The organism is Exiguobacterium sp. JMULE1, assembly GCF_013337175.1.
Classification (GTDB): Bacteria; Bacillota; Bacilli; order Exiguobacteriales; family Exiguobacteriaceae; genus Exiguobacterium_A; species Exiguobacterium_A indicum.
Genome location: NZ_SGWC01000002.1, coordinates 2,173,521 through 2,634,893 on the forward strand (window position 1 = coordinate 2,173,521; position 461,373 = coordinate 2,634,893).

The window sequence follows — 461,373 nt, forward strand, 5'->3', positions numbered from 1 at the left end:
CATTGGTGGTAAGGCGAAAAACGCCCGATAGGTCAACGAGTTCCCATCAATCAATAGCAATTTATTTTCCATCATCTACGCCCCTTTAATCGATTTTCTGTTCCTATTGTATCACTCTACACACATTTGTTCGCTAAAAATGACCAAAAAAAGACGATTGACTCACGGAGAGTCAACCGCCAAGGGCATGACGACATGGGAGCTGATCCAGTCGCCATACAGATGATGAAGAAGGTACTTTCATCATAAGATACATCTATTAAGGAAATGTGAATCCACTGTGAAATTCAGCCATGTTTTGGTAAACGAATCGTAAATGTCGTGCCTTTGTGCTCTTCCGATGCGATTTCGATCTCACCGTGATGGAGGTCGACAATGTGTTTGACGATGGCTAGTCCAAGACCCGTTCCCCCAGAATTACGGCTTCGTGCCTTATCGACACGATAGAAACGTTCGAAGATTCGTTGGGTTTCTTTCGGATGAATACCAATTCCATCATCTTTGATGATGAGTTGGACAGACTCTTCTCCATCCTCGAGCTGAATCCAGACGTTGCCGCCGTTCGGCGTATAATTCAACGCATTCGCAACCAAGTTAACGACGACCTGTTTCAGACGATTCAGATCTGCTCGGATGAAGACTTCCTCTTCCATTTCGATATGAATCGTCATCTCTTTTTCTGTTGCTCGTCGATGCAGGAGTGCTGCTGTCTCCCGAACGAGACTTGTCACGTCAACGATTGCAGTCTCGAGCTGATAGTTATCTTGTTCTAAACGAGACAGCTCAAGCAAATCTTCTACCAATGTCTGCATTCGTTCCGATTCATCGTGGATGATCCGTAAGAACTGCTCTCGGATTTCCGGAACCTCTTGCGCACCATCGAGTAACGTTTCCGCAAATCCTTTAATGGACGTTAGTGGTGTCTTTAATTCATGGCTGACATTCGCGACGAAGTCTTTACGCATTTGTTCCAGTTTTTTGATTTCCGTGATGTCGTTAAAGACGACGGTCGTTCCCTGCACGCGACCGTTCTTATCGAAAATCGGAGCGGCACTGACCATGAACGTCCGGCTATTGATGCCAAATCGAACACTCGACTGCTTTCGATTCGGTTTTTCCGTCAGATAGACATCTTCAATCACCTGACTCATTTTTTCGTTCGGAAGTACACGATAGTACAGCTTCCCACTAGACGGTTCATGAATGTTGAACATTTCCCGATACGTCCGGTTGACGAGCAGGACGTAGCCCTTCTCATCAATCAACATAAGACCGGCGCCCATGTATTCGATCAAAGATTCGAGACGTGCTCGTTGCATTGCTTCACCAGACGATGCGTTTTCGAGATTTCGCGCTAATAGATTGATAGAGCGCCCTAAATCGCGTGATTCATCCGGTGCCGCTAATTCATACACACGCGACTTATAGTTCCCGTGCGACAGTTCATGTAAAACATCTGTTGCTTCTGCGATTGGACGTAGGAATCGTTTCGTCGACCGATAGATCGTCAAGAATATGATCACTAACGAGGCGAGTAGGGACAGAATGATGACCGTCCAAATCCGTGAATAGATGACATTCAAGTCTTGGGCGTAACGAATGAAACTGACGTAGACTTCTCCCCCATCCGCTGTCGGAACAGGTTTTGTAAATTGGACGACACTATCATCAGTTTTCGATTCAAATGTGCCCTCGTCAGGAATGGCTGAAAAATTGAGGGTCGCTACTTTTAATTTCGTCACATCAACAGGTGTTCCAGCAATGATTTCTCCACGGCTGTTGAATAAAATCATATCGAAATTCGATTCAGCATATAGTTCATTTACATACCGAGACATGTCTGGTACTTCTCGATCTCTCAAAATCGTCTCAACTAGCGCTGTTTCATCCATCAATTTTTCTTTTTCATTTTGGACATAGAATTCTTTGAAGGATTGACCTAATAAAAATCCAAGTGCTACAAGGACGAGACTGATGAACGAAATCATTTTAAAGATAAACCGTTTGCGATACTTACTCATTCCGCCTTCGGCTCTTCCATCTTGTAACCTAAACCGCGAATCGTTTTAATGTAAATCGGTTTTTTCGTATTCGGCTCGATTTTCTCTCGGACATGACTAATATGGACATCTACGATACGGGTATCGCCAACAAAATCATAATTCCAGATGGCAGATAACAACTGGTCGCGAGTCAACACACGTCCTTTATTTTTTGCAAGGTAAACAAGTAACTCAAATTCTTTTGGCGTGAGCTCTAACCGCTCTTCGGCTTTAAATGCTTCGTAATTGTCAGGAACGATTTTGACATCTCCGATAATGATTGTTCCATCCGTCACTTCTTCCGACGAAGTCGTTTGATGACTCATGCGACGTAAAATTGCTTTTACGCGCGCAACGACTTCACGTGGACTGAATGGTTTCGTCAAATAATCATCCGCTCCAAGTTCTAATCCGAGAACTTTATCAAATTCGTCATCTTTTGCAGTCAACATCAAAATCGGTGTATTGATTTTTTGCTGGCGGAGACGTTTACATACTTCAAGACCATCAAGCTCCGGTAACATCAAATCTAAGACGATCAATGCCGCATCTTGTTTTTCTGCTAATTTTAAACCAGACATCCCATCATGAGCTGTTTCAACGATGAAGCCGGCTTGTTCTAAGTTGAACTTCAACAACGTTGCAATCGACAACTCATCATCTACCACGATAATTTTATCTTTCAAACCTTGCATCCCCCTCAAGTTTCCTTCTTTTCGAATGAGGAATTCCGTGGAATCCGCTTCGTCTGTCTTCATCTTACCGACTTTTAATGGAAAACCACAAATCTTTCTGCAGTTTCTTTACATAATCTTTAAAGGAGATGCCGAATCCAACTAGATCGTTCGTGTAAAAGCTAATAAAACGGGGAAACAATACATATCGTTAATTGTAGGAGGTAGAATGTATGGAATGGAACCATCCCCTTTTTGCAGCCATCACGGCGTGGTTCATCGCTCAAGCAGCGAAGCTTGTCACGAGTTTGGTTCGGACACGAAAGTTCGACCTGGAAATCATGTTTGCTTCCGGTGGTATGCCTAGTTCACATAGTTCGACTGTCGTCGCCTTAGCCGTTGTCATCGGTTTTCAGGAGGGCTTCTCGTCTTCGATTTTTGCACTGGCTGTCATCTTTGCGACAATCATCATGTATGATGCGACCGGTGTCAGACAAGCAGTCGGTGTTCAGGCAAAACTACTCAATGATTATTTCAAAGGAATTCGCCATGAGACCCCTCTCCTGAATGAGCTCGTCGGTCATACCGAGTTTCAGGTGTTCGTCGGTCTGTTACTCGGACTAGTCGTCGGTCTTCTATGGCCCGTCTTCTTCTTTTAATCCTATGATGTACAACAGCCCATCCAATAATCGGATGGGCTGTTTGAGTATGATATAGCTTATGGTTTCAAGACGACCTTGATGCATCCATCTGTCCGATCATTAAATGTCTGATAGGCAGAAGCAGCATCATCAAGTGCCACTCGGTGTGTCACGATATCCGTCGGATCAAATTCTTGATTGATGATTTTCTGGAACAGTTCCGGCATCAAATGAATGACTGGTGCTTGTCCCATTTTCAGCGTAATATTTCGGGTAAAGAAATCGCCAAGTGGAAACTGATTATATTTTTTAGCGTAGACGCCTGTCAACTGCACAGTACCAAATTTCCGGACAGCGTCTTTTGCAATGTCAATGGCACTCAACGTTCCACCTTGCAGACCAATCTTTTGTTCAATTTTTTCTACAGGGGACATCTTCCCATCAAAACCGACGCAATCAATGACGACGTCTGCTCCACCTTGTGTCAGCTCTTTAATATACGCACCACTTTCTGCGTGATCCGAGAAATTCACTGTCTCGACTTTATTCGTGACTTTAGCATGATTTAATCGATACACTTGATCATCCACCGCAATGACTCGCTTTGCTCCTTGCATCCATGCAAATTTTTGTGTCATTAGTCCAACTGGTCCTGATCCGAGTACGACGACCGTATCTCCTTTTTTCACACCCGCATGCAGGACACTCCAATACGCCGTAGGTAAAACGTCAGATAAGAACAATAATGCCTCATCTTCTAATTCGCATGATTCAGGAATCACGAGTGGCATGAAATTCCCGAACGGAACTTTTAAATATTCCGCCTGACCACCGGGATGTCCACCAAACTCTTCTGTAAAACCGAAGTACCCACCTGTATCGACATGGGGATTTCCGTTCGAGTTATCACATTGACTCTCCATATCATGTTCACAAAAGAAACAGTGACCACAAGCAACATTAAACGGTAACACGACGCGGTCGCCACGCTTGACCTTCGTCACACCTGGTCCAACCTCTTCAACGATGCCCATCGGTTCATGACCAATGACATAATCTTTGTGAGCCGGCATATTTCCTTGATAGATGTGTAAATCTGATCCACAAATGGCAGTCGATGTGATTTTGACGATGATATCATCGTTTTTATCAATCGATGGATCCTGGACTTGTTTGACTTGAACATCTTTTGCTCCTTGGTACGTTACGGCGCGCATGTGGCATCCCCCTTAGTGGAATAAAATGACGTACCTTTGTCCTTACCCTAATACAATCATCTTTTCTACATGTTTATTAAAATTGGAACTTTTCGCCTATGTGTATCGTATGTTGTGAAAAACACACTTTACACAATTAACCTATGAATGAAAGGAGGCACTCACGTGGCACGATGTACCGTTTGTCGTCAATCCTGGTCTGCTCGAACAATCTATCGTTTAATCTGGTCTGCTCACGGACTGCCCTGTCCGCATTGTCAAAACTCACAACACCTCCATATGGAACATCAAGGTCACTTCCTTCGAATCGGATATTTGATTCCGTGGCTGACATTTCTTCTTATACTGATCTGCCCTTGGTATGCCAAGTTATCACACTATGCTTCTCCTCATCGATTATGACGAGATGAAAAAAGACGAACTTGTCGAAAGTGACAAGTTCGTCTTTTTTTGAATCAAGATTTTAATAAGTCGAGTACAGAGCGGACTGTAGAGGCAGAGCGATTCAAAGCCTCTTGCTCCTCAGTCGTCAGTTCGAGTTCATAGACATGCTCGACACCATTTCCGCCAAGAATGACCGGTACACCGAAATACATATCGTCGTATCCATATTCACCTTCGAGATAAGCGATGGCAGGGAGAATACGTCGCTGGTCCTTCAAGATCGCCTCGACCATCTCAGCAATTGCTGCTGCCGGTGCGTAGTAAGCGGAACCGTTTCCGAGTAATTGAACGATTTCACCGCCGCCTTTACGCGTTCGGTCAACGATCGCATCTAACCGTTCCTTGGATATCAGTTTCTCGATTGGAATGCCTCCCGCCTGCGAATAACGCATTAGCGGCACCATGTCATCCCCGTGTCCTCCGAGTACGAATCCCGATACATCCTTTACAGAAACGTTCAGTTCCTCTGCTAAGAATGTCCGGAAGCGTGCCGTGTCGAGGACACCGGATTGACCGATGACACGCTCTTTCGGAAAACCAGATGCCTGATAGACCGTATACGTCATCGCATCGACCGGATTCGTCAAAACGATGATGATTGATTCCGGTGCATGCGCGACGATTTCCTTCGTCACAGCTGTCATGACGGTGGCATTCGTACTTACAAGGTCTTCGCGGCTCATCCCTGGCTTTCGGGCGATACCGGCAGTGATGACGACGATATCCGCACCGTTGATGTCGGCATAGTTCGATGTCCCTTTTACTGAAGCATCAAACCCGAGGATCGGCGCTGCCTCTTGCATATCGAGCGCCTTTCCTTTCGTCGGATTCTCTTGCTCGGGTCGGTCGACGAGGACGACATCACCTAGCTCTCGCTGAGCAAGATAGAGTGCTGTCGTTGCGCCCGTAAAGCCACTTCCTATGACTGCGATCTTCTTCCGTCTGTTCATCGACTCATTCCTCCTGATCGGATTACATGTTTTTGATGAGTTCGTCCGCGAATTCAGAACACTTCACTTCAGTCGCACCATCCATGAGACGTGCGAAGTCGTATGTGACGACTTTCGATTCAATCGATGTTTCCATCGATTTGATGATGAGATCTGCTGCTTCGTTCCAGCCGAGGTGACGGAACATCATTTCGCCTGACAAGATGACAGACGATGGGTTTACTTTATCAAGTCCAGCGTATTTCGGTGCTGTACCGTGAGTGGCTTCAAAGATCGCATGACCTGTCATGTAGTTGATGTTTGCTCCAGGTGCGATTCCGATACCACCGACTTGTGCAGCAAGTGCATCTGAGATGTAGTCACCGTTCAAGTTCATTGTCGCAACGACATCGAACTCTTTTGGACGAGTCAAGATTTGTTGTAAGAAGATATCAGCGATTGAGTCTTTCACGATCAACTTACCAGCAGCTTCTGCGTCTGCTTGTGCTTTATTCGCAGCATCTGTTCCTTCTTCTTCCTTGATGCGATCATATTGGTTCCAAGTGAAGACGTGTTCTGCGTATTCACGCTCAGCAAGCTCATAGCCCCAGTTTTTGAAAGCACCCTCAGTGAACTTCATGATGTTTCCTTTATGAACGAGCGTCAACGAAGCGCGTTTGTTCTCGAGTGCATATTCGATTGCTGCACGAACGAGGCGTTCTGTTCCCTCTTTTGAAATCGGTTTGATTCCAAGACCAGATGTCTCAGGGAAGCGGATTTTATTGACACCCATTTCGTTTTGAAGGAACTCAAGCAGTTTTGCAGCGCCTTCGCTACCTTCTGCGTATTCGATTCCGGCGTAGATGTCTTCAGTATTTTCACGGAAGATGACCATGTCTGTATCTTCTGGGCGTTTAACCGGTGAAGGCACACCTGTGAAGTAGCGGACTGGACGAAGACATGTGTACAAATCAAGCTCTTGACGTAGAGCAACGTTCAACGAACGGATTCCGCCGCCGACTGGTGTCGTCAGTGGTCCTTTGATTGCGATGATGTGCTCACGGATGAGATCAAGTGTCTCTTCTGGTAACCAGTTGCCTGTTTTGTTGAATGCTTTTTCACCAGCGTAGACTTCTTTCCATTCGATTTTCTTCTCACCGTTGTATGCTTTTTCAACTGCTGCATCAAACACACGTACCGCTGCGTTCCAGATGTCAGGTCCTGTTCCGTCACCAATGATGAACGGAATGATTGGAGCGTTTGGAACTTGAAGTGTACCGTTAGTTACTGTGATGTTTTCGCCTTGAAGTGTAGCCATGTCTAAAAATCCCCCTTAAGTAATTGTAATCTACATCAAAAATCAGGAGAGGATTGCTCCTCCCCGTCCTTTTAACGTTCTTCGATGGACACGTATGTCCGGTGCGTTTCACCCGTGTAGTCTGCACGCGGGCGAATCAGACGGTTATCGCTATACTGCTCTAAAATGTGCGCCAACCAACCTGACATCCGACTTACTGCAAAGATTGGAGTGAATAGTTCTGTATCAAGTCCAAGTGCATGGTACGTAGAAGCGGAATAGAAATCAACATTTGGTTTCAATCCTTTTTCCGATTGGACGATTTCGTCGATCTTAACTGACATCTCATACCATTTCGGCTCCCCGATTTGAGCAGTCAGCTGACGACTCATTTCTTGAAGGTGCTTCGCACGTGGGTCGCCGTCCTTGTAGACACGGTGACCGAAGCCCATGATTTTTTGCTTGTTCTCAAGTTTATTATGAACATACTCGTCAACCTTTTCAACCGAATCAATTTCTAACAACATCTTCATGACGGCTTCGTTCGCGCCACCGTGAAGTGGTCCTTTTAATGCGCCCATCGCTGCCGTCACACCTGAGTAGACGTCAGAGAGCGTCGCGACACACACGCGTGCTGTGAACGTCGAAGCGTTCAACTCGTGGTCAGCGTGAAGAACGAGCGCTTGGTTGAAAGCTTTTTCTGCAACTTCCGTTGGCTCTTCACCCGTCAACATGAACAAGAAGTTTCCTGCGTATGAAAGACCCGTTTTAGGTGCAATCGGCTCTTGTCCTTTTTTAATACGGGCGTAAGCTGTGACGAGTGTTGCGATTTGTGCCTGTAATTTGATGGCTTTAGCGTAATTCGCCTCAGTCGACATATCTTCCGATGTCTCATCGTAAAGCGCGAGTTGAGAGAGCGCTGTTCGAATCGTCGCCATCGCATTCGCCGACTTCGGTGCTGCCTTCATTGTTTCAAGAACGGCAGTCGCAACCGTTGCTTCGGAAATGAGTGCTTCCGATAGTTGCTTCAATTCCTCTTCTTTTGGTAGACGGTCGTTCCACAACAAGAAGACGACTTCCTCAAATGAGGCGTGCTCCGCCAAATCATCAATCGTATAACCGCCATACGTCAATTGACCATCGATGATCGAACTGATTTTCGATGAAGTCGCGACGATTCCTTCTAAACCTTTAGTTTGCGTCATGACAATAATCCCCCTTTTTTTCCCCAGAAATTTAAAACGCTTTCATTTCCGTATTGAAAAAAAGACGTCCACTCAAGAGTCGTTCCCCATGCTTGTAGCGCTGTACTCTTGAATAGACCATCTTGTTTCTGTTCTTAGTATAAACAAAAATACCCAAAAAGTGAATGAACTTGCATACTATTATCAAAAAATTAATTCAGTTACTTTGCTGATTCGGTTCATCCTGTGAACGCTTTTGCGATGACATCCCACATTCCAATGACGAGCGCCGCGATTCCAGCACCAATCAATGGTCCAACCGGTACACCTCTAAAGAGTCCGACTGCAAGAATCGTTCCAGCTAGCAAGGCTGTCGTCACGAGTGGATCTTCTTTCATCAGTCCAACACCGTGTGCTGCGACGATTGCAACAAAGATTCCTGATAAAAATGAGATGATGCCGATGTGTCCCCGAATACTTTGGAGCAACTCCTTAAATCCGATATCCCCTGCTGCAATCGGTACGAGGATCGCTGCCGTGATCAATGTGACGCCCCACGTGATCCCTTTTGCCTGTAAGGAAGGAAACAGTCTACCATCCAGCCCGATCGCCTTGATGATCAGCAGGAAGGCTGCAGCGATGATTAATGATTTATTTTGTGCGATGACCCCAATGAAGACGAGGGCAATCAAAAAAAGATAAGCTTCCATACGTCCTCCTCATACAAAAAAAGACGGACATGACCTAAGTCACGTCCGTCATGAATGGATTATGCGTTATATAGTTTACCTGTCAATGGATCGATTGAGATCATTTGACCGTCTTTGAAGACTGTCAATGCATCTTCGACACCAACGATGACTGGTTTACCGAGTGATGGTCCAACGATTCCAGCATGGCTTGTCAATCCGCCATCAACTGTGATCATCGCTGCAGCCATCTCGATTGCAGGCATCATGTCACGATCAGTTGAGTTCGTAACGAGGATCATGCCTGGCTTCGCTTTCGCGTTTGCTTCTTCAGCATTGTTTGCGATGACGACTTCGCCAACGACTCCACGCTCACCGATACCGCGACCGTTTGCGATCTCTTTACCGACGATGTGGATTTTCAACATGTTCGTTGTACCAGCAGTCAAAGCAGGAATACCTGCTGAGATGACGACGAGATCACCATCTGTGACGAAACCAGCGTCTTTTGCTGTGTCCGCAGCAAGTGTCAACATATCATCCGTGTTGTCTGAAAGATGATCAACGACGATTGGGTACACGCCCCATACGATGTTTAACTGACGTGCGACACGTGCGCTTGGTGTAACCGCGACGATGTTTGGCTCCGGACGGTATTTCGAGATACGTGCAGCCGTGTAACCCGATTGTGTCGGTGTCAAGATTGCTTTTGCGTCCAAGTTGATTGCAGTGTGCGTAACCGCTTGAGCGATTGCATCCGTTACTGTGTGCTCACTACGTGTCTGACGATCTTTCAACAAGAGCTTGTAGTCGAGCATTTTTTCTGTACGTTTTGCGATCGAGTGCATCATTTGGACAGATTCGATTGGGTAGTCCCCTGCTGCTGTCTCACCTGAAAGCATGATTGCATCCGTACCATCAAGAATCGCGTTCGCGACGTCTGATGCTTCAGCACGTGTTGGACGTGGGAAACGTTGCATCGAGTCAAGCATTTGTGTTGCTGTAATGACTGGTTTACCGAAGTCGTTACAAAGCTTGATCAAGTCTTTTTGAGTTGGTGTGACTTCTTCCGTTGGAATCTCGATACCGAGGTCACCACGCGCTACCATCAAACCGTCCGAAATCGCAAGGATTTCTTCGATGTTATCGACACCTTCTTGGTTCTCGATTTTCGGGAAGATTTTGATATGGCTCGCGTTGTTTTTCTCAAGCAATTGACGAATCGCAACGACGTCTGACGCACGGCGTACGAAAGATGCCGCGATCAAATCGATATCGCTCTTGATACCGAACTCGATATCCGCAATATCTTTTTCTGTCAAAGCAGGAAGGTTAACCTTCACGTTTGGCAAGTTAACGCCTTTTTTCGTCTTGATGACGCCTTCGTTTTCGATGGAACAACGAAGCTCACGGTTCGGAAGTTTTTCAGTGACACGAAGACCGATGAGACCGTCATCAAGCATGATCATCGAACCAACTTCGACGTCATCATAGAGTCCTTCATACGTGACTGAGAATTTATCTTTCGTTCCGACGATTTCGTTTGCGTCTCCGCTAACGATGATGACTTCTTGACCACGTGCGAGAAGCGCTTTTCCTTCTTCAAACGAATGTGTCCGGATTTCTGGTCCTTTCGTATCAAGAAGAATCGTAACGATTTTGTTTGCTTCTTTCGCTGCACGACGGATATCCGTGATACGTGCACCGTGTTCTTCATAATCGCCGTGTGAGAAGTTCAAACGAGCGACGTTCATACCTGCTTCAATCATTTCTGGAAGACGTTTTTCTGACGCCGGTCCAATCGTACATACAATTTTAGTTCTACGCATATTCCATAAACCTCCTACGGTGTTTGGCCAAGTTCTCTTGTCCATTTCAATCCTATCGACGTTCGTTAAATCGAAAGCTGTTTTGAAAGCTCAAGAATATCAAGATCCAGCTCATGTTTATTTTCGTCGAGTGCCTCATCGATATCGAGATCGATCATCTTACCACCACGTACACCTACGACACGTCCTTGTTTTCCTTGAAGTAGGATTTCGATGGCATGCGCCCCCATCCGACTTGCAAGTACACGGTCCGCTGCCGTTGGTGCTCCACCACGTTGAACGTGACCAAGTACCGTGACGCGTGTATCGAGACCTGTTTCTTTTGCGATCGCGTCTCCCACGTCCTGAGCACGACCTGCTCCTTCAGCGACGATGACGATTGAGTGCTTCTTACCGCGGTCGACACCACTTTGAATACGGGAAAGCACTTCTTTTAAATCTTCAGGACGCTCGGGAACAAGAATCGATTCTGCTCCACCAGCAAGTCCTGCATATAATGCGATATCACCCGCATCGCGTCCCATGACTTCAATGACATACGTTCGCTCATGCGACGATGCCGTATCACGGATTTTATCGATCGCTTCAAGCGCCGTGTTGAGCGCTGTATCAAAACCGATCGTATAGTCCGTTCCAGGGATGTCGTTATCGATCGTACCTGGAAGTCCAATTGTCGGGAAACCAAGTCCCGTCAATTTTTGGGCACCACGATACGACCCGTCTCCGCCTACGACGACGAGTGCATCAATTTCAAATTTCTTTAGATTGACGACCGCTTTTGCTCGTCCTTCTTCTGTACGGAACTCAGGGCAACGTGCTGAACGTAGGAACGTTCCGCCTCGTTGAATGATGTCACCGACTGATCCAAGGTTCAACTGGACGATGTCCCCGTTGATTAATCCTTGGTAGCCATTGTAGACACCGAATACTTCTAAGCCATGAAAAATCGCTTTACGCGTGACAGCACGCACCGCAGCGTTCATACCGGGTGCATCGCCGCCACTCGTTAAGACAGCAATCCGTTTTAAACTCACGTTAATCACCTCTCCATTAATCTGAATCTAAAATAGCACGTTGTTTTCTTGTTTTACAACAGGGCAGATTGCATAAACTTTCACTAGCTTTTTCATCATCGATTCCGGAAATGAGGAATATCAATCATGATAGCGATTACATGGTGCTTATGTGCCAATTTGGTGATATTTTTCAGTCCGCTGATCAATGAGCTCTTCCTTGGTCAGATGAACCAATGATTCGAGCTTCTGTACCAATACAGTTTTTAATTTATCCGCCTGTAATGACACATCGAGATGCGCCCCTCCGACGACTTCTGGAATGATGGCATCCGCGATCCCGAGTCGTAATAAATCAGGCGCTGTGATTTTCATCGATTCTGCCGCTTTCTCCGCAAGACTTGCATCTTTCCATAACAATGCTGCAGCACCTTCAGGAGAGATGACCGAATACGTTGAATTCTCGAGCATCAAGAGTTGATCACACACTCCGATTCCTAAAGCACCACCTGATCCACCTTCACCGATGACGATCGAGATGATTGGAACCGTCATACCAGCCATCTCAAACAAGTTTTTCGCGATGGCCTCACTCTGACCACGTTCTTCTGCTGCACGTCCTGGGTAAGCCCCTTTCGTGTCGATGAACGTAATGATTGGTCGATTGAATTTCTCCGCTTGTTGCATGAGACGTAGTGCTTTTCGGTACCCCTCCGGATGTGGCATCCCGAAATTACGACGAATGTTTTCTTTTGTATCTTTTCCGCGTTGATGACCGATGATCGTCACCGGACGACCATTCAGTGTTCCGATTCCACCGACGATTGCCGCATCATCATATCCATGACGATCGCCGTGCAACTCGATGAAGTCTTCACAAATGGATTCAATGTAATCGAGTGTCGTTGGACGTTCTGGATGACGTGCCAATTGAACGCGATTCCACGCTTTCATATTCCCGTAAATATCGAGTTCTAACCGATGAAGGCGTTCTTCAAGAAGTTGGAGTTCTTCCTTGAAGTCTAGTCCTTGTGTTTCCGCCATATCATGGAGCTCAAGAATTTTTTCGCGTAACGCGATGACTGGTTGGTCAAATGGTTGCATGGTTCGTTCCCTCCGCATGTAGCTTTAAGATTCGCGTATAGTACGTTTTCAGATCATGTCGTGATACGACATCGTCCAGTTGACCTGCTTGTAATAAGAATTCTGCTGTTTGGAAATCTTCCGGTAGTTTTTCACGTATCGTCTGTTCGATGATCCGTCGACCTGCAAACCCGATCAACGCCCCCGGTTCAGCGATGTTAAAGTCACCGAGCATCGCAAAACTTGCTGATACCCCGCCGGTCGTCGGATGCGTCATACAAGAAATATAAAGTAATCCAGCATCTGAATGCTGTTTTAAGAAGAGACTCGATTTCGCCATCTGCATGAGACTAACCATTCCCTCTTGCATCCGTGCTCCACCTGAAGCGGAGAAAATCGTGACAGGTAGACGATGTTTTGTTGCGTAACGAACCGCTTCAGAAATCGCAGCACCGACTGCTGCACCCATCGAGCCCATGCGGAATCGTGCATCCATGACACAAGCGACGAGTGGGTGACCATTCACATTCCCGACGCCACAGACGATCGCTTCCTCAAGACCCGTTCTGACTTGGTCGCCCTTTAATTTTTCCGGGTAATCCTGGAATCCAAGCGGATCCGCTTGAACTGCCGGTAAGTCGAAATACGTCACCGAACCTTCATCGAATAATTGCGTAAAACGTTCTTGCGCGGTCAACGGGTGATGATACCCACATGAACAGACACGTAAGTTCGCCTCCAGTTGTTTCGTATATTGGATTAATTTACATTTCGGACATTTCGTCATTAGGCCAACTGGCACATCGACACGCTGCTCCTTCGAAGTCAGCGTGACGAACTTTTTAGGTTTTCGAAAAAATGCTTGCACGTTCAGTTCCCCCTTGTCATCCTATGGGCGGTTCAAGAGTTGTTCCCGTTCCGCCTGCGTATAGAGTTCCCCTTGACCGAAGCTTTTATGGAAGGCATTGACTTGTCGCCAGATTCGTTCAAACAAATCGTTATCGACCGTCTGAATCAACGTCTCACGAAACGCTGCATCGGATGATACGACTGGTGCAAGCACCGAAAGGTCATCCAGCTGCGTGAGCGCTGCTTGCTCAAGCAAGCGGAGCGTTCCTGCCAAGTCTTCGAACTTCGAATCGCCAGTCACTAAGAATTGAGCGATGATTTGAATATAGGTATGATCGTCACGGTTCAATAGAAAGCTTCCGCCTCCATGTCGTGTCTCGACGATCCCTAAATAAGCGAGCGTCCGTAATGCTTCTCGCACGGACGGTCGACTGATGGATAGTCGTTCTGCCAGTTCCCGTTCTGATGGAATACGGTCTCCTGGAACTAATCCATCTTGTTCGATCATCAATTTAATCGCCGCGATATTGGCTTCAAACGCATTTCGTTTCTTCTCCATATCGATACGGCACCACCTTTCTGACCCTTCAGTCGGTTGCTTCAATCGGTGGCATTGGTCAGACCAATTACCCCTTATTATAACAAATCTTATTACCTAGTACTAGTTTGAGCGGGGGACATTTTTCAGGACGACATGATCCTCGCCAAACCGAATACGTAGCCGAGCTAGTAATTCCTCATCATGCTGCACTGCATAGAGCGGCGGTAACGATTTCGTCTCGCGTGAATCCGCGTAGCGAACGACGACTGGAATATCGCCTGGTACTGCTTCAAGCAACTGTTCGAGTGCGGCCAGCTCATTTTTTGATGTTAACTTGACGAATAGCACATCTTGCCCAAGCGGACGCAGACGTTCCAAAATGAACTGACGCTCCCCTTCGCGATCCTGCACCTTTAGTTCAATCAGCAAGACGTTCCCTAAATAAAGTGATCGACGGAATCGTTCATATTGATTCGGGAAGACGACGACCTCTTCATTCGAATATCCGTCGACTGCCTGAATGACCGCCATCGTTTGACCGCGTTTCGTCTTGAATTCTCGAATCTGATCAATATAACAGACTAAATAATGTGTTTCCGAACCGACGCCAAGGTCATGGAAATAAGCAGATTCAACCGGAGCTTTCATTGCTGTCGTCAACGGCGAATACGTCAACCAGAACCCAAGCGCTTCCCGTTCTAATCGTGCCCAATCGGAATCACTTCGTTTCGAGGACTTCTGTGTCCGGCGTTTCCCGAGAATTGCCAACTCGTCTGGAAGTAATGTATTCGACGACTCAGTGAAATATTCGAGTACTTCTTGTTCAGCGAGTCCGCGATCGCCGTGTGTCGCTCGATCTAGCGCACCACTGTAGAGTAACAATTCGATTTTTGCGCGCTCCTTCTTACCCCATCCGACGTGGGTCAATAGATCAGCAATCGTCGCCGTGTGCTTTGATGCTTCCTTTACACGTTCGAACTCTCGCTCGGAAATACCTTTAATCACATGTATTCCGAGACGAATCCCTTTGCCTTCTAACGAAGAACGGTAATCGGAAATCCAGACGTCCGGCGATAGGACAGGAAGACGTCGTTCGCGCATCAATCGGACGAGACGCTCCGGTTGTTCGACCGAGACGAGTAAGAAAATGTGTGGGAAATGCGCTTTGATATATCCGAGGGCGTAACTAATCTTTGAATAGGCGACCGCATGGCTTCGGTTGAATCCATACCCAGCAAATCGCTCAATTTGTTCATAGAGTGAATGTGCAATCGCATCATCGAATCCATTCGACTTTGCTCCTTCGAGAAAACGAACCCGTTCCTGTTCGAGCGAATCCGTACTTTTTTTAGAAATCGCACGTCGTAATAAATCTGCTTGCGCGAGTGTAAATCCAGCTACTCGACGGGTGATTTCCATGACTTGTTCCTGATAGACGATGATGCCATACGTTGGTGCAAGTACGTCTTCTAATACGGGATGCAACATCTGATAAGGTTGACCAGCTTTTCGTTTCGCGTACAGATCAATGAATTTCATTGGTCCCGGACGATAGAGTGACATCGTTGCTACCAAATCCTCGAACCGATTCGGTTTGACTTCGCGCAACGTCTGTTTCATACCTGTCGACTCGAATTGGAAAATATCATCCGTCTCGGCGCGGGCAAAGACTTGGAATGTCGCGCGGTCTTCTTCTGGAATTTGCGTGAGCGTAAAGGATGGCTGTTCTCGTCGAATCAATTCTTCCATCCGACGCAAACGACTGAGATTTCGTAATCCTAACAAGTCAATTTTCAACAATCCTTGACGTTCCAATGCCTGCATCAAAAACTGCGTCACATAGCGTTCATTTGGTCCCGTTTCAACGGGTGTCGTCTCGACGAGCTGTTCAGATCCAATGACGACGCCAGCCGCATGAACCGAACGTTGTCGCGGGAGACCCTCGACCGCTTGCGCTAGTTGCAACAGTTGCCGGCGCTTTTCGCTTCCAGAGAACCAGCGATATGTCTGTTTGTTTTGTTCGATTCCTTGTAACGTCGTGGATTTTCCAAGCTGTTTGACCGCAGCATCTAATTCATCCTTCGAAAACTCTAGCGTCCGTCCGACGTCTCGCAAAGCGGCTTTGGCACCGAGCGTCGACAATGTACCGATTTGAGCGACGTGATCTTTTCCATAACGCATCACGAGATCCTCTAATACTTCTTCGCGTCGTTCATCTTCGATATCGATATCGATATCCGGCATCGAAATCCGCTCGGGGTTCAAGAAACGTTCGAATAGTAATCCATACTTCAATGGATCCACCGTCGTGATCCCAAGCGCATAGCTGACAAGTGATCCGGCTGCTGAGCCTCGACCGGGTCCAACGAAGATGCCTTTCGCTTTTGCACTACGTACGAGTTCTTCAACGATTAAAAAATAATCGGCAAATCCTGTCTTATGGATGACTGATAGTTCATAAGCGAGACGTTCCCGCGCTTCATTACTTTCATGACCATGTGCCAGTAACCCTTCCTCAGCACGTTTCCGTAATAACGCATTCGAGTCTTCCGCGACACGCGGCAGTGGACGTTGTTGAAACGGTAATTCCAAGCGTTCAGATGTCGTAGCAAACTGCTCCGCCATCGTAATTTCTCGCTCGGTAAAGTCTTCGAGTAACTCTTCCCGGGTCTTTAAATGCATCAGACGATCTGTCTTTTGGTCTTGGAACGTCGTCGCTTCACCAATCGCACGTATCGCTTGATACGCTGACGCTTCATCTCGACGGATGTAACGAACAGGATCGACTGGGACGGTCTCAACACCAAGCGCTGCTGCGACTTCGCGGTAACGCGCACGACTCTCTCGTTCGACCGTTGAGCGACTAGAGGTCACACCCATATATGTACGCGCTCCTTGAACATGTCCCATCCATTGAACGAAGGAACGACGTAGACGCGTCGCATCTTCAGAGGCTTGACGCAGTGGCACGAGCACCGCGATCAGTGATGAAACTTCAGTCTCCCCTTGTTGACTGGCTAGTCGATACAGTTGACGCAGTCCATCAGAAGAAAAAGCAAACCATAAGATACAAAATTCTTCTTCTTCGATTCGCTGCTCCCATCCGACGATCGGTTGCATATTTCGACGCTGACATGCATCGATGAATGCGGGAACTCCTGTCAATGTCGTTTCACAGATGACCGCTCGTCCGATGTGTCGACGGACTAGTTCATCGAGATAGGGCTCGATTCGAACTAAACTCTGCAATGGACTAAACTGCGTTCGAACATTTATATGCATCTTCCATTCTCCTTTCTCTTCTGATGGATGTTTTTAAAAGTTTTCAGAACCTTCATATCTAACTGACTCAAGTACTCGCCATCTGATTTATTATTCGATACAATAAGTATAGAAATATCATGACGGGTACGGAAGGAGCGTTTCTCATGATTTTGAATCGCAGTCAAATCGCACGTGAAAAAGTCGAACAATTAAAGCTCGGTGTTACCGCTTTTACTGAAACGGAAGAAATCGCTGAGAAGATTCGCAAATCTGTCGCTGAACTTCAACTGAATGTCATTGAAGATCACACAGATCGTGGCGTTTGGTTCATTCCGCAAGACGAAACAAAAACGCAATAAGCGTAAAAAGGCTGTTCGCTTCGCTTCCTCAATGAGAGGAGTGAGACCGAGCAGCCTTTTTCCATTTAAAACTGGAAGTTAGCAGCGACCTCGTCCAGACGACGGATGACACGTTCGACTTCACTCAACTGTCCAATCGTTGCACCAGACGCCATCGGATGTCCACCACCATTGAATTCTTTTGCTACTTCATTGATGACGGGACCCTTCGAACGAATCCGGACGCGAACCTCCGTATCCGTCTCAAGGAACAATGCCCAACACTTCATGCCTTTTAAACCGGCAAAACTATTGACGAGCAACGATGCTTGCTCAACCGTCGCACCAAACTGCTTCAACGTATCTTGTGTCAATACGACATAACCGACACCTTGATCCGTCAATTGAATATGTTGCAGGACGTATCCTTGTAAATGAAGCGCCGCAAGTTCTGTTTCGTACATATTGCGATACAACCAGTCCGTATCGATTTCTGCATCAATCAATTGCGCTGCGACTTCAAATGTTCGTTTCGTCGTGCCACGGAATTGGAAACGTCCCGTATCACCAACGATCCCAGCGTAGAATTGAATGGCAGCTGATGTTGGAATCTCGTATCCCCATTCGTTCAATAAATGAACGAGCAGTTCCGATGTCGAACTCATCGTCGTATCGACGAGTTGTACTGGTGCGTATGGATCTTCATCCGGATGATGGTCGATTTTAATGACGTCTTTTCCTGTCATTGCGACCTTCCCGTCAATCCGCGCTTGATTCGCTGTATCCAGAATCACGACTAACGCCTCTTTGTATAATTCATCGTCTACTTGATCGAGCTCTCCCATGAATGACAATGATGTCGCCATTTCCCCGGCCGTTAATACCGTTTTGCTAGGGAATTGATGTTGTAACGTCAATTGCAAACCGAATTGACTACCGAGTGCATCGGGATCTGGACGTTCATGACGATGAATGATGATCGTATCTGCCGCTTCAATCATTTGTTTGATTTGCTCTTTCACTGTGCACAGCTCCTCTAATCTTGATATGATATGAGATGAAGACAAAAAGGAGGTCCTTTTAACATGCAATTCATCCTCATCGCCCTCATCGTTTTCTCGCTTGGTGGGTATTTGTTAGCAAAACGCCGCGCGTTCCATACGAAAAGCACGAACCGAAAATACTTGTTCAATACGCAAGCGAGCATTTGGTTGAGCTTGTTCGTTATCCTATTTGCCGTCAACCAGTTCGTTTCTGGAAACGGATTAACGACACTCGTCGGGAAAATCGTTTGTTCCATTTTAATCATCGTCGGTGTTGCTTCATTCATCGCCGGATTCATCCGTTACAAAAAAATTTATCCGTATGTCGTCCGCGAGATGGAGCAATCCTGAGCGAGATTCAGAGGAACCGAAGTCCATTGACTTCGGTTCTTTTTGGTTCATTTAACGATCGATGAGTTGGGACGTCACGAGTGCCTTTGCAACGATTTGTGTGCCTTGGTACATTTCGACATCGACCTTCCCGAATTTTCGACCGACGTCAAAGACATTCGCCCGGATCGTTACCGTGCTCTCGATTTGAACAGGTTTAATGAAATAGATGCTGACGTTTTCGATGACAAGGTCACCTTTCTTCATGTGACGCAACATTCGCGTCGCTCCTTCGACTAGAAGTGTCGTCAACACCCCACTCGAAGCAGTCCCCATGAAGTTCGTCATTTGTGGTGAGACCTCAAGCGATAAGTACGGTCCCCGTTCGTCCTCTGCCGCCTTGATTTGCCCCGTGATTAGATCGTCGAACGTCTCTCCGACTTGTGGCTGACGATTCGCGAGTTGCAATGCCTTGAGGACGTCTTGCCGACTAATGATCCCGAGCAATCGACCGTACTGGTCGATGACCGGTAGCATCTCGATCCCTTCCCAGACCATCTGATGCGCAGAGTTCGTGACACTCGTTCGAATACCGACCGTGATCGGATGACGGGTCATGACTTTTTCAACAGCCCAGTCATGTGGACGGTCAATGATGTCCTTCGCTGTCACGACACCAACGACCTTCATTTGTTCATCGATGACGGGATAACGATTGTGTTTCGTCTGCTCATTCAACTCATGCCAGCGTGAAATCGGATCCGTCGTCTGTAAATAGAACGTGTCATGCAACGGAATTAAAATATCCGAAACGAGTAAAATCTCCTTTTTGATCAATCGATCATAAATCGCTCGGTTGATCATCGTCGCGACCGTGAACGTATCGTAGGATGTCGAAATGATCGGTAACTCCATCTCATCCGCTAATCGTTTCGCATCTTCTGTCGTATCGAAGCCACCGGTAATCAATACAGCAGCTCCTGCTTCAAGCACGAGTTCATGTGCTTTTTCGCGGTTTCCGATGATGACGAGACTATCGACATCGATATAGCGCATCATCGCTTCGAGCTTCATTGCGCCAATGACGAATTTCGTCAACGTCTTGTGTAATCCATTTCGACCACCGAGCACCTGACCGTCGACGATGTTCACGACTTCCGCGAATGTCAGCTTCTCGATATTTTCTTTTTGTTTCTTTTTAATCCGAATCGTTCCGACTCGCTCAATCGTCGAAACGAACCCTAAATTTTCTGCTTCCTTGATGGCGCGATAAGCCGTCCCCTCGGATACGGTCAAATCCTTCGCGATTTGTCGGACGGAAATCTTTGTTCCGACATCAAGATCTTCGATATGTCGAATGATCTGTTCGTGTTTCGTAGGCATACTGTATCCCTTCTTTTCCTTTTTTCTACTCTCCTGTCATTATACTGTACTACTCTAAAGATGAAAACGTGTACTAGTCTGATTTACGATAAATGTTTTTCGAACCGGACGATGATATACTTATGTAGAAAATGAGTAGAGAGGTGGAATCATATATGAGCGAACGTACGAATCAAATCAGTGAATTCCTGAAAGAACAAGGAATCGACTTAGCCGTCGTCACTTCGAAGGCAAATGTGTTTTACTTCTCAGGAGTCTACGCTGAACCCCACGAACGTGTCATGGCGGTTCTCGTCGATGTAACCGGTAAGCATGTATTATTCTGTCCGGCACTCGAAGCAAGTATCGTTGCAGCGAGTCCTTGGGAAGGAGACGTCGTGACCTATGAGGATCACGAAAACCCATTTGATCGATTAGCAGAATTATTCGCGACATTCGAGCACTCGAATAACCGAATCGGTATCGAAGGAGAACACATGACGTTTAGTCGCTATCAGGAACTAAGCTCACGTCTCGAGAACGCAGCCATTCTTGATATCGGTGAGTCTTTACAAGCGCTTCGTCTGAAGAAAACACCGGAAGAAATCGCTATTCTTCAAGAAGCAGCCACACTTGCGGATGAAGCAATCGAAATCGGTAAACAAGCAATCCGCCCAGGGATCACGGAAATCGAAGTCATTGCAGAAATCGAATATGAAATGAAGAAAAAAGGTGTCCGTGAGATGTCATTTGATACGCTTGTCCTATTTGGTGCAAACAGTGCTGATCCGCACGGTGTACCCGGCGACCGTGTCATCCAAGAAGGCGACTTCGTCTTATTCGACCTCGGCGTCGTTTGGAAAGGCTACTGTTCCGATATTACACGGACCTTCATTTATGGCGAAGCGAACGAAGAACAGAAAAAGATCTATGAAACGGTTCGCCAAGCACTTGAAGCCGCGACAGAAGCGAGTCAGATCGGCACGACACTCGGTGCGTTAGATAAGGCAGCCCGTGACGTTATTACAAACGCTGGCTACGGACAGTACTTCACGCACCGTGTCGGTCACGGACTCGGAATCGAGGTTCATGAATTCCCGTCCCTCGCGTCAAACAACCTACTGACGGCAGAAGCTGGTATCGTCTACACACTCGAACCAGGCATTTATGTTCCAGGTGTCGGTGGCGTCCGCATCGAAGATGATATTCATCTCACTGCGGAAGGTCCAGTTGCGTTAACTCGCACACCCAAACACCTTCAATCCATTCCGTCATCTTAACTCAAGACAAACACCTAATCCATCGCTTGGATTAGGTGTTTCTGATTATAGACAAAATGTCTGACTAAAAAAATGTCTCGTCTTTTCACGCCCTTTCCTCAGGCGAGACACAAGCCAGTTTTCCCGCTTCATTCAAGCAGGAAAACGGGTCTTGTTTGTCTCTGACAGCGCAAAATTGCGCTTTTTCCTGTAGGAGTAGCGTGTGACGCGTCATTCTTTTTATACCGAAGGATCTGAGGAACGTTTTGTTCACTCGACATCGCTTCCTCGGGAAAAACAAGCAAGAGCGACCCTGCAGCGAAGCGAAGCGGCGCGATGCTTGTCCCAGGAAAACGATGCGAGACGAACAAAAAAGCGCAATCCTTCTCGTTAGAGAAAAATTGCACCTTATCTTCAGTCTCAAACATCTAATCCATTGCTTGGATTAGATGTTTTTGCTTATTTACGGGATTGATGGACGACATTGACGCCACCTGTCACATCGAGGATTGCTCCCGTGATCATACTCGATTCTTCTGCCAACAAGAAGGAAATCGCGCGAGCGATATCTTCTCCGACACCCGTTCTTCCGACCGGCGTCGCCTCATCTTGCTCCGCTTCAGAAATCAACTTCGTCTTATTGTCGCCGACGATGTTTCCTGGGTTGACCATGTTGACCGTAATGCCGTGTTCCGCTTCTTCAAGCGCTACACTCTTCGTCAAACTTACCATCCCGCTTTTAGCAGCAGCGAACGCTGCCCGGCATACCCATCCTGGCGCTGTTGCACTTTCCGGGAAACCGTACGTAATGATTCGACCATAGGCTTGTTTACGCATGACAGGCAATACTTGACGCAACAGCCAAAAACTAGCTGTCAGATTTCCGGTGATCACTTCATTCCATTCCTGATCCGTGTAATCTACTAACGCTTTTCGTTCGAATATATAAGGTCCTGCATTAAGTATCAACGCATCAATCCGACCTTGCTCGTTGATTGCTTGTTGGGTTGCGCGTTCCAATTCTTCTTGATTCGTCACATCTGCTTGAATCGTTATGAGATTCGGATGTGTAAATTCGGGTTCGGAACGATGAAACGCTGTCACTCTCCAACCTTCTTCCAGTAACTGGCGCGTCACTCGTTCTCCCAGTCCTTTTGTACCTGCTGTAATTAACGCGTGCCTCATCTTGGCATCGCCCCCTTTCACTGACTCCATCTTACGACGGAACAGAAAGGAAGGACAATTTTTAGAACTCACTGAATGTTTCATCCGCTCCCAGTAAGAGAATGGTATAATTAGGTTGTACTCATCATATCGATTACGAAGGGATGGATTCATCATGGCAATCGTCTATCATAATGTACTCGTAGCAGTAGATGGCTCAAAAGAGGCAGAACGTGCCTTTGAGACGGCAATCGATGTTTCATTGCGGAATGATGCAAAATTGATCATCGCACACGTCATTGATACACGGACATTCGCAACAGTAGAAGCCTATGACCGCACTATCACGGAACGTGCCGAATCTTACGCGAAGGAATTGCTAGACGAATACGTCAAGACTGCTCAAGATCGCGGTGTACAGGAAGTCGAAGTAGCGATTGAATACGGCTCACCGAAAGTAACGATCGCCAAAAAGCTTGCCCCTAATCATGATGCTGATTTAATCATTTGTGGCGCAACTGGTTTAAACGCTGTTGAACGTTTCTTCATCGGTAGTGTCTCTGAAAGCATTACGCGTTACGCAAAATGTGACGTCTTGATCGTCCGTTTATGAATCACTCTTCGTCAAAAAGCCTCTCTTCCTTCATTTCAAAGGAAGAGAGGCTTTTTGACGATCTGCTTAAATAAAAAACCATCGAACCAATGTCCGATGGTTTGCAATCATTTGTATTTTACTGTGACCGAACGACGACCCCAGTTGAATGCTTCTGAACGAGAGTAGTAAAGGATATCCATCTTTTTCCCTTTAATAGCACCGCCAGTATCAGCAGCTGTATACGTCCCTTTTAATTTCCCTTTGTAATACACTTTCACTGTCGAACGAAGTGGAATGACACGTGGATCAACCGCTACGACTTTCTTTTTCGAGCTTTTGATGTTCCAACCGATTGCTGTCAGATTACCACTACCTGGATCATATGGTGTATAAGCTGTTGCACTTACGTTCGTGATTGTTTTCCAACCACCTGTCGATTGCTTTTTCGATCCACTCGATTTTACGAGTTTCGAGTATTTCGCGCTAAGATAAGCCGTTTTACCTTTGTAGCTTACTTTGTACCAGTTCCCTGTTTTTGCTTTGTACGATAAAGTTTGGTTCTTATATAGAAGACCGAGTTTTTTCGACGAAGTAGTTGCTTTTTGACGAATGACTAGGCTATCGACTGTTGACTTGACGCTTTTCTTAGTTGCAGCCTCTGCTTGAAGACCTGCGAACGAACTGAGTGCTAACACGACCGTTAAAACACTTGCGAGCATCCGTTTCATCATGTATTTTCTCCTCCATCATTGTTTCGTGTTTGTTAACTGAGATTAATATACATGACAAAATGAGAGTGTGCCGTTACATATAGACCACAAAAATATGTCTGTACTATTACTTTTATGTTACAAAGGACTCATTTTTTTAAGAAATCGCCCTTTTTCAGGTTTATTTTTACAAAGATGACGATTCATTTTTCGTTATATGACAAACACCGTAACAATAGAACGTAAGTTCGTATATTTTTATTCTTAGATTTCATCAAAAAAAGGACTGAATCGTCGGAATAACGACTCAGTCCTTTTGACACAATTATGCGTTTTGAGCAACCAATCCACCAACACGAACCGTGTCGCGTGCAATCATCAATTCCTCATTCGTTGGAATGATGATGACTTTAACTGGTGAGTGTGGGTAGTTAATGAAGAGTTCTTCTCCACGAGCACCATTGTTGAGTGATGGATCCCAGTAGACGCCCATGAATTCAAGACCACGTAAGACACGCTCACGGATTGAATCTGAGTTTTCTCCGACACCGGCTGTGAAGATGATCGCATCGACACCATTCATCTCAGCAGCGTATTGCCCGATGTAACCGTGGATACGGTTCGCAAAGATACGGAGTGCCATCTCTGAACGATGGTTTCCTTCTTTAGCAGCTGTCTGGACATCACGCAAGTCACTTGAAAGACCTGAAAGACCGTAGATTCCAGACTCTTTGTTCATGACGTTCAAGACGTCTTCTGCTGTTTTCCCTGTTTTCTCCATCAAGAATGGAATCAACGCTGGGTCAAGTGAACCAGAACGTGTTCCCATCGTAATCCCTTCAAGCGGTGTGAAGCCCATCGTAGTATCGATTGATTCGCCACCCGAAACTGCTGCGATCGATGCTCCGCTACCTAGGTGACACGAGATCAAACGGAGGTCTTTTAACGGACGACCGAGTAATTCAGATGCACGTTCCGTAACGTATTTGTGGCTCGTACCGTGGAAACCATATTTACGGATACCGTATTCTGTATAGTAATCATACGGCAAGCTGTAAAGGAAGTTTTCTTCTGGCATCGTTTGGTGGAACGCCGTATCGAAGACTGCCACTTGTGGTACTTCCGGAAGCAATGCTTGGAATGCCCGGATTCCGATCAAGTTTGGTGGAATGTGAAGTGGTCCGAGCTCTGTGTACGACTCGATATCGTGCATGACTTCATCTGTAATCAATACAGAGTCTGCATATTTTTCTTTACCATGAAGCACACGGTGTCCAACACCTTTAATCTCATCGTAAGACGAGATGATTCCGAACTCCATTAATTTTTCGAGTGACAACTCGACTGCTTCTTTATGTGTTGCAAGTGGGAGGACATCTGTATTCTTTTGTCCTTCACCATATTTGATCGTAAAGATTGCATCGTCTTTACCGACGCGTTCAACGAGTCCGACTGCGATCATTGTTTCGTTCGGCATTTCGAGCAATTGGAACTTCAAAGACGAACTACCTGCGTTTACCGCCATAATTTTTGCCATGATTTTTCCCCTTTTCCATTTGAATCCAATGAACATTCACATCTGTTTAGGTTTTCTTCTATTTCTGTTCTACAACTAGAATAGTCAAATTAACGACAGATTTCAATCACTTTGCGTAATTCATTTTAATTCTGTGTTAATCCATTCATCAATCTGTTTCACCATACCACCAAACGCGCGAGCATCTGTGAACGATGGCAACTCAGCAAGCAATGCTTGTTTTGGCATCTTCATACCGGCTAAATGATTACGGACGATCAAATAACTTTTTGCTGCCTGTTCTTGTTTGAACATCGTGAGCGGTAACTGCAAAATACCGATGACATGCGCTTTTGATTCGAAGTACTGTTTCAACTTCCCTTCCGTATCATGTTGAAACAGTCCGTTCGGAATGACGAAGACACCGAATCCGCCTGGTTTGACGTATTGCATCGCTTGTTCAATCAACAAGAAATGACTGTAGCTCATGCCTTCGTCTCGTTTTAAGATGTAAGAAGCGGCAACCTCTTCATCTGGATAATAACCGACAGGAAGATCAGCCATCGCAAGATCAACTGGATCTAACAATAATGGTCGTAACGCATCTTGATGGGTATACGTGACTGGATAGTCGAGTAATTCGGTTACCGCTGCCGATAAACGAATCAATGTCTCATCTACCTCGACCGCCTCAGCAGATGTACCTGTCGAAAGCTGACTTAAGACAGCATGTAACATGCCACCTGTCCCACTCCCCAACTCAAGTAGTCGGATGTCCTCCTTACCTACCAATTTCCCGATTAGATAACCAGCAAACAAAGCGACGCTGTCTGGCGTCGGCAAATGGTTCGGTTGTGCTTGTTTCATCCCTTCTAGAATAGCAAGCGATACTGCCTTCCGAATGACCTCTTTGTCTACATTTTCAGTATGACGATCGTTCAATCGATCAATCACCGTCGTCAACGCTTCTAAATAGGGCATATCCAGATCACGTTCGATTTGTTTTGTTTGACGTGTTAATTCCTTATATAACTTTTCTAACGGCTCCATGTACGTCATCCTCTCCAAAACGAAACGGCCCCCCGTAGAGCGGGAGCCGTTTCTATCATTAGTTCCATTGTAACGCTTCAGCGGCGTTTGTAAACCATTCTTACTTCGCTTCACGTGCTGCAGCGAGTGCTGCTTCGAAATTGACTTCGTCTGTTGATTCTTCAAGATATTCAACGTACGTAATCTCGTTGTTTGAATCAAGAACGAAAACAGAACGTGCAAGCAGGCGTAATTCTTCGATGGCTACGCCATACTGTGTACCGAATGAAAGATCACGGTGATCAGACAACGTCACGACTTGATCGAGACCGCTTGATGCGCACCAGCGACGTTGTGCGAATGGAAGGTCGTTTGAGACCGTCATGACCGTCACACCTTCAATTGTTGCTGCTTCTTCATTGAATTTACGTGTCTGCGCATCACAAACGCCTGTATCGATTGATGGGACGACGCTGATGATCCGGACACCTTGATATGTATCACGTGTTACCGGTGATAAGTCGTTAGCTAACACTTGAAAGTCAGGTGCTGTTTGTCCGACTTGAACCGCCGTACCTTGAAGTGTGATTGGATTTCCTTTAAACGTTGCCATTATGAATTCCCCTTTTCCCCTGAATGGATATACTGTATTTTCTATTTAACTATAGGAATGATCCGCGAAGATGGCAAGCATTCTGCCATAATTGATGGACTTCAGTACCCGTCTTTCCAAAAAACAGGTATAATGAAAGAGTTCATGAAACGCTTTCAAGGGGGAATTGACCATGGCTCGAAATAACGTCTACCTGTACTACCGAAATACACAAAGACACGAGACGCAGGTGCGAAAGTTGATTGATGTCGGTACACGATACGGACTGAACGTTGTCCAAGATCACCGACAAGCAAACATCATCGTCTCGATTGGTGGAGATGGGGCTTTCTTGCAAGCGGCACGCTTCACAGGTTTCCGTGATGATGCGATCTATGTTGGATTCGCTGAAGGACCAAACTCGTTCTACTGTGATTTTGATATCAACGATCTTTCTGCGGTCGAAGCGATCTTTAAAGAGACAGGCAACCGTGTCTCGGATGGTGAAATCGAAGTACGTCGTTATCCACTGCTCGAAGCATCCATCAACGGTGGACCACCGATGCTCTGTCTGAACGAATGTTCCGTGAAGTCGAGCATCATCAAATCACTCGCAATCGAAGTCTATATCGACGACTTCCTGTTTGAGACATTCCGCGGGGATGGGATGGTCATCTCAACACCGACGGGCTCTACGGCTTATAATAAGTCACTCTCTGGTGCAATCGTCGATCCATTGATTCACTGTCTTCAAGTCAGCGAAATTGCTTCCGTCAACAACAACCGGTACCGGACACTCGGTTCTGCTTTCCTACTGAACCGTGGACGGAAACTTTCGTTACGCATCATCGAAGACGGGAACGACTATCCGATCATCGGGATGGATAACGAAGCACTCAGTCTCACACGAACAGATTCAGTCGATATCCAGCTTTCTGAAAAAGAACTGAAAACCGTCAAATTGACGAACAATACATTTTGGCATAAGATTCAACGCTCGTTCTTATGACAATAAAAAAATCTGCCTCCTCGGGGCAGATTTTTTTATTGCGTCTTCCGTTACGTCACCCTTTATACTCCAATCAAAGGAGGTACACAAATGATGTATTCCACTCAGGAAATCGCCAAACTGACCGGCGTCACAAAACGAACACTCTATCATTATGAGACGATCGGTCTCCTCGTGCCAAAGCGCACCAATGCTGGTCACCGAAGTTACAGCAGAGAGGATCTTTTACGTTTACAACAAATCCTGCTCTACCGCTCTCTTGATTTCCCACTGTCAGAAATCCAAAGATTACTCACGCAATCTGATTCCAATCATCATACGACACTGAAAAAGCAGATTGCACTCCTTCAAGAAAAAGCTTCGCGTTATCAAATGCTTGCTCGACTCGCTGAACAGACATTACTCACCTTAAAAGGAGGACTCCCGATGAAAGACGAACAATTATTCCGCGGTTTGCGTCATGAAGAGATCGTTACGCATGAAAAACAACATGCAGATGAAGTCCAGCAACTCTACGGTGACACTGACGCTTATCGAATCAGTGCAAAAAGACAACGACAACGTACTCCAAATGAGAAAGAACAACTGAGCAGCATGCATAAGCAACTCGATCAGCGCTTGACGACCCTTTACCGCGACGGGCATGCGGCGACGGACCCAGACGTTCAACAAGTCGTCAAAGAACAACATGATTTCATCGATACGTACTATTACCCATGCGCATTATCTCTCTTTGCCTCACTCGGTCAGATGTATGTGTCTGACGAACGGTTCCGCGCCTATTACGATGCGTATGCCCCCGGACTATCGACGTTCTATTCGGAAGCTATTTCACACTATACGCAAACATCACACTAACGCGGCTTCCGCCTGATAAACGGTTTTTCCAGCTTGGACCGTCTCGACCAAACGGTTATTCAAGATGGCTTCCCCACGCAAGCGATAGAAGTCTTCTTCAAAGATGACGAAGTCGGCATCATAGCCTGGTAAGAGCAATCCTTTTCGACCATGTGTTTCTGTCGCGAGATGTGGATTCTTCGTAAAGAGCAACAAGGCATCAAACATCGATAACGTCTCGTTCGTTTTATTGACACGCCCTGCCGTTCCTTCGGTTGCTGCATAAAGCGACCGTCGGACATCGGGGTCAGAGATCGGCGCATCTGCTCCGCCGCACAATAATGCGCCGGTCTCAGCTAACGAACGTAAACGGTAACTCCAGTCTAAGCGGTTCAATCCGAGTCGATCGACGATGAAGTCGGCGTCATCCAGTAAAAAGACTGGTTGAACGTCAATCAAGACTGGTAACTTCCGAATTCGCGCAAGCGTTTCTGGTCGGACGACCGTCGCATGAATGATGCGATCGCGTTTCCCTTTTGGTGCCGGATACTTCTCGAGCACCTGTACGAACCGCTCGATCGCTAAATCACCGATGACATGTGCCGCGACTGTGAATCCATAACTACGTGCTCGTTTGACGAGTTGTTCGAGTTGTTCTGGCGTATGCACTTCGATACCACGTGTCGTCGGATCATCGGAATAACCACGACCGAGAAGAGCGGTTCGTCCTCCGAGCGCGCCGTCGACGAACAGTTTCATCGCACCGATTGACATCGTTGACGGTAAAGTAGGTTGTTGTTGCACGAACTCATCGATGACAAGATGATGCACGAGCAGATGTGTATGGAAGCCTGTCTCTTGCGTCACTTCCTTATAGGCTTGCAAGATGTCCGCGACATCCCCGTGATACGACAAGTCTTCTGTGTGTGCCGCAATGATGCCATATTGGTATAAGTTCTTAATCGCTGACCGAAGGGACGCTTTATTTCTCTCTAAGTTTCCAGCTTGTAACGCATATAAAGGTTCAAGCGCCGCATCGTACAAGAATCCGTCTGCTTCTCCATTATCCGATAAACCGACCTTTCCACCTTCGATGACGGTTGACGCTTTATATCCGAGCTGTTGGAACAAGACATCGTTGACAAGTGCTGTATGCCGGTCTGTTCGTTTCAACAAGGCAGGTGCATCAGGGAACAACTGATTGAGCCATGCTTTCGTCGGTGCACGATCAAGCTTCGTTTCGTCATAGCCTTCTGCCACATGGATTCCATTGACTGGTTCCGCCTTGAGAAAAGCTTGCCCTAACGCTTCAAGCGTCGTATAGCGCGAGGCATCGACACGATTGATCGCTTCCCCGTAACCGATCAGATGAATATGCGCATCCGTAAAGGCTGGATATACAGCTTTTCCGTTCAAGTCGTGAATTTGATCAATACGTCTACCGAAACGGCGGCGTAGCTTTCCTTCCTCTCCCATCGCGATGATCCGCGTCTTCTCGACGAACATCGCTGAATGGACATCCTCTTCGTGTGCCATCGTTCGAATCAATCCGTTTACGTATAGTGTTCCCATTCCACTCACTCCTCTTTTTACAAAAATAGGGTGACCATGACGGTCACCCTGAATTGTCGATCCTGATTTAAACGTGCAATGTTTCTTCTGGTGCACACGACCGTTTAATACGTTCGATCGCGGCCGGATCGTATTCATTTAGGACACGTTCCGCTAAGACAATCGTTCGTTCATAGTCTCCCGCTAAGAACTTCGTTTCCGCGATCGTCAGCGACATATGTATCTCGTTGTCGTGGCGACGGTACCGGTTCGCATACTGGACGAGCCGTTCGGCATACGTGACTTCGAACACTAATGTATCTAACCGTTCTTGCACATGTTTAAACGTTTCTTGGACGTCTTGACTTTGTGCGACGATCGATCGAACGTTAAACGGTAACTCCTCTAACCGTGTCTCAAGCGTCTGCAGTGAACGATTTGCATTTCGGAGCGCTTCTTCCACCTCAGCCGGTAAGTTCGGTAATCCGAGTCGTTTCAGACGGAGGCGTGTCTGCGACAGTTGATGACGCCATTCGACGATTCGTTCGCGAACTTCCGTCTCTTCTTTTCGAAGTGCCTGGAGTTCGACCGTAAAGCGTTCGTACTGAATCATCAACTGTTCTTCGAGGCGAATCGCATCGCGCATCTGATCTTCGAGCATACTGAACGGGATGATTTTTCCGGCAATCGACTCATCAAGATCTTTTGCTGCTTCAAACAGTAGCTCTTCGTCACGCTGGATTGTCTCATAGTGAATCCCTAAATCTGCTGAGATTTCATATTTTTCACGTAGGATGCTGAACTCTTGTGCCAATTGATGAATCCGTTCACGCATCCGTAGCGCTTTTTGTTTCAAGAATTGGTTTTCTTTTTTCACTTGATGACGCGCATCGACCTCACGACGGAACGTATCATACATTTGATCCACATCGGCCGATAACTGTTGAATCGCCTCTTCCAAACCGTCGACTTCTAGCATTTCAATTTTTTCAGAAAGGCTCAGACGTTGTTCCTCGAACCGTTTGATCTCGGATTGGAGACCGAGTGGTTCAAGTGGATACCCATCTAATGACATTTCCTTATAGCCCGCTCCGAGCTGATCAATCCGTTGACGCAATTCATGAGCGAGAATCTTCCATTGTTTCGGTACGAGTTCAACGAGTTGACGCGTCGTTGCTACTTCTTGCTCGAGTAACAAACTTGTTTCATACGCCTTCGTCACTTCACCTGAAGCTTCGTACTGACACATCTCATTCCAGTGCGCGTCGATTTGTTCACTTCGTTCTTCGAGACGCGCAAGCGCCGGACCGAATGAGTTCGCTTGAATCAATAATGATTTCCGAACTTGCCCTGAATCGGCTTCCCCTTGAGCTTTCAGTTCGGCTAGAACCGATTGATTCGTTTTGAACGTCGACATCTCGACGAGCATCTCATCGATCAACCCTTCGAGTTCTGCAATCAATTGTTCCGTTACTTCGAGGTCATTCTTGACGGCGATGAACCGATATTTATCGAGCGCTTCCTCCGCCCGGTAAAGGGTCTCATCGATTTGGGCGACGTGGACCGTTAATAACTCTTCCCACGCTTGATGCCAGGAGCTGAACTTCGTCTCCGTCTCACCCGCCATCGGTAGTTGCTTTAAGTCCTGCAACTCCTTTGGAATCGATGCACTGACGATGCCTTGTTTGCGCATATCAAGTTCATCGATTTTCGTGTAGTATTTTTTTCGACTGATCATGCTAAACAGCATGACGAGTAATACGATGACGATGACTCCGATCACCCATGCCCACATTTGTCACGACCTCCACTCTGTCCTACGACTTTAGATTTTCTCTAAATCGCAATAATCTTATCCTTATAATAGTATAGCGCAACCGTTTTGCATAGATTTACAAAGGCTTTTCCTGATTTCTTCCGCTGTTTTGAATCCTTTTTCCAAAAATCAATTGTTTGTCAGCTACGCGAAAACTCGTTAAACTAAGAAAAATACACTTTTCACGGGAGGAATTTTTATTATGTTCGAAACAAAGACATATGAAGGTGACCGGACGAAACAATACGACATGCTATCAAAACAACTCGATGCGCTATTAATGGGAGAAGACAATCAAGTCGCGAACTTATCGAATGCGAGCGCGTTGCTCAACCAGTTCCTCGATCGTATCAACTGGGTCGGCTTCTATTTGACGGATACGGAGCAAAACCAACTCGTCCTCGGACCGTTCCAAGGACTTCCAGCATGCGTTCGTATTCCATTTGGTCGTGGTGTATGCGGAACGTCCGCAGCAGAACAGACGACACAACGAATCGAAGATGTGCATCAGTTCCCAGGTCACATCGCATGTGACGCGGCTTCGAATTCAGAAATCGTCATTCCACTCGTCAAAGACGGACAAACGATCGGTGTCCTCGATATCGACAGCCCAGAATTCAACCGTTTTGACGAAGTCGATCAAGCTGGTCTAGAAGCATTCTGTACGACACTGCTTCGCCATCTGTAATTCTGATTGACAGTCGATTGTCCACACCGTATACTTGTAAAAGTGCAGAAATGATAACGATAGCGGTCAAATCGCTTACGTATCACATTTCATGACTCGGTGAATAACCGGAGGGGCATCGTGTAACTTTGCTATCAAGCGAGGGTGCCACATCATGAAATGGGCGTAATGTGGGTTTGATGGCGTTATTATTTTTATGCAAATAATAACGAACAATAAGGAGGAGTCTTATTATGGCTCGCTATACAGGTCCAGCTTGGAAACTCTCACGTCGTCTCGGTATCTCACTTACTGAAACAGGAAAAGAAATCGCAAAACGCCCTTACGCACCAGGTCAACACGGTAACAGCCGTCGTAAAGTATCTGAGTACGGTCTTCAACTTCAAGCGAAGCAAACACTTCGTCACATGTACGGAGTAAACGAACGCCAATTCAACCGTATCTTCAACGATGCTGGCAAAATGCCTGGTATCCACGGTGAGAACTTCATGTTCTTACTCGAAGCACGTCTTGATAACGTCGTTTACCGTATGGGTATGGCTCGTACACGTCGTGCTGCTCGTCAGCTCGTCAACCACGGTCACATCCAAGTTGATGGACAACGCGTTGATATCCCATCATTCCGCGTGAAACCAGGTCAAACGATCTCAGTTCGCGAAAAATCGAAGAACTTTGTCGTTATCAAAGAAGCACTCGAAGTTGCTCCAGCAACTAAAGACTTCGTTACTTTCGATGCTGAGAAGCTCGAAGGAACGTTCGTCCGTCTTCCTGAGCGTTCTGAATTGAACGATCAAATCCAAGAACAACTCGTCGTCGAGTACTACTCACGTTAATCGATTGTTCCAGCACTCACTTCGGTGGGTGCTTTTTTTATGCCTATGACTAAAATGTATACCTGGTCTTAAAAAAAGAGTGACGTCATTCATCCGTTTGTGTTAACCTTTAAACATAAATAGTTAACACAAACAGAAAAGAGGACTTCATTCATGAAAACAAGAGATTTAACATTCATCGCCCTTGGTGCTGCCATCATCGCAGCCGTCAGTTCTTTGCCACAGATTCAACTTGTCGGCGCTGTTCCAATCACGCTCCAGATGCTCGCGATCATGACGGTCAGCGCGATTCTCGGTGGAAAACGTGGTGGACTCGCTGTCTTGATTTTCTTATTACTCGCAGCAGCTGGTCTACCGGTGCTTGGCGGAAAAGGCGGACTAGCCCCATTCGTCGGACCAACCGTTGGTTATTTGATTGCCTTTCCGATTGCCGGATTCTTCATCGGACTTGTTGCTGAAAAAACGCGTCGCTTCGTTCCCCTCTTCATCGGGATGATCGTCTTCGGACTTGGTTTAGTCTACTTGCTTGGAACATTCGGTTTAATGGCTGTACTCGATCTATCGTTCAAAGATGCCTTTGCGATCAACTATCCTTTTGTCTTATGGGATACGATCAAAGCCGTCATCGCCACAACAATCGCCGTTCGCTTGTTGCCACTCCGTTTATTCCGGACAGCTTAAAAAAACGCTCTCTGCATCTAAGTGCAGGGAGCGTTTCGTATATCATCAAGCATGCTCGACGACGAAGTATTTTTTCTTTCCGCGACGTACGATCGTAAAGCGACCGATTGCATCAGCTTCCGTGATTTCTTTCGTTAAATCTTGCTCGCGTTCTCCGTTCAGGTAGATCGCACCGTTCGTAACGTCTTCACGTGCTTGACGTTTTGACGGACTGATCTTCGCCTCAACGAGAACGTCGACGAGGTTTGTCGCTTCACCGAGTGTAAAGCGTGGCATTCCTTTGAACGCATCTTCGATATCTTCGACTTGCAACGATTTAATGTCTCCACTAAAGAGTGCCGTCGTAATACGTTGCGCTTGTTTCAGCCCTTCTTCACCATGGACGAGAACTGTCATCTCTTCTGCGAGACGACGTTGCGCGACACGCTTCTCTGGTGCTGCCTTGACTTCTTCTGCGAGCGCGTCGAGTTCTTCGTGCGTTAAGAACGTGAAGTATTTCAAGAACTTGATGACGTCAAGATCGTCAACGTTGAACCAGAATTGGTAGAACTCGTACGGTGACGTTTTGTCAGCGTCTAACCAAACCGCACCACCTGCTGTCTTACCGAATTTTTGACCGTCTGCTTTTGTAACAAGCGGTACCGTCAATCCGAATGCTTTTTCTTCATGACCCGCACGACGAATCAATTCCATCCCTGCTGTGATGTTCCCCCACTGGTCACTACCTCCGACTTGAAGGCGGCATCCTTTGTCTTCGTAGAGTTTCAAGAAGTCAAACGATTGAAGTAACATGTATGAGAACTCAGTGAATGAGATCCCGTTTTGAAGGCGTGAGTCAACAGAGTCTTTCGCAAGCATGTAGCTGACCGGGAAGTGTTTTCCGATATCGCGTAAGAAATCGATGATCGTCAAATCTTTCGTCCAGTCCAGGTTATTGGCGATCGTGACCGGGTTTTCTCCTTCAAGTGGTAAGAAACGTGACAACTGGTCCTTAATCCGATTCGCGAACTCTTCGACGATATCCGATGTATTCAACGAACGTTCTGTTGCGCGACCACTCGGGTCTCCGATCATTCCCGTTGCTCCACCAACGAGACCTACGACATGGTGTCCTGCTTGTTGGAATCGTTTTAAGACTAAGATCGGCAACAGGTGTCCGATGTGAAGTGAATCCGCTGTTGGATCAAATCCTGTGTAAAGTGTCGTTGGTGTCTCGAGTAATGTCTTCAATCCTTCTTCATCCGTCATCTGGTTAATTAAACCGCGAAATTCTAAATCCTCTAATAACGTCATTGTGTCTCCTCCTAAAGTTCACTTTTAACAATAAAAAACCGTCCCTTCGTCTAAGACGAAGGGACGGAAGATTCCGTGGTACCACCCTGATTGCCCTTTTAAAAAGGACCACTTGGTTCGTCGATAACGGGACGGACCGCTTGATTTCTCAAGAAACTCCTGGAAGCGTAATTCATAAGTTCACTGTGTCCTAGTTCGCAGCACCACTAGGTCTCTGTCACAGGGAGTGACTTACTACTGTATTCCGATCACTGTTTAACGTATCATATGAAAATAAGATGGTTTCATGATACGTCGAAGGCGAATCCGCTGTCAAGCCAAAATTAAGCAATGGATTTATGGTATAATACGTCTATCTGTGATTTAATATTAATTTACACCTAAGTTTAAGATGCAAAGGAGATCATTTATGCGCGAGAACTGGTCCAAGTTTTGGAATCACCCCCGGACGAAAGCCGTTCGGCACTGGTCGAATATCACATACGATGTTTCATGGAACATCATTTTATTCCTCATCATAGCAGTGTTGCTCATTGGAAGCTTTTCTGTCGGAGCTGCCGGCGGATACTTCGCTTCCCTTGTCAAAGGTACGAAAGCCCCTCCATTGACGGAAATGAAACAACAAGTCAATAGCTATGCAGTAACGAGTCAGATTTATTGGGGAAGCGGCGAGAAATTGACGAACGTCTCTACTGATGAAGAACGTCAGCCTGTCGACATTAAAAATATCTCTCCGTATTTATTAGATGCCGTCTTATCAACTGAAGATACTGATTTTTATCAGCATGATGGTGTTGTCCCAAAAGCAACATTGCGTGCAGTCTTGCAAGAGCTGACAAACTCCGCGTCACGGACTGGCGGAAGTACGTTGACTCAACAATTAATTAAAAACCAAATTTTGACGAATGAAGTCTCGTTCGAACGCAAAGCAAAGGAAATCATCTTAGCGCTACGCCTCGAGAATGCGATGTCAAAAGACGAAATTCTTCAAGCTTATTTGAATGTCGTCTCATTTGGTCGAAATTCACTCGGACGTAACATTGCTGGAATTGAAGCGGCTTCTCAAGGTGTCTTTAATAAATCAGCGAAAAAGCTGACATTACCACAAGCAGCCTTCCTCGCCGGCATTCCGAAAAACCCTTATTATTACACACCGTACCTTCAAGGTGGCGTCGTCAAGAAAGATTTGACACCAAGTATCAATCGGATGAAAACCGTCTTGAAGCGGATGTATGTCGCAAAAAACATCACAAAAGAACAATACGAAAAAGCGATCAAGTACGATATTACGAAAGACTTTGCGAAACAATCGAAACGTTCACGTGACACATATCCGTATGTCTACGACTTAGCAGAGCGTGAAGCAACGAAAATCATGACGAAGTACTTGATGAAACAAGATGGAATTAAAGAAGATGAAGTCAAACCGTCTGAACTAGCAGAAGTTCGAGCAAACTACCAGGATCAAGCACTGGTTGCTCTCCGTCAAGGTGGGTACAAAGTTCACTTGACGCTAGATAAGAAAATTCATGAATCCATGCAACAACCTGCGAAGAACAATGGAAACTTCCCTGGCAGCATGCAGTACAAACAAGTCGTGGATCCAAAAACGAAAAAAACCGTTTCGAAACAAGATCCCGAAGAGACAGCAGCGGTCATGGTTCAAAATGAAACAGGTCGTATCCTTGGATTCGTCGGCGGGCGCTATATGGACGGGAAAGCGGATGACTTCAACCGGGCATTCCAAGCCAAACGTCAAATCGGATCGACAGCAAAACCAATTCTCGTATATTCAAATGGTATCGAGAACGGTTTAATTACTCCGGGATCGACCGTCAATGACGAAGAGTATTACTACCAGACCGTACCACGTCAACCAGGTGATCGCCCAATCAAGAACGAAGGCGGTCGTTATCGTGGGAACGTGACGGTTCGCACCGCACTTGAACTCTCATTAAATGTACCTGCTGTTAAGATTTACGAGAAGATGAACATGTCGAACTCGATTCAAAAACTCGTCGATATGGGCGTAGAAGTACCGGATGCGATTCGTTATGCTCCTTCGGCTGCACTCGGAACGATGGAGATCACACCAGTCGAACTTGCTGGTGCTTACGCAACACTCGCGAACTATGGTGAATTCGTACAACCATACGTCATTTCGAAAATCACGAAAGACGGAAAAAACATTTATAAAGCAAAACCAAAGAAAAAACGAATTTACGAACCACGAACGGCTTACTTGACGCTTGATATGATGCGCGGTGTCTTCACAAAAGGTACGGCAACATTTGCAAAAGACCGATTGAATGTTCCGGGAGACTGGGCAGGTAAAACCGGTACGACCAATGATGTCAAAGACTCTTACCTCGTTGGTTCGACACCTGGTGTGACCCTTGCCGTCTGGACAGGGCATGACCAAAACAACTCACTTATCGGTCCGACGACGTATTATCAACGCACACAGACGCTGTGGTCACAAATGGCGAACGCAGCATATGGTGCTAACAACAGCTATTTCAAATCAGGTGCTCGCTTCACACAACCATCTTCTGTAACAGCAAATGACTTTAAGAACAGTGGTCGTTTCAAAGAAGAGGATAAAAAGAAAAAGCCGAAGAGGCGAAGAAAAAAGCGGAAGCTGAGAAAAAGAAAGAAGAAGCAGCTAAGCGAGCAGAAGAAGAAGCAAATAGAGCGGAAGAACAGAAACAAGAAGATCAACAAAACGAACAACAAGCTGAAGCAGATGCGAAGAAAAAAGCAGAGGAAGACGCAAAACGTGCTGCCGAGGAAAAAGCAAAAGCCGAGGCAGAGGCTAAGAAGAAAGCGGAAGCTGAGGCTAAGAAAAAAGAAGCAGATGTACAGAAACAACAAGAACAACAGAAAAAGCAAGATGAAAAGAAAGGCGATACTTCTGAAAACTAATAAAAAGAAGCTGGAACACAACTAACTGATTTTATAGGAAAAGACCCTCGATACGACTACTCGTTTCGAGGGTCTTTCGTTTATTAAACTGGATTATATTACAACCTCATTTTGAAAGTTTTAATTTAGAGTGACTTAGAGAAGGTTGATGTTTTTACTTTAGTCACTTTTTTTCCTTTATATGCGACCCAAGATTTTATTTTTACAGAGTATTCTAACTTTGCAGGGTTCGTCCACTTAAAATAAGTTTTGTGCATGACTATACTATCTTTTTTAAATTTAGAATACGTCATTTTCCCATATGTCCCCAGTAAAACCATTGCAGTTCCACCTTTTTCTGCAGCCTTTAATGCCGTTCCGACATAAGGAACATTTTGTATACTCTTCACGTAACCAGCAAGATTCCCTCCTCCAGCTACAAAAGTACCGTACAAGATTATTTTATTGTTGTCTTTTTTAATCTTATTTACTTTTTGGATCGCCACACTAAATTGTTTGTATTTAGTTTGAGATTTTGGAGCATACATTTTGTAATACATAGCGTGTAATCCCGAATCTTTTGTAGGTAGAGTTGAACTCCCTGAATCAGCACTTGTAAAGCTTGGTGCGCCTAAAGATACAGTTAGAACGGTGGAAAGAATTAAACCAGATTTTAAAGTCTTGATTTTAACCAAACAAACCATCTCCCTACTCTTTTTATTGGAAAAATAATTCAGTAAAATTATAACATAAGAAAATTCTTTTAACTTTCTATCATCTATTTTTAAAAAATTTGTAATAAAAAATCCCCCTTACTTAAGGGGGATAAAATTTCCATAATAGAATTTTTTGAACTTACTAATCTCTGAATTTTACTGGAACTGTTTTTACACTCAATCTTCCATCGTAGAAAGATCCCCTGTTTCGAGATTTAACTCCCATGCTTTCAAGACACGGCGCATGATTTTACCACTTCGTGTCTTCGGCAATTTATCCCGGAAATCAATTTCTCTCGGTGCCGCGTGAGCAGCCAGCCCCTCTTTGACGAATGCTTGGATTTCTTGTTTTAGTTCATCCGTCGGCTCGTAACCATCACGCAAGGCAATGAACGCCTTGATGATTTCACCGCGGACTGGATCTGGTTTCCCGATGACCCCAGCTTCTGCGACAGCTGGGTGCTCGACGAGACGACTTTCGACTTCGAACGGACCAACCCGTTCTCCAGCCGTCATGATGACGTCATCGACACGTCCTTGGAACCAGAAGTAACCTTCGTCATCCATATAGGCAGAATCTCCTGAAACGTACCATCCTTTGAAGAAGTATGATTCATATTTCTGCGGATTGTTCCAAATTTGACGCATCATCGATGGCCATGGTGTTTTTAAAGCAAGGTTCCCCATTCGGAATGGCGGTAACTCATTTCCTTGATCATCAATTATCGCAGCCTGAGTTCCTGGAATCGGTTTCCCCATCGATCCCGGTTTGATGTCCATCGACTTGTAGTTACAAATCATCATCGCGCCTGTCTCCGTCATCCACCATGTATCATGAATCCGTTGATCGAACGCTTCTTTCCCCCAACGAATGACTTCTGGGTTCAACGGTTCGCCGACAGACAATACATGACGAAGACTTGAGAGATCATGATGATTTGCAACATCCGCTCCCGCTCCCATCAACATCCGGAAAGCCGTTGGTGCGCTATACCAGACCGTTACCTTGTACTTCTCAATGACACTGTACCAGAAATCCGGATTGAAGCGTCCACCGACGACGATATTCGTTGCCCCGTTCAAGAACGGAGCGAAGATACCGTAACTTGTTCCTGTGACCCATCCCGGGTCAGCCGTACACCAGTAGATATCATCTTCTTGGAGATCAAGTACCCAGCGACCTGTCATCAAGTGCTGAATCATCGCATTTTGAACGTGGAGCACACCTTTCGGCTTCCCTGTCGATCCTGAAGTGTAGTGCAGGATCAATCCGTCTTCACGATCTAACCAGACCGGTTCGAATACATCGGATGCTTGCTCGAACGCTTTGCGGAAATCGAGTAATGTGTCCGATTCTTCGATATCTTCGTCGACAAGTACTACTTTTTCAAGTGATTCCAGTTCCCCAACTGGAACACGTGGGAGCAATGCCTTCGTCGTCACGAGTAACTTCGCTTCAGAATCAAGCAAGCGATCACGGACCGCTTGTTCCATGAATGCTTCAAATAACGGACCGACGATTGCGCCTACCTTCAGTGCGCCAAGCAAGGCAAAATACAATTCAGGTGAACGTGGCATGAAGATGAAAATACGGTCACCCGTTTTGACCCCTGCGTCGACTAATACGTTTGCCGCTTTATTCGTCAATCGTTTCATATCTGCATATGTGAATCGTTGTTCCGTCGTTCCATCGAAATAGATCAGCGCATCCTTGTTCGCCCGCTCGCCTTCTGCGTGGCGGTCGATTGCTTCATGAGCCATGTTGACTTTCCCCGTTGTCGCCCATGAAAAGTACTGCTCAGCATCTTTCCAGTCGTACGTGTTCGTTTCATCATACTCTGCTAACCAATGCTTCCCCGGAAGCGCTTTCAAAACTTTCATGTCTCGTTCCTCCCCTTCTATGTTTTCCTCTTTATTATAAGCTAGTTATCCGTCAGTTCAATCTATTTGCCGTCAATTTGTTAAAAAATCCCTCTCTTTGCTCAAGCGCTTTCGTCTATAATGAATAGGAAGGTGGTGACGCTTACATGTTTGAAAAACAATTCAATCATCGGACGCATGAAACATCACTCGGTCCCGTTGACATCGAAGGTCCCGTACCGAGTCAAACACTAGCAACGTATACACTCGATTCAGGGTTGACGGCTTTTCGTCCACCCGCTGAACAACATCAAGCACTCGTTGAGATCGCAGACCTTGAGGAAGGACGGATCATCGTCGCTCGTCAAGGAACGGAAATCATCGGTTATGTGACTTACTTATACCCTGACCCTTACGAAACGTGGAGCGAAGGAAACAATCCGTACATCTTGGAACTCGGAGCGATCGAAGTCTCCTCTCGGTTCCGCGGACAACAGATCGGTAAAAAATTGCTTGAAATCTCTATGCTCGATCCTGCTATGGAACACTATTTGATTTTAACGACTGAATATTATTGGCATTGGGACCTAAAAGGGAGCGGACTATCGGTCTGGGATTACCGAAAGATCATGGAGAAGATGATGAACCATGGTGGTCTTGTCTTCTTCCCGACCGACGATCCGGAAATCGCCTCCCATCCTGCCAACTGCCTGATGGCACGTATCGGAAAACACGTCTCACCTGAAGTCGTCGCTCATTTTGATGCGCTACGCTTGAGAAGACGCTTCATGTATGACTGAGCTCGAGGAGGAATCGTCATGTTAATCGAACAAATCATGAATACGACGTGCATCACGATGCAACCGACGAATTCCATCGCGCATGCGGTCGAACTCATGCAACGTCATCAGATTCGTCATGTTCTTGTCGTCAATGCCCGCCATGAACTCGTCGGTCTTGTCGGATTAAAGGAAATTCAAAGCGCAAGTAGTATCTTTCATCCGGATACAGCAAAACAAGACCTACAGTATCCGGTCTCAAGCATCATGATTGAAAGTCCTGTCACGGCTCATCCGCTCGATTTTCTCGAAGATGCGGCTGTGCTGTTTTATGAATATCGATTGACGTGTCTGCCAATCGTCCGCGGTCGACGCCTTGTCGGTGTCGTCACGGAAACGGATTTGTTGCGGACATTCGTTCAATTGACAGGTGCACTCGAACCAAGTTCTCAAATCGAAATCCGTGTTGAGAACACTGCTGGAACATTAGCAAAGATTGCCGCACTGCTTGCCAAAACGAATATCAATATCTTAAATGTACTCGTATATCCAACAGACGATCCGTATGTCCGGATCGTTGCGTTTCGTGTCCAGACGATGAATCCGATTCGGATCATCGAAAAGTTGCGCAAAGAAGGATTCGATGTACTTGGACCGGATGTGAGCAGATGAAGGATTTTGCCTATCTGTACAGTCCTGAAGAGGCGACTTATCGGTTTTCGGAGACACATCCATTCAATCCGATTCGCCTCGAGTTAACGGTTTCCTTGCTTGAAGCGATGCATCAATTAGATGACATTCCTTGTATCGCGCCACGTCATGCGACTGATGAAGAATTGTCACTCGTTCATGATCAGGATTATATTGCTGCCGTCAAAGCAGCCGGGACCGGAGCATTAACCCCCCTCAAGGCACAGATGTATGGTCTTGGGACAGAAGACACCCCTTTGTTCCAGGGGATGCATTCGGGCGCTTCTCTCCTTGTCGGCGGCACGATCGAAGCATGTGACCTCGTCTTATCTGGTCAATATAAACGGACCTTTCATATCGGTGGCGGATTGCATCACGGATTCCGTGGGCGTGCCTCTGGTTTTTGTGTCTATAACGATACCGCTGTCGCCATGGCAGCCATGATTGAAAAATATCACTGTAAAATTCTTTATGTCGATACGGACGCTCATCATGGCGATGGAGTACAATGGGCCTTTTATAACCGAAAGGACGTCATGACATTGTCTCTCCATGAGACGGGTCGCTACTTATTTCCAGGAACGGGAATGGTGACGGAACGGGGGTCTGAAGAAGGGTATGGATTCAGCTGGAACGTGCCACTGGACGCCTTTACGGAAGATGATTCGTTTTTACTCGCGTATGAGACGGCTCTCTTTGAAGCCTGCGAATTGTTCCAACCAGATCTCATCATTACGCAAAATGGTGCCGATGCACACGCGCTCGATCCATTGACTCATTTATCCTTAACGATGAAAAGTTATGAACAGATACCTCAAATCGCCGTCGCTGCAGCAAATAAATATACGAATGGAAAAATCGTTGCTTTAGGAGGCGGTGGCTATGACTGGTATCGTGTCGTCCCCCGCGCGTGGAGTCAAGTTTTTGCTGCCATGACCGGACAAGCTCCGTTTCGTGGAGAGATTCCTACTTCATGGCAAGAACGTTGGAGTGGACAAGAAACACCCCCACCAACACACTGGCATGATCCAACACCACTCTACCCCGCCATTCCGCGACGACCTGAAATCGAAGAAAAAAATTGGGAGACCGTCAAACGACTAATTTGGCCGTTTGTGAGCGATGAGCGTAAGGATCAATTGACTGCGACTTCCCCCTACTCCGCTGATTAATCGACTTTATATCTTCACATTTATTTCGTTCGGAGTTCACAACTTGTTGCTATACTAAATATGGAATTTTTACTTAGTAAATGAATAATAGTTGGGGGAATCATCATGAAAAAGGCATGGCTTTATTCCGGTCTTATTCTATCGACGGGGATCGTACTCGCAGGGTGTGGCAATGAAAAGCAGGCAATGGATCACGATAACATGCAAGGGTCAGGAAAACCGACGGTCGAGGTCAACGTCAATGTTCCAGCGAAGACAATGGAAGATGAAGCCGTTGTTTTTAAAGCGTCAGCTGTCGAACAAAAGAAACCGGTCAATCTTGAGGACGTGACATTTGAAGTTTGGGAAGCCGGAAAACAAGACGGTGCCCATCAAAAGTTCAAGGCAACCTTGAAAAAGACGGGTTCTTATCAAGCAGAAGCTGAACTCGCTGAAGGTGAATATGAAGGACTATATCATATCAATGATAAAAAAGGACTCCATCATATGGATAAGATCTCATTCGTTGTCATGGATCATTCACATGGACAAGAGGAAGCATCGCACGAGCATGGACATGATCACGAAGCCATCGACGGTCTGTCTGTTCATTACATGGGCGCAACAAAAGCGAAAGCCGGTGCTGAACTCCCCGTCTCCTTTCATGTTTTCCTTGATGGAAAACCTCTAAAAGCGAACGTACAAGTGGAAGTCATTGAAACGGGCATTGAAAAGCATAACTACGTTCCTCTAGAAAAAAAGGGTGATGCCTACAGCGGGAAAGTGACATTGACTTCACCTGGTCAGACGACGGTTCGACTCCATGTCGAAAATGACCAACTCCACCATCACCAAGATGAACTTATTACCGTCGCGAAATAAAAAAACGTCTCTTTTTTCAAGCAGCTTGCTTGAGAGAAGAGACGTTTTTTCGATTAAGGACGTGTCGAATCCCGTTGTTCGATCCGGTGTGGTAACGTGACATCGTTCGTTTCAATTTCTTCTTTGTTCAAGATTTTCGTCAATAGACGCATCGAGACTGCTCCGATATCATACATCGGTTGAACGACAGTCGTCAGTTTCGGACGAATCATCGTCGCAAGACGTGTGTTATCGTGTCCGATGACTTCGAAGTCTTCCGGTACACGGTGTCCAGCATCCTGTAAGGCATGGATGACACCAAGAGCCATCTCATCCGTTCCAGCAAAAATCGCGCGCGGGCAATCTTCTCCAAGTTCAAGCAATTGATTCATCGCCTTCATTCCTGAATCATACGTATAGTTTCCTAGGACGACATTTTGCTCGTTAAACGGAAGACTTGCTTCTTCGAGTGCTCGGCGATAACCCGCAAATTTCTTTTCACCATTGATTTGCTGTTCGAGTGGTCCAGTGATGAATCCAATCCGTTCATGTCCACGGTCGATCAAAGACTTAACAGCATCGTGCGCAGCACTCTCATAATCGATGTTGACGGCAGGAAGATCATAATCTTGATTCAACGTCGCAGCAAGAACGATCGGAACTGGTGATGTTTTGAACTCACGAACGAGATCCTCATGCAGACGTCCGCCCATGAAGATGATTCCATCAACCTGTTTTCCGAGCAATGTATTGAGCAAATGAATCTCTTTTTCCCGGTTTTGGTCGGAGTTACATAAAATGATGTTGTATTTATACATTGTCGCGACGTCTTCAATCCCGCGTGCTAAATCCGCAAAGAAGATGTTCGAGATATCGGGCACGATGACACCGACCGTCGTTGTTTTTTTACTTGCCAGTCCACGGGCAACAGCGTTCGGACGATAACCAAGCTGTTCGATTGCGTCTTGGACCTTCTTTCGTGTAGATGGTTTAACATTCGGGTTTCCGTTGACGACACGCGATACGGTCGCCATCGAAACAGCAGCCTCTCGCGCGACATCGTAAATCGTAATATTACTATTCAAAACAAATTCCTCCTTTAGTATGATCCATCTCAAGTGTTTTCATTTCGTTTTCATTTTTAGGCAACACGAAAGGAAGACAGGAAAAGATAGTTTTCTTTTCCCATTCTTCCTTCATTGTAAAACGTTTTCATTCGCTTTAGGTTACCCTTTTTCGGAAATCATTGAACGTTTAGTGCCGGAAAGGTAGTCGTCAAGTTTTCGATGAACGTATCGAATTCTTGGAAATCGAGTTGTTGGTTCGCATCAGACAACGCAAGTGCTGGGAACGGATGGACTTCGACCATGACAGCGTCTGCTCCAATCGCGTATGCCGCTTTTGCTGTTGGCAAGAGTAAATCCTTACGTCCTGTCGAGTGCGTGACATCGACCATGACAGGGAGATGCGTCTCTTGCTTCAGAATCGGAACTGCTGAGATATCAAGCGTGTTCCGTGTTGCACGTTCATACGTCCGAATACCACGCTCACACAAGATGACTTGATCGTTACCACTCGCCATGATGTACTCAGCCGCGTACATGAATTCCTCGAGCGTTGCAGAAAGACCTCGTTTTAAAAGAACCGGCTTATTCGTCCGACCGACTTCTTTGAGTAAATCGAAGTTTTGCATGTTGCGTGCGCCGACCTGGATGATGTCGACATATGGTAAAGCAGATTCAACGGCGCTTGGTGTCATGATTTCAGTGATGACATGCAAACCGTGCGCGTCCGCTGCTTTTTTCAACATCTTTAGACCTTCGAGTCCTAGACCTTGGAAGTCGTAAGGCGATGTACGTGGTTTGTACGCTCCGCCTCGCATGAACTTCACGCCGTGTTTCGCGAGCTGTTCCGCGACCTCAAATACTTGTTCTTCGCTCTCGACCGCACACGGTCCAGCGATCAATTGTTGTGAACCGTCTCCGATGACGGCATCTCCGATCCGGATGATCGTATTCGTCGGTTTTTGTTTCCGTGATACGAGTAATTTCCGAGTCCGATCTTCTCCTTGTAATTCGAGAGAAGCTTTGAAAATTTCTTTAAATACATGCTGAAGGCGTCCTGTTTCAAAAGGTCCATGGTTATTAGCGGCAATTGATTCGAGCATTTGACGTTCTCGAACAGGGTCGTATCGATCAAGTCCTTGTGCTCGTTTGACTTTTCCGATTTCAACGGCAATTTGACCTCGTCTGTTCATCAATTCCAATAATTCTGCATTCACTAAATCGAGTTCATCACGTAATCTTTTTAATTCTGCATGTTGATCCATGTCCTACCACTCCCTAATCAGCATATAGCTCGTAATAGCAACTAATTATAGCGAACTCTTTCCCTGTTGTACATAAAGAAGCTGCATGATTTCTTAAAATATGAAAATAAATTACGTTTTTTCATATAATTTTTTGATGTTTCCTCTATAAGGAAACATAGAAAAAGAGCCCTCATGATGAGAGCTCCTCATGTATTGATTATTTCTTATGATTCACATCAGACTGTGGATCATTGTCTTCCTCTTGTTCGTCTGCTAACTGTTCACGTAACTCCGAAAGTTCAACGACCGTCTCCGTGTCGATTTCTTCTGCAACAGACGCCCCATCGACTTCGTCGCCGATTTCACGTTCAATGTCCCGTACGAGTTGCTCCGCTTCCGCGAGAGCAGCATCGATGCTTGCCTGATCCTTCTCAAAGCCCGCATATTGTGCCGCTTCTTGAACCGTTGAATTGTTCTTCGCTTTTTCAATGACAGGTGCTGCCTTATCTTTCGCTAGTTGAATCCACTCACCTACGAGTGGCTCCGCTTTTTCGCGGACGACTTGTGTCTGTTCCGTCAAACGTTGACGGGCAGGAGCCGTACGCTCGTCAATCAGATTGCGTACTTCACGACCTGATTTTGGGCTAGAAAGGAGAGCTGCCGCAGCACCAATCAATCCACCAACGATGATTCCGGCAAGGAAGCCTCCTCCTTTAGAAGAATCTTGTGCTTGATATGGATGTTGTTTCGTCATGATTTACGATCTCCCTTCAACTCATCTGGAATGCTTTCAACGTCCGGTACTGACACGACTTCCGGTGTGACCGGCGCCTCTGCCTTTTTCCGGAATCGACGACGTGGCTTTTTCTCGACCGTCGTCGTTGCCGTCGAATGATTTTGAACCGTAGTCTCTGCCGGTTTATTTTTCTTAAATAACTCTACAGCGACCGAACCCCAACGGACTGCTTGCGCAATCTGTTCTTTATTCGTATCCGCCGCACCAGCGACCGTATCGGATACTGTCCGGACAGAATCTGTCACTTTGTTTAAAGACGTACCGAGTTCTTCGATCGAGTTTGCGACAGGTGCAAGCAATTCTGTTTTTTCTTCAATCGTATCGACCAGACGATTCGTCTTATGTAACAACGCTGTCGTCTCCATCATGATACCGTCTAATTGACGTTCAAGTCCTGCTGTCGTGTTGGCTACATTGTTGAGCGTCTTACTCGCAGCACCTAATACACGGGCAAGGAAAATGACGAGCACTACGAATGCGATCGCAGCGACTAATCCGGCGACTCCGCCTAATGTGATTTCCATGGTTCTTGCCTCCAATTTTTTTGCATAGTCTTTTGTTGATAGTTCGACATGTAGCAAGTCGTTCCTGCTACTCCAAATGGTTTATTTCCGTTACAATGATAAATGAAACCTACATAATCCATTTCGAGGGGGAAATTTCATGCGTGACCCACGTCTTACTCAACTGGCAACGAATCTCATTAACTATTCGGTTGCCCTTGAACCTGGTGAAAAAGTATTGATTGAAAACTTCGGCATCGAACGCGAACTGGTCGAGGCACTTGTTGAAGCTGCCTACGCGGCTGGCGGTCATCCGTTCGTCTTACTTAAGGATAATCGTATCCTACGAAAATTATACCGAAATGCTTCAGAAGAGCAACTCCAATTGATGGCAGACATCGAACGCAAGCAAATGCAAGCGATGGACGCATACATCGGACTACGTGCTGGTGATAACATCAATGAATTGTCAGATGTGCCGGCTGAACAGATGAAACTTTACGGTCAAACGATTGGTAAGATGCACACACAAGATCGTGTCAAAGGAACGAAATGGGTCGTTCTTCGTTTCCCAACCGCATCGATGGCGCAACTTGCCAATCAATCAACAGAAGCATTCGAAGACTTCTACTTCGATGTCTGTACGCTTGATTATGAAAAAATGGGTCAAGCGATGGAACCACTCGTTGACTTGATGAACCGGACGGATCGTGTTCGTCTCGTCGGACCAGGAACGGATCTAACGTTTTCGATCAAAGACATCCCAGCCATCAAATGCGCTGGAAATGCCAACATTCCAGACGGTGAAGTCTTTACGGCACCGGTCAAGGATTCGGTCAACGGTGTCATCTCGTACAATACACCGTCTCCATATCAAGGGTTCACGTTTGAAAACGTCAAACTGACGTTCAAAGACGGTAAAATCGTCGAAGCGACGGCGAACGATACGGATCGGATCAACCAAGTCTTCGATACAGATGCTGGTTCTCGTTTCGTCGGCGAATTTGCGATCGGCGTCAATCCTTTCATTCAGCATCCAATGAAGGATATTCTATTCGATGAAAAAATCGATGGCAGCTTCCACTTCACACCAGGTCAAGCTTACGAAGAAGCCTACAACGGTAATGACTCATCCGTTCACTGGGATCTCGTCAACATCCAACGTCCCGATTACGGTGGTGGAGAAATCTGGTTCGACGACGTATTGATCCGTAAAGACGGTCGTTTCGTTCTTCCAGAACTCGAAGTCCTCAATCCTGAAAACCTGAAATAAGAAAAAGCGGATGGCTCGTCCTACATAGGACGGGGTCATCCGTTTTCTATATCTTATTTTTTCAATGTCGCACGGAGCATCCAAATTTGTTTTTCGATTTCCTTCGCTTGACCAAGTAGATCATCTTCAACCGTCACGTCTTGTGCCTCAAGATGTTCAATCGCATCGAGCATCTCTTTTCGGACTTGTTGGAAGTCTTTGATGACGGAATCAATCATCTCATCTGCCGATAACCCTGATTTCGCTTCTTCAAGCGTCGTTTGCTCTAAATACTCTTTCAGTGTCGCAGAAGGTGTTCCGTTATTCATCAGGAGACGTTCTGCAACAACATCATATTGTTCAGACACCCATGTATAAAGTTCTTCAAGCTTCTCGTGAAGCGTTAAGAAGTCTGGTCCTTTAATGTACCAATGATAATTGTGGAGTTTGACGAACAGTACCCCATAGTTTGCTACCTGTTGATTCAAAGCTGATTTTGCATGATTACTAATCATCTGATATTCCCCTTTTCTGATTTCAAATGACGTTCTATTTCATCTTTATCCTTAAATAACAAAGAATAAACATCATTCTCAGGAAAAGTGCTCTATCGAGGACGCTTTAATCCTTTCAACATATACCCACCTTTGAAGTCGACGGAATCGAATGCAACGAGGAATGCTTTCGGTTCGTATTCTTCGACGAGATTACGAAGCACTTTCATACGTGTTCGAGCCGCGAGCACATCTAACCGATAACGGACACCGTCTCGTCCTTGACCTTGATAATGTGTCACACCGAAACCATTATCGCGAATGACTTGAATCAGTTCCGCTGGAAATTCTTGCGTATGCACTTGAATCATATTGTAACCGATGGCGAGTTTTCGCTCGACATATCCACCGACGAGTATTCCTAGACCAAATCCAAGCGCATAAACGACCATACCGAGTGTCGTTAAGTCTTGGAATACGATTCCTAGTGCAAAAATGTAAATCAATGTTTCGACTGTGCCAAATAATCCAGCAATGACAGTCCGCCCTTTGACGAGCATGATCGTCCGTAATGTCAAAACAGGAACGTAAATCAACTGGAGCAATAAGATGAGTAAAATCTGTCCCATGGTGTCTTTCCTTTCCGTTAATAACTTCAACACATACACACTATTTCAAACTTTATTTCAAGATGCAATCCTATTTTAGATTTTCCTCATCGGTTTTTTGAAATTACTATCATAATTCAAAAATACGACAAAAAAAGCGCCACTCCGGTCGAGTGACGCTTTTTGATCTGTTGCTTATTTTACGCTTTGATACTGATGCTGATACGTCTGGATATCGCCCGCTCCCATGAACAGAAGCACAGCATTTTCATGCTGACGTAGAACAGAAACGTTGTCGCGCGTCAGAATAGAAGCTTGCGGGATTTTCTCCTGCAGATCTTCGACGCGAACTTGCCCTTCCTGCTCACGTGCCGATCCAAAGATTTCGCATAGATATGTCGCATCTGCCTCACGTAAAGAAGTCGCGAAATCATCCATGAATGATTTCAAGCGTGTGTACGTATGCGGTTGGAAAATCGCAATGACTTCACGGTCCGGATATTTTTTCCGTGCCGACTCAATCGTCGCGCTGATTTCCTTTGGATGGTGCGCGTAGTCATCTACTAAGATTTGTGTGCCGAATTCCGACTCACTGAAGCGACGTTTTACACCACCAAATGTGGCTAAACGTTCAGCAACGTCGTCTTTGCTCAATCCTTCGTACTGACAGATCGCAATGACAGAGAGTGCATTCAAGACATGATGACGACCGAATCCTGGAATGAGGAACGTGCCGTAGAAATCATCACGTAAATAAACATCAAATGATGTACCATCTGGCGTTGACGTCGCGTTTTCCGCGCGGAAATCATTGTTTTCTCCAAATCCATAATAGAGAACAGGTACATTCGCTTGAATGTTTTGAAGATGCTCATCATCTCCACAAGCAACGATCGCTTGCTTAACCTGCATCGCCATTTCTTGGAATGCCGAAACGACGTCATCGATTCCTGTGAAATAATCCGAATGATCGAAGTCGATATTCGTCATGATAGCGTAGTCCGGCTTGTAATATAAGAAGTGACGTTTGTATTCACATGCCTCGAAGACGAATGCTTTCGCATCCTCTACTCCTGCCCCTGTCCCGTCTCCGATCAAGAAAGCTGTCGGCGTGATACCGCTCAAGACGTGTGAAAGCAAACCTGTCGTCGACGTTTTTCCGTGTGAGCCTGTAATGGCGACCGAACGATATTCATTTGCTAGATGTCCTAAGAAATCGTAATAATGATGGATGGTTAAACCAAGTTCATTTGCCCGTGCGATTTCTGGATGATCATCTCCAAAAGCATTCCCTTGGATGATGACATAATCTTCTTTGATGTTATCCGCATTGAACGGGAAAAATGGAATTCCCTTAGCCCGTAACGCGTCTTCAGTAAAAATGTGCTTTTCGATGTCTGAACCTTGCACCTCATGATTCATCTCATGTAGTACTTGGGCGAGCGCACTCATCCCTGTTCCTTTGATTCCAACAAAATGATACTTTGTCATATAAAAGCCCTCCAATTCACGTTCCGGTCCGTACCATCGGGCTCGGGTACAAAACCTGTACCATTATAGCAAACCGATTTATTTTTTACCATGTAAATTATTTTGTTCTCGACGTGCGCGATACATCGCCATCAAGTCTTTCGTCGTCATAACGACGTTAACAGGCGGTCCGACCGGTTTTTTCACTTCCGACTGAACAGGCTTATCGACCTCAGTAACAGATGGATCTTGATCTACTTCAATAGCAGATGTATCAAAAGTCGGTGCGAAGCTCTCCGCTTGTTGCTCAGCTTCTTTTTCATCAGCAGACTCTTCACTTGATGTCTCTGTCGGAACAACTGATAATTCCACCGTCTCACTGTTGGAAGATGTTTCAGTTTCGTCCGTTTCTTCTACTTCGGTTACGGTCGGCACTTCTTCTCTTACGAGCTCTTCACTTGTGTGAGGTTCCGGTATAAGTAATTCGACGTCCGTCACCGGTACAAGACCAGCATCTGCTTCCGCTTCGTCTAATACGACTTCTGGCGCGATTAGTTCTTGATTCGTCAAAGCAACCTCATCAGTATTTCCCTCTTCGACTGTTTCCGAAACCTGTTCACTCGTTTCCGTTTCTTCCGTAGCTTTTACGGTTTCCGATGCAGATTGCTTCGGACGTTGGAATCCATAAATCGGTGAAGGCACATCCGTTAAAACGAAGCGATCTTCACGCTCCTCTTTTTTCGGACGTTCCACAGGCTTTGTCTCACGTTCCCCTGCAAGCTCTCGACGAATCCGGGCAGCCTGCTCTTTTAGTGACTGTTCATAACGATTACTCATACGTTCACCCCTCCATCTTGTTAAAAAATCGGTCGAATCATCGACCGATTGAGAATGCTTCCCCTACTGCTTTTGTATCATCGAGTACAAGAATCCCTTTTTCTTGTGGTGCATCGACAAGTCCGAGCTCACGCGCTGAGCAGAGCATACCGCTTGATGGTACGCCGCGTAACGCCGAAGGACGGATGATTAACCCAGACGGCATGACCGCTCCAGGTTTAGCAACGACTACTTTTTGACCCGCCGCTACATTCGGTGCTCCACAAACGATTTGTAAAGTTCCGTTATCTACTTCTACCTGACAGACCGATAATTTATCAGCATCCGGATGCTTCTCGCAAGAAGCAACGAACCCAACAACGAATTTCGGAGAATAATCCACTTGTTCGAGTGATAATTCGATATCTCGACTCGCCAGTTCCTTTTGGATGCGTGTTGCCAATTCTTCCGTCAATTCAACCGGTCCTTGTGTCTCGATCGTAAACGTAGTCGAAGCATCAAACAGGTTGTAACCGACGACACGATCACCATGCTTGATAGTTGCTACGTCTCCTTCACGAGTCGCTGTCACTTCCGCACGTGGTGCGTCTTCCAAAATGATCATTAAGACGTCACCGACGCCCTCTTTATTATAAAACACATTCATTGAATCCATGACTCCCTTCCGTCTTTCTCACAATGCCTATTGTATCAGATTCTTCACTCTTTCGGCTGCTTGTTTTTCGCAAGGACGAAGACCGGTTCCAGATTGCCATCTTCATATAAGAATGGTAATGCTGTGACCGGTACCCGACCGTTCGAGAAGAAGTCAAACATCAGTTGCTGTAAGACATCATATCCGGCGTCATTACGAATATCCGCGAAAATCAGCACATCCTGATGCGGAATCCCGACAGCGAATTCTCCTTCGATTTGCGCCGCATAATCTGCTAATAACGTCTTGTTCAAAACACGACTCGCCTCATATCCGTCGCCGAGACTCAAGAAATAAAAGATATTCCCCGCGACTTCATCTTGTTTAAATGGCGCTTCAAGCGATTTCACATTAAAACGCGCTGCTTCTGATAACTGTTCAGCTGTCCATTCAGCAGACGCCAGTAACTCCTCATCAATCAAACGATACGTCGCTCCTAGATCAAGCGCGTACATGATTTTCGTCTCACCTGTATGTGGTGTACTGACGAGCGTCTTTCCTTCTTTTGTCGTATCGGCAAACGATTTAGCGCGAATGACAGGAAAGATTTTTTGCTCTTGTCCAACGAGTGAGATTTGATCCGTTTGTCCGAGTACAGCACGGATATATTCGATCGTCTCTTCGACTGCGATGACACCTCTTCGTTTTGCTTTTGCGACAAGCGGATTCAATCCGACATCAACGCCTGATTTATCGTTCTTTCGCTCAATTCGTAATACAGACTTTTCACGATCGAAATATGTCGTGTACCCTTCTTCTTCAAATGTTTGTGTCATCATTCTTCGGATTTGTTGTAGTTCCATTCGAATTCATCCTTTCTATCATTAAAAAAAGCGAGTCAGCGCTCGCTTTTTTCTTAAACCGTCTCTAAAAATGCTGTCACCTGTTCTGGTGTCTTCCGCTCTTTCCCGACATAACGCCCTGTCTCTTCACCATCGCGGAATGCAACAAAACTCGGAATTCCGAAGATGTCCATTTCCTGGGCAATTTCAATATGATCATCTCGATCGACATAGTAAAACTCGAAGCCGTTAAATGTTTGCTCGATTTCCGGCATGAACGGATCTAAGAAGCGGCAATCCGGACACCAGTTTGCTGAGAATAAAAAGACGGCATTTCCTTGTTTTGCTGTATCGAATTCTTGTTTGGATTGTAATGTTTTCATGATGATTTCCTCCTTTGATTTCCCTAGAAGTCATTGCCCTCATCATAGCATATTCAATTGTGACTGTGCGTTTTCGTGCTTGGTTTGCTATACTGCAACTAGAAAACACCTGGAAAGGACTTCACTATGGCAGATCAACCAATCAAACATCCGTTCGAACGCTTCGTCGGCTTCGTTGGCATGACGAGTTGTTTACGTTACGGCTATTCCTTCATTGATTCCGAACGAAGCTTACCCGAAATCTTTTTGTATTTGGTCGTCGGTTTTGCGATCATCATTTTACTCGAAGCACTCGGAAAACGACTCGCTCGAAAATTGCCCGTCGTACGCATGCGGTATTTGACTCCACTTTACCTCATTTACCTCTATGTTTTCTTTACGAGTTTTTATTCAAGTTCATTCGGATTCTCTTTATGAAAAAAGCTGATTCAAAAAGTCATATGCTTGTTCGTCCACCATCCGGTCAAACAGGCGTATCCTTTAGAATCAGCTTTTTGTATTTAATATTCGATTTTTAAATCGCCATCTTGAATCCGACCGAGACGTCGTAATAGGCGATAAATGAAATAACTGATGATGCCAGGCGCAAGGAAACAGAGGACAGCGACTGCTAGATAATACTCCATTTCGAACCCCATCGTTTTTAATAACATCAACGGACCAACGAATCCGCTCGTGCCCATACCAGAACCTTCCAGATTGCTCTCAAGCATCAACAGAACAGTCGCAAATGGCGCTAGGATTGCGCCGGCTACAGTCGGCGGTAGAAGAATCCAAGGATTTCGAATGATATTCCCAACTTGTAACATCGACGTACCAATCCCTTGGGCAACCACGCCACCGATTCCGTTATCACGGTAACTGATGACGCCAAACCCAATCATCTGTGCCGCACAACCGATCGTCGCTGCCCCTGCAGCAAGTCCATCCAAACCAAGCATGATTCCAAGCGCGGCACTCGAAATCGGCGCCGTCAATGCAAGACCCATGACGGTAGCAACAAAAATTCCCATGAATAATGGTTCGCGTTCCGTTCCCCAACGAATCAACTCACCCAGATCCGTCATCCCTTTCCCAATCCACTTTCCCGCGTAACGTCCGGCAACGAATCCGGCTAGTAACGTAACAAACGGCGTCAATAAAATATCGAGTCGTGTCGTCTTTGAAACGAGTTTTCCGACCTCTGTCGCAAGAAGCGTTGCAATGTAACTCCCTGCTGGTCCTCCTGCTTCATATCCGAACGCACCAACGGCAACTGCTGCGAACAAGATCAGCGGTGGTGCCTCAAGTGCAAACGCTACAGCCACACCGATTGCTGGTCCAGTCAGTGCGATCGCCTGCTCTCCTAACTGAATGAGGAACTTCGCCTCTACACCACGCCCCACCAGTCCTTCACCAATCGTCCGGATGATGAGACCCATGATCAACGAACTAAACAAGCCAAGTGCCATATAACTTAATACGGTGATGAAATATACTTTAGGGCTAAGTGAAATCCCTTTTTGTTTGAACATCTTGTCACGTCCTTTTCTTAACATCGCGTATCATTATATCAAATCTCCTTTCTATCCGACTACATTGTTTTTTCAACTGACAAGACAGTCCGTACTTACATCGTTCTTATTAAACAAAAACAGACAGCGGATTCACATCCACTGTCTGTCATGTCATTCACTTAACTTGCAGCGTCGCGAGCGTCGTCGTATCGAGGTTCGTGACGAGTTTCCGAAGCAATTCCTTCGCCGCATCATAATCATCTGTATGCATGATCGATGCATGCGTATGGATGTAGCGTGCTGGTAAACCAACGACTGTCGTTGGAATCCCATTATTCGAACGATGGATGACACCACCATCGGTTCCACCTGCACCGACATAATATTGGTACGGAATCTTGTTCGATTCTGCCGTATCGAGGACGTAATCCGTCATCTCTTTTGAGAGAATCATGACACTGTCTTTAATTCGAAGCAATGGGCCTTGTCCGAGTTGACCGAATTCCGTTTTGTCTCCTGATGCATCATTGGCAGGAGAAGCGTCGACGACGAACGCGACGTCGGGATCGATGAGTGCTGTCGCTGTTTGCGCTCCGCGCAATCCAACTTCTTCTTGAACCGTTGCACCCGAGAACAAAATGTTCGGATGATCCGCCGCTGTCGTCTCTTCCAGTAATTCAATCGCCATTCCGACACCATAGCGATTATCCCATGCTTTCGCCATGATCTTCTTCGGATTCGCCATCGGTGTGAACGGGAAGAATGGTACGGCAGGAATACCCGGACGTACTCCAAACGATTCTGCCTCTTCTTTTGAGTCTGCACCGATATCGATGAACATGTCTTTGATCGCCATCGGCTTATTGCGTACTTCTTCTGTCAACAAGTGTGGTGGAATCGATGCGATGACACCAGGGATGACACCGTTATCCGTACAGATCGAGAAGCGTTGCGCAAGCAACACTTGGCTCCACCAGCCACCGAGCGGTTGAATCCGTAACATTCCGTTCTTCGTGATTTGCGTCACCATGAATGCCACTTCGTCCATGTGCCCGGCAACCATGACTTTCGGTCCTGTCGCATCGCCTGTTCGTTTTCCGAAAATCGAACCGAGTCCATCCGTAACGATCTCATCCGTGACAGGTGTGATGCGCTCGCGAACGAACTGACGAACGTCGTGCTCAAACCCTGGTGCCCCATTTAATTCCGTCAGTGTTCGAAATAACTCTCTCGTTTTTTCATTCATATGTATCGCCTCCTGCTTCTCATTATACAAAAAATTGCTTCTATCACTTAACCTTTTGTTTCTCTCTGAACGAATTATTTGGTACAGTAGGAATAGAACCTGTAAGGAGGGGAATTTTAATGAAAAAACGCTATTGGATTATCGGATTGGCAGCAGCTGTCGTCGCCGCTTTCGCAGTGAAGAAAGCCGTTGATGACAAACAACTTTCTGCCGAGGAAGCGCTCGAAATCACGAAACGCACATTTTCAGCAAAAGGACGTGTCCAAGGTGCATGGATCTCTGCAACACCAGAGGCTTACGCATATGAGTCACGTGACTACCAAAGCTACAAAGGTGGCATCTCGGTCCTTGAAGGTGATGACGAAAAAACGTATCAATTCACAGTTGATGCCGAAACTGGCGCTTTACTCGAATACGCTTAATCAAAAGACCGTGCTTCGATCGACGAAGTACGGTCTTTTTTCCACGTTCACCTGAAGGAGGTATGATTCATGTCGATTCTTGCTACGCTGTTTGTTATCCTCGTTGCTTTGGAACACTTTTATATTTTAGCACTTGAAATGTTCTTTCTTTCTTCCAAAGCGGCTCGTCGAACGTTCGGTTTAACGGACGAGGCTGTTGCATCACAACAAATTCGGACACTTTTTGCGAATCAAGGCTTATATAACGGATTTTTAGCAGCCGGACTCGTATTTGGTCTGATTCGTCAGGATGTTGCCATTCAATTGTTCTTTTTAGCGTGCGTCATCATCGCTGCGCTTTATGGCGCCGTGACCGCCAATCGCTCCATTCTACTCAAACAAGGCCTACCTGCCATACTTGCTTTCATCTTCGTGTTGCTTGCATGAGAAAAGCCTCTATCCGATTGGATAGAGGCTTTTTTTCTTAATTAACGCGGGTTGTCGTTGCGTTCGTAGATCGGGTTCATGTATTCCGTCGTCGAGTATAGACGTGGAACAACGATGTATAAGATGACCGCTGGTACAGCGATGATCAACAACATCAAGAGCATCGGTAACCAGTAGACGACTTTTTGTTGAAGATTATCCGAGTTACCGTCGATGTATTCTTTTACGCCATCAACTTTTGCAGCATCGGCACTCGTCAACAATTTACCGCTATCGGTATTGAAGAAGTGGATTTCACGTTTGATTGTGATGAAGATGCCGTCACGGACTGTCTCGATGACAGCGATCCCGCCGATGACTTCTTCTCCTTTTTCATTCGTGAACGTCTTCGGATCCTCGATTTCGACCGAACCTTTTTTATAATCGTAATGCGTCGTTGGTAATTCCTCATCTAATGCTTTCGTCATTTCTGAGGTATCAACCGCAGCAAGTACCGATTGACCGATACTTAATGCGAGAAAGAGCGCCGTTACGAAGGCTAAGCTTTTCTGCCACATCCCCAAATTCCCCCTTTACCTATAAGTACAAGTTCTTCAGTCAACAACATTGTACCAATTAATAAGAAAAAAGTGTGAAAGAAATACCAGGAAAATAAGAAAACTTTTTGTCTAAATTAATTTTGGTACGTTGCTTCCATCCGATAAATCGGTTGACCCATTGATGAAAAACGCTCTTCGTACTCTGTTCGGACGTTATCTTCCGGTTCATTCGCATGTAAATCAAGTGACATCCAGTCGAAGCGCATGCCGTATGCTGACATCGTCATCAAACTCGATTCGAACAACTTCCGATTATCTGTCTTGAAGTGGATTTGACCTTTCGCTGGTAAAATATCTTCATATGTCGAGAGGAATGTTTTATACGTCAAGCGGCGTTTCGCATGACGTGTCTTTGGCCATGGATCAGAGAAGTTCAAGTACACGCGGGACACTTCACCTTTTTCAAAGTAATCACGTAAGTCTTTTGCATCGACCGTCAAGACGCGAACGTTCGATTGTGGTGTTTCGACCAATTTTTGAACGATCGTCACGGCAACGCTTTCGAATAGTTCGATCGCGATGAAGTTGATATCCGGGTGTTGGTGCGCCATTCCGGTAATGAATGCTCCTTTCCCTGATCCCACTTCGATGTAGATCGGGTTATCATTCTTGAACTCGCTAGCCCATGCTCCTTTAAGAGATGCTGGTTCTGCTATATAGATCGAGGATTGTTCCTTCATATAATCCTGCGCCCATGGTTTATGTCGTAAACGCACTATCGTTCATCCTTTCCAAACTTAAATTATCCGCAGATAAGTTTATCATGATTCGGGTAATTATATAAGAACTTCTTCGTTTCCTATCGAAGAATGTTCAGCAGTTCGTCACTTGAGAAATAGTGAGCATTCTAATACACTTAAGGTACGTAAGAACCGAAAAGGAGGGCTATACTGTGGATGATTTCTTGATTAGTTGGGCATCTCCCATCGTTCTCGTCTTGGGAATCACTGCTTTGTTCGTCTGGGCGACTTTCGGAAAAGTCGACGTCGAATAAGGGCAATCTCTGTACCTTGTGTAATCATACACAAGGTACTTTTTTATTTTCTAAATGATTTTAGGTTGGTTTTACCATGAAACAGATGTATACTTTTTTTGAAACAGATAATTTATTACAGCTATCGAACACCAAAAACGTTGGTAAAAAGGAGAATTGTAATGAACGAAAATAAAAACAGCGATTCAAAAGAATTAGTACAGAAGAAAACAGGTGCGGATCTCGTCGTCGATTCACTCATCGAGCAGGGTGTCGATTACATCTTCGGTATTCCCGGCGCCAAAATCGATTCCGTCTTCAATGTGTTACAGGACCGGGGACCTGAACTCATTGTTGCACGCCACGAACAAAACGCTGCCTTCATGGCTCAAGCCATCGGACGCTTGACGGACAAACCGGGTGTCGTCCTTGTGACATCTGGTCCTGGGGCATCGAATTTAGCGACTGGTCTTGTGACGGCGAACTCTGAAGGTGACCCTGTTGTCGCAATTGCCGGAGCTGTCACACGGGCCGATCGTTTAAAACGAACACATCAGTCGATGGACAATCAGGCACTCTTTACACCGATTACGAACTTCAGCGCGGAAGTACAAGATGCCGATAACATTCCAGAAGTATTATCCAATGCTTTCCGTACAGCAGAAACGACTTCCGGGGCTGCTTTCGTTAGTATCCCTCAAGACGTCGGATTGAGCGAAGCGAACGTCACGGCATTCCGTGCGGTTGAAGCACCGAAGCTCGGTGTTGCACCAGAAGCTTGGGTCGAAGAGACGGCTCGCTTGATTCAAGATGCGAAGCTGCCTGTCTTGTTACTCGGTATGCGCGCGAGTCAGCCAGATGTCGTACACGCGATTCGTTCGTTACTCAAAAACGTCTCGATTCCTGTCGTTCAGACATTCCAAGCAGCTGGCACATTATCACGTGAACTTGAATCGAATTTCTACGGACGTGTTGGATTGTTCCGTAATCAGCCAGGAGATGCGTTACTTGCAGAAGCGGATCTCGTCCTCTCGATCGGATATGACCCGATCGGCTATGATCCGAAATTCTGGAACCAACCGACGCACGACCGCACGCTTGTCCACATCGATCAAATGCGCGCTGAAATTGACCACTTCTATCGTCCAGACCGTGAACTTGTCGGTGATATGGCGAAAACGGTCGATGCGATCGCTAAACGCCTGCAACCACTCACTTTACCTGAGAGTTCCGTGCAATTCCTCGAAGGATTACATCAACGTCTTGTTGATCGCGATGTTCCCCCAGTCGCGGATTCTCCATTGACGCACCCGCTTTATTTCATGAAGACGTTACGCGAAAAAATTGCGGATGATGTCACGGTCACAGTCGATGTCGGCTCTCACTATATCTGGATGGCACGTCATTTTCGTTCATATGAACCACGCCACCTTCTCTTTAGTAACGGGATGCAAACACTCGGCGTCGCACTTCCTTGGGCAATCGCGGCAACACTCGTACGTCCAGGAAAAAAAGCTGTCTCGATTTCAGGTGACGGCGGATTCCTCTTCTCTGCAATGGAACTTGAGACAGCTGTCCGCTTGAACTCACCACTTGTCCACTTCGTCTGGCGCGACAGCGGATTCGATATGGTCGCGTTCCAACAAGAGATGAAATACAAACGGAAATCCGGTACGTCATTTGGTGACGTCGATCTCGTCAAATATGCGGAAAGCTTTGGAGCAAAAGGACTCCGCGTCAATCATCCTTCGGAACTCGCAGCAATCATGGATGAAGCACTCGCGACAGACGGTCCCGTCATCGTCGATGTACCGATCGATTACCGTGACAACATCGCGCTCGGAGAACAAGTTCATCTCGATCAATTGAACTAAGGAGGATTCACATGGCACACGATAAAACACTCGTCCAGATTTCAACGATGATGGCACTGCTTGACGGCGTATTTGAGAGTGAAGTCACGTATGCTTCCGTCCTTGATCAACGTGATTTCGGTATCGGAACGTTTGACCACTTAGACGGTGAGATGATTGGATTCGATGGTCAATTCTATCAACTCCGCTCAGATGGTAGTGCTCGACCGCTCCAACCTGAGACGACGACACCTTTCGCGACATTAACCCGTTTCGAGCCGGAACAAACCCTGACCGTGACGGAAGAGATGTCAAAAGCGACGTTTGAGCACTGGCTGAACGAACAACTCCCAACGATCAATAGCTTTTATGCTATCCGGATTGACGGAACATTCACGGAGGTTCAGACACGCACCGTCGCACGCCAGGAAAAACCGTTCGTTCCAATCACGGAAGCTGTCGCTTCTCAAAGCGCTCGTACGTTCGAGCACACGGAAGGAACGCTTGCCGGATACTATACACCACGATTTGGTCACGGTATCGCCGTCGCCGGATATCACCTTCATTTCATCGATGCTGCTCGCGCAGGTGGTGGTCACGTCTTTAACTACACAGTTAAGAACGTCACCGTCACATTCGAAGAAAAGCCGCAACTTGATTTACGTCTACCGACGACAGCGGCTTATCGATCGGCAGATCTCGAAAGTCATGATATTGAAAAAGAAATTAAAATCGCTGAAGGTTAAGCAAAAAAGCGTGTCGTTCCCTTTCGGAATGACACGCTTTTTAGTCGTTTGAGTATTCAAGTAGCTGTTCAAGAAAATGATAACTGTCGTCGACATCCGGATGACGCGTATCTTCATACCAGTAGAGTGACAATACTGCTTGCGCTACGACATACCAGTGCATCCGTTGTTTCAGATCACTCGTCAAAGGATGTCCATAATGTTCGAACCATTCTGGCCAAGCCGCTTCGTCGACATAACTATATAACATCATTCCAAGATCGTACGCACGGTCAGCAATAATCGCATCATCCCAATCGTTCAGATAGAGTTGACCGTCTGCTCCCGTCAACCAGTTATTGTGGTTCAAATCTGAATGACAAACGACCTGCTCATCCGTTCTTACCTGCTCCAGATTTTGTTCGAGGTAAACCATCGCATGTTCCACGAGCTCCGGATCCTCTAAATCATCCGGTTGAAAGTACAAACGACATTGTCGCAATAACTCATCAGGTTCGATCGGGCGCTGGTCAAGCTGTTGTAGCATGAACAGTAATTCCTTCGAATCATGGATTTTCCCAAGCAAACGTGCTACTTCAGGACGTTCCATCATTTCGGGCTCTAACTCGTCGCCTTCAATGAACTGTTGGGCGCTGATGACGTCCCCACTATAAATCCGTTTCGTCCATAATAACTTCGGAACGATTCCGTCTGCGGATAAAATCGCCAAAAACGGCGATGAATTTCGTTTTAAAAACAACTTCGATTGTCCGGTTGAAGCGATGTACGCTTCTCCTGTGATTCCACCTGCTGGCGTAAGGGTCCAGCCTTCACCAAGCGCATCTAAAATATCTAATTCCATTATAATCCGCTCAACTTTTTTAGTAGATTTGCCTAAGGCACAATGCTTATCTTAACACGTTGCGATCGTCGTTGACAACGGAAGGACCTGAATCCTGTCGACACCTTTCAGAAGCGGGTCGACCGAGGCCTCATCCCCTTGTACATGCACATTCCAGCGCGAATGATCAAGTGAGACTTCAACGATTTCGCGCGTCGTATTGTAAACGATGAGCGTGCGTTGCCATGCATCATACGAGTGGACCGCTCCAAGTTCATAAGCAATGACACCCGGACGTAAGTCGATGAAATGAAGCAACTCGCGAATCTGATTCGCTCGGTGCAACCGGAATCCGCCATGCATTCTACGAATTTGCAAAATCGTCCTGATGTATGTGACAAGGGACAGATGATCATCCCGCCGTTCCCAGTCCATTCGATTGATCTCGTCTGGTGCGTTATAGCTGTTTTCAACACCTTGTTTCGTGCGTAAGAATTCTTGACCTGCGTGAAGAAACGGAATCCCTTGCGCAAACAAGGCAATCGTCTGAGCTAGGCGACTCATCCGCAATAATTGCTGTTCATCTGCCTCTGGACAAGATAACTTTAATTTATCGTATAACGTATGATTGTCGTGCGCCTCGACGTAATTGATGGAATAGGTAGGTTCCGGAAAACGTCCGTACGTTTGATTGTCGATATGGACACTTCCCGCAATCCCGTTTCGGACCTCCCCTTCCTTCCAGCCATCTCCCGCAACGAAACCTCGGTCGAATTCACTGAACGTCGATCCTTTTAACGCGTCACGGAACACATCATTAAAATGGGCGATCCGCGGCATTTGCGCAGCGGAGGCACTCATCGCCTTTAATCGTTCCGGTAACGCTGTCGCGAGATCCCACCCTTCTCCATACACCAGAATCGTTGGATCAATCGCATCGAGCGCCGCACGAACATCATTCATCGTCTCAATATCATGAATCCCCATCAAATCAAATCGAAAGGCATCAATCCGGTAGACTCGAGCAAAGTACGTCAAACAGTCAACGATCAGACGGCGCATCATGAATCGCTCAGATGCGGTATCATTTCCGACACCTGTTCCGTTCGATAGTGTTCCGTCTACTTCGTAGCGGAAATAATAACCAGGGACAAGCTGTTCGAGAGAGGAGCGTTCTCGAATGAAGACGTGATTCATGACGACATCGAATGTGACACGAATGCCTGCTTCATGGAGTCGCTCTACCATTTCCGCGTATTCTCTGACGCGAACGAGTGGTTCAACCGAACTCGCATAACTCCCAGCTAGCCCGAACCAAAGCATTGGGTCGTATCCCCAGTTATATGGAGACCGCGTCCGTTCATCGGTCGTCTCAAAAAAGTGGACTGGTAGCAATTGCAGATGGGTGATCCCGAGATCCAGGAGATAATCAAGTCCCGTCGCATGACCTCGAGGAGAGCGCGTTCCTCGTTCCGTCATCCCTGTGTATTGACCCGGATAACTTGAACCAGCTGAGTGATCGATCGTGAAATCACGGATATTCGCTTCGTAGATGACAGCGTCTGACGGTTTGACGAACAGAGGACGCGCGACACGCTTCGGGAACCACTTGGTCATCGTCCGTTCGACGTCAACGATGACACCGTATCGACCATTCTCCGATATCGCACTAGCGTACGGATCAACGACCTCTTGTGTGCCAAGGTATGTCGTCACTTCATACCGATACCAGCACTCTGCGATATCTTGTTCCAGTTGAAGATGATAAGCACCTTGCTCGTGTCGCTCCATTTCGTACTTTCCGAGCAACCGTTCATCTTGATCGTACACGACACACATGATCCGTTCTGCGACCGGTGACCAAACAGCAAAGTGAAATGTACCCTTTTCTTCCCAGACACCGAGCTTCCCTTCGTAACGGTACTTGCGCTCGAACGCTTCCGTCCGGACTAACCGGTCAGGAACGACGCGAATCGACCTCCCTGCTCCGAACACCTCATATCGGCATTCGAGCTCGACCGGTTCCAGAACCGTCAATTCATAAATCACCAGTTGTTCCTCACGGTGTGTTTCGACTTGCTGGATCGCAAGTGATTGTCCATCACATTCAAGCGACCAGTGGATTGACGGATTGCCTTCGACCTCGACTCGGATGCTTTGGAACGATGAGAACTCCGCCCGGATCACTGGTATCGCTACTTCTTGGTTTGTCATCTCTTTCGCAACGACAATGCCGTCGCTCCCTCCCTTACTCTTGAATGCGTGACTGTTCCTCACTTTGGATCGCCATTTGAAACGAAATCGATACGGTTTCCTTTAGGATTTTTTCACACACACGCATTTGAGCAGCTTTTGTATGAGTCGCATTCCCATTCATACGATTCAACCATTTAGGAAAATCCACTTTATTGACATACGTCGTCGTCGTTTCTTTTGGAATCTTATCAAAATAACCACTTGGAGCTAAGATGACCCGTTCGATCGGTAAATCGTAATCTCGTCCAAGAATCGTATGCAAAATGTCTTCCGTTCGTTTTAAACTGATATTCGGGTTCAAAATCTGTTTCACAGATGCTTTGAACGGTTGTTCCCGCCACAACTTATCTCGTCGAATATGATAAATACTCTCTTCACCATCGAGCCATTCCATGATATAGATCGCGGACGGACCGACGACAAATGGACTCAACTCGACTTCTCCGACTTGATAGTGAATGACCGCCCGATAAAACATCGCATATTGTTCATTTAGTAGATGCAACATCTGATAGAAGTCTAAATGACGTTTTAATGGAATCCGCCAAATGTCCTCCTCCCCTGCTCCGCCAGCGACGTTCAAGAGTTTTTGTAACTCGAGACGTTTTTTGTACCATTTATCAAACGCTCTTCGAGATAATTGTTTACCCGGAAGTTGAATGACTTCACTTTTTTTCATCACTTGCCACCACTTCTTCGGACGGATAAGCGTCTCCCCTGGAAACAATTCTCCTGTCTCCCATTTGCGATAAACGTTCGTATAATCAAGTGCCTGGTGTTCAACAAATCGTTTCGTCATCTCTAGCGGATTTTTTTCAAATCGACTATCTAAGTCATATAGTTTCATCAAAATTGCGATGGGGATCACCTCATTCCTCTTCACCTAGATGAATCCGATAAACCGGCTCATATCGCGGTGAAACCTCTGGTCGTACTTCAAATAGAACGAGTTCACGAACAGTCCACTCTATTGATCGGATCGGACTCGTCTTCCATTCGGCTGCCTCAGCGCGCCACTTTTTCGCGATCGTGACATGCGGAACGAATGGTCTGGTCGAATTCGGATCAATCTGTTCCACTAATTGAAACAATTCTTCCGATTCCGTTCCAAATCCTACGACGCGTGGTCGTTCATCCCGACCGAACGTGATCAAACGATCGAATCGTAGCACGAACGGTTCCATCGTACGCGCGATCTGCTGTAACTGCTGTTTCCACGACTGCTGTTCTTTTTCCTCCAATGGACCGAAAAAACGAAGTGTTAGATGATACTCTTCTAACGTATAGACGTTACGAAAGTACTCAGGTAGCGATAACCGTTCAGCAAGATTTGCCAAATCTTTAGAAGGGATTGGCAAAGCAATGAAAAAGTGTCGTTCTTGTCTCATCGTCGCGCTCACTCCTTCATACGACCACTGATACCATACAGAATCGCGCCTAGGATACTACTACTTGTATATACCCAAAAGACGGTATAGATTGTACTCTCCTCGAGTACAAAACCACTCATCAGATTAAACAACGCTGTCGCGAGTCCCGTCGTCGTCGCCATATATGTACTGACGGCTGTTGCGACCATCGTCTCTGGAACGAGAGATCGCACATAATCTAAGGCGACAGGGATCAACAGACCAACGATCATTCCTTGCATCGCAGATAATACCCACAGCATGACGATTGGAAGTTCTAAAGCAATCATCGCCGTCCGCGCAGCCGACAACAAGGAAACGAATACAAGAACCGGAATCGCTCCGAATCGTAATAACAGACGCGAGGCGATGCGCATGAACGGAATTTCGCACAGAACGGCGACGAAGAATAATGTTCCGACGAGTGCCGTCGTCTCGCCACGAATCGTGACGTAACTGCCAAAGTAATAATTGTTGGCGAAGATGGGTCCGAAGATCAAACTCCCCCCTGCTAGGAACAACAAGAAGCGTCGATTCGAGAAGAGTTGTTTTAACGGTACGGGTTGCTGATGTGAAACATGGACGCTGCCCGTCTCTTCAATACCGATCAGCACAAGGAAACCGAGAACCCATGCTGCACCGGTTGCATAAAAAATCAGATTTAGTCCGCCACCCTCAGTGATTTGCCCAAGAATGAAAACAGCTAAAGCGAACCCTGCTGAGCCAAAAAGACGTAAAGCGCCGTAATCCACTTTACGCTTTCGCGTGTACTCGATCGCTAATGTATCCACGAGCGGAATATGCGCGCACTGGAACAACGCCCAAACGCAAGAAATCAATAATAAAAGTAGATAAGCAGACGTCAATAAGTAACTGAGTGTAAAAATACCGGCAGCAAGCATCGCGACGAGCAAGAGTCGTTTCGGTTTTCCGAGTCGGTCCGCCGCGATTCCCCAAACAGGTTGTAGGAAAATGGAGAGAATCGGTCCAATCGCAACGATTGTTCCAATCTCTGAAGCCGACAGTCCGAACGCGTCGTTTGAGAAATAAAGCGCGAGATACGGAATGAGTGCTCCTTGTCCAAAGAAAATAAAGAAATATAAGGCTTGGAAATGATAGGTTTGACGATTTTTCACACGGAACTTCCTTTCAAGAAGCAATCCCCCCATCTTTACGATGCGGGGATCATCAATCATTATTTTGCGAGCTCATAAATCGCTTCTGCATAGATTGCGACAGCAAGCAATAGTTCATCAAAATCAACATATTCATCGACTTGGTGAGCAACTTCAGGACCACCCGGGAAGACTGGACCAAAAGCAACTCCCGCCGTCAATGAACGCGCATATGTGCCGCCACCAATTGCTATCAGATCAGCTGATTGGTTCGTATGGCGCTCATAGACGGCACTTAGCGTCTTGATCAATTCATGGTTTGGATCAACATGGTGCGGTGTCATGTGCGTCCGCGTCTGCAATTCAAAACCATATCCTGCCGCGGCTTCCTTGATGATTTGCAAACGTTCCGTGAAGTCTGCTGTATACGGGTAACGGATATTGATTGATGCCGTTCCTTGCTCTTCGGCGTAACGGAATACACCGCCATTGATCGTTAAGTCACCTGTCTCGTCTGAAGCAGCGACACCCATCGCTACACCGCGAGAATCCCGGAACATATGCGTCACGAGTTGAATGTAACGACGACCGTTATAATCCAAGTGAAGCGTATTGAGGAAACGTGCCAAATGTAAAGCAGCATTTTTACCATTGTCCGGCTCCATCGCATGGGCTGCGACACCATTGACATCAAGTATGAGACCTTCCGTTTCTTGCTTGACTGTTCCCGTCAAACCTTGTTCTTCAAGATAAGCATGGAAATCCGTCTCAAGCGTTCCTACTTCGACGACACGAAGAAGCGCTTGGGCATGACCTGGAACCATGTTCGGACGTTCGCCACCTTCAAAACGAACGAGATGGTAGCCTGTATCAGATGCTTGCGCTGGTTTCCCTTGAATCAATAACCCATCATAGAGTCCTTTTTCCGCATTGATGATCGGGAAGTCGGCATCTGGTGCAAAACCAAGTGTGGGCATCTCTTCATGTTTGAAGTAATGATTGACACAACGCCATTCACTCTCCTCATCCCCTCCTGCAATCAGACGGATGCGCTTCGAGAGTGGTAAGCCAAGTTCTTTGACGATTTTCAAAGCGTAATAAGCTGCCATCGTCGGTCCTTTATCATCGATTGCTCCACGTGCATACAGTTTTCCATCTACAAGCGTCGGGTTGAATGGACCGTATGTCCAGTGATCGCCACCAGCTGGTACGACGTCTAAGTGACAAAGAATACCGAGTAACTCTTCCCCTTGACCATATTCCAAATGTCCTGCATACCCATCGACATTTTTTGTCGTGAACCCATCGCGTTCCCCTGTCGCGAGCATCCAATCGAGGGCACGTTTGACTTCATGACCAAACGGCGCGCCCTCTTCGATCGTGGATTCGTCGAGTACACTCGGAATCCGTAATAATTCTTTTAAATCTTCTAATAAGTCCTCGCGACGTGCGAGTACTTCCTCTTTCCAATTCACCATCTGATTTCGCTCCTTCATTACGGGTTTTGGATTCGTTTCCTATACACCTTCCTAGTATAGCGAATATTCGTTCAGATACGAACATCCAAATTCTGTTTTCTTTTTTATTTATTGAAATGACGAACATTAATCTAAAATAAAACCTAAATTATCGACTTTACAAACCATTTGAATATATTTTTTATGAAAACGTTCGGTTAAATTACTTGCATTTTAATATCAAAACGTTATACTAAAGGCGAAACAACTGGATATTGCATTGTCTTTTGTCACCCGAAGCTTTAGAACACTATTCTATCCATTGGGGGAGTGGTTATACCAATGAAAGATTCTACAGACCGTATGTTGACCCGGATTAAATCGATCTATCTCTACATCCAAGAGAACGGAGCTACTACGACAGCAGAGTTGGTTGAAGAGTTTGGCATCACTTCAAGGACCGTCCAGCGGGATTTGAACGTGCTTGAATACAACAATCTCATTGTGAGCCCTCGACGCGGTACATGGACGTCGAGTAAGAAACAAAAGCAAGCGGGTTGATCCACTGTTTCACTATGTATATCTTTCGATGACGCGATTCTTCGCGTCTTTTTTTGTTATCTTTTTTAAAACGTAGGGTATAGCTATTGGGAGAAGGAGATGATGAGAATGAATATTTTAATCATTGGAGCAAACGGAACGACAGGACGCAAGATGGTCGAATTGATCGCTAAACAAGGAGATCACCAAGCGATCGCGGTCGTACGGGAAGAAAATCAAATCAACGATTTGATTGCACTCGGCGCATCTGAAGTCAGACTTGGGGATTTGACGAAGGATGTCAGTGGCGTCATCAGTAACGCGGACGTCGTCATCTTTGCAGCGGGTGCTGGTGGCGCATCGGACGAATTGACACGCGCCGTCGATCAGGAAGGTGCGATCAAAGTCATCGATGCAGCAAAAGCCAACGGGATCGATCGTTTCCTGATGCTCAGTTCAGTCGGTACGGAAGAACCGAAAGGCGAACTAAAAGTGTATCTTGAATCGAAAGCAGCAGCAGACGCTCACCTCAAAGAAAGTGGACTCAACTATACAATCGTCCGTCCTGGTCCGCTCAGCTACGATGACCCAACAGGTACTGTTGAAACGAAAGAGCATTTTGATTCATACGAAGATCGTAAGGTGTCTCGTGACGATGTGGCAGCGCTGTTCGTTCACTTGATTGATCATCCGACACAATCTCGTGTATTCGAAGTACTCAGCGGTCCTTATCCGATCGCAGAAGCACTACGTAATCAATAATTAAATCCCACAATAAAAGGCGATGGAATGTACATTCATTCCACCGCCTTTTTGCTTTGCTTATTCAGGTTGCCAATCAAATAACGACAATTCCTCTTGTGTCAGTTCACGGTAGTCCCCGAGTGCAAGTGCCGAATCAAGCTCTAAACGACCAATCGAGCGCCGTTTCAAGAACGTGACCTCTTTACCTAGGGCAAGCATCATCCGTTTGACTTGATGGAACTTCCCTTCCGTGATCGTCAATTCAAGCGTTGAATCTGTTTCTGTCGTCGATAAGATGACGAGTTTTCCTGGCTTTGCCTGATAACCGTCTTCTAAGGTGACGCCTGCCGCAATTGCCTCGACGTCTTCTTGCGTCAATACACCTGTCACTTCCGCGTAATACGTTTTTTCAACGTGTTTTTTCGGAGACATCAAGGCATGATTGAACGCTCCATCGTTTGTCAGTAACAACAAACCTTCTGTATCCTTATCAAGTCGTCCGACCGGAAACGGTTTGAAATACGTCACGTCTTCAAACAACAGATCGATGACGGTCTCATCTCGTTTATCCTCCGTCGCACTAATGACACCCGGTGGTTTATTCATCATCAAGTAGATGTATTTTTGATACGTGACCGGTTCGCCGTACATCAGAACCTGTTGTGACTCGACATCGACATGTTGTTTCGGATCACGAACGATCTCACCATCGACTTGAATTGCCCCTGCCTTGAGCAAAAGTTTTACTTCTTTTCGGGAGCCTGCCCCCATGTTGGATAATAGTTTATCTAGACGCATGACCTCGTCCTCGTTTCAATGAAATTTTACGTCCTAATACGACTTCTGCTAATCCACTCCAAATCGAGAGTCCAGCGAAAATCACGATTCCAACTGCCGCACCAATGATCAGGATCAACAGAGATGCCCATGTCGTCTCTGGTAAGAAGGACACCATGCCCCACTTCACGAGTGCAACACCTGCTCCCATCAATGCACTGATGATTAGAATCAAAGATGTCCGGCGCAAGACCGTACTGAATGGGAACTTCACCGTTTGTGTGATCCGGAAGAACATCAATCCCGTCGCAACGAGATAACCAATGATCGTCGCATAACCAGCACCCGTTCCATCACCCGTCAAATGAATCAACGGCGCATTCAAGAGATACTTCGCAAGTAGTCCAGCAAGTGTTGCGATGATCGTGAAGTACTGACGGTTAATCCCTTGAAGGACGGCTGCCGTAACAGAATACAAGGCAAGGAACAATGCACTCGGCGCATAACTTAATAAATAGACCCAGGCCGCTTGATCTTTCGGGAAGAGCACATGGAACGTTTCTTCACTAAGGAGAATCATCCCGACGACTGCCGGAATCGTCACGAAGAAAACGAGTTGATAAATCTGTGAGATTTGAGCCCGTACTTTCCGCATATCGCCTTGCGTAAAGGAAGCTGTCAACAGTGGAGTTGCCGACAACGACAATCCTGTTGCGACCGACACCGGAATCAAGACGATCTTATGACTATCCGCAATCAGATAGGCAGTCGCGTTTCCGGCCGCTTCGAGTGTATAACCGATACTTTGTAATGCTGCATTCATCGTATTCTGGTCGATGACTTGATAAAGCGGCGTCGAAACGCCTACCATGACGATTGGAATCGCATAGGCTAACAACTCTTTGTACAAATCCGTTAACGGGCGATCCGGCGAACGGACGGTTTGAGTTGCACGGAGTTCTCGTAATCCACTCGCACGTTTACGGAAATAGTAAATCAGAACGACTATACTTCCGATTGCTCCAATAAATGCGCTGAATGTTGCAATCGTCGCTGCCCATGCTACCCCAGAATCAAAGAGATAGATGGCGATGCTGACTCCTGCGAGCAAGAAAATGATTCGGACGATTTGTTCTAAAATTTGTGAAATCGCGGTCGGTCCCATCGATTGATATCCTTGGAAGTATCCACGCGTCATACTCATCGGCGGAATCAAGAGTAAAGCAAAACTGACTCCTCGAATCGTCATCGTGACGGCATCGACGTATGCCGCTGAATCGACGTCCCCACCCGGAATCGCTCGGTGGGCTAAATACGGAGCGAGGAAGAATAAGGCGAGAAAAGAAACAACGCCGGTCAAGGACATGATTTTCAAACCCGATCGATACAATCGCTCACTCGTATCGTATTCCCCAAGCGCATTATACTTGGCGACGAATTTTGAGACGGCAACGGGAATTCCCGCTGTCGCGACACCAATCATGATCGTGTAATAGTTGTAGGCATACGTATAAAACATGATACCTGTAGCACCGACCATGAACTGGAATGGAAAGAGGTAGATCAAACCTAGTGCGCGGGAAATCAGTGACGCACCGGATAGGAGCATCGTCCCACGAACGAATCCCGCATTACCGGGAGAAGTGGACTGTTTATTGTTGACTGTGGACATGGTAACATCCCTCACGCTTTCTAATTTTTAAACTCGACACTCTAATCATGACTGTCTCATTATACAAGTTCTCTCGTACACAATTGCAAATCATTATACCGCTGTCTTTCTGGAATTGAAAGAGACGGTTTGTTTACAGTCGCAACTTCTGCTAAAGTGAAACAAGCAGAATTCTATGAATGAGGTGACCATATGTACGATGTAATCGTAATCGGGGGCGGACCGAGCGGCTTGATGGCAACGCTCGCCTCCTTACAAGCTGGAGCTCGAACACTCCTGCTCGATAAAGGGAATAAATTAGGAAGGAAGCTCGCAATCTCTGGCGGCGGACGCTGTAACGTCACGAATCGAAAACCACTCGACGAGCTCGTCCAGTCGATCCCGGGAAACGGACGTTTCTTATATAGCGCCTTCTCTCAATTCAACAATGAATCGATCATCGAACTCTTCGAAGGATTTGGCGTCGCACTTAAAGAAGAGGACAACGGTCGGATGTTCCCTGTCTCAGATAAGGCAGCGGATGTCGTTCGTGTATTGATCGATCAAATCCGCGCGCATGGTGCCGAGATTCAAACGGATGCGCAAGTCGCTACGCTCGATTTCCATCCGGATGGTTCTTTTGCAGCTGTCATATTAGAGAATGGCATGCGTCTTGAAGCGAAAAGTTGTATCGTCGCGGTCGGTGGTCAATCTGTTCCGCATACCGGTTCAACGGGTGACGGCTATCCGTGGGCTGAAAAAGCGGGTCACACGATCACGGAACTCTTCCCAACGGAAGTTCCGATTCTGTTAGGTGATACGTTCATTCACGAAAAAACATTACAAGGGCTGTCGCTGCGTGACGTCGCTCTAACGGTCCACGGTAAAAAAGATAAGGCGATCAAGACACATACAGGTGATCTACTGTTCACACACTTCGGTTTAAGTGGTCCGATTGCTTTACGGTGTAGCCAATATACGATCAAAGAACGCAAACGTTCGAAAGAAACGATCGTTCATCTATCGATTGATCTCTTCCCGGACGAATCCCTCGGTGCCTTAACGGAACGTTTCCAAGCAGCCATTGCCGCAAATCCGAAGAAAACAGTCCGCAATGCTCTTCGTGGTTTCGTACCAGAACGGTTGCTTGAACTCCTATTCGCTCGAATCGGCTTTGGCGATGAAGTCTGTACACAAGTGAAGAAACAAGACTGGACGGACTTCCTCCAACAATTGAAACGATTCCCACTCAGAGCAACGGGAACGCTCGATTTCGATAAAGCCTTCGTCACGGGTGGCGGCGTCTCGATCAAAGAGATTGATCCAAAAACAATGATGTCAAAAAAAGCCGAACGGTTATTCTTCGCTGGTGAAATTCTTGATATTCACGGCTATACGGGTGGATACAACATTACAGCCGCGTTCGTGACGGGTCATTGCGCCGGTAGCCACGCTGCAGAAATGGCACGTGACACTGTCTCTTAATATGAACAAGACCCGATTCGTCTGTGTTAATCAGAAGAATCGGGTCTTTTCTTTTTATGCATCAGTCAATCGGTGTGAACGATCGGCTCGAAAACTTATCTGTCTCGACTAAGGCAAACAATTCATTATCCTGTACGAAAATCCCTTTTGAACCATAGACCTTTGGACTTGCCGTCTCTCCCGTGATCGTCTGATCTTTCTGATCAATCGAATAGAGATAGAGTGCTTCTGAATCAAGTGTGTAGATGCGTCCTTGTCGTTCCGCAAGACCAATTGGTCGGAAGTCGGATTCGAATACTTTCTTCGCATCACTTCGCATCCCATTCGCCGGTTCAATTTTACTTCGTTCTACGATCGATAAATACGGCGGCTTTTGCTTTTTCTTTAAAGCGCGTTTTTTCTTTTCCGACGCATCTGGATCAATCTTAATTTTATCCTCTTTCATGGCGAAACGAGTCAATTCCACACGTCCGATTGCACGGATATGATTGATCGTATAGAATTCCTTTTTCTTCGAATCATATCCAAGCCCATGGAAACTGTCTCGAATCGTCGTCCCCTGTACTTTTTCACGTTTTTCTTCGCTCCAGACACCATCTTTTCGCGTGATTGTCACGAGAATCTGATTCGATGTCAATAAAGCGACGGTCTCTCCGTCAACGAGTGTCATGCCATCGAGGCCAGAAAGAAGTAATTTCCCTTCTTCTAATTGGAAGGAGGCATTGATCCTCTCACCTGTTCCACTAATTTCAAAGAAACGATAATCGTCTGTGACGACGAGGTACGACCCGATGGAATCATCATATAACATCTGCTGGACATTCTTAATTAATGGTTCTTCCGGATTCGGAATGGCTGAAGGCGTTTTCGTCGGCACCTGTTTGACAGCTGCCTGATGCTTCGATTGCGTCTCGATTTTCGCGAACGTTTCCTGAATACGCGACATCGTCTCTGGTTTTGAGAAGACGAGCAGTACACAAAGAATCAAACCCGAAACGACGGCAAAAATCGTTGTATAGACTATATAAGATCGTTTCATTGATGGTAATCGCCTTTCTTTCTCGGTTTCTGATTCAGTGTATCAGAAGGACGTTCAAAAAAAAAGCGGACTTGCGACGGAAATGAAGAAACCCCTTCCATTCGTATCAAGTGAACGGAAGGGGTCATGACTTAGTTCGCGACGATATTGATGAGTTTTTTCGGTACGACGATGACTTTTCGAACCGTCTTGTCGCCGATCCATTCTTGTGTCTTTTCGTCGGCAAAGGCAAGTGCCTCGATTTCTTCTTTTGTCGCGTCGATGTTGATTTCGATTTTCGAGCGAACTTTTCCGTTCACTTGAATGACGAATTCCATCGTATCGCTGACGAGTTTCGATTCATCGAATGTTGGCCATGCCGCATACGTCAATGTCTCTTCAAATCCAAGTTGTTCCCAGAGTTCCTCACCAAGGTGCGGTGCAACTGGTGTTAACAATTGGATGAATCCACGAAGGAAGTGACGCGGAAGCACCGGCTGTTTGTTTGCTTCGTTGACGAAGACCATGAGTTGCGAAATTCCGGTGTTGAACTGGATGTTCGCGAAGTCTTCCGTAACCTTCTTGACCGTCTGGTGGTATGTCCGTTCGAAGTCAGCATCGACTTCTGTGACATCTTGAATGTCTGCTGTCCGTTCGAACAAGCGCCAGACACGATCGAGGAAACGACGCGCACCGTCAAGTCCGTTCTCAGACCAGGCAACTGATGCATCGAGTGGACCCATGAACATTTCATACAAGCGTAACGTATCCGCACCATGCGATTTAACGATTTCATCCGGATTGATGACGTTACCGCGTGATTTCGACATTTTCTCGTTGTTCTCTCCAAGAATCATCCCTTGGTTGTATAACTTCTGGAATGGTTCTTTTGTTGGCACGACGCCTGCATCATACAAGACTTTATGCCAGAAGCGTGCATACAATAAGTGGAGAACGGCGTGTTCCGCACCACCGATGTAAATATCGACTGGAAGCCAGTATTTTAATTTTTCTGGATCCGCGATCGCCTCTTCATTGTGCGGATCGATGAAACGAAGATAATACCAGCAGCTTCCGCCCCATTGTGGCATCGTATTCGTCTCGCGACGCCCTTTCATTCCTGTTTCAGGATCCGTATAATCCAACCAGTCTTCCGCAAGCGCAAGTGGTGATTCGCCTGTACCAGACGGCTTGATCTCCGGAATGATTGGAAGTTCGAGCGGTAATTCCTCTTGGCTAAGCGTCTTCATCGAACCATCTTCCATATGAACGACTGGGATTGGCTCACCCCAATACCGTTGACGACTGAACAACCAGTCGCGGAGACGATACGTGATTTTCTTGCGTCCGACTTGATTCGTTTCGAGTTCAGCAATCATCGTCTCGATTGCTTCTTGTTTTCCAAGACCATCAAGCATATGCGAGTTGACGTGTTCGCCCTCTCCTGTATAGGCTGCTTCATCGACGTTTCCACCCGCGACGACCTCAACGATTGGCAAGTCGAATTGTTTCGCGAATTCATGGTCGCGCTCATCGTGTCCTGGAACTGCCATGATTGCACCCGTTCCATAAGAAGCAAGGACATAATCAGCGATCCAGATCGGAAGACGATCACCTGAGATTGGATTGACGGCGAAAGCACCCGTGAAGACGCCTGTTTTTTCCTTCGCTAAATCCGTCCGTTCGAGGTCTGACTTCGTTTGGACTTGCGAAATGTACGTATCGACGGCTTCCTTGTGATCCGCTGTCGTGATGTCAGCTACGAATGGATGCTCCGGCGCAAGCACGAGGTACGTCGCACCAAAGATTGTGTCCGGACGTGTCGTAAAGACCGTAACTTGTTTTTTATGTCCATCAATCGTGAAATCGATCTCAGCACCTTCTGATTTCCCGATCCAGTTCCGTTGCATCTCTTTAACAGAATCCGGCCAATCGAGGTCATCGAGATCTTCAAGAAGACGATCCGCATATTCCGTGATTTTCAAGACCCACTGACGCATCGGAACACGCACGACCGGATGATTTCCGCGTTCAGATAATCCGTCGATGACTTCTTCATTCGCAAGAACGGTTCCAAGTGCCGGGCACCAGTTGACCGCGACTTCGTCCACGAACGCAAGTCCTTTTTCATACAACTTCGTAAAGATCCACTGTGTCCATTTGTAGTACTTCGGATCCGTCGTGTTGATTTCACGATCCCAGTCATAGGAGAATCCAAGTTCTTTCAACTGACGCTTGAACGTCTCGATGTTTTTCGCTGTGAATTCACGTGGGTCATTCCCTGTATCGAGGGCGTATTGTTCTGCTGGTAACCCGAATGCATCCCAACCCATTGGGTGCAAGACGTTGTATCCTTGCATCCGTTTCATCCGTGCGAGGATGTCCGTTGCTGTGTAGCCTTCCGGGTGTCCAACGTGGAGTCCGGCACCTGACGGATACGGGAACATATCAAGGGCATAAAACCCTTCTTTTTCTGGATCTTCTGTCGTGACGAAGGCGTTGTCTTGATCCCAACGCGCCTGCCATTTTGGTTCAATTTCGCGATGATTGTACGGCATGTCTTTTCCTCCTCTAATCTAAAAAAAACCGGTCCTCCGCCCCTAGGAATAGGGACGAAAGACCGGTTTGGCTTCCGCGGTACCACCCACGTTGTCTGTCTATGACAGACCGCTTGATTCACAGATAACGGTGTGAAGGACCGGATTCGCTACTACGACTTCACGAATCGTGCTCCCTGACGAGTTCACGGTTGTTACCGACTGGTTCGCACCTTCCACCAGCTCTCTTGACGGCACCTTTCCCCTACTACTTCAGTTCCATGCATTTGACTATCTTTTCCTAGTGTAATCTGTTTCTTCCTCAAGCGTCAACGCTTCCGTAAAATTTCCTCGATTTCCGCATGCGATCGCGCAATATGATCTGCTTGTTCTAAGCGTTGCGCTGGCATCCGGTCATCAAGAAGCGCAATCACTTCCATACCTGCTGCTTTTGCGCCGATCATCCCGTTTGCAGCGTCTTCAATGACGAGACAATTCTCAGGTGCGTGCCCGATTCGTGATGCCGCAAGTCGAAAAATCGCAGGATCCGGCTTCGAACGCACGACTTCTTCCCCACTGACGTAATGCGTGATTGGAAGCTCGTAATGACGGATGACGCGTTCGATTTTTTGAAGCGAACTCGAAGAAGCGATCCCGATATCGTAACCAAGAGACGTCGCTTGTTCGATGACTTGTTTGACTCCCTCTTTTAAACCACACGCCTCTGGTTTTGCATGAATTTGAAACAAGCGATGTTCTTCCTCAAGTAAAGCACTCGCTGTTTCTGGGAGCTCGTGTTGCGCGACAAGTTCTTCCCACATCTCATCTCCTGTTTTCCCCATGAATGTCGCATACTGAACCGGATCGAGCGGAATCGATAACGTTTTGAACATCTGCTGGTGGACCTCAAAGTAGCGGATTTCACTATCTAAGATGACCCCATCCATATCAAAAATAAGACCTCGTTTTTTCAAGACACATCCCCCTCAATTGATCTATCATGATTTCAGCATATCAAAAAAACGACTACACGATGTAGTCGTTTCACCTTCTTCATTTAGTTACTGTTTAACTTGTCGCCATTTGGACACTGGTTTGTCGGTAAGCCGGAAAATAATCCGAATTAGCATCTGACCCGTATCGTATACACAACTGATCGTATATGGCTGGTTGAAGAATCGATTTTCCTTGATGATACTCAAATAAACGGTACCCGGTGTAACGGCATTTACTCTCAAAGAGACTATCCCGTTCTTGATATCCACCTCCGAGATGTTGTTCGACGAGACCGCGTGCTTTCGCCTGAAGAATCGCTTCGTACTCAAGTCGTTGATTTGGGAACATCTTCGCTTCGTCCCGCTTACAACCAATCAAATGACCGTGGGCATATTCTTTTCCGAGCAATACGAAGTATCCACCAACAGGTTTTCCGTCGATTTCCGCAATCAGTAACAATGGCTCACAGAGTGGATTCGCTTCAAATAATTGCTCAAAATAACTCGCCGTAAAATAGTAATGAGCCGAAGCATTCTTCCGGTCCATCGTTTCATGATACAACGCCAAAAAAACAGATAAATCGTCTCGTGTTCCTGTTCTAACGGTTAACGGTGAAGCGAGCGATTTACGAATCATACTTCTCGTTTTCTTATGGAACGTCTGCATGATTTCTTCTAGTGAGGGGCGCAAATCAATGCTCGTCGTATGACGGATGAAAGAAGCTTCCGTCCAGTTACGCATGAGTCGTTCATTGCCCGTCAACGGATTAAAGCGAATCATTTCCGAGACGACCGATTCTTGCTCCGCCCACCTTTCAAACGATAGACGTGCATGCTGCATTTCAGTTGCGGTTAAGCGACCGACGATTTCCGGTCCGCCGTAGCCATACGGCGTGATGAGATCTGAATAAGGCGTATCAAAAATCCGACGCTTTAAAAAGGGATAGAACAGTGTTCCCGCATGACCTTCATAACGGAATAACACCGCTTGCTCAGACGGTCTAGCGTTAAGCGTGACGTATTGGTGACTGTAGAAGATATCAAGAGGCTGTTGCTGTACGTGTGTCGTCCAAGTTGCGGCATCTGTGATGAATTGACACCTTTCCATTCGTGCACCTCCAGTCAAAAAGAAGCAACGTTCACATGAACTTTCTTTTCAAGTTCTTGATTAGAAAGTACCCGTTTCTTTGCCGAAATATTCCATATTAATAATGATTTGTTTTATAATTAGCGCATTAATGATGTAAAAAAAAGACAGCGAATCTAATGTCCGCTGTCTTACAGATGATGCTCATGATGTGATTTTAGGAATGGCACGAAGGAATACGACGCCTGCTAACAGAATCAATCCAATCAATGTCAAGAAGACCGCTGACATACCGGATAAATCGTAGATCAACCCTCCGACGGTCGGACTGATCATCCGTCCCGCTGAAGCGGCAATATTGACGTATCCCTGGAACTCTCCTTCTTTTCCGATTGGCGCGAGTCTCGCCGCCATAGCAGGAACCGCTGGCCAGATGAACATCTCACCAATCGTCAAAATGATCATCGCGACGAGGAACATCTTGAAGCCGCCTGCGAACGGAACGATCAGATAAGACAAGAGGAAGATTCCTGTACCGGTCATCAATTGTCGCTTCAAGTCATCTCCAAACCACCGGAGAATTGGTGTTAATAAAGGTTGTGCGAACACGATGAGTGCTCCGTTGATCGTCCAAAGAATCGAGTACTCGGAAATCGTGACACCGAGCGATTTCGTGTGTACGGCAAAGGTTCCTTGCCATTGCACATAAACGAACCAAAGTAAGGCATACCCGATCGAGACGAGCAACATCGTCCGTGCCGCACCGCGCGCAAGGGGTGTGCGTGTCGTTTCGATCTCGTCATGTGCCGCATGCATCCGCGCTGGTGCCTGAATCCAGGATAAACCGACTAACAAAATGATGGCAAAGGCGATGTAGAGGACGAGATTGGCGATGAAGATGTACTGAATCGAAAAGGCAGCGATTTGACCACTGACTGCTGTCCCGAGCGCTACACCGACGTTTTGTGCGACATAGATCGCATTAAAGGCACGGCGCCCGCCTTCCGGCCAGATGACACCCGTCATCGCGTAGATCGTCGGAAAAACCATCCCACCGACGAATCCAATCAATCCAAGCATCGCGACGTATCCGAGGTACGTCTGATGAAATAGCAACAAGCCAACGGAAGACAGGACAAGTCCGATGACACTGATGACAAGCGTCTTCTTGCCACCGAGACGGTCAAACGCTTTTCCACCTAAGTAGTTTCCGACGATTGCTAAGGCAGAGTTGACGAACAATGCCATCCCTGCTTTTGTCATCGACTCTCCTAAATATTCATGAATATATAATGTATTAAACGGCCATAAAAAAGAGGATCCCGTCGTATTGATGGCCATCGCAAGGACGAGGATCCAGACCGCTTTTGGTAATTTTGGCATACCTGTGGTCCTCCTATTTCATTCTCAACCTTGCCACTTTACGCAATCCGTCCCCTAACTGTCAAGCTACTTCGCTTTTCGTCAACGAATCAAAAAATGATATAATGCAGAAAGAATCTTGCACATACTGAACCATTACTAGAAAAACAGACTATAGGAACAGGAGTCTATGCCATGTCACTTGCCCGTGTATTACCTTATACGAAACAATTACTCGAGTCCGTTATCGAGCCCGGAGACTGCGTCGTCGATATGACTGCCGGAAATGGACATGATACACAGTTTTTAGCAGAACGTGTCGGTCCAGAAGGAAGGGTTCTTGCGTTCGACGTCCAGGCACAAGCCATTGAGGAGTCGACGCGACGTCTCGACGAAGCCGGAATGTTAGCACGCGTCGACCTTTACCATGAAAGCCACATCCATGTCGGTGCCCGTCTTTCGGACGAACAACGTCCTGTCCGCGCTGGTGTCTTCAATCTCGGATACCTGCCTGGAAGCGACAAATCAATCACGACGACCGGAGAAGAGACGCTTGAAGCACTCGATGCCCTCCTCCCGGTCCTCGCTCCCGGCGGTCTTGTCGTCCTCGTCGTCTATCACGGTCACTTGGAAGGAAAACGAGAACGTGACGCTGTCCTCGATTACGTCACAGCCCTTGATCAGCAAGATTATGCCGTTCTCCAGTATCGCTTCTTGAACCAACAAAATCATCCCCCGTTCATCATCGCGATCGAGAAAAAAGTACGCGGATGATGGGCACAAAAAAGTGATGCCCCTTTTTTAGAGGCATCACTTTTGTTATTTCATTCTTCAACAAGCTTAAAGAACAACATTAATTTTTCTGCAAACCGTGTGTTCAACCGTTCGAAACTAAAATGCGGAAAACCGTGTAGACGTTGTAAGTAAATCTGATCGCCACCCATTTTCCGGCATACTTCAAGCGTTAACTTGACGTCTGCGAACTGATCGTCCGGTGCATAAAAACAAGCCAAGTTCACACGCGGCAGTTTTTTTCGTTCTTCGTCATGTACGACGATCTCTTCTTCGATTTCCCGGTACTGTGCATAGGTCAACTCACCGATGCGAACGGTATCTTCCGTACTTTGACCAAACGGCAACGTACCGAGTGGCGCATCGGGACGGAAACGATCGAACGCACTTGCGAAGACTTGTTTGACGCCTCCGAGTTGTTTCGAAGGGTGCCAATCAAACAACGGTGAAATGAACGCAAGGCTTGCTACCGGTAATTCATATTCTTGCAACAGACGATTGACGACGAGTGCGCCCATGCTACAGGCGACGATATGAATCGGTAGCTTGCGTTTCCCGGCTTCACGTAATGCTTCTTTTAACAGTTGACCATGTTCTTCAAACGAGATACGACGTGGGGCGTCGACGAGCAATACTTCATACTCTCGTTCGAGTACCCGAATCAAAGCTTCACTCGGACGGGCACGCAGTTGTAACGGATAGACTAATACGATGATTCCTGTTGGTTGTTCAACCACAAACTCACCTCTTCACTTCATACTTCCTATTTACGATACCTTATTTCAAACGCACACAAAACCGTCCCAAGACGGATTTCACGAGGCGACATGGCGAAGGCGAATGACAGATTCTACTTGCCCAAAGACTTCTTCCGTCATCTCACTGAGTTCTTCAAAACCGAATGAGGTCAAGAACTGACGCGCTTTATAGTTACGTGCCTCCACGTATACTTCGAGTGGGACGGCTCCTTGTCGTTCGAGTTCACGGATCAATCGTCGTCCGATTCCGTTTTGCTGATATTTCGGTAAGACGTACAGACGAATGATTTCCCACGTTCCCTCAACATCAACAGCATGAATGAAACCGACGATTTCCTCATCGATGATTCCGACATAAAAATACTCTCCCCGTGCTTCTTCTGCCGTCCGAATCGCACGAACAACCTCCTCTTGCGGATACGCTTCCTGCACGAAATGCGCTTTCGAGCGCTCGGAATAGATTTCTGCGTACGTATCCAACCAGGATGTGACGGCAATGTCATGAATACGTCCTGCATCGGCTGGAATAGCTTCGCGTATTTCCATAATCGGAACCCCCCTTTGTATTCATACGAATCGACTCATGTACTTTTACCCTCTTCTAGAAAAAACATTCGTTTCCTGCAAAGTTCCACGTAAACAAAAAAGTCCGAAAACCCGCGTAGGGTTCTCGGACTTTTTGATTATGCGAAACGTTTTGCCTGTTCTTCAAGAACTGCTGCTTTATCTGTTTGCTCCCATGGAAGCTCAACATCTGTACGACCGAAGTGACCGTATGCAGCTGTTTGACGATAGATCGGACGACGGAGATCAAGCATGTTGATGATTCCAGCCGGACGAAGATCGAAGTTTTCAGCAACCAATTCGACGAGTTGTGCTTCAGGAAGTTTTCCTGTACCGAATGTATCAACCGCGATTGATACCGGGTGCGCGACACCGATTGCGTACGCGAGTTGAACTTCTGCTTTGTCTGCAAGACCTGCAGCAACGAGGTTCTTCGCGACGTAACGTGCTGCGTATGCAGCTGAACGGTCGACTTTTGTTGGATCTTTACCAGAGAATGCTCCACCGCCATGGCGTGCGTATCCACCATACGTATCAACGATGATCTTACGACCCGTCAATCCAGCATCTCCTTGTGGTCCGCCGATGACGAAACGACCAGTTGGATTGATGAAGAATTTCGTTGCTGCGTCGATGTATTCAGCCGGGATGACCGGTGTGATGACGTGTTCTTTCAAGTCAGCTTGAATTTGCTCAAGCGTAACTTCTTCCGCGTGTTGTGTCGAGATGACGATCGTATCGACACGAACCGGCTCGTTGTTCTCGTTGTATTCGACCGTGACTTGTGTTTTTCCGTCCGGACGAAGGTAGTCGAGTTGACCGTTTTTACGCACTTCTGCCAAACGGCGTGCGAGACGGTGTGAAAGCGAGATTGGAAGTGGCATGAGTTCTGGTGTTTCTTTCGTTGCGTAACCGAACATGAGACCTTGGTCTCCTGCACCGATTGCATCGATTTCTGCATCAGACATGCTACCTTCACGTGCTTCAAGCGCTTGGTCTACACCAAGAGCGATGTCTGCTGATTGCTCATCGATTGATGTCAATACAGCACATGTGTCCGCGTCGAAACCGTATTTCGCGCGTGTATAACCGATCTCACGAATCGTTTCACGAACGACTTTTGGAATGTCGACGTAAGTGGATGTCGTGATCTCACCTGCAACGAGAACGAGACCTGTTGTAACAGAAGTTTCTGCCGCAACACGCGCGTTTGGATCCGCTGCGAGGATTGCATCAAGAATTGAATCCGAAATTTGGTCACAGATTTTATCTGGATGACCTTCAGTGACTGACTCCGACGTGAATAGTCGGCGATTAAGGTTTGTCATGTATGACCCTCCCAAAAAAGAATTTGACGGTGTACTCATTTCCCCTAGTTGAGTGGGACGGTAAAATGAAAAAAACCTTTCCAAGTCCAAAAAATGGTCAGGGAAAGGTTGTGCGTTCTTCCTTTACCCTCTTATCGTTCGAAGTGTTTACTTCGCTTCAGGAGAGCACCTTTTCCCTCATTAATATGTGAATTAATGTAGGACGGTTGCCGGGTTTCTTCGGGCCTTGTTCCCTCCACCTGCTCAGAATAAGAGTATCCGTTACGAATTACATGATATAAAGTTGTAACTACTCTGTCAAGCAAGGTTTCAAATTCTAGTCGAAACTTTTTGAAAGAGATGTTAAACTGTTAATGCTGAAAGCGTTTCCAGATAAATAGAAATCAGCACTAGAAAATGATTGCTCTCTCTTTAGTATGTCATATATAATAAATGTGTCATACTAAATACAGTGAGCCAAAACCAACGTAGGGGAAAGGTGGGGTCAGGATGCCGATGACGGTCCTGAATATCGAAGAACTACTCAAGAAAGAGCATGTGTTCAAACAACTATCTGTTGCTGAACTTGTCGAACATGCGATTCGAAACGAAGAAGGTGTCCTTGCTGAGAACGGCGCATTATCTGTAGAAACGGGGAAATTTACAGGTCGTTCACCAAAAGATAAGTTCATCGTCCGTGATTCTTCCTGCGAGTCTCACATTGATTGGGGTCATGTCAACCAACCAATGGATGGAGACAAATTTGAACAATTGTTGCAAAAGGTTCTTCGTTACATGAACGAAGCTGATCATCTCTACTACACAGAAGCTGCTGCTGGAGCAGATACGCACTTCACCCTTCCGGTCCGTGTGCTCACACAATATGCTTGGCATAACCTGTTTGCCAAACAACTCTTTTTACGCGAGTATCCTGAAGTGGCTGCCTTCGAACCGTTCACGGTCGTCTACGCGCCACATTTCAAAGCAGATCCTGCCGTTGACGGAACGAACTCCGAGACGTTCATCGCGATGTCGTTCGAACACCGAATCGTCTTGATCGGTGGAACGGAATACGCTGGAGAAATCAAAAAGTCGATCTTTTCCGTCATGAACTACCTCTTGCCACAAGAAAACGTCCTTTCGATGCACTGCTCGGCAAACGTCGGACACGAAGGCGACGTCGCCTTGTTCTTCGGTCTATCTGGTACTGGTAAGACCACCCTTTCAGCCGATGATAGCCGTCAATTGATCGGTGACGATGAGCATGGTTGGTCGCACGATGGTGTCTTCAACATCGAAGGCGGATGTTACGCGAAGACGGTCAATCTATCGCGTGAAAAAGAACCGCAAATCTTTGACGCGATCCGTTTCGGAACCGTCCTTGAGAACGTCGTACTCGACGAAGCCCGTCATCCTGATTACGATGATACATCGTTGACGGAAAATACGCGTGCTGCTTATCCGATTACGGCAATCGATAACATCGCTGTTCCGTCACGCGCTGGTCATCCGAAGACGATTGTCTTCTTGACAGCTGATGCGTACGGCGTCTTGCCCCCGATCAGCAAATTGACGAAAGAACAAGCGATGTATCACTTCCTATCAGGATATACATCAAAACTCGCTGGAACAGAACGTGGGGTCACGGAACCAGAAGCGACCTTCTCGACGTGCTTCGGTTCACCATTCCTTCCACTGATGCCTGAAAAGTATGCGACGATGCTCGGCGAATTGATTGATCGTCATGGTGTTACCGTTTATCTCGTCAACACGGGCTGGACAGGCGGTGCTTACGGAACAGGTAGCCGCATGAAGCTATCGTATACACGGACGATGGTCAACGCTGCCGTTAACGGCACACTTGCAACGATTCCAACAGAAGAACACCCGATCTTTGGACTTCATATGCCGCTCGAAGTTCCTGGTGTTCCAAGTGAGTTACTCAACCCGGTACGCGTCTGGTCGAATCCGGACGAATACGACACACAAGCGCGTTCGCTTGCTGAGAAATTCCAGAACAATTTCCTTCGTTTCGAGAGTGCGACGGATGCGATCAAGTCAGCTGGTCCGCGCCTATAAAGTAGAGTTTTCTGACTTGCATCAAAAAGATAGACACCGAATTTACATCAAGTAACTAAAAAATCTGAGTCCGGTCTTCACGGACTCAGATTTTTTAGTTACTCCTTAATCCTTAGAAATTCTTCCTATTAGGCGATTCGAGACGAATAAAAACGTGTAATCCTACTCAGTTAAGAGAATGATTACACGTCGTCTTATGTCTAGAAAAAAGTCTTCAAACTCTTTTTTAGTTATATGATCGAGTCTGACTCTTCTTGAATATGTTTTTCTCGCTGCATGAGCCACTCTTGACTTTCCGTCAGTAAGGCATAGGCTCGCGGAAGTGATACATTTAAACGCTGACTCAGCAGTTCAAACTGATCAAAATCACCTCGATCTGCACTAATCGCAAGCACTAAACAATCCCGAAACGGATGATCCTTTCCTTGTAGAACAATCTTCAGAGAATCTTCGAGTGGCAATTGATCGATGATATCGTCAATATCAACAGATAATAACGCATCGATGTGCGATAACAAGCCAATCATGTAAGCACTCTCCGGTTGTAGTGTTCGGGTTTCGGTAGCAAAGAGTTCACAGAGCTTCGCACAGTGTAAAGAGGACCGTAATAACTCATTTGACCACTCATAAGGACTAGCAAGCTTCATCTCACGTAAAACAATCAACGAAATCCAACTTTTGAGTTGCGAAAAGCCAAGCAGTGAAATCGCTTGACGAACGGAACTGACGGTATTGCGTAAACCCATTCCTGGAGAATTGATCAGCTGTAACACTTGAATACTAATATAGGGATTCGCTTCAATCTCATCAACGACCTCATCGTACTTTTCATCCGTATCGAGCCATTTCAACATTTTTAACAAAACCGGTAGTTGCGGTGGGACCGCCTTTCCTTTCATCAACATCGGTTTAGCATAAAAATATCCCTGAAACCAGTCATATCCCATGTCAAGACACCGTGTATGATCTTCGTGCGTTTCGACACGCTCAGCCAACATTCGGATATGAGGATAATTGCGACGAACAATATGGAGGATAGCACTTTGCTCGCGAGGGGAAATCGTCTCGATGTCGATTTTAATTAAATCGATCAACTCAAACAATTCCGCTCCATGCTGTCGGAGTAAATCCGTCACAAAATCATCGAGTGCTAACGTAAAGCCCGCGTCTTTCCAACTATGTAGAACAGACAGCATCTCTGTATCGATCTCAACTGTTTCTAGAATTTCAATGACGAATTGGCTTGGATCCAAATAATGAATCAAGTCACTTTTCAACAGCTCTGCCGTGAAATTAACAAATAGCTTCTTGCCTTCTGCTACATGATCTACTCCCATATGAACAAGTGTATTCGTCAAAACATCCATCGTCGCTAAATCACCATCAAACACACTGATTTGTTCAATCGAACGATACAATAGTTCAAATGCATCAATCGAACCTACTCGATTAACGATGGGTTGACGTGCTAATAAGATATCCATCGTTCTCATGCCCCCTCTATTCTTCTCTGATGTCATCTATTATATCAAAGTTTACTTTTTAGGAGATTATTGTTTTTTACAACATATCAATGTTCTTATTTTTTAATTCTATGCCATTTTCCGTAACACAAAAAAACAGCACGACATTGGTCGTACTGCTTGAACTATCACCTTTCATCCGGATTCCATATACCAGTCTCAAACCAATTCAACACATTCCGCGTCACACGCAACTTGTCATGAATCGGAAATTGATGGGCATAGGCATAAGTCTGAAGCATCGTTTTTTCGGAATAACGTGCGGCATAAGCCGTCGCGTGGCGTAAACGAACGTTCTCATCATACGCACCGTGAATCAATAACACTTCACCTTGAGGTTCGACATGGAGCGGCGAGCGAACCGCGTATTCATCAGGAACCGTATCTGGTGTACCTCCCGTGTATCGCCGCAGCATCTTTTGCATCGTCTTCTGCTCTTCATACGTCCACGTCAACTCCGTCACCCCTGCCCAGGAAACCGTTCGAGCGACTGGACGGTGATGCGCCAGGAGCAGTGCCATCTGTCCACCACGTGAAAATCCAAATGCGTGAACATGCGAAACACGTTGCTGTAACCAGTCAAAGGCGCTGCAGGCGTCTTCGATATCGTGATGTCCAAAGTCTTCTTTTCCCGTACCCCCTAGATTTCCTCGATAGAAAGGTGCCATGACAAAAAAGCCTGCCTGTGCGAACGCGAGCAGTCGAGTCGGTCGGACCATTCCGATCGAACGCGTTCCACCACGCAAGTAGAGAATTCCCTGACCGTTCGCGACTTGCGGGAGTACGATATAGGCACCGACCCGTTCTCCATCCGCTGTGGTATAAAACATCCGGAACGTCCGAAACGGACCTTGCCGCGGAAGTTCAAACCAATCGGCGTTCGCTAAGTACACGGAGCGTCTCCGGAAGGACACGGTCCTTCATCATGAAGCTGTATTGTCGATTCGTATCGAGACGTTCAGGGAGTTCCTCGAATAGAAAAGCACCATCCGTTTCATCCACGGCAAGATGAGACGACAATGATCCGATTTGCGCGAAATAGATGTTTTTGATGATCGTATCGCCTTTTCCGGCAACCCGATACTGCCCGACATATGAGAGGGAATCGATTTCCCCACCTGTCTCTTCCATCACTTCACGACGTGCAGCTTCTTCCGCCGTTTCCCCTGGTTCAACCTTTCCACCAGGAAATTCATAACCACGTTGCTTATGATGGGTCAGCAACCATTTTCCTTCGTACACGGCAATGACCCATACGTGCAAGGGACGATCCGAGAACGGATGGTCATCAAAACTTAACTCCACTTGATTTTGATAATAATCCAAGAATGTAATCACGTACGTGCACCTCATTTCTTCTTCTAACTTCACTTTACCTGTTTCACGGGTATTCTAAAAGTGAAAACGCTAGGATTACCTGTAAATCTGGAAAATGATAGCCTACTATCATCCGCTAAAGACAAAAAAACAGCCGATGTTCCACTAGGGAACGATCGACTGTCGTTTCATATTACTTCAAACGTGCTTCGAGTTCTGCTTTTTCTGCTTCGAATCCTGGTTTCCCAAGAAGAGCGAACATGTTTTTCTTGTACGCTTCGACGCCTGGCTGATCAAATGGGTTCACTCCGAGGAGGTAACCACTCATCGCACAAGCTTTTTCGAAGAAGTAGAACAGGAATCCGAGGTGATACGGTGTCATCTCCGGAAGTTCGACTGTCAAGTTCGGTACTTGTCCGTCCGTGTGCGCAAGCAACGTACCTTCTGCTGCTTTATCATTGACGAATTGAATCGACTTCCCTGCAAGGAAGTTCAATCCATCGAGATCCTGAGCGTCTTCTTCAACAGTCAACGCATGACGCGCTTGACCGACTTTGATGACTGTCTCGAATAGGTCACGACGACCTTCTTGAACGTATTGTCCCATCGAGTGAAGATCCGTCGAGAAGTCGACCGCTGCTGGGAAGATTCCTTTGAAGTCTTTTCCTTCTGACTCGCCGTATAATTGTTTCCACCACTCTGATACATAATGAAGTGCTGGTTCGTAGTTGACGAGAAGCTCGATCGTCTTCCCTTTCGCATAGAGCGCATTTCGAACGACCGCGTATTGATACGCTTCGTTTTCAGCTAGGTTTTCACTCGCATAGCGCTCTTGCGCGTCACGTGCCCCTTGCATCAACTCTTCAATCGAAATACCAGCTGCTGCGATCGGTAATAGACCAACCGGTGTCAACACAGAGAAACGACCGCCGACATCATCCGGAATGACGAATGTCTCGTATCCTTCAGAGTCTGCGAGTGTTTTTAATGCACCACGCGCTTTATCCGTCGTTGCATAAATCCGGTGTTTGGCTTCTGCTTTACCGTATTTCTCTTCCATGAACGATTTCAAGAGACGGAACGAAATTGCTGGTTCTGTCGTCGTACCCGATTTCGAGATGATGTTGACCGATACATCTTTTCCTTCGAGGACTTCGAATAAATCGTGCAGATACGTCGATGAGATATTATGACCTGCATAGATGATTTGTGGTGCTTTGCGATCTTCTTTTGATAACAAGTTATGGAATGAGTGTCCGAGCATCTCGATCGCAGCGCGCGCTCCGAGATACGAACCGCCGATTCCGACGACTAACAACACATCAGAATCCGACTTGATTTTTTCTGCAGACGCTTGGATGCGTGCAAATTCCGCTTGATCGTAATTCGTCGGAAGATCTACCCATCCTAAGAAATCACTTCCTGCACCTGTTCCTGCATGAATCGCATGGTGAAGCGTCTTTACCGTTTCCGCCATATGATCTACTTCATGTTGACCTACGAATTGTAGGGCTTTCGAATAATCAAAACGTACTGTTGACATGCCATCGTCCTCCTTATTCATTCGCAACGAAATGCGACCTTCCTTTTCATTAAAACGCAAGAAGGAAGGTCGTTCAAGTCTTTTGTGAAATGAGTAGCAAATGTTACAGATTGTTATAGGGCAGCTGTCACGATTTGACGAACGTCTTCGTTTCCAAGTGATTTGAAGTTTCCGAAGTCGCCGCGTGTCATTGCTGACTTGACGATTGCGTCAACTGTATCTTCTTTGATGTCGTAATCAGCGAGACGATTCGGTGCACCGAGTGATGTCCAGAAAGCACTGATTGCGTCGATTGTCGCGTGTGCTGCTTCCATCTCTGATTTACCTTCCGTATCAACGTTAAAGACGTTCTCACCGAGTGTGACGAAACGATGTGCGTTTGATTCGTCGAGTACGTGGCGCATCCAGTTCGGGAAGAGGATCGCAAGTCCACCTGCGTGCGGGATATCGTGAACAGCTGAAACCGCGTGCTCGATATTGTGTGATGCCCAGTCTCCACGTGCGCCCATTTGAAGGACACCGTTGAGCGCCATCGTACCAGCGAAGAGAATCGTGCCACGAAGTTCAACGTTCTCGAGATCGTTGACGAGTTTCGGTGCTGCTTCGACGACTGCTTTCATGACACCTTCTGTCATCCGTTCTTGGACCGGCGCATGCGCAGGGTGGAAGTATTGCTCGAGGCAGTGGCTCATCATATCGACGATACCGTAGATTGTTTGATCTTTTGGCACACTGACTGTGTACTTCGGATCAAGGATTGAGAATGTCGGGAACGTAAGCGGGCTTCCCCAACCGTATTTCTCTTGTGTCTTCCAGTTCGTGATGACGGATCCTGAGTTCATCTCAGAACCTGTTGCTGCAAGCGTCAAGACTGTTCCGAATGGAATGACTGTCTCTGGTGTTGCTTTGCCAATGACGAGATCCCATGCTTCGCCTTCATAAGGAATACCAGCAGCAATCAATTTCGTGCAGTCGATGACAGAACCGCCACCGAGTGCAAGCAATGCGTCAACGTCTGCTTCACGTGCGATTTTGATACCGCGCTCTGCTGTCTCGATACGCGGGTTCGGTTCGACACCGTCGCATTCGACGTACTCGATTCCTGCCGCGTTGAGTTCACGTGTGACATCATCATAAACGCCATTACGTTTAATACTGCCGCCACCGAAGACGAGCATGACTTTCTTTGCACCGAGTGCTTCGAGTTGTGGTTTCAGTTGGCTGACTTGACCGTCACCAAAAATAAGTCTTGTTGGATTGCGATATTCAAAGTTTTCCATCTGTGTTGCCTCCTCAATAAGTAATGAACACCTTACATTATCCACACATTCCCCTTTCGCATCTAATTTAATGCTTATTCTATGTAAAAATCGCATAAAAAAAGAGAACCGACCGATGTCGATTCTCTCATGTGGCTTATTTTTGGAAGTTTGATTTTTCAATCCATTCTTCCAATTTACCTTTAAGAACGTTGAATCCAGGTGCTTCTTCTTGTTTGAAAGCAGGACCTGCATCGCGACGTCCAGCGTTTTTGCGTGGACCTTTCGCGCGTGCTTCACGTTTTGGAGCTTCCTGAGTTGCTTTGATCGAAAGCTTCATTTTTTTGTTAGCTTCGTCGATGTCGAGAACTTTAACAGTTACTTCATCGCCAACTTTTACGTAATCGTTGATGTCTTTTACGTAATCGTGTGAGATTTCTGAGATGTGGACGAGACCTTGTGTTTGCTCGTCAAGTGCTACGAAAGCACCGAAGTTTTGAATACCAGTTACTTTACCAGTAACGACTTGGTCTTTTTCAAAGTTTGCCATAATGTATACACTCCCTAACTAAATTCATCAACTTATAATAACACACTTTTCTTGTATCGTAAAAAATATTTTTGGAATTTGTTTATTTTTTATTTCACGAGGGAACATTTTAGTAGCAAGACTTCAAGTATTCCCCCTGATTCTGCCGAACTTTCCGAGTTCGGCCCTTTTTTTGTTCTTTTGTTGAATTGACCTAAGTGACAAAGAAAAGTAATGCTTGAAACGAGAAAGACGAAAGACAGATAAGACTATCAAAAAAAACGGACAGTCTCGGTCTGCTCGCTTTCCGCGGACAAGCCCTCATGCCGCTTTAGATGCGTCGCATCTTCCAGGGTCATGATGACTTGTTTTTCCGCAGGAGTCGAGCAGAACCTCGCCTGTCCTAGCGTAAAGGAAATATAGAGTAGAAGCAATCATCAATTGATCTATTTATTACTTACAGATCGTCGAATCCATTCGCATCCGTTACTTTCGCATACGAACGTGATTTTTGTTCGAAGAAGTCCGATTTCGTCGCGTTCATCGAATCATCTGAATACGCACGAATCCATGGCATGACGTCTTCGTCGTGCCCTTCATAGAGATCCGACAAACCGATGACGCGAAGGCGTTTGTTTGCGAGATATTTAACGTAATCACGCATTTCACTGACATCAAGACCGTCTAGATCACGCAAGACATATTCGCTCCACTCGATTTCAAGATCGACGGCACGCTTGAACGTGTCGTAGACGAATTGTGTGAAGGAGCCATCGGCATCAATTTCTGGATGCTCCGACAGGACAGCACGTAACAATTGACTGATGAAGTACGAGTGTTGTAATTCATCCCGTTGAATGTAGCTGATCATCGTCGATGTTCCGACCATCTTTTGATGACGTGCTAAGTTATAGAAGAAAGCAAAGCCAGAATAGAAATTGATCCCTTCAAGAACGATCGAAGCAACGAGCGATTTCGCGAAGTTCTCTGGAGTCCGGTCATTTTGGAAATCTTCATATAAATCAAGGATGAATGCATTACGCTTCATGACCATATCATCGTCTTTCGCGATATCGAAAATCCGGTTTTGTTCAGCCAATGGAACCAAGCTGGATAAGACGTAGCTGTACGATTGATTATGAACGACTTCCTGTTGCGCAACGATCGCAAGAATCGCGTGGACGGACGAATCCGATGTGAACATTGCCGATTCCAAGATATAACGTGTCTGAACCGAGTCAAGGATCGAGAGTAGCCCGATGATTCGTTTAAAGGCATCCTGTTCCCGTTCGCTCAATTGATTCCACTGCTGCATATCCTTCGACATCGAGATCTCATCTGGGATCCAGAAGTTCGATAACAGTTGTTTGTAGATCGAATAAAACTGTGGATACGCAATATCGTTCCAGTTGACGATGGCACTCGTTTCGCCACCGATGATCGCTGTCGCGCGATTCGGATGACGTGCATCAAGCAGTTTGATTTTTTGTAGCTGTTCCATGTGCTTCGACTCCTTCTTGCTGTAATTGAAGAATGGTCCGTTTCGTCCATTCCTTGACGAGATGCGGGCGATTGCGTGGTGACTGCTCGATTTTCAATAGTTCGCCGGCAAGTGGCACCCCGAATTTCGAGAGATGATAGGCCATCTCATCCACGGCGCGACAATATTTGACGAACATCTTGTCCCCTGTTCCAAAAACAGCTGCCTGCGGAATCGCATGCGAACTCTCCTTCAGAACGGTTCTAAGACAATCGCGCATATCGTCGGGTAGTTGCCCATCCCCCCACGTATACGAACCAAAATAGACGATATCATAAGGCATTAACTGATACGTCGTCACTTCGTCCGCAAACAACATCGTCGGCTCGATTCCCATCTCAGAACACGTCTTCGCGACGAGTTCTGCTACCTCCTCCGTGTTTCCACTCAATGACGCGTATACGATTGCTGCCTTCATGATATCGTCCTCCTTATCTTATGATGAACACGATTCACATTCGTCGATTTCAACCGTCGTCGAACGCGTGTAGTAGATCGTCTTCATCCCGAGTTGCCATGCTTCCATGTGCATCTCGAGTAACTCTTTCGCCTTGACGTTATTTTTCACGTACAAATTGAAACTGATCGCTTGGTCGATGTGACGCTGACGCGAAGCATTTTGACGAATGCTCCATAGCTGGTCAATCTCAAACGCTGATTTATAGAACCAGTTCGTTTCCGGTGTTAAATCTGGAACAGTGACTGGAATCTTATAGTTTTTCTTCTCTTCCGAGTAGACTTTTTTGTAGATTGGATCAATCGATGCCGTACTACCCGCAATGATCGCCGTCGATGAGTTCGGTGCGACTGCCATCAAGTAAGCATTACGCATTCCGTACGCCGTGATGTCCGCTTGGAGACGATCCCAATCGAGTTCATCCGTCGTTTTATAGTGGCGACGTTTGATGTACTCTCCTGTTTGCCATTCCGAACCTTCGAAGAGACGGTACGCGCCCTTCTCTTTCGCAAGTTGCATCGACGCATCGATCGTCAAATAAGCGATCTTCTCGTAGAGACGGTCTGCGTATTGTACCGCTTCGACCGATTCCCAACGGATGCCTTCGAGTGCGAGTAGATGGTGCCAACCGAACGTCCCAAGACCAACGGCACGGTATTTTTGATTCGTCAATTGTGCTTGCGGGACATCGATCGTATTCAAGTCGATGACGTTATCAAGCATCCGCATTTGAATCGGAATCAATCGCTCTAAGACGTCAGAACGAACTGCACGTGCAAGTGCGATCGATGACAAGTTACAGACGACGAAGTCCCCTGGTGTCTTCGTGACGATGATCTTACCGTCTTCCGTGTACTCTTCCGTCACGGTCGTCGGGCTCATGTTCTGCATGATTTCCGAGCACAGGTTTGACGAGTAGATCATGCCTGCATGTTTATTCGGATTCGCACGGTTAACGGCGTCACGGAAGAACATGTATGGCGTTCCTGTCTCAAGTTGCGAACGCATGTAGCGTTTGACGAGATCGATTGCCGGAACTGTTTTTTTGCTGAGACGCGGTTCGTTGACACACGCTTCGTATCGTTCCGTGAAGCTGCCCCCTTGTTCCGTCTCATCAAAGTAATCTTCAAGGCTGAAGCCCATAACGGTACGAATTTCATGTGGGTCAAACAAATGCCAGTCTTCTCGTGCTTCGACGGCACGCATGAAACGGTCTGGTAAGTTAACACCTGTGAACAAGTCGTGTGTCCGAAGTCGCTCATCCCCATTGTTGAGCTTCGCGTCCAGGAATTCGAGGATATCTTTATGCCAGATGTCGAGGTACACCGCGATCGATCCTTGGCGCATACCGAGCTGATCGACGCTGACTGCCGTGTTGTTCAATTGTTTCATCCACGGGATGACACCGCTTGAGACACCTTTGAAGCCTTTGATGTCTGAGCCGCGTGAGCGAATCTTACCCATGTAGACGCCGATTCCGCCGCCACCTTTAGAAAGTGTCGCCACGTCCGTGTTCGAGTCGTAGATGCCGCGTAGCGAATCATCGACTGTATCGATGAAACATGAAGAAAGTTGACCGTAAGACTTACCAGCATTCGAAAGCGTCGGAGTCGCAACTGTCATGTAGAGATTCGACAATGCCCAGTAAGACTCTTTGACTAGTTCTAAACGACGTTCTTTCGGTTCGTTTTGCATCAGTGTCATCGCGATGACCATGAATCGTTCTTGTGGTAGCTCGTACAAGTTTTTGACGTGATCACGTGCGAGGTACCGGTCTGCCAGTGTTCGAAGACCAATGTATGTGAACAAGTGGTCGCGGGATGGATCGATCGTTGCCGACAGTTCGTTGATGTCTTCCTTCGAATACGCATCTAGTAAATGTTTCGTGAAGATGCCGATCTCTGTCAGTTTTTCAATCAGCGTATACAGCGAACCATACCGTTCTTCTGCTGCATATCCGCGATTTTCACCTGCTTCAAGGTATAACCGATTTAAGTAAGTCGCTGTCGCTACGAATGTCCAGTTCGGCTCTTCTGCCTTTAACATATCGAGTGCGTGCATCGTTAACAGTTCATAGACTTGATCGGCTTGTAGGGATTTTCCTTCAAGCGCTCGGATGGCACGTTCAGTATAGCGGTCGATATCAAGCTCCGGATACGTTTCCGTTGCTTGTCTAATCACGACATATACGTCTTCTATTGTCATTGCACCTTTAAAGATGCGTGCTGTATTCAGTGGAGATGCCACTATGAACCACTCCCATTCTCTATCGTTAAACAGGTTCGCATTAGACGATGAAATACGCTAAACTAAAAAAAGACGTCCTACATATAGAAGGAACTCTACAACTCTCACTCTATATATAGACGTTTTTAGCGTTTTTAAACCTGTTAATCTACAAGATATAGGTTATCATTGAAATTCAAAAAAATAACCCCTTGCTTTGAAATTCAGGTAAAACAATTTGAAAAAGGCATCATGACGCCTTTTGAGATATATTGAGATAGCGAGTAAAATGCATTATAAGGTCAAGTGAACCGTTAAAACAAAGATGGTCCATTTCTCCTACTAGAAGAAAAATATTCTCTTCGAATTTTCTGATATACTGAACGTATCGATCTTCCGTCTATCAGGAAGAAGGATTCCATCCATCTATCACGAAAAGACGGCATATACGTATGTACGTTGAAAGGAGCTTACCTCATGCAAGTCGATTACACACCAAATCCGAATTCCGTCAAAATCACGCTCGAAGAACAGCGCTTCGGTGCTAAAAGTACGAGTGTCAAAAAAGAAGATACACCTGAAGATGCGTTGCTCGCATCACTGATCGCCCTTGATGGCATCGACAATCTATTCGCTTACGGCGACTTCGTGACGGTTACGAAAGAACCAGAAGCAGAATGGAACGAACTGCTACCACGCATTGAAGCAAACATGTAAAAAACAAGAAGACACCTGTTCCTGGACAGGTGTCTTTGTTCAAGGAGCGATCACTGATGCCAACCGTATCCATCATCATTCCGACGTATAATCGTCCTCGTGAATTAGCAGAAGCGCTAGAAGCATTGACGCGTCAACACTATCAAGACTTCGAAGTCATCGTCTTAAACAATAATGGAGACGATGTCTCAGCAGTGACGGCTGCCTATCAGGACCGTCTTCAACTGACCTATGTCGCGTTACCTGAAAACCATCATGTTCGTGCTCGAAATCATGGTGTCACGCTCGCTTCCGGTCGGTATATCTTACTTCATGACGACGACGACCTCTTATTACCGAGTCACCTCGAAGAAGCGGTCGGCGATCTCGAAGCTGGTGCTGATCTCACCTATACGGACGCGGAGCTCTTTACGTATCGCTGGGAAGGCGATCACCGGATCGCACTTGATTCTGAGCCGTTCGCATATCCGTACGATCCGGAGACGATTCGAGAAGACTCGACATATATTCCGTCCGGGTCGCTCTACCGTAAATCGCTCCACGATCAACTTGGTCTGTTTGACGAAGACGTCTTCAACTACTGGGACTGGGACTGGATTTTACGCGTCGGCAAGGATCATTTAATACTGCACCCGGCGCGCGCGACCGTCTTATATGCTTTCAATCCATCAGGTAATCATGAATCCGCACGTCAGGATGCAGCCCGACGCGTCTTTTTTGAACGCCTCGTTGAAAAACACCAACTTCCGACAAATGAAATGAAGAACTTCCATATCGTCCAGGCTGAGCGACGCGAACGATTGCGCCAGACCCGCCGTACCTTCAATGGTCAATTGACAGAAAGTGAGTGATCCCATGTACACCGAAAAACAACTCGAATTATTAGCATTATTAACACAAAATGGTCCGATGGACTTGGACTTGCTTGCGCAAATGCTCGACTGGGAAGCGTCAGAAGTAGCCGCTTCGATCGAGACATTCAAACGCGACGGTGTCCTACTCGGTTACACTGCTGTCATCGACTGGCAAAAGATTCATGCCCATCATGGCGTGACGGCTTTCATCGATGTCAAAGTCACACCGAAACGTGGACGCGGTTTTGACGAGGTAGCGGAGCGGATCCATCGTTTCCCGGAAGTGACGTCCCTCTATTTGATGTCAGGCGCATATGACTTACAAGTCGTCCTTGATGGCAAATCGCTACAGGAAGTCTCTCAATTCGTCTCGGAAAAATTATCGACGCTCGACTCCGTCATCTCGACGACGACCCATTTCCGCTTGAAGACCTACAAGCACGATGGTGTTCTCTTCAGTCAGGATGATGACGACAAACGATTGAAGGTGTCTCCATGAAGTCTCTATCTGAACGTGTCGAACAGTTAGCCCCATCCGGCATCCGTCGTTTCTTTGATTTAGCAGGATCGATGGAAGACGTCATCTCCCTTGGTGTCGGCGAACCTGATTTCGTCACGCCATGGAATGTTCGCGAAGCGAGCTTCGCAGCACTCGAACAAGGCTATACAGCGTATAGTGCCAACGCCGGTTTACTCGAGTTACGTCAGGAAATCGCGCTCTACATGCAAGAAAAGTTCGCCATCTCCTATTCGACGACGGAAGAAATCATCGTCACGACCGGAGCCTCAGAAGGACTTGATCTCGCTTTTCGTAGTTTGATCAATCCAGGAGATGAAGTCATCGTCGTCGAACCGGCATTCGTTTCGTATGCCCCTTTGATTGAACTCGCTGGAGGCATTCCTGTCGCCGCTGCGTGTCATGCAGAAGACGGTTTTGCGATTCAACCGGAAACGATCGAACAGTTGCTGACAGATAAGACGAAAGCGATCATTTTCTGTTTCCCATCGAATCCGACAGGCTCAACGATGTCGCGCGATCAATTAGCGGACCTAGCGTTACTCGTCCAAAAGCATGATCTATATGTCATCAGTGACGAGATCTATGCGGAACTTTCCTACGAAACGGAAGCGATCTGCTTCGCGACCCTTCCCGGAATGCGGGAGCGGACGATCATCATCAACGGCTTCTCGAAAGCCTTCGCGATGACAGGCTGGCGGCTTGGTTTCACTTGTGCCCCACCTGCAATCACGCAATCGATGCTGAAGGTCCATCAATACGGCATGATGTGTGCCCCGACACTCGTTCAATTCGCGGGCATTGAAGCACTGCGTTCTCGTCATAAGACGGTCCCTGACATGGTGACGAGTTATCGGCAACGCCGGAACTACTTCGTTAAGGCGCTAAACGATGCGGGTCTTCCGACACACTTACCAGGTGGCGCTTTCTATGCCTTTCCGTACATCGGTCATACCGGACTGACGAGTGAACAGTTTGCTGAGCAACTGCTACTCGCTGAGCGCGTCGCCGTCGTTCCAGGATCCGTCTTCGGAGCAAGCGGTGAAGGTTATGTCCGGGCAAGTTACGCGAGTTCGATTGAACAACTCCAAGAAGCGATCGCTCGGATTCAGCGCTTCATGAAAAAATGGCAGACTCAAGATGAGGCAGCATCGTCACATTCACATTAAAAAAATGATCCGCCTTGCTCCGAAGAGTAGGCGGATCATTTTTTAGTCTACATAAAGAACGAGGAACATCCGATGATCGTCTTCTGCATGATACGGCGAGATTGGACCGAGTTGTGGCGCAAAGACTTCCAACCGATACGGTGAATCCTTAAAGTCAAGTGGTGTCCGCTCTTTGATCAAGCGCCCCATTTCGTCCGCTAGTTCTTTCACTTCAACCAAACTACGCGAGCGTTCCATCGGTGCTTCGAAGACGAATGCCTCGATTCCCTCAATCGACGCACATCGGAGGAAACGCCGGAGTGACGGCAATGCTGCTTCCATGTTGTCCTCGATCGTTTGGTTCTCCTCGTACACAGGGGCTCCCCAGAGGCGCGCCTCACTTCCAGTCGCACTCCGGAAATGATCAATCGTCTCTTCCGTGATGGGATCACGCGTCAACGCGAAGCGTGTTTTATCCCGCTTCAGATTCTTTTCATTCGTCCGGTCGATTTCTGTCAGTAAATCCAGTTGAAGTGGTCGTGCTAACCGAAACAATTCGCGTTGCAGACGTGCTAAGGAATGACCAATCGGAACAATCGTATCTTTCGCTTTCGGCGGTTTATCGCCTTCATATCCGTTCATGACACGTGCGATTTGTCCGGCCTCATGCACGAGTCGATAAAACGAACCGTCCTGATCATCGTTTGCTGTATCAAGCGTCTCATGCTGTGCTGCAAGATCCGCCACGTATTGATTTGCAAGGCAGGTCGAGATCATCAAGACATCGACCAGCTCCAAGCGAAGGGCTTCTAAATCATTTTGTTCCAGTGCTTCACCGACCTCACCGACTTCTTCCGTCAGGCGTGCGAGACCAGATAGTGGTCGAAAATAACCGCCGAGTGAGCGAATCGTCGCATCAACCTTTTGTTGTAGTGTCTTCATCTGTTCCATCTGTCTGACCCTCCACGATTGCTTGGCGTACGTGCCTTTCTGTCTCTTGTTTGACGTGTTGTGCATACGCCTGATTTTTCTTCCATTCCCGGATTCCGACAGATGTCGCAGCAATCAACGCAGCTATTAGTCCGATTTCTCTTTTACGCATCGAGATCTCCTCCTTTTGAATGACTCGTAATCTATCTAAACATGATATGATGATATCAATAAATTCTACATAATCCAGTAAGAGGTGTTGCTTGTGTCGACTGAACGTCTTTGGCAAATGGCCCGGTTCCTGACGGTGATCTTCGCCTTCTTAGTTGGTGGATGGTTACTCATCCGCCTCTCGTCCATCTTATATCCATTCGTCTTTGCGTTTCTGCTTGCCCTTTTCAGCCGACCGCTCGTTGATTTTTTCCAAAAGCGGTTACGGATCAATCGTGGATGGGGTGCATTGTTATCGATCATTTTGATCAGTGGCCTATTAGTTGGGTCGCTCGCCTTGATCATCATGCAGTTGATTCGCGGTCTTGTGTTCGTCGCCAATCAATTACCGGCGCAAATTCAAGAGTTAAGCCTGTATTTTCAAAAGCTGTACAATGAAAAACTGGCACCCATCTGGAACGATGCTTCGGAAGCCTTACGCTCACTGGAACCATCGCAACAAAATACGGTTCAAAACAGTATCCAATCCCTCGGTAGTTCACTTGCGAGTGCGATTGGCGAAGGATCAAAAAGTATCGCTATGATGCTACAGACAGTCCTTGCGACGTTACCATCGATTGCACTGATTTTCGTCATCGTCCTACTCGCTTGGTTCTTCATCGCAAAAGATTGGCACCAATACGAGATGCGATTGAAACGTTATGAGATGCTTCCTTGGTTCGCTCGTTTCGAATCCGTCTTCTTGAGTCTACGGTCTGCCTTGTTCGGCTATCTCAAAGCACAGTTCACGTTAATCACGATCACGTTCTTCATCGTTTTGATCGGTTTGTTCATCATTGGTGTCGAGCATCCGTTTGCAGTCGCTTTTATCGCTGCCTTTTTCGATATCTTGCCGTATCTTGGTACTGGTTCCGTCTTCTTGCCTTGGATCGCTTACTCCTTAATTACCGGAGATACGACACTTGCGATTGGACTCGGGATTCTGTATGCTCTCGTCATTCTACAGCGTAACATCATGGAACCGAAGATCGTCGGCGACAACATCGGCATTCAACCCATCACGGCATTGATCGCGCTGTTCGTCGGGATCAAATTCTTTGGGGTCTTCGGACTGATTCTCGGACCATTGATCGCTGTCATCTTAAAAGCACTCTACAACGCCCAGATTTTCCATTATATTTGGGACTTCGTCAAAGGATCACCCACACCATTTCGGTGAGGGTGATTTTTTGGGTACAGCTGCATATAACGGATATCCTTCCGCGTCCACCGGTCGACTCGCCGGTAAATAATCACACGGAAAACGGGCGCCCGTCGCAAGCAGACAAGCGTCGAGCCAATCATCGATTGCAACATGCGACTGACGCTGTTCCCATAACGGTGGACAATCCAAACGCTCGAGCAATTCAATCCGTTCCGTAATGCCTTCGGTCGTCTTCTTTGAAAAACGTGCCGGATGACCGGCGAGTCGTGTGAAACAAACTTCCGGATGGGCTTCAATCATCTCCGTTCGATATACGCTGCGAACTTCTCTGATTTTCGGTAATAGATACCACGCTTGTTTTGAAAGCCCGATCCCCGCATGTTGTTTCGCTAAATCATTTGCTTCCATATAGCTAGAAGCTGTCAGCGCACTGAGGAACGGGGCATTGAAGACACTGCTCGTTCGCCCAGGGCGTAATTCCTGTCGCAACAACTGATCCGTTTCGCGTCGTCCTTCCGTTAAACCAATCGGCATATCAACCCAAATCCGGTCAGCTCTAGGAATATTTGCAAGTGTCGGTTCGACGAATCCCGTATAACGACCATTTTCGTACATAACGACGACCCACCCCGCCTTTGCCGCATCAATCCCGATGACGTGCATTCGTCTTCTCCCGGAAAGAACGCAGTAGTGATAAGACGGTGAAGATACCGATGAACGTCGCGAGACCGAGCGATAGACGGTCGCGCGCATCCATATACCAGACGACGGCAAGAATCGTCAACAAGACGCCGAGTAGATTCCAACGTCTCATTTTTCTTGCTCGACGAACCGGTACAGACTACGGACCATGACGCCCGTTGCTCCTTTTGGACCAATCTCAGACGCTTGATTCTGTTCCGATGTTCCCGCGATATCGAGGTGCAACCAAGGTGTGTCACCGACGAATTCCCCGACGAACGCACCACCGAAGATCATATGTCCCATGCGTCCCGGTGAATTGTTCAAGTCTGCGACTTCCGAACGGCGGACTTGTTTAATGAACGCATCGACATACGGCATTTGCCAGACCATCTCATTCGTCTCTTTCGTCACCTGTTCAAAGCGTTCGTAAAGTGACGCATCGTTTGTCAACGCACCTGTGATTTCTGTTCCAAGCGCGACAAGGACACCACCTGTCAACGTTGCGAGATCGATGATCGCTTTAGGTTGATATTCTTTGACGTACGTGACTGCGTCAGCAAGGACAAGCCGTCCTTCCGCATCCGTGTTCAGGACTTCAATCGTTTTTCCTGCCATCGACGTGATGACGTCATCCGGCTTGAAGGCATCCCCGGAAATCATGTTGTCGGTTGCTGGAATGACACCGATGACGTGAACATCTGGCTTCAGTTGACCGAGTGCTTCGAACAGACCAAGAACGGCTGCTGCGCCTCCCATGTCGCCTTTCATTCCGACGATCCCGTCTTTCGGTTTGATGGAATAACCACCTGTATCGAATGTGACACCTTTTCCGACGACCGCGATCGGTGCTTCTGCTGATCCTTTATATTCAAGGACGATCAATTTCGGTGGAATGACGGATCCTTGGTTAACGGCAAGCAAGGCGCCCATCCCGAGTGCTTCCATCTCTTCCTTATCGATGATTCGGAGATCATGTCCATGACGTTCGGCGATGAAACGTGCTTCGTCCGCAAGCGCTGGCGCCGTCAAAAGATTCCCTGGCATCGTTACGAGACGACGCGCTAAGTTCGTCGCTTCGCCCAAGGCCGTACCACGAAGGACGGCTTCGTCATCAGAAGGTAAAACCGTCAGATGTAACGTATACGCTTTCGAAGGCGACGTCTTATAATGTTTGACCTCATATGTAGCGAGGGTGAACGTCTCGGCAATCAGCTCGACTGGTTGCCCTGGGAATGTCGTTGCATCGACTGTGACATGTTCTAAGCGACGTGCTTTGACATGCTGTGCCGCTTTTCCGAGCAAGCGACGTAAATCGTCTTGTGAGAGTTGATCGACTTTCCCGAGCCCGACGAACAGCACACGTGCGACGTCGCCCGCTAACGTTGGCAACAGACGCAGTTCTCCGCGTTTCGTTGAGATATCGCCTTGACGAACCCACTCTTCTAGTTTGTCACCATACAATGCTTGTAACCGTTCATCGAGCGGTTGATTTCCAGAAATCCCGACAACGAGTACGTCTACGGATTGATTCGTTTGCATATAAAACTCCCCCTTTGACTAGTATCTATTAGTATGAAGTGTTTTCAGTCATTTTCCAACTGATAGCCTCTCGACTGACCGCAAACGCTTTCACTACTTCTGTTCGACAATTTGTCGAAATGCTTGGTTTCAAACAATTGTTGCCCGTTTCACAATATGATAGGATTATACAGGTGAAATGTTGAGACACTTCAAGAAACGATGTGTTTACTGTTCCTAGAAATGTCTACGTTTTCATTCGAGGGAGAGTGCGCAGAAGGCTCGTTAAGAGAGAGGCGTTTATGGGTATCTATAGATAGCTAAGAAACGAAGTCGTCGCGTTAAAAAAACTTACTGAAAAGAGGGTAATGCACATGGCACAACATATCAAGGGAATTGGCGCTTCTGCAGGGATCGCGATTGCAAAGGCATTCGTGATGGAAACACCGGTCTTTGAGATTCCATCGCACAAAATCGAGGATGCAGCTGCGGAAAAAGAACGTTTCCAAGCAGCGATCGCAAAATCGAAGACGGAACTCGAAGTCATTCGTGAAAATACCTTACAAGAATTAGGTCCAGATAAAGCGGAGATCTTCTCGGCTCACCTTCTCATCTTAGAAGATCCGGAAATCGTCAGTCAGGTGAACGCAAAAATCGAGGACGAACAAGCAAATGCTGCAAAAGCACTCGATGAAGTCGCAAATATGATGGTCATGATTTTCGAATCGATGGATAACGAATACATGCGCGAACGTGCAGCAGACGTTCGTGACGTCACAAAACGGACGATGGCTCACCTTCTCGGTATCACGTTCGTCACTCCAGCTCAAATCAATGAAGAAGTCATCATCATCGCTGAAGACTTGACTCCTTCGGATACAGCTCAATTGAACCGTAAATATGCTAAAGGTTTCGCAACGAACATTGGTGGCCGGACATCGCACTCTGCCATCATGTCACGTTCACTCGAAATCCCAGCAGTCGTCGGAACAAAAGTTGTTTTAACGGACGTGAAACACGGCGATCTTCTCATCCTTGATGGTGCAGAAGGTGACGTCATCGTCAACCCAAGCGAAGAGCAAGTGGCTGAGTATGAAGCAAAACGCGCAGCATACATCGCACAAAAAGAAGAGTGGAAAAAACTCAAGAACGAAAAAACAATGACAGCTGACGGTCATCACGTCGAGCTCGCTGCAAACATCGGTACACCAAACGATGTCAAAGGCGTTTTGGATAACGGTGCAGAAGCAGTCGGTCTCTACCGTACGGAATTCCTCTACATGGATGCAGAGACGTTCCCAACGGAAGACGAGCAGTTCACAGCTTACAAAACGGTTCTCGAGTCAATGGGCGATAAAAAAGTCGTCATCCGGACACTGGATATCGGTGGCGATAAAGAATTGTCGTACCTTGATCTCCCACACGAGATGAACCCGTTCCTCGGTTACCGTGCGATCCGTCTCTGCCTTGACCAAACAGACTTGTTCCGTACACAATTGCGCGCACTTCTTCGTGCAAGTGCATACGGTAAACTCGCTGTCATGTTCCCGATGATCGCAACGATCGAAGAGTTCCGTGCTGCAAAAGCACTTCTCCTTGAAGAGAAAGCAAACCTTCAAGCTGAAGGCGTTACGGTATCGGAAGACATCGAAGTCGGTATGATGGTTGAAATCCCAGCAACAGCAGTCATGGCTCGTCAGTTCGCAAAAGAAGTCGACTTCTTCTCTGTTGGAACGAACGATTTGATTCAATACACGATGGCGGCAGACCGGATGAACGAAAAAGTATCATACCTGTACCAACCGTTCAACCCAGCGATCTTGAACCTCTTGAACAACGTCATCACTGAAGCACACAAAGCAGGCAAATGGGTCGGCATGTGTGGTGAGATGGCAGGAGAAGAATTGGCACTCCCAATCCTTCTTGGTCTTGGTCTCGATGAGTTCTCAATGTCAGCATCATCTGTTCTTCGCGCTCGTAGCTTGATGACACGTCTCAACAAGTCAGAATGTGAAGCAATCGTTGAGCAAGTGCTTGATATGGATACAGCAGAAGAAGTCGTCGACTTCCTCAGCACGACTTTCGACATCAAAAAATAAGTTCTGTCAGACGAATCTGGAACAATCCAGGTTCGTCTTTTTTTGTCTAATTCAACAAAAAAACAACGCCTCTTTCTTATAAGAAAGAAGACGTTGTTGAAATGGTGATTATTGAGCTTGTTTCTTCTTCGCTGGAGTAGCTTGTTCCGACAAAATCGGACGCTCGTTCCCCATCAAGAAGATAAAGATGACACCGAGTACTGCTGGAATCAACGCCCAGAAATAGACGGTTGAGATCGATTCTGCAAGCGACGTCTTAATTGCTGTCGCAACTTCTGGTGGCATCTTCGCAAACGCAGCAGCCGTTGGGAACTGTCCACCGGACGGCGCTCCACCTTGCGGCAACCGATCCGTTACAGCTGACGCGAACGTCCGTGATTGGATGATTCCGAGAACCGTGACACCAAGCGTCATCCCGATTGTCCGGAATGTTGAGCCCATCGAGGTCGCTGCGCCCCGACGTTGCATCTCGATGCCGTTGATACTCGCTAGATTCAATAGAGAGAAACTGAAGCCAACACCAAATCCGAGAATGATCATATAAATCGTTACCGCTGTCCGCGATGTCTCAAGCGTCATCGTACTAAGAAGATAGACACCGAGTAGGAAGAAGACCGCTGAGACGATCATGACGTTGCGGAATCCAAACTTGTTCGGCAACTGTCCACCGAGCTGCGCCGAGATGACCGAGGCAATCAACATCGGCATCAGGATCAGACCGGAATTCGTCGCACTGCCACCAAAGACACCTTGCACGAAGATTGGAATGAATACACTCGCTGAGATGAAGACGAATCCATAAAAGAACGCCACGCCTTGTGTTGCCGCAAATAAGCGACGGCGGAATAGACTAAACGTAATGACGGGATCCGCGGCACGTCGTTCAGCAAATGCGAAGGCAACGAACGCGACGAGCGCTGCTCCGAACAGACCAAGAATTTGTGGCGAAGACCATGCATACTCTTTGCCACCCATTTCGAGCGCGAGTAAGAATAACACCAATCCGGCTACAAGCGTAAACGCACCGACATAGTCGATTTTCTGTGTCCGGTGCACCGGTGATTCCTGATAGAAGACCGTCACGAGACCAAGGGCAATCAAACCAAGTGGAATATTAATGTAGAACACCCAGCGCCAGTCGAGGGAATCCGTCAATACGGCACCAAGCAACGGTCCGAAGATACTCGAGATGCCGAAGACCGCTCCAAACAACCCACTGACTTTCCCCCGTTTTTCCGGTGGGAAGATATCAAAGATGATTGTAAAGGCGATCGGCATCAACGCCCCACCACCGAGCCCTTGCAAGGCACGATAGGCAGACAGCTCAATGATCGAGTCTGCCATTCCACATAAGATACTTCCCACCATGAAGAGGAGCATCCCAAAGAGGAAGAAGCGTTTTCTTCCATACATGTCACTCAGTTTACCGAAGATCGGCATCCCAGCAACGGTTGCGATCATGTAAGCCGACGTGACCCATGCATACTGATCAAACCCATTCAGTTCACTGACGATCGTCGGCATCGCTGTCGCAACGATCGTGTTATCCATTGCTGCGACTAAAATTCCAATCAATAATCCGATGACGACAGGTGTCGTATTCGTTTTTGCTGTAGTCGAAGACATCGACGCACCTCATTTCTCAAAAAATTAGCTAACTCTTATAATAGCTAACTTATTGTATCATCATATGTGCAAAATCTCATTATCAAATGTGCTCTACGATCATTTCACACAAAAAAGACGGATCGCTCAGGGCGATCCGTCGCTTTTCTTCTTTACTCTATACGATACGAAATTGCTTCTCCGGCTTCGACCGTCCGTCCAACATCAACGTCGACTTTTCGATCCCCACTATTCGTGACGATGATTGGTGTCAGTAATGATGGTACGAGTGGTCGTACTTGTTCAAGATCGACATTGAGGAGTGGTGTCCCCGGTTCGACACGATCGCCGGCTTTCGCCAACGCCTCGAATCCTTTTCCTTCGAGTGACACCGTATCAATACCGATGTGAATCAAGATTTCATCTCCATTATCCGCAAGAATACCAATCGCGTGTTTCGTCGGGAAGAACGTCGTGATCTCACCAGAGACTGGAGAGACGACATATCCTTCCGTTGGTTCGATCGCATATCCGTCACCCATCATGCGACCGGAGAACACTTGATCCGGTACATCATCGAGAGAACGAATGATACCGCTCAGTGGTGCGACATATCCATCTTCAGGCACGTAAGCCCCACCACGATCCCCAGCGAGTGGACCGGCATCTGCTGTACCAGTTCCAGAAGTCCGTGCTTCGTCTCCCGTTGGTACTTGTGGAATTGGATCTGCTTCCGGTGTTTCTTTCGGTTTATAATTTGGATCTTTCATGATATCTGCCATTTCTGTCTTGATCCCATCGGATTTCGGTCCAAAGATGGCCTGGACGTTATCTCCGACTTCAAGAACACCAGCAGCACCGAGTTCTTTCAAGCGATCCTTATTGACTCCGGACTTATCATTGACCGTAATCCGAAGTCGTGTGATACAAGCATCTAAATGTTTAATGTTTGACGGACCACCGAATGCTTGTAGAATTTCATACGGTAGATCGCCTGCTTGTGCCGTTGAAGTAGCGGCACCTTCTTTAATCGCTTCCCGCCCCGGAATCTTCAGATCAAACTTCGTGATGACGAAACGGAATCCGAAGTAGTAGATGACAGCGAAGACAAGACCGACTGGAATGACGAGCCACCACGAGGTTCGGTTCGGTAGAATCCCGAATAACGTGTAGTCAATCAATCCACCGGAGAACGTCATCCCGATCTTGACGTTCAGTAAATCCATGATCATGAATGAAAGACCTGCAAAAACAGCGTGAACGGCAAACAAGAGTGGTGCAACGAATACGAAGGAGAACTCGACTGGCTCCGTGATACCAGTCAGGAAAGAAGTCAACGCAGCTGAGAAGTAAAGACCTTCGACGGCTTTACGACGATCCTTCGCAACGGTATGGTACATCGCAAGACAGGCTGCCGGCAGACCGAACATCATGAATGGATATTTCCCGGTCATATACGTCCCTGCTGTAAATGGTACACCGTCCTTCAATTGTGCGAAGAAGATTCGCTGATCCCCATTGATGATCGTTCCAGCTTTATCCGTGTATTCCCCGAACTGGAACCAAAAACTTGAGTACCAAATATGATGAAGACCAAACGGAATCAATGAACGTTCGACGAGTCCAAAGATGAAGGCAGACAACGGTTCGTTTGCTTCGATGATTGTTTTTGAGAACGTATTGATACCTGTTCCAATCGGTGGCCAAATATACGACAAGGCAAACCCGGCAACAAGACTAAATAAGGCAGTTGCAATCGGAACAAAACGTTTCCCTGCGAAGAATCCGAGGAAATCAGGCAGTTTGATTTTAAAGAATTTATTATAACTGTACGCTGCTATCAAACCTGCAATGATCCCTCCGAATACCCCCATTTGCAAGGTCGGTATCCCGAGGACCGTCGCATACGACAAGTCACTCGCTTTCTGTGCTTCCGTGATTTTTTCTGGTGTAATCTGTAAGAATGAACTGATGACCTTGTTCATGATCAGGAAACCGACGATCGCTGCTAGACCGGCAACCCCTTCCCCATTCGCAAGACCAATCGCGACCCCGACGGCAAACAGTAACCCGAGGTTCGCAAAGATGATGTCACCCGCATCCTGCATGACTCGCCAGATGACGACTAGCGAATCGTTCTCGAGGAACGGTAAATATTGCGTCAAGTTCGGGTTTTGAAACGCTGTCCCGAACGCGAGCAATAGCCCCGCTGCCGGCAAAATCGCTACCGGTAACATCAAGGCCTTACCGATCCGCTGTAAGACACCAAACACGTTTTTCCACATGCGTATATTCCCTCCTTTTTTAAACAAACTACTTAGTTCATACCCTAAAATATTCTAGCGCAAAACGATTCTAAAAGATTTTTCCAAAAAAAATAAGCCCTTCCGCAGAAGGACTCATTTCTTAAAACATTAGACTGTTTTTTCTTGTTTACGTGATGCGATGACGGCTTGGATTTCAGACTTGATGTTGTCTGATTTCGGTCCGTAGATTGCTTGAACGTTGTTACCAACTTCAAGGACACCAGCAGCACCTAATTTTTTCAACTCATCTTTGTTGACTTTCGATTTGTCGAGAACTTCGACACGAAGACGTGTGATACATGCATCCAAGTGTTTGATGTTCGACTCTGAACCGAGTGCGTCAAGGATACCTTCAGCGAGTTCAGAACCTTGAACAGATGATGTTTCTTGAACTTCATCTTCACGACCTGGTGTTTTCAAGTTGAACTGACGGATCGCGAAACGGAATCCGAAGTAGTAGATGACAGAAAGTGCAAGACCGACGACGATGACGAGCCACCACTGCGTGCGTCCTGGAAGAACACCGAAGAGAAGGAAGTCAATCAAACCACCAGAGAATGTCATACCGATCTTAACGTTCAACAATTGCATTGTCATGAACGAGAGACCTGCGAAGACAGCGTGAACTGCGAACAAGATTGGAGCTACGAACAAGAATGCGAATTCGATTGGCTCTGTGATACCTGTCAAGAATGCTGTAAGTGCTGCTGATCCAAGAAGACCACCAACGACTGCACGACGCTCAGGGCGAGCTTCGTGGTACATTGCGAGTGCTGCTGCTGGAAGACCGAACATCATGAACGGGAATTTACCAGTCATGAACGTACCAGCTGTTAATGTTGCGTTGTCTTTCAATTGTGCGAAGAAGATCGCTTGGTCACCATGAACGACTGTTCCTGCTGCATTCTTGTACGAACCGAATTCGAACCAGAATGGCGCATAGAAGATATGGTGAAGACCGAATGGAATCAACGAACGCTCGATGAGACCGAAGACGAATGCTGCGAGTGTTGGGTTTTTCTCCATCATGAAGTGCGAGAACGAGTTCAAGCCATCTTGCGCAAACGGCCAGACGAATACGAGAACAAGACCTGCAACCAATGAAACAACTGCTGTGACGATTGGAACGAAACGTTTACCAGCAAAGAATCCAAGGAACTGTGGCAATTCGAGATTATGGTACTTCCCGTACGCCCAAGCTGCGATCAAACCGATGATGATACCACCGAATACCCCAGTTTGAAGTGTTGGGATACCGAGTACGTTTGCATATCCTTGACCGTTAGCAACCATTTCAGGTGTAACGCCGAGCCATACGCTCATTGTTTTGTTCATGATCAAGAATCCGACGATTGCCGCAAGTCCGGCTGCGCCGTCCCCTGCAAGACCAATCGCGACACCGACCGCGAATAAGAGTGCTAAGTTACCGAAGATGATATCCCCGGCTGCTTCCATCAATTTTGCAACCTTGATGATTGCATCATTTTTCAAGAACTCGAGTTTTGACGTCAAGTTCGGATTTTGCATCGCATTACCGAATCCGAGTAGGATACCGGCAGCTGGCAAAATCGCTACAGGAAGCATCAACGCTTTACCGACACGTTGAAGAACAGCAAAAATCTGTTTGAACATGTGTGTTTCCTCCTTTTCCTGTTAAGAGCGAAGTATGATGAATAATGCCAATAATTGAGACGAAAAAAGTCAGACATCTGACCGTTTTTTTACAGAAAAAAATCAGGCACGAGCGGATTGTAGACAATAGACTTATCCCGTTGCATAACGGAAATAAAGCTTCTTGCCCGACATCCCACTCATGCCTGATCGTATCAGTAACACGTAGTCCGTGCGGTCATTTACCTGAATCGTACTGCACTAAGCGTTGCAAATGCATCGTAAGATACGTCGCCTCACCGCGCGGTACCGCTTTCTTCAACTGACGTTCCATGATGGACATCAGCTCCCAAGCAGTATCATAGCATAGCGGATATTCTTCACGCAATAGCTTTTCTACTTTTTCTGGAGCCTCTAGATACTCCCCATTGGAAACCCTTTCAATCGCTGAACGAAGATGCCGAATCAGACGCTTGTAATCAAGCGATTTTCGATCGATTTTAATCTCCAGTCGCTGCTCGATATGACTAGCAATTAAACCGACGAGTTGATGATGGCGGTTGACTTCAAGTACGTCTTTGAAGTTCGTCGCCGAATGAATATGAAGTGCGATGAATCCTGTCTCAGCTGGAGGCAGGTAAAAATTCATCTCGGCACTGATGAACTCGACGATTTCTTCTGCAAGGGCGTACTCTTCCGGATACAAGGCTTCCGTTTCAGCAAGAAACGGATTCGTGACTTCCATTCCTTGTTCGAGTCGCTTGAACGTAAACGTCAAATGATCCGTCAATCCGATATGGATATGTTCGTCGACCTTTTTTCCGAAGCGTGTCTCGATCATCGAGACGATCTCGTTCATCAACGCGATGAAATTTTCATCGAGATGACCGACGAGCGCCTTATATTGATCCTGTTCTTCTTTATCCTTCAACGTGTAGACTTTTTCCAACTTGTCGAGATCTGTCAGTTGATCGCCTGGCTTCCGACCGAAGCCAATCCCTTTCGCGAGGATAATGACTTCCTGATTCGCACCAGTCGAACAAATGACGACATTATTATTCAATACCTTGATAACGTGGTACATTTGTTTATCCATTCGCTCTCAACCCAATCTGCTCTTACACATTTATTTAAAGACATTGTTTTCATTATAACGGTTTTTCAGACACGAAAAAAGCCTACTTACTCAAGTAGACTTTAAAACATTTGGTAACCGCTCTTACGCAAGAAGCGAATCGATAGACCGGCGATGATGATTCCGGCAAGACCAGCCGCGAACATCGTGATATCCGCTGTCTGTAGACCAGCAATCCGGTCCCCGAGATTCGGAATTGCTTCACGAGCATTCGTGAAGTATTCGAGCGTCGATTGGTTGTCGATCATCATGATGATGATGACCGGATAGAGTACGAGCATCACCCATGTACTCCGCAACAACATGTTTAAGATGAATCCGATACTAAAGAACATGACGAGATAAAGCACACTCCCGATCACGGCTTGAATGATATGCATACTGTTCCCCCTTTGAATCTCTTCTAGTATAACCGACAAAAAAGGCAAATGCACGAGTGTACATTTGCCTAAAACGTGAACTTAGAACTTCCCTTTTTTGATCGCAAGACCAAGCTTTTTCAATTCGAAGAAGTGTTTGTTGTCGATGACTTTTTTCATGAACGATGCGTTACGGCCGTAAATCTTCTTACCAAAGACCATGCCGATGCCGTCTTTGTGACCAAGCGAAGCGACCGTTCCTTTGTTTTCGTACGTGAACGTCGATGTTTGACGACCCGCGATGAGTGCTGCGATGTTCTCAGCGACTTTGTGTGCTTGTTGTGTCGCGATTTGTGCAGTCGGTGGGTACGGACGGTTCGAACTTGGATCCATGACTGCTGAACAGTCACCGATCATGAAGACGTTGTCGTGTCCTGGAACACGGAGATCTTCTTCGACGACGACACGGTTACGCATCGCTTCGAAACCAGATGCTGCAACGACTGGGTTACCGCTGACGCCACCTGTCCAGATGATCGTGCTTGCTTCGATCGTCTCAGTCGTGTCACCTTGAAGCGGACCGAACGTGACGCTTCCTGGTCCACATTCCTTGATGCCGTTACCGAGTTTGAACTCGACGCCTTGACGCTCAAGCCATTTGTGTGCGTAGTTGACGAGATCAGCATCGAATCCTGGAAGGACTGTTGGTGCTGCCTCGATGTTGACGACACGAACGAGTTCGCGTGGAATGTCATATTGTTTGCACAGTTCTGGAATACGGTTGACGAGCTCACCCATGAACTCGATTCCTGTGAATCCAGCACCACCAACAACGATCGTCAAGAGTGAACGATCTTGTGATCCTGTTGTTTTGTACTGTGCGAATGAGTAATCGATATGTTCCTTGATTTTACGGACGCTGTTCAACGAGCTGATCGTCAGCGCGTGTTCCTTCAATCCTTTGATACCGAATGTTTCAGGAACGCCACCGAGAGCAACGACGACGTAATCGTAAGGAACTGTTCCGCCATCTTGTAAGAGAACCGTTTTAGCAGCCGTGTCGACTTTCTCAACGATACCTTTGACAAGTTTGACGCGTGACGGGTTGATGACATCATTGATGTAGATGCGCGCTTGCTCCGCAGACATCGTACCTGCAGCTGGTTCATGCAACCAAGTTGTTTGGTAATGATAGTCGTGTTTGTTAATCAACGTGATGTTCGCTTGATCGACGCCGAGTTTCTTTTGAAGGTTGACTGCTGTGATCAATCCACCGTAGCCCGCTCCAAGAATAACAATGTTAGGTGTGTTCATGTTCTGATACTCCTTACGAATCGTAGTTTTGTTGTGATTTTCTTCACATTCAATTACAGACGAATGCTCAAAAATTTTGTTCAAATAATGTTCACATGTCTATAAGCCTATTGAAACACTTTTCAGGAATGATTGCAAAAGAAAAATGTAATTTCCCTTAAAAAAATGTGAGATGTTCCGTACTTGCACCTTCACCCCCTACTTCCTATATAATGGACCTATCCAACGCTAGGAGGGAATCAGATGCACCAACCATATGATGTCACGATCATCGGCGGCGGTCCGGTCGGACTGTTCACCGCGTTTTATTCAGGAATGCGCCAGATGAAGACGAAGGTCATCGAGAGTCTACCTCAATTAGGTGGTCAACTCGCTACGCTTTATCCTGAAAAATATATATACGATATTGCCGGTTTTCCGAAAGTAAAAGCACAGGAACTGGTCGATCGGTTGCTTGAACAAGCAAATGAATTCGATCCGACATACGTGCTCGGTGAGACCGTCATCGCTTACGAACGGATGGATGACGGAATCATCCGCCTCGTCACGAATAAAGGCGAGCATTATACAAAGACCGTCATCTTGACGGCAGGAAACGGCTCGTTCGCTGCGCGTCCACTCGGAGTAGCGGATGCAGAACGCTTCGAAGAAACAAACTTACACTATTTCGTCAACGACATGGAACGTTTCAAGGATCGCCAAGTCGTCTTACTGGGTGGCGGTGACTCAGCAGTTGACTGGTCATTGATGCTTGAGCCGATCGCAAAATCCGTCACGCTCGTCCACCGTCGTGACAAGTTCCGTGCCCATGAACATTCGGTCGAACTGTTACACGATTCGTCCGTCAACGTCATGACGCCGTATACACTTGAATCGGTTACAGGTGAGACGCACATCGAGACGCTGACGTTCAAACATGCTGAAAGTGGTGAAGTCGTCGTCGTCGCTGCGGACGATGTCGTCTGTAACTTCGGCTTCGTCTCGTCACTCGGACCGCTCAAAGAATGGGAAGTCGAATTCGAACGCAATTCGATTCGTGTCAATTCGAAGATGGAGACTGCGATTCCGGGCGTCTTCGCTTGTGGTGATATCGCGACTTACGAAGGACGCGTCAAACTGATCGCAACGGGCTTCGGTGAAGCACCGATCGCCGTTAACCAAGCGAAACTTCTCGTTGATCCATCTGCTCGTCACCCGCAACACTCGACGAGTCTGTTCGAAAAAGTAACAAATCATTCTTGAGATAACTGAATGGCTGTAAACAAATAAGAGGTCGAATTCCGGATGACATACCGGAGTCCGACCTCTTATTTTCATGGAATCACATCGAGGACGTGACCAAACATCTTCGACTCCCACAGGAAAAGGAAGCACGATGCGTGCTTCCGTCAGGGATAGGGAAGACCCGACAGATCACATGGAATGGGAACTGGCGCGGCTTACATCCCGCCTAAGGAAAGCGAAGATGTTGAAAACGTCCGATTTCATACGGATGATCTTTTAACAGGTATCCGGTAAACCCGTTGCACGAGTTCCACCCCACCTCGCTCAATCATCGATTCTTCGAAGACCTGACCACCGAATCGCTCGTAAAACTGGCACGCTGGATTATCTCGCAAGACAGAAACCTGCATCGTCTCATATTCCGCTAAGTCCTCAGCGATGCGTTGAAACAACGCTTTTCCGAGTCCTTGTCCTTGTGACGCTTGCAAGACATAAATCGCGTAGAGTTCCCCTTCACGCGCATCACTTCGATTCGCTCCACCTTGCGCAAAGCCAACGACTTCTTCTCCTGACACGGCAACATACACGCGCTGATTGACTAATGTCTGTTCCCATTGTTGCGTCCGTTTCACATGCGACAACTGTGCTAAATACAGATCTGGAATGATACCTTGATACGTCTCGCGCCAGGCATCAATATGAACGCGGGCGATAGCTGACGCATCTTCTAGACGTGCTTCACGGATTCTCATAACGGGATGATGAAGCGACGTGTCTCGCGTCCATTACGAACAGTCGGCTCAATTTCTCGTCCGCCGTTCGCTAAGATGACACGGCGAGATGCTAGATTATCAACGCCACACGTCAACAGCACTTGATCGAGTCCACGTTGCCGTGCTTCTTCTAGCGCTAAACGGAGCCCAGTCGTCGCATATCCTTTCTGACGCTCGGATGGTCGGATGCCGTATCCGATGTGTCCACCGTACAACTTCAAGTTCTCCGTCAAGTCATGCCGGAAGTTCAGCGCACCGACGATTCGTTGCCCGTCGACCATCCAGTACGTCGAATGGGTGACAAGACCCGGTCTGACTGTTGTCTCCATTTCCTTCAGTTCCGCAAAATAAGCGCCCAGTGGTTCATATGTGTCTCCGACTGCTTCCGGCACGATCGTTTCGCCCGACTCTCGCCAGTCTTCTAAAAAGGCGCGATACTCTGTCTCCCACGCAAGAGTTGGTTTCATCAACTGCATCATTGGTGATTGCGCACCTCCTCTTCAATCAAACGATCGAGCCAGTCATCGACATGTTGGAACAGATAGCCGGCTTGTTTCGCAGCTGTCGTATCCATATAGAAATCGCGTTCTGGCGCAAGAGGCGATTCATCCTCTCCTTTTGCGACGAGTTGACTTGTCGTCCCCGCAACGCGGTCGATTTTATCCACTAGGTCTTGAATGGATAAGACACCGTCACTTGCAGCGTTGATCGGTCCCGTCAGTTCGGAGCGACCACACCACTCCAGAAAGGCAGCGGCTTCGTAACTTGAGATATACCCCATCTTCGCGTATGTGTTTTCGGCAACAATCGGACGCCCGTCAAGCGCCCGCTTGATATGAAAGACGAGTCGCTCCGTGTAGTCATCTGGTCCGAGAACGACCGGGAAACGGACCGCAACGACTGGGAACGTCGCCCGTTGGAAGAAATAACTCTCCGCTTGGCGTTTCCCTTCACCATATCCATGTTCCTTCTCGAGATCATATTTCCCGGGAAACGGGTTATAGGCACGCTCGGTGATATTCGCACCACCGCCTTCATAGACAGACATCGTCGACGTCAACACGTAACGCCCGACTTTTCCTTCAAACGCGTCGATCGCGAGCTTTGCTTGATACGGTGTGAAACAGATATTGTCATAGATAACATCCCAGTGCTGTTGGCTTAAGTCCTTCATCGTACTACTTGACGTCCGGTCCCCTTTGAAAAATGTCAAGCCCTTCGCAACCGGTGGCGTATGCTCGCCGCGTGTGACGATTGTCACGTCATCCCCCGAATCGGCTAACCGAATCGCAAGCCGGCGTCCGAAGTAGCGTGTTCCCCCGAAGATCAATACTTTTCTCATCCTGAAGCCCTCCCTGTTCGTAGTAGCATTCACTCTCTTAATATTTCGAGTCAACGGAACAGGTCTCCTGTATGCGGACAATAAAAAAATCGTGGACGATGTCCACGATTGGATTCATTAACAGCCACCCGGTGTCCCGGCATTCGTTGCCGTCCGGAACGATGTCCCGCAACCGCATGTTGCGATGGCATTCGGATTCGTGATCGTGAATTAAGAACCGAAGTATTTCCGGAACCCTACGATCATTTATCGCCAGTTTACGCAAGTTGTCGATTTTTATAAGATTGATATTAAACATGTGCGCTAATACGCTTTCTATCGATACTTAAAAATTAGTTATTCGAGTTATTTCCGTTATTTTCTTGGTTGTCTTCGTAGCCATTCTTTAATTTCCTTGCTTTGACTAGCTCGGTCAGATAGCTATAAACATCTTTAGATGGGCTGAAAACATATTTCATAACGATAATCATTAAGGCAATAACTTGAGCGAACATACCACCTACAAATACATATAAAAGTTTTTCTGTCACTAAAGGTGTTTTCCAATCTGTTTTTAAATTCACTAAAAGATAATTTATAAAAAGCAGAACGAAAGTTCCAATTACTAGATACTTAGTGAATTTCCAGATCCTATTCGACCATTGCTCTCTTGCTGCACCTTTATCTTTATACTCTTTTAAGGCTTCTATCAAGAATTGGCTTAAGTGACCATCTAAATCTTTTGCTAGTTTATCTAATTCTTCAGATGGTCGATATACATCTAATGAAGACGTAGATACCGATTCAATAAACTCTAATGAATTTCTAACTGCATCTGTAGGAGTATTTGGTCTCTTTGCTTGTTTTTTCGTACTTGAAGGTGAGCTTTCATCTTCGGTTTTTTTAGAAATAGGTGATTCGTCATCACCTTTTTTATGGGATTCATCTGTTACGCCCAAAACTACATCAGAACTCTCTTGCTCGTCCTTTGTTTCTTCCGAGTCTTTACTAAGATCTTCTTGTATTTTTCTTATATAAGCAGTGAATTCTCTGCCTAAGAATACATCTTGTTTAGGCTTACCTTTATCATTGCTATTCTGACTACCTTTACCGTGCGCACTCATGCATGAAGTGACTGTTCAATAGTATTTTTTCTTACGTCGATTGCTGATTTAGAAACCCCGAAATAATTAGCTAAATCTGCATCATCTTTTTTCTTTTCATTCAGTTCTCTAAATTTATGAGAAGGCATTAGCAACTCAGCAGCAAACATGTTAGCCTCGTATTCTTGAACCTTTTCATTTGGAGAATAAATCTCAAGATGGTGTCTATATGCGACGTTTGTTCCTGCATCTGGGTCTAGTGTAGTGTTAGGTACCCAATTGAAGTGAAGTAACAAATGCCCTAACTCGTGTGCCATAGTGAATCGCTGTCTACTTACCGGCTCATCAGAATTTACTACAATCATTGGTTTTTCGGAATCAGGTGACATAGTAACGTAGCCAGAAATATTTAGTTGACTCATTTTAGATTCATAAACTTCTACACCGAGAGATCTTAAAAGTTCGATAATGCTATCTACTTTATCAACTTTAGTTCTTTCAGGGTATACATATTTATGAATTATCTGTGCAAGATCTTTAATGTGTGTAATACGACGATTTTGATTCATAAATTCATTTCTCCTTCCTTGACTTAGGTACAAGAAAAGTTTTCACTCTACATATTGTACGACTTTTAAATATTTTTGACATATAAATGCAATGTATTCGATATATTAATTGTATCATGTATTGATTTATAAAAGTAAAGATTGATATGAGCCATAAAAATTTATTATCAGGTATGATTATCAAAAGGCGATATGTGAAATAAAATAATAAAGTGGAGTACGACGCAATCACACGCCACACTCCGTCTATCTTCGTTAATCCAATATTATAAGTCTTCTGCGAACAGTACGCGATCAATTAAGACAAATTGCGTTCTATTATCGCTAGAATCGTACATCAATAATGCGCGATCCCCTCGCTGTAAACTGTTTTTCACCTTTGCAGTCCGAGTCACCCCGTCCATTTCGATTTCGACGGTATGATTGGTCAATCGCTCAGACACGGTAATGTCCTCTGCGCTCAATACCACGTTAGTCCCGTCCATCAGAACTTCGAGTGGACTTTCGCTCAATACCGTACACATACCTAACTCGAGATATCTGTTGTGACCTATCTTCTTTATAACCCTTCGTAAATCAGTAACCGCATTTTGTTTCCCCATATTGAACGCCTCTTTCTTAACTTGCTCTATCGTCAAATCCTTCTAGTAGGCTCGCCAGCTCCGCTGCTACTTTTGCAATATCCGCTTCTTCGCGAATCGCCACGCCTTGCATCGTAATGTTGATTGAGCGATCAATGGTGCCACCTACGCCAGCCGCCGAAGCCCCTGCGCTAGGATTAACGACAGGGCGGTTACCGTTACGACTTGATAGAACGCCTGCCTTGCGTAATGTGTTCGACTGACTCGCCGTCAATACGGACTCTCCGGAGTGTAGAGTCGCCTGGAAACCATTATGCGGAATGTTGTAGGCGCCGGAGTAGAACGATCCGTCCGACTTGCCGCCGCCCTTCTTACCGGATTTCTTACCGGTGATCGCTCCAGTGACGTAGTCCTTGATTGACGAAATGTTCGGCAACGATCCTTTAATCTGCTCCCAAACGAGTGAACCGATTGAGCTGAGTTGCCCTACTGCGCTACTGAACGCTGACAGCATGTTCCCTGGCAAGGACTTCGCCCAATCTGCGATTTTCGATTTGATCGAGTCGATTTTCGAGGTAACAGTCGTGAGCATGTTTTGGAATCCGTTTGACACCGAGTTTTTCGCATTTGAGATACCATTCGAGAAGAACGATTTGATGCTGTTCCATCCTCCGCTGACTGTCGCCTTAGCGTTGTTGAATCCACCGGTGAACAAGCCTTTAATAGTAGTCCAAGCTCCCGAAACACTCGACTTGATTGACGAGATACTATTTGAGAAGTATGTGCGAATTGAACTCCACCCGGCGGAAACAGTAGATCGTAGCCCCGTGAACAGAGCTGCGCCAGCCTTCAATATGCGGCCTACAAAAACCAAGTTAATGTAGCCCCAAACCGCTTGAATCGCACCAAAGAAGATTTGCTTAACGCCTTCCCACATCTTGCTGAAGTCGCCTGTAAACAATCCAGTAAAGACTTTGACAACGCCCATGATTACATTCAACGCGCCCGTAATCACATTCTTGATCGCAGCCCACGCACCAACCACGACTGCTTTGATCAACATGAACCCGACCATGAATATCGGCGTCAGTATCGCCATTCCCGCACGTACAACGGTCGTTATCGCAGTCCAAACGTTAGTCAATGCGGTTAAAATCTGTGCGCCGTTCTGCGTCCAAAACTGCTGCATCATCGTTAGCTTCGATTGGACGAACGTTGTAACGGCGTTCATAGCTTGCGTAACATAAGGCGCTAAAAAGTTAAAGACCGACATGGCCGCGCTTTTAATTCCGTTCCAAATCGCAGTGACACCACTCCGGAATGTCTCGGATTTTGTATAGAGCAGATAGAATGCTGTTCCGAGCAGTGTAATGCCCGCTGCTACCGCAACTACAGTTCCCATGATCGAAGCGAATCCAACGATAACCGGCGCAAGTAACGGAGCCATCGCCCCGATGGCAGCTCCAAGCCCTCCAAACAAACCTGCGCCGATTGCGAGGGGCGACAAAATCAAAGTGAGCGCCGGCACTAAAATCATGAATGCTGAAGCAACTTTCGCGATCGTCGGGTGTGCATCCTGGAACTTTGCTATCATATCGCTAATTTTCGTTGTGACATTATAAATCGGAGTCATCAATTCTGCGAACGTCTGAACGAGAGGATCGAACGTCTGCGAGATACTTGCGGTCATCGCTTTAAAGGAATCCGCATATCCTTTATTCGCATCCATCGCCGACTTGTGTAGCTTCGAGTAAAATGCGTATGCTGCGACACCAGCTACGAGTGCAACCGCTGTGAAGCGCATTAATCCCTGCGAAATCATCCGGGTCATATCGTTAAGCTGCTTCATATTCGCAGTAGGTCCTAACGCCCTTAACGCTAATGCCGCTGGCGTGCCTCTTTTCGCAATGTTCTCTAAACCGTTCGCTACGCTGAGTAACGGAGTATTTAATTTATAAATCGGATTATTCATTCTAGCGAAGTTGTCCGCAATCTTACTCGATTGAGTCGACCGAGCCATCATGGATCCGACCGACCGGTAGAATGACATTTTTGCCATTTCGTTAGAGGCGACCATCGCGTCCTTCGTCTTCTTATCGGCTTTACCCATTTTCTCGATTTGATTGATAAAGTCGCCGGTCGTGCCGGTATATTCCTTACTAGATTTCGCCAGTTGGAAATATGCGTATTGCGATTTAATCGAATCATCCCGCAGCCCGTTCATCGCTACACGCTGTTGCGCGAATGCTGATCGAATCTCTGCGCTCATGCGCTGGGCTTCGGCACTCACGCCTTTAAAGACCGTTCGAATGCGTCGACCTAGCGAATCGTAACGAACATCAGCGCCATCTAACGGCTGAGTCACATCGACAGTACGTAGGTCTTCTGCCACCGTGTTTGTCGCGGCAGACAGGGTTTTAAACGCTCGCGATACGCTACTCGAAGCCGTTGAAGCGCCACTGAATGATCGTGTCATAGCACCTACCGTAGACATCGCACTCGTCGTACTAGACTCGAACATGCGCAGTGCTGCGGTTTGCTTCTTCATTGGTGCAGAAAATTGATCCTGCAACGAAATCAACGCCTGTAATTGCATCATGTGCGGTCACCTTCGTCGATTAGGTGTTCAACCTCTATACCGATAAGCTCTAGCGAGTCGCTGTATAGCGCCATCGCCGCTCGATACGTAAGAGCAGTCTTTTTTGTATGAATGCCATTCACCAAGATGAGCCTCTCGACGACACGTAGCGCGTTTCGGTTACCAATCTTTTTTGCGCCTTTGATGTAAGCAACAAACTCATCTTCGCTTGCCGGAAACTTGTGCAGCAGTTCAACGACCCTTGCGTCATGTAAAATGACTAGCTTCTTATCCTGCTCTAAGAATTTCATTTTATCGTCCTCCTAGAATGTAATAAAAAAACGCCGAATGACTCCATGTCACCCAGCGCGTTTTACTTTTCTTTTTTCTACATAATTGGCAACAACAGTGAAACCATCTTTGGGTTTCAATCCAAGACTAATCATTTGAGCTCTTTGGCTCTCGACAAGTGCGTCAATCTCCCCTTCCTCAAAACTATCCAACATCATTCGGGTCACTACAGGGCGCTTCCGATTGAATAGCTTGCTAAGGGGTTTCACGGATTTCCTTTTATTTAGAGGCAGTCGAACCAACTGCATGTTAGCGGCAGTGTTTGTCCCTAAACCGCTCTTGCACCGTAGACCGATCACATGGTCAAGAGAAAGGTATGATTGGCTCTCCGGATCTTTGAAAGTCAGCAAGTTACCTGAAATCGCACAACGTCCCGACTGCTTCATGTACAACTCTGTAAGCTCCGCGGTAGTGATGCGATCATCCAGCCCTAGTTCTGCAGCACTTCGATTAGCTTTTTCTGCACAACGCTGCAGACGTCCTAATAGTGTGTGTCGAGACTGTCGCTTCTTTCGGTTTGCAATCCGTCGTTTTTGATCTTCCGTCATTTGGCACCATTCCAATCTAGTTTTTTATATGCAAAAAGCGCCTCCCCGAAGGAAGACGCCTTTGTGTAATCAATTTGATTTTTTATACTTCTGTGTCGAAACGCGTTCGTAGCCATGCACTGTAAAAACGCGATTTAAAGTCTGATTCTCTCGTAGAGCGCGGGTGAGCGAGTTCGGGGCAATCCCGATCGCACTGCAAATCAGCGCCTTCTTTAGCTCCGGTTCATCGTGTGTCTGTAGTAAATCAGCGATAGCTTTGACTGTATCGCTGTATTCGCCTTTTAAAATTGGTTCATGAATTATCTTCGCACCAGGGAACGCCTGCGCAATCATTGCTACAGCCTCGTCAGGAACAGCTAAGAGATAGGCAGTTAGCGCGTCTTCTTTTCTTCCTGGCCGCAGTCTACCGATATTTTGGATTGTCGTGACACCGATATGCGAATTGACGACACCTTGCACTAACGGATCCGCATAGAGAATCGAAGCACTACGATCAGGCTTATAGTGTCCATCGATTTGTTCATCGGGGTAGCGACTGTCTCCGATAGCTATGTTCGTAATAGCCGCTGGAATCGCGGTTCCTACCTGCAAGATTGCGTCTGCATGCTCGTAATCGTTCACGCCTCGGCCGCTGTCATTCGGTTTGTACAAGACACTATCCGGATTAACCGCAGCAAGACGCTTCATAAGCAGTTCCATCGGATCCCCTTTAAATACGGACACCAAGAGTTGCTCATGCTCGAGCATTAGCTCGCCTTCGACTAAATAGCGCAGTCTTTCGATGTTATCTGGACTCGATGCCCATCGTTTAGAAGCAGTGACGGCGTTACAGACGCGAATTGTAAGATTTGAATAGTCGAATACTGGCGTCTCCGGGCGAATGGTTTGAAGGCTCGGCAACAAGTCGTACATTGCGTCAAACTCCGCTGTGGCATCGAAGAAAACGACGTCGTACGGATTCAAGGACCCAGCTAAGGATTCGAAGCAAGACAGTCCGAAATCGTTGACGGAAGCACCAAGGTTATCAGTCAAATAAACCCCATCCGTCTTAGTTTGCTTCCACTCCAACCGCGCGCCGGTCTTTACGATGAACTCAAAAGACTTTAACAGTCGCTCGAAATCAAAGCCGAAGCGAGCGCGTGCTTGTTCGACTAGGCTTGGGGGTAGCGAAAATGCCTCATTAATCGCAGGTATGCGCTTTGCGTGAAATGACTCGCGCTCAGTCCGATCAATCACGTCAGACAAGTTCCGGATATGTTGACGTACCTCTTCGAAGGAACGAACAGCAAAGTTAGTACCGGTGAATCGGCGAGTATTCTCTACGACGTTCTCTAAATTCGTCATTATCATGCTTAAAGAGCTTCGTGAGATAGCATGCTCGCGTAGTAACGGAAGTTGTTCGTCAACGATAATTGAACGAGTGTCTTTCAATGTACCGACTACTCCTGTAAACTGCGCCAACCGGCTATCGAACATTCCGGAATCGAGCGCGATCCGGAACATTGCGTGCGTAAGGATCACGATGCGGAACTCATGCGCAACATCTAACTGCCTTGCGTAATCTGTCTCGTCAACAAAGCTATCTTTGCGCCGGATTGCAATGGCTGAACCTTCGCGTGCTTCGTTTGCTGCGGTCACCAGTTCATCCACGACCTCAACGCGCGGAACTACGACAACGATCGGACTACCGGAATGCTTCGCTGTGGCTTCGATAAACCGCGTAATCAACAGCGTCTTACCTAAACCGACGTCAGCGACGATGGCGACCTTTTTATCGTAAGCACGACGATTAACCAGCACGTCAACCATGCGATAAAAGTGCGATTCTTGCGATTCTGTGACTGTTTTACCGCTCGTCTCTAACGTTGTAGTCACGCTTTCTACTAAATCAGTTCGGCAAAGTGTCGACTGCTTAAACGGTCTTGAAATTAGCGTCATTTCAAACCAGCTCCTTCACTATTTGTGTGCATTTTTCGCCCTTTTGCGCCAGATAATCGGTCAAAAATGCGATAATCTTGCGTTTGTTCTTCGGATCATTCGGTTGGTACGTCGGGTATGAGATGATTTGGTGCGTGATATAGCGTGAGACTCCGGTTTGGCGCGAGACTTCTCGGACTGACAAGCCTGAAACGTCCAGCATTTCTTGAATGAAGTTCATCTTGCTCCCCTCCTTATGGTTAAGCCAATGTGGCTAATACAACGCAAAAAAAGCAATCCGGCATGGGCCGAGTTGCTGAAATGATTTATGTTTAAACGCCTCTTCATACTTATATGCAACAATTAGCGCTTTTTTCAGGCAAAACACGCAAATAAATTTAATTATTTTTACCGTCCTACACCTTCTCATATAGTAAAGGCAACAATTTAGCCTTTTTAGAGGTTATTTATCAAAAATAAATCTAAAAAATACCCTCTCATACTTATAGGCAACAATTCGGCCTTTTTGGCGGTTATTTATCAAAAATAAATTTAATTATTTTGATCAGGCTATGCCTTTTCATATATACATACAACAATTAGTATCTTTTGTTCCATTTTTGAGTAAAATAAAATTCACAAAATACTTCTCCATATAGTAAGGTAACAATCGGCACTTTTTATCGGGTTTTAAAGCGAAATAAATTTACTGCTCATATCTCCTCAATAGTACATACAACAATTAGAGCTTTTTACAACCTAATTACGCAAAATAATTTGAAATATAACTCTCGTCATACTTATATACAACAATCTGCGCTTTTTGTACGGTTTTACCGAAAATAAATTTAATAAATACTTCCTCATATAGTAAAGGCAACAATTAGCGCTTTTTGTCGGGTTTTTAGCATAAATAAATTTAATTATTTTATTAGCGCTGATCCGCGGATATTGGCGCCTACTCTCGTAGGCTTGCGTAATGCTTCCTCATATCCTAATAGAACATCTAGCGCTTTTCATCGACTGTTTACGCAAAATAAATTTAATAAATTCTTTCTTATAACGTAATAGAACAATTAGCGCTTTTTGTAGGCAAATTACGCAAAATAAATTTATCGTTTTACTTCTCTATAACGTAATAGAACAATTGGCGCTTTTTTCACTATTTTTTGCGTAAATAAATTTAATTACTTTTATTACGGTATCTAGCGCCTACTCTCGTAGGCTTGCGCAGTATATCGCCAGTGCTTTCGCCTGTATTACCACCTGTTCATAACCACGTTAGTGAACCTCGCGCGAGATTTGTCGTTAGACAAAGATCGCTAGTTCTTATATCGGAACCAAAAAACAAACAGTCTCTCATTAAAGTCTTTTATGAGTGATAGTTTGTTTTTTTGAAGTTCAAGTACTAGTTCCGCTGACGCGTCACACGTATGTTAGCAATGTAATTGAATATGTCGACTATACAAGAGTTTTTATTCGCGCGAGATTTGTCGTTAGACAAAGATCGCTAGTTCTTATATCCGTAATACTGCGCTATTTAAGACTAAGAGAACTTTTTCGCTAAAAAAGCTGAAAGTCATTGGCGCTCTAAGGCTAAACGCTGTTTTGCGATTGAACGTATTTGACCCTCTTTTATCGACCAATTGAACGTATTTGACCCTATGGCGTTAAATTGCGCCCTAATTTGCGCTCTCTAAGACTAAGAGAACTTTTTGCCCAAAAAACGCGGAAACCGTTGCGGCTCTAAGGCGCAAGCCACTTTTGCGATTGGACGTATTTGTCAGTGAAACGGCGACCAATTGGACGTATTTGTCAGTCATCACGATTTAACGCGATAAAGGATAATACGTCAGCACTCGAAATAATTCGCCGATCATCGCAACCTGGCGTCCTTGCTTCGATACCTTCGCGCTGTCCTCGCCTGCTACCGCAAACCCTCGCCCTCGCTTTCGATTCTATGCGTAATTTACCGCCCACCAACCGCAAAAATAGAGTGTGGCGATAATTGCGGGTATGTCGGTATGGTTTGATGGTATAGCGCTGGAATTGCGCTATAAACAGCGGTAAAAACGATAGACTATATTACTCGCTCGATTCTTCGCTATCCAATCGTGATTATAGCGCAACCCTTTCGTACCCATACCGATACCCTCGTCTGATACGCGACGTTCTGTTTTTCTATGAATAAGCGTAAAAAAGACGCCCTAAGGCGCCTTCTGCGATATTGCTATTAAATTTAGCGAGCTACTTCGATACGTGCTTCGATACGGACAATCTCGGTGACTACATTGCCGCAAGCATAACGACCGATTTCGCCAGGTACCGGAATCCAGTCGTCAATACGGTCATCACCGATCGACATACCGATTGCGAGGTTGATGGCTTCGCGCAAGGCTGCGGAAGAGCTGTCACGTCGAACGTAATCTAAATCGATTTCTGCGCCAGCGATTTCGCTATCGGTGACTGGAGCTGATTCTGCATAGACGATTTCCTCAAGCCCCCAAGGTAGCGTCACTTTGATTTGGCTGCGGAAGCTGATGCTTACAGTGTTGTTCGGTACCATCCACGTCGTGTTCAGTGCGGGTAATTCGATGGTTGCCGCTGAGTTCGTTCGTTTCGCTCGGATAAGTAGGTTTTGCATTTAATAGTCCTCCTCTTCGACGAACCGGTCGCCGTATACGATTTTATAAGACAAACCCGAAATAAAGACTCGGATTTTTTTAGAATGGACTAAGCGCCTGCGATCGCAATATTTCGCTTGGTTCCAGAACTCTTCAACTAGCGATATCCCAAACAGTTCGTTCGAAGCCTCTAGAATCACCGCTTCCGAAATCCCCATCGATGTCCTTTCTCTGTCGAACCGAAATATATCATTCAGGAAACTTTCTTCTCTCTCACATTGATAGGTACACGCTCCTTGCCATGTGAAAACCGCAGTATCAATCAGTACATCAGCAGTAAATTCAATCCCGTGGACGAAATCTGCGCGAGGATCATTGTCTATCGGGAAAATTACGGAATCAATAAACGGATATAGCTCCGATCGTTCTAGTTCAGGCGATAAGGAATCATAACCTTCGGCCGTCCGGTTATAGAGTTCAGTCTTTCCATAGACGTCGGTCTTAATACTGTTCAGGTCTTTGTTCATTTCCCAACCTCGACGGTCGCAACCATAATCTTTTTGACCTCTTCTACAGTGCAATTTAATATCTCTGATGCATTCCTTGCGCCGACTACATATGTAACGGCACCTTCCGTAACCCAAAACATTCCATAACCTTTATTCTCAATAAGCAACATAAAAAATTCCTCCTTATGTCTTAAATGTAATTCTGCACCTTTATTGTACGCACACGTGCTCACTATATCTAGTACTTTTTTCCATTAGAGGTCAATATTTGTACGTACACGTGCTCATTATCTTTAAGTGATGTTAGGATATTTGTAAAGGAAGGTGATTTTATGGAGGAAAACAGAATAAGGAAACGTATTAACTTCACACTCGCAGAAAATACATTAGCTAAACTAGATGAAATGGCTGATGAACTAGGATCTTCAAAGAGTAAACTTATCGATATCGCCATAGACAATCTTCATGCGAGATTCGAGGCGTCGCTTCAACTAAAACAGAATAACCCTGATAAATAGTCCTGCTGGTGCGGGACTTTTTTGATTATCTCTTTTACCATAATATTGAATTAAATTAACTTCATTTGGATTATAATAAATATAAAGAGAGGAGGTGTTAACATGAAATTCGAAATCCGTAAGTCTAAAAATGATCAAGTGTACTTTAATGTAGTTGCCGCAAACGGTGAGCCCGTTGCAACTAGCGAAACATATAAAAGCTACGATAGTTGTTTACATGCCGTACGCTTGATTATTGCTGATGCTTCCAAAGCTGAAATCAAAGACCTGCGTTATGTATCAAATTTTTCTTAACAACTTGGACCTGTTCGCGCAGGTCCTTTTTAATACACATAAGGAGACGAAATCATGAAACTAAACATTACCCATAATCCCGACGGTAGTCTATGTTTTCTTTTACTGGATCATGACGGCAGATTGATCGCAACCAGCATTAACTACGAGACATACGAAGATTGTCTAATTGACGCGACAATTACGAGATCGGGAACTGTTTTCGCTGATATTGAATATCTTCCGCCGGCTAAAGGTCCGATTTACCTAGAGTTCAGACGTTAATTTTGGTGCGCGGGTTTATAGGTCGTCGGGAAGGAGAGAAAATAGCCGGTGTCCTTGGGGGTCGCGCAATCCTCGCAGCACTCCGCAATTGATCAATGAATAAAAAACGTATTAACAACGCTACAGAACCATGTTGTGTGTCGTTACTGTTATCGCAAGGAACGTTGGTGTTACGCCAATCATGCGTGGTCACTCGATCGTATCCGTATGCATACGTTATACACAGCGTTGAAACACCGCATAGTTGCGTCGAACGGCGCCTGTATCGGACACCTTTTATGCAACAAATATACAGCGGATTAGTCGCCTCAAAAATAAATAGTGGACGTCTATCTGGAGCTGTGTGCAGACGTAGAGTGTAATAGAGTGTAGTGACATTTTCGCGTCCCTTCATATAGTTACATCGCAGCATTGCGCTACTTACACTCTATCGCTACCCTCGCCATTCCTTGCTACTACACCTAATAACCGAATCAAAAATAAATAATGCTCGTCCAGTCAAAGGTATGTGCCCGTAAAAAGTATAGAAAAGTCCACCTGTTTTTTCTGCTTCCTACTATATTACTCCTGCGTAAAACGCCCGTTATACTGTATCCTCGAAATTAAATATAGCCGCGCATCCTACGCCCGATGCGGATTTAACCGGAATGAAACGGACATCTCGATTTCCATATCCTTCTATAATACGTGTACAGTGGAGCGTAATGTCCGCACTCACCCGACTTCACCGATATAACACTCATCGATAATACTGCGAACCATCTTCAATCCTTCGTCTGATGCGTACTCCTGCGCCACATAGCGCCCATACACGATCGCTGCGTAACCGGACAATCCTTCGCCTTCTGCTTCTTCCATCGCTAACTCAGCAGCCATCTGAGCCATTTCATCGCATACTAACGAAGTGACGATGCTTAAAAAGTACCCGGTGATGCTACGAAGGTTCTTCTTCTTCGCGACATAGGCAGTACGGATGGCTGCGGATTCAATCTGACGAATATATGCGAGCAAATCAAAATTGCGGACGAGTAACGGGAACTGGCGTGATAAAACGGATCTGACGTGATTGGCGATACCTTTCGTTAGCAACTCGAGTCTCTGTTCAACCGGAATCGCTAACAGCTGTATTGCCCTCGTCAGTTCTGTTTCCACGTTAAAGGCGCTCAATATTTCATTCGGAGTAGCATCGAATGTTTTAGAGCTTGAAGAAAAAGAGCTTATAAGAGAAGAAATTAATGGCGACTCATTTCGGCTATATCCTTGTGAATCATTTTCGATAGTTCCTTGCGAATCATTCGCCGGTTGCGCATCTTCGAATTGCGGCACTCCGTTATCTATTTCGTTAGTAGCCGCTGTTTCTTCGATTGGTAAGGGCAGTATACGGACTATATTCGAAGTCTGACGGTTATCAGATCGCCGTTTAGCGTTATGTACCTCGATCATGCCAAGTGTGCGGAGCTTCTTAAAAGCGCGGAATATCGTTGCACGACCGCATCCGACGATAGTGGCGAGTTTGTTCGCAGATAAATAAGCCACGCCGATGTAGCGCAGAGCAAATTGATTTAACCGGTAGTACACCTCACGCTCTAATTTCGTTAGTTGATCGCCTTTCAGCGTGACTTGCGCCCAGTACGTCGCATTGAGGTCGTCTACGCTATCATGCGTCGTCATTGAGGCTAGTGTTTCGGTGTTAAGTATGTGAGTGATATTTTTAAGTGACATTAGTATAGGCTCCCTTTTCGGAGCATCCATGCAAAATAACGCATCACTATATTATTGTGTGGCGTTACTAGCTTGCTTTTCGAGTGAATATTTCTTACACTAGAACTAGAGATTGGTGTTCATGTGTCGTCTGCCCCGGCCAGGGCTTACGTATTTCGCATGGACGCTTTTTTTGTGTTCAGAATCTACTTCCTTTGGATAATTTTCGGAATTTGCGAATAGCAGATGCTCTCTCATGGACGTTTTGTACGTCGTTATCTGTCATCTGTACATAACGTCTCGTCATAGTGACGCTAGAGTGCCCGAGTAAGCGCATCAGCGTATATGCATCGCCACCGTTCAGCACATAGTTCCTAGCTGCAGTGTGTCGCCACGTATGAGCAGACGTGCGTATTCGCTTTTCAACCCCAGTCACTTCTCCGTAAAACTTCAACCTCTTATTCATGTTGTTAGGGTGCATCGGTACACCATTAGTCGACATGAAAAAATGCTCTGCTTCAGGGAAATGAAAAGTTGCTTCGGCTTGTAATTCCTCTAATAAATCCAATACTTCTTTAGAAATAGGTACAACACGTCCCTTACGATTCTTCGCCTTGTCACCATTAATATAGAGACTTCTTGTTTTATAATTTACGTCTGAAAATCGAAGACCTGTAGCCTCGTTATTCCGTACTCCTGTATCTAACAGCAAAAATTGAAATACGTAGTCTCGAAAACCTACGAAAGTGCGCTGATCGCACGCATCAAGTAACGCAGTCACTTCGTCATCCGTAAAGGACTGAATTACATCGTCATCTGTTCGCTGGCGCCGTATGTTCGCCGTAGGATTCTTCTCGACCATCTTTTCTTCTTCGAAGTAGTTGAACATCGCTCTTAAGTTGCGAATTGCTCCGTTAACAGAGTTGGCAGACAGCCCTTTACCGAAATCTTTCTTTCCTAACGAAGGGTGATCGCCGTAACGTGGCGCTTCTTCCGTTAAATAAAGAACGAACTCTCTGACATGCGTATTTTCAACATCCGATACAAACATCACTTCGGGATACTTTTCGCGAAGCCAGCCGTCAAACTTTCGCCAAGTCAGCGAGTAAGCTTCGATTGTTGCCGGTCTTAAATTCCGAGCTTTTCTAGACTCAAAAAATTCGCTGACTGCCCGATCTAGCGCTACATTCAAATCAGCTTTAATTATGGCGTCTTGCTTTCGCCCCTTACCGATTGGCGCACGCAACGTTCTGCGCACGCCTCCACCATTCATCGTTCTTCTTTTAGCCATAAAAAATAGCGCCTCCCATCGTTTTACCGATAGAAGACGCATTAGCGCGGTGCTCACGTAGTAATAATCAATCTTATCCTTCGACATTATCACCCTTCGCATCCCTGCGCTCATTTGCGTCAGTTAGCGCTCAGTAGGCGAATAACTTAACAGCCACCCGGTGTCCCGGCATTCGTTGCCGTCCGGAACGATGTCCCGCAACCGCATGTTGCGATGGCATTCGGATTCGTGATCGTGAATCCGCCGCCAAGCATCGACTGCTTATAATCGATTTCCAGTCCTTTGACGACCGGGTAATCTTTTTCGTCCACGATGACGGTCACGCCGTGCTGTTCGAAAACGAGATCCGTTTCTTTCTGTTGGTCGAATCCCATTCCGTACGACAGACCACTACATCCACCACCTTGGACGAGCATCCGAAGATTCCGTTCATCTGCTGGTGCCTGCGCCATCATGTCTTGGACTTGTAGCGCTGCTGCCTCCGTTAAATGGATCATGTCATCACCTTCCTTTTCTTTAGTATACGCAACTTCTGAGCGAATCGAAACCTAGTTGCTTGAAACTATCTTGAATTCGTTGTATAAATGGTATGTACAACAAAATAATCGTTCCATCTTCAGGGCAGGGTGAAATTCCCGACCGGCGGTAAACAACTATTATGAGTTGAAGCCCGCGAGCGAATAGGGCGCTATTTGCTGATTCTGTGTAATTCAGGAGCCGACAGTATAGTCTGGATGGGAGAAGATGGCGGCATGAGTTTGAATTTGATCGATTTTTGCAACAATCGATTAGGTTTATTTAATGCGGACTTCTCCCCTGTTGATCTCATCAATAGGGGTTTCTTTATGGACGCAGTCATGCCAATACTTCATCGAGAGGAACGAGCAAAAGGAGACAATACTCGTATGAAACGCACACAAAAAATGGTCACTCTGTCAATGTTAGGTTCAATCTCATTTGTTCTTATGCTTATCAATTTTCCACTGCCGTTCTTACCGAACTATCTGAAGATCGACTTCAGTGATGTTCCTGCTCTCGTCGCAGCGATCATGTTCTCACCGGTCGCAGGTGTCATCGTCGAAGCATTGAAGAACGTGTTATATTACATCTTCCGCGGAAGTGGTGTTCCGGTCGGAGAATTCGCGAACTTCGCTGCTGGTGTCGCATTCGTGCTTCCTGTCAGCTGGTTCTACCACAAAAAGAAATCAACACAAGGTCTCGCAACTGGCCTCGTCGCTGGTACAATCACGATGGCACTCGGTCTTGCGATTCTCAACTATATCTTGATCCTTCCAGCGTATGCATGGTTCCTCGGTATGGACTACATGGCGGATCCAGCTGTCAAATGGACAGCAATCACAGCCGGTATCTTACCGTTTAACGTCATCAAGGCATTGTTCATCTCGGCACTCTTCATTCCGTTGTTCTTGAAACTACGACCATGGATGATGCGCCGTCAACAATCTGCCTGATCCGAAAAGCTGCGCCCGCTGACGGACACGAATCCCCTCGTTCAGACGAACGAGGGGATTTTTTGGCTGTTCGGGCTCACAGCTCATTCTCTTCGATTTTTAGGTAAATCTTTTCAAGCAACTCTTCCGGCGTCTCGCCTACGACCGTCTCACCATCAACGAGACAAAAATGATCAAGCGAACAAATGCCGCAATAGCCAAGGCAACCGTATTCGACGACGTCGACGTTCGGGTCACGTTCGAGTTGCTCCATGACGACCTGTGTACCAGCCGCTAAGTTACTGATACAAAATTCAATAATCGGATTCACTTTTTTTCCTCCTTCAAGCAGGAAACGACCTGCCTCATGTCGTATTATACAAGGTCAGACTGATTTAGGGGAACTAAGGGGGATTTTACGTTATGAAGCAATTGGTCGTACTCGGCGGAGGATATGGTGGAATGCGGATTTGTGAGCGATTCAAGGACGAGGAAGTTGCCGTCACGCTCGTCGACCGTCTACCGTACCACGCACTCAAAACGGAATATTACGCACTCGCAGCAGGTACATTATCAGATCGAGATGTCCGGATTGAATTTCCGGAGGGGAAACATCTTACTTATAAATATGGACATGTCATTAAAATCTCACCAGAGACGAATACGGTCCACCTGCAGGACGGATCAGAATTATTCTATGATGACTTGATCATCGCCCTCGGTTGCGAGGATAAATACCACAACATTCCGGGTGCTCAAGAGTTTACATACAGCATCCAGACACTTGAAGAATCGCGCAAGACACAGCAAGCGATCTGTGGTCTGTCACCGGGGTCCGTCGTCTCGATCGTCGGTGCTGGTCTATCTGGTGTTGAACTTGCCAGTGAACTGCATGAAAGCCGGAAGGATTTAACGATTCGTCTGTTCGACCGCGGTCCATCCGTCTTGTCATTCTTATCCGACAAAGTCTCATCTTACGTCCAGGAATGGTTCGAGGAGCATGACGTGGAAGTCATCAACAATTCGAACGTCACGCTCGTCACGGCGGACGACGTCCGAAACGGCGACGATACGTACCCGTCGGACTTGACGATTTGGACGGCAGGTACGCAGCCGGTCAAGGTCGTTCGTGATCTCGGCTTTGCTGCAGATAGCGGTGGTCGGATCAAATTGACGGCACATCATCACGTACCGGAATACGATAACGTCTTCGTCATCGGCGATTGTGCCAGCTTGCCGTATGCGCCAAGCGGTCAACTCGCAGAACATCAGGCAGAACAAGTCGTCGACGTCTTGCAAGCGAAGTGGCAAGGGAAAAAATTGCCGAAACTGCCAGAAATCAAACTGCGCGGAATGCTCGGATCGCTCGGGAAATCAGATGGTTTCGGGATCGTCATGGGCAAGCAAGCGCTGACGGGGAAAGTCCCACGTCTCTTGAAGTCCGGTGTCTTATGGAAACACAAAAAGATTAAATGAGCAAAAGAGGTGTCCCGACCTTTGGGATACCTCTTTGTCGTTCACCCCGTCTGACTTAACTTCGCATCAATCGCTGCCGTGATCGTCTTCAGTTTGACGTACCCCTCGTCAATCATCTCATCATCAAGCACGATCAATGGATAAAAATAGACATCCTCTTTCAAGGCTTCCGTCCATTGATCCGATGTTGCTGTCTCGAAATCGATATAGCGAAGCGTCATCGCTTGCTCATATTTCCGTCCGAGGACAGCTTGTAGCCAACTGAACGTCTCTTCCGAGCTGGGTGCCCCGACACAACTCGGACAAGTGACCGCTGTTCCATAAACCGTGATTTCCATCTTGAAGTCCCCCTTTTCAATTCTCTCCTCTTTAGTATACAAGTTTTCCAGATTGAGAACATTTTTCAACCCTGTTACAATGAAACTATACGAAAGGATGTGTTTACGCATGGAAATGTTTGATCAAGTGAATGAAGTTCTTGAAAAATTGCGTCCGTTCCTTCTTCGTGATGGAGGAGACGTTGAACTCGTAGATGTAGAAGACGGAATCGTAAAACTCCGTTTGATGGGAGCTTGTGGTAGCTGCCCAAGTTCAACGATCACATTGAAGGCCGGTATCGAACGTGCCCTTCTTGAAGAAGTCGCTGGCGTCGTTGAAGTCGAACAAGTCTTCTAATACATGAAATCCCGAACGAATTCTCGTTCGGGATTTTTTGATTCATAGAATCCATTCGGCTAACGTATCGACCATGTATGTCGGTTGACGATCCTGACCTTGAATGAAGACTGGTGTATGGACGCCAGAATTGACGTGCATCGTCCGGATGCCTCCATTGATTCCGAATAGAATATCCGTATGGTAGTTATCCCCGACCATGATGACGTCTTCTTTTGACAGACCAATCATCTCCGTTGCGATATCGACCATGACCGGTTCCGGTTTACCGATGAAGAACGGTTCCTTCTCCGTCGTCACGCGCAGGACGGACGTCAAGGCACCGTTTCCTGGTAAGAATCCACGTTCTGTCGGAATGGCGATGTCTCCGTTCGTCGAGATGAAGCGAGCACCGGCACGAATCGCGAGGGCACCGACAGCGAGTTTTTCATACGTGATCTGACGGTCGAGACCGATGACGACGTAATCTGCCGCTTCGGTTGCAACGACGTCTAACCCTTCCCGTTCAAGCGCATCAATCAGTCCTGTCTCACCGATGGCATAGACGCGCGCTTTCGGTGATAGATCAGCGATATAACGACCAGTCGCCATCGCACTCGTCAAGACGTGTTTCGCGTCGGAATGAACACCCATCCCGCGTAATTTCTCCGCCACGGCTTCTGCCGTCATCGACGCATTATTCGTCACGAACAAATACGGAATCCCTTCTGCTTGCAAACGATTGACGAAATCGACGGCTTCTTTTACCGGTTCCGTTCCGTTATACATCGTTCCATCTAAATCAAATAAATAGCCTTTTGCCTTCATCCTGACTCACTCCTCGTTTGGTAAAAATGCAGACACCGGTCCGAGTTCTGTCTCGATATACCGGCGAATCGCTTCCGGGAAACGACGTAGCTCTGCTTCCTCTGTCTCAAGTACCGCCCGAATCTCCGCCATACTCGACTGTGTGAATGACCGGACGATCAACGTACGTAACGCAACGAGCTTCTTCAGACTCGTCGCGAGCGGTCCATCGATGACCTTCTCATCTTCTAAAATGAGGATGATATCTTCATAACTTCCCGGATCCCGCATGATGAATCCATCAATCATACTGTTTCCGATGTCGATGACACTTTCGATGACTAAAAAACCGATCCGTTCCATAGCCAGTGCCGTCGTCACCGGATCCCCCGTAACTTCCTTACTTTGTCGAAGTGCCGTCTCATAACAAACGACCGTCTCTTCGATTTTTTGACGATTGACGAAATACATCTTCATTCCCCCTCACATCCTCCATTTTATCGTTATCCGGCAATCCTGAAAAGCAGAAAGGTCATTTGCATCACATTCCTCAATGTGTTATCCTCAATTTAGATTTTTGCCGAAAATAGTATGTCACATTGGTGACGTGGAGGTTATATACATGGAACGGGAACTCGCACTGGAAATCGTACGCGCTACGGAAGCAGCAGCATTAGCTTCTGCTCAATGGATTGGTCGCGGTAAGAAAAATGAAGCGGATGATGCAGCAACGACTGCGATGCGCGAAGTCTTGAACACGGTCAACATGAACGGAACGGTCGTCATCGGTGAAGGTGAGCTCGACGAAGCACCAATGCTCTTCATCGGCGAACGTGTCGGAACAGCGAACGGTCCAATCGTTGACATCGCGGTCGACCCGCTTGAAGGTACGAACATTGTTGCCAAAGGGCTCGGTAATGCGATGGTCGTCATCGCTGTCGCCGATCAAGGTGCCCTGCTCCACGCACCGGATATGTATATGGATAAATTAACAGTTGGACCGAACTTAAAAGGACACGTCTCGCTCGACGATCCACTTGAAGTCATCATTGAAAAAGCAGCTCAATACAACAATAAACGGATTGAGGACGTCACGGTCATCATGCAGGACCGCCCGCGTCACGATCACTTCCGCGAAGCCGCGATGCGAATGGGCGCACGGGTTCGTCTGTTTGAAGACGGCGACGTCTCGGCTGGAATCGCACCACTCTCTCCTGCGACAGGAATCGATATCTTCATCGGTACAGGCGGTGCTCCTGAAGGTGTCATCACGGCTGCTGCCGTTAAAGCAATGGGCGGCGACATGCAGGCACGTTTACATCCGATGAACGAAGAAGAAACCGCTCGTGTCATCCGGATGGGACTTGAAGATCCGCTTCAACTCTTGATGCTTGATGACCTTATTAAAAGCGACGACTGTATCTTTGCCGCGACCGGCGTCACGACGGGCGAAATGCTCGATGGCGTTAAGTTCTTGACGGATGATATCGTTGAGACGACATCCCTCGTCATGCGTTCAAAGACACGGACGATTCGAAAAGTCATCGCCGAGCATAGCTTATCGCGTAAACCATACTTGCAAAAAGTCCCCCAAACCCTTTAATCTGAAACAGATGTTAGGGAAATGAGGGAAGCTGAATGATGGAAGAACGTGATTTTTTATATGATGATGTCGAACAAACGAAGACACGCTTCGTCAGTTGGATTGGAGAAGCCAGTCGGTTTGATCTCGCCATCACCCACTCGGAGCATTTTTACGGTAAGATTCTCGTCTTGAATCTCTTATCGAATCGCTTTGCGATCATCGGTGCGGATGATTTTGATGAACCTGGCTACATCGCGACGGCGTTTGACGTCGAAGACGATGCGGCAACGGAACTCGAGATGTACCTGCGCGCTTATATCGGTCTATGAAAAAAGCCTTCGTCCGTGGACGAAGGCTTTTTCTTATAAGAGACGATCGTTTCGTTCATTTAATGTGTTCGGTCCGCTGAAGACGTTCGTATTGTCTGACTCGTCATGGGCACGACGCTCCGAATGCTGATCCGCTTCGTCACCGACGAGTAATACGAATTGACCGCTTTCGACCGCATGATTCGCACGATCGACGTCTTCCTTCGTCAAGCCACTTCCACGAATAGCATCTCCGTGGGAAGCCGTGTCATCTTTTTTGAAGATGCTCTTGATTTCCTGCCATAGATTACGATGATCTTCCTGTGACAGACGCGTAGATGTCTGTTGGTTGTTCAAATCCGCTAGTTCCTCGATTTGTTCGAGATCGTATTTGTCGTGTGCTAAGACTTTTAAATCAGTCGAGACGACACCGGCAACACGGAGATCGTGCACTGCACTAACGACTTCTGGTACGGATGAGTAAATTCCAACGATTCGCATGGATGGTTCCCCCTATAGGTACATGATACTTATAGTAATAGCCGAATTCCGTCCACTAGAAACGCTTTTCTGTATGACAGTTTGATTACTCGCTTTCCGTCTTCTCTGGTGCAGGTGCGAACTTCCGTTTCAACTTCAACGTATTGGATGAAGAACCGTCGAAGCGAGGTGGTGCTTCTTCTCCTTCTACCAATCCGATCTTCTTGACGATAAAGTAGGCACATCCGAAGTTACAGTATTCGTAGAGATAATCCGCCACATGCGAAATTTTCGTATCGAATGTCGCTTTCTCGTGTTGATCCTCATAGAAGCCACGTAGCCGTAATTGACCGTGCCCCCAGTCCCCCACGATATAATCATATTTCTCTAGGACATCGCTAAAACGACCGATGAAGGCTTCCTCATTAAAACCTTCCCGCTTCTCTTCGACGACCTCATAACGTTCCCGATTGACTTGTATCATTATTCCCACCTCCTGCTGTTCTTATCATAGCATATTCCATTTCGCCTGGCAGACGAAAACCGTCCGAGCAACTGCTCGAACGGTTTTTGATCGTTAGTCGATCGGAAGTGCTGTTTTATTCTTTTTCGCTGCGTTGACTTGCTCATCCGCGTGATACGACGAACGAACGAGTGGACCTGCCTCACAGTGCGAGAATCCTTTGCTGAGCGCGATCTGCTTCAGTTCAGCGAACTCTTGTGGTGTATAGTATTTGATGACGTCGAGGTGTTTTTTCGTCGGTTGGAGATACTGACCGATTGTCATGATGTCGACGTTATTTGCGCGAAGATCATCCATCGTTTCAAGAATCTCTTCCCATGTCTCACCAAGACCAAGCATCAAGCTCGACTTCGTTGGAATTTCAGGTGCGAGTTCCTTCGAACGGCGAAGGAATTCAAGCGTCCGGTCGTATGTCGCTTTCGCACGAACGGTCGGTGTCAGACGGCGGACCGTCTCGATGTTGTGGTTCATGATGTCTGGTTGTGCATCAATCAGCGTTTTCAATGCCTCAAAGTTCCCACCCATATCTGAAGGCAAGACTTCGATTGATGTCTCTGGATTCATCCGACGAACTTCACGGACGGTTTCAGCGTAAACGCCTGCTCCGAAATCATTCAGATCGTCACGGGCAACCGCTGTGATGACCGCGTGCTTCAGGTTCATCAAACGAACGGATTCCGCGACACGTTTTGGTTCTTCAAGATCGAGTTCGTTTGGGCGTCCTGTCGTCACGGCGCAAAAACGGCACGCACGTGTGCAGATACTTCCGAGAATCATGAACGTCGCCGTCCGGCGTACCGCCCAACACTCGTGGATATTCGGACACTTTGCTTCCTCACAGACAGTATGTAGCTTTTTCTCGCGCATCATACTTTTTAATTCTGTGTAGGTTTCATTCGTATTCAGCTTGATTTTCAACCATTCCGGTTTACGTTGGATTTCTCCGCGTCCCATGGTTTCGCTTCCCCCTTCATCCCCAAAAAGTCAATTCATGTCTGCTTTAGTATAACAAACAATCAGGGTTTGCGAACATGTAATTCATTATATTCCGACTTCTCCGATAAGCGTTCGAACAACAAATCCCGTAACAATTCCGGCATGAAATATTCTTTTGGCATTTCTTTGATTGCTGGAAAGAGTGGACCGAACGTGAACATATCCGGCAAGACGACCGTATAGTTTCGCGTTGGCTCAAGCGGTTGATGTGCCGCCAAACCAGCATAATGCATCCGCCCCATCAACTTACCACGGAAACCGAGACCTCGAACCTTTAGTTGTTCGAACTGATCTGTTTTGACTTCGTCGAGGAAAGTTTGTAATTCCACTCCGGTCATCGTCACTTTACAAGGATTGATCGGGTGCGGACAGAGTCGATGTAAATCAAAGGCAGAGACAGGACCTGGTGGAAGTGACCCAAGCAGAATACCTGCCGGGACACAAGCGATATCCGCATCACACCAATCACGCATCGTCTCGACAAGCAATTGTGAGAACGGCGACTCGCTGAACCAATCATTGGCTAGACCCGATGTCTCGCCAATCGGCTCCTTCATCTGTTGTTCCGCCAGATACTGTTCGCGGTCGAGTAATTTCGCCGTCGCTTCGTCCTCGACGTAATCGTGTAAGGAATGAAGGACCGCTTCCTTCTCTCCCGTATCCGTATTCATATAAATTTCACCCGCATACTGCCCATGTTTACCGGCTTGGGTGATTAAGACACCGTTCTTAACGACACCGTCATCAAGGACATGGTGCGTATGCGCACCGATGATCAAATCCAGTTCTGGAAAACGCATCGCGAGTTCTTCGTCTTGATAGAAACCGAGGTGACTCAAACAAATCAAGACGTCGACTTCTTGACGCAAATGTTCGATTTCACGCGCCGCGACGTCAAACGGTTCTTCGATCGTCCAACCAAGTAAACCGTACAGTTCGATATACGGTGCCGTCAGACCAAAGACGCCGACTTTTCCAGTCGGTAATTCGTGAATGACTCCTTGCTTGGCAAACGGTGCTTCTAAATTCGAGACGAGGACCGGAAAGTCCGCTTCCGTGTAGAGGTTCGCTAACCAGTCGTGCGGAAACGTGATGCCTTCATTGTTCCCGATCGTCACGGCAGTCGGCATCAACGCATTCAGTAGATGCGTATTGATTTTTCCTTTTGTTGCTTCCGTCGCTGGATCAACACGGTCAGCATGATCGCCGAGATCAAAAACGAGCGAATCATACGTCCGGTGTTCCTTGACGAAGGACATGTAGCGAGGCCACATGTCGAAGTGTGAATGCAAATCATTATAGTGAATGATGTGTAACTTCATGCAGAAGCCCCCCTTGATGATTTAAAACAATGAGATTTGTCGCGGCGCCAGTTCATAGTCGAGATCGAGAATCTCGATTAATTGTTTCGCATTCGGGGCAGCATCTCCTGCTGAGTTGTTATTGAAGAAGACATAGACATCCTTTGCTTCCGCTGCTACGTTTCGGACGTGGCTTGCGAGTTCCTGTAACTCGTCTTCTGAATACCGATAGAGACAGCGGACTTTTCGCCAATCGTCGCTGCTTTGACCCGGTTTCTTTAACCAACCCGCTTTATTTCGTCCATGAAGGCGGATGAATGCCGTCTCCTGCGTCACGACCGGTACGAATGGTACGGAACCATCTTCGGTCTGGGGTTCGTCACAAATCGTATGAATAAACTGATGTTCCTTCAAAAATCGGAGCGTCCGCTCACGATAAGCTTCCGAATACCACGATGGATTTCGGAACTCAATCGCGACCGGCAGTCCAGCAAGTGATTTTCGGATCGTTTGCAAATACTCCAAGTGCATTTTGCTGACATCGAACCAGGGCGGTAACTGCACGAGGATCGCCGCAATCTTTCCACTCTTTCGCATCGGTTCGATCGACGCGATATATTGTTCAAAAATCGGACCGAGCGGATCTTTATTCTCCCGGTCATGTCCACTCATCGCCCGGTGGACCTTGACGATGAAGCGGAACCCGTCCGGTGTCTCGGATGTCCATTTTTCGTAGTTTCGTTCCGGTTGAATCGCATAGAACGTCGAGTCGACCTCGACTGCTGGAAAATGTCCCGCATAAGCGGCGAGCTTCTCCTTACGATCTTGCGGGGTCAAGTAGAGACTATCATGATCTCCCCAGCCCGTAACACCGATATATATCATGCGCTCCTCCCCCTTACGTGTTCTATTCTACCTATTCATCATAGCATAGCAGAATCCGGGATTTCTTCTTCAATGCTTCAATTTAAACGTTCATATTCAAGTATGATACATCCCGATTCGAAGTATTGTGTTTTGATCATTTTTAAGTGTTGCGGTTGATCGAACACCGGAAACATCCGTTTTCCACCGCCGAGCAGAACAGGATAAATCACGATATGATAACGGTCGACGAGTCCAAGTCGTATCGCTTCAGCAGCAAGCGTCGCCCCACCGATCGCAATCTGTTTTCCAGGCAAGGCTTTTAGTGCTTGAAGTTCCTCGGTAAGTGACTTGGTCGCTAGACGTGTCTTTCCTTCGACAGCGTCGAGCGTCCGAGAGAAGACGACCTTCTCAAGCGATTGCCAGGTTTTCGCATACTCAACGACAATCGGCTCGTCTTCCTGATCCGCCGTCTCCCAGTATTGCATCATCTCGTACAAACGACGTCCATAGACATGGGTATCGAACGCTTTCTCGTAGTCATTGAAATACTGATGTAATTCTGCGTCCGGTGAAGCGAAATCGATCCTACCTGACGCATCTTCGATATAACCGTCAAGCGAGACTTGAAAGGAATAGACGATGTCACGCATAGTAATCCCTCCTTTTTCACTCTTTACCCGAATAACCATTTCATGAAAAAACTCCCCCATCCGTAGATGAGAGAGTAAGACGAATTATCCGATTGAACCTTCCATCTCGAACTTGATGAGACGGTTCATTTCGACCGCATATTCCATTGGAAGTTCTTTCGTGAACGGCTCGATGAAGCCCATGACGATCATTTCCGTTGCTTCCTCTTGTGAAATCCCGCGGCTCATGAGGTAGAACAATTGCTCTTCCGAGACCTTCGAGACTTTCGCTTCGTGCTCGAGCGAAATGTTATCGTTGAGGATTTCGTTGTACGGAATCGTATCCGACGTCGATTGGTTATCCATGATGAGCGTATCACATTCGATGTTCGAACGTGCGCCTGTCGCTTTCCGTCCGAAGTGGACGATACCGCGGTACGTGACTTTCCCACCGTGTTTTGAGATCGACTTCGAGACGATCGTCGACGACGTGTTCGGTGCTAAGTGAATCATCTTCGCACCCGCATCTTGGTGTTGACCTTTACCAGCGATTGCGATCGACAATGTCATACCACGTGAACCTTCACCTTTGAGGATGACGGCTGGGTATTTCATCGTCAGTTTCGAACCGATGTTACCATCGACCCATTCCATCGTTGCGCCAGCTTCACAGATCGCGCGCTTCGTAACGAGGTTGTAGACGTTGTTCGCCCAGTTTTGGATCGTCGTGTAACGGCAGTAAGCGTTTTTGTTGATGAAGATCTCAACGACCGCTGAGTGAAGCGAGTTCGTTGTGTAGACCGGTGCTGTACATCCTTCGACGTAGTGAACCGATGCTTCGTCATCAACGATGATCAACGTCCGCTCGAATTGACCCATGTTTTCCGAGTTGATGCGGAAGTAGGCTTGAAGCGGCGTGTCGACTTTAACACCTTTTGGTACGTAGATGAACGATCCACCTGACCAGACCGCTGTGTTCAAAGCTGCGAACTTGTTGTCTGTTGGCGGGATTAATTTTCCGAAGTACTCACGGAAGATATCTTCGTTCTCTTTTAACGCTGTATCTGTATCTTTGAAGACGACACCGATTTCTTCGAGGTCTTCTTTCATGTTGTGATAGACGACCTCTGACTCGTACTGAGCCGAGACACCTGCCAAGTATTTTTGCTCTGCTTCTGGGATACCGAGTTTGTCAAACGTACGTTTGATTTCTTCTGGTACTTCATCCCACGATTTCTCTGCCCGTTCAGACGGCTTGACGTAGTACGTGATGTCGTCGAAGTTCAATTCTGAGAGATCGCCACCCCACGCTGGCATCGCTTGTTCGTTGAAGATCTTAAGTGATTTCAAACGGAAATCAAGCATCCATTGTGGTTCTTCCTTCATTTTTGAGATCGTTTCGACGACTTCAGTCGTCAAGCCACGTCCAGAACGGAAGATCGAGATATCGCGATCGTGGAAGCCATATTTATAATCGCCAATTTCCGGCATGTTCTTTGCCATGTTCATTTCCTCCTCTTACTTGCTTGTGACCGAAGTTTACTTCCCTTCTTCTACGCCGCGTTCGAGCGCCTTCCAGGCAAGTGTCGCACATTTGATCCGTGCCGGGAATTTCGTGACACCCGAGAGTGCCTCGACGTCCCCGAGGTCGAACGATTCGTCGTCATAGTCTTTTCCTTGGACCATGTCCGAAAAGATATCCGCGAGTCGTAAGGCTTCTTCGATAGTCTTACCTTTGACGAGTTGCGTCATCATTGAAGCAGACGCCATGCTGATCGAGCAGCCCTCCCCGTCAAATTTCGCATCACGGACGACATCGTCTTCAATCGCGAGCTGGAGACGAATCGTATCGCCGCACGTCGGATTGTTCATGTCGATCGTGACGCCCCCCTCGATCGCACCGCGATTTCGGGGAGTTTTATAGTGATCCATGATCACTTGACGATACAAGTGATCGAGATTGTTAAAATCCATGACTGAAATACTCCTTCGTTTGGCGAAGTCCTGTCACGAGTGCGTCAACCTCTTCTTTCGTGTTGTAGAGATAGAAGCTAGCGCGAGCCGTCGAGCTCGCTCCGAGCCAACGCATCAAGGGCTGTGCACAATGGTGACCGGCACGAACCGCGATTCCCTGCATATCAAGGACGGTTGCGACGTCATGTGCATGGACATCACCGAGATTGAACGTGACGAGTCCAACGCGTTCTTCCGGACCGTAGATCGTTAGTCCGTCGATGTCACGCATTTGTGCCATCGCGTACTGCGCGAGTTCACGTTCGTGTGCTTCGACGTTCTCTAAACCAATCTCTTCTAAGAAATCAATCGCTGCCGATAAACCAACAGCGCCTGCGATGATCGGTGTACCAGCTTCGAAACGATATGGAGACGGTTTGAACGTCGACTCTTCAAGACCAACGTAATCAATCATCTCACCACCGAATTCGACCGGTTCCATCGCATTGAGTAATGCCTTTTTCCCGTAAAGGACACCAACGCCTGTCGGACCACACATCTTGTGTGCGGAGAAAGCGAGGAAGTCACAGTCGAGATCCGTGACATTAATCCGTTGGTGTGGCGCACTTTGCGCAGCATCGACGACCATGACGGCACCACGAGCGTGCGCAAGACGAGCGACTTCTTTGATCGGATTGATCGTACCGAGAACGTTCGAGACGTGTGCCATCGCGACGATCTTCGTCCGGTCAGACAGTTGTGCTTCGACCGCTTCGACCGTCACGCGACCATCCGCTGTCAAATCAACGTATTTCAACTTCGCTTTTTTGCGTTTAGCGACTTGTTGCCACGGAATGAGATTCGCATGGTGTTCGAGGTACGTGACGACGATTTCGTCGCCTTCTTCGACATGCTCCATGCCGTAGCTAGACGCGACGATGTTGATTGCCGTCGTCGTGCCGCGGGTAAAGATAATTTCTTCATGGTGTTGCGCCTGGATGAAACGACGAACGTTCTCACGCGCACCTTCGTACGCATCCGTCGCTCGTGTTCCGAGCGTATGGACGCCACGGTGCACATTCGAATGAATCGTCTTATAGTAGTCGTCAATCGCATTGATGACGACGAGCGGCTTCTGCGAAGAGGCCGCACTATCGAGATAGACGAGTTTCCGGTCGTTGACCTGTTGGTCGAGGATCGGAAACTGATTGCGGATGGATGCATCGATTCCCATATTAGTTTACTTTCCCTTCGATGACTTGAACGAGACGTTCTTTCACCGAGTCAATCGCAAGTTCCGAGACGACTGGCTGGAGGAATCCGTGAACGACGAGGCGTTCTGCTTCCTTCCGTGAAAGGCCACGGCTCATCAAGTAGTAGAGTTGTAGTTCATCGACACGACCGACAGATGCCGCGTGTCCTGCCATGACGTCATCCTCATCGATCAAGAGGATTGGGTTCGCATCACCACGTGCCTTTTCAGACAACATGAGGACACGTTCCGTTTGAACGCCGTTTGATTTCGAAGCGCCGTGATGGATCATCGACGTTCCGTTGAAGATCGATGTTGCTGCATCTTTTTGGACACCGTGGATCAAGATGAAACCTTCTGATCCTTTACCGAAGTGGTCCGTCCGGACGTTGAAGTTTTGTTTTTGCTCTCCACGACCGACCGTAACGGCTTTCGTATCTGAGAACGAATCGTTTCCGACGAGGTGTGTTTTTGTTTCTGTAACCGTGTGACCGTCATTCATGTGACCGAGTGCCCATTCGAGCTTCGCGCCTTGTTTGACGACACCACGACGGTTCATATACGTGATGGCACCTTTTGATAGCGTGTCGACACCACCGAAGAGGACTTTTGCGTTGTCTTCAACGAAGACTTCTGTGACGACGTTGACGTTATGCGCTTCGTCACCATAAGAGACGAAGTTTTCGATATACGTCAATTCGCTGTCCGCATCTGCGACTATGATCGCGTGATGGTAAAGCGCTGCACCTGATTGCTCAAGCGTATAGATCGCTTGCATCGGTACAGAAAGCTTAACGCCTTTTGGTACATAAAGGAACGTACCGCCGTTACGAAGTGCTGCGTTTAATGCCGCAAGACGATCTTCGTTAACTTGAACACCTTCCGTCATGAAGTATTTCTCGACGAGTTCTGGGTGTTGTTTTAATGCGTCTTCGAGCGTCGTGAAGATGACGCCGTTCGCCGCTTCACTGTTTTGCGCGTGGACGAGTTGTCCGTTACGCGTGACGAGCATGTGATCACGGTTTTCGCCGATCAATGCTTCGATATCTGAAGAAAGACCAGTGACGGTTTCGAGTTCCGTCGTACCTTCTGTGAAGTTCCAGCCTTCGATCTTGATTTTTTCTACTTTTGGCAATGCGAGCGTTGGGGCAAGATCAAGCGCGTCTTGACGCTTTGCGACCATCCAAGATGGTTCCCCTAAGCGAGTCGCACGTTCTGCCACTGCCTCGCGATTTACTGCAAGATTCAGTTCTACAGTCATCATGCTTCCTCCCTCGTCTTACGCTTTTGTTTCGATTTCGACGTCTTCGATGCCGAGTTCTTTTTTAACCCAGTCATAACCTTCTGCTTCGAGACGGTGTGCGAGTTCTTTACCACCAGACATGACGATTTTTCCGCCCATCATGATGTGGATGAAGTCTGGCTCGATATAGTTCAAGAGACGTTGGTAGTGCGTGATGATCAAGCAGCCGAATTCTGGTGAACGCATTTCGTTGACACCTTTTGCGACGACTTTCAATGCATCGATATCAAGACCTGAATCGATTTCATCAAGAATCGCGATCGCTGGTTTAAGCATCATCATCTGAAGAATTTCGTTACGTTTCTTTTCTCCACCTGAGAAACCTTCGTTGAGGTAACGGTGTGCCATTTCTGAAGGCATCTCGAGAAGACCCATTTGTGAATCAAGCTCACGGATGAACTTCATGAGTGAGATTTCATCGCCTTCTTCACGACGCGAGTTGATCGCTGAACGAAGGAAGTCTGAGTTCGTGACACCACTGATTTCGCTTGGGTACTGCATTGCGAGGAACATACCCGCTTGTGCGCGCTCATCGACTTCCATGTCGAGGACGTCTTCGCCGTCGAGTGTGACTGAACCAGATGTCACTTCGTACGATGGGTGACCCATCAATGCTGATGCGAGTGTTGATTTACCTGTCCCGTTTGGTCCCATGACCGCGTGGATTTCCCCGCCTTTGATTTCCAAGTTGACGCCTTTCAAGATTTCCTTGCCGTCGATCGCGACGTGTAGATCTTCAATCTTCAAGTGTGAAGCCTTCATGTTAGAATCCCTCCATCTATTCATTTCGTGACTGACGATTCAGAACACGAGCGTTACTAATTTAGTATCATTCTAATCTTAAAGAAACATCGCGTATTATTCAAGCGTCATCGCTCGTTGATTTTTCTCAAAATCATGCGTTTTGTTGAGAATCATTCGAAAGTTTCACCGGTTCCTCGAGTTCCTCGATCGTCGAAGCCCGATGAATCCGTTGTGACAGTAAGAGCAGTGGTATTCCGAATAATGTCAAGCCCGCTAATATCCCGAAAATCGGTAACGGACGGTCCGCTCCATATAAACTTAACAAATGTCCTCCGGCGATCGGACCGATTGATTGTCCGATCGACGTCAAGCCCATCGCCCCGAAATAACTGCCCCGTAATTCTGGTTTGGCGAACCGATCGGTCAAGATGTCGGTCATCGTGAACATCATGACTTCCCCGCACGTGAAGATGAACATCGCGACGATCATCAACCAGATCGCGTTCGCATTTCCCATGATGAACAATCCGATCGCAACAGTCGCAATCCCGGTCGTGATCGAGACGAGTGGTGACGTCTTCATACCAAACTTCATGATCGGATATTGAACGATCAAGACGGTGATCGCATTGATCGTGATCAAAATCGCATAGAGTGTCTTCCCGCCTTCAAGCAGTGACGTTTCCGTCAAGAACTGTGGCAATGTCGAGTTGAACTGACTGTAGCCGAAAACCCCGAAGATGATGCCAGCGAGTGCCAGCGTAAAAGCGATATCCGTCCGCAACAGACGAACCGTTGCTCCGAACGATACCTTTTTCCCACCATGCGTCTCGGTGATCGGATGGCGTTTGAATAAGATACCGATCATCCCCCCGTACACGATATAGACGAACGCTGTGATGTAAAACGTCGCGGACGTGTTCCCCGCACTCAGCAGTAAAGCAATTCCCGGTCCGATCGCTGCTGCGATGTTGATCATCGCGTAACGGATATTGAAGACGAACAATCGGTTCGCTTCGTCCGTCGTATCACTGATCAAGGCACGGGCGGATGGTTCAAAAATCGAGCGACAGACACCGTTCAAGGCACTAAGCGTAAAGAACGCCCAGAACGTCTCGACTTGTGCTAGCGCAATGAAGACGACCGCGAACCCAATCGTTCCGGCAAGCATCATCGCCCGCCGTCCATAACGGTCCGACAAGGTACCGCCGATGAAACTCATGACGAGACTGGCGATCGCCGAAATACTGAGCACCCAGCCAACATCGACCGGATCAAACTTTAGAACAGTCGTCATGTAGATGGCGAAGAACGGCATCGTGATGAACGTTCCGAGACGTGAGAAAAACGTCCCGAACAAGACCCCCAGTGTCAACGGATGCAGTTGACGTATGCGTTGCATATGATTCCCCCTAACCCCTGTTTCAGACAAATGAAAAGCATCCTTCCATTATATAGGAAGGATGCCGGCTTCGGTGAACTTATTTGCTGACTGGAACGACAGCACCTTTGTACTTGTCGAGGATCCAATCTTGGTTTTTCTTCTCGTGCAGAACGTCAAGAAGTGCTGTGACACGCTTGTCTTTCTCATCGCCATCACGTGTAACGATGATGTTGACGTATGGTGAAGACTCATCTTCTGAAGCGATCGCGTCTTTCAATGGGTTCAGACCGTTATCGATCGCATAGTTCGTGTTGATGAGGACGGCGTCGCCTTCATTGTTTTTGTAAGCTTGCGGAAGAAGTGATGCTTCGATGTTCGTCTTGAACTTGAGTTTCTTCGGGTTCTCCGCGATATCACCGAGTTGTGCATCTGTCGTTTTACCGTCTTTAAGCTTGATCAATCCTTCATTTTGAAGGAACGTCAAGACACGACCGCGTTCCGCGACGTTTGAGCTCGTTAAGATCGTTGCACCGTTTGGTAACTTATCGAGTGACTTGTATTTCTTCGAGTAAATACCGAGTGGTTCAACGTGGACGCCACCTGCGTTCGCGAACTTATATGATTTGTTTTCTTTCTCTTGTTGCTCAAGATACGGTACGTGCTGGAAGTAGTTCGCATCGATTTCTTTTGAAGCGAGCGCTTTGTTCGGAAGTACGTAATCTTGGAACTTCTTGATTTCAAGCTTGTACCCTTTTGCTTCGTATTCTTTTTTGACGTGCTCAAGAATCTCAGCGTGCGGTACGTTCGAAGCACCAACGACGAGTGTTTTGTCGTCGCTACCTGATCCTGATGATTTTTCGCCACATGCAGCAAGGCTAATAGCTAAGACGGATACAGCAGCAGTACCTACGAATTTTTTCCAAGTTTTCATGAATGATTCCTCCAATATGATTAAGTTTCGAATTAACGTTTATCGATTGCGCGGATCAGCAAGTCACCAATGATTTGGATGACGAAGACGATCGCTAAGATTAAGAGTGTTGCAATGACGATGACATCGTTTTGAGAACGCTGGAATCCTTCGATGAAGGCCATGTCCCCAAGTCCACCTCCGCCGACTACTCCGGCCATTGCCGTATAACCGACAAGTGAGACGAGTGTGACCGTGATACCAGAAACGATGGCAGGCAACGCTTCCGGGATTAAGACTTTATAGATGATCTGGAACTTCGTCGCGCCCATCGATTCGGCTGCCTCGATGACACCTTTATCGACTTCGCGTAACGCGAGTTCAACCATCCGACCGTAAAATGGTGCAGCACCGAAAATCAGTGCCGGTAATGCTGCCGTTGGTCCGAGGAACGAACCGACGATTGCCGTCGTAAATGGAATCAATAAGATCAGTAAGATGATGAACGGAATCGAACGGAAGACGTTGACGACCAAGCTCAACACTGAATAGAACGCCCGATTCTTGAACAATAACTCTTCGTTTGTCGCATACAATAGTAAACCAATGATCAAACCGAGGACGAATGTCGAAACCCCAGCGATTGCCGTCATATAGACGGTACTGCCTGTCGCTTCCCACACCATGTCCCAATCTAGATTGTCAAAGAATGAAATCATCGGTGATCCACCTCCACTTCAACATCACTGGCTTGAAGTTTCGTGATGACCGCTTGTGTTGCTTCTGTTTCCCCGATCAACTGAATGAACAGTGTACCGAGTGCCCCTTCCTGCGATTGACCGACGTTTCCGCCGATGATATTGAACAGGACCGGTGAATCCTTCATGACTTCCGCGAGGATCGGGCTTTCCGCTGTCGATCCAACGAACGTCAACTGAACGATTTTTCCGGTTGGGTACCGTTCGCGTAGTTTCGCGAACGTTAACTCGTTCTCCGACGGCGAAGTTAATTGTTTGACGAATTCCTTCGTCATCGCTTGCTTCGGATGACGGAAGACTTCTGCGACCGGTCCTTGCTCGACGATTTTACCGGCTTCCATGACGGCGACCCGGTGACAGATTTTTTGAATGACGTGCATCTCGTGTGTGATCAAGACGATCGTCAGTTTCAGTTTTTCATTGATGTCGACGAGTAACTCAAGGATTGAGTCCGTCGTCTTCGGATCGAGTGCACTTGTTGCCTCGTCACATAAGAGAACGTCCGGGTTCGATGCCAGTGCCCGAGCGATACCGACACGTTGTTTTTGACCACCGGATAATTGTGACGGATAGGCTTTTTCGCGTCCGTCCAAACCAACGAGTTGGATCAGTTCCGCTACCCGTTCCTTGCGGTGTGCTTTCGGGAAGCCACCGAGCTCGAGTGGGAACATGATGTTCTCTTCAACCGTCCGTGACCATAGTAAGTTGAAGTGTTGGAAGACCATCGAGACATTCTTGCGGACGCCTCGTAATTCCTTAGGTTTTAGTGATGTCATTTCAACACCATCGATTTGGATCGAACCACTCGTTGGTGCTTCGAGCATATTCAGTAATCGGATCAGGGTCGATTTCCCTGCTCCGGAATAACCGATTATTCCAAAAATTTCACCGCGCTCGATTGTCAGATCGACATTCGCGACGGCTTCGACCGCTCCGCGCTTTGAGCGATAAATCTTTCCTACGTCTTGTAAACGAATCACAACTGTCCCTCCTAAAATAAAAAAAGTGCGCGCGTTTTAGAGCAAACGCGCGCACTTTTCAGTACACAAAACCATTTGCTCTCATCTCCCAGACTTTTGTCTGCTGGAATTAGCACCACTTCGGATTAGATCCGCGGTTGCCGGGTTTCATCGGGCCAGTCCCTCCACCACTCTCGATAAGAGTTTCGGTATTAAGTTTGTAGAATATATTCTGAATATTAGCAGGGGTTATTTTTGTTGTCAAACAGTTTTTTCAGAAACTTTTTCGAGGAACGTGAAAGCACGTGTTAAGTCTTCTTTCAAATCTTCCGCATCCTCAAGTCCAACTGAAATCCGAACGAGACCGTCCGTGATGCCGAGTTCTGCCCGACGTTCTGCTGGGATCGACGCGTGCGTCATCCGTGCAGGCACCGAAATCAGACTCTCGACGGCACCAAGACTCTCAGCGAGTGTGAAGAAGTGTGTCGCCTCGACGAGTTTTTCTGCGTTCGCTGCTGAACCGACATCAAAGCTGATCATCCCACCAAATCCAGTCGCTTGTTTCGCTTGGATGTCGTGACCAGGATGCGATGCAAGTCCTGGGTAGAAGATGTTCGAGACGATGTCTTGCGCTTGTAGGAACGCAACGAGATCATGTGCTGTCTCTTCGATCGCATCCATCCGGATACCGAGTGTACGAAGACCACGGACGAGCAAGAAGCTGTCTTGCGGTCCAAGCACGCCGCCTGTCGAGTTTTGAATGAAGTGCAGCTCTTCGCCGAGCGCATCATCTTTGACGACGACAAGTCCAGCGACGACGTCCGAATGTCCGCCGATGTATTTCGTCGCACTGTGCAAGACGATGTCTGCACCAAGTGCGAGTGGTTGTTGATGGTATGGTGTCGCGAACGTGTTGTCGACGACGAGTTTAAGATCGTGACGTTTGGCGATTGTTGCGATTGCTTCAATGTCCGTAACTTTCAACAACGGGTTCGTCGGTGTTTCGACGTAGACGATCTTCGTGTTGTCTTGGATCGCTGCTTCCGTTGCCGCAAGATCCGTCGTATCGACGAATGTCACTTGGATGTTGAACTTCGGTAAGACGCGTTGCATCAAGCGGAACGTACCACCGTAGACGTCATCCGTCATGACGATGTGGTCGCCAGACTCAAGCAAGTGGAAGACGGCATGGATCGCTGCCATCCCAGAACCGAACGCAAAACCACGTGCGCCGCCCTCGAGATCCGCAATCAATCGTTCGATGCTCGTCCGTGTCGGGTTCGCTGTCCGTGAGTATTCGTATCCGTCCTTAAGTTGACCGATTTTATCCTGCTTGTATGTGCTTGTTTGATAGATTGGAGGTGTGACGGCTCCTGTTGCCCGATCGACACCTGTTCCTCCATGAATCAATGCTGTCTTCTTACGCATGAGTTTCGTCCACCTTTTCAAAGATTTGTTGGCTTAAATAGCGTTCGGCACTGTCTGCGAAGACGGTGACGATCGTACTGCCGGGGTGACGCTTTGCGATATCAAGCGCAGCAACGAGCGCTGCACCTGCTGAACTACCAACGAGTAGTCCTTCGCGAGCAGCGAGTGTATGAACCGCGTCAAATGCATCGCGGTCAGAAATCGTATGAATCTCATCAACGAGTTCACGCGGAACGAGGCTTGGCCATTTCGCTGTACCGATACCTTCTGTCTTATGCGGACCGGCTGGACCACCATTTAAGACGGAGCCTTCCGGTTCAACGATTGCTGCTTTTGTACCGAGACGTTGTTTTAAGAAGTCCGCTGTTCCGGCGAACGTACCACCTGAACCACAACCGGCAACGAACCAGTCGATGTGCGGCAAGTCCGCAATCAGCTCAGGACCGAGTGTCCGCTGATACGTGACTGGGTTCTCTTCGTTTTCGAATTGTAACGGAACGTAACTATTCGGAATTTCTTGACCGAGTTCTTTTGCCCGGTCGATGGCCCCTTGCATATCGAGTTCAGTCGGTGTGTTGACGACGGTTGCGCCGAGTGCCCGCATCAACGTCTGCTTTTCCTGACTGAATTTTTCCGGAACGACACAGATGACTTGGAGATCGTATTTTTTAGCGGCGAGCGCCAAGCCGATGCCGGTATTCCCGGCTGTCGGCTCGATGATCGTACCGCCTGGTGTCACATGTCCGTTTTCGATTGCTGCATCAACGAGTTGAATGCCAAGGCGGTCTTTGACGCTGCCCCCAGGGTTCATCCATTCGAGCTTCGCCAAAATGCGCGTACCAGCAGGCAAATCGAATGAAGTGATCTCGTAGAGTGGTGTGTTTCCGACGAGGTCGCGGACGTTGTTCGCGATCATCCGAAGACGATGTCCCATTCATCACGACCGGCAAGCATTTTCTCGGCATAGTGCTTCGCTCCTTTGAGGTCATGTGCGCTCGCAAATCCACATTGGACTTCGTTTTGCGCTGGAATCTCTTCTGCTGCGAGGACGTCTTTCAACGTCTTCTCAACGAGTTCGCTCATTTTTTCGACCGAGTCGAAGTTCATCATCGCCATGTAGAAACCTGTTTGGCATCCCATCGGCGAGACATCGATGACATCATCCGAGTAGTTACGGATGTTTTCAGCAAGTAAGTGCTCGAGTGTGTGCATCGCACGCATCGGCATTTGCTCAACGTTTGGTTGCGTGAAACGGATATCGTATTTGACGACTTGGTCGACTTTACCTTCTTTATAACCCGCGACGCGGATATAAGGTGCTTTGACTTTCGTATGATCCAGGTTAAAGCTTTCGACGTTCATTTTTTGAAGTGCCATGATTTATTCCCCCATTTTCTCGGCTTCTACGAGCCAGACGAAGTGATTGTATTGTATAAATTTAACAGTGAATCCTCGTGCTGTAAACAATTCTTCCATGACTGGAATCAACGGGTAGAACTCGCGTTCGAGATCTTCCGCTAACGCGTCGAACCCTTGAGCACGTGCTTCACGAATCGTTTGCAGGCGTGCCTCTTCTGAGACGAACATCGTATCCGCGTAGACGATTTTTCCGTCTGCCGGTAAATGTGATGCCATCAGTTCGATCGCTTCTCCCTTTTCCTCATCTGTTAGATGATGAAACGCATACGTCGAAACAAAACTGCGTGCTTCCTTCGCTTCGAACGAGAGGAAGTGACCGTCTTGTACATCAAGTGACGGAATCTTTTCCGTCAGGATTGCCCGCATCTCCGGACTTGGTTCGACGGCGAGTACGGCGTCGTGACGTGCCAGAAGACGTTGTGTCAGGTTCCCTGTGCCTGCTCCGAATTCAATGACCGGCGACTGCGCTTTATCCGCTACTGTATCCAAAATCTCATCGTATCGACGAAAAACCTCTTTATACTCCGGATCGTGTCCGGTTACTGTCTCGTCATACGTCGATGCCCATTCTGTGAAAACATCCATAAAACGTACTGTCATGCCTTGTCGTCCTCCATCTCACCAGTTAATTCCGAGTAATCGGATATGAATTAAAGTAATTTTCCTTATTCGCATTGTAGCAAGGAGATTCTATCCTGGCAAGCGACCGGCTCAAAAAACTTCCAGAAAACAAAAAAAGGCGTTGCCGGCGAACCGACAACACGAATAATGTGGTTAGAAATGCTACGAAGGAAAACCCAGCTCCATTCGGAATTGTTCGCTCTTCCGCGTGGAGGACGGCGCCTGTTCGACATGATCGCCAGCTTACGTTCACTTCCTGATCGGTCCTTTCGATCCACCACCCGTTCATTGCACCGCTTCGTCTTTGGGGGACGACTTAAGGGGAAACAATACACCGGCTTAGGATGGGAGAAAGGGTTCAGGACTTGAATCGTATTGAACGATCATCTCTGCTAGACTTCCTATAATGCATTTCTAGAAGTTGTTATGAATATACCATTCATATTTCTGCGTTGTCAACGGATTATTGTAAATATTCCGACAATTTAACAAAAAGAAAAATCCAATCGGACTTCTCTTACCGTTCTTGACAGAAAGCAAAGACGTTTTGAACGGACTGGAAAGCATAAAGTCGCTCTACGACTTGATTTTCTTCAATTCGCAACAACGCAGGAACACTCATGACACGGGCTTCTTCTAAGAAATCCGGAATGAAATTCCCGTTCGCCTTCTGAATCGATTGACCTGATTCCGTCGCTTCGACGATATCGAGCATACGTTCCGCGATGGCGCATGTCCCGCACATCGGTGCATAGACATACAATAGCCCGTTTTCCGGGACGGTCGTGACCTCTTGCATGACGGTCGCTCCTTTCTTCGTGGTATCTGTCGTCAGTATACAAAAAAAAGAGAGCGGACGAAACGCAAGCGCCTCGTTCACTCTCTTTTCGTTAAGTATTACTCGTTGATCATCGATTTGTATGCTGCAGCATCCATCAATGCTTCGACTTGCGATGCATCTTCGATTTCGATGTCGACCATCCAAGCGCCTTCGAATGGTGACTCGTTGACGAGTTCTGGGGAATCTGAAAGATTTTCGTTGATGGCAACGACTTTACCAGAGATCGGTGCATATAATTCCGAGACTGTCTTGACCGACTCGACTGAACCGAATGGCTCGTTTGCTGAGATCGTATCTCCGACTTCAGGCAATTCGACGAAGACGATATCCCCGAGTTCGTGTTGCGCGAAATCCGTGATTCCGATGCGCGCCTTGTTTCCTGATACTTCGACCCATTCATGTTCTTCCGAATAGCGTAAGTTGTCTTTTACTTGACTCATTTCCGATTCCCCCTGTGGACTAATTTGGACTAACGTGTTCAGTATACCAAAATCGACTCTGAACTTAATACCATTTTCCTTGATACATTTCTTCCTTGAAGCCGATCGTGACGTCTTTCCCGTCTGTGACGATCGGACGCTTCAACAACATGCCGTCACTTGCGAGTAACTTGTATTGCTCGTCTTCTGATAGCTCTGGAAGTTTGTCCTTGATCCCTTGCGAACGGTATGATTGACCGCTCGTGTTGAAGAATTTCTTCAGTGGCTCTCCACTCTTTTGATGAAGTTCCTGAATCGTCGTTGCAGATGGTGTCTCCTCGACAATATGTTTGTAATCCACTTCGACACCGTGCTGTTCGAGTGCTTTTTTTGCTTTGACGCACGTACTACATTTCGGATAGCCGTACATCGTGACTGTTTTTGTCATGTTTCTCACCTCACCTTCAAGAGTAGCAGATGGATCACTTCTGCTTCAAGCGTGCGAGCGCCCCGTCAATCTGATCTTGATGATGGGCGTCATGAGCAACGAACGACTCGACGAAGGCTTGCGGTCGAAAATCCTCATAGGTCGCTTTAAATTGCCCGTCAGACAAACGATCGAGGTGATTGACGATGTCACGCCGGACGCTGATTGCTTTCTTCAACAAGGCGAGCGGATCGATATGATGCGCATATTCGACCGCCAGTCGATTGAACTGATCAAAATCCGTTTCGACGAGCGTCAACGGTTCATCCGGTAACTTCGAGATGGCATGATCGTAATAAAACCGGTCCCATAAATACAGATGACTGACGCACTCAAGGACGGTCCACTTATTAAGCGCAAGCGGCAGATCCCATTCTTCCGGCGACAAACGTTCAAGGGATTGATAGTAGGCAATCGCAAATTGCAGTTCAACCAATTCTTGGCGCATCTCGTTTTCCTCCTCCAACCAAAAACTTCGCCTTTACAGAGATTTTCCCTGCAAAGGCGAAGCGGTAAACCTGACTTAGACCGTATATTTGTTTGACTCGATGAGGCGTTTTGCGATGTCGCGTTTCGTACCGATGACGTTGATCGGCTGGTAACGGCTGAATTTTTTCAGCGCTGAGAGCAACATCCGGAGCTCGTCGCCGCTTGCTGCCGCGTAGAGCGTCTCTTTCGCGTCACGCTCGACAGCTTCGAACGCTTGTTGTGCGAAGACTTCCGTGTAACGGACTTTCAGTTCGCTCTTCTCGATCCCTTTGTCGGCAATCGCTTTGTCCGTCCGAACGATCGCTGACTCAAGCGCATAGATCGCACTCATGATGTCAGCTGTGTTCGCTAAGATCTCTTGTTCGCCTTGGAGTTTGTCCTGGTATTTCTGGACCGCTGTTCCGGCAGTCAACAAGAAGATTTTCTTCATCATCGCGAGTAAGTGACGTTCGCGATCAAGTGGTGCTGTTCCGATTTCGGTCGGCATGAAGCTCATCACTTCTTGTTGCAGACGCTGTGCTTCCGCAAGCAACGGTAACTCGCCTTTCATCGCTTTCTTCAGCAATGTTCCTGGGACGAGAAGACGGTTAATCTCGTTCGTTCCTTCGAAGATCCGGTTGATCCGTGAATCACGGTACATGTTCTCGACTTCATATTCTGCCATGAAGCCATAACCACCGTGGATCTGGACCGCTTCGTCGATGACGTAATCAAATGTTTCCGAAGCAAAGACTTTGTTCATTGAGCACTCGATTGCGTACTCCGCGATCGCATCGGCGATTTTCTTACCGTCCTTGCTCTCTTCTTCAGACAACTGATCGAGACTGTCTTGGAACAGACCACCTGTCCGGTAGACCGAACTTTCCATCGCATACGTCTGTGCTGCCATTGTCGCGAGTTTTTCTTGAATCAATGGGAATGAGCTGATTGGTGTTTTGAACTGTTTCCGTTCGTTCGAGTACTGGACTGCGAGATCAATCGCCCGTTTTGACGAACCAACAGCGCCAACAGCTAATTTATAACGACCGACGTTCAAGATATTGAAGGCGATGACGTGACCGCGTCCGATTTCACCAAGGACGTTATCGACTGGTACTTCTGCATCTTGTAAGATCAACGTCCGTGTCGATGATCCTTTGATTCCCATCTTCTGTTCCTCGACGCCTGTCGAGACGCCTGGATACGATCCTTCGACGAGGAAGGCGGTGAACTTGTCCCCGTCGATTTTTGCGTAGACAACGAACAAGCTTGCGAAACCAGCGTTCGTGATCCATTGTTTTTCACCGTTCAAGATGTAGTGCGTGCCGGCTTCATTCAAGACAGCCGTCGTTTTAGCACCAAGAGCATCCGAACCAGAGCCTGGCTCTGTCAACGCGTACGAAGCAATCCACTCTCCTGAAGCGAGTTTCGGCAAGTATTTCTGCTTTTGCTCTTCGTTACCGAAGAAGACGATCGGCAACGAACCGATTCCGACGTGTGCGCCGTAGCTGAGGGCGAATGAACGACCGCGTGCGAACTTCTCCGTGATGATCGAAGACGAAATCTTATCCATCTGATAGCCGCCGTATGCTTCCGGAACGTCTGCGCCGAGTAGACCAAGCTCGCCTGCTTCGCGGAGTAGACCGACTGATAATTCGAACTCGTGTTTTTCAATCCGGTCAAGGACAGGAACGACACGATCTTCGACGAACTTCGCTGTCATATCACCAACCATTTTGTGTTCTTCTGAGAAATCCTCTGGTGTGAAGAGACGTTCTGGTGCTAACTCATCTAATACAAAACTGCCACCTTTGATTAATTCGTTTGTCGTTTGGCTCATTGTCCTGTTCCTCCTTCAACTAGTTCGAATACACCTGCTGCGCCCATTCCGCCACCGATACACATCGAGACGACACCATACTGGACATTCCGGCGTTTCATTTCATGCAAGAGCGTCAATGTGAGTTTTGTTCCTGTACAACCGAGTGGGTGACCGAGGGCGATCGCTCCACCGTTTACGTTGACGATGTCTTCGTCTAATCCAAGCTCGCGGATGACACCGAGTGACTGCGAAGCGAACGCTTCGTTCAACTCGATCAATCCGACGTCTTCAAGCGTGATGCCTGCGAGGTCCAGTGCCTTCGGAATCGCAACGACTGGTCCGATCCCCATCACTTCCGGACGAACACCACCGACCGCGAACGATTTGAACTTCCCGAGAATCGGTAACCCTTGGCGTTCTGCTTCTTCTCGTTCCATGACGAGGACAGCTGCCGCACCGTCTGACGTCTGCGAAGAGTTCCCTGCTGTGACGCTACCGCCAAGGCGGAACGCTGGGCGAAGTTTCGCAAGACCTTCCGGTGACGAATCCGGACGAACGCCTTCATCGTGTTCGACGATGAATGTCTTCTCTTCGATTTTCAGTTCATCATTGACGAATTGTTCCGTCACCGTTACCGGGACGATTTCGTCAGCAAACTTACCAGCCGCGATTGCTGCTGCCGCTTTTTGGTGACTCTTCAACGCAAACGCATCTTGATCTTCCCGTGAGACATTGTAGGTCGCAGCGACTTGCTCCGCTGTGTGCCCCATGCTCATGTAATATTCCGGTGCCGTGTCGACGATTGACGGATTAGGTCGGACGACGTGACCTGGCATCGGGACTTGACTCATTGATTCGAGTCCACCAGCGACGACCGCAGTTGCTTGCCCCGTCATGATTTTCATCGCTGCGTCAGCGATCGATTGTAGTCCACTTGAGCAATACCGGTTGATCGTGATCGCCGGTACCTCGTGTGATAATCCACCGAGGACCGAAGCGTAACGGGCGATGTTCATGCCTTGTTCCGCTTCCGGCAAGGCACATCCGAGAATGACGTCATCGACCGCTCCCGTGTAACCGGACCGTTTCAACGTTTCCTGGATGGCGATGCCTGCTAATTCATCCGAGCGCATCGATTTGAATGCGCCCTTTTTTGCTTTTCCGACCGGTGTTCGTGCACCGGCGACGATTACTGCTTCCTTCATCCGAATCCCCCCAGTCCTCAGTTACGAAGCGGCTTGCCTTTGACGAGCATGTGCTGCATCCGTTGTTGTGTCTTCATCTCACCGATCAGGCTCAAGAATGCTTCCCGTTCGATGTCGAGCATATATTGTTCATCGACGTGGCTACCGAAGGCGACGTTTCCGCCGGCGATGACGTGTGCGAGTTTACTTGCGATTTTCAAATCGTGTTCCGAGATATAACCGCCGTAGAACATTTCGCGTGTTGCGAGTTCAAGCGTCGCTTTCCCCGCACGACCGACGACTGGAATCTTCGCTTTCGCTGGTGCCGTGTAGCCGGTCCGGTCCAGTTCAAGGACGAGTTGTTTCGCATCATACGTCAAGTGATCCCGGTTCATCGAGATCTGATCAACAGAGCGGACATATCCGAGTTCGCGTGCTTCAAAGGCTGATTTTGAGACTTTTGCCATTGCGACGTTTTCGAACGTCTTTTGTGCTGCTTTCTCGATATTAACGAGTCCGTCTGGTGTGTTTTCTAACAGTCGACGATACGTATTGACGTTTCCGCCGCCTCCCGGAATTAGACCGACACCGACTTCGACGAGACCCATGTACGTTTCAAGCCCGGCTTGCAGACGAGCTGCCGGAAGCGAGATCTCCGTACCGCCACCAAGCGTCATTCCTTGCGGCGCAGCGACGATCGGACGTGATGCGTAACGAATCTTTTGAATCGATTGTTGGAACTTGTTGATGATCCAGTCGAGCTCGAACCAGTTCTCATCTTCCGCTTCCATCAGCATCATCGCTAGGTTTGCACCGACACAGAAGTTCTTGCCATCGTTCGCGATGACGAGACCACGGTGATTTTTCTCAACGAGATCGACCGACTGTTCGATCATCTGCATGATGTCGACACCGATTGCATTGCTCTTCGATGTGAACTCGAGCACCGCAACATCGTCGCCGATATCAAGCAAGCGCGCCCCGTTGTTCTCTAGTAAAACACCGTTTGACTTCCGTACATCACGGAGACGGATTTCCTTCGGATTGACCGTTGCTCCAACGTAGTCTTTCGTTGCAACGTCATAATGACGACCGGACGCATCATAGAAGCTCGTTTTTCCTGCTGCGAGCATCTCATCGACCCATGCCGGTACTGCGTAACCGTCTTGTTTCATCTTCGCGACCGTCTTCTCGACACCGAGTGCGTCCCATGTCTCGAACGGTCCCATCTTCCAACCGAAGCCCCATTTCATCGCTTCATCGATCGCTTTGATGTCGTCTGCGATTTCTCCAGTCAGCTGAGCCGAGTAGAGCAATGTTTTCGCATGGATCGGCCAGAGTAAGGCGCCGACACGATCTTGCGCAAAGACGACGGCTTTCAGTTTATTTTTTGCGCCTGGAAGTGCTTTGGCTTGTCCGATCGACGCTTCAGTAAGCGCTTTCTTTTCGACGTACTCGAATGTTTCGAGATCAAGTTCAAGGATCTGTTTTCCGACTTTCTTATAGAAGCCTTGACCCGTCTTCGCACCGAGTGATCCTTGTTCGACAAGGCGACGCATCTCAGCCGGGACCGCGAACGTCTCCTTCTCTTCGCCTTCTGGCAACAAGTCATAGACGTTGTTCGCAACATGGACGAACGTGTCGATGCCGACGACGTCGAGTGTCCGGAATGTTGCTGACCCTGGGCGACCAAGGAGTGGACCTGTGACCGAATCGACCTCCCCGATTGAATAGCCACCTTTTTTCATCTCATCCATCGTCACGAGGAGACCGTATGTCCCGATTCGGTTACCGATGAAGTTCGGTGTATCCTTCGCAATGACGACACCTTTCCCAAGTCGTTCCTCAGCGAATTGTTTCATGAAGTCAACGACACTCGGATCCGTGTCTGACGTTGGAATCAACTCAAGTAACTTCAGATAACGTGGTGGGTTAAAGAAGTGTGTCCCGAGGAAACGACGGTTAAATGATTCCGAACGCCCTTCACGCATCGCTTCAATCGAAATGCCTGATGTGTTCGAGCTGACGATTGCGTCTTCCCGAATGAACGGTTCGATCGTTTTAAACAATTGTTGTTTGACATCGAGTCGTTCGACAACGACTTCGACGATCCAGTCCGCTTCTTTCAGACGCTCTAAGTCGTCTTCTAAGTTTCCGACCTCGATGAAGTCAATCAATTTTTTCGACGCGAGTGGTGCTGGATTTTGTTTCAAGAGTTTTTCGCGGTTATCGCGCGCGATGCGGGAACGGACGCGCGGATCACTCAGCGTCAAGCCCTGCTTCTCTTCTTGTGCCGTAAGTTCTTTTGGTACGATATCAAGCATCAATGTCCGTATGCCAGCATTCGCAAGATGTGCCGCAATGCCTGCACCCATCACCCCTGAACCGATGATGACGGCGAATTGGATGTGTTTCGTCAACTGGATTGTGGTCGGCTGACCGATTTGACTCGCCATGATATACCCCCTGTTTTTAAATTGAATGAACAACCATTCATTATACTGACAAAAAAAGAAGCCGAACGACTTTGGTGTGCTTCTTCTACATCTTCATCATAAATGAATAATGATTCAGTAGCAATAAAAAATCAGTCAATGGACAATTTTTCCTGTTAGACTGATAAAAAGGAGTGGTTGAAAATGAGTCAAACCGAGCATGTATGGAATCAAAAAGCCGCTGACTGGGCGGATCGCGCTGACGATATGTGGACGAACGGCAGTCGGAAAACCGTTTTGCCGTTCTTACGAAAAACAATCACCGGTGGTCGTTTGCTTGATCTCGGTTGCGGTGATGGTGCAGCCTGTCGCTTACTGACACCGGACTTCCAGACAGTCGGACTTGATGTTTCAGATGAGATGATCCGGATCGCCCGTGAGAAGTCACCCGAGCAGATGTTCATCGTCGGAACAGGTGAAGCATTACCGTTCGCTGATCATGCGTTTGATGTCGTCCTCGCCGTTAACTCACTCGAATGGTCGACACGTCCCGTTCAAGTGCTTCAAGAAATCGAACGCGTCGCCCCGCTTGTCGTCATCAGTCTACTCGGTCCGACAGCAGCACCACGGCAACTTGCTTATCGTCGTCTGTATGGTGAGGAAGTCGCGATGGGGAATACGATGATGCCGTGGGAACTGTTGCAACTAGCAAAAGAACGGGGTTGGACGTTACTCGATGAAGCGGTCATTCAAAAAGAAGGAGCCGTCATGACGGGGCATCGGTTACTGGATCAAGCACATGCTTTCTCGTGTTTGTTTGCTTTTCAGACGACAGCTGCGAGGGAAAGATAAGTATGTCATATAGTCGTTTTTTCACTTCAATTTTAGGTGTGATTTCCATCTTCTTTTTATTTTACGTACAAGAGCTTGGTATTTTCGAAAAGTGGCAATTCTATATTTTCTTCATGGTTGTATTCGTTGGTACACAGGCCTTAGGAGAACGGGTATTATTTCGTCGATTCGAAGAAAAACGATTCCATCCACAGACGGCTGTTTTATTAGTTGCACTATTATTTGTTGGAATTTTTATTGCGGCGAATGTTTTGTATCCTTGATATAAATCGAGTCTTACTACAACGTTGCTAACCTCACTGTCCTTTCACCCGCTTTCCTCAAGCTAGACACAAGCCAGTCTTCCTCATCCTTCGGATGACGAATCCGGGTCTTGATTGTCTCTGACAGCGCGATAAAACGTCGCGCTTTTTCTTGTAGGAGTCGGGTAAAGACATGTGAGGAGGTTGAACGTATTCAATACTAAAAGCGATCGATTCCATTGACGGAATTCGATCGCTTTTGATGTGAGTTCATTTAGGACGAACCGGGCATCTTCGACTCCTACAGGAAAAGGAAGCATGAACCATGCTTCCGTCAGGGAAGAGGAAGACCCGGCAAATCACATGGAATGTGAGATGCCGCGGCTTACTTCCCGCCTGAGGAAAGCGAAGATGATAGGGACGTCCGGTATACTATGCTTTATCCTCCGTGCGTTCGCTGATGTACCTGTCGCAACCACTCTTCAATTAAGACAAGATCCGATTGTTCTTCCCATTTCAGTCGGAAATAGAGTGTCTGTAGCATCTGTTTGACGTTACGATACGTCGTCCACTCCGCATCTCCCCATGTCACGTCACTCTCAAGCCACTCCTTAATATTACGTTCGATTCGTTGTAAGATTCGTTGTAATAGGACGTCTTCCGACAGTCCATGACGACAAGCTTGCAACCACGCCGTCACCATCCGGTCCGCTTCTTCATCGACATAGAGATAATCGGATCGGATCAACTGACGAATCATCGCATCAATCGCTCCGAGCTCCTCCTGCGGACGACTCGCTGGGTGCGTAAACCAAACCGCATAAACATCCGCGATATGTGCCATGCTGTGTGCCCACCCCATTCCGTCAATGAATCCACGGACATCCTTTTCTTGCTCCAAATAGGTTTGTAAGTAAGTGGACAGCCGATCCAACTGACTTTGCGTCAATAAGTGTCGGGTTTTGTCCATCACTAACAATTCAGCGAGTGCTAATGCTGAAAATGATCGCGTCAGAACAGCTGTTGTGTCCGCTGTTCCCATTCTATACATCAATCCATGCCCGCTTAAAATAAAATCGAAAATTCGATTGGTGTCTTCTATCGTAAAGGATTCTGATGCGATGTAGGTCGCTAACTGCGGATAGATCAATCCATCCCGTAACTCAGAATCCGTCGAACCGATATGTAGAAGTAACTCATCGAGTAATGCAGGCGTTACACTCGCGTCTTGTTGTAGCAGTTCCTTTAATTCTTGTTCTGTGCATGCCATTCTGTCCTCTCCTCTCTGAATCAAAAAAAGACGATGCAACGTTGCATCGCCTTCTCTTCTTATCCTTTGACCATTCCTTTGAGAACGAAGGCAACGTTTGCCGGTCGTTCTGCTAAGCGGCGCATGAAGTAACCGTACCAGTCACGTCCATAAGGAACGTAGACACGGACTTTATAGCCTTGTTTGACGAGTTCGAGTTGACGCTCGACCCGGATACCAAATAACATCTGGAATTCGAACTGGTCTTTTTCGATCCCATTTTCTTTAGCGTGACGGATGACTTGCTCGATCATCGCATCGTCATGTGTTGCGACGGCAGCATAGTTTCCGAGTGATAATTGTAACTTCACGAGCTTGATGTAGTTATGGTCGACGTCTTCCTTCTCTGGGAACGCAACCGTTGCCGGTTCTTTGTATGCCCCTTTGACGATCCGGAGATTCGTCTCGAAGCGTCCGACGCGTTTGATATCATCTTCCGACCGGTAGAGGTACGACTGGATGACCGTCCCGATGTTATCGAAAGATTGGCGCAATTCTTCAAACAATTGAATCGTCTTTTCACAACGTGGCTCATCTTCCATATCAATCGTGACGAAGACACCGAGTTCTTTCGCCCGTGTTAAGATCCGTTCCATGTTCGAGCGAATCAAGTCGTCCGAGATATCGAGTCCGAGTGATGTCAGTTTCAACGAAAGTTGCGAGTCTAATTTTTCTTCCGCAATCATCTCAACCGCACGAATACATTCTTGTGTCATCATCTCTGCTTCCGCTACCGTCGAGATGAACTCCCCTAAATGGTCCATCGTGACGCATAACCCTTTTGCGTTCAATTCCTGGATCGCCCGTTTTGATGCTTCCAATGAATCCCCTGCCACGAAGCGACTTGCTCCGAATTTAAGCCCGTATCGCTTGGCGAGACCGTTCAATGTCTTGTTTTGCGATAAGAAGATAAAACCATCCCGTAGTACTTTTTCCATCACTCATGATTCCCCCTAAATAAATGCTAGGCTGTTTTACCGTATCGGTTCACATCTCTGCACTCATATTATGCCATAAAGCGCTTACATACGCTCTTTATTTCGTTTATTTTTGAGAATCCGTTGAGCAACAAGTCCTACGGCAAAGAATAGGACATATAGTCCGATCGCAACGAAAAATTGCCAGGAGAACGGATCGCGCAGGCTTGAGCCGATATTGTTGTAAACGAACGCACCGGGAATGATCCCGAGATAGTTGGCGATAGCGAACTGTTTAAAGCGGATTTTTGATAATCCGGACGCGTAGCTGATCGCGTCAAACGGAAACAGTGGAATCAATCGAACGACAAGCACAACGAGAAAGCCGTTCGTTGCAATCCGTTCGTCGAGTACGTTCAGCTTCCCTTTGCCAATCAATTTCTCAACTCCACGGCGACCGAGCAACCGGGCGATCCAAAAGCTAAGTAATCCACCCGTACCAGCACCAATAACATCAAGTAGTGTCCCGAGCCATGGACCGTACGTGTAACCGCCAAAAATGGTCAACAGACTTGCTGGGAAAAAGACGAGTGGTCGAATCGTGTAAGCGAGTACGTAAAGCAACATCCCGGTCAGACCTTGATCCCGTACCCAATCCGATAATGCTTGAATGTCGAATTGCTCCAGCATTCCCGACATCCGGAAGTACAGGAGCAATCCAAGTCCAAACATAAAATACAGCGTGAGCGGGAGCCAGTCCCGGAGCCGTAATTTCTTCATGACATCGTCGCCGGAGCAACGTAATAGAAAATCGAGAGGAAGATCAGGACACTGCCCGCAAGGACGAACAGATGCCAAATCGCGTGGTTATACGGCAAGCGTGCCCAGACGTAGAAGATGACGCCGAGAGAGTACGCGAGTCCACCACCGAGGAGCAATAAGAATCCTTGTAACCCGAGTGCTTCATAGATCGGCTTGATCGCAAACAGACAACACCAGCCGAGGATCAGATAAGACGCATTCGAGATCCAGACATATTTACCGGTCGAATAAAGCTTCCAGATGATACCGAGCGTCCCGACACCCCAGACAATCCCGAGCAATGTCCAACCGAGCGGACCACGGAGTGTGATCAAGGCGAATGGTGTATAACTACCAGCAATCAAGAGATAGATGCCAGCATGATCTAAAATTTGTAGAACCTTGTTTGCTTTCGTATGCATCAGCGAATGCATCAAGGTCGAGAACAGATAAAGGAGAATCATCGTTGCCCCGAAGATACTGACAGCGGTGACGTTCCAAGCGCTGCCGGATTTCGTCGCCTGCAGGATCAACATCACGAGCGCGACGATACTGAAAATGACACCCAATCCGTGTGTAATGGCACTGGCGACTTCCTCTTTCAAGGAGTCACCTTTCGCGAGTAGCTCTTCGATCGTTTCTTTCGATTGTTGCTTGATCGTTTGCTTAAGTTCTTTTTTGGTAACCAACCGAACACCTACTTTCTAATGACACAAGACTAACACTTTGATTATACGCTCTGAAGCGACAGCGTGCCTATCGAAAGATTCTGTCGATTTGATGACAACCGTCATCTGTTTGTCTTTTCCCGCTTATACAAAAATCCACACCGCCTAGGCGATGTGGATGTCGTTTACCATTGTTCAATATCCGGGCGATCCTTGAACGTCGATTTTGTACCGTGACGTTCGTTAAGGACGGCTTCGACTTCTTTGAATGAGACACCGCGCTCAGCGAGCAAGACCGTTAAGTGATACAACAAGTCTGCTGTCTCTTCTGCTAACGTATCGTTACCAGCGAGAACGACTTCAAATGCCTCTTCGCCGAACTTCTTCGCGATCTTCTCATATCCAGAAGCAATCAAATAGTTCGTATAGGATTCTGCTTCTTTCGCGTCAATCTTCGCTTTGACGGTCTGTTCCAGTTCGTATAACATCGGGCACCTCCACTTCCGTATAGAAACAACTGCGATTTCCGGTATGGCATGTCGGACCATTCGCTTTGACCGTAATCAAAAGACTATCCTGATCACAGTCGATCCACATCCGTTTGAGCTCAAGCGTATTCCCGCTCGTCTCCCCTTTCGTCCAAAGACGATTCTTCGTCCGCGAGAAAAAGGTGACAAGACCGGTCGTAAGCGTCTTATCATAGGCGGCTTGGTCCATGAAGCCGACCATCAAGACATCGTTCGTCTGCTCGTCGACGACGACGGCAGCGACGAGTCCTTTTGAAAAATTCAATGTCGTCATCGGACTTCGACTCCCCGTTCTTTGAGGTAGGCTTTCGTTTCCGGCATCGTGTATGTTGCTTCATGGAAGATCGAAGCAGCTAAGGCTGCGTCAGCTCCTGCTTCCAATCCTTCCGCTAAGTGATCAAGTGTTCCGACTCCACCGGAAGCAATAATCGGCACGTTGACGACTTCACGCAGACGACGGATCAAGGCGAGATCATAGCCGTCTTTTGTGCCGTCAGCGTCCATTGACGTAACGAGTAATTCGCCGGCACCAAGCGCGACAGCTTCCTGTGCCCACTCGATCGCGTCACGTCCGACGGGTTGTGTTCCACCGTGTGAGAAGACACCCCACGAGTCGCCCGTCTGCTTCGCATCGATTGCGACGACCGTCGCTTGGACACCGAACAGGCGGCTGACTTCTTGAATCAGTTGTGGATTTTGAAGCGCTGATGAGTTGAGTGAAACTTTGTCAGCCCCGGCACGAATCAAGCGTTTCGCGTCTTCGATCGTCTTGATTCCGCCACCGACCGTAAACGGCATATAGATGACTTCCGCGACGCGTTCGACGATATCAAGCATCGTCTCGCGCCCTTCTTGCGTTGCTGAGATATCGAGCAGGACGAGTTCGTCCGCCCCTTGCTCGTAATAGTATTTCGCGACGGCGACCGGGTCACCAAGATCACGTAAGTTTTGGAATTTAACGCCTTTGACGACACGTCCTTCCTTGACGTCAAGACAGGGAATGATCCGCTTCATCAACATACGCGTAACACCTCTTTTAAGGCGAGTGATCCGTCGAGTAACGCCCGACCGACGACCGCTCCGTCCATCCCGATTTCTTTGAGGCGCGCGACGTCATCGACTGTCGTCACACCACCGGAAGCGATCAATTCGACCCCTTCCCGTTTTAAACGATCGAGTCCATCAACGTCCGGTCCCATCATCATTCCGTCACGCGAAATGTCTGTATAAAGGAACGTCTTGATGCCTTTGCCGATCAGGTGTGTCATTGCCTCTTCAAGCGTCCAACCGCTCGCTTCGAGCCAGCCGCGTGTTTGAACGATACCTTCTTTGGCATCTAACGCAACAGCCAGTTTATCACCAGCGAGAGCAATCATCTGCTCGAGCAACGCTTCGTCTTCTAGGGCGACCGTGCCGACGAGAATCCGGTCGATCCCGGCACCGACGTATGCTTCGACGGTCTCGATGTTACGGACACCACCACCAGCTTCGACGAACAAACCGGTCTCCTTTTTGATGTCGGCGATCAAGCTCAAGTGCAACGGTTCGCCGGCTTTCGCACCATCAAGATCGATCAAGTGGATCGCTGTCGCTCCATCTTCCTTGAAGCGCTTCGCGATCGTCAACGCATCGCCGAAGAATGTCTGTTGGTCAAAATCTCCTTGCTTCAGGCGTACGGCCTGTCCGCTCATTAAATCGATTGCTGGGTAGAGTTGCATGTCGTCTCTCTCCATTCCTTCAGTAGTTTCAGTCCGACTTCGCCACTCTTCTCTGGGTGGAACTGCATCCCAGTGACTTGTCCTTTTTGAACGATTGCCGGAACAAGACGTCCGTATTCAACCGCGTCGACGATCCATTCTGGGTCACAAACAGCGCCGTACGAGTGGACGAAATAGACCGCTTCGCCGTGGTTCGTCAGTTGGTGCCAACCCATGTGTGGTAAGCGGACGTCATTCGGTAATTTTTCGATCGTTCCCGGTAAAATCCCGAGACCTTCCGTCAGTCCATCTTCGTCACTCGATTCAAAGAGCAGTTGCATCCCAAGACAAATCCCGAGGAACGGTTTCTTTTCGGCTTGTTCTTTTAAGAAGTCGACGAGTCCCGTTTCCTTCAGGCGCTCCATTGCCGGTGCATAGGCACCGACACCCGGTAAGACGAGTGCTTCTGCTTGGTCAAGCAACTCCGTGTCACTCGTGACGATGACTGCTTCGCCGAGCTCCTTTAACGCCCGCTCGACATTCGCGATATTCCCGACGCCATAATCGACGATTGCTATCATTGATCAATCAACCCTTTCGTAGACGGTACGCCTTCGCTCGTCACGGCAACTGCCTGACGGACGGCCCGACCGAGTGCTTTGAACAACCCTTCGATCATGTGGTGTGTGTGTTGAACCATATAAGACTTCGGCATGAATCGTCATCCGGGCACTCCGTGATAAGCCTTGGAAGAACTCTTCTGCGAGTTCCGTATCAAAGTCACCGAGCTTCGGATTCTTGAAACTAGCACGGAAGACGGTGAACGGACGACCGCTGAAATCAAGGACGACCGACGCGAGGGTCTCGTCCATCGGTACACGCGATTCGCCGTAGCGTTCGATCCCGGCTTTATCACCGAGCGCTTCCGTCAATGCTGCCCCGAGAACGATCGCTGTATCTTCGACCGTGTGGTGGGCATCGATCCACGTATCACCTTTTGCAGTTACCTTCAGACCGATCCGGGCCTGGAAGGCGAATAACGTCAACATATGATCAAAGAATCCGACACCCGTCTTGATCTCAACCGGACCTCCTGCGAGATCGATCTCGACCTTGATGTCTGATTCTGCACTTACTCGTTCGCTTGCGCCACGCCGCATCGTAATTCCTCCTCTACACACGTTTCTAATACTTGCATCGCTTCTGGTGATCCACAACTGACACGGAATGCCTGGTCAAATAAACGAATCCGTAATCCGGCGTCAGCACAACGCTGCGTAAAGCGTTCGGCTTCTGGATACTCGACGTAGACGAAGTTCGCTGCACTGGGATACGTCTTGCCGATTGGCGCGAGAATCCGTTCGATCGCTTCGCGGCTCGCATACGTTTCTTCTAAGACCCGATCGAGTTCCGGTTCTGCCATGATGGCGATACCGACAGCTGCTGATAGACCAGAGACGTTGTACGGTGATTTAATCTGTTCGATTTCTTCGATGATTTGTTCGCTCGCGATGACAAAACCAAGTCGAAGCGATGCGAGTCCGAACGCTTTCGAGAGCGTCCGTAAGATGATTGCTTTCGGATATTCTTCGAGTAAGTGAAGCATCGACTGTTCGAGCGCGAAGTCGATATAGGCCTCATCGATGACGACGTATTTGCCACTGTCGAGCAAGCGCCGGATGTCCGCTTCCTTGCGGAGGACACCGGACGGATTGTGCGGGTGACTCAAGAAGATGATCTCACCAGGAGCTGCGATCAATCCCTCGACGTCAAGCGCCATTTCGTCGAGTAACGGCACGCGTTCGAACGGTGCCCGTGCCCGGTCAGCGTAAAACTGATACATAACGAAATCCGGTTCTGAGGCGATGACCGGCATCCCGGGTCCGCCGTAGCGGGCACATAAGTAGCCGATCAACTCATCCGAGCCGTTTCCGGCGACGAGTTGCGTCGGACGGACACCAGCGTACGTTGCATACGATGCCTTGACTTGATCGATGATTTCGACAGGATATTCATTTAAAGGGAACGTTGCGATCAATTCCTGGATCGCTTCGATCCCAACTGGACTGTGGGTCGTGAATCGTTCGTTTTGGTGTAATCGCATTAGTCTTCCCTCACTTCGATGGCTTGTGCGTGTGCTTCGAGTCCTTCGACCCGGGCAACGGTCTTCGCTGCGTTCGCGAGACGTTGTACGCCTGCGCGTGTGGCTTCGAGCATCGTCTGGTGACGCAGGAACGTCCGCGCTGATAATCCAGACGCAAAACGAGCTGTTCCGGATGTCGGTAAGACGTGGTTCGTTCCAGCGACGTAATCGCCGAGCGTTTCCGGTGTCTCGTGACCGAGGAAGATCATCCCAGCGTGACGGATCGATTTGACGACCTCTTGCGGATTGGCAACGGCAAGTTCCAAGTGTTCCGCTGCGAGACGGTTCGCTTCTTCGATCGCTTTCTCAAGTGGAGCGACGAAGACGCCACCGTTTTCCATCGCACGACGGGCAATCTCTTGACGCGGCAATTGCTGTAAGCGCCGTTCGATCTCTGCATCCACCGCTTGTTTCATCTCTTCCGTTGGTACGAAGGCGATCGCGACAGCGTCACGGTCGTGTTCGGCTTGAGCAAGTAAGTCCGCTGCGATCCGGTCCGGATGCGCCGTTTCGTCAGCAATGACGACGACTTCTGATGGACCGGCGACCGAGTCGATGCCGACAATTCCGTAGACTTGGCGTTTGGCTTCAGCGACGAAGCGATTCCCAGGTCCGACGATCAAGTCGACAGCTTGGATGCTTTCTGTTCCAAACGTTAGCGCGGCGACCGCTTGCGCTCCACCAATCGTATAGATTTCTGTCACACCGGCGATCCGTGCCGCAACGAGCACCTCGTCACTTAAGTTCGTCATCGGTGTCACCATGACGACGCGTTCAACTCCGGCGACTTTCGCTGGGATGGCGTTCATCAAGACCGTCGACGGATAACTTGCTGCACCACCCGGTACGTAGATCCCGACCGAATCAACGGGAACGAACCGTTGACGTCGTGTCACGTCTGCTTCGACGAGTTCGATGTCCGACGGCAGTTCTTGTTCGTGCCATTCGACGAGTCGTGTCGCCATCAACTTCAACGAGTCGATCAAGTTGGCATCTGCCTGTTCGAAGGCTTGCGTGATCCGTGTTTCACTGAGACGGAAATCCTCAAGATCGACCTGATCGAATTGGTTCGTGTAATCGCGGACAGCAGCGTCACCGTCTGTTGCGACGCGTTCGAGGATCGCACGGACCGCGAGCTCCGTGTCGCGATCAATGCTGAAAGGTTTTGTCGGTGTCATGATCGTGTCACTCCTTCTGTCAATTGCTCCAGCAAGCGGATGACTTCCACCCGCTTCCGTTTTAACGTCCATTCGCTCGTAAAGAATCGAGCGCTGATATCGATGATTTTCTCGTATTCGTTCAGTCCGTTCGCTCGTAACGTCTCACCCGTCTCGACGATATCGACGATCGCGTCAGCAAGACCGAGTAACGGTGCCAACTCGACGGATCCGTTCAACGGTACGATGTCGACGTCGACACCGAGTTCGCTGAAGTAGCGTTTTGCGATGACTGGATACTTCGTCGCAATCCGAACGCGGCGCCCACCTTCGAATTGCAAAGGCTCCTTCGCACAGACCGACATTCGGCAGACGCCGAACGGCAATTCCGCCAGTTCTGATAGTTCTTGATCCGATTCGAGTAAGATGTCACTGCCGGTGATCGCAACGTCGAGAACTCCTTGAGCGACGTACGGGATCAAGTCCGATCCTTTCATGAAGACGAATTCGTGCTCGCCCCGTTTGACGATTAGTTCGCGTTCAATGGCTCCCCATGTCTCGACGCCAGCTTCTTTTAAATAACGTTCTGTCGCTTTCGACAGCCGTCCTTTCGTAATTCCGATTCGCATTTAGAGCACCTCCGCCAACCGTTCGACCGAGAATCCGATGCCGAACGCCTGTTGTTCTTGTCCGAATTGTTCATATAGCCGGTCGTAGCGTCCACCGACGAGGACGGGTTCCGTCACACCTTCGATGAAACCGTGGATCGTGATCCCGTCATAGTACGTCTGTAAGCCCATTTGACCGAAGTCGAGATCGGCATTGACGGCTTCCGCGAGATCAAGCACGGCATTGAGTCGTGTCTCGTCGACGTACGGGAGGATCGTCTCCGCCCCTTCACGTCCGAATAATAAAGGAAGTTTCGCGAGTAAAGCATCATCGAGTTGACCCGCGATTCGCTTCAATTCGATGACGTTACGTAAACGGAGCATCTGCGTCACTTGGTCGCGTAAGTGGTGATCACCGACACGCGTCTCAATCAAATGCTCGATCAAACCGGCATCACCGATCGAGAGTGTGACTTCTTTTCCCGTCAGTTCCTCAACGAGTTGGACCGCAAGTTGAATTGCTTCGACTTCTGCGATTTGTCCCCGTTCCTCAAATCCAACCTGGAACTTCTCTTCCGGTTGAAAGACCGAGCCACTGTAGAAGACACGTTTATATTGTTCGCGACCGCGTTCGCTGAGTGCACGCGCGACACTAGTCGTAAAATCCATCCGAATCTGTTCCCGTCCACCGATTTCCTCAATTAAGGGGGTGATTAATCGGGTATAGTTAGATTGTTCGAGTCCATCTTCGAGCTGACGAATGACCTGCTGGAGCCGCGTTGCCGAGGCACCAACGTAATCCGTCGCTCCATCCTTGAGTCGAATCGTAGAAAATGATTGCATACTCCCACTCCTTTATCTTATTATCACTGTACCACGCTAAATTATTTAACGATAAGATACCGCGTTTCGGGCACATTGTCAATCGCTTTGCTTGCCAATTCTAAAAAAATCGGAGGGTTACTCATGCAATTATTGAAATGGGACGGTCACGTCCACAGTCCATATTGTCCACATGGTACGAAGGATCCACTCGAAGCCTACATCGAGCGTGCCTTAGAGCAAGGCTTAGAACGAATCAGCTTCACGGAACATGCCCCTTTACCTGAAGGTGTGACGGATCCTGCGCCAGATAACGATTCCGGAATGTCGTTCGCGACAGCCGATGCCTACCTGAAGGAATTGACACAACTCCGCGAGACATACAAGAATCAGATCGACATCCGAATCGGGATGGAGTTCGACTACTGGGAAGGGCATGTCGACGGCACGCGTGACATCATCGCTCGCTACGCTGACGTCTTGACCGACGGGATTCTCTCACTGCATTACTTATACATCGATGAGCAATATTATGGCGTCGACTTCAGCAAGGAAAGCTTCGGTGAGATCGTCACGAAACTCGGAAGCGTCACGGCGGTCCACGAACGGTATTATGAAGGCATCCAAGCCCTCGTCATGACGGATCTCGGTGCACACCAGCCGAAGCGACTCGGTCACTTGACGTTACCGACGAAGTTCATCCAAGCCTATCCGCTCGAGTCGAACCCAACGAACCTCGACGACACGTTACGGAAGATCCGACAAGCGAACTTCACACTCGACGTCAACACGGCAGGACTCCGAAAGCCGTTATGTGGTCTTTCCTATCCTTACCCGGAACTCCTGCAAGTCACGCAGTCGTTATCGATTCCGCTCGTCTATGGATCAGATGCCCATCTCGCAAAAGATGTCGGTGCTGATTTTGATTTCAAATGGTAAGAACGGAAATAGATAAAAGATTGCGCGCTTCACTTACTCTGACGGGAGTTGTGTGAAGCGCGCGATTTTTTTATTCTGTTCCCCCATACGGAAACGATCCTGACGTGACGGATGGCAGTGATGCCGCAAGTATTTTAAGACGATCAACTGATACGTTACCGGCTAACAGAACCGTCTGTTCGCTGTCCTGATAAGACAAGCTAGCTTCCCGCTTCGTCTCATGGACGTAAGCTTCTATTCCATTCGCCAATGTCACGACCTCCGACGGTTTGCTGTCCATCGGTTGCTGCGGGAGCTTCGAAACCGTAAGGATTGATTCTTTTCCAGCAAACGTCCATGTGATTGGCGCGTCTTCCGCATCACTCCAACTCATTTCGTTCGTTGTAAATGTCGAAAATGGGAGCTTCAAGCCACGTGATTCCGAGCGTTCCGTTGTAACAGGTCCTGTCGCAGGAAGAACACCAGTTAATATCCAGCGATCAGACTGTTCATAAAACAAAACGATGTAATGATGTGGTCCTTCCGGAGACTGCAGCGTGACAATCGCTTTTTGACCAAGAATCGCTTCCGACAAGATATCATCATTAGTCGGTACGGCGGTTTGTCCGTTTTTATAGGTCAGCTGTATTTGCTCGACGCTCGCTTTGCCTGGTGTATCTGCATCGACGGAGGGCTCTTTAATTAAAATTTCTTCGACTTCCTTTTGTCCTTTAGTTGGTTTCACAGATGCAACTTCTGCAGATGGTTTTACAGCATGTTCTTTCGTCTCCATTGTACACCCCGATAAGACGCAACTACTGATCAATACAATAGTTGTCATCGACTTCGTAAAACGCATTTTTCCTCCCCCTTACCATACCTTTACTTACCTTTACTTACCTTTACTTACCTTTACTTACCTTTACTTCTTTTAGTATGGCAGGTCGATACCTGCTAGTATCCGAATAAATTCGCACAAACAGGAAATGTTTTATTAAAAATCAAGTCAAAGAAGACCGGTAAACGTATCGCATACGTCTACCGGTCTTCTGGTTTATCTATTCTAAGTTGGCATGTTTCCCGTACATCGTTTGCGAATCGAGCTGTTTGTCTTCCATGATCTGCAGAATCAAGCCATCATAGAACAACAACATCGTCTGTTCGAACAACGAGCCCATCGGTTGAACCGTCTCGTCCGCTGATGCCGTTTGTTCTTTCGGAACTCCAGGCAATTGGACGACCAAGTCGGCTAATCGTGCTAACGTCGACGTCGGATTGATCGTGACGACGGCAACCGTTCCACCAAGTTGCTGTGCTTTCTCGACGATTGGTACCAACGTTTTCGTCTCACCCGATCCGGAACCGACGATCAACAAGTCACCGTCGCGCAAGTTCGCTGTGACCGTCTCACCGACGACATAAGCGTCGAGTCCCATGTGCATTAGCCGCATGACGAACGCTTTCCCCATCAAGCCGGAACGACCAGCTCCTGCGAGAAAGATTCGGTTCGCTTGCAGCACAGCGTCTGCCAGTTCTTTCGTCTCGGTCGCATCGATTGCTTCAACCGTCGAAGTCAGTTCTTCGATAATCGTTTGAATGTGTGTCATTTACGCCTCTTGCAGCATCCGGTGCATCGTTGACGCTGTCTCTTGTTTATCATCTTGTCCCGTGATGCCGCCACCGACGATGATCAGGTCAGGACGTGCAGCGATGACTTCCGGTAACGTCTCCATCTTGATGCCACCCGCAACAGCTGTTTTTGCGTTTGTCACAACCGATTTGATTGTCGCGAGATCCTCGAACGAGTTTTGACCGACTGCTTGGAGATCGTAACCTGTGTGGACACAGATGTAGTCGACGCCTAATGCATCCAGTTCTTTCGCACGTGTTGCGATATCTTTCACAGCAATCATGTCGACGAGAATCTGTTTGCCCGATTTTTTCGCTTCTTCGACTGCCCCTTTGATTGACATGTCTTCCGCTGCCCCAAGGATCGTCACGATGTCGGCACCATGTGCGACAGCTTGGCTGACTTCGTAGCCGGCAGCATCCATGATCTTCAAGTCAGCGAGGACCGTTAAGTTCGGGAACGCGGCTTTCATTTCTTTGACGGCGCGGAGTCCTTCGTTGATGACGACCGGTGTGCCGATCTCAACGATATCTAGATTGTCTTCCCCGATTTCTTTGACTAAAGCAATCGCACCTGCTGTATCGACTAAATCAATTGCGAGTTGTAATTTCATTTTATATCTCTCCCATTCTTCTCTGTATTGTCGTACCTGACACTTCCTTCAGACGTTCAAGAAGGAACAGGACTAAATATAATCCGCAGGAGCATTCTTGAGAAGTACGCACTTTTAATTTACATAGTGCGGTTTTTCATACATAGTGCGGAAAAGTATACTGTCGATCGGAAGAAAGACTATACTGGAGCAGGAGGTGGATCGATGCCACATTTTGAAGATCGTCAGTTTAACTGTGAGAAGGAATTGACCCTCTCGATCATCGGGGGGAAATGGAAGATGCTCATTCTTTGGCACTTAGGCAAGGAAGGGACGAAACGCTTCGGGGAACTAAAAAGTTTGATGCCCGGCATCACGCAACGGATGCTCGTCAATCAATTGCGGGAACTCGAAGACCACCACATCATTCACCGGGAAGTCTACCCGGTCGTACCACCGAAGGTCGAATACTCGTTGACGCCGCATGGACATAGCTTAATGCCGATTTTAGATGCGATGTATGACTGGGGTAAGGATTATGCGAAAAACGTCTTGGAGATCGACTTCGAACAACAGAAAATATCGCCATAAAAAAGATGCTCATGGTCTCCTCTCTATTCAGAGATAAGCCCACGGAGCATCTTTTTTTAGGATTCTTCCGTTGTATAAATCTTCGACATTGCCAGTTCATCAACGTATTCCCCATCGATGAAGAGCGACGCAATCCGTGTCCCTTCGATGTTAAAGCCAAACTTATGATAGAGCTCGATTGCCCGCAGGTTATCCTTGCGAACCGTCAACTCGAGTCGGATGAGTCCCGCTTCAATCGCAAAGGCATCAACCGCTTCAAGTAGACCCGCACCGAGTCCACGACCTGTATAAGCATCAAGTAAGCCGATGACGAGGTTTGCCCGGTGACGAATCCGACTCGGTTCACCTCCAACGACAAGCACATACCCAACGAGTTGCTCATCGACGTCCACGACAAAGATGTCCGAATTCGCAGCCTGACCGAACTTCTCGATGAACGCCTCCGCCTGTTCCGTTGACAGGACGCGTTCCTCCGGCTCATACAACATATATTTCGTTTCTCGATCAATTCGTCGCATCAAGTCCGATAAGGCTTTTCCGTCCATCAACGTGGCGCGTCGTATCATAGATTCAGCTCCGTTTCTTGAAATTCCCCATTCTTCTTTTTCTTATTTTCGCACTGTAGTATTGCAATATCACTTTGATTTTTCAACACTTTTGTCAAGATCAAAAAATCGATACTTTGCACCTTCAAGATACTCTTCAGCTATTTCTGAAACTATCCATTTTCTTTTTAATTTTTCTGCAACCTCAGCTGTAACACAACTTCCACCAAACGGATCAAACACAATATCGTTTTCATCTGTTAAAAATTTTATGAAAAACTCAGGAAGTTCAGAAGGGAATCTTGCAGGATGAATTTTTAAATTTAATTCTTTACACGCTTGAAGATATTTATCGGAGGATAATGTATTCGCAATTTCTAAGACATTATCTGAAAAATCTGCAGCAAGTTTTTGCTCTAAATAAATTTCAAAATTCGACATATATTCGTCATATACACTATCAATATATTTTGCAAAATCTATTTCTGTATTATATCCAATTAAATTTGAAGCTATTGCTCCTCCATTATCTTTTTGCCATGAGTTTTCAGACATAACATGTTGTGAAGGTCTTTTTCCACTATTATAGCCATTCTTTAAAAGACGCTTCATACTTGCTTTATAAGGAACTAAAACATTTTTATTATTAGCTTTTGGATTATCACTTTTAGATAACCACCATATTGGATTGATCGAGTCCTTAACTCTAACTTTTTTTATATTTACCCATTGAATAGGGCTTGGTAATTTAGCAGGATTATACCAATAAAATTCTTGTGCTAAATTAAAATTTGTTGGTCCATTACATAATTCAATTAGAAGTTCAAAATGATATAGGGATCGAACAGGCTTTTTAGACTTATAAGCACCGCCAATATCTATCACTAAGCTACCGTTTGGTTTAAGAATACGTTTAAACTCAAACGCAAAATTATTTACAAACCATTGAATGTATTCTTTCTCATCTTCATTTCCATAACTTTTTTTCTAAGTAAGGCAAATGGAGGCGATGTCATAATTAAATCTATACTTTCATCCGGAATTTCTTTGATGAACTCAATTGTGTTAGCCAAGTATGCTTCACCAAAATCCGTTTCAAAATATGGCTTACTTGGAATAGTATTAAAAATTGGCATGTATATCCTACTTTCTATATTAACTAGTTTAATTATATATAAAAGAAGGACATGCAGCAAAATTACTTTTGTGCAGTTTAAATTAAAAACAAACTAGAATATAATTAAATAATCATAATCTATGACGAATTGTAATATTAAGTGCAACATTTAGGAGAAAGCACAAAAAAACCCATAACGACCTCGTGTAGAATAAAGTTACCACACCACATTCAACGGAGGATACGTTATGAGCTATGTTCATCCTACCACATCAGAAAGAGTCAAAATAGAGACGTATCTCGAGCTAGGTTTCTCTGTCCGAAAGATTGCAGGACGCCTTGGGCGTAAACCTTCTACGATTTCACGAGATCTGAAACGAAATCCGCACTACGATGCTTCCCATGCCAACCAGCGTTATGTGGAGCGAAAAAAGAAGTGCGGTGCACGGACGAAGTTTATGTTTGAAAAAGGAGTCCACATTCTCGAAAAGTTACAGGAGACGTGGTCCCCTGAACAGATTACAGGACGCTTGTTCCAAGAAGAAGGACTCTCGTTCAAGACAATCTATCGTTGGATTTATACGGGCCTCGTCGAGGCTGATTCTGGACTCCTTCGATAAAAGGGAAAGCGTCAGAAACCACGTGAGACACGTGGGCGCTTCAACGTCGGACTGCCGATCAGTAAACGTCTGTCTGATGTCAAAGGGCGTCAAACGTTTGGGCATTGGGAGCTTGATACTGTTGTCTCGGGTAGAGGGAAATCCAAGGCTTGTGTCGCAACGTTCGTCGAAAGAAAGAGCCGTTTCTATCTCGCTGTACCGATGGAAGATCGGTCCGCTCCATCGATGGAGTCTGCGATTCAAGTATTGCATCGCTACTTCCCGTCGGGAACATTCCAAACTGCGACGACATATCGTGGAAAAGAGTTTAGCTGTCATGAACGAATTCGTGACACGTTAGGCGTACCCATGTATTTTGCGGACCCGTACTCTTCTTGGCAGCGTGGGAGTAACGAGAACGCCAATGGTCTTCTCCGCGAATTTTTCCCGAAGGGAACGGATTTCGGAAAGGTCAGTCGTTCTGAACTCGCTCAAGCGCTCGCCTGAATCAATGGGAGACCACGGAAATGTCTCAACTGGAAAACAGCATACGAGGTCTTCTCCGAAGAAGTGTTGCACTTAATTTGACAAACCGTCCTATAAAAAATAGAATACTTAGATGTTTTTTATTCGCTGTCTAATGTATAAGGTTGAAAAACCCTTTTTTTGCTCTTTTAACCAAATAAATATTTATTTTTTAATTCCTTTAAAATAAATAACTTCAAGCAAGAAGAATACTATCGCACTATATTTTGACAAGTTTGATAGTATTCTTCTAATAAATACCAGATGTGTTTATCTACTTCTTCAATCTATTTAAATTAGTTAAATTCTTTGAAATATTTTAAAGCTGTCCAACTTTCTACTAATAATGATAATTTTGAGCAATCTTCTTCAAATAACTTAATTCCAATTTCAAATTGTTGACTTAATGCTCTTTCACTAAAATTTGCAGAGCCTAAATATCCATATTTGTTATCAACAATCAAAAATTTCGAATGAAACAATAAACTATTGTTTAAGTTTTCGCTAGGGACAAAAATTATAAAATTTCTTTTAGGAAGTAAATTATTGATTTCTCTTATAAATGTTTGAGTATACTCAAGTTCTAATGCGTCAATTATAAACCATATTTTTAGATCTGGATGAACTTCTAGCGCAGATTGAATAGAATTATTTAAAATTTTAATTCCAGAAATCGAAAAATACGGTGCACAGAATATTATTTTATTTTCTGCTACAGATAAAATATCTTTCAAATATGATGTTAGTTCTTCAAATTCTATTCTTACATTCTGTGGCAATTGTTGTTTTACGCTATATTGCATATTCCATAATAATCTACTTGGAGGCTTTATTTTTATCTCCTTAGTAAAATTTCTATAAAAAATCATTTCATTAAATTTTTTATAGAAATGATCCATATCAGATATTGTATATACGTTTTCAGATACTTGTTCTATTAACGAATTTGATCTTAATATACTAAATAATACTGAAGCAATCTCTTGCGCTTCTTGTACATGCAGCTTTACAGCTTCAATCCAATCATTTTTGAAAATGAATACTCTGTAGAATTAACAAATAAAACGAAGCATTTAATACTTCAAGTTTATCAACCAAATCATACTTTACTAGAAATTTATATACTTCTACTATAATAACCACCTACACTAACTAGTTATTTACTTTACTATCGAGAAAACCTATTATTTGTTTCCCTTCAATAATTCCTCCTATTAATAGAGTTCTGCTTAAGCCTCTATTAAAATGTTGACATGAAAATTTCAAATAAGAACATGCATGACAAGCAGCTTTATGATCCTTACAGACTGGATCGTATAAACAAAGTTGAGCATGTTCAAATGAAGCATTAATCCACCTATTTAAATCATTTTCAAAAGCCGCAATCAAATTTCCCATGCCACCTCCCTGAATTTTCGAAACATATATTGCATATGAAAAACTCGATGGGAAGATGTACTCTGAAATACTGTCAACGTCTAATCCGATTATTGATTTACCTGCATTAAGCATCATGTGACTTAGCGTATGTATCAGTTGAAAAATAACGGAAGATAACATTTTCTCATCCATTTTTTCACCTAATTTTAAATTCATTTCAGCTAATTCAGCAGGATCGTACATACCAATTTTGGTTTTAAAGTATAATAACAACTCTGATTCTTTTTATTATGACTTTTTTCATCATCTTCAATAAATTGATTTATCTTCAACCACTTTAATATACGTTCAGGGCTTATTTTAAAAATTATTGCCTCGTTTTCGCTTAGTAAAGTTGGAATGACTGTTTGAACTGATCCTTGAATTTTTTGTTTATATGGATTTAAAATAACTTCATTTCTATTAGGACTTTTCCTAGTAAATCCGGGTGAAACAGTTAATACTGGAAACTTTTCTAATAAAGTTGCTTTTTCAATTCCTAAAATCATAAATTTAGACTTTACATCTTCTAAAATTTCAGTTTGCAGATAATCTTCAGACTCAATGGACTCTTTAATTTTATCTTCAACGGTCTTTCCTTCACTTTCATAAATACTAAATAGATACTCATGGAGCAGTCTATCATTATTAACTAGATCAACTAGTTCATCATCCAGTTTTACTTTAATCGAATCGAGAAAATTTTCAATATCTACTTTTAATGATTTATCTTCTAATAAATAAGGTTGGTTCATATTTTCAGCTATTACTTTTTGTAATAATTTTTTTTCAGCCTCATTATGTGCTGCTTCAAGTAACTTCATTGCAAAACTATTCGATTCTTGCAATTCAAAATTTTCATTAAAATCTATTTTATTAACTTTATCTAGTTCAAGTAAGGCTGCTAATTGAATAAAAGAAAAGTCGCTATTTTGTTTCCTCACTTTTAATTCTTCATTATTTAAATTAACAATATTTATTATTGCTGGCTTAAATACATCACCATCAGATGCATGTTTACCACTCATGAATCGTTTCATATCACTTGTAATTGGAAGTGTAGTAATATTAGCACCTAAAGATCCTAGATTTAAATTCTTTTTTTGTTATACCATGTTGCAGTTCGAAAACTTCTGGTATCATTCATTGTAATCCCATTATATTTTTCCTTAAAACTATTTCCTCCATTATTTATTACTTTTAATCCTTTTAAATCACCGTTTTCATGGATCATTAAATAAGGAAATTGTTTAAGGCTTGACTTCGAGTTACAGAATACACAATTTAGTGTAGGATTATCATTTTTTAATGATTCTATTGAATAATATTCATGTACATTATCACATAATCTACATCTAAAAACTAAAGGAAACAATTCATATTCCACTTCTTGAATTTCCCCAAAGTAATATTTTTTTACATCTTTCGGAAATAGTGATATTGATTTTTCTTCGGCAATTTTAGATTAAGCGGCCATTTGGTAATGAAATTAATTAATTCATCTTCTATCCTTGAGGTGTCAAAAGAAACTTTACTCAAATTTAAATTATTCACTTTAAAGTATCTACTATCATGAAGGAAAACAGCACCAGGTAAATATTTAAACATTACCTGGCTACGTCCTCTTGTAAAATCCTCATACATTTAATTTTTTCCTCCTCTTAAAAATGAAAACTTACTGTAATGTAAAATTATCCCTGTGTCTCTACCTACTTGAATTGGAATCCCATCTTCAATTTCTCTGAAACTACTCATTGGATTTAGTATTTCTTTATCTTTGATATATGTTGTTGTAGGACTAATTCTAATAAATTCCATTTTTCTTGATATAGATTTTTAATAAATACTTTTAGTTTCTCTCTAGTAGCTAATGGAAAGAATTCTGTATTACATCCGTATATATTAAAGAGTTGTTCTAATATCTCGTCGTGAACTGACTTTTCGTAGGCATTTCTATTCGAAATATATTTATCTACTTTTCCACACTTATCTAATACTTCTTTGTTAATTCCTGAATGAATTCCTAATAATAAACTACATAAAATGCTAGAAAAAGATTTTTCTACTGCCTTTACAGCCATACGATTAATTGGAACAGGGTCTACTAACTGATCTAAAAACTTGTGATTTTCTATAAAATATTGATACTGTGATCTCTCTTTCAAGTTTGTAGCTTTGAAAGAAACAAATACTAGTCCAACATTAGACCTTGCAGCACGACTTGATGCTTGAATATATTCAGATTGTTTCGATGGCATACCTGCCATAAAGAAATTATTAATTCGATCTAAATCTACTCCATGGCTGATGAGGCTAGTCGCATTTAGTACGTTCAACTTATTACCTATAGAAGATTCCCTCTCTGATTCAATTTGATCAATTACTTTAATTATTTTTTCCATGTCATTTTCACCAGTTAGAAACTCAGTTCTAAGTTTCAAGTCTTCAAGTTCATTTAGTCTTCTATTTATATCGTAGCCCATTGATTTATTATTAACGTAAACTGTAGTTAAGTCATAGTCTCCAATTATATCTACTAAATCAGATAGATTAGTCAGACCAATTTTTTTAAAATATATTTCAGGATTTGTGCTAATATTCGCGATTTCTTTCTGATACAAGTATACAGCTCTTGAAATTACCTCCTCTTGAGATTTTGAATGCGGTAGTAAACCTATATATAGTCTTCTTTTTCTTTCAGGTGTAGATGTTGCATAAAATGACTCTCCTGATTTATAACCCATTGAAGGGTATTTTCTAGGAGTTCTCATATAAAGATGTTTTATATGCTTCTCGTAAGCTTCAATTGTTGCTGTTGCAGCAATAATTTTTGGAATATGATCAGGCGATTTACAATAAGTCTTTGCGAGTTCCATTAAATAACCTTCGTTATGTGAAGATAAAGAACCTAACTCATCTTTAAGTAGATGTAATTCATCTTGTATAAACAAAGTTGGAACGGGATCATAAAATTGACTTTTTACTTTCATTATCTCATTAGTACTTTTAGAAGCTGTTACATTACATGATCCAAATTCATCATATCGACCAACAATACATTTATCTGAGAAATATCCATGTCTTTCACATCTCCCTTGCACTTGACCAAACAATTGTGAGAACTCTCTATATCTCCCAGCTATAGCTGTTTTATCGACAGTTCCACATATAACGCTTGGAACAAATCTATACACTTCCGAATCGGTTATAAAAATAGGTACATTCCCATTCATTTTATTTTTAACAAAACAATCTTCATTATTACATTTATGAACGTATCTCCATTGAGAATCGTTAAATAAAAAACTTAAAGGCTCATTGCAACTCGGACATTTGTGGATTAGCATTTTATTCATTTTAGTTATTTCATTTGCCAGAGCATCTTCTTTAGTTTTCTTTTTAACAAAGTTATCAGTATTACCACCACCTGCAAAAAAGCCGATCGAAAACGGCATGCCTTTCCCGCTTAAATTTTCATCTGCTAACCTGAACTTCTCAGCTACAATCAGTATTTTTGCAACTCGGTCTAGTTGGTTTTTAGATAACATCCTTAGAGGAAACCTTAGCCAAGCTGAGACACCTTTTTCCTTACCTCTTAAACGATCATAAAATAGTGTAGTTAGAATTGTTCCCAAATATGCTTCCGTTTTCCCGCCACCAGTTGGGAACCACAGTACATCAGCATAGAGTGAAGATTCTATAATCTCTTTGGCTCTTTGATCATTTGAAGGCATTTCACGATTATATAAAGCCGGGAACATCCTAACAATAAAAATAATTTGGAAAAGCCGCCAGCCTGTATATTTCTCTTGGCTAACCTCCTTGAAAACCTTATTTGTTAAATTAAAGGCTCTCATTAAATTCTTGTCTTTAGATAATGAATAAATTCCTAATTCAAACGACTTTATTTCGTCTTCAAATTCAAATAATAACTTTTTACATTGATCAATCTCATCTTGATTCTTAAGATAGATTTCGCTATCTCCATTATTGTTTATAAAATTCATCCATTCATTACAGTATTCTCTCATTTTTAGAACTATCTCGTTCAATTTATTAATTGAACTATTTGAAGTAATCAAATCTTCAAAATTTACAGGAATATCATCCCTTGTTCTATATAATTTTTGAAAAAATCTTGGCATAAACTCTGTAGTTAAGATTAATTTTTTGAATTTTCGATTTGTTTTACAATTGCAGTACAGTTTAACCCTTTGACTTTAAATTTGTTATCCAACATATAATTATTTCTAACCCCATCAAATATAAATGATGTATGTAAATCCTCATTTATATAAACTTCAATTTTACTATCATAAAATTCAATAGGATGGAATTCAAATTCATTATTATTAATAGAAGAATTAATTAAAGAAACAATTACTTTTTGGCTATTAGGATTATGTAAATAATCTAATAAATTTACCTTCAGTTCGAAATCATAGTTTGGAAGTGATTCTTCTAAATCACTAATATTGTTGATAAAATTATCATACTCTTCTTCAGATTCAAAAATTTTAGGAATATTTATTATTCCTTTTTTATTTACATATTCTTTTTTAACTTTAAACAACTCTAAATCCTTTCTCACAATCTGGATCAAGCTGTTAAATTCTTCTAATACTCTTAAATAATCATTTTCTTCAATAATCAGATTATTATTTTTAAACGTTGCTGTTAAATCTTTAAATACAAACGTAATCTTCTTATACTTTTCAACTAAAGAAAGTCCTTTTGATTTATGGTATTCCTTCGTTTCAATTTTTTCTGATTCTTTTATATTTATATCTAAGTATTGTAAAGAGTTCATTTGTTCTTGGAATGTAGGCTTTACTCTTATAAAAAAAGAAAATTCACCTGATAATTTAAAGGATAACGGCAAACTTTTGTTCACTAAAAACTCCATTCCCATACTTACATTTTTAGATATACTATTAAACCTTACATCTGGATCCATTTTATTATCTATTTCAATTTCATTTTCACCCTTAAATACACTATTAGGAAAAATTACTCCACCATAAATAATTGAACTTGGTTTGTTATTTAATACATAATTTACGTCTTTTCCTAGCAAGCCATTTTTTAAAATGTTTTCCATATATTCGATAAATTTTATCTGATTTTTTCATTAGAACTCATGTTCTTCCTCCTCAAAAGAATATTTATTTAAAACTTCAATCGCAAAATTTTTATTTAAATTTTTATATAGTAATTCATTAGGTATATCAGCTATACCCTCGACATTTATATAAGTTATTTTTGAAAAAGAAATCATTGATACAATATCTTCAGTTGGAATTACTATATCTTCTCCAATTCTAATCCACTCTTCTAATACATTATATTCCAATAATTGCTTCGAGTATGAATTAATCAATTTTGATATAGTTCTTCCTAATTGAATATGCATACTTCTTAACTTTGAAACTGAACTTAAAACAATTCTCATACTATCCATAAATTCTTCTTTTCCTGAAATGATAATTAATGCTCGTAAATTTACCTGATCTCTAACTATATTTTCATGTGTAAACCAATTAACTATAGTTACATAATTTTTAATATTACCTCCATTTAAATTTATAGCTTTTAAAATGTCTTCATACACATTTTTTTTATATCGCTGTCCTTTATTAAATTTTTCCCAAACACTTTCTAAAATTTCGTTCCAAATGCCTACTCCATGATTAATCCATTTCATTAAAGGCGTGTTAGAAGCTAACTTTAATATCTCATTAAATAAATCTGATTTCATATCATGATTTACCCTTATCCATAAATCTTCTAATTCAAAATTACTGACTTTCAAACTTTCAATCACATCTTTATTACCTCTCTGAATTTTTAAATGATCATCTACAGGTATAAAAATCCATTTTTTGTTTTCATCTAAATCCTCAATTTCAATTAATTGTGCTTTCGTAGTATATGCATAATTTATATTACTTAAACTTGAGATATAATCAGAGGTTGTTAATTCATAATTATCATTTGATTTCAATAATTCGAGTAATTTTACATCATCGAATATTGAAATATTGATATCTTTTGTTTCTAATAATTCCGCTTTTCCTTCTATAACAAATTTATAATTATTAAGCACATTAATGCTAATTTGTTTTTCCGTCTTAATATCATCTAAATGTTTAACGCCAATACGATTTAATGACTTTACAAATATTCTTATATCATTGTTATTATTATAGATATTATCTACATGTTTAAAATATCTTGTTTTATCATTTAATATACTAATAAATTCTATATTTACATTAAAAAAATTAAATGCAGAAAAATATTTTGTTGGGAATGGTGTTGTTAAAATAATAGTATCTGCTTTCACGTATTGACTTTTCATTTGTAATTCATGGAACTCTTTATATGTAAGTATTTCAATAACATTCGTATTATCTTTATTTAACTTATTTACAAATAAATTACGCTCGAATTTATCAATAATTAAGATAATGATTTTTATAGACGAATATTTTTTAAGTACTGAAAGTAAAAGCTCACTTCTTAAGCTATTACTTAATTCATATAAGAGATCATATAATTCTTCAAATACTTTATAAAAATGATGACTTAACAGTACCTCTATACTTTTTTCTTCTTCATCTAACGAAGGAATTTGTTTGATTTTTTTATATGCATCAAAAATATTTACTTGTTTAGACATACGTTTAGCTGTTTCATAATCTTTTAAGGGAACTATTAAATTCATCATTTGAACTTTTAATCGATCAATCTTCTGAATTTTTTCTGGATATAATCCATTTGATTTTCTACATAATTCTATTTCAATTTCGTACTTCTTTAAAATCTTTAAAAGATTTTTATCTATTGAAAAATATTCGTTAAGATTAAAACTAATATCAAACGATTTTAATACATCTAAACTATTATTTGTTCCCCAAGAATGTATATCATCATAATCTGGTTCATAAGTTATTATGCTATTTATAATTTTTTGCGTAGATTGATTAATAGGAAGTTTAAATGCATCAGCACTAGCTAAATAGGATAAGTAGGGGTCATTCGATGGAAGTATTACTATGACATGTTCTGCTTTATTCTTAGCCCACTCTATTATTTGTTTAGCTCTTTTTCTATGATACGTAGGAATAAAATCAATAATTATATACTTTACTTTCTTATCGAATTTTCCAATTAATTCTTTTTTATGCGCTCGATAAAATCCAATCCAAGGTAAAGTACCATCATCTTGAAAATTTATATTTTTAGAATTATTATTAAAGTTAAAAACTTTAAATTGTTTCGCTTTTACAATATATGTTGGAACATATTCTCTCAAATATTCACCCGAAAATGTTGTATTCCATACGTGCTGCAATAAATCAATATTATGAGAAACTAATAGTATTCCCTCGTTTTTATTAAAATTAATAAACTCTCGCTCTTCACTAATATTATTTCCAGTTAGTTTTAATAATTTTGATGCAATATCATTAAATATAATGTTATATGTTATTAAAATCGAAAAAGACGATGATAATTGTGGTAATGATAAATACGTAATTCCGTTAGGTTCAACTCCTTTTAAATTCATATTTTCTAATACACAATTAAAATAAATTTATCCAAATTATTGATTTTAATTTTTTGATTTTTATAGTTATCAATATCTATTGCGATTTTTTCTTCAAAATTAAAAATATTATTTTCAATTAAAGAAGATCCATAATCTTTTATAGAATTATAATCTCCTTTTTTAAAATTTATTGTTGTAGGAGTGATAAACAATTTTAGATTTTGTCGATTTATTTTCAAGAGTTCATACCTTCTTTTTCATAAAAGCTTATTAATTGATAAGTTTTGTTTTTTAAACGAATACTATCAAACAAATAAATTAAATTAATTTTAACATAAGTTCCAATATATATATGTTTTTTTAAAAAAAGGGATTATCTTTAAACAAAAAATGTTACGTAATTATTTTCTAAAATAAAAAACGTCAAAATCCTAACAAAAGGATTTTGACGTTTTTTATTTTGAAATCCACTGATTTCGTCGTATGGAGACGGTGGGAGTCGAACCCACGTCCGAAGGCATCGTATACTTAAGCTTCTACGTGTGTAGTCAATTTATTGGGATCTCGTCGTCAGGCTGCCAATTGACAGGCGTCCGTCCGACCAGTCTGATTCCATCTCTTCTCTTTCCCTCCAGACGGAAGGGTCCAAGCGTAGCCTGTTTAAAGTGAGACCCTAGAAATCAGCCGACCAGGCGACGGCTGCTAGGATCCGTAGCGGCAATTAAGCTGCTGCGAGTTGTGTGTTAGTTTTGCCAGTTATGGCTGGTGCGTTTTAACGAGGCCGACCCCTCGACACGCCACAGAAGACCGAACTACCCCCGTCGAATCCGTAACGTCCCCAAGATAATAAATTGGGGCTTTCCGAATACTAATATTCTAGCAGAAAAGTGTTACGGATTCAATACTTTTGCTTATCGCGTAGTGCCCGCTCGATGTCACGCTTCGCATCCTTCTTCTTCAGATCATCTCGTTTATCGAATTTCTTCTTCCCGCGCCCGAGTCCGATCAAGCATTTCGCGTAACCGTTCTTGATGTAGACTTTCAGCGGCACGATCGTATAACCGTCCCGTGAGACCGCACCGATCAAATTCGCGATCTGTTTCTTGTGCAGCAACAGTTTCCGCGGACGGAGCTGCTCATGGTTGTAGCGGTTCCCCTGTTCGAAGTGGGCGATGTTCGAGTTCCAGAGAATCGCCTCTCCCCCGTCGAACCGGACGAACGCGTCCCCGATGCTGATTTTTCCTTTACGGACCGATTTGATCTCCGTTCCCGTCAAGACGAGACCGGCTTCAATCGTATCCTCGATCGCATAATCGAACGAGGCCCGTTTGTTGTTCGCTAAGACTTTCGAATCTGTTCCCTTTGGCATGTTCATTCACCACATTTCCGATGCGGAAGCGCTTATTTGCGCTTCCGTTTCTTATTCGAGACCGCCTTATGGAACGGCGGTTTATCTTTCTTATTCTTTAACGAGAATCCTTTTCCCTTGCTTTGGTCGCTCTTACCCGACCGTTTCTTGCCGCGACGATCGTCCTTCTTCTTGTCATCGCGTTTTTGTCCTGGACGTCCACCGCTTGAACGGATCGTCTTCGACTCGAATCGTTTCTTCGGTTGCCGTTCTGGCATCCCAACGACGCTGAAGTCGATCGTCCGTTCATCGATGTTGACGTTCGTGACCTTAATCTCGACGACATCGCCGATCCGGAACTGTTGCTTCGTCCGCTCACCGATCAACTGATAGTTCGCTTCATCGTAGCGGTAGAAGTCATCCGTCATCGCTTGAATGTGGACGAGTCCTTCGATCGTGTTCGGCAATTCGACGAACATTCCGAAGTTCGTGACACCACTGACGACGCCTTCAAACGTCTCACCGATGTGTTGCTCCATATACTCGGCTTTCTTCAACGCGTTCGTTTCCCGCTCCGCATCAACCGCACGACGCTCACGTTTCGACGAGTGATCAGCGATCTCAGGTAAGATTTCCGAGTAACGGTCTTGCGTCTTTTGTGACTTATCGTTGTAGATGACATATTCACGCAACAGACGGTGAACCATCAAGTCTGGGTAACGACGAATCGGTGACGTGAAGTGCGTGTAGTAGTCCGTCGACAGACCGAAGTGACCGATTGGTTCGATGTCGTATTTCGCTTGTTGGAGCGAACGGAGCATGACCGTACTGACGACCGCTTCTTCGGGCTCGCCTTCGACAGCATTGAGGATCGATTGCAACGTCTTCGGTGCGACTGACTCACCTTTACGTTCGACATTGATCCCGAAGTTACCGATGAACTTGAAGAACGTATCGAGACGTTCAGCTTTTGGCTCATCGTGGATCCGGTACATGAACGGCAGTTTTTGACGCTGAATGTGCTCCGCGACCGTTTCGTTCGCTGCGAGCATGAACTCTTCAATCAGCTTCTCAGCGACCGACCGTTCGCGGAGGATGATCTCACTCGTCTTGCCTTCTTCGTTGACGAGGACCTTCGCTTCTGGGAAGTCAAAGTTGATCGCCCCACGACGAGAGCGACGTTCACGGAGGATTGCTGCGAGTTCCGCCATCTTGTCGAAGTACTCGACGAGATCCTGATACTTCGCGATCACTTCTTCGTCTTCGCGCTCGACGATTTTCCGGACGTCCGTGTACGTCATCCGTTCTGTCGTCTTGATGACACTTTGGAAGATTTCATGGTTGACGACAGCACCGTTCGCATCGATTTCCATGATACAGCTGAGCGTCAGGCGATCGACATGCGGGTTGAGCGAGCAGATCCCGTTTGATAACCGGTGCGGAATCATCGGGATGACGCGGTCAACGAGATAAACACTCGTTCCGCGCTCACGCGCCTCTTCGTCGAGTGCTGAATCTTCTTTAACGTAATGCGAGACGTCGGCGATGTGGACACCAAGCTCGAAGTTGCCGTTCGCTAATTTCTTAACGTGAACTGCATCATCGAGGTCTTTCGCGTCTGCCCCGTCAATCGTCACCGTCAATTCGTTCCGTAGATCGACGCGTCCAACTAAATCCTTCTCATCGATCTGATCTGGTACAGCATTCGCCTCAGCAATCGCTTCCGGTGAGAAGTCGACATTGATGCCGTGCTTATGGACGATCGACAAGATGTCGACGCCTGGGTCATTTTTGTGACCGATGATTTTCAAGACTTTCGCTGTTCCGGCGTAGCGACCATCGGGATACTTCGTAATCCGAGCGAGGACTTTATGGCCATCGACGGCACCAAGTGTATCTTCGTTCGCGACGACCGGTAAGAACGTCAGCTTCGTATCATCCGGTTCGATATAAGCAATCGATTCGATCCGTCCTTTTGGACTGACGAATGTGCCGACGAAATCAGCTGGTCCGCGCGAGAGAATCTTAAGCAGTTTCCCTTCACGACGGTCACCGCCGTTTGACTCGGCAAACACTTTGACGAGGACACGGTCGCCGTTGTAGACGTTCTTCAGTTCCGGTGCTGGTAAGAAGATATCGCCTTCTGAGCCGTCTTCCGGTGAGACGAAACCGAACCCGCGTTGGTGGACGGAAATCTTCCCTGCGACTTGACCGATCTGCGCGAGCGTTCCGTACTTGTTCGAGCGTGTCCGGGCAATCAACGCTTCGTCTTCCATCGCGTTTAGCGTCCGGATCAATTCCTTGAATGCTTCCGTATCCGCTAGTTCTAGTTTTTTCGTTAATTGATCAATCGACAACGGACGTTCTTCCGTCGTGATGACCGTTAGTATTCGTTCACGTAATTCCAACGTGACACCTCCAGTTACTTGCTCCAGTTCAATGACTCCAGGAAGTCCAAGATGTCAGAGTGGAGCTGGTCTTTTTCTTTGTCGAGCGTAATGACGTGACCTGAGTTCTCATACCAGATCAGCTCTTTTTGGAAGGCACTGACTCCATCATGGATGATGTTCGCAGAGTCGGTGTTGATCATGTGATCATTGCGCGCTTGGACGACGAGCGTCGGTGCGTAGACGTCCTCGAGCGAATCGCGTGTCTCACGCAGCAGTTCCTGTAAGTCCTTCAAGGTCGGCATCGGTTCGAAGGACGCCATCTCGTGGTCGATCTCTTCTTGCGATTTGCCTTCTCGCTTCTTGAATTCTCGTGCGTACTCAGTGACTCCTGCATACATGACTTCTTCACTTTTGATGTAGGCGGGTGCACACATCGGGATGACCGCTTTGACCGGACGGTTCATCGATAACTTCAGCGACATGACACCGCCGAGCGACAGTCCGCAAACAGCGATTTCGTCATAACCTTTATCGACGAGTTCCTGATATCCGGCAAGGACATCCTGCCACCAGTCGGCTGGCCCGGTCTTCGTCAGCTCTTCGGGTGGGGCAGCGTGCCCTTTATATTGTGGTGCTAGGGACGTATAGCCTTGTTTTTGCAAGTAGCGACCGAGGATGCGGACATCCGCGCTCGATCCCGTGAATCCGTGTAATAGTAAAACGGCACGTGGGCCGGCTTCGAAAAAGAATGGTTTTGGTAAAGTGATTTTCATAAAATGATTCCCCCTCTAACTCTATACCCCATATCCGGAAAAAATGAATATCGAGAAATACAAAAAACGACAGCGCGATCATACGGCTGTCGTTTCAATGCTCACTTATAAAAAGCGACGAGTAACGCCAAGATGAAGAGTAATGCCCCTAAGATAGACGCCACACGATTTAGGACCGCATCCAAGCCACGAGCTTTTTGGCGACCAAATAATTGTTCTGCTCCACCCGTCAATGCTCCGAGTCCGGTCGTACGACCTGACATCAATAGAACGACGATGATGAGAAGAACGGAAACGACGATGAGGCCGACAAGAGCCACGTTATGAATGATCATCGATGATCCTCCTTCAGTAATATACGCTTCTTTCATTATAGAGAAAAACAAGTACGGGAACAAGGAATAGATTTAGGAACTTTTTCCTGCCTGACGAAAAGAGACACCTGAATCGTCGACTCAGGTGTCTCTTTTCCTTATTGTTTGATCAATTCGAGATCGACTGGGATGTTCTTCTCGACTGTTTCGCCTTTTAAGTGCTTGATCGCTGTCTCGACACCCATCTTCCCGATTTCCGTCGGTTTTTGAGCGATTGTTCCTGCCATTTTTCCGTCTTTGACAGCTTTGACGGCATCATCCGTCGCATCGAAGCCGATGACTTTAACATCGTTCAGACCCGCTGCTTTTAACGCTTCAACCGCACCGAGTGCCATCTCATCATTGTGTGCGAAGACGGCTTTGATGTCTTTGTTGTTCTGGAGGATGTTCTCCATGACCGACAAGCCTTTTGCCCGGTCGAAGTTTGCTGCTTGTTTTGCGACGACGTCAAGTTTACCGTCGACTGCTTCATGGAACCCTTTCCCACGGTCGCGTGTTGCGGATGCTCCTGGAATCCCTTCGAGCTCTACGACTTTTGCTTTGTCGCCGACGAGTTCGATCATATACTCACCTGCTTGTTTCCCACCCGCGACGTTATCCGACGCGATGTGTGCGACGACGTCGCCTGCTTCTGCATTGCGGTCAACTGTGATGACGGGGATGTTCGCATCGTTCGCTGTTTGGACGGCTGCACCGACTGCTGCTGAATCCGTTGGGTTGATCAAGATGAGATCGACTTTCTTTTGGACCATGTCTTCGATGTCGCTTGCTTGTTTTGCTGCATCATCTTGTGCATCTGCGACTTGAAGCGTTGCGCCTTGTGCTTTTGCTTCTTGTTCTGCCCCTTCTTTTAACGAGACGAAGAACGGGTTGTTGAGAGTTGAAATCGAAAGACCAATTTTAAAGTCCTTCGTCTTTTTCTTCGTTTCACCGTTGCTGCTGCCTGGCTGTTCCGTCGAACAGGCTGCTGCGAAGACCATTAATGCCATCATGACGACTGCAAGTAGTTTTTTCATCTGTAGATCCTCCTTTTTGAGTGTGGGTTACGCTGCTTGTTTCCGGTCCGCGAGTACCGCGAACAAAATGACTAAACCTTTGACGACGAGTTGGAAGAACGAGGAGACACCAAGCAAGTTGAGTCCATTGTTCAGTGTTCCGATGATCAAGGCACCAATCAAGGTACCGACAATCCAGCCACGACCACCTGACAGGCTCGTCCCACCAAGGACGACCGCTGCGATGGCGTCGAGTTCATACGATGTCCCCGCCGTCGGTTGTGCCGAGTTCAGACGGGACGTCAGGATGATGCCGGCAAGTGCTGCCATCAACCCTGAGAGTGAGTAGATCATGATTTTGACTTTATTGACTTGAATCCCCATTAACTTCGCTGCTTCTTCGTTGCCACCGATCGCATACGTATAACGACCGAACGTCGTCTTCTTCAAGATGAAGTAGAGGACCGCGAAGGCGATCAACATCGTCAGGACCGGTACCGGGAAGATCCAGAAGTAACCGCGTCCGAACAATTCGAACCAGCCACCTTGGCTCAGACCAGTGATTGGTTTCCCGTCCGTATAGACGAGCGTCAATCCGCGGAAGATCGTCATCGTCGCGAGTGTCGCGATGAATGGTGCGACTTTTCCGAGTGAGATGACCATCCCGTTCAAGGCACCCATGACGGCTCCGACGATCAGACCAGCCAGAACAGCAATCAACGCTGACGTTCCGTCCGTCATCAGACCCGCGACGAAGGCGGACGAGAGGGCGAGAATCGAGCCGACCGATAAATCAATCCCACCTGTCAGAATGACGAACGTCATCCCGAAGGCAATCAAGGCATTGATCGAGACTTGACGTAAGATGTTAAATAAATTATTCAATGTTAAAAAGTCCGGTTCCATGATCGAGACGACGAGGACGATCGCGAACAATCCTGCGAGTGGTCCAAGCTTTTGTCCGATCCCAAGACGTCTCGGTTTTGCTTCCGTTACCTTGCCTTGCATCAATTCCATATCATTGTCCTCCTGTCGCAAGTGTCATGATGCTTTCTTGCGTCGCTTCCTGTCGTGTCAACATGCCGCTCATCTTGCCTTCACGCATGACGTAGACCCGGTCGCTCATCCCGAGAATCTCCGGGAGGTCCGAGCTGACCATGATGATCGCGACACCCGCCGCAGCGAGTTCATTCATGATGAGGTAAATCTCTTTCTTCGCCCCGACGTCGACACCACGTGTCGGTTCGTCAAGGATCAAGACTTTCGGTTGTGTTCCAAGCCATTTCGCGAGGACGACCTTCTGTTGGTTCCCACCGGACAGTGACTTCGCCGGCTGGTCCATTGAGCTGTGGCGGACCGAGAGCGACTTCAAGTATCCTTCTGCGAAATCACGTTCTGCCTGATCCTTGATGACACCAGAGCGTGATAACGAACGAATCGTCGGCAATGAGATGTTTTCGCGCAGTGAAAAGTCGAGGAACAAGCCTTCGCCTTTCCGGTCCTCGGTCAAAAAGCCGATGCCCTGGCGAATCGCATCATACGGTGTCTTGATCTTCAGCGACTGTCCGTTCAGTTCGATCGTCCCGCCTTTCAGGCGATCGACCCCGAACAATCCACGCATGACTTCCGTCCGCCCCGCACCCATCAAACCAGAGAAGCCGATGATTTCGCCCGCCTTGACGGAGAACGAAACATCGTCGAACCGTTTTCCGCTCGCCTGTTTGACCTCAAGGACAGTCGTACCGATCGACACATCACGATCCGGATACCGTTCGCCCATCTCACGACCAACCATCTCTCGGACGATCTGTTCGAACGATGTCTCAGGAATCGCGTGTGTCGAGACGGAAATCCCGTCCCGTAAGACCGTGATCCGGTCGCAGAGCTCGAAGATTTCCTCCATCCGGTGTGAGATATAGACGATCGAGACACCTTGGTTGCGCAGTGCCGTCGCGACGCTGAATAAGGCGCGAATTTCCCGCTCCGTCAGTGCGGCTGTCGGTTCATCCATGATGATGACCTTCGCATCCGTCATTAAGGCTTTTGCGATCTCGATCATCTGTTGCTGTCCGACCGATAACGTCCGGGCGAGTTGATCGACATCCATGAAGACGTTTAATTCCGCGAGTTCACGTTCTGCCTGCCGCTTCATCTCCCCTTGCTTGAGAATCCCGAAGCGTGACTTCAGCTCCCGTCCGAGGAACAAGTTCTCCGTCACCGTCAAATCCGGGAGGATGTTCAGTTCCTGGTGAATGAAAGCAATCCCCGCTTCTTCGGCAAGTTTCGGATTCTTATACTCGACGTCCTGTCCATCGACGCGGATCGTACCTGCGTCCGCTTTATGAACACCGGTCAAAATCTTCATCAGTGTCGATTTCCCGGCACCGTTCTCCCCCATTAAGGCGTGGATCTCACCCGCAACGAGTTCGAAGTCGACACCTTTCAGGACAGGGACGGGACCGAATGCTTTTTTGATACCTGTCATCTCGATACGCATCGCATGACCCCCTTAAAAGATTACGCCGGAATGGAAGATGACATTTGCGTATGGTGTCGCTTCTCCGGTCCGAATGATGACCTTCGCCTGCTGTGTCTGTTTCTTGAACTCCTCGTGCGAGACGAATGTCGTCTCGATCTTCATAGCTTCTAGTGCCTCGAGGACGTTCGGGTTCGCTTCTTTGATCTCTGTCGCCAGAGTCAGCTGTTCGATCGCCATGTCATCGGCGACGACACGAACGACGTCGAGGAATGACGGTGTGCCGAGTTCAAGTGCTAAATCGATTCGGGCGACCCCGTCTGGAATCGGTAAGCCGCAATCGGCGATGACGATCGTATCGGTATGGCCGAGATCAGTCAGGACTTTGCTGATATGACTGTTTAAGATACCATGCTTCTTCATGCGTCTCCCTCCATCTGTTCCCGTGTCGGCATGCCGCCTTGTGCGCCAAGCGCGCGGATCGATAAGCCGGCTGCCCGGTTCGCAAAACGAATTGCCTCAACAAGCGGTTGTCCTTCCGTTAACGCAACGGCTAAGGCACCGTTGAACGTATCCCCTGCTCCTGTCGTATCGACGACGGTCGTCTCGATCGCGGGAATCGTCACGATTGTCTCTCCGTCGTAGAAGCGTGCCCCGCGACTGCCTTCGGTCACGATCAGTTTATTCGGGTATTCCATGAGCCAATGTTCGATCGGCTGGTCTTGTCCGAAGATCAAACCACATTCATGTTCGTTTGGCGTTAAGTACGTGACGTGTTCAATCAATTCTGGACTGAGTGACATCGCCGGTGCAGGATTCAAGACGACTGGAATGCCTGCTGCATGTGCTTCGCGAGCAACGGTCTCGACCGTTTCGATCGGAATCTCGAGCTGGAGTAAGATGATTTCACTATCTGCAAGAATCGGTGCGAGTGTATCATCCGCAAATTTCACATGTTGATTAGCAGACTGAACGACGACGATCGAGTTATCGCCTTCAGCGAGCGTGATGTGTGCCGTTCCTGTCCGTTCGCCTTCAATCGTTTGCAAGTGTGTCGTCTGCACTCCTTGCATTTTGAAGTTTTCGCGGATCGCTTCACCGTTCGCGTCACTACCAACGCAACCAATCATTTCGACGGTACTGCCGAGACGCGCGACTGCGACCGCTTGGTTCGCCCCTTTTCCACCCGGTACGGTATGAAAGGCATCCCCGATGACCGTTTCGCCTGCGCCTGGACGGCGTTTACTTTCGACGACGAGATCCATCGAGATACTGCCGATGACACTGATTTGTTTCATGCTTCCTCATCCTTCCGTTTCGTCGTTTCCCGTTCGATGATCTCAACCGTCAACTCATGATGAACGGCGGCAATCGGTGTGCCTTCAATCCGCTGAATCAAAAGTTTCGCCGCCAGTTCTCCCATTTGATAGATCGGCTGCGCAATTGTCGTCAACGGTGGTGAAATCATTTGTCCGAGTTCGATGCCGTCATAGCCGATCACTTGTAGCTCGTCCGGAATCGTGATCCCGCGTTCCGCAGCGACTTGCACCGTTGCTGCAGCGATGACATCGCTCGCGGCAAAAATGCCGTTGCAGTGATAGTGATCAAAGAGATAGTTCGCGGCATCGAGCGCTCCTTGAAAGTGGAACGGTGACTCGATGCTTGCGACGAGATGGGTTCCGGCGACTTCCTCAAAGCCGTCCCGGCGTTTCTTGATCGTCGGGAGTTTCGAGGGACCGCTGATGACTGCTAGCTCCGTCGCACCAGAAGCAAGTAAGAACGAAGCTGCTTTCTTCCCGCCTTCGTAGCCGTTTGACGTCACCGTCGGAATCGCTCCTTGTAACACCCGGTCTAACGCTACGACTGGCACTTCGAGTTCTTCATAGTTCGGATTGTTCGAGTAGTTCGTCGTGATGATCAATCCGTCGACATGCATCGCCTCGAGTGACTTGATATATTCGCGTTCTTTCTGAAACTGTTCGTCTGTGTTACACAAAATGACTTGAAAACCATGTTGATGTGCCATATCTTCCACAGCCCGTGCAAGTTGTGGGAAGAACGGGTTCGTGATGTCGGGAACGATCAAACCGATCAGTCCGGACCGTTTTTGGAACAACGATCGCGCGACCCGGTTTGGTCGATAATCCAATTGTTTGATTGCCTGAAGCACCGCCTTACGCGATTTCTCACTGACATAACCCTTTTCATTCATGACGCGTGAGACCGTCGCGACGGAGACATGTGCCGCTTTCGCTACTTCCCGGATGGTCGACATGTTTCGCCACCTCTTTCTTTTGATAACGCTTACAAGAATCATCATATTGTGTAACCGGTTACACATCAATCTTTTTTCTTTAAAATATATTTTATTTTTTTCGAACTCGTAGATTGGACCATAAAAAGAAGCCTGACGCGGCGTCAGACTTACGATCATCACTTTGAATCATGTCTTAAATAAAGACAATCAGTGAAAGACCAACCAAAATATTAATGAATCCTAACCCATCCGTCGCTTTCGTGTACAACGACGGTTTATCTTTTTTGACGCTGTCGTTTAGAAACATCAATGTCACGGCAATAACGGTCGTGATGCCGAGCGGCGCATTCAAAAAACTATCGGAATACGTAAATAAGTTATTCATAATGTATACACTGTTCAAAATGGACAAACCGAACAACACTTTATGCATGAAACTCACCCCTATAATCACCAGGATATTACGAAACCGACTAAGATCTGATTTCGCCCTCCCTCTATTATAGAATATTCTTCCAGTTAGTCTTCCTTACACTATTGAAAGAAAGTATTTGGAGGTATACGCAAATACACCGTAAGACAGCGTCAAGCCATCTTACGGTGTATTGATTGTCAGATTAGATAGCACTAGACGATTGATTTTCAGAAAAGACGGAGACTCCTGCGGGAATAGCGGAATAGGTAAGACCCCGCAGGAGCATTACGCGACGAGGAGGCTTGCCTTCCGCCCGCGGAAAGTGACGTCTTGGACGAAAATCAATGAATATCTTCGCTTTGATTCTTTTTATTTTTCTTCTCTGTATACAAACGTCGAATCAAAGCAACAACGAACGCAATGATTGCCAGTGGCTCAAACAAATAAATCAATAGGAACGTGACATCGATGACGGCATCCTCCGGATTATAACGGATGATATAGAGCGCACCGGGTAAGATGGCAATCAGTCCGCCAATTCCGAGTGCCGTTCCCAAAATCAGACTCTGACGCGAAAACCGGCTCGTGATTTGATACAAACCGATGAATAGTATGAGTTCCGTAAAATAGATGAGGCGCAACGGGATGTCACCAATCGACGTATCAAGCCCTAAAAACAAAAACCGAAATAGCATGTCGATTCCCCCTTCCCTCTAGTTCTACCCCGAACAGCGTCCTCGTAATGCTTGATTTCCAGTTTCCCTGCATATCCTCGCTTCAATTAGGGAATAGCTAGAGAGTTACAGTCACATACAGAGAGTTGGGATCGGATGAAAGAAGAACACTCGATGAGGGTCGTCAGTTGTCTGAATGATTATTTCGAACGTCATCAGCAGCCCCTTCAGGTCGATCTCTTACGAGGTCTACCACCTATCGTGCTATTGTTGCGCGATGACGCGAAACGTGCCTTTCCGAAGGAAGCGAACTTGCACGATGAACTGTTACAAGACATCAAACGTTTGATTCAGGAATGTTTGGATCCCGATACACTGCGCGAATTGGGAATCGATGTCGATCTCCCGGACTTTTTCGTGACCCGTGCACCGCTTCATTCTGCTCATCATTATCTCGTTACATTCATCGAAGACTAACTTCATGTTAAAAGCAGCTATTTCTTCTTTCACAAAACATGTGAAGCAAGAGATAACTGCTTTTTTTAGGGATAATAAAAAACCGATAGCGCCAAAGCACTACCGGTCATACTTCCCTTCACGTATGGTAAAGACGACTTAATTCTCAACCTCAAGAATCGCTTCGATTTCAGCTTCTACTTCTTTGTTGACCATTTGCGAACGTTTTTTACGTAATTCGAGATCCATCTCCTGATCGATGAATTGATTCGTATGCTTGTCGAAGCAATCAAAACAGATCGGATAAAAATCTTTCGCTTCTTTATTCAGAGAATTGAATTCCCACGTGTCGAGTTCCAAGTAACTGACTTGGTTGTTCGTTTCAGTTCCACAGATTTCACACTTCATCTTCATTCCCCCTTACGCGTCAATCTTCGCTTTTTCGAGTTGGCGTTCCTGACGTTCCTTGATACGCTTCAAACGTCCGTGATACTTCATGATGTTCGCTTGAGATTGTTTCGCTTCGTCAGTTGTCGGTTCTAAATCAGCGATGCCCCAGAATTTGACGACGACGTCTAATACTTGGTCGAAGTATTGGAGTGGTCCATAGTTCGTATCAACAGCAATCGTCTTCATCCGTTCCGTGAAGTCAGGCATGACAGCACCTGGCATCGAGAAGTTGATGATGACGTCTTCGAAGAAGACGATGAAGTTCGGGTCAAGCTCTAGATGTGCTTTGACCGTGTCACGATAGAACGCATAATGCAGTGCTTCATCCTTCGCTAGACGACGGAGTAGCGTTGCTAAGTCTTTGTCGTGTGCCCCTGCGATTTTCGCGACGTTGTTATAGAAGACGAGTGTCGCTAACTCTTGCAGTGACGTATACGCCATCGTTGCTAGCGGGTTCGTGAAGTCCGGGAACCAGCCGTTTTCAACGACGCGTCTTCTTAATTGATGAAGTCGCGTTGGATTGACGTTTCGCGTGACGAGTAAATACGTCTCGAGTAAGTTCGAGTGCTGATCTTCTTCTGCTGTCCATGTCCGGACGAAGTCATTGATGACTTCCATCGAGTTCTTGAATGTATAGTCTAAGTGCGACGTGTACCACGGTAGGTTGACTTCTGTCAGTAATGCTGTCTCGATTGCGACGATGACACCTTCCGGAAGTGTGACTTGGCTTTCGTCCCAAGGAACGCGTTTGAAAGACATCGCCTTATCCCACGGAATGAACTCGTGGTAGCTCCAGTCGATGTTGGCTGAACGCTCCTTGTGAAGTCGGTATAACTCTTGAATGCGTGGTTCTAAACGGATATCTAAATCTGAATTTAACATGATCGTATCTCCTTTAGACGTATTTGTCATCTTCATCGAGCAAGATGTAATTAATGCCTATAACTATTTAATTTGCACTTATTTATGAGTATAACATTTTAGTCATCTACTAGGATGAATCAATTTTTTGACAGTTCAGTATAGTTTTGATGACAAAAGTGCTTTTCATGTTTGACATTGCTTGATATACAAAAAACCTCCTATCCGTGTGTACGTATCACACGAATAGGAGGTTTTCCTTATAGCTTGTTCAAACGATCAACCTGAAATTACTTCTTGAGGTTGTAGAATGATTTGATTCCGTCGTAGACAGCAACGTCTGAAAGCATGTCTTCGATGCGGAGAAGTTGGTTGTATTTCGCGATACGGTCTGTACGTGAAAGTGAACCAGTTTTGATTTGACCAGCGTTTGTCGCAACAGCGATGTCAGCGATCGTTGAATCTTCAGTTTCACCAGAACGGTGAGAAACGACAGCTGTGTAACCAGCTTTTTTAGCCATTTCGATTGCGTCGAATGTTTCAGTCAACGTACCGATTTGGTTAACTTTGATGAGGATCGAGTTAGCGATGCCTTTTTCGATACCTTCAGCAAGTTTCTCAGTGTTCGTTACGAACAAGTCATCCCCAACGAGTTGGACTTTGTGTCCGATACGATCTGTAAGAAGTTTGTGACCATCCCAGTCGTTTTCGTCACAGCCATCTTCGATTGAGATGATTGGGTATTTGTCAACGAGTTGTGCGTAGAATTCAACAAGCTCTTCTGTTGAAAGGACTTTGCCTTCGCCAGCGAGGTTGTATGTTCCAGCTGCTTTATCGTAGAACTCAGAAGAAGCGACGTCCATTGCAAGGTAAACATCTTCGCCTGCTTTGTAGCCAGCTTTTTCGATTGCTTCAAGGATAACTGTGATTGCTTCTTCGTTTGATTTCAAGTTTGGAGCGAATCCACCCTCGTCACCAACTGCTGTGTTAAGACCCATTCCGCTAAGAACTGATTTCAACGCGTGGAAGATTTCAGCACCCATACGAAGTGCTTCTTTGAATGTTGGAGCACCGACAGGCATGATCATGAACTCTTGGAAGTCCACGTTGTTGTCTGCGTGTGATCCACCGTTGATGATGTTCATCATTGGTGTTGGTAATGTTTTCGCGTTGAATCCACCGAGGTATGTGTAAAGTGGAAGACCAAGCTCATCAGCAGCAGCACGTGCAGCAGCCATAGAAACACCAAGGATTGCGTTAGCGCCGAAGTTACCTTTGTTTTTCGTACCATCGAGATCGATCATCTTTTTGTCGATTCCAGCTTGGTCGAAGACATCGTAACCGATGATTTCTGGTGCGATTTTTTCGTTGACGTTGTCAACAGCTTTCAAAACACCTTTTCCGAGGTAACGTGCTTTGTCGCCATCACGGAGTTCGACTGCTTCGTGCTCACCAGTTGATGCACCTGATGGTACGAGTGCGCGACCGAAACCGCCATCTTCTGTATAAACTTCTACTTCTACTGTTGGGTTACCGCGTGAATCAAGAATCTCGCGTGCGTAAATCTCTGTAATCATTGACATTTAAATTCGCTCCTTTTGTGTGTAAGAAATATGTGGTGTAGCTACTTCGATCGACGGGATTATTTCTTCAATACGATCGATTTACCAGTCATCTCTGCTGGTTGGTCCGCCCCGAGGAGATCAAGGACCGTTGGTGCGAGGTCAGCGAGTGCACCTGTGAGTGGTTCAAGGAGTTCAACGTCCTCGACTGTCACGATACATGGCACGGGTTCTGTCGTATGCGCCGTCATCTTACTGCCGTCCGCATTGAGGACTTTATCCGCGTTCCCGTGGTCAGCCGTGATGACTGCCGCGCCGCCTTTGCTGAGAATCAAGTCAACGACTTTCCCAAGACACTCATCGACAGCTTCGATCGCCTTTTTCGTCGGCTCGAGCATACCCGAGTGACCGACCATATCCGGGTTAGCGAAGTTGAGGATGATCGCGTCATGTTTGTCCGAGTTGATTGCGTCGACGAGCGCGTCTGTGACTTCATAGACGCTCATCTCCGGTTTCAAGTCGTATGTCGCGACTTTTGGTGAAGGGATCAAGATCCGATCTTCCCCTTCGTATGGTTCTTCACGTTGTCCGTTGAAGAAGAACGTGACGTGCGGATACTTTTCCGTTTCCGCGATGCGTAGCTGTTTGAGACCTTGTTTTGACAATGTCTCACCAAGCGTGTTCTTGATGTCTTCAGGCGGGAAGACGATGTCCGTATCAATCGCATCCGAGTACTTCGTCATCGAGACGAGTAGCAGGTTCTTCGGTGCGTTGTCCGGAATTTCGAATCCGTCGAAGCCACCTTTTTCTTTGTAGACTTTCGAAAGCTGAATCGCACGGTCAGGACGGTAGTTGAAGAACACGATCGCATCGTTATCGTGGATCGGTGCGACTGGCGTACCGTCTTCCTGCACGACAACAGTTGGTTCGATGAACTCATCCGTTACGTCTTGTTTGTACGAAGCTTCAACCATGCCGATTGGATCCTTCGTCGTTGGACCTTCACCGAACGTGATGACGTCATAGACTTTCTTGACGCGTTCCCAACGGTTATCGCGATCCATCGCATAGTAGCGACCAGAGATACTCGCGAATTGTCCAACATTCAATTCATCCATCTTCGCTTGCGCGTCACGGAGGAAACCAGCGCCCGATTGTGGGTCGCAGTCACGACCGTCCGTGAAAGCATGGAGGTAGACTTTTTCGATTTCGTGAAGTTTCGCGAATTCGAGCACCGCATATAAGTGGTTGATGTGACTGTGGATTCCACCGTCAGAGACCAAACCGAAGATATGAAGCGCTGAACCGTATTTCTTCACGTGACCTGCCGCATCGTTCATCGCTTGACGCGAGAAGAACGAGCGATCCTTGATTGCGTTGTTGATTCGGGATAGCGATTGATAGACGACGCGACCTGCACCGATGTTGAGGTGACCCACTTCTGAGTTCCCCATTTGACCTTCAGGCAAACCGACGTATTCGCCTTTCGCATTCAACAACGTATGCGGGTATTGACCCCAGTAACGGTCGAAGTTCGGTTTGTTTGCCGCCGTAACGGCATTTCCGAACTCCTCGTCACGCATACCAAAACCATCAAGGATGATCAGTGCGACTGGACGTTTTTTCATTTAAATCGCCTCCAACAGTTTGAGGAACGATCCTGTCTCAAGACTTGCACCGCCGACGAGCGCGCCGTCGATGTCTGGTTGAGCCATATATTCTTTGATGTTTTCCGGTTTGACGCTACCACCGTATTGGATGCGGACAGCTTCTGCTGCTTCAGCACCAAATTCAGCTGCAACGACGTCACGGACGAATTTACAAGAATCTTGTGCATCTTGTTCTGTCGCTGATTTACCTGTTCCGATTGCCCAGACAGGCTCGTAAGCGACGACGAGATTTTTCACTTGGTCGACAGTAAGACCTTTGAGGCTGTTTGCTGTCTGTTCGCGGATGACGTCTTCGAACTTGCCGCCTTCACGCTCTTCCAGTGTTTCACCTACACAAACGATTGGAACGAGACCGTGCTCGAACGCTTTTTTCGCTTTGCTGTTGATGAACGCATCTGTTTCGCCGAAGTACTCACGACGCTCAGAGTGACCGAGGATGACGTATGTCACGTCGAGTTCTTTGAGCATGAGCGGGCTGATTTCACCAGTGAACGCACCGCTCTCTTTGTCGTACATGTTTTGAGCACCGATCTTAAGATCCGTACCAGCTGCTGCTTCTGTCAAGTGTGCCAAGAATACTGCTGGCGCACAGACGGCTGCGTCGACTGTCGTCGAAGCAGGTACAGCTCCTTTGACTTCCTCAACGAATGCGACTGCATCCTTGAGCGTCAGATTCATCTTCCAGTTACCTGCGATAATTGGTTTACGCATTGAGAAACACTCCCTTGTGAACTTAGATTACTTGTCGTTTAGCGCTTCGACACCAGGAAGAGCTTTCCCTTCCATGAATTCGAGACTTGCTCCACCACCTGTAGAGATGTGGCTCATTTTGTCAGCAAGACCGAATTTCTCTGCCGCAGCAGCTGAGTCGCCACCGCCGATGATTGAGTACGCATCGCTGTCCGCAAGAGCTTGCGCGACACCTTTTGTACCGTTTGCGTATTTATCGAGTTCGAATACGCCCATCGGTCCGTTCCAGACGACGAGTTTCGAGTTCTTGATTGCCTCTGCATAGAGTTCAACCGTTTTTGGACCGATATCAAGTGACATGTGATCGGCTGGGATCTCTGTGATGTCACGTGGTCCGACATATGTTTCTTCTCCGAATTCCTTCGTGATGACGCAGTCGATTGGCATGAGGAACTTAACGCCTTTTTCTTCTGCTTTCTTCATGAATTCCTTCGCTTGGTCGATTTTATCGACCTCAAGAAGTGAAGTACCGACTTCGATACCACGAGCTGTGAGGAACGTGTACGATAAGCCGCCACCGATGATCAACGTATCGACGATGTCGAGTAAGTGATCGATGACACCGATTTTGTCCGCTACTTTCGAACCACCGATGATTGCCGTGAACGGGCGATCTGGGTTAGAAAGAGCTTTACCGAGAACTTGAAGTTCTTTTTCGATGAGAAGACCGGCAACTGCTGTGTCGACATGGTGTGCGATACCTTCTGTCGATGCGTGTGCACGGTGTGCTGCGCCGAACGCGTCGTTGACGAAGACGTCAGCGAGTTTCGCGAATCCTTTAGCGAGCTCTTCGTCATTTTTCGTTTCACCAGGGTAGAAGCGAACGTTCTCTAAGACGACGACATCGCCGTTTTCGAGTTTGCTGACTGCTTCTTCTGCAACTGGACCGTATGCTTCTTCAACGAGCTTGATGTCTTTACCAAGCAATTCGCTGAGGCGTGCTACGACTGGTGCAAGTGAGAACTCAGGGTTCTTTTCGCCTTTTGGACGACCCATGTGGCTAGCGAGAATGACTTTTGCTCCACCGTCGATCAAGTGTTTGATCGTTGGGAGTGCAGCACGGATCCGTGTGTCATCCGTGATTTTACCGTCTTCCAACGGTACGTTGAAATCCACGCGTGTAAATACGCGTTTTCCTTGTACATCGATGTCGCGAATCGATTTCTTATTCATACATTCGTCCTCCGTCTCTTACGTATAGTGAGGGGCGAATGCCCCTCCCGCTTTTTTCCGCAATAAGAGCGGAGACTGATATCGTTTCCGCTCTTATTCAATTGCTATTTAATTGCTCGAATTACTTAGCGATTTCTGCGAAGTGTTTGAGTGTACGAACGAGTTGGCTAGTGTAAGACATTTCGTTGTCATACCAAGCAACTGTTTTAACGAGTTGTTTGTCGCCGACTGTCATGACTTTAGTTTGTGTTGCATCGAAGAGTGATCCGTAAGAGATACCAACGATGTCAGAAGAAACGATTTCGTCTTCAGTGTAACCGTAAGACTCGTTAGCAGCTGCTTTCATTGCTGCGTTGACTTCTTCTACAGAAACTTTTTTGTCGAGTACAGTTACGAGCTCAGTGAGTGAACCTGTAGCGACTGGTACACGTTGTGCAGATCCATCAAGTTTACCTTGAAGTTCTGGAAGAACGAGACCGATTGCTTTTGCAGCACCAGTTGAGTTTGGAACGATGTTTGCTGCTGCCGCACGTGCACGACGGAAGTCACCTTTAGGGTGTGGAGCGTCGAGTGTGTTTTGGTCACCAGTGTAAGCGTGGATCGTAGTCATGAGACCTTCAACGATTCCGAACTGATCTTGGAGAACTTTAGCCATTGGCGCGAGACAGTTTGTAGTACAAGAAGCACCAGAGATAACTGTTTCAGTTCCGTCAAGGATTTCGTGGTTCGTGTTGAAGACGACTGTTTTCATGTCGCCAGTTGCAGGTGCAGAGATAACGACTTTTTTAGCGCCAGCTTTTAAGTGAAGCTCAGCTTTTTCTTTGTCTGTGAAGAAACCAGTACATTCGAGAACGATGTCAACACCGAGCTCGCCCCATGGGAGTTCTTCTGGGTTGCGGTTAGCAAGTGTTTTGATTTCTTTACCGTTGACGAGGAAGTAACCGTCGTGTACTTCAACTTCGCCGTCGAAACGACCTTGAGTCGTATCATATTTGAGAAGGTGCGCAAGCATTTTAGTGTCTGTAAGGTCGTTGATCGCGACTACTTCGATTCCATCGAATTGAAGAATTTGACGAAGTGCCAAACGTCCGATACGTCCAAATCCGTTAATACCAACTTTTACTGCCATGATAATTTTCCTCCTTTTAATGTAAAGCGAGTTATCTATTATTCAAAAGGGGGTTACCCTTTCAAAATCGAAGCTGCTGCGCCTTCATCCGTAATCAGGATGATGTCTGGCGACTGTTTGACATAGGCGTTGATCGCTTCTGCCTTCGAATGACCACCTGCGACGACGATGACGTGTTCGACTTGCTTCAAGTCAGCCAGTTGAAGACCAACCGTCTTGACCCGGTGCACGATGTTCCCGTTTCGGTCGAAGTAATATCCGAATGCTTCCGCTACTGCCTGTTCATGTTCCAGTCGGGTCAGGAGATCCTCAGACGCACGACGACGTTTTGCCATCGTTTTCGCCTCACCAATTCCATGTACCACGATTGAAGCACCTTTAATCATTTGAAGCACATTTTTTATGCTCGGCTCTTCAATCATCTTGACGAACGTCTCTGTGCTGACCATGTCTGGGATGTGAAGCAGATGATAATCACTTTGAGCGCGTGACGCCATCCGTGAGCATACTGTGTTCGCTTGTAGTTCGAGCGTTTCTCCTAATCCTCCGCGTGCCGGAACGAACGTCATCGGACGGTGTTCCTTATCTGGCGACATCATCGCCGCGACGGAAGCCATCGTCGTACCGCCTGTGACAGCGATCGTATTGTGATGGTCTGAAGAAAGCTCTCGTTTGAGTCGTGCGACGGTCGCCCGCCCCATGTCTCGTTGTACCCAGAAGGTCTCATCGGAATCACCCGGTACGATGACGACGTCCCGTACTCCGAGTCTCTCTTTCAAGGCTTTCGCCATGTCTGAGATCCCTGCGAGTTCTCCCATGATGCTGTGCATGCTGCGAAGAACGTTTCGTCCTTCATCCGTCAAGGACATCCCTTGCGTCGCGACCTCTAGGAGGTCTTGTTGCTTCAAAAAGTCGACTTCCCGTCGTAAGACGCGTTCCGTCAAGCCAAGGCTTGTCGCAAGCGTACGTCGTCCGATCGGTTGCATCAGTCGTACGTAATGAAGGATGTCGTAGCGTGTCTGCATTTCTTCGATCAGATCAGGCACGATTCGTTTTTGGATCTGGACTAACTGCCGAATCATGTATTTCCCTCTCCTCTCAAGTAGCTGGACGCTTTCTGTCCCGCATGTCATAACGTGTCCCACTTGGTACACCGTTATCATAACAGTCCATTTCTCGCCTTGCAAGTCTCGTTTCTCAAGTTTTTTGAAGTAAGCGGTTTCTTATCGTTTCCGTCTCGAATTTGCCATAACTCCAGATTTCCTCATCATGCATGACGACCGGAATCTCGTATAAGAACCGTAGACTGAGCGCTTCATCCTGATCGATGTTGACTTCCTCGAACGTCCATTCCGGAAACTCATCGAGTACGAAGTCGAGTAAGATGGCGGCCTCTTCACATAGCGTACATCCCGGACGTGAATACAGTGTTAAGTGTCTGTGTCGTTTTAATCCCATTCTGATTGCGCCTTCCTTTGCTGCATCGTTTTTTTCGTTAAACCAAGCGCTGCCCGGTACTTCGCGATCGTCCGTCGCGCGACTGTCAGACCGTCTGCTTGCAGGCGATCCGTCAATTGCTGATCACTTAACGGACGATCGCTGTGTTGAATGTATTCGGCGATCCGCCGTTTAATCAAAAAACTCGAATCTCCGGTTGTCGTCCGTGAGACGAACAAGTCTTCTAAAGCAACGAGACCATGGACCGTCTCGACATACTTCTCAGCAATCGCTCGACCAATCGTTGACGGATGATGCCCCGTCGCCTCAGCGACTTGTTTTTTCGTCAATGGCTCAAGATGCAGTTCTCCTTTGAACCAGCGTTCTTGTCGCTCAAGCAAAACTGAGAGGATGGCATGCATCGTGACACGGCGTCGTTCGTACGCGCGCAAAAAAGGCGTTGTCTCTTTTAGTTCGAGCCACGTCTGATCCGTATCGAGTGTCATCCAATCGATCTGAAGTTTTCCATCTAACAGGTGAATCCGTGCTTCTGCCATGACCAGTCGTTCTTCTTTAGGAAGATCCGGTGTCCGGCTCAGGCGTGTCAATCGTTTTCGCAACCGCGCTCGATCCGCCTCACTGTACTGAGCGAATACCTGACTCGCCGGTTCATGTCGCAACCGATCCGTTAGTCCGATCAATTCCGTGTCGTCTAGCTCGATTGCCTGTAACCATTGGCACTCGCGCTCCGAGCGGGCAGCGATGCCGACCGGTTGACATTCTTGTAAGAGTGTCCGTGCTTCTGTAATCGTTGCGACATCGGTCGAGAAGGATGCAGCGAGCTGCTCGTCCGACGTCCGTAATAAACCGTCCGCTTCTAAATACACGATGAGTTGTTCCGCCATATATCCTATTTCCTGTCTGACTGATTCTAAACGTATTTGTGCAAGAAGCTCGTCTTCATAGGATGCCATATTACCTGCCATCTGCTCGACCTCTAGCGAAACCTGATTCGGGTAATGACGATGCAACCGTCGTTTCAACCGTCGCCATTCCTCCTCGAGCTCTGCCGCCGGTTGCTCAAGCACATGTAATTGATACTGTTGTGACGCCGATAACGTCATCTGTTGCGTCTGTTCCTGGCGTTGATCCATCGATTCCCCTCCTCCTCTTCTTATTATAGAAGAAACGTTTTAAGAAACGTGCTCTGAGCCTCTTTTAAGTCGCTAAGGAAAAGAAAAGTCATGCTTCCCTATTGCTTTCCTGAAAAAATGTCGCTATACTATTAATTGTTCAGTACATCAGATGCACCCGTAGCTCAGGGGATAGAGCACTGGTTTCCGGTACCAGGTGTCGGGAGTTCGAATCTCTCCGGGTGTACCATTTATTCAACTACAAGGCAATGCCAGCAATGGCGTTGCCTTTTTTCTATATTGATATGTTTCGTTTGCCCTTGTAATGGAAAAATACCTAAAAGTCGCATCGTATCTTTTGACCAATATTGACCAAAGGATTATGATAAGGATAAGTCGAATAGGAAGCTACATACCAACTATAAGGAGGCAAAGACTATGTTAATTCCAACAGTCATCGAACAAACAAACCGCGGGGAACGTGCTTACGATATCTACTCACGTTTGCTAAAAGACCGCATCATTCTTCTTGGGAGCGCGATTGACGACAACGTCGCCAACTCAGTCGTTGCCCAACTTCTGTTCTTAGCAGCAGAAGATCCAGATAAAGAAATCTCGCTTTACATCAACAGCCCAGGTGGTTCGATCACTGCCGGTATGGCGATTTACGATACAATGAACTTCATCAAGCCACAAGTCTCAACGATTTGTATCGGTATGGCAGCATCGATGGGTGCGTTCTTGCTTCAAGCAGGTGCAAAGGGAAAACGTTTCGCGTTACCAAACGCTGAAATCATGATCCACCAACCACTCGGTGGTACACAAGGTCAAGCATCGGATATTAAAATCCATGCGGAGCGTATCATCAAAATGCGTGAGCACCTCAACAAAATCATGGCTGAAAACACAGGACAACCACTTGAAGTCATCGAACGCGATACAGAGCGTGACAACTTCATGTCAGCACAAGCTGCTGCTGATTACGGTCTCATCGACCGCGTCATGGAACGTGCATAAGTCACCCAGAGTGTCTCCTTCGGGAGGCACTTTTTTTGTATCTGTAGGAAAGCGAACTCTTCTCTATTCATCTGCATACAACAAAAAACCTCCCGTTCCTTGTAGAACGAGAGGTCGATGATCAGTCGATCAAGTCTGTGATATCTGAAACGATGTCGTGGTTTTCACGAATCAGCGAGTAGATCGCGTTCGCATGTGGCGAAAGCTCTTCTTCTGCTTGTAATTGTTTCAGGAATAAAGATGTTGCGAACGCAACGAGTGTGCTTTTCGGTACACCGATTGATTTTGCTTTTTTCGTTAATACTTCGTCAAACTTCGCGTCTACAGTGAGCGAAATACGTTTCTTTTCGTTAGCCATTTCAAAAACTCCTTAATTCGAACATTTAGTTGCATCGACTATATATTATAGTAGACTATGGTTCATCTCGCAAGCGACCCTCTTATAAGGCCCCTGTCATCGACTCTCCATTCCGTACTTTTTCAGCGATTTGATCAATCTTCCGCAACCGGTGATTGATTCCTGATTTTGAGATGGAGCCGCTTTCGACCATCTCCCCGAGCTCTTGTAACGTCACGTCTTGATGTGTCACGCGCAAGATCGCGATCTCCTTCAGCTTATCCGGTAAGACGTCAAGACCGACCGTCCGCTCAAGGAACTTGATGTTCTCGACTTGGCGTAATGCCGCACCGACCGTCTTGTTGAGGTTCGCTGTCTCACAGTTGACGAGACGGTTGACCGAGTTACGCATGTCTTTTAAGATCCGTACGTCCTCGAACCGTAGCATCGATTGTGTCGCATCGACGAGCTTGAGAAAATCGGAAATCTTTTCGCTCTCTTTGATATAAAGGATATGCCCTTTTTTTCGTTCAATCGCCTTCGCGTTTAAATCAAAGACGTTCGATAGACCGCGGAGCGCCGCATTATGTTCTTCATATAAACTGAAGATCTCTAAGTGATACGACGACGTCGCCGGATTGTTGAGCGAACCTCCGGCGAGGAATGCTCCTCGTAAATACGCACGCGCTTTTCGTTCATCGTTTAAAATCGTGTCACTGATCGAACGAATCATCGTGAACCCTTCCCCTAAAATTCCGAGGTCTTGCAAAATCTTGTCCGCCTGTTGCTTAACACGGACGATATAGACATTATTCTTTTTCAGACGCATTTTTTTCCGCACGAGCAGATCGAGATGGACACCATATGCTTTCTTCAAAAGCGAATAGATCCGACGGGCAATCGAGGCATTCTCGGTCGAGATATCGAGTGTCAGACCCCGTCCGAGACCGAACGAGATTGCACCGTTCATCCGGGCGAGCGCCGCGAGTTCCGCCTTCATCTCGTGATCGGTGATCGGAATCTGCGTTAATTCTTTTTTGACTTCTGAGGCAAAGCTCATGTCAGCTCCTCCTTCCCTTCGAGTTGACGCATCCGACGAATCGATAGTACTTTTCGCATGACGAGGCTAGCGACCGCATCTGAGTCATGGCGAATGAAATGATGATTGTAGTCGACGATATCATCTGCCAGCACTTCGACGCCTGCGAGCTCGAATTGTTTTTCATTATAGGTGACGATGTCGGCATGATCCTTTTGATACTTTTTCAAGTAACCGGCATCGATTGACTCATTATTGACGATGATCGTATCGACGACGCCTTGACCGAGAAAACGTTCGAGCGTCGATAAATGCTCGTTGGCAGTGAACGCCGTCGTCTCGCCTGGTTGTGTCATGACGTTACAAATATAGACGACTGGAGCCAGCGATTGCTGAATCGCTTCCCGGATCTCATCAATCAAGACGTTCGGGATGATACTCGTATAGAGACTTCCTGGTCCAAGGACGATCACATCAGCATCAAGAATTGCTTGAATCGCTTCTGGTACCGGACGGACGTCTTGTTCCTCAAGGAAGATTCGTTCAATCTTCTTACCGACCGTTGGAATCAGTGACTCTCCTTTAACGATCGTCCCGTCCTCAAATTCGGCACATAACGTAATTGTCCGTTCCGTCGCCGGATAGACTTTTCCTTCTGCGTTCAACAATTGTCCCATGACACCGATCGCTTCGACGAACGAACCGTTACAGAGTTGTGTCGCTGCCGTCAGCATCAAGTTGCCGAGCGAATGCCCATGCAATCCTTCGCCGGTCTCAAACCGGTACTGCATAATCCGGTCCATCAAGGTTTCCGATTTCGACAAGGAGACGATGACATTGCGAATATCGCCAGGCGGCAACATATTAAACTCCGTCCGCAGACGACCAGAACTGCCGCCGTCATCCGCGACCGTGACGATCGCTGTAATGTCGAGCGGGTAATGCTTCAGTCCACGAAGAAGCGTCGAGAGTCCTGTCCCGCCACCAATGGCGACGACTTTACGTTCCCATTTCATCACTTCTCCTCCTTCGCATGCACATAATCCCGGTGATTCGTCTCGATGTGATACTGCGTCGCGAATTCCTTGCTGATTGCTTCCGCGAACGTGATCGACCGGTGTTTCCCGCCTGTACAGCCGAGGGCGATCACGAGTTGCGACTTTCCTTCCCGCTCATATTGCGGAATCAAGAACTCGAGTAGATCAACGAGTTTTTTATAAAACAGCTTCGCTTCCGGCCACTGCATGACGTAGGACGCGACTTCCTCATCGAGTCCTGTCTTTGGACGCAGTTCCGGAATGTAGAACGGGTTCGGTAAGAACCGGAGGTCAAAGACAAGATCGGCATCAAGCGGCAATCCGTGTTTGAAGCCAAACGACATGACGTTGACTGTAAACGGAATCCGCTCTCCTGTCGTAAACTCTTTCAGCAAACGTTCTTTTAAGGCAAGTGGTTTAATGTCACTCGTATCGATCAGCATTTGTGCTTTATCACGGAATCCTTCAAGTAACGTCCGCTCACGTTCAATTCCGATCAGTGGTGAGTCAGTCGGTGCAAGCGGATGAGAACGACGCGATTCTTTGTAACGGCGTACGAGAACATCGTTGCGCGCATCGAGATAGAGCATCCGCGTTTGTAAGTTCGTCTTTTTCAAATCCTCATAAACGACAAAAAAACTATCAATGAAATCACGCGCACGTGTATCGATGGCAACGGCGATTTTAGGACGCACTTGTCCGATGACTTCGATGAGCTGTGGTAATAACGTCGGTGGTAGATTGTCAACGCAGAAATAGCCTAAATCCTCAAAGCTGTTCATTGCGACTGTCTTACCAGCCCCACTCATACCCGTAATGATCACAAGTTGCGGTTGATTCTGTTCCATCTTTTCGCCCTCCAGACAACAGTTCCGTGTGTATTTTTCGCTTCTTTCTCAGTATATCATAAAAAAAGAGCCAGCCTCACTGAAGGTACCTTCAATGAAACTGGTTCGTTATTACGCGTGTGAGGATTCTTGGAGTTCTTCAAGTAACGCTTCGATGAAGTGTTGCGCGTTTTGTGCGGCAATCGAACCATCGTTTGTCGCTGTAACGACTTGACGAAGTGTTTTTTCACGAACGTCACCAGCAGCAAAGATCCCTTTGATGTTTGTTTCCATCGCTTCGTTTGTTACGACGTAGCCTTGGTCGTTCAAGATACCGAGGTCTTGGACGTAGCCTGTGATCGGGTTCATCCCGATGTAGATGAAGACACCATCGATCGGATGCGTCGTCACATCAGCTGTTTTTGTATTGATCAGCTCGATACCGCCGACTTTCCCGTCTTGTTCGTTAATCTGTTTAACCGTATGGTTCCAGATGAAGTCGATTTTCGGGTTGTCAAACGCACGTTTTTGAAGAATCTTTTGAGCGCGGAGCTCGTCACGACGGTGTACGATCGTGACTTTTTTCGCGAAGCGTGTCAAGTAGACGCCTTCTTCCACCGCAGAGTCGCCTCCACCGATGACGAAGAGTTCTTTTTCTTTAAAGAACGCGCCATCACAGACAGCACAGTACGAGACACCGCGACCGCCGAGCTCTTCTTCACCCGGTACGCCGATTTTCTTATATTGTGCACCAGACGCGATGATGATCGCCCGTGCGTAGTAATCTTTGTTGTGTGCATGAATCGTTTTGTATGCTTTACCGTCTTCGATGCTTCGAACGTCTCCGTACGCATATTCTGCGCCGAATGCTTTCGAGTGGTCGAACATTTTTTGCGAGAGATCGGGTCCGAGGATGCTATCGTATCCTGGGTAGTTCTCGATATCTTCTGTGTTCGCCATTTGACCGCCCGGAATCCCGCGTTCGATCATCAATGTCGAAAGGTTCGCACGTGATGCATAAAGTGCGGCTGTCATCCCAGCAGGTCCTGCCCCGATGATGATGACGTCATAAATTTTTTGTTCTGTTTCCGCCATGATTCCACCCCATTTATCGTAATCGTTGTAGTTTGAGTATAGGTGAGAATCGCCTAAACGTCTAACACTTTGCTTGTAGCGGTGCCAACATCCGTTCATGTGTCCGGATCATCGATGCGACGTGATCGAACGAACAATCGACGAGTGATGCACATTCCTCGATCAACATCCCGTCCCGTAAATCATGGAACAGATAAAGCAGTGATGCAGCAGATGCTTCAATCGAATCAAACGATTCCCCACTTAAGACGAGCTGTGCGAAGCGTTCATAAAAATCCCCTTCGAGACTCATCCGTTCTTCGTCTGAAACGAACCGTTCCGCAAGACGGATTGTCTGCAATGCCCGATGAATGCGTTCATCCACGACATCAGTCCGTCCTTCCATCTCGATGACAATCTGTTCCGTCAATAAGAGGACATCTTCCTGGTCTGTCACTTCTGGCATCATCGACAATGCAAGCCGTGCTTCAGCATCGTTCAGTTTGCCAAGAAGAAGTGCCGTGAAAATCCGCGAGACATCATCTTCCGTCTTCAGCGCTTGGATGAGTGCCGAGCGAAACTGCAGGTTGTGCCGGATGTCATACGTATCCGTCTCTTCCTTTAACGCTTGTGCTTCGTCCGACTTCAAGAAAGCGGCTGCTTCTTCGACGTGTCCTGTCTTATAGGCAGAGATTGATAACCAGTGCCCAAAGAGTGGGTCTCCCCGGTAACCGCGACGCTCAAGCAACTTCAACTCTTCATAGGCGATATCATAACGTCCGATGATCGCAAGCGTTGATGCGACCTTATAACGTGTCTCAAGGTGCACGGAACGGACGTGTTCGAGCTGACGGGAGAGTCGGTGCGCCTCTTCGTCCTGTCCCATCTCGTGTAACAAGACGAGCGTGTTACAAAGGGCATGCAAATTCCCCGGATTCCCTTCAAGGACCCGTTCGAGGGAAGCGAATGCCTGGTCGTTCTCTCCTAAATAGAACTCGACGATCGCGAGGTTGTTGTAGGCAGGCCAGAACGTCGGGTACTGGGCAATCAGTCCCGTCAACGTCTCCTGTGCCGCGAACAGCATCCCTTTATCGATCTGGCGTTGTGCCTGACCGTGCAGACGAATCAATTCATCCTCTTCGTCGTCTTCCATCTCTTGTTCGAGATCAATCAGTTCCACGAGTGCGGCCGATGCCTCCGCGTGTTTGCCGTTTGGTGCTTGCTCTAAATATTCCATCGCATGTTGTCGCGCTTCTTCGTAAAGTGAGACGTGTGCGTAGTTATTCGCTAAATAAAAGAGTGCTTCCGTATTTGATGCGTCGAGTGCGCGTACTTGTTTCAAGACATCATTCGCATGATTGATTTCTCCTGTCTCGAATAAGACACGGGCATAACGGAGCAAATAACGGATGTCCGCTGGCTGAAGTGTCGTCGCCTCATCTAAATGATAGACGGCTTCGTCCAGTCGCCCTTCCCGGTGCGCCTTCCGTCCGCGGAAATAAAAAAGTTCCGCTTGGCGCGCTGTTATCGCAAAGGGGTCTGCTTTGTATTTGGTTAATTCCATCATGATTCAAGCCCCCATAAATAGTAAACTGGTTTCGTAGTTGCAGACACAAGAATACCCTATCTCTAGGAGGCATGCAACAGAAAAAAACGCCGGAGTTCATCCCCAGCGTTTTGCATAAATCGATTCCAGTTCTTTGTAATTCTCTAAGCATTTTCGTACAAAAGCATCCGTCTCTGGATTCAGTCCTTCCAGACGTGCCACGTCCTTGTCATATGCCTGCCGTAAGCTCGTCGCATAATCGGGAATCTCTCCGTCATACGCATAAACGACTGCGGGCGAAACCGTGATCTTTTCGTGCTTATGCAAGGCGGTCCGGATATGGAAGAGTGGAACATCGACTTGGTTCGGTTGGTGAAGATCTCCTTGAACGGGATGCTTCTCAACAGCCAACACCTCAACGACGAGACCTTGTGGACGTTCGGCGAATAATCTTCCGAAATACTTTCCTGTCTTATACGTAAAGCGGATGTGCGTCATCTTTTTTTCCTTCTTCCTTCTCACAGTTTTGTCACATTTCGTGCCGGCGAAGCGGCTGACTCGAGACGCGTTCATTCGGCGCAATGTCCCGGTGAACGACCGATCCGGCACCAACGACAGCACCATCTCCGATCGTCACGCCCGGTAGGATTGTCACGTTCGCACCGATCAAGACGTTGCTTCCGATGACGACGTCACCTAAACGGTACTCCGTCGTCAAATATTCATGACAGAGAATCGTCGTATTGAAGCCGATGATCGTATTATCACCAATCGTGATCCGCTCCGGGAACATCGTGTCCGGCATCACCATCAAGGCAAGTGCCGTCTTCTCCCCGATCTTCATCCGAAGACATGTCCGGTAGAGTGCGTTCTTAAAACGTAGCGACGGAGCAAACCGACCAATCGTGATGATCGTAAAGCACCACATCACTTTAAAGAACGACACCGTCCGGTACATGTGCCAGAGTGGATTCGTCGTCCCGACCTGAAACCGATCAGTTCGCCGTGCCATTTTGTTCCTCCAGCCAAGCAGCGAGATGATCCATCGAATCAATGATGACGTCCGGCTCGAGGGCTTCTAAGTACGTGCGTCCTTTGATCGCCCAACCGACCGCGACCGTCTTCAGTCCCGCGTTCTTACCACCGAGAATATCCGTATCGTTGTCACCGACCATGATCGTTTCGTCTGCCGTTGATCCAAGCAACTGCATCGCCTTTTCGAACGGCTCGACGGCTGGTTTTTCTTCCGTTACGTCGTCGGCTGCGATGACGGCGTCAAAGAGTGACGTCAGTCCGAACAACTCGATGCCGCGAAGAGCGACACGACGACTCTTCGACGTCACGACCGCCATCTTGTAGCCTGCTTCATGCAGACGACGTAATCCGTCAAGCACACCCGGATACTCGAGCACGAGTGCGTCATGCATCGCGATGTTGTAGCTGCGGTAAAAAGCGACCATCTCTTTCCACTGTTCCGCATTCATCGCTGAGAATGATTTTTCTAGCGTCGGACCGATGAACGGAAGCAATTCCGCTTCCGTGAACGTTCGGTCCGGATAATAGTAGCTGAGCGTATGCTCGAAGCTTTTTAAGATCAATGGATTCGTGTCGATCAACGTGCCATCTAAGTCAAACAGTAGCGTGCGAATCATCGATTACTTCGCCTCCTTTTTCGAACCGTCCAAGTAACGAACGGCGTTGCGGCGAACAACCATCATGATCACACCGAAGATGATCAGACAGATTGAGACGATTTGCGCTGTCCGGAGTCCATCCCCCATCATCAGACTGTCCGTCCGGAGTCCTTCAATATAAAAGCGTCCGATTGAATACCACACAAGATAACCGAGGAAGACATACCCACGACGTGGATTGAACTTCATCCGCCAGACGATCAACAGAATGACACCGATGATGTTCCAGATGCTTTCATAGAGAAACGTCGGTAGGTAGTACGTCCCGTCGATGTACATCTGGTTAACGATCCAGTTCGGTAAGTGCAGCGTATCTTGTAAGTACGACCATGTCGTTTCGCCACCGTGTGCTTCTTGGTTGAAGAAGTTACCCCAGCGTCCGACGGCTTGTCCGAACAAGAGGGATGGTGCCAAGATATCAGCGATTTGCCAGAACGAGATCTTTTTCTTACGCGTATAGATAATGACCGTCAAAATCGCACCGATGATCGCACCGTGAATCGCGATCCCACCTTGGCGGATATTGATGATTTGGTCAAGATGTTGACTATAGTAGTTCCACTCGAACGCGACGTAGTAAATCCGGGCACAGATGATACTGATCGGAATCGACCAGATGACGACATCGACCGCATACTCTTCGTTAAAGCCGATCCGCTTCGACTCGAAGATTGCAATCAACAGACCGACGACCGCACCGAGTGCGATGACGATGCCGTACCAGTAAATCGGTACAGGACCGAGTTCAATCGCCACGCGGTCAAACGTTGGTTGTACAGAGGCTAAAGTTCCCATCAAAGACCACCATTCCCATCTTCAATTGCTTGCGCGAGACGTCCCGCGAATTCTTCTGCTGTGTTGATGCCCATGTTCTTCAGACGATAGTTCATCGCTGCGACTTCGATGATGACAGCAAGGTTTCGTCCGGGACGAACCGGAATCGTCAGGAATGGAATTTCCGTATCGATGATTTGGAGTGTCTCTTGGTCCAGACCGACGCGGTCATAGACTTTCGATTGATCCCAAATCTCGAGGTTACAGACGAGGCTGATCTTCTTGTGCGAGCGAACAGCACCTGCACCGAACAACGTCATCACGTCGATGATCCCGATTCCGCGAATCTCAAGCAGATGTTGAATCAACTTCGGTGCCGTTCCGACGAGAATCCCGTCACCGGTTTGACGAATCTCAACTGAGTCATCTGCCACTAGACGGTGACCCCGCTTAACGAGTTCGAGTGCCGTTTCCGATTTACCGACACCACTTGCTCCTTTGATAAAGACACCGACACCATAGATATCGACGAGGACACCATGCATCGCTGTCGTTGGTGCAAGTTCCGCTTCGAGGAAGTTCGTGATCTGTGACTCGACCGATGTCGTATGCCCTTTTGTCGTCAACAGTGGCACGTTCGTCTCGTCCGCGGCTTGGATGATCGCTTCCGGTACTTCGAATCCACGTGTGATCAAGATACCAGGTGTTTCATCCGTACAGAGGACATTCGCTCGTTCGCGTTGTTCCTCGTACGTTAAATTATTGAAGAACGTCAATTCTGTTTTTCCGAGAATCTGGAGACGTTCTGCCGGGTAATAGGCATAATAACCGGCAAGCACAAGGCCAGGTCGGCACAAATCAGCCGTCAGAATCGGACGATGTAAGCCCTCTTCTCCCGTGACGATGTGGAGATTGAATTGTTTTACGATTTCAGCTGTTCGCACTTTTGGTTGCACGCTTCGTCAGCCCCTTTCACTTGAAGTATTGTACCATATTTTTATTCGATTCATGGAATTGGATTAGAAGCATGATTTCTTGGGAATGGAATAAAGAGTTAATATTTTGAAGGAGGTTTTGCCGTGATGTCAGGCGGTGGTATCGGATTCATTTTAGTCATTATCTTATTTGCGGTTCTAGCGATTGCTGGTTTCGTCTACCTCATCATCTCACTGATTGATATGTGGAAAGCGTATTCGCGTAATCAAGATCAAACAGCTCTTTTATTCTTCATCATCTCGATCATCGGAATCTTCATCAGTGGTTCATTTATTTCCTACGTCCTCGCGATCATCTTCTATTGGAATCGCGCACGCGGAAAGAGTTGGCTCGGAATCGGTCTGATTCTCGTTTCGATCGTTCTTGCAATCATCGGTGTCATTGCCTTACTCTCGTTCGGTTACGATATGAATAATATCGAGAACATGAACTTCGACGAGCCGATGATGGATCAGGATTACGATTATTGATGTAGGAACTACACCCATCTTCTTATGAGGATGGGTGTTTTTGTCTATGCAGCTGACGAAGCTCCGCTCGCGTGACTCCTACAGGAAAAAGCGCGGTCATCCGCGCTGTCAGAGACAAACGAGACCCGGCTACTCGTTCCTAGAACGACGTAGCCGCGGCTTGTGTCTCGCCTGAGGAAAGCACGCAAAGCGGATGCGACGTCATAAGAAAAGCGCAACCTCTTTTTCAAGAAGTTGCGCTGGTATGCTTATAACGCTTGTGGACTGAGGTGAACACCGTGCGTGACCGAAATCGTACCTGTCTTCGTATCGGCTTCGACCTCAATTTTTGGTGAACGACCGCGACCTGATACGAAATGGAGCTTCCGGTTGACGATTTCTTTTTGATCCCGGATCAATTCCATATCATCAAGGTTGCAGTTGAGACCACCGAAGTTTGTCTCAAGCTCCCCGTAGACTTCAGCGCCGTGCGGCAACATCAAGGCGATGCTTCCGGCAAGCGACGACGCTTTGACCTTCGCGTTTTGCACGGTCTTCAGCTCACAGCGGACGTTGCCGTTCGCCGTTTTCAGTTCTGAACGCTCGAAGACACCTGTCGTGATGATTTGTCCATTGGCTGTCTTCGCCTTCAAGACTTTCAACTCCGACTCTTCGATTTCAATCGAACCGTTCGCTGTCGATACTTTGACATCCTCACTGAATAGATCACGGACGTTGACTCGACCGTTTGCTGTCATCAGTTGAGCGGATGTCGTATCAAGTGACGTCAACGAAATTTCCCCGTTCAGCGTCTGTAAGACGAATGATTCGTAATGACGGCGTGGTACTTTCAGATGGACTGTCGCACGGACACTCTTATCCTTCAAACGGATCGAGAGTGTGTTTGCCGAGACCGCGTGTTGAACAGCGGCTTGAAGTTGCTCAAGCGCTTGTTCTTCCGTCACCTGTTGGCGGCGAAGCGGACGTCCTGTCACCGTCAACTCACATTCTTCAAGATCACTTGGTTCAACGACCAAGTTCGCATTGAACAGATCGACATGAACCGTCTCACCGCTGAATGGGAATTGTTTGACGTAGGTGACGTTCGGACCGGACGCTTGATTAAGCGAAAGATCACTATCCTTGATCCGACTGACGAGATTATCGAACGCTGACATGACTTTCGTCGTCAGCGAATCGACGGAATACTGGTCGACCCGATCATATTGTTCTGGTTCATCGACGTACTTATGTTCACTGGCAGAAGTTGCACGTTCGTCGATCGCTTCGAGCCGCTCGAGTTTATCGAGTGCCTCATCAATCGTTAACTTTCCTTCTTTGACTTGCTCCAATATCAATTGACGCATATCTTGCTTCATGAACCGTTCCCTCCTATTCTTGAACCTCAAACGTGTGTTACATGATACTTTCGTTTAAGTTCCCTTAGTTCCTCCCTACGAATCCTCATCCACAAAAGTTTCACGATTCAATTCGTGCCGCATCGCGTTCAAGGACAGGTGCGAGGTATCGTCCCGTGTAGGATGCTTCAACTTCAGCGATGTGTTCTGGTGTCCCAGCAGCAACGATCGTTCCGCCACCGTCGCCCCCTTCTGGTCCAAGATCAATCAAGTAGTCTGCCGTCTTGATGACATCTAAATTGTGTTCGATGACGAGCACCGTATCACCATTGTCGACGAGACGTTGTAAGACTTTCAGGAGACGCGCGATATCGTGGACGTGGAGTCCTGTCGTCGGCTCATCGAGAATGTAGATCGTCTTCCCAGTCGAGCGCTTATGCAACTCGGACGCCAATTTAACACGTTGCGCTTCCCCGCCGGACAGTTCCGTCGCGGGTTGACCGAGACGCATGTACGTCAGACCGACGTCAGCGATCGTCTGTAATTTACGCGTGATCTTCGGAATGTTCTCGAAGAAAGCAAGGGCATCTTCAACCGTCATCTCAAGCACGTCGGCAATCGTTTTGCCTTTATATTTCACTTCGAGTGTTTCGCGGTTGTAGCGTTTCCCGTGACAGACTTCACACGGAACATAGACGTCCGGTAAGAAGTGCATCTCAATCTTGATGATCCCGTCACCGCGACACGCTTCACAACGTCCACCCTTGATGTTGAAACTGAAACGTCCTTTTTTGTAACCACGGAGTTTCGCTTCGTTCGTCGAAGCAAAGACGTCCCGAATGTCATCGAAGACACCAGTATACGTTGCTGGGTTCGAGCGTGGTGTCCGACCGATTGGTGACTGGTCGATGTCGATGACCTTATCGATTTGATCCAGACCGGTGATCCCTTTATGAGCACCCGGTTTTTCTTTCGCCCGGTTCATCTCGTGCGCGATCGTCTTATAAAGAATTTCATTGATCAACGTCGATTTCCCGGATCCCGAGACACCGGTGACGGCGACGAACAGACCCAGCGGAATGTCGACATCGACGTTCTTCAGGTTGTTTTCCGATGCTTTGTGGATATGGAGCATCCGACCGTCTGGCTCTTTGCGTGTCGACGGAACAGGAATGAACTTCTTCCCGGACAAGTATTGACCAGTCAACGAGTTCGCATCCTGCATCAACTCTTCTGGTTTCCCGGCTGCCGTGACGAATCCACCGTGATCGCCAGCACCAGGTCCGATATCGATCAAGTAGTCGGCTGCCATCATCGTGTCTTCATCGTGTTCAACGACGATCAGCGTATTGCCAAGATCACGCATCGCCTTCAGCGTATTGATCAGACGATCATTATCACGTTGGTGTAAACCGATCGATGGTTCATCGAGAACGTAGAGGACGCCCGTCAGACGCGAACCGATTTGTGTCGCAAGACGAATCCGTTGCGCTTCCCCACCGGACAACGTACCGGCTGCGCGTGAGATCGTCAGGTAATCGAGACCGACGTTCTCAAGGAACGACGCCCGTTCATGAATCTCACGGACGATCATCCGCGAAATCGTCTGATCCTTCTCACTTAATTTCTCCGGTAGTTCGTCGAAGAACATGACCGCTTGTTTAACAGACATCTTCGTCACTTCACCGATATGGTGATCGGATACTTTGACGGCGAGCGATTCCCGTTTCAAGCGATGTCCTTTACACGTCGGACACGCCTTCTTCGCCATGTAGCCTTCCATCTGTTCCCGGATATAATCAGACGACGTCTCCTTGAAGCGACGTTGTAAGTTATTGAGGACCCCTTCGAAGTAGAGGTTCGTATTTCGGACCATCCCGAAGTCATTCTCATAACGGAAGTGAATCTCTTCCTTCGTGTTTCCGTTCAAAATCGTTTCGCGATGTTCTTCTGACAATTGTTCGAACGGTGTATCCATATCGATCTTGAAGTGGTCACAAACCGCTTTAAGCAATTGTGGATAATACTGCGAGCTCGTCGGTTCCCACGCTACGATTGCCCCTTCGTTCAATGACTTATCAGGATGCGGCACGACGAGATCAACATCGACCTCAAGCTTCGTTCCGAGACCGTCACATGACGTACAAGCACCAAACGGTGAGTTGAACGAGAACATCCGTGGTTCGAGTTCGCCGATCGAGAAGCCACAGATCGGACAAGCATGATGTTCACTGAACAACAATTCGTTGCCGTCCATCGTATCGACGATGACCCGACCGTCTGCGAGGCGAAGGGCAGTCTCGAGTGAATCCGCAAGACGGGCTTCGACATCTGGTCGCACGACGACACGGTCGACGACGACTTCGATCGAGTGTTTCTTGTTTTTCTCAAGCGTGATCTCTTCGGCGAGATCCATCGTCTCTCCGTTGACACGAACGCGGACGAAGCCTTCCTTCTTCAAATCGTCGAGCACCTTGACGTGCGTCCCTTTACGTCCGGAAACGATTGGCGCGAGAATTTGCAGACGCGTCCGCTCCGGCAACTCCATCACTTGGTCGACCATCTGACTGATCGTCTGGCTCGAAATCTCGATTCCGTGATTTGGACAAATCGGTTTACCAATTCGTGCGTACAACAGACGCAAATAATCATAGATCTCTGTGACCGTTCCGACCGTCGAACGCGGGTTTTTACTTGTCGTCTTCTGGTCGATTGAAATTGCTGGACTCAGTCCCTCGATCGTATCGACATCCGGTTTATCCATCTGTCCAAGGAACTGACGGGCATAGGCTGATAAACTTTCGACATAACGCCGTTGTCCTTCCGCGTAAATCGTGTCGAAGGCAAGCGACGATTTCCCTGACCCGGACAAGCCCGTCAAGACGACGAGCTGATCGCGGGGGATTTCGACATCGATGTTTTGTAGATTATTGACGCGAGCGCCTTTGATGATAATCTGATTCTTCTTTTCTCCCAACTTAGGCACCTGCTTTCAATTCTAATATGAGATCGCGGAGCTCAGCAGCTCGTTCGAACTGCATGTCTTTCGCCGCTTGACGCATCTCTTGATCAAGCTGTTCAAGCAACGTTTCGCGCTCCGGTTTTTTGAGTTTGTTGAACTTCTCGAGTTTTTCGACGGTGTCGTCGCTCTCGATCGTCGTACTGATGACACCACGAACGTCTTTTTTGATCGTCTGCGGCGTGATGCCATGTTCTTCGTTGAACGCCATCTGGATTGCGCGACGGCGTTCCGTCTCATCGATTGCGCGTTGCATCGAATCGGTGACTTTATCAGCAAACAAGATGACGTGTCCTTCCGAGTTCCGCGCCGCCCGACCAATCGTTTGAATCAGCGAACGGTCCGAACGGAGGAAACCTTCCTTATCGGCATCAAGAATCGTCACGAGTGAGACTTCCGGAATATCGAGTCCTTCTCGTAATAAGTTGATCCCGACGAGGACATCGTATTTCCCCAGCCGCAAGTCACGGATGATTTCAATCCGTTCCAGCGTCTTGATCTCCGAGTGCATGTAGTTGACCTTGACGCCATTCTCTTTCAAGTAATCGGTCAAATCTTCTGCCATCTTCTTCGTCAGTGTCGTCACGAGAACACGTTCGTTCTTCGCGACCCGGTCACGGATGTTATCCATCAAGTAATCGATTTGTCCTGTGATCGGATGAATCTCGATCGTTGGATCAACGAGACCGGTCGGACGGATGATTTGCTCGACCATCTCTTTCGAATGTTCGAGTTCATATGGTCCTGGTGTCGCCGAGATATAGATCGCCTGACTGACTTTTTCCTCGAACTCCTCGAATCGTAACGGACGGTTGTCTTTTGCCGACGGAAGACGGAAGCCGTGATCGACGAGGACTTGTTTCCGCGCCTGGTCCCCGTTATACATCCCGCGAATTTGCGGCAGCGTGACGTGTGACTCATCGGCAACGAGTAAGAAGTCTTTCGGGAAGTAATCGAGCAACGTATACGGTGTTGCCCCTTCCGGCATCAAGTTCAAGTGACGCGAGTAGTTCTCGATTCCGGAGCAATAGCCCATCTCACGCATCATCTCAAGGTCGTAGTTCGTCCGTTGTTCGAGCCGTTGCGCTTCGAGCAACTGATTGTCTTCGCGCAACTTCGCAAGCTGGACCTCTAGTTCCTTCTCGATGTTCGCGATCGCCTTCTGCAGACGGGTATCCCCCGTCACGAAGTGGGACGCCGGGAAGATCGAGATGTGCTCACGGTCCGCGACGATCTCACCTGTCAGCGGATCCATATCACGAATCCGTTCGATCTCGTCACCGAAGAACTCGACCCGGACACACTGTTCATCGCGTGACGCCGGGAAGATTTCGACGACGTCTCCGCGGACGCGGAACCGTCCGCGCTGGAAGTCGATGTCGTTACGCTCATACTGGATGTCGATTAGACGACGGAGCATCTCGTTTCGCCCCATCTCATTGCCGACACGCAGTGACAAGACGTGGTTGTTGTACTCTTCCGGGTTACCGAGACCATAGATACACGAGACAGAAGCAACGATCAAGACGTCCTCCCGTTCGAACAGGGCGGACGTCGCCGAGTGACGTAGTTTATCAATCTCATCGTTGATCGAAGAGTCCTTCTCAATGAACGTATCCGTCGACGGTACATACGCTTCCGGTTGATAATAATCATAAAAACTAACGAAGTATTCGACCGCATTGTTCGGGAAGAATTCCTTGAACTCCGAGTAGAGTTGTCCCGCTAGTGTTTTGTTGTGGGCAAGGACGAGTGTCGGTTTCTTGATTTCCTTGATGACGTTCGAGACCGTGAACGTCTTCCCGGTACCGGTCGCCCCAAGCAACGTCTGATGTCGTTCGCCTTGTTTTAGCCCAGTCACCAATTTTTCGATTGCTGTCGGCTGATCACCGCCTGGCTCAAATGGTGAAACGAGTTCAAAATCCATCGTTTGCTTCCCCCTCATCACGTAAAAAATCTATTTTTATTGTACCACTTTACGAACAAACATTCGATTATGAAGTGCTCCTTTTAGGAAGTTACCCTTTTTTTCGAAAATGCAAAAGTTTCTTTTTGCTTCGAGTGTTGATCCTCGATTTTTCTGCTCATAAAAAAATCCCTGTCACGGCTGTTCCGTGACAGGGATTTACTTGTTAATGCAAGGACCGCACTTTAGTGCGACCATGGACCGGCTCGTTGACGAACAGGATACCGAGCTCATGATGATCTTGTTCATAGAAGGCACGTTGCGCAAACCGGATGTCGCCGTTATGGTTCATGACTTCAAGACGCAGATACGGTTTGTGTTTTTGGATCGCTTCGTAGAACGATGCTTCCGAATCCACTTTTTCGCCGTTGACCTTGTAGATGGCTTCACCCGGAATCAATCCCATCTCAGCAGCCGGTTTATCAGGTAGCGTTCCGAGAATGACGGCACCACGCGTTCCATTGAGGAACAATGGGGTCTGTGCCCGGTTCAAGCGTTTGACCCGCTGATGCAATAAGATATGCAGGACGAGCAACAAGACGATTCCGTACAGCCATTCAGCTTGTCCGGTGACGTATGCAAGAACCGTCAATAGAATCGCGACGAGACTCGTGATCAAACGTCCTTGAACGAGCGGACGCATCAATTCTTTCGGCAACTTACCCGTAAAGAGAAAGCTGAAGCCGATCGGTAACCAAAGCACGATCGGAACGAGCTCTGGGAAGCTGTAACGTGGCCACCAAGCTTCAAGCACGTCGCCCGGAACAAAGACGAGCAAGGGCAATAGCCAAAGTTTATTCGCTGACAGCCCACCGATGAAGCGACCACGCTTCGAGACGACGAGTGACGGTGACAGGCGTCGTTGCCCGCGCCACCAGACGAGTAGACATTCCGCGACGAGCGTTAACGTCGCAAGCAATAAAATCATTTTCGGATCAACCGCTCGAACCGGATCAAGACGTGCATCCATTAGAAACCAGCCGGCAAGTCCAAGCAAGACGATCGGCCAAAGCGGTACGTTCAAGCGGACAATCCCGACCAACAACAGGACGCTCGAGAGTCCGAGTAACAACAGAGCGTATTGCGGCGTCAGCGTCAATCCGAGCCAGCCACTGGCGACGGATAAGACGAGACCAATTAGTAACCCGGGTAAAAGTGTTTCGAGGACATCGCTTCGTTTACCGTGTGTCCGGGAGCGAAATAGTCCACGTTCCCGTTTAACACGCCGGATGCCGATGACCCAACTGACAAGGAGTGCTAACCACAAGGTCGGACTGGCGATGAGACTAATCGCGGTCCAACCAATTTCATCGAGTAATTCCACGCGCATTCAGACCTCTTTCCATTCCTTATTATTGAGCAGCGACCTCGAGTGCTTTTTTCCGCTGGACGTCATTCTTATCGTCCTCGAGTTTCTTCAGGAGACGCGTCTCCATCTCACCCGCTGTCTGCTGATCGATTTTTCCAGTGACGTCAAGCTTCGCATCCTTTTGCAAGGCTTCGACGGCTTTCTTCATCGTGTCACCGAAATACCCATTTTGTCCTTTTGGCTCGTAACCGATTGCTTCGAGGACGAGGTGAGCATTTTCGACTGATTTTCCATAATCGCCGACTGCGAGTGACTTTTGATCAGTCAGGATCTTCGTGACGTTGAAGTACGCCGGTTGCTTGACTTCAATCGTCGGCTTAACTCCTTTTTTATGAATCCAGTTGCCGTCCGGTGTCAGCCACTTGTTCGTCGTTAACTTCAAATCGCTACCGTCCTTCAAGTCATAGGCACTTTGGACGATACCTTTACCGAACGATTTCGTACCGACGACCTCAGCCCCGGCACCTTCCTTCAGACCTGCTGCCAAAATCTCGGACGCGGACGCTGATCCGCCGTCTTCGAGCACGACGATGTTATATGGTTTCTTCTCGTCTGCCTTCCCGAATTCCTGCTGACGCTCTCCCTTATTGTTCTCGACTTGATAAATCGGAACGTCCTTCGGAATGAACGGTGCAATCATGCTTGAGACAGCCGTTAAGAGACCGCCCGGATTTCCGCGAACGTCGATGACGAGTCCATCGATATTCTGACTCTCGAGTTTCGCGAGCCCCTTCTCGAACTCTTTAGCCGTCGGTTCTGAGAACTGCGTCACTTGCAAGACACCAATCTTCTTCCCGTTGACGTCTTCGGTCGACGTATAAACCGTCTCGATCGGAATCGTATCCCGTTTGATCGTGATGTCCATCGCGTCTTGACCGCTGCGTTGAATCGTCAGGACGACATTCGTTCCTTTTTCACCACGGATTTTCTTGACGGCTTGATCCGTCTTTTGCCCTTTCGTCGACTTGCCGTCGATTTCTAAGATGACGTCACCCGGTTTGATCCCGGCTTTTTCAGCGGGTGATCCCTTAATCGGTGAGACGATGACGATCGACTCGCCCTTTTGTTCAAGCGTCGCACCAATCCCTTCAAAAGAAGACGATAGATTCGTATTGAACGATGCCGTCTCCGACTCATCCATATAGACGGAATACGGATCGTCAAGCACTTCCGCCATACCGGATAACGCACCGTCCAGCAGTTCTTTATCCGTTACGTCTTCTAGATAGTTCTGTTCGATCATTTGACGGACCTGATCAATTTTTTTCCAATCACCCGTCGCATTCGCAGACGACGATGACGTCGAGACAGAATCCGTTCCGCCAGCCGCTAACATTCCGACGGCGCCTGCCCCTAAACCAAGCCCGAAGGTACTGACCGCGATGACTGCTGTTGTAGATTTTTTCACGCTTGATTCCCCACTTCCGTTAAAAAACGCATTATTTTTTTCAGTATAGCAAAAAAAGATAGGTTACCCTATCTTTTCAGTATTCTATGGGATGTCAAAAGATGTACGGTGCCGGGTCGACTGCATTCGGTTGACCGGCAGCCCACTCTCCCTTATGCAATTCGAAATGCAGATGCGGTCCTGTCGACCAGCCGGTTGATCCAAGTGTGCCGACGATTTGACCGGGCATGACCGTTTGACCGGCTTTGACATCGATTGACTCCAGGTGGGCATAAACGGTCGTATAGACCTGATCATCAATTAAATGAGTCACCATGACGACATTGCCGTACCCCGTCGCACTGCCTGCACGCAAAACAATTCCTCCGGCTGCCGCATGAATCGGTGTCCCTTTCGCATTGACGAGATCGATTCCCTTATGAATCTCCGGCTTTCCAGTCAACGGATTGTTTCGTGGACCGAACGGTGATGAGACATAGCCTTGCACCGGTAAATGAAATGGACGATTCGAATCGACGTCTGCTGGTGTATCGGGTGTTCCTGAAGGTACTTCGACTTCAGGTACGGGTGGCTTCGTTTTCTCAGCATCCGCTTCCTGTTGTTTCGCTGCAGCAGCACGCGCAGCTTCGGCTTGTCGTTTGGCTTCCGCTACTCGCTTCGCTTCGGCTTGACGTGCTGCCTCGATTGCCCGTCGCTTTGCCTCTTCTTTTGCTTTTCGTTCTGCTTCTTTCAGTGCAGCCAGTTCATTTTGAATCAACTGTCGCTGATCAGCGAGAATTTCTGCTTCTTCAGCTTTTGAGAACTGCTCTTGTTGCAACGCTTTTACCTTCGTGTTCAACTGGACGACCAGCTTTCGCTTCAACTCCGATTCCGCGATGATTTGCGTCTGAAGGACAAGTAATTTCCGTTGCTCCCGCTTCAGACTTTCGAGCAACAACGCTTGATCGGATCGCTGTTCGTTCAACTGAATGACGTTCGCCTTATATGTTTGCAGGACATCATCATCTTGCTTCATGATCTCACTGACTGTGCTGAAGCGCGAAATCAAATCACCGAAGTCTTTCGCGTCAAGCAAGACCTCGATGTAGGTAACGTCTCCCTTTTGCTGGACGGCACGTAAGCGACTTCCCAGTAAGTCTTCTTGTTGATGTAGTTCCTTCAACGTTTCGGAAATGGCTTCTTCCGTCAGACGTAATCGTTCCTTAGATGCAGCAACAGCCGCTTGTTGATCGGCTATCTTACGCGCTAAATCATCCAAACGGCTGTTGACTTCATCCAGTTGCGCACGGGCTTCCTTGCGCTGCTGTTTCGTCAAGATCAACTTCTCTGATGTCTGATTCTGTGATCGTTCCGTCTCTTTTAGACGGCTTTCGACCTCCTGTTGTTCCTTCAACAAATCTTCTTTCGACGTGGCATGAACGGACACGCTAGTTCCAATCAAAGCTAAGCTCAGGACGACAGAATAGAATCGGACTTTCATGAGAAGCATCTCTCCTCTATTTTATTTTTAAATGAATCGATTAAATCTTTAAGAAACGACCAAGTGACGTCGTCGATCCCCAGACACCGATGAATGCACCGAGACCGAGTAAAATTAAGACGACCTCTAGTGATAATTGTCCTGGCGGGACTAGTGAGAAGATTCCTTCGTTAATCGTTGCCAGTTGAGGTTGAATCGCATTGTACGATACTTCATAACCAAAGTAGACAACGACAATCGGGATGATGGCACCTAATATCCCCATCAACAACCCTTCAACAAAGAACGGTGCACGGATGAATCCGTTTTTCGCTCCAACGAGACGCATGATCTCGATTTCCCGACGACGAGAGAAGATCGTGACTTTGATCGTATTCGAAATGAGGAACATTGCCATGAACGTCAAACCGACGATCAGGATGATTCCACCGATCCGAACTCCTTCAAGGAAGTTAAACATCTTTTTAACATAGTCCTTACCATATTCGACACTATCTATATTTTCCATTTTATTGATGGAATTTGCAAGTGTTTCTGTCTCTTTTGGTGAGGTAGCTTTGACGATGTATCGATCGTGAAGCGGGTTATCTTTTTCAACGGACCGGTACGCTTGTGAACCTTCGCCAAGTTGCTCCTTGAAGCGGTCCAGTTCTTCTTCTTTCGAACTATAACGGACAGATGCGACTCCCGGTAATTGCTTCAACGAATCGCCAACTGAATCAATTTTTGCTTGGTCTGCTTCCCGTTCGACGAAGACTTGGATCTCGACGTCTTTTTCGACGTTATCAGAGATCTTGTTGACGTTGAACATGAGCATTGCGAATATTCCTACGAGAAGTAGTGTGACGGTAACGGCACTGACTGAAGCGAATGTCATCCAGCCGTTCCGGACGAGACCTTTTGCCCCTTCCCGTAAATGACGGAATCCATTAAACTTCATAGCCGTACATTCCTTTCTCTTCGTCTCGGACGATTTTTCCACCGTCGATCGCTAAGACACGATGACGCATCTTGTTGACGATGTCTCGGTTGTGTGTCGCCATTACGACCGTTGTCCCACGGCGATAGATCTCTTCGAATACTTCCATGATCTCCCATGCAGTATCCGGGTCCAGGTTTCCTGTCGGTTCATCGGCGATGACGAGTGACGGACGGTTGACGATGGCTCTCGCGATCGAGATTCGTTGTTGTTCGCCCCCTGATAATTCATCCGGATAGTTCCGTTCCTTATGCTTGAGCTTGACGAGATCGAGTACCTCGAGCACCTTCTGGCGGATTTGTGACTTGTCTTCTCCTACGACCTCTAATGCGAAGGCGACATTTTCATAAACCGTCAATGACGGGAGTAGTTTGAAATCTTGGAAGATGACGCCGATTTGGCGACGAAGTTCGGGGATTTGACGGTTCTTCAACTTACCGACTTCGATTCCTTTAAATAAAAATGAACCGCTCGTTGGTTTCTCTTCGCGGTACATCATTTTCATGAATGTTGACTTACCCGCACCCGACGGACCGACGATATAGACGAATTCGCCTTGATCAATCGTCAAATCGACCTCACGGAGTGCCGTGACGCCGTTCGGATAAATCTTACTGATTCGTTGCATCTTGATCACGTACTTCACATCCTTACTTATTTACTGATGCTGAATGGATAGGTCTAAAAACCTACCGACCACCATTATAACAGGGACGAAATTGAACGCACATTACAATCAAATGTCATTTCAAGCGATGATACCATAAAAAAGAGGTACGAGATGACGAACACATGTCGTGTCTGTCATCTCATACCCCATCATATCCCATAATTACTTTTTATCCGCGAGCCAGTCAGCAACGGCAACGATTTCTTCATCCTCTTTGAGGATTCCAGCAGGCATTTGCCCTTTCCCGTTCTTGATGATCTCTTGAATCTCTTCTGAAGAGTACTTCGAGCCGACCTTCGTCAGATTTGGTCCGACATTTCCTTCAAGGTTGTTCCCGTGACACGATGCACAGTTGTTCGCGAAGATTTTTTCCGCATCAACAGCTGTTTCCGTCTTCGACGAATCATCGTTCATCGTCGACTCTTCCTTCGTACTTGACGAATCGCTAGCGCTGGAGTCGTCACTACCACCACATGCTGCGAGTGCAAGCGTTGTTCCTAACCCTAACGCGAGTAACAAGTTTTTCAGCTTCATCCGGATATCCCCCTCTTGTAAGTATCTAAGTAAACACTTCTGACCTAGTTAGAGTATAACCGTTATCCGGAAGAGTTAAGCATAATTTCACAAAAACTTCACGAGTTTGGAACAATTACGGCACATTCCGGTAGCGTTTGTCGTCCGTAAAACCGAGTCCCAGCACCTCATGCGCCTCGCTGACGACGAGGAACGCTGACGGATCGATGTGTTTGACGATCTCTTTAAGCGTTGTGATTTCTCCTTGGCGGACGACGACCATCAGCATCGGTTTCCGTGTCCGCGTAAACGCACCTGCCGCCTCGATCTCCGTCGCTCCGCGATCGAGCGTTTCGAAGATTTCCTTCACTAACGCTTCCCGTTGATCGGAGATGATATAAGCGAGCTTGTCGTTCGTGATCCCGAGTTGGACGACGTCGATCATCTTGATCGTGATGAACAAGGCGACGAGCGCGTACAGTCCGATCTCAAGCGAGAAGATTGTCGCTGCACTGATGACGATCGTTCCGTCGAGCAAGGCGATACAGAGATGAAGCGGCAATTTCGTGAAGCGATGCAAAATTTGCGCAATCAAATCCATTCCCCCGGTCGAGGCACGTCCCCGGAAGATCAGACCGAGTCCGATCCCGACACCGGCACCACCGAAGATCGCGGCAAGCATCGGATTCATCGTCGCAGCCGGAACATCGAACCGCTCGTAGACAAGGATGACGACCGGTAAAAAGATCGACCCGACGAGTGATTTGACACCAAAACCCATCCCGAGGATCATCCACCCGATCGCCAGCAAGACGACGTTCGCGACGAGTTGGAACAAGCCGGGTGAGATCCCGAACAGATCGTTCAAGACGATCGATAAGCCACTAACGCCTCCTGAAGCGAGTTGATTCGGTGCTAAAAATAAACTAAAGGCACTTGCGACGAACAAGGACCCGATTAACAAATACGCATAATCGCGCACGACTTCCTGACGTGTCGATGTCATGACATTCCATTTCCCCTTATCGATTGATTCTCGTGTTTCATTTTAGCGGAAAAGTCAGACAACGACTAGAGAGGCGGAACAACTCACAGTGTTCCCTTTATACCGCACTAAAGGGGGGACTGTAGCGGACGATGCCGCTGACGCTACGCAACCCATTCCGTTCGAGTGCAAGGACGAGAAAGACTTCTGGCGGAACGGGGAACGGTGGCTCAATACCGTAGTCGATCGCCCGTTCGAAACCAAACTGTGGATAGTAGCTGTCGTGACCAAGCACGACGATATGTGATTCACCGGCATCCCGTGCATCCTCGATCACCTGGCGGATCAACTCAGAACCGATGCCCTCTCGTTGCCAAGCCGGCAACACACCGACCGGCGCTAAGGCAAGTGACGGGATGTCACCGATATGGATTCGGCTCAAGAGGACATGACCGACGATTTCTCCTTTGTCGGTCATCGCGACGCGACCAAAGACCGGTTGCGCGGCTTCGTCCTCGCGTAACGCATCCACGAGGTTCGCTTCGCTCGGTTGTTCGAACGCTGCCTCATGGACAAGCCGGATTCCCGCTGCATCCTTGAAGCCTTCTTTACGGATAATCATCAGCTATTGCTCCCTTCGAGTGGTTTCGTTGCGAGTAGCGTGAACTCGGACGGGATGTTCTCACCGTTCCAGCCACGATGCTCGTCGAATCGTTCTAATGTGAATCGCGTCGCGATGACGCCGTTTAAAATCTCACTCAGCGTAAAGTAACGGACGGAGACGTCCGGAAAATCGATTTGTTCCGCGTCTGGAAAATGTGTCTTATACGCTAAGTCACCCGCTTGCAACGCTTGATCGAAATAACGCGGTCGATACGTCAAATCCGCATCGATCCAGCGTCCGACCGGGTGAAAATCGCTAAGGATCAACTGCCCACCGGGTCGCAAGATTGTAAACAGGATCTGCAGAAAACGCTCGAGATCCGCAAAGTAATGCAAAATCCCGCCTTCTAAGTAGAGGAGGTCAAACGTATTGCGATATCGTTCAAGATCGATCGCGTAGAGATCCCCGACAACATAGTGGATTGATGTCTCAGCATGGTACGCTAGTTCAAGCGCGTACTTGGCATTCTCCTCTGAAATATCGAACACGGTGACGTCTGCTCCGAGTAACGCTAACGGCACCGCCTTGCGTCCGTTCGAACCGCAGATGTTCGCGATCGTCTTCCCGGCGATGTCTTCGAGATGACGACGATGTTTCTTCAAGCATGCGGCTGGATCTTGTTTGATGATCGTAGCATATTCTGCCGGTGTTCCGTCTCGCTTTTCCCAAAATTCATATGCCCGGTACTCCCACGCTTGTTTGTTGATCCGACTTTGCTCCTGCATGACTGTTCCCCCTTTGACGGTCAAAAAACCAGTCGAACATCGTCCGACTGGTTGATTGTCTTACATATTCATCAGACGGAGGTACGCATCGATGAAGCCCATGATGTCACCATCCATTGCTCCTTGCGTGTTCCCGACTTCATAGTTCGTCCGGTGATCCTTGACCATGCTGTATGGGTGGAAGACGTACGAACGGATTTGGCTACCCCATGCGATATCCGATTTTTCACCACGGATCTCGTCGAGTTTCTTTTGTTGCTCTTCGATTTCGCGTTGGTAGAGTTTCGCTTTCAACATCTTCATCGCCGCTTCACGGTTTTTGATCTGCGACCGTTCTTGTTGACAAGAGACGACGACGCCTGTCGGAACGTGGGTGATCCGGACAGCCGAGTCCGTCGTATTGATGTGCTGACCACCGGCACCAGAGGCACGGTACGTATCGATCCGTAAATCTTCCGTCCGGACTTCGATGTCGATGTCATCGTTGAATTCCGGCATGACGTCACACGAGACGAACGATGTATGACGGCGACCTGACGAGTCAAACGGTGAGATCCGGACGAGACGATGGATCCCTTTTTCAGCTTTTAAGTATCCATAGGCATTGTGCCCTTGAATACGGAGCGTGACCGATTTGACACCCGCTTCATCACCCGGTTGGTAGTCCATCGTTTCGACTTTCCAGCCTTGCTTGTCGCAGAAACGTTGGTACATCCGTAGTAACATCGATGCCCAGTCTTGCGACTCGGTACCACCTGCACCTGGGTGCAACTCGAGGATCGCGTTGTTTGCGTCATATTCGCCGTTCAAGAGAATTTGGAGTTCGAAGTCTTCGAACTTCTTCTTGAGGTCGCCAAGTTCTGACTCGAGCTCTTCTTGAAGATCCGCATCCGGCTCTTCCTTGATCAATTCGTACGTCAAGGCGACGTTCTCGTGACCTGCTTCGAGTTCTTTGTATTTGTCGACCATCGCTTTTAAGCCGTTCGACTCATCGATGACTTTTTGTGCCGATTCCTGGTTGTTCCAGAAGTCTGGGTACGTCATCTCGTTTTCAAGTTCTTCGATCCGGGCAATCTTCGACTCGAGGTCGAGTGATGCCTTATATTCGTCGAGTTTCTTTTCCATCCACTCGGCGGTGTTGCGAATTTCTGCTAATTCCATGTGTTCCACCTTCTCTTTCCGTGAAAAGAGGCAGGAATCTCCTGCCTCTCTTTCAGTCGATTCATCACTTATGCCTGACGGCCGTGACAGTTCTTATATTTCTTACCGGATCCACACCAGCACGGATCGTTGCGTCCGATTTGATCGTTTGGATTTTTCCGGACCGGCTTTTTCTTGACCGCTTTATCTTCCTTACCCGAAACGGCGACTTCGTCTTGGACGACTTTTTCGCGTTTGAGGTTTGGATCGAGATCTGCCCGAAGGACGAATTGTGTCACTTCTTCAGCGATCGCAGCGTTCATCGCATCAAACATCATCGACCCTTCCGATTGGTATTCACGGAGCGGGTCGTTTTGACCATATGCCCGGAGGTGAATCCCTTCACGGAGTTGATCCATTTGATCGATATGGTTCATCCAGTGTTGGTCAACGGCACGAAGAACGATGACTTTTTCGAACTCATCGAATGCTTCGGCTGGGACTTCTGACCGTTTGTGCTCGTAGTGCGCGAATGTCCGCTCTTTAAGCAACTCGATGATTTCTTCACGTTCTTTTCCGAAGAGGTCGCTTTCCGTGACCTTCTCTTCGATCGCAAGCGTCTGGTTTGCCCACTCCGCAAGCGCACCGATGCTCCACTCTTCCGGGACGAACTCGACCGGCGTGTACTGATGAACGCCTGCTTCGATCGTCTGCTCGATCATCGGACGGACGATATCTGACACGGAACCCGCATCGAGAATCGCTGCCCGGTCCGCGTACATGACTTTCCGTTGGTCCGCCATGACGTTATCGTAGCCGAGGACTTGTTTCCGCGCATCAAAGTTGTTGCCTTCGACGCGTTTTTGAGCCGATTCAACGGCACGAGACACCATCCGGCTCTCGATTGGTTGTGAATCATCCATTCCGAGACGGTCCATCATCGACTGCAGCGAATCAGAACCGAAACGACGCATCAATTCATCTTCAAGTGAGAGATAGAATTGTGATGCCCCTGGATCTCCTTGACGACCAGCACGACCACGGAGCTGGTTATCGATCCGGCGTGATTCGTGACGTTCTGTCCCTAGGATGAAGAGACCACCTTTATCTAAGACACCTTCACCAAGCTTGATGTCGGTACCACGACCGGCCATGTTCGTTGCGATCGTGACCGAGTTCGCTTGACCGGCGTTCTCGATGATTTCCGCTTCACGTGCGTGGTTTTTCGCGTTCAAGACTTCGTGACGAATGCCACGTTTCTTGAGGATGTTACTGAGTAACTCCGACGTCTCAACGGCAACCGTACCGACGAGGACAGGCTGTCCTTCGCGGTGGGCGCGTTCGATTTCGTCTGCGACGGCAGCGAACTTCCCGTTCATCGTTTTGAAGATCAAGTCCGGCATATCGTTTCGGACGACGGGTTTGTTCGTCGGAACCGGTACGACGTGCATGTTGTAGATGTTACGGAATTCTTCTTCCTCCGTCTTCGCTGTACCCGTCATCCCGGCAAGCTTCGTATACATTCGGAAGAAGTTTTGGTACGTGATCGTCGCAAGCGTCATCGATTCGCGTTGAATCTCGACGCCTTCCTTCGCTTCGATCGCTTGGTGCAGACCTTCTGAGTAACGACGCCCTTCCATGACACGACCTGTGAACTGGTCGATGATCATGACTTCGTCTTCACGCACCATATAGTCGACGTCGCGGTGCATGACGGCATTCGCCCGCAGTGCGAGGCTCAAATGATGGTTGAGTGAGACATGCTCGAGACCAAACAGGTTATCGATGCCGAAATATTTCTCAGCGCGGTCGATCCCTTGCTCCGTCAACAGAACACTCTTCGTCTTGATGTCGACCGTGTAGTCTTCATCTGCTTTCATGATTTTCGCGAACGTGTCCGCTTGCGAATAGAGCGCTGTCGATTTCTCGGCAGACCCTGAGATGATGAGTGGTGTCCGCGCTTCATCGACGAGGATTGAGTCGACTTCATCGACGACAGCGTAATGGAGCGGTCGTTGGACACGGTCTTCTTTATACAGGACCATGTTGTCACGCAAGTAGTCGAAACCGAACTCGTTGTTCGTTCCGTACGTGATGTCACAGCTGTAGGCTGCTTGTTTTTCCTGACGCGACATGCTTGAGAGATTCAAGCCGACCGATAGACCAAGGGCCGCATAAAGAGGTTCCATGATGTCACGGTCACGTTTTGCAAGATATTCGTTGACGGTAACGACGTGAACGCCGTTGCCAGCGAGGGCATTCAAATAAACAGGGAGTGTTGCGACGAGTGTCTTACCTTCCCCGGTCTTCATTTCGGCGATATCCCCGTTATGCAGGACATATCCACCGATCAACTGAACGCGGTAGTGGCGCATGCCGAGAACGCGTGTCGACACTTCGCGACAGACCGCGAAAGCTTCCGGTAAAATATCATCTAGGTCTTCTCCGTTAGCGAGACGCTCACGGAATTCAACGACTTTTCCTTCAAGTTCTTGATCCGATAACGCACCGATTTGTGTCTCGAGCGCTTCCACAGCGTCTGCTGCTTTTTCGGCTTTCTTCAGGACACGTTTCGTTGGTGCAAATAATTCTTTTAGAAAATTAGCCATGCCTTACAGTCCCCTTACTTCGAACGATTCTTTGAACGAACAGAATTCCGAGATTTTTCCTTTATTCAGTGTACCGAATACGACGTCAAATTTCAACAAGCGGACCGAGTAGCGGTCTCGGTCTTTCGTCATAGAGCAAACGTATCGTGTTTAAAAATAGTTTTCCATCATATCAAAAAGGGACTCGCCCGTAAGAGCGAGTCCCTGTTGCATTCATTATTCTGGTTCAATCAAACCGTAACGACCATCCTTACGACGGTAGACGACGTTCGTGTTGCCCGTTTCTGCGTCTGAGAAGACGAAGAATGCGTGCCCGAGCATGTCCATCTGAAGAATCGCTTCTTCCGTGTCCATTGGTTTGAGTGTGAAACGCTTCGTCCGAACGAGTTCGAGTTCTGCCTCGTCCTCTTCATAGACTGGCGCTTCCGCTTCCGGTCCTTCGAGCGTTTTGAAGTACTCTCCGATGCCGCCTTCTTTAGCGCGTCCTCTCCGGTTCAACTTCGTTTTGTGTTTCCGGATTTGACGTTCGAGCTTATCGACGACGAGGTCGATTGCTGCATACATATCGCCATTGATATCCTCTGCGCGGAGCAAGAGGTTTGGCATTGGAATCGTCACTTCGACTTTTTGCTTCTCATTGTTGACTTTGAGATTGACATAAGCCGTTTGCGCTTCCGTAGGAGTTGTAAAATAACGAGTTAACTTTTCAAGCTTTTTCTCGACGTAATCCTTGAGAGCATCTGTGACGTCCAAGTTTTCACCGCGAATGTTGTAGATCATGTAAACTCCTCCTTAAGTAACCGGTTGAACCTATGAATTCGAGATGATCCAGTCGTTTCCTTCTGAATATTCGAAATTCTTTGGTTCGTTTTTATTATAGCACGATAAGTGAAGGAACACCATGAAAACGATGACATTCTCATGAACGTTCACTTCGATTCTTAGCGTACGATAATATTGATGCATGTTGATGTTAACGTATATACCCGTTTCAAATGGATTCAAAACAAAAAACCGCTTTTAGGCGGATGGCCTAAAAACGGTGGCGGCTGCTATTGGATTAGATCTTTGAAACGTTCGCAGCTTGTGGACCACGATCACCTTCAACGATTTCAAATTCCACTTCTTCGCCTTCTTCAAGTGATTTATAACCATCGACTTGAATCGCTGAGAAGTGTACGAAGACGTCTTTCGCGTCAGACGTTTCGATGAATCCATAACCCTTTTCAGCATTAAACCATTTGACTTTACCTTGTTCCATTCGAATTCACGTTCCCTTCGCAAACCAGAGTACGAGAGCAAGCTCTCACGAATTAGTCTATCAAAAGAAGGAATTATTGACAATTAAAAATTCTGATTATTTAGAAACCATTACCACGTAATTATCAATTTCCACCAAGACATTGTTCTATATTTCAAAAAATTACATTGTCATTACATTTGTAATATTGTATTATATCGTTAGTAATTACCTGTTTTATCCATTGTCCCATTTGAGGAGGATGTAGTCGACATGCGACCATTCCATAATGATGAAAAGTATCGAATCACGAAGCGGACCGTAGCGATCTTACCTTGCTACGACATGATGAAGCAGTCCATCATCGTGCTAGAAGATGGTTCTACCATCATGACGCCACTTCGACCGTATCAACTGTTGCAATTATCGTGCAGGCAGTACAATAGTTCTATTGAGGAACGGATCGTCACCGCAAAACGTGTCGCATCCGTGAAAGGAAAAGTCCCGATTGTCATCGAACCGTCACTCGGCCTCGTCTTTTTCCCTACCAAATCACCGAAACGTGATGATTGCGAATGGTACGCTTGGAGTCATATGATTGATGTCCTCGAAGAGGATGGACAGACTAAGCTGAAGACCCGCAATGGCATGATCCTTCCCGTGAACGCCTCTCCTTACATCGTCCGCAACCAAATGAAAGCAACAGGTGAGCTTATGGCTCGCTATCAACAATTGAACGCGATGACATTAGAGGAACGCTTTAATGCAATCAAATCTTGAAAAAACGAAGGTTGGGCGATATTTTCGCTCAACCCTTTTTCGTTTCTGCCGATATATAATAAGATGATGTATTTTGAAAAAAGGAGGACGTTTGATGAATATCCAGTTGAATCCAGCTCGTTCGACGGTACCTGCCGGACAAACCGTTCTTTCGGAGACGAAGACATATAAAGGAACCGTCTTGGAACAAACAGGACCGCATACGGCGCTCGTTCAAGTCGGACGGGATAAAATCGAGATGACATTCACTGGAGAAGTTCCGACAGGTGATTTCCAGTTTAAAGTAAAAGGTCAAACGGCGGAAGGTTATCTGATCGAACAGCTACCAGCTGTCTCAGGGACTGACGCTGAAACACCGTCCGCCGTCTCGATTCCGTCAAACGTCGATCCTGCTTTACTCGAAGGCGTGCCAGCAGAACTGAAACCGGCTGTCGCAAAACTTCTTGCGAGCGGTCAGTTGCCTCAAACACCTGAAGTCGTCGCCCAACTGGTCATGGCCCTTCAAGGCAGCTACAAGGATCTTGTCCTTGAACTCGTCTCGCGTCCTGATAACGCGCTTCCACCGGAAGCAGAACTCTTGATTGATAGTCTGTTAGCGACGACCGAAGAATTTGTCGATGTCCTTCCGGAACGCGATGCCTTACGCGACCAACCGACGTTTGAAAAAGTCGTTGCGCTTGACGTTGCACGAGTCACCTTACCAACGCAGCGTGATATCGAAGCTGCGACACCGCTGCATATGCGTCAGTACATTGAACATTTGCCAGCGAAGGAACGTCCCGCACTCATTACAGCGCTTGATCAAGGGGACGTCGAAACGGTCCGAAAACAACTGACACCTTACTTCCCGCAAGCTCCACTTGAGCCGAAGACGAGTGTCCGCGAACAATTGATTGGTCTGACGGCCCGTGCCGCAAGTCCGGTCGAGCAAGCTACTCCGATACGGTCGGCTCTGACCCTCGTCCGAGAGGTAACACCTCGTTTAGCGGAGGTGACGAACGACTTCAAGAGCCAACAGCGAACGATCGTGTCGCAACTGCGACAAATCGAACCACTCGTCGAGTCCCGCCCAGTGCAAATGGTTGCTGTCATCGAAAGTACGGCACACCGCTTGAAGCAAATGTTCCAGCAAACGGACGCGATGTTGCATACGACGATGCGGGATGAAAAACAGTTGATCCACTTTTTATCGAAGCTCGAACGCGGTGCTGAACTCGCTTCCCACGGTCGGGGAACAGAAGCGAAGGCACTACTGCAAGAAGTCCGGACGGGCTTTGAAGCCTTCCGCTACGCGCCAGCGAACGTCCGTCCGACCTATTTACCGGAATGGAACGCGTCAAGCGCTCGAACGCCAAACGACGCACCGGCAAAACTCATACCGTATGAACCGAAACAAAACAGTCCGCGAGTTTTACAAGAAACGGTTCAAAAAGCACTGCAGCTGCAAAGCGCCGAGTTGAAGCTCGCTGCTCCGACTCTCAATCCGGAAGCTTCGAAACTTCAGTCATTCTTGACGACGCAACAGCAAATCAATAAGCCTGACAATCAACAGCAGTTGAATCAGATTCTGTTATCGCTTCCGGTCCAGATCGTCGAAGCGACAGCCGGTCTTCATGTTCACCTTCAAAACAAGCGACCGGATGAAGTGATCGACTGGGAAAACAATACGTTGTACGTCCAGCTGAACACGAAACGTCTCGGGGATATCGGCGTACGCGTCGAAACCGTCAATCGGAAGATGCAAATCACGATCGAAAACGATCTCCCGATTCTCGAGCGACTTGCTACACCGTTTCTTGAACGAACGACGGACGCCTTAGAAGCGACCGGTTATCAGGATGTTCGGATTCAGTTCCGACCGTTCACGAAAGAAGAACGTCAAGACGTTGCTACGCAGAAGGATGAGACGCCAAACGGGTACGATTACCGGATTTAAAGGAGGAAGCCATGTACCAGAAAATCGATTTGAAGCACCGAAAATCTGCTGCCGTTCTGCGTTACGATGAAGCGTCCGGACAAGCACCTGTCGTTGTCGCCCGCGCGACAGGACAAGCGGCAGACCGGATCTTACAGGAAGCTCGAGCCAACGGAATCGCTGTCGAACACGATACCTCATTACTCGGTCACCTGCTCGATCTCGACCTCGGGACCTCGATTCCACCGCAACTCTATGACGTCATGGCAGAACTCCTCTTATTGATCGAAGAACTGGACCACGCGAAAGGACGACAGACATGACAGAACAAGAACTGTATCAGATGACCCCACAACAATTGACGGAAAAAATGTTGCAAGGACTTGTCTTTCAGTATGAACAGGCGATCACGGCGATTGAAGCAAAAGCATTTGATCACATGAATGAACGTCTACAAAAAGCCTACGCGCTACTGACGAAGCTCTCGGAAGGATTGCATGACGACGGCGGGATCATCACGTCCCAACTCGAAGCATTATACTTTTACCTCGGTCAACAGACGCTGCGTGCCTACACAGAACATCACGTGCTCACAGAAGCACTTTTCCTTGCTGAAGAACTGCTAGTTACATGGCAAGCAGCAAGTACAAATAAGCGCCCACTTGCTCGGGCAGCCCATCATGCAGGATATGAAAGGATGGCACACGAATGAAAATCTCAAACAATGTCCAAGCACTAAAGGCGTATCGTAACCTGACAGCGAATCAATTAAATGTCAAGACAACGATGGATAAACTATCAAGCGGTCAAAAGATTAATCGTGCTGCAGACGATGCAGCTGGTCTCGCCATCTCTGAGAAGATGCGGAATCGCTTGCAAGCACTCGATAAAGCGGAACAAAACGTTCTCGATGGCATCTCGATGGTACAAACCTTAGAAGGCGGCATGAATGAAACGCATAGTCTCTTACAACGGATGCGTGAACTTGCTGTTCAAGCAGGTAACGGAACACTTGCTCCTGAAGACCGCTCTTCGATCCAATCCGAAATCGACCAGTTGACGAATGAAGTGACACGGATCGCGAAGACGACCCAGTTCAACGGCAAAGATATCCTAACGGGTGACTTCGCTGAAGGGAAAAGCGCCCTCTTCGTTCAAACGAATGCTGGGGCAAACGAAGGTATCTCAGTTACCGTCAAAGACATGCGTGGGCTGGCGCTCGGTATTAGTACGACAACTGCTCCGGCAACGGATAGTGTCGCCATGACAGAAACGAGTGGCACGACGGAATATGCGTTAAGCGTCATGTCGAGTGAGAGTGCAAGCACTGCGATCACCCTCTATACGAAAGCGATCGACAATGTTTCGAATCAACGCGCGAAGCTTGGTGCGATCCAGAATCGCTTCGAAGCAACGAATTCGGTCCTCAGTATCAGTCGCGAGAACTTGACGGCGTCCGAGTCACGGATTCGCGATACCGATATGGCTCGAGAGATGATGGAGTATGCGAAATACAACATCCTCAACCAATCCGGTATGGCCATGATTGCGCAAGCGAACGCATTACCGCAAGGCGTCTTGCAACTACTCAACTAAGAAGGAAGTGTCAGCTATGGACATTCGCCGCATTCAAGAAACACAACGGCTTCAGGCAGTTCGGTCCGGTCCTCGGGAAGTCGAGGCATCGACGACCTTCTCTGCCTTAATGCAGGATAAACGAGAACATAAAGGCTATGAACGTCTCCAGCAAAAGTTACTGCTCGTCGAAGAGCACGGTCAACTCCTCGCTGAGAGTCATACGATCGAAAATCTAGAGAGCTACAAGGAGAAAATCAAGGATTTTTTAAAGGATGCACTGGATCAATCACAGCAATTAGAAGAGAAACGCGGCTTCAATCGCCGCGGACGGACGAAAATCTATAAAGTCGTCGAACAAGTCGATACGAAGCTATTGCAATTGACGGACACCGTCTTATCCGGAGAATCAAGACGACTTGATATTTTAGATCAAGTCGGGGAAATCAAAGGCATGCTCGTCAACGTCTTTGTCTAATCCGACAACACGAGGAGATTATCCATGCCTGAATTGTATTTAAAAAAATGTAAGTGTACCTATTGCTTAAAAGAAACAGAGACGAAGCGTGTCTTGTCGCGTCATATTCGGGTCGAGCGGACGGATTTTGACGGTTTCGTCCATTACCAAGGATCGAATCCCTATCTGTACGAACCAATCCAGTGTTCCCGCTGCCGCTTCGTCTTTCATGAGTCGTTTGAAAAGTTACGGACCGACGTGCGTCAGACGCTCGAAGAGCAAATTTTACCAACGCTCCCGGTGTTACCGTTCGCAGCGACGGAGCGAACGATCGAACAATCCTTACAGCTATATAAATTAGCCCTCTATACAGCGCAAGTAACGGGACAAAAAGAAGCGATTCTTGCCATGCTCGGCGTCCGGATTGCTTGGATGTACCGGATGCTTGAAGACGAAGCACAAGAATTGCAGTGGATGGAACGGTCAGTCACGAAGTACGAAGCCTTGTATCTCAATTATACCGATGCTGTTCGTACCGGTATCCCCCACGATGTCCTCTTACTGCGGATCAGTGACTTGTATGCTGTCTTAAAACGGACGGATGATGCGAAACAATGGTATGGTCTCATCTTCCAAAGTAAGACCGTGTCGGACCGGACAAAAAAAGAAGCACGGGAACATTGGGAATTGTATCGTGAAACACATAACGTCTAATCAAATTACATAAAAAGGAGGATCACGCATGCGACACATGTCTCGCGTCCAGTGGTATGTCATCGTTACGTACATTGCCATTCTCGGATCAAGCTGGTTTCATGCTGGTCCGATTTTTGCTGTCTTCAGCACAATCACCGGACTTCTCTATTGTTCATGGGTAGCTCGTTCGTCCGGTACGTTACCGATCATCCGGCGAGCAATCGAGTGGTTCACGATCGGTATCATCTTGAACTTTGCCTTTAGCTTCTTACCAGTTGCCTGGCATCCACCGGAGCTCGATACCGTCGTCAACCTGACGATTACCGGCTTTTTTATCCTGACAGCGATGACTTTCGCGAAACAGATCAATTGGTCGACGGTCCGGCGCTTACCACTTCTTTACGTCGATGGGATTTTACTCTTCGGTATGACATTCGTCTTCGGTTATACGGTCGTCTTACGCTATATCCCGGATTTCGCCCGTTCTCCGATCGAACTCGTCGGGATGAGTGGTTTTGCGCTTAGCTTCATCGCACAACTGTTCTTTTTCTTCTTACTTTATACGACCGGCTTACACAATAAATCGCATCGGTTACTGATTCAATCGATGCTGTTGTTCATCTTTGCAATTTTCGGTTACTATACGTTTTTCATCCGGAATCAGCTCGACATCGCCAGTTGGTTCTTCCCGTTGTATCCGGTCAGCTTATATGGTCTCTTGCAGTATTATCGAAAAACGCACTCACCGAAAGCCTCTGAACGATGGACGATCTCGTACCTTCCCTACCTCAGTCTCTTAATCGTCGTTGGTGGCATCTCGTACGTACCGATCCCATCTGCGATCTACTGGAGTAGTCTCATCGGTCTTTTCTCGCTCTTTTTCGTACGCCAATTTTTCTCCGAGCGTCAAAATACACGACTTTTGCGTGAGTTAAGTCTCTCGGAAAATGAGTTATTGCAACGCGTCAACGAAAAAACGGAGCGCCTGGAACTGCGAAAGGAAGAGTACCGCCGGCTATTTTTGAATCATCCTTATCCGATCGTTCGGATGGATGCCAACGGTCATGAAAAAGCGATGAATCCGATCGCGGAACAATATTTTCCTGCCGGACACCTTCCAGATCAGCTAATGGAACAGATCGTCCCGATCAGCTGGCAAGAAACACCAATCGAACATCAACTGATGCAACTCGACGACGGACGCGCCTTTGAAGTGACGGTCATCTCGATTCCGCGCGAGCATGACTTCTATATCATCTTAGCGGACCGGACGCATGCTCTAACGGAAGAACGGATGTTACGTTCGCTCGGATACCAGGATGCGCTCACCGGCTTACCAAATCGTCGCTATTTCGAGGAAGTCCTATCGAATGAATTACCACACTGGCAAGAAGGATCGTTATTGTTCATCGACTTAGATGGTTTTAAACACATCAATGATCAGTTCGGTCATGACGCCGGGGACTTCGTCCTACAAGAGACGGCACGACGCTTAGAAGCCGATTTGCAGGAATCGGAGATGGCAGCACGACTTGGCGGCGATGAATTCATCGTCTTCTTACACCGAAATCGCGCAGGTACGATCCATTACGCAGAAAACATTCTTAAGCGGCTGAATGAGGTGTTTCTCTATCAAGCACAGACGATGCACGTCACGCCTTCGATCGGGATCGCACGTTACCCAGAAGACGGAACAACGACGAGTCTCCTGTTGATTCGCGCCGATGAAGCGATGTACACGGTCAAGCAGGAAGACAAAAATGCTTATCGCTTCAAATAAAAAGAACGGAATCCGCCGATTCCGTTCTTTTTATCGTGTTATGATTCACGGCGATACTTTTCTTCCTCATACACATCCGGTTGTTCCGAAATCGGACGCTCGAGCGCTTCCCACGATTCCGTCTCGACATCCGGTTCGATGAACTGATCATATGAACCATCCGATTGGAAATAGGTTTGTGGGACACGGCGTTTACCCTGCTCTTGTTTCTTCACGAAAGATTCCTCCCTCACGCAAAAACATTACTGACGCGAATCAAAATACGGAGAAAAGCTATTGTCGACATCCTCATACGGATCGACATATGACTTCCGACTCGACTGTGTCTGACGCAACTGACTAATTTGTACCCCTAATTTAGCCGTTTCCGCTGATAATTTCAAGTCGATTTGTCGACTGTCTGCTACCAACTCCTGAATGATTGCTTGATTTGCACCGGCTAGTAAATTGGAGTGTGCCGCAATGAATGCTTCCCGTTCATTGAGCAGATGCTGAATTTTTTCAATCCAATCATCATACGTCTCGTCGCTCGGCGTCTGATCCAGTAACTCCATTAGCCGTTTCGTCTTGAGGCGAAGCGGGTCAAGCGGACTCATCGTTGCTTCGCGAGCTTCATCGCTTCTTTCCAAGTCTCACGGAACTCTTCCGCAAAGCCGATGACTTCCTCGATCGCAGCGACATCATTCTTGACATTCGCATCCATCAAACGCCCTTGCATATAATCATAAAGCGCGTTTAAGTCTTTCGATAATGCAATCGACTGATTGAGTGTCAATTGAAGTTCACTGATGATCGCTTGTGCTTTTTGGATGTTCGTATTTTTTTGTTCGATTAACCCTTGTTCAATCGATCGTTTCGCGAGCATTGCAAATTTGATCAATCCTTCATACAGCATAAGCGTCAAATCTTGCGGTAATGCGGTTGTGACAGAGTTCGTTTGGTATGTGGCATATGGATTCATGCGAGATCCTCCTTATTACTGGTTACTGGCCTTGTGTCAAATAGTTTGTCAATGTTGCCGATTGGCTGTTCGCTTGATTCATCGCTTGTTCCATCGCCGCGAATCGGCGATAGTAACTATCTTCTTTACGTTTGAGCTTGTCTTCCCAAGACAACATGCTCTTATCGATATCGGCGAGTGACTTACCGAGTCGGTATGTCGTCGCGACAGCCCCATCACGCCCAGCGACATTTGAAATCTTATCACGCAGATTCGTCGTAAAGGTTTGAATTTGACGAATGAAACCACTTAATCCGTTCGGGTTATCAATTTCGGTTCCATCGTTTTGTTTAACTTTAGCGGGTGCATCTGCCGTAAAGAGACGATAGACGCCATCCGGATGTTTTTCAAGCATCTCTTTTAGTTTCGCTTCATCGAGTTTGATTTTCCCACCATCACGAAAATCACTCGTCGACGTGATTCCGATTTGCGACAGTGAACTTAACGTTACAGGACCTGAAGCAGACGGAATCGTATAGCCGGTATCAATCTTCGCTGACAACGTACTGCGGAAGTCATTCATACCATCACGTAAGTAGGAGTCGTTCTTCAAGACACCGCTCATCGCCTTTTCTTCCCACTTCTTGACTTCGTCTTCGCTTAATTCTTTTCGCTGAGCGTCAGTCAATGGTTGATAATCCCGGTACTTCTCTTCCCGAACCTTCTTATTCATCTTATCAACCATGTCATTATACTTATCGACGAATTTCTTGATTGAATCAAAATTTGATTGTATATCGAGCGTCGTATTGATGGTCGTCGCTGTCGTCGTCACATTGTTTAACGTGATAGACAGTCCATTCTGCGTGAATGTATTCGTCGTTTGTTCTAACTTTTGTCCACCAATCGTGTATTCAGCATTTTTCCCTTCACGACCGTACGTCTTGTCTGTAGAGTCAACACGAATCGCGTTCGTTGACAGATCGACAACCGAGATATCAGCTCCACCTGGACTTAAATTACCCGTACTCGTTTTAGTCAAGACGAGTTTTCCTGTTAAATCATTGAACACAGCGTTCATTCCGAGGCTAGTTTTGCTGTTGATTGCTGTTGTTAATTCCGAAATCTTTTGTGTTGCATCGAACCTCAGCGTTTCAGTCACTGCTTTCCCGGTCGCATCAAATGTATTGATCTGTACATTAATTTTCCCAGTAGCATCTTTCTTGAACAGTCCGCTTTCATCAAGTGTTGCATCACTCTTTTTCCCACTTGCCGCCACTAATGTCATAGATGCCGCACTAGCCAATTGATCAATGCTATCAATCGTCACACTACCAGCTAGTGCTCCAGCACTTGCTGTTACAGTCAACGCAGATGGATTTGAACTTGTGACCGTCTTTGATTGATAATTCTTCGATAATAACATATCACTCGCAGCAGAACGCAAATCGAGCAATCCTCGGTTCATTTCACGATACGCATCGCGTTGCCATGTCATCGTCTGTTTCTTTTGTGATAAGCGATCGACGGGAGCACGCTCCGCCTGCATCAATTGTTTAATCATCGTTTCGGTATCAATGCCGCTCGCTAGTCCGCTGAGTCGGATCCCTGCCATCCAATCAGTCCTTTCTCTTATTAAATCCGTTTATCAATCAATTGGTTGAATTCAAGAAACGCCGCAAAGAAATCGAGTTCCTTTTTACTTGGAATCTCTTGTACGACATTATCGTTCGTATCCACGACCTGAATATAATACTCGTTTAATTTTTCATGTTTGACGAACTTCAATCCTGTCCGTTGCAATTCGAGCTTCACATTCGCTTGCTCAATCGCCACTTCGAGTTTTTGGACGTGTTGAGGAGTCGGTAAGACAATGACGCCATCTTCCTCCAACTCTGCTTGGTTCGCTTCGACGAAGACGTTTTTCGTCGCTTCATAGGGTAAAACGTTCGAAGGCAGGTGAAGCCGGATTTCCGTATTGATGGAATTCATTATCTGTCACTCCTTGTCTATTCTCTATGTAGTATATCGGCTGTTCTTCCTGTTTTATAAGTTTTATTTTAAAGATCATCAAATCGGGGTATTTGGAACATATGTTCTTCAAAAGGAGGAGTTTTAATGCTGATCGATGAATTGACTCCAACACAGTAAGCGATTCTACTGGCTAGTATTTTGGGTGATGGTGAGATCACCAAGTGCTATCCCGGCTCACGCCGGAAAAATAATAGTTATCGTGAACATTTCAGGGAGAAACAACGATTTTATCGAGAATGGAAACAAAAACACTTACCAGATTTATTCTATATCAGGCAAAATAACTTAGTCTCTCGTTCACTCCCTTTATTCACGGAATTGTATCCGTACTTCTATCCTTCTAATCAAAAGGATATTCCCCTTTCTCTACTTCCTCGTTGCCAACATCCATTTTTTTATTGACGCTTTATCTCGATGATGGATCATTGATCGTATCGAAACGATATAATTCGAAACAACAATTGATCGTGACACCTACCATTGCGCTTTATCTTCAATCCTTTTCAAAATCATCCTTATCATCGTTTTGCGACTGGTTAAATCATAATTTTACATTACGCTTTCAAGTAGCAAACATCCCCAATGGATTGGGCTATTATTTACGAACGACTCGTTTTGAAGATACGATGCAATTTCTCAGTCGTTTGACTCCTTATTCCGATGACTTAATCGCTTTTTCGTACAAACTAGACTGGACAAGTCGTCTCAAGATTATCCAACAAGAGCATCCGAATCATGAAATCATTAGTACCAAAACGAATCGTTACTTCAGTCCATCAGAAGTCGAGCAATTGATAGCACTTGAAGCAGCTGGCGTATCAATCCCGGACATAGCAAAACGATTAAATCGCTCCGTTTGGTCGATTTATGCAAAGCGATCTACAATAAAAAAGGCCACGGAACGAGTCCGTGACCTGAAGTAAACGATATGACCAATTACGATTAACGGAGTAATTGGAGAACGCCTTGCGGCTGTTGGTTCGCTTGCTACGCGCATTAGCTTTCGCTAATGATAAGACTATATCTTCATCCTTGAAGTTCAAGGAGCTGGGCACTTCCCCCGCCGTTTACGGAGTACGGATTTCATAACCATCGGACGTGTCCATTAGGTCGTCTATCCTAGTCGTTGAACCTTCACCAAGGTTTCCCTACAGGTGCTTGGCTGCTGATTGTCCAATCCTTGATGTTTTTCAGAACGATCACGCTCGCCGTTTCCAGCCACGTTGTCGTACATCAAGGCTCTCAGGAGTTCCAGCAATTCACCCAGTCATGATCTAATCCGTTACCAGATTAGACGCCCGGTAGAATCAATCATCGAAGGAGTTGGAGAACGCCTTGTGGTGTTTGATTCGATTGAGCCAACATTGCTTGTGCAGCTTGTGCAAGAATCGAGTTCTTTGTTTGGTTCATCATTTCTTTCGCCATATCAACGTCACGAACGCGTGATTCAGCCGCTGTTAGGTTTTCAGAAGATGTTTTCAGGTTATTGATTGTGTGCTCGAGACGGTTTTGGAACGCACCGAGTTGCGAACGCTGTGTCGAAACAGTTTCAATCGCGTCGTTAATGACACTGATAGCAGCAGTCGCCTTATCGTGATCAGAGATATCAAGAGAGAACTCTGTGCTTGAGTTATCTGTTCCGTTCGAAATATTTTTAGTCGTGACATAAGATGCAACGGCACCATCTTTTGCTGTTTTATTTCCTGATTGTACTGAACTTAAGCCAAGTGATTCAGCACGCATATCTTTTACTTCAATTGTCATACTTTGAGCAAAGTTTGCACCAATTTGTAATTTTTCTTTGAAATCAGATCCTGATTTTGAAGATGAAGAAATTTTCACTTCATCTGCAGATTGACTTCCAGACAATTGAGTGAAAGTAAGAACTCCAGCACCGTTATCTGTTACAGAGTACTTCGTGTTCAGCTCGCTGTTAGCTGTAGCCGCATCCCGTAATTTCGTAGCTTGTTGCGCTGAAGAATCTGATGCTGAGAACAAGATTGCTTTACCTGCCGCAATATTCGCTGAGTCATCCTCACCTGAACCATCGACAACTTTGATTTCAGTGTTATCAATCTTAAAGCTACCACCAGTTTCAACAATTTTACTTGCAGAATGCGTGTACGTAGCAGTACCAGCTACTGCTGCAGAGGTAACTGTTCCTTTTTCGATACCCATACCTTGTGTCTGACCAGCTTTTTCAGTCAACGTGATTTTTCCTTGACTGACCGAAACATCATAACGATCTCCGATGTAAGCAGATCCGCCTGAAGTTAACAATGCATCTTTGATTGATTCAGCTTGTTGTTCTTTAGTAGATAAGTCAGCAGCCGTTCCGATACTGAACTCTCCATTTGCTGCTACTGTTCCACTAGAATAATCAGCTGTTAGAGTAATCTCTTGGAAAGAATCTGGAGTATTTGTCGTTGGCACTTTTAATGTGAACGTATCTCCAGTTTTAGAGAACGCTTCAGATACATCAAACGTGTATGTGCCGCGGACTTCACTAGCTTGACCACCGCTCATCGCAGCTGTTGTTTTACCAACAACGGCTGTTCCTGCAGTTGTCATGGCACCTGCGTTTACCACTCCATTAGCATCTGTACGTTTTACATTGACGTTATTTGGTACTGCACCACTTGAATTGATGGCAGTCTCTAATGCAGCTGCAGTCAATCCAGTAGCGAAGTCTCCTGAAATCGTTACAGCGCTACCACTTCTAGAAACGCTCGTTGCACCAGCAGCTTGTGAAAAGGTAAACGTTACACCATTCATCGTCGTACCTGTTGAAGCAGACTCAAATGAAAGTTTGCTTCCATCAGCCAATGTTAAGCTTGAGAGTGATTTCCCTGTTTGACTAGCAGTCAATTCCGAGATAGCTGAGATGTTCCCTGCTTTTCCACCCTCAGCTGTTTCAGTGACAGACAAGCTAGTTTTAACACTTCCACCACCATCTAGAAGTTTTTTCGTGTTGAATTCTGTTGTATTTCCGATTCGGTTGATTTCCGAAGTCAATTGCTTCATTTCAGTTTGAAGTGCTTCGCGATCTGTTGATGTATTTGTTCCATTGGCAGATTGAGTTGCAAGTTCACGCATACGTTGAAGGATGTCATGTGTTTCATTTAAAGCACCCTCAGCTGTTTGAATCATCGAAATACCATCTTGCGCGTTACGTGAAGCTTGATCCAAACCACGAACTTGCGCACGCATTTTTTCAGAGATTGCAAGACCAGCAGCATCGTCACCCGCGCGGTTAATACGAAGACCTGAAGCTAATTTTTCCATTGATTTGCTTTGCGCAGAAGAAGCTGAAGACAGCTTGTTGTGCGTGTTAAGCGCTGTAATATTGTGATTGATAATCATTGTAATTTCCCTCCATAGGATTAGTTTTTTGTCTCTTCGAAGATCCGTCTTCTCCGAGATGTGCCCCCTGGCCGGCCCAAGGGTGACACGGTAGAATTAGTCGATGACTGCTTCCACCCTATATATCGTCGCCCCTACGAAATGTTTAATGCTTTTTTCAAAAAAATCCAAAAAAAAATCATACATCCTGTTTTTAGAATGTATGATTCCTCATTCATCAAAGACGCGTCGCGCCTGTCTCTTCCTGTAATTGCTCCGCTACTGCAACTAGTTCTTCCATCGCGCCGTTGACTTCACCGAGCGAAGCCGCTTGATGGCTTGATGCTTGTAAGACTTGCTCTGCGTGTTTCGATGCTTCCTCGACCATAGCGAGGATATTCGCTGTTGTCAGACCAACTTGATCAATCTCTTGGTCCGATTTGACAACGAGTTGGTCGACCGACTTCACGCGTGAATAGACATGCTCCGTCGAATGATGAATCTCTTCAAATGACGAACCAGCTTGTTCGACGAGACCGACGCCTGTCGCCACTTCATTTTGGACATCCGTCATCGCGTTCGCCGTATCATTAACGAGACGTTTAACACCTGAAATCAGATCCGTGATTTCTTTTGCTGATGTCGCGGTTTGTTCTGCGAGCTTTTTAACTTCTGCTGCAACGACAGCAAATCCACGCCCTGCTTCACCTGCACGTGCCGCTTCGATCGAAGCATTCAAGCTGAGTAAATTCGTCTGGGCAGAGATGTCACTGATGACGTCCGTAATGCGCGAGATTTCTCCTGTCATATCCGTCAATCGACCATTGAGTGTCGCTGACTGTTCCATCTTCTTCGAAATCATATGCATCGCTTCGACCGAATCCGTCGCGAGTGTCTTCCCGTTCTGCGCTTCCGTCTGCATGACTGTCGCTGATTTTAAGGCTTCGTTCATTTCTGCTGCGACTTCATCCATCGTCCGCTTGACCGCACCAAGTGCGTCCATCGAAAGATAAGCTTGATCGACGTTTTCGTTCATTTTTGCAGATAGTTCCGCCATCGCTGAGCGAATGCTTTCACCAGACGCGTTGCCTTCTTGAACAGCTGCTGCGATTTCTTGCGCTGATGCCGTCAATTTATCGCTGGAGTTGCCCATCTGCGTTGCTTGTTTGCGGATATGTAAGACCATTACTTCAAGCTCATGCATGAGCTGATCGACTTCATCTCCACGTTTCGCTTCTTCAAAGTCAACGTCGAAGTTGCCGTTTGCGACTTCGCGTGCTGTCTCGGTCGCCTTTTCAATCGCTTTGATTGGCTGACGGAGAATGAGTTGTGTCAACGTCGTTCCGATCAAGGAGAGGAGAAGACCGATCCCCGCTCCGACCCAGATTGCATTTGTATCCGCGACATCAAGCCCACGGTGTAGATATAAGACGAGTTGTGCTGAGATACCACTTGTGACGGCTGAGATCACCAATACCCAAAAGAACAATCGTAACTTCAAGTTTCTTCGAAATCTTTTCATAACTGCGACTTCCCTTCTTGGTTCTTCTTTTCACCGTTCTCTCTATCGGTTGATAATGAAAGCGATTTTAGTGAATTGACCTGATTTCAGAATAAAATTACCAAATCTCTCCCATACAAAAAATCCTCTTTTCCTTGTGTCATCAGGAAAAGAGGATACGGGTGTCAGTTACGGTTGATTTCGACGTATTTATAAGAAATATCCGTTCCGACATTGTGTCGCGCGAGATTTTTCACTTCTGTGTTTTGCAGGAAGGCATTCTTCCGTTGGTAGACCGGTGAGATTGCTTGATCATCAAGCAATACGCTTTCTGCTTTACTGAGTAATGCGAGACGCTTATCCTGGTCGAGCTCACTTTCAGCCTGTTTCAAGAGACGGTCATACTGTTGGTTCGAGTAGTCCATCATGTTGAACGGGTTACCGGTCGTGAACAAGTTCAAGTAAGTCGTCGCGTCCTGATAGTCTGGTGCCCAGCTCGCGAGTGATAGATCGTAATCCCCTCGTCCTTCACGCGCGAGACGTTCTTTCTTCGGCAGTGACAGCAGTTTAACGTCGACGTTTTGTTTCTTCAACGCCCCTTGGATGTACTCGCCGATTTTTTTCGAGACATCGTCATCTTCAATCAACATCGTCAGTTTAAGATTTTGGTTTGCGAGCACTTTGTTCGCCGTTGTTGCATCATACGATGATTCGATTTGGCGCGCGTTGTCATACTTCGGATCAAGTTCTTGCGGCACGATGTAGTCCGCTGGCAGTGATCCGTTTCCGAGCAACGTTTCCGTCAACGCTTTTTTATCGTATGCCGCGTCGATTGCTTGACGTGTCTGCTTATCTTTTAACGCGTCCGTCTTTTCGTTCATCCGGATGAAGAACATCCGTGAATCGCTGAACGTGTTGTACTCTTTTTTGCCTTTGTACGTGACGACGTTCTCTGAGTTGAGTGGTGCGACATCGAGTTCACCTGATTCGAACAAGTTGATCGCAAGCATCGGATCCTTGATGATCTTGACGTCGACTTCATCGATTGTGACGTTCTTCCGGTCTGCGTACTCAGCATTCTTCGCAAGCGTATAACCTTGCTCGGCTTGATATTTCTTGAACGTGAAGGGTCCGTTGTAAACGTTCGTCTTCGGGTCCGTTCCGAACTGATCGCCTTCTGCTTTGACGATATCTTCCCGTACTGGCATATAGGTGCCGAACGTCGTCATGCTGAGGAAGTATGGTGTCGGACGTTTCAATTCGATCCGGAGTGTCTCGTCGTCGACCGCTGTCGTTTTTTCGACTGGCTCGAGCAAGTAAGCGAACGGTGAGTTCGTTTTGATGACGCGCTCAAATGCATAACGGAAGTTCTCTGCTGTAACGGGCTTTCCGTCAGACCATTTCGCATTCGGATCAAGCTTGAACGTATAGACTTTTCCGTCTTCAGACACACTATGTGATTTCGCTGCTGCCGGAACGAGTTCGTTGTTCGCATCGAAACGGTAGAGCCCTTCGTAGATTTGGTTGAAGATGTTTGACGTGATGGCATCCGCCGGGTCAACCGACAGGAGATCGTAGCTCTCCATCGTGTGCAGGACCTTCTTGTCCGCTTGTTTCTCTTCTGCTGGTTCTGTCGTTGCACATCCTGCGAGTAGGACTGCCGTGCTCGCCGCTGCGATCAATGTTTTTTTCATGTGTCGTGCCTCCTGAGAAATATGATGAGCGTTGGATGATTCGGCATGTGACGTACAAAAAAGACGCCCTCTACGCATAGCTAAATAGCTGATGCATAGAGGACGCCTGTATCCGCGCGGTGCCACCTCTGATTGAGACGAAAAATCGTCTCCACTTGTCGCTGGTCCAACAACCAGCTAGCCCGGTAACGGGGGCAACCGTCCTGTCTACTCGAAGGTTCAACAGGCTCTCAGCGGTCCATTCTCGTTCAGCTTACCGTGTCAGGCTCTCACCATTCCTGACTCGCTTGGTCGGCAGTGTTGACAATACTTACTCCGCGTCGTCGATGTAATTGATATGGCTTAACTTGTTGTTTACTTTACACGGCTTGTTTTTCGCTGTCAACGAAAAAAACTCAGAACGGATGGTCTTCTTGTTTTTCTTGCTCCCGACGGACCGGACGTGGTCGAATCGGTTCGACGTGTTTGACATGTGTCCGTGTAACAATTCGGTTTCCGAGTGCTGCATCGACGAGAATCGTGATTGCTGCTGCCATGTGTAAGAACATCCCGACGACCGGAATGACACCAACCGTTGATGCGATGATCCCGACGATGTTCCCTTTTGAGACATTCCCGGCACGTGCCGTCAATACGACGACGACGATGTGAAACGCGAGCATCAACCACAGGGCATTGTAACCTGAGAAAATAACGATTGAACCACCTAAGAGCGGAATCCCAAGCACCGCTTCCATTCCACCTGATACCCACTTCAACGTCCGCAATGAATCCTGTCGACTCTCCATGACGTCGCCTCCTCTTTTTTTCCATATGTCTAGTATACGACGGATTGCAGAAAAGGTTCCAACGTTTTTGTTTAGTTTGTAAAATAACAAAAAACGATCGACGACTATACTCAAGTCTTGCTCCCTTTCCTCAGGCGAAACACAAGCCGCGACTCTTTCGCTTCAAGCGAAGAGCCGGGTCTTGTTTGTCTCTAACAGCGCAACTGCGCTTTTTCCTGTAGGAGTGGAGCAACTTGAGCAACCAGCATGCACTGGAAGATCCTTCAATCGCTCATTATTTTAAACCGCCAACACGTGGAACTGATAACCACGATGTACGACGAATCCTGCCTCTTTGTAAAGATCGAGCGCACGATCATTATCCGTCTCGACATCAAGTTCGAGTTGTGTCCGACCTGTCCGGAACAACGCTTGAACCATCAACTTCAGCATCTTTTTGCCGTAACCATTACCTTGCGCTTCTGGACGAACTGCGAACGCATGGATGCTCGCTTGCGTATCGGAAGCGAGATAAGCACGGATGACGCCGACTGGTTTGCCGCTCGCGACACCAATAAACGTAATCCGGTCGTCAGATTCGATTGCTTGATAGATTGACTCTGCTTCCTCGTCCGTGTTCCCGAACGATTTACCAAGCGTCTCGACGATGAACGGACGGTCGTCTGCTGTCGCTTCGCGTAATTCGAAATCTGGATCGGCTTTTAAGAACAACTGCGCCTTCTTCAAAATCATATTGTACTCGGTCATCCGGTACTCGGCACCTAATCCTTCAAGGACGGCTTGACCTGAGCTACTTGCATCGTCAATGACGAACGTGAAGGCTTCGACGCCTGCTTCCGTTGCGCGCGCCCGTGCCGCTTCAACGAGTGCCGTGAAAATACCTTGTTTCCGGTAATCCGGATCAACGAAGACGTTTAGTTCCCATTCCGTCGGTAAGTACGCGAATGCTTGTAAGTACCCGACGAGTTGTTCACCGTCATAAATTGCGAAGTCGTTCTCGCCAACCCAATCGGCTGCGACTTTTAATTCAATGCCATCGTGATCGTTGACACATTTTTCGAGTTGTAATACATCTGTTGTTTGTTTGACGTCTGTGACGTACCATTCCATATTCATTCACCTCATTTTCAACTATACCGAACGAACAAAAGAAGCACTAGCAAAAGCTAGTGCTCATTGCAGTTTAAATGTCTTCATCATCTGCGGGACGTCCTTGACGATCAAGTTCTCGATTGCTTTCTTGCCGACAGCGCCTTTGACGGCTTCCGTCGGTAAGACGTAGTAGTACGTTTTACTCCCTTTCGTCCCGAGATATGTACCATATCCGATTTCACGGTCGAACTGTTTTTTCGAGAGCTTCTTCGGCTCATAGTTCAAGTTGACGAGCAGTTGGTCCGCTCCTTTAACTTTATAGTACAACGCGAACGTGCCGCTCCGCGTGATGACACCGTATTTCGACTTGACTGTCTTGTTCTTGACGAACTCGACTTTATCTTGTTGGATCGCCTTTTTCAAAACATCTGTCGTCTTGACTGTATAGCCGAATGTCTTGTTTTCGACGACTCCTTTGCTATACGTCACGTTGCTTGCAGCAAAGCCGATCATCGGAGTCAGACATGCTCCGAGTAATACTCCTGTCATTGCGATTCGTTTCATGCTGACTCCCCCTAAAATGATTGATAGTAATGGATTCCCTTTTGTGAAATAGGTAAACTCTATTCTCGAAAAAGATTTGACGGAATTGTCTAAATTTCTTACGATAGGGATAACGAAACGAAATGGGGTTAAAGCGATGACTGAACAAGAACAATTAACGCAAGAACAGCTCGATAACTTGCTCAAGAATGCGTTTGCAATGCAGGTTCCGATCCTCGAGAAGTTCATGAAGGATACACACGATCGTTATGCACTCGCAACGACGTCGTTCAAGCGTGACATGGAAGCGATGAAAGAGACGGAATGGCATCAGTTCTTCGCGAGTAAACTGTTACCACACTTCTTCCTCGAGCACCTCGGATTCGGTGCCTCGTTCCGCTTTAACGGACACGATAAGGAAGTCGATCTTCCGGAAAACGTCGTGCCGGTCCGCAATGATGCCGATGAGCAAATCGATAAAGTCGTCCTTGGGGTCAAAAAGGCGATGCAAGACGAGCACATCAAGAACCACGATCTCGTCGCGAACTTCTATAAAGAAACACTCGAACTCGCTTGCCAGATGGGCAGTCGTGTCGGGATGAGCGATGAGTTCTATACTCTCGTTAAACCAAGTCTCGTTCATGCGAACGAAGGCGAATAATCATTGAAATTTAAGAGAGGTCAGTTCCGGAAAGCTTTGCGAGAACTGACCTCTCTTTTTGTGTACCGAATCGGTTCAATCAAAATCGAACGTAGAACACCGCTCCCCCACCACTTCGGTCACGGACACCATACGTGAACTGATGACTATCGAGAATCATCCGACTGATCGCAAGACCAAGTCCATGACCGGCACTGCCTTCCTGTTTGACGTAGACGTCCCAAATCGTTGCCCGGTCTTCTTCTCGGACTCCCGCTCCTTCATCCTCGACCGTCAATTCGTCATGCGTTAAGCGAACGGTAACCGTCCCGCCGACGGGTGAAGCAAAACGGGCGTTCATCAAGAAGTTGATCAAGACGCGTTCGAACATGCGTGGATCAAGTGACTGCCTAACCGGTTGCAGCTCTGTCGCCAGTATCAGTCCTGCCTGCATGAATGTTCCACGCAGGCGTTCAACTGTCGCAAGCACGAGTTCATCGAGTGCCACATCCGTCTTTTCAAGCGGCATCCGTCCACCAGCAAGCTTTGAATAGAGCAACGTCTCATCAATCAGATGACCGAGTCGATCCGTCTCCTCGATGATGCTCGTCGTCACGTCAGGCAGTTCAGCAACGGGAATGACACCTGCCGCAAGTGCTTCGGTCTCGTTTCGAATGATCGCGAGCGGTGTCCGCAAGTCGTGAGTGATGCCGGCAATGAACGTCTTTTGCAGATGATCCTTCTGTTTCAGTTGTGTCTGCATCTCGTCGACCGCGTCAATCAACTCCCCGACTTCATCCTTCGGTCGTGCCGGTAAGACGACATCTGTCTCACCAGCACCAATTTTTTGGGCAACGGAACGGAGCGTCACGATCGGTCGCGTTAGGTGCCGTCCCATATAGTAAGCAAGCAGTGATGCCAGCAACAACGTCACGAGTAACGCGAGTCCAATCGCGATATAGACACCGTCGAGAGCGCTACTTGCTAGCGGCGCTTGTCGAACCGTCGTGATCCGCGTTCCGTCAACCGTCAGCTGATACGTCAGCAGTCGTTCGTCTTGCACTTCGATGACATCTTCTTTCTTAAGATCGTCGAGAAGTGGTAACCGTCCCGCCGGTCCGCGCGCACCGATCCGTTGCGTTAATCCATCGGTCGTCAAAAACCCTTGAATGTCACGCGGAATCGGCGTGTCGGCTTCAATCGCCTGTTTGATGATGTTCGCTTCCCGAGCGAGTTGATCGTACCGTTCGCCTTCTGCGAATCGATTGACGAGGAACGCCGTCAAGACGAAACTGAGAACGCCCATCACGAGTAACGGACCGATGACGGCGTATAAGAATTTTCGGATCAAAGGCCGTCGTTTCATTCAATCGCCTCCAATCGATAGCCGACCCGGTGGACCGTCTTCAATTGTCGTTTAATGACAGGTAGCTTATCCCGCAATTGTTTGACATGCGTGTCAACGGTCCGAGTATCGCCACCGAATGCATACCCCCAGACGTCATCGAGAATCTGATCCCGGCTGAGTGCTTCCCCGAGGTGTTCAATGAAATAGAGTAACAGTTCGAATTCCATCTTCGCGAGACTGACCGCCCGCTCTCCTGTTTTGACTTGACGTCCCTTTTCATCGATTGTCAAGTCACCGAATGCATGGCGAGCGACCGGACGGACTTTTAGTGCCCGTTCGAGCCGGATCGTCAACTCTTTCAGGACGACCGGTTTGACGAGGTAATCATCGGCACCGAGTTCGAGTCCGAAGACACGATCATCGGCCTCGCCGCGTGATGTCATCATGAAGACGACCGGCGGCTGAACTTGTGATTTGATGCCTGGTACGAGTGACCAACCGTCACCGTCTGGTAAGCGGACGTCGATCAAAACGGCATCAAACGCTGTCGTCAGGCACTGTTTCGCCTCTGCTAACGAACCAGCAATCGTTACGTCATACGCATGGTGCCGGAGGAAACGGGCCGTCACCTGCGCTAATTTTTGTTCATCTTCAATCAATAGTACGTTCATGGTCATCCCTCCACTACTAGTGTAGCGCCTTTTTGCCCAGATTTGCCTTTCTTCGCAGTTTCTTTGCAACTTCCTCACAACTTCTCTTTCGTGACCCTCTACCATAAAAGGTGAAAGGAGTGATCATCCCATGACATTCAAAAAACAATGGATCACTGCATTGACAATTAGCGCATTAACAGTCGGAGGCGCATCCGCATACGCTGCGACGAACGACGACTCGAGTACAACAAAACAAGCGAAGCACGGGCACCACTTCGAAGGTATGAAAAAACACGACATGACGTTACTCTTGAAAAAATTGAACCTGACACAAGCTGAGGCAGATGCTGCCCGGGAAAAAGGGCAATCAATCGCCGATCTCGCAAAAGCAAAAGGCATCTCATTCGCTGATTACAAAAAAGCAGAACTCGCAGCAGCGAAGGAGCAGCTCGCAAGTCTCGTTAAATCAGGCGACTTAACTCAAACGCAAGCAGACGACATGTTGAAGCGCCAAACGGACCGGTTCAGTGCCGTCAAGAGCTACGATGAACTCAAAGACAAGATGCCGATCGGTCGCCACGGTGGACCAGGTTTCTTCAATGAATCATTGATTGCTGACGTCCTGAAAGCACTCGGACTGAGCCAGTCGAAGTTCGACGCAGCGAATCAATCGCTTGCTGCTTATGCGAAGGCACAGTCGATCAAGTTCGCCGACTATAAAAAAGCATTGCTTGCGGCGCAGACGAGCGAACTCAATCAACTCGTCAAAGACGGGAAGATGACGAAAAAACAAGCAACGGAAATCAAGTCTCGTCTAACAGAGGAATATAAGGACGCGAAGAGCTACGACGATCTTCCGGAGCGCGGCGAACACGGTAAGCGCGGTGACCATGGACCAGGTGGCGTATTCGGCGACTCGACGTCAGCGATCCTAAAAGCACTTGGACTCGATGAAGCGAAGTTCAAGGAAGCGAATCAACCCTTACCTGAATTCGCGGAAGCAAACAAGATTGCTTATGCCGATTTCGAGAAAGCCGTTCTCAACGCTCAAAACGCCGCCGTCGATCAACAAGTCAAAGATGGCAAGCTGACAGAAAAACAAGCGAAACAAATCAAGGAACATATCCAGTCGCGCGCAGATAAGGTCTCAAGCTACGCTGACCTTAAAAAAGGTCCAGCACGCGATGGTCATGGTCCAGGTCACGGACATGGTCCGGATGGTGACATGCCAGGCGCACCGGATCAAGGACCGGATGCGGATCCGAACGCCAGTGACACTTCGGTCGATTTAGCGATTTAATATGTAAAACGAAGCTCATACCGTTGAGCTTCGTTTTTTGTCGTACTTAATCTCTTAATTTTGAAATAAAATTGCATCGTTTTCTAACTTTTCATTCGTTTTTTTGAAATAATAGTCTATTGTTTAAGGAATCATTGCAATGATTCTCGCCTTCATCCGATAGTAAGACTGAAGCGTTACTACGTATGGAGGTGAAGAGATGACGTTTTTTGAGGCCATGAAAACAATCCGACGATCAGATACGGCACCGATTCATATCGGTGGGCTTGAAGTATCTCGTCTTGAACAATCAGAAGCCTTTTTCCATCATCAAACCGATGCGATTTTTGTCTTTGATGCTGCTGGTACGATCATCTATTTCAATGAACATCTTCCAGAAATCCTAGGATATTCGGAACACACCTTGTACGAGCACTTTTCCGTGTTTAATCCTCCGGATCAAATGGAGGCGGTCTCGCAATTTTTTCAGCGTGCGTTACAAGGGGAAACCGTTCATTATACAGCAAGAGGGTTGCACGCAGACCAACATCTCGTCACCTTAAAGATTACGAACATGCCGATTGAACAGGAAGGACATGTCATCGGTGTCTATGGCGTAGCACGTGATGTGACACGCGAAAAACAACTCGAAGAAGACGTCTCGGAAATTCGCTCCCAACTGGAGCTGACCGAGCAAGTGCCTGAGTTAGTCTTATTCTATTATGACTTACGGTCGCATCAAATCGAGCCTTCACCGTCACTTCTCAAGTTTCTCGGGCTAAGGGAAGAACAGTCATCAATCGAGCAACAACGGTTACTCGAACGGATTCATCCTTGGGATTTTGACCCGCTCCGCTTTGAGATCGAGCGCATGGCAGCCGGAAAGCAGGATCAGTTCGAACAAGAGCTGTCCTTGTTGACGTCAGACGGTTCGTATCAATTGTTGCGCTTGAAGGCAGTACGTCGCGCAGGCCATGCGCATCAGGCTTCAATCGTCTTGTATGACTTATCGGAAATCGATGCGGCTCGTCAACAATTGAAGATGGAACGCGCACAAGCCCGTGACATTTATGAGGCTGTGAACGCGGCGATCTCACAAATTGATTTGACGACCGGACGAATCTTATTTCATTCGCAAGGTTTTTTACACATCTACGAGGAGTTACCAAAAAATTTGATTTTAAATGATACGTGGTTATTGTCGCGAATCGATCCTCGAGATCACGATGCGATGCGAAAGTTCATGCAACGCTTGTTACAAGGGCATGCCGGAACACTTCAGTACCGTCTCCGTTTTCCCGATGGGCGGATCAAATGGGTCGAGGATCAACAAATTCCAATCTTTCACTCTGACGGATCAATTGCGTATTCCAACAGCATCTTGCATGATATCACGTTACAAAAAGCGTACGAAGAACAGTTACGGCAACTCGCTCTCCGGGACGTCGTGACCGGTCTTCCGAATCGCCAAGCACTGATTGAGACGATTGAATCGTGGCAAGCACGCACTGTTCCTTTTTTCGTTCTCTCCGTCTCCTTCAACCGTATTACAGAGATCAATAACGCGTTCGGTCACGGTTCCGGCGATCAGTGGCTCCAAGCAACAGCTGCCCGCTTAAACGATGTCAAGCCGGACGAGGTCTTCCTCGGTCATCTCGGTGGGGATGAATATGCACTGCTCGTCTCGACCGACTATGAACAAGATGTCACGCCGTGTGCGGAAAGACTACTTACGATCTCGACACACCCGATTTCAATTGAACCCTATGCCTTGTTCGCTCGGGTTTCAATCGGTATCAGTCGCTATCCTCAAGACAGCACGGACGCCGTTGAGTTATTAAAGCATTCTTACACAGCACTCCGCCGCTCACGACGCGACGATCACAGTGCGTTTCATCACTATGCTTCGAATCTCGATATTGACTATTACCGGCGCTATCGTTTGGAGCAAGACTTGCATTATGCCATTGAACGTGATCAGTTGTTCCTCGAGTACCAACCAAAGGTCGATAGCTGGACGGGGAAGATCGTCGGAATGGAAGCCTTGATCCGCTGGCAACATCCGGAATGGGGGCGAATCCCGCCGAACGACTTCATTCCGCTTTCAGAAGAAAGTGCGCTGCATATCGACATCGGGGACTGGGTCCTCGAAGCAGCCTGCCGTCAGATGAACGAGTGGTCCAAGACCGGTGCCTCTCTCGTCCCGATCTCGATCAATGTCTCACCAAAGCGGCTGTTGATTCCAGGATTCGAGCATCAAATCGAACAGACCTTAATACGATATGCGCTCGACCCGGCCCTGCTTGAACTTGAAATCACAGAAGCGGCCCTCATCATGGATGATCCGATGACGAGTCGCACGCTTGAATCGGTCAGTGCCCTGGGTGTCCGGATCGCCTTAGATGATTTCGGTAAAGGTTACTCTTCGATGGTCTATTTGCAACGTTATCCGATCGACGTCATCAAAATCGATCGTCAGTTCGCGACGCACATTTACGATGATGCGAAAGCGCAAGCGATTGTTAAAAGTATCTTGTACATGGCGAACGAATTTAACCTACATGTCGTAGCAGAGGGCATCGAGACGATTCAGCAGCTCGATACGTTTCGGATGCTCGAATGCCCACGTATCCAAGGATATCTCTTCAGTCGACCGGTTCCGAGTGATGTGATGGAAGGCTTTTTAATCCGCGAAATCCTCTATCCGATCGAGGCTTGTGCTCTATCAAGTGATACGGTTCCACGGTTTTCCGTTCCCGGAAAGATCCGGATGCTAACGCATCATACGGAGTCCTTCACGCTCGCTTTTTCTGACTTACAGGCACATCAGACGAGTACGAAGATCTTGTATTTCTCGACTGAGACACCCCTTCCTTCACATGCAGCGACGTGTGAAATTCGATTAAACGAAGGACTGCAACTCGTCACCTGCACTGTCACGATCATCGGTCAGCAAGACGGACAATATATGGGGGAATATACGAACGAAACGGAAGCCGAACAGATCATGCGCTTCTTCCAATCGTTACGTTACACCCCTTGACTCACTCACGAAGACGTTCACAGACGTCTTCGTGCTTTTTTGTTATAGTAATCTTAAAGTAATTTACTTTAGATGGGAGGAATGACATGCAGTCCCCACTACCGATGAAACATCATCGTCGTTCGACGAAAGGTCAACTCTTTCGACGTCTCCTCATGCTAACGATCGGTGCCATCATCTTTGCAATCGGTCTGAAAGGATTCTTAGTTCCGAATAACATCATCGATGGCGGAATCGTCGGGATCTCGATTATCGGCTCGAAAGTCACGGACACAACACTCGCCTTTTGGTTATTCTTCCTGAATATCCCGTTTATCTTCTTCGGCTACAAACAGATCGGGAAGACGTTCGCCCTATCGACGTTATACGCGATCTTCATCATGGCAATCGCAACGAAACTCCTCGAACACATCGGTCCGTTGACGAGCGTCGACTTACTTGCGACTGTCTTTGGTGGATTGATTCTTGGAATCGGTGTTGGCATCGTCATCCGATCGAGTGGATCACTCGACGGAACGGAGATTCTCGCTGTCTCGTTTAGCCGATCGACACCGTTTTCAGTCGGAGAGATCGTCATGTTCTTTAACGTCTTCATTTTAGGAGCCGCTGGTTTTGTCTTTGGATGGGACCGGGCGATGTATTCTTTGATTACATATTTCGTCGCTTTCAAGACGATCGACGTCGTCATCGATGGACTCGATCAATCGAAAAGCGTCTGGATCATTTCCGAGAACTACGAAGAGATTGGTCTTGCGATCATGGATCGTCTCGGACGAAGCATGACATACTTAAATGGAGAAGGTGCCTTTACGGGTGATGGGAAGAAAGTGATTTTTTGTGTCATCAGTCGCTTGGAAGAATCAAAGTTGAAGGACATCGTTCGTGACTTTGATGAACAAGCCTTTATTGCGATCGGCAACATCCATGATGTCCATGGCGGTCGCTTCAAGAAAAAAGATATCCATTAATCGAACGAAAGGAAGGAACGCGGGTGTGGAAAAAACATCGTAAAAAAATCATCGCTACCATCATCATCATCGTCACCTTAGTCGTCGTCATCATCGTTGGTATTTCCGGTTACGTCGGCTCATCCTTGACACAACCGGAGCGTGAGGCACTGACGACGAATCCAAAGAAAGCAGAAAATCTGGACTATGAGGACGTGACATTCCGGTCCTATAAAGATCGGACCCGCTTATCCGGCTGGTGGATGCCGAGTGAGGATGCGAAGTTAACAATCGTCTTTGCGCATGGGTACGGGAAGAACCGAGAACAAGAAGATGTTCCAGTTTTACCGCTCTTTAAGAAGTTTCATGACGCCGGCTACAATGTATTGACGTTTGATTTCCGAGGTTCCGGTGAATCGGACGGCAAACGCGTCACTGTCGGAGCCAAGGAGCAGGACGACTTGTTGACGGCTGTGCGGTACGCGAAGTCACGTTCGGCGAAGCCGGTCGTGCTCTACGGTATCTCAATGGGCGCGGCGACTTCGCTCGTCACCGCTCCGAATGCCGATGTCGTCGGCGTCATCGCCGATAGTCCATTCAGTGATTTAGAAAACTATCTTGCCACGAATCTTCCGGTTTGGAGCGGGTTGCCGAACTTCCCGTTCACACCAATCATTCTAGAAATCACACCTCCGTTGACAGGACTCAATCCCGAACGCGTCAAACCAGTCGAATCTGTCCGACGGATTGATTACCCAATCCTTTTGATCCACGGGAAGGATGACGATGCGATTCCAGTGACGGAAAGTATGAAGATTCAAAAGGCAGCGCCACGATCGGAACTTTACGTCACAGAAAACGGCGGACACGTCCAGTCGTATGCCCACGATCGCAAAGCCTATGAAGAGAAGGTGCTCGCGTACTTAGCTGACTTGCACTGATGGGAGGAAATCGGAATGCAGCAACTCTCCGTGTTCTTGACGTTTTTCATCGCACTGACGGTCATGGGGATCGGTTTACTCGTTTCGCGTCGCGCCGGATATCGGTTCCCTTACGGACGAGCGGTTCTTCTCATTTGGATCGGTTCCGCATTCATTGGATTGACGATGTTTATTTTACGCTAAAAAACGAAACAGCCGCCCGCTTCCTCTATGGAAACGGTCGGCTGTTCGTGTGTGCTTATCGTTTTAGTACAGCAGCTCCAACGATCTTCAAGACTTCCGGACGACTGAGTTTCTCTTTCCCTCTTGCAAGGGCATCCAGCGTTCCATGCGCGAGTGCAAGTGGAATGTGACAGAATTCATAAATCGTCGTCTCCTTCGGAATGGACGCAAGGTAGGCATCGGCTTCTGCGAGATTCTCACGCGCATAAGCAAACATCGTATCCGTTGTCCAACCAGGTGGGAAGTAACCGACACCACGCTCCGCATCCTCCTGTTGATTGCGGAGGATGTTGACGGCTTGCAAACCACGACCGAACCCGATCGCTTGCTGTTTGTCGGTGACGATACCAGCCTTCCAGTACCAGATGTCGGATAACATGACACCGACGAGTCCTGCGACATAATACGTATACTCGTCAAGATCAGCTTCCGTTTCGACCGTCCAGTCACGCTCTGCCCAGACCGCCATGCCTTCTGCCATCTCCGCCGTCGAATCAAGCACCTTCGGACGAATTGCAGCCGGACAGTAGGCAATCCACTCCGGTAAACGGAGTGTCACTTCTGGCAGATGCGCCGTATAGGGCGCAATCAACTCAAGATAGGCCGTAGCGGAGAACGTGCCCCGCATCAGTAATGCCGTCTCGCGAAGCAATGTCGTCTTGACGTCCGTCGCCAAGTCTTCGTGGTCTTCAATCTCATCGATGGCACGCATGCATAGATAAGCAGCACCGACCGCTTCCTGTAAGTCTTGCGATAGTCGACTAATCGGGATATAGAAGGTGCGACTCGTCGCTTTTAATACACGGTTCGCGTCTTTTTTCAGCTGCTTCGTCTCATTCATTCCTGACAACTCCCTCTTTGGCTCAAAAGGTTTCTTTTCTCTCCATTACTATACACGATTCAACGCGTTTCAGCATTTGTTTCATGATAAGAAAGACTCCCTGCACTTGTATGATACGCGCAGGGAGTCTATTTGTATTCTTTTTTCCAGAGAATGCCTAAATCGCGAAAGGATGCACTGGCATTCACTTGACCTTACTTTTCTTGTTGTTTCAAGAGTTGTCCGATCAACCCTGTACTCCGTGATGCTTCCGTATTCTCTTCTTGGATGGCTAAATAGACTTCCTTCCGATGGATGTCGACTTGTCGCGGAGCACGGATTCCGAGCTTAACTTGATCGCCTTCAATCGCAAGAATCGTCAGTTCGATATCATCTCCGATTTGAATCGCTTCGCCGTTCTTTCGTTTTAATACGAGCATCAGCGTCCACCTACTTCTGTCAGACTTCCAATCTTTTGACGATTCGGATATGTATCTTCTAAGATGATTTGTTTCGCGAGCCGCTGTTTCGTTTCCATAACGAATGGTGCACGTAAATTTGTCGTCGATTCCTGGAAAGGCTCACGTAACGTCACCGTCGTGTATACAGCGACTTGCGCTGTTTCTTCGATACTCAACTGTTCTTTTGCAGAATCCGTTAATTCAAAGACATAGTCCGGATCGATCCAAAACGGATTCGTGACGATGAATGCGCATTCCGGCTGATCAATGGATTGGAAGGACCAAAACGGTACGCCTTCTCCGAACGGCAACAAGACGAATTGTTTGGCATCCGGAAACCCCGGTAATTCAGAAGCGAAGGTAATGATCTCACTTGGCTCGATCGTAATCACCCCAAAAAAATCTGTTTCGATTTGCATAATATTATCCTTTCTCGTCGTATATGCCGCCCACTGGCCACATATCTAGCTGATTTCGTTCTCGGAGGAAAATGTCTGTTTTCTCTTCCGTGACCTCTAATTCCGGACGATGCGTCGTGACATCGATGACCGGCTTACGAGCAGTGTAACGAACATTCACTTCAGCCGGTGTGAAATTAATTTTGACCCGGTCCAAACTCCGAGGAATGAAGCCCATCGTCGTCACTTCTGCTGGAGGCGTATCGTTCATCTTCGCAATCCGCGCGATGACCTCGCCTTTTTGCTCGATCCGCATCAATTGATCTCCTTCACTCGCGACGCGTCCCGTTCCTTCACGTACCATTTGTTGACCAAGATCCGCATACCGTCTGACGGATTCGAATGCTGGGATTCGTCCCATCTCGATCCAAGCTTGCGACGAATCGATTTCGAGACGAGCCGCTACAGTTTCAATCGTTAGCTCCCCTTGCGGTTGTTCAATCGAAAGATCAGCCGGACGTTGCGTTTGCCGCATCTCAAGTGGTGTCGTCTGCATACCGATTTTAGCAGAGGTCTGTCGCATCTCTAAGTGAGGAAGATTCATCCCGGTTCACCCCTTATCGAAGAAAATCAAGTAACGATGGTTGGATGATGCGTGCTCCGGCACTGAGTGCAGCACGGTGCAACGTTTCATGTGATTTCAGTTCCATGATGACCTGTTCGGTTTCGATGTCTTCGTTATCAGACATGACGGTTTTTGCGATGATTTCTTGATCTTCTAAGCGCGACGCATTTAGTTCCAGTCGATTCACGCGTGCCCCTAAATCCGAGCGCACTTCGACCGTTTTATTCAACATCGCCGTTAAGTCTTTCAACATGCCGGATAGTTCAGTCCCGTTATTCGTGCTACTGCCAGGACTTCCATCTTCTTTTGTACCACCGAGTGCATTAAATAACTTCTTTAGCGTCGTAAACGTATCTTTGCCAAACACACCACCACCGCTACTATTCGTTGGTGTGACATTGACTTGTACTTTGATTCCTGAAGATACTTCATACTCGATCTTACCGTCATTTGATCCGACAGATGTCTTAAAAATCTTATCTATGGCGGCGACACCTTCCGTATCCTTTAAAAAATTTTTCAATTCATCCATATCAATGAACGGTTGATCCGTCTTCGTTCCGTTAAAGATTTGCTTTTCGTTATATTTCGTATTCGCCAGTGTTCCGATATGTTCAATTAACTGTCCAACTTCGCTTTGGATGGCTTTCCGCTGTGTGCCATCATACGTATCATTCGCTGCTTGTGTCGTCAATTCGTTGATCCGGCGCATGGCAGACGTCACTTCATCTAAAGCAGAATCCGTTAAATCCATCCAACCTGTCGCTTCATCGACATTTTTCTTAAACTGATCGACTTCCCGGACTTCTGTCCGGTACCGAATCCCCTGCATCGCAACGACCGGATCTTGAGACGGCTTTTGAATTTTTTTACCGCTAATCAGTTGCTCCTGTAGCGTACTCAATTTTTGATAGCTCGAAGACAAATGACCGATATTCGTCTTCGTCAGCATCGTTTGTGTGACCCGCATGTCCTCATTCCTTCCTTATCAGCGACCGACTAATCCCATACCGTTAATGATTTTATCGAGCATTTCATCGACTGTCGTGATGTTTCGCGCCGCTGCATTGTATGCATGCTGGTACTGAATCATCATTGTCATCTCTTCGTCGAGCGAGACCGCTGAGACCGACATTCGACGTTGATCGGCATTCTCCATCAAAACACTAGCATTTTTTCCGAGGTCAATCGTTTGGCTTGTCGCTACCCCCATGTCACCGATGATCGATTGATAGAAAGAACCGATCGGAGCACTTAAATCACTTAATGATTTTGTTTTGATGTTGGCTAAGATCAATGCCCCAGAACCATCTCCGATATTTCCGTCTCGTGAACTCATAATGTTCGAAAGGTCTTTCCAAATCGTATCTCCGACTGAAATCGTTCCGGCCTTGACCGTTCCACCATCTGAAGCAACAAAAAATTCATTTGTCCCATACGTATTGCTGACAGTTCCAGAAGCATCCTTGGATTTAATGAAGTTTTTTGAATGAGCATCATTAAATTCCTTCGCAAAAGCAGCAGCCATCTTATCCAGATTATCGAGCATCTTAGGATATTCACCTGTCAGTGTCGTTTCACCATCTCTTTGGTAACCGTGCATTTGTAATAAAGCCCAAAGTTTACCGTTTGAAAAGCTATTTGATGCTGTGAATAAAACTGGTCCTGTCGTAGTGTTGTATCCAGTGATTGCTTTTGTCGTAGGATTTTCCGTGAATGTAAGAGAACGTGCTTGTGTGATTGTCATATCAACCGCATGTAATGATGAACCTCCCGGAACGATGATTTCCACATCCATACGTCCTTCAGCAATCTTCGAAGCATTCCCCATGCCTCCACTTGTAATAGCAGTTGCATCAATCGGCACTTTTTTAAAATCCACATAAGTCGATAACTCATCGAAATAACGATCACGTTCATCGTATAAGTCGTTCGGTAAGACACCAATCGGTTCGATTTCGTGAATTTGTGTATTGACGTTATAGATTTTCTGAAGGAGATCGTTTACTTTTTTCGTCGAGACATCCAGTTCATTCTTTAAGTCCCCTTGTACCTTTGTCAAAGAAGTTGCTAAGTAGTTGAATGTCTTTGATACCGTATCCGCTTGCTGTCGGACGACGCTTCGCGCACCTGAATCTTGCGGGTTCTTTGAGAGTCCTTGTAACGATGCCCAAAAACTATCAAGTGTTTTCGCGAGCCCCGTTTCAGACGGTTCATTGATGATATCTTCCATTCGACCGAATGCTGCTGCTTTCGTTGAATAGTACGCATACTTCGTTGATTCATCGCGATATTGTTTATCGACCATTACGTCACGTAAGCGCTCGACCAGTTCTCCACGGACACCGGTTCCGAATTGAACGTTTTTTCCGCCGCCTAGGGAGACCGAAAGTTGTTCCGTTGTCGCTTGGACGAGACGCTGTCTTGAAAATCCTGCTGTTCCGGCATTTGATACGTTATTTCCTGTCGCTTGTAACGCCCATTGACTCGTCGTCAGCGCACGACGTCCCGTTTCAAGCCCCATGAATGTTGAACCCATTCGACTTCCTCCTTATGCATTTCGATTGAAGTGTGTCCGGTCAAACGTCGATTGACCATATGTAAAGTCATCCGCTTCCGGTACGAGCAATTGCAAATGCCATTCGATGTAATGTAACGATTGTTCTAATAACTCTGCGTTCAGCGCGTTCGCTTTTCGCAGTTGCCCCATCGTCGATAAGAGAGCACGAAGCGTTTCGACATCTTCAGGGTGCGACGCGATCCACTCCGTCATCGTCACGGTTCCCATGGATTCGATGCGCTCTTGCTCTAATGTCGCGATGCGTTTTAGCAAAACGGGTTCTTCCTTGACGATTTTCGAAAGGCGACTCATGTCGTTTTGAATCAATGCCTCTTTTTTCGAAAAGGCGAGCGCTAATAATGCTTCATGCGCCTCCGTCAACTGTCGGATGATTTCCATATCGTGTTTGCTCCTTTTATCATGAGTCCGACTACTTTACTACCTTGCTATCGTTTCATATAAAAAGCGACCCGCGCATCCGTGCCCCGAGTCGCTTCTAATGTCAGTTTCATTCACCTTATTACAAGTTCAAGAAACGTTCCGCGATTTTGTTCGCATCCGGTTTATAGGTTCCATCCTGAATGGCTTGTTTAAGGGAGGCAATTTTATCTGCCCGCGATGAAGTCGTTCCTTCGAAGCGCACGCGTGCTTCTTTTGAAATCGTCACTTCGTCTGTTCGATTCATTCGTTTTGTTTCTGTTCCTTCTACGGGTTGATTTCTTTCATACGTCTTGGGCATGTTCACCCATTTAGTCGAATCAATTCGCATGTGAACACCTGCTTTCTAGATTACGAGATTCTTGATTTAAGTTCGATACGTTCTCGGTTTCGAAGGGTCCACAGAATCTTGCATCGCTTGGGCGAGGTCACGTCGCAATTTTTCACGACAGTCAGCACAAATCGTCCCTTCATGAGAGGGTTTTCCGCAACTCTCACACGTGATTTCCATTTGAGAAATCTCAGAAATCAACAAGCGCCCTTCCTTGATATAACGAAAGACGGTCTCGCGTTTGACTCCTGTTTGCATCTCGACATCATTCGGTGAAGTTCGGACTTTTCGCCGCTCTCGCAAGAATTCGCGTACCTTTTCGAAATTCAGATGATCTTGACGCATACACGTCGGACAAAGATCAGAAGATTGTTTTACAAAAATTTTCCCGCAAGATTTGCAGTTTACTACATCCATTTCCTTCACCTCATTCAGAGTATCGGCAGGAATGACGAAATATTAAATACTCCGAAATAAAGTTACTGCAGAAATTTCACTTGCGCCCGCTTCCTTGAGACGCACCATCGCTTGCCGGAGTGTTATTCCTGTTGTGTAGACATCGTCGACCAGCAAGATATTTTTCCCTGCAACTTCTTTCGTGACATGAAATGGATTCGATCGTTTAAGACGTTCTTCTCTTGATTTCCTACTCTGCGGTGTCCCTTCGTCGCGCTTTAATGCTAAGGTGACCTTCCCATTCATTCGTCTAGCGATCTCTTCTGCTTGATTGAATTTTCGTTCAGACAAGCGGTCACGGCTAAGCGGAATCGGAACGATCCATCCTCTTCTCATTTTTACCTTCTTCAACTCATCAGTAAACATCCGAATTAGGACAGTATCTCCTAAAAATTTATAACGATGCATGAATGCCTTTGCTTCTCCATTGTAAAGATACATCGTACGGGTATGAAGTGGTAAGCCGAGATTTTGCCATCGTCGACAGTCCTGACAGAGCTCGATACCTGGTTTGCCACAGTCCACACATCCACCACTTTTTACAAATTTCATTTTACAGGGATTACAAATGTTTTGGCTAGTCCACATATTACTCAGTTCCCAGTTAGGTATAAAGTCATGCTGACAGCATAAACACTTCATGAAGTCGTCCATCGATTCGCTTTTTGAATCTGATGGATGGCATAAAATAGGGCATCCGACCGATCATTGGCGAAAAATGAAATATCCCCGTCCGGGTAAGCCGCATCTCGTCCGACACGACCACTGATTTGAATCAAGGCTTTCGTACTAAACCCTTGATCAGCATCCAGGACGGCCACTTGTACGTTAGAGATCGTCACGCCACGCTCTAAAATCGTCGTCGTGAGCAAAATACCGTTCGTCGTACGAAATGCTTGGATTTTCTCAATGCGGTCCGGATCTTCCGCATGGACGGTCGTCACATCAATACCGACTTCTTTCAATCGTGTTTGCCATGCTTCGAGCGCTGCGATTCGGGGGACGAACACGAGACGCGGTTGCTGTTCATACTGATGCAACCACTCAACGATCGACTGCATCGTAAACGGTGACTTCAATCGGGGAACCGGTAAAGGATGTCCATGATAACGCCGCATTAATCGTACTGTCGGATAGCGACGATGCCACATCGATGGCGTCGCACTTAATAAAATCAACGCTGCTTTTTGCGTCATCGCCCGTTTGACGTATCGATGTAGCGTCCAGTTCATATGAAACGGAAAGGCATCGACTTCATCTAATAAGACGACATCAAAACAAGACCGGTAATGAATCAGTTGATGTGTCGTGCTGACCGTGATTTCACCTAAGAGAAGACGATCCGCTGATCCACCATATAAAGATACGACGTGAGCAGTCGGAAATGCCTGTTTGATATGATGCGTCAATTCACGGACGACATCCGCACGTGGCGCCGTCACAAGAATACGCTTTCCGTTCGCCAATGCTCTTTCGATACCGGGGAAGAACATCGGTGTCTTCCCTGCTCCACAAACCGCGTGAACTAGCAACCTTCCACCACGGAGAATCGTCTGTTCAATTGTCCGCGCGACAGTCGTTTGAGCAGGTGTCAAACGAATCGGTTGATGCTGTGCTGGATGTACCGGATCGAGCGGACGGGTATCCGTAATGAGCTGATCACATGTGCGCAACTTCCCATAAGCAATGCATCGTCGACAATAATAGCAACGTTTTCCGCACGTGCAAGGGCCTTTGACAGGAAAGGCTCCACACCGCTGACACGTAAACGTCACGGCTGGAATGAGTTGATGCGTCGGCAATCGGGTTTCCATCTGTTTTGCTAAAATCCATCTCCCGCGTATATCCATTGCTTCACTTCCTTCGTTTCCCATTTGCTTCATCTTGACGGACGGATAGGAAGATCGACAACGTATGCTGTATAAGAGATGTATGGATGGAATACGCGGTTTCTCAAAAAATAGTTTTTCTATCTCATATATCTGGACAAGAAAAAACACATTGACGATAGACTCCGTCAATGTGTTTTCATCTTATTTTTTGTACCATGTGATACCGATCGCGCCCGGTCCGAGGTGTGTACCGATGACTGGACCAAATACACTCATCTCGATTTGAGCATTTGGAAACTTCGTCTGTAAGGACGCAATTTCCTGTTCTGCTTTCGTAGAATCTTCTGCATGAATGACACCGATCGTATACCCGGTTCCGTCTCCTTCGATATCTTCTTGCATCATCTCTTCGATTCGGTTGACGGCCCGCTTGAACGTCCGAATTTTTTCGAACGGAACGATTTTTCCATCCACGAAATGGAGAACGGGTTTAATCTTTAAGAACGAACCGACGAATGCTTGCGCGACACTGAGACGACCTCCGCGTTGAAGGTGTTCAAGATCATCCACGACAAAGTACGCACGAATGCGTTCTTTCAGTTCCTCTAAATGATGGACGATCGTTTCCGCCGTGGCTCCTGCATCTCGCAAACGAACCGCTTCTTGGACGAGAAACGCTTGCGGCATACAGGAAATACGTGAGTCGATAGGATGGACGTTCACATGATCAATCATCATATTGATCGTGTGCAACGCTTGATATGTCCCACTGATCCCGCTTGAAAGGGTGATGCCGATGATATCCGTTCCTTCTGGCAGTTGTTCAAACGTCGCAACGAGATCTCCAATATTCGGCTGTGAAGTCGTCGGAAGGCTACCCGTCCGAATCCGTTCATAAAAATCAGCCACCGAGATATCAAATCCTTCCCGATAAGCCTCCCCTTCAAAGATGACGCTAAGCGGTGCGACGTGCACTTGATGTTCTTCACAATACGTTGTTGGCAGATAGGCAGTGCTATCCGTTACGATCACAATCTGACTCATCCGTGATTTCCTCGCTTTTATAGTTCCGTCGTGACGTATACTTTCATACGTCACAATCGTCTATAAGTGTAGCACTTCTGAGTGGATAAAAAAAGGAAGATGGGAGTCCTGCTCCCGTCTTCCTATCCGTTCATACGACGACGACCCATCCACGGCGAATCGCTTCGACGACCGCACCGGTGCGGTCTGGAACGTTCATTTTCCGAAGAATCGAAGATACGTGGTTTTTAACTGTCTTTTCACTGATATATAATGTATCGCTAATCGCACGGTTCGAGAATCCATCTGCCAGTAGCTGCAAAACTTCACATTCACGCCGTGTCAATACGTGCAGTGGTGCTTCAGCCACCTGACGTTCAACGGGTTGTGACGCCATCGTTTGTTTCATCTTCATGAGACGTCTGTATTCCTGAAGTAGATTTGGTGTCACTTTCGGGTGTACATATCCACCTTCACGATAGACGGAACGAATCGCGTTGACGAGTTCATCCGTCGCCATCTCCTTCAATAAATATCCGACGGCTCCCGCTCCTAAGGCGTGCATGACATATGTCTCATCATCATGGATCGATAAGATGATGACCCGAACTTCCGGGTGTACTTCCATTAAACGTTTCGTTGCATCGACACCGTTGACTTGTGGCATATTGATATCCATCAATACGATGTCTGGTTGGTGTGCTTCGACGAGAGGAATGACATCTACGCCGCTCTCTCCTTCCGCTACGACTACGAACTCTTCCTCGAAGTCAAGAATTCGTTTTACTCCCTCACGGAATAACTGATGATCGTCAATGATGACTACTTTCACTTGCTCGTTGTTCACAGTGTTTCCCCTCTCGCTTCGGATTCCTCGATCGGAATCTTTACCTTGATGACCGTCCCGCCCCCAGGGTACGTTTCGACCTCGAATTCTCCATCGATCAATTCAATGCGTTCACGCATCCCGATCAATCCAAACGACTCGTCATGTGAGTCGACGATCGAGTCGAAGTCGAATCCGACTCCGTTATCCTTTACGTGAATGCGAATGGAATGTTGATATTGTTCTATGATAATACGAATGTCCTTTGCATTGGAATGCTTCACGGCATTTTGGACAGCTTCTTGAACGATCCGGAAGACCGCGACCTCATAGGTGGAGTCGATCCGTTCGCCACCACCTAGATATTTAAATTGAATCTCAATATTCGAAATTTCTTGCATATGTCGTAAATACCGCTCAAGCGTCGGGACGAAACCAAGATCGTCCAACGTCATTGGACGGAGATCATAAATAATGCGACGAATGTCCGCTAATCCGTCTCGAATCAAGACACGAAGACGATGAATTTCCTCAAAAGCAGCTTCCGCTCCATTGTGTTGATGAATTTTTTCAATCAGATCCGCCCGAATTAATACGTGCGCCAATGTCTGCGCTGGACCATCATGCATTTCGCGAGATAACCGCCGTCGTTCGTTTTCAGCAGATTGAAAAACTTTTAAGCCCATTTCCTGTTTTTGCATCGCTTTTTCGTACTTCTCATTCATGACTTGCATATCGTCCGTCAAAAAATTCAAGACAACGGATACACGTCCAATCAGCATATCCGCTCGTTCGATTGTTTCGTCTAACTGAATGAGACGACGTTCCAACTCATCACGCCGCTTCCGGCAATTCATCTCATCCCGTTGATTGATAAACGACTCCAGTTGTAGTGAGTTCGCTGTTTCATAGGCTTTCCGAACATCTTGCTCCGAATAGTTTTCGAAATTTTTGCTGACGATGACTAGTCGTGTCTTGGCATCCTTAATATGACGTTCTAGCCGCTCTGCTTCTTTTATATAATCATGGACACGAACTTTCAAGTCGCGCAATTCTTGCTGGATTTCAGCATATTGCTCTCTCGAATCCTCCGTGATCCGAACGATTTCTTCGCGACTTTCCTCTACGACACCAATGATGTTTTGTACGATATCATTCAACGACAGTCGCTCCTTCATTTCATGCGTCATCGTGACTCCCTCCGGTCCTTACCACTCAAATGGTTGTCTCTCTCTCTGAACGTCGTTATGCTAGAAAGAACTAGTCAACGAGGAGGACATTAATAGTATGACATTATCTCATTATTATACAGTAAAAGAAAACGGTTTCCACGAAATCATTATTCAAAAGTCTCGATTCATTACATATATTTCTCGCATTTCTTCCGAAACAGAGGCACAAGACTTCATTGCGCAGATTAAAAAGAAGCATCATGATGCAAATCATAACTGTTCTGCGTATGTCATCGGGGAACAAAATCAAATCCAAAAAGCGAGTGATGATGGTGAACCTAGCGGAACAGCAGGCGTCCCGATGCTTGAAGTACTGAAAAAAAGAGATTTACGCGATACCGTTGTTGTGGTCACACGTTATTTTGGCGGCATTAAGCTTGGTGGCGGTGGATTAATTCGTGCCTATGGCTCAAGCGTCTCGGAAGCATTGAATGCAATCGGCGTTGTTGAACGGATTCAGCATCAAGTGGTAGAAGTGCACATTGACTATACGTGGCTTGGAAAAATTGAGAATGAACTTCGATCAAGCATTCATCCGATTGATCAGATTCATTATTTGGATCAAGTTCAAGTCGATGTCTTAGTCAAAACGGCAGATGTTCCTACCTTTATTGAATGGATGACAGATCTGACGAATGCGCAAGCCCACTTCCAAGAAGGTGCTTTTCGCTACCTCGAACGTGACATTCTTTCCTGACCTGCTATACTGATTGTAAAGATTCCGAAAGTTTTTTAATAATTCTGTTAAGTAAGGAGTACTTGAAATGGATGAACCGATACGATCACGGTCAAAGAAAAAAAAGAAGCGTTCTTGGTTCAAGCGTCTTGTTTTTTTATTTTTGATCATTTTAGTAACTGGCGGTGCAGCATTCGCTTACGTCGCCAACAAGACTCTTCAAACGGCTAATGAGACAAAAGTCGACTTAGCACGTGGAGACAAGTCAGAAAAACGTGAAGCGGCAGTCGACTTGACGAAGGACCATTTCTCCGTCTTGCTTGTCGGAACGGATGAACGTCCCGGAGACACTTCTTCTCGCGCTGATACGATGATCATCGCCACATTCAATAAAACAGATCAAACCGTAGACATGGTCAGCATCCCTCGAGATTCTCTCGTACAAATCCCTTCTGTCGGATATGAAGATAAAATCAACCATTCGTATGCTTATGGAGGAATTGATTCAACGATTGAGACAGTCGAAACGTTGTTTGATATTCCTGTAGACTATTACGCCTCCATCAACTTTAATGGTGTCGTTGCTATCGTCGATGCGCTTGGCGGTATTGATGTCGACGTCAAACTACCGATCGACACACTCGACTCTTCCGATAAACGAAACAGTATCAAACTCGAACCTGGTCAGCAGACACTCAATGGGGAAGAAGCGTTGGCCTACGCCAGAATGCGTTATGAAGACCCTGAGGGTGATATCGGACGTACAAAACGCCAGCAACAAATCGTACAAGCGATTATCGAACAGTCGACTTCCTTCGGTTCGATCACGAAACTCAATGACTTGATGGATGCTACAGGCGATAACTTCAAAACGAATATGTCACTAACGGAAGCCTTCCAGCTACAACCGTTCGTCAAATCACTCGGATCCATTAATCGTATTGATTTAACGGGATCAGATACGAAAATCAATGGCGTCTATTACTATCAAATCGATCCACTTTCACTTGCCGAAGCTAAAACAACATTAAAAGAACAGCTCAATTTACCTGCTGATGACGCTACTGACATGACGACATCAGAAGAGGCGACGGATGATACGACGACTACGATCAACTGATCATGCAGCTTTGCTAGAACTTCAACGTCTTGCTTATCGAATCGAAGCGCGTCTACTGGAAACAGTAGACTTTCCACCTTTATCGGAAACGATCGATGACATCGAAGCGGAGCAACCGAACGGGTTCGTTTATCTCTTGCATGATAGCGTAGTCGGTGCGATCACATATGTTGATGGAACGATCACGCGCCTCGTTGTGAATCCGGAATATTTTCGCCAAGGCATCGCCCAATCCTTACTGCACCACCTGCTTCAGCATGATCACGTGAAGCATGTCATGACAGGTGCGCGTAATCTTCCTGCCTTACGCTCTACGCTCGTTTTGGCTTTACGGAAGTCCAACGTGAGTGGCGCCACGATATCGAGCTTGTCTTTTTGACTCGAATTTAAAGCTTCATTAAGCGAAAACAAAGAAGCAGCAGACGCATGTCTGCTGCTTCTTTGTGCGGTTTAAAAGAATAGGAATCCGAGAACGGCTCCAATCAACACGATTCGTAACGGCGACTGTTTATAAAAACGAAGTAAACAGAACAAACCGAAGGCAATCAAGAAATCAAGACCACTCTTGATGCTTGACGTAAAGATTGGATCATAAAGAGCGGTAAGCAAGATACCAACGACGGCAGCATTGACGCCCATCAAGATCCGACCGACCGATTGATTCTTCCGAATACGATCCCAGTACGGTAAAACACCGATGACGAGTAGGAATCCTGGTAGGAAGATCGCGAGCGTCGCAAGAATTCCTCCAGAAACACCAGAAACGATCGTACCGAGATACGTCGCGAACGTAAAGAGTGGTCCTGGTACCGCTTGTGCAGCGGCGTAACCAGCAAGGAACGTATCCGTGTTCATCAATCCAGGTACGAGTGTCTGCTCAAGGAATGGCAAGACGACATGTCCGCCACCAAAGACGAGGGCACCGGCACTGTACATAATACTCGTCAGTTGGACGGTTCCCGTCGTTGCTTGAGCGAGAAACGGTGTGACGGCAAGTAAGACGAAGAATAAGACGAGTGCCGTGATGCTAAGTAGGCGTGGTACGCGAATCGACAAGGACCCACTCGTCTCCGTCTCTTCTTTAAACCAGAAGAACGCAAGAAGACCTGCGAGCAACAAGACACCGACTTGTGCCAGTGGATGTGCGATCAAGAGTACGCCTGCTAGCGCCAGTAGCATCAACGTCATCCGTTTGACGCCTGTCGCAAGTTTCATTCCCATGCCAAGGACGGCGTCAGCAACGATTGCAACCGCAACGAGTTTCAAGCCATGAATGAATCCGGCTTCTGCGACATCGAACTGTGTCGCAAGAATCGCGAACAGAATCAAGGCGATACTCGACGGTAACGTAAAGCCGACGAAGGAAATGATCGCCCCTGCTACGCCTCCACGGATCAAACCGATTCCCATTCCGACCTGACTCGAAGCGGGACCCGGGAGGAATTGACAGAGCGCAACTAAGTCAGCATATGCTTTCTCATCAATCCATTTTTTCCGTTTGACATATTCTTCATAAAAATACCCGAGATGGGCGACCGGACCTCCGAACGACGTCAGTCCGAGCTTGAACGATACAAGAAAGATTTCAATTAAACGATGCATGTTTCACCTCCATCCTTCATTCTACATAAAAGATGTTAAGTTCTTGTGAACTTCAACGGTTTTTCTTTCCATAAGTCCCTTTTCGCCACAATTTCTCCATGGGACCTTGTGGATGAGACTGGAGATATCTGTTTGAAGCAACACCTTGTGCGATCAAAAGCAGGAAAACGAGTAACAGTCCTTGCCATAACGGTGTCGTTCCATGTTGTCCACTGAAGAAGACGAACACGGTAAAGACGACTGTATGCATCAAATAATTCGTCAATGCCATCCGTCCCAGTCCAGCAAACCATTGCATGCGTCCAGCACGAACGAGTAGCGCAACGGCACAAGCATAGGTGATCGCAAGCGTGCGTCCTGAGAGCCAGACATAAAATAGATTGATGGATCCGTCTGGTACGTCAGCATGCGCCTGTATGATTCCTGCAAATGATGGAAGTGTCAGGAGTAAACTAATTCCAAGCGTCCACCACAGGAAACGATTCGTCGGTGGCGCTGCGCTGAAGCGTTCCATCAAATAGGCTCCGATCAAGAACAGGGATAAAATTTCTGGCCAAATGACACCAGAATTCATGAGGGCTTCCGGTAATTGAACTGTCGCGTGATGTAATAAAAATCCGAGGAGATCGCGCGATGCGACGAACGACTGAAGTGTCTTATCTAGCTCGACGACGGGAGTGTCGCCCAATTGACGAGCCCCAAAGAAAATAAGTAGGTAGAGCAAAAGGGCATAGATTTGAAATGCTGCCGCAAACAAAAGCTTCGTGATCGGCTTTGTTTTTATAAATAACAATAAGATAAAACCGGTCAACGCATACGTATGTAAAATATCTCCCTGCCAAATACATAAGTGTAGTAGTCCAATGACGAGAAGAATCCCGAGACGTCGTGCAAAAATTGTCTTCGGTAATCCTTTTTGCTGCAAACGCTGGATGAACAGATAAAAACCTGCTCCAAACAAGACACTAAACAGCGTATAGAATTTTGTCTGGATGAAGAGGTCAAACACCAAACGAATCGCTTGATCGACGTCTCCCATCATCGCATTCGGTCGATCGCCAAGAAAACTTGGCATGTTGACAAATAGAATGCCACATAAAGCAAATCCCCTCAAAATATCCAAGTACTGAATGCGTTCATTTTTATTTATTTCTTGCATTTTCTCATCTCCCTTAAAAAAGACCGCACATTGAGATGAGCGATCTTTTTAAATCATTTCGTTGTAAGACGTTCTAATAGTTTGAGAATGGGTCGATATTTATCCCCTAACAATCCCAACGATTCGACTAAAATATCTAGTACGATCAATAAGATAACGAGAGAAATAAAAGCACCGAGCGAATTCGTTTGCGAAAAGAGGATTGCCGTCATTCCGAACACACCACAAAGTCCATAAATCACTAAAACGGCTTGTCTCATCGTAAATCCTAAATCGAGTAAGCGGTGATGCAAGTGCTCTTTATCGGGTGCGAACGGTGGTCTCCCTTGTAACATACGACGCACGATAGCGAATAGCGTGTCTGAAATCGGAATCCCGAGCAAAATGACTGGTACAGCAAGTGAGAATAAAGTTACATTTTTGAATCCAAGTAGGGAAAGTACGGCCAGCATATATCCAAGATACAGCGAACCCGTGTCTCCCATGAAAATTTTTGCCGGATAAAAATTATGAAACAGGAAACCGAGCGTACTCATGAGCAAGAGGATCGCAACGATCGTCACGTAGACGTTCCCTTGAATCACAGCTAAACTGATTAGCGTCAACAAGACGATACTCGATACGCCAGCAGCTAGTCCGTCTAATCCATCAATCAAGTTGACGGCATTCGTGATACCGATGACCCACAAGAAGGTCAGTGGCACACTCCACCATCCGAGATACAGCTGTTGATCAAACGGCAAATTGATGAACTCGATTCGAATCCCACCATTTAAAACAATGACTGCCGCTACGATTTGTCCCATTAACTTCAGCCTAGCATTCAGTTGAAAACGATCATCCAACATACCGGTCATGATGATCACGAAACTACCGACTAATATATGAGTCGCATATGGACTCGATGGTTGTAAGATAAAGTATCCGATCATGAATGAGATATAAATCGCAAGCCCACCTAGACGTGGCATGATTCGAACATGTACTTTTCGTGCATCCGGACTATCCACCGCGCCCACTGCAATGGCAAAACGTTTGACAACGGGGGTAATCAGCAATGCAGCGATGAAACAGACAATGGACGCTGTCCATAACATAATAACATCACGCTCCTGCGCGAATTATACCACATTCTTCTTCCAAAAATCGTTCGTTCCCATTCTGTAAACAAAAAGCATAGGCTTATGCTTGTGCGACTCGGAATTGCAACACGTCTTGGTCTTGCCACTCCGTCACGTCTAAAACGACTTTGATTGCAAGGGTCGTTTTAGCTTCGATTGGGGACGTTAACGCTACCTGCAATGTCTGCAAGATTTGTTCCCCGTTCATAAGTTGTAACGGAAGCGTTCCGAGTTGAATCGCCTGTTCATATCCGTTTCGAATCAAAAACAATCCTGTCATCCTATTTTCGTTCTTCTCGTTCCAAACATTCATGACATTGACTTCTTCATTCTTCAACGTCGGGGTTGAATAGAATGTCTGACGTACACGTCGCGCTTCAGTATCAAGGAAGTCCGGTGGAATCTCGAGATCATGCGTCTCTTCTAAACTAAATAAGAGACGAATCTTTTCCGGGAAATTTTCTTCTTCCGTTAAGAAAAGTTCTTCCTCGGAAAAATCAAGCCAACATGGCATACTACTCATCGGTACGAACTCCGGAATATCTTCCGTCGTCAAAACCTTTCTGCCAATCAGACGATTGGCATCGTCTAACACGAGTAATGGAAGACCATCTACATGAAAACTATTTTCTAATGTATTTCGAAACAACGCGACGATTGAAATCGGCGAGGATGATAGGTCCACTTGCAGCGCTTCGACGGACAGTTGATTTAACTCCAAGTCTGGCAATTGATTAGCATGGTAACGGAAAAGATATTCATCTTCTTTCTCGATCAACATATCTTCTGTAAAAATCAATCGAGGCTTATACAGTCCTGTATTTTCTGGTGTCTCTGCTTCTAAAATGATTTGTTTTCTGCGATTAAACATCTAACTCCATCTCCTCGATTTCTTCATCTAGCATGATATATTCGGACAATCGTTGTAAGACATAGGCAACGGGATACTCGATTTCAGCAATCGTGTAGTTGAAGACTTCAAAGCCTTCCTTTTCGTACATCCGAACAGGCTGTTCTTGACCGTAACTCCGAAGATGAATGCCTTCTTTTAGCGTATTCATCGTCGTCAAATGTTCCGTCCAGTGCTCTTCGATCGATGCCAATAGCTGATCTCGGATCAGCTCGTCTACTGCAGGATTCTTTAGTTCCTCTATCCATTTTTCACGACGAGCGGAAACAATGTTCACATAATACGCTTTGACCTCTTCCGGCTGTTCTAAATCATCTGGAAGTGGTACTTCGTCGTTTAGTAATTCGTCCATCGCGAACTGGAACTCTTCCTTTGGCCACTCTTCCGGTACGAGTTCTGCAGATAGATAACGATCCACGATACGTTCGACCGTCCGCTCGACCATTGGTAGTACCATATCTTGAATGTCTTCCGCATCTAGTACTTGGTTACGGATCGCATAGATGACAAGACGGTGCTGATGAAGGACGTCATCGAGTTTAACAAGTTCCTCTCGAATCGAATAACCTGTCCCCTCGCATGTTTCTTGCGCATAGCTCAATAACGCTTGTGCTTCTTTTAACGTAACCGGTTCATGCTGACTCGTCTTCACTTTTTTCAAGACTTTCTCCAGTCGATCCTTTGCAAAACGCCGGACGAGGTCATCTTCGAGTGATACGATGAATTGACTTTTACCTGGATCTCCTTGACGTCCTGAACGTCCTCTTAGCTGGTTATCAATCCGAACCGACTCATGACGCTCGGTACCGATGACAAACAACCCACCTGCTTCTTTCGCAATCTCATCCAACGTAATATCTGTCCCTCGGCCTGCCATGTTCGTCGCAATCGTGATGCGTCCGTGTTGCCCGGCTTCACGAATGATGTCAGTTTCTTGGTCGACCGTCTTTGCATTCAGGATTTGATACGGTAACTGATGTGTATCTAAAGCTTCAGCTACAGCAAATGATTGTTCGATGGACGTCGTTCCGATCAATACGGGTTGCCGTCTTGCATGTGCTTCCTTCGTCGCACGCGCCACAGCTTCATATTTCTCCTCTTTCGTCGCGTAAATGATGTCAGAAGCATCTTCACGGAGTTTCGGGCGATTGGTCGGGACTTGTACGACATCCATTCCGTATGTCTTTAGAAGCTCTTGTCGTGAAGTTTGTGCCGTACCTGTCATGCCTGAAACGAGCTCATACATCCGGAAATAATGTTGGATCGTAACTTGGGCCGTCGTTTTATTTTCTTCCGTAATGTCAATGCCTTCTTTTGCTTCAATGGCTTGATGGAGCCCATCCGACAAACTTCGTCCTTCCATGATGCGTCCTGTAAATAAATCAACCAACTCGATTTTCCCATCTTTTACGATGTAATCAACGTCTCGTTTCATGACGATGTGAGCACGCAAGGCTTGAACCATGTAATGATAAAGTACTTGATGCTCAGCTGCGAAAAGATTATCGATGGCGAAGTTCTCTTCGATGATCGAAATTCCTTTATCCGTAAGCGAAACTGCTTTGATCTCTTCGTCGTATTCGTATGCATCCGCAGGAAACTTTGATACGATCAGCTTCGCGACGGTTTGTAATCCTTCATGCACCGAGCCCTTACCTGCCATGATGAGTGGTGTTTTCGCTTCGTCGATTAAAATACTATCGACTTCATCGATGATGGCAAAGTGATGTTTTCGTTGTACACGGTCTTCCTTCCGATTGACGAGATGATCGCGCAAGTAGTCGAAGCCAAATTCTGTACCGACTCCATATGTAATATCTGCGCCATAGGCAGCACGTTTCTCATCAGGTGACAGATCGGGAACATTTAGTCCGACTGTTAAACCAAGAAAACGGTGAATTTCTCCGATCTGATCCACGTCTCGTCGTGCCAAGTAGTCATTGACGGTGATGACATGAACCCCTTTACCACTTAAGGCTTTTGTAAAACTCGGTAACGACGCGACTAATGTTTTTCCTTCCCCCGTCGCCATTTCTGCGATATGACCGTCTAGTAACGCAAGACCACCAATCAATTGAACATCGTAATGACGCATGCCTAACGTACGAACACTTGCCTCTCGGACAAGAGCAAATGCCTCCGTCTTTAGTTGATCAATCGTCTCACCGGCTTCGATGCGTTCCTTTAGGTGGACTGTTTGATTTTTTAATTCATCATCCGTCATCGCTTGATAACGACTTTCTAACGCATTGATTTCTTTTACGATTTTCATATAGTTCTTCAGTCGCTTAGACTGTTCGTTGAATGTATTTTTTACGAGTTGAAGCACTGTTTTTCTCCTCTCCCCACGTCCACGTGACGTCAGGTCCGACAATTTTTTCATCTACGTATCCATTATATCAGTTAAAAAATGGAACAGAAGAGATAAAAACCATTTTTAAGAAAATCATTTACTTATTTTAAAAATAAATCTTTATTTTGGAATTCATTCAACAAAAAAAACGCCTTTCTTTAAAAAAGAAACGACGTTTTTTGAAAAAACTACATAAAAATCGGAACTTCTGCCGATGAATCATATGTATAGATTCCACGACCCACTTTTTGAATCGCCGGGTTTGCCTGTTCAACTTTCGCCATAAGCTGATAAATGTTACTGATTTGGTGACGATAACGAAGTTCGAGTTCCATCTGAATATCTCGTGCTGACATCGACTCGCGTTCGCGCATCAAATCACTGATTTGGTGTACGTAAACTTCCAGTGGATATCGCTGATTCACTCTTCGTTGTTTCAATGGACGCTCTAGTGCAACAGAAACTTCCTGTGCATGATCTTGATTCGTTCGACTTAATTCAGCTACTAAGTACTCTGCTCTTCGTTGAAGACGGCGATATTCTTCTTCGATTTCCATCAGCTCTCTGTAAATATGTTCATTCGGATCCATACTTTTTACCTTCTTTCTTGTATTGATGACACAATAATATTTCAATTATGTTTCAATTGTATGTTTTTTGAAATAATATTACCATTTATTTACCTTTTTGTTATATGATTTCTATGTTATTTTAATTTTTTTGTAATATTGGCAATTTTTTATCTGTTGCTGATTTCCATTTTTATCTTAACAGAAAGGAGCGAACCTAGAACATAAAATTATTGTTTTTAATATATAATTTTAAATCTTTCTTCATTTTGTCATTTTTATATCCTGTTTTACAATACTAAATTTAAAAGGAGAGCACATTATGCCTACTAAAACTTCCGTCTTGATCGCAAGTATTGCTTCGGCCGTACTTTTCACGGTAGCCGCCCCAACACCCGAGGCATCTGCTGCTTCTATCACGAAAGCTACTTATCAAACAACAGATGCACTAAATCTTCGCGCTTCTGCTACTACTTCCTCTAAAAAATTGTTGACGATTCCTAAAGGAAAATCAGTCGTTTCTTCGTATAAAACAGGAAACTGGTACAAAGTCTCTTACAGTTCTAAGACGGGTTATGTCTCAGGAAGTTACTTGAAGAAGAAAGCGGCCGTTAAAGCTAGTACTGTCGGTACATCCTTTACGAAGACGAACTACACGACGACGGATTCGTTGAGCCTTCGTAAGTCTGATTCTGCTGCTTCGACTAAATTATTGACGATTCCTAAAGGAACAACACTTTCCTCTTCTTACAAGAAGGGAAGCTGGTATAAAGTATCTTACAAATCAAAAACCGGTTATGTTGCTGGTTCTTACTTGAAAAAGAAGGCGGTCGTCACAGCAAGTGCTACCGGTACGACATTCGCGAAAACGAACTACATTACGTTGGACGCTTTGAATTTACGTACATCGAATTCTGCTACCTCAGCTAAACTACTAACGATTCCTAAAGGAAAGATCGTTACCTCTTCGTATCGGAAGGATAACTGGTACCAAGTGTCTTACGGTAGTAAAAAAGGCTATGTCTCAGGAAGTTACTTGAAGAAAACGACGTCTTCTTCTGCTTCTTTACCACCTGTCGGATCTGCAGCTGATTATTCAGGTACGACGATGTATGTTCTCGTTCCTTTTAATGATTCATTGACATTACGGTCTGGTGCAAGTTCGATCAGCCCTTCTATCGGTACACTGCCACGTGGTTCCGTTGTTACGGTAACGAATGCTTTACATAAGACAAAAGGATTCGTCGCTGTCAAAACATCTGATGGACGTTATGGATATGTCGAAGCGACGTATCTCTCGCTCTTCCAGCCTTCTATGTCTGCTCGTCCACTCGTCGTCTTAGATCCTGGGCATGGTGGACATGATGTTGGTGCCGCACGATACGGTATTTATGAACGTGATATCGTCATGTCAGTCGCTAAACTCGTAGCCGAGCGCCTATCTAAAACAGTCGATGTGAAGTTGACACGTTATACGAATGATTACTATCCTTCGTTAACAGATCGTAGCGTCATCTCGAACGCCCATAAGACAAACATCTTCGTCAGTATCCATATTAATGCTGCATCTTCAACAAGTGCTTATGGCGCTGAAAACTTCTATTACAGAGGTAATGCATCTGTTGCTCTATCACGAAATCTCCAAAACAATCTTGTTAACTCGATTGGATTACGTGATCGTGGTATTAAATTCGGGAACCTCGCTGTTCTTCGCGGTACGAATGCACCCGCTACATTAACGGAACTTGGTTTCCTATCCAATGCTAATGACCGGGCGAAACTCGTTTCTCCTTCTTATCAGCAACGCTATGCTGATGCAGTAGCAAACGCGATTCTTTCTTCCCTCTAACCAAAAAATAACGCTCAGCCGAATCATACGGCTGAGCGTTATTTTTTTGAAAAAGAAGAGATTCAGGGAAATCACTTCTTTTTCTGACACATAAAAGAAAAGAGAGGTTGATTGCGATTCAATCATCAGGGAATGAATGAATCTCAGTTAGCGACTAGCGAGGATTTGCTCAAGGGAAAGCAAATCTGTCGAATCGACACGATAGTCTGCCTCATGGAGCGCCGACTCCGGTCCTACACCGACGGCATACATACCGGCAGCGTGGATGGCAGTGATGCCCGCTGTCGCATCTTCTACACCGATGCAACGGCTTGGTTCGACGTCGAGCGCTTCCGCAGCACGGAGAAACACTTCAGGGTGTGGTTTCGATTGTGCAACAGTTGCAGCATCTACGATGTCATCGAAGTAATGTCGAACCTTTAATGCCTCGACGACCATCAGCGCATTTTTAGAAGCGGACGCCATCCCGATTTTCAGCCCAGCGTTTCGGATTTCATCAAGGAATGCAGTGATTCCAGGAAGAAGATCCTGTTCAGAGATGTGCTGGATCAATGTGACATAGTGTTCGTTCTTCTTCGCAGCGAGTGCTAGCTTCTCGTCTTCCGAAAAAGCATCCTGTTTTCCACCAAGCGCAAGGATACGCTCGAGTGAATCCATCCGGCTGACACCTTTTAATGTCTCATTGAATTCCCGGTCGAACGGGATATCCAAATCCTCTCCTAATTGTTTCCACGCTAAGTAGTGATACTCTGCTGTATCCGTGATTACGCCGTCTAAATCAAAAATGACCGCTTCGATCGTTGGTGCCATCCGACATCCATCCTTTCATACATCGTCCATGAAAGGCAAGAAATCGAATGACACGTTGTGCAAACGATTGCACTTGCCTCACAAACAATTTTACTAATTCTCTCATCTCTTTGCAAGCGTTATCAAATGTTTTACTTAAAAAGAAAAACACCTTGCGATTTCAGCAAAGTGTTTTTCGTCCTGTTATCCTTTTAAGAGACCAATCACTCGGACGTTGATTGCTTTCGGTTGGAACGCGAGCATGTTCTCCATGTCTTGCGCAATCCGTTCCTGCACTTTCCCCGCCGTCTTGATGATCGACATTCCGTACTTGATATGAACAGACAAACTGATCGTAATCTCGCCGCCGACATCCTCGACCTTCACGAGTTTAACCATCTGTTTCTCTTGCAGTTTTGAATCATCTGCTGTGAAGGCGATCCCTTCCGTTTCTTGAACGGCTACGCCTGCGATGACCTCGATGACTTGTTGCGAGACGTTCACGACACCGTCTGCGTTATTTAAATTATATGACATTCCTTCCACGCCCTTCGTCTTGTAATCCATCTATCTTAAAGTGTAAAGCATTCCGTCTTATTTTGAAAGGTCTTCCCGTTTCTCGACGATTGGACGAATATCAATCTCAATCAAAGGACGGAGGACACGAACGACGAGCGGGTGTATGATGATACCGACGATCAGCAAGGCAACGCCAATCATGATCAGTAACGCTAGCCACGGTTGCGGTACGAATGCTTCCGTCACATACTGGCGCCACGCCATGACGAAAAAGACGTGAAGCAAATAGACATAGAGGCTGAGTTCCCCCGCCCGTGTGATGAGCGGAAGGCGACGCATCGGAATCAACATCATGAAACCAAGGGAAGCCGCAATTGACAAGAAATAAATGACACTATGTTTGATGACACCTAACCAGGCATCGCTATCGTATTGATCAACATAAGGGAAACGATGCTTGAAGGCATTCGCGAAATCAACGATCTCTTGTGGTGTGTCACGCCACGCTTCAAATAACAAAAAGCCCATGACGGCCACAAATGTGATCCCACCGATTAAGCGGACGTTCATCCGTCGCTTAAAGTTTTTCGGCATTTCAAAGATCCGGATGAATTCGTGTTCTGATAAATAGTTTCCGAGTAAGAAGTACGGATAGAACATGATCAACTTACGAAGTGCTAAGAAGCCTGTATTCTCAAGCTCAAAACCATATAATAGAGCGAACGCGAGACCGAACCAGACGTAGCCGCGTAAATGGACGACATAAGGCGTCACGATATACCAGACGACCATGACGAATAAATACCAAAGTGCCCAGTATGGCCGTAATAGATGCGTTCCAATGTTTTCTCCTGAGAAAATCGGGTTTCCTTCCCCGAGTGTCGCCCAAGATCCGATCAAGATCTGCCAGACACAATACACCGCGAAAAGCTGGATGACACGTAAATACTTGTTTTCGCGGAAGAAATAACCGCTTAAAATAATGAATAATGGCATATGAAACGAATAAATCAATAGATAGACCGTTTCGAGTAATTTTCCATCATAATCAAACCGTAAATCTGTCAGCATGTGACCGATGACGACGAAAATGACAAGAAAACCTTTAATATTATCAAACCACGGATTCCGATTCATGTTACACTACCCCTTATACTCCCTCGAAAGGAACGAATGTTTATGAAAAAGACACTCCTGATTCTATCCATCGTCTTGAACGTCGTTCTCCTTGCATTGTTACTGGGACGTAAACCGCTCGAACTGTTCGAAAGCGTCTTACCTGCAACGAGTACGACTCCAGTCACGACATTCCAATACGATAAGAATCCGAACTATGTCCGTTTGAATAGTCTATTCCATACTTATCAATACCCAAAATCAGCGAACGCTGTCATGTTAGGTGACTCGATGACGAATTTTGCCGATTGGCGCATCTTGATGGATGATCCGACAATTATTAATTTCGGGATTCCTGGCGATACGACAGAAGGCTTTTTGACTCGTCTCGACCTGATTCTCGATATGAAACCAAAACGCGTCTTCCTGATGGGTGGTATCAATGATATCCGTCACTATACGCCGATTCCACAAATTACCGAGAACATGACGACGATCGTGACGACACTTCGAAAAAATAACATTGACGTCGTCGTTCAGTCAACCGTTCCTGTGGCACCGAAGTATTCAGACTCCGTCCGAATCAACCGTGATGTCGAAGCGTTGAACCGGAATTTACAAAATCTCGCTCAATCGCTTAAGGTTCCATTCGTCGACTTACGACCTGTCTTGACGAATAAACAAGGATATCTTCAGAATCGCTTGACGTATGATGGATTACATCTCGTCGGTGGCGGTTATCTACGCTGGAGCGATGCCCTGAAACCTTATGCATTGCAAGCAGATATAACAGCAAACAAATAATCGATGGCACATCAAAAAAACGGCTCATCCCGATGATCAGGATGAGCCGTTTTTCGATTCTTAATCTTCTTGGTTCTTGACACCCATGTACGCTGCGACACTCGATGCTGAGAAAACCGCAACGGCAACGATACCGACAGCAATCCAAATCACTTGATCCATCATTTCTTTATATCCCCCTTTATGTAACCGCTCACTTCTACATTTAGCGTACACGAATTTCGTCAAGAAAGAAACACATTTTCCATGTCTAATGACTAGACGATTCGGGAAAAAGTAACTATAGTAGAAGGACAACTACAAATTGTCAGAAAATTCGATTATTTAACAAGGAGGTGTTTCTGATGGCCACTTCATTGCTTACGCCGAAAGTGACGTTACGACATCGAAGTACTCTCAACTTTGGATATTGGCTTGTCATCGGATGCATAGGATGGGGGATGCTTGCCCTCGTCACGAATGTTGGTACCGTTATTAGTCGTCTTCCTTTATATGAAAGCATTCCCCTCGCCATCCTTGTACTTGGCCTCACAGGTGTCGTACTAAAAATGGCGCGTGACGAGTGGTGGATTCGTTATCTCGAACGTCAGACCCAGTATTACATCGGACACGAGACCGTGACCGGTTGGTGTACGACGATTGATAGCATGTGGCTGATCCGTAAGACGATGCGCCGTGAACTTCGCTTGCTCTACCGACAACTTGCCAAGACGAAAGCATCGGAAGAAGTGAAACAGACGCTCGCCCTCCAGCTCGTCGAACGTGGTGTGCTCATCGTCTATTCTCGACCAAAAAGTGATCATCCTGCTTGAAACGAAAAGAGGACTGCCCCATCATCTTCTATGAAAGAAGAAGATGGGACAGCTCTTTTTTTTACTATTTCAGCCAATCCGTTGCTGCTTCAATCGTTGGCATGACGAGTTGGTGACCATAATTCGACCACGTGACGTCGACTGATGCACCAGCTTGTTTCAAGAGCGCTGATAACTCTTCCGTTTCCTGAGCCGGACAGATCGGATCATTGCTTCCGGCACCGATGAAGACGCGCACGTCCGATAGATCAGGTAACGTCACACCACGACGTGGTACCATCGGATGCAACAGAATCGCTTGTTTGAACAAAGCTTCTTCGAACAACATGTTCGCCGCGATGTTCGCCCCGTTCGAGTATCCGACTGGAATCAGACGATCGAGATCAAAACTACGCTCTGCTGCTTGATCACGTAAAAACTGAATTAAACGTGCTGTCCGTAAAGCGAGGTCTTCTTCATCGAAGACGCCTTCCGCGAGTCGTTTGAAGAATCGTGGCATCCCGTTTTCCGAGACTTCTCCGCGGACGGACAAGTAGCCTGCTTCCGAATCGAGCAACGAGACGAGCCCGACGAGATCTTGTTCCGTTCCACCTGTGCCATGTAAGAATAAAAAGATCGGTGCGTCTGCTGTTTTTGGTGCTTGGTATAAATGAATCATACGAGTCTCCCCTTCGGTACAGTAATAGGTGTTACATGATTTGTGATCGCACTGCGATGTGCTTCGAATTGTTCCGGCAACTTCAAGTCTTCTCCGAGCATCTCAAACTCTTCATCGATTGCGAATCCTGGATTGTCGGTCGCAATTTCATGGAGGATCCGACCGCGGTCATGGAAATAGATTGATGTGAAGTAATTGCGGTCCTTCACTTCAGTCGTCAGCAAACCGAACGCGTTGATGGCGTTCATCCAGTCGAGTTGTTCCTTTTGATCCGTTGCCCGCCACGCGATATGGTGAACCGTTCCCGTTCCCGGACGACCGACTGGCATTTGACCATGAACGACGTCAACGACATTCCCGAACTCGCCTTCTGCGATATATCGGTCAACGGTTTCCGTCCGTTTGCTAAGTGTCAGCCCGAATGTGTCTGTCAGTAATTTTGCTGTGTCTGATGGATCCCGCGACAGTAACGTCGCTCCGGCGAATCCTTTGATGGCGACGTCACGCGTGATGCCATCGATTTCATAGCGACTGTCTGATCCCGCCTCGCGTTCGACGAGTTCAATTTGGAGACCATGTGGATCTTCGAAGGCGATCTGCTGCTCTCCGAAACGAACCGTCTCTTCAAACGAGACGTTTTTTTCTGTCAGTCGCGCTTTCCAAAAATCTGCTGCACCGACCGGAATCGCGTAAGCTGTCGTTCCGACTTGTCCGGCACCGACTTTCCCTTTTGCCATGCCTTTAAACGGAAAGAACGTGATGATCGTTCCCGGTGCTCCGGATTCATTTCCAAAATAGAAGTGGTATGTTCCTGGATCATCGAAGTTGACCGTTTTTTTGACGAATCGTAGTCCGAGAATGGTTCCGTAAAAATCGAGATTTTCTTGTGGATCGCCGACCATTGCTGAGATATGATGGATGCCTTGCGTTTTCATATGATGCGTTCCTCCTTCAGTCGTATCTATTAACACAATAATAGTAACTAAAGAACAAAAAGTAAACTAATAAGCCTTTCCTCGTTTTTCTGGAACCTTTATCCAATTTAAACCGTAGGACACTAGGTAACAATGATACACTTGTCGTGCAACAGACGTCTTTAAAGGAGGTTCATATGTTAGAAATAAAACACATCACGAAGCGTTTCGGCGATTTTACAGCCGTAGATGCTCTGACGATTGAGGTGCCACGCGGGCAAATCTTTGGTTTGCTTGGTGCGAACGGTGCCGGGAAGACGACGACCTTCCGGATGCTGCTCGGTCTACTGCAACCAACTGAAGGATCGATCACCTGGAACGGAGAGCGCATCCCGACTTCAAAAATCGGATACCTTCCGGAAGAACGAGGGCTGTATCCAAAAGTCCGCGTTGATGAACAACTTTTGTTCCTCGCAGAACTCCGCGATATGAAACGGAAGGATGCGAAACGAGCGTTGACGGAATGGCTCGAGTATTTCCAAATTCCGCAGTATGAAAAAATGCGCGTCGAACAACTCTCAAAAGGAAATCAACAAAAGATTCAGTTGATCTCTGCTGTCCTACATAAACCTGAACTGCTGATTTTAGATGAACCATTCAGCGGACTCGATCCGGTCAATGCGGAACAATTAAAACGTGCCGTCAAAAAGTTAACCGTCGACGGAACGACGATCGTCTTCTCGAGTCACCGGATGGATCACGTCGAAGAACTCTGCGAACACGTCGCAATCCTCGATCACGGAAAACCCGTCGTTGCTGGCTATCTTCCTGACATCAAGGCAAGCTATGGAAAAACACGTGTCCTTTTGACGACAGATGCCCCACCACTCCTATGGGATAGCTTACCGGGTGTCCTACAAGTCGAGTCAGACAACAATGGGCATATCGTCCAAGTCTCTTCAAAAGAAACGGCTGATCAACTTCTCCAACATATCGTCAGTCAAGGACACCATGTCGATCGTTTCGTCTGGGATCAGTTATCCCTGCAGGATATCTTCATCGAGGAGGTCGGCAAACGTTATGAACCGTAAATTCCTGACTTTATATCGCTTCAATCTACTACAAAAATTACGTGCTAAAAGCTTTTTGATTTCGACGGTCCTGATGGTCCTGTTCCTCGTCGGCTTTGGCAATATCGAACGGATTCTCGACTGGTTTTCTGGTGACGATCCGAAAGTTGCTCTCGTCAGTGAATTGTCGACCGATCTTCGTCCGGCCTTGAAGAAGGCTGGTGTCACTTCAGACATCACGACGAAGGAATATACAGTCGCACAAGCACGAAAGGCAGTCGACCGCGGTACATTCGATGCCGTGGCAATCGTTCAGGATTCGTATGACGTGACACTCGTCAGTGCTAGTCCTGAGTCTGAATTACAGACACAGGTCGCAACGGTCGTCAAACAAGTCCGTGACCAAGCCGTCATCACGGATGCTGAAATCGATCCGAACGTCCTTGCTTCGCTCGCTGAACCTGTTCCTGTCAAACAGGAGTTGACGTCGACGGGTGGGAAAAGTGAGGATGAACTCTTTGCTGCCTCGGCGCTCGTCTATGTGTTGCTATTCTTGATGTACTTCACGATTGCGATTTACGGTGGGATGATCGTCACAGAAATCGCGAACGAAAAGTCATCCCGTGTCATGGAATTGCTGATTTCAGCCGCGAGTCCGATTCAACATATGCTGGCGAAGATCCTCTCGATCGCTACGGTCAGTCTCGTACAATTATCGATTCTCGTCGGTGTCGGCTACTACAGTGCTCAAAACAGCAGTTTATTCGATCAGTTATCACTCGATTCCTTGAGTGCTCGGACGATCATTTATCTGTTCGTCTTCTTCCTGCTCGGATACTTCCTGTATGCGACGCTTCTCGCGGCACTCGGTTCGCTCGTCAGTCGGGTCGAGGATGCGCAGCAAGTGACATTACCAGTCATCTTGTTGATCGTCGCAGCTTTCATGATTTCGATGTTTAGTCTGAATGCACCGACGAACCAAGCTGTCGTCGTCCTGTCGTTCGTGCCGTTCTTTACACCGATGGTCATGTTCCTGCGCGTCATGTTGACCGATGTACCGCTATGGCAAGTGTCGATTTCGCTCATCTTGATGCTGATCAGCATCTCGCTTGCCTTATTCGTCGGAACGAAATTCTACCGGGGTGGTGTTCTGTTCTATGGATCGAATCCACTCAAACAGTTGCGCCGGATCTTAAGCGGTCGCCGGTAACAGTTTACAAGACGAATCGTTTCCGCTATCGTTAGGTGAGAAAAAGCCTTTAGGAGGAACTACGTTATGCGGTCTCGTTTTTGGGCAGCGATTCTTTTCACAGCTGCTGCCATGGTCTCGTCACTTGTCATGTTCACGAAATTTCCGCAGGCGAGTGCGACATGGGAACTCGTCCTTGCTTACGGTGGGATGACGTTCGTCGCCAGTCTATTTTGCTGGTCCTTCGTCGCGGTGCGCCGTCAATCTTCTCGCTTATACGGAAGTTGGGTTGGTGTCTTCATCGCTGGATTGACGGTTTTACTTGTCTGTATCGCACGCTTCGTCTTGCGTGGTGATATGATGATGATTTTCAAATGGCAAGCGATGCTCGGTAGCTTAACCCTCAATTTCGGCTATGTCGGTTGGGTACTCGTCATCGCGAATGCAATCATTGGATTCATCATCGGTCGGACACGTATTAAGAATCCACGTTTACGTCAGATGTCACAAAACAATACACGTTAAAAAAAGTCGCTGTCTTCTGAACGTCAATCAGAAGACAGCGACTTTTTATTTGCGATGATAACGTGAACGGCTTTTCCGGTCACTATAATCCGTGTAATATGTCGAACGAGCTAACGATACACCTTCTGTCATTCGGTCGAGATATTCGTCGAGTTGCATCATGGCTGGAAGTTTATCCTCAAACAGTTCAAACGTCTCTTCTGCTTGATCCCGTCGTAACTCTCCTGCTTCCATCACAGCATCGACCAGTTCATGAAAGATGCGTTGCTCGGTTGCGCTCATCGTCTGCTCGATCCGTTTGACATCTTCGTCGTACATCAGGTCAAACAGGCGCATTCGCTCTTCAAGCTGCTCTTCGACCCATGTCCCGTCTTGTCCGAGCGTCTGCTCATAAGCAAGTTTCATCTCTTCAAGTGGCGTCTTCTGTTGCATGATGAACTTCAATGATTCTCCTGTCCAGATGTGACGAGCCAAGTAACTCGCATCGATGTTCAAAGCTTCAGCCAGTGCCTCGATGTACGCTTTTGTTGGATAGACTTCGCTGAGTTCCGTTCGACGAATGAAGTACGGTGCGACACCGAGTCGTTCTGCCAGCTGCTCGATCGTAACCCCGGCACGCTCTCGTAAAATACGAATTCGGTCACCGTAGCCTCGATATGGTGAATGGTCTAGCATACGTTTCCCTCCCTTGTTCCTATGGTATCATCATACCCTTGAATTCGGTGTTGGATACATCGAACTTTCGGATGATTTCCGGAACAGATGGCGCGGGTACCGTAGCCAAATCGGTAAGACACTTAAGAAGTATCCAACGGTGACGATACTGATCCAAAACATAGCGAGATTAAGAAAAGGTTTCATTTCAAGTCCAGCCTGTGTCACGACGACTTGGAACAACAAAAAGGCATGAAAAACAGAAATCAGATAGGGAATGAGTAAGACCGCACCATACTTCATGAGCAAGTAACGACGAATGTTTCCGGATCCGAATCCGAGCGCAAACAATGTCTTCATCCGTTTTTGTTCCTGTTCCGCCGTCATCTGCATCCATACATGCAGGAAACTCGCATTGATGACGAACAACCAGATCGTCAGAAGGATGACGACGAACGTGACGAGTCGTACGATCCGGATCCCGTCGATCTCATCTTCCGTCTCATTGATCAACTGATAGGGAACCGGCTGCTTCTCATCCAGCTTGGCTGCGGATTGAATATTGCGAACGATCTTCATCCACTGCTTCCAGTCCCTCGTTCCATAATCATGGTAGGCTGGCGTATCGAAGACGACGATTTGCCGAACAGGTTGTTTAAGTGTCGGGAAGACCGCGTCGCTGACGACGAATATCGTTTCAATCTGATAGTTATAGCCGAACACTAAATCATGGGAAGACGGCGAGAGCAGCTTAAACCCTTCTCGTTTCATCGCCTGTTCCGCCTTTTTCATCGTTGGTGTATTCTCTTCGAGTTGCACCGGTCGCGCGGGTACGAAGAAACTCTGTCGACCGGTCGCCTTCCGCTCCTCAAGGTGCAATTGACGCATCATCTTGTTGTAGGCAGAAATCGGTAAAAAGATACGCTTCCCTTCTGCCTTCACTTCAATATCTTGCTGATAGCGATCCGGAAATGCGTCCGTCATCGTCTGTTTAATATCCTTCAATCGCTTCGTCGGCTGAGCGGATTCTTCATAATAGACGAGACCAAATTGATTTTGGGACGAGAGATCGAGTCCGATCAATTGAAACAAGAAGACAAGTCCGACTGCCGTCAGCGCACATGACGTCAAGATCGTCCCGAGGGCAATCAGCGTACTATTCGTTCGTAACTGATTGGCGATCTCCGAAACGATCAGTTTCCGAAGAGACAACCGACATGGACGATATAGCTGGATCAACCACGGTAAGATATAGCGGCAAATGAAAAAGGAACCGATGAAGATAACAAGCGGGAATAACATATAAAATCCATACATTCGAACGAACGCGAGGACATATCCGTAAATCAAGAGCAATAGAGCGAGGACTTGTGTCAGAATCCAAACTCTTCTTCGAAAAAGTGAACGGGAACGGACCGGTCGATCCGGACGAAAACGGTAAATCGCCAGAACGGTCGCGATCAGTAAAACAAGGAAGGCGCCACCAATCAAGGCAAGAATCGCATAAAACGACAGCTCAAACTCGATCGGTGGCAAGAACATGATTTTGACGACAGAAAGTAACAGCATCTTCGTCAAGACATTTCCAAGTATCATCCCCGCCGTGATCGCTAATCCGCCGACGATCAGAACCTCAATCAAAAAATACTTCAAGAAGTGCGATAATCCACTACCGAGCGTCCGCATCGTTCGGAGATCGTTCTTCCGGTGCTCAAGCATCGTATAGGTCGTCGAATAGATGAACAGGATACTAAAAAATAGGATGATCAGTTCTGCGATGAAGACGAACAAGATCGTCATCTCGATGACTTGGTTCAATTGGCTGAGTATCTTGGCGACGTTTTGAAACGATCCGTTCGTCAGCAAGTTCCAGTAACTCGTCACGATCGTCATCGCGATGATGATCGTCAAGGCATACCCATAGTACAACCGCTGGTAGCGCCGGATATTACGTAGGGCGTATTGCAGATAATTGATGCTCATCCCCTCCTAACAACGATAACGACTCAATGACACGTTGAAAGAAGATCCGTCGTGGCTCATCACGGAATAACTCGGTTTGCACGCTACCGTCCTTTAAAAACAAGACATGATTACAATACGAAGCGACTTGCGGATCATGCGTCACGATGACCATCGTCATCCCCGTCGCGTTCAGTTCTGCTAATACATCCATGACATGTTTTGTCGCTTGAAAATCAAGCGCTCCGGTCGGTTCGTCCGCAAGTATCAGACGCGGCGTATGAATCAAGGCGCGACCGATCGCTGTTCGCTGCCGTTGTCCACCACTTACTTCGTCCACCTGCTTATCGAGCAAATCATCAATCTGAAGGCGACGAGCCAACTGCTCCATCTCTTCACGCGCCAGTTTTGCTTTTTTCCCAGACAACATCAATGGAACGAGCATGTTCTCACCGAGCGTCAAGGAGTCGAGTAAGTTGAATTCCTGAAAGATGATCCCAAGTGTCTCGCGTCGGAAGCGTGTCATCTCTTTTCGCTTAAACGTCGCTGTATCGACGCCATCAATCAGAATCGATCCCCAACTTGGCTCGTCGAGTGTCGCAAGCAAGTTGATCAGTGTCGATTTGCCACTACCGGACGGTCCCATGACTGCGACCATCTCGCCTTCTTCAACTCGGAAGTTCACATCCGTCAACGGCTGTTCCGTCACCTTTCCGGGATAGACCTTTCCTAATTGTTTCACCTCAATCATGTGCGCGACCTCCTACTAAACGAATCCGACATGTCGTCCCGATGCCTTCCTCACTCTCAAGTTCAATCTCGTGTCCGAGTTTCATCGAGACCTGCTGGACGAAATACAGTCCCATTCCGGTCGATTCCCCGTAACGTCGCCCATTCTCACCGGTAAAGAACGCATTAAAGACGCGTGGGACATCTCGTCTTGGAATCCCGACGCCGTCGTCTCGAATCGACAAAACGACCTGCCCATTTATCTCCTCCGCCTTCAAGACGACTTCTCGTCCGTGACCTGTCGTATATTTAATCGCATTCGTCACAAGCTGTAAGACGAGGAATCGAAACCACTTCGCATCCGTATAGACGTACATATCCTCCGCGATATCGAGTTTCGGAAAAACCTGATTTTTGACGAATAGTCGTTTTTCCTGATTAATGATGCCGGTAATAAGTGGCTTTAAGGATAACTGCTCTGCCTTCAGATCCGTCTCGATCGCTTCTAGACGTGACGAATAGAGCATCTGGTCGAGTCCACTGCGCAGCCGATCGACCTCTTGGCGCAAATCAGCTTGATAGTACTCCCCCGGATGTTCGAGAATCAGTTCGATGACGGATAACGGCGTCTTCATTTGATGAATCCACTGGTCGACATACCGATGCCGCTCTTTTTCCTTCCGTCGCTCAGCAAACAGACTGTTTCGAAACAAGGTCTGTTGCCGTTCTAAAAATTGTTCGACAGCGACGGAAATCGGTTCTTCACTATCACTGCGAATCGGTTCTGCGACCGATTGGACCGGCTGTTGCATCCGTCGCAGCAACGGAAGCATGCTGAAGAAACGATAACTGAGATAAATCAAGAGACCGATACTGTTCAAGAGCACGATATAAAAGAAGGCTGCTGGGCGATAAAGATCGTAGAGCCATAAGACGGCATATAAAATCAGCATTTGTCCAGTAAAGAAGATGATACCTGGTATCGCGTGCCGTAAAAAGAGCTTCATGGTTCAAGAACCAGTTTATAACCGACACCTCGCACCGTCTCAAGTCCAGCGACACCGATTTCGGCAAGCCGTTTGCGGACACGCGTGATATTGACGTTCAACGTATTCTCATCGACGAATGCTTCGTCATCCCAAATCCGTTCAAGTAGATCGCCCCGACTGACGATTCGTGGACTTGCCGTCAGCAACATTTCAAGGATCAGTCCCTCTTTTTTTGACAGCTCGATCGACTGTTCCCCGTACTCGACGATATAACGGTCCAAGTACAGCGTGACACCTTCTTTCGTCACCGTCCGCTCATCCGTCTCGTTTGAAAGCGTGCCATAGGCCCGGCGAATCTGACTTTTAATCTTCGCGATGACGACCGCTCCTTGGAACGGCTTGACGATGTAATCATCCGCTCCGTATTCAAGCGCCATGACTTGATCCATCTCCCCGACCCGTGCTGAGATGAACAGGATGGGTGCCCGTGTCTTCATCCGCAATTGTCGACACCAATAGAAACCGTCAAACTTCGGTAAATTGACATCTAATAGAATGACGTCTGGATTCGTCTCTTCATAGACGGCGACGACATCTCCTCGTCCATCTTCAACGACGACTCTAAAATCATAGCGTTCGAGTAGTTCTTTCAATAATGTGGCAATCTTCATGTCATCTTCGACTAATAAAATCGTATGCATCGTTCCTATCAACTCCTTCTCCCTTTATCATAACGAACTCAAAAAGGACTGGAAACGATTATTCCGTTTCCAGTTCTGTGTACCCCTATTTAGTTCATCACGTGACGATGCGGCGGTACGCACGGACCGTGACGATATAGTAGATCAGATAGACGATCGTATAACAAACAATCGCAAGTAATGTCGGACGAACGATGTTGTAGTTCAACAGTTTCTGCAAGACTTGCATCGCAACTAAACTATGAACAAGTCCGAGCGCGTACGGTAAGGAGAAGACGAATCCGACAAGGCGACGGATGATGCCCGTCTGTTCTTTGTGACGGACGGATGATGCCCGTCTGTTCTTTCTCATCGACACCGATTTTCTGGATGATGGCAAACCGTTGTTTCGATTCTTCTGCTTCCGCGAGCATCTTGAAGTAGATGATTGAACCCGTCGCAAGCAAGAAGACGAGACCAAGGAAGCCGGCAGCAAACGCGAGTAAGCCTGTCGTTGCCGTCGTCATCGTATAGACAGGATAGTACGCCGCCATCTCCGTGTCCGCTTGTTTTCCATATAGTTGTGTCAACTGTTTCATCAATCCATCGTCATGACGTTCATCTGAGAACTGATAATTCGTCAGCGTGAAGCCTTTTTCCGGCATCTTCGCGAACGCATCATCGTTTACGACGAAGGCGAGACGCTGTTTCTCATAAAGTTGAGCGATCGGTAGATTCGTCGCAGCGGTGATTCGAAAGGACTCATGAACGTCCTTGATTTCAACACCGACCGGCGATTTGACTTTCATCTTCAACAAATCGTTTCCTTTGAATGTCTCAAGGACGATTGCTTCGCCTTGTTTCGGTTCTTTGATGACCGTTTTCCCGTTCGCTTTCGCGAGCTTGACGTAGTCCGAATAGTTGACGTAGCTGAATTGTCCCGGCTGGTCTTCATACGCATACGTCGCGTAGTAGCGCGTGAACGTCAGCGGGTTCGGCAGATCGGTCATCTGATGGTCGACGTTCTTGACGTTGACCATCGTCCGGCTGTCGATCTTTTGGTCAGACTTTGCAATCAGTTGTTCCGCTTCAGATTGTTTACTCGCAATCGATAGACTGTACGGAACTTGCTCCTCGACGGTCTGATCGATGAAATAATAAATCGATGTCGCTGTACCGACTGTCGTCAATGTGACGGCAGTGATGACTGTGATCGTCGACAGCATGACGGCATTCGATTTGATTCGTGACAACAATTGCCCGTGCAGAATCAAATTTGTTCCTTTGAAGTGTCGCGCTTGATTACTTAAGACGCGCAATAAGAAGATCGTGAAGTAACTCATCGTTCCGAACGTTCCGAGAATGACGCAGAGCATCAAGAGTGGGGCAACGATCGTAAAGTGATCCATCAACGGTTGTCCGGTCAAATAGTACCCAACACCGATCAAGACGACCGAAAGCACGGCTAGGATCGGATGGACTTTCGGAAGCGATTCCGCTTGTTGTTCTGCCTTGAACAGTTCAATTAATGTAAAACGATAAATCGTCCGAGCCGAACGTAAAGCGATGATCAGAAAGATTAAAAGGAAAACACCGATCGTCTGCAGGACGGAAGCTCCGCTGATCGTAAAGGTCGCATCGACTTGCATCGCCATGACGGAAGCGAGCAACTGCACGAAGTATTTCGAAGCGACGGTACCGATCGCAATTCCGAGAATCAGACCAATCACTCCGTACCCCATCGTCTCAAGGAAAATCAGGCGAGCAATCTGCCCTCGTTCTAAACCGAGTAATGCATAAAGCCCGATTTTCTTCTTACGACGACGTAAGAAGAAGTCACTTGAATACCAGATGAAGATAGCAGAGAAAAGCGCTAGAATGACACTTGCTCCGGTAAAGACCGTTCCCAGTTTGCCGTACAATTCGTTCGCCTGAAGCATCGCTTCATTCGATCGAATCGCGAGGAACGTGTAATAAATCAGAATCGCAAACGTGACCGCACCGAGGTACATCACGTTTTGACGGATGTTCTTCAAATTTTGAAACGCCAGTTTAGACAAGCTCACGGACGGCACCTCCGAGTTCACGCTGAACTTCCATGATCTGTTCGAAGAATTCCTTCTGCGAACCAAAGCGATGGACTTCCTTGAACAGCTCTCCGTCCTTGACGAACAGAATCCGTTCCGCATAAGACGCTGTCATCGGATCATGCGTTACCATTAAAAACGTCGCGCCTTCGTTGTTGAGCGATTGCATCGCTTCGAGTAACCCGGTCGCTGACTTCGAGTCAAGTGCACCGGTTGGCTCGTCGGCTAAAATGAGTGACGGATCATGAATGATCGCACGCGCGGCAGCTGTCCGTTGTTTTTGTCCGCCCGATAGTTCAACGGGACGTTTATCGAGTAAGTCATAGATACCGAGTTGACGTGCCACACGATCGACACGTTCTAAGATCATCTTTTTATCGACGTTCGCGAGTGATAGCGGTAAGGCGATGTTTTCCCGGACCGTCATCGTATCGAGGAGATTGAAATCCTGGAAGATGAAGCCGAGTTGTTCCCGGCGGAAACGAGCCAATTGTTTTTCCTTCATCGCCGTCACGTCTGCTCCATTGATTAAAATCGAGCCGTCCGTTGGCTGATCAATCGTCGACAGCAGGTTAAGTAATGTCGATTTCCCGGCACCGGATGGACCCATGATACTGACGAACTCTCCTTCGTGGACACGGAGCGTCGTCGGACGCAGTGCTTCGTGGCGCGCTGTTTTCGTTTGATACGTTTTTGAAATCTGTTCTGCTTGTAAGATTGCTTTCATCTGTATTGCCTCCTGTGTTTGATTCGTTACACTCAGTCTAGTCCTTCCCTGCTTTTCTCAAAATGGACTTTGCTTTCACTTCTCTTACAAAACGGTAAGACACGGGAGGAGATGACAAAAAAGCCCCCATCCGCAAGGAATGGAGGCGTATCGTATCTTATTTATGTGTTGCTTTGAAGAGCTCTGTGTCGCCTGCGACAACAGAAGTTCCTTCAGCTGGTACAGCTGAAAGCGTGAATTGATCGTGGTTTGTTACGATGATCGGTGTGATCGTCGATGGTGCGTTCGCACGGATGTAGTCAAGGTCGAACTCGACGAGGACGTCTCCTGCTTTGACTTTGTCACCTGACTGGACGTGAGCCGTAAAGCCTTCACCTTTAAGGTTAACTGTATCAAGACCAACGTGGATCAACAGTTCAAGACCATCTTCACCTTTTAGACCGATTGCGTGTTTTGTTGGGAAGATCGTTTCAACCGTTGCGTTGATCGGCGAAACAACTTTACCTTCTGTCGGCTCGATCGCGACACCGTCGCCCATCATTTTTTGAGAGAAAACTTGATCGGGTACGTTCTCGATGTTGACGATTTTACCTGTAAGTGCAGAAGCGATTTTCGCGTTTCCTGCGTCGTTACCACCAAACAATTTTTTTAAGAATCCCATGATACTATCCCTCTACTTTCTCGATCGTTTTTCTTCCGAATGGAAGTTTCGATTTTTTATAGGAGTAAGCTGTCAGACAGCTCGCTCACGTTCTCACAAAAAGCATACGTTTGTCCCTCTGGTTTTGCAAGTATTTTTGTGTGATAATAGTTAGAAATCATAAGGAGGCGCTTACATGTTACCATTTTCAGAAATTACATATGTCCGTCCTGACCTTGCCTTGCTTGAAACATCCATGAATCAAGCGATCGCTCGACTGACGGAAGCCACACAGGTAGATGAAGCAAACGCAGCCATCACTGAGATTAATACCCTCAGAAATCAATTTGAAACGGCAAGCCAGCTCGTCGAGATCCGCCACACGATCGATACACGTGATACGTTCTATGAGACGGAACAAGGCTTCTTTGATGAAGCGAGTGCGATCTATCAAGGATATGTCTCAAGCTATTATCAAGCGTTGACGACGCACCCACTCCGCAGTGAACTCGAACAGACACAAGGCAAACAGTTATTCCTGATTGCTGAAGCGAGCCTGAAGACGTTCTCGGAAGAGATCATTCCGAAACTCCAAGAAGAGAACCGTCTCTCGAGTGAATATACGAAACTGATGTCTTCTGCTCAAATCGAGTTCGATGGCAAGACGCTCAACTTATCACAGTTCGGCCCCTATATTCAATCACCTGATCGTGATGTCCGTAAAGCAGCTTCAGAGGCACGCTACGGCTATTTAAAAGAACAAGGCGAAGCAATCGATACGATCTACGACAAACTCGTCCGCATCCGGACCGAGATCGCGAAGACACTCGGCTTCCCATCGTTCGTCGAGCTCGGATACGCACGGATGCTTCGCGTCGATTATAACCAATCGATGGTCGAACAGTACCGCGAACAAATCCGTGAAACGATTGTTCCGCTCGCGACACAACTCAAAGAACGCCAGCAACGACGGATTGGCGTCGATCAGTTGTATTACTACGATGAAGGATTTGCCTTCAAGTCTGGTAATGCGACACCGAAAGGCGAAGAGTCGTTCATCATCGAAGGCGGCAAAAAGATGTATGCAGAGATGTCACCGGAGACGAACGAGTTCTTCAACTACATGCTCGACCGGGAAGCACTCGATTTAACGGCGAAACCTGGGAAAGCCGGCGGTGGGTATTGTACCTACATCGCAGACGAAAAACTCCCGTTCATCTTCTCGAACTTCAATGGAACGGCAGGCGACATCGATGTCCTGACGCACGAAGTCGGACACGCCTTCCAAGTCTATGAGAGCCGTCACCTGACAGCTCCAGAGAGTGCTTTCCCAACGTATGAAGCGTGTGAGATTCACTCGATGTCGATGGAATTCTTCGCTTATCCGTGGATGGAAGAGTTCTTCGGTGAAGAGACAGCGAAATACAAGTTCAATCACCTCGCAGGAAGCGTCACATTCCTTCCGTACGGCGTTGCGATTGACGAGTTCCAACACGTCATCTACAATCAACCGGAATTGACACCAGCTGAGCGTCGCGAAGCATGGCGGACGATTGAGAAGAAATACCTGCCGCATCGTGATTACGAAGCAAACGATTATCTCGATTCAGGTGCATGGTGGCATCAACAAGGACACGTCTTCGGCAGTCCGTTCTACTATATCGATTACACGCTCGCTCAAGTCTGTGCCTTCCAGTTCTATGCTTGGATGGAACAAGACCGGGAAGCGGCTTGGAAGTCATATCTAGATCTCTGTCGTGCCGGCGGCTCGGAAAGCTTCCTTACGCTCGTCGAACGTGCTGGATTGAAGTCTCCGTTCGCACCAGGTACGGTCGAGGCAGCAGTCGCACCGGTCAAAGCGTATCTCGAACAAGCAGACGACCTCGTACTCGATCGCGTCTAATTATTCGTTTTCCTCAATTTATCCAATGAAAAAGGTGAGTTTCCGGACGGAAACTCACCTTTTCTATTTTAAGAGACCTCAATCTTTAGACTGTAACTAGTGATTCATTCAGATAAAAGCGTTTCATGATACTTTCCGTACCAGACGCGGAACTCGTCTGCCGGGATTGGTCTTGAATAATAAAAACCTTGTGCATACTCGCAATCCAGCTGTTGCAGATGATTCGCCTGCTCCAGTTCCTCGATGCCTTCGGCGACAACATCATATTTCAATGTATGCGCCAGTTTAATGATCGTCTCGATGAGCGGTGCGTTCGAACAGGCATCCGGACCGCTGATGAACGAGCGATCGATTTTCAGTCGCTGAATAGGCAATCGACTCAAGTAGGACAAAGACGAATAACCAGTACCAAAGTCATCGATCGCCAGACGATAACCCATTTGGTGTAACGTCTGAAGCGCCTCGAAGACACGTCCGTCCGAAAAGACACCGAAAGATTCCGTGATTTCGAGTTCCATCCGGTCTTCAATTCCAGGATGAATTTCTCGGACGCCCGTCAGGTAATCCACAATCCGACCAGAGACGAGCTCTTTTACGGATAAGTTCGCTGAGACGCGAAGCGATCCGAGCTCCGTTTCTTTCCACGCCTCTACTTGGCGAACCGTTTCAGCAACGACCCACATCCCAATCTCTTCGATGAGCATCGATCGCTCGGCAATTGGAATGAAGACTGCCGGACTGATCATGCCACGTTCTGGATGGAACCAGCGCAAGAGCGCCTCACAACCATCCACCTGCCGTGTCGCAAGGTTGATTTGCGGTTGGTAGAACAATTGTAACTCGTTCTTTTCAATCGCATCCCGTAACTCCCCTTCCAATACGACCGATTCCAGATATTCCGCACTCATCCAAGGTTCGAACCAGACCGGTCCACCTTCTGTCTGTTGTTTCGCATGTTGCATCGCGATATCGACAGAGGATAATAACGAAGTGACAGCTACTGCATCGTCCGGATAGCGGACCATACTCATACTGATGCTGACGTTCACGAATTCTCCGTTAATTTCATAAACATGTTCGATGACTTGCTTTAATTTCTCGTAATCAACGATATCCTGTTGCGCGACTAATACAGCGAATTCATCTCCACCAATACGTGCTGCTTGTCCCGTTCCGATGAAATGATGCTTCAGTCGATTCGCGAGATCCTTTAAAATCTGATCTCCTGCCCCATGACCGTAAATATCATTGATTCGGCGGAATTGACGAATGCTGATAGTGACGAGCTCGCCTGTTTGTGGTGCTCTCAGTGCATCCTGCATCTTTTGTTCAAATCCATTTCGATTCAGTAACCCCGTCAACATATCAAAAAGCGCAAGTTGTGTAATGCGTTCTTCTCGCCGAAACTGATCTGTCTCATCATGACAAGAGAGATATAAGGCAACACCTGTTTCATCCTCTTTGTTCGGAACGTGAATGATGTTGACGAACATATTTAAAATATCTTCGTCAAATAACATTTTACAGCGAATCGTCTGACTGTTCCCTTCGATGGCTTGTTGAAGTGCTCGTCGCATTCGATTCAAATCAGCTGGATGCACCAATTCTTCAATCGTCCAACCCGAAGTGGCATGCGTTAACTGTCGAAAACGATCATTTCCATTTAAAATCGTATAGTCCGACGATAAAGCAAGAATTGGATCTGTATTTTGAGAAAAGAGAGATTCGATTTCGGCTTTCTTCTGCTTAATCTCTTTTGTATTCGCATCACTATGATCGAGTAATCCAGCTATGATTGCTGTCATCGTCCGGAAGGCTTGAACGACTGGCTTGAAGTCATTTCTTTCGTGTACATGATACCCAGATTGCCGTCGATCCTCAGCAAACGTATTCGCTTCGTTTTGTAGTAAGGAAATATCTTTTCGAAAAGCACGTAATAATAACCAATTCAATATTAATAATGCCGCAATGACAAGAATGATTGTTGCAAATAGCAGCCAAGCATTTTGAATGATCTGCGATCCTCGGTGCTGCATTTCTTGTTGTACCTGTTTTAACTTTTGATCATATATCTGGTACATGCTTGTTTCATATTGTTTAGACTGATTAGCTAGTTTCGCATAGTTTTGATCGTTTGATGTACTCAACAGTTCATCTAGGGTTTCTGTGTAATTTCGCATCTGACTTCTCATGTTTGCAATTTCTTGGCGCCCTGTGTCGTCTTGTAACGAAACTACCTCATACAAGGCATTCATGAGCGATTGTTGTCGAATGGGCAAGTCGATCCGCATTTGTTGGATGCGTAATCGATCAATCGAACTGATTTCGTTGTCCCGACGTGCTTCTCGTAGAATCTGTGCCGATTTTCCAAGCTGCTCTTCCATCATGATAAGATGCGAGAACACATCGTAGTATGAACCAGTCTCTTTACTTAAGACGAGTTGATTAAAAATCACTTCACTTTTAAAATTCGTAGAGGCTGTGAAAAAGCGATGATTGGACTCGTATCCTTGACGCTCTAATTTCGTGAGTTCCTCCAACAACTCTTTACGTGCTGGGCCAATCGCTTGCTCTTCCTTTAGCTGTTCATATAAGTGGAAGAGAGAGGTCTCTGCTTGTTTTGTTACTTGTGGTTCCTCAACCTGTTTCTCTAAGGAAGCAAGATAATAAGACGTTAAATCTTGAGTTGCATGATTTGCTGGGATCACGATGTCAATCGCTTTTGCCGCCTCTTCGAAACGTTTTCCTTCTTCGAGTGTTTTGTTCAATTGGTGTAACGCAACGATAATCGCAAGTAGACCGATGACTGCAATCATCCACGAGAACGTTTTATAGTAGGATCGTCTTCGAAAAGCTTCTTCGATGAAGACTGGTGATAAACGTCGCAACACATCGTCCTCCCTAAAATGTCATTATGCTTCTATATCGTCTCTTTTTGCTGTATGTTGAAGTCGATTTAAGTCAATAAAAAGCACTTCTTCTCACATTTCGTGAAAATAAGTGCTTTCTTTACTAGTTTTATATTTTTTAGTAACTGACATTTTCGCGCGCTACTTTTTTCGCGAAATAATCGATGATATCCCGACGACGAATGATTCCGATAAAGTGCTTTCCATCATCGATGACAGGAACGAAGTTTTGGTCCGTGATGACCTCAATCATCTCTTCCATTTGCGCAGTAATCGAGACTGGTTTATAACGAACACGTTGTTTAATATCCGTTAACCGTGTTTGCAAGACGTGATCGTAGTCTGCATGCTCTAGATTAGCCTCGAGCGCCCACAAGACATCCCCTTCCGTTAATGTCCCTGCGTATTTACCTTTATTATCGACGAGCGGAACGGACGTAAATCGATGATGTTTCATCTTTTCTAATGCCTGTCTGACCGTCGATTCAGGATCTAAATATTTCACCTCATCTTTTGGTAGTAAGAAAAAAGCAATGTTCATTTCTGTTCCTCCCTAGCCACTCTGTGACACCTTCTTCATTTTATCACGAAGCCTCACTGGATTCATTTCTCAAATGATGAAAATCTCTACATAATTCCTTCATATTTATCCGTACCCTTCCGATAGTCAGAATAGACAGATTTTAAAGACTATTTAGGATAGGAGAATTCATCATGCGCCTCCCGATCACCCGTCGTTTGTTCATCGGGCTTATTTTGTTGCCTGCTCTTACTCTCGGTGTTTCCACTTGGTTTTCGTATGACCAAACAAGCCGAACTGTCGATCAACTGGTCGACTCGACATCCCAAACTGCTTTAAAGCAACTCGAACAATCGTTTTCCCGCATCATCGATGATACTAAAAAAGATACAACACTCCTTGCCGGACTCCCTTCCAACCGTGAAGACGGTACTCTACCGAACTACATAGATACAACCAAACAACCCGATGCTTCGGAGGCTCCTTCTCAAAAAGCAACAGATATCTATAATGTCCTTGAGAAATATGGCTCCTCAAAAATCGAAAATTCATTTATCCAATACGCTGATACGAAAGGCGGCTATCTTAACTGGCCAAAACAAGACGTCGCACCTGGATACGATCCTCGAAAAGAGATTTGGTATAAACAAGCGCTGGAGAATTCAAGCACTGTCGCCATGAGCGAGCCTTACTATGATAGCGCGACGAAATTATCCATCATCGGTTTCTCTAAGGCGACACTAGATGCTCAAGCGAACATCAAAGGTGTATTGTCTGTTTATAAAAGCATCAATCGTCTTGCTGAAGATATGAAACGGATTGAAATCGGACAAAAAGGATTTGTTTTCAGCTACACACAAGACGGTAAGGTCGTCACGCACCCGAACCGAAATTATTTCTTCAAAAAAATCAATCAACTACGTGAAGACGGAAAAGCATATTTCTCTGCTCCAAAGTCCATGTTAGAGCAAGAATCCGGTACGAAGATCATGGACGTCGCCGGAAAAAAATCGGTCGTCATTTGGCAAACTTCTTCGAAAACAGGATTCAAACTAGCCGTCGTACTGGATTACGCTTCCTTGTATGCGCCTAAAGAAGCCATGCTCAATCAGTCATTGATCAATTTCGTCGTTGCGATCGCCCTCGCGACATTGATCGCTTGGTTGATCGGGCGTTCGATCAATCGCCCGCTGTCGATGCTCCGTCGTGAAGCATTAGCAATCGCATCAGGTGATTTGCGAACACAGCATCGTCCTAAACGATTCATCCGGGATGAATTAACAGACCTCAGTGCAAACTTCGACGCGATGCGCGCGCGCCTGCGACAAACGATTCTAGCGATGACTACATCCGCTACGACCGTTCGCGATGCGTCAGAAGAGCTCTCAAACAATGCGACTCATGTACAAAAGGCTTCACGTCATATCGGACAGACAATGGAAGAAATCGCTGCTGCTGGTGAAACTCAAACGAAACAAGCCGAACGTTCTTCCCATGCTGTATACGGTGTCAAGGAACGTTCTACAGCAATGCAACAGGTCGCGTCCACGACACTTTCTGAAGTCGCTTCCGTCGCTTCCGCTGCGACACGAGGAAGTGACGTGACGAAACAGACGATTTCTGATCTATTGAGCCATTCGGATTCATTGGAAAAAGAAATCGAGAATACTTCTGATTTCTTAGGCAAACGTTCTGATGAGATCGGAAAGATTCTTGGAACGCTGCAAGCCATCTCGAGTCAGACGAATTTACTCGCCCTCAACGCAGCAATCGAAGCCGCACGTGTTGGTGAACAAGGACGTGGATTTGCTGTCGTCGCGAGTGAGGTAAGAAAACTGGCCGAGGAGAGCGACGAATCCGCTAAACAAATCAAACAGCTCCTCGATAATATTCAACAAGAAACACATACTGCCATGAGTGCGATGCACCATGTCATGAGTGATTTGAAGCTGTCTCTTGAGTCTGTCAAAACGACAGGCGATGACTTCGAGCGCATCGCAGGATCCGTACATCATGTCTCGAATCGAACAGAAGTATTGACTGGTGACATCGAGGCGCTGACGCTTGCTACGGAAGAAGTATCCGATGCCATGGGAACCATTCTTGCTTTAACGGAAGAGAATGCAGCAGGTCTTGAGACAAGCGCTGCAAGTATTCAAGAAACGAACGCAACACTTGAATCCGTGACGACGGCAGCGGCTCACCTCGCTCACATCGCAGGTGATCTCCATGCGCTCACATTGGAATTCCAGTTAGACGAAACCGTATCTGACGAACATTCGGTCGAAGAACAAGAAGACGTCCTTTCATCAGAACCCGACACAAGCCATTCTGCTGACGATGCCTACGCGGAAGTCGCAAGCACAGAATTGACGGAGCACGATATCGAAACGAATGATCCTGAAGTCGAGACGGGGCACGAGGAGGATCCAACACCTGAGTCCTCTCCGTCTCCTACGAATCCATAAGCCTATCGATCCGGAGTCTTGAAGAAAGACTTCGGATTTTTTCATTCCCTACTCGACTATCGATTGCCGAGCACATACACTAGATACAATCGATGCATCATTCGAAAGGAGTCGCTTCATGAATCCCTTAAGCCCCTCAGACTTGACACAAATCGCGGAACATTTGTTTGGGATGACTGGTTTTTTTATTTCCTATCAAGATCAAGAGCATGTCTCAATCGAGTTACGTCCTTCCGCACCCAAGCATCCAGCTAATCTATTGATTGAAGATACGTGGCCTACTTTAAAAAATCATCGCCCTCTACTTCATACCTTAAAAGACGGAACGGCTTATCTGTTCGTAGACGTTCCTGACCAAGGCATGTACCGGATCGGTCCCGTTCTCTTACAGTCAGCACTTTTTCGGGCTCATATTCAAGATGAGACCTATCATCAATTTTATAAAGTTCTACCCCGAACGACGGAAAATCGTCTGATCGACTGTGCCCATTTGCTCTATCGCCTTCTACATGGTGAAGGATTGTCCTCTCGTGACATCGATCATGTTTCAGATATACAGGAAGAGGAAATTCCTTTAGTGTCTGAAGCCCCTTCGCACACAGGTGTGACCGCCTATCGAAAAGCTTGGCAACGCGAGCAACAAATCATCGACTGGATCTCATCCGGACAGAGCGAACGGTTGGCGACGACCTATTCTCTTCCCGCATACGGTGAGTTCGGAACACTCGCACGTCATCAACCACTCCGAGCAGAAAAGAATCTACTTCTAGGAACGGTTCTTCTGAGCGCACGTGCCGCTATTCGTGGGGGACTCGAACCAGACGAAGCCTTTTCGCTCAGTGATCGGATGATTGAGACGATCGAAGCTGCGACGAGTATTGCAGAATTGCGAAATCGTCACGTTCGGATCACGGTATCTTTTGCGGAAGCCGTCAAAGAAATACAAGCGTTGCGTCATTCGCCACACGTCCTAGCTGCCATTCGATACATTCAGCAGCATCTCTACGATCCTTTATCGGTCTCGTCCATCAGTCAGGCGATTCACGTATCCTCCAACTATTTATCCGTTTTATTTAAAGATGAAACGGGTTTACCGCTGGCTCGTTACGTCATTCGTGAACGGATTCGCGAAGCGAAAAGATTGCTACGTTCATCTGACGACTCGCTATTGACGATTTCAAACCGACTGCACTTTTCAAGTCAAAGTCATTTCAGTCAGGCCTTTAAACAAATCACGGGCGAGACGCCTACTCATTACAGACAAAAGACAGATTTTTAGGAACACTGCTACCTTTTTCAGATTTGTGATATCCTATTCAACAGAATACAATTTTGCCGAATCGAATCTTTTTCGATTCTTTCATCAAAAGGAGAGTCAACATGAATTCAATTAGTGTGATCATTCCAGTCTATCAAACCGAATCTCAAGCAAAAGCTGCGATTCAATCCGTTCTCGACCAACACGTTTCGATTCCTGTAGAAATCGTCGTTGTCTTTGATGGACCAAGTTCTTATGTCGATGATATTCGTGCACTACATCCAACGTGTACCATCATCGAACAATCACATCAAGGTGTGTATGCGGCTCGACGTAATGGAGTTCAAGCTGCTTCAGGAGACTATGTCATCTTTTTAGATAGTGATGATATTCTTGCTCCCCGTGCGCTTTACACATATATCAAGGCATACGAGAAGTCTCGTGGGGAAGTCATCATCGGTAAGATCTCCCCTGTCTATAATAAGAAGAAATGGCTGATGCCGATCGATGACGATCGTTACTTCTTTTACTCGCGCACGAAGTTTAATTCGCGTCACTTGACGACGATCCATGGATGGATGATCAAAAAAGAATTGCTTCAGACATTGCCTAGCTTCGAAACGACATGGTTTGCGGATACGCTCATCGCCCATACTGTCATTTCGCAGTTAACGAACATTACTTCCGTCAACTACATCGTGTACGGACGGAATTCAAGAAGTACACCACTGGATGGTCAATCGCTCTTCCAACTACGTGACATTACGACACTCTCAGATATCTCTCGAATTTATGGCATATTATCAGCAGAGACAAAAGATGAAGAAGTCCAAAAATTCTTAAATACGTGGTATAAACGGTTCATTTCAAAACGTGGACGTACATTACTCGAACGGAGTTCATCTAATACTCAACAAGCAGAAGTCTTCAACCATGTCGCTTACGACTTAAAGCGGATGCCATCAAAGAGTAAATATCTACAAGCTTGGTCAACGGGATCGTACGCGATGTTCAAGCTGTACATTACTGCTGTCAAAACAAAACGTTCCTTACGTACGGCGCGTCGTAAAAAAATTAAAAATGGTATTATGCTATATCGACTATTCCAGAAGATGCCGATCAAAGACAATCTCGTCTTATTCGAAAGTTTCTTAGGGCGGAGTTACTCTGACAATCCGAAGGCACTTTACCTTCACCTAAAAGAAAAACATCCGGAACTAGAACTTGTTTGGATTTTCGCTCAAGAACCTTCTGATGAAGTGAAGGAAGCATGTCCGAATTGGGTACTTCGAAACAGCTTTACGTACTATCAATACATGGCTCGTGCGAAATACTGGATTTTCAACACGCGTCAGCCGCTCAGCTTGAAAAAACGCGAAGAAACTATCTATCTTCAAACATGGCACGGTACGCCATTAAAACGACTCGGTCTTGATATGGAAGATGTGCATATGGCTGGAACGAATGCGATTCGCTATAAAAAGAATTTCTATAACCAAGCGCAAGAATGGAACTATCTGATTTCGCCAAACGCGTACTCGAGCGAAATCTTCAAGAGCGCATTCGGGTTCCAAAATACGATGCTTGAAACGGGCTATCCTCGTAACGATCTCTTATATGCCGATAATCAAGCGGGTCTCATCAGTGAAATCAAAACACGCTTAAATATTCCGGCTGATAAAAAGATTGTCCTTTATGCACCGACATGGCGAGATGATGAGTTCATCGCTCGTGGAAAATACCGCTTCGACTTGCAGTTGAATTTAAATGAGATGCAAGCACGTCTTGGCGATGACTACGTCGTCCTTTTACGGATGCACTACTTGATTGCTCAAAACATGGATATCAGTGGACACGAAGGATTCGCTTACGATGTCTCTTCATACGGTGATATCGCAGAACTCTATCTGATTAGTGACATTCTGATCACGGACTACTCATCTGTGTTCTTTGACTATGCCCACTTGCAACGTCCAATGATCTTCTTTACGTACGATCTAGAAAAATATGCTTCAACGTTGCGCGGATTCTACTTCGATTTCGAAGAAGTCGTCCCTGGACCACTTCTGAAGGAAACAGATCAAGTCATCGATTATATCGAACAAATCGATACGAAGTCCGTCGCTTACCAAGAAAAATACGACCGCTTCCTCGAACGGTTCTGTAGCTTAGATGATGGTACGGCGAGTGAACGCGTTCTTGCTGAATTGTTCCCAAGTACAGCACAATCGACGGTTGAGGACGAATCAACAGAAACGGAATGATAAATCAAAAAGTGCCTCCTTCCTTAGCTGGAAAGAGGCACTTTTAATTTAGTTACGGACGAACAAAGCAACGCTCTCAACGTGTGTCGTATGCGGGAACATATCGACCGGCGTCACTTCGACGAGTGTATACCCGAGCTCTGTCAATAGCTTCGCGTCGCGCGCTTGTGTCGACGCGTTACATGAGACGTAAACGATCCGCTTCGGTGCGACATCTGCTGCTGCACGCAAGAACTCTTCGTCACAGCCTTTACGGGGTGGGTCGACGACGATGACGTCCGGTTGAATACCGGCTTTAACGAGATCCGGCATGACTTTTTCGGCTGCCCCGTACTCGAACGTCACGTTCTCGATACCGTTCGCTTGTGCGTTCCGGCGTGCATCATCGATTGCTTGCGGTACGATTTCGATGCCGTAGACGTGCTTCGCTTGTTTTGCGAGTGACAATGAAATCGAACCGATTCCACAGTACGCATCAACGACTGTCTCATCTCCCGTTAACTGGGCATACTCGAGTGCTTTCGCGTAGAGTTTCTCCGTTTGCAGCGGGTTGACTTGGAAGAATGAGTGCGGCGAGATTTCATACGTCAATCCAGCGATTTGATCGCGGATGACGGACGGTCCGTACAAGACGACGTTCTTTTTCCCAAGAATGACGTTCGTATCATCCGGGTTGATGTTGTGCTGGATCGACGTGACGTTTGGTAACGCCTTTAAGATCCCTTCGACGATTTTATCGATACCACGAAGTTGTTTGACTTTCGTGACGAGCACGACCATCAATTCGTTCGTATGGTAACCATGACGTGCCATGATATGACGGATGACACCTGCTTTTTTCTTCTCGTCGTACGCTGGTACTTTTAAGTCAGCAAGGACTTTACGAACCGCTTGAACAGCTTCGTCGTTTTCTTTGTTTTGAATCAAGCAATAGTCCATATCGATGATCCGGTGACTCCGTTTTTGGTAGAAACCAGCCATCAATTTGTTCGATTGGAAGGCAACCGGTACTTGCGCTTTGTTGCGGTAACCCCACGGATCTTCCATACCAATTGTCTCGTGGACTGGAATTTCAAGACCTGCTAGGCGCGCGAAAGCGTCACGGACACGGTTGTGCTTGAACTTGAGTTCTGCATCGTATGACAAGTGTTGCAATTGGCAACCGCCACACTGGTTGTAAACCGGACAAGGCGGCTCGACACGATCGACACTCTTCGTCTTTTGACGGATGATACGACCGAATCCGTAAGACTTCGTCGTTTTCGTGATTTTGATCTTGACCTGCTCCGTCGGCAATGCGCCCGGGATGAAGACCGTATATCCATCGATGCGCGCGACCCCTGATCCTTCATGCGTCAGGTCGACGATCTCGACGACGTGTTCATCGTTCTTTTGTACTGGAATCATGAATATCCTCCTTAAAAACCTCGCTTCACGCGAGGTTCGTTTCTGCTTCTTGTAGTTGTGTATTGATTTGTTCCATCTCTTCGATCCGGAACTTTGGTGTCATGACTTCGAAATGAGAGCGAAGATTCGTCATCTCGCCTTCGCAAATGCCGCCAAACTCACCATCGATGTTCAAGCTCATCTCTGATGTATTCTTCATGCGGACGAATGAGGTCGTGACATGCTCGATGCAAGGGTCCGAGAAATGATCCCCTTTTAAGGCAAGACGCATGACACGAATCAGTTCGACGAGGTTACATTTCTTGAGAATGAAGAGATCGAACCGACCGTCATTGAGTGACGCGTTCGGTGACAATTTCTCGAATCCGCCGACGGAGTTCGTATTGGATGTCAAGAACAGCATGACTTCTCCTTTGAATATACCCTTTTCATGCTCCAGTTCGACATATGTCGGTCGGATTTGCGGAAGTTTCTCCATCCCTTTGACGTAGTACGCGAGCTGTCCGAGTGCCGTCTTCAGCTTCGAAGGCACTTCGTACGACAGTTCTGTCATGATGCCACCACCAGCGATGTTGATGAAGTAATGGACGCCTGCCGATCCTTCAATCTTACCGATATCGACCGGCATCGTATGTCCTGTGCAAATGACATCCATCGCTCCTTCGATCGTCAATGGAATACGCATCGCCCGACCAAAGTCATTCGTCGTTCCAACAGGTAGTACACCAAGCTTCGGACGTTTGTTGTAGGCAGCCATTCCGCTGATCACTTCGTTCAACGTACCATCGCCGCCTGCTGCGACGACGAGATCAAAGTCTGCTTCGCATGCTCGTGCTGCTTCATACGTCGCATCGCCGACCGCTTTCGTCGAGTAGACAGATGTCTCATAACCCGCTGCTTCGAGTCGGTCGAGGATATACGGTAAATTTCGTTTAACCATCTCTTTCCCGGAAGTCGGGTTATAAATCACGCGCGCTCTAGGTCTCATAAGATTTTCTCCTTTTTGACTCAACCGTTCATTTGATACATAACTGTTTTATTTTACATGAACTCTCGAGACATTACAAAGCCAAAAAAGACAGCGTCCGTTTCCTCGCAGAAGTAAAGGAGGAACGAACGCTGTTTGATCAGGTACTTATTTTAATTTTTCAAGCTCTTCATAGAAGAGTTGATCAAGGAGGGCAGGGTTCGCCATTCCTTTTGTTTTCTTCATGATTTGACCGATGACGAAGCCTTTCTTCCGGTCACGTCCACCGAGTAATTCCTCGACGACGGCTGGGTTCGCTTCGAACATCTCGACGATGAGACCACGTAGCAATCCTTCGTCTGAAATTTGTGCAAGACCGTTTTCTTCGACGTATGCACGTGGCTCGACACCTTCTTCGATGACGGCTGTGAAGACTTGTTTGGCGATTTTCGAAGAAATCGTACCGCTTGCGATCAAGTCGATCATCTCTGCCAGACGAGCTGGTGTCATCTTGACTGTTTCAAACGTTTCCGTCGATTTATTCAAATGACCTTGGATCTCACCGATCGTCCAGTTGGCTGCTGCTTTTGGTTCTGCGCCTGCTGCGAGAGTCGCTTCGAAGTACTCTGCCATCTCACGTGTGACCGTTAGTTGTTTCGCATCATACGCTGAAAGACCAAGTTCTTCTTGGTAACGCACGCGACGTGCATCTGGAAGTTCCGGAATACCGGCACGGATCGCTTCTTTCCAATCGTGATCCAGCACGAGCTTGACGAGATCAGGCTCTGGGAAGTAACGGTAATCCGACGCCCCTTCTTTGACACGCATGAGGACGGTTTGTTTTTTTGTCTCATCGAAACGGAGTGTTTCTTGGCGCATTACACCACCCGCAAGCAATAGTTTGCGGTGACGATCTTCTTCGAACTCAAGACCTTTTAAGACGTTTCCGAATGAGTTCAAGTTTTTAAGTTCTGTTTTCGTACCGAACTTTTCTTGTCCGTATGGGCGAACGGAGATGTTACAGTCACAACGAAGTGATCCTTCTTCCATCTTGACGTCTGAGACGCCTGCATATTGCAAGACTTCCTTAAGACGTTCGAGGTAGGCGACTGCATCTTTCGGTGAACGCATGTCCGCTTCACTGACGATTTCGATGAGCGGTGCACCTGTCCGGTTGAAGTCGACGACTGAGTGATTCGCACCCGTGTGGTTCATCTTACCAGCATCTTCTTCCAGATGGACACGTTCGATTCGGAAACGTTTCGTTTCGCCATCGACTTCCGCATCAATGTAGCCATCGAAGCCGATCGGTTGATCGAACTGTGAGATTTGATACGCTTTTGGCGTATCTGGATAGAAATAGTTCTTCCGGTCGAATTTCGTTTGATCGGCCACTTGGCAGTTGAGTGCCATAGCTGCACGCACAGCGAGCTCAACGGCTTTTTCGTTGATTTTCGGCAAGACGCCCGGATGTCCAAGACAAATCGGACACGTTTTCGTGTTCGTCTCCGCGCCGTATTCCCGCGCACAACCACAGAACATCTTCGTGTTCGTGCTCAGCTCGGCGTGGACTTCAATCCCGATGATCGTTTCAAAGTTCATGATACATTCGCTCCTTATAACTTCGGAAGCGCGAATCCACCTGTCGCAAGCTCAAACGCATGCGCAGCGCGGTAGATCGTCGCCTCATCGAAATGTTTTCCAATGATTTGTAAGCCGACCGGAAGACCGTCGACGAATCCAGCTGGAACCGAGATGGCTGGGACACCTGCTAAGTTGATTGGAATCGTCAGAATGTCATTCGCATACATCGTGACGGGATCATCGAGTTGTGCACCGAGTTCGAATGCTGGTGTCGGCGCTGTTGGTCCGATGATGACGTCATAGTTCGCGAGGACATCGTCGAAGTCCTTTTTGATCAACGTTCGAGCTTGTTGTGCTTTTTTATAGTAGGCATCGTAGTAACCTGAGCTGAGCGCATACGTTCCGAGCATGATCCGGCGTTTGACTTCGTCTCCGAATCCTTGTGAGCGAGAATACTTGAAGACATCTTCAAGTGCGTCCGCTTCCGCACGGACTCCATAACGAATACCGTCAAAGCGCGCGAGGTTCGATGATGCTTCGGATGAAGCGAGTAAGTAGTACGTCGCAAGCGCATATTTCGAGTTCGGAAGTGATACTTCATCAACCGTCGCACCGAGTGCTTCGAGTTTTTGGATTGCTTCACGGATGTTAGCTTTGACACCTTCACTGACACCCTCACCGAAGTATTCTTTCGGAACAGCGATCTTCAACCCTTTGATATCACCTGTCAACGCTTGTGTGTAATCTGTTGCGGCGACATTCGCAGACGTCGAATCCATCTCACAGTGTCCTGCGATCGCGCTCAAGAGATACGCGTTGTCTTCGACTGTTCGTGTCAACGGACCGATTTGGTCAAGCGACGACGCGAACGCCACAAGACCGAAGCGTGAGACGAGACCGTATGTCGGTTTCAACCCGACGACACCACAATAGGCAGCCGGTTGACGAATCGAACCACCTGTATCCGAACCAAGGCTGAACAAGACTTCGCCTGCTGCGACAGCTGCTGCTGAACCACCTGAAGAACCACCTGGAACGTGTTTCGTATTCCATGGATTGCGAACCGGTTTGTACGCTGAGTTCTCGTTTGAAGAACCCATCGCGAACTCATCCATGTTCAATTTCCCGATCGTGACCGCCCCTGCTTCATGCAGACGCTCGACGACCGTCGCGTCATGCGCTGGTACGAAGTTCTCGAGGAATTTCGAACCACATGTCGTCGTCATCCCTTTTGTGACGATGTTATCCTTGACACCGATTGGAAGACCAAACAATGGATTCGCTTCGTGTTTCGCGACATCATCCATTCGTTTTGCTTGCTCGAATGCTTCTTCGTTCAATGAAAGAAACGCACCGATTTTTCCATCGACGCGGTCGATTTGATCAAAGGATTCTTGGACGAGTTCAGAAACTTTGACTTCGCCATCCTGAATGAGTGTGTGTAGTGTTTTGACACCATGTTCAAAAAGTGACATCGGGTCATTTCCTCCTTATTCGAACACCGCTGGGACGCGGACTTGTCCGTCTTCCCAATCGGGTGCGAGTCGTTCTACTTCCGTACGAGGAAGTGATGGACGTACTTCGTCCTTACGTAGGACGTTCTTTAAATCGAGGACATGAGTCGTCGGTTCGACGCCTGTCGTATCGAGTTCATTTAATTGTTCAGCGAACCCAAGAATCTTCTCGAGTTGTCCTGTGAATTGTGCTACTTCTTCATCTGTCACGGCAAGGCGTGCCAAATGCGCCACGTGGCGGACTTGCTCCTCATTAATCTTTGCCATGTCATTCCACCTCCGGAACTTTTGCGATATATTTTACACTATTTCTAATCATAGCACTTTTCGTCCAGACAAAAAAGACGATGGTGCATCGGGGGGAGGTCCGCACCATCGTCCTATAGGGGTAGCAAAGCTTCCGGGCGGAAAGCTTCTAGTTATGAAATACCCGCTTTAAATCAGACGAAACAAAAATACTGAATATTCATACTAATACATCGAAGAGCAGATAGACATTGAAGACGATGACGATCGAGACGATAATCCAGGCCAACGTGTTCATGAACCGACTGTTCCGATGTTCCCCCATGTACTGTTCACTCGCTGTCGCCCGAATCAAGGGAATCAAGGCGAACGGAATCCCGAACGATAAGGCGACCTGACTAAGGACAAGTGCTCGTGTCGGATCAAAACCGGAGAACAGCAACAAAATTGCCGGCAACATCGTCACGGTCCGGCGAACGAACAGTGGCAGTTGAAGATGAAGAAAGCCGCGCATGATCGCGTCCCCTGACATCGTCCCGACGCTTGAAGAAGCGAGACCCGAGACAAGTAAAGCAATCGCAAACAGATACGGTGCGCTACCACCGAGCGTGACATGAAGTCCCTCGTAGATCGCTTCAAGCGAACCCGCTTGATACGTCGTGCCGTAAAACACACTGGCGGCGATGACGAGCATCGCTCCGTTGACCGCTCCAGCAATCAACATCGCTCCCCAAATGTCGAAACGCTGAATCCGTAACATCGACAATTTATTCGCAACGTGTCCCATCCGGCGTTTCGTTAAATCGGAATGGAGATAGATCGCATGCGGCATGACGGTCGCTCCGAGCATCCCGGCAGCGAGGACGATGCTCGACGTACCTTCAAATCCCGGTAACAATCCTGCCGATAGATCACGAAAGACCGGATGAACTTCAAATACTTCAATCGCAAAAGCAGCGGCGATGATTAAGACGAGTACGGCGATGACAGCTTCGAAATGCCGGAGTCCCTTCTGCTCGAAGCCGAGGATGACGAACGACAAGACTGCCGTCAATAATGCTGCCATCCGTAAATCGATTGCAAACAGTAAATGAAATCCGAGTGCGGCCCCGACGAACTCTGCGAGATCGGTTGCCATCGCGACGAGCTCCGCTTGTACCCAGTAGAAGAAGCGCGTGACCGGCGATAACTCCTCCCGGATTACTTCCGCTAAACTGAGATTGCTGACGATTCCAAGCTTGGCTGACAGGAACTGAATGACGACCGCCATCAAGTTCGAGGCAACGATGACCCAGAGCAACAAATATCCGTACTGGGCGCCTGCCGTCATGTTCGTCGCGAAGTTTCCCGGATCGAGATACGCGACGGCAGCAACGAACGCCGGTCCGAGATATGTCCGTTTTCTTGGTAAATCTTGTGTAAGTGGCTGTGTCGCCATCTCGTTCACCTCACTTTTTGTTTTCATTATACGCTCATTTTGCACAAGAGCAACAAATATGCTTATGGTAAATAACAACGTATGAAGTGAATTAAAAAGGGATGTCTCCTGTAATCAGGAAACACCCCTTTTTGTTAATTAGACGATCTTCCGCTCAGGCTCCGCACCTTTTAGCTGCGCTTGCACTTGATCGAATTCATCATAGATCGCTTGACTCGGTTCCTTCGTCACGAGACTACCGACGACGAGCGCAACAGTCGAAGCGAAGAAGGCTGGAATCATCTCGTACATCTCAGAAATGTAGAATGGCAACCCTTCGACATTTTGTTTGATGAGAATCCAGGCGATGACGACGACGGATCCCGTAATCATCGAAGCAAGTGCTCCTGTCTTGTTCATCCGGCGCCAAAGCAAGCTGAACAGAACGACTGGTCCGAACGCGGCACCGAAACCAGCCCACGCATAACCAACGAGAGTCAAGATCGACTTCTGTGCACCGAACGATAAGAGAATCGCTAGAGCAGCGACGACAAGGACCATCACGCGCCCCATGACCATCAATTCACGATCCGAAGCATCACGCTTGAAGAAACGTTGATAGAAATCATTCGTTGCCGCACTCGAAGAGACGAGTAGCTGTGTCGAGATCGTCGACATGATGGCAGCAAGTAAGGCTGCAAGCAACAGTCCCGTAATGAAACCAGGGAAGAGATCGCGTGATAATTGAATGAAGACATTCTCTGGTTCTCCTAAAGGACTATTTTGTTGCGTGAAGTAGGCATATCCGATCAAACCTGTCACCATCGCTCCAACGATTGAGAACGTCATCCAGATCATCCCGACGCGACGTGCGGACTTCATCTCGTGTAAGTTCCGAATCGCCATGAAACGAACGATGATATGCGGCTGACCAAAGTAGCCGAGTCCCCATGCGAGTAGCGAGACGATTCCAATGACCGTCGTACCTTTGAATAACTCGAGCTTTGAACCGTCCGTCGACCGAATCGTTTCGAGCGTCTCGTTGATCCCACCGCTTAAAGCGAGGGCAACGCCTGGTACGATCAGCAACGCGATCACCATGATCATCCCTTGGACGACGTCTGTCCAACTGACGGCAAGGAAACCACCGAGGAAGACGTATGCAATGACGACGCCCGCTAGAATCCAAAGACCTGTCGTGTACTCGAGACCAAAGACGGCTTCGAACAAACGACCACCCGCGACAAAGCCACTTGATGCGTACATTATAAAGAATATTAAGATAACTCCAGCTGAAACAGTACGCAAGACACCACTTTTATCGTGGAATCGTTTTTCGAAGTAATCGGGAATCGTGATCGCATCCCCTGCATGTGCCGTATACGCACGCAGACGCGGCGCGACGAGTAACCAGTTGGCGTATGCGCCAAGTAACAATCCAACGACGATCCACCCACTGGACAGACCAGTTGCATACATCGCACCCGGTAATCCCATCAACAGCCAACCACTCATGTCACTTGCTCCAGCAGAGAGCGCCGTGACGACTGGACCAATCGTACGTCCCCCAAGCATGTAGTCATTCATGTTCTTCGTCCGATAATACGCAATGACGCCAAGTGCGACCATCAGTCCGAGATACAACAAAATCGCAAACCACATTCCGTTCATCCTTGCTCCCCCTTTTTCCATGATATAAGAAAAACGGGCATGCAGGTCGCACACCCGTTTCATCTATTAAACACCATTTCAGAACATTTCTGAAGTTGTTTTTGCTTGAAGATGTAAAGTCAAGTAATCTGGTCCGCCCGCTTTCGAATCCGTTCCAGACATGTTGAATCCACCGAATGGTTGGTAGCCAACGATTGCGCCTGTGCACCCACGGTTGAAGTAGAGGTTACCGACGTGGAAGTTCGCACGCGCGTACTCTTGGTTCGTCCGGTCTTGCGTGATGACAGCACCTGTCAATCCGTATTCCGTGTTGTTCGCGATGTCGATTGCTTCTTTGAAATCTTTCGCTTTCGTGAACGCGACGACTGGTCCAAAAATCTCTTCTTGCATCAAACGATCCGTTGGTTGAACGTCCGCGACGACTGTCGGTGAGACGAAGAATCCTGTTGAATCATCTGCCGTACCACCTGCGACGATGCGTCCTTCTTCTTTTGCGACGTCGAAGTACGACGTGATTTTCTTGAATGCTGCTGCGTCGATGACTGGTCCGACGTTGTTTGAGACATCCGTCGGGTTACCGATGCTGAGTTTGTTCGTGTTCGCGACGACTTTTTCGAGCAACTCGTCATAGACAGAGTCGAGTGCGACGACACGTGAACAAGCTGAACATTTTTGACCCGAGAATCCGAATGCCGCTTTCGTGATCATGTCCGCTGCGTAATCGAGGTCGGCCGACTCATCGATGACCATCGTATCTTTTCCGCCCATTTCCGCGATGACGCGTTTGAGCCAGATTTGACCTTCGTTTAGTTTCGATGCCCGCTCGTTGATGCGAAGACCGACATCACGTGATCCCGTGAAGCTGATGAAACGTGTTTTCGGGTGATCGACGAGGTAGTCACCAACTTCTGCCCCTGAACCTGGTACGAAGTTCAAGACACCAGCTGGAAGACCAGCCTGCTCCATTACTTCGACGAATTTCGCTGCGACGACCGGTGTCGTCGATGCGGGTTTCAAGAGGATCGGGTTCCCTGCCACGATTGCTGCGACAGCTGTTCCAGCCATGATCGCGAGTGGGAAGTTCCATGGTGAGATGATGACACCAACACCGAGTGGGATGTAATCGTAACGGTTGTATTCGCCTGGACGACTCTCGACTTTTTTACCGTCTTTTAAGACGAGCATCTGACGTGCGTAGTATTCGAGGAAATCGATCGCTTCTGCTGTATCAGCATCCGCTTCATTCCAAGGCTTCCCTGCTTCTTTAACGAGGTAGGCAGAGAACTCATGCTTCCGCTTGCGGATGATGTTCGCTGCTTTGAATAGGACGTCCGCACGTACAGACGGATTGACGAATTTCCATGTTTCGAAAGCTGTGACTGCTGCTTGCATCGCTTCTTCTGCATGTTCCTGTGTCGCTTTCGAGACACGTCCGACGATCTCTTCTTTGTTAGCCGGATTGACGGAGACGATTTTATCTTCCGTCGTCACATGTTTTCCACCGATGACGAGCGGATAATCTTTGCCGAGTTCTTGCGTGACGAGTGCAAGTGCCTCTTCGAACGCTTTCTTGTTTGCTTCTTGTGAGAAGTCCGTGAATGGTTCGTGTTTGTACGGAATCATCTCTATTCCCCCTTTAGTCTCTACTTTAAATCGCTTACATTCTCCATTGTACAGAAGCATGAGTCCGCTTACAATTATTCTAGTCAAAAAAATAGAGGAGCGACCAAATTGATCTCTCCTCGTCTCTATTTATTCCTTCGCTTGTGAAAAGACGATCTCTTCGTGTTCAATTGAAACTTTGACGTCTTGCCCTTGGAATAACCAATCATCTTGATCCGAGACGACGAAGTGGATGCCGTCGACGACCTCTTCGACCGCTGCCCGCTCGACTTCTTCCATATGAACACCAACCGAGAAACCTTGTGTTAAATCCGTTGAGCCACCATATTTTGCGAAGAAGCGAATCGTATCGCCTGATTTTGCTTCCATCTCATCTTTGAAGTATTGTAATGCCTCATCTGTAATATGAATTTTCATATCTATCACTCCCCTTTCATTTAGTGTACCGATATCCTACTCAAAAAAGCGAATTTCCTGTATGGTAGAGACAAGATTAGCTATGGAAGCACCATGAAACATTCATCTTAGGAGGAATTCGAATGAAACGATCGCTCGTAGTGCTGCTTGCGACCAGTCTCGTACTCGTCGGTTGCGGAAACGATTCCCCGTCTTCTACAGATACCAAATCCCCGAAGACGACGGAAACGAAACAACAGAAGGCTGAACAAGCCGTTCTTGACGTCTATCAAACATACGAAAAAACGCTCGGTCAATCCGGACGAGCAGATGCGAAGGATCTCGCATCGATTGAATATACGGCTGACGCAAAACAACTTGAACCGCTTGCCGTTGGTGCGAAGAACTTGAATGTCGTTCCCGGTAAGGTCGTCAAGTCGTTCCAAAAGGGCGACGTCGCCTATATCATCCACGAATTCAAGGATGCGAAAGGATCGATTCTCCCAAACCGGGGATCGAAACTGTTATTGAAGAAAGACGATGAGTGGAAAATCGTCCTGACACCGACGACATTCGATCCGTCCGTCTTCTCGACGCTTGGCGATATGTTCACTGGATTTAACGCTGATGAATATGGTGTCAATGCGAAGGCGGCTGATGAGATCGGAAAAACCGATGAAAAAGAGCAGGATGCCGTCTTCTCTCGTGTCAATGCGCAAACCGATTATATGGCGCTTGAGATGAACAGTAACATCCTGATGATTTACGGTGAGGCGCTCAAGAACGAAGGAAATCCTGAAACGCTCGTTGATTACTATCAAGACTACGCAGACTGGTATGAAGAAGAACAGCCACTCCTCATGAAGACAGCGAAAGCCGGTTCGGATTATGAGAAGTACTTGATTGCCCTCGATCCATTAAAAGAGAGTCTTCAAAAGAAGCTTGAGAAATATGCGGATCAATTAAACATGGAATTAGGATAAGGAGGAATTTTCATGCAAGCACCAACATTCACCCTTCCGAACGCACAAGGAGAACCGATTTCCCTCGAGGATTATCGCGGAAAAAAAGTCGTACTCTATTTCTATCCGAAGGATTCAACGCCTGGTTGTACGACCGAGGCATGTGATTTCCGTGATGCGACGCAAGCGTTCGAAGAAAATAACACCGTCATTCTCGGTGTTTCTGCTGATAGTCAGAAACGGCATCAAAACTTTATCGCAAAATACGAATTACCGTTCCAATTGTTATCAGATATCGAGCATGAAGTGTGTGAGCAATATGGCGTCTGGCAACTGAAAAAGAACTACGGTAAGGAATATTTTGGAATTGTTCGTTCAACTTTCCTAATTGATGAGTCTGGTGAAATCGTCAAGGAATGGCGCAGTGTGAAAGTAAAAGATCACGTCGCAGAAGCACTTCAGTACGTCCAAGAGCAGAAATGAGTTCAAGAACCAGTTGTTTTATACAACTGGTTCTTTTTGTATTAAACCCTTTTAAAAACTCCTAATTTTATCCTTCAAAAAAAATAATTTAATAAAAAAACCATTGGTATTACACACAAATTTAATGATTTTGAAATAATCTGAAAATATTCTATTGATTTTTCTGAATATTGTATTTATTATTGATAACAAGTTGATCCGGTGCTTTCCACAGCTTAAGAATAAAAGGCGATGACCCCTCTTATTTTTAGTCGGACACCGGATCGCTATCCTATCGGTTCTTATCGTTTCACCAGATATATCTATTTCTTTTGGGAGGGATTTACTTTATGAAGAAGAAAAAGGCACTTGCACTCGTTGGAGCACTGACAATCGCTGGATCAAGTCTTGCGGCATGTTCGACGACAGATGAAGGTAAAAAAGAAAGCGGTTCGACATCTGGAGAGAAATCTTCAGACAAACAAATCTTAAATTTAACGAGTGCTTCAGATATTCCAGCACTTAGCCCAACCGTCGCAACAGACTCTGTTTCCTTCACAGTGTTAAACAACGTCCAAGAAGGTCTATTCCGTCTTGATGACAAACAAGAAGCTACACCTGGTGTTGCTGAAAGTGTTGATGTTTCGGAAGATGGACTTACATACACGTTCAAGCTTCGTGATTCGAAATGGTCGGATGGCAGTGATGTCACAGCAAAAGACTTCGAGTATGCATGGAAACGTGTTCTTGATCCGAAAAGTGGTTCGCAATATGCGTATATCATGTATCTCATCGATGGCGCAGAAGCGTATAACACAGGAAAAGGAAAAGCTGACGATGTTGCAGTCAAAGCTGTTGACGACAAAACGCTCGAAGTTAAGCTGACACAACCGGCTGAATACTTCAAATCATTAACTGGTTTCGGTTCATTCATGCCACTGAAACAAGAGTTCGTCGAAAAACAAGGGAAAAACTTCGCGACGAAACCAGATACATTCCTTTACAACGGACCATTCGTCCTATCAGACTGGAAAACAGAAGTCGGTTGGAGCTACAAGAAAAACGATCAGTACTGGGATAAAGATAACGTTAAACTCGAAGAGATCAACTACAAAGTCGTTAAGGAAACATCGACTGCAGTTAACCTTTACGAAAAAGGTGATATCGACCAAGTTGGTCTGACAAGCGAATTCGTGGATCAGTACAAAGATAACGAAGACTTCGATACACGCCTTGATGCATCGATGTACTATATCCAAATGAACTTCAAGAATGAACTCTTGAAAAATAAAGACATCCGTAAAGCAATCGACTCTGGGTACGATAAAGAGCAGATGGCAAAAGTTCTCTTAAACAACGGTTCAATCCCAGCTTATTACTATGTCCCGAAAGAATTCGCAAAAGGTCCAGACGGTAAAGACTTCCGTGATGGTAACGAAGGCTTCGGTTCATACGATGCTTCTTCTGCAAAAGCATCGTTCGAAAAAGGATTGAAAGATATCGGTAAAAAATCAGTCAAACTCGAGCTTCTTTCATACGATGATGATAACTCGAAGAAAATCTCTGAATACCTTAAAGGCGAGTGGGAGAAAAACCTTCCAGGTCTTGAAGTCACGATCAAACAACAGCCGTTCAAGAACAAACTTGAGCTAGAATCAAAAGGTGAGTTCGAACTATCATTCGCAGGATGGGGACCTGACTACCAGGATCCGATGACGTTCCTCGATATGTGGGTAACAGGTGGACCATACAACCGTGGTAAGTACTCAAGCGATAAATATGATTCACTCATCAAATCAGCTCAAAAAGAAGTAGATGCTGAGAAACGTTGGCAGGCACTGAAAGACGCTGAGAAAACTCTCCTTGAGGACGATCAAGCGATCTCTGTTATGTATCAGCGCGGAGCTTCCTTCTTACGTAAGCCGTATGTCAAAGGAATCGTCAACCATAAAGTAGGTGCCGATACTTCATACAAATGGGCATCAATCGAAGGAAAATAAGTTACACCAAAAGACCAGATTCGCTGACGAGCGTGTCTGGTCTTTTTTTCCACCTGTGTCATTTGTCCTATTTTTCTGAATAGCATTAAAATTTCGTGTCATTCTGTTTTCATTTTTATATCTTCGTTTTATACTATCAAAGAATCCGATTCACTATATTTACAATAATTCATTAAAATTATTCATAATTAATGGAAATGAACCGATATATTTACCACAGAGGACTTTTGCCTCAATACTCTACTTCACTAGGAAGGAGGACTCACTCATGAAGCAACGCGTACTTACAAATCAAAAGAGTTATACGGAAGAACAACTCGAGATGATCGAAGCGATTCGCGCAGTCGGTGAACTCATCCAGGATCGTCCAAGGCGTACAGTCTACCGTCGTTATGCGCTCGTCAATGACTGGCCACAGCCAGAGAATATCGTTCGTCAATTCGGGTCTTGGCCTGAAGCTTTATCTGCAGCAGGTTACGAATGGAATGTAGATCAGCAACCCGAAGAACTCGAGCGGGCGCCGAAGTATACAAAAGATGAGATTTTAAAATCGTTTCATCGCTATGCGCAGGATGTCGGATCGACAATCACCTTGAAAAAGTATCAAATGTGGCGAAAATCCGTTCACCACGCGCCGAGTCACTATCACATCGTTAAGATGTTCGGATCATGGCATGATGCCTGTACGGCAGCAGGTCTTGAAGCCAGCGTGACCTATTCTAAAGCAGAGCTCGCTGCATCGCTTCGTCAAGCCATCGAAGAAGTCGGATTTTCTCTTTCATTTGAAGCCTATCGAGAATGGGCGAAACGGAACAATAAACCCTCGACGAAAGCTCTATTACACCGATACGGCTCTTGGTCGGCTGCGATTCATGCGATTGAAAATGAGATCCGTCTCAACAAACAACAAGCTCAATGAACTCATCCATTCTTCAGTCCTTTCCGATCTTCGAGACGGAAAGGCTTTTTTTCATCAAAAAAAGATGACGTTTCCGCCATCTTTTTTTGGTGTGATTCAAATGACTTTCTCTTTCCATTCATGATACGCTGCGACACGATCGCGTCCTTGGAACTTCGCACCGACATACATCGCACGGTCCGCGTTTCGGATCAAACTGGCTAGATCGCCCAGTTCCTTCAGCGTATCTATCCCTATGCTCGCTGTAATCTCAAGAGTATGACCCTCGACTACTATCGGATTAGCATGCAACGTCTCACGAATTCGTTCTGCCACGATGCGGGCGGACTCTAGATCCGTATTCGGAAGCAAGATGACGAATTCTTCCCCACCATACCGAGCCACGAGATCCGTGATTCGCGTCGCTTGCATCAGCAACTTAGCTACTTCAAATAGGACGACATCGCCGATTTCATGACCGTACGTATCATTGATTTGCTTAAAGTGATCGAGATCGATCATCAATGCGGAGAAAGGATACAGATCGCGTTGTTTGATTCGACGATCCCCCCACTCTTGTAACGCACGATAATTGGGTAATTTCGTCATCGCATCCGTCCGGCTATCAATCAGCAATCGCTCTCGTTCATGTGCGCGCTCTACAGCCCATGACAGGACACGCAACGCGCGATACAACTCGTACCCAAAGTCTTTCGTAAACTCTCCACTGGCTTCAGAGGCAAGTAAGAGTGAGCAATTGATCGTCTCCGTTGCTTCAGGCTGTATGAATAAGACGGATTGAATTTCCTCTGGTAAACAATCATACAATCGAATATCCCACTCCTGTTGCATACCATAGAGTAAAACTTCCTCTTTTTCAATGATTTCCTCTATGACCTTCCCTTCTACATGGTCCGCCTTTAATTTACGCCCATCCTTTAAGGAATAATAGACACTTTGTTGTCCCTCTTCGAAATCGAATTTAATCCATGCAATATCCGGTTTGACGAATTGATTGAGTTGTCGCAGGTATCGTTCGATGATAAATTGCGCGTCACCGTCTTTCCACGCCGCTTCTTTTAAACGTTCAATTTGTTCCCAATGCTCAATTCGGTCCGATGCTTGGACCGAACTACCGAGAGAACGCTTGATGATGAAAAGTGCAAACGCTGCCATTACAAGCCCGCTATTCCCGTTTCCTTGCACGACAAGTGTACTGAAAATACCATAGAGTAGTTCTGCCGTGATGACGACTGCTTCGAAGCGTAGCAGCTGAAACATGACATCACTTGGAATATTTTCACCCAAAAGAAATCGTGAAAGTTGGTATTGCAGCAATAAGACAATCCATAAAATAACGACCATCGCAAGCAACGGGATGATGTTGTCAGTTAATTGAAAGGCATCACCATGCGTCCCACCTAAGAGATTATAAGCTAGACCTGCTGGTACGATTAAGAAAAGTTCTAGCGCCACATTAAACGGATAGTTATGTAGCATCCGTCGTCTTCCGACTGGTGTATGAATCGTACGTAATTGATAAATCAACATGGTGACCTGTCCTACACAAATAGCAGAAAGCATGCCATACGTTAAAAATGTGAACAATACAAAACCAAAATGAAACGTGAAGCTCATATGTCGTCGGCGAACCGGATCGACGACAAAAATAGTGGATAATGCGGCAATCAATAAAAACGTGAACAAGTCGACGCTGAGGCTATAATCCTTAGACTTCGCAAAAAGATCGATGCCAATCACGATTAAGAAAAATACGACCCAGCTTCGAAGGAGATATTGTTGAAAACGGCGCATTCGAACTTCCCCTTCCTGTTTAATCTATTTTTTAAAATTGTAATAAATTGTTAATTCTATTATTCAATTTTTTGAGCAAAATGTCGAACTTGAATCGTTTCATTTGATACACTCATTAAAGAGGTGATCTTTCATGACAAATACGTTTACTCAATATGCTTTTGACACGTTTCACATTGATGGTCTTGATTCACGAATGCATGCCATTCGCGAGCGCATCCAACCGATTTTTCGCGATATCGGACAAGAAATCACGCCCGACTTGACCGTCGCGATCGAAGAGGACATGCACGTCCATATCGCACAACATGCTAGACGCAAAGTAAATCCGCCACAGGATACATGGATGGCTTTTTCACCAGATAAACGCGGCTATAAAAAGCATCCTCACTTCCAAGTCGGACTGTTTGATGACCATCTGTTCATTTGGCTCGCCTATATCTATGAGTTGCCGAACAAACAACAATATGCCTCACAATTACTAAAGCATACGGATTTACTAACCACACTCCCTGAAGACTTCGTCATTTCATATGATCATATGAAAAAAGATGCTGTTCCCGTACACGAGACCGACATCCATTCAGGGTTAGAACGCTTCCATGATGTCAAAAAAGCAGAATTCCTCGTCGGTCGTCACATTTCAGCACAACAAGTGAGCGAATTGACACGCGAGGAGTTGTTAGATGTGATTCGAAATACCTATTCGCATCTCGTACCACTCTATAAAACGATTAAATAAAAAGGATGGCCGAATCGGTCATCCTTTCATTAGTTATATTTTACTAGAATTGACATGACTTGTGTACGGTCAGAGTTTAAATTTAGATAAATGTTGACCTGTTTTGAGGAAACGGTCATGACATTGAACGTTTTATCGAGTTTAGCTGTCGGATAGGCTTGTTTGACTTCCTTGACTGTAACCGTCCGTTTGACTTGTTTCGGATCATAAACGATGGCACTGACTTTCGCTTTTGCATCCTTCACACCATACGTTGAACAGTAGTGAAGGGCACGATCTGCTGAAGCAAGACCATTTCCACTTTGACACCAGTTCGAGCTCTTTTCGCCTTTGTACGCTTTATGTACTTGCGCAAGTGTCGTTTTTTCAAGAACAACTTTTCCATCGAGGGAATGTGCTTGTTTTGCTTGCGTCTGAATTTCTTGAAGCCATTTTACATCAGTTTGTTTTGTTGCTTCGACCGATTGATTATATGAAGTGCCTGACACGATGCTGACAGTGAGTGCGGCAGTTAAGATGATTCCTAAGACTTGTTTCATGCTAATGTCCTCCTCGGCGCCTATATAAAGCGTTGATAATAAACTGATTCCCCTATTTCAAAAAATTATTCAGTTTTTATAGTTTTTTTATGGAAGTTTATTTTTATTTTTTATACATGCAAACAAAAAGAACCTAGTGTCGGCGGGACACTAGGTTCTTCCTCATTTCTTATGCATCTTAAACTCTAGGAACAACTCATTGTAATGTGCGAGCATCTTCTTCCCGAGGTTCTCATAAACTTCAAGTGTATCGGTGACTTGTTTATCAGGATAGAATCGCTCATCGGTCCGAACCGATTTGTCGAGCAGTTTTAAGCCTTCTTTGTTTGGTGTCGAATAACCGACGTAATCCGCATTTTTCGCTGAAACATCTGGACGCAGCATGAAGTTGATGAACTCATGTGCCCCCTCGACGTTTTTCGCGGTCTTCGGAATGACGACATTATCGAACCAGACGTTTGATCCTTCTTTTGGAATGACGTAGTCAAGATTTTCATTCTCGCTCATGATCTCGTTTGCATCACCTGACCAGACGACACCGAGCCCCGCTTCTTCATTCGCGAGCAATAACTTAATCTCGTCTCCGACGATTGCCTTGACGTTTGGTGTCAGGCGCATCAAGTTCGCTTTTGCTTCCTGTAGTTTCGACTCATCCGTTTCATTTAACGAATAACCGAGACTATTCAAGCTCATCCCCATCACTTCACGGGCACCGTCAGCGAGTAGAATCTGATTCTTTAGCTTCGGATCCCAGAGATCCTTCCAGCTCGTCGGTTTCTTCCCATCAATCAAGTCTTTATTGTAGACGATACCGACCGTTCCCCAGAAATACGGAATCGAGTACTTGTTGTTCGGATCGAACGATAAATCTAAAAAGCGCGAATCGATGTTTTTGAGATTCGGGATTTTTTGATGATCGATCGGAACGACGAGCTTCTCATCGATCATCTTCGCAATCGCATAGTCGGACGGAACAGCGATATCGTACGTCGTTCCTCCCTGTTCGATCTTCGTCAGCATTGCTTCGTTTGAATCGAACGTCTGATAGACGACTTTGATGCCGCTCTCCTTCTCAAACTGTTTGATCAGTGCTGGGTCGATGTAATCGCCCCAGTTGTAGATGTTCAGGACATTTTTCCCTGAATACCCTTGTGTCTCATTTAACTGATTCAAGGTGAATAAAATGACACCCGAGATCAGGAAAATCGCAGCAAATAATTGAATCAATTTTTTCAACGGTCATTTCACCTCCGGTCGCGAAAGCTTCGTAGCAGCTCGTTGGTTCAAGAAGTAGTAGCCGATGACGAGTAAGAACGTAAACAAGAAAATGACGGTCGACAAGGCGTTGATCTTCATCGAAATCCCTTGACGGGCAAGTGAGTAGATTTCAACGGACAACGTCGTAAAGCCGTTTCCTGTCACGAAGAACGTCACCGCAAAATCATCCAGTGAGTACGTCAATGCCGTAAAGAAGCCAGCGAAGATCCCCGGTGTGATGTACGGCAAGATGACTTTCGTCAAAACATCCCAACGGCTTGCACCTAAGTCACGCGCTGCATCAACGAGCGTTGGACTCATCTCCTGCAACTTCGGCAGGACGAGAATGACGACGATCGGTACCGAAAACGCGATGTGGGACAGTAGGACTGACGTAAAGCCGAGTTGGATGCCAAGTAGCGTGAAGAAGATCAAGAACGATGCCCCAATGATGACATCCGGACTGACGATCAAGATGCTGTTGAGCGTCAACAACGACGTCTCGACCCGTTTCTTACGGACGGCTTGAATCCCGATCGCTCCGAATACGCCAAGGATCGTCGAGATTGCGGCTGACAACAAGGCGATGACGAGTGTGTTCAAGACGATGATCAACAAGCGTGAATCTTGGAAGACTTCCTTGTACCAATCCCACGTGAACGAATCAAAGTTCGTCATATTGTCAGCGCTGTTGAACGAATAGAATGCCAAGTAGAATATCGGAGCATACAAAATGATGAAGACTCCGATCAGATAAAGATTTGCTAGTTTCAGACGTTTCATCAAGTCGTCGCTCCTTTCTTCCGTTTCGTACTCGTCAAGGCAAGGATGATCGCCATTGCGATGATGAGGAAGACAGCGATCGTCGCTCCCATGCCCCAGTTCTGTGTCACGAGGAACTGCTGTTCAATCGCTGTACCGAGCGTGATGACGCGGTTTCCGGCAATCAGACGCGTAATCATGAACAGCGATAATGCCGGAATGAAGACGAGCTGACAGCCTGACTTCACACCGTCGAGCGTCAACGGGAAGACGACACGCCGGAACGTCGTGAAGTTCGACGCCCCAAGATCACGTGCAGCGAAGACGAGTGACGGACTCAGTTTTTCAATCGCGTTGAAGATCGGCAGGATCATGAACGGAATGAAGATGTAGACCGATACGAAGACGAAACTAAAATCGGTAAAGAGAATCTGTTGTCGTCCAATTCCAATCGCTTCAAGCGTTTGGTTCGCAAGACCATACGTACTGAACAACCCGATGAAGGCATAAGCTTTCAACAACAAGTTGATCCACGTCGGTAAGATGATCAAAAGTAGCCACAGCTGTTTATGCTTCGTTTTCGTCAACAAGTAAGCGGTCGGATAACCGATCAAGAGCGAAAACACCGTAATCAAAAACGCATACCAGAACGAGCTGAGTGTCATCGTCAAATAGGTCGACGTAAAGAAGTTCTGGTAGTTCTCAAATGAGAAGTTGCCGTCCAAATCAAGGAATGAATAGTAGACGACGAGTACGATCGGTGCGATGACGAACAAGGCAATCCAGAATAGATACGGGATGAGATACCAGTTACGTGATTTTTGCATCATAACACCCCGTCGTAGGATTCCAGGCGCTTATCGAATTCTTCTTCCGTCTCGTTCAGTCGCATGACGTGAATCGCTTCCGGATCAAATGTCAGTCCGATCTGCTCACCAACCGTTGCTTTTTTCGTACTGTGGACGAGCCATTCGTTACCGACTTCATCCATACAAGCGATCTCGTAATGCACGCCACGGAAAAGTTGCGAATCGACGGTGACTTGTAGTTTCCCTTGGGTCACGTTCGTGATTTCGAGATCCTCCGGACGGATGACGATCTCGACCGGTTCGTTCAATTCAAGACCACGGTCGACACATTCGAATTCCTTTTCTGCGAACCAGACCCGATAGTCTTCCACCATGCGCCCTGGAATGATGTTCGACTCACCGATGAAGTCCGCGACGAAGCGGTTGATCGGTTCATCATAGATATCCGTCGGTGTGCCCGATTGTTGAATGACACCGTGATTGAGGACGAAGATTTCATCTGACATCGCCAGTGCTTCTTCTTGATCGTGCGTGACGAAGATGAACGTGATGCCAAGACGACGTTGCAAGTCGCGGAGCTCATACTGCATCTCTGTCCGTAATTTCAAGTCGAGCGCTGACAGTGGCTCATCGAGCAAGATGACTTCCGGCTCATTGACGATTGCCCGAGCAATCGCGACACGTTGCCGCTGTCCACCTGACATCTCGGTGATTTCTCGTTTCTCATAACCGGACAAGTTGACGAACTTCAACGCGTCCGTCACACGTTTAGCGATTTCTGCTTCTTTCACCTTCTTGATGCGAAGACCGAAGGCAATGTTCTCGAAAACGTTCAAGTGCGGGAAGAGTGCATAGTCTTGGAAAACCGTATTGACTTGACGTTTGTTCGCCGGTACATCGTTGATCCGTTTTCCGTTGAAGATGATGTCCCCTTCTGTTGCTTCCGAAAAGCCAGCAATCAGTCGTAAGATCGTCGTTTTCCCACAACCCGATGGTCCGAGTAACGTATAGAACTTCCCGCGTTCGATTTCGAAGCTGACTTGGTCGAGGACGGTCTGATCGTCGTATCGTTTCGTAACGTCCTTGAATTGAATGATCGTAGTATCTGCCAATCTAGTTCCTCCTTTATAAGTATGAGTCAGTCGCAGTCACGAGGACCTTCGTCTCTTGTGTTGACTCATTGCGTAGTTGATGGATTTCTGAAGCCTTATAGTAAAGTGTCTCTCCTTGTTTCGCTACAAAAGACTGACGTCCGAGCGTCAGCGTGACGTTTCCTGCGAGCACATAGACGAACGTCTCGGCACCTGATGGTTCATACGTCTTGAATGCTCCCCCTGGCGCGAGTGTGAGCAGGACCGGTTCCATCTCTTTTTCATTCGATTCCGGAATGAGCCACGTGACATGATACCCCTGTTCCTCATCGGCATATGTCGTGACATCCTCTTCCCCATAGACGACTTTTTGATTGAGTGTATCCTCATCAAAGAAATCCTTCGGTGAGATGCCAAGGACTTCGAGGAGATGAAACAGCGTCTCGATCGACGGTGAACTGATTTCCCGTTCGAGTTGCGAGATGTACCCTTTACTCAGGTCTGTTCTTTCCCCTAGTTCCTCTTGCGTCAATCCCTTTTGAAGACGGAGGTTCTTGATTTTTTGACCGATTGAGTACAATCGACGTCCTCCTCTCATCGGCTTAGTTTAGTATAAGATGACTAAAAGTTTACTAATCACGTACCGATTATAGCGTATTTCATTATTTAATCAACTAAAACGTTCGATATTTTTTAATGTTCATTTGACAGCGAGAACGCTTACACCTACAATTAATATCAGGTACTAATTTAAGGAGGAACTTGTTATGCGGATCGCTTGGATCACTGATAGTACAACGATTTTACCGGATACGATCGCTCAGCGCGATGATCTTTCGGTCGTCCCTTTACTTGTCATGAAGGATGGAGAAAGTTTCGTCGATGGTGTCGACGTTGATGCGGAGACCGTCTATAGCTGGATTGACTCAAAACACAAGGTAACGACGAGCCAACCTTCAATCGGAAGCTTCACCGAGCATTATGAACGGTTGAAAGAGGATTACGACGTCGGCTTCGCTGTTCACTTATCGAGCGAATTGAGCGGAACGTACAACGCTTCCGTTCAAGGGGCAGAGATTGCTGGCTTTCGTCTGATTGCGATTGATTCCCGTTGTGGCATTTACCCGGCTGGTCAACTCCTAGCAGAAGCGATCGAACTCGTCGAAGCGGGACACTCGATCGAATCCGTCGAACAGATCATTCTCGAGCGTCGTTTCGATCATCACATTGAATTCACGGTCGCAAACCTCGATCAATTACAAGCAGGTGGACGGATCTCTTCGACGAAGGCATTCGTCGGTAACTTGTTGCAACTTCGTCCGTTGTTCCACTTCGAGGAAGGAAAGATCGTTCCTTATCAAACCGTCCGGACGTTCAAAAAAGCGCATTCGAAGATTTTTGATCACCTTGTCGCAATCATTGAACGGGGACAGGTCACGGATATTTCACTATTCCACGCGACAGCGTATGACCTGGCACTCGAGTGGAAACAACGCCTCGAATCGCAATACGATGTGCGTGTCCGGATCGATGACTTAACACCGGTTCTCGGTTCGCATACAGGAAATCCAGCGATCGGGATGTCCTTTTTGAACCCGACGCGCCGACCGTGATGACTAATGAATTTGATTTTTGGGTAAACCTTCTTTAGAGAATAAAGGAGGTTTTTTGTTTGAAAAATAATAAATGGATTTGGCTCAACTGGGTCGGCTTCATCTTCACGATTGCCGTGAACGCCCTTGATGGTGGAAAGACAGGACGAATCTCTGATTCGATCATCACATTGTTCAAACCGGCTGGGTATGCGTTCTCGATTTGGGGATTAATTTATACGATTCTACTCATCTGGTTGATTTTACAATCGATTCCGAAGTTCAAGGAACACGAACTGGCGAAGAAAATCGGACCGTGGTTCTTGATCAGCTGTCTGTTTAATGCTGGCTGGATCGTTTCCTTCACGTTTGAACTGTTCGTTGTCTCCGTTGTCGTCATCGTTGGTCTCTTGTTGTCCTTGATCGTCATCTACTCAAAAATTGACCGTGAGACGAAAGGATTACGCTTTAAGCTACCGTTCTCACTTTACCTCGGCTGGGTATCGGTCGCGACGATTGCCGACATCTTCCTGACGATCAATGCAGAAGGTGTAACATCTTGGCTTGGAATTGGAGATGCGGGTTGGACGATGATCATACTCGTCGTCGGAGTCATCATCGCTCTTCTCTTCATGTTTGCGAACCGTGATCCGATTTATCCGCTTGTCTTCGTCTGGGCGTATATCGCGATTAATTTCGAGTCCGATAATGGTCTCGTCGATACGACGGTTCTCGGTAGCGTCGTCTTATTGTTAGCTGGTTATATCTTCCTTCTCGTTCGGATGCGCCGCCAAGTCAGCGTGAGCAAGTGACGTTCCTTTCTCATTCAAACGGCGTATAATAAGGGAAAGGAGTGAATGACCATGAACATTACATTTACACCGTCTGCTCAGGAGCGAATCCGCCAATTACGCGGTGAAGTATCCGGTCTACTGCATCTCTATTACGATACAGAGGGTTGTGGTTGCGGAAACTCTGGTATTTTCAGTATTCGCATCGTCGATGAAGCGACATCCGAAGACATGACGATTGATTCAAACGTCGGTCCCGTTCTCGTCAAGCGGTGGTCGAGTCATTTCCTCGATCAAGAAATGACACTCGATTACAACGCGGAGAAAAAAGCGCTCATCCTAAAAAGTGATGGCCAATACTTCAATACGAATGTGCTCGTGACGGATCAAACAGGCTGCGTCCTGACGGTTCGTTCATAAGCGCAAATGAAAAAGGCAACTTCCTTCGTGGAAGTTGCCTTTGTTTGTGTTCGAACAGACAGGTGCTGCGTCGAAAGCTAGATGGTCTGAGTATGATTGAATGTACTAGATGTCTGTCTGCGTCGTGCACGAGCTGGTAATATCCCAGCGCTTTGCGTCCCCCCAGACGTCGCATGCATCATCCTCGCATGCTTATCTAGTATACGAACGAAATTCATGTTTGGATTGCCTTATCCGACATTAAGAACCGTTTCTTCGATCGCTTGCTGATTCAAATCCTTCACATGCATCGGTCTACTATAGTAGTAGCCTTGTCCATAATCACAACCGAGGCGTTTCAAGAAGAGATGCTGTTCGAGCGTTTCGACACCTTCTGCTACGACTTCGATCCCAAGACTCTTCGCAAGCTGGATGATCATTTCCGTAATCGCTGTTCCCCGTTCGTCATGTGGGACTTCATCGATGAACGACTTGTCAATCTTTAAGATATCGATCGGCAAATGCTTCAAGTGCGTTAGCGACGATAGACCCGTTCCAAAATCATCGAGAGCGATTGTCAGACTAAGCTGTTTCAATTCACCAAGCATCGTCATCGCCCGGTCCAGATTCTCCATAACGGACGTTTCCGTTATTTCGAGTTGTAGTTGCAATTCACTTCCGTTCTTCAAGGAATGATGAACGATTTCTTTAATCATCATATTATGCGACTCCGATCGGAAATGCATCGCGGATAAGTTCACCGAGACTTGGCGAATGAAATAATCTTCTTTCTTCCAAATCTCCATCTGTGCAACGGTCTCCTTCAACACCCACTCGGTCAAACGATGAATTAAACTATACTTTTCAGCAAGTGGAATGAATTCCGCCGGTGAGATGAAACCGAACTTCGGATGATTCCAGCGAATTAGAACTTCCGCCTGATCCACCTTGCCTGTCGCGAGTGCGATCTTCGGTTGGTAGACGAGAGCGAACTCCTTGAAATCCGTCATCGCCCGGCGTAAGGAACCGACGATCAATTGCTCTCTTTTGTCGGAATGCAGGGAATCATCGTACACGATGAATCGATCTCTTCCTTCGTTTTTGCCGACCCGGAGAGCACTTTCCATTTGACCAATTCGCATTTCTAACGTTTCTCCCATATCCGGTAAGATGACACCCATCGTTGCTGTCAAGTGGATTGGTTGATCATCTAAGTGAATCGGTTGTCGAATATCTTCTAAAATTTGTTCGAAAGTACGAAGTAATGCATCAGTAGGTACTTTTTTGATAAGAAAAAACTGCGTTCCATTATAACGAATACATGCTTCATCTTCCGATAAGGACGCACGCATCCGATCTGCAAACTCACGAATGACGGCATCTCCTTTATCAAAACCAAACGTATCATTGACCCATTTGTACCCGTCCAGGTCAAGTATAGCCATCGCCATCTCGTCTTTAGACTTTCCGTAATGCGCATCTACTTTTATCATATGGTGATCTAACCATCTACGATTATGCAAACCGGTCAAATGATCAGTATATGCCATCATCTGTAAGGCACGTCGTTCTAAATGAATATAGAGTCCAGCGATTAAGATCAAAATCAAAAATACCGGAATGGCTACATCGTTTAAAATATTCGATGTAATAGGACCATCACCAATACGTCCTGCTTGATCAATCGGGATACAAAAAGATGTTCCTAACATACCTACATAATGCATGGAAGAGATAGCAAAGCCCATTACAATCGCAATGGGAATAAGAATTCTTTTCTTATCAACATGTCGTAGACGATGTAAGAGTAACAAGGCAACATATGCTACAGTGATCGCAATTAGGATGGATAGAGCGAACAACCCTGTTTCATAACGAATCGCGCCACCAAAATCCATTGCCATCATCCCAAGATAATGCATCATCGCAATACCTACGCCCATCAAAGAACCTGCTAAAATGACTTTGTTTCGTGTAATCGCTGATGAGTAGAGTAGATAAAAGGCGATGAAGGCAGCTAAAATAGCTGGAATGACGGATAAGAACATTAAAATCCAGTCATAACGAACCGTAACGGGTAAAGCGAAAGCACCCATACCGACGAAATGCATCCCCCAAATCGATAGTCCCATCGTCAAAGAAGATAAGAATAACGCTCGTTTTTTCAAAGAAGTCGCCTTAGCCAAACGTCGATTTAATTCAAGCGATCCATACGATCCAATGATCGCGACGAGTACCGACAGTACAACTAAGCCCACTTCATAGTGCTTTGTTAAAATAATCCATTCATTCATTGTATGTGGCCTCTCCTTATAGAACTGACTTTCTTCTTAGTATCGACGGTTATGAAGTATATTTTCAGTCGAAACTTGCATTTCATGCGATTTAATTGATATTTTCTACTTTTTAGTCTTTTTTTCTTAATGTAAAACGCACAAAAAAAACGAATTCGTCGTAGACGAATCCGTTCGTATTTTTTAAGTTAAAGTGCAACTGAGGCCACGATTTCTCCCGTAGGTTTCGCTAAATCCGGCTCGGGTTCGACAGTGATTGCTACAGCATCGACGTCACCATTACCTTTGAGTTGAAATACCGCTGCTGCTTCGCCGTCTTTTTCAATAATACCGTTCGCAGTCGGTGTCTCACCTTTGATGGTCCATAATTGATACAATTCTCCTTTTTTCAATGGAGGCAGATCTTTCAATTGAACGAGCATATACGACTTATCGTTTTGTGTAAATACCATGCTTGATCCCTTGATCGACTCGTTGCTTTCAAAGTTTCCCATTCCTTTAATTTCATCCATCGCCAGTGTTTCCGGTGTATCTGTACTTTCTTCCTGTGACAAAAAGTAGGCATTCGCACCAAGTGAAAGAATAAGGGCGGCAGCAATGCTCATCAACCAGCCAAGTGGGACACTCTTTTTCTTCGTTTGTTGCTGACGTGCTTGTTTAATGTCTACTGGAGTAGTCATCGGTTCTTCTTTAGGAGACTCCGTCTCTGTTGAACCAAGAACTTCTCCAAGAATACGTGCTTTCATTCCTACAGGAACAGGACGCTCCGGAAGCGATTCAGCGATGGGAAGCATGAGTTCTTCCATTTCTAAAAGTGCTTCGCGACATTCTTCGCACGTCGCAAGATGCGCTTCGAACGCGTCGCGATCTGCTGAAGAGAGTGTTCCATTGAAGTAATTGATCAAGTCATGACAACGTTCTTCCATCTCGTTCCCTCCCATCTAATCGTTTTCTTAATGCTTGAATCGCACTTCTGATACGTGTTTTGACTGTTCCGAGTGGTAAGTCAAGTTGATCTGCGATTTGTTGTTGAGTTAGTCCCTGAAAATAGACTAGTTCGATCAAATCCTGTTGTTCTGATTTTAGTTCACTTACGGCGCCCCGCACTTCCGCTGCAGTTTCGCGTTGCATGACGGTCCGCTCAACAGGTTCATCATATCCGCCATCTCGTTCTTCAACTTCAATCGTCGGTTGTCGTTTTTCACGACGTAAACAATCAAGAGCCGCATTACGCGTGATCGTCAAAATCCAAGATGAAAACTTTCCTTTTTGTGTATCAAAATCAACACGACCATTCCAAATTTTCATCCATACTTCTTGAATGACTTCTTCAGACAATCGATCATTATTCGTAAAGCGATAGGCGAATGAAAATAACAATCGCTCGTACTTCTCATACAAAGTCTCGAGTGCCTGTTCATCACCGCTACGCATCAGATGATAAAGCGATTCATCGGATTGAGTATGCATCCTTTTCCTCCTCCTGATATCAGCTTCATCATATAGTATACGAGAGCTAACACCAAATCGTTTTAGTTTTCATCAATTTTCTAAGTAAATTCCTCACCACATCCATATTCCCTGATTTCAAGAAAAGTATATCTTAAAATTCGATAGAATTGACAGTAATACCGTTATGGGCATAGCATAAAGGTATTACTCAGACGTTAGTTCTACTATGAAACGGAGGAACATATATGGATTATGATCGCAAAATGAAAAATCGCGTCAGCCGAATCGAAGGGCAATTACGTGGTATCCTTCGTATGATGGAAGAAGGGCAAGACTGTCGAGATGTCATTACTCAACTTTCCGCTGCTCGCTCCGCGATTGATCGTACGATTGGTGTCGTCGTAAGCTCCAATTTAATTGAGTGCGTAAGAGACGCCGAACAAAATGGTGACGGTCAGACAGAAGAGCTTGTGAAGGAAGCTGTAAATCTTCTTGTCAAAAGTCGCTAATTACTATAAACCACCCGTCAGAGTAATTTTTATCTGATAAAAAAAACAGGGTCAAGATTTCATTGAAATCCGATTCCCTGTTTTTTTTTAGGTTTAGTATAAAACTTTGAGTTGATCCAAGTACACCTTACTCTTAATGGTTGTTCCTTTTTTCAATGTATCCGTTTCAACAAAATACAACGATTCGATTTTAAGAGGTGTTGGCCACGTCGGATCGAGTGTCGCTTGTACCGTTTTAAATCCTTTCCAATCTACCTTCTTGACGAAATCCACGACATGTCGATTTCCTGCAGCATCTTTGACTTCTGAGCGAAGCCAAGGCGCGCGTCCATCTCCATACACATCCATCGTCAATGCACGGGCAGGAGAAGGAATGATCCATGATGCTTTTTTAATGTACATGGCTCCGTTTTGTTTCTTCCACCCTGAATAATCATATGTCATTTCAAGCGATTGTTTGCCACTGGATTTCTGTAAGGAACTGAGACGGACAGTATAACTCGAAACATAAGGAGATTTCGCTTCGTAGACTCCCTGTTCGAAGGAATCGATGACTTCCTCTTTTTTCATAGCAGAGACGGTGACCGGTAGTCGAACCGTCTTCCCTCCAGATGAGACAGTTAGTTCTGTCTTCCCGATTTTCTTTGCAAGAATATTCCCTTTTGTAATCGATGCGGTAGCTCCGTTTGCAACCTGGTAATTGAGTTGCGAAGCAGGGATTACGACACGTCGTCCGTTTAGCCATCCTTCTGATGAAATCGCGAGGCGTTGTCCTACTTTCAACAAGATCGGACGCCCTCCATTGACTGTAAGACCGGTCAAGCGATTCGTGACTGGAATCGATACGGTTCGTTTAGCACGATCAACTTGCATCGTACCTGTCCATTTTCCAGGAGTCAGCGGTGCCGTGACTTGTAAGCCTTTGACACCTGTCCCTTTCCAAATAATCGATTTCTTCGTTGCATCTACAGGCTGTCCATTTGCATCCGTCAGCTTTAATCCAAATCCACCTTTTTCACCTACATATAATTCTTTAGGGGCAGTCAATAAAATCGTCGTCGCTACATTCGATGGAACATAATGAGTGGCTAATATTAAACCGTTCGTAATAGAGCGACTTCTTCCATCTGCCGGTACATTCGTTGTTTTAGGTAAAAACTCTCCAGCGCGTCTGACCATTATCTCTGTCGATCCCCCACCATCAAATGCGAGGGCCGACGTTACACCTAAACGCTTCATTTGCTCTACTGCCTCAAGCATCGTAATCCCTTTTGAATCAAGACGAGCTTGGTCCACCGTAATGATTTGAACTGTCCCGTTTGATGTTGTACCGATGAGTGTCCGCGCCTTACGAGCGAGCATCAAAAAGCGGTCATGGTTCAATGCTAGGCTGTCTAAACTATATCCAACTCCATTTTGAATCAACCAGTTATATCCAGATACAGCTTCTTGAATATCGTTACGCATTTGAAGATTCGATAATTGAACTAGATTTAATTGTGTTGATAACAGACCATTTGACTTTTCTTCTGCTGCTTTCACAAGTGCGAGTAGTGCCGCTTTTTGTTTTCCGAGACCGACGAGGACAACTCCAGCATCGGGTAAGCGAATTTCTTTACGGAATGTCGTATCTACCGATTCAACGGTCCATTGATAGTTCTTCCCGAGTGTAAACGCCGATGTCGCTGTTCCTTTTAAATAGACGATAGCAATTTCTTTTTTCATCGCTTCTGACGGCTCAATTAGCTTCAGCATTTTTGAAGCATGATGAGCTGAACTAAAGATACCGATTCGATTCGCTAAGTTCTCGTTACGGTTAACTGAGTGGATCGTTACCCGCTTCGTATCAGTCGTCGCAGATCCGATGATACCGAACGACCCGATCTCTGGTTTCCCTTGTCCGTTGATCATGAATGATGGGAATTTTGTCGCAGAATCTTTTACACTATGACTAACCAGTACTTGATTTTGCTGAATTTGAAGTCCAATCGGTAACCCCGAAGCTACTCGATACATATCGGCATTGATCGCTGTTACGACACGCCCCCCGCTCGCTGTCACGCGACTAACTTGAGAAGGTAAAGATTCTGTTGCTAATACACGATCTCGTCCTTTCGTCGTCATCCAGTAGTTACCGGTATCGGGCTGAACCGTTATATGTCGAAATAACTGTGGTGTACCCGAAAGTGTTTCTGATTTTGTCGTATAGGTCACACCTTTTGAAATCGTTTCTGCCTGAGTGGTAGAGACAGATTGAAAAAGACAAAAAGTTGTTAATAAAATACAAATTTTCTTGAACATAACACACCTCCGTTATATATTATGCCTTTTTTAGTAAATAAATGACATAATTAATTTAGGAGAGGTTTATTTTTATTCATAACAGGTATAGAAAGTAGTTAACTGATTCCTTTTAAGCCACATATGTTGCAATCAACATATGAATCTATTCATACATGATGTAGGAGGCCTTTTCATGAGTGTATCTGTATTTATTGATGTCGCGTGTAAGACAGGTGAATCTCCTGTCTACGATGCGAAAACAAAACGCTTTTATTTTGTCGACATTCCGAATCAACTTCTTTTTTCATATGACCTTGCCACAGAAGCACTCAAGCCGTACACGTTACCAAGCGCCATCACATCAATTGCCTTGACGGACGCTCCAGACTTATTACGTGTCACGGCTGAACACGGATTTGGGACGTTTGATCTCAAGGAAGGTCATCTGTCTCTTGAGCATCAACTGTCACTGCCCGATTCTGACCGAATGAATGACGGAAAGCTCGATCCGACTGGACAATATGTCGCTGGTAGCATTAATGAAGAAGACGGTAAGACTGCTGGATTGTTCCGTCTGCGTCATGACGGTTCCATCGATGTCTTGCACGAAGACTTGACGAACTCGAATGGACTCGTCTGGTCAGAAGATGGCAAGACGCTCTATCACATCGATACACCGACAAAAAAAGTCTATGCCTTTGACTACGCTCCGGACGCACCACTTTCCAATAAACGTGTCGCCGTTGACCTTGAAGAAGAAGAAGGGTTCCCGGATGGTATGACGAAGGACGCGGAAGGTCATGCTTGGATCGCGCATTATGCTGGATCATGCATCACCCGTTGGAATCTTGCGACTGGTGAAAAACTCGATCATGTCGACTTCCCTGTTTCGAATCCGACGTGCCCGATTTTCTATGAAGATCGATTGCTCGTCACGACGGCTGCCGACGGAGATGATGCACCACATGCCGGTGCCGTCTTCGCTGTGACATTTGAATGATTCATAGAAGAGGGATCATCTTTTTACAGGTGATGCCTCTTTTTCCACATAATGCGTCTAGACGCATCTAAAAAAACAGACGATACTAAAGAAGAAGACTATTCATTTTTTTGAAGGAGTGAAGCCGATGCGTGTCACGACAATCGAACGTTTACACCAACTGCAGACGACCCCATCCTTTTTCCCGGTCAACTGCTACCTGTTTGAAGAAGCAGACAGTTTGACATTGATTGATGCCGGCCTCGGGATCAACGCAAAGGCGCTCTATCACTATATTCGAAAGCAAGAGAAACCGCTTGGTGCAATCATCCTGACTCATGCGCATGCCGATCATGTCGGTTCGCTTGATTTCCTTGCGAACGCCTTTCCTCTCGCTCAAGTCTGTATCAGTTATCGCGATGCTGCATTGCTCAGTGGGGACGAGACGCTACGCGAAGGCGAAACGACACCTTTAAAAGGTGGTATTCCGAAAAACATCAAAACACGTCCGGATCGCTTGCTCGAGAGTGGTCAACAAGTCGGAAGTCTCAGTGTCATTGCCTCACCCGGTCATACACCTGGTTCGATCTCACTTTGGCATGAAGGAAGCCGGACGTTGATCGCCGGAGATGCTTTTCAGACGCAAGGAGGACTCGCCGTCTCCGGTGACGTCCGCTGGCAATTCCCGTTCCCTGCACTCGCAACATGGGATCCGGACGTCGCCCTTCGCTCGGCTGATCAACTGACGGAACTGTCTCCGGATATACTCGCTGTCGGACATGGTCCGCTCTTTCTCGGACCGAGTTATGAGATGCGCCAAGCCGTCGATCGATTCTCTCACGTCTTACAGACGAAAAAAACATCACCTTTCAAGTAATGTACGCATATGAAAAAACATCCGCGAACGTGTTCCTGACATGTCCGCGGATGTTTTTCTTTTCAACAGACGACTCACGTCTGTTCTGTAACAGCATAACGATAGACGCGTGCTTCGTAAGGACGCAAGATATCCGGGCTATCCGGATAGTTTGATATGAGCAACTTTTCCTGTGGTAAGACGAGGGCGGTCTGCATCGGTTCATCATGTACGTTGAGGACGATCCGCCAGACTTCTCCCTCTAATTCCCGCTCATAGATATAGAGATACGGATCATGAAGCGCTAAGTCTCGGTATGTACCGTAGACCATAATCGGATGATCCTTTCGCATCTGAATCAGCGACTTGTAAAAAGCAAGCACGGACGATGGATCTGCTTCTGCTTGCGCGACATTGATGTCCGTATAATTCGGATTGACCGCTAACCATGGTTTACCACTCGTAAAGCCAGCTGCATGTGTATCGTCCCACTGCATCGGTGTACGGGAATTATCGCGCGCAAGTAACTGCATCGATGAGAGCACGACCTCTGGGTCCTCTCCGCCAGCGACGCGCTCCGCGTATCGATTTCGAAAGGCGACGTCCTGATAAAGCGACGGATCCGAGAAGCGAATCCCCGTCATCCCGATCTCTTCTCCTTGATACACGTATGGAATGCCCGGTAACGTATGCAACATCAAACCGAGTAGTTTCGCACTCTCAACCCGGTATCGTTCACTGCCGAAGCGCGTCACTTGTCGTGTATGATCATGGTTGTTGAGGAACTGTGAATTGACACCTAATGGGTATAAGACGTCGTACCAGCGTTTTTGAATCTCCTTGAATCGTAAGAGATCCATCGCTTCCATGTCGTCCGCGATTTCGAAGTGAAACAGTGTCCGGAGTTCTTTTCGTTCGTCACTGACATATAACAGTCCATCTTCTGGACCGACGAACGGAATCTCACCAACTGTAAACAAGTCTTTACCAGCGAGAACATTCGCATGCATCTCCTGCAAGAAGTCATGCACACCTGGCTGATTCCCAAGGTACGAGAGATCAAACGGATTGGCGACATCCTCGAACGACCGTTTTTTGATCAAGTTGATGACATCCATCCGGAAGCCGTCGATCCCTTGAGCAATCCACCAGTTCATCATATCGTAGATTGCTTGCCTCACAGCTGGGTGCTCCCAGTTCAAGTCCGGTTGTTCTTTGGCGAAGGAATGAAAATAATACTGCCCGCGCTCTTCACTCCACGTCCACGGACTTGGCGCAAAGTACGAGCGCCAGTTGTTCGGAGGCGTCTCTTTCGTGCCGTCTTTCCAGATGTACCAGTCATCCTTATCGTTGATCCGCTCACATGACTGACGGAACCAGGCATGCTGGTCACTCGTATGGTTCACGACTAAATCGAGAATGATCTTTAATCCACGGGCATGAGCAGCCGTGATCAACTCCTGGAGATCTCCCATCGTTCCCGCTTTTTTCATGATCTCGTAATAATCGGCAATATCATAGCCGTTATCGACGTCCGGGGAACGATAACATGGATTCAGCCACACGACATCGACACCAAGTGAAGCGATGTAATCAAGCTTCTCGATGACACCTCTTAAATCACCGATCCCATCCCCGTTCGAATCTTTAAAGCTACGCCAGTAGACTTGATAGACGACTGCCTCTTTCCAGTTAGCTCGCTTCATCTTCCCACTCCTCTCCCTACTCTTTATTCCCGCTCCACTTATCTGTACCTGTTTATCCGACAATTTTTTTAAATTTCGAAAAAGTTCTTTTCTTTTGATTGAATATTCGTTATCCTTGACGACAATACCACGAAGGAGGCATTCATCCATGAAACATTTCGCTCCATCCATCGCCATTGATCGGCTTCCTGCTCCCGTCTTCGCTGAACTTGCGAACCGAATCGGTGCTGTAAAAGCTGCCGGACATGATGTCATCACACTTGGTCAAGGAACACCCGACCAAACGACGCCTGTACATATTCTCGATGCCTTAAAACAAGCCATCGACGAGCCAACGAACCTTCAATATCCACCATTTCGTGGACATGATTTTCTAAAACAAGCTGTCGCAAACTTTTACGCGACTGAATTCGGTGTCACGATCGATCCGGCAACGGAAGTCGCGATTCTCCTCGGCAGTAAAGCCGGAATCGTCGCCTTACCGCAGACGATCGTCAACCCTGGAGAAGGTGTCATCGTCCCGGATCCAGGATACCCGGATTACCTGTCTGGTGCAGCACTTGCTGGCGCTTACCCGATTACGCTTCCGTTGCTCGAGAAAAATGATTTCTTGCCGGATTATGACTTACTTGATACGACGGACGTTGAGCGTGCCCGGATGTTGTTCCTCAACTACCCGAGTAATCCGACGGGTGCGACCGCGACGGCAGAAGCCTTCGAACAGACAGTCGCTTTCGCCGATGCCCATGATATCTGTGTCGTTCATGACTTAGCATACGGCGGTATCAGTTTCGATGGTCCGACGCGAAGTTTCTTGCAGACGGAAGGTGCAAAAGACGTCGGGATCGAATTGTTCTCACTCTCGAAACGCTTCAACATGTCCGGCTTCCGGATTGCCTTTGCCATCGGAAATCCGTCCGTCATCTCAAGCATCGAAACGTACCAAGAACATCTCTACGTCAGTGCCTTCACACCGATTCAGCATGCGGCGACCGTCGCCCTCACGAGTGACCAGACGTGCGTCCGTGAGTTAAGTCGCTTGTATGAAACACGACGCGATGCGTTGTTCGCAAAACTCGATGCAATCGGCTGGAGTGGACCACGACCGGGCGGTTCCTTCTTCGTCTGGCTTCCTGTTCCGGAAGGTTATACGTCCCAAAGCTTCACCGATCATCTACTTGACGAAGCACATGTCGCTGTGACCCCTGGATCCTTCTTCGGCGAATACGGTGAAGGCTACGTCCGGATCAGCTTGATTGCTGACGTTGAACGTCTAGAAGAAGCCGTCGATCGAATCGGAACGCTCAACCTGTTCCGGACACCTGTTGCGGAATAATTCTGAAAAAACATTTGACAGATGGGAATCATTTCCGTTAAAGTAAGTCCCAACAGCATAACTACTTATCGAGAGCGACCGAGGGATTAGGCCCAACGACGTCCGGCAACCACCTGTAAGGAACGGTGCCACATCCTACAGAATGATTTTCATTCTGAGAGATAAGTTACGAAATCTTACACTTTCGTCGCTTTTTTCTGGTTGCTCCGCTACTAGGAAAAAGCGACTTTTTTTGTATGAGGAGATGAGCGGATGATTGAATTCAAACACATTACAAAACGGTTCGTCCGAGACCGGACCCCGATTTTTGCCTTACGGGATGTCGATTTGACGATCCAAAAAGGAGAAATCTTCGGAATCATTGGCGAGTCTGGTGCCGGTAAAAGTACGTTGCTTCGCCTAATCAATGGGCTCGAGCATCCGACACAAGGAACCGTCAAGGTCGACGGTGTCTCGCTTGGCGGGATGTCAAAAGCAGATTTGCGTCAACTTCGCTTGCGGACAGGAATGATCTTTCAGCATTTCCAATTGATCCAGTCGCGCAACGTCGCGGATAACATCGCTTTTGCGCTCAAGGCCGCTGGCGTCAAACGAGCAGATTTCCCGGAGCGGATTCGTGAACTCGTCTCGCTCGTCGGACTTGAAGGATTTGAGACGAACTTCCCGAGTCAATTAAGCGGTGGGCAGAAACAGCGCGTCGGGATTGCCCGGGCACTCGCAAACAATCCGACCGTCTTGTTATGTGATGAAGCGACATCCGCTCTTGACCCCGTTACGACACTACAGATCCTTGAACTGCTGAAGGATTTGAATGAACGACTCGGGTTGACGATCGTCCTCATCACGCATGAGATTGATGTCGTCAAACAGATTTGCCATCGTGTCGCGGTCATGTCACAAGGTGAAGTCGTTGAAGTCGCCTCAACCTATGACTTGTTCAGTCAAGCTAAGCATCCGGTGACGCAACATTATGTCGATACGGCACTACAAATCGAATTGCCGGAACGCATTTTACAGGCAACCCCAGGCAAGATCATCCGCTTGCAGTTCACGGGCGAAAAGACCGGTGAGAGTACGTTATCAGAAGCGATCCGCCGTTACGATATCTCAGTCAGCATCTTGCACGGCAAGGTCGACTACATTCAAGACGTCGCCTTCGGTGTCCTCATTGTCAGCTTGACGGGATCATCCAATCAAATCGCTCTTGCCCTCGACTGGCTCGCGACGGAACTTCATGCACTCGAGGTGATTCAGGATGTGGCTTGATCGTATTCAAACGATGTTACCTGAGCTCTTGAAGGCACTCGGCGAGACAGCATGGATGGTCGGAATTTCACTTGCTTTCGCATTGGTCGTCGGGATTCCGCTCGGAATTCTCTTGTTCGTCACCGACCGCGGATTATTTTTTCAAAACCTTGCCGTCCGCCGTGTTCTTGACTTCGTCGTCAACATCGTCCGGTCGCTACCGTTCATTATCTTGTTGGTCGCCCTCATTCCGTTGACGAAGTTCTTACTCGACAATACGATCGGTCCGACGGCAGCATCTGTCAGTCTCAGTGTCGCAGCGATTCCGTTTCTCGCGCGACTCGTCGAAACATCACTCCGTGAAATTCCGCCTGGTCTAATCGAAGCAGCGGAAGCCTGTGGGGCGAAACCATTGCGGATCATCGTCAGTGTCCTCTTACCGGAAGCACTCCCTGGCATCATTCAGGGCATCACATTAACGACGATCAGCTTGATTGGCTTCTCAGCGATGGCTGGTATCGTCGGCGGCGGTGGTGTCGGTGACCTCGCGATCCGTTTCGGTTACTATCGCTACGATAATCTCATCATGATCGTGACGATCGTCGTGCTCATCGTCATCGTTCAAAGTATTCAAGCACTTGGCAATCAACTGGCGCGAAAAACAGATAAACGCTAATCACACATACAAAGGGAGAGTGGAATCATGAAAAAACGATATGCCTTTTTAGCAACAGCCTTACTCGGTGCAGGAGTCCTCGCAGGATGTGGAGACAGCAGCGCTGATGAAAAAAACAAGACGATCAAGATCGGGGCGACGAGCGGTCCGTATAGCGACATGGTCAAACAAGCGATTCAGCCACAACTCGAAAAGAAAGGCTATAAAGTCGAAATCGTCGAGTTCAGCGATTACATTCAACCGAACATCGCCCTCGGTAGCGGCAATATCGACGCCAACTTGTTCCAACACTCGATCTATCTAAAAACGTTTTCTAAAGAAAAGAATCTCGACTTAAAAGGACTGATCACGGTTCCGACAGCACCGATGGGACTATACAGTAAAACAGCGAAGACACTTGACGACGTCAAGACAGGTGCTGAAGTCGCGACGCCGAATGATCCGACGAACCAAGCACGGGCACTGAACTTGCTTGCGGAACAAGGGTGGATTGAACTCAAGCCGGATGCTGATCCTCTGACCGTTTCAGAAAAAGATATCGTCAAGAATCCGAAGAAACTCGTCATCAAACCACTCGAAGCGGCTCAACTGCCACGCGCTGTCGAAAGTGTCGATATCTCAGCCGTTCCAGGGAACTTCGCACTTGCTGCGAAATTCGACTTACTTGATGCGTTAGCACTTGAGACGATGGACGAACAATACCGGAACCTCGTCGCTGTCCAAACGAAAGATGCGGACAAACAAGTCGCAAAAGACTTAAAAGCAGCCGTCGAATCGGACGCCTTCAATGAAGTTATCGAAAAATCATTCAAAGGCTTCAGCAAGCCTGAATGGGCAAACTGATACAAAAAATGACCGGAATTCAAGGAGAGATCATCTCTTTGAATTCCGGTCGTTTGGTGTTAGAACTGATACCACATCAGTTCTTCATCATGATAGGTATCATCGATTTTCAGCGCCCGTGGTTCAATCGCGTATGATTCAAAACCAAGCGACCGATACAACGCTTTAGCAGCTTCGTTCGTCCGGACGACCGAGAGATGGACTTGCTCAATTACAGGATGCTGCTTTAATGTACGTAATGCCTCTTCTACAAGGCGTCGTCCGACCTGTTGTTTTCGGGCGCGTGGCGTGACGTACATCGCAAATACATTCGCTCGATGTCGCATCTTGAACGGCTCGGAGCAGACGATAGTGACGACACCGACGAGTTCATTTTCATGAAACGCACCAAACGTCATCGACTGTTCGCTTTCAAGACGAGTTGCGTACCGTTCGACGGATCGATCTTTTTCTGATTCATAATCAGAGCCAAATGCCTCAGGATGGTTTCGTAAGGCTTCCAATCGCAACGCTTTATAGAGTACTGCATCTTCTGGATTCAATCGACGGATTTCCAACATCCCCACCTCCTGCCTTTAGTGTAAAACACATCGCTTCATGAAAAAGAGGACGACATCGTGAAATATCGTCCTCCATTCTTCTATTTTAAGGTGTTCGGAAATTAATCGTGAAGTATGGCGCGTTACTCCGGAAAGCCACACCGATGTCAGCTTGTTTGTACTCTTTTTTCAAAATATTTTCTCGATGCCCTTTTGAATTCATTAAGCCCCAATGTGATGCAAAGACATTCGGATAGCCCATTGATAGATTTTCACCAGCATAGCTGAACCTGATTCCTTCACGCTTCATCCGGTCGAACGGATCACGCCCTTGCGGATCCGTATGTGCGAAGAAATTATTCTTCGCCATATTTTCGCTATGACCGCGTGTCACTGGCTTCAGTGCCGTATACGGAGCCAACGGATTTAACTTGTAGTCAGCCCGTTCCCAGTTCATCAATCGTAGCATCAGCTTCTCATCCGTCGTTCGTAACGCATTCGAAGCCGTACCATAGAAACCCTTTTTCTTCGCTTCGACGTCTTTCGGAATCGACAGTGTCGCTTTCACCTTATTCCCATCATGTTGGTCGAAGAAATAGGTGACGTAATTCCCCTTCTTCTCATAGACGGCTGCATGATCCAGGTTCAACATGTAGTTCGTGTTGCCTTTACGGTAGGACTTCACTGCGGTCCATCCTTTTTTCTTCAGCGATGATTCCGTATCCTTGTTCAAGACTGCCCCTTGCGTTGTTATACCATTTTTAAATCGGTACTTTCCGTATTCCTTACCGTCCTTCGTCAACGATACGAATTCTTCGCTGGACGTCCGCCTGACTTCCCAGTCGTAACCTGGATATTCACTGCTATATCGATCAATCAGCTTGCCGCCACTTTTCGGATAATCGGCTTCTGCCTGTTCCATTGGAATGTTCTCGTAGCCGAAAAAAGCTACTGCTGCTACTCCGACGATCAACCATTTTTTCATATCTTCGTTTCGCCTCCTTTAATCATTACCTTTATTTTAAAAGAAAATGATTCTTTCGAACAGTCATTGGCTCTTAATTGTCTAAATCACATTTTCCGTTCACAAATTAGACACGTTTTATGAGAACGTTCTCAAATTATTAAAATGCTTTCGTTAAGAGGATTCTTAAAAGTATTTAGTACATATACTAAACCATCTTTCCCTTTTCTTAAAATGTGTGAACATTCTTTTATTTCATCATTCGAGATTTTTGATTGCTCTCGGAATTCTTACTCGGTATCATTAGAATTCGTAAGCCAAACTTTCAATGCTTTTCCAAATAACATAATGAAATGAAGGAGTTGACCTATGGTTTTACTGTATTTCATTTATGAGTCCATCGCCTTTTTACCGATTCAGCAATATTTATTTTCTGGATGGATGATTCTCGTCGTGTTGACGGTTTCATTCAGTTTAGCGAATGCACACGAAGATGTACGATTGAATCAACGACTTGGTTTTGAGTTACTCGTTCCTGGTTCTGGTATGTTGCTTTGCAAACAATTCATTCCTGGTCTCGCCATTATCCTATTTTTGATCATGGTACACTTCACGTATATGTTCCGCGTCATCCCTCTTCCTGTCGCGTTAATCTCGACACTTTCGATTAGCACACTTTCTTTTCTTTCTCTCTTTTTCTCGTCACGCAAAAAAGCGGACCGTTAAGTCCGCTTTTCATCATTGATATTTCGTTGTTTCTTTCAAACGATAGAAATGAGAAAGTTCTAACCAAATTGTTTTTCCTTTTTTCGTCTTCACTTGAATATATGGTCGATCTTGCGATACACGCAGTGCGAGCAACTCACCTTGTTGCTCTCCAGTTGTTCCGCTCGCTTTTAACCAATGACGACCTAATTTCCATTCGAGGAAGATATGTTTTCCTTTTTGAACGGCACGCCATTTTCCGATTTCTGCGATGCCTTTGACCGGAACGGCTGTCTCTGCACCTTGAATCGAGATGATCGCCGGATCGTGGTCACTCGCGCTACCGTCTGCTTCCATATACTCCGAGTTGATGTTGACGATATCAGAAGACGTATAACGTTTTAAGTTGTTCGAGATCAAGATGTGATCGAGCACTTGAGCATTTCCGTTATAGACGTAAGAGTATCGCTCGGATTCTGGAAGATCATCGACTGTATTCCAGAGGTTTTTCCCTTTCAGGATATTTAGCGTTTCTGAGAACTGGAAGTCGTTCAAGTCACCGAGAACGACGACGTTCGAGTCTTTGACTTCCGTTTTCAATTCAGAGACGAAATCTTGGACGATGTTCGCGATCGCATGACGCTGGACTTCACTCTTACGTACGACCGGTTGGTTCTTACCGAAGTCAGCTCCGTCGCCACCTTTTGAGTTGAAGTGGTTGACGATGACGTGATACGAATCACCGTTGAAGAGGAATTCCGCGACGAGTGGTTTTCGAGAACTGGCGAAGTTCGGATCCGTCGGCTGGATGCGACCCGGGTTTTTCGTCAGCTTGCCGTTTTCCACCGCAACAGCTTCCGTTGCACCACCTTTTTCACCTGATGCGAGCGATACACGCGCCGGGTTGTAAAGGAATCCGACACGGATGTTTCCACCCGGCTGTCCACCGTCTTTCTTATCTTCAGGCGCGATGTCCGTATAGGCATAGCGGACACCTGTTTTTGCTTCGATTGCTGCAATCAATGTCTCGAATGATTTTGATGCGTCGACTGTTCCGCTATCCGTCGCACCATCATTATCCTGCATCTCTGTCAAACCGACGATATCCGGCGTCTTCAGGAATGTCGCGATGCCTTCTGAGACACGATCGACTTTTCCAGCGTCTGCCGTTGAGGCGAAATTCTCGACGTTGTACGAAGCAACCGTCAAGCGTGATTCCCCCGTCTTGATGTTCGTCGGTTGACGCTCCACTTCGCTCGTGACGAGTTTCGGAAGGTCCGCTGCTTTGGCGAGTACTTTATAAGCCGAATAGTTATAGCTCATGACGCCTTCGATTGTTCCATCGAATGTATCACCAGCTTTCGCACGGTACGACGAGCTGCCCATCTCGACAAATAGACGTTCTGGGTTGACATTATCCTTCGTCAGGATTGGTGTGCCACGTTTTGTGTAGACCTTGTTTGCGTCTGTTTGTGTCCGAACTGGGATTGTTCGGTTTGCTTGCGGCCCTGTGACGATTGCGTTCGGTAAAGCGACACGCATACCTTCTAAGCTTTCGTATAAATCGATCGCATCTTCTTTTGGATCAAACTGCGCGAAGGAATCATTGTCGACGACTTGCGTCGGAATCAAGACCCCTTTATCACCAAGAACGATACTTGCTGGTAAGCCTTCATTAAGCGCACCCTTCACGAGATTGACCGTACTGATTTCCGTGACAGCAAGGTCTGTATCTGCTTTATCGCTGTATCCGCCAAGTAACCACTCTTTGACATATCCTGTCGTCGCGATCTGTTGTCCAACAGCAGCACCATGGTTTTTCGCATAGACGAGAATCCCTTCCGATGTCCGGCTGTCGTTATCCGGATTCGGATCTTGCATGTAGAAGTTGTTCGCATCGACGACGTACGTGACGACACCTGTCGTCCGGACGAGCTGTTCTGCATAAGGCGACGTATGCGCAATACCTTGGATGTTGCTGATTTTCGTGATTGGTGGTGCGATATAGTACTTGAATGTCGAAACCGCTGACGTTTTACCGTCCTTGACGGCAACTGCTTGAATCGTCACTTCATCGTTGATTGTAATCGGTGACGTGTACACCGGACTGTCGACAGTTGGTGTCGTGCCATCGACCGTATAATGAATCGTTCCTTCACCTGATAATGTCACTTGATCTCCACGTTCAACTTCACCGACTGGAGAAGCTGTAGGTGCTGCAAGAACGTCGCCCGCTTCTGTCTGATGACTGCCGAGATTCGTCAGTGTATCGACCGGGAAGCTCGTCCACTGTGATGGTTCGTACGTTTTAGCACCAGACGTGACGCCGGCATTCCGGACGAGTGTCGTATCTTTTGCGAAATCCGTTGATGAACCAAGTGGTCCGATGATATCAAGAACAACATCACCCTTTTTCAGTGCGATGGGATCATTTCCGTTAAAGTTCAATGATCCCGTCGTCAATTGTGCTTTTGCTTTGATGTCCGCATTCGCACTCGAATTCGCGATGACGAACGTCTTCCCTGGATCCACTTTCCCCGATAGTGTGATTTTCGCTTCTGACGGTCCACCGTTCGTATATTGAACGAGTGTATAGTCTGCTAAATCAATGATTTGCCCCGACCCATTATATAGCTCGATTGCCTTGTTATTACTTGTTCCTTCTATGTATTCAGACAAGATGACGCCTTCGCCTTCTGCCCCGACAAGACCCGCTTGTGGAAGGATTCCTGCTGTTAATACTCCGGCCAATGCCCACTTTCCAAACGTACTGCCGTATTTCATGATGAGACCCCCTATTGAATTTTCTGACACTTCTTCATAATATCAGATTATATTCTCAATAGTGTATATTTTTCGTAAAAAAAGATACCATCCTTCGTAAATGAAAGAAATGGTATCGCTTACAACTTTTTATTGTTCGTCTTTGTGACTTTCGTACCATTTTTCAGCTTGCGATGTCGCGATCGGAATGGCGCGTCCCTCTTCATAGCCGTCTTTTAATAACGCGTTCGCGATTTCGATCGCTTTCTTTCGAAGCGGCGGATCAAAGTTCTTGAATGACTCCGGATAGTCGTTCTCATTCCATGGCATGTCGTCACCCCCCTTCTTTCAGCATTACCCGAAAAAAGGCACAAAAAAAACGCCTCATCAGCGTGTCGTTGTTTTTGGTTGTCATGAGAATCGAGGATTACAGGTGATCAAAACACCTGAAACGACGAAAGCCCTACCTCTCTTTCGTTGTTACGGCTCCTTGGCCGCGCCAGCTGAATCAAGCATTTTAGCAAGAATCGTGATGCGTCTGCAACGGACGCATGATACTGGGATTTTTAGAAATAGCTCGGGAATGAGCGGAAAAGTATCGATTGGAAGGTTTATCTTGCTGGGTCAACTTCTCCTCGTAGTATGAAGAAGGACAAAATAAAAGCGATGACTTATGTCTGACTCATTTGTCAGTAGCGGTCTAAAAATCCTGACCTGTCGATTTAATTGTATGATATGGATTGAAGATTCTCACATGAGTGATCATCCCCGATTCATGACTTATATTAATCTATCACACTTTCTTTTATAAAGTCAATCTTTCTTTTTAAAAATCGTTTTCTCCTGTCTCAGAATTGGAGTTGCACCTGCCGTAAAAGCCGAGTATCGTGAAGAGGACTTATTATTATTATAGAAGAAACGAGGGAAATCCATCATGTCGAATCGACTTATCCATGAAACGAGTCCCTACCTATTGCAACATGCTCACCAGCCTGTCGATTGGTACCCGTGGGGCGAAGACGCCTTCACTGCCGCTCGAGAAAGCGGCAAGCCGATCTTTTTATCGATTGGTTATTCGACGTGCCATTGGTGCCATGTGCTGTCTCATGAGAGCTTCGAAGATGAAGAAACGGCACGACTCTTGAACGAACGCTACATCGCAATCAAGGTCGACCGGGAAGAACGTCCTGACATCGACCATGTCTACATGACGGCGGCTCAAGTCATGAACGGACAAGGTGGCTGGCCACTGAGCGTCTTCATGACAGCGGACCAGCAACCATTTTACATCGGCACGTATTTTCCGAAGACGCCTCAGTTCAACCGCCCGAGTTTTCGTCAGGTGACGCTTCAGCTCAGCGAGCAATTCCGCCGTTCACCAGAAAAAATCGCACAAGTCGGTCAGAACATGTCGCAAACGCTTCGCGACGTATTGCAGCCTACGACGTCTACCCATACTTGGAATGAATCCATCATTCACGAGACCTTTGATCAAGCGATGCGCCAATTTGACCGTCAACACGGTGGATTCGGCGAGGCACCGAAGTTTCCGTCGCCAGCCCTGCTTCGTTTCTTGCTTGATTATTATCAATTCGCGGAAGACGAAACAGCGCTCCATATGGTCATGCGGTCACTGATTGCGATGCGTGACGGCGGGATGACGGATCAAGTCGGCTACGGCCTGTTCCGCTATACGGTCGATGCCGAGTGGCAGATTCCTCATTTCGAGAAGATGCTGTACGACAATGCTTGGTTTGCAACCTTATGTATCGAGACGTACCAAGTGACCGGACAAATACGCTTCCGACGTTACGCGGAAGAAGTACTGACATTCGTAGAGCGTGAGTTGTCTGCACCGGACGGCACCTTCTACGCCGCCTTGGATGCGGATAGTGAAGGAGGCGAAGGACATTATTATACGTTCACGGCTTCTGAACTGACCGACTTACTCGGACCAGACGCGCTGTTCCCGCGCTTTTACCATGCCTCCCAGTCCGGGAACTTCGAAGGGAGGAATGTCTTTTACCGGACAGGACAAACACTCGAGATGTTCGCACGTGAAATCCACTTGTCACCTGCTGAGACAGCGGCGCAACTCGAACGCGAGCGACAAATTCTTCTTCGTGCGCGAAGTGAACGCCCGCGACCATTTTGTGATGATAAGCGCCTGACATCGTGGAACGCGATGATGATCTCGACGTTCGCTAAAGCCGGTCGTGTCTTTGGTGAACCGCATTATACACGTGTCGCCACGCGTGCGATGACATCACTCGAGCGATTCGTCCGCACGGAGAATCAACTTGCTGTTCATTACCGAGACGGACAAGCGACCGGTCACGGATTCCTCGATGACTATGCATATTTGATCGATGCACATCTTGAACTATTCCAATCAACACGACGGGCGCTTCATCTAAAGGAAGCTTTAGCATTCGCAGATGTGCTGCAGGACCAGTTTCAAACAGCAGATGGTTATTTTTATCTGACGTCGTCACGCTCCGATGAGCTACTCGTTCGTCCACTCGATCTGTATGATGGCGTCACACCTGCTGGAAATAGTATTGCCTTAAACGCCTTCTTCACGCTCAGTCGTCTGACTGGTCGTCTCGTTTATCAGGAAAGTGCCGAACGGGCGCTCGCAGCTTTAATCGAAGAAGTCGAGCAACAACCGACCGGATTCGCCTCACTTGTCAGTACCTTCACCTACCGGCAGATGGAACCGAAGGAATTGATTATCTTGATTCCAGAAAACGTAGACATCCCGGTCGAAATCGATCAACTGCAACAGATGCGCTTGCCGGAAGTCGCCTTGTTAATTGGTACGAAGCGTGACCTTTTGCCGCACGTCTCTTTGCTCGCGGATTATCCAGAACCAGAAGAGCCAACGGCGTATCTCTGTCATGATTTTACTTGTGAACGCCCGACGACGAATTTAACAGAAATCCTCGCACGTCTCACTATCTGATCCTATTCCCTCTTGTTTAAACAAACAGGAGGGTTTTTCAAAAAACTAAATCCCTTTTTTCAAAAAAACCCAATATTTTCTTCATAAAAATCCGATATGGTCGATAGTAGGAATAGGCATAAGTACGTACACCTTAGACCAGACATCCTAGAAGCCGATTCCGTCCGCTTGGACGAATATCTACTAGGAGGAAAGATACTTTGAATACGACATCCATCTCGAAACCTTTGAAGGTGTTCGCGAGTCTTCTTATCGTGTTTAGCATCATTCTATCATCTCTACCGATAGTGAACGCAGCAACAACGAAAGTAACGGCTTATCGTCTATCGGCAGATACGGATCTGTATGATAAGACGACATCTTCACGGAAACGCTTGTTGACGATCAAGACCGGAACGGTCGTTTCATCCGCATATGATGCCGGAAGCTACAAAAAAGTAACATATGGCGGAAAAACGGGATATGTCGCTTCAAAATATTTAGTGTTGTATGAGAAAAAGCAAACGATCTCTGGACAACGCTATATCGTCTCTACGAATACGGCGATTAAAAATGCGGCACGCACGACAGCAACGACAATTGGTACCTTGCAAAGTAAAGATGTGTATTATACGACACAACGGATTACCGATCCATACGGCAAAACGTGGTATCGCCTGAACTACGCAGGAAAAACAGGATATGTCCCATCTGGTGCCACTCCTGTTTCCTATCAGAAGATTGCGAACGAAACATCACGTACGACGGATACCTACACGCTACATACTTATGCAGGAACGGGTTATCCAAAAGTCGAATCGATTCCAGTTGGGACAAACGTTGAAGTAGTCGGAAAAATCGACGGCTGGTATAGCGTTCGTCACGGCAAAAATAGTGGATACATGCACCGTGACGCTTTTTTACAAGTCTCTAAACAAAGTGTCAAAACGATTCCTACTACACGTGTTCTCTTGAAGAAATCCGTCGAAATCAAAGCATCTGCCTCTTCGACGAGTAAAACGATTGCTTCTTTAAAAACAGGCGATGCGTATTACACGACGACACTTGCAACGGATTCTCGAGGTAGCACGTGGCACAAAATTAAAAAAGACGGTCAAACCGGTTATCTTTTAGCGAATCAAGGAACGATCGTGAATTATGAAAGCCTGAAGAACGTCTCTTTCGTCACAACAGCTAAAACGACACTTCGCTCTTATGCAGGCAGTTCGTATGCAGGAATCAAGTCGATTCCGGCCGGTGCGAAACCGCTCGTCTCTGGTCGAATCGGTACATGGTATCGTGTCACGTACGATGGTGTAACAGGATATGCGTCGGCTTCGACGCTTAAGACAGCAGCCCTCGTCCAAACCATTTCAGGTACACGTTTCGCCGTCACATCATCCACCGATATCTTAGTCGCTCCTGAAGCAGATGCGTTTAAAATCGCTACGCTTCAAGAGGGTGATATCTATTACACGACACGTCTCGTCACACTTGGTTCTAAAAAATGGTATCAGATCAAAAAAGACGGAAAGACCGGTTACATCGCTTACGGAACAGGAGAAAAAGTCTCCTATCAAGCGGATGCCGTGACGATGAAAACAACCGACGCTACAGGATTAAAGTCTTATGCTGGCGTATCTTACGCTTCCATCAAGTCTATCCCAAGCGGTACGAAGGTATCCGTAACAGGGTCTATCAATGAGTGGTACCGTGTGACGTATGCAGGAAAAATCGGATATGTTCATCAGGATGATTTGAACGAATATATCGTAACGTCTACGATCTCAGCAGCGCGTTATGTATTAAATACATCCATCGACGTCAAAACGACGTATCAGGCGGATACCGATACATGGAAGACGCTAAAAAGCGGAGATGTCTATTACACGACGCGCCTTGTCACGAACGGTCACGGTCAGTCGTGGCATCGTATTTCAGTAGACGGGAAAACAGGATATATCCGAGCGAATCAAGGAAGTCCGATTTCATACCGTAAGATTTCAGCCCATCGCTATAAGACGGTACAAACGACTTCTCTGAAGTCATATGCTGGTCCGACATACAGCGAAGTCTCATCGCTTACGAAAGGAACAGTCGTACAAGTGAATGGTTCAATCGGGACATGGATGAACGTAAGTGTTAATGGAAAAACAGGGTATATCGATGGCGCTCTTTTAACACCTTATACAGAAACGAAAAAGATTAGTGGCGCTCGTTTCCTCGCGAACGAGAACTTAATCATTCGAAATTCACCTTTAGAAGAAGCAACAGCACTTACGACACTAGCTAAAGGAAACGTCTACTACACGACTTCACTGATTACGTCACATACGAATAAACAGTGGCATAAAGTAACGATCAATGGAAAAACAGGGTATGTCGATACGAACGCATCTACAAGTAAGATTGACTATGTATCGAAAGATTCGTTATACGTCCGAGCTACAAGTCCCACTCCACTTCGCTCGTATGTCGGAAGTTCCTATCAAGTCGTGACGACGATTCCTTCGAACGTCGTCGTCAACGTCACCGGACAAATCGGCCAATGGTATAAGATTTCCTATCAAGGTAAATCAGGCTATGCGTATAATGGAACACTTGTAACGACATCTTCAAAACTAAATGTCTACAACTCCATTGCGACACCGTATACATTTGATAACTTCATCAGCACTCAAATGAAGTTAAATCCTTCACCTCAAACCGATTTGTATAAAAATAAGATGATGTATGTCAGCTCGATGTATGTTCGATTCGGTGGATCAGAAGACCCAGTCAATGGTACACTCGCGACCGTATCGTCAACGACACCACTCAACATCCGATCGGGTGCGGCGACGGATAGCCATATTTATGGACAATTCCAGCCGAAACAGATGATTAAGGTCTATCAACGAATCGGTGATTTCTATACGACGTATCCGCGTGTTTACACGTCTTCCACTGGATACTGGACACTCGGTTGGTTGAATGCACTCGAGTCCGATGTCCGGAACGTCGCTGACCCATTAAAAGTCAGCCGCTCTTCAAAGGAATTCTTCCAATTCCTTGATTTATCGAAGACGACAGGCGCATCTGCCGCAACATTAGATAAGATCATCAGTACAAAAGGCATCTTTGGTAAATGTACGACTGGAAGCTGTGGACAAGCATTCATCGACGCTGGTACAGCCTTTTCCGTCAACGAAATCTACTTGATCTCCCACGCGCTACTTGAGACAGGAAATGGAACGTCAACTTTAGCGAATGGAGTCATGTGGAATGGAAAAATGGTCTACAACATGTACGGCATCGGTGCTATCGATTCAGATCCAATCAACGGTGGAGCAAGAACAGCTTACGAAAAAGGATGGTTCACACCGGAAGCAGCCATCATGGGTGGAGCCGAATTTATTGGAACCCAATATATTCACCATGCATACAATCAAAACACACTCTATAAAATGCGCTGGAACCCAATGAATCCTGGTCGTCATCAATATGCGACAGACATGGGATGGGCAGCGAAACAAACGACTCGCATCTATGATTTATATCAACAAATGGATAGCTATACAGCTGTCTTCGATATTCCAGTCTTCGCTCGTTGAGGAAACGATGAAGCCGAGTCTTTAAATCATTGAAATGATTCCAACAAAAAAAGGAAAGACCGTTCTGGTGACTTCACTGGAACGGTCTTTCCTTTTTGATTGATGTAGAACGAAAAATGTCATCCTCCACTCCTACAGGATAAAAAAGCGCGCTCGGCGCTTTCGTCAGGGTTAGGTAAGACCCGGCAGACCGCATCAAGTGCAGGGATGCCGCGGCTTACCTCCCGCCCTGAGGACAGGGAGAATGACCGACTCGTTCGTCTTGTGAAACGACAAACTTCGAAGAGAACCCCTGCATTTACGCGGAAGGGCTCCCCTAGCGTTCCATGTCATCGGCAACGATTTGAATATCAATCCCGCGGACATGACGCATGATTTCATTGATGATTGATCCGCGCCGAATTTCCTGCCAACGGGTCCGTGCGGATTGACCGAGGACGATTTGAGTGATGCGATGATGCTTGGCAGCTGCCGTGATCGCTTGGGCGATCGAGCGCTCGCCTTGGATTCGGATTAGAACTTCTGCTCCGAACAAGGAACCACTCTCGCGTACCATCGCAAGCACTTCTTTTTGTTTGGCATTCAGTTGATTCTCTGCCGTCGGTAAAATCGTCAGCACATAAAGATCCGCTTTCAGACGACTCGCCATGCGAAAGCCGCGATAGATCAACTTCCGCGCGTTGTCATTGAGCTGGATACAGACGAGAATTCGTTCTTGTAACGACGCTGGATCCTTTTCAATCAACAAGCGTGATTGATAGACTTGATCGTCGACTTCGTCCGCGACCTGACGTAACGATAGCTCACGTAAGCTCGCAAGATTCTGAAGCGAGAAGAACGAATTCAAGCTCTGTTCAATCTTTTCTTTTTTGTAGATCTTTCCTTGCTCGAGTCGTTCCCGTAACGTCTGTGGCGTGACGTCGACGAGTAGAATCTCATCGGCTTCCCCGAGAAACGGATCCGGGATGCGTTCCCGCACTTCGACACCCGTCACTTCCTTGACTTTAAAGAGCAAGCTTTCGAAATGCTGGATGTTGACGGCCGAATAGACATTAATTCCTGCTTCAAGAAGTGCTGCGACATCTTGATAGCGTTTCTTTCGTACCGATCCTGGCGCATTCGTATGCGCCAGTTCATCGATCAGAACGATATCGGGGCGACGGGCAATGATCGCGTCCACGTTCACCTCGAGGAATGTCTTGTCCTTGTAGACGACTTCAAGTAGCGGGACTTGTTCGAGTTGCCCGACCATCTCCGCCGTCTCTTTTCGACCATGCGTCTCGATTAGACCGATGACGACATCCTTACCCTCAAGCGTCAATGTTCGTGCATCGGCAAGCATCTTATACGTCTTTCCGACACCAGGAGCTGAGCCGATATACAGCTTCAGCTTTCCTCGTGTCATGACTTACTCCGATCAAGGGCTAAGTTCAAGCGCAGGACATTGACGTAATCATGGGTTCCTGCTTCCTTCGTGATTAACTTTCGTACTTCTTCACGCGACAGATCGCGTGCGGTTGCGATACGCTTCGCCTGAACCAAAGCATAATCGACTGAGATGTGCGGATCGAAGCCAGAACCGGATGTCACGAGGGCATCGTCCGGAAGCGAAGCGCCGTCCACTTGGTTCTGTTTCTGTAATTCCGCCATCTTCGTGCCAAGCTCCGGGTTCGATGCTGCTAGGTTATCCCCAGCAGACGCTCCCGCTAATTGATCGACCGCTGATGGACGTCCGTGAAAATACTGTTTCGACGTGAATGGCTGGGCAATCAATTCCGATCCGATGAATTTTCCGTTTTCTTGTACTAAAGAACCTTCAGCTTTATCCGGTACGAGTAGTTGACCGAACAGGGTCAATAAAGCGGGAAAGACGATCCCGCATAACGCCGTGACGAAGACCGTCACACGAATGGCTTGTTTCATGATTCGTTTTCTCCTTAGAGGATGCTTGCAAGCAAGACATCGATGATTTTAATCCCAATGAATGGAACGACGACACCGCCAAGACCGTAGATCAGTAAGTTACGACCGAGTAATTGATCCGCCGTCATCGGTTTATAGGTAACTCCTCGCATCGCAAGCGGAATCAACATCGGAATGATGATCGCATTAAAGATCAAGGCAGACAAGATCGCACTCGTCGGGGAATCAAGACGCATGATATTGAGTACTTCCATCTGCGGGATTGCGACCATGAACATTGCCGGGATGATCGCAAAATATTTCGCGACATCGTTTGCGATCGAGAACGTCGTCAAGGCACCCCGTGTCATCAAGAGCTGTTTCCCGATTTCGACGACTTCGATGATCTTCGTCGGGTTCGAATCAAGATCGATCATGTTCGCCGCTTCTTTTGCGGCTTGCGTTCCGCTGTTCATCGCGAGTCCGACATCGGCTTGAGCGAGTGCCGGTGCATCATTCGTTCCGTCTCCTGTCATTGCTACGAGGTGACCGGCTGCTTGTTCCTGCTGGATGACACGAATTTTATCTTCCGGCTTACATTCCGCGACGAAATCATCGACGCCTGCTTCGCGGGCGATCGTTGCTGCCGTCAACGGGTTGTCACCCGTACACATGACCGTCTTGATCCCCATCTCACGCAACCGATCGAATCGTTCACGCATGCCCGGTTTCACCGTATCCTTCAAATAGATGACGCCAAGGATCGTTGCGTCGATCGCTACGACGAGTGGTGTTCCACCAAGACGAGAAACTGCATCTACTTTCTCTTGCAAATCATTCGGAATGGTTCCACCTTGTTCCTTGACCCATTCTTGAATCGCTTGCCCCGCCCCTTTCCGTACACGGCGACCATCTCTTAAGTCGAGTCCGGACATCCGTGTCTCTGCGCGGAACGGTACGATCTCTGCATCATCTAACCAATGTTGTTCAACAGGCATCGCGCGAAGTTCAGCGAGTTCAAGAACGGAACGTCCTTCTGGTGTCTCATCAGCGAGTGAGGCGAGGATTGCCCCCTCAAACGCCTGCTCGGCAGTGCGTCCACCGACCGGCGTGATTTCCGACGCCATCCGGTTACCGAACGTGATTGTTCCTGTTTTGTCCAAGATGATCGTTTGGATATCGCCTGCTGCTTCGACCGCCTTCCCGCTCATCGCGATGACGTTGAAGCGGGTAACGCGGTCCATCCCGGCGATTCCGATTGCTGACAGTAAGCCACCGATCGTCGTCGGGATCAAACAAACGAGTAAGGCGATCAAGATCGGACCTGATAGATCAAATCCAAGGTAGTTCGTAAAGACCGGTAATGTCATGACGACAAGTAAGAAAATCAATGTCAAGCTCGTCAAGAGCGTTGATAACGCGAGTTCGTTTGGTGTCTTTTGACGACTTGCGCCTTCGACGAGGGCAATCATCTGATCGAGGAATGATTCACCCGGATTGCTCGTGATTCGAACTTCGATCTCGTCACTGACGACGAGTGTTCCACCGATGACCGAGGAGAAATCACCGCCCGCTTCCTTGATGACCGGTGCGGATTCACCCGTGATCGCTGATTCATCAATCGAAGCAAGTCCTTTGATGATTTCACCGTCACCCGGTACATACTCCCCTGCTCGGACGAAGACGATATCGCCTTTGCGGAGTGTCGCCGACGAGACACTTTGAATCAGTTGTCCGACACGTTTACGTGCCATGACATCTGCTTTTGACGCTTTCAATGAGTCCGCCTGGGCTTTCCCGCGTCCTTCCGCGATCGATTCCGCGAAGTTCGCGAACAAGACCGTTAAGAAGAGGATGATACTGACCGTCAAGTTAAAGCCACGCATCTCATCAATGAAGATCGTATAGCCGATTGCAAGCAAGCAGCCGATCCAGACGACGAACATGATCGGTTGTTTGACCATATTAACGGGATTCAATTTTTTAAAGGCATCGATCGTCGCTTGACGCGCGATCGAGCCACTGATTGCTGATTTGGATTGGTGTTCCGGCTCCCCGTTCGGTTGGTGTTCCTCGGGCGTCGGATGCATGATTCGTTCCATCATATGCTTTTATCTCCTGTTCACATCGTCAGCCAATCCGCGACCGGTCCAAGTACGAGCACTGGCAAGAATGTCAATGCACCGACGAGTACGACCGTACCGAGGAAGACTGTTCCGAAGAGTGGTGTGTCTGTCTTAAACGAAAATTCATCTTGCGGAACCGATTGCTTCGCTTTAAGCGAACCTACGATTGCAAGCATCAAGATCAATGGGATGTAGCGTCCGAAGAACAACGCGAATGATGTCGAGACATTCCAGTAGACGTTTGCGTCGCCGAGTCCTTCAAAACCGGATCCGTTGTTCGCTGTCGCGGACGTGAACTCATACAAGACTTGCGACAGTCCGTGATAACCTGGGTTCGAGATGCCGGCGACGCCTGGCGCGACGTACATCGAGATCGCCGTTCCGACGAGAATCAGGAAGGGCGGCACGAGTAGCGCGATCGCGATCATCTTCACTTCGAACGTCTCGATTTTCTTCCCGAGGAACGTCGGTGTCCGACCGATCAAGAGACCTGTCAGAAAGACTGCGACAAAGGCGTAAAGCAAAACGTTCAGGAATCCTGCACCTGCTCCACCGTAAACGACGTTGAGCATCATATTGCCGAGTTGGATCAATCCTGCGAGCGGATGCAGTGAGTCGTGCATCGCGTTGACCGCACCAGTTTCAGCTGCCGTCGTAATTGAACTGTAGAGCGCCGTTCCGATTTGACCAAATCGTAATTCCTGACCATGCGCTGTTGGATTCGCAAGTAAGCTCCCTGCCATCCCGACCGTCATCATGATGAAGAGAAGCGTCATGACACTAAGGAACAGTCGCCCTTGTTTCGCTGAACCGATGATTTTACCGTATGCAATCGGAAGTGACATCGGAATCAGTAGCATCAAGAACATCTGGATGAAGTTGACGAACTGGTTCGGGTTCTCGAATGGATGCGCTCCGTTGGCACCAAAGAAACCACCACCATTGTTTCCGAGCTGTTTGATGACTTCAAAAGCAGCGACTGGTCCGCGGTAGATCAACTGTTTTGCTCCTTCGAGCGTCGTGACGCTGACTGCTCCTCCAAATGTCTGCGGTACACCGAGTAGGATCATCGCTAAACCGAAGACGAACGAAATCGGTAAGAGAATTCGGAAGATGAAGCGGAAGAAGTCGGCATAGAAGTTACCGAGTGGTTTGTTCGCAAGACCACGAATGACAGCGATACAGACCGTGAATGCCATCGTCGGAGCGACGAATAACATCGTTCCGAGGACGAACGTTTGCGAGAGATACGAGAGTGCCTCACCCGAATAGTGTTGTTGATCGGTATTCGTCATGAAACTGATCGTCGTATGAAGCGCCGTCGACCAGTCGAGATTCACAGCATCGTTCGGATTTAAAGGTAGACTGCCTTGGAAGCGAAGTAACAAATATCCACCGATGAAAAATAATAGGTTAACGAGCAAGAGGCTCTTCGAATAGCCGACCCACGATTGATCGTGTTTCTTTTCATCGACACCGAGTAATAACAACAGTCGTCGTTCGACCTTACCAATTTTATCGACCCGGCGCTCTGCGACAGGTGCGAAGTATACTCCGATGTAGCGACCGAGTAAGACCGCCGCACAAAGTGCGATGACGAGTAGGATCCAAAATTGGATCATGAATTGAGTCCACATGTTTTTCTTTTCTCCCTATGCGATTAGAATTTTTCTGGATACATCAGACAATAACCGAGATACAAGAAGACGAGGCAGCCCGTCGCCAGTAAAAACCATGTCATTTGCGGTCACCTGCTCTCCACTGGACACGCTCGATCAGATGAATCATCCCGAACGTCGTACCGAAGAAGAAGGCAAGTAGTAAGATACTCCACAGCTCTCCCATTATGAAATTACCCCCATATTATTCAATATTTTTACAATTAAACACGACAAAAAGGCGATGTGAGGCGAAAAACGGCCCCAGCATCGCCTTTATACCTTGGCATACTGAAAAAGAGTCGTTCCCTCCTAAAAACGCCTGCGAGGTTAGCTGTCGGATTCGGGCATACCTAGGATTTCGCCCTACCTTTCCCGTTCGGAAAGGATTCACCCCTTGTCACGTGTCGTGACGGTTGGGTCCCCCGCTTCAATCATGAATTCGGCGTACTTTGAGATCGAAGCATTAACATGTTAGTGTTCGTTGATGAGATGGATATTACTCCGATTTTTTAGAGTTGTAAATAGAAAAGTTGAAAAAAAAATAGTCTGATTTTTTAATGACTTACTTTTGAAAAATAGTGTTTTTCAACCCTATGCTATAGAAGAAAAAAAACCGCAGAAATCGATTCCTTCATCTAAAATGGAGGAGCTCCATTTCAGTGAGAATCGTTCCGCAGTTTCATGAACAAACAACGATTATGATTGCTGATTCATTTTGGCATGGACCGTCAAAGGAGCTAGCATCGTCACCCATAGGGCAACCACTCCAGAAACAAGAATCACAATATCGCGTTCGAATCCAAGCGTCAGTAACGTGATACAACTACCGACCAGGACGAGACAAAGCGTCGCGATCATGACGAACCGCGATTGTTTTAACATTTTTCTCATGTGGCATCTCTCCTTTCCTTCCATATTCCTTTTCATCGTAACAAAGATTCGTCGAAAAAGCGTCGCTGACACTCGATTGTGATGTTTCTGTCATCTCATAAGTAACGAGAGAAGACGACGAGAAAACGGATTTGTTACACTGTAGAAGTACTTAAAAAGGGGGAATCGATATGTTACAAGATCATTCATTTCAACGCGTCGACGGAACGTCGGCATCTTTAACTGACTACCCAGCTCAAGCATGGCTGATCGTCAATACAGCCAGCAAATGTGGCTTGACGCCGCAGTTTGAAGGACTCGAGCAATTGCATCAAGACTATCGTTCGCAAGGATTGACCGTACTTGGTTTCCCGTGTAATCAGTTTGCGAATCAAGACCCGGGAACGGACGAGGAGATCCAGTCGTTCTGCCAAGTCAACTACGGCGTGACGTTCCCCGTCTTTTCAAAAATCGATGTCAACGGTGAGCAAGCACATCCGTTATTCGAAGAACTGAAAGCACAAGCACCAACGACGGACGGTGCAACAGACATCGAGTGGAATTTCACGAAATTCCTCGTGACCCGTGATGGAGAAGTGACGCGGTTCTCTCCAAAAACGAATCCAACTGATTTGACGGCAGCGATCGAACGATTGCTCGTTCAAGTCTAAAAAATAAGCTTCCCTCCTTCTATCTTGAAGGAACGGAAGCTTATTTTCATGTTGTCCCCGGCTCGAGATGACGACTGATCATCTCTTCCGCCAATCGTTTGACGTCATCGATATCGCGCATTTCCGTGAACGGATGCCCCCAGACGATCAGCTCTTCGATTTCTTCAATCGGTTGCGTCGTATAGCGTGTACCATCGGCAACGAACTCTTGCGCAATTGTGGATTCAAAGGCAGCATATTTTAGGAGCCACGGCTTTTCACTTAAGATCTTTTGCGCATGTTTCGCTTGCTTGAACGAAACATCGCCGACGAGGACGACCGGATCGAATCGTTCGTGGAGCGGATGCGTATATTGAACAGAGATCAGCAATCCATGTTGATTCGTTTTTTCTTGTTGCCGGACATACGTCCGTGTTAAAAAGTGCGGCACGAGTGACTCCGCACTCTCCTTTGTCTGATGGATGCTCAGACCATGCTCCGTTTGGACGACTTCCGGGAGAACCGGTTCGTATCCACGGTTTGCTAATTGTTGATCGAGCTCTTTGAATAATAGCAGGGTATGTTCGACCAGTGCTCGGACTTGGCGAAACGATAATTGAATCGATTGATTGATCATACGATGACCTACCTTCTCTAAAAGTATGGCAATATACAGTTATTTACCCAAACTTTTCCGACTTCATCCCTGTTCCCGTGAAAGTTCTTTTAGCCAGATCGAGGCCTGCTCTGTTAAGCGAGCAAACGTCTGCTCTTTGTCTAACGTAACGGGTCGGTCGATATGAATCGATCGACAATCCAGCGCACCGGGTATCTTTTCTTCGACGATACCCGCAAGAATAAGACATGGAACTTGAGCAATTCCAGCAGATCGCACGATTTCTCCTGTTATTTTCCCTAATTGACTTTGGCGATCGACTTTCCCTTCACCAGTCCAGACATAATCTGCTTTCCGTAATCGTTCCTCGCATCCTAAATACGCGAGGATGGACTGGGCACCCGACACGATCGTTCCCCCGACAGCATGAATCGCACCACCCAGTCCCCCTGCGGCTCCTGCACCTTGAATATTTTCTAGCTTGAGAATCGTTTCCATTTCTTTCAATCGTTGATCTAAACATTCAATCTCATTTCGTCGTAACCCTTTTTGGGGTCCAAATAGATACGCTGGACCGTCTTGACCAGAGTAATGGGAACGAACATCTACCAATGCCTCCAACGAAAATGGAGCGTCTATACATGCCAGCCATCGCGTCTCGACTAGCGGATTCGTGTGAAACCGAATCGGACGATCTTCCGCATCTCGTAAAGAACATCCCATTTCATGTAAAAAACCAAGCCCGCCATCTGTCGTTCCTGTTCCTCCAAGAGCGACTCGAATCTTTGTCATGCCTTTTCGGCGTAACGTCTGGACGAGATGACCGACTCCTTTCGTGTGTAACAAAAATGGATCGTCTGTTTCATGTCTCATCGATAGTCCGCATATCTGTGCGACTTCAATGACGGCTTCCTGTTCATGTTGCGCATACATCACTTCACAAGGGCGTCCGGCTAAATCCACCGTCCACTCCGTCCGTATCTCATAGCCACCTGCCGCATACACAGCTAGTGTTCCTTCTCCTCCATCAGCAACAGGCGATTGATCGATGATCGCGGATGGATCCTGTTGAAGAATACCTGCAGCGACCGCCTCTGCCGCTTCTTTCGAAGCGAGGCTTCCTTTGAACGTGTCCATTAAAATCAAATGACGCATTCTTCACACCTTCTTTATAAGTTAATTCGACTTTTTCTGTAACCACTTACATTTACTTTTATGGTATGTTATTGTGTGTCGAAAATATCATTTACTTCTTTTTACATCTTAGGAGGTTTTGTTATGAATGTATCACATCTGTTTTTGAGAATGGCACGGTCCGGTAAAACGATCTTACCGAAACGCTCTTCTTCTAAAGAACGGAAGACTAGCAAACAGCAGATCACTCTTATGTCGGACGAACATGCTTTATCCTTATCGGGTCATTGACCGATCCGGATTTAGTCGTCGAGTCCCTTTGTATTTATGACCGGAATCAGCTCCTCGTCACGGAGCTCGTGAATCATCAAGCACGTTCAACCTTTTTCCGATTCGAATTCAATCCATCCCATATTCACCTTCTGATCGACCACCTCATTCAGCATCAAGACACTCACCTAGAACAAGAAGATTTTTTAGAAGAATCAGCTCTTACACCTGAGACGTTACTGCCTCATGGTCGATTTTCCCTATATCTCAAATATCGTAAACCGCTTGCGGCCATTCCACCGGAAACACTTGAGAAGTGGCAAGAGAGCGGTCTTCCTTCGCGATCGACCATTACTAATGAGTCATATGTACGAGAAATTACATTAGGTCGTTTCTTACGTACTACTATTCCTTCACCACTCTCGCCTCTTTTTGATGAAGCGAAGCAACATCGCGTCTTTTTTTACACAGACTTGAAAGGAAACATCCGATTATTGCTCAACAAGGAACCCGTCATTAAGTCACGGCTTCAGATTGATCGGATCGATAAAAAACACTCTCACGAAACACATATCGAAGGGAAACTTTTTTCACGTCATTCTTTTTTAAAGAAAGGACAGCTCATCCTCGTCCATCGTGAAACCGGAGATCGGATCGCACTGCCTGTTGATTGGTTCTATGATCAAGAGGCAAGTCAACGTCGGTTTGGTCTATATCGCTATACGTATCGCACACAGATTGATTGGTCCGCCTTACAATCGGAGCGTCTTCTCCATGAAGGCATCTACGATAGCTTCATGGAACTGACCTACTACCATCGTCTGATCCCTCGCCTCGTCCGACTCGGAAGAGCTCGTTACATCACACGTCATCTCACAACGGAACTCACTGGGCGCAACGCGACACATACGATGCATGTCACACCTTATTTCACTGTCGGTCATCGGAATCTCTCGTTTGAATTAAGTGCGTTCACGAACGAAAATTATCGTTACCTTGAGCATATGATGACGTTTGCCCCTCTCTATCGTCTCTTTGCTGACCGAAAAACATGGTTGATCGGGGAAAGACCTTATAAAGCACAAGATAACGGGTATCACTTTTTCCGGTTCATGCGCGAGCAGCATGCAGAACATCCTGCTTACTACGTGATTGATCCAAATTCACCTGAGTATGATAAGGTCGCGATTCTTGGAAATACCTTGCCTTTCCGTTCGAAAGAACATATTTATCATTCGTTCATGGCAAGTAAATTCGTTGGAACCCATCATGCCGACTATCTTTATCCCCTTCGCTCACCGCGATTCAAGCGAAAAATGAAAGCCGACCGGATCTTCATTCAACATGGAGTACTGGGCGCTAAAAATATGGAGAATCAGTACGGCAAATTCGCATTATCGTTCGATACTGATCTCTTTTTAGTGAGTTCTGAACGGGAACGTCGATTGGTCATGCAGGATATGGGCTATCGTCAAGACGAGATTCGAATTACGGGGCTCTCACGCTTCGACGCCCTCTTGAACGGTGACACGCCCGTCAAACGGCAAATCTTGATCATTCCGACGTGGCGTTCGTGGTTGCAAACACCTATTCAGTTCTTGGAATCGGACTATTTCGCACAGTACTCCGCTCTTTTAGAACACCCGCGCCTCCATGAACTCGCACACGACCATGATTTGGAGATTCTGTTCTGTTTACATCCGAATATGCAACAGTACGCGAGCCATTTCGAGCGTTTCCCAGTGACCGTCATCTATCAAGGCGAACGGGATGTCCAAAGTTTGTTGAAGGAGAGTCTCTTACTCATTACAGACTACTCGAGCGTCGCCTTTGATTTTAATTTCTTAGGACGACCGGTTCACTATTTCCAATTCGATGCTCGCAGATTCATCGGTCCGGTCGGTTCGCACCTTGATTTAGCGAAAGAGTTACCCGGCCCCATCTCGACTACAGTCGATGATTTAATCGCTGACCTCGAAGCGACGGCCTCACGTGATTTTGCGATGCTTCCGTCTTACAAGGAGCGGGCTGCGGTCTTCTTAAAACCAACAGAACAGTCTTATTCCGAAGATATCTACCAAACGATTCTTGATTACAAACAGCAGCGCCATGTTTGGGAAACGATACAAACAAAAGAAGCATCACTCGTGTTATTCCGACTTTTCCGTCGGAGTCGCTTCTATTTTCCGATCATGAAAATCAGCTATCGCTTGATGAAAAAATTACCGGTACAAGAAAATAAAATTGTGTTCGAGAGCGGGCTCGGTAAACAGTACGGTGATAGTCCCCGTTATATCTATGAAGAATTGCGTCGCCTCGGTAGCACCCATCAAGTCGTCTGGGTACACAATAAACGACTCTATCTCGGGGATGATCATGTTAACGTCATCAAACGTCTGTCACCTCGCTACTTTTATCATTTAGCGACGGCCAAGTACTGGGTGAACAATCAAAACTTCCCTCATTACATGACCCGACGTAAAGAAACGACCTATATTCAAACATGGCACGGCACACCACTGAAAAAGATGTTATTCGATTTAGAGGAAATTCATGGTCGAGACGCCGGTTATGTCGACCGTGTCACTCGCTCGATCCAACAATGGAGCGTGCTTCTCTCGCCGAGTAGTTATGCGACAGCGATTTTTAAAAGTGCTTTCCAGTATGAAGGAACAATCCTTGAATCCGGCTATCCACGTAATGACTTATTTTTTGCAGATGCTACGAAAAAGGTCGACGACTTGCGTGCACAACTGAACATTTCGCCGGATAAGAAGGTCATTTTATATGCTCCTACGTTCCGGGATCATCATGCATTAGGAAACGGAAAATTTTTCTTTGATTACCCGTTCGAATTCAGTCGTGTCGCTGAAGCACTAGGGGATGACTATGTATTCCTCATTCGGACCCATGTACTCGTGACGAAAAAACCGAAAATTCCAAGTGAGTATCGAGAACAGTTCCTCGATGTCACCAACTATCCCGACATCCAAGAACTCTATTTATTAACTGATTTATTGATCACTGACTATTCATCCGTCTTTTTTGATTTCGCCAATCTTAATCGTCCAGTCCTGTTCTATGCTTATGACCTAGAGCTCTATCGCGATACGTTGCGCGGTTTCTACTTGGACTATCAAAAGGACTTACCTGGTCCGATCATTGAAGAGGAACTGTCCTTTTACGAGGCACTGGCGACGATTCCGTCTTGGTCGAAGGATTATCAAATAAAGCTCGATCATTTTCGGGAAACGTTCTGTGCGAAAGAGGATGGACTTGCCGCTAATCGCGTAGTACGCACCTACTTCTTAGATGATGCTCCACTCGAAGCGTCCGAAACAGCGGAAGGAATCTTCGTAACGGATCCGTTGAAAAGTACGTAAATGAAACAGTAAAGAACTCATCCATTATCAAGCTGGATGAGTTCTTTTTCATGCTTTGATTACGTTTTCAATTAATGATAAGATGGAAATGATTTCAATAAATAAGATACCGACAAGAAATTGAATTTCATACACTTAGGAGGACTTGTCTTATGGAACGTTGTTCACTTTGCGGAACACCTCTAGGCTACGAGGATGACGCGTGCTCCTATTGCCAGCATCCCGTCATCGCACGGAAGCGTCCTGAAACGGAACCGACTTCATCTGCATTTCGTCCTGTTCTACTATGCATAATCATTCTTTTCGTCTTAATGACCTCGAGTTTATTTTGGTATGTGACGAAAGATGCCTCTTCTTCAGAGGTCGTACCTTCTCCAGTCCAGACATGGAGTCTCTCGGAATGGTCAGATGAACAGGTTGCCTATAATCAAACCTATTCGAAAAATAAACCGCCTACATCGTATGATGTATTACGTTTCGTCCGTCAGTATACAGGAACCGTTCCTGAACTCATCACCTTTTCAACACGTTATGATTCGATCGAGACTTTCTCTTCGATTCAATATATGTCTTCTCGCGCATTCAAATCTGAACTTCAGGCACTGACCGCTCTGCGCCAAAAAGCAACTTCTGCTGCACCACCCCGCATTCACACAGTTGAATTCCAGGATTTTTCATCCGATGGTTCCATCTATGAACTTCGTACGCTAGAAACGTATCAAACGACACAAGGAAACGAGCCTTCATTTGTCACCTATCGCGTGCAGTATCGTATTCAACTGCATACGGATCATCTCCAAATCACGCACACTACACGAACTGAGGTGAAAACATGAGATATACATGGATGCTTCTTTTCTGTTTGATTTTATCAGGTTGTAAAGAGACACCCTCTAACGTTCAAAGGGAAATGGAGAACGATGCCTACACTCAAGTCGTCGAGCGCGCGACAACTGAGCAGGATAGTCAAGCGGCTCAAACGATGGTGAAGTTGGAGCAACAGTTCGCTAGCTATCATTTCAAAGAAGTAATCCGAACTGCCCGTACGATTGAACAGTCTGATTTAGCGCCGGATCACCCGATTCGTGAACGGGCTCAGTTGATTGAACAAACCGCTCAAGAGAAAATCAAGCAAGTCCGGCAGTTTGAAGGAACGTATGAAGTGGAGCGAAGTACTTTCGAAAATGAACTGTTTGAAGGGAGTGATCGTATCCACGTTTCGTTTGATTCACGAAATACCTTTGTCGCATCCCTTCAATTCGATCACTTCGGAACAGCTGGATCTTTTCGAAACGATACAGAAGTCATTCGATTCGAGCCTGACCTTTCAGCTCGCCTTTTCTTTTCAGAAGGAAGTGTGACGTATCGATTCGTTCGTTCCTCGCTTCGTCTGACCTTCGAAGGACCAGGCGGAAAGAAAACGTATCAGCTTTATGAGGTGACGTGATGGTAGAAGACCCATTCCTCGATTCCATCCATAGAAAAGCCGTACTCTTCTTGATTCCAGAGTACGGCTTTCGTTCATCTCATCACATGTTGATAGATGTGATGACAGAGTTCATGAGTTTCTAAACTATCTGAAGCCGTGACGGACGCAGACGGCTCACCCGCTATCGTTTTCAAGAATGCATCAATCAAGGCAATGAATCCTCTTCGACTCAATGTCGATTCCCAGTTATCTAGCGGATAGACAAGCGTTCCTTCACTCGTTTGTCGTTCGTGCATCGTCACGTCTGTAGCGATCCGCTTTTCATGCGGTCCCATCACTTCTACCCGCTCTTCCGTGACACCATTGTTCCGGTTCATCACTCCGATGGCAGTAATTCCATTTGATTCGAATTGAATCGTAACGTGATGCAACCCACTCGTATCCTGCTTACTCCGGATATGCAGGTTTTCGATTTTTCCACGTCCCGTCAAATAGCGCAGCGTATCCGCAACATGGATGAAATCATCAAACAAAAAAGGTTGCGCGCCCTCAACAGAAGGCGTTCGATTTTTTTGCATGATGATCATATTCGGGGATTCAACTTCTAACAGGCGACGATGTGCGGACGCGAATCGTCGATTGAATCCTGTAATGAACGGGACCTTCTTTTCCTCTGCCAATTGAACCAGCTCCCGAATTTCCTCGATGTTCATCGAAATCGGCTTATCGACGAATATAGGCACCCCTGCTTCAAGTGCTTGCTTCGCTTGTGTTGCATGCGCTTTTGTTGCGGAATGAATCATGACAGCATCCATTCCCTCTGACAACGCCGCTTCTAAAGTCGGAAACGTACCTGAAAAACGATACATCGATTGCCATTTTTTCGCTTTTTCCTCTTCGCGCGAAATCAAATGAATGTCCACTTCTTCTCTTGCGGCATATACAGGTAAGTATGCTTTTTGTGCGATATCTCCGATACCTACTACGGCTAATTTCATCTACTATCTCCTCCATTCATCTACTCCATTATTCCCTTTTCATCACTATTATATTCGAATGCATCAATTTTTTTGAAAACAAGTGAATTTCCTTTTTTTGTTTTATGATGAATCTATATTTTCAAAAAGGAGGGAATGATTTTTTATGAAGCCATTTTTTCGAATGAGTCTGATACTCCTGATCCTGTTTACACTTTTCCTACCAGCTTTACCGGCGCAAGCTGCCAGTTATCAAGTCGTCGTCACATCCAAATCCGGAGGAAATATTCGTTCTAAACCAAGTACGAGTTCCTCTGCAACTATCGTTCGCCTCGCTGCGTATCAATCGAAATTCACAGCAGTATCGTATTCGAACGGTTGGTACAAAATCAAAGATGGCGGCACCTACCGTTATCTGTCCAATCAAGTCGCAAAAAAAGTGACCGGTCCGAGTACATATGCTCTCGTCGTCACCTCTAAGTCTGGCGCGAACATTCGCTCCAAACCAAGCACGTCCTCTAGTAAGACGATCGTTCGGCGTGCTGCTTACAAGAGTGTGCTACAAGCAGTCTCCTATTCCAAAGGATGGTATAAGATTAAAGACGGAGGAAAGACACGCTACGTTTCCAATCAAGTCGTCCGAAAGAAAACAGCAGCTAGTAAATATCCGGTTGCCTCTTTACGCTATTTTCAACTCGGTTCTACTTCCTATATTACGACGAAACAAAGTAATGTCCGACGGTATCCGGCAAGTACGACCAAGTTGTTGACTGCCATCGTCGGATACGAAGTAGCCGCTCGAAACGGTACACTGGATCAACCTTTTACGCTCACGTATTCCATGATTTCAGTACCGTATGGTAGCAGTGTGGCGAGTTTACGCTCGGGAGATCGTGTCACGATGCGCCAACTCTTGAATGGCATGTTGATTCGCTCGGGTAATGATGCCGCTAAAGCGATTGCCGTTCGGACCGCGGGTTCTGAATCAAAGTTCGTTTCGTTAATGAATAGTCGTGCTCAAGCACTCGGCATGACAGCAAGTCATTTTTCTAATCCACATGGTTTTCATGAATGGAATCACTATACGACAGCTGCCGATATGCAAAAACTCGCGAACACATACGCGAATTATAGCTACCTGATTACAGTAAGCGGTCGAAAATCATATAAAGCAAGCATCAAAGGACCTTACGCTCGGACGTTAAAGTGGTATCACACAGATAAAACCTTACCTAAGGAACCTCGTATTTATGCGAGTAAAACGGGATATACTCCTGAAGCGAACAATACGCGCGTCTTTTTCCTTAAAAAGGGGAATGTCCGTTATGGATTGGTCACACTCAAAGGTACTCCCACTCAAACGGAAACGACACTCCGCTCTGTCTTGAAACAATAATTGCTCAATCAACAACCTGATTCCCTTTCCGGGAGTCAGGTTATTTTTCATTTTGTCTCTAAAATTATGCTTGCGCTGAAAACGAATTCATCTTAGAGTTAAGTTTAGAATCAGACGTCTGACGTCTTAATGAAGGAGAGTTTTACGTGGGAAATGTCAGTTTGTTATTTGGGGGCGTCGCGCTCTTTTTAAATAGTTTGACCTTGTTCGGAAAAGTCGATCTCCGTAGCGCGGGTGTCTTCAGTCTCATCACCGGTTTATTGCAGACGTTCATCGCAACCTATCTCATCATCGGTGCCGCTGGCGATCCAGCGTTGACGTTCGGATACGCGAGCATCTATCTGTTTGCCTTTACGTACGTTTACGTCGGGATCACGTTCTTGTTTAATCTCGACGGGAGCGGGGTCGGTTGGTTTTCCTTGTTCGTTGCGATTGCCGCCTTGTTTTATGCGTTCGTCAGTTTCACGACGAATGACATCATCGGTGGTGTGACGTGGTTGTTCTGGGCGTTGCTCTGGAGCCTGTTCTTTCTCGGAATGGGAATGAATCGCCCGATTGATGCAATCACTGCCCGTGTCGCCCTCGTCTTGAGCTGGTTGACATTAATCGTACCGGCACTGATCGGGCTTCGATTCGGCTACTTCAGTTCAGCGTATCAATGGTTATGGAGCGGTGCTGCCATTCTGACTACCGTCTATTTCCTCTATACGATGATGAAATTCTCGATGCTTCGGACGATCCGGTCATCGTGATACGCTCATCGATTCATCAAAAAAAGATGTCCATTTTCGGTTATGAATCGGAGATGGACATCTTTTTTTGTTTTATTTGTAGTATACGTCAAACGAAAAGCAAAATAATTTGTTCGCTCGTTCTTGCCTCATGTCATTCCAATGCTTCCTTTAGTTGAGCTTGAACTTCTTTCAACGACTTATCCGTCGGATGCCAGTAGTAGATTCCGTCCGATTCGATTCCCCCTTTCCCGTCGAGTGATAAGGTCTCGACATTTCGTAAGGCATCCCGGTAATCCGTCGCGACGGTCCGGGCAACGGAAAATGGTACGTTCGTCTTGACGTTTTTCCCGAGTGCGTCGAGGACAGCATTGAAGCGACGAATCGAGAAGTCCTCCGTCATCTTATCGGTGACCGCCTGAACGACTTGCCGTTGACGGATCTGTCGTCCAAAGTCACCGCGTGGATCATCATAGCGCATCCGCGCATAGGCAAGTGCTTCTTTCCCGTTCAGCGACAGTTCCCCTTTTGGAAATTGCATCTCATAATATGAGAAATTGATATCGTTCTCGACGGTGACACCATCGACGGCATTAACGAGATCCGTGAACCCTTCTAAATTGATTTCTGCGAAATAGTCGAGTCGGATATCCAGCAGATGACTAACCGTGTCGAGTGCCATCTGTGGACCACCGAAGGCATACGCATGATTGATTTTATCGTTCGATCCATTGCCGATGATTTCTGTTTTCAAATCACGCGGGATACTGATCATTTGGCTCTTATTCGTCTTCGGATCAATCGTTACGACGATGATCGTATCACTGCGTCCTGTCTCGTTTTTTCGTTGATCGACGCCGAGTAATAAAAAGGAGAGCCCTTTTTTCTGTTCGACGGCTTTCTCTGTCTCGACGCTCGCCTTGACTGGCACTTGGACTTGAACTTCTTTCATCGTCTGGCTCGCTTTATGGTACACATACCCGCCTGAACCGAAGAGAAGGAGCAGGCATATCCCCGTCAGTGTCAACACGATCCATTTCCACTTCTTCATCATCCATTCCCCTTTTCTTCGATCTGAATTCAGGACGGTCTCTGCGCTTCAAGTACGAGCAACGCATTGCGCCAGCTACCGAACAAAGCGGTGATGACGCCGATGCTTGGCGCATCACGTCCGATGCTGAACCGTTGGTAACTTGCGATCGTCAGATGTTCCGTTTCTTTTACAGCTGCGGCGAGCACGTCGAGTACCTCCTCTTCCCGCCAGCGTTTTCGCGGAAATTCGATGCCGATGATTTCAAGGGCGTTTGACCAAGAGCCGTACCGGCGAGCAATCGTTGCGACGGTCGGACGATTTTGACCAGCCGCCCACTTCGTGTAGGTCTGGCTCGTCAAGACCGGCAAGGCACCTTGCGCTTCAAGTAATGACTCGATGATCCGTTGTTCCATTTCCTGGATGCGTTCCTTTAAGATATCCGCTTCTGACAATGCCTGCTGCCACGAGTTGAATTGATGGACGATATCCGTCAGGCTAGGTGCTTGCTTTTGTTGCGCCCATTCGCGGTACGTCGCGCTCGTGAAAGGATCGAGTTCCTCCCGTGCCTGACGCAAGGCGTCAATGATTTCCGATTTCGTGAACGTCAAGCGGGCTTGTCCGATGCCAGCTCGTTCCAAGGCGATCTGCCACGACCCAAACAGCATCAGGATTTCCGCGACGCTTGGATGAGTGGTGTTCAATTGCCAGCGGAAATAGGTATTGGCCGTCAATTCATTCTTCCCGTTCGCAGCGAGACGGAGTGCGTGGATCGCTTCCTCCATATCGCGCATGACGATGTCCCCTTCCCATATATTCATGACTGGACGTTCCGGCGTACGTTCGTCTGTAAGGTATGACGAACGTTTCGGATGACGACGGCTTGTTCGGTGAACGTCATTTGTGAAGCAGACGGGAGGCAGATTCCGTCTTCAAACAGACGACGGCTGACATCCATCCCTTCTGCTGTGATGAATGGTACGTCGCGATAGACGGGCTGCAAGTGCATCGGTTTCCAGACCGGACGGGACTCGGCATTCGCTTGTTGTAGCGTCTGGATCATCGCATCGCGTTGCACTTGACCACCTGGTAAGAGAAAAGCACTGAGCCAACGGTTGGCGAATGTTCCGGTCTGCTCGACTTGCGACGTGACGCCGCCCGGTGCAAAGGCACGTTCATAACGATCAAAGATCTTCCGCCGCGCATCGACGCGTTGATCGATGACTTCGAGTTGACCGCGTCCGATCCCAGCAGCGACGTTGCTCATCCGGTAGTTGTAGCCGACTTCCGTATGCTCGTAATGGAGGACCGGTTGTCTCGCCTGTGTCCCGAGATAGAAGGCACGTTCGATCAAGGCTGGATCATTTGCGACGAGCATTCCACCACCTGACGTCGTGATGATCTTGTTGCCGTTGAAGGAGTAGATCCCGAACGTCCCGAATGTCCCCGTCATCCGCCCGTTGACGCGTGTTCCAAGTGACTCTGCCGCGTCTTCGATCAACGGAACATCGTACTCTTCACAGAGCGCAGCGATCTCCTCGATTTGTGCCGCGACTCCGTATAGATGAACGACGATGACGGCTTTCGGAAGTTTTCCTCGCGTTGCCGCCTGGATCAACGCGCGTCGGAGTGCGACGGGTGACATGTTCCATGTCTCCTCTTCCGAATCGATCAGGACGGGACGAGCACCGACGTAACGAATCGGATTCGTCGAAGCGATGAACGTCAAGGACTGACAGAAGACGTCATCCCCCGTCGTGACACCAAGCGTCGCGAGTGCCAAGTGAATGGCTGCCGTACCACTGCTCGTCGCAAGCATTGCGCGAGCTCCCGTGTAGGCTTGCATCTCTCGTTCGAAGGCGTCGACGTTCGGTCCAAGCGGTGCGACCCAGTTCGTCTCGAGTGCTTCCGTGACGTAACGTGCTTCTTGACCACTTAAGTGCGGGATGGAGAGCGGGATGTGTTTCATGATGTTTCCTCCCTTCGAGGTGACAGCTGACGGAGCGGCGTCCGGTAGATCGGGAACCACTGTCCTGTCTCGATTTCCGGATGTTGTTGTTTGATTTGTCGCGCGAGCCGGTCATAAATCGTCGGATCAAGAATCGATGTCCCGAGTCCAAAAAATGTTCGATTCGCTTCACCAAAGGATCGTTTGTAGGCGAGTAAGCTATCTGCATCGGATCGTGTCGTTCCGCCACCGAGATGTAACGCTTGAAGACCAGCTTGTTTTGCCCAGCGAATCATCTCCGCGAATAATAGATGATTCGGGCGAAGCGACAAGTAGGCAGGATCTGAAGCACCGAGATGATAATGTGCGAACTGGCGACCCGTCAGGACGATGCACCCAGCGATGATCCGCCCCGCTTGTTCGGCAAGCAACAGGACATTTTTGATCCGTCCTTCAGCGAAGTGATCGAAGTAGGTCTGATCAAAGTAATACCGCGCATCGGCTTGATGTTTATCCATCGTCATCTGATAGAGACGGGCGAAGTCGCAGTACTCTTCCGGACGTCCGAGGCGAATCGTGACGCCTTCGCGGCGTGCTTTCCGGATGTTACGTCGCGTCATTTGCGAGAATCCACCTTCGATTGTCTCGAACGGATCCGTCAGCTCAAGTGTCACCGTCGGCTGCAAGATATCCGTTTGATGGCACCAGTGTTGACCGAGTTCCTGATTGTGTAGCAAAGGGTGGAAACGAACCGTCTCGGTGACGATTCCGGTTTCACGACAGTACTGTTCGAATCGCGCGCGGGCTTCGCGAATCTGATCAAGTGACCAGATACCCATGAAATAAGGACCACCATAGCCGTACGGCGTCGTGATGTCCTCAAAGCGTGTGCCTGGAATCGGTCGCCGCAAGTACGGATAGATCAACGTCCCAAACTCCGTCGGATAATAAAATAATTCAGGAATCTCATCGGGCCCCTTCGCAAGTTCGAAGTAAGCATGTTCGTAATAACAATCGAGTTGATAGGTCGCGACGAGTGCGTCCCATTCGCGTGGATCCCGAATCAACCGTTCATCGCTTAGCGACATCATGGGGAACACCTCCGTCGAGACCCTTGAACTCACCCATGCCGGTCTGGTGAGCCGTCGAGTTCCCTTCTGACGAGATGACCATTTTGAACGTCTTGAATAGGATGTAGAGATCCAGTCGGAATGTATGATTGGCTGCATACCATTGATCTTGCTCGAGGCGTTGCTGCCACGTCGTTGCGTTGCGACCGTGAATCTGTGCCCAGCCTGTCAGACCAGGTAAGACATCGTGTCGTGCCATCTGCTCCTTCGTATAATGGTTCAGATAGCTGACGAGTAACGGACGCGGTCCGACGAAACTCATCTGTCCGCGGAGGATGTTTAAGAACTGCGGGATCTCATCAAGGCTTAAGCGACGAATCCACTCGAGCGATGCCGGAATCCGGTCCGCATCCGGAAGGAGTTTCCCTTCGGCATCCGTTTCATTCGTCATTGTGCGGAACTTATAGATCTTGAACAATTCTCCCTTATAACCAGGGCGGACTTGATTGAAGAAGATCGGTCGTCCAAGCTTCGTGTAGATGACTAAGGCGACGACGGCGTAGACAGGAATCAAGATGAAGATGGCGATCAGACTAACCGTGAAGTCGAATGTGCGTTTCATGATGACGTCCTCCTTTTACATAGCTGAAAAGAGATCAAGTTGTCGTTTGATGACGTCGGCTTCGTTGAAATGTTTCATGGCACGGTCAAATCCATTCCGTCCCATCTCGTTGGCACGGTCAGGATGTTCGACGAGTGTATTCATGCGTTTGGCGAGCTTCGCGATGTCGTGGACTTCAACGAGATACCCCGTTTTCCCCTCGACGACCTCTTCGCGGCAGCCGCGGATGTTTGTTGCAATGACGGGCTTTGCGCTCGCCATCGCTTCGATGATCGAACGTGGGACGCCTTCGCGATGCGATGGTAAGACGAAGGCATCGACTTGTTGAAACAAGCTCGGTACGTCTTCGACGAACCCAAGGTAATCGACATTCGGAATCTCGCGAATCCGTCGTAAGAATAAGTGTTTCGTCGTCTGATCCCGCTCGCTTGCCATCATCTCACCAGCGATGACGAGACGGGCTTCCGGGTGGCGATAGACGACGTCCTCGAACGCATCAAGCAGTTCGAGAATCCCCTTTTCTTCGACGATCCGACCGATGAAGAGGAACGTAAACGGCGCTCCGGCTTCACGTGGTCGTGGGTAGAAGCGGGTCAAGTCAATCCCATTTCCAAGGTGCATCAGGCGGGTATTCGCCTTAAAGCGTTTGCGCTGAGCGAGTTGATAATCTTCTTCGCTCTGGAGGAGAAGGTAATCGGTCGCGAAACGAGCTAGCCACTTTTCAACGGAATACGTCAGCTGGTACGTCACCCGCCCCATCTTCTCGTGGAAGTAAAAGCCGTGTGCCGTGTAGACGATATGCTTCGTTCCGGCCCGTTTTGCGGCGACGCGTCCGAGGGCGGCAGCGACTGGTGTGTGGACATGGACGGCGTCGTAGCCGTCCTCCTTCAAGATTCGTGTGATTTCTTGGATCGTCCGCCAGTTACTCGTCCAGTCGATCCGGCGCTCGATCGGGATGTCGTGCATCCGGAATCCCTTTGCAGCCAGTTTCACCGAGGCACCGGTGTCGGCACAAGCAATGCCGACGTCGTGCCCGGCGTTTTGTAAAGCGAGTAAGAGCGGCTGTAACATCGTCTCTGCCGTCGTATCAAGGGCACAGACCTGAAGAATTTTTAAAGGCGCCATACGTGGACCCCCTCTGGCTGTTCTGACCGTGGCAACATGCCTTTGATGTCGACGACGATTCCGCGTCCGACCTTCAGTAAGTGTTGCGCTAGATTCCAACCGCCTTCGACGTATTCTTCGTGTGAGACGGCGAAGATGACGACGTCGGCTGGTTTGAGTTCGCTCATCTCGAGCAAGTCGATGCCGTACTCGCGTTTCGCCTCACTCTTTTCGACGAGTCGATCCGTCACTTGGACGTCAATGCCGAACTCTTCGATTTCGCGGACGAGGTTCGCGACTTTCGAGTTCCGGATATCGCTGACGTTCTCCTTGAATGATAAGCCGAGGATCGTGACACGAGCACCGAGGACCGGCATGTTCTGTTTAATCAGGTTCTTGACGAGCGCTGTTGCGATGAAGCGCCCCATCGTATCGTTGATCCGGCGTCCGGCGAGGATGACTTCCGGGTGATAGCCGAGCGACTCGGCTTTCATCGTTAGATAGAATGGATCGACGCCGATACAGTGACCACCGACGAGACCCGGGCGGAACGGAAGGAAGTTCCATTTCGTACCGGCTGCTTCGAGGACTTCGAGCGTATCAATGTCCATCCGGTCGAAAATGATTGCCAGTTCGTTCATCAAGGCGATGTTGAGGTCGCGCTGTGTGTTTTCGATGATTTTTGCGGCTTCTGCAACCTTGATCGACGAAGCCCGGTGGACACCGGCTTCGACGACCGCTTCGTAAACTTCCGCGACGATATCGAGTGTCTGTTCATCCTGAGCCGAGACGATTTTTTTGATCGTCTTGAACGTGTGCTCGTGGTCACCCGGATTGATCCGCTCCGGTGAGTAGCCGACGAAGAAGTCGACACCAGCGCGTAAGCCGGATGCTTCTTCAAGGGCCGGGATACAATCTTCTTCCGTCGCTCCTGGGTAGACCGTCGACTCATAGACGACGATATCGCCTTTATTGAGCTGGCGACCAACGAGGTGTGAGGCGCGTAAGAGCGGCGTCAAGTCTGGTTGATTCTGCGCATTGATCGGTGTCGGAACGGCGATGATGATGAAGTCACTCGCTTGCAGTGCTGATGGATCCGAGACGTAGTCGACGGTTGCGTTCTTCAACGTGAACGGACTCAGTTCGAGTGTCGCGTCGATTCCTTCTTGCAGTTCTTGAACGCGTTGTTCCTTGATGTCAAAGCCGACAACGGCTGTTTTTTCGCCGAAGGCGACAGCGACGGGAAGACCGACGTATCCGAGTCCAACGACGGCAATCGAACGGTTGGCAATGGGAAGTGAACCAGTTTGGGCTGCTGTCGTATCTACGATGTGTTTGACTGCCTTGTTCATGGTGGGTTCCTCCTATTTCATCGACTGTTTGACGATCAACGTTTTTCCGTTCGGTTCCTGTTTGACTTGTTCGACAGGCTCAAGGACGATTTTCATCTCGGATCCGAGCAACTTGCGCATCTCGTTCAAGAGGATCTGCTCGTGTTTTGGACGGAAACGCTTCGCATCTGGAATATACCGAAGTGTCACGTGATTGAGCGCATGCTGCTCGACTTGGAGTCGCAAGACGGAGTTCGGAAGTTCTCGGGCAATCGTCGTGATATCCCCTTCGAACACCTTGCCCCGCTTTTCGCTGACGATATAACTCGTTCCCCGTCCATCGATTGAAGCGATGACTGGTCCGTTTAGTCCACAGCTACAGGTCTCGTCACTGAGTGTCATCCGGTCACCGATCCGGTAACGAATCAGTGGTGTGCCGCGTGTCGTAAAACACGTGACGACGACTTCGCCGTCCTCTCCATATGGTTCGATGATGCCCGTCTCATGATGGAGATGAAGTTTTCGATGACTGCATTCTGAGATGATTGGTGCGCCTTCTGAAGAACCATATTGATCGAAGACCGGTGCGTTGAAGGCTTCCTCGAGAACCGAGCGCATCTCCTCCGTCACCGTTTCCGATGTCGGGAAGATGGCGATCAGCGGGATATCCAGCTTTATATGATGCTTCAGCATATAGCGGGCGATTTCGACCATCGCTGTCGGTGTGCCGTCAAGTGCTTGCGGCTGGAATCGATTCAGCTCCTCGATGTAGGCCGGGAAATTCTCTTCCTTCATGTGAAAGATCGAGACGAGCAACTGATTGAGTGGTCGGTTCATCCGCCAGAAGATTGGTTTCTTTTGATCGACAGCTGTCAGCGTCCGTCCGGTGAAACTCGCTCGGCGCATTCCGGCGTGGAAACCATGACGTTCTTTGAAGTAATCGAGATGTGCCATCCGTTCCTGGACATCCTCGCGCATGAACGCCACTTGAAGTGACTTCCCGCTCGTCCCCCCCGTCCGCCCTCGAACCGGCGCATCGACGCGGGACATGAAGGCGTCATTGTTTTGACGAAGTGTTTCTTTTTCAAGGATTGGAATTGTCTTCAGTTGCTCGAGTGACGTGAACGGTAATTGGATATCATGTTCGTGAAAGAGTTGCGCGTAGTATGGCGTATGCGTTGCAACAAAAATGAGAAAGGCATTCAAGCGATCGAGTTGTTCCGCTTTATAATCCTGCGTCCGATCTTTTTTCCGGAGTTCCTTCATCTTCTGTTCATAGAGGGGACCGTATCGTTCTTGCATTAACTTCCGACCGTATAAGGAGGTCAGCCAATTTTGGATAAAGATTGGGGACCGATAGTAGAATTCCTCTTTAAGCGCCATCTTGAATTTCCTCCTTCAGCAAGTAGTGACTCTCGTACCAGTCGATGAATGCATTGACGCCCGCTTCGACCGTCGTCTGTGGACGGTAGCCGATCGTCTCGAACAGTGATGAGACGTCAGCAAAGCTTTCTGGAACATCGCCTGGTTGAAGCGGCATCCCGTTTTGGATTGCCGTCTTGCCAAGGCGCCGCTCAATCAAAGCAACGAATTCATTGAGACGAATCGGGCTGTGACTGCCGATGTTATAGACACGATACGGAACGTTGCTGCGGTCCGGTAAGGGATTTGAGGCATCGAACGATTCATCGACTTCCGGTTCAGTCTGGAACAGGCGGTAGATGCTTTCGATGATGTCGTCGACGTAAGTGAAGTCCCGCCCCATCTCACCGTAGTTGTAGAGGTCGATTGGTTTGCCTTTCGCGATTGCTTCCGTGAACTTGAACAGTGCCATATCCGGGCGTCCCCAAGGACCATAGACGCTGAAGAAGCGAAGGCCTGTCGTCTTGATGCCGTAGAGACTGCTGTAGGTGTGTGCCATCAGTTCATTCGCTTTCTTTGAAGCGGCGTAAAGACTTAGCGGATGATCGACGGCATCCGTCGTCGCAAACGGCATCTTCGTATTCGATCCGTAGACGGAACTTGAGGAAGCGTAAATCAGTTGTTCGACTGGGTAATGCCGACACGCCTCAAGAATCGAGAGAAAGCCGACGATGTTTGACGTCATGTAGACGTCCGGTCGATCGATGCTATACCGTACCCCAGCTTGTGCTGCCAGATGGAGAACGAGATCGATCGATTCCTGTTCGAAGATCCGCGCGACGGCTGCTGTCTCTTCGAGTGAGACCCGGTAAAACGTGTAGTCCGTTCCAAGTTCAGTGAGCCGGGCTTCTTTTAACGTTGGGTCGTAATAGTCGTTCACTTCATCGAGTCCGATGACCCGGTAACCCTCCCGGATGAAACGACGTGCGGCGTGAAATCCAATGAAGCCTGCGATACCTGTAATTAAGATCGTTTTATTCGGCACGGTGTTCGACCTCCTCGAAGTAGTGGCGCGCTTGCCAGCGCATGTAGTGAACGGATGTGTAGACGATGAGTAACATCGGGAACAACTTATACCGGTGTCGGATGGCCGTTCCGACATTGCCGGTTCCAAGACCGAAGATGACGGCGTTAAGTGCAAAGAGAAGGAAAAAGAAGAAGAGGACGCTGCCGAACGGATGCTGACGGATCAGTTTAAAGGACCGGACGATCGCAAAACAGGCGATGAAGTAGAAGACGGCGTCAAGGAAGAAAATCAGAATGTTCATGACGCTCGACCATTGCCACGGGAACGGTGAGAACAGGAAGTAAATCGTTCGAATCGGCGAGTAGAGAATCATGTCAGCTGGACCTGTCACCGTCAATCCGTTCAGATAAGCGGAGCCGCCACGGTCGTAACTCATCCCGCTGAACAACTGACCGTTTTCTGAGACGTGGGTGAACTTTGCAAACAAGACATCCTGGAAGCTGTAGACGATGAAGCCGACGATCAGTACTTGAAAGATTAGTCGCCGCACCTTCGTCGGTTCAAAATCCATTCGTCGTGTCTCATGGCTATAAAACGAGAAATAGACGAGTAAGACGATGATCCCGACAGCAAGTCCGGAGTGGAACATTGTACTAACGAAGTAGCCGAGATACGCGAGCGTCATATACCATCCGGACTTCTCTTCCGTCCAGCGCACCATGTAGTAAAGTGTGTAGACGATGCCCAGAGCGACGATCTGGTCACGCAAGAGAATCGGTGAGAGCAACAATCCTTGTGGGAAAAATGCGAAGATTAGTGTAGCTGCGAACACGTATCGTTCCGGTAAGCGTAACCGTTGTAGCGTCTTCGCTAGGATGACGACAGCGACGACGCCGAGGATGACGTTGAAGAACTGAGCGAGAATTCGTTCCGGACCGAACATCAGGTAGAAGATTCCGAGAAACTTGGAATAGGTGCCGCGAACGACATCATTGAAGGTCGACGGATCGGTGAAGATTTGGACACCTTCGAGATGAAAAGCTTCCGTATCGTCCCCACTGTGTGGCGGTAAGCGAAACAGCTCGAGATCGATGAACATCAGAACCAGTCGGACGAAGAAAGCGGTGATGAAGATGAGAAAGAGTGGCGTCGTCTCTGCCTGACGGAGTAGATAATAGAGAAACAACACCGAGTTGATGAGCAGCAAGGCGGTCACGTAGGTGTCCGGGAAGAGCGACCGGGCGAATTGACAAACGAGCGCTTCGATGACGATGAGTAGTAGGATTGGTCGCATCTTCTTCCCTCCTTAGCTGCTTTGTTCGACGACGAGCGTGACGTCCCGTGGATACAAGGATCGATACAGTGCTGGTAACAATAGGACGATCTGAGTAACGGCGCAGAGGGTGTAAGCAATCGTCGCACCGTATAGACCATACAGCGGAATCAACAGGCTGCAGGCGATCAGGTTGACGACGACACTACCGAAGATCGAGATCGTCTGGATCCGAAATTGCTGGAAGCCGGTCAAGAGTGCCTGAATGACGGTCGAGTTGTAGAAAAAGAGTGAGGCGACCATCATCAAGACGAAAATCAGATGGTATTGAACGAACGACGCGTTATAGAAAATCGTCAAGCCCCACTTGCCGAGGAAGATCGCTCCGACAATCAACAGGATGCCGACGACGTTCGTCATCAGTAACATCGAGCGGGTCAGCTTGCGCAGTTCCGGTAAACTTTGACGTTCACCCGTCTCAGACGAGAAGTTCGGTAGTAAGACGGCGATCAAGGAGTGGATGAACAGACTGCCAAGTACGAGTAGATAGGCGATGCTAGCGTAGTAACCGAGCTCTTCCGTTCCGATTGCGTGACCGACGAACAATCGTGGAATGTTTGCGTTCAAGGCGATCAGAAGAGCGACGAAGCCGAGTGGCATCGCTTTAAGGAACAGCTCCTTGCCTGACCGGTACCGTAAGTCAAGCGCTTGATTGTCAAAGCCGCGACCAATGCGGCGAATTGTCGGTAAATCGTATGCGAGTAGCATGATCAAGTTTCCAGCGATCAAGGCGAGTACGAATCCGTGGATTGAATGGGTCGTAAAGAGGACGAGTGCTGCGCCCGAGACGTTCAAGAGACTCCGGAAGATTTTCGAGACGGCGACTTCCTTGAAGGCAGTATGTCCTTGCAAGAAACCGTAAGCGAGATCAGCGAACGATTCCATGTACTTATTCAGGTAGACAAGCAGTGTCAGGAGTAAAATGTCCGCTTCACCGAAGAAATAATAGACCCCAAGGAGGACGAACACACCTGCCGAGAGGAGTGAAAAACGAGTCTTGATGAAGAGCCAGAAGTTCGTCAGTCCAGCCCGTTCTGCCGTCAGGATCGTACTGGCGTTCAGCCAACAGAACATGACGATCGGTGCGGTGATGGCAAGGGCGTAGTTGAAATAACCGATGTTGAGCGGTGTGCTCCATTTGATCAGGAGCGTCAAAATCATCCATTGATGGAGCGAATACGCCGTATCGGCAATGAAGATGAGATTGAAGCGGGACAGCCGGGCCGTTTTCATCGTTTCCCCTCCTCTCTATTTGCGAGCGATCCGCAGCGTCGGTGCTACCGGGTCGGCATCGGTTTCGTTCGTGACGTCTAACAAATACTGGCGGAGTACCTCGTCCTGACCGAGCGCTTGGGCGATCTCACGCAAGTACGGGTCGACGAATCCAAAAGGTCGTGTCTTACCGACAAGGATCTTGTCGAAAACGAGTTCGTCATGCACTTCATCACGAGCGAGCAGTTCCTCGTAGAGTTTCTCGCCTTTTCGAATGCCGCTGTAGACGATTGGGATCTGCTCTTCCGTGAATCCACTCAAGTGAATCAAGTTCTTCGCGAGTGTCGTGATGTGGACCGGTTCACCCATATCGAGGACGAACACTTCGCCACCTTTTGCGAGGACACTCGCTTGAATGACGAGACGACTCGCTTCCGGGATTGTCATGAAGTAGCGTGTCATCCGGGGATCGGTGATCGTGATCGGTCCGCCTTTCGCGATTTGTTCCTTGAACAGTGGAATGACGGAACCGCGGCTCCCGAGGACGTTTCCGAACCGGACGACGGCGAACGTCGTCTCGCTGTTACGTGCCATCTGCTGGATGACCATCTCGGCGATTCGTTTCGTCGCCCCCATCACACTCGTCGGATTGACGGCCTTATCGGTCGAAATCATGACGAAGCGTTTGACACCAGCCGCTTCCGCCGCTCGAGCGACGTTGCGTGTTCCATAGATGTTGTTCTTGACGGCTTCGCTTGGGTTATCCTCCATCAGTGGCACGTGCTTATGGGCTGCCGCATGATAGACGAGATCCGGTTCGAACCGTCGCATGACTTCAAGCATCCGATCACTGTCTTGCACATCGGCGATGACGGATTCGAACTGGATGTCCCGACTGAGACACTCGAGTTCCCGGCGGATCAGATAGATGCTGTTTTCGCCGTGTCCGAGAAGGATGAGCCGTTCAGGACGGAAGCGAATCAGTTGCCTGCAAATTTCGGAACCGATCGAACCACCAGCACCGGTGACGAGGACGGTCGCGCTATGAACGCTTCGTTCGATTTCCGTAATATCGAGTTCGACCGGTTCGCGACCGAGTAAGTCAGCGATCGAGACTTCACGAATTTGTTTGATCGAGACCTTTCCGGACGCCAGTTCGACGAGCATCGGTAACGTATGCGCTTCGACTTGGGTTTGTTTAATCCGGTTCAGCAATTCAACCCGCTGCGGATACGGTAACGATGGGATCGCGAGAACGACTGCTTCAATCTTTTGTTCCTCGATGATGCATTCGAGTTGGTCGATTGCTCCGATGACGGGAACACCGTGAATCCGCATCCCGCGTAGTTCAAGCGAATCATCCAGTAATCCAACGACGTTTAAGATATGCGATTTCTTTTGTTTCAGTTCTTTTGTGATCATCTGACCGGAGGCACCGGCACCGATGATCAGCGTTCGTTTGCCGAGCGTCTTATTGTCAGGAACGAGTCTTAAGCTACGTCCGCGAATCAACAACCGGACGAATAAGATACCGTTTAAAACGAGTCCGGTCTGCAGGAAGATCGCTCGTTCGACCGCGAAGTCGAACAATGCGTACTCAAGTCCTAGTAAGACGAAGCTGCTGGCGAGGACGACGACGAGGAGAACGGCGAGATCACGAAGGCTTGCGTAACGCCAGATGATTTGATAGAAGCGCATCCAGTGTGCGACGAACGTGAGGGCGACCCACTGGATGAGAGCGATTTCGAGTGCATCCTGCAACTCGAAGTTGACGGTGAGATGGAGCGGATTAAAGAAGTAGAACGTAACGACAGTCGCGAGTGCGATGATTCCGGCGTCGATCAGGCGAAGGAGTCCGATCTTCAACTGCCGACGGTACGGGGTGAGCGGGGAATGCTGCATGACGGTGTCTCCTCTCCTCTCTCATGAATGGGTGCGGGGAATTGCTTTCGGATAACTATCAGTGGATTCACGTGTCGCTTCCTTTTTGCTTAACGAGCGAGAATAGACGATCAGGAGTCCGAGCATCAGACCAAGGACGCCACCGATCCCTGTATTCATCAGAATGTTCGGTGATACGGGGTTCGTTGGAATCCGTGCACTCGAGAACACTTCCGTCTTACTCGTGTTAATCAGTTGCGGGAGATAGTCCTGGAAGACTTCCGTCATCGTATTCGCTTGAATCGCTGCCTCCTCCGCCGAACGATCTGTGACGGATAAGGCGATGACTTGCGAATCGAGATTGCTCGAGACCGTCAGACGATCCGTCAAATCGAATAACCGCTTGTCGGTGACGTTCATCTTTTGGGCGACCTGATCGACGACCTCTGGGCTTCGTAAGATATCTTGATAGGTACTGACGAGTGTCGGCGTCGATGTAGCCTCAGCGTTCGCTTGAGGAACGACGAGGATGTAGGCCGTCGCCTCGTATGTCTTTGGAATGACATACATGCTGAGTGCATATCCAGCACCCGCGAAGAGAATCATGAAGAGTGCGAGTAGCCACCAGCCGCGTCGGAGCGTCGTCAAATGATCTCCGAAGGTTTTTCTTTGATGCATCGAGCTCACTGTTGTTCACCTCTTTCTGACTTGACCGAATGGATGGACATTGGTTATATCTACACCTTATTTCCAATCGAATCCCAAAACAATTAGAGCTTGGTGGAAATGATTATATTTTTTTCGGTAGCTATCTCGCTTGCGCAACACTAGTTCACCGTATGAATTCATGTCACGAAAAAAACGCGATTCACGAAAAAATGATCACGTTTTTCTTAATCTTTTTTCATTTATCTGCATGATGTTTTGAAAGATAAGGGTAAATACCAATTTGATGATTAAAAAGTGTTCAAATCGGTAATAAGTCCTATATGAAGGGTGGATAGTCTTTAGAAATCATGTTAAAATCAGCCAATATACCCACATCGTTTGCCTTATCCATCCTAGTCGCTTGGATCATGCTCGATGCTTGGATTCGTCCCTTATCCTTCACGGACGAAGTGTTGCCGAAACAGTGGTCTCTTTGGTTGCTTCCGGTCTACATCGTTCTGTTCAGCGTCTGTTGGCTCATCTTACGACCGTTCTATCGCGCCAATCGGGCGAGAGGACATCAAATCGCACTAATTTTTCTGATTTATCTAACATTTCATCTCATCTTTTTCTTTTTTAACACGAATACGGATCGTATTCTTGCTTCGCTTTACCTCATCTCGACTTGGCTGTTCGTTGGCATCGTCTCTTCGCTCTCGCGTACATCAATCGAACAATGGCAACGGCTGTTGTGTCACTTTCTTTATGGACAAGCCGTCTTTCTCGCTTCCTATGCCCTCATCGTCTCATTTGGTTCAGAGTATGTTCCGGTCGAAAACCTGCAATGGCTTCAGATCGGTCCTTTGTCATTTCCTCAACTGTACGTCGGGGAACAAGGTTCATTCCTTCGCCTCGCTGGTCTGATGAACAATCCGAATACGCTTGCAGCATGGCTTGTTCCAGGCGGACTGTTTGCTTGGTTCTACTTGCTCAAACAGTTCCCGCGTCGGCAAAGTTTTCTGCACGTCGTCCTCCTCCTTCTCATCATCATCGCATTACTCAGAAGCGGTTCGCAGACAGGAATCTATTCTTTTCTCCTCCTTGCTCTGCTGACGAGTATTCGAATGGTTCCGGGAACGAGACAGCGGGTGCAGGTGACAGCGTGTTACGTAACGGGCAGCTTGATCCTCCTAGCCGTCTTTACGTTTCAAGGACTGCTTCCCCGTTTGCTCAGTCTCAACGGACGATTGACGCTTTGGCAAGCCGGATGGCGCGCTTCCGCTGATTCGCTGTGGTTCGGGCACGGGATCGGGAGTGCCCCACGCGGACTGGAGGAACAACTGAACGAACAAGTTCTCTATACGTTCCACAGTACACCGATCACTTATCTCTATGAATTTGGACTCATCGGTTGTTTGCTGTACGGCGCAGTCTTTCTGTATCTTTTCTATCGACTGTTTCGGATTCAGACAACGGATCTCGCGTTTCTCGCACTGTTGCTTGCAAGCTGGCTCGGGCTACTTCAATTCACGGAAAGCATTCTCGTTAGACCGAGTGGATTTTATTTTATTTGGCTCAGCCTTCTCGCTTATACGTCGCTTCGTCGACTTCCACCTCACGACAGTACCCACACCTAGAGCACCTACATGAAAGGGGTATGACATCATGAAGAAATGGACAGAACAACAAGTCATCGATAGCCTAATCGAAGCTAGTATCGAATATCCCGCTCTCGACGCAAAGACGTATGCGCGCTGGTCGGTCGGAAAAGACATTCCATCCATCACGACGATCATCAATGTATTTGGCTCTTGGCGTGAAGCACTCCAAGCCGCTGGTCTCTCATCGATCCGTCCTTATTTCTCAGACGAAGAAATTCTTGTTTTCATCAAGGAAGCGTCAACGCGTCTTCATCCTTTCCATAGCAACAGCTACCGGGAGTGGGCAAAGGCGAAACATGGCCCCTCCTTGACATTGATCAACTTACGCTTCGGTTCTTGGTCACGTGCACTCGAAGAAGCACACATTGAAATGACACGTTCTATCTCGATGACAGAAGAACGTATTATCACGGCACTGCTCGAAGCTTCAGATGTCCTTCCACGTCTGACGACACAGACGTATGCGATTTGGGCACAAGAAAACGGACATCCGACAGTCGCGACGATTGCCCGTAAATACGGTTCATGGGCAGATGCCCTCGCTTGCCTCGACATCGCACCGCCTCGCCGGAAATGGGTCGAAGAAGATGTCCTTGAAGCACTACGGCAGGCACAAGAAGAGTTACCTTCGCTCAGCATCATTCATTACCGGAAATGGGCAGAAGGTCGCTCGGTTCCGAGCACCTCAACGATCAATGCTCTCTTCGGTAGCTGGACCTCCGCCGTGCAATGCCTCAAGCGTGCACGCGTCTCTCTTTCCTGATTCTGCTCTTCTACCTAAAAGGAGTGATCCGGTCTCGACCGGATCACTCCTTTTTCGTGCCTATGATTTTTTGATTTGCTCAAGCAGCGAGGCAGGCAGTAGCGTCACCGTATCGTGCTTCAATAAATAGATGTCTTCCACATACGCTCCGATGCGTCGGGGATTACGTTGCCCGTGGAGATTGTTTTGAATCGCTTTCGGAAAATTGACGCCACATTCATACGCATGCGGGTACCCCCCACCGAATCGCGGATTGATCTCTGATAGGTAGAGCGTTCCGTCCACATCGAACAGGTCAAAATCAAGCGGACCGATAAGACCGGTTCCATCTAAGACGTGCTCGACCAGTTCAAAGACATCATCGCGTTTAACGGAACGACTCTTGTCAGTTTCACCTGCACGCATAACGAGTTTCTCCTTGATGAAGATATCGGTCACTTCATGCGTCAGCCAGTCGACATAGACATCGACACCGAGCTCTTGTCCTCTTAAGTATTCTTGAATCAATAAATCGGGATAGGTAGCGAATAATCCTTCGACAACCTCAAGTGAAGAAACCGCCTGGACATGGAGACTGGCACTCCCATTGCGTGGTTTGACGAAGACTGGGAACTGGACCTCCCCTTGCGCAAGTGCGCTCCGGAATGCTTCGAGCGTCACGTATGTCCGCGCATGCGCGATCCCTTCCGCGACACAATACGTATACATCGCGTACTTGTCGAAACAGAGACGACAGGCATCCATCGGTGAGACGAGGACCGTGACACCGATGGCTTCAAACTGTTCCGTCGCCGCTGCAAGTAACTCCAGTTCAGGATCAATCAATGACAATAATGCTGTCACCTGTTCCCGCTGGCACAATTCAAGTAAATGCTCGATATAATCCGGTGCATCGATCCGTGGTACGAGATGATGGCGTTCCGTCATATAGAGACCCGGTGCAAGTGGACTACAATCCGCGGTACTGACATGACCGTTTGACATCTCACGGACAAAATACTCGACCAGTTTCGTCCGACGACCAACGCTCGTCATCAATAAATGGGAAGTCTTCATAAGGCAGTCTCCTTCGTTAAAAGTGATGCCTGTTCTTTTCGTTCCAGAAGGAAAGACTTCCTGCTTGGCGTCGTACTTTTTTCCTATAGACGAGTAGATAACATCCGATTCCAATTAATGCCCCCATTCCATCGAGTAAGACATCTTGAATGAGTCCTGTCCGGTCCCCTGTCAAAATCTGATGAAACTCATCAAAGACCGCTACCGTGATTGCTAACGAATAGGCAAACAAGACGGCCAGTCCTGTCGTTAGGCGACGACGCGTCAAATCAATCAATCCCACACCTAACACAAGAAATGTTGAGACGTGAGCGGCTTTTCGAATGAAAAATTCAATGAAGCCACTCCGTCCGAGGGCAGCGACACTGACTTCTCCGTGATACGAGAAAGAGATGAAACGCAGATGATCGACGAATCCTAACGGAATGAAGCGCGATAACCCTGGTTTGATGGATTGTGCCTGGTACGGCATCGAACTTGAGATAAAGAGGACTACGAGAACGGCAAGGACGACGTAGCCGGACCATGTAATTTTTTTCATGAAGACACTCCTTTTTTTCACATACACCTTAGAATAGCATGTGATTTACCTCAGCATGACTATCGTTTTAAAAGCCAGATTTAGTATTTCACTATCTTTTTATTTCCTTATTCAAACGTTTTTTACATTTCAAAGGTTTCTCCCGTACGATAAGTGGTTAATTAGTACTATACACGATGACCTGAGGAATAGGAGTGAAGCGCTATGAATCGCGCACTTGGAAAAAAAATCATGCAACTACGAAAACAGCACAAGTACACCCAAAAGCATCTAGCCGAAAAATGCGGTGAAACTGCGACGACGATTTCCGCATATGAACGCGGACAACGGATGCCAACTCCCCAATCCCTCGAACGCTTAGCACTTGCTTTAAATACAACAATCATTGATTTGATTGATCCAAAGCATGTTCAGCACCCATCTCTGAATGAATTCATACAACAAGCGCTCGAACCGACGAAACCTCTTGATTTGAAGCTCGTATTAGAGGATTTACTTGTTCACTTGAGTTTATCTAAAGAAATTTATTTCGATGGTAGACTGATCTCAACTACAGTTCGAGAAGAGATGGCGACTTCGATTGATCATGCGTTAAAACGCGGATCAGCATCGATCGAAGCCTAAAAAGAGAAAAGGCATGGGGCGTAATCGCTCCCATGCCTTTTCTTTGGATTAATCGGTTTTTACGACATGATCGATGTACAATTGATTTTCTTCATATGTTGCCTCCAACAGCCTTCGGAAAAAAGTGTTTTGTTTAGTTTTCTCCGAAACAAACACACGATCATATCGTTGATGTGTCTGTTTGAGAAGACTGAATTTTAGCGTTCGAAGTTCTGAAGAAAAAAACAATTGAATACCGTGATGTCCGAAAGCATCCATTGCTCTCGATTCTTCTAAGAAGTGAAAGGATTCGTCTGGAAACAAAGTCTCAATGAACGATAGACAGCTTTTTTGAAAGGTAGTTTCGTTCTGATTTTCCATGATGGTCCGGCTCCTCTTTCTCATGATGTACTTTGAATCGTAATACAAAACTTCTGTATCTCAATACCCTGCCTTTAGACCTATTCAAACTAAACTAGGAGATATATTTTTAATTTATTCTCCTTCTATTCTATCAAAAGCTTATTGTTTATTGAATTCAAGAACGACAATTGTTTTTCCTTCATATATTGATCGACCTTCATAACGAGAGAGTTTCGCGAATTCAAATAAGGTTTCAGGTTTGTATAAGTAATCGATTGCATAGCTTACTTTTTCTTCGCTACCTGATTTTAAATACGCATTAAATAAGAGTCGTTCGCCATCTACATGATGACCAAAGAACATTAAAGTATCATGTATCCGTCGAGTCGAAATGGACTGCTCTGATTCTCTTAGATAAGGAATATCGTGCAACGAAACGAGCAGTTTTCCATGTACACCTAAAAGTTGACGTATGTTCCGAAAGAATAATAGCAGTTCCCCACGGTTGTAATGCATGATGGTCGTACCAGGAAGAACGATCCGATCAAAGAATTCAGGACCTACGACGTCTGTCACATCATGGCTCCAGCCATATACTTTATGACGGTACGGTGTATCGATTTGATGTGTCCGAATCATTTCTGACTCGATCAAATATAAATCGTATCCTTCATCAGATAAGAGATTAAAGAGTTTTGGATCGAACGTGCCGTAAAACAGAACCTTCTCTTCTTTTTGTAGATAGCGTCGATAAAACGTCAATTCATCAATTTCTGTGACTTGCTTCGCTTCTTGATACAGTTGCCCAAAACGTTCATCCGCATAAACGTGATCGAGTACTTCAACACGTGAATAGCTTCCCTTTCTTAAAAATGGACCAAATAATACGTCACTCATGATACATCAACTCCTTATAGTATCGAATCGCTTCTGCATAGTCTGCTCCAAGTCGTTCTGGTAATACATCAAATTGTTCTTTTTGATCAGCTTCAAGAATCCACAAAAATGCTTCGTTCGTTTCGAATAGTTGCATCGATGTTAAATCGAAAGCGAAATACCCCTCTTCGTTTTGAATACCAATCAACGTGAGTGGACCGATACGTCCAATCGTTCGTGGTAATTCTAAATCTGAATAGGGTGTAACAAATCGACTTTCACCTGAAAATGATCCTGCGAGTTGATAGAGTAACGGAAATAACTCGAGTTCCTTTGGTGTGGCCATTGCCTCTAACTGCCCTGCTCTTTGCTCAACCATTAGAGAAATGTCCGAACTCAACCGATCGGTTTTCTGACGATCCGCATAGATACCATCTTCAAAGAAAAAAAGACGATATGAATTTTTCAATCCAGCTTGTGTCGCATAATCCAATATACCGGCGAATCGTTCGTTTTGAATCCACCCGGTATCCTTCCAGCGCTCCAACTGACGAGCGAGTTCTGCCCGAGATAAAACATCAAGTCGTGTTTCAAGCGGAGGGGACAAGGTATCAACGAAAGCAAGAAGGACTGGCGTCCGACTCATTAATTCAATGATTGGTAGATCGTGACGCATCGGATGATCGAAATACACGATACTATTCACTGTCATCGATGTGAAAAAAGATGCCGGAATACGATTCAACAATGAGCTATCTTCGATATAGACATGCCGCAACGGTTGCGGTTGGAATAGTGAAGCATATCGATGAACGCCCGTCATCAAAGACAATAACTCGTTTTGAACGATGGGAAGTACTAACTTTTCATCCTCAAATATGAGAGGTAGTTCCAAACCATTTAGAAAATCGGGTTGTCCAAATACGATATCACCTTCCGCTCGAATTAAATGAAACTGAACGTGAAGCATCTGCTGCTGCAAATAAGCAACCAGTCGTAATGTACGTTCTCCTTCACCTTGTAGAATAAAGAGATAATGTTCATATTCTTGAAAATCCATATAATCCAGTAAATCCTCGAACGTATGCATGTCGTAATCAAAAACATCTAAAGAAAAACGATGGGTTTCACAAAAGTGTCTCATCGCTGAAGAGGGACGTGAGCGTTGTAACCAACCATCCTGTTCTGATACGATCGTAATTCCTATCATGTGATTGCTCCTTTCTGATGAAAATCATGCAAAAAGGACTTCATCCCACATACGAATGAAGTCCTTAGAATGATTCAAGCAGTCTTGTTTCTATCTTTCTTAGACTTAGCAATGGTTTGATCCATTTCCCGATGAGCCAAGGGGGCGACTGAGACGGTAGCAGCATTGAGACACCAAGCGCAAGAAGTCATGTTACGTCGCGTTTCTTTTAAGATGAGTGTCATGGGTGTACCCCTTTCTGAATCAAATACGGCGGGCGATGAAACATTGATATGAAATCAAGTAAATCTATGGTATCCCTTTGCAATCACTTCTATAATAGAAATGGATACTGAGTAACAGTTCAATTTTCATGAAAGGACGAGGATCCAATGGATCATTTCACGTCACCGCAAATTGGTTTGGCGTTACGCCGTCTGCGAAAAAAACATAATCTAACGCAAAAGGATTTAGCAAACGGTATCTGCAGTCAAGCAGAAATCAGTAAGATTGAGAGTGGCACACATTCCCCAACAATCGAATTGTTATATGCGCTATCCCGAAGGTTACAAGTTCCGATTTCTGCGTTTCTAGATCCCAATCGTCAACAAGATTCATTAAAGACGATCGATGAAGACTTACTACATCGTTTTAGAAATCAAGACTTTGAGTCGATCTATAAAGAGAGTCAAAAGATTTTAGAGCAACATGATTCTTCTTTTGAGTTTGTACTACTGTACAAATACTACTATTACCTTTGTTCGTATCGGCTTCAAAAAATTGATTATCGAACCTGTATCGTTGAGCTTCAAAATTTATCAGCAGATTATCTAACTTCTCATTATTCACCCAGTATGCTGATTCGTATTAAGTCAGCTATCGCGAATCTATACTCTGAAAATAAAAGTTATCAGCATAGCATTAATGTTTATGAGGAAATCCTCAAATTAAATTTTGATAGCGATGATTTAGTAACAGAAAAAATTAGAATCACCTATAATTTTTCTAAAATCTTATTAGATTTCTCTAAATATGAACAAGCTCTGCAATTGATTGATGAAGCAATTGAAGAAAGCCTTAATTTTAAAGACATGTCGGTATTAGGACAGTTATACGCTCAAAAGGGAGATTGTCTTGAGAAGTTGGGCGCGACTAAAGAACAAATTATTGGTGCCTATGACAAAGCGTATTTTTTGTTCGAACTACTCAACATGAATCAGTATAAAAAAATCATTTCTTCTATTCGAAGTGATTTTTTAAAAAATATTGTTAGTCAAAATAGTTAATTATGCTCGTGTTGTAGAATATTCAAGTGGAATACGTTCGATCGCTACGTCACGTTTGACTGAGTACTCAAGTGGGATACGCTCGATCGCTACATCACGTTTGACTGAGTATTCAAGTGGGATACGCTCGATTGCTACGTCACGTTTGACTGAGTACTCAAGTGGAATTCGTTCGATTGCTACATCACGTTTGATCGAATATTCAAGTGGGATACGTTCGATTGCTACATCACGTTTGACCGAATATTCAAGTGGGATACGTCGATTGCTACGTCACGTTTGACTGAGTACTCAAGTGGAATTCGTTCGATTGCTACATCACGTTTGATCGAATATTCAAGTGGGATACGTTCGATTGCTACATCACGTTTGACCGAATATTCAAGTGGGATACGTTCGATTGCTACATCACGTTTGACCGAGTATTCAAGTGGGATACGTTCGATTGCTACATCACGTTTGACCGAATATTCAAGTGGGATACGTTCGATTGCTACATCACGTTTGACTGAGTACTCAAGTGGAATTCGTTCGATTGCTACGTCTTTATGTCCAATTTGATTTGCAGCACTTACACCGAAAGTAGCAGTCAATGATAAAGCAGCAATTGCTAAACCTAGTTTCTTTTTCAAGTTCATATAAATAACCTCCTAATTTTTTTCGTCTGGCTTTGTAACAACATCATATATCCTTAGACCCCCTCCAAATATTCGAATACGAATATTTATGTTATTTTACACATTATTCATTATAACCATTACTTTTGACACGTATCATATGTCCTGAATACTGTCCTTTTTTTACAAACTATCCATCAAAGTGTTGAATTTGTGTATGAAAATAGATTTTTTTGAATATTCCATCGCTTTATTTTTTCAAATCTAAATAAAAATGCTCGCTCAACTCATATGAGTCGAACGAGCATTTTTATTTAGATGATTGTCGTAACGCAATGACGTAAAAGATACCGAGTACTACAATCACGCCTAGTAGTATCGAACTAATCGTCGTCCGAGTCGATGTATCGGGCATCCATATCCCAAGTCCTAAATTGATTGCTGCGATGATTAGGACGAGCCAAACAATTGTACGTGGTCGCATATCGATCTCCTTTCCATTCTGCCTTCCCATCGTCGAATATGCTATGGTGGAAACAACGAAGGAGGTTCTTTCATGAATAGACTTGCTGTATTTTGTGGTTCCAAAGATGGTGCCGATTCACTCTTTCGAGAGGCGGCAGGAAAACTCGGTCAAGCGCTCGCCGCGCGCAGCATCGGACTTGTATATGGAGGGTCACGCGTTGGAACGATGGGCGCAGTCGCAGATGCTACGCTCGCTGCTAAAGGTCAAGCAATCGGTGTTCTTCCCCACTTTCTTCAGGAAAAAGAACTTGCGCATCCTGGACTAACCGAACTGCATCTCGTCCACTCGATGCATGAGCGAAAAGCCAAAATGTCAGAGCTCTCTGATGGATTCATCATTCTCCCGGGTGGTCCAGGAACGATGGAAGAATTTTTTGAAGTTTTCACTTGGGCACAGCTTGGACTTCATGAAAAGCCATGTGGTGTACTGAACATTGATGGCTACTATGATCCCTTGATTTCCCTATTCGATACGATGGAACGTCAAGGATTCTTGATTCCCGAACACCGTGCAATGTTGATCGTCGAGTCAGATGCTGAACGTCTTTTAGAACGTTTTGCAACGTATGAAGCACCGCGCGTCAAAACCTATATGGATCGTTCACAAACCTGATGAAAACGGAGTCTTGAACTCCGTTTTTTTTGATTACATTTCTTGATTTGCGATGATTCCTTCTTTTTCCACTCTCCTTTAGCATTCTTCACTCCTTTTACTAATTCCTACTTACATGATATAAAAAGCCAGATACCGATTGGTACCTGGCGCAGAGAATCAAAAGAAATTTAAGATAGCGTCGCTTAAATTCGCCAAAGATGGCGTTTCATCAACGACCATTAAGCTTCCTGCTGCAAGTACAAGAATACCTAGCGCAGATAAGATCAATGCCGGATGTTTGATGTTTTCCTCTGAATCCGTATTTTGTTTCCCGGAACGAGCATTAGCAGCTTGTGCTTTTAAGCGGTCACGCCGAAATTGATGTTGCTCCTCTTTCGACCATTTTTTATATTCCGCAAGAAACTTTTTATATTCCGGTAAGACATCTTTGGTTGTTCCGTCGAGTCGTACTTGACCATATTCGAGCCAAATGACGCGTTCACAAAAACTCTTGATTTGTGACAACGAGTGACTGACGAAGATGATCGTCTTACCTTCATCCTTAAACTCATTCATCTTATCGATACAACGATTATAGAAGGTTTGGTCACCAACGGATAGGGCTTCATCAACGATTAGAATATCTGCATCGACATTGACGGCAATCGCAAATCCGAGTCGAGATTTCATCCCACTCGAATACTTCTTGATTGGCTGATCGATGAAATCACCGATATCAGCGAAATCGATGATGCCTGGCATCCGACGCTCGATTTCCGCATCATCCATCCCAAGCATGAGACATTTCAAGCGAATGTTCTCTCGCCCTGTCAGGACATTCTTTAATCCTTGTGAGACGGCGATGATCGCGACTTCACCATTAATGGCGACGTCTCCTTCGTTTGCATAGATGATTCCTGAAATCAAGTTCGAAAGTGTAGATTTACCGGAACCGTTGATTCCGACGAGTCCAACGACTTCACCCGAGCCGATTTCAAGCGAGATATCTCGCAGTGCAGTGAATGTTTTAACGCTCTTGCTTTGATTCTTGAACAAGAGCTTGAATTTTTCTTTCGTAGTCGTAACCATGTCGAAGCGTTTCGTGACATGGTCGAGTTTAATCATAGACATGGCGATTTCCTTCCCTTAGACGAGCTCAGTGAATGATTTACGGAACTTGATATGCAAGAATGTTCCAGCTGTGAACAAGAGGAGCGTCACACTCCAGAAGTACAGTCCAGTTGGCCATTCCTGCCAGACCCAATGTCCTCCGAGCAGACTCGCCCGGTATCCCTCGACAAGATAGTAGACCGGATTCAGGCGAAGGACACCGTGCAGGGCGTCCGGGAACCGCTCAATATTCCAAAGAATCGGTGTCATATAAAAAAGCATCCGCATCATCGATTGCAAGAAGAGCTGAATATCTTTGACGAGCGTAATGAGCGTTGAAAAACAAAGTGAGAATGCGTAGACGAAAATGTATGTCGCAATCATGTAATAAGGCAACTGAAGTAGTTTCCATGTAATCGGAATCCCATTTGCGAGGATGACGATGAATACGATCACAAGCATTGCGAAGTGTTGATACATCCGTGACAAAATAACGTATGACGGAATGGCACTCATCGGGAAACGCATCTTCGTCACCATCGCAAGTCGACTATTGATCGAGTTCGATCCACGTAATAAAGCATCGTTGATAAAGAACCAAACGACGATCCCACAGAGAAGCCATACGATGAATGGAATGTTTCCATCGACATTTTCATTTCCCCGAAGACCGACACCAAAGACGAACCAGTAGATGAAAATTTGGAGACCCGGATTGAGGAGTTCCCATAAGAGGCCAAGGCGTTGTTCTGCGTGTGCGGACTTAATTTCATATCGCGCGAGCCGGCGAATCAAAGGAAAGTTTTCAACCTGTTCCCGGATGATACTTTTCATTTCTTTCAACATAAGTGTAAGTTCCTTCCGATTTCATGGTGCATGTATTTGTAATTCAATGAATTCTGGATCAAATTCAAACAAAAAACGGGTTCTGTCCGCGATTCCTCAAACGAACATTCCTCCGATCGACATGATATATCATGTCTAATTATCCATCCCTCCTCGTTTATCTTTCGATTGTGTACATACGAAGTACACTTAATCAATTCTAGCCATCCGTAAAAAGCGTGTCAACGTATAGCGTGAACCGACACCAAACTGTAGCTTTCCCGTTGAAACAAAAAAATCGACAAGGACTCCTTGCCGATCCATTCACAGGATTAGGTATGTGTAAAGTTAGGAAATTCAATTGTCGTCGGTGGAGAGGCGAGCCCCCATATAATCAAGATTCCCATTATACAAAGTATACCTACGAGTAGACTCCTACGTATCTTTTCATCCATTCGTACTCCCGCCTCCCCATCGCATATTTTTCATATAGTAAATTATACATTTTTTTGAAAATGTTTACTACGCGATTCTCTCAAAATGAGGACAATTTCCTACAATCTATTGTAATCTACGTTTCTTTTGAAGGAGGAACAAGATATAATGTAAGCGCAATCATTTATCTTTTCTTCTTTCAGGTAGAAGAAAACAAACGACTTGCAAGAGTTGTATTGTCGTCGGACCTAAGAATTTACGCATTTTACAAAAGGTTCATGACACGATTGTCCGTTAAGCATTTATAGTAGAAGAAGAGGTTACCGATCGCTGGTTGACCTCATATCATCTCGAGGGAGGATTTTTATTTATGTACAAATCAAAACCGCTTTACGCGGCAGCAGTAGCTGTCGCATTGACGACATCGGCAATCGTGCCGGCTGCACAAACGACCGTATCTGCTGCAACACATGTCAAAGTCAAGACGGTCAAATTGAAGTCTCTCACTTTCACGAAGGGTGAGCCTGTTAAACTTCCGGCTACATACAAGGGAGAAAAAATCTCATGGGGTGCATACAATAAGCACATCTTCAATCGCTACCAAACGGTTCATGGCACATATGGTAAGAAAAAGCTCCCAATCGAAGTAAAGATTCACGTCGAGAATTATGTGATCAAAATCATTGAGTCCGTTAAGGAACAAGTGATTTCAGTCGATCAAAAACCAGTCCTTCCTAAAAAACTAGCTGTTCTTTACGCTAACGGCAAAGTCTACGATAAAGAAATCAAATGGAGCAAAGTTGATACGAGTGAGTCAGGTACTTACTATGCGACAGGTAGCTTGACGCATAAAGGCAAAACGGTCACGACAAAAGCAAAAATCATCGTCCGTGACATCAATACAGATGATTTCAGCCTTGCCTTGCTCCATACGAACGATACACATGCTTCGCTCGATAACGCTCCAAAACGCGCGACTGCTATTAAAGAGCGCCGTGCCGCTTACCGCGCCGAAGGTACACCGTCGCTTCTCCTTGATGCTGGTGACGTCTTCTCAGGATCACTTTACTTCAATGAGTTCAAAGGACAAGCCGATCTTAAACTCATGAACTACATGAAATATGACATGATGACGTTCGGTAACCATGAGTTTGATCTTGGTGCTAAAGATCAAGGTGCTGCTTTGCAAGCCTTCGTTGCTGGCGCTGACTTCCCATTCATCACAGCAAACGTTGATTTCAGTAAAAATCCGCTCTTCAACGGGATGCAAAAGAAAACAATCACGTCTGGTCCGGAAGATGGACGGATCTACCAAGGTGTCATCAAAAAAATCAACGGTGAAGAAGTTGGTTTCTTCGGCTTAACGACAGAAGAGACAGTTGATATTTCAAGTCCAGGAACGGTTGCGTTCTCGAACTACATCAAGAGTGCTCAAGCGACCGTTGATAAATTCAAAGCTCGTGGTATCAATAAAATCGTTGCATTGACACACATCGGTTACGATGATAATCCTGCAGTCGATAATGATCAATTACTCGCTCAAAATGTTGACGGAATTGACGTCATCGTTGGTGGCCATACACATTCGAAGCTTCTTCAACCAACTTACGTACCTGTTGATCCAGAAGTCAATCCGAAAAAGACAGAGCCAACAATTATCGTACAAGCGTATCAATATAGCGAGTTCCTTGGCGATGTCAGTATGACATTCGACTACAAAGGGAAACTCAAATCATACAAAGGTTCACTTATTGACGTAAAAGCACAAGCTCCGGATGCTGGTGCTGCTGAAATCTTGAAGCCTTACGCCGACAAAATTTCTGCTATCAAAAATCAAGAAATTGGTGTAGACATTCTCACTGCACTCCCAAATCCGCGTAAATCGGACGGATTAGATATCAATGTTCGTAACTCCGAAACAGCTCTTGGTAACTTGATTACAGACGGTATGCTTGCAAAAGCAAAAACATTAAATCCTGATACCGTCATCGCTGTGCAAAACAGTGGTGGTATCCGTGCTGCAATTGATGCAGGTCCATTGACGACTGGCGAAATCTTAACGACATTACCATTCGGAAATACGCTTGCAACGGTTAAATTATCAGGAGCAGAATTAAAACAATTGTTCGAAAGCAGTGTGGGATTGTTCCCGCTTGAAAACGGTGGTTTCTTACAAGTTTCTGGTATGAAGCTCGAATACGATGGCTCAAAAGCAAAAGGTGAACGTGTCACGAAGATGACGATCACGAAAGATGGCGGAGTGGAAGAAGTCGTTGATCCAGCGAAAATGTACGTTGTTGCGACAAATGCATTCTCTGCAACTGGAGCTGATGGCTTAACAGCGTTTAAGACAGCTTATGATGACGGACGTTTCACAGACCTCGGTCTCTCTGACTGGGAAACGTTCCGCGACTACGCGATTTCGAAGAAAACAATCGATTATAAAATTGAAGGACGTATCCTTAACGTGGATCCAGCTCTTCAAGGTAAATAAGTTCGTAAAAAGTGCTCCTTCCCGATTTCGGGAGGAGCACTTTTCTTATAACGTTTGAGACGTATGTTGCTTTAACAATCGAATGATGTCGTCTAATTCATATTGCTGTGCCAGCATGAGAGGGGTCAATCCGTCTTTGTTCTTGATCGAGACGTCTGCGCCTTGATCAAGTAACACTTTTACGGTCTGAGCGCCTTCCCCTTCAACCGCATGATGCAACGGCGTATATTTTTGTTCATCCAACTGATTGATTTTTTCCCCTTGATCGAGGTATAGCTCTACCAATTCCTTGTTGTTGCTATATACCGCCGTGATGAATGGACGTTCTCCGAAGTCATTGATTGCGTCCACATCACTTCCTTGCTTGATTAACGCGTCAAAGATTTCCTTTAATCCTTTACTTGACTTCCGGTATCCCAGATAGTGCAGTGCCGTATCGCCATCCGCGTCCACTGCCTTCATGTCACCGTCCGGAAGCTCCGCCTGTACTTCTTCCAACGTCCCCTTTTGAATCGCAGCCATCAACTTCGTTTCCTGCAATCCATTCGCCTTTGACTCATCCGATGACGTGACGACCGCTTTCGCGGAGTCAGTTGAAAACGATACGTTCTGGACGCTCCAACCGATGAATCCGAATACGATCAGACTGGACGCCACTAGTGAAAAACGGATGACTTGTTGTCCGGTCGGTGCCTCGCGCGTCAACCATCCTAACTCGACCAACCGGCGATCTGTCGTCGGCTGTGCATGAACCATCTCACTGACGACTTCTGCTAGCGTGATATGTTTTTTTTCCGCTAAGTATTCAGCAGTATCGATTTCATCGATCAATCGATACCGTCCGTTTTCTTTTAGAATACTCTGCATGACACTATCTGGATCGTCTACAAGATGCATGGCTTGACGATCTCGGTATAAGGATATCGTTCGTAAATAAGCCGGTCTTAAAAACGGAATCCAACTGCCTAGTAGTAATGCGAAGCGTTTTTCCTCGTCATTATGCTTCAGACGGAGTAACTCTCGAACTCGTTCGAACTCATTTCGCTCCCGCATGGCTTTCTCTGGTAAAAAAAACACGTTCGTTCGGAACAGACTCACGCCTCTAATCGGCGATACGTCGTCTCCGACGATATAGATGCGTGGTGTCTTTAAATTCAAACGTTCCGATAACGACGCGATATCATGATATAGTTCCGGAAAACGATATTCGGTTACCTCAATGCCTTCTTGTTGCAATCGGATCACCGAGGAAAAGAGTCGTAATATTTTCCAGGCGAGCCAGACAATCGTTAGCCCCATTAAGACAAGGCCCAAAGCCCCCAGTTCAAAAGACAGATAGACCAGTGCCCCTACTGTCGCAATCGCATTTAAAAACAAAAGCCAGAAGTATATTTTTCCTTTCATGCCAGTCCTTCTTTCTATATGTCTCTTCTCTTTATTCTTTAGTTTAGAGTAACATTTTCAATTTTGTCGTGCCTATATTTTTCCATTCCTTACTCTTTATCGGTCAACTTCTTGTGATTTCAAAGCAAAAAGCACCTTATCTCAAAAAAGATAAAGTGCTACAGACTTAAAGTGATGACGGTTTTGGTTCACGCAGGAGATGCTTGATGTCCTGGAACGTGACAAACGTCTTATTTTTTGCATCGTATAGTTTATAGCGTAAAGATTTTAAGCTAGAGAACAAACCGATCGTCGTCGCCTTTTGAAGCGGTGGTGTCGAGACGTGTGCTTTCTCTAGATGATAGTTCGGTACACGCGGACTCAAGTGATGGACATGATGGAAACCGATGTTTCCTGTCACCCACTGTAATACTTTAGGGAGTTCGTAATATGAACTACCTTCGATCGCAGCCTTGACGTAATCCCATTCGTTTTCATCTTCAAAGTAGGAATCCTCGAATGTATGCTGGACATAAAATAACCAGATACCGAGTACGCCCGCTGTGAACATCGTCGTCCCTTGGATGATCAAGAATGCTTGCCAGCCAATCCAGTAAATCAAGACACCGTATAAAACGACGAGTGATCCGTTAATGAGATAAGTGTTAAGACGCTCTTTCTTCCGTGCATCCTTCCGGTTGAAACGACTCGTCACTAAAATCAAGAGTAACGGACCTAGTCCGAACATGACGAGCGGGTTCCGATAGAGTCGATATTTCAATCGCGTCCATTTCGATGACGCAATGTATTCTTCGATTGTCATTACCCAAATATCACCGACGCCCCGCTTGTCCAAGTTACCGCTTGAAGCGTGATGAATCGCATGTTCTCGTTTCCACTTTTCGTATGGAAATAGCGTTAGCACACCTGTAATGGTTCCTACGATTGCATTCGCTTTTTTGTTTTTGAAAAACGAACCATGTGTACAATCGTGGAAGATGATGAACATCCGCACGACGAATCCCGCAGCGATCATCGCAAGCGGTACTGCGAGCCAGGCTGACACGTGAAGTGCTTGATACGCCAAAAACCAAATGACGAGAAACGGCAGGATCGTATTGATCATCTGTCGGATGCTGGCCTTGATGTCTGCCTTTTCAAAAGGCGAGACATGTTTGCGCAGCTGTGCGATTTTTTCTTTACTCATGTATTACTTCCTCCTCGGGTTGTTCCAGCGTTCACGACGCTAATGATGATGATGCCTAAAAAATGAAAGAATTGAGCGGCGTACGTGACGATGTCCTCGGAGATTCGAACGTAATCATGCCCATATTGATTAATCGCTTGAATATTTTTAGTACCAAGTAATGATATCATATCATATATTTTTCAGGATTTTGATTTATTAGAAAAGTTTTTTAAAAAATAAGGCTGACAAAAAAGAATGACGCGTCTTTTCACGCCCTTTCCTCAGGCGAGACTCAAGTCAGTTTTCCTGCCTTATTCAGGCATGAAATTGGGGCTTGTTTGTCCCTGATAGCGCAAACATACGCATTTTCCTGTAGGAGTGGCGTATGACGCGTCACTCTTTTTGTTATGAGGTAAGGGTGGCAGATCATCACTCTGCCACCCTTACCTTTGTAGCGACTGACTGTTGAGTCATCCTCACTGTCATGTATTAGACAATTGGCGGTGATACCAAGATTTGTTCAGCGTTCCATTTTAATCGATCGACGACATTCGCTCCAGACCACTGTTCAATCTGTTGATACGCCGGCATAAGATGAAGATGGTCTGTTGCTTTTTTAGCGTTGGATGCGATGAAGTGTACCCATCCTTTTTGAATGGCACGCTGACAAAATAGCTTCTTTTCTTCTCCGTGATGACCGAGAATACTGTGTGTCGCCAGTTGACAACGCACGCCCTTTTCAATTAGCTGGACCAGACGTTCAGGATGCTCGAGAAGTTCTGCGTTATCTTCCGGTTGCGCAAGGATTGGCAAATACCCGTCTTCGATTAATCCGGTCATGACTTCTTCCGTATAGACCGGTAGCGGATCGTCGGGGCAATCGATTAACAGATAGGCGGTATCCGCTAACGTCAAGACGTGCCCTTGGTTGACCGCATCACGCAATCCGAGTGTCAAACGCGTCTGTTGTCCCGGATAGACGAGGACAGGAATCTGTCGCTGGGCCAGTAAAACATTCAGCTCTGCTACGATCAATTGGACTTCTTCTGCTGTCGCATGCGTCGCATATGGTGTTGCGATGATTCGGCGCACCTCTTCCGCAGCAGCACGCCGTGCCATGCGGATCGTTTCTTCGACATGAGTCGCTCCCTTATCGATCAACGGCAAAAGATGATTATGAATATCGATCATCATCGTTCCCCCTTTTCTCATTCGTCGTCCCATAAAAAATGATATCATAAAAGGAAACGGAAAATTCATACATATCCTGACGTTAGAAGGAAGGAGGATGCCTTATGCATCGCGCCTTATCCGCTTTACAATTCTATACCTCTCACACGGAAGTTGATATCAAGCGTCTCCATGAACGAATCCTGCTGTCCTTGTCTTCCTCTTCTTCGCTTCAGGCGACCTGCCTTCATCTGACAGGGATAGCACCCTCGCGACCGTTTCAGCAAGATACGGTTCGTCCAGAAGAGTGGCAACGATTTTTGGACGGTCATCCACACGAGAGCATCGCCGACTTTTATGGTTTCCTCACATCTGTTCCTTTACTAGATGAAGGAGACGAGATGCCGCTCGAACAGACGACGCCCACTGCAGTACCGAAAAAGCGAGTCTTGTCCTGGCGACTCGTCCTCCTCGCGCTCGCTTGCTTCTGTATTGGTGCGCTTGCTACATGGGGATATCAGACATGGGCGAAGAAAGACGTAATCTATCATTTCGTCTCCACGAAATCGAGTCCGATTTATCGTCATCCTGATTCCTCGACCGTTCTTCAATCCGCCGACTTTGGTGATGCATTCCCTGTCCTCGATATCGTCAAGGATCGTGCGCGTATCCAGCTCCCTGACCGGACGCAGGCATATATGAAAGCGAGCGACCTATCCGAAAAAACGATTGGTTCCATGATGACGGATCAGGCGTTGTTGAAATGGACGGACGCATATATGACGCTTCCGAAACAAACACGAGCGACCGATCTATTGGATGATCCCGCTACGACATGGGTCGGTCTCGGATCACCGAAACAGAAAATCAAAACGGCTGTAGATGAAACATGGACGTATGAGTCATTCACCGTACACCTCATCGATGATCGCGCATACGCCATCGATTGGAAGAGCCCACGCCTTTCCCAAAAAGAGTTGGCGCGTCTTGGGACGTTCCAGCGGACGAATACAGCGGGACGACTGCGCATAAGCACCCATTATCAATTACAGATCATCGAGTCCGAGTCGCGTATTCAGCTGATTCGTCTAACAAAACGGATGTAAAGCAAAATCAAGAAAAAACCGCTCTCTTTATGCTATTATTAGATAAATAATGGAATTTAACGGAGGGTATCCTATGAACATTTTAGTAACAGGAGGCGCTGGCTATATCGGCAGCCATACCTGTCTCGAACTGCTACGAGAGGGTCATGAAGTCATCGTCGTCGACAATTTAAGTAACAGTCATCGGAGTGCCCTTGAACGTGTCGAACACATCGCGGACCGGACGGTCACATTCTATGAGTCGGACGTGCGGGATGAATCGGCACTCGAACGGATCTTCCAAAACCATTCGATTGATGCTGTCATTCATTTTGCCGGTTTAAAAGCGGTTGGTGAATCGGTATCACGCCCGTTGTTCTACTATCAAAACAACCTGATCAGTTCGCTCGTCCTACTCGAAGTGATGGACCGGCATGATGTCAAAAAACTTGTCTTTAGTTCATCTGCGACCGTCTACGGTGTGCCGGAGACGACACCAATCACCGAATCTGCTCCGCGCTCCGCGACGAATCCTTATGGTGCGACGAAACTGATGATCGAGCAGATGCTTGAAGACATCGCGTTCGCTGATCCGACGTGGGATATCACATTACTCCGCTACTTCAACCCGATTGGTGCCGATATGAGCGGTCTGATCGGTGAGGATCCAAACGGTATTCCGAACAACTTGATGCCATATGTGACACAAGTTGCTGCTGGAAAACTCGATACCCTTCAAATTTTCGGAAATGATTACGATACGGATGATGGTACGGGTGTCCGCGATTATATCCATGTCGTCGACTTAGCGAAAGGACATATCAAGGCACTCTATCATGATCATTCCGGGATCGAGGCATTCAATTTAGGAACGGGACAAGGGACAAGTGTGCTTGAACTCGTCGCGACGTTCGAAGATGCGACGTCTCTGCAAATCGATCGAAAGATCACGGCACGACGTCCGGGTGATGTCGGATCGTGTTATGCGGATGCTTCAAAAGCAGAACGCCTTCTCGGATGGAAGGCGGAGAAAGACTTGTATGATATGTGTAAGGATGCTTGGCGCTGGCAATCTAAGAATCCAGACGGGTATCAAAAATAATAGGTAGGATAAATCGTTTTACCTGCAATTAAAAAGGGCGATCCACTTCCGATACGAATTCGGAAATGGATCGCCTTTTCAAATTAGCCTACATGCTATTGATCTCCTCAAAAGAACCTTTAACCGCTTCACATCCACGAACGATTCAATCGTTCACTCCATCGCGTAAAACGCATCGAGCGTGGCGGTAACACCATCCGACAAAACGTATGGTAATCAATATCCGAGACATAATGGATGAGTCGCATGAGCGCAAACGCAAACGTCAAGGTCGATCCGATCGCGAAGCTGAGACCGTATCCGGAAAAACCGAACGGCGCGATCAACAAAGCTAAAATCCCATTAGAGAAGAAGAACACGCATGAAATCCATGCCGCTCCTTTTTGATCTTCAAAATACAGTAACAAGAGGGTCAAGACGAGAACCATCGCATTCGAGAACGCACCGATCGTCGTCATTTGGAAGATGCTAATCGTTGCTTCAGGTAATGCGAGGTAACCGAGCAACGTCGAGGCGAACAATAAGGTGAACAGCGTAAACAATCCTTGATTTCGAAACAGTCGTTGTAACTCCTGTCGTAAGACGAGTAACATCGCGTCCCGCGCTTTTTCAACTTGATCCAGCGTTCCGCCCTCGTTCGCGTATCCATAGAAGATGCGATACCGTTCATAGAAACGCGTCTCGACGGAAACGACGAAGATCGTCATCGTCGGGATGACCGTCAAATAGGATAAGAAGATTGCCGTATCGTATAACGGATGATAACGGAATGTCCCGAGATGAACAGCACCGCCGTCAGAGAACCAGATGACCCAGTTCCCGACCCACACCCCGATATTGTAGAGAAAACTTGTCCAAAAAAGCGCCGGGTAACGATCAAAATAACTCAAGTAGGTAAACTGATTTTTCGTCCCGCGTTGCGGGAACGTCAACAACATCGAGGTGAATAGACCGAATAACGTGATGATCATGCCGAATGTGAAACCTGCCGTTAAGGCAAGACTTGGTGTCACGATACCCGTTACATACTCCATCAGATACCGATCAATCAGTAAGACCGATCCGACAGCTACGATACCGCCAATCAAAAAGCTGTATGCGACAGCCTGATAGAACTTCGCGGCACTTAAGAATAGGAAATGCACCCAGATCAAATTGATCGTCATGAACAATATGAAGATCAGCCCGTTCAACAAGAACGGAAGTTTTGAGAAGCTGAGGAAGATGAGAAAGGCGATACTGCCTAACGCCATCGTCATCTTCGTCATACCTAGAAATGCAGGAAACAGATCTTCATATCGTTTCTCGTAGAAACAGTCCGCCAAATAGCGCGTGACGACGAGTTGCTGAATACCGAGCAACACTTGTGAAAAAATGAAGCTGTATGAGACGACTAGATTGAAGGTCGTCCGTTCTTCAAAAGAAGCAATCGACAGGAACGTCGTCAGCCACTGGGTCACAGCGATCGTCAAGATGACGATGAGCCATGGACCGGACGTGACGAGTCCAGCGAAAGCATATGCCTTTAAACGAGATGAGAAATAGTCCTCTTGAAACAATTTTTGAAGCTTAAACCCGATGCCCGCCATACGTCACCCCCCTCTCTTGATACAATGTTTGATACTCCGAGATGAAGCGGTGCGTCTGGTAATACGCAAGTGCGCGTTCTTTCCCATTTCGTCCAAAGCGAATCGCTTCTTCCGGATGTGACTGGAACCAGGCACACCGTTCTGCGATCCGGCGAGGATTGACCGGTGGCACGACGAATCCAGCCGGACCGTAAGGATCATCCTCACGTCCGTTGATCAGCTCGGAACATGCACCGACATCAGTGACGACCCACGGTATCCCTGCAGCCATGCCTTCTAGGACAGCCAGTGGTTGACCTTCGGAAATACTCGTCAACAAGCAGACATCAAATGATGGTAGATAGCTCCGGATATCGACCTTTCCGACGAGTTTCACACTCTCTGATAGTTCAAAGAGATCGATTTGTTCTTGGCATTCACGGGCGTATTCCGGATCCTCTTCAAGCGGACCCATGATCGTCATTTCAAATGGAACGTGCATTTCCTGTAAAACCTTCGCGGCATGGATCATCGTCTTGATGTCCTTGATTGGAACAATGCGGACGATTGCGCCGATCCGAAGTACATCTTGCTTTGGAGTATGTCCTAACGCAGCAAGTCCTGTCGCATCAATTCCATTCGGGATGACGCGAATTTTTTCGGCAGGTGCTCCAAGTTCACGCTGTAATTCACCGTTTCGGTCAAAGAGCGTGATGATATTGTCCGCCCCAGCGTAGGCTTCGCGTGATAAGTGATGGAAGAACTGCACCCAGTGCATGCGGTATTCTTGTGGAATCCACATCGCTTGGACGAGCTCCTCTTCTCGTTCACGGGAGTAGATCCCGTGTTCCGTTAGGACGAACGGAACGTGTTGGCGTTGTTTGATCGCCGCTGCGACGAGTCCCGCATATCCCGTCGACGCGGAATGGATCAAATCGACGGTCGGTAAGTCGGCTTGGAGCAGTTCCAGAACAGGCGCATACATGCTACGCCACATCCATAAATAATCGATGAAGGAGCCAGCTTGTCGTTCTTCCCGGTAACTCGTCTTGACGAGATCAAAAAAGAGACGACTTGAGAAAAATTGCGTCGATGTTCCGATCGCCTGACCAAAGAGTGGGAAAATCGACGTGTTCGTCGCTTGGAATCGCATCCATCGTTTGATATCCTCTTCCTGCTCCGGCGTCAACGTCTGTTTTAGCGGACGCGTCTCATGCGTTTGATCGAGTGGAAGGTTCGTCACACCAACGACGTTCGCGGGAAGCGTGTAACGGAACTCTGCTTCCGTCATGCGTGTAGGTGTGATCGTGATCAGCTCGAACTCATGCTCTGTCATTTGTTGAATCAGCATATGTGCCCAACTAGCGACGCCACCACTGACATAAGGGTAACTCCCTTCTAACACTAAACCAATCTTCATTGGGATCCCTCCAGTACCGGTATGCGCGCGAAGTTCTTCTTGAGTTCTACTTCGTATAAATCGTCCGCATCTCCAAGTTTTCGCACTTGCCCGTATGCGAAGGACCCGGTCGCTAGTTTTCCTTCATTGACACGAACGACCATCTTCGAAGGAAGGAGCATTTGACTACCTGAAATCTCAATCGCTGTTTTAGAATAACGAACATCGATTTTCGATTCTTGATACAACTTCATTTTTTTGTAGCCATCGTACTGTGTCATGCTCTCGAGATACGGATAATCCGTATGGATCGTTTTGAACATCTTTTCTATCGAACGTTCCATCGTCGGCCATCCTTGCCCTTTTGAGCGTCGTTCATCAAGGACGTCATCCGGGTGGATGAAGTGCGAGACAAGTCCGAAGTTCGCGACCGCATCTGCTAAGACAAACATGTCTTCAGGCGATTCATTATATCCGCTTGTGATCCGTGGGAAATTATAGAGATTCTTATAGGTCGAATCTGGTTCGAACTCCTGAATGTAACTTCCTTTTGATGGGTCTCCAATATAAAGAGACGCGATAATTAATCCATCCGGAAATGCTTCATTTAAGACGGATAAACCGGTCGGACCAATGATGTTCGAAGGTGGTACATAGCTGCGCAATTGCTCGTTCGGGAAGAAATACTGATGTGCCGTTTTCACTTCTTCGATACCTTTCATCATCTGCTTACGGTTCTCCCAAGTGATATATCCGAGACTCGGATCCATCGTTTCCCCGTTAATGATGAGTGGTTGGTGGTTATATCCATGTAAACCAAGTTCTCCACCCATCTTCAATAATCCGCGTCCAAAGTTCAGCATCGGAAAACGAATGTTTTCAATCAATTGTTTTTCCGTATCATAAATCGCATTCTTGTAGCTTCCGATGATGAATCCGGAATAAATGACATCCTGTTCCTTCGCGACCCGTTGCATGTCTTTCCACCAGACTTCTGCAAAGAAATCTTTAACGGTCAAATCATAGTTTTTCTGAATCGCTGGATTGGAGGCATCTGGTACGGGTGCCGGGAAATCATCGAAGTGCGCTAGCTTTACAGCGACTTGCTGACTGACGAATGTCGGAAACAGTAATGACAGGGACTGGACGAGTAGACCACGCGAGTTTTTTTCGAGTAACGAAGAAGTATTCCAGAACAAGACCTCTCCTTTTCCGTATTCATGGGTCCATAAGATCGGATTCCCATCAGCCTCGATTTTGACGTCGGCATCTTTTAACGTCACATCCGCAATACTATGGACAAACAAGGTAGAAGTCTTCGGTAAATCGATATACCCGGGAAATAAATCTTTTTTGAATGTCATCCCGTTAACATCCTCTTTAAAATCACCAAAGCGTTCTACCCCTACTAAGTCGCCCCATTTCGGATCAATAAAGCGACCAGCGATGTACAAGCGACCTCCTTGTTGGACGAACTTTCGGATGGTCTCGTACGGCCATTCCTTCGTATGTTCACCGGATAAGACAAGCACTGTCCGGTCACTCGGTTGAAGCGTCTTGATGTCTGACGTACGAATCCGTTGGTGATCGATCTTCGCATATTTCAATGCGTACGAGAAATTTTCGATTGCGCCTTTTGATAGATCGCTATCGTTTTGAAGCAGGTAGACACGAAGTGCTTCCCCTTTTGCTTCAGTCGTTTTCGTGTTTGCTGTCTCGAATGAACGGACCTTCGTTTTTTCAGAAGGAATCAGTCGATGTGGATAATCGAGACGAAACAGCTGTACGATGCCCATCGTCACGAATAAGACGACAAATAATCCAATGAGATAGCCATAAGGTTTCTTATTCATTGGTCTCCTCCTTCCAAACGTTCCAATATGAAGCGATGCTCTTCTGGAATATCCTCTTCTGCTACTGTTGTTCTTAACTGATGGAGCACCGGACCGATCGAAGTCCAGTCCTGCCGTTGAAAGTAATAACGAATCAACGCTAAATATCCGTCTGGCAACGTCGGATGGATCTGAATCATCTCTTCGTAGAAGGAAATCGCTTTTTCCTCTTCGCCTTGACGTATCGCCATTTCCGCTTCCGCTACAATCCGGACGAGATCCGTCGGATAGAGAGCGCGCATTTGTTCTAGCACGAGGTGAAGTCGCTCATCGAGTCGACCGATACCGCCTTCATCTAATAGACCACTGTCGAGGAAGGTTTTACATTCCTGAATGAACAGATGATACGTCGTCACGTCTACCGGATTGAGTTGTTGTTCCCGTAGCCGAAGATTTGCTTCATAACGGTCAAATAAGGAATTTCGGACCGTCGCTGCGTAGTGGACGGTTTCCGAGTCATCATGATCAAGTCCGTATTGCAAATACTTTCCGGTCTCCTTCAAGGACGATGTCGTTAAATGGATCATCGACTGTTTCCGGCGTTTCGCATCCATGTTCAATGCCTCCTTGATCGGAACCATCTCCATATTGTCTGCAGCTTGCTGCTGCAGTCCTTCAAGATTCATCACATCGAACTGCACATATTCATCGTAATCCAGTAACGTATCGGAAGAAGCAAAACGACGGGAAATCAGATAAGCCAGTCCCCCCAGTACTTCACCGAGAAGTGGTAGGACGGCACTGAACAAGCACACGAACGTTAAGATCCCTCGCTCTTGCTCCGGCAATCGAAAGACGAGTACACGATAAGCCAACACGATGAGCAAAAGATGAAGTACGTAAAGCATGAGCAGGAGTGCCGTCATTGGACACGCCCTCCTTTTTGAACGTACACAGCCTTGATTCGTTCGAGGAATCGGTTCGCATGTTCTTGAGGTGTTCCGGGTAATAAGAATTGGAGGTGCTCCGTGTTTTCATCAAAACCGATCAGGTCAATTTCACGCATCGATTGTCGCAAGATCAATTCCAGTTCAATCAGAGAGAACGGTGTATTTCGAATATCAAGTTGAACGAGACTATACGGCTGACCATAATGCTCGCGTCGATATTCTTGATACTTCACTTTCTCCTCGAAGTGCTCCCGTTTAAAGATGCGCGTGCCTTCGATCAATTCATGACGCGTCTCGATCCATTCCATCAGCATCGCTTTCTCGATGCGTGAGCCTGTCCAATCGACGATCAATTGCATGACGTGCATCTCATAGTTCGTCAAACGTTCGAAGGCGATCGATTGAATGACGACGACTTCCTGGATGCGTCCGTCATAACGGATTGGTGCAATCAGTAACGGGACATCCGTCTCATCAATTGTCCGGATGGCAATCGCCTGTTTCTGGAACATCCGTTGATAGATGCCTTGTTCCGGATCGATGAACATCGTTTGCGGCAACAGTTCCTTATCACCAAAACGAATATGCAAACGAAGCGTACGACGTGACGCATCAACGTGATAGATCGCGATTTCCTTCGCATCGAAGGAATCCTGTAAGATTTGCAACAGCTTATCGCGTACGATGTCCGCGACGGATTGATCAAGTTCTGTTCCGATCCGGTAAATGTTCGTCAACGTGTGATTGGATTCAAGCACTTTGTTACGCATTGCCTCTTGCGCAACGCGCAATTTTTCGAGCGTATCGCGCAACCGTTCGTTCTCTTCTGTCACTTCCTCTTGTCGTAAGCGTAAGGATAGATAACGTTCTTGGAAAGAAGTACTGAACATGCCGCATGAAATCGCGACTAAGAAGTGCAAAATGATCCATGACAATTCGCCACGATCATAAACGAAGAGTAAGACGTCTTCTCCCGCCCAGGCGAGAGAACTCAGGTGATAAATCATCGTAAACAGAAAACTCGCGAATGCTCCGAGGAGTCCATAACGGAGAGAAAAAAGTAAAATATAAAAAATAAGCGGATCAATCGTCCATTTTAAGATCGAAAGGTTAAACATATAGTCTAAAGTGCCGATAATAAGAATACTAACGATCATCTCAATCCACTTGATGCCTTGCCGGTGCTGAGTATATATCATTTTATTCACTCCTTTTGTTTTTTATCGGTATGAAGATGGAAGAAATGTATCGTTGGAACACTACAATTTCATATCGAGAAGGGCAAACTTACTGAAAAGTAAGGGCGCAAAGACATGGGTCGTCGATCTACGGATACCGATCGCCAGTCTGCAATGCCGCGGCCGCTCTCTGATAATTAATCAGGAGGCTATCAACATGGGTATTATCTCACTCAAGCGCATGACGTCTATTTTGTGCATTCTTTTATTAGGAGTGTTCTTCATGTCGTCACTAGACGCAAAAGCAGAAAAATCCAATCCACTGGACGATGCGAAGTCGTACAAAGTTTACTACGACGCACCGTCAGCAGCGAAAATCAAAAAGATGCAACAATACGATGTCATGATCATCGAACCCGTCTTTTATTCCGCTGCACAAATTAAACAGATCCAACAAAACGGTACAAAAGTATACGGCTACATCAACACGATGGAAGCAGACAACTGGAATACGGATTTGATGGGACAACTCGTCGAGTCAGACTTTTTCCATCGCGATGGTCAGCGTATTCATTACGCTGAATGGGATTCGTACTTAACGGATATTACATCGAAGCACTACCAAGCTGTTTTAATGAAAGAAGTCGAGAAACAAATCGTCCAAAAAGGACTAGATGGCGTTTTCCTCGATACAGTCGGTAACATCGATAACGAACATGCCGACCAGCCTGCCGTTCTTGAACAACAACGGGTAGGAATGACAAACTTCTTAAAATCACTAAAAACAAAACATGCGTCTCTATCACTGATCCAAAACTGGGGATTCGGAACGTTGAAATATCATACGTATCCTTATGTCGACGGCATCATGTGGGAGAACTTCAATTATTCAACGGTCGCCAACGATCAGTGGTCAAAGGATCGGATGACAGACCTCCAAAAATTGAGTCAATCTCAAGACATCAAAACATTGACGATTTCTTCTGTACAAGGAACAAAAAGTGCGACACTCGCTCAAAAGAATGGATTCCTTCACATGAAATCAAACGTCGATTTGAATTACAATAAATTCTAAACCCTTTCATATACCACCTTATAAAATGACAGTGAATCCCATCACTTGTCAAGTATCTGGCATATGCTTTACTTCGAAGATGAAGGACCATTCCCCTCTAAAATCTGAGGAAAATGGTCCTTTTTGTCTCGATAGAAATCTATTATGTCAAATACTGATATACAGTATTTGACACTACTTGTTTTTAATTATATATTTTAGAAAACTATTTGTATAGATTGGATGTCTTATATATGATTCAAAACTGGATGATTCAAGGGTCCATGATATTCGCCCTGACGTATCTCCTTTTAGCCACATACCAACTGATTCGTAATAGAAATAGTGAAATCGCAGGCACTGTCATCCTGATTCTCTGGTTTGGCAGTTACTTGTTGGTCATCGACGTCTTATTTTTATCATATGCATTGATCTGGCAAGTCATTCCTTTTGTTATACTGGCTTATCATCGAGAAAAAAGAGCGTTCTTCAGTATAGCGCTCATCACTTTAATGAATACAGGAATGAAGGCAGATATCGAGCAAGCGCTCCTTTCAGTAGTGGGCATCGTGATTCTCTCCTCACTCCTACAAAAAAAGACATATCTCGCTCTACGCTTAGGTATGCTGCATCTTCTGATCGGAAGTACCATTTTGTTCTTCCTACCGGATCGAACGTTTTCCACGATCGTCTTTCATGTAAGTCTCACGTTATTGATGTACGGTATATTCCTCTATCTGTTGCCGTTGCAGCAACGCCACCGAAAACAGCTCGAGGTCTATCAACATTTAGCGGAGTATGATGCGTTGACGGGGCTTGCTAATCGGCGGGCATGGGAATTACGTGCCAAGACACTCGCTGGTCAATCTTCGACCTATCACTTGATCATCCTTGATTTGGATCAGTTCAAACAAGTGAATGACCAATATGGTCACTCTAATGGTGATGCCGTGTTGGAACAGTTCGCAAAAATTTTAGAGCGCAATACACGCCCAGAAGATTTAGTCGCTCGGATGGGTGGCGAAGAATTCATCGTGCTCCTGACCGATCTAACGGCAGAACAAGCGACTACCATCGCTGAACGGATCCGTCAGGAAGTCGAACGGCATACGTTCCGTCTATTAGACGGCTCTTCGATTCACGTCACGACATCAATCGGACTCTCTTCCGGAAAGCGCGACATTCCTGTCCAGCACTCGATGGAACTCTCAGATCAAGCGCTTTATCAAGCGAAACGATCCGGACGAAACATCGTTCGGATTGCAAGTCATCTGTTATAAAAGCAAACGACCCGAATGTATGATCCAAGCGGATTACACATTCGGGTCTTTCTAATGTTTCGGTTTCATTTTTTAATTACTAGGAACAAGCTTCAAATAAAAAGTCACGATGTCCAGTTAAAGTTAATTAAAACTGCGAGATAGACATCATACGTACAATTTTATATTTATCATAATAAATCTCGACTTTTATTCTAGCTGAATAGTAGGTTATATACGAAAAAATATCAAACCGATCAATTCGATTTTTATTAATATCAAATAAATAATGTACAGCCGATTTATACTTATTCAGTTTATAAGCATCACCAAATGCATGTATTACTTCTGTTTGATTAATATTACGCTTCAGTATAGAAGGGATTAAAGTCATATTTTTAATTCGATTCGAATACTTCTGTTCAGCTGTAGCCTTATTTGTATATATTACCCCTTGGACCATTGGACCATGAAAAACGCTCTCTCTTACACCAATGGCTGCTTCAACACCTTGAATTTGATTAAATGGCGTCGAAAATGGATACGCCCCTTCGAACGTTCCGCTTTTTTCAATATTCGCCCAGTGTCTCTTTAACCAGTCGACGTCGGATAAGCTTGCTAGCGGTGCTTGTGTCACTTTCCCTTTTAACGTAACGGATAGCCCTTCATACGTTGCCTTTAACGTATAACTTCCCGGTTTGACGCCGTACAGTGTTCCTTTCTTGATTTGGACCGTTTTTGATGTCGTTGACCAGTTGACTCCTGTCCGAATCGATTTCGTTTTTCCATCAAATTGTTGAACTGTTAGCTGAAGTGTTTGCTTCTTTCCGGCTTGAATCGCCGCATGTACTTTCGGGATCAGGATCGATGTCGTGCGTTCCATGACTTTACTGCCGTCATAGAGGTTCGTTCCCTCTTCTGAACCAATCATGATTGTATTGGCTTGATCTGTCATCGCAATTGGTCCCTTAGTAAAGTCATCTCTCTTATCGAGAGATGTAAAAATACGGCGTCCCGAACGATCAAACAGGCGGAACTGCTCATCTTCATCAAGTGTTGCAACGTATGACCCAGAAGGATCGATCGCAACAGACTGGACTCCTCGGTCTGTTGCTGTTACGAATCCACGTGGAGCGACCGTTTGAAAGTCATTTTTTCCATCGTAGACATGAACAGCTGTCGCATCTTCTGCGACGACAAGTACATCGTCACGCGTGACATCTATGTCATTTAAAACCGTGTCATCTACGGAAGGGATTTCACGAATAAACTTTCCGTCGTGTGTATAAACGTAAACAGCTTCTTCTCCTTTAACATATACGTATTGCTTCGAAGTCAATAGTTCTCCGAATTGTTGCGTTCCTCGAACGAATGTAACGACTTTCTTATCTAAATCATATCCAATTAACTTACCTTCATCTGATTCATCTGCCAAAAAAATGACGGTATGTGAATTCGGAACGAATACTGCATACGAAAAATTTTCTACTTTTTCTTGATTGATAGAAACCGTCTGTACTTTCGATTGCATGGGTTGTAACGTAGCATCATAGACAACAAATCCATCTTCTACTAAAGCAACATGACGAGTCCCGTCATCGGATACGGTGAAGTCTTTCATGTCTTCTTCTAAAGTGTGTATTTTAGCACCTGTTTTTACGTCGAATGCTTTACTTCCGAATTCATTTGCGTCCATCGCCCAAACACGGGATTGATCTGCTGATATGACCAGCTTCTCTGCTGAAGCGATAGCAGCCGTATTTGGAAACGAAACGATTGCGGAAACGTTACTTCCACCAAGGCATAGTGCACTCACGATCCCAATCACTAAACTTTTTTTCATGTTCCATCTCTCCCTTCGGTTATCTATCCATTTTTTAAGCTGTTCCCTGCTCAAAATAGGACTTGATACGCGCAATATCTTTTGACTCGACTGTCAGTGGTTGCTTTTCGATATAAGCGCGCAACTGGTTGACGTCATTCGTAACGATCGTCTTCTGACTTGTCACGTCGAGAGCGGTCTCATGATCGAATAAGACGACACCTTGAACCCAGAGATTTTTTACTACAGGACGTAAATTATTTGCTAAACGGTAGACATGCGTCCCTACTTGTTTCGTCGGATTGTAGAACTCCTTACCGTATACGCCACCTTGACGTCCGGTTTTTTCGAGATACCAGTTTTTCTCTGCCTCGTCCCCATAGACACGTCCACGCATCGACTTCATTTCAACGACATAGATGCCTGTCGGTCCGACGACGACGGAATCCAGTTCGCTTCGCTTACCCTGCCATTCGATGAATACGTTCGTGTAGATATCATAATTCTCGGGTAACTTCGCTAACTGACTCGTCAGTCGCTTCTCACCATTTAGTCCATGGAGCTGGATCCGGTACTCTTCTGCTGAAATTCCTGCTCGTGACGAGCTTCGTTTTGAGAAGTAGACAACAAGGATGATCCCGAGGACGATACCGACTAACGGTTGTAAAAATAAAAGTAAAAACGCAACTACAAGACTGAGTATGATCTGTAGCGTTCCTTTTCGCTTTTCTTGCTTGTACGTTGAAATCGATTGCTGTAGGTGTTGCGAACCATTATGAACCTTCGCCATGGATGAACACTCCTTTTCCTTCAGTCATTGGACGAGACTCGGAACGTGGTCCTTGAATTCCCGAAACGCCTAATCGATAAAATTCCTGATAGAGTGCCTGCTTCTTTGCAAAAGAAACGTGATGACTCATCATGACTTGTTCATTGATACGTCGTGCATAGTTCCAGGTCGTCGGTGAATTTAAGAAATTCCGCCATTTCCGGAACGTCCGAATCATTTGATCGACTTTGCGGTCGTCCAGTACTTCGTAAACACAAATCTTCATCAACTTACTTAAATAAAAATAACGGCGGATACTACGAATAATATAAGATACAAAAAGAGAAGGAATCGCGATCATAACTAACCCTATAACAATGGTTGCTATTACTTCTGTTTGTTCTGCCATTCAAACACCCCTTTCATCTATTCATATTTTACAATTCATCTTACATTTAATTCCTTTTATTTTTCTCTAATAAAGTAAAGTGTTTTTTTATTTTCGTAATATACCTATAACAATTTTGAAGCCCATCAAAAAACGTGTACACCCCCTCGGGCGTACACGTCTGATTCACTGGAATCGTTTGAGGAACGCTTTTAATTCTTCATGCATTTCAGGATCCTTCATCGCGTATTCAATCGTCGTCTTGACGAAACCGAGTTTCTCACCGACATCATGACGGTTCCCCTCAAAATCAAACGCATAGACTGCTTGATCCGCGTTCAACCGTTCGATCGCATCGGTCAATTGGATCTCACCTCCAGCGCCTTCCGACTGGTTTTCCAAGTAATCAAAGATATCCGCCGTCAAGACGTATCGACCCATGATGGCAAGATTCGAAGGCGCCGTCCCGGACTCCGGTTTCTCGACGAATCGGCGGACCGGATAAAGTCGTCCCTCTTTATCGAGCGGATCGATGATTCCGTAGCGGTGTGTTTCTTTCGGTTCGACTTCTTGAACACCGATGACGGACTGACCGGTCTCTTCGTAGGCGTCCATCAACTGCCGGATCGCCGGCGTCTCCGATTCGACGATATCATCACCGAGCAAGACGGCGAATGGTTCATCGCCGATGAATTGACGAGCCGTCCAAATCGCGTGACCAAGTCCTTTCTGTTCTTTTTGACGAACATAAAAGATATTCGCCAGATTCGTCGAAGCACATACCTTTTCAAGTAACTCCGTTTTTCCCGACGCCTGAAGTGCGGCTTCTAGTTCATATTGATGATCAAAATGATCTTCGATCGCACGCTTGTGTTTCCCGGTCACGATGATGATATCTTCGATTCCTGCGGCAGCGGCTTCTTCAACGATGTATTGGATCGTCGGTTTATCGAGAATCGGTAACATCTCTTTCGGCATGGCTTTTGTTGCCGGTAAAAAACGTGTGCCGAGCCCCGCAGCTGGAATAATGGCTTTTTTGATTGGTTTTTTCATGACATTCGCTCCTTCGATCATTCAGTATGCAGCCAGTTCATCAGGTTGCGGTAATTTTCGATGCCTTGTGTTTCATATAACCCAGGTTTCGTCCGCACATGTGGGAGTGGTCGTTCGACGATTTCGACCATCTTTTCTGCGAATCCCGTGACGTCTCCTTCAGGGACGAGGTAACCATTTTGACCATCTTCGATGATTTCACGCGGTCCGTACCGAACGTCGTAGGCAATGACAGGACAGCCGACATTAATGCTTTCCATGACGGTTAGTCCGAATCCTTCAAAGCGACTCGTCAATAACGACGCACGGGACGCAGCGAAGACTTGGTCCGGTGTCGATGTGAAGTCGTGAATGAGAACATCTTCCTCGATATTCAGTAAATACATCATCTGCTTCATTAATGCTAGTTGTCCATCCTCATCCGCGCCATACAGCGCAAGCTTCGTCGGATGTCCCGATCGTTTGAAGATTGCGTAACTGCGGAGCAAGTGCTCGAGTTGCTTTTGTTTTCCAAAGCGTCCGATAAAACAGAATTGATCCTCTACATGCGTCCGGTCGATCTCGACCGGTTTGATCGAGTGCGGAATGACTGCGAACTGATCATCCGGTATCGGAAAACGCGCTTGAATCTCGTCTTTTTGATGTGTCGTCAAGACGAGATATTTTGCCACACGATCCGATCCTTCGAGAGCGGTTTGGTAAGATTTTTTGATTCGTTGCTGATCTAATTCCAAATGAGAATTATGGAACACGAGAATATTTTTTGTCCTTACCTGACAGTTGAGCAATGACCAGTCGAGAAGTCGCGCATCGTTGAAGACGATATCTCCATCCGTCAAACGATGATTGAAGTAGTAGAGAAATAAATCCTTTTCAGTCTGAAAGGTATGGACAGGACGTCCAAGTTGGTAGGTTTGAATCGAAATCAATTTATTCCGTTTTTGTTCCTCATAATGTTTTTCGCAGTAGATATGACCTTCTTGATCATAGAACTGTTCATGAATTTTTTTATGCGTTTTTGGTGAGTATCGAATCTTGCGATGCAATCGACCGTTATCGTTATATTGCCAACGTTCGACTTTTTTCTTCGATGCAGGACTCATGAAATCTTCAAATGACAGCTGATCACTCGCTTCATGGTACTTCCGGTATAAGACATATGTGTCCCCGTCATAGTACCGGACTGTGTCTGTGTCTACCTGCACAGCTCGTAATCCTTCGATTTCCCGGGAAGTCACAAACGGTGTCGTAGCTCCATATAATCGATTTCCGGAGAGCCACTCATAGATATTCTCAATTTGCGTCGTCTCGCTTAAAATGTTCTTTTCTCTAAAGATTTGTACGATACGATCGTATGCTGCATCATAGTTGGTTGTAAGGATCGTTGTCGCATAGCCAAGGTGTTTTTCGATCATTGCGATTCGACTGAGGAGCGACTTCGTGCGTCCCCCATGTTGTGCCGGCAATGTCGAAGTCATCGTATACAGCATGATTCACACTTCCTTTTTCCCGTTCTCCGAACTATTCTCTGTCAAGACAGACAGTCGCCTGTTTTCTTTTTCATATTTCAGCATCTTTTATTATTTCCGATCTGCCTCTCTCAGAAACTTCAACGAGCATATTGTTTACTCTTCCCTCTTTTTTAACGGTTTAACAGCAGGTCCTTCCATCACTGCCCCGTCGTGTGCAAAGCGCGAACCATGGCACGGACAGTCCCATGAGCGTTCGGCTGCATTCCACTTCGTATCACATCCCATATGGGTACACGTCGTTGAAACGAGATGAAGCCTTCCGGCAGGATCACGATATCCCCCGACTGTCTTTCCATGATGCCGCACAAGTCCTCCTTCGTCAGGCTGAAGATCTTTTGCGTCACGATGTGCTTTTGATACTTTCCCTTTTACGAGTTCGATCGCGACATCCGCGTTATTCTTGATGAATTGGGTCGCGTCGACTGCTTTAAGTTTTGATCGCGTCGGATCAAACAGATGTCGAAACCGATTCGGTGTCCCAGTTAAAAGATCACTGAGTAACAGTCCTGCCGCAATACCATTCGTCATGCCCCATTTTGCAAATCCGGTTGCGACAAAGACGTTCGGGTCATCTGCTGTCATTTGACCGACATACGGGATGTGATCCAGTGTAATCAAGTCCTGCGCCGACCAAAATCGGTCGAACGTTTCCACTTGAAAGGTGTTCGTCGCAAAATCTGCTAAGTGCTGATAACGTGCCATCGTTTCCGTTTCGTGACCCGATAAATGATTTTCACCACCAAACAGTCCTAATCGACGACCGTCCGAAGTACGTGTGTGTCGTAAAGAACGACTTGGTTGATCGGCACTCATGAACATACCGTCAGGAAACGAATCGTCGACGAATCCTGAAACGATGTACGATCGATGAACTTCAAGCTTCGAAAAATATAATCCTTTGAAATCATGAAACGGAAAATGGGTTGCGATCACGACCTTCTTAGCTTCAATACGATGTCCATTCTCAAGGACGATCGTCGGTGTTCGATTACTTTCAATCGTCGTCGCCCGTGACTTTTCATACAGCGTCCCACCTTGTCGGACGAAATGTTCTGCTAAGCCCTGTAAGTACTTGACGGGATGAAACTGTGCTTGATCGCGCAGAACGACCGCCCGCTTCACGGTGTACGGCAACTTTTTCTGTACTTCATCTGTCGCATCGCCACCGTTTATCTCAAGACGAGCATACGCTTTGATTTCACGATCCATCGCATGCTCTTTTGAAGAAGAGACATACAGATACGCGTCTTGGGTCTCAAGCTCACACGCTAGATCAAGACGTTCGACTTGATGACGAAGAAACGTAATAGCTTCTTCATTTGCTTGATAATAAAGTCGTGCTTTGTCCTCTCCTACACTTTTGATCAATTGATCATAGATGAGACCATGTTGAGACGACACCTTTGCCGTCGTATATCCAGTCGTACCAGCTGCCACCTCTTCTGCTTCAATAACACCCACGTCATACCCTCGTTCTGCGAGTTGCAAAGCGGTGACTAAACCGGCAATGCCAGCTCCAACGATGACGACATCATGTTTTGTGTCTGTCTCAAGGGGTGGATACGATACACCAGCAGATGATGCTTTCCAATACGATGACGGGAAACCGGATAATTCAGACATACAAAAACTCCTCTCTTCAAACAGGCACAACGATCAACTTCGATAGTATTAGTGCTTCCCTGTCTGCGACAAAACATGCACAAAAGATATTTTTTATATAAGAACGTCATCCGAAGTTTTTGGACCTTAAATATGAGCAACAAAAAACAGCCCCTTTTTAATCAAGAGGCTGTCCATATTCATGAACTTAGTTTGTCCGCTTGGCGTTCCAGCAGTCCGAGGCGGCGAATCTTTTTCTCCTCGACGACGGCGACAATGGCGAGGGCGATCAAACCGAACAGTAACGCAGCATTAAAGATGACAAACGTGTCACTCCAACCGTGCAACGTAACGGAACCGATCGTTAGGCCATTCGTTTCCGGATCAGCGATTTTTGCGAGACCGACTTTTGCGATCGAATCACCGAACAAGTAACCGAACGTTCCGACCATCCCGTTCGTGACCGTCGTCGCTTGTTTTGGTGCAAAGCTGATGACCGAGACACCGATCAAGAGCTGCGGGCCGTAGATGAGCGCACCGAGTGCGAACAATGACGCATAAATCATGAGTTCACTCGTACCGTAACGATAACCGAGGACCGCGACAGCCGTCAGCAAAAGACAGATCGCGGCAACGAGCGCCCGGCGTCCTTTGAGTAAATCGGACACGTAACCCCAAATCATACTGCCGCATAACGCACCGATTTCAAAGAAGAAGATTGTATTGACGGCACTCTCCGTGCTGAAGTGCAAGTGTTCCGTGACGTAGAGTGGTGCCCAGTTATCAATCCCGATCCGGACGATGTAAACGAAGACGTTCGCGATACAGAGCGTCCAGATCCAGGGGTTCGAGATGACGTACGTTTTAAAGATTTGCCATTTTGTCATACTTTCAGCAGCGATATTTTCCGGTTCGATCGGTTCCTCGAAGATTTCTTCACTCCGATTCCACCCGAGTTCCTCCGGATCATCCTTCCCGATGAACAGACCGACGATCCCGATGACGAGCGCGATCGCAGCTGGGAAGATGAACATCCCGACGACACTGCCGTTAAAGAAGACGTTCGCTCCCCAAAGGGCGAGACCCCCGGCAATCGCTCCACCGATGTTGTGCGAAACGTTCCAGAAGCCGAGGTAGCGTCCGCGTTTTTCAAACGGTGTCCAGCGAGCAATCGTCGAGTACGACGACGGTCCCCCAACCGATTGGAAGAACCCACTGAGTCCCCATAAAACCATCAAGAGACCGACTGGACTTCCACCGGCACTCATCAACAGTCCCATCGCAGTGACAATTAGAGAAGATAAAATCAATAAGAACGAGATGACACGTTTCGTATTTTTCCCGTCAACGAAGTACCCGAGTAACGTTTTCCCGATCCCGTACGTAATCGAGAAGGCAAAACCAATATATCCAAGTTCTGTTGTTGTAAAGCCGAGTTCTTCCTTCAAGAGTGGTTGTGCTGCCTTGAAGTTGTTCCGGATGAGGTACATCGCCATATATGAGAAGAAGACGACTAAAAAGGCCTTTAAGAATTGTTGTAACCATTGTTTGCGTTGTACTTCGATTGGTATGCCCGCATTCGGCAATTTTTTGATGCTGAAGAAGCCCATCTTCCATTTCCCCTATCCTGAATCAGAGTCTTCGCATCATTTGTCCTGGAGCTGATTGAATCGACGGAGATAGTCCCGGTAATCGGCGACGATGTCCTGCCCGATATTTTGCTGGATCGGTTGTGTCTTCGCGATCGCATAGGTCGGCGTTCCGTACGAAACTTTCCGCAGGATGGCTTGACCGTCAGTCGACAGTACGAAACGCATGAAGGCATTCGCCTGCTTCTGTTGCGTCCGTCCCTTTAACTTCGAAATCGCGTTGATCGAGTACGTATCAAGCGGGATGCTTTTAACCGGATAATACTTTTCACGTAGCGATTGTTGATCGCCGATGAAATTGACCCCAAGCATCGCTTCTCCACTGGCGACATACGACGTCGGTGCAAAGCCGTTCGCCGTGAATAGTCGTGTTCGCTCGATTAGCTGGCGTAAGACATCTTCTGCCTTCGTTCCGTATCCGTCAAAGACCGCTTGCAGGATCGTCGCACCGGTACCAGAATGATTCGGATCCGGCAAAATCAACTCGTCTTGATACCGCTTTGCCGTCAAGTCAGCGAGCGTCTTCGGATACGGTGCTGCCCCGAACCGCTCGTTCCAAACGTCTGTATTAATGACGATCGCTAAGCGTTCGACTTCATAGCCGATCCAGTAGCGATCCGGATCCTGCAGTTCTGCTTGATCCATGTCGCTTGGGAACGGTGTCGACAAGCCGCGTTGTTTGAGCGTCTGGTGGGCATCCCACGTTCCGCCGATGATGACGTCGGCACGCGGGTGATCCGCTTCCTTCGTCACACGCCGGACGAGTTCTTCTGTCGAGAGACGCACGAACTCATACGTACAACCCGCCTGCTCACAATATGACGACAGCAAGGCGCGACCGATATCCTCTTTCGCGGAGACATACGCCGTCAAATGCGGGACGGTTTCCCGCGCTGCAGTCCCTTGCTTCGTCTGTTCATTATTGCGGACGATCCAAATGCTCATGAGACAAATGATACTCAGCAAGAAGAGCATTCCTTTTCTCATCGATCTGCCTCCTTCCCGGTCGGCAGGAGTTGTCCTTTTAAATAGAAGGTGTTTCCATTGTCATCATCCATGTACTGGACGCTAAACAATGTCTCGTATACGGTGATATTCAGCAGATTGGCACGCGTATTCTGCTCACCCTTGAACCGCTGAAGCTTGAGAATGCGCGGCTGCCGCTGACTCGCATCAAGTGCCTGACCGACTTCTTCGTAGTCCGTCATCGGCTCTGCTTGCGCCAGGCGACGCTTGACGTCTTCACGCTCGCGTGCGGTTAGAGTACGCGACCGTCCCGCTGCATACCATGTCACGACTTCCGCCTCAGCAAACTGACGCGCGAGCTGTTCCGGTTCGTGATAGGCGTTTAAGAACCGTGCTTTTAATGTCGTCGTTTGGGTGCTGGGACGTTTTGCAACACATTGTCCATTCAGTGTCATGCTTTCCCCGAGCGAGAACGTCCACGTCGTTCCGTTCAAGAAACGGAGCGTTCCGGTAAACGTCGCCGTACCCGCCGGACAGGTCCCGTTTGTCACCGTCTTCATTTGCTTCAATAGCGTCGTGATGCGCTGGACTTCCGTTCCGTCTTCTACCGTCTGCTCCCCCCATGCCCGGTGACGTAATGTCAACTCCGTCGGCAGCGAGTCATCGGAAGCATTCAGTCGTTTTGGTCCATCGAGGACATGTAAGCGTCCGAAGACCGTCTGCTGAAGCAAAAGAAGACCGAGGGCAAACAAGACCCCCATCAGGAAGAGATAGGCGATGGTCGATGCTTTCATGATTCCTCTCCTTGCTTGATTCTTAGATTACGGGGCAATTGTTTCGTAAATCCGGTCGAATTGTTTCGTAAATGTATCATTTGTAAGCGATTACATCACGTTTGATCGGCTAATCGGAATGTAAGTGTGATACGTGTACCGCTCGTATCACTTTCAAGTGCAAAATCGCCGCCTTGTTCCTGCATCAAACGCCGACAAAGCGGTAGACCGAGTCCATTCCCACTCGCCGTCGTCAGACTATGTTGCTCCTTCTCCCATTCGGCAAGCACCGCTGGATCAACGCCGATCCCGTCATCCGTCATGATGAGTCGGAGGGTCGTGTCTGTACTAACGCCCGAAAACGTCACCGTCATCGCGTCACTGTATTTGACGGCATTCTCGAGAAGATTTAACAAGACTTGTTTCGTCTGATCCGGTTGTCCGAGCACGTAAATAGAAGGAACATCTTGTTCGACTTGAATCCCTTGTCCGTCAAGTCGCAGTTGCATGATGAATAAGGCGTCTGCGAGCAAGGCATCGAGTGCGAACATCGTCGACGTCGCGTGGCGTTCGTTGCGCTGTTGTTTCGCCTGTTCGAGATTATGCGAGACGAGTCGTAATAAGCGCTGGCTCTCGATCTCGATGTAGTGGTAACAGTGCGCTGCTTCGTCTGGCGGCAGCTTCGGAATTAACTCGACGTAGCCCATGATCGCCGTCATCGGTGTTCGAAGTTCATGGGTGATGTGATCGATGAATGTCTGTTGGTCGTTTCGTTGTTGTTCCAGTTGTCCGATGTTGTGCTGAATCGCGTCAGCAAGCGTCGAAAAGTCCGCTGCCAATCGATTCAGTTCTTCGTATGGATAGGCTGGAAGTGCGTTTGCATAATGCCCCTTCGTCAAGGCATGCGAGACGCTACGTAAATCGTCGATTGGTCCAATTAACGTCTTCGCCATCCGCCGCGCTGTCCAAACAGCAATCACAATCAACATCAGAAACACACCGGTGAAGACATAGGTAAATTGTCGAAGCAGTTCCGCTTCCGTCTGGAGATCGACGAGAAAGCGGACTGAACCGATGACGTCTGTCTCACCATACAGCGGGCTCGAGAAGAATAGCACAGGAACATCGGTCTCTTTGAGGAACAGATAACTCGATTTTCCTTTTAAGGCTTGATCAATGTCCCCTGCGAGAAGCGGTAATTGATCGCGCTCCGAATCGGCGAGTAGTTCCGCATTCGGTCCGAACAGTTGGACGCGCGCGTCAAACCGGTCTGCTAAGTATGAAGCGATTGGGACAGCCGTATCGGCGAGCGAGTCCGTCTCTTCGCTCGCGAGATAGTTCGTCGTATAGAGTTCTGCTTCCCGACTCAGTTTTTGGACAGACTCGACGGCGTTCTCATAGAGGTTCGATTGAATAAAGGCATAAAGAATCAAGAAGAGAACGAGCAGTGCCGGAACGAGGAGCAAAACGAAGTTTTCCGTGATGACTTGACGTAGCTTCATGCGTCGACCCATTTGTAGCCGACACCGTAAATCGTCTTGATCCGCTCCCCTTGCGCTCCGAGTTTCTTCCGTAAACGCTGGACCATAATATCGACGGCACGGGTCTGACCGGAGAAGTCAAAGCCCCAGACCTGTTCGAGCAGTTCGTCACGCTCGAAGACCCGTTTCGGATGGGTCAGGAAGAGTGCGAGCAACGCATACTCTCGGTACGTCAGCGGCAACGGTTGACCATCGAGACGAATGACGCGTTCTTCCGGATCAACCGATAAGAAAGGATCCGTCACGACAGGCATGGGTGGTGCGACCGTCTTTACACGTTTCAATAAATTTTTCACACGTAAGACGAGCTCTGTTCCATTAAACGGTTTCGTCATATAATCATCCGCTCCGAGCTGCAGACCGATGATCTTATCATTCATTTGATCACGTGCTGTCAGCATCAAGATCGGTAAATCAGGTGTCGTCTTCCGCAGCTTGGGAATCAAATCGAAGCCGGTCGTATCCGGGAGCATCAAATCGAGGACGATCAAATCAAACGTCTTCGTCTCTTGCAATGCGAGTGCCGTTGCCCCGTCCGCTGCCGTCTCGACCGTCTGACCATCGAGCTCAAGTTGTAGTTTGACGAGATGCCGGATGCTCGCCTCATCATCAATGACAAGAATATGCATAGGAATTCCTTCTTTCTAGACAATCTTTTCTGTCTCCTAGCGTATCATGGAATCGTTTACACGGTCAGCTCACTTTCATCATAACTATAAATATGCTTTGGATAATCAACGTCTCATCACCTGTATGATTGCTTGATAAAACCTCATAAGTTTGATACTTTTTTATACATTTTTAGAAGACGCATGACGTATACATGTTATCCAAATAATAGAATATTATTTGGATAACATGTATACGATCCCTCAAAAAAGGGTATCTAGATTACACCTTTATAATTCGATCAATCATTCCACTCTGTCGAGGTGACTTCGTCCATCATGCCAACCCACACGATGCATTCTCATACTGACTTTTTACTCATCACGTTGTCTTATCTCATTGCAGCGACATCCGCTTACATCGCAATCGAGCTCGCTGGTCGCGTCAAAACGGCAACTAATCGTTCAAAACATGTTTGGCTAATTGCCGGTGGATCAATTTTAGGTCTTGGCATCTGGTCGATGCACTTCGTCGCGATGCTTGGACATGGTACCTTGAAGGATGCCACTTATTCTTTTCCGCTCGTCTTTCTGTCCGTCATTATCGCGATGATTGGATGTATTTTAGGATTTTATCTTGTCTCACGCCAGATGTCCCGTGAATCATTCGTCCTCGGAGGCTTTTTAATGGGCAGTGCGATCGCAGGGATGCATTATGTCGGGATTGCGGCTTTGCAAGGAATGACGCTTCAATATCACCTAGGATATGTCTTGCTATCGATTTTAATTGCGATTGCAGCTTCTTGGACTGCGCTCTGGATTGGCTTCTTCTCTCGATATGCGAAGCAACAGATGATGATTCAGACAAAAGTTTTCTTTGCCTTTGTCATGGGAATTGCAATTTTTGGGATGCATCACGTCGGTATGCTTGGTTTAAAATTTCGTATGATTCCATCGTTCACGAGTGATCAAGTGATCGAACCGACAATGCTTTTGACTCTTGTTTCGGTTGTCACTCTGTTTTTGTTCATTGTCTTCTTCGCTTCTGTTTTATTTGATCTCCAGCTACGCAAGCGGGATCTCGTCCAAGCGACGATTCTTGAATCAACCGAAGACGGTGTCGTAACGACGAATCCAGATGGAACGATTCAATATGCAAATTCACTATTCTATCATTTCTTTCCTGAACGTCATTTGTATTTAACCGAACATAGTTCTGCTCTATGTCTCGATGTTCCGAATCATACGCGTCAGATACTACACGTCGACAAATGTATTCTTGAAGTCGTCAATCATCCGCTCAAGGGAGAGAACTTGAATCAGACGCTTTGGTTCTTCCGAAACATTACGGATCAAGTATCATCTCAGCGTCAGCTCGAGTATCTCGCCTTTCACGATCGGTTGACGGATTTACCGAATCGAGACAAAGTCACCCTGTTCATTGAAGAACAAATCAAACAAGCAATTCCGATTTCATGTCTGGCACTCAGTGTAGACCGCTGGCGTTTCCTCAGTGACATGCTCGGACATCAAGGTGTAGAGAGCCTAATACTTCAAATTGCAGAACGACTGCAATCGGTGATTCATGAAAAAGATGTCCTAGCGCGACTCGATTCGTCCGAATTTCTCGTCATCCTCAGCGACGAACGGAGTCAACTCGCGACACAGAAAGCCGAGAAATGTTACGCCGCCTTATCGCAACCGTTTGATATTGATGGAACGGTCATCACGCTTACGATGCGAGCTGGCATTAGCCATTATCCGGAAGACACAACAATCGCACAAGAGTTGATCGAGTATGCAAAACTAGCAATGCACGCTTCGTTCAATGAAGCACAACATACGATTAAGGAGTTCAAGATTGAGAATCGAAATGATATTTTACGGACCGTACAGATTGAAAAATTCATGACTGAAGCACTTGAAACAGAAGAGTTCGAGCTCGTCTATCAACCGAAAATCATGGTGGCTACGGAACAAATGATAGGTGTTGAAGTTTTAGCACGATGGACGCACGATGAACTCGGCTTTGTCTCGCCAGCAGAATTCATTCCGGTCGCTGAAAATACTGGCGCAATCCATGCCCTCGGTGACTGGGTGTTACGGACTGCCTGCCTTCGATGGGTGGCATGGCAAGATGTCACGCCTGGACCGTTCTCGATTGCCGTCAACGTTTCACCTCTACAGTTTGCAAGTCAAAAGTTTCTAATGCGTGTTGAGGCAATTCTTGCTGAGACAGGGATGGACCCCATGTATCTAGAGCTCGAAATTACGGAGTCTGCCGCCTTATCGTATGAGACGACGACGTATGATAAGCTTGCACGACTACAAGAACTGGGCATTCGTGTCTCACTGGACGATTTCGGTACCGGTTACTCGTCTTTTAAACAGCTCCGTTCTTTACCGATTCAGTTGTTAAAAATTGATCGTTCTTTCATCAGTTCATTATTTGACGGTAAGAATCAACAAGCAATCGTTCAATCGATGATTCAACTCGGACATAATTTGGAAATGGAAGTTTTGATCGAGGGAGTGGAGACGATTGAACAAGCAGACTGGCTCGCTCGAGAAGGTTGCGATTACTTCCAGGGCTATTACTTTAGTCGCCCACTAAAAGAAGAAGACTTATTTCGATATTTAAGAATGCTTCGATCGAATGGAAGTGCATGACTATATTTTTGATTTTCGAAGTTACATTAGAATAGCCATGATCCTTATGAATCAATAGCCAGTACTCATTCACGCAACAAGTAAAGCATCTTTATTCGTAGACGAATTGTAATATTAAGTGTAACAACTAGCTGAAAACACAAAAAAACTCATAACGACCTCGTGTAGAATCGAGTTACCACACAAACTTCAACAGAGGATTCGTTATGAGCTATGTTCATCTTACAATATCAGAAAGAGTCAAAATAGAAGCTTATCTAGAGATTGGATTTTTAATGAGAAAGATCGCTCACCATCTTGAACGACAGCCGTCTACGATCTCACGTGAGCTAAAACGGAATCCTTCCTACAATGCGATCAACGTTCCTCAGTACGCCAGTAAACGAAGTGAATGAGTAAACACCGAAACCGAAGTGCGGTAGCAATCTTCATTTTTTTAGATATGCTTCTTCGAGAATATCTTTCAAGTTTTCACCTCTTTTAGAAATAAAGGAAGTCCAAAATTTTTCTCCAATTTCAGCTAGTTGATTTGGAGAGTATGTTTCTTTATCGAACTTACCCCAACAACCATCTTCGGTTAATTTATCCCAAAACATATAGTCAGCAAACTTTCTGTTTTCTGGAGGCACATCAGAACCCATAGATTCCAGCTTAACTAATTCCGGACATAGCCACATTGCAGCACAAACAGATAATAACCCTGCGTGCATCTCATTGTGACCTTCTAAATTTACTTCTTCTAACGCTTCTTCCCACGCTAAATAACGATATGTAGTAACTACAAGTAGTTCTGGATATTTGTAGTTCATATGTTTAACGAATGAAGATTCCCAATATGCACCTCCGTGTCCATTACAAAGGACGAACTTTTTGAATCCTTGTCTGTTCAAATTAACGATTATTTCTTCTAGCATTGTTGTTAAAACTGTTGGACTTACTGTAATAGTACCTTTGCAATTGGCATGTTCTTCTGAAGTATTAAATGGAATAGTTGGTAAAACATAAGCGTTTAATACTTCTCCGTAGTGTTCGGCATATTTTTCTGCGATCAATGTATCTAAATGCATTGGCAAGTATGGTCCAAATTGTTCTGTCGCTCCAACTGATAAAATAGCAATATCCGTTCCACTGTCACTCACTTCTGTTGTTGAATTTTTAAAACTTAACATAAGTACCCCCGTTGATGATTTTTATAAAAGTCTTATTTAGAAAGACTGAATAATTCGACTATACCACCAAGAAACCATTTATTGTTAATGCGATGCCATACAAATAGTATGGTGTTCTTACATATCTAAATAAAAGATCATCATTCTTTCGTGACATGACAATTTCTCATAACGTTACCGTTGCTGCAGAGCTAAGCACGAAAAAAACGGTCGATTCCGACCGTTTTCGCAAACTTTATCTGATTGATTTGTAGTCATTTGCCATTTTGTATTTCCATGCTCCTGATGCATCATGTTCTTTGAAGATGACCGCTCCTAGGGCATTAGGGAGTTCTACGTCTTCGAGCTGAGCATAAGAGCAAGTGTCGATGCTACTACGATGTTTCTCATGAGAAGTTCTTCTACGATTTAATAGGTCGTCGTATCATTTTGGCTAAATGATTTCAGTGGTTGTGAATCCACGATGTACCATCGTTCATTCTTCACATCATATTTTAGATAATACTTGAACGGGACGTCTTCTCCTGGGTCGCTCTCCTCAAGAGAATCATCCTCTTCTCGATAATAATCACCCTCGTAATAGCAGAGTGCTTCGACCGTAGCCGATAAATCCGTTGCTTTTTCGCTGACCGTGATCGATGTCGGTGAATATTCGACCGAATCGAGGTATCCATCCCAATAGACACCACGTTTGTTCATGCTGGCATAATAACTTTGTTGTTTGTTCAAGTAAGCAGCCGACGTGAATAACGTGAACGCAGACGTGTCTTTATCGATATATGCCTGCTCCCATTCCTTCGCATGCTGGTGAACCGTATCGATGATATCTCCTTTGACGGACTCCCGGACTTCCATCCCTCTACCGTCCGCTGAATCCGAGAGAGATTTCCGCTGATTGACGAGCCAGTCTTTCCCGGACTTGACGAGATTCAATTCCCAGACGATCGTACTCGATTCCGGACGTTCATGTAGATAGGGTTGGTACGACCGAGAGGAATAGTCGACCGTCGCTTTGACCGTTGCTTGGTCTCCTTTAATCGTGATGTCGTTTTGAGGAATGTCCTTGACGCTGAGCTCTCCGTCAAAGATGTATCCGCCTGTGACTAAGTCATTCAAGCTTCCTTGGAATGTCTGATTGTACGTATCGGTGCTGACGGAAAGTCCTTTGACACTTCGGTCTGTCAATGCATCTTCGAGTTCTCGGAAGAAGAGTGTCGAAATATCTTGGATATCTTTATAGTCTTGTTCCGATACTGCCTTCGAGTCTGGTTTTTGCTGTGTTTCCGGATCTTGCGACGATTTCGAATCCGTCTTCTCCTCACTCTTCTTCTCTTCCTCACCAATGACGAATGAAGCATTCTGTTTTTTACGCTCGACCGCTTGAGGTGTCTCTTCCTGATTCAAGAAGAAATATGTCCCTCCACCGGCAGCGAGCAGAAGAACGAGCGCTCCGATTCCAACCGTTCGCTTATTCCGCTTATTCTTTTGTTTTTTCTCATACTTGATGACGACGTATGCTCGTTCGATTTCCGTCCGTTCCTCAGATTCGTCTGGATGCGCTTCTAACTTTTCAGCGTACGCTTGCTCCAATTCTTTCATCGATGAGGTACGCGATATCCCTAATCGTTCATATGGATCCATAATTCCCTCTCCTTTTTAAAAATATTGTTATTTTTTATCTTTATTTTACATTATAATGACAAAGGTAAGAAAGGAGTGCTTTTTTGTGTCACATTGTTCGAATTGTCAAACCCCGATGAATGACCAGATGATCTATTGTCCGGTCTGTGGTCAAAAGAATCATCGGACGCGGTCCCGTTCATCTAAAAAATCATGGTTCATCGGATTGTTACTTCTCATGCTTTGTATCGGTGGAGGTACGTTCGGTTACTTGAAATATCAAGCTGCACAACCGTTGTTTAAAACAAGTGAACTGACGCGGTCCGCTGCGGATGTCGATCAGGTCTTGCCGGAAGGTTTCTCATCGACTCAACGAAACCAGCTTACAGATGACGAACTTGAGGATTTCCTCACGTTTGATACGGCATCACCTGATTCGCTATACCACTTTTTGAGTACGTATGCCGAGCGTCTTCCTTCGATCGGAAACGAAACGGGCGGTGACTGGGAATACTACGACTCGTCACTCGATGAATACATACCGTATGCCGACTTGTTCTATGGAGACGATGATTTGACGGAGGACGAACGCGAGTCCTTCGGCAATCGACTCGCCTTTTCAGAAGAAAGTCCAACGAGCCACGTCGCCTTACAGAATATGACGTTCGACGTCATAAAAGCCATTGATGAAACACACTTCCATGTCGAGACGACCGAAACATACGATCGACGAGACTTCGATATGGAAAACCAGCCATCTCATCGTGCCAGCGTCGAATATGAAATCACGTTCGATGACGAACAGTATTACATCACATCGATTAAACGAACGTTCAAGAAGGAGGCTACCTCATGATGTCACGTGTACTTCCTCTTCTCTTTACAGCTCTCGTACTAAGTGGCTGTAACAAGGATTCAGCGGATCTTTACTTAAAGCAAAGTGCTCAAAGCACGCTTTCCGGAGACCTTTACGAAGAACAACAATGGCGTGAGAAAGCTCGTGCAGAAGGAGCGACGGATAAACGTCTGATTGCGCTGACACAACAACAAAAAGCGTTTCATGATCTAGAGGCCGCTTTATTCATGAATCAGACGACCGATGCTGTACGTTACGCGGAACGGGTCATGAACCAGACGTTTGGTGACCGAGCACTCGCGAACGAAGCCGCACGCCGCCACCGAACTCTTAATAAAGTAGAGAAGGCGTTTCGTGACGTGGCAGGAACCTATACTTACTCGACGAGCGATCAAGGCGAGTACGAGCAAGATTATACCGATGCGACGATTGATGTCGTGACACGTCCGAATCGTGAGGCGACATTGACGGTTCATGATGCCCGTGATTTTGAAGGACAACCCCTCGATGACTATTCGTACAGCGGACGTTTTAATTCCGATAACAGCTTGATGCTCTACTTTTATGAGTCAGCTTTAGAGATCACGTTTAATGAAGACGGCAGCCTGACATTCCATAGTATGGGCATTGAGCAGGACTCGACGATCGACTTTGAACAGACGACCAAACAATCCTTATGATAAAACGCTTGTCTTCGAAAACGGAGACAAGCGTTTTTTGAATCATCCTTTTGTATCTTTGAAGCGGCTCAATCCATACCCTGCCAATCCGCCGAGGAACGGGAAGAGGAAGAGCATGAACGCATTCCACCATGTCAACGTAGAGACGACGATACCGGCTAATAAATCGTTGTCCCATTGAATTTCAAGTCGTGCTTGTGTGAAGTAAGCTAAAAGAAGTCCACCGACCAAGAACACACCAGCATAAATTGCAACACCAGGTAACGTCCGGATCCAGCGGAAACCGATTCCGACGTGAATGACGAACATCAGAATCAAAGCAATCAAGCCGTACGGGGCGACACTTGAATTGACAAGTTGTTCTTCTTCGAACGACGTGGACGCATCTGCCATTTGTGCGAAGCGTGTCAACAGTCCCGCATCCACGGTCTCATCGAAACGTGTCACTTTCGGATCGAGTGTCGGCTCTTCTCCATTTTCAATCTGATTGTAGATAATTCCTTGAATGCGACCGAGATTCGATGCTTCTCCGGCTTCTTCGACCGGCCGTTGCAGATCACTTAAGCGGTCTTCGCCATATAAGGCAGCACCTAGATGGAAGTCTTCCGTCAAGACAGTCATCTTGAAGTCGACTTGTCCTGCTTGTGACATCGCGTAAAACGGAGATGCGCCACTCAACAGAACAAGGCTTGCGGATTCGCCGAATTCGACTTCGTCCAGTTCATCCATCTGATTAATGTAATACAGTTGCCCGAACGATGTCAGAAGGACACCGAACAAGTAGATGCTCATCAACGTCGTCGCGGCAATCCGTCCGACCTGCCAAGAACCGTCGAGATTCGTTTGACCAATGAATTGGAATAAGAGGACACCAGCAAACGATAGAATGAAAATACGAATCATCCCGGCGAACAGATGTAGATCGAAGATTCCGAAGTCCGTCGCAAACAATCCGACGACCAGCGTGATCACTGATAACGTCAGGGCAAAGACGACAGCACGTTCAATGCGTTCATTCCACGATGTCGCCTTGATTCCGATGACACCACCGCGTTCGAGTAACCAGGCACTTCCGATAAGAAGAAATAACCCCGGCAAGGACAACAAGAAGTGCCCTGAGAAAATATGAAAATCAAGCTGATTGACGGCTTTTTGAATTTCAGAGAAATATTCCGTATCGTTACCTGTCACTTCCGTCAGAAACCGCGACTTCAAGTCTTCACTCGATGTCAGTTGTAGACCAGCAAGGGCAACGAATGCGAGGAAGAAGAACATACCGAACGTACTAAAGTCGTCTCCCATGTTTTGTTGCACCGTCTTAACTCCTTCGAGTGCCGGATTATCGCTGAGAAGACCCAGCATGACGAATAAGAAGACGATGATGGCAGCAAAAAAGATGACAGCGGTGATACTACCAATCGCAAGACTCGGATTCCCGAGTGATAGATCGAATCGCGATAAGAATGCTCGTCCCCGCTCTTTCCACGGAAGATTCACATTCCAATCTTGCGACTTTAGCTTTTGCCGAATATCGTGCATGCCCGGTAGACGATCCACGAGCGATTCTTCCGATGTCGCTGCAACAAGACGCGAATGTCCACAATTCGGACAGTAGGACGAACGACCGTCCATTTGTGTACCACACCCGACGCAGAAATGCGCAGCTTGTTCAAAACGGATAGGACGACCCTGCTTGTCTAAGGGTGTCCCGTCTACTTCGCAGTACTGGGCGTGCGGAGCATGTGCTTGTCCACAGGTCGAACAATATTTCATAGACGTTGCCCCATTTCCGATCCACAACATGTGCAGTAGTGTTGCTCACTTCGTTGTGGCGTGTGGCACGTCATGCATTCAACTTTCGCTTGTTCGTTCTCGCGCGGGACGGACGTACCGCATTTCCCGCAGAACTTCGCACCCGGCTCAAGCGTCGTACGGCATGACTTACATTGTTTTTGAGCCGCTTCGACTTCCATCTCGTCGATCCGTGACAAAGCGCCAAATACGAGTACTTCTTGCGCAAGAATCTCCTCGATTTCTTGACGACGTCCTTCACTTCGGAGCTTCATATAATGACGCTCGCCGATTTCATACAACAAGCGCCCTTTCTCACGTCGTGCTTGCTCGGCCTGTTCCTGTAATTCTTTTGCTGTCATTCCTTGAAAACGTGATTTGACTGATTGCCAATCCATCATCTGTATAGCCTCCCTTATGTTCATTTGATGTTCGTTGCTTGCTGAATCCGGAACTCTTCTTCATAACTATCTTCATCACTCGTATACGTGAAGAGATAACGGAAGAGGGATTTCGCGGTAGATTTTCCTGGTGATTCACTATCCGGTGTGTACATTTCACCCCGGATGTATGTCGTCGCCATGACTTCGATGCCGACCGTATCGCCATATTCGACGAACTTCGCTGAAGAACGATCAATCGATGCATTCATGAATTCGCCGTCCCACTCTAAGTCCTTCCGGCTCCAATCGTCATAGTTCTTTTGTTGTTTTGCGAGATATGACGCATCATCAACGAGCGAGAAGTAACTCGTATCCTGATAGATCGCTGCATCGACCCAATCAGACGCATGCTTCTCGACGGCTCCTTGAAGGTCATTCAAAACGGCTTCAGACGGTTTGAATGTGAAGGTCGCTTTTTTCGTATCGGGTTTGACGAGAATCTCATCTGACGTTTCTTCTCCCCATGGGAAGTCATTCTCGACTGAGAGCTTGATTCCGTTTTTCGGGATCGGTCCGTAGTTCTTCAAGTCCGACACTTGTTTAGAGGTCGACTTCCCGTCAACGATCAAATAGGCATCCGGATAGGTCTGATCCAGTTCGATTGCATCTCCTTTTAACGTGATTTCAAATTTGCGATCCGACGCATCCAGCGTCAACGGATTGATTGTGACCTCACTCGTTTCTTTTCCATATTCACCGTCGTACGCAATCTTCGCATCGGTCAATCCCGGATAGACACCGTCCATCATGATGCCTTCTTCCGACGCCTTGCTGCTTTCCGTCCCGACCGGATTCACGAGTGTGACCTTTGTTCCTTTAAAATTACTGACGACTTCCGTTTTGACCGTATCCAGACGGAGTCGGTAATCCTTGAAAATACCGAGCTGACGACCGTTTGCTACGATTTGACCAGGAACGTCACTTTCGTTTTCTGCTTGAATCGACGCACCAGCCATCAATAAATAATCCATGAATGATTTCTTTTGTTCCGGCGTCTCTTTCAAGGCATCTAAAAAGCGTTGCGCCATTTTTTGGTCGATCGGCTTTCCATTAAATTCTGTATGCTCAGCAAGTAACGCAGCGTCACCTGAGCGAATCGCGTCACGTACTTCATTCGTCGTCGCTTCAACTGTGAACCATTGCGTAGCGAGTCCATAATAGGCGCCGCCTGCTACGACCACTAACACGACAGACAGAAGAATTGCTTTCGCAGACTTGCTCATCTTTTTAGAGCGCGCGGGTCTCGCATCCCGTTCTGTTTTCACAGGTTCTGGGTGTTCTACATGTTTTTCTAGGGCATCACCGCAACTTGGACAAAATTTCAGTCCACGTCTTGCGGCATCCGAACAGTTCACACATGCCATTCGATGTCCTCCTCACTCGTCATCTATTTATAGTAAAAAATAACCATAGAAAATACTAACATGCATTCAACTTTTTACTATATTTCATCAGAATATTTTAGAATCTAATTTTAATATCAAATAAAAAATGTAAAAACTGTTTACCAAATGCAGTTGTACGGATAAAAGGATTAACTCAAAAGTCGAGCTACACAAAGATAAGGGTGGCAGAATGATGATCTGCCACCCTTATCTTTCCTCAGTGATTATTTTT

Annotated in this window: 437 protein-coding genes, 1 tRNA gene, 1 other RNA gene, 7 pseudogenes, 6 riboswitches and 3 other annotated features (1 of these 455 cut by a window edge); of the genes and pseudogenes, 117 read left to right on the forward strand and 329 right to left on the reverse strand. The window is 46.9% G+C overall.

Annotation, left to right across the window (positions count from 1 at the left end):
- The 3 genes from polA to EXW93_RS11680 form a co-directional block, all read right to left on the reverse strand.
- On the reverse strand, window positions 1–75 hold the beginning of the coding sequence (polA, locus tag EXW93_RS11670) for a DNA polymerase I (RefSeq protein ID WP_174316484.1). Its footprint begins 2,523 nt before the window's first position; only the first 75 of its 2,598 coding nucleotides appear in the window; it begins with the start codon at window positions 73–75; its stop codon lies beyond the left edge, outside the window.
- Between the two features lie 212 nt (window positions 76–287).
- The gene (gene pnpS / locus EXW93_RS11675) at window positions 288–2,021 is read right to left on the reverse strand and encodes a two-component system histidine kinase PnpS (RefSeq protein WP_023469029.1); all 1,734 of its coding nucleotides are present in this window, start codon (window positions 2,019–2,021) and stop codon (window positions 288–290) included.
- Window positions 2,018–2,728: a response regulator transcription factor gene (locus EXW93_RS11680; protein ID WP_035396870.1), complete on the reverse strand. Its 711-nt coding sequence runs from the start codon at window positions 2,726–2,728 to the stop codon at window positions 2,018–2,020. The genes pnpS and EXW93_RS11680 overlap by 4 nt, the downstream gene beginning before the upstream one ends.
- Window positions 2,729–2,949: 221 nt before the next feature.
- On the opposite strand from EXW93_RS11680, the gene EXW93_RS11685 reads away from it, so the two are divergent.
- Window positions 2,950–3,375, forward strand: coding sequence for a divergent PAP2 family protein (locus EXW93_RS11685; protein ID WP_023469031.1), 426 nt, complete (start codon window positions 2,950–2,952; stop codon window positions 3,373–3,375).
- A gap of 59 nt (window positions 3,376–3,434) precedes the next feature.
- Here the strand turns inward: EXW93_RS11685 and EXW93_RS11690 are convergent, their stop codons facing one another.
- The 11 genes from EXW93_RS11690 to dnaE all read right to left on the reverse strand — a co-directional run bounded on the left by EXW93_RS11690 (window position 3,435) and on the right by dnaE (window position 17,714).
- Entirely contained in the window at window positions 3,435–4,574 is a 1,140-nt protein-coding gene (locus EXW93_RS11690) for a zinc-dependent alcohol dehydrogenase (protein ID WP_023469032.1), read from the reverse strand.
- Window positions 4,575–5,029: 455 nt separating this feature from the next.
- Window positions 5,030–5,968 carry a malate dehydrogenase gene (mdh, locus tag EXW93_RS11695; RefSeq protein ID WP_035396551.1) on the reverse strand — a complete coding sequence of 313 codons (939 nt, stop codon included), beginning with the start codon at window positions 5,966–5,968 and terminating at the stop codon, window positions 5,030–5,032.
- A gap of 22 nt (window positions 5,969–5,990) precedes the next feature.
- Window positions 5,991–7,265, reverse strand: a complete 1,275-nt coding sequence (icd, locus tag EXW93_RS11700; RefSeq protein WP_050677651.1) for an NADP-dependent isocitrate dehydrogenase — start codon at window positions 7,263–7,265, stop codon at window positions 5,991–5,993.
- A 71-nt stretch (window positions 7,266–7,336) separates the two neighbouring features.
- Entirely contained in the window at window positions 7,337–8,449 is a 1,113-nt protein-coding gene (gene citZ / locus EXW93_RS11705) for a citrate synthase (RefSeq protein WP_053454034.1), read from the reverse strand.
- 218 nt (window positions 8,450–8,667) lie between these two features.
- Complete coding sequence (locus tag EXW93_RS11710; RefSeq protein ID WP_023469036.1) at window positions 8,668–9,138, reverse strand: DUF441 domain-containing protein; 471 nt, start codon at window positions 9,136–9,138, stop codon at window positions 8,668–8,670.
- Between the two features lie 59 nt (window positions 9,139–9,197).
- Window positions 9,198–10,946 carry a pyruvate kinase gene (gene pyk, locus EXW93_RS11715; protein WP_058264723.1) on the reverse strand — a complete coding sequence of 583 codons (1,749 nt, stop codon included), beginning with the start codon at window positions 10,944–10,946 and terminating at the stop codon, window positions 9,198–9,200.
- A 65-nt stretch (window positions 10,947–11,011) separates the two neighbouring features.
- Complete coding sequence (pfkA, locus tag EXW93_RS11720; RefSeq protein WP_023469038.1) at window positions 11,012–11,980, reverse strand: 6-phosphofructokinase; 969 nt, start codon at window positions 11,978–11,980, stop codon at window positions 11,012–11,014.
- 147 nt (window positions 11,981–12,127) lie between these two features.
- Complete coding sequence (gene accA, locus EXW93_RS11725) at window positions 12,128–13,063, reverse strand: acetyl-CoA carboxylase carboxyl transferase subunit alpha (RefSeq protein ID WP_023469039.1); 936 nt, start codon at window positions 13,061–13,063, stop codon at window positions 12,128–12,130.
- Window positions 13,050–13,910, reverse strand: coding sequence for an acetyl-CoA carboxylase, carboxyltransferase subunit beta (gene accD, locus EXW93_RS11730; protein ID WP_023469040.1), 861 nt, complete (start codon window positions 13,908–13,910; stop codon window positions 13,050–13,052). Before accD ends, accA begins: the two co-directional genes overlap by 14 nt.
- A gap of 21 nt (window positions 13,911–13,931) precedes the next feature.
- On the reverse strand, window positions 13,932–14,450 hold the full coding sequence (locus EXW93_RS11735; RefSeq protein WP_023469041.1) for a FadR/GntR family transcriptional regulator: 519 nt from the start codon (window positions 14,448–14,450) through the stop codon (window positions 13,932–13,934).
- A gap of 102 nt (window positions 14,451–14,552) precedes the next feature.
- Window positions 14,553–17,714, reverse strand: coding sequence for a DNA polymerase III subunit alpha (gene dnaE / locus EXW93_RS11740; RefSeq protein WP_055968756.1), 3,162 nt, complete (start codon window positions 17,712–17,714; stop codon window positions 14,553–14,555).
- A 146-nt stretch (window positions 17,715–17,860) separates the two neighbouring features.
- Between dnaE and EXW93_RS11745 the strand changes: the two genes are divergently transcribed.
- On the forward strand, window positions 17,861–18,055 hold the full coding sequence (locus EXW93_RS11745) for a YtzJ family protein (RefSeq protein ID WP_023469043.1): 195 nt from the start codon (window positions 17,861–17,863) through the stop codon (window positions 18,053–18,055).
- 65 nt (window positions 18,056–18,120) lie between these two features.
- Here the strand turns inward: EXW93_RS11745 and EXW93_RS11750 are convergent, their stop codons facing one another.
- Window positions 18,121–19,056, reverse strand: a complete 936-nt coding sequence (locus tag EXW93_RS11750) for a DHH family phosphoesterase (RefSeq protein WP_174316485.1) — start codon at window positions 19,054–19,056, stop codon at window positions 18,121–18,123.
- A 63-nt stretch (window positions 19,057–19,119) separates the two neighbouring features.
- Between EXW93_RS11750 and EXW93_RS11755 the strand changes: the two genes are divergently transcribed.
- The gene (locus EXW93_RS11755) at window positions 19,120–19,428 is read left to right on the forward strand and encodes a YtpI family protein (RefSeq protein ID WP_023469045.1); all 309 of its coding nucleotides are present in this window, start codon (window positions 19,120–19,122) and stop codon (window positions 19,426–19,428) included.
- Window positions 19,429–19,479: 51 nt separating this feature from the next.
- Here the strand turns inward: EXW93_RS11755 and EXW93_RS11760 are convergent, their stop codons facing one another.
- Window positions 19,480–20,790 carry a DRTGG domain-containing protein gene (locus tag EXW93_RS11760; protein WP_023469046.1) on the reverse strand — a complete coding sequence of 437 codons (1,311 nt, stop codon included), beginning with the start codon at window positions 20,788–20,790 and terminating at the stop codon, window positions 19,480–19,482.
- A 155-nt stretch (window positions 20,791–20,945) separates the two neighbouring features.
- On the opposite strand from EXW93_RS11760, the gene EXW93_RS11765 reads away from it, so the two are divergent.
- A complete protein-coding gene (locus EXW93_RS11765) occupies window positions 20,946–22,049 on the forward strand; it encodes a M24 family metallopeptidase (RefSeq protein ID WP_023469047.1) in 1,104 nt (367 codons plus the stop codon).
- Between the two features lie 438 nt (window positions 22,050–22,487).
- Here EXW93_RS11765 and EXW93_RS11770 read toward each other — a convergent pair whose 3' ends face one another.
- On the reverse strand, window positions 22,488–23,213 hold the full coding sequence (locus EXW93_RS11770; RefSeq protein WP_174316486.1) for an SDR family oxidoreductase: 726 nt from the start codon (window positions 23,211–23,213) through the stop codon (window positions 22,488–22,490).
- A gap of 154 nt (window positions 23,214–23,367) precedes the next feature.
- Between EXW93_RS11770 and EXW93_RS11775 the strand changes: the two genes are divergently transcribed.
- A complete protein-coding gene (locus tag EXW93_RS11775) occupies window positions 23,368–23,805 on the forward strand; it encodes a universal stress protein (RefSeq protein WP_029342342.1) in 438 nt (145 codons plus the stop codon).
- Window positions 23,806–23,912: 107 nt separating this feature from the next.
- On the opposite strand, the gene EXW93_RS11780 is transcribed toward EXW93_RS11775, so the two are convergent.
- The 4 genes from EXW93_RS11780 to tpx form a co-directional block, all read right to left on the reverse strand.
- Window positions 23,913–24,518, reverse strand: a complete 606-nt coding sequence (locus EXW93_RS11780; RefSeq protein ID WP_023469050.1) for a 3D domain-containing protein — start codon at window positions 24,516–24,518, stop codon at window positions 23,913–23,915.
- 304 nt (window positions 24,519–24,822) lie between these two features.
- Window positions 24,823–26,034 (reverse strand): acetate kinase, encoded by a 1,212-nt coding sequence (locus tag EXW93_RS11785; protein ID WP_174316487.1) that lies wholly within the window; start codon window positions 26,032–26,034, stop codon window positions 24,823–24,825.
- 120 nt (window positions 26,035–26,154) lie between these two features.
- Window positions 26,155–27,063, reverse strand: coding sequence for a class I SAM-dependent methyltransferase (locus EXW93_RS11790; RefSeq protein ID WP_174316488.1), 909 nt, complete (start codon window positions 27,061–27,063; stop codon window positions 26,155–26,157).
- 100 nt (window positions 27,064–27,163) lie between these two features.
- Window positions 27,164–27,655, reverse strand: a complete 492-nt coding sequence (gene tpx, locus EXW93_RS11795; protein ID WP_035396538.1) for a thiol peroxidase — start codon at window positions 27,653–27,655, stop codon at window positions 27,164–27,166.
- 172 nt (window positions 27,656–27,827) lie between these two features.
- On the opposite strand from tpx, the gene EXW93_RS11800 reads away from it, so the two are divergent.
- Both EXW93_RS11800 and EXW93_RS11805 read left to right on the forward strand, forming a co-directional pair.
- Complete coding sequence (locus tag EXW93_RS11800; protein ID WP_023469054.1) at window positions 27,828–28,643, forward strand: NAD kinase; 816 nt, start codon at window positions 27,828–27,830, stop codon at window positions 28,641–28,643.
- Between the two features lie 90 nt (window positions 28,644–28,733).
- Window positions 28,734–29,501: a MerR family transcriptional regulator gene (locus EXW93_RS11805; RefSeq protein WP_174316489.1), complete on the forward strand. Its 768-nt coding sequence runs from the start codon at window positions 28,734–28,736 to the stop codon at window positions 29,499–29,501.
- On the opposite strand, the gene EXW93_RS11810 is transcribed toward EXW93_RS11805, so the two are convergent.
- A complete protein-coding gene (locus tag EXW93_RS11810; protein ID WP_023469056.1) occupies window positions 29,493–31,052 on the reverse strand; it encodes an amidohydrolase in 1,560 nt (519 codons plus the stop codon). The two genes, EXW93_RS11805 and EXW93_RS11810, sit on opposite strands and share 9 nt — an antisense overlap.
- A gap of 67 nt (window positions 31,053–31,119) precedes the next feature.
- Window positions 31,120–32,826: a septation ring formation regulator EzrA gene (gene ezrA, locus EXW93_RS11815; RefSeq protein WP_064299501.1), complete on the reverse strand. Its 1,707-nt coding sequence runs from the start codon at window positions 32,824–32,826 to the stop codon at window positions 31,120–31,122.
- Window positions 32,827–33,049: 223 nt separating this feature from the next.
- On the opposite strand from ezrA, the gene EXW93_RS11820 reads away from it, so the two are divergent.
- The 3 genes from EXW93_RS11820 to EXW93_RS11830 all read left to right on the forward strand — a co-directional run bounded on the left by EXW93_RS11820 (window position 33,050) and on the right by EXW93_RS11830 (window position 35,049).
- Window positions 33,050–33,535 carry a GAF domain-containing protein gene (locus EXW93_RS11820; protein WP_023469058.1) on the forward strand — a complete coding sequence of 162 codons (486 nt, stop codon included), beginning with the start codon at window positions 33,050–33,052 and terminating at the stop codon, window positions 33,533–33,535.
- A 233-nt stretch (window positions 33,536–33,768) separates the two neighbouring features.
- Window positions 33,769–34,368: a 30S ribosomal protein S4 gene (gene rpsD / locus EXW93_RS11825; RefSeq protein WP_023469059.1), complete on the forward strand. Its 600-nt coding sequence runs from the start codon at window positions 33,769–33,771 to the stop codon at window positions 34,366–34,368.
- A gap of 153 nt (window positions 34,369–34,521) precedes the next feature.
- Window positions 34,522–35,049 (forward strand): biotin transporter BioY, encoded by a 528-nt coding sequence (locus tag EXW93_RS11830; RefSeq protein WP_023469060.1) that lies wholly within the window; start codon window positions 34,522–34,524, stop codon window positions 35,047–35,049.
- A gap of 45 nt (window positions 35,050–35,094) precedes the next feature.
- Here EXW93_RS11830 and tyrS read toward each other — a convergent pair whose 3' ends face one another.
- Window positions 35,095–36,342: a tyrosine--tRNA ligase gene (gene tyrS / locus EXW93_RS11835; protein ID WP_174316490.1), complete on the reverse strand. Its 1,248-nt coding sequence runs from the start codon at window positions 36,340–36,342 to the stop codon at window positions 35,095–35,097.
- A 56-nt stretch (window positions 36,343–36,398) separates the two neighbouring features.
- Window positions 36,399–36,603 (reverse strand) — a binding site (T-box leader).
- A 148-nt stretch (window positions 36,604–36,751) separates the two neighbouring features.
- On the opposite strand from tyrS, the gene EXW93_RS11840 reads away from it, so the two are divergent.
- Entirely contained in the window at window positions 36,752–39,292 is a 2,541-nt protein-coding gene (locus EXW93_RS11840) for a transglycosylase domain-containing protein (RefSeq protein WP_254606205.1), read from the forward strand.
- Between the two features lie 100 nt (window positions 39,293–39,392).
- On the opposite strand, the gene EXW93_RS11845 is transcribed toward EXW93_RS11840, so the two are convergent.
- The gene (locus tag EXW93_RS11845; protein ID WP_174316491.1) at window positions 39,393–39,941 is read right to left on the reverse strand and encodes a hypothetical protein; all 549 of its coding nucleotides are present in this window, start codon (window positions 39,939–39,941) and stop codon (window positions 39,393–39,395) included.
- A 198-nt stretch (window positions 39,942–40,139) separates the two neighbouring features.
- A complete protein-coding gene (gene acsA / locus EXW93_RS11850; RefSeq protein WP_023469063.1) occupies window positions 40,140–41,843 on the reverse strand; it encodes an acetate--CoA ligase in 1,704 nt (567 codons plus the stop codon).
- A 146-nt stretch (window positions 41,844–41,989) separates the two neighbouring features.
- Here acsA and EXW93_RS11855 point away from each other — a divergent pair, with 146 nt between their 5' ends.
- The 4 genes from EXW93_RS11855 to EXW93_RS11870 all read left to right on the forward strand — a co-directional run bounded on the left by EXW93_RS11855 (window position 41,990) and on the right by EXW93_RS11870 (window position 45,324).
- The gene (locus EXW93_RS11855) at window positions 41,990–42,622 is read left to right on the forward strand and encodes a GNAT family N-acetyltransferase (protein WP_023469064.1); all 633 of its coding nucleotides are present in this window, start codon (window positions 41,990–41,992) and stop codon (window positions 42,620–42,622) included.
- 18 nt (window positions 42,623–42,640) lie between these two features.
- Window positions 42,641–43,273 (forward strand): acetoin utilization AcuB family protein, encoded by a 633-nt coding sequence (locus EXW93_RS11860; RefSeq protein ID WP_023469065.1) that lies wholly within the window; start codon window positions 42,641–42,643, stop codon window positions 43,271–43,273.
- Window positions 43,270–44,463: an acetoin utilization protein AcuC gene (locus tag EXW93_RS11865; protein WP_174316492.1), complete on the forward strand. Its 1,194-nt coding sequence runs from the start codon at window positions 43,270–43,272 to the stop codon at window positions 44,461–44,463. Before EXW93_RS11860 ends, EXW93_RS11865 begins: the two co-directional genes overlap by 4 nt.
- A 105-nt stretch (window positions 44,464–44,568) precedes the next feature.
- On the forward strand, window positions 44,569–45,324 hold the full coding sequence (locus tag EXW93_RS11870; protein ID WP_174316493.1) for a FixH family protein: 756 nt from the start codon (window positions 44,569–44,571) through the stop codon (window positions 45,322–45,324).
- A gap of 53 nt (window positions 45,325–45,377) precedes the next feature.
- Here the strand turns inward: EXW93_RS11870 and ccpA are convergent, their stop codons facing one another.
- The 4 genes from ccpA to EXW93_RS11890 all read right to left on the reverse strand — a co-directional run bounded on the left by ccpA (window position 45,378) and on the right by EXW93_RS11890 (window position 48,934).
- Window positions 45,378–46,388, reverse strand: a complete 1,011-nt coding sequence (gene ccpA, locus EXW93_RS11875) for a catabolite control protein A (protein WP_174316494.1) — start codon at window positions 46,386–46,388, stop codon at window positions 45,378–45,380.
- A gap of 158 nt (window positions 46,389–46,546) precedes the next feature.
- On the reverse strand, window positions 46,547–47,632 hold the full coding sequence (locus tag EXW93_RS11880; protein WP_023469069.1) for a bifunctional 3-deoxy-7-phosphoheptulonate synthase/chorismate mutase: 1,086 nt from the start codon (window positions 47,630–47,632) through the stop codon (window positions 46,547–46,549).
- Window positions 47,633–47,831: 199 nt separating this feature from the next.
- Window positions 47,832–48,368, reverse strand: a complete 537-nt coding sequence (locus tag EXW93_RS11885; protein ID WP_035396501.1) for a YtxH domain-containing protein — start codon at window positions 48,366–48,368, stop codon at window positions 47,832–47,834.
- The gene (locus EXW93_RS11890) at window positions 48,365–48,934 is read right to left on the reverse strand and encodes a DUF948 domain-containing protein (RefSeq protein WP_055968785.1); all 570 of its coding nucleotides are present in this window, start codon (window positions 48,932–48,934) and stop codon (window positions 48,365–48,367) included. The genes EXW93_RS11885 and EXW93_RS11890 overlap by 4 nt, the downstream gene beginning before the upstream one ends.
- A 139-nt stretch (window positions 48,935–49,073) precedes the next feature.
- Here EXW93_RS11890 and EXW93_RS11895 point away from each other — a divergent pair, with 139 nt between their 5' ends.
- On the forward strand, window positions 49,074–50,186 hold the full coding sequence (locus tag EXW93_RS11895) for an aminopeptidase (RefSeq protein ID WP_029342360.1): 1,113 nt from the start codon (window positions 49,074–49,076) through the stop codon (window positions 50,184–50,186).
- 53 nt (window positions 50,187–50,239) lie between these two features.
- On the opposite strand, the gene EXW93_RS11900 is transcribed toward EXW93_RS11895, so the two are convergent.
- The 7 genes from EXW93_RS11900 to EXW93_RS11930 all read right to left on the reverse strand — a co-directional run bounded on the left by EXW93_RS11900 (window position 50,240) and on the right by EXW93_RS11930 (window position 55,433).
- Window positions 50,240–50,680: a Dps family protein gene (locus EXW93_RS11900; RefSeq protein WP_023469073.1), complete on the reverse strand. Its 441-nt coding sequence runs from the start codon at window positions 50,678–50,680 to the stop codon at window positions 50,240–50,242.
- A 92-nt stretch (window positions 50,681–50,772) separates the two neighbouring features.
- Window positions 50,773–51,288 carry a DUF2179 domain-containing protein gene (locus EXW93_RS11905; RefSeq protein ID WP_023469074.1) on the reverse strand — a complete coding sequence of 172 codons (516 nt, stop codon included), beginning with the start codon at window positions 51,286–51,288 and terminating at the stop codon, window positions 50,773–50,775.
- Window positions 51,289–51,462: 174 nt separating this feature from the next.
- Window positions 51,463–52,758: a UDP-N-acetylmuramate--L-alanine ligase gene (gene murC, locus EXW93_RS11910; RefSeq protein ID WP_023469075.1), complete on the reverse strand. Its 1,296-nt coding sequence runs from the start codon at window positions 52,756–52,758 to the stop codon at window positions 51,463–51,465.
- A 78-nt stretch (window positions 52,759–52,836) separates the two neighbouring features.
- Window positions 52,837–53,574 (reverse strand): hypothetical protein, encoded by a 738-nt coding sequence (locus EXW93_RS11915; protein WP_055968787.1) that lies wholly within the window; start codon window positions 53,572–53,574, stop codon window positions 52,837–52,839.
- A 37-nt stretch (window positions 53,575–53,611) separates the two neighbouring features.
- On the reverse strand, window positions 53,612–54,220 hold the full coding sequence (gene ytpR, locus EXW93_RS11920) for a YtpR family tRNA-binding protein (RefSeq protein ID WP_058264712.1): 609 nt from the start codon (window positions 54,218–54,220) through the stop codon (window positions 53,612–53,614).
- Window positions 54,221–54,273: 53 nt separating this feature from the next.
- Entirely contained in the window at window positions 54,274–55,071 is a 798-nt protein-coding gene (locus EXW93_RS11925; RefSeq protein WP_023469078.1) for a DUF1444 domain-containing protein, read from the reverse strand.
- Between the two features lie 53 nt (window positions 55,072–55,124).
- A complete protein-coding gene (locus tag EXW93_RS11930; protein ID WP_023469079.1) occupies window positions 55,125–55,433 on the reverse strand; it encodes a thioredoxin family protein in 309 nt (102 codons plus the stop codon).
- A 126-nt stretch (window positions 55,434–55,559) separates the two neighbouring features.
- Between EXW93_RS11930 and EXW93_RS11935 the strand changes: the two genes are divergently transcribed.
- Window positions 55,560–55,850 (forward strand): hypothetical protein, encoded by a 291-nt coding sequence (locus tag EXW93_RS11935; protein ID WP_023469080.1) that lies wholly within the window; start codon window positions 55,560–55,562, stop codon window positions 55,848–55,850.
- A gap of 83 nt (window positions 55,851–55,933) precedes the next feature.
- Here the strand turns inward: EXW93_RS11935 and EXW93_RS11940 are convergent, their stop codons facing one another.
- Together EXW93_RS11940 and EXW93_RS11945 are read right to left on the reverse strand one after the other, a co-directional pair.
- Window positions 55,934–56,947, reverse strand: coding sequence for a PTS sugar transporter subunit IIC (locus EXW93_RS11940; RefSeq protein ID WP_174316495.1), 1,014 nt, complete (start codon window positions 56,945–56,947; stop codon window positions 55,934–55,936).
- Between the two features lie 157 nt (window positions 56,948–57,104).
- Window positions 57,105–58,175: a M42 family metallopeptidase gene (locus EXW93_RS11945; RefSeq protein ID WP_035396484.1), complete on the reverse strand. Its 1,071-nt coding sequence runs from the start codon at window positions 58,173–58,175 to the stop codon at window positions 57,105–57,107.
- 119 nt (window positions 58,176–58,294) lie between these two features.
- On the opposite strand from EXW93_RS11945, the gene EXW93_RS11950 reads away from it, so the two are divergent.
- The gene (locus tag EXW93_RS11950; protein ID WP_023469083.1) at window positions 58,295–58,597 is read left to right on the forward strand and encodes a PepSY domain-containing protein; all 303 of its coding nucleotides are present in this window, start codon (window positions 58,295–58,297) and stop codon (window positions 58,595–58,597) included.
- Window positions 58,598–58,666: 69 nt separating this feature from the next.
- Window positions 58,667–59,023, forward strand: coding sequence for a DUF1304 domain-containing protein (locus EXW93_RS11955; protein WP_174316496.1), 357 nt, complete (start codon window positions 58,667–58,669; stop codon window positions 59,021–59,023).
- A 41-nt stretch (window positions 59,024–59,064) separates the two neighbouring features.
- Here EXW93_RS11955 and EXW93_RS11960 read toward each other — a convergent pair whose 3' ends face one another.
- Both EXW93_RS11960 and trmB read right to left on the reverse strand, forming a co-directional pair.
- A complete protein-coding gene (locus EXW93_RS11960) occupies window positions 59,065–59,580 on the reverse strand; it encodes a hypothetical protein (protein ID WP_055968794.1) in 516 nt (171 codons plus the stop codon).
- A 116-nt stretch (window positions 59,581–59,696) separates the two neighbouring features.
- Window positions 59,697–60,338, reverse strand: coding sequence for a tRNA (guanosine(46)-N7)-methyltransferase TrmB (gene trmB / locus EXW93_RS11965; protein ID WP_023469086.1), 642 nt, complete (start codon window positions 60,336–60,338; stop codon window positions 59,697–59,699).
- A gap of 176 nt (window positions 60,339–60,514) precedes the next feature.
- Here trmB and cydS point away from each other — a divergent pair, with 176 nt between their 5' ends.
- The 3 genes from cydS to budA all read left to right on the forward strand — a co-directional run bounded on the left by cydS (window position 60,515) and on the right by budA (window position 63,194).
- On the forward strand, window positions 60,515–60,616 hold the full coding sequence (gene cydS / locus EXW93_RS16685) for a cytochrome bd oxidase small subunit CydS family protein (protein WP_023469087.1): 102 nt from the start codon (window positions 60,515–60,517) through the stop codon (window positions 60,614–60,616).
- A 161-nt stretch (window positions 60,617–60,777) separates the two neighbouring features.
- Complete coding sequence (gene alsS / locus EXW93_RS11970; RefSeq protein WP_055968796.1) at window positions 60,778–62,469, forward strand: acetolactate synthase AlsS; 1,692 nt, start codon at window positions 60,778–60,780, stop codon at window positions 62,467–62,469.
- A gap of 11 nt (window positions 62,470–62,480) precedes the next feature.
- Window positions 62,481–63,194, forward strand: a complete 714-nt coding sequence (budA, locus tag EXW93_RS11975) for an acetolactate decarboxylase (RefSeq protein ID WP_055968799.1) — start codon at window positions 62,481–62,483, stop codon at window positions 63,192–63,194.
- A 40-nt stretch (window positions 63,195–63,234) separates the two neighbouring features.
- Here the strand turns inward: budA and EXW93_RS11980 are convergent, their stop codons facing one another.
- Genes EXW93_RS11980 through pepV form a run of 6 tightly spaced genes read right to left on the reverse strand, consistent with a single transcriptional unit; the run spans window position 63,235 to window position 70,272 of the window.
- A complete protein-coding gene (locus tag EXW93_RS11980) occupies window positions 63,235–64,035 on the reverse strand; it encodes a phosphotransferase family protein (RefSeq protein ID WP_023469090.1) in 801 nt (266 codons plus the stop codon).
- 51 nt (window positions 64,036–64,086) lie between these two features.
- Window positions 64,087–66,291 (reverse strand): type I pullulanase, encoded by a 2,205-nt coding sequence (gene pulA, locus EXW93_RS11985; protein ID WP_371811165.1) that lies wholly within the window; start codon window positions 66,289–66,291, stop codon window positions 64,087–64,089.
- Complete coding sequence (locus tag EXW93_RS11990; RefSeq protein WP_241492304.1) at window positions 66,263–67,138, reverse strand: hypothetical protein; 876 nt, start codon at window positions 67,136–67,138, stop codon at window positions 66,263–66,265. The genes pulA and EXW93_RS11990 overlap by 29 nt, the downstream gene beginning before the upstream one ends.
- A gap of 1 nt (window position 67,139) precedes the next feature.
- On the reverse strand, window positions 67,140–67,658 hold the full coding sequence (gene thpR / locus EXW93_RS11995) for an RNA 2',3'-cyclic phosphodiesterase (protein ID WP_035396473.1): 519 nt from the start codon (window positions 67,656–67,658) through the stop codon (window positions 67,140–67,142).
- A gap of 8 nt (window positions 67,659–67,666) precedes the next feature.
- A complete protein-coding gene (locus EXW93_RS12000; RefSeq protein ID WP_023469093.1) occupies window positions 67,667–68,815 on the reverse strand; it encodes an MFS transporter in 1,149 nt (382 codons plus the stop codon).
- Between the two features lie 59 nt (window positions 68,816–68,874).
- Entirely contained in the window at window positions 68,875–70,272 is a 1,398-nt protein-coding gene (gene pepV / locus EXW93_RS12005; RefSeq protein ID WP_023469094.1) for a dipeptidase PepV, read from the reverse strand.
- 321 nt (window positions 70,273–70,593) lie between these two features.
- Here pepV and EXW93_RS12010 point away from each other — a divergent pair, with 321 nt between their 5' ends.
- Window positions 70,594–70,812, forward strand: a complete 219-nt coding sequence (locus tag EXW93_RS12010) for a DeoR family transcriptional regulator (protein WP_023469095.1) — start codon at window positions 70,594–70,596, stop codon at window positions 70,810–70,812.
- A 108-nt stretch (window positions 70,813–70,920) separates the two neighbouring features.
- Window positions 70,921–71,553 (forward strand): SDR family oxidoreductase, encoded by a 633-nt coding sequence (locus EXW93_RS12015; RefSeq protein ID WP_174316497.1) that lies wholly within the window; start codon window positions 70,921–70,923, stop codon window positions 71,551–71,553.
- A gap of 60 nt (window positions 71,554–71,613) precedes the next feature.
- Here the strand turns inward: EXW93_RS12015 and EXW93_RS12020 are convergent, their stop codons facing one another.
- Together EXW93_RS12020 and EXW93_RS12025 are read right to left on the reverse strand one after the other, a co-directional pair.
- The gene (locus EXW93_RS12020; protein ID WP_023469097.1) at window positions 71,614–72,333 is read right to left on the reverse strand and encodes a pseudouridine synthase; all 720 of its coding nucleotides are present in this window, start codon (window positions 72,331–72,333) and stop codon (window positions 71,614–71,616) included.
- The gene (locus EXW93_RS12025; protein WP_174316498.1) at window positions 72,320–73,984 is read right to left on the reverse strand and encodes a putative polysaccharide biosynthesis protein; all 1,665 of its coding nucleotides are present in this window, start codon (window positions 73,982–73,984) and stop codon (window positions 72,320–72,322) included. The genes EXW93_RS12020 and EXW93_RS12025 overlap by 14 nt, the downstream gene beginning before the upstream one ends.
- 192 nt (window positions 73,985–74,176) lie before the next feature.
- On the opposite strand from EXW93_RS12025, the gene EXW93_RS12030 reads away from it, so the two are divergent.
- Entirely contained in the window at window positions 74,177–75,448 is a 1,272-nt protein-coding gene (locus tag EXW93_RS12030) for a BaiN/RdsA family NAD(P)/FAD-dependent oxidoreductase (protein WP_058713884.1), read from the forward strand.
- Window positions 75,449–75,509: 61 nt separating this feature from the next.
- Here the strand turns inward: EXW93_RS12030 and EXW93_RS12035 are convergent, their stop codons facing one another.
- The 5 genes from EXW93_RS12035 to EXW93_RS12055 form a co-directional block, all read right to left on the reverse strand.
- Window positions 75,510–76,487: a hypothetical protein gene (locus EXW93_RS12035; RefSeq protein WP_075643130.1), complete on the reverse strand. Its 978-nt coding sequence runs from the start codon at window positions 76,485–76,487 to the stop codon at window positions 75,510–75,512.
- 131 nt (window positions 76,488–76,618) lie between these two features.
- On the reverse strand, window positions 76,619–79,024 hold the full coding sequence (leuS, locus tag EXW93_RS12040; protein WP_029342384.1) for a leucine--tRNA ligase: 2,406 nt from the start codon (window positions 79,022–79,024) through the stop codon (window positions 76,619–76,621).
- Window positions 79,025–79,071: 47 nt separating this feature from the next.
- Window positions 79,072–79,294: a binding site (T-box leader), on the reverse strand.
- A gap of 38 nt (window positions 79,295–79,332) precedes the next feature.
- Window positions 79,333–79,977: an HAD family hydrolase gene (locus tag EXW93_RS12045; protein WP_035396464.1), complete on the reverse strand. Its 645-nt coding sequence runs from the start codon at window positions 79,975–79,977 to the stop codon at window positions 79,333–79,335.
- Window positions 79,978–80,071: 94 nt separating this feature from the next.
- Window positions 80,072–81,106 carry a peptidoglycan bridge formation glycyltransferase FemA/FemB family protein gene (locus tag EXW93_RS12050; RefSeq protein ID WP_058713883.1) on the reverse strand — a complete coding sequence of 345 codons (1,035 nt, stop codon included), beginning with the start codon at window positions 81,104–81,106 and terminating at the stop codon, window positions 80,072–80,074.
- A 183-nt stretch (window positions 81,107–81,289) separates the two neighbouring features.
- The gene (locus EXW93_RS12055; protein ID WP_058713882.1) at window positions 81,290–82,468 is read right to left on the reverse strand and encodes an MDR family MFS transporter; all 1,179 of its coding nucleotides are present in this window, start codon (window positions 82,466–82,468) and stop codon (window positions 81,290–81,292) included.
- 153 nt (window positions 82,469–82,621) lie between these two features.
- Between EXW93_RS12055 and mnmM the strand changes: the two genes are divergently transcribed.
- Window positions 82,622–83,221: a tRNA 5-(aminomethyl)-2-thiouridylate-methyltransferase MnmM gene (gene mnmM, locus EXW93_RS12060; RefSeq protein WP_255343803.1), complete on the forward strand. Its 600-nt coding sequence runs from the start codon at window positions 82,622–82,624 to the stop codon at window positions 83,219–83,221.
- 50 nt (window positions 83,222–83,271) lie between these two features.
- Here mnmM and EXW93_RS12065 read toward each other — a convergent pair whose 3' ends face one another.
- The 3 genes from EXW93_RS12065 to metK form a co-directional block, all read right to left on the reverse strand.
- On the reverse strand, window positions 83,272–83,976 hold the full coding sequence (locus EXW93_RS12065; RefSeq protein WP_035396459.1) for a serine aminopeptidase domain-containing protein: 705 nt from the start codon (window positions 83,974–83,976) through the stop codon (window positions 83,272–83,274).
- Between the two features lie 78 nt (window positions 83,977–84,054).
- Window positions 84,055–84,543 carry a GNAT family N-acetyltransferase gene (locus tag EXW93_RS12070; protein WP_023469107.1) on the reverse strand — a complete coding sequence of 163 codons (489 nt, stop codon included), beginning with the start codon at window positions 84,541–84,543 and terminating at the stop codon, window positions 84,055–84,057.
- A gap of 137 nt (window positions 84,544–84,680) precedes the next feature.
- Window positions 84,681–85,889 (reverse strand): methionine adenosyltransferase, encoded by a 1,209-nt coding sequence (metK, locus tag EXW93_RS12075; RefSeq protein ID WP_023469108.1) that lies wholly within the window; start codon window positions 85,887–85,889, stop codon window positions 84,681–84,683.
- 128 nt (window positions 85,890–86,017) lie between these two features.
- Window positions 86,018–86,144, reverse strand: a riboswitch (SAM riboswitch).
- A 234-nt stretch (window positions 86,145–86,378) separates the two neighbouring features.
- Here metK and pckA point away from each other — a divergent pair.
- Entirely contained in the window at window positions 86,379–87,947 is a 1,569-nt protein-coding gene (gene pckA, locus EXW93_RS12080; RefSeq protein WP_023469109.1) for a phosphoenolpyruvate carboxykinase (ATP), read from the forward strand.
- Window positions 87,948–88,177: 230 nt separating this feature from the next.
- Here pckA and EXW93_RS12085 read toward each other — a convergent pair whose 3' ends face one another.
- The 9 genes from EXW93_RS12085 to EXW93_RS12125 form a co-directional block, all read right to left on the reverse strand.
- Window positions 88,178–89,431, reverse strand: a complete 1,254-nt coding sequence (locus tag EXW93_RS12085; protein ID WP_035396409.1) for an EAL and HDOD domain-containing protein — start codon at window positions 89,429–89,431, stop codon at window positions 88,178–88,180.
- 167 nt (window positions 89,432–89,598) lie between these two features.
- Window positions 89,599–90,363, reverse strand: coding sequence for an alpha/beta hydrolase family protein (locus tag EXW93_RS12090; protein ID WP_023469111.1), 765 nt, complete (start codon window positions 90,361–90,363; stop codon window positions 89,599–89,601).
- Window positions 90,335–90,808 carry an RNA deprotection pyrophosphohydrolase gene (gene ytkD, locus EXW93_RS12095; RefSeq protein ID WP_023469112.1) on the reverse strand — a complete coding sequence of 158 codons (474 nt, stop codon included), beginning with the start codon at window positions 90,806–90,808 and terminating at the stop codon, window positions 90,335–90,337. The genes EXW93_RS12090 and ytkD overlap by 29 nt, the downstream gene beginning before the upstream one ends.
- 172 nt (window positions 90,809–90,980) lie before the next feature.
- Window positions 90,981–92,330 carry a glucose-6-phosphate isomerase gene (locus EXW93_RS12100; protein WP_174316499.1) on the reverse strand — a complete coding sequence of 450 codons (1,350 nt, stop codon included), beginning with the start codon at window positions 92,328–92,330 and terminating at the stop codon, window positions 90,981–90,983.
- A gap of 113 nt (window positions 92,331–92,443) precedes the next feature.
- Window positions 92,444–93,610: an iron-containing alcohol dehydrogenase gene (locus EXW93_RS12105; RefSeq protein ID WP_174316500.1), complete on the reverse strand. Its 1,167-nt coding sequence runs from the start codon at window positions 93,608–93,610 to the stop codon at window positions 92,444–92,446.
- Between the two features lie 136 nt (window positions 93,611–93,746).
- Window positions 93,747–94,139, reverse strand: a complete 393-nt coding sequence (yugI, locus tag EXW93_RS12110) for a S1 domain-containing post-transcriptional regulator GSP13 (protein ID WP_012371159.1) — start codon at window positions 94,137–94,139, stop codon at window positions 93,747–93,749.
- Window positions 94,140–94,575: 436 nt separating this feature from the next.
- Window positions 94,576–95,619, reverse strand: a complete 1,044-nt coding sequence (locus EXW93_RS12115) for a ribonucleotide-diphosphate reductase subunit beta (protein WP_023469115.1) — start codon at window positions 95,617–95,619, stop codon at window positions 94,576–94,578.
- Window positions 95,588–96,076, reverse strand: coding sequence for a flavodoxin domain-containing protein (locus EXW93_RS12120; RefSeq protein ID WP_023469116.1), 489 nt, complete (start codon window positions 96,074–96,076; stop codon window positions 95,588–95,590). Before EXW93_RS12120 ends, EXW93_RS12115 begins: the two co-directional genes overlap by 32 nt.
- An 18-nt stretch (window positions 96,077–96,094) precedes the next feature.
- The gene (locus tag EXW93_RS12125) at window positions 96,095–98,362 is read right to left on the reverse strand and encodes a ribonucleoside-diphosphate reductase subunit alpha (protein ID WP_023469117.1); all 2,268 of its coding nucleotides are present in this window, start codon (window positions 98,360–98,362) and stop codon (window positions 96,095–96,097) included.
- A gap of 456 nt (window positions 98,363–98,818) precedes the next feature.
- On the opposite strand from EXW93_RS12125, the gene EXW93_RS12130 reads away from it, so the two are divergent.
- Genes EXW93_RS12130 through EXW93_RS12145 form a run of 4 tightly spaced genes read left to right on the forward strand, consistent with a single transcriptional unit; the run spans window position 98,819 to window position 101,598 of the window.
- Complete coding sequence (locus EXW93_RS12130) at window positions 98,819–99,058, forward strand: NifU N-terminal domain-containing protein (RefSeq protein WP_023469118.1); 240 nt, start codon at window positions 98,819–98,821, stop codon at window positions 99,056–99,058.
- A 56-nt stretch (window positions 99,059–99,114) separates the two neighbouring features.
- On the forward strand, window positions 99,115–99,909 hold the full coding sequence (locus EXW93_RS12135; RefSeq protein ID WP_035396406.1) for a glycosyltransferase family 2 protein: 795 nt from the start codon (window positions 99,115–99,117) through the stop codon (window positions 99,907–99,909).
- A gap of 4 nt (window positions 99,910–99,913) precedes the next feature.
- Window positions 99,914–100,411 carry an Lrp/AsnC family transcriptional regulator gene (locus tag EXW93_RS12140; RefSeq protein WP_023469120.1) on the forward strand — a complete coding sequence of 166 codons (498 nt, stop codon included), beginning with the start codon at window positions 99,914–99,916 and terminating at the stop codon, window positions 100,409–100,411.
- Complete coding sequence (locus EXW93_RS12145) at window positions 100,408–101,598, forward strand: aminotransferase (protein WP_058713852.1); 1,191 nt, start codon at window positions 100,408–100,410, stop codon at window positions 101,596–101,598. Before EXW93_RS12140 ends, EXW93_RS12145 begins: the two co-directional genes overlap by 4 nt.
- Before the next feature lie 42 nt (window positions 101,599–101,640).
- On the opposite strand, the gene EXW93_RS12150 is transcribed toward EXW93_RS12145, so the two are convergent.
- Both EXW93_RS12150 and EXW93_RS12155 read right to left on the reverse strand, forming a co-directional pair.
- The gene (locus EXW93_RS12150) at window positions 101,641–102,528 is read right to left on the reverse strand and encodes a MazG nucleotide pyrophosphohydrolase domain-containing protein (RefSeq protein WP_241492593.1); all 888 of its coding nucleotides are present in this window, start codon (window positions 102,526–102,528) and stop codon (window positions 101,641–101,643) included.
- Window positions 102,494–102,679, reverse strand: a complete 186-nt coding sequence (locus tag EXW93_RS12155; protein WP_075643072.1) for a hypothetical protein — start codon at window positions 102,677–102,679, stop codon at window positions 102,494–102,496. The genes EXW93_RS12150 and EXW93_RS12155 overlap by 35 nt, the downstream gene beginning before the upstream one ends.
- A gap of 93 nt (window positions 102,680–102,772) precedes the next feature.
- Between EXW93_RS12155 and ytvI the strand changes: the two genes are divergently transcribed.
- Window positions 102,773–103,897, forward strand: a complete 1,125-nt coding sequence (gene ytvI / locus EXW93_RS12160) for a sporulation integral membrane protein YtvI (RefSeq protein WP_075643071.1) — start codon at window positions 102,773–102,775, stop codon at window positions 103,895–103,897.
- Here the strand turns inward: ytvI and EXW93_RS12165 are convergent.
- The 3 genes from EXW93_RS12165 to EXW93_RS12175 are packed head-to-tail and all read right to left on the reverse strand — an operon-like array spanning window position 103,877 to window position 106,105.
- A complete protein-coding gene (locus EXW93_RS12165) occupies window positions 103,877–104,545 on the reverse strand; it encodes a DUF429 domain-containing protein (protein ID WP_075643070.1) in 669 nt (222 codons plus the stop codon). The genes ytvI and EXW93_RS12165 overlap by 21 nt on opposite strands.
- Window positions 104,526–104,696: a hypothetical protein gene (locus tag EXW93_RS12170; RefSeq protein ID WP_156323189.1), complete on the reverse strand. Its 171-nt coding sequence runs from the start codon at window positions 104,694–104,696 to the stop codon at window positions 104,526–104,528. Before EXW93_RS12170 ends, EXW93_RS12165 begins: the two co-directional genes overlap by 20 nt.
- The gene (locus tag EXW93_RS12175) at window positions 104,693–106,105 is read right to left on the reverse strand and encodes a leucyl aminopeptidase (RefSeq protein ID WP_023469127.1); all 1,413 of its coding nucleotides are present in this window, start codon (window positions 106,103–106,105) and stop codon (window positions 104,693–104,695) included. The genes EXW93_RS12170 and EXW93_RS12175 overlap by 4 nt, the downstream gene beginning before the upstream one ends.
- A gap of 353 nt (window positions 106,106–106,458) precedes the next feature.
- On the opposite strand from EXW93_RS12175, the gene ptsP reads away from it, so the two are divergent.
- The gene (gene ptsP, locus EXW93_RS12180) at window positions 106,459–108,183 is read left to right on the forward strand and encodes a phosphoenolpyruvate--protein phosphotransferase (RefSeq protein WP_023469128.1); all 1,725 of its coding nucleotides are present in this window, start codon (window positions 106,459–106,461) and stop codon (window positions 108,181–108,183) included.
- A 108-nt stretch (window positions 108,184–108,291) separates the two neighbouring features.
- Here ptsP and EXW93_RS12185 read toward each other — a convergent pair whose 3' ends face one another.
- The 6 genes and pseudogenes from EXW93_RS12185 to EXW93_RS12210 form a co-directional block, all read right to left on the reverse strand.
- Entirely contained in the window at window positions 108,292–109,809 is a 1,518-nt protein-coding gene (locus EXW93_RS12185) for an MDR family MFS transporter (RefSeq protein WP_174316501.1), read from the reverse strand.
- Window positions 109,810–109,961: 152 nt separating this feature from the next.
- Entirely contained in the window at window positions 109,962–112,073 is a 2,112-nt protein-coding gene (gene ptsG, locus EXW93_RS12190; protein ID WP_055968832.1) for a glucose-specific PTS transporter subunit IIBC, read from the reverse strand.
- A 150-nt stretch (window positions 112,074–112,223) separates the two neighbouring features.
- Window positions 112,224–113,726, reverse strand: a pseudogene (gene ptsG, locus EXW93_RS12195) (glucose-specific PTS transporter subunit IIBC); the annotation flags it as partial.
- 217 nt (window positions 113,727–113,943) lie between these two features.
- A complete protein-coding gene (glcT, locus tag EXW93_RS12200) occupies window positions 113,944–114,801 on the reverse strand; it encodes a glucose PTS transporter transcription antiterminator GlcT (protein WP_023469132.1) in 858 nt (285 codons plus the stop codon).
- Between the two features lie 101 nt (window positions 114,802–114,902).
- A complete protein-coding gene (locus tag EXW93_RS12205) occupies window positions 114,903–115,220 on the reverse strand; it encodes a YuiB family protein (RefSeq protein ID WP_023469133.1) in 318 nt (105 codons plus the stop codon).
- 81 nt (window positions 115,221–115,301) lie between these two features.
- Window positions 115,302–116,513, reverse strand: a complete 1,212-nt coding sequence (locus tag EXW93_RS12210; protein ID WP_023469134.1) for an NAD(P)/FAD-dependent oxidoreductase — start codon at window positions 116,511–116,513, stop codon at window positions 115,302–115,304.
- A 243-nt stretch (window positions 116,514–116,756) separates the two neighbouring features.
- On the opposite strand from EXW93_RS12210, the gene EXW93_RS12215 reads away from it, so the two are divergent.
- Window positions 116,757–117,755, forward strand: a complete 999-nt coding sequence (locus tag EXW93_RS12215; protein WP_023469135.1) for an NAD(P)/FAD-dependent oxidoreductase — start codon at window positions 116,757–116,759, stop codon at window positions 117,753–117,755.
- Window positions 117,756–117,997: 242 nt separating this feature from the next.
- Here EXW93_RS12215 and EXW93_RS12220 read toward each other — a convergent pair whose 3' ends face one another.
- From EXW93_RS12220 to EXW93_RS12285, 15 genes and pseudogenes are all read right to left on the reverse strand, one after another.
- A complete protein-coding gene (locus EXW93_RS12220) occupies window positions 117,998–118,489 on the reverse strand; it encodes a GNAT family N-acetyltransferase (RefSeq protein ID WP_035396395.1) in 492 nt (163 codons plus the stop codon).
- Window positions 118,486–118,989 (reverse strand): GNAT family N-acetyltransferase, encoded by a 504-nt coding sequence (locus EXW93_RS12225; RefSeq protein ID WP_075643068.1) that lies wholly within the window; start codon window positions 118,987–118,989, stop codon window positions 118,486–118,488. The genes EXW93_RS12220 and EXW93_RS12225 overlap by 4 nt, the downstream gene beginning before the upstream one ends.
- On the reverse strand, window positions 118,986–119,852 hold the full coding sequence (locus tag EXW93_RS12230) for an NAD-dependent epimerase/dehydratase family protein (RefSeq protein WP_035396393.1): 867 nt from the start codon (window positions 119,850–119,852) through the stop codon (window positions 118,986–118,988). The genes EXW93_RS12225 and EXW93_RS12230 overlap by 4 nt, the downstream gene beginning before the upstream one ends.
- Window positions 119,853–119,969: 117 nt before the next feature.
- Window positions 119,970–120,062: pseudogene (locus EXW93_RS16475) on the reverse strand (iron-sulfur cluster assembly accessory protein); the annotation flags it as partial.
- Window positions 120,063–120,184: 122 nt separating this feature from the next.
- Window positions 120,185–120,955, reverse strand: a complete 771-nt coding sequence (locus tag EXW93_RS12235; RefSeq protein ID WP_174316502.1) for a hypothetical protein — start codon at window positions 120,953–120,955, stop codon at window positions 120,185–120,187.
- Entirely contained in the window at window positions 120,952–121,503 is a 552-nt protein-coding gene (locus EXW93_RS12240; protein ID WP_174316503.1) for an ImmA/IrrE family metallo-endopeptidase, read from the reverse strand. The genes EXW93_RS12235 and EXW93_RS12240 overlap by 4 nt, the downstream gene beginning before the upstream one ends.
- Before the next feature lie 266 nt (window positions 121,504–121,769).
- The gene (locus EXW93_RS12245) at window positions 121,770–122,105 is read right to left on the reverse strand and encodes a DUF2577 family protein (protein WP_174316504.1); all 336 of its coding nucleotides are present in this window, start codon (window positions 122,103–122,105) and stop codon (window positions 121,770–121,772) included.
- Between the two features lie 16 nt (window positions 122,106–122,121).
- On the reverse strand, window positions 122,122–124,632 hold the full coding sequence (locus tag EXW93_RS12250) for a phage tail protein (protein ID WP_174316505.1): 2,511 nt from the start codon (window positions 124,630–124,632) through the stop codon (window positions 122,122–122,124).
- Window positions 124,633–124,679: 47 nt separating this feature from the next.
- Entirely contained in the window at window positions 124,680–124,973 is a 294-nt protein-coding gene (locus EXW93_RS12255; protein WP_174316506.1) for a hypothetical protein, read from the reverse strand.
- A gap of 48 nt (window positions 124,974–125,021) precedes the next feature.
- Entirely contained in the window at window positions 125,022–125,561 is a 540-nt protein-coding gene (locus EXW93_RS12260) for a hypothetical protein (RefSeq protein ID WP_174316507.1), read from the reverse strand.
- A gap of 69 nt (window positions 125,562–125,630) precedes the next feature.
- Complete coding sequence (locus EXW93_RS12265) at window positions 125,631–127,499, reverse strand: DEAD/DEAH box helicase (RefSeq protein ID WP_174316508.1); 1,869 nt, start codon at window positions 127,497–127,499, stop codon at window positions 125,631–125,633.
- 1 nt (window position 127,500) lies between these two features.
- Window positions 127,501–127,719, reverse strand: a complete 219-nt coding sequence (locus tag EXW93_RS12270; RefSeq protein WP_174316509.1) for a hypothetical protein — start codon at window positions 127,717–127,719, stop codon at window positions 127,501–127,503.
- 1,998 nt (window positions 127,720–129,717) lie between these two features.
- Entirely contained in the window at window positions 129,718–130,122 is a 405-nt protein-coding gene (locus tag EXW93_RS12275; RefSeq protein WP_174316510.1) for a hypothetical protein, read from the reverse strand.
- On the reverse strand, window positions 130,123–130,629 hold the full coding sequence (locus EXW93_RS12280) for a hypothetical protein (RefSeq protein ID WP_174316511.1): 507 nt from the start codon (window positions 130,627–130,629) through the stop codon (window positions 130,123–130,125).
- Window positions 130,626–130,781 carry a hypothetical protein gene (locus tag EXW93_RS12285; RefSeq protein WP_174316512.1) on the reverse strand — a complete coding sequence of 52 codons (156 nt, stop codon included), beginning with the start codon at window positions 130,779–130,781 and terminating at the stop codon, window positions 130,626–130,628. Before EXW93_RS12285 ends, EXW93_RS12280 begins: the two co-directional genes overlap by 4 nt.
- Before the next feature lie 162 nt (window positions 130,782–130,943).
- Between EXW93_RS12285 and EXW93_RS16655 the strand changes: the two genes are divergently transcribed.
- Together EXW93_RS16655 and EXW93_RS12295 are read left to right on the forward strand one after the other, a co-directional pair.
- A complete protein-coding gene (locus tag EXW93_RS16655) occupies window positions 130,944–131,129 on the forward strand; it encodes a ribbon-helix-helix domain-containing protein (RefSeq protein ID WP_174316513.1) in 186 nt (61 codons plus the stop codon).
- 102 nt (window positions 131,130–131,231) lie between these two features.
- Entirely contained in the window at window positions 131,232–131,423 is a 192-nt protein-coding gene (locus EXW93_RS12295) for a YegP family protein (RefSeq protein WP_174316514.1), read from the forward strand.
- Between the two features lie 978 nt (window positions 131,424–132,401).
- Here EXW93_RS12295 and EXW93_RS12300 read toward each other — a convergent pair.
- The 3 genes from EXW93_RS12300 to EXW93_RS12310 all read right to left on the reverse strand — a co-directional run bounded on the left by EXW93_RS12300 (window position 132,402) and on the right by EXW93_RS12310 (window position 135,176).
- Window positions 132,402–133,409 carry a hypothetical protein gene (locus EXW93_RS12300; RefSeq protein ID WP_174316515.1) on the reverse strand — a complete coding sequence of 336 codons (1,008 nt, stop codon included), beginning with the start codon at window positions 133,407–133,409 and terminating at the stop codon, window positions 132,402–132,404.
- 178 nt (window positions 133,410–133,587) lie between these two features.
- Complete coding sequence (locus EXW93_RS12305) at window positions 133,588–134,679, reverse strand: tyrosine-type recombinase/integrase (protein WP_174316516.1); 1,092 nt, start codon at window positions 134,677–134,679, stop codon at window positions 133,588–133,590.
- Window positions 134,680–134,825: 146 nt separating this feature from the next.
- The gene (locus EXW93_RS12310) at window positions 134,826–135,176 is read right to left on the reverse strand and encodes a HesB/IscA family protein (protein WP_029342414.1); all 351 of its coding nucleotides are present in this window, start codon (window positions 135,174–135,176) and stop codon (window positions 134,826–134,828) included.
- 111 nt (window positions 135,177–135,287) lie between these two features.
- Window positions 135,288–135,429, forward strand: a riboswitch (FMN riboswitch).
- A gap of 155 nt (window positions 135,430–135,584) precedes the next feature.
- On the opposite strand from EXW93_RS12310, the gene EXW93_RS12315 reads away from it, so the two are divergent.
- Window positions 135,585–136,151 carry an ECF transporter S component gene (locus EXW93_RS12315; protein ID WP_029342415.1) on the forward strand — a complete coding sequence of 189 codons (567 nt, stop codon included), beginning with the start codon at window positions 135,585–135,587 and terminating at the stop codon, window positions 136,149–136,151.
- Between the two features lie 76 nt (window positions 136,152–136,227).
- Here the strand turns inward: EXW93_RS12315 and EXW93_RS12320 are convergent, their stop codons facing one another.
- Entirely contained in the window at window positions 136,228–136,461 is a 234-nt protein-coding gene (locus EXW93_RS12320; RefSeq protein ID WP_023469141.1) for a YuzB family protein, read from the reverse strand.
- Between the two features lie 92 nt (window positions 136,462–136,553).
- On the opposite strand from EXW93_RS12320, the gene EXW93_RS12325 reads away from it, so the two are divergent.
- Window positions 136,554–137,606 carry an NAD(P)/FAD-dependent oxidoreductase gene (locus tag EXW93_RS12325; protein ID WP_023469142.1) on the forward strand — a complete coding sequence of 351 codons (1,053 nt, stop codon included), beginning with the start codon at window positions 136,554–136,556 and terminating at the stop codon, window positions 137,604–137,606.
- Window positions 137,607–137,647: 41 nt separating this feature from the next.
- Here the strand turns inward: EXW93_RS12325 and EXW93_RS12330 are convergent, their stop codons facing one another.
- Complete coding sequence (locus EXW93_RS12330) at window positions 137,648–137,944, reverse strand: DUF1462 family protein (RefSeq protein ID WP_174316517.1); 297 nt, start codon at window positions 137,942–137,944, stop codon at window positions 137,648–137,650.
- A gap of 109 nt (window positions 137,945–138,053) precedes the next feature.
- Here EXW93_RS12330 and EXW93_RS12335 point away from each other — a divergent pair, with 109 nt between their 5' ends.
- Window positions 138,054–138,281, forward strand: coding sequence for a NifU family protein (locus EXW93_RS12335; protein WP_012371190.1), 228 nt, complete (start codon window positions 138,054–138,056; stop codon window positions 138,279–138,281).
- Between the two features lie 42 nt (window positions 138,282–138,323).
- Here EXW93_RS12335 and EXW93_RS12340 read toward each other — a convergent pair whose 3' ends face one another.
- Both EXW93_RS12340 and EXW93_RS12345 read right to left on the reverse strand, forming a co-directional pair.
- Window positions 138,324–139,088: a TIGR01457 family HAD-type hydrolase gene (locus tag EXW93_RS12340; RefSeq protein WP_023469144.1), complete on the reverse strand. Its 765-nt coding sequence runs from the start codon at window positions 139,086–139,088 to the stop codon at window positions 138,324–138,326.
- Window positions 139,089–139,094: 6 nt separating this feature from the next.
- The gene (locus EXW93_RS12345; protein WP_023469145.1) at window positions 139,095–139,538 is read right to left on the reverse strand and encodes a DUF86 domain-containing protein; all 444 of its coding nucleotides are present in this window, start codon (window positions 139,536–139,538) and stop codon (window positions 139,095–139,097) included.
- Window positions 139,539–139,689: 151 nt separating this feature from the next.
- On the opposite strand from EXW93_RS12345, the gene glpX reads away from it, so the two are divergent.
- Window positions 139,690–140,670: a class II fructose-bisphosphatase gene (gene glpX / locus EXW93_RS12350; RefSeq protein WP_174316518.1), complete on the forward strand. Its 981-nt coding sequence runs from the start codon at window positions 139,690–139,692 to the stop codon at window positions 140,668–140,670.
- 35 nt (window positions 140,671–140,705) lie between these two features.
- Window positions 140,706–140,981: a DUF3055 domain-containing protein gene (locus EXW93_RS12355; protein WP_034786088.1), complete on the forward strand. Its 276-nt coding sequence runs from the start codon at window positions 140,706–140,708 to the stop codon at window positions 140,979–140,981.
- A gap of 33 nt (window positions 140,982–141,014) precedes the next feature.
- Here EXW93_RS12355 and EXW93_RS12360 read toward each other — a convergent pair whose 3' ends face one another.
- The 26 genes from EXW93_RS12360 to EXW93_RS12485 form a co-directional block, all read right to left on the reverse strand.
- Window positions 141,015–141,461: a general stress protein gene (locus EXW93_RS12360; protein ID WP_023469148.1), complete on the reverse strand. Its 447-nt coding sequence runs from the start codon at window positions 141,459–141,461 to the stop codon at window positions 141,015–141,017.
- 85 nt (window positions 141,462–141,546) lie between these two features.
- Window positions 141,547–141,924 (reverse strand): YutD family protein, encoded by a 378-nt coding sequence (locus EXW93_RS12365; RefSeq protein ID WP_023469149.1) that lies wholly within the window; start codon window positions 141,922–141,924, stop codon window positions 141,547–141,549.
- A gap of 93 nt (window positions 141,925–142,017) precedes the next feature.
- Window positions 142,018–142,917, reverse strand: coding sequence for a lipoyl synthase (lipA, locus tag EXW93_RS12370; RefSeq protein ID WP_023469150.1), 900 nt, complete (start codon window positions 142,915–142,917; stop codon window positions 142,018–142,020).
- Between the two features lie 62 nt (window positions 142,918–142,979).
- Window positions 142,980–144,281 carry a bifunctional metallophosphatase/5'-nucleotidase gene (locus tag EXW93_RS12375; RefSeq protein WP_035396386.1) on the reverse strand — a complete coding sequence of 434 codons (1,302 nt, stop codon included), beginning with the start codon at window positions 144,279–144,281 and terminating at the stop codon, window positions 142,980–142,982.
- 21 nt (window positions 144,282–144,302) lie between these two features.
- Window positions 144,303–145,145, reverse strand: coding sequence for a DUF72 domain-containing protein (locus EXW93_RS12380; RefSeq protein ID WP_174316519.1), 843 nt, complete (start codon window positions 145,143–145,145; stop codon window positions 144,303–144,305).
- A 77-nt stretch (window positions 145,146–145,222) separates the two neighbouring features.
- A complete protein-coding gene (locus tag EXW93_RS12385; protein ID WP_023469153.1) occupies window positions 145,223–145,777 on the reverse strand; it encodes a dihydrofolate reductase family protein in 555 nt (184 codons plus the stop codon).
- 84 nt (window positions 145,778–145,861) lie between these two features.
- Window positions 145,862–147,259: a Fe-S cluster assembly protein SufB gene (gene sufB / locus EXW93_RS12390; protein ID WP_023469154.1), complete on the reverse strand. Its 1,398-nt coding sequence runs from the start codon at window positions 147,257–147,259 to the stop codon at window positions 145,862–145,864.
- A gap of 36 nt (window positions 147,260–147,295) precedes the next feature.
- Complete coding sequence (sufU, locus tag EXW93_RS12395) at window positions 147,296–147,730, reverse strand: Fe-S cluster assembly sulfur transfer protein SufU (protein ID WP_023469155.1); 435 nt, start codon at window positions 147,728–147,730, stop codon at window positions 147,296–147,298.
- Window positions 147,720–148,943, reverse strand: a complete 1,224-nt coding sequence (locus tag EXW93_RS12400; RefSeq protein ID WP_035396382.1) for a cysteine desulfurase — start codon at window positions 148,941–148,943, stop codon at window positions 147,720–147,722. Before EXW93_RS12400 ends, sufU begins: the two co-directional genes overlap by 11 nt.
- Before the next feature lies 1 nt (window position 148,944).
- On the reverse strand, window positions 148,945–150,222 hold the full coding sequence (sufD, locus tag EXW93_RS12405) for a Fe-S cluster assembly protein SufD (protein ID WP_023469157.1): 1,278 nt from the start codon (window positions 150,220–150,222) through the stop codon (window positions 148,945–148,947).
- Between the two features lie 18 nt (window positions 150,223–150,240).
- A complete protein-coding gene (gene sufC / locus EXW93_RS12410) occupies window positions 150,241–151,026 on the reverse strand; it encodes a Fe-S cluster assembly ATPase SufC (protein WP_023469158.1) in 786 nt (261 codons plus the stop codon).
- Window positions 151,027–151,159: 133 nt separating this feature from the next.
- On the reverse strand, window positions 151,160–152,410 hold the full coding sequence (locus EXW93_RS12415; RefSeq protein ID WP_174316520.1) for an MDR family MFS transporter: 1,251 nt from the start codon (window positions 152,408–152,410) through the stop codon (window positions 151,160–151,162).
- A 79-nt stretch (window positions 152,411–152,489) separates the two neighbouring features.
- The gene (locus EXW93_RS12420) at window positions 152,490–153,323 is read right to left on the reverse strand and encodes a MetQ/NlpA family ABC transporter substrate-binding protein (protein ID WP_023469160.1); all 834 of its coding nucleotides are present in this window, start codon (window positions 153,321–153,323) and stop codon (window positions 152,490–152,492) included.
- A gap of 32 nt (window positions 153,324–153,355) precedes the next feature.
- Window positions 153,356–154,021 carry a methionine ABC transporter permease gene (locus tag EXW93_RS12425; protein ID WP_023469161.1) on the reverse strand — a complete coding sequence of 222 codons (666 nt, stop codon included), beginning with the start codon at window positions 154,019–154,021 and terminating at the stop codon, window positions 153,356–153,358.
- Entirely contained in the window at window positions 154,018–155,040 is a 1,023-nt protein-coding gene (locus EXW93_RS12430) for a methionine ABC transporter ATP-binding protein (RefSeq protein ID WP_023469162.1), read from the reverse strand. Before EXW93_RS12430 ends, EXW93_RS12425 begins: the two co-directional genes overlap by 4 nt.
- 78 nt (window positions 155,041–155,118) lie before the next feature.
- Window positions 155,119–155,223, reverse strand: a riboswitch (SAM riboswitch).
- A 57-nt stretch (window positions 155,224–155,280) separates the two neighbouring features.
- Window positions 155,281–156,447, reverse strand: a complete 1,167-nt coding sequence (locus EXW93_RS12435; protein ID WP_023469163.1) for a bifunctional cystathionine gamma-lyase/homocysteine desulfhydrase — start codon at window positions 156,445–156,447, stop codon at window positions 155,281–155,283.
- Complete coding sequence (locus EXW93_RS12440; protein WP_023469164.1) at window positions 156,440–157,363, reverse strand: PLP-dependent cysteine synthase family protein; 924 nt, start codon at window positions 157,361–157,363, stop codon at window positions 156,440–156,442. Before EXW93_RS12440 ends, EXW93_RS12435 begins: the two co-directional genes overlap by 8 nt.
- Window positions 157,360–157,824, reverse strand: coding sequence for an S-ribosylhomocysteine lyase (locus EXW93_RS12445; protein ID WP_023469165.1), 465 nt, complete (start codon window positions 157,822–157,824; stop codon window positions 157,360–157,362). The genes EXW93_RS12440 and EXW93_RS12445 overlap by 4 nt, the downstream gene beginning before the upstream one ends.
- A 3-nt stretch (window positions 157,825–157,827) precedes the next feature.
- Window positions 157,828–158,466, reverse strand: a complete 639-nt coding sequence (locus EXW93_RS12450; RefSeq protein WP_023469166.1) for a class I SAM-dependent methyltransferase — start codon at window positions 158,464–158,466, stop codon at window positions 157,828–157,830.
- Window positions 158,467–159,004: 538 nt separating this feature from the next.
- Window positions 159,005–159,286, reverse strand: a complete 282-nt coding sequence (locus EXW93_RS12455) for a thioredoxin family protein (protein WP_023469167.1) — start codon at window positions 159,284–159,286, stop codon at window positions 159,005–159,007.
- Between the two features lie 98 nt (window positions 159,287–159,384).
- Window positions 159,385–159,768 carry a glycine cleavage system protein GcvH gene (gene gcvH / locus EXW93_RS12460; RefSeq protein WP_029342437.1) on the reverse strand — a complete coding sequence of 128 codons (384 nt, stop codon included), beginning with the start codon at window positions 159,766–159,768 and terminating at the stop codon, window positions 159,385–159,387.
- A gap of 64 nt (window positions 159,769–159,832) precedes the next feature.
- Window positions 159,833–160,195 carry an arsenate reductase family protein gene (locus EXW93_RS12465; RefSeq protein ID WP_023469169.1) on the reverse strand — a complete coding sequence of 121 codons (363 nt, stop codon included), beginning with the start codon at window positions 160,193–160,195 and terminating at the stop codon, window positions 159,833–159,835.
- A 34-nt stretch (window positions 160,196–160,229) separates the two neighbouring features.
- Window positions 160,230–160,682: a DinB family protein gene (locus tag EXW93_RS12470; RefSeq protein WP_058713838.1), complete on the reverse strand. Its 453-nt coding sequence runs from the start codon at window positions 160,680–160,682 to the stop codon at window positions 160,230–160,232.
- A 75-nt stretch (window positions 160,683–160,757) separates the two neighbouring features.
- Entirely contained in the window at window positions 160,758–162,542 is a 1,785-nt protein-coding gene (locus tag EXW93_RS12475; protein WP_035396370.1) for an acyl-CoA dehydrogenase family protein, read from the reverse strand.
- The gene (locus EXW93_RS12480; RefSeq protein ID WP_058713837.1) at window positions 162,539–163,729 is read right to left on the reverse strand and encodes an acetyl-CoA C-acetyltransferase; all 1,191 of its coding nucleotides are present in this window, start codon (window positions 163,727–163,729) and stop codon (window positions 162,539–162,541) included. Before EXW93_RS12480 ends, EXW93_RS12475 begins: the two co-directional genes overlap by 4 nt.
- Window positions 163,730–163,746: 17 nt before the next feature.
- Window positions 163,747–166,164 carry a 3-hydroxyacyl-CoA dehydrogenase/enoyl-CoA hydratase family protein gene (locus EXW93_RS12485; protein WP_058713836.1) on the reverse strand — a complete coding sequence of 806 codons (2,418 nt, stop codon included), beginning with the start codon at window positions 166,162–166,164 and terminating at the stop codon, window positions 163,747–163,749.
- A 183-nt stretch (window positions 166,165–166,347) separates the two neighbouring features.
- Between EXW93_RS12485 and EXW93_RS12490 the strand changes: the two genes are divergently transcribed.
- Entirely contained in the window at window positions 166,348–166,995 is a 648-nt protein-coding gene (locus EXW93_RS12490; protein ID WP_058713835.1) for a class I SAM-dependent methyltransferase, read from the forward strand.
- Window positions 166,996–166,997: 2 nt separating this feature from the next.
- Entirely contained in the window at window positions 166,998–167,258 is a 261-nt protein-coding gene (locus tag EXW93_RS12495; RefSeq protein WP_023469175.1) for a hypothetical protein, read from the forward strand.
- A 418-nt stretch (window positions 167,259–167,676) separates the two neighbouring features.
- Here EXW93_RS12495 and EXW93_RS12500 read toward each other — a convergent pair whose 3' ends face one another.
- From EXW93_RS12500 to EXW93_RS12565, 13 genes and pseudogenes are all read right to left on the reverse strand, one after another.
- Window positions 167,677–168,507 (reverse strand): DUF2785 domain-containing protein, encoded by an 831-nt coding sequence (locus EXW93_RS12500; RefSeq protein WP_058713834.1) that lies wholly within the window; start codon window positions 168,505–168,507, stop codon window positions 167,677–167,679.
- A 59-nt stretch (window positions 168,508–168,566) separates the two neighbouring features.
- The gene (locus tag EXW93_RS12505) at window positions 168,567–169,484 is read right to left on the reverse strand and encodes a proline dehydrogenase family protein (protein ID WP_023469178.1); all 918 of its coding nucleotides are present in this window, start codon (window positions 169,482–169,484) and stop codon (window positions 168,567–168,569) included.
- A gap of 84 nt (window positions 169,485–169,568) precedes the next feature.
- A complete protein-coding gene (locus EXW93_RS12510; RefSeq protein ID WP_023469179.1) occupies window positions 169,569–170,243 on the reverse strand; it encodes a TVP38/TMEM64 family protein in 675 nt (224 codons plus the stop codon).
- Window positions 170,240–170,899: a PAQR family membrane homeostasis protein TrhA gene (trhA, locus tag EXW93_RS12515; RefSeq protein ID WP_041255537.1), complete on the reverse strand. Its 660-nt coding sequence runs from the start codon at window positions 170,897–170,899 to the stop codon at window positions 170,240–170,242. The genes EXW93_RS12510 and trhA overlap by 4 nt, the downstream gene beginning before the upstream one ends.
- 218 nt (window positions 170,900–171,117) lie before the next feature.
- Window positions 171,118–171,733 (reverse strand): annotated as a pseudogene (hisIE, locus tag EXW93_RS16480) (bifunctional phosphoribosyl-AMP cyclohydrolase/phosphoribosyl-ATP diphosphatase HisIE).
- Complete coding sequence (gene hisF / locus EXW93_RS12530) at window positions 171,730–172,479, reverse strand: imidazole glycerol phosphate synthase subunit HisF (RefSeq protein ID WP_023469183.1); 750 nt, start codon at window positions 172,477–172,479, stop codon at window positions 171,730–171,732. The pseudogene hisIE and the gene hisF overlap by 4 nt, the downstream one beginning before the upstream one ends.
- Window positions 172,473–173,177 (reverse strand): 1-(5-phosphoribosyl)-5-[(5-phosphoribosylamino)methylideneamino]imidazole-4-carboxamide isomerase, encoded by a 705-nt coding sequence (hisA, locus tag EXW93_RS12535; RefSeq protein ID WP_035396350.1) that lies wholly within the window; start codon window positions 173,175–173,177, stop codon window positions 172,473–172,475. Before hisA ends, hisF begins: the two co-directional genes overlap by 7 nt.
- A complete protein-coding gene (gene hisH / locus EXW93_RS12540) occupies window positions 173,150–173,737 on the reverse strand; it encodes an imidazole glycerol phosphate synthase subunit HisH (protein ID WP_023469185.1) in 588 nt (195 codons plus the stop codon). Before hisH ends, hisA begins: the two co-directional genes overlap by 28 nt.
- Window positions 173,734–174,316: pseudogene (gene hisB / locus EXW93_RS12545) on the reverse strand (imidazoleglycerol-phosphate dehydratase HisB). Before hisB ends, hisH begins: the two are co-directional and overlap by 4 nt.
- The gene (locus EXW93_RS12550; RefSeq protein WP_023469187.1) at window positions 174,289–175,260 is read right to left on the reverse strand and encodes a pyridoxal phosphate-dependent aminotransferase; all 972 of its coding nucleotides are present in this window, start codon (window positions 175,258–175,260) and stop codon (window positions 174,289–174,291) included. The pseudogene hisB and the gene EXW93_RS12550 overlap by 28 nt, the downstream one beginning before the upstream one ends.
- A complete protein-coding gene (gene hisD / locus EXW93_RS12555; RefSeq protein WP_029342453.1) occupies window positions 175,260–176,477 on the reverse strand; it encodes a histidinol dehydrogenase in 1,218 nt (405 codons plus the stop codon). Before hisD ends, EXW93_RS12550 begins: the two co-directional genes overlap by 1 nt.
- Window positions 176,474–177,085, reverse strand: a complete 612-nt coding sequence (gene hisG, locus EXW93_RS12560; RefSeq protein ID WP_023469189.1) for an ATP phosphoribosyltransferase — start codon at window positions 177,083–177,085, stop codon at window positions 176,474–176,476. Before hisG ends, hisD begins: the two co-directional genes overlap by 4 nt.
- Complete coding sequence (locus EXW93_RS12565; protein WP_058713831.1) at window positions 177,086–177,907, reverse strand: ATP phosphoribosyltransferase regulatory subunit; 822 nt, start codon at window positions 177,905–177,907, stop codon at window positions 177,086–177,088.
- A 123-nt stretch (window positions 177,908–178,030) separates the two neighbouring features.
- Between EXW93_RS12565 and hisJ the strand changes: the two genes are divergently transcribed.
- On the forward strand, window positions 178,031–178,825 hold the full coding sequence (gene hisJ, locus EXW93_RS12570; protein WP_055968870.1) for a histidinol-phosphatase HisJ: 795 nt from the start codon (window positions 178,031–178,033) through the stop codon (window positions 178,823–178,825).
- A 70-nt stretch (window positions 178,826–178,895) separates the two neighbouring features.
- On the opposite strand, the gene EXW93_RS12575 is transcribed toward hisJ, so the two are convergent.
- From EXW93_RS12575 to hxlA, 3 genes are all read right to left on the reverse strand, one after another.
- The gene (locus EXW93_RS12575; protein ID WP_058713830.1) at window positions 178,896–179,663 is read right to left on the reverse strand and encodes a hypothetical protein; all 768 of its coding nucleotides are present in this window, start codon (window positions 179,661–179,663) and stop codon (window positions 178,896–178,898) included.
- A gap of 199 nt (window positions 179,664–179,862) precedes the next feature.
- On the reverse strand, window positions 179,863–180,411 hold the full coding sequence (gene hxlB, locus EXW93_RS12580; RefSeq protein WP_058713829.1) for a 6-phospho-3-hexuloisomerase: 549 nt from the start codon (window positions 180,409–180,411) through the stop codon (window positions 179,863–179,865).
- Window positions 180,412–181,047 (reverse strand): 3-hexulose-6-phosphate synthase, encoded by a 636-nt coding sequence (hxlA, locus tag EXW93_RS12585; RefSeq protein WP_023469194.1) that lies wholly within the window; start codon window positions 181,045–181,047, stop codon window positions 180,412–180,414.
- A 204-nt stretch (window positions 181,048–181,251) separates the two neighbouring features.
- Between hxlA and hxlR the strand changes: the two genes are divergently transcribed.
- Window positions 181,252–181,617, forward strand: coding sequence for a transcriptional activator HxlR (hxlR, locus tag EXW93_RS12590; protein WP_029342458.1), 366 nt, complete (start codon window positions 181,252–181,254; stop codon window positions 181,615–181,617).
- A 56-nt stretch (window positions 181,618–181,673) separates the two neighbouring features.
- Here the strand turns inward: hxlR and EXW93_RS12595 are convergent, their stop codons facing one another.
- The 3 genes from EXW93_RS12595 to EXW93_RS16305 all read right to left on the reverse strand — a co-directional run bounded on the left by EXW93_RS12595 (window position 181,674) and on the right by EXW93_RS16305 (window position 183,298).
- Window positions 181,674–182,183: a GNAT family N-acetyltransferase gene (locus EXW93_RS12595; RefSeq protein WP_023469196.1), complete on the reverse strand. Its 510-nt coding sequence runs from the start codon at window positions 182,181–182,183 to the stop codon at window positions 181,674–181,676.
- 69 nt (window positions 182,184–182,252) lie between these two features.
- Window positions 182,253–183,113 carry a DNA methyltransferase gene (locus EXW93_RS12600; protein ID WP_371811224.1) on the reverse strand — a complete coding sequence of 287 codons (861 nt, stop codon included), beginning with the start codon at window positions 183,111–183,113 and terminating at the stop codon, window positions 182,253–182,255.
- Window positions 183,098–183,298, reverse strand: coding sequence for a hypothetical protein (locus tag EXW93_RS16305; protein WP_217448916.1), 201 nt, complete (start codon window positions 183,296–183,298; stop codon window positions 183,098–183,100). Before EXW93_RS16305 ends, EXW93_RS12600 begins: the two co-directional genes overlap by 16 nt.
- A gap of 229 nt (window positions 183,299–183,527) precedes the next feature.
- Here EXW93_RS16305 and EXW93_RS12605 point away from each other — a divergent pair.
- Window positions 183,528–184,466 (forward strand): annotated as a pseudogene (locus EXW93_RS12605) (IS30 family transposase).
- 233 nt (window positions 184,467–184,699) lie between these two features.
- On the opposite strand, the gene EXW93_RS12610 reads toward EXW93_RS12605, so the two are convergent.
- From EXW93_RS12610 to EXW93_RS12700, 20 genes are all read right to left on the reverse strand, one after another.
- Window positions 184,700–185,302 carry a phospholipase D-like domain-containing protein gene (locus EXW93_RS12610; RefSeq protein WP_174316521.1) on the reverse strand — a complete coding sequence of 201 codons (603 nt, stop codon included), beginning with the start codon at window positions 185,300–185,302 and terminating at the stop codon, window positions 184,700–184,702.
- 253 nt (window positions 185,303–185,555) lie between these two features.
- Window positions 185,556–185,999: a Zn-binding domain-containing protein gene (locus tag EXW93_RS12615; protein WP_174316522.1), complete on the reverse strand. Its 444-nt coding sequence runs from the start codon at window positions 185,997–185,999 to the stop codon at window positions 185,556–185,558.
- Window positions 186,000–186,004: 5 nt separating this feature from the next.
- Window positions 186,005–186,850, reverse strand: coding sequence for a hypothetical protein (locus tag EXW93_RS12620; protein WP_174316523.1), 846 nt, complete (start codon window positions 186,848–186,850; stop codon window positions 186,005–186,007).
- Between the two features lie 732 nt (window positions 186,851–187,582).
- Window positions 187,583–189,967, reverse strand: a complete 2,385-nt coding sequence (locus tag EXW93_RS12625; RefSeq protein ID WP_254606206.1) for a DEAD/DEAH box helicase family protein — start codon at window positions 189,965–189,967, stop codon at window positions 187,583–187,585.
- A 17-nt stretch (window positions 189,968–189,984) separates the two neighbouring features.
- Window positions 189,985–190,923, reverse strand: a complete 939-nt coding sequence (locus EXW93_RS16485; protein WP_254606207.1) for a hypothetical protein — start codon at window positions 190,921–190,923, stop codon at window positions 189,985–189,987.
- 30 nt (window positions 190,924–190,953) lie between these two features.
- Window positions 190,954–193,395 (reverse strand): DrmE family protein, encoded by a 2,442-nt coding sequence (locus tag EXW93_RS12630; RefSeq protein WP_174316524.1) that lies wholly within the window; start codon window positions 193,393–193,395, stop codon window positions 190,954–190,956.
- A gap of 5 nt (window positions 193,396–193,400) precedes the next feature.
- Window positions 193,401–193,616 carry a hypothetical protein gene (locus EXW93_RS12635; RefSeq protein WP_174316525.1) on the reverse strand — a complete coding sequence of 72 codons (216 nt, stop codon included), beginning with the start codon at window positions 193,614–193,616 and terminating at the stop codon, window positions 193,401–193,403.
- Window positions 193,617–193,858: 242 nt separating this feature from the next.
- Window positions 193,859–194,217: a transfer-messenger RNA gene (ssrA, locus tag EXW93_RS12640) on the reverse strand.
- Window positions 194,218–194,275: 58 nt separating this feature from the next.
- Window positions 194,276–194,746 (reverse strand): SsrA-binding protein SmpB, encoded by a 471-nt coding sequence (smpB, locus tag EXW93_RS12645; protein WP_023469198.1) that lies wholly within the window; start codon window positions 194,744–194,746, stop codon window positions 194,276–194,278.
- A gap of 32 nt (window positions 194,747–194,778) precedes the next feature.
- Complete coding sequence (gene rnr / locus EXW93_RS12650; protein WP_058713315.1) at window positions 194,779–197,133, reverse strand: ribonuclease R; 2,355 nt, start codon at window positions 197,131–197,133, stop codon at window positions 194,779–194,781.
- Between the two features lie 14 nt (window positions 197,134–197,147).
- A complete protein-coding gene (locus EXW93_RS12655) occupies window positions 197,148–197,888 on the reverse strand; it encodes an alpha/beta hydrolase (protein ID WP_023469200.1) in 741 nt (246 codons plus the stop codon).
- A gap of 101 nt (window positions 197,889–197,989) precedes the next feature.
- Complete coding sequence (gene secG / locus EXW93_RS12660) at window positions 197,990–198,223, reverse strand: preprotein translocase subunit SecG (RefSeq protein ID WP_023469201.1); 234 nt, start codon at window positions 198,221–198,223, stop codon at window positions 197,990–197,992.
- Window positions 198,224–198,360: 137 nt separating this feature from the next.
- A complete protein-coding gene (gene rbsB, locus EXW93_RS12665; RefSeq protein ID WP_058713316.1) occupies window positions 198,361–199,278 on the reverse strand; it encodes a ribose ABC transporter substrate-binding protein RbsB in 918 nt (305 codons plus the stop codon).
- Between the two features lie 27 nt (window positions 199,279–199,305).
- Window positions 199,306–200,274 carry a ribose ABC transporter permease gene (rbsC, locus tag EXW93_RS12670; protein WP_050678685.1) on the reverse strand — a complete coding sequence of 323 codons (969 nt, stop codon included), beginning with the start codon at window positions 200,272–200,274 and terminating at the stop codon, window positions 199,306–199,308.
- A 1-nt stretch (window position 200,275) separates the two neighbouring features.
- Window positions 200,276–201,754: a sugar ABC transporter ATP-binding protein gene (locus EXW93_RS12675; RefSeq protein WP_174316526.1), complete on the reverse strand. Its 1,479-nt coding sequence runs from the start codon at window positions 201,752–201,754 to the stop codon at window positions 200,276–200,278.
- A 12-nt stretch (window positions 201,755–201,766) separates the two neighbouring features.
- On the reverse strand, window positions 201,767–202,156 hold the full coding sequence (gene rbsD / locus EXW93_RS12680; RefSeq protein ID WP_174316527.1) for a D-ribose pyranase: 390 nt from the start codon (window positions 202,154–202,156) through the stop codon (window positions 201,767–201,769).
- Complete coding sequence (rbsK, locus tag EXW93_RS12685) at window positions 202,153–203,031, reverse strand: ribokinase (protein ID WP_174316528.1); 879 nt, start codon at window positions 203,029–203,031, stop codon at window positions 202,153–202,155. Before rbsK ends, rbsD begins: the two co-directional genes overlap by 4 nt.
- On the reverse strand, window positions 203,028–204,008 hold the full coding sequence (locus EXW93_RS12690; RefSeq protein ID WP_050678689.1) for a LacI family DNA-binding transcriptional regulator: 981 nt from the start codon (window positions 204,006–204,008) through the stop codon (window positions 203,028–203,030). The genes rbsK and EXW93_RS12690 overlap by 4 nt, the downstream gene beginning before the upstream one ends.
- A 175-nt stretch (window positions 204,009–204,183) precedes the next feature.
- Entirely contained in the window at window positions 204,184–204,423 is a 240-nt protein-coding gene (locus EXW93_RS12695) for a hypothetical protein (protein ID WP_174316529.1), read from the reverse strand.
- 323 nt (window positions 204,424–204,746) lie between these two features.
- On the reverse strand, window positions 204,747–205,100 hold the full coding sequence (locus EXW93_RS12700; protein ID WP_058264670.1) for a hypothetical protein: 354 nt from the start codon (window positions 205,098–205,100) through the stop codon (window positions 204,747–204,749).
- Between the two features lie 135 nt (window positions 205,101–205,235).
- Between EXW93_RS12700 and EXW93_RS12705 the strand changes: the two genes are divergently transcribed.
- Window positions 205,236–205,556 (forward strand): hypothetical protein, encoded by a 321-nt coding sequence (locus EXW93_RS12705; RefSeq protein WP_023469210.1) that lies wholly within the window; start codon window positions 205,236–205,238, stop codon window positions 205,554–205,556.
- Between the two features lie 138 nt (window positions 205,557–205,694).
- Here EXW93_RS12705 and EXW93_RS12710 read toward each other — a convergent pair whose 3' ends face one another.
- From EXW93_RS12710 to EXW93_RS12755, 10 genes are all read right to left on the reverse strand, one after another.
- Complete coding sequence (locus tag EXW93_RS12710) at window positions 205,695–205,943, reverse strand: hypothetical protein (protein WP_230088506.1); 249 nt, start codon at window positions 205,941–205,943, stop codon at window positions 205,695–205,697.
- 12 nt (window positions 205,944–205,955) lie between these two features.
- Window positions 205,956–206,867: an acyl-ACP desaturase gene (locus EXW93_RS12715; RefSeq protein ID WP_035396308.1), complete on the reverse strand. Its 912-nt coding sequence runs from the start codon at window positions 206,865–206,867 to the stop codon at window positions 205,956–205,958.
- A 269-nt stretch (window positions 206,868–207,136) separates the two neighbouring features.
- The gene (gene eno / locus EXW93_RS12720; RefSeq protein WP_023469213.1) at window positions 207,137–208,429 is read right to left on the reverse strand and encodes a phosphopyruvate hydratase; all 1,293 of its coding nucleotides are present in this window, start codon (window positions 208,427–208,429) and stop codon (window positions 207,137–207,139) included.
- 59 nt (window positions 208,430–208,488) lie between these two features.
- A complete protein-coding gene (gene gpmI, locus EXW93_RS12725) occupies window positions 208,489–210,036 on the reverse strand; it encodes a 2,3-bisphosphoglycerate-independent phosphoglycerate mutase (protein ID WP_035396306.1) in 1,548 nt (515 codons plus the stop codon).
- Window positions 210,037–210,789: a triose-phosphate isomerase gene (gene tpiA, locus EXW93_RS12730; RefSeq protein WP_023469215.1), complete on the reverse strand. Its 753-nt coding sequence runs from the start codon at window positions 210,787–210,789 to the stop codon at window positions 210,037–210,039.
- Window positions 210,790–210,816: 27 nt separating this feature from the next.
- A complete protein-coding gene (locus tag EXW93_RS12735) occupies window positions 210,817–212,001 on the reverse strand; it encodes a phosphoglycerate kinase (RefSeq protein ID WP_035396304.1) in 1,185 nt (394 codons plus the stop codon).
- Window positions 212,002–212,122: 121 nt separating this feature from the next.
- Window positions 212,123–213,130 (reverse strand): type I glyceraldehyde-3-phosphate dehydrogenase, encoded by a 1,008-nt coding sequence (gene gap, locus EXW93_RS12740; RefSeq protein ID WP_023469217.1) that lies wholly within the window; start codon window positions 213,128–213,130, stop codon window positions 212,123–212,125.
- Window positions 213,131–213,183: 53 nt separating this feature from the next.
- Window positions 213,184–214,212: a sugar-binding transcriptional regulator gene (locus EXW93_RS12745; protein WP_082874150.1), complete on the reverse strand. Its 1,029-nt coding sequence runs from the start codon at window positions 214,210–214,212 to the stop codon at window positions 213,184–213,186.
- Window positions 214,213–214,327: 115 nt separating this feature from the next.
- The gene (locus tag EXW93_RS12750) at window positions 214,328–214,588 is read right to left on the reverse strand and encodes a glutaredoxin family protein (RefSeq protein ID WP_023469219.1); all 261 of its coding nucleotides are present in this window, start codon (window positions 214,586–214,588) and stop codon (window positions 214,328–214,330) included.
- The gene (locus tag EXW93_RS12755) at window positions 214,579–215,721 is read right to left on the reverse strand and encodes an RNA polymerase factor sigma-54 (RefSeq protein ID WP_174316530.1); all 1,143 of its coding nucleotides are present in this window, start codon (window positions 215,719–215,721) and stop codon (window positions 214,579–214,581) included. The genes EXW93_RS12750 and EXW93_RS12755 overlap by 10 nt, the downstream gene beginning before the upstream one ends.
- A 153-nt stretch (window positions 215,722–215,874) precedes the next feature.
- On the opposite strand from EXW93_RS12755, the gene EXW93_RS12760 reads away from it, so the two are divergent.
- Both EXW93_RS12760 and clpP read left to right on the forward strand, forming a co-directional pair.
- Window positions 215,875–215,950, forward strand: a tRNA-Arg gene (locus EXW93_RS12760).
- 182 nt (window positions 215,951–216,132) lie between these two features.
- Window positions 216,133–216,717 (forward strand): annotated as a pseudogene (gene clpP / locus EXW93_RS12765) (ATP-dependent Clp endopeptidase proteolytic subunit ClpP); the annotation flags it as partial.
- Between the two features lie 121 nt (window positions 216,718–216,838).
- Here the strand turns inward: clpP and EXW93_RS12770 are convergent.
- The 11 genes from EXW93_RS12770 to hprK all read right to left on the reverse strand — a co-directional run bounded on the left by EXW93_RS12770 (window position 216,839) and on the right by hprK (window position 226,001).
- Complete coding sequence (locus EXW93_RS12770) at window positions 216,839–217,075, reverse strand: hypothetical protein (protein WP_023469221.1); 237 nt, start codon at window positions 217,073–217,075, stop codon at window positions 216,839–216,841.
- An 82-nt stretch (window positions 217,076–217,157) separates the two neighbouring features.
- The gene (gene whiA / locus EXW93_RS12775; protein WP_023469222.1) at window positions 217,158–218,114 is read right to left on the reverse strand and encodes a DNA-binding protein WhiA; all 957 of its coding nucleotides are present in this window, start codon (window positions 218,112–218,114) and stop codon (window positions 217,158–217,160) included.
- Window positions 218,111–219,109, reverse strand: a complete 999-nt coding sequence (locus tag EXW93_RS12780; protein ID WP_023469223.1) for a gluconeogenesis factor YvcK family protein — start codon at window positions 219,107–219,109, stop codon at window positions 218,111–218,113. Before EXW93_RS12780 ends, whiA begins: the two co-directional genes overlap by 4 nt.
- Window positions 219,109–219,978 (reverse strand): RNase adapter RapZ, encoded by an 870-nt coding sequence (rapZ, locus tag EXW93_RS12785; protein WP_055968920.1) that lies wholly within the window; start codon window positions 219,976–219,978, stop codon window positions 219,109–219,111. The genes EXW93_RS12780 and rapZ overlap by 1 nt, the downstream gene beginning before the upstream one ends.
- A 111-nt stretch (window positions 219,979–220,089) precedes the next feature.
- The gene (trxB, locus tag EXW93_RS12790; RefSeq protein WP_023469225.1) at window positions 220,090–221,052 is read right to left on the reverse strand and encodes a thioredoxin-disulfide reductase; all 963 of its coding nucleotides are present in this window, start codon (window positions 221,050–221,052) and stop codon (window positions 220,090–220,092) included.
- A 61-nt stretch (window positions 221,053–221,113) separates the two neighbouring features.
- Window positions 221,114–222,598 carry a tetratricopeptide repeat protein gene (locus tag EXW93_RS12795; protein WP_035396300.1) on the reverse strand — a complete coding sequence of 495 codons (1,485 nt, stop codon included), beginning with the start codon at window positions 222,596–222,598 and terminating at the stop codon, window positions 221,114–221,116.
- 96 nt (window positions 222,599–222,694) lie between these two features.
- Complete coding sequence (gene kapB, locus EXW93_RS12800) at window positions 222,695–223,075, reverse strand: sporulation phosphorelay system protein KapB (protein WP_023469227.1); 381 nt, start codon at window positions 223,073–223,075, stop codon at window positions 222,695–222,697.
- Between the two features lie 31 nt (window positions 223,076–223,106).
- Entirely contained in the window at window positions 223,107–223,589 is a 483-nt protein-coding gene (locus EXW93_RS12805; RefSeq protein ID WP_035396297.1) for an acyltransferase, read from the reverse strand.
- Complete coding sequence (ppaX, locus tag EXW93_RS12810) at window positions 223,573–224,229, reverse strand: pyrophosphatase PpaX (RefSeq protein ID WP_174316531.1); 657 nt, start codon at window positions 224,227–224,229, stop codon at window positions 223,573–223,575. The genes EXW93_RS12805 and ppaX overlap by 17 nt, the downstream gene beginning before the upstream one ends.
- 3 nt (window positions 224,230–224,232) lie before the next feature.
- Window positions 224,233–225,066, reverse strand: coding sequence for a prolipoprotein diacylglyceryl transferase (gene lgt, locus EXW93_RS12815; protein ID WP_023469230.1), 834 nt, complete (start codon window positions 225,064–225,066; stop codon window positions 224,233–224,235).
- Window positions 225,066–226,001, reverse strand: coding sequence for an HPr(Ser) kinase/phosphatase (hprK, locus tag EXW93_RS12820; protein WP_035396292.1), 936 nt, complete (start codon window positions 225,999–226,001; stop codon window positions 225,066–225,068). Before hprK ends, lgt begins: the two co-directional genes overlap by 1 nt.
- Window positions 226,002–226,127: 126 nt before the next feature.
- On the opposite strand from hprK, the gene EXW93_RS12825 reads away from it, so the two are divergent.
- Complete coding sequence (locus EXW93_RS12825; RefSeq protein ID WP_050678702.1) at window positions 226,128–226,511, forward strand: hypothetical protein; 384 nt, start codon at window positions 226,128–226,130, stop codon at window positions 226,509–226,511.
- Window positions 226,512–226,759: 248 nt separating this feature from the next.
- Here EXW93_RS12825 and EXW93_RS12830 read toward each other — a convergent pair whose 3' ends face one another.
- The 16 genes from EXW93_RS12830 to EXW93_RS12905 form a co-directional block, all read right to left on the reverse strand.
- Window positions 226,760–227,869, reverse strand: coding sequence for a DUF4097 family beta strand repeat-containing protein (locus EXW93_RS12830; RefSeq protein ID WP_035396288.1), 1,110 nt, complete (start codon window positions 227,867–227,869; stop codon window positions 226,760–226,762).
- Window positions 227,870–227,969: 100 nt separating this feature from the next.
- On the reverse strand, window positions 227,970–230,825 hold the full coding sequence (gene uvrA / locus EXW93_RS12835; protein WP_035396286.1) for an excinuclease ABC subunit UvrA: 2,856 nt from the start codon (window positions 230,823–230,825) through the stop codon (window positions 227,970–227,972).
- A gap of 1 nt (window position 230,826) precedes the next feature.
- Entirely contained in the window at window positions 230,827–232,794 is a 1,968-nt protein-coding gene (gene uvrB, locus EXW93_RS12840; RefSeq protein WP_023469235.1) for an excinuclease ABC subunit UvrB, read from the reverse strand.
- 205 nt (window positions 232,795–232,999) lie between these two features.
- Window positions 233,000–234,163, reverse strand: a complete 1,164-nt coding sequence (locus EXW93_RS12845) for a PDZ domain-containing protein (RefSeq protein ID WP_174316532.1) — start codon at window positions 234,161–234,163, stop codon at window positions 233,000–233,002.
- Window positions 234,164–234,185: 22 nt separating this feature from the next.
- Window positions 234,186–235,610, reverse strand: a complete 1,425-nt coding sequence (locus EXW93_RS12850) for a S41 family peptidase (RefSeq protein ID WP_174316533.1) — start codon at window positions 235,608–235,610, stop codon at window positions 234,186–234,188.
- Window positions 235,611–235,704: 94 nt separating this feature from the next.
- Window positions 235,705–237,090 carry a M23 family metallopeptidase gene (locus tag EXW93_RS12855; protein WP_075642817.1) on the reverse strand — a complete coding sequence of 462 codons (1,386 nt, stop codon included), beginning with the start codon at window positions 237,088–237,090 and terminating at the stop codon, window positions 235,705–235,707.
- Window positions 237,091–237,130: 40 nt separating this feature from the next.
- The gene (ftsX, locus tag EXW93_RS12860) at window positions 237,131–238,030 is read right to left on the reverse strand and encodes a permease-like cell division protein FtsX (protein WP_174316534.1); all 900 of its coding nucleotides are present in this window, start codon (window positions 238,028–238,030) and stop codon (window positions 237,131–237,133) included.
- The gene (gene ftsE / locus EXW93_RS12865) at window positions 238,020–238,706 is read right to left on the reverse strand and encodes a cell division ATP-binding protein FtsE (protein WP_023469240.1); all 687 of its coding nucleotides are present in this window, start codon (window positions 238,704–238,706) and stop codon (window positions 238,020–238,022) included. Before ftsE ends, ftsX begins: the two co-directional genes overlap by 11 nt.
- A 195-nt stretch (window positions 238,707–238,901) precedes the next feature.
- A complete protein-coding gene (gene cccB, locus EXW93_RS12870) occupies window positions 238,902–239,273 on the reverse strand; it encodes a cytochrome c551 (protein ID WP_174316535.1) in 372 nt (123 codons plus the stop codon).
- A 115-nt stretch (window positions 239,274–239,388) separates the two neighbouring features.
- Window positions 239,389–240,258, reverse strand: coding sequence for a YitT family protein (locus EXW93_RS12875; protein ID WP_023469242.1), 870 nt, complete (start codon window positions 240,256–240,258; stop codon window positions 239,389–239,391).
- 97 nt (window positions 240,259–240,355) lie between these two features.
- Window positions 240,356–240,859, reverse strand: a complete 504-nt coding sequence (locus EXW93_RS12880) for a GNAT family N-acetyltransferase (RefSeq protein ID WP_174316536.1) — start codon at window positions 240,857–240,859, stop codon at window positions 240,356–240,358.
- A complete protein-coding gene (locus EXW93_RS12885) occupies window positions 240,859–241,626 on the reverse strand; it encodes a class I SAM-dependent methyltransferase (protein WP_174316537.1) in 768 nt (255 codons plus the stop codon). Before EXW93_RS12885 ends, EXW93_RS12880 begins: the two co-directional genes overlap by 1 nt.
- Before the next feature lie 60 nt (window positions 241,627–241,686).
- Complete coding sequence (gene prfB, locus EXW93_RS12890) at window positions 241,687–242,787, reverse strand: peptide chain release factor 2 (RefSeq protein ID WP_023469245.1); 1,101 nt, start codon at window positions 242,785–242,787, stop codon at window positions 241,687–241,689.
- Between the two features lie 68 nt (window positions 242,788–242,855).
- Complete coding sequence (secA, locus tag EXW93_RS12895; RefSeq protein ID WP_035396263.1) at window positions 242,856–245,375, reverse strand: preprotein translocase subunit SecA; 2,520 nt, start codon at window positions 245,373–245,375, stop codon at window positions 242,856–242,858.
- Between the two features lie 216 nt (window positions 245,376–245,591).
- Window positions 245,592–246,155 (reverse strand): ribosome hibernation-promoting factor, HPF/YfiA family, encoded by a 564-nt coding sequence (hpf, locus tag EXW93_RS12900; RefSeq protein ID WP_023469247.1) that lies wholly within the window; start codon window positions 246,153–246,155, stop codon window positions 245,592–245,594.
- Between the two features lie 280 nt (window positions 246,156–246,435).
- Window positions 246,436–246,636, reverse strand: a complete 201-nt coding sequence (locus tag EXW93_RS12905) for a cold shock domain-containing protein (RefSeq protein WP_023469248.1) — start codon at window positions 246,634–246,636, stop codon at window positions 246,436–246,438.
- 252 nt (window positions 246,637–246,888) lie between these two features.
- Here EXW93_RS12905 and EXW93_RS12910 point away from each other — a divergent pair, with 252 nt between their 5' ends.
- The 8 genes from EXW93_RS12910 to EXW93_RS12945 all read left to right on the forward strand — a co-directional run bounded on the left by EXW93_RS12910 (window position 246,889) and on the right by EXW93_RS12945 (window position 253,818).
- Window positions 246,889–247,395 (forward strand): competence protein ComK, encoded by a 507-nt coding sequence (locus EXW93_RS12910; protein ID WP_023469249.1) that lies wholly within the window; start codon window positions 246,889–246,891, stop codon window positions 247,393–247,395.
- A gap of 94 nt (window positions 247,396–247,489) precedes the next feature.
- On the forward strand, window positions 247,490–249,331 hold the full coding sequence (locus tag EXW93_RS12915; RefSeq protein WP_174316538.1) for a hypothetical protein: 1,842 nt from the start codon (window positions 247,490–247,492) through the stop codon (window positions 249,329–249,331).
- Between the two features lie 11 nt (window positions 249,332–249,342).
- Entirely contained in the window at window positions 249,343–249,633 is a 291-nt protein-coding gene (locus EXW93_RS12920) for an EscU/YscU/HrcU family type III secretion system export apparatus switch protein (protein ID WP_058713336.1), read from the forward strand.
- Complete coding sequence (locus EXW93_RS12925) at window positions 249,630–250,022, forward strand: flagellar export chaperone FliS (RefSeq protein ID WP_174316539.1); 393 nt, start codon at window positions 249,630–249,632, stop codon at window positions 250,020–250,022. The genes EXW93_RS12920 and EXW93_RS12925 overlap by 4 nt, the downstream gene beginning before the upstream one ends.
- The gene (locus tag EXW93_RS12930; RefSeq protein WP_174316540.1) at window positions 250,019–250,906 is read left to right on the forward strand and encodes a flagellin N-terminal helical domain-containing protein; all 888 of its coding nucleotides are present in this window, start codon (window positions 250,019–250,021) and stop codon (window positions 250,904–250,906) included. The genes EXW93_RS12925 and EXW93_RS12930 overlap by 4 nt, the downstream gene beginning before the upstream one ends.
- 16 nt (window positions 250,907–250,922) lie before the next feature.
- Entirely contained in the window at window positions 250,923–251,363 is a 441-nt protein-coding gene (locus EXW93_RS12935; protein ID WP_035396250.1) for a YaaR family protein, read from the forward strand.
- Window positions 251,364–251,387: 24 nt separating this feature from the next.
- Window positions 251,388–252,056 (forward strand): DUF2225 domain-containing protein, encoded by a 669-nt coding sequence (locus tag EXW93_RS12940; RefSeq protein WP_174316541.1) that lies wholly within the window; start codon window positions 251,388–251,390, stop codon window positions 252,054–252,056.
- 28 nt (window positions 252,057–252,084) lie between these two features.
- On the forward strand, window positions 252,085–253,818 hold the full coding sequence (locus EXW93_RS12945; protein WP_174316542.1) for a GGDEF domain-containing protein: 1,734 nt from the start codon (window positions 252,085–252,087) through the stop codon (window positions 253,816–253,818).
- A 38-nt stretch (window positions 253,819–253,856) separates the two neighbouring features.
- On the opposite strand, the gene EXW93_RS12950 is transcribed toward EXW93_RS12945, so the two are convergent.
- From EXW93_RS12950 to EXW93_RS12970, 5 genes are read right to left on the reverse strand one after another with little or no spacing between them, the layout of a single operon-like run.
- A complete protein-coding gene (locus EXW93_RS12950) occupies window positions 253,857–254,033 on the reverse strand; it encodes a hypothetical protein (RefSeq protein WP_023469257.1) in 177 nt (58 codons plus the stop codon).
- Between the two features lie 27 nt (window positions 254,034–254,060).
- Window positions 254,061–254,447, reverse strand: a complete 387-nt coding sequence (locus EXW93_RS12955; RefSeq protein WP_254606208.1) for a hypothetical protein — start codon at window positions 254,445–254,447, stop codon at window positions 254,061–254,063.
- Window positions 254,411–254,779: a flagellar export chaperone FliS gene (gene fliS / locus EXW93_RS12960; protein WP_058264652.1), complete on the reverse strand. Its 369-nt coding sequence runs from the start codon at window positions 254,777–254,779 to the stop codon at window positions 254,411–254,413. Before fliS ends, EXW93_RS12955 begins: the two co-directional genes overlap by 37 nt.
- A gap of 22 nt (window positions 254,780–254,801) precedes the next feature.
- A complete protein-coding gene (gene fliD / locus EXW93_RS12965; protein WP_174316543.1) occupies window positions 254,802–256,373 on the reverse strand; it encodes a flagellar filament capping protein FliD in 1,572 nt (523 codons plus the stop codon).
- A 20-nt stretch (window positions 256,374–256,393) separates the two neighbouring features.
- On the reverse strand, window positions 256,394–256,750 hold the full coding sequence (locus EXW93_RS12970) for a flagellar protein FlaG (RefSeq protein WP_035396237.1): 357 nt from the start codon (window positions 256,748–256,750) through the stop codon (window positions 256,394–256,396).
- 467 nt (window positions 256,751–257,217) lie between these two features.
- Between EXW93_RS12970 and EXW93_RS16490 the strand changes: the two genes are divergently transcribed.
- Entirely contained in the window at window positions 257,218–257,715 is a 498-nt protein-coding gene (locus tag EXW93_RS16490) for a helix-turn-helix domain-containing protein (RefSeq protein ID WP_254606209.1), read from the forward strand.
- 388 nt (window positions 257,716–258,103) lie between these two features.
- On the opposite strand, the gene EXW93_RS16605 is transcribed toward EXW93_RS16490, so the two are convergent.
- The 6 genes from EXW93_RS16605 to EXW93_RS13010 form a co-directional block, all read right to left on the reverse strand.
- The gene (locus EXW93_RS16605) at window positions 258,104–260,155 is read right to left on the reverse strand and encodes a flagellin N-terminal helical domain-containing protein (RefSeq protein WP_058264650.1); all 2,052 of its coding nucleotides are present in this window, start codon (window positions 260,153–260,155) and stop codon (window positions 258,104–258,106) included.
- 217 nt (window positions 260,156–260,372) lie between these two features.
- Window positions 260,373–261,656: a methyl-accepting chemotaxis protein gene (locus EXW93_RS12990; protein ID WP_023469272.1), complete on the reverse strand. Its 1,284-nt coding sequence runs from the start codon at window positions 261,654–261,656 to the stop codon at window positions 260,373–260,375.
- A 164-nt stretch (window positions 261,657–261,820) separates the two neighbouring features.
- On the reverse strand, window positions 261,821–263,329 hold the full coding sequence (locus EXW93_RS12995; RefSeq protein WP_174316544.1) for a peptide ABC transporter substrate-binding protein: 1,509 nt from the start codon (window positions 263,327–263,329) through the stop codon (window positions 261,821–261,823).
- 95 nt (window positions 263,330–263,424) lie between these two features.
- Window positions 263,425–263,662, reverse strand: a binding site (T-box leader).
- A 62-nt stretch (window positions 263,663–263,724) separates the two neighbouring features.
- Window positions 263,725–264,117, reverse strand: a complete 393-nt coding sequence (locus EXW93_RS13000) for a hypothetical protein (RefSeq protein ID WP_174316545.1) — start codon at window positions 264,115–264,117, stop codon at window positions 263,725–263,727.
- Between the two features lie 279 nt (window positions 264,118–264,396).
- A complete protein-coding gene (locus EXW93_RS13005; protein WP_174316546.1) occupies window positions 264,397–265,227 on the reverse strand; it encodes a GNAT family N-acetyltransferase in 831 nt (276 codons plus the stop codon).
- Window positions 265,228–265,290: 63 nt separating this feature from the next.
- On the reverse strand, window positions 265,291–265,773 hold the full coding sequence (locus EXW93_RS13010; RefSeq protein WP_174316547.1) for a hypothetical protein: 483 nt from the start codon (window positions 265,771–265,773) through the stop codon (window positions 265,291–265,293).
- A gap of 136 nt (window positions 265,774–265,909) precedes the next feature.
- Between EXW93_RS13010 and EXW93_RS13015 the strand changes: the two genes are divergently transcribed.
- Entirely contained in the window at window positions 265,910–266,413 is a 504-nt protein-coding gene (locus tag EXW93_RS13015) for a hypothetical protein (protein WP_023469278.1), read from the forward strand.
- Window positions 266,414–266,492: 79 nt separating this feature from the next.
- On the opposite strand, the gene EXW93_RS13020 is transcribed toward EXW93_RS13015, so the two are convergent.
- Both EXW93_RS13020 and EXW93_RS13025 read right to left on the reverse strand, forming a co-directional pair.
- Window positions 266,493–267,758 carry a HAMP domain-containing sensor histidine kinase gene (locus EXW93_RS13020; protein ID WP_174316548.1) on the reverse strand — a complete coding sequence of 422 codons (1,266 nt, stop codon included), beginning with the start codon at window positions 267,756–267,758 and terminating at the stop codon, window positions 266,493–266,495.
- Complete coding sequence (locus tag EXW93_RS13025; protein WP_174316549.1) at window positions 267,755–268,411, reverse strand: response regulator transcription factor; 657 nt, start codon at window positions 268,409–268,411, stop codon at window positions 267,755–267,757. The genes EXW93_RS13020 and EXW93_RS13025 overlap by 4 nt, the downstream gene beginning before the upstream one ends.
- 130 nt (window positions 268,412–268,541) lie before the next feature.
- On the opposite strand from EXW93_RS13025, the gene EXW93_RS13030 reads away from it, so the two are divergent.
- The 5 genes from EXW93_RS13030 to EXW93_RS13050 all read left to right on the forward strand — a co-directional run bounded on the left by EXW93_RS13030 (window position 268,542) and on the right by EXW93_RS13050 (window position 274,786).
- The gene (locus EXW93_RS13030; RefSeq protein WP_174316550.1) at window positions 268,542–269,693 is read left to right on the forward strand and encodes a hypothetical protein; all 1,152 of its coding nucleotides are present in this window, start codon (window positions 268,542–268,544) and stop codon (window positions 269,691–269,693) included.
- Between the two features lie 199 nt (window positions 269,694–269,892).
- Entirely contained in the window at window positions 269,893–272,715 is a 2,823-nt protein-coding gene (locus EXW93_RS13035) for a sensor domain-containing protein (RefSeq protein WP_174316551.1), read from the forward strand.
- Window positions 272,716–272,801: 86 nt separating this feature from the next.
- The gene (locus EXW93_RS13040; protein WP_055969019.1) at window positions 272,802–273,683 is read left to right on the forward strand and encodes a YitT family protein; all 882 of its coding nucleotides are present in this window, start codon (window positions 272,802–272,804) and stop codon (window positions 273,681–273,683) included.
- 23 nt (window positions 273,684–273,706) lie between these two features.
- Complete coding sequence (locus EXW93_RS13045; RefSeq protein WP_023469284.1) at window positions 273,707–274,603, forward strand: alpha/beta hydrolase; 897 nt, start codon at window positions 273,707–273,709, stop codon at window positions 274,601–274,603.
- 15 nt (window positions 274,604–274,618) lie between these two features.
- A complete protein-coding gene (locus tag EXW93_RS13050) occupies window positions 274,619–274,786 on the forward strand; it encodes a hypothetical protein (protein ID WP_174316552.1) in 168 nt (55 codons plus the stop codon).
- 55 nt (window positions 274,787–274,841) lie between these two features.
- Here the strand turns inward: EXW93_RS13050 and EXW93_RS13055 are convergent, their stop codons facing one another.
- The 14 genes from EXW93_RS13055 to EXW93_RS13120 form a co-directional block, all read right to left on the reverse strand.
- Window positions 274,842–275,666: a squalene/phytoene synthase family protein gene (locus EXW93_RS13055; RefSeq protein ID WP_174316553.1), complete on the reverse strand. Its 825-nt coding sequence runs from the start codon at window positions 275,664–275,666 to the stop codon at window positions 274,842–274,844.
- A gap of 194 nt (window positions 275,667–275,860) precedes the next feature.
- Window positions 275,861–276,085, reverse strand: coding sequence for a carbon storage regulator CsrA (csrA, locus tag EXW93_RS13060; RefSeq protein ID WP_023469287.1), 225 nt, complete (start codon window positions 276,083–276,085; stop codon window positions 275,861–275,863).
- Window positions 276,085–276,525: a flagellar assembly protein FliW gene (fliW, locus tag EXW93_RS13065; RefSeq protein WP_041255192.1), complete on the reverse strand. Its 441-nt coding sequence runs from the start codon at window positions 276,523–276,525 to the stop codon at window positions 276,085–276,087. The genes csrA and fliW overlap by 1 nt, the downstream gene beginning before the upstream one ends.
- Window positions 276,526–276,529: 4 nt before the next feature.
- Window positions 276,530–277,108 carry a DUF6470 family protein gene (locus EXW93_RS13070; RefSeq protein ID WP_174316554.1) on the reverse strand — a complete coding sequence of 193 codons (579 nt, stop codon included), beginning with the start codon at window positions 277,106–277,108 and terminating at the stop codon, window positions 276,530–276,532.
- A 13-nt stretch (window positions 277,109–277,121) separates the two neighbouring features.
- Entirely contained in the window at window positions 277,122–278,099 is a 978-nt protein-coding gene (gene flgL / locus EXW93_RS13075; RefSeq protein WP_174316555.1) for a flagellar hook-associated protein FlgL, read from the reverse strand.
- An 18-nt stretch (window positions 278,100–278,117) separates the two neighbouring features.
- Window positions 278,118–279,668, reverse strand: coding sequence for a flagellar hook-associated protein FlgK (gene flgK / locus EXW93_RS13080; protein ID WP_174316556.1), 1,551 nt, complete (start codon window positions 279,666–279,668; stop codon window positions 278,118–278,120).
- 12 nt (window positions 279,669–279,680) lie between these two features.
- Window positions 279,681–280,088, reverse strand: coding sequence for a flagellar protein FlgN (locus tag EXW93_RS13085; RefSeq protein ID WP_023469292.1), 408 nt, complete (start codon window positions 280,086–280,088; stop codon window positions 279,681–279,683).
- 121 nt (window positions 280,089–280,209) lie between these two features.
- Window positions 280,210–280,458, reverse strand: coding sequence for a flagellar biosynthesis anti-sigma factor FlgM (gene flgM / locus EXW93_RS13090; protein ID WP_023469293.1), 249 nt, complete (start codon window positions 280,456–280,458; stop codon window positions 280,210–280,212).
- 36 nt (window positions 280,459–280,494) lie between these two features.
- On the reverse strand, window positions 280,495–280,875 hold the full coding sequence (locus tag EXW93_RS13095) for a hypothetical protein (protein WP_058713360.1): 381 nt from the start codon (window positions 280,873–280,875) through the stop codon (window positions 280,495–280,497).
- A 42-nt stretch (window positions 280,876–280,917) separates the two neighbouring features.
- Entirely contained in the window at window positions 280,918–281,439 is a 522-nt protein-coding gene (locus EXW93_RS13100; protein ID WP_371811187.1) for a ComF family protein, read from the reverse strand.
- Window positions 281,440–281,552: 113 nt separating this feature from the next.
- Window positions 281,553–282,764 (reverse strand): helicase-related protein, encoded by a 1,212-nt coding sequence (locus EXW93_RS13105; RefSeq protein WP_174316557.1) that lies wholly within the window; start codon window positions 282,762–282,764, stop codon window positions 281,553–281,555.
- 183 nt (window positions 282,765–282,947) lie between these two features.
- Window positions 282,948–283,790: a DegV family protein gene (locus EXW93_RS13110; RefSeq protein WP_058713362.1), complete on the reverse strand. Its 843-nt coding sequence runs from the start codon at window positions 283,788–283,790 to the stop codon at window positions 282,948–282,950.
- Window positions 283,791–283,920: 130 nt separating this feature from the next.
- The gene (locus EXW93_RS13115) at window positions 283,921–284,616 is read right to left on the reverse strand and encodes a response regulator (RefSeq protein WP_023469298.1); all 696 of its coding nucleotides are present in this window, start codon (window positions 284,614–284,616) and stop codon (window positions 283,921–283,923) included.
- The gene (locus EXW93_RS13120) at window positions 284,613–285,785 is read right to left on the reverse strand and encodes a sensor histidine kinase (protein ID WP_023469299.1); all 1,173 of its coding nucleotides are present in this window, start codon (window positions 285,783–285,785) and stop codon (window positions 284,613–284,615) included. Before EXW93_RS13120 ends, EXW93_RS13115 begins: the two co-directional genes overlap by 4 nt.
- A gap of 97 nt (window positions 285,786–285,882) precedes the next feature.
- Here EXW93_RS13120 and EXW93_RS13125 point away from each other — a divergent pair, with 97 nt between their 5' ends.
- The 3 genes from EXW93_RS13125 to EXW93_RS13135 all read left to right on the forward strand — a co-directional run bounded on the left by EXW93_RS13125 (window position 285,883) and on the right by EXW93_RS13135 (window position 288,002).
- Window positions 285,883–286,524: a YigZ family protein gene (locus tag EXW93_RS13125; RefSeq protein WP_023469300.1), complete on the forward strand. Its 642-nt coding sequence runs from the start codon at window positions 285,883–285,885 to the stop codon at window positions 286,522–286,524.
- Between the two features lie 67 nt (window positions 286,525–286,591).
- Window positions 286,592–287,623, forward strand: a complete 1,032-nt coding sequence (locus EXW93_RS13130; RefSeq protein WP_023469301.1) for an LCP family protein — start codon at window positions 286,592–286,594, stop codon at window positions 287,621–287,623.
- The gene (locus EXW93_RS13135; protein ID WP_174316558.1) at window positions 287,598–288,002 is read left to right on the forward strand and encodes a GNAT family N-acetyltransferase; all 405 of its coding nucleotides are present in this window, start codon (window positions 287,598–287,600) and stop codon (window positions 288,000–288,002) included. The genes EXW93_RS13130 and EXW93_RS13135 overlap by 26 nt, the downstream gene beginning before the upstream one ends.
- A 71-nt stretch (window positions 288,003–288,073) precedes the next feature.
- Here the strand turns inward: EXW93_RS13135 and chrA are convergent, their stop codons facing one another.
- From chrA to EXW93_RS13165, 6 genes are all read right to left on the reverse strand, one after another.
- On the reverse strand, window positions 288,074–289,225 hold the full coding sequence (gene chrA / locus EXW93_RS13140; protein ID WP_174316559.1) for a chromate efflux transporter: 1,152 nt from the start codon (window positions 289,223–289,225) through the stop codon (window positions 288,074–288,076).
- Window positions 289,226–289,277: 52 nt separating this feature from the next.
- Window positions 289,278–290,384, reverse strand: a complete 1,107-nt coding sequence (locus EXW93_RS13145) for a DUF418 domain-containing protein (protein ID WP_174316560.1) — start codon at window positions 290,382–290,384, stop codon at window positions 289,278–289,280.
- A gap of 53 nt (window positions 290,385–290,437) precedes the next feature.
- Entirely contained in the window at window positions 290,438–291,481 is a 1,044-nt protein-coding gene (locus tag EXW93_RS13150) for a glycosyltransferase family 4 protein (RefSeq protein ID WP_023469304.1), read from the reverse strand.
- Window positions 291,482–291,566: 85 nt separating this feature from the next.
- Entirely contained in the window at window positions 291,567–292,376 is an 810-nt protein-coding gene (locus EXW93_RS13155) for an SLAP domain-containing protein (RefSeq protein ID WP_174316561.1), read from the reverse strand.
- A complete protein-coding gene (gene secA2 / locus EXW93_RS13160) occupies window positions 292,369–294,744 on the reverse strand; it encodes an accessory Sec system translocase SecA2 (protein ID WP_174316562.1) in 2,376 nt (791 codons plus the stop codon). The genes EXW93_RS13155 and secA2 overlap by 8 nt, the downstream gene beginning before the upstream one ends.
- 212 nt (window positions 294,745–294,956) lie before the next feature.
- Window positions 294,957–295,358 carry a Rok-like winged helix domain-containing protein gene (locus tag EXW93_RS13165; RefSeq protein WP_023469307.1) on the reverse strand — a complete coding sequence of 134 codons (402 nt, stop codon included), beginning with the start codon at window positions 295,356–295,358 and terminating at the stop codon, window positions 294,957–294,959.
- A 301-nt stretch (window positions 295,359–295,659) separates the two neighbouring features.
- Between EXW93_RS13165 and EXW93_RS13170 the strand changes: the two genes are divergently transcribed.
- Window positions 295,660–297,186, forward strand: a complete 1,527-nt coding sequence (locus tag EXW93_RS13170; protein ID WP_041255198.1) for an N-acetylmuramoyl-L-alanine amidase — start codon at window positions 295,660–295,662, stop codon at window positions 297,184–297,186.
- 147 nt (window positions 297,187–297,333) lie between these two features.
- On the opposite strand, the gene pgmB is transcribed toward EXW93_RS13170, so the two are convergent.
- The 3 genes from pgmB to EXW93_RS13185 all read right to left on the reverse strand — a co-directional run bounded on the left by pgmB (window position 297,334) and on the right by EXW93_RS13185 (window position 299,631).
- Window positions 297,334–297,996: a beta-phosphoglucomutase gene (pgmB, locus tag EXW93_RS13175; RefSeq protein ID WP_023469308.1), complete on the reverse strand. Its 663-nt coding sequence runs from the start codon at window positions 297,994–297,996 to the stop codon at window positions 297,334–297,336.
- Between the two features lie 183 nt (window positions 297,997–298,179).
- On the reverse strand, window positions 298,180–298,512 hold the full coding sequence (locus EXW93_RS13180; protein ID WP_035396186.1) for an Asp23/Gls24 family envelope stress response protein: 333 nt from the start codon (window positions 298,510–298,512) through the stop codon (window positions 298,180–298,182).
- A gap of 57 nt (window positions 298,513–298,569) precedes the next feature.
- Window positions 298,570–299,631, reverse strand: coding sequence for an acyltransferase family protein (locus EXW93_RS13185; protein ID WP_035396182.1), 1,062 nt, complete (start codon window positions 299,629–299,631; stop codon window positions 298,570–298,572).
- A 42-nt stretch (window positions 299,632–299,673) separates the two neighbouring features.
- Here EXW93_RS13185 and EXW93_RS13190 point away from each other — a divergent pair, with 42 nt between their 5' ends.
- Both EXW93_RS13190 and EXW93_RS13195 read left to right on the forward strand, forming a co-directional pair.
- Entirely contained in the window at window positions 299,674–300,414 is a 741-nt protein-coding gene (locus EXW93_RS13190) for an SGNH/GDSL hydrolase family protein (protein ID WP_174316563.1), read from the forward strand.
- Window positions 300,415–300,758: 344 nt separating this feature from the next.
- Window positions 300,759–301,226 carry a hypothetical protein gene (locus EXW93_RS13195; RefSeq protein ID WP_023469313.1) on the forward strand — a complete coding sequence of 156 codons (468 nt, stop codon included), beginning with the start codon at window positions 300,759–300,761 and terminating at the stop codon, window positions 301,224–301,226.
- 64 nt (window positions 301,227–301,290) lie between these two features.
- Here EXW93_RS13195 and EXW93_RS13200 read toward each other — a convergent pair whose 3' ends face one another.
- Entirely contained in the window at window positions 301,291–301,884 is a 594-nt protein-coding gene (locus tag EXW93_RS13200) for an alpha/beta hydrolase (protein ID WP_035396177.1), read from the reverse strand.
- On the reverse strand, window positions 301,881–302,819 hold the full coding sequence (locus EXW93_RS13205) for a VOC family protein (RefSeq protein ID WP_174316564.1): 939 nt from the start codon (window positions 302,817–302,819) through the stop codon (window positions 301,881–301,883). The genes EXW93_RS13200 and EXW93_RS13205 overlap by 4 nt, the downstream gene beginning before the upstream one ends.
- A 176-nt stretch (window positions 302,820–302,995) precedes the next feature.
- Between EXW93_RS13205 and EXW93_RS13210 the strand changes: the two genes are divergently transcribed.
- The 3 genes from EXW93_RS13210 (at window position 302,996) to EXW93_RS13220 (ending at window position 305,582) form a co-directional block, all read left to right on the forward strand.
- Window positions 302,996–303,889, forward strand: a complete 894-nt coding sequence (locus tag EXW93_RS13210; RefSeq protein WP_023469316.1) for an ABC transporter ATP-binding protein — start codon at window positions 302,996–302,998, stop codon at window positions 303,887–303,889.
- On the forward strand, window positions 303,879–305,078 hold the full coding sequence (locus EXW93_RS13215; RefSeq protein WP_023469317.1) for an ABC transporter permease: 1,200 nt from the start codon (window positions 303,879–303,881) through the stop codon (window positions 305,076–305,078). The genes EXW93_RS13210 and EXW93_RS13215 overlap by 11 nt, the downstream gene beginning before the upstream one ends.
- A gap of 66 nt (window positions 305,079–305,144) precedes the next feature.
- Entirely contained in the window at window positions 305,145–305,582 is a 438-nt protein-coding gene (locus EXW93_RS13220; protein ID WP_035396170.1) for a hypothetical protein, read from the forward strand.
- 45 nt (window positions 305,583–305,627) lie between these two features.
- On the opposite strand, the gene EXW93_RS13225 is transcribed toward EXW93_RS13220, so the two are convergent.
- The 9 genes from EXW93_RS13225 to EXW93_RS13260 form a co-directional block, all read right to left on the reverse strand.
- Window positions 305,628–306,257: a helix-turn-helix domain-containing protein gene (locus EXW93_RS13225; protein ID WP_174316565.1), complete on the reverse strand. Its 630-nt coding sequence runs from the start codon at window positions 306,255–306,257 to the stop codon at window positions 305,628–305,630.
- A gap of 30 nt (window positions 306,258–306,287) precedes the next feature.
- Window positions 306,288–308,219, reverse strand: a complete 1,932-nt coding sequence (locus EXW93_RS13230; RefSeq protein ID WP_055969051.1) for an ABC transporter permease — start codon at window positions 308,217–308,219, stop codon at window positions 306,288–306,290.
- Complete coding sequence (locus tag EXW93_RS13235; protein ID WP_023469321.1) at window positions 308,185–308,949, reverse strand: ABC transporter ATP-binding protein; 765 nt, start codon at window positions 308,947–308,949, stop codon at window positions 308,185–308,187. Before EXW93_RS13235 ends, EXW93_RS13230 begins: the two co-directional genes overlap by 35 nt.
- Window positions 308,942–309,934, reverse strand: coding sequence for a sensor histidine kinase (locus EXW93_RS13240; RefSeq protein WP_174316566.1), 993 nt, complete (start codon window positions 309,932–309,934; stop codon window positions 308,942–308,944). The genes EXW93_RS13235 and EXW93_RS13240 overlap by 8 nt, the downstream gene beginning before the upstream one ends.
- Window positions 309,931–310,617, reverse strand: a complete 687-nt coding sequence (locus EXW93_RS13245; protein ID WP_047393119.1) for a response regulator transcription factor — start codon at window positions 310,615–310,617, stop codon at window positions 309,931–309,933. Before EXW93_RS13245 ends, EXW93_RS13240 begins: the two co-directional genes overlap by 4 nt.
- A gap of 97 nt (window positions 310,618–310,714) precedes the next feature.
- On the reverse strand, window positions 310,715–310,969 hold the full coding sequence (locus tag EXW93_RS16315) for a hypothetical protein (RefSeq protein ID WP_217449009.1): 255 nt from the start codon (window positions 310,967–310,969) through the stop codon (window positions 310,715–310,717).
- Window positions 310,857–312,662, reverse strand: coding sequence for an ABC transporter permease (locus tag EXW93_RS13250; protein ID WP_174316567.1), 1,806 nt, complete (start codon window positions 312,660–312,662; stop codon window positions 310,857–310,859). The genes EXW93_RS16315 and EXW93_RS13250 overlap by 113 nt, the downstream gene beginning before the upstream one ends.
- The gene (locus tag EXW93_RS13255; protein ID WP_174316568.1) at window positions 312,649–313,410 is read right to left on the reverse strand and encodes an ABC transporter ATP-binding protein; all 762 of its coding nucleotides are present in this window, start codon (window positions 313,408–313,410) and stop codon (window positions 312,649–312,651) included. The genes EXW93_RS13250 and EXW93_RS13255 overlap by 14 nt, the downstream gene beginning before the upstream one ends.
- 157 nt (window positions 313,411–313,567) lie before the next feature.
- A complete protein-coding gene (locus EXW93_RS13260) occupies window positions 313,568–314,071 on the reverse strand; it encodes a PTS sugar transporter subunit IIA (RefSeq protein ID WP_035396161.1) in 504 nt (167 codons plus the stop codon).
- A 175-nt stretch (window positions 314,072–314,246) separates the two neighbouring features.
- On the opposite strand from EXW93_RS13260, the gene EXW93_RS13265 reads away from it, so the two are divergent.
- On the forward strand, window positions 314,247–315,953 hold the full coding sequence (locus EXW93_RS13265; RefSeq protein ID WP_174316569.1) for a M3 family oligoendopeptidase: 1,707 nt from the start codon (window positions 314,247–314,249) through the stop codon (window positions 315,951–315,953).
- Between the two features lie 104 nt (window positions 315,954–316,057).
- Here the strand turns inward: EXW93_RS13265 and EXW93_RS13270 are convergent, their stop codons facing one another.
- On the reverse strand, window positions 316,058–318,844 hold the full coding sequence (locus EXW93_RS13270; RefSeq protein ID WP_041255200.1) for a putative bifunctional diguanylate cyclase/phosphodiesterase: 2,787 nt from the start codon (window positions 318,842–318,844) through the stop codon (window positions 316,058–316,060).
- 136 nt (window positions 318,845–318,980) lie between these two features.
- Complete coding sequence (locus EXW93_RS13275; RefSeq protein ID WP_023469329.1) at window positions 318,981–319,403, reverse strand: CBS domain-containing protein; 423 nt, start codon at window positions 319,401–319,403, stop codon at window positions 318,981–318,983.
- A 173-nt stretch (window positions 319,404–319,576) separates the two neighbouring features.
- On the opposite strand from EXW93_RS13275, the gene EXW93_RS13280 reads away from it, so the two are divergent.
- From EXW93_RS13280 to EXW93_RS13290, 3 genes are all read left to right on the forward strand, one after another.
- Window positions 319,577–321,850, forward strand: coding sequence for a methyl-accepting chemotaxis protein (locus tag EXW93_RS13280; protein ID WP_023469330.1), 2,274 nt, complete (start codon window positions 319,577–319,579; stop codon window positions 321,848–321,850).
- A 118-nt stretch (window positions 321,851–321,968) separates the two neighbouring features.
- Complete coding sequence (locus tag EXW93_RS13285; protein WP_023469331.1) at window positions 321,969–323,129, forward strand: helix-turn-helix domain-containing protein; 1,161 nt, start codon at window positions 321,969–321,971, stop codon at window positions 323,127–323,129.
- Window positions 323,130–323,230: 101 nt separating this feature from the next.
- Window positions 323,231–325,372: a bifunctional glycosyltransferase/CDP-glycerol:glycerophosphate glycerophosphotransferase gene (locus tag EXW93_RS13290; RefSeq protein ID WP_174316570.1), complete on the forward strand. Its 2,142-nt coding sequence runs from the start codon at window positions 323,231–323,233 to the stop codon at window positions 325,370–325,372.
- A gap of 48 nt (window positions 325,373–325,420) precedes the next feature.
- Here the strand turns inward: EXW93_RS13290 and rlmD are convergent, their stop codons facing one another.
- The 9 genes from rlmD to EXW93_RS13335 all read right to left on the reverse strand — a co-directional run bounded on the left by rlmD (window position 325,421) and on the right by EXW93_RS13335 (window position 336,218).
- Window positions 325,421–326,779, reverse strand: coding sequence for a 23S rRNA (uracil(1939)-C(5))-methyltransferase RlmD (rlmD, locus tag EXW93_RS13295; protein WP_035396153.1), 1,359 nt, complete (start codon window positions 326,777–326,779; stop codon window positions 325,421–325,423).
- Between the two features lie 25 nt (window positions 326,780–326,804).
- Complete coding sequence (locus EXW93_RS13300) at window positions 326,805–327,767, reverse strand: diacylglycerol kinase (RefSeq protein WP_023469333.1); 963 nt, start codon at window positions 327,765–327,767, stop codon at window positions 326,805–326,807.
- A gap of 147 nt (window positions 327,768–327,914) precedes the next feature.
- Entirely contained in the window at window positions 327,915–329,348 is a 1,434-nt protein-coding gene (gene gatB, locus EXW93_RS13305) for an Asp-tRNA(Asn)/Glu-tRNA(Gln) amidotransferase subunit GatB (protein WP_023469334.1), read from the reverse strand.
- Window positions 329,349–329,362: 14 nt separating this feature from the next.
- A complete protein-coding gene (gatA, locus tag EXW93_RS13310) occupies window positions 329,363–330,805 on the reverse strand; it encodes an Asp-tRNA(Asn)/Glu-tRNA(Gln) amidotransferase subunit GatA (protein ID WP_023469335.1) in 1,443 nt (480 codons plus the stop codon).
- Window positions 330,806–330,820: 15 nt separating this feature from the next.
- Complete coding sequence (gene gatC / locus EXW93_RS13315) at window positions 330,821–331,111, reverse strand: Asp-tRNA(Asn)/Glu-tRNA(Gln) amidotransferase subunit GatC (RefSeq protein WP_023469336.1); 291 nt, start codon at window positions 331,109–331,111, stop codon at window positions 330,821–330,823.
- A gap of 199 nt (window positions 331,112–331,310) precedes the next feature.
- Window positions 331,311–332,555 (reverse strand): Nramp family divalent metal transporter, encoded by a 1,245-nt coding sequence (locus tag EXW93_RS13320; protein ID WP_074668410.1) that lies wholly within the window; start codon window positions 332,553–332,555, stop codon window positions 331,311–331,313.
- A gap of 111 nt (window positions 332,556–332,666) precedes the next feature.
- Entirely contained in the window at window positions 332,667–334,178 is a 1,512-nt protein-coding gene (gene putP, locus EXW93_RS13325; protein ID WP_023469338.1) for a sodium/proline symporter PutP, read from the reverse strand.
- 78 nt (window positions 334,179–334,256) lie between these two features.
- On the reverse strand, window positions 334,257–335,801 hold the full coding sequence (pruA, locus tag EXW93_RS13330; protein WP_029342578.1) for an L-glutamate gamma-semialdehyde dehydrogenase: 1,545 nt from the start codon (window positions 335,799–335,801) through the stop codon (window positions 334,257–334,259).
- A 129-nt stretch (window positions 335,802–335,930) separates the two neighbouring features.
- Entirely contained in the window at window positions 335,931–336,218 is a 288-nt protein-coding gene (locus tag EXW93_RS13335; RefSeq protein ID WP_023469340.1) for a HesB/YadR/YfhF family protein, read from the reverse strand.
- A gap of 122 nt (window positions 336,219–336,340) precedes the next feature.
- On the opposite strand from EXW93_RS13335, the gene EXW93_RS13340 reads away from it, so the two are divergent.
- From EXW93_RS13340 to EXW93_RS13355, 4 genes are all read left to right on the forward strand, one after another.
- Window positions 336,341–337,180, forward strand: coding sequence for a hypothetical protein (locus EXW93_RS13340; RefSeq protein WP_023469341.1), 840 nt, complete (start codon window positions 336,341–336,343; stop codon window positions 337,178–337,180).
- A 12-nt stretch (window positions 337,181–337,192) separates the two neighbouring features.
- Window positions 337,193–337,642, forward strand: coding sequence for a thioredoxin-dependent thiol peroxidase (bcp, locus tag EXW93_RS13345; protein ID WP_023469342.1), 450 nt, complete (start codon window positions 337,193–337,195; stop codon window positions 337,640–337,642).
- Between the two features lie 329 nt (window positions 337,643–337,971).
- A complete protein-coding gene (locus tag EXW93_RS13350; RefSeq protein ID WP_023469343.1) occupies window positions 337,972–339,621 on the forward strand; it encodes a peptide ABC transporter substrate-binding protein in 1,650 nt (549 codons plus the stop codon).
- A gap of 268 nt (window positions 339,622–339,889) precedes the next feature.
- Window positions 339,890–340,540, forward strand: coding sequence for a homing endonuclease associated repeat-containing protein (locus EXW93_RS13355; RefSeq protein WP_023469344.1), 651 nt, complete (start codon window positions 339,890–339,892; stop codon window positions 340,538–340,540).
- 96 nt (window positions 340,541–340,636) lie between these two features.
- Here the strand turns inward: EXW93_RS13355 and EXW93_RS13360 are convergent, their stop codons facing one another.
- Window positions 340,637–342,334 (reverse strand): GGDEF domain-containing protein, encoded by a 1,698-nt coding sequence (locus tag EXW93_RS13360; protein ID WP_055969073.1) that lies wholly within the window; start codon window positions 342,332–342,334, stop codon window positions 340,637–340,639.
- 133 nt (window positions 342,335–342,467) lie between these two features.
- Here EXW93_RS13360 and EXW93_RS13365 point away from each other — a divergent pair, with 133 nt between their 5' ends.
- Window positions 342,468–343,076 (forward strand): YktB family protein, encoded by a 609-nt coding sequence (locus EXW93_RS13365; RefSeq protein WP_023469346.1) that lies wholly within the window; start codon window positions 342,468–342,470, stop codon window positions 343,074–343,076.
- Between the two features lie 29 nt (window positions 343,077–343,105).
- On the opposite strand, the gene EXW93_RS13370 is transcribed toward EXW93_RS13365, so the two are convergent.
- The 6 genes from EXW93_RS13370 to EXW93_RS13395 all read right to left on the reverse strand — a co-directional run bounded on the left by EXW93_RS13370 (window position 343,106) and on the right by EXW93_RS13395 (window position 348,114).
- Complete coding sequence (locus tag EXW93_RS13370; protein ID WP_023469347.1) at window positions 343,106–343,615, reverse strand: hypothetical protein; 510 nt, start codon at window positions 343,613–343,615, stop codon at window positions 343,106–343,108.
- A gap of 162 nt (window positions 343,616–343,777) precedes the next feature.
- Window positions 343,778–344,851 (reverse strand): ABC transporter substrate-binding protein, encoded by a 1,074-nt coding sequence (locus tag EXW93_RS13375; RefSeq protein ID WP_023469348.1) that lies wholly within the window; start codon window positions 344,849–344,851, stop codon window positions 343,778–343,780.
- A 3-nt stretch (window positions 344,852–344,854) separates the two neighbouring features.
- Complete coding sequence (locus tag EXW93_RS13380) at window positions 344,855–345,655, reverse strand: ABC transporter permease (RefSeq protein WP_029342587.1); 801 nt, start codon at window positions 345,653–345,655, stop codon at window positions 344,855–344,857.
- Complete coding sequence (locus EXW93_RS13385; protein WP_029342588.1) at window positions 345,655–346,464, reverse strand: ABC transporter permease; 810 nt, start codon at window positions 346,462–346,464, stop codon at window positions 345,655–345,657. Before EXW93_RS13385 ends, EXW93_RS13380 begins: the two co-directional genes overlap by 1 nt.
- Window positions 346,461–347,555 carry an ABC transporter ATP-binding protein gene (locus tag EXW93_RS13390; protein ID WP_023469351.1) on the reverse strand — a complete coding sequence of 365 codons (1,095 nt, stop codon included), beginning with the start codon at window positions 347,553–347,555 and terminating at the stop codon, window positions 346,461–346,463. Before EXW93_RS13390 ends, EXW93_RS13385 begins: the two co-directional genes overlap by 4 nt.
- Before the next feature lie 13 nt (window positions 347,556–347,568).
- On the reverse strand, window positions 347,569–348,114 hold the full coding sequence (locus EXW93_RS13395; protein WP_023469352.1) for a helix-turn-helix domain-containing protein: 546 nt from the start codon (window positions 348,112–348,114) through the stop codon (window positions 347,569–347,571).
- 187 nt (window positions 348,115–348,301) lie between these two features.
- Between EXW93_RS13395 and EXW93_RS13400 the strand changes: the two genes are divergently transcribed.
- From EXW93_RS13400 to EXW93_RS13410, 3 genes are read left to right on the forward strand one after another with little or no spacing between them, the layout of a single operon-like run.
- A complete protein-coding gene (locus EXW93_RS13400; protein WP_023469353.1) occupies window positions 348,302–349,147 on the forward strand; it encodes a DegV family protein in 846 nt (281 codons plus the stop codon).
- Window positions 349,148–349,206: 59 nt separating this feature from the next.
- Window positions 349,207–349,938 carry a tryptophan-rich sensory protein gene (locus EXW93_RS13405; RefSeq protein ID WP_023469354.1) on the forward strand — a complete coding sequence of 244 codons (732 nt, stop codon included), beginning with the start codon at window positions 349,207–349,209 and terminating at the stop codon, window positions 349,936–349,938.
- A 51-nt stretch (window positions 349,939–349,989) separates the two neighbouring features.
- Entirely contained in the window at window positions 349,990–350,337 is a 348-nt protein-coding gene (locus EXW93_RS13410) for an iron-sulfur cluster biosynthesis family protein (RefSeq protein WP_023469355.1), read from the forward strand.
- A gap of 230 nt (window positions 350,338–350,567) precedes the next feature.
- Here the strand turns inward: EXW93_RS13410 and EXW93_RS13415 are convergent, their stop codons facing one another.
- The 3 genes from EXW93_RS13415 to EXW93_RS13425 all read right to left on the reverse strand — a co-directional run bounded on the left by EXW93_RS13415 (window position 350,568) and on the right by EXW93_RS13425 (window position 354,080).
- On the reverse strand, window positions 350,568–352,610 hold the full coding sequence (locus EXW93_RS13415; protein WP_023469356.1) for a putative bifunctional diguanylate cyclase/phosphodiesterase: 2,043 nt from the start codon (window positions 352,608–352,610) through the stop codon (window positions 350,568–350,570).
- 188 nt (window positions 352,611–352,798) lie between these two features.
- Window positions 352,799–353,536, reverse strand: a complete 738-nt coding sequence (locus EXW93_RS13420; protein WP_035396129.1) for an anti-sigma factor — start codon at window positions 353,534–353,536, stop codon at window positions 352,799–352,801.
- A complete protein-coding gene (locus EXW93_RS13425; protein ID WP_023469358.1) occupies window positions 353,517–354,080 on the reverse strand; it encodes an RNA polymerase sigma factor in 564 nt (187 codons plus the stop codon). Before EXW93_RS13425 ends, EXW93_RS13420 begins: the two co-directional genes overlap by 20 nt.
- 227 nt (window positions 354,081–354,307) lie before the next feature.
- Between EXW93_RS13425 and EXW93_RS13430 the strand changes: the two genes are divergently transcribed.
- Entirely contained in the window at window positions 354,308–354,571 is a 264-nt protein-coding gene (locus EXW93_RS13430; RefSeq protein ID WP_058714080.1) for a metal-sensitive transcriptional regulator, read from the forward strand.
- Between the two features lie 93 nt (window positions 354,572–354,664).
- Here the strand turns inward: EXW93_RS13430 and EXW93_RS13435 are convergent, their stop codons facing one another.
- Complete coding sequence (locus EXW93_RS13435; RefSeq protein WP_174316571.1) at window positions 354,665–356,872, reverse strand: phosphodiester glycosidase family protein; 2,208 nt, start codon at window positions 356,870–356,872, stop codon at window positions 354,665–354,667.
- 175 nt (window positions 356,873–357,047) lie between these two features.
- Between EXW93_RS13435 and EXW93_RS13440 the strand changes: the two genes are divergently transcribed.
- Both EXW93_RS13440 and EXW93_RS13445 read left to right on the forward strand, forming a co-directional pair.
- Window positions 357,048–357,854 (forward strand): SMP-30/gluconolactonase/LRE family protein, encoded by an 807-nt coding sequence (locus EXW93_RS13440; protein WP_023469361.1) that lies wholly within the window; start codon window positions 357,048–357,050, stop codon window positions 357,852–357,854.
- A 127-nt stretch (window positions 357,855–357,981) separates the two neighbouring features.
- Entirely contained in the window at window positions 357,982–358,710 is a 729-nt protein-coding gene (locus EXW93_RS13445; protein ID WP_023469362.1) for an MBL fold metallo-hydrolase, read from the forward strand.
- Between the two features lie 74 nt (window positions 358,711–358,784).
- On the opposite strand, the gene EXW93_RS13450 is transcribed toward EXW93_RS13445, so the two are convergent.
- Entirely contained in the window at window positions 358,785–360,395 is a 1,611-nt protein-coding gene (locus tag EXW93_RS13450) for an alpha-glucosidase (RefSeq protein WP_174316572.1), read from the reverse strand.
- Between the two features lie 148 nt (window positions 360,396–360,543).
- Between EXW93_RS13450 and EXW93_RS13455 the strand changes: the two genes are divergently transcribed.
- From EXW93_RS13455 to EXW93_RS13470, 4 genes are all read left to right on the forward strand, one after another.
- Window positions 360,544–361,731 carry an aminotransferase class I/II-fold pyridoxal phosphate-dependent enzyme gene (locus EXW93_RS13455; RefSeq protein WP_058264623.1) on the forward strand — a complete coding sequence of 396 codons (1,188 nt, stop codon included), beginning with the start codon at window positions 360,544–360,546 and terminating at the stop codon, window positions 361,729–361,731.
- Between the two features lie 62 nt (window positions 361,732–361,793).
- Window positions 361,794–361,899: riboswitch (SAM riboswitch) on the forward strand.
- 84 nt (window positions 361,900–361,983) lie between these two features.
- On the forward strand, window positions 361,984–362,997 hold the full coding sequence (locus EXW93_RS13460; RefSeq protein WP_023469365.1) for a methionine ABC transporter ATP-binding protein: 1,014 nt from the start codon (window positions 361,984–361,986) through the stop codon (window positions 362,995–362,997).
- The gene (locus EXW93_RS13465) at window positions 362,987–363,652 is read left to right on the forward strand and encodes a methionine ABC transporter permease (RefSeq protein WP_023469366.1); all 666 of its coding nucleotides are present in this window, start codon (window positions 362,987–362,989) and stop codon (window positions 363,650–363,652) included. The genes EXW93_RS13460 and EXW93_RS13465 overlap by 11 nt, the downstream gene beginning before the upstream one ends.
- Window positions 363,653–363,679: 27 nt before the next feature.
- Complete coding sequence (locus EXW93_RS13470; RefSeq protein WP_023469367.1) at window positions 363,680–364,495, forward strand: MetQ/NlpA family ABC transporter substrate-binding protein; 816 nt, start codon at window positions 363,680–363,682, stop codon at window positions 364,493–364,495.
- Between the two features lie 59 nt (window positions 364,496–364,554).
- Here EXW93_RS13470 and EXW93_RS13475 read toward each other — a convergent pair whose 3' ends face one another.
- Together EXW93_RS13475 and EXW93_RS13480 are read right to left on the reverse strand one after the other, a co-directional pair.
- Entirely contained in the window at window positions 364,555–365,055 is a 501-nt protein-coding gene (locus tag EXW93_RS13475) for a GNAT family N-acetyltransferase (RefSeq protein WP_254606210.1), read from the reverse strand.
- A gap of 85 nt (window positions 365,056–365,140) precedes the next feature.
- The gene (locus EXW93_RS13480) at window positions 365,141–366,019 is read right to left on the reverse strand and encodes a CAP domain-containing protein (protein WP_023469369.1); all 879 of its coding nucleotides are present in this window, start codon (window positions 366,017–366,019) and stop codon (window positions 365,141–365,143) included.
- A 348-nt stretch (window positions 366,020–366,367) separates the two neighbouring features.
- On the opposite strand from EXW93_RS13480, the gene EXW93_RS13485 reads away from it, so the two are divergent.
- Window positions 366,368–366,724, forward strand: a complete 357-nt coding sequence (locus EXW93_RS13485; RefSeq protein ID WP_023469370.1) for a hypothetical protein — start codon at window positions 366,368–366,370, stop codon at window positions 366,722–366,724.
- Window positions 366,725–366,736: 12 nt separating this feature from the next.
- Here EXW93_RS13485 and EXW93_RS13490 read toward each other — a convergent pair whose 3' ends face one another.
- Both EXW93_RS13490 and EXW93_RS13495 read right to left on the reverse strand, forming a co-directional pair.
- Window positions 366,737–369,487 carry a chitobiase/beta-hexosaminidase C-terminal domain-containing protein gene (locus tag EXW93_RS13490; RefSeq protein ID WP_174316573.1) on the reverse strand — a complete coding sequence of 917 codons (2,751 nt, stop codon included), beginning with the start codon at window positions 369,485–369,487 and terminating at the stop codon, window positions 366,737–366,739.
- Window positions 369,488–369,616: 129 nt separating this feature from the next.
- Entirely contained in the window at window positions 369,617–369,796 is a 180-nt protein-coding gene (locus tag EXW93_RS13495; protein ID WP_035396111.1) for a DUF2188 domain-containing protein, read from the reverse strand.
- A gap of 604 nt (window positions 369,797–370,400) precedes the next feature.
- Between EXW93_RS13495 and EXW93_RS13500 the strand changes: the two genes are divergently transcribed.
- Together EXW93_RS13500 and EXW93_RS13505 are read left to right on the forward strand one after the other, a co-directional pair.
- Window positions 370,401–372,431 carry a thioredoxin domain-containing protein gene (locus EXW93_RS13500; RefSeq protein ID WP_217448918.1) on the forward strand — a complete coding sequence of 677 codons (2,031 nt, stop codon included), beginning with the start codon at window positions 370,401–370,403 and terminating at the stop codon, window positions 372,429–372,431.
- 200 nt (window positions 372,432–372,631) lie between these two features.
- A complete protein-coding gene (locus tag EXW93_RS13505; RefSeq protein WP_174316574.1) occupies window positions 372,632–376,003 on the forward strand; it encodes an SH3 domain-containing protein in 3,372 nt (1,123 codons plus the stop codon).
- 316 nt (window positions 376,004–376,319) lie between these two features.
- On the opposite strand, the gene EXW93_RS13510 is transcribed toward EXW93_RS13505, so the two are convergent.
- From EXW93_RS13510 to EXW93_RS13535, 5 genes are all read right to left on the reverse strand, one after another.
- Window positions 376,320–377,408, reverse strand: coding sequence for a universal stress protein (locus EXW93_RS13510; RefSeq protein ID WP_174316575.1), 1,089 nt, complete (start codon window positions 377,406–377,408; stop codon window positions 376,320–376,322).
- Window positions 377,405–377,926, reverse strand: coding sequence for a K(+)-transporting ATPase subunit C (kdpC, locus tag EXW93_RS13515; protein ID WP_023469375.1), 522 nt, complete (start codon window positions 377,924–377,926; stop codon window positions 377,405–377,407). The genes EXW93_RS13510 and kdpC overlap by 4 nt, the downstream gene beginning before the upstream one ends.
- 14 nt (window positions 377,927–377,940) lie before the next feature.
- Window positions 377,941–380,007 carry a potassium-transporting ATPase subunit KdpB gene (kdpB, locus tag EXW93_RS13520; RefSeq protein WP_371811226.1) on the reverse strand — a complete coding sequence of 689 codons (2,067 nt, stop codon included), beginning with the start codon at window positions 380,005–380,007 and terminating at the stop codon, window positions 377,941–377,943.
- A 20-nt stretch (window positions 380,008–380,027) separates the two neighbouring features.
- Window positions 380,028–381,668, reverse strand: a complete 1,641-nt coding sequence (kdpA, locus tag EXW93_RS13525) for a potassium-transporting ATPase subunit KdpA (protein WP_174316576.1) — start codon at window positions 381,666–381,668, stop codon at window positions 380,028–380,030.
- Between the two features lie 325 nt (window positions 381,669–381,993).
- Window positions 381,994–382,147, reverse strand: a riboswitch (cyclic di-AMP (ydaO/yuaA leader).
- A gap of 241 nt (window positions 382,148–382,388) precedes the next feature.
- The gene (locus tag EXW93_RS13535) at window positions 382,389–382,583 is read right to left on the reverse strand and encodes a hypothetical protein (protein ID WP_023469379.1); all 195 of its coding nucleotides are present in this window, start codon (window positions 382,581–382,583) and stop codon (window positions 382,389–382,391) included.
- Window positions 382,584–382,753: 170 nt separating this feature from the next.
- On the opposite strand from EXW93_RS13535, the gene EXW93_RS13540 reads away from it, so the two are divergent.
- On the forward strand, window positions 382,754–383,233 hold the full coding sequence (locus EXW93_RS13540; protein ID WP_174316577.1) for a glutathione peroxidase: 480 nt from the start codon (window positions 382,754–382,756) through the stop codon (window positions 383,231–383,233).
- A gap of 46 nt (window positions 383,234–383,279) precedes the next feature.
- On the opposite strand, the gene EXW93_RS13545 is transcribed toward EXW93_RS13540, so the two are convergent.
- Window positions 383,280–383,849 carry a hypothetical protein gene (locus EXW93_RS13545; RefSeq protein WP_023469381.1) on the reverse strand — a complete coding sequence of 190 codons (570 nt, stop codon included), beginning with the start codon at window positions 383,847–383,849 and terminating at the stop codon, window positions 383,280–383,282.
- Window positions 383,850–383,912: 63 nt separating this feature from the next.
- On the reverse strand, window positions 383,913–384,983 hold the full coding sequence (locus tag EXW93_RS13550) for a glycerate kinase (protein ID WP_174316578.1): 1,071 nt from the start codon (window positions 384,981–384,983) through the stop codon (window positions 383,913–383,915).
- Window positions 384,984–385,106: 123 nt separating this feature from the next.
- Between EXW93_RS13550 and EXW93_RS16500 the strand changes: the two genes are divergently transcribed.
- The 4 genes from EXW93_RS16500 to EXW93_RS13565 all read left to right on the forward strand — a co-directional run bounded on the left by EXW93_RS16500 (window position 385,107) and on the right by EXW93_RS13565 (window position 390,062).
- Window positions 385,107–385,253, forward strand: a complete 147-nt coding sequence (locus EXW93_RS16500; protein ID WP_254606211.1) for a hypothetical protein — start codon at window positions 385,107–385,109, stop codon at window positions 385,251–385,253.
- A gap of 68 nt (window positions 385,254–385,321) precedes the next feature.
- Window positions 385,322–388,615, forward strand: a complete 3,294-nt coding sequence (locus EXW93_RS13555) for a CDP-glycerol glycerophosphotransferase family protein (protein WP_371811191.1) — start codon at window positions 385,322–385,324, stop codon at window positions 388,613–388,615.
- A gap of 152 nt (window positions 388,616–388,767) precedes the next feature.
- A complete protein-coding gene (locus EXW93_RS13560; protein WP_174316579.1) occupies window positions 388,768–389,451 on the forward strand; it encodes a hypothetical protein in 684 nt (227 codons plus the stop codon).
- Complete coding sequence (locus EXW93_RS13565; protein ID WP_174316580.1) at window positions 389,448–390,062, forward strand: hypothetical protein; 615 nt, start codon at window positions 389,448–389,450, stop codon at window positions 390,060–390,062. Before EXW93_RS13560 ends, EXW93_RS13565 begins: the two co-directional genes overlap by 4 nt.
- Before the next feature lie 74 nt (window positions 390,063–390,136).
- Here the strand turns inward: EXW93_RS13565 and EXW93_RS13570 are convergent, their stop codons facing one another.
- The gene (locus EXW93_RS13570; protein ID WP_174316581.1) at window positions 390,137–391,042 is read right to left on the reverse strand and encodes a Gfo/Idh/MocA family protein; all 906 of its coding nucleotides are present in this window, start codon (window positions 391,040–391,042) and stop codon (window positions 390,137–390,139) included.
- Between the two features lie 145 nt (window positions 391,043–391,187).
- Between EXW93_RS13570 and EXW93_RS13575 the strand changes: the two genes are divergently transcribed.
- Together EXW93_RS13575 and EXW93_RS13580 are read left to right on the forward strand one after the other, a co-directional pair.
- A complete protein-coding gene (locus EXW93_RS13575; protein ID WP_023469387.1) occupies window positions 391,188–392,417 on the forward strand; it encodes an SH3 domain-containing protein in 1,230 nt (409 codons plus the stop codon).
- A gap of 146 nt (window positions 392,418–392,563) precedes the next feature.
- Window positions 392,564–393,169 carry an AmiS/UreI family transporter gene (locus EXW93_RS13580; protein ID WP_174316582.1) on the forward strand — a complete coding sequence of 202 codons (606 nt, stop codon included), beginning with the start codon at window positions 392,564–392,566 and terminating at the stop codon, window positions 393,167–393,169.
- A gap of 133 nt (window positions 393,170–393,302) precedes the next feature.
- Here the strand turns inward: EXW93_RS13580 and EXW93_RS13585 are convergent, their stop codons facing one another.
- From EXW93_RS13585 to EXW93_RS13645, 13 genes are read right to left on the reverse strand one after another with little or no spacing between them, the layout of a single operon-like run.
- The gene (locus EXW93_RS13585) at window positions 393,303–394,199 is read right to left on the reverse strand and encodes an LCP family glycopolymer transferase (RefSeq protein ID WP_023469389.1); all 897 of its coding nucleotides are present in this window, start codon (window positions 394,197–394,199) and stop codon (window positions 393,303–393,305) included.
- Between the two features lie 29 nt (window positions 394,200–394,228).
- Window positions 394,229–394,972 (reverse strand): hypothetical protein, encoded by a 744-nt coding sequence (locus EXW93_RS13590; RefSeq protein WP_058264607.1) that lies wholly within the window; start codon window positions 394,970–394,972, stop codon window positions 394,229–394,231.
- A 23-nt stretch (window positions 394,973–394,995) separates the two neighbouring features.
- Entirely contained in the window at window positions 394,996–396,147 is a 1,152-nt protein-coding gene (locus tag EXW93_RS13595) for an aminotransferase class I/II-fold pyridoxal phosphate-dependent enzyme (protein WP_023469391.1), read from the reverse strand.
- Window positions 396,144–397,217, reverse strand: a complete 1,074-nt coding sequence (locus EXW93_RS13600; RefSeq protein ID WP_174316583.1) for a lipid II:glycine glycyltransferase FemX — start codon at window positions 397,215–397,217, stop codon at window positions 396,144–396,146. The genes EXW93_RS13595 and EXW93_RS13600 overlap by 4 nt, the downstream gene beginning before the upstream one ends.
- Complete coding sequence (locus EXW93_RS13605; RefSeq protein ID WP_174316584.1) at window positions 397,198–397,818, reverse strand: sugar transferase; 621 nt, start codon at window positions 397,816–397,818, stop codon at window positions 397,198–397,200. The genes EXW93_RS13600 and EXW93_RS13605 overlap by 20 nt, the downstream gene beginning before the upstream one ends.
- A gap of 15 nt (window positions 397,819–397,833) precedes the next feature.
- Window positions 397,834–398,943, reverse strand: coding sequence for a glycosyltransferase family 4 protein (locus EXW93_RS13610; RefSeq protein WP_035396069.1), 1,110 nt, complete (start codon window positions 398,941–398,943; stop codon window positions 397,834–397,836).
- Window positions 398,931–400,274: a nucleotide sugar dehydrogenase gene (locus EXW93_RS13615; RefSeq protein ID WP_217448919.1), complete on the reverse strand. Its 1,344-nt coding sequence runs from the start codon at window positions 400,272–400,274 to the stop codon at window positions 398,931–398,933. The genes EXW93_RS13610 and EXW93_RS13615 overlap by 13 nt, the downstream gene beginning before the upstream one ends.
- Window positions 400,275–400,286: 12 nt before the next feature.
- Window positions 400,287–401,636 (reverse strand): phenylacetate--CoA ligase family protein, encoded by a 1,350-nt coding sequence (locus EXW93_RS13620; RefSeq protein ID WP_023469396.1) that lies wholly within the window; start codon window positions 401,634–401,636, stop codon window positions 400,287–400,289.
- Window positions 401,626–402,660 carry an NAD-dependent epimerase gene (locus tag EXW93_RS13625; RefSeq protein WP_035396066.1) on the reverse strand — a complete coding sequence of 345 codons (1,035 nt, stop codon included), beginning with the start codon at window positions 402,658–402,660 and terminating at the stop codon, window positions 401,626–401,628. Before EXW93_RS13625 ends, EXW93_RS13620 begins: the two co-directional genes overlap by 11 nt.
- Window positions 402,650–403,936, reverse strand: coding sequence for a phospholipid carrier-dependent glycosyltransferase (locus tag EXW93_RS16505; RefSeq protein WP_174316585.1), 1,287 nt, complete (start codon window positions 403,934–403,936; stop codon window positions 402,650–402,652). The genes EXW93_RS13625 and EXW93_RS16505 overlap by 11 nt, the downstream gene beginning before the upstream one ends.
- A 12-nt stretch (window positions 403,937–403,948) precedes the next feature.
- The gene (locus tag EXW93_RS13635; RefSeq protein ID WP_174316586.1) at window positions 403,949–405,208 is read right to left on the reverse strand and encodes an oligosaccharide flippase family protein; all 1,260 of its coding nucleotides are present in this window, start codon (window positions 405,206–405,208) and stop codon (window positions 403,949–403,951) included.
- 15 nt (window positions 405,209–405,223) lie between these two features.
- A complete protein-coding gene (locus EXW93_RS13640) occupies window positions 405,224–407,089 on the reverse strand; it encodes a polysaccharide biosynthesis protein (RefSeq protein WP_174316587.1) in 1,866 nt (621 codons plus the stop codon).
- Between the two features lie 21 nt (window positions 407,090–407,110).
- A complete protein-coding gene (locus tag EXW93_RS13645; RefSeq protein WP_217448921.1) occupies window positions 407,111–407,746 on the reverse strand; it encodes a YveK family protein in 636 nt (211 codons plus the stop codon).
- A 338-nt stretch (window positions 407,747–408,084) separates the two neighbouring features.
- Here EXW93_RS13645 and EXW93_RS13650 point away from each other — a divergent pair, with 338 nt between their 5' ends.
- Both EXW93_RS13650 and EXW93_RS13655 read left to right on the forward strand, forming a co-directional pair.
- Window positions 408,085–409,353 carry an O-antigen ligase family protein gene (locus EXW93_RS13650; protein WP_174316589.1) on the forward strand — a complete coding sequence of 423 codons (1,269 nt, stop codon included), beginning with the start codon at window positions 408,085–408,087 and terminating at the stop codon, window positions 409,351–409,353.
- A gap of 28 nt (window positions 409,354–409,381) precedes the next feature.
- Window positions 409,382–410,140, forward strand: a complete 759-nt coding sequence (locus EXW93_RS13655; protein WP_174316590.1) for a homing endonuclease associated repeat-containing protein — start codon at window positions 409,382–409,384, stop codon at window positions 410,138–410,140.
- Between the two features lie 60 nt (window positions 410,141–410,200).
- Here EXW93_RS13655 and EXW93_RS13660 read toward each other — a convergent pair whose 3' ends face one another.
- Complete coding sequence (locus EXW93_RS13660; RefSeq protein ID WP_174316591.1) at window positions 410,201–411,196, reverse strand: ATP-grasp domain-containing protein; 996 nt, start codon at window positions 411,194–411,196, stop codon at window positions 410,201–410,203.
- A 16-nt stretch (window positions 411,197–411,212) separates the two neighbouring features.
- Window positions 411,213–411,737, reverse strand: a complete 525-nt coding sequence (locus tag EXW93_RS13665) for a VanZ family protein (RefSeq protein ID WP_174316592.1) — start codon at window positions 411,735–411,737, stop codon at window positions 411,213–411,215.
- A 204-nt stretch (window positions 411,738–411,941) separates the two neighbouring features.
- Between EXW93_RS13665 and EXW93_RS13670 the strand changes: the two genes are divergently transcribed.
- A complete protein-coding gene (locus EXW93_RS13670; RefSeq protein ID WP_023469406.1) occupies window positions 411,942–412,361 on the forward strand; it encodes a helix-turn-helix domain-containing protein in 420 nt (139 codons plus the stop codon).
- A gap of 48 nt (window positions 412,362–412,409) precedes the next feature.
- Here EXW93_RS13670 and EXW93_RS13675 read toward each other — a convergent pair whose 3' ends face one another.
- From EXW93_RS13675 to EXW93_RS13685, 3 genes are all read right to left on the reverse strand, one after another.
- A complete protein-coding gene (locus tag EXW93_RS13675; protein ID WP_023469407.1) occupies window positions 412,410–412,721 on the reverse strand; it encodes a hypothetical protein in 312 nt (103 codons plus the stop codon).
- A 141-nt stretch (window positions 412,722–412,862) separates the two neighbouring features.
- Window positions 412,863–413,600, reverse strand: a complete 738-nt coding sequence (locus EXW93_RS13680; RefSeq protein ID WP_035396050.1) for a class I SAM-dependent methyltransferase — start codon at window positions 413,598–413,600, stop codon at window positions 412,863–412,865.
- Window positions 413,593–414,789 carry a hypothetical protein gene (locus EXW93_RS13685; protein ID WP_035396048.1) on the reverse strand — a complete coding sequence of 399 codons (1,197 nt, stop codon included), beginning with the start codon at window positions 414,787–414,789 and terminating at the stop codon, window positions 413,593–413,595. Before EXW93_RS13685 ends, EXW93_RS13680 begins: the two co-directional genes overlap by 8 nt.
- A gap of 371 nt (window positions 414,790–415,160) precedes the next feature.
- On the opposite strand from EXW93_RS13685, the gene EXW93_RS13690 reads away from it, so the two are divergent.
- A complete protein-coding gene (locus tag EXW93_RS13690; RefSeq protein WP_035396046.1) occupies window positions 415,161–416,054 on the forward strand; it encodes a helix-turn-helix domain-containing protein in 894 nt (297 codons plus the stop codon).
- 224 nt (window positions 416,055–416,278) lie between these two features.
- On the opposite strand, the gene EXW93_RS13695 is transcribed toward EXW93_RS13690, so the two are convergent.
- Window positions 416,279–416,692, reverse strand: a complete 414-nt coding sequence (locus EXW93_RS13695) for a hypothetical protein (RefSeq protein ID WP_174316593.1) — start codon at window positions 416,690–416,692, stop codon at window positions 416,279–416,281.
- A gap of 289 nt (window positions 416,693–416,981) precedes the next feature.
- Window positions 416,982–417,155 (reverse strand): hypothetical protein, encoded by a 174-nt coding sequence (locus tag EXW93_RS13700; protein WP_023469413.1) that lies wholly within the window; start codon window positions 417,153–417,155, stop codon window positions 416,982–416,984.
- Between the two features lie 72 nt (window positions 417,156–417,227).
- On the opposite strand from EXW93_RS13700, the gene EXW93_RS13705 reads away from it, so the two are divergent.
- Window positions 417,228–417,809 (forward strand): LOG family protein, encoded by a 582-nt coding sequence (locus EXW93_RS13705; protein ID WP_174316594.1) that lies wholly within the window; start codon window positions 417,228–417,230, stop codon window positions 417,807–417,809.
- A gap of 159 nt (window positions 417,810–417,968) precedes the next feature.
- On the opposite strand, the gene EXW93_RS13710 is transcribed toward EXW93_RS13705, so the two are convergent.
- Both EXW93_RS13710 and EXW93_RS13715 read right to left on the reverse strand, forming a co-directional pair.
- Window positions 417,969–418,922 (reverse strand): ABC transporter ATP-binding protein, encoded by a 954-nt coding sequence (locus tag EXW93_RS13710; RefSeq protein ID WP_035396040.1) that lies wholly within the window; start codon window positions 418,920–418,922, stop codon window positions 417,969–417,971.
- A gap of 15 nt (window positions 418,923–418,937) precedes the next feature.
- Window positions 418,938–419,747 (reverse strand): ABC transporter permease, encoded by an 810-nt coding sequence (locus tag EXW93_RS13715; RefSeq protein WP_023469416.1) that lies wholly within the window; start codon window positions 419,745–419,747, stop codon window positions 418,938–418,940.
- A 784-nt stretch (window positions 419,748–420,531) separates the two neighbouring features.
- Between EXW93_RS13715 and EXW93_RS13720 the strand changes: the two genes are divergently transcribed.
- On the forward strand, window positions 420,532–422,655 hold the full coding sequence (locus EXW93_RS13720) for a 5'-nucleotidase C-terminal domain-containing protein (protein ID WP_174316595.1): 2,124 nt from the start codon (window positions 420,532–420,534) through the stop codon (window positions 422,653–422,655).
- A 45-nt stretch (window positions 422,656–422,700) separates the two neighbouring features.
- Here the strand turns inward: EXW93_RS13720 and EXW93_RS13725 are convergent, their stop codons facing one another.
- The 3 genes from EXW93_RS13725 to EXW93_RS13735 all read right to left on the reverse strand — a co-directional run bounded on the left by EXW93_RS13725 (window position 422,701) and on the right by EXW93_RS13735 (window position 426,418).
- Entirely contained in the window at window positions 422,701–424,059 is a 1,359-nt protein-coding gene (locus EXW93_RS13725) for an ankyrin repeat domain-containing protein (protein ID WP_174316596.1), read from the reverse strand.
- Window positions 424,060–424,225: 166 nt separating this feature from the next.
- Window positions 424,226–425,245, reverse strand: a complete 1,020-nt coding sequence (gene desA / locus EXW93_RS13730; RefSeq protein WP_023469419.1) for a Delta(5) desaturase DesA — start codon at window positions 425,243–425,245, stop codon at window positions 424,226–424,228.
- A 471-nt stretch (window positions 425,246–425,716) separates the two neighbouring features.
- Window positions 425,717–426,418 (reverse strand): tyrosine-protein phosphatase, encoded by a 702-nt coding sequence (locus tag EXW93_RS13735; RefSeq protein ID WP_055969154.1) that lies wholly within the window; start codon window positions 426,416–426,418, stop codon window positions 425,717–425,719.
- Between the two features lie 104 nt (window positions 426,419–426,522).
- Between EXW93_RS13735 and EXW93_RS13740 the strand changes: the two genes are divergently transcribed.
- Together EXW93_RS13740 and galE are read left to right on the forward strand one after the other, a co-directional pair.
- Window positions 426,523–427,503, forward strand: a complete 981-nt coding sequence (locus tag EXW93_RS13740; protein ID WP_174316597.1) for a hypothetical protein — start codon at window positions 426,523–426,525, stop codon at window positions 427,501–427,503.
- A 73-nt stretch (window positions 427,504–427,576) separates the two neighbouring features.
- Window positions 427,577–428,584: a UDP-glucose 4-epimerase GalE gene (gene galE, locus EXW93_RS13745; RefSeq protein WP_035396028.1), complete on the forward strand. Its 1,008-nt coding sequence runs from the start codon at window positions 427,577–427,579 to the stop codon at window positions 428,582–428,584.
- Window positions 428,585–428,712: 128 nt separating this feature from the next.
- Here galE and pelG read toward each other — a convergent pair whose 3' ends face one another.
- From pelG to EXW93_RS13770, 5 genes are read right to left on the reverse strand one after another with little or no spacing between them, the layout of a single operon-like run.
- Window positions 428,713–430,173, reverse strand: a complete 1,461-nt coding sequence (gene pelG / locus EXW93_RS13750; RefSeq protein WP_035396025.1) for an exopolysaccharide Pel transporter PelG — start codon at window positions 430,171–430,173, stop codon at window positions 428,713–428,715.
- On the reverse strand, window positions 430,154–431,572 hold the full coding sequence (pelF, locus tag EXW93_RS13755; protein WP_023469424.1) for a GT4 family glycosyltransferase PelF: 1,419 nt from the start codon (window positions 431,570–431,572) through the stop codon (window positions 430,154–430,156). The genes pelG and pelF overlap by 20 nt, the downstream gene beginning before the upstream one ends.
- Window positions 431,569–433,404 carry a DUF2194 domain-containing protein gene (locus tag EXW93_RS13760; protein ID WP_023469425.1) on the reverse strand — a complete coding sequence of 612 codons (1,836 nt, stop codon included), beginning with the start codon at window positions 433,402–433,404 and terminating at the stop codon, window positions 431,569–431,571. Before EXW93_RS13760 ends, pelF begins: the two co-directional genes overlap by 4 nt.
- Window positions 433,401–434,309 (reverse strand): hypothetical protein, encoded by a 909-nt coding sequence (locus tag EXW93_RS13765; RefSeq protein WP_174316598.1) that lies wholly within the window; start codon window positions 434,307–434,309, stop codon window positions 433,401–433,403. Before EXW93_RS13765 ends, EXW93_RS13760 begins: the two co-directional genes overlap by 4 nt.
- A complete protein-coding gene (locus EXW93_RS13770) occupies window positions 434,306–435,532 on the reverse strand; it encodes a GAF domain-containing protein (RefSeq protein ID WP_023469427.1) in 1,227 nt (408 codons plus the stop codon). Before EXW93_RS13770 ends, EXW93_RS13765 begins: the two co-directional genes overlap by 4 nt.
- Before the next feature lie 71 nt (window positions 435,533–435,603).
- A riboswitch (cyclic di-GMP riboswitch) is annotated at window positions 435,604–435,688 on the forward strand.
- A gap of 106 nt (window positions 435,689–435,794) precedes the next feature.
- Here EXW93_RS13770 and EXW93_RS13775 point away from each other — a divergent pair.
- On the forward strand, window positions 435,795–436,586 hold the full coding sequence (locus EXW93_RS13775; RefSeq protein ID WP_254606212.1) for a glycoside hydrolase family 191 protein: 792 nt from the start codon (window positions 435,795–435,797) through the stop codon (window positions 436,584–436,586).
- Between the two features lie 233 nt (window positions 436,587–436,819).
- Window positions 436,820–437,845: a GGDEF domain-containing protein gene (locus EXW93_RS13780; protein WP_174316600.1), complete on the forward strand. Its 1,026-nt coding sequence runs from the start codon at window positions 436,820–436,822 to the stop codon at window positions 437,843–437,845.
- Between the two features lie 127 nt (window positions 437,846–437,972).
- On the opposite strand, the gene EXW93_RS13785 is transcribed toward EXW93_RS13780, so the two are convergent.
- The 11 genes from EXW93_RS13785 to EXW93_RS13835 form a co-directional block, all read right to left on the reverse strand.
- Window positions 437,973–439,667 (reverse strand): WD40 repeat domain-containing protein, encoded by a 1,695-nt coding sequence (locus EXW93_RS13785; RefSeq protein WP_174316601.1) that lies wholly within the window; start codon window positions 439,665–439,667, stop codon window positions 437,973–437,975.
- A gap of 34 nt (window positions 439,668–439,701) precedes the next feature.
- Window positions 439,702–440,436, reverse strand: a complete 735-nt coding sequence (locus EXW93_RS13790) for a nuclease-related domain-containing protein (RefSeq protein WP_174316602.1) — start codon at window positions 440,434–440,436, stop codon at window positions 439,702–439,704.
- A complete protein-coding gene (locus tag EXW93_RS13795; RefSeq protein ID WP_174316603.1) occupies window positions 440,420–440,824 on the reverse strand; it encodes a hypothetical protein in 405 nt (134 codons plus the stop codon). The genes EXW93_RS13790 and EXW93_RS13795 overlap by 17 nt, the downstream gene beginning before the upstream one ends.
- Window positions 440,825–440,989: 165 nt before the next feature.
- The gene (gene galU, locus EXW93_RS13800) at window positions 440,990–441,856 is read right to left on the reverse strand and encodes a UTP--glucose-1-phosphate uridylyltransferase GalU (RefSeq protein ID WP_023469433.1); all 867 of its coding nucleotides are present in this window, start codon (window positions 441,854–441,856) and stop codon (window positions 440,990–440,992) included.
- A 17-nt stretch (window positions 441,857–441,873) separates the two neighbouring features.
- Window positions 441,874–443,346, reverse strand: a complete 1,473-nt coding sequence (locus EXW93_RS13805) for a glycosyltransferase (protein WP_174316604.1) — start codon at window positions 443,344–443,346, stop codon at window positions 441,874–441,876.
- A gap of 135 nt (window positions 443,347–443,481) precedes the next feature.
- A complete protein-coding gene (locus EXW93_RS13810) occupies window positions 443,482–445,011 on the reverse strand; it encodes an FAD-dependent oxidoreductase (RefSeq protein WP_174316605.1) in 1,530 nt (509 codons plus the stop codon).
- Window positions 445,012–445,190: 179 nt separating this feature from the next.
- Complete coding sequence (uhpT, locus tag EXW93_RS13815; protein ID WP_023469436.1) at window positions 445,191–446,600, reverse strand: hexose-6-phosphate:phosphate antiporter; 1,410 nt, start codon at window positions 446,598–446,600, stop codon at window positions 445,191–445,193.
- Between the two features lie 36 nt (window positions 446,601–446,636).
- Window positions 446,637–447,626, reverse strand: a complete 990-nt coding sequence (locus tag EXW93_RS13820; protein ID WP_174316606.1) for an ABC transporter substrate-binding protein — start codon at window positions 447,624–447,626, stop codon at window positions 446,637–446,639.
- Window positions 447,623–448,399: a DUF3919 family protein gene (locus tag EXW93_RS13825; RefSeq protein ID WP_035396010.1), complete on the reverse strand. Its 777-nt coding sequence runs from the start codon at window positions 448,397–448,399 to the stop codon at window positions 447,623–447,625. The genes EXW93_RS13820 and EXW93_RS13825 overlap by 4 nt, the downstream gene beginning before the upstream one ends.
- 95 nt (window positions 448,400–448,494) lie before the next feature.
- Window positions 448,495–449,880 (reverse strand): HAMP domain-containing sensor histidine kinase, encoded by a 1,386-nt coding sequence (locus EXW93_RS13830; RefSeq protein ID WP_174316607.1) that lies wholly within the window; start codon window positions 449,878–449,880, stop codon window positions 448,495–448,497.
- A complete protein-coding gene (locus tag EXW93_RS13835) occupies window positions 449,877–450,548 on the reverse strand; it encodes a response regulator transcription factor (RefSeq protein ID WP_174316608.1) in 672 nt (223 codons plus the stop codon). Before EXW93_RS13835 ends, EXW93_RS13830 begins: the two co-directional genes overlap by 4 nt.
- Window positions 450,549–450,866: 318 nt before the next feature.
- Between EXW93_RS13835 and EXW93_RS13840 the strand changes: the two genes are divergently transcribed.
- Both EXW93_RS13840 and EXW93_RS13845 read left to right on the forward strand, forming a co-directional pair.
- Window positions 450,867–453,197, forward strand: coding sequence for a bifunctional diguanylate cyclase/phosphodiesterase (locus EXW93_RS13840; protein WP_254606213.1), 2,331 nt, complete (start codon window positions 450,867–450,869; stop codon window positions 453,195–453,197).
- Window positions 453,198–453,403: 206 nt separating this feature from the next.
- Window positions 453,404–453,553: pseudogene (locus tag EXW93_RS13845) on the forward strand (helix-turn-helix domain-containing protein); the annotation flags it as partial.
- Window positions 453,554–453,625: 72 nt separating this feature from the next.
- Here the strand turns inward: EXW93_RS13845 and EXW93_RS13850 are convergent.
- Window positions 453,626–454,366, reverse strand: a complete 741-nt coding sequence (locus EXW93_RS13850) for a creatininase family protein (RefSeq protein ID WP_174316609.1) — start codon at window positions 454,364–454,366, stop codon at window positions 453,626–453,628.
- A gap of 408 nt (window positions 454,367–454,774) precedes the next feature.
- Window positions 454,775–456,007 carry a J domain-containing protein gene (locus EXW93_RS13855; RefSeq protein WP_174316610.1) on the reverse strand — a complete coding sequence of 411 codons (1,233 nt, stop codon included), beginning with the start codon at window positions 456,005–456,007 and terminating at the stop codon, window positions 454,775–454,777.
- An 85-nt stretch (window positions 456,008–456,092) separates the two neighbouring features.
- Here EXW93_RS13855 and EXW93_RS13860 point away from each other — a divergent pair, with 85 nt between their 5' ends.
- Window positions 456,093–456,842, forward strand: a complete 750-nt coding sequence (locus EXW93_RS13860; RefSeq protein WP_035395995.1) for a zinc ribbon domain-containing protein — start codon at window positions 456,093–456,095, stop codon at window positions 456,840–456,842.
- On the forward strand, window positions 456,839–457,522 hold the full coding sequence (locus EXW93_RS13865; RefSeq protein WP_174316611.1) for a hypothetical protein: 684 nt from the start codon (window positions 456,839–456,841) through the stop codon (window positions 457,520–457,522). Before EXW93_RS13860 ends, EXW93_RS13865 begins: the two co-directional genes overlap by 4 nt.
- A gap of 42 nt (window positions 457,523–457,564) precedes the next feature.
- Here EXW93_RS13865 and EXW93_RS13870 read toward each other — a convergent pair whose 3' ends face one another.
- The 3 genes from EXW93_RS13870 to EXW93_RS13880 are packed head-to-tail and all read right to left on the reverse strand — an operon-like array spanning window position 457,565 to window position 461,120.
- Window positions 457,565–459,295 (reverse strand): zinc ribbon domain-containing protein, encoded by a 1,731-nt coding sequence (locus EXW93_RS13870; RefSeq protein WP_174316612.1) that lies wholly within the window; start codon window positions 459,293–459,295, stop codon window positions 457,565–457,567.
- Window positions 459,292–459,714, reverse strand: coding sequence for a zinc ribbon domain-containing protein (locus EXW93_RS13875; protein ID WP_035395989.1), 423 nt, complete (start codon window positions 459,712–459,714; stop codon window positions 459,292–459,294). Before EXW93_RS13875 ends, EXW93_RS13870 begins: the two co-directional genes overlap by 4 nt.
- 20 nt (window positions 459,715–459,734) lie before the next feature.
- Window positions 459,735–461,120, reverse strand: a complete 1,386-nt coding sequence (locus tag EXW93_RS13880; protein WP_174316613.1) for a TcaA 3rd/4th domain-containing protein — start codon at window positions 461,118–461,120, stop codon at window positions 459,735–459,737.
- Window positions 461,121–461,373: the final 253 nt, after the last annotated feature.

What these genes read in the sequence shown, in the direction of transcription:
- pnpS (WP_023469029.1), bottom strand. Translation starts at nt 2,021, where the DNA reads ATGAGTAAGTATCGCAAACGGTTTATCTTTAAAATGATTTCGTTCATC.
- EXW93_RS11685 (WP_023469031.1), top strand. Translation starts at nt 2,950, where the DNA reads ATGGAATGGAACCATCCCCTTTTTGCAGCCATCACGGCGTGGTTCATC.
- EXW93_RS11690 (WP_023469032.1), bottom strand. Translation starts at nt 4,574, where the DNA reads ATGCGCGCCGTAACGTACCAAGGAGCAAAAGATGTTCAAGTCAAACAA.
- mdh (WP_035396551.1), bottom strand. Translation starts at nt 5,968, where the DNA reads ATGAACAGACGGAAGAAGATCGCAGTCATAGGAAGTGGCTTTACGGGC.
- icd (WP_050677651.1), bottom strand. Translation starts at nt 7,265, where the DNA reads ATGGCTACACTTCAAGGCGAAAACATCACAGTAACTAACGGTACACTT.
- citZ (WP_053454034.1), bottom strand. Translation starts at nt 8,449, where the DNA reads ATGACGCAAACTAAAGGTTTAGAAGGAATCGTCGCGACTTCATCGAAA.
- EXW93_RS11710 (WP_023469036.1), bottom strand. Translation starts at nt 9,138, where the DNA reads ATGGAAGCTTATCTTTTTTTGATTGCCCTCGTCTTCATTGGGGTCATC.
- pyk (WP_058264723.1), bottom strand. Translation starts at nt 10,946, where the DNA reads ATGCGTAGAACTAAAATTGTATGTACGATTGGACCGGCGTCAGAAAAA.
- accA (WP_023469039.1), bottom strand. Translation starts at nt 13,063, where the DNA reads ATGCAACCATTTGACCAACCAGTCATCGCGTTACGCGAAAAAATTCTT.
- EXW93_RS11735 (WP_023469041.1), bottom strand. Translation starts at nt 14,450, where the DNA reads ATGGAGAAGAAACGAAATGCGTTTGAAGCCAATATCGCGGCGATTAAA.
- dnaE (WP_055968756.1), bottom strand. Translation starts at nt 17,714, where the DNA reads ATGCATATAAATGTTCGAACGCAGTTTAGTCCATTGCAGAGTTTAGTT.
- EXW93_RS11745 (WP_023469043.1), top strand. Translation starts at nt 17,861, where the DNA reads ATGATTTTGAATCGCAGTCAAATCGCACGTGAAAAAGTCGAACAATTA.
- EXW93_RS11755 (WP_023469045.1), top strand. Translation starts at nt 19,120, where the DNA reads ATGCAATTCATCCTCATCGCCCTCATCGTTTTCTCGCTTGGTGGGTAT.
- EXW93_RS11760 (WP_023469046.1), bottom strand. Translation starts at nt 20,790, where the DNA reads ATGCCTACGAAACACGAACAGATCATTCGACATATCGAAGATCTTGAT.
- EXW93_RS11765 (WP_023469047.1), top strand. Translation starts at nt 20,946, where the DNA reads ATGAGCGAACGTACGAATCAAATCAGTGAATTCCTGAAAGAACAAGGA.
- EXW93_RS11770 (WP_174316486.1), bottom strand. Translation starts at nt 23,213, where the DNA reads ATGAGGCACGCGTTAATTACAGCAGGTACAAAAGGACTGGGAGAACGA.
- EXW93_RS11775 (WP_029342342.1), top strand. Translation starts at nt 23,368, where the DNA reads ATGGCAATCGTCTATCATAATGTACTCGTAGCAGTAGATGGCTCAAAA.
- EXW93_RS11780 (WP_023469050.1), bottom strand. Translation starts at nt 24,518, where the DNA reads ATGATGAAACGGATGCTCGCAAGTGTTTTAACGGTCGTGTTAGCACTC.
- EXW93_RS11785 (WP_174316487.1), bottom strand. Translation starts at nt 26,034, where the DNA reads ATGGCAAAAATTATGGCGGTAAACGCAGGTAGTTCGTCTTTGAAGTTC.
- EXW93_RS11790 (WP_174316488.1), bottom strand. Translation starts at nt 27,063, where the DNA reads ATGGAGCCGTTAGAAAAGTTATATAAGGAATTAACACGTCAAACAAAA.
- tpx (WP_035396538.1), bottom strand. Translation starts at nt 27,655, where the DNA reads ATGGCAACGTTTAAAGGAAATCCAATCACACTTCAAGGTACGGCGGTT.
- EXW93_RS11800 (WP_023469054.1), top strand. Translation starts at nt 27,828, where the DNA reads ATGGCTCGAAATAACGTCTACCTGTACTACCGAAATACACAAAGACAC.
- EXW93_RS11805 (WP_174316489.1), top strand. Translation starts at nt 28,734, where the DNA reads ATGATGTATTCCACTCAGGAAATCGCCAAACTGACCGGCGTCACAAAA.
- EXW93_RS11810 (WP_023469056.1), bottom strand. Translation starts at nt 31,052, where the DNA reads ATGGGAACACTATACGTAAACGGATTGATTCGAACGATGGCACACGAA.
- ezrA (WP_064299501.1), bottom strand. Translation starts at nt 32,826, where the DNA reads ATGTGGGCATGGGTGATCGGAGTCATCGTCATCGTATTACTCGTCATG.
- EXW93_RS11820 (WP_023469058.1), top strand. Translation starts at nt 33,050, where the DNA reads ATGTTCGAAACAAAGACATATGAAGGTGACCGGACGAAACAATACGAC.
- rpsD (WP_023469059.1), top strand. Translation starts at nt 33,769, where the DNA reads ATGGCTCGCTATACAGGTCCAGCTTGGAAACTCTCACGTCGTCTCGGT.
- EXW93_RS11830 (WP_023469060.1), top strand. Translation starts at nt 34,522, where the DNA reads ATGAAAACAAGAGATTTAACATTCATCGCCCTTGGTGCTGCCATCATC.
- tyrS (WP_174316490.1), bottom strand. Translation starts at nt 36,342, where the DNA reads ATGACGTTATTAGAGGATTTAGAATTTCGCGGTTTAATTAACCAGATG.
- EXW93_RS11840 (WP_254606205.1), top strand. Translation starts at nt 36,752, where the DNA reads ATGCGCGAGAACTGGTCCAAGTTTTGGAATCACCCCCGGACGAAAGCC.
- acsA (WP_023469063.1), bottom strand. Translation starts at nt 41,843, where the DNA reads ATGAAAGTTTTGAAAGCGCTTCCGGGGAAGCATTGGTTAGCAGAGTAT.
- EXW93_RS11855 (WP_023469064.1), top strand. Translation starts at nt 41,990, where the DNA reads ATGTTTGAAAAACAATTCAATCATCGGACGCATGAAACATCACTCGGT.
- EXW93_RS11860 (WP_023469065.1), top strand. Translation starts at nt 42,641, where the DNA reads ATGTTAATCGAACAAATCATGAATACGACGTGCATCACGATGCAACCG.
- EXW93_RS11865 (WP_174316492.1), top strand. Translation starts at nt 43,270, where the DNA reads ATGAAGGATTTTGCCTATCTGTACAGTCCTGAAGAGGCGACTTATCGG.
- EXW93_RS11870 (WP_174316493.1), top strand. Translation starts at nt 44,569, where the DNA reads ATGAAAAAGGCATGGCTTTATTCCGGTCTTATTCTATCGACGGGGATC.
- EXW93_RS11880 (WP_023469069.1), bottom strand. Translation starts at nt 47,632, where the DNA reads ATGGATCAACATGCAGAATTAAAAAGATTACGTGATGAACTCGATTTA.
- EXW93_RS11885 (WP_035396501.1), bottom strand. Translation starts at nt 48,368, where the DNA reads ATGACGAAACAACATCCATATCAAGCACAAGATTCTTCTAAAGGAGGA.
- EXW93_RS11890 (WP_055968785.1), bottom strand. Translation starts at nt 48,934, where the DNA reads ATGGAAATCACATTAGGCGGAGTCGCCGGATTAGTCGCTGCGATCGCA.
- EXW93_RS11895 (WP_029342360.1), top strand. Translation starts at nt 49,074, where the DNA reads ATGCGTGACCCACGTCTTACTCAACTGGCAACGAATCTCATTAACTAT.
- EXW93_RS11900 (WP_023469073.1), bottom strand. Translation starts at nt 50,680, where the DNA reads ATGATTAGTAATCATGCAAAATCAGCTTTGAATCAACAGGTAGCAAAC.
- EXW93_RS11905 (WP_023469074.1), bottom strand. Translation starts at nt 51,288, where the DNA reads ATGGGACAGATTTTACTCATCTTATTGCTCCAGTTGATTTACGTTCCT.
- murC (WP_023469075.1), bottom strand. Translation starts at nt 52,758, where the DNA reads ATGACAAAGTATCATTTTGTTGGAATCAAAGGAACAGGGATGAGTGCG.
- EXW93_RS11915 (WP_055968787.1), bottom strand. Translation starts at nt 53,574, where the DNA reads ATGAGTAATCGTTATGAACAGTCACTAAAAGAGCAGGCTGCCCGGATT.
- ytpR (WP_058264712.1), bottom strand. Translation starts at nt 54,220, where the DNA reads ATGAATGTGTTTTATAATAAAGAGGGCGTCGGTGACGTCTTAATGATC.
- EXW93_RS11925 (WP_023469078.1), bottom strand. Translation starts at nt 55,071, where the DNA reads ATGGAACTACAACAAATCCGAAGAATGATGACACAAACATTTGAAGAA.
- EXW93_RS11930 (WP_023469079.1), bottom strand. Translation starts at nt 55,433, where the DNA reads ATGAAAACATTACAATCCAAACAAGAATTCGATACAGCAAAACAAGGA.
- EXW93_RS11935 (WP_023469080.1), top strand. Translation starts at nt 55,560, where the DNA reads ATGGCAGATCAACCAATCAAACATCCGTTCGAACGCTTCGTCGGCTTC.
- EXW93_RS11940 (WP_174316495.1), bottom strand. Translation starts at nt 56,947, where the DNA reads ATGTTCAAACAAAAAGGGATTTCACTTAGCCCTAAAGTATATTTCATC.
- EXW93_RS11945 (WP_035396484.1), bottom strand. Translation starts at nt 58,175, where the DNA reads ATGAATGAAAAAACGAGAGAGTTATTTCGAACACTGACGGAATTAAAT.
- EXW93_RS11950 (WP_023469083.1), top strand. Translation starts at nt 58,295, where the DNA reads ATGAAAAAACGCTATTGGATTATCGGATTGGCAGCAGCTGTCGTCGCC.
- EXW93_RS11955 (WP_174316496.1), top strand. Translation starts at nt 58,667, where the DNA reads ATGTCGATTCTTGCTACGCTGTTTGTTATCCTCGTTGCTTTGGAACAC.
- EXW93_RS11960 (WP_055968794.1), bottom strand. Translation starts at nt 59,580, where the DNA reads ATGTGGCAGAAAAGCTTAGCCTTCGTAACGGCGCTCTTTCTCGCATTA.
- alsS (WP_055968796.1), top strand. Translation starts at nt 60,778, where the DNA reads ATGAACGAAAATAAAAACAGCGATTCAAAAGAATTAGTACAGAAGAAA.
- budA (WP_055968799.1), top strand. Translation starts at nt 62,481, where the DNA reads ATGGCACACGATAAAACACTCGTCCAGATTTCAACGATGATGGCACTG.
- EXW93_RS11980 (WP_023469090.1), bottom strand. Translation starts at nt 64,035, where the DNA reads ATGGAATTAGATATTTTAGATGCGCTTGGTGAAGGCTGGACCCTTACG.
- thpR (WP_035396473.1), bottom strand. Translation starts at nt 67,658, where the DNA reads ATGAGACAAGAACGACACTTTTTCATTGCTTTGCCAATCCCTTCTAAA.
- pepV (WP_023469094.1), bottom strand. Translation starts at nt 70,272, where the DNA reads ATGGTGAATTGGAAAGAGGAAGTACTCGCACGTCGCGAGGACTTATTA.
- EXW93_RS12010 (WP_023469095.1), top strand. Translation starts at nt 70,594, where the DNA reads ATGAAAGATTCTACAGACCGTATGTTGACCCGGATTAAATCGATCTAT.
- EXW93_RS12015 (WP_174316497.1), top strand. Translation starts at nt 70,921, where the DNA reads ATGAATATTTTAATCATTGGAGCAAACGGAACGACAGGACGCAAGATG.
- EXW93_RS12020 (WP_023469097.1), bottom strand. Translation starts at nt 72,333, where the DNA reads ATGCGTCTAGATAAACTATTATCCAACATGGGGGCAGGCTCCCGAAAA.
- EXW93_RS12025 (WP_174316498.1), bottom strand. Translation starts at nt 73,984, where the DNA reads ATGTCCACAGTCAACAATAAACAGTCCACTTCTCCCGGTAATGCGGGA.
- EXW93_RS12030 (WP_058713884.1), top strand. Translation starts at nt 74,177, where the DNA reads ATGTACGATGTAATCGTAATCGGGGGCGGACCGAGCGGCTTGATGGCA.
- EXW93_RS12035 (WP_075643130.1), bottom strand. Translation starts at nt 76,487, where the DNA reads ATGAAACGATCTTATATAGTCTATACAACGATTTTTGCCGTCGTTTCG.
- leuS (WP_029342384.1), bottom strand. Translation starts at nt 79,024, where the DNA reads ATGCCGTACAATCATCGCGAAATTGAACCAAAATGGCAGGCGCGTTGG.
- EXW93_RS12050 (WP_058713883.1), bottom strand. Translation starts at nt 81,106, where the DNA reads ATGGAAAGGTGTCAATTCATCACAGATGCCGCAACTTGGACGACACAC.
- EXW93_RS12055 (WP_058713882.1), bottom strand. Translation starts at nt 82,468, where the DNA reads ATGCCAAAATTACCAAAAGCGGTCTGGATCCTCGTCCTTGCGATGGCC.
- EXW93_RS12070 (WP_023469107.1), bottom strand. Translation starts at nt 84,543, where the DNA reads ATGGAAATACGCGAAGCTATTCCAGCCGATGCAGGACGTATTCATGAC.
- metK (WP_023469108.1), bottom strand. Translation starts at nt 85,889, where the DNA reads ATGACAAACCTTAATCGCCGACTATTCACGTCGGAGTCAGTCACTGAA.
- pckA (WP_023469109.1), top strand. Translation starts at nt 86,379, where the DNA reads ATGCCGATGACGGTCCTGAATATCGAAGAACTACTCAAGAAAGAGCAT.
- EXW93_RS12085 (WP_035396409.1), bottom strand. Translation starts at nt 89,431, where the DNA reads ATGGATATCTTATTAGCACGTCAACCCATCGTTAATCGAGTAGGTTCG.
- EXW93_RS12100 (WP_174316499.1), bottom strand. Translation starts at nt 92,330, where the DNA reads ATGTCAACAGTACGTTTTGATTATTCGAAAGCCCTACAATTCGTAGGT.
- EXW93_RS12105 (WP_174316500.1), bottom strand. Translation starts at nt 93,610, where the DNA reads ATGGAAAACTTTGAATATCGCAATCCAACAAGACTTATTTTTGGTGAC.
- yugI (WP_012371159.1), bottom strand. Translation starts at nt 94,139, where the DNA reads ATGGCAAACTTTGAAAAAGACCAAGTCGTTACTGGTAAAGTAACTGGT.
- EXW93_RS12115 (WP_023469115.1), bottom strand. Translation starts at nt 95,619, where the DNA reads ATGGAACAGCTACAAAAAATCAAACTGCTTGATGCACGTCATCCGAAT.
- EXW93_RS12120 (WP_023469116.1), bottom strand. Translation starts at nt 96,076, where the DNA reads ATGAAGGCAGCAATCGTATACGCGTCATTGAGTGGAAACACGGAGGAG.
- EXW93_RS12130 (WP_023469118.1), top strand. Translation starts at nt 98,819, where the DNA reads ATGCAAGTCGATTACACACCAAATCCGAATTCCGTCAAAATCACGCTC.
- EXW93_RS12135 (WP_035396406.1), top strand. Translation starts at nt 99,115, where the DNA reads ATGCCAACCGTATCCATCATCATTCCGACGTATAATCGTCCTCGTGAA.
- EXW93_RS12140 (WP_023469120.1), top strand. Translation starts at nt 99,914, where the DNA reads ATGTACACCGAAAAACAACTCGAATTATTAGCATTATTAACACAAAAT.
- EXW93_RS12145 (WP_058713852.1), top strand. Translation starts at nt 100,408, where the DNA reads ATGAAGTCTCTATCTGAACGTGTCGAACAGTTAGCCCCATCCGGCATC.
- EXW93_RS12150 (WP_241492593.1), bottom strand. Translation starts at nt 102,528, where the DNA reads ATGGAACAGATGAAGACACTACAACAAAAGGTTGATGCGACGATTCGC.
- EXW93_RS12155 (WP_075643072.1), bottom strand. Translation starts at nt 102,679, where the DNA reads ATGCGTAAAAGAGAAATCGGACTAATAGCTGCGTTGATTGCTGCGACA.
- EXW93_RS12165 (WP_075643070.1), bottom strand. Translation starts at nt 104,545, where the DNA reads ATGCACGTCATCGGGATTGATGCGGCAAAGGCGGGGTGGGTCGTCGTT.
- EXW93_RS12170 (WP_156323189.1), bottom strand. Translation starts at nt 104,696, where the DNA reads ATGAGACGTTGGAATCTACTCGGCGTCTTGTTGACGATTCTTGCCGTC.
- EXW93_RS12175 (WP_023469127.1), bottom strand. Translation starts at nt 106,105, where the DNA reads ATGCAAACGAATCAATCCGTAGACGTACTCGTTGTCGGGATTTCTGGA.
- ptsP (WP_023469128.1), top strand. Translation starts at nt 106,459, where the DNA reads ATGGCACAACATATCAAGGGAATTGGCGCTTCTGCAGGGATCGCGATT.
- EXW93_RS12185 (WP_174316501.1), bottom strand. Translation starts at nt 109,809, where the DNA reads ATGTCTTCGACTACAGCAAAAACGAATACGACACCTGTCGTCATCGGA.
- ptsG (WP_055968832.1), bottom strand. Translation starts at nt 112,073, where the DNA reads ATGTGGAAAAACGTGTTTGGTGTCTTACAGCGGATCGGTAAGGCCTTG.
- glcT (WP_023469132.1), bottom strand. Translation starts at nt 114,801, where the DNA reads ATGGATAAACAAATGTACCACGTTATCAAGGTATTGAATAATAATGTC.
- EXW93_RS12205 (WP_023469133.1), bottom strand. Translation starts at nt 115,220, where the DNA reads ATGCATATCATTCAAGCCGTGATCGGGAGTGTGCTTTATCTCGTCATG.
- EXW93_RS12210 (WP_023469134.1), bottom strand. Translation starts at nt 116,513, where the DNA reads ATGAACACACCTAACATTGTTATTCTTGGAGCGGGCTACGGTGGATTG.
- EXW93_RS12215 (WP_023469135.1), top strand. Translation starts at nt 116,757, where the DNA reads ATGCACCAACCATATGATGTCACGATCATCGGCGGCGGTCCGGTCGGA.
- EXW93_RS12220 (WP_035396395.1), bottom strand. Translation starts at nt 118,489, where the DNA reads ATGAGAATCCGTGAAGCACGTCTAGAAGATGCGTCAGCTATCGCCCGC.
- EXW93_RS12225 (WP_075643068.1), bottom strand. Translation starts at nt 118,989, where the DNA reads ATGATGCAGTTGATGAAACCAACTCTTGCGTGGGAGACAGAGTATCGC.
- EXW93_RS12230 (WP_035396393.1), bottom strand. Translation starts at nt 119,852, where the DNA reads ATGAGAAAAGTATTGATCTTCGGGGGAACACGCTACTTCGGACGCCGG.
- EXW93_RS12235 (WP_174316502.1), bottom strand. Translation starts at nt 120,955, where the DNA reads ATGAGTGCGCACGGTAAAGGTAGTCAGAATAGCAATGATAAAGGTAAG.
- EXW93_RS12240 (WP_174316503.1), bottom strand. Translation starts at nt 121,503, where the DNA reads ATGAATCAAAATCGTCGTATTACACACATTAAAGATCTTGCACAGATA.
- EXW93_RS12245 (WP_174316504.1), bottom strand. Translation starts at nt 122,105, where the DNA reads ATGGGGAAACAAAATGCGGTTACTGATTTACGAAGGGTTATAAAGAAG.
- EXW93_RS12250 (WP_174316505.1), bottom strand. Translation starts at nt 124,632, where the DNA reads ATGAAGAAGCAAACCGCAGCACTGCGCATGTTCGAGTCTAGTACGACG.
- EXW93_RS12255 (WP_174316506.1), bottom strand. Translation starts at nt 124,973, where the DNA reads ATGAAATTCTTAGAGCAGGATAAGAAGCTAGTCATTTTACATGACGCA.
- EXW93_RS12260 (WP_174316507.1), bottom strand. Translation starts at nt 125,561, where the DNA reads ATGACGGAAGATCAAAAACGACGGATTGCAAACCGAAAGAAGCGACAG.
- EXW93_RS12265 (WP_174316508.1), bottom strand. Translation starts at nt 127,499, where the DNA reads ATGACGCTAATTTCAAGACCGTTTAAGCAGTCGACACTTTGCCGAACT.
- EXW93_RS12270 (WP_174316509.1), bottom strand. Translation starts at nt 127,719, where the DNA reads ATGAACTTCATTCAAGAAATGCTGGACGTTTCAGGCTTGTCAGTCCGA.
- EXW93_RS12275 (WP_174316510.1), bottom strand. Translation starts at nt 130,122, where the DNA reads ATGCAAAACCTACTTATCCGAGCGAAACGAACGAACTCAGCGGCAACC.
- EXW93_RS12280 (WP_174316511.1), bottom strand. Translation starts at nt 130,629, where the DNA reads ATGAACAAAGACCTGAACAGTATTAAGACCGACGTCTATGGAAAGACT.
- EXW93_RS12285 (WP_174316512.1), bottom strand. Translation starts at nt 130,781, where the DNA reads ATGTTGCTTATTGAGAATAAAGGTTATGGAATGTTTTGGGTTACGGAA.
- EXW93_RS16655 (WP_174316513.1), top strand. Translation starts at nt 130,944, where the DNA reads ATGGAGGAAAACAGAATAAGGAAACGTATTAACTTCACACTCGCAGAA.
- EXW93_RS12295 (WP_174316514.1), top strand. Translation starts at nt 131,232, where the DNA reads ATGAAATTCGAAATCCGTAAGTCTAAAAATGATCAAGTGTACTTTAAT.
- EXW93_RS12300 (WP_174316515.1), bottom strand. Translation starts at nt 133,409, where the DNA reads ATGTCACTTAAAAATATCACTCACATACTTAACACCGAAACACTAGCC.
- EXW93_RS12305 (WP_174316516.1), bottom strand. Translation starts at nt 134,679, where the DNA reads ATGGCTAAAAGAAGAACGATGAATGGTGGAGGCGTGCGCAGAACGTTG.
- EXW93_RS12310 (WP_029342414.1), bottom strand. Translation starts at nt 135,176, where the DNA reads ATGATCCATTTAACGGAGGCAGCAGCGCTACAAGTCCAAGACATGATG.
- EXW93_RS12315 (WP_029342415.1), top strand. Translation starts at nt 135,585, where the DNA reads ATGAAACGCACACAAAAAATGGTCACTCTGTCAATGTTAGGTTCAATC.
- EXW93_RS12325 (WP_023469142.1), top strand. Translation starts at nt 136,554, where the DNA reads ATGAAGCAATTGGTCGTACTCGGCGGAGGATATGGTGGAATGCGGATT.
- EXW93_RS12330 (WP_174316517.1), bottom strand. Translation starts at nt 137,944, where the DNA reads ATGGAAATCACGGTTTATGGAACAGCGGTCACTTGTCCGAGTTGTGTC.
- EXW93_RS12335 (WP_012371190.1), top strand. Translation starts at nt 138,054, where the DNA reads ATGGAAATGTTTGATCAAGTGAATGAAGTTCTTGAAAAATTGCGTCCG.
- EXW93_RS12340 (WP_023469144.1), bottom strand. Translation starts at nt 139,088, where the DNA reads ATGAAGGCAAAAGGCTATTTATTTGATTTAGATGGAACGATGTATAAC.
- EXW93_RS12345 (WP_023469145.1), bottom strand. Translation starts at nt 139,538, where the DNA reads ATGTATTTCGTCAATCGTCAAAAAATCGAAGAGACGGTCGTTTGTTAT.
- glpX (WP_174316518.1), top strand. Translation starts at nt 139,690, where the DNA reads ATGGAACGGGAACTCGCACTGGAAATCGTACGCGCTACGGAAGCAGCA.
- EXW93_RS12355 (WP_034786088.1), top strand. Translation starts at nt 140,706, where the DNA reads ATGATGGAAGAACGTGATTTTTTATATGATGATGTCGAACAAACGAAG.
- EXW93_RS12360 (WP_023469148.1), bottom strand. Translation starts at nt 141,461, where the DNA reads ATGCGAATCGTTGGAATTTACTCATCCGTACCAGAAGTCGTTAGTGCA.
- EXW93_RS12365 (WP_023469149.1), bottom strand. Translation starts at nt 141,924, where the DNA reads ATGATACAAGTCAATCGGGAACGTTATGAGGTCGTCGAAGAGAAGCGG.
- lipA (WP_023469150.1), bottom strand. Translation starts at nt 142,917, where the DNA reads ATGGGACGCGGAGAAATCCAACGTAAACCGGAATGGTTGAAAATCAAG.
- EXW93_RS12375 (WP_035396386.1), bottom strand. Translation starts at nt 144,281, where the DNA reads ATGAAGTTACACATCATTCACTATAATGATTTGCATTCACACTTCGAC.
- EXW93_RS12380 (WP_174316519.1), bottom strand. Translation starts at nt 145,145, where the DNA reads ATGATATATATCGGTGTTACGGGCTGGGGAGATCATGATAGTCTCTAC.
- EXW93_RS12385 (WP_023469153.1), bottom strand. Translation starts at nt 145,777, where the DNA reads ATGCGTGACATCGTCTATTCCTTTCAAGTCTCGCTTGACGGTTATATC.
- sufB (WP_023469154.1), bottom strand. Translation starts at nt 147,259, where the DNA reads ATGGCAAAGAACATGCCGGAAATTGGCGATTATAAATATGGCTTCCAC.
- sufU (WP_023469155.1), bottom strand. Translation starts at nt 147,730, where the DNA reads ATGGATTTTAACAATCTCGATCACTTGTATCGTCAAGTGATCATGGAT.
- EXW93_RS12400 (WP_035396382.1), bottom strand. Translation starts at nt 148,943, where the DNA reads ATGGGAATCGATGCATCCATCCGCAATCAGTTTCCGATCCTCGACCAA.
- sufD (WP_023469157.1), bottom strand. Translation starts at nt 150,222, where the DNA reads ATGACTGTAGAACTGAATCTTGCAGTAAATCGCGAGGCAGTGGCAGAA.
- sufC (WP_023469158.1), bottom strand. Translation starts at nt 151,026, where the DNA reads ATGAAGGCTTCACACTTGAAGATTGAAGATCTACACGTCGCGATCGAC.
- EXW93_RS12415 (WP_174316520.1), bottom strand. Translation starts at nt 152,410, where the DNA reads ATGCAACGCATACGTCAACTGCATCCGTTGACACTGGGGGTCTTGTTC.
- EXW93_RS12420 (WP_023469160.1), bottom strand. Translation starts at nt 153,323, where the DNA reads ATGAAAACTTGGAAAAAATTCGTAGGTACTGCTGCTGTATCCGTCTTA.
- EXW93_RS12425 (WP_023469161.1), bottom strand. Translation starts at nt 154,021, where the DNA reads ATGATTTCATTCTTTGACAATCTAGATTGGGACATGGTGTGGGAAGCG.
- EXW93_RS12435 (WP_023469163.1), bottom strand. Translation starts at nt 156,447, where the DNA reads ATGCGTAAGAAGACAGCATTGATTCATGGAGGAACAGGTGTCGATCGG.
- EXW93_RS12440 (WP_023469164.1), bottom strand. Translation starts at nt 157,363, where the DNA reads ATGATCGCGAACAACGTCCGCGACCTCGTCGGAAACACACCACTCTAC.
- EXW93_RS12445 (WP_023469165.1), bottom strand. Translation starts at nt 157,824, where the DNA reads ATGGCACTTCAAAAAATGAACGTCGAAAGCTTTAACCTGGATCATACG.
- EXW93_RS12450 (WP_023469166.1), bottom strand. Translation starts at nt 158,466, where the DNA reads ATGACAGTACGTTTTATGGATGTTTTCACAGAATGGGCATCGACGTAT.
- EXW93_RS12455 (WP_023469167.1), bottom strand. Translation starts at nt 159,286, where the DNA reads ATGCAAGAGGTCACGACCGTCCCGGAAAACGGGCTATTGTATGTCTAT.
- gcvH (WP_029342437.1), bottom strand. Translation starts at nt 159,768, where the DNA reads ATGAGTCAAGTAAAAGACAACTTACGCTATTCGGAAGAACATGAATGG.
- EXW93_RS12465 (WP_023469169.1), bottom strand. Translation starts at nt 160,195, where the DNA reads ATGACAAAAACAGTCACGATGTACGGCTATCCGAAATGTAGTACGTGC.
- EXW93_RS12470 (WP_058713838.1), bottom strand. Translation starts at nt 160,682, where the DNA reads ATGCGCCAAGAATTGGTTGAACTGCAATTTGCGATTGCCTACTATCAA.
- EXW93_RS12475 (WP_035396370.1), bottom strand. Translation starts at nt 162,542, where the DNA reads ATGAGCCAAACGACAAACGAATTAATCAAAGGTGGCAGTTTTGTATTA.
- EXW93_RS12480 (WP_058713837.1), bottom strand. Translation starts at nt 163,729, where the DNA reads ATGAAGGAAGCAGTAATCGTCGCCGGTGCACGAACACCGGTCGGAAAA.
- EXW93_RS12485 (WP_058713836.1), bottom strand. Translation starts at nt 166,164, where the DNA reads ATGGCGAGTCAAATCGGTCAGCCGACCACAATCCAGTTGACGAAACAC.
- EXW93_RS12490 (WP_058713835.1), top strand. Translation starts at nt 166,348, where the DNA reads ATGAGTCAAACCGAGCATGTATGGAATCAAAAAGCCGCTGACTGGGCG.
- EXW93_RS12495 (WP_023469175.1), top strand. Translation starts at nt 166,998, where the DNA reads ATGTCATATAGTCGTTTTTTCACTTCAATTTTAGGTGTGATTTCCATC.
- EXW93_RS12500 (WP_058713834.1), bottom strand. Translation starts at nt 168,507, where the DNA reads ATGGCATGCACAGAACAAGAATTAAAGGAACTGCTACAACAAGACGCG.
- EXW93_RS12505 (WP_023469178.1), bottom strand. Translation starts at nt 169,484, where the DNA reads ATGGAAAAAGTACTACGGGATGGTTTTATCTTCTTATCGCAAAACAAG.
- EXW93_RS12510 (WP_023469179.1), bottom strand. Translation starts at nt 170,243, where the DNA reads ATGAAGAAATTACGGCTCCGGGACTGGCTCCCGCTCACGCTGTATTTT.
- hisF (WP_023469183.1), bottom strand. Translation starts at nt 172,479, where the DNA reads ATGTTGATGAAGCGGATCATTCCCTGTCTTGACGTCAAGGAAGGACGT.
- hisA (WP_035396350.1), bottom strand. Translation starts at nt 173,177, where the DNA reads ATGCAACTCTACCCAGCAATCGATTTAATGAGCGGACAGGCCGTACGC.
- hisH (WP_023469185.1), bottom strand. Translation starts at nt 173,737, where the DNA reads ATGATAGCAATCGTCGATTATGGCGTCGGGAATATCGCGAATGTCGAG.
- EXW93_RS12550 (WP_023469187.1), bottom strand. Translation starts at nt 175,260, where the DNA reads ATGCGATTACACCAAAACGAACGATTCACGACCCACAGTCCAGTTGGG.
- hisD (WP_029342453.1), bottom strand. Translation starts at nt 176,477, where the DNA reads ATGACACCGACAAAACCTTTCAGCATTGATCGCGACACGGAGCTCGCG.
- hisG (WP_023469189.1), bottom strand. Translation starts at nt 177,085, where the DNA reads ATGCGAATCGGAATTACGAAAGGACGGCTGTCGAAAGCGACAGAACGT.
- EXW93_RS12565 (WP_058713831.1), bottom strand. Translation starts at nt 177,907, where the DNA reads ATGCAATCATTTTCTACGATTCGACTCAAGGATGGAGCGACGGATTAC.
- hisJ (WP_055968870.1), top strand. Translation starts at nt 178,031, where the DNA reads ATGCAATTATTGAAATGGGACGGTCACGTCCACAGTCCATATTGTCCA.
- EXW93_RS12575 (WP_058713830.1), bottom strand. Translation starts at nt 179,663, where the DNA reads ATGCGTTTTACGAAGTCGATGACAACTATTGTATTGATCAGTAGTTGC.
- hxlB (WP_058713829.1), bottom strand. Translation starts at nt 180,411, where the DNA reads ATGACACACATTCAAACGATTATCGAAGAACTGACTTCGACGGTTGAA.
- hxlA (WP_023469194.1), bottom strand. Translation starts at nt 181,047, where the DNA reads ATGAAATTACAACTCGCAATTGATTTAGTCGATACAGCAGGTGCGATT.
- hxlR (WP_029342458.1), top strand. Translation starts at nt 181,252, where the DNA reads ATGCCACATTTTGAAGATCGTCAGTTTAACTGTGAGAAGGAATTGACC.
- EXW93_RS12595 (WP_023469196.1), bottom strand. Translation starts at nt 182,183, where the DNA reads ATGATACGACGCGCCACGTTGATGGACGGAAAAGCCTTATCGGACTTG.
- EXW93_RS16305 (WP_217448916.1), bottom strand. Translation starts at nt 183,298, where the DNA reads ATGCCAATTTTTAATACTATTCCAAGTAAGCCATATTTTGAAACGGAT.
- EXW93_RS12610 (WP_174316521.1), bottom strand. Translation starts at nt 185,302, where the DNA reads ATGGATCATTTCTATAAAAAATTTAATGAAATGATTTTTTATAGAAAT.
- EXW93_RS12615 (WP_174316522.1), bottom strand. Translation starts at nt 185,999, where the DNA reads ATGAATTTAAAATTAGGTGAAAAAATGGATGAGAAAATGTTATCTTCC.
- EXW93_RS12620 (WP_174316523.1), bottom strand. Translation starts at nt 186,850, where the DNA reads ATGAGTGGTAAACATGCATCTGATGGTGATGTATTTAAGCCAGCAATA.
- EXW93_RS12625 (WP_254606206.1), bottom strand. Translation starts at nt 189,967, where the DNA reads ATGCCAAGATTTTTTCAAAAATTATATAGAACAAGGGATGATATTCCT.
- EXW93_RS16485 (WP_254606207.1), bottom strand. Translation starts at nt 190,923, where the DNA reads ATGGAAAACATTTTAAAAAATGGCTTGCTAGGAAAAGACGTAAATTAT.
- EXW93_RS12630 (WP_174316524.1), bottom strand. Translation starts at nt 193,395, where the DNA reads ATGAATTTAAAAGGAGTTGAACCTAACGGAATTACGTATTTATCATTA.
- smpB (WP_023469198.1), bottom strand. Translation starts at nt 194,746, where the DNA reads ATGCCAAAGGGAACAGATTCGAAAGTCTTAGCGAACAACAAACGGGCC.
- EXW93_RS12655 (WP_023469200.1), bottom strand. Translation starts at nt 197,888, where the DNA reads ATGAAAATCACTTTACCAAAACCATTCTTTTTCGAAGCCGGCCCACGT.
- secG (WP_023469201.1), bottom strand. Translation starts at nt 198,223, where the DNA reads ATGATCATTCATAACGTGGCTCTTGTCGGCCTCATCGTCGTTTCCGTT.
- rbsB (WP_058713316.1), bottom strand. Translation starts at nt 199,278, where the DNA reads ATGAAAAAACTACTTGCAGTCGTCATGATGGCATTAATGGTCTTCGCA.
- rbsC (WP_050678685.1), bottom strand. Translation starts at nt 200,274, where the DNA reads ATGGAATTGATGCAAGGCAAGGTAACGGAAGCAAAACCGAGACGTCTT.
- EXW93_RS12675 (WP_174316526.1), bottom strand. Translation starts at nt 201,754, where the DNA reads ATGCGTATCGAGATGACAGGTATCAAAAAAGCATTCGGTCCCGTCCCT.
- rbsD (WP_174316527.1), bottom strand. Translation starts at nt 202,156, where the DNA reads ATGAAGAAGCATGGTATCTTAAACAGTCATATCAGCAAAGTCCTGACT.
- rbsK (WP_174316528.1), bottom strand. Translation starts at nt 203,031, where the DNA reads ATGAAACAAATCAGTGTCATCGGCAGTATCTCGATGGATCTCGTCGTC.
- EXW93_RS12690 (WP_050678689.1), bottom strand. Translation starts at nt 204,008, where the DNA reads ATGTCGACCATCCGGGAAGTAGCGAAAGCGGCACATGTCTCCGTCGCG.
- EXW93_RS12695 (WP_174316529.1), bottom strand. Translation starts at nt 204,423, where the DNA reads ATGCATAAAGTGTTGTTCGGTTTGTCCATTTTGAACAGTGTATACATT.
- EXW93_RS12700 (WP_058264670.1), bottom strand. Translation starts at nt 205,100, where the DNA reads ATGCTATTTCGGTTTTTGTTTTTAGGGCTTGATACGTCGATTGGTGAC.
- EXW93_RS12705 (WP_023469210.1), top strand. Translation starts at nt 205,236, where the DNA reads ATGAAAGAAGAACACTCGATGAGGGTCGTCAGTTGTCTGAATGATTAT.
- EXW93_RS12710 (WP_230088506.1), bottom strand. Translation starts at nt 205,943, where the DNA reads ATGAAGTGTGAAATCTGTGGAACTGAAACGAACAACCAAGTCAGTTAC.
- EXW93_RS12715 (WP_035396308.1), bottom strand. Translation starts at nt 206,867, where the DNA reads ATGTTAAATTCAGATTTAGATATCCGTTTAGAACCACGCATTCAAGAG.
- eno (WP_023469213.1), bottom strand. Translation starts at nt 208,429, where the DNA reads ATGTCAATGATTACAGAGATTTACGCACGCGAGATTCTTGATTCACGC.
- gpmI (WP_035396306.1), bottom strand. Translation starts at nt 210,036, where the DNA reads ATGAAAAAACGTCCAGTCGCACTGATCATCCTTGATGGTTTTGGTATG.
- tpiA (WP_023469215.1), bottom strand. Translation starts at nt 210,789, where the DNA reads ATGCGTAAACCAATTATCGCAGGTAACTGGAAGATGAATCTGACGCTC.
- EXW93_RS12735 (WP_035396304.1), bottom strand. Translation starts at nt 212,001, where the DNA reads ATGAATAAGAAATCGATTCGCGACATCGATGTACAAGGAAAACGCGTA.
- gap (WP_023469217.1), bottom strand. Translation starts at nt 213,130, where the DNA reads ATGGCAGTAAAAGTTGGTATTAACGGATTTGGACGTATCGGACGTTTG.
- EXW93_RS12745 (WP_082874150.1), bottom strand. Translation starts at nt 214,212, where the DNA reads ATGATTCGGCAGTTAGTCCAGATCCAAAAACGAATCGTGCCTGATCTG.
- EXW93_RS12750 (WP_023469219.1), bottom strand. Translation starts at nt 214,588, where the DNA reads ATGGGATTAAAACGACACAGACACTTAACACTGTATTCACGTCCGGGA.
- EXW93_RS12755 (WP_174316530.1), bottom strand. Translation starts at nt 215,721, where the DNA reads ATGGATCAACGCCAGGAACAGACGCAACAGATGACGTTATCGGCGTCA.
- EXW93_RS12770 (WP_023469221.1), bottom strand. Translation starts at nt 217,075, where the DNA reads ATGGCTAACGAAAAGAAACGTATTTCGCTCACTGTAGACGCGAAGTTT.
- whiA (WP_023469222.1), bottom strand. Translation starts at nt 218,114, where the DNA reads ATGAGCTTTGCCTCAGAAGTCAAAAAAGAATTAACGCAGATTCCGATC.
- EXW93_RS12780 (WP_023469223.1), bottom strand. Translation starts at nt 219,109, where the DNA reads ATGAAATGGGAACGTAAAGTCGTCGCCATTGGTGGCGGGACAGGACTC.
- rapZ (WP_055968920.1), bottom strand. Translation starts at nt 219,978, where the DNA reads ATGGAACAGAATCAACCGCAACTTGTGATCATTACGGGTATGAGTGGG.
- trxB (WP_023469225.1), bottom strand. Translation starts at nt 221,052, where the DNA reads ATGGCGGAAACAGAACAAAAAATTTATGACGTCATCATCATCGGGGCA.
- EXW93_RS12795 (WP_035396300.1), bottom strand. Translation starts at nt 222,598, where the DNA reads ATGATGGAATTAACCAAATACAAAGCAGACCCCTTTGCGATAACAGCG.
- kapB (WP_023469227.1), bottom strand. Translation starts at nt 223,075, where the DNA reads ATGACGCACATCCGCTTTACGTATAAGACAGGAAAGTATTTCGGAAGA.
- EXW93_RS12805 (WP_035396297.1), bottom strand. Translation starts at nt 223,589, where the DNA reads ATGGCACGGCGAACTGATCGGTTTCAGGTCGGGACGACGAATCCACTC.
- ppaX (WP_174316531.1), bottom strand. Translation starts at nt 224,229, where the DNA reads ATGATTCGCACGCTACTGTTTGACTTAGATGGCACGTTGATCGACACG.
- lgt (WP_023469230.1), bottom strand. Translation starts at nt 225,066, where the DNA reads ATGGGAACTTTAGCCTCTGTACAACCAACGTTTGACCGCGTGGCGATT.
- EXW93_RS12825 (WP_050678702.1), top strand. Translation starts at nt 226,128, where the DNA reads ATGTCAGGCGGTGGTATCGGATTCATTTTAGTCATTATCTTATTTGCG.
- EXW93_RS12830 (WP_035396288.1), bottom strand. Translation starts at nt 227,869, where the DNA reads ATGAAGCAAGATATGCGTCAATTGATATTGGAGCAAGTCAAAGAAGGA.
- uvrB (WP_023469235.1), bottom strand. Translation starts at nt 232,794, where the DNA reads ATGGATTTTGAACTCGTTTCACCATTTGAGCCAGGCGGTGATCAGCCG.
- EXW93_RS12845 (WP_174316532.1), bottom strand. Translation starts at nt 234,163, where the DNA reads ATGCGCGTGGAATTACTCGATGAAATTGGTTGGACCGCGATTAGTCTC.
- EXW93_RS12855 (WP_075642817.1), bottom strand. Translation starts at nt 237,090, where the DNA reads ATGAAAGTCCGATTCTATTCTGTCGTCCTGAGCTTAGCTTTGATTGGA.
- ftsX (WP_174316534.1), bottom strand. Translation starts at nt 238,030, where the DNA reads ATGAAGTTTAATGGATTCCGTCATTTACGGGAAGGGGCAAAAGGTCTC.
- cccB (WP_174316535.1), bottom strand. Translation starts at nt 239,273, where the DNA reads ATGAAGCTGAAAAACTTGTTACTCGCGTTAGGGTTAGGAACAACGCTT.
- EXW93_RS12875 (WP_023469242.1), bottom strand. Translation starts at nt 240,258, where the DNA reads ATGACATCGACACGTCAGGAAGTCGTGCGCGATTATGCGTATTTGTTA.
- EXW93_RS12880 (WP_174316536.1), bottom strand. Translation starts at nt 240,859, where the DNA reads ATGATTATCCGTAAAGAAGGCTTCAAGGATGCAGCGGGAATCCGGCTT.
- EXW93_RS12885 (WP_174316537.1), bottom strand. Translation starts at nt 241,626, where the DNA reads ATGCAGGAGCAAAGTCGGATCAACAAACAAGCGTGGGAGTACCGGGCA.
- prfB (WP_023469245.1), bottom strand. Translation starts at nt 242,787, where the DNA reads ATGGAATTAGCAGAAATTCGCAACACCGCCGAGTGGATGGAAAAGAAA.
- secA (WP_035396263.1), bottom strand. Translation starts at nt 245,375, where the DNA reads ATGGCTAATTTTCTAAAAGAATTATTTGCACCAACGAAACGTGTCCTG.
- hpf (WP_023469247.1), bottom strand. Translation starts at nt 246,155, where the DNA reads ATGATCTACAACATTCGCGGTGAAAACTTGGACGTCACAGATGCTCTC.
- EXW93_RS12905 (WP_023469248.1), bottom strand. Translation starts at nt 246,636, where the DNA reads ATGGAACAAGGTAAAGTCAAATGGTTTAATGCTGAAAAGGGTTATGGA.
- EXW93_RS12910 (WP_023469249.1), top strand. Translation starts at nt 246,889, where the DNA reads ATGCGACCATTCCATAATGATGAAAAGTATCGAATCACGAAGCGGACC.
- EXW93_RS12915 (WP_174316538.1), top strand. Translation starts at nt 247,490, where the DNA reads ATGAATATCCAGTTGAATCCAGCTCGTTCGACGGTACCTGCCGGACAA.
- EXW93_RS12920 (WP_058713336.1), top strand. Translation starts at nt 249,343, where the DNA reads ATGTACCAGAAAATCGATTTGAAGCACCGAAAATCTGCTGCCGTTCTG.
- EXW93_RS12925 (WP_174316539.1), top strand. Translation starts at nt 249,630, where the DNA reads ATGACAGAACAAGAACTGTATCAGATGACCCCACAACAATTGACGGAA.
- EXW93_RS12930 (WP_174316540.1), top strand. Translation starts at nt 250,019, where the DNA reads ATGAAAATCTCAAACAATGTCCAAGCACTAAAGGCGTATCGTAACCTG.
- EXW93_RS12935 (WP_035396250.1), top strand. Translation starts at nt 250,923, where the DNA reads ATGGACATTCGCCGCATTCAAGAAACACAACGGCTTCAGGCAGTTCGG.
- EXW93_RS12940 (WP_174316541.1), top strand. Translation starts at nt 251,388, where the DNA reads ATGCCTGAATTGTATTTAAAAAAATGTAAGTGTACCTATTGCTTAAAA.
- EXW93_RS12945 (WP_174316542.1), top strand. Translation starts at nt 252,085, where the DNA reads ATGCGACACATGTCTCGCGTCCAGTGGTATGTCATCGTTACGTACATT.
- fliS (WP_058264652.1), bottom strand. Translation starts at nt 254,779, where the DNA reads ATGAATCCATATGCCACATACCAAACGAACTCTGTCACAACCGCATTA.
- fliD (WP_174316543.1), bottom strand. Translation starts at nt 256,373, where the DNA reads ATGGCAGGGATCCGACTCAGCGGACTAGCGAGCGGCATTGATACCGAA.
- EXW93_RS12970 (WP_035396237.1), bottom strand. Translation starts at nt 256,750, where the DNA reads ATGAATTCCATCAATACGGAAATCCGGCTTCACCTGCCTTCGAACGTT.
- EXW93_RS16605 (WP_058264650.1), bottom strand. Translation starts at nt 260,155, where the DNA reads ATGATTATCAATCACAATATTACAGCGCTTAACACGCACAACAAGCTG.
- EXW93_RS12990 (WP_023469272.1), bottom strand. Translation starts at nt 261,656, where the DNA reads ATGAAAAGATTTCGAAGAAACTTGAAGTTACGATTGTTCTTTTGGGTA.
- EXW93_RS12995 (WP_174316544.1), bottom strand. Translation starts at nt 263,329, where the DNA reads ATGAAAAAAACATTGATCGCAGCGGCGAGCACGGCAGTCCTACTCGCA.
- EXW93_RS13000 (WP_174316545.1), bottom strand. Translation starts at nt 264,117, where the DNA reads ATGGAGAGTCGACAGGATTCATTGCGGACGTTGAAGTGGGTATCAGGT.
- EXW93_RS13005 (WP_174316546.1), bottom strand. Translation starts at nt 265,227, where the DNA reads ATGGAATGGTACGTCACAGACGTCAAACAAACAACAGATGTATTACAA.
- EXW93_RS13010 (WP_174316547.1), bottom strand. Translation starts at nt 265,773, where the DNA reads ATGAAACGAATCGCAATGACAGGAGTATTACTCGGAGCATGTCTGACT.
- EXW93_RS13015 (WP_023469278.1), top strand. Translation starts at nt 265,910, where the DNA reads ATGACTGAACAAGAACAATTAACGCAAGAACAGCTCGATAACTTGCTC.
- EXW93_RS13020 (WP_174316548.1), bottom strand. Translation starts at nt 267,758, where the DNA reads ATGAAACGACGGCCTTTGATCCGAAAATTCTTATACGCCGTCATCGGT.
- EXW93_RS13025 (WP_174316549.1), bottom strand. Translation starts at nt 268,411, where the DNA reads ATGAACGTACTATTGATTGAAGATGAACAAAAATTAGCGCAGGTGACG.
- EXW93_RS13030 (WP_174316550.1), top strand. Translation starts at nt 268,542, where the DNA reads ATGACATTCAAAAAACAATGGATCACTGCATTGACAATTAGCGCATTA.
- EXW93_RS13035 (WP_174316551.1), top strand. Translation starts at nt 269,893, where the DNA reads ATGACGTTTTTTGAGGCCATGAAAACAATCCGACGATCAGATACGGCA.
- EXW93_RS13040 (WP_055969019.1), top strand. Translation starts at nt 272,802, where the DNA reads ATGCAGTCCCCACTACCGATGAAACATCATCGTCGTTCGACGAAAGGT.
- EXW93_RS13050 (WP_174316552.1), top strand. Translation starts at nt 274,619, where the DNA reads ATGCAGCAACTCTCCGTGTTCTTGACGTTTTTCATCGCACTGACGGTC.
- EXW93_RS13055 (WP_174316553.1), bottom strand. Translation starts at nt 275,666, where the DNA reads ATGAATGAGACGAAGCAGCTGAAAAAAGACGCGAACCGTGTATTAAAA.
- csrA (WP_023469287.1), bottom strand. Translation starts at nt 276,085, where the DNA reads ATGCTCGTATTAAAACGAAAGAACGGCGAAGCGATTCAAATCGGAGAT.
- fliW (WP_041255192.1), bottom strand. Translation starts at nt 276,525, where the DNA reads ATGCAAATCGAAACAGATTTTTTTGGGGTGATTACGATCGAGCCAAGT.
- EXW93_RS13070 (WP_174316554.1), bottom strand. Translation starts at nt 277,108, where the DNA reads ATGAATCTTCCTCACTTAGAGATGCGACAGACCTCTGCTAAAATCGGT.
- flgL (WP_174316555.1), bottom strand. Translation starts at nt 278,099, where the DNA reads ATGCGGGTCACACAAACGATGCTGACGAAGACGAATATCGGTCATTTG.
- flgK (WP_174316556.1), bottom strand. Translation starts at nt 279,668, where the DNA reads ATGGGTTCAACATTCATGGGGCTTGAAACGGGACGTCGTGCGCTGACG.
- EXW93_RS13085 (WP_023469292.1), bottom strand. Translation starts at nt 280,088, where the DNA reads ATGGAAATCATCCGACAGTTGACGGAGGCGCATGAAGCATTATTAGCG.
- flgM (WP_023469293.1), bottom strand. Translation starts at nt 280,458, where the DNA reads ATGCGAATTGATTCGACTAAATGGGTGAACATGCCCAAGACGTATGAA.
- EXW93_RS13095 (WP_058713360.1), bottom strand. Translation starts at nt 280,875, where the DNA reads ATGGATGTAGTAAACTGCAAATCTTGCGGGAAAATTTTTGTAAAACAA.
- EXW93_RS13105 (WP_174316557.1), bottom strand. Translation starts at nt 282,764, where the DNA reads ATGGATATACGCGGGAGATGGATTTTAGCAAAACAGATGGAAACCCGA.
- EXW93_RS13110 (WP_058713362.1), bottom strand. Translation starts at nt 283,790, where the DNA reads ATGAGTCAGATTGTGATCGTAACGGATAGCACTGCCTATCTGCCAACA.
- EXW93_RS13120 (WP_023469299.1), bottom strand. Translation starts at nt 285,785, where the DNA reads ATGACGCATGAAATGAAGGAGCGACTGTCGTTGAATGATATCGTACAA.
- EXW93_RS13125 (WP_023469300.1), top strand. Translation starts at nt 285,883, where the DNA reads ATGACATTATCTCATTATTATACAGTAAAAGAAAACGGTTTCCACGAA.
- EXW93_RS13130 (WP_023469301.1), top strand. Translation starts at nt 286,592, where the DNA reads ATGGATGAACCGATACGATCACGGTCAAAGAAAAAAAAGAAGCGTTCT.
- EXW93_RS13135 (WP_174316558.1), top strand. Translation starts at nt 287,598, where the DNA reads ATGATACGACGACTACGATCAACTGATCATGCAGCTTTGCTAGAACTT.
- chrA (WP_174316559.1), bottom strand. Translation starts at nt 289,225, where the DNA reads ATGCATCGTTTAATTGAAATCTTTCTTGTATCGTTCAAGCTCGGACTG.
- EXW93_RS13145 (WP_174316560.1), bottom strand. Translation starts at nt 290,384, where the DNA reads ATGCAAGAAATAAATAAAAATGAACGCATTCAGTACTTGGATATTTTG.
- EXW93_RS13150 (WP_023469304.1), bottom strand. Translation starts at nt 291,481, where the DNA reads ATGTTATGGACAGCGTCCATTGTCTGTTTCATCGCTGCATTGCTGATT.
- EXW93_RS13155 (WP_174316561.1), bottom strand. Translation starts at nt 292,376, where the DNA reads ATGTTTAATCGCAGAAAACAAATCATTTTAGAAGCAGAGACACCAGAA.
- EXW93_RS13165 (WP_023469307.1), bottom strand. Translation starts at nt 295,358, where the DNA reads ATGGATCCGAATGAACATATTTACAGAGAGCTGATGGAAATCGAAGAA.
- EXW93_RS13170 (WP_041255198.1), top strand. Translation starts at nt 295,660, where the DNA reads ATGCCTACTAAAACTTCCGTCTTGATCGCAAGTATTGCTTCGGCCGTA.
- pgmB (WP_023469308.1), bottom strand. Translation starts at nt 297,996, where the DNA reads ATGGCACCAACGATCGAAGCGGTCATTTTTGATTTAGACGGCGTAATC.
- EXW93_RS13180 (WP_035396186.1), bottom strand. Translation starts at nt 298,512, where the DNA reads ATGTCATATAATTTAAATAACGCAGACGGTGTCGTGAACGTCTCGCAA.
- EXW93_RS13185 (WP_035396182.1), bottom strand. Translation starts at nt 299,631, where the DNA reads ATGAATCGGAATCCGTGGTTTGATAATATTAAAGGTTTTCTTGTCATT.
- EXW93_RS13190 (WP_174316563.1), top strand. Translation starts at nt 299,674, where the DNA reads ATGAAAAAGACACTCCTGATTCTATCCATCGTCTTGAACGTCGTTCTC.
- EXW93_RS13195 (WP_023469313.1), top strand. Translation starts at nt 300,759, where the DNA reads ATGGCCACTTCATTGCTTACGCCGAAAGTGACGTTACGACATCGAAGT.
- EXW93_RS13200 (WP_035396177.1), bottom strand. Translation starts at nt 301,884, where the DNA reads ATGATTCATTTATACCAAGCACCAAAAACAGCAGACGCACCGATCTTT.
- EXW93_RS13205 (WP_174316564.1), bottom strand. Translation starts at nt 302,819, where the DNA reads ATGAAAACGCAAGGCATCCATCATATCTCAGCAATGGTCGGCGATCCA.
- EXW93_RS13210 (WP_023469316.1), top strand. Translation starts at nt 302,996, where the DNA reads ATGTTAGAAATAAAACACATCACGAAGCGTTTCGGCGATTTTACAGCC.
- EXW93_RS13215 (WP_023469317.1), top strand. Translation starts at nt 303,879, where the DNA reads ATGAACCGTAAATTCCTGACTTTATATCGCTTCAATCTACTACAAAAA.
- EXW93_RS13220 (WP_035396170.1), top strand. Translation starts at nt 305,145, where the DNA reads ATGCGGTCTCGTTTTTGGGCAGCGATTCTTTTCACAGCTGCTGCCATG.
- EXW93_RS13225 (WP_174316565.1), bottom strand. Translation starts at nt 306,257, where the DNA reads ATGCTAGACCATTCACCATATCGAGGCTACGGTGACCGAATTCGTATT.
- EXW93_RS13230 (WP_055969051.1), bottom strand. Translation starts at nt 308,219, where the DNA reads ATGAGCATCAATTATCTGCAATACGCCCTACGTAATATCCGGCGCTAC.
- EXW93_RS13235 (WP_023469321.1), bottom strand. Translation starts at nt 308,949, where the DNA reads ATGATTGAGGTGAAACAATTAGGAAAGGTCTATCCCGGAAAGGTGACG.
- EXW93_RS13240 (WP_174316566.1), bottom strand. Translation starts at nt 309,934, where the DNA reads ATGAAGCTCTTTTTACGGCACGCGATACCAGGTATCATCTTCTTTACT.
- EXW93_RS13245 (WP_047393119.1), bottom strand. Translation starts at nt 310,617, where the DNA reads ATGCATACGATTTTATTAGTCGAAGATGACATGAAGATTGCCACATTA.
- EXW93_RS16315 (WP_217449009.1), bottom strand. Translation starts at nt 310,969, where the DNA reads ATGAGAAAGAACAGACGGGCATCATCCGTCCGTCACAAAGAACAGACG.
- EXW93_RS13255 (WP_174316568.1), bottom strand. Translation starts at nt 313,410, where the DNA reads ATGAAAGCAATCTTACAAGCAGAACAGATTTCAAAAACGTATCAAACG.
- EXW93_RS13260 (WP_035396161.1), bottom strand. Translation starts at nt 314,071, where the DNA reads ATGGGATTCTTAAAAAAATTGTTTGGTGGTAACGACGCAGGAAACGCG.
- EXW93_RS13265 (WP_174316569.1), top strand. Translation starts at nt 314,247, where the DNA reads ATGTTACCATTTTCAGAAATTACATATGTCCGTCCTGACCTTGCCTTG.
- EXW93_RS13275 (WP_023469329.1), bottom strand. Translation starts at nt 319,403, where the DNA reads ATGAACATTGCTTTTTTCTTACTACCAAAAGATGAGGTGAAATATTTA.
- EXW93_RS13280 (WP_023469330.1), top strand. Translation starts at nt 319,577, where the DNA reads ATGCGCCTCCCGATCACCCGTCGTTTGTTCATCGGGCTTATTTTGTTG.
- EXW93_RS13285 (WP_023469331.1), top strand. Translation starts at nt 321,969, where the DNA reads ATGAATCCCTTAAGCCCCTCAGACTTGACACAAATCGCGGAACATTTG.
- EXW93_RS13290 (WP_174316570.1), top strand. Translation starts at nt 323,231, where the DNA reads ATGAATTCAATTAGTGTGATCATTCCAGTCTATCAAACCGAATCTCAA.
- rlmD (WP_035396153.1), bottom strand. Translation starts at nt 326,779, where the DNA reads ATGATTCCAGTACAAAAGAACGATGAACACGTCGTCGAGATCGTCGAC.
- EXW93_RS13300 (WP_023469333.1), bottom strand. Translation starts at nt 327,767, where the DNA reads ATGAGACCTAGAGCGCGCGTGATTTATAACCCGACTTCCGGGAAAGAG.
- gatB (WP_023469334.1), bottom strand. Translation starts at nt 329,348, where the DNA reads ATGAACTTTGAAACGATCATCGGGATTGAAGTCCACGCCGAGCTGAGC.
- gatA (WP_023469335.1), bottom strand. Translation starts at nt 330,805, where the DNA reads ATGTCACTTTTTGAACATGGTGTCAAAACACTACACACACTCATTCAG.
- gatC (WP_023469336.1), bottom strand. Translation starts at nt 331,111, where the DNA reads ATGGCAAAGATTAATGAGGAGCAAGTCCGCCACGTGGCGCATTTGGCA.
- EXW93_RS13320 (WP_074668410.1), bottom strand. Translation starts at nt 332,555, where the DNA reads ATGAAAACAAAAAGTGAGGTGAACGAGATGGCGACACAGCCACTTACA.
- putP (WP_023469338.1), bottom strand. Translation starts at nt 334,178, where the DNA reads ATGAACGGAATGTGGTTTGCGATTTTGTTGTATCTCGGACTGATGGTC.
- pruA (WP_029342578.1), bottom strand. Translation starts at nt 335,801, where the DNA reads ATGATTCCGTACAAACACGAACCATTCACGGACTTCTCACAAGAAGCA.
- EXW93_RS13335 (WP_023469340.1), bottom strand. Translation starts at nt 336,218, where the DNA reads ATGAAAATTCATATTACAGATGAGGCATTACAATACTTCAAAGATGAG.
- EXW93_RS13340 (WP_023469341.1), top strand. Translation starts at nt 336,341, where the DNA reads ATGAAACGATCGCTCGTAGTGCTGCTTGCGACCAGTCTCGTACTCGTC.
- bcp (WP_023469342.1), top strand. Translation starts at nt 337,193, where the DNA reads ATGCAAGCACCAACATTCACCCTTCCGAACGCACAAGGAGAACCGATT.
- EXW93_RS13350 (WP_023469343.1), top strand. Translation starts at nt 337,972, where the DNA reads ATGAAGAAGAAAAAGGCACTTGCACTCGTTGGAGCACTGACAATCGCT.
- EXW93_RS13355 (WP_023469344.1), top strand. Translation starts at nt 339,890, where the DNA reads ATGAAGCAACGCGTACTTACAAATCAAAAGAGTTATACGGAAGAACAA.
- EXW93_RS13360 (WP_055969073.1), bottom strand. Translation starts at nt 342,334, where the DNA reads ATGCGCCGTTTTCAACAATATCTCCTTCGAAGCTGGGTCGTATTTTTC.
- EXW93_RS13365 (WP_023469346.1), top strand. Translation starts at nt 342,468, where the DNA reads ATGACAAATACGTTTACTCAATATGCTTTTGACACGTTTCACATTGAT.
- EXW93_RS13370 (WP_023469347.1), bottom strand. Translation starts at nt 343,615, where the DNA reads ATGAAACAAGTCTTAGGAATCATCTTAACTGCCGCACTCACTGTCAGC.
- EXW93_RS13380 (WP_029342587.1), bottom strand. Translation starts at nt 345,655, where the DNA reads ATGAAACGTCTGAAACTAGCAAATCTTTATCTGATCGGAGTCTTCATC.
- EXW93_RS13385 (WP_029342588.1), bottom strand. Translation starts at nt 346,464, where the DNA reads ATGATGCAAAAATCACGTAACTGGTATCTCATCCCGTATCTATTCTGG.
- EXW93_RS13400 (WP_023469353.1), top strand. Translation starts at nt 348,302, where the DNA reads ATGCGGATCGCTTGGATCACTGATAGTACAACGATTTTACCGGATACG.
- EXW93_RS13410 (WP_023469355.1), top strand. Translation starts at nt 349,990, where the DNA reads ATGAACATTACATTTACACCGTCTGCTCAGGAGCGAATCCGCCAATTA.
- EXW93_RS13415 (WP_023469356.1), bottom strand. Translation starts at nt 352,610, where the DNA reads ATGAATGAATGGATTATTTTAACAAAGCACTATGAAGTGGGCTTAGTT.
- EXW93_RS13420 (WP_035396129.1), bottom strand. Translation starts at nt 353,536, where the DNA reads ATGGAAGAACGTTGTCATGACTTGATCAATTACTTCAATGGAACACTC.
- EXW93_RS13425 (WP_023469358.1), bottom strand. Translation starts at nt 354,080, where the DNA reads ATGCATACTCAATCCGATGAATCGCTTTATCATCTGATGCGTAGCGGT.
- EXW93_RS13430 (WP_058714080.1), top strand. Translation starts at nt 354,308, where the DNA reads ATGGATTATGATCGCAAAATGAAAAATCGCGTCAGCCGAATCGAAGGG.
- EXW93_RS13435 (WP_174316571.1), bottom strand. Translation starts at nt 356,872, where the DNA reads ATGTTCAAGAAAATTTGTATTTTATTAACAACTTTTTGTCTTTTTCAA.
- EXW93_RS13440 (WP_023469361.1), top strand. Translation starts at nt 357,048, where the DNA reads ATGAGTGTATCTGTATTTATTGATGTCGCGTGTAAGACAGGTGAATCT.
- EXW93_RS13445 (WP_023469362.1), top strand. Translation starts at nt 357,982, where the DNA reads ATGCGTGTCACGACAATCGAACGTTTACACCAACTGCAGACGACCCCA.
- EXW93_RS13450 (WP_174316572.1), bottom strand. Translation starts at nt 360,395, where the DNA reads ATGAAGCGAGCTAACTGGAAAGAGGCAGTCGTCTATCAAGTCTACTGG.
- EXW93_RS13455 (WP_058264623.1), top strand. Translation starts at nt 360,544, where the DNA reads ATGAAACATTTCGCTCCATCCATCGCCATTGATCGGCTTCCTGCTCCC.
- EXW93_RS13460 (WP_023469365.1), top strand. Translation starts at nt 361,984, where the DNA reads ATGATTGAATTCAAACACATTACAAAACGGTTCGTCCGAGACCGGACC.
- EXW93_RS13465 (WP_023469366.1), top strand. Translation starts at nt 362,987, where the DNA reads ATGTGGCTTGATCGTATTCAAACGATGTTACCTGAGCTCTTGAAGGCA.
- EXW93_RS13470 (WP_023469367.1), top strand. Translation starts at nt 363,680, where the DNA reads ATGAAAAAACGATATGCCTTTTTAGCAACAGCCTTACTCGGTGCAGGA.
- EXW93_RS13475 (WP_254606210.1), bottom strand. Translation starts at nt 365,055, where the DNA reads ATGTTGGAAATCCGTCGATTGAATCCAGAAGATGCAGTACTCTATAAA.
- EXW93_RS13480 (WP_023469369.1), bottom strand. Translation starts at nt 366,019, where the DNA reads ATGAAAAAATGGTTGATCGTCGGAGTAGCAGCAGTAGCTTTTTTCGGC.
- EXW93_RS13485 (WP_023469370.1), top strand. Translation starts at nt 366,368, where the DNA reads ATGGTTTTACTGTATTTCATTTATGAGTCCATCGCCTTTTTACCGATT.
- EXW93_RS13490 (WP_174316573.1), bottom strand. Translation starts at nt 369,487, where the DNA reads ATGAAATACGGCAGTACGTTTGGAAAGTGGGCATTGGCCGGAGTATTA.
- EXW93_RS13495 (WP_035396111.1), bottom strand. Translation starts at nt 369,796, where the DNA reads ATGCCATGGAATGAGAACGACTATCCGGAGTCATTCAAGAACTTTGAT.
- EXW93_RS13500 (WP_217448918.1), top strand. Translation starts at nt 370,401, where the DNA reads ATGTCGAATCGACTTATCCATGAAACGAGTCCCTACCTATTGCAACAT.
- EXW93_RS13510 (WP_174316575.1), bottom strand. Translation starts at nt 377,408, where the DNA reads ATGACACGAGGAAAGCTGAAGCTGTATATCGGCTCAGCTCCTGGTGTC.
- kdpC (WP_023469375.1), bottom strand. Translation starts at nt 377,926, where the DNA reads ATGAAACAAGCCATTCGTGTGACGGTCTTCGTCACGGCGTTATGCGGG.
- kdpB (WP_371811226.1), bottom strand. Translation starts at nt 380,007, where the DNA reads ATGGAACGAATCATGCATCCGACGCCCGAGGAACACCAACCGAACGGG.
- kdpA (WP_174316576.1), bottom strand. Translation starts at nt 381,668, where the DNA reads ATGTGGACTCAATTCATGATCCAATTTTGGATCCTACTCGTCATCGCA.
- EXW93_RS13535 (WP_023469379.1), bottom strand. Translation starts at nt 382,583, where the DNA reads ATGAGAAAAATGTTAAAACAATCGCGGTTCGTCATGATCGCGACGCTT.
- EXW93_RS13540 (WP_174316577.1), top strand. Translation starts at nt 382,754, where the DNA reads ATGTTACAAGATCATTCATTTCAACGCGTCGACGGAACGTCGGCATCT.
- EXW93_RS13545 (WP_023469381.1), bottom strand. Translation starts at nt 383,849, where the DNA reads ATGATCAATCAATCGATTCAATTATCGTTTCGCCAAGTCCGAGCACTG.
- EXW93_RS13550 (WP_174316578.1), bottom strand. Translation starts at nt 384,983, where the DNA reads ATGCGTCATTTGATTTTAATGGACACGTTCAAAGGAAGCCTCGCTTCG.
- EXW93_RS16500 (WP_254606211.1), top strand. Translation starts at nt 385,107, where the DNA reads ATGAATGTATCACATCTGTTTTTGAGAATGGCACGGTCCGGTAAAACG.
- EXW93_RS13560 (WP_174316579.1), top strand. Translation starts at nt 388,768, where the DNA reads ATGGAACGTTGTTCACTTTGCGGAACACCTCTAGGCTACGAGGATGAC.
- EXW93_RS13565 (WP_174316580.1), top strand. Translation starts at nt 389,448, where the DNA reads ATGAGATATACATGGATGCTTCTTTTCTGTTTGATTTTATCAGGTTGT.
- EXW93_RS13570 (WP_174316581.1), bottom strand. Translation starts at nt 391,042, where the DNA reads ATGAAATTAGCCGTAGTAGGTATCGGAGATATCGCACAAAAAGCATAC.
- EXW93_RS13575 (WP_023469387.1), top strand. Translation starts at nt 391,188, where the DNA reads ATGAAGCCATTTTTTCGAATGAGTCTGATACTCCTGATCCTGTTTACA.
- EXW93_RS13585 (WP_023469389.1), bottom strand. Translation starts at nt 394,199, where the DNA reads ATGAAGAAGTGGAAATGGATCGTGTTGACACTGACGGGGATATGCCTG.
- EXW93_RS13590 (WP_058264607.1), bottom strand. Translation starts at nt 394,972, where the DNA reads ATGCGCGATATGGAGGAAGCGATCCACGCACTCCGTCTCGCTGCGAAC.
- EXW93_RS13595 (WP_023469391.1), bottom strand. Translation starts at nt 396,147, where the DNA reads ATGAAACACATCCCGCTCTCCATCCCGCACTTAAGTGGTCAAGAAGCA.
- EXW93_RS13600 (WP_174316583.1), bottom strand. Translation starts at nt 397,217, where the DNA reads ATGATGTCGCTAAGCGATGAACGGTTGATTCGGGATCCACGCGAATGG.
- EXW93_RS13605 (WP_174316584.1), bottom strand. Translation starts at nt 397,818, where the DNA reads ATGAAACGCACATTCGACTTCACGGTTAGTCTGATCGCCATCTTCATC.
- EXW93_RS13610 (WP_035396069.1), bottom strand. Translation starts at nt 398,943, where the DNA reads ATGGCGCCTTTAAAAATTCTTCAGGTCTGTGCCCTTGATACGACGGCA.
- EXW93_RS13615 (WP_217448919.1), bottom strand. Translation starts at nt 400,274, where the DNA reads ATGAACAAGGCAGTCAAACACATCGTAGATACGACAGCAGCCCAAACT.
- EXW93_RS13620 (WP_023469396.1), bottom strand. Translation starts at nt 401,636, where the DNA reads ATGGCGCTTAAAGAGGAATTCTACTATCGGTCCCCAATCTTTATCCAA.
- EXW93_RS16505 (WP_174316585.1), bottom strand. Translation starts at nt 403,936, where the DNA reads ATGCGACCAATCCTACTACTCATCGTCATCGAAGCGCTCGTTTGTCAA.
- EXW93_RS13635 (WP_174316586.1), bottom strand. Translation starts at nt 405,208, where the DNA reads ATGAAAACGGCCCGGCTGTCCCGCTTCAATCTCATCTTCATTGCCGAT.
- EXW93_RS13640 (WP_174316587.1), bottom strand. Translation starts at nt 407,089, where the DNA reads ATGCAGCATTCCCCGCTCACCCCGTACCGTCGGCAGTTGAAGATCGGA.
- EXW93_RS13645 (WP_217448921.1), bottom strand. Translation starts at nt 407,746, where the DNA reads ATGCATCAAAGAAAAACCTTCGGAGATCATTTGACGACGCTCCGACGC.
- EXW93_RS13650 (WP_174316589.1), top strand. Translation starts at nt 408,085, where the DNA reads ATGTTAAAATCAGCCAATATACCCACATCGTTTGCCTTATCCATCCTA.
- EXW93_RS13655 (WP_174316590.1), top strand. Translation starts at nt 409,382, where the DNA reads ATGAAGAAATGGACAGAACAACAAGTCATCGATAGCCTAATCGAAGCT.
- EXW93_RS13660 (WP_174316591.1), bottom strand. Translation starts at nt 411,196, where the DNA reads ATGAAGACTTCCCATTTATTGATGACGAGCGTTGGTCGTCGGACGAAA.
- EXW93_RS13665 (WP_174316592.1), bottom strand. Translation starts at nt 411,737, where the DNA reads ATGAAAAAAATTACATGGTCCGGCTACGTCGTCCTTGCCGTTCTCGTA.
- EXW93_RS13670 (WP_023469406.1), top strand. Translation starts at nt 411,942, where the DNA reads ATGAATCGCGCACTTGGAAAAAAAATCATGCAACTACGAAAACAGCAC.
- EXW93_RS13675 (WP_023469407.1), bottom strand. Translation starts at nt 412,721, where the DNA reads ATGGAAAATCAGAACGAAACTACCTTTCAAAAAAGCTGTCTATCGTTC.
- EXW93_RS13680 (WP_035396050.1), bottom strand. Translation starts at nt 413,600, where the DNA reads ATGAGTGACGTATTATTTGGTCCATTTTTAAGAAAGGGAAGCTATTCA.
- EXW93_RS13685 (WP_035396048.1), bottom strand. Translation starts at nt 414,789, where the DNA reads ATGATAGGAATTACGATCGTATCAGAACAGGATGGTTGGTTACAACGC.
- EXW93_RS13690 (WP_035396046.1), top strand. Translation starts at nt 415,161, where the DNA reads ATGGATCATTTCACGTCACCGCAAATTGGTTTGGCGTTACGCCGTCTG.
- EXW93_RS13695 (WP_174316593.1), bottom strand. Translation starts at nt 416,692, where the DNA reads ATGAACTTGAAAAAGAAACTAGGTTTAGCAATTGCTGCTTTATCATTG.
- EXW93_RS13700 (WP_023469413.1), bottom strand. Translation starts at nt 417,155, where the DNA reads ATGCGACCACGTACAATTGTTTGGCTCGTCCTAATCATCGCAGCAATC.
- EXW93_RS13705 (WP_174316594.1), top strand. Translation starts at nt 417,228, where the DNA reads ATGAATAGACTTGCTGTATTTTGTGGTTCCAAAGATGGTGCCGATTCA.
- EXW93_RS13710 (WP_035396040.1), bottom strand. Translation starts at nt 418,922, where the DNA reads ATGTCTATGATTAAACTCGACCATGTCACGAAACGCTTCGACATGGTT.
- EXW93_RS13715 (WP_023469416.1), bottom strand. Translation starts at nt 419,747, where the DNA reads ATGTTGAAAGAAATGAAAAGTATCATCCGGGAACAGGTTGAAAACTTT.
- EXW93_RS13720 (WP_174316595.1), top strand. Translation starts at nt 420,532, where the DNA reads ATGTACAAATCAAAACCGCTTTACGCGGCAGCAGTAGCTGTCGCATTG.
- EXW93_RS13725 (WP_174316596.1), bottom strand. Translation starts at nt 424,059, where the DNA reads ATGAAAGGAAAAATATACTTCTGGCTTTTGTTTTTAAATGCGATTGCG.
- desA (WP_023469419.1), bottom strand. Translation starts at nt 425,245, where the DNA reads ATGAGTAAAGAAAAAATCGCACAGCTGCGCAAACATGTCTCGCCTTTT.
- EXW93_RS13735 (WP_055969154.1), bottom strand. Translation starts at nt 426,418, where the DNA reads ATGATCGATATTCATAATCATCTTTTGCCGTTGATCGATAAGGGAGCG.
- EXW93_RS13740 (WP_174316597.1), top strand. Translation starts at nt 426,523, where the DNA reads ATGCATCGCGCCTTATCCGCTTTACAATTCTATACCTCTCACACGGAA.
- galE (WP_035396028.1), top strand. Translation starts at nt 427,577, where the DNA reads ATGAACATTTTAGTAACAGGAGGCGCTGGCTATATCGGCAGCCATACC.
- pelG (WP_035396025.1), bottom strand. Translation starts at nt 430,173, where the DNA reads ATGGCGGGCATCGGGTTTAAGCTTCAAAAATTGTTTCAAGAGGACTAT.
- pelF (WP_023469424.1), bottom strand. Translation starts at nt 431,572, where the DNA reads ATGAAGATTGGTTTAGTGTTAGAAGGGAGTTACCCTTATGTCAGTGGT.
- EXW93_RS13760 (WP_023469425.1), bottom strand. Translation starts at nt 433,404, where the DNA reads ATGAATAAGAAACCTTATGGCTATCTCATTGGATTATTTGTCGTCTTA.
- EXW93_RS13765 (WP_174316598.1), bottom strand. Translation starts at nt 434,309, where the DNA reads ATGACGGCACTCCTGCTCATGCTTTACGTACTTCATCTTTTGCTCATC.
- EXW93_RS13770 (WP_023469427.1), bottom strand. Translation starts at nt 435,532, where the DNA reads ATGATATATACTCAGCACCGGCAAGGCATCAAGTGGATTGAGATGATC.
- EXW93_RS13775 (WP_254606212.1), top strand. Translation starts at nt 435,795, where the DNA reads ATGTCGTCACTAGACGCAAAAGCAGAAAAATCCAATCCACTGGACGAT.
- EXW93_RS13780 (WP_174316600.1), top strand. Translation starts at nt 436,820, where the DNA reads ATGATTCAAAACTGGATGATTCAAGGGTCCATGATATTCGCCCTGACG.
- EXW93_RS13785 (WP_174316601.1), bottom strand. Translation starts at nt 439,667, where the DNA reads ATGAAAAAAAGTTTAGTGATTGGGATCGTGAGTGCACTATGCCTTGGT.
- EXW93_RS13790 (WP_174316602.1), bottom strand. Translation starts at nt 440,436, where the DNA reads ATGGCGAAGGTTCATAATGGTTCGCAACACCTACAGCAATCGATTTCA.
- EXW93_RS13795 (WP_174316603.1), bottom strand. Translation starts at nt 440,824, where the DNA reads ATGGCAGAACAAACAGAAGTAATAGCAACCATTGTTATAGGGTTAGTT.
- galU (WP_023469433.1), bottom strand. Translation starts at nt 441,856, where the DNA reads ATGAAAAAACCAATCAAAAAAGCCATTATTCCAGCTGCGGGGCTCGGC.
- EXW93_RS13805 (WP_174316604.1), bottom strand. Translation starts at nt 443,346, where the DNA reads ATGCTGTATACGATGACTTCGACATTGCCGGCACAACATGGGGGACGC.
- EXW93_RS13810 (WP_174316605.1), bottom strand. Translation starts at nt 445,011, where the DNA reads ATGTCTGAATTATCCGGTTTCCCGTCATCGTATTGGAAAGCATCATCT.
- uhpT (WP_023469436.1), bottom strand. Translation starts at nt 446,600, where the DNA reads ATGGGCTTCTTCAGCATCAAAAAATTGCCGAATGCGGGCATACCAATC.
- EXW93_RS13820 (WP_174316606.1), bottom strand. Translation starts at nt 447,626, where the DNA reads ATGAGAAAAGGAATGCTCTTCTTGCTGAGTATCATTTGTCTCATGAGC.
- EXW93_RS13825 (WP_035396010.1), bottom strand. Translation starts at nt 448,399, where the DNA reads ATGAAAGCATCGACCATCGCCTATCTCTTCCTGATGGGGGTCTTGTTT.
- EXW93_RS13830 (WP_174316607.1), bottom strand. Translation starts at nt 449,880, where the DNA reads ATGAAGCTACGTCAAGTCATCACGGAAAACTTCGTTTTGCTCCTCGTT.
- EXW93_RS13835 (WP_174316608.1), bottom strand. Translation starts at nt 450,548, where the DNA reads ATGCATATTCTTGTCATTGATGATGAGGCGAGCATCCGGCATCTCGTC.
- EXW93_RS13840 (WP_254606213.1), top strand. Translation starts at nt 450,867, where the DNA reads ATGCCAACCCACACGATGCATTCTCATACTGACTTTTTACTCATCACG.
- EXW93_RS13850 (WP_174316609.1), bottom strand. Translation starts at nt 454,366, where the DNA reads ATGTTAAGTTTTAAAAATTCAACAACAGAAGTGAGTGACAGTGGAACG.
- EXW93_RS13855 (WP_174316610.1), bottom strand. Translation starts at nt 456,007, where the DNA reads ATGGATCCATATGAACGATTAGGGATATCGCGTACCTCATCGATGAAA.
- EXW93_RS13865 (WP_174316611.1), top strand. Translation starts at nt 456,839, where the DNA reads ATGATGTCACGTGTACTTCCTCTTCTCTTTACAGCTCTCGTACTAAGT.
- EXW93_RS13870 (WP_174316612.1), bottom strand. Translation starts at nt 459,295, where the DNA reads ATGAAATATTGTTCGACCTGTGGACAAGCACATGCTCCGCACGCCCAG.
- EXW93_RS13875 (WP_035395989.1), bottom strand. Translation starts at nt 459,714, where the DNA reads ATGATGGATTGGCAATCAGTCAAATCACGTTTTCAAGGAATGACAGCA.
- EXW93_RS13880 (WP_174316613.1), bottom strand. Translation starts at nt 461,120, where the DNA reads ATGGCATGTGTGAACTGTTCGGATGCCGCAAGACGTGGACTGAAATTT.